Genomic DNA, 452,603 nt, shown 5'->3' with positions numbered 1-452,603 from the left:
CGGCGGCCACCAGCGTGGTCCAGCCGACGCCGATGCCGATGCGCATGCCGGTGAAGATCTCGGGCATGGCGGCCTTCAGGATCACGTGCCAGACGATCTGCATGCGGCTGCCGCCCATGGCGTAGGCGGCGTGGATCTGCTCGATCGACACCGAGCGCACGCCGGCGCGCGCGGCGATCGCCATGGGCGCGAAGATGGCCAGGTAGATCAGCAGGATCTTGGGGAACTCGCCGATGCCGAACCAGATGATGATGAGGGGCAGGTAGGCCAGCGGCGGCAGCGGACGGTAGAACTCGATCGGCGGATCGAAGATGCCCCGGGCGTAGCGGTTCACGCCCATCAGGATGCCGACCGGAATGGCGGTGGCGCAGGCCAGGAAGAAGGCCGAGAACACCCGCGTCAGGCTGGCCAGGGCATGCTCGGCCAGGGTCGAGTTGGCCACGCCGTCGGTCATGGCGGACACGAACTTGCCGTACACCGCCTGCGGCGACGGCAGGAACAGCGGCTTGACCCAGCCGGCGTTGGTGGCCAGGAACCACAGCGCCAGCAGCGCGATGCTGGTCAGCAGGCTGATGTGGCCGCTGTAGCCGGCGCCCGGCGCGCCGTACACCTTGCCGGGCGCGGCGGGCCGGCGGCCGCCCAGGCCGCTAGGCATGGACGGCCTGCGCGTCGGCGGCGGCAAGTTCGTCGCCGTAGATGATGCCGAGGACTTGTTCGCGCATGGCGATGAAGTCGGGACTTGATTTGATGCCGCGGCCATCGCGCGTCTCCAGGTAGCGCCGGTTGAAGTCCGGCTGGAAGGTGTGGGTGATGCGTCCCGGGCGCGGCGACATGACGATCAGCCGCGAACCCAGGAACAGCGCCTCTTCCACGCTATGGGTGATGAAGAAGAACATCTTGCCGGTCTGGCGCCAGATATCCAGCAGCAGCTCCTGGATGGTCTCGCGCGTCAGCGCGTCCAGCGCCGCCATCGGCTCGTCCATCAGCAGCATGGCCGGATCGCAGGTCAGGGCGCGGGCGATGCCCACGCGCTGCTGCATGCCGCCCGACAACTGGTAGATCATGTGGCGGTGAAAGTCCTTCAGTCCCACCAGCTCCAGGTTGCGGCGCGCGCGGGCGCGCCGCGTCTCCTTGTCCACGCCCTGCAGCTTGAGACCGAATTCGGTGTTTTCCAGCACGTTCAGCCAGGGCAGCAGCGCGTGCTTCTGGAACACCACGCCGCGGTCGGCGCCGGGGCCGGTAATGGGGCGTCCGCCCAGCGTGATCTCGCCGTCGGTGGGTGACAGGAAACCGGCCAGGAGGCTCAGCAGCGTGGTCTTGCCGCAGCCGGAGGCGCCCAGCGCGACGACGAATTCGCCGGGTTCGATAGTCAGGTTGACGTCCTGCAGCGCGATCACCGGTCCGCTGTCGTGCAGGCCGGGGTAGGTGACGCTGACGTGGTCCGCGCGCAGGGCCTGCGCGGCGGGCGTGGCGGGTGGAGTCATGCGGGGTCCCCTTGCATGGTGCGACGCCCGCGGCCAGGCGGGCGCCGGGACCGGGCGCGGCTTGCGGCGCGCCCGGCGTCTCGCCGCGGCTATTTGGCGGCCGCTTTGGCGTACTGGTCGGTGACGTGGGCGCTGTAGTCGTCCAGCGACTTGTCGATCTGCTTCTGGTCCTTGAGGAATTTGGCGCTGGCGGCGAAGGCGCGCGCGGCGCCCGATTCCTTGCCGCCGCCCAGCCATTCGGGCGAGGCCTGTTCCTGGGCGGTGGGGAAGGTCAGCAGCGTGAGCGCGGTGGCGACGTCGTCAGGCTTGCCGCCGATCAGCTTGACGATGCTCTTGACCTGCACCGAATCGGCGGTCCAGGCGACCGGGTTGGCGCGATAGGCAGCGTACGACTTGGCCAGCACGGTGGTGAAGGCGGCCATGAACTTGGGGTTCTTGGCGGCCCAGGCGCGATCGACCACCAGGCCGTCGAAGGTCGGCACGCTGGCGCGGCCGATGGCTTCGGAGTCGGCGATGACCTTGCCCGTCTTCTCGATCTCGGTCAGCGCGGGCGGCCAGACGTAGGCGGCGTCGATATCGCCGCGCTGCCAGGCGGCCACGATCTGAGGCGGCTGCATGTTCAGGATGCGCACGTCGCGCGGGTTGATCTTCCAGACCTGTTCCAGCCCCACCAGCAGGTGAAAGTGCGAGGTCGATACGAACGGCGTGGCGACGCGCTTGCCCTTCAGGTCGGCGGTGCCGTTGATGCCCGAGCCGTTGCGCGCCACCAGCGCTTCCGACTTGCCGATGTTGTCCAGGATCCAGAACAGTTGCAGGTCGACGCCGCGGGTGGCGGCCGAGGTGATGCCGGTGGAGCCGAGCACGCCGACCGGCACGTTGCCCGAGGCCAGGGCGGTGGAAATGTCGCCGCCCGAGGTGAACTGGCGCCAGTCGACCTGGTAGCCGGCGTCTTTCAGGGCGGCATCGAAGCTGCCATCGGCGATGGCGGTCAGGAAGGGGCCGACGATGAGCTGGTAGCCCACGGTCAGGCGGGTCTGGGCATGGGCGGGCGCGGCCAGCAGGGTGGCGGCCAGGCCGGCCAGGATGCCGCGGCGGATGAGGCGGTATAACGCGTTCATGGGTGATCTCCGATAGAGAATGGGCCGCGCCCCGACGCGACCGGCTTGTGCCGGTGCGGCCTGTGGTGCCAGTTTGCCCGGATGGGGCCACAGCGCTAGGGCCAGATGCCGTATTCGATAGGAGCCAAGGGGGTTGCCCCACCTTGGGGCGGCGGCCCCGGGCGTCCTACGTCTTTTGGGGGAGAGGGGGCGGAACAAGGGGGCGAGCCGGGCGGACCCTTGCCGTCAGGTCTCGCCGTGACCGGCGATCCCGCTCGTCGCGCTAGAGCCTGAAATGCCGCCGCAGGGTCTGTTCCAGCAGGTCGGTGGCCGGGGCGGTTTGCGCCGAGGCCGAGCGCAGCAGAACGATCTCATGCGCGGCAATGGCCGGCAGCGTGTCCAGCACCCGCATGGCGCTTGTCACCCGCGAGCGATCGATCAGGCTGACGGCCAGGCCCGACTCGACGCAGGCTTCGACCGCCTGGCTCGACGGACTGCTCAAGACCGTCCGCCAGGCCAGGCCCGCGCGATCCAGGCTGGTGGTCATTGCCTCCCGGTAGGGGCAGTGCGCCGCGTGCAGGGCCAAGGGCAGGGGATCGGGCAATGGCGTCCCCAGCCTGGCGCTTCCCACCCACACCGGCGTGGTCGAGGCCAGTGACTGCGGGTCCGGCCGCCGGGCCATCGCCTGCGCCGCCAGCGCCAGATGCAGGCGACCGCGCCCGACCTGGTCGCGCAGCGCCAGGCTGGGCGCCGTCGTCACTTCCAGCACGACGCCCGGCCAGTCCGCGGCGAACAGCGGCAGGATGTCGCGGATGACGTGGGCCGCGTACTCGTCGGGCAGGCCCAGCTTGATACGGCCGGCAAGCGCCGTCCCCTGGATACCGCCCAGCACCCGGTCGTGCACGCGCAGCAGCTCGGCCGTGCTGCCCAGCACGCGCTGGCCCAGGGGCGTCAAGGTCACCGACTGGTTGTCGCGCTCCAGCAGCCGGCCGCCAACCACGGCCTCCAGCCGCTGGATGTGGACACTGACCGCCGCCGGGCTGCGGTGGACATGTTCGGCGGCGGCGCGGAACTGCCCCAGCCGGGCCACGGCATGGAATGTGCGCAACAGGTCGATATCCAGGGAGGCGCTCATGGTTTTGATTTCATGAATCAGATGGCAAATATATTTTGATTTATTTGATTATGGCCTGGCTTTAAGGTCAAGGGCATGAGGACGCCCACCACGAGCAAGCCAGCCATGCCCCGCCGGGACGCCCGTAACGCCACATTCGCCCCGGGAACGGCGCCGCGCGCCGCCCTGGCGGCCGTGCCCCTGCTGGTCCTGGAGGCCGCCTTGATCGTGACGTGGAGTTCGGGGTTTGTCGGCATGCGCTTTTCGATCGATCACGCCTCGGCTTTCCTGGTGGTGTTCTGGCGCTGCGTGGTGGTGGCGCTCGCGCTGCTGCCCTGGGTGGCGGGCGAGCTGCGACGCACGCCGCCGGCGCTGCTGCTGCGCCACGCCGGCATCGGCCTGCTGGCGATGGCGGGCTATCTGGCGGGCGTTGCCAAGGGCATTGAGTACGGGGTGCCCGCGGGATTGGCCGCACTGATCGCCGACCTTTTGCCGATCGGCACGGCGCTGCTGGGCGTCGGGCTGCCTGGCCAGCGCCTGCGCCGGCAAGCCTGGCTGGGATTGTTGCTGGGATTGCTGGGCGTGGTCCTGGTCACGCGCGATGCCCTGGCCTGGGGCGGGACGCCCCTATGGACCTACAGCCTGCCGCTGCTGGGCATGCTGTCGCTGGCGCTGGCCACCCTGTGGCAGAAGCAGGCCGATTCCCCTGCGTCCATGGGGCTGCTGTCCAATCTGTGGGTGCAATGCGCGATTTCGGCGGTGGCTTTCGCCGCGTTGGCGGGCAGGGAAGGCAGCCTGCTGCCGGTTGCCAGCGCGGGGTTCGCGCTGAGCGTGCTGTGGACAGCGGCGCTGTCGACGCTGGGCGGCTACGGCCTGTATTGGATCTGCCTGCGGCGCTCGTCTCCCACCCGTGTCGCCAGCGTGCTGTACCTGAGCCCGGCGGTTACGCTGGTGTGGGCCTGGGCCATGTTCGGCGAGCCGCTGTCCTGGCTGATGCTGGTGGGCACGGCCGTGTCTGCGTGCGGCATCTGGATGGTCGTGCGGAACGAACCGCGCTAGCGCTCGCTTCGTGCGCCGACAAAAAAGCCGGTCCCGAGGGGGCCGGCCATTCCCGGGCGACGCCAGGCGCGCTTCAGCGGATCAGGCTGAGGAACTCGGCGCGGGTCGACGGGTTGTCGTGGAACTCGCCCAGCATCACCGAGGTGACCATCGACGAATTCTGCTTTTCGACGCCGCGCATCATCATGCACATGTGCTGGGCCTCGATGACCACCGCCACCCCGGCGGCGCCGGTGACGGACTGCACCGCCTCGGCCACCTGGCGGCTGAGGTTTTCCTGGATCTGCAGGCGGCGGGCGTACATCTCGACGATGCGCGCCACCTTCGACAGGCCCAGCACCTTGCCGTTGGGCAGATAGGCCACATGCGCCTTGCCGATGAAGGGCAGCATGTGGTGTTCACAGAGCGAATACAGCTCGATGTTCTTGACCAGCACGATCTCGCGCGTGTCGGAGGTGAACAGGGCGCCGTTGACGATCTCTTCCAGATTCTGGTTGTAGCCGCGGCACAGGTGGCGCATGGCCTTGGCCGCGCGCGCCGGCGTGTCCGCCAGGCCTTCGCGGGACGGGTCTTCCCCCAGTGCTTCGAGAATGGCGGTGTAGTGACTTTCCAATGACATGGGAACTCCTGGGGGCTGCGCGCCGGCGATGGCGATGAACACGCAAGTCTACTCCAGCGCGGGCCGGCTTCGCAGCCGGAAACCTGACGGCCAGAGGGGTTATACGCCGCGGTTTTCCACCGCGTATTTGATCAGTTCGGCCTGGCCGTCGATGCCCAGCTTGCGCTTGATGTTCAGGCGGTGGGTTTCGACGGTGCGCACCGACAGGCCCAGCGCCTGGGCGATCTGCTTGTTGGCGTGGCCACTGGCGATGTGGCGCAGCACGTCGCGCTCGCGCTGGGTCAGCAGGGTGGCGGGGGCGCTGGCCTGCGACAGGCGCAGCGACACGGCGGCGCTGAAGTAGGTGCGGCCGGTCATGACCGCGTCGATGGCCGCCAGGATCTCCTGGGCCGGCTCGTCCTTGAGCAGGTAGCCGCGGGCGCCGGCGCGCACCGCCTGCACCATGTATTCGGCGTTGTCGTGCATCGACAGCACCAGCACCGCGATCTGCGGATAGCGTTCATGCAACTGCGCGGTCAGCTCCAGGCCGCCCACGCCCGGCATGTTCAGGTCCATCAGCACCAGTTGCGGCAGGGTGCCGCCCAGCGGGTCCTCCGCCAGGCAGGCCTGCAGGAAGGCCAGGGCGGCGGCGGCGTTGCCGGCTTCGCCCACCACCTGCAGGTGGGGCACGGTCTCAAGGCGCAAGCGCAGGCCGTCGCGCACCAGCGGGTGGTCGTCGATCAGGAGCAGTCGGATGGGGGAGCCAGGGTCGGTCATGCGGGTCGGGAAGCGTCGGAGGCGTCGGAGAAGGGCGGCGGCAAGGGCAGCCAGGCCTGCAGGGTGGTGCCCTGGTCGGAGGTATGGAAACTGAGGCTGCCGGACAGCGCGGTCATGCGTTCGCGCATGTTGCGCAGGCCGATGCCGCGGCGCGGATCCTGCTGCACCTCGGCGTAGTCGAAGCCGCGGCCGTCGTCATGGATGGTCAGGCGCAGGTCGCGTTCGGTGTAGGCCAGCGTCAGGTCGGCGCGGCGGGCGCCGGCGTGGCGCACGACGTTGGTCAGGGCCTCCTGGGTGACGCGGAACAGGGCGGTGGCGTAGGCGTCGGGCAGCTTCACCGGCCGGCCCTGGGTCGACAGGCGCACGGTCAGCGGCGCGGCGCCGTGCTGGCTGGCGCCGGCGAATTCGCGGCCCAGGTGTTCCAGCGCGGCCGGCAGGCCCAGGTCGTCCAGCAGGGTGGGGCGCAGGTTGTGCGAGATGCGGCGCACTTCGCCCACGGCGGTATTGAGGCGGTCGAGCGCGCCGCCCAGCGGCGTGTCGATGTGCGCCAGCGCGCGCGGCTCGGCGCCGAGGGCCTGGCGCAATCGTTCGCGCGCGGCCTCCAGCGCCAGCTTGATCGACACCAGCACCTGGCTGATGCCGTCGTGCAGCTCGCGCGACAGGCGGGCGCGTTCGTCTTCCTGCGAGCGCACCAGTTGCTGCGCCATCAGCCGCAGCTTGGCGTCGGACTGGCGGTGGTCGCTGATATTGAGCGCCAGGCCGCAGGCCGCCACGCCGAGGATCGAGACCGCGGCGATGCCGGCAACCCAGGCGAACATGTTGCGGATGTTGGACTGGGCGGCGGCGTCGATGTGCGCCAGGGTCTGCTCGACGTCGTCCAGGTAGATGCCGGTGCCCAGCATCCAGCCCCAGCGTTCCAGCACCACCACGTAGCCGAGCTTTTCCACCATCTGGTGGGTCGAGGGCTTTTCCCACTGGTAGTGCACCGCCTCGCCCTGGCTGCCGCCGCGGCGGGCCGCCGTCAGCAGGTTCTGGATCACTGGCTGGCCGCGGGTGTCGCGCAGGTTCCAGAGATCCTGGCCGACCAGTTCGGGCTGGCGCGGGTGCATCAGGTTCCGCCCTTGCAGGTCGTAGACGAAGAAATAGCCGTCGTGGCCGAATTCCATCTGTGCCAGCAGCGCCAGCGCGCGCTCGCGGGCGGCGTCGCCGTCGCTGGCGTCCTGCAGCGGGGCAATCGCGCTGTAGGCCAGGCTGACGTAATGGCGCAGCTCGCTTTCCTTACTGCCGAGCCAGGCGCTTTCCACCACTTCCTTTTCGCGCTGGGCCAGTTGCAGGCCCTGCACGTAGACGGCCACGGCGATGGCCGCCAGCGCCACCAGCAGGGGGACGGCGGCCAGCAGCAGGATTTTCAGGCGCAGCTTCATCAGGGGATTTGTATCAGCGCCGAATGCGCGTGTTGCGGTGCATCAAGGGAAAAAGGCCCACGCCGGACAGGAGTCCGCGCCGCCGATTTTACGATCCCCGCGGGGAATATGCTGCGGCGCATTCCGTAGTACCACGTAGGGGGCTTGCGTAGTTCCGCGCTTGTTGCGCCCCGGGCAAACCGAAATACTAACGCCCGCGTCGACCGGACGCCGTGCGGACGTTCGCGCCCGCCACCCTACAACAATGAGTCTGCCTACCCGCGGGACGAAAAAAGCGTTTCACGCCAAAAGCATGGCGGGAGGCAAGAGGAGCACTTATGCAAACCAGCAGTAAGGGACTGGGTCAGCACCTGGTCTGGCTGGCGGTTGCGGTCCTGGGCGCGTTCGCGCTGGGCACCGTGGCGCTGGCCAGAGGGGAGACCATCAACGCGCTATGGGTGGTGATTGCCGCCGTCTGCGTGTACTTGATCGCATACCGCTATTACAGCCGCTTCATCGCCAACAAGGTGTTCCGCCTTGATCCCACGCGCATGACGCCGGCCTGGAAGTACAACGACGGCCTGGACTACGTCCCGACCAACAAGCACGTGCTGTTCGGCCACCACTTCGCCGCCATCGCCGGCGCCGGCCCGCTGGTCGGCCCCGTGCTGGCCGCGCAGATGGGCTACCTGCCCGGCATGCTGTGGATCCTGGCCGGCGTGGTGTTCGCCGGCGCCGTGCAGGACTTCACCATCCTGTTCATCTCGACCCGCCGCGACGGCCGCTCGCTGGGCGACCTGGTCAAGTCCGAGCTGGGCAAGATCCCGGGCGTGATCGCGCTGTTCGGCGCCTTCATGATCATGGTCATCATCCTGGCGGTGCTGGCGCTGATCGTGGTCAAGGCGCTGACGCACTCGCCGTGGGGCACCTTCACGGTGGCCGCCACCATTCCCATCGCGCTGTTCATGGGCGTCTACCTGCGCTACATCCGCCCGGGCAAGATCGGCGAAGTGTCCATCATCGGCTTCGTCGGCCTGATGGCCGCCATCACCTTTGGCCAGGACGTGGCCGCGCATCCGGTCATCGGCCCGATGTTCGACTTCGACGGCAAGGGCCTGACCTGGATCCTGATCGTCTACGGCTTCATCGCCTCGGTGCTGCCCGTGTGGCTGCTGCTGGCCCCGCGCGACTACCTGTCGACCTTCCTGAAGATCGGCACCATCGTCGGCCTGGCCATCGGCATCGTGGTGGTTGCGCCCGAGCTGAAAATGCCGGCGCTGACGCAGTTCGTGGACGGCTCCGGTCCGGTGTGGTCGGGCAACCTGTTCCCGTTCCTGTTCATCACCATCGCCTGCGGCGCGGTGTCGGGCTTCCACGCCCTGATCTCCTCGGGCACCACGCCCAAGCTGATCGAGAACGAAACCCAGGCCCGCTACATCGGTTACGGCGGCATGCTGATGGAATCGTTCGTCGCCATCATGGCGCTGGTGGCCGCTTGCGTCATCGAGCCGGGCATCTACTACGCCATGAACAGCCCGGCCGCCGTCATCGGCACCACGCCCGACCAGGTCGCCCAGGTGGTGTCCAGTTGGGGCTTCGTGATCACTCCGGCCGACCTGGTGCAGACCGCCAAGGACGTCGGCGAAAGCACCATCATCTCGCGCGCCGGCGGCGCGCCGACGCTGGCCGTGGGCATGGCGCACATCCTGCACCAGGCCATCGGCGGCCCCAGCATGATGGCGTTCTGGTACCACTTCGCCATCCTGTTCGAAGCGCTGTTCATCCTGACGGCCGTGGACGCCGGCACCCGCGCGGGCCGCTTCATGCTGCAGGACCTGCTGGGCACCTTCGCGCCGTCGCTCAAGCGCACCGAGTCGCTGCCTGCCAACCTGATCGCCACCGGCCTGTGCGTGGCGGCGTGGGGCTACTTCCTGTACCAGGGCGTGGTCGATCCGCTGGGCGGCATCAACACGCTGTGGCCGCTGTTCGGCATCGCCAACCAGATGCTGGCCGCGATCGCGCTGACGCTGGGCACCGTGGTGCTGTTCAAGATGAAGCGCGACCGCTACGCCTGGGTCACCGTGCTGCCCACGCTGTGGCTGCTGGCGTGCACCCTGACCGCCGGCTGGCAGAAGCTGTTCCATGCCGACCCCAAGGTCAGCTTCCTGTCGCACGCGGCCAAGTACAACGCCGCCATCGCCGAAGGCAAGGTGCTGGCCCCGGCCAAGTCGCTGGCGGAAATGTCGCGCGTGGTGCTGAACGACTACATCAACGCCGGCCTGTGCGCGATCTTCATGTTCGTGGTGGTCAGCATCGTGGTGTTCGGCATCCGTTCGGTGATGCGCGCCCGCGCCGAGAACCGGCCGACCGCGCGCGAGACGCCCTACGAAGCGCTGCCGGCCGTGGCCGCCGGCGCGGACTGACGCAAGGAGGCGCCGCCATGCTGTTTTCCAACATGACCTCGGCGGCCGGCGCCGCCGGCCGCTACCTCGGGCAGACCCTGCGGTTGATGGTCGGCGTGCCCGACTACGAGAACTACGTCGAGCACATGCGGCGCACCCATCCCGACCAGGAGCCCATGAGCTACGAGGACTTCTTCCGCGAGCGGCAGGACGCCCGCTACGGCGGCAAGAAACGCATCGGCTGCTGCTGACGGGCCACGGCTCGTCGATCGCGATGGCAAAAGGCGCCGGCTTTGTCCGGCGCCAATGGCGTTCAACGGGCGTGCTTGCGGGCCCCGGCCACGCAGATGACGGCGGCCAGCGTCACCAGCAGCATGGTCCAGTTGACCTGCTCATGCAGCAGCAGCGCCGCCAGGCCCAGGCCCATGAAGGGCTGGAACAACTGCAACTGGCCTACCCCGGCGATGCCGCCCTGGGCCAGGCCGCGATACCAGAACACGAAGCCGATCAGCATGCTGAACAGCGACACGTAGGCCAGGCCGATCCAGCCGGCCGCGGTGACCTGCGCGAACGACGAAGGCAGGGTCAGCAGCGCAAGCGGCAGCATTGCCGGCAAGGACAACACCAGCGCCCAACTGATGACCTGCCAGCCGCCCAGCGTGCGCGACAGCCTGGCGCCCTCGGCGTAGCCCATGCCGCAGACCACGATGGCGGCCAGCATCAGCAGGTCGCCCTTGAGCGACACGTCCAATCCGCCCGTCAGCGCGTACCCCACCACGAAGGCCGAGCCCGCCACCGAGAACAGCCAGAATGCCGGCCGCGGCCGTTCGCCGCCGCGCAGCACCGCGAACACCGCGGTGGACAGCGGCAGCAGGCCGACGAACACGATCGAATGCGCCGAGGTGACGTGCTGCAGCGCCAGCGCCGTCAGCAGCGGAAAGCCCAGCACCACGCCGATTGCCGTCAGCATCAGGGCGGGCAGGTCGGCGCGCCGCGGTCGCGGCTGGCGCAGCAGCCACAGCAGGGCCCAGCCCAGCGCGGCGGCGATGGTGGCGCGGGCGCAGGTGAGGAAGATGGGGTCCAGCTCCGCCACCGCCACCCGCGTCGCGGGCAGCGAGCCGGCGAAGATCGCCACGCCGATGAAACCGTTGATCCAACCGCTGGTTGCCTTGTCCATGCACTGCTCCGCGCAAAGCGTCCAGTGAAGCATCCGGACGCCGCGTTTCCCAGAGACAGTCCAGTACAATTTAAAATAACTGTTATGCAAAACAGTCCAGTACGGATGGAGGCGAAATGACATCAGGCGGCACCCGGATCGAGGCGGTCATGGCGCAGGTGCGATCGCGCATCGCATCGCGCGCGTACTCACCGGGTGCGCGCCTGCCGTCCGTGCGCGCGCAGGCCGGCGCCATGGGCCTGTCGGTGTCGACGGTGGTGGAGGCGTATGAACGCCTGGCCGCCGAAGGCAGCATCACGTCGCGACCAGGTTCGGGCTTCTACGTCGCCGGCCCGGTGGCGCCGCTGGCGCTGACCGAGATCGGCCCCAAGCTGGACCGCGAGATCGATCCGCTGTGGGTCTCGCGCCAGTCGCTGGAGGCCGCGCCCGATGCGCTGCGGCCCGGCTGCGGCTGGCTGCCGGGCGACTGGATGTACGAGTCCGGCATCCGCCGCGCGCTGCGCGCGCTGGCCAAGTCCGATTCCCTGGAATTGACCGATTACGCCACGCCCCTCGGCCACCCCGCGCTGCGCCAGGTCCTGTCGCGGCGCCTGGCCGCCGCCGGCATCGAGACCGCGCCCGAGCAGCTCATGCTGACCGAGTCCGGCACCCAGGCCATCGACCTGATCTGCCGCTTCCTGCTGGAACCGGGCGATACGGTGCTGGTCGATGATCCCTGCTATTTCAATTTCCACGCCTTGCTCAAGGCCCACCGCGCCTGCGTGGTCAGCGTGCCGTACACGCCACACGGGCCCGATGTGGCGCGTTTCGAGGCGGCGCTGCGCGAGCACGCGCCGCGCCTGTACATCACCAATTCGGGCATCCACAACCCCACCGGCGCGACGCTGTCGCCGCTGGTGGCGCACCGGCTGCTCAAGGCCGCCGACGGCGCGGGGCTGGTGATCGTGGAAGACGACATCTTCGCCGACTTCGAACACACGCCGGCGCCGCGGTTGGCGGCCTTCGACGGCCTGTCACGCGTGATCCAGATCGGCAGCTTTTCCAAGACCATCTCGGCCTCGCTGCGCTGCGGCTTCATCGCGGCGCGCGGCGACTGGATCGACAGCCTGGCCGACCTGAAGATCGCCACCACGTTCGGCGGCGGGCGGCTGGCGGCCGACGTGGTGTTCCGGACCTTGACCGACAGCGGCTACCGCAGGCACATGGAGTGGGTGCGGCAGCGGCTGGCCGAGGAGCGCGACAGCGTCACGGCGCGGCTGCGGGCGCTCGGCATCGTGCCGTGGCTGCAGCCGAAGGCGGGCATGTTCCTGTGGTGCCGCCTGCCGGCCGGCATTGACGCGGCGACGGTGGCGCGATCCTGCCTGCGCGACGGCGTGGTGCTGGCGCCCGGCAACGCCTTCAGCGTGTCGCTGAGCGCGGGCGACTGCCTGCGCTTCAACGTGGCCCAGTCCACCGATCCGCGCGTATTCGACACGCTGGCGCGGGCGTTGGCCGCGGCGCGCTCGGCGTGAGCGGTCCCGTGGATGGGGCCGCGCGCTAGGAGCCGTTGGCCGCCGCGTCGCGGCGGGTCCGCTTCTCGGCGGCCAGCACCAGCGGAATGGCGCAGGCCGCGCACAGCGCCATCACCAGGAAGCCTGCCGGCGCGTAACCGCGATACAGCGCGCCGCCCAGTTGAATGCTGCCAAACATGAACACCCCGCCCGACAGCAGCGCATACAGCGCGATGGCCGACGTCTTGCAGGCCGCCGGCACGCGGCGCGCGATGTACCACATGATGGCGGCATTGTTGCCGGCCAGGGTGAAGCATTGCAGCACTTGCAGCGCCGCGATCCAGCCCGGGTCGGTGGTGGCCGACAGGCCGGCCCAGCGCAGGGCGGTCATGGCGGCCGAAACCAGGATCAGCCATTGGGCGCCGAGCCGCGCCAGCACCTTGGGCGCCAGGAAGAAGAACAGCACTTCGCTGGCCACGCCCACCGCCCACAGCGTCGAGATCAGCGCCGTCGACAGGCCGCGGTCGGTCCAGTAGAGCGTGGAATACGAATACAGGAAGCCGTTGCTGGCCTGTACCAGCGACGCGGCGGCGATGCACAGCAGCAGCGGCCGGTCGCGCAGGATCTCGCGCATCGGCAGCCGCACGCGCTCGGCCGGTGCCTCCTCGGCGCTCGGGCGGGCGGCCCGCGGCAACAGGCGCACGCACGCCAGGCAGGCGACGATCAGCAGGATCGACAGCCACATCACCCAATCGGTGTCGAAGGTCTTGATGAGGTAGCCGCCGGCCACCGTCACCACGGCGAAGCCGAGCGAGCCGCAGGCGCGGATGATGGTGTAGGAACTGCCCTGGCCGCGGCTGCTGGCGATGGCCATGCGGTCGAGCAGCGGCAGCACCGCCGGGAACACGGCGTTCAGCAGCAGCGTGACGGCGAACAGCCAGGCCGGCGCCGCGCTGAACGGGTAGCAGATGAACAGCAGCAGCGAAGCGGCCAGCGCGGCGAAGATCAGGCCATGCGCGCTGCCGCGCTGGTCGGCCACGTGCGCCACCACCGGCGTCGACAGGATCTTGGGCAGGAACGAGGTCGCCACGATCAGGCCGATCAGCGCCGGGTCGAGGCCGCGGCTGGCGAACCACAGGGGAAGAAACGGGATGCTGACGCCCTGCAAGCCGTAGTACAGGAAGTAGAACCCATGCAGGGCGATAGCGCCTTGCCGGGCGTCGGGGTTGCCGCGCATAGCGATGTGACAGAAGTGTGGCTGGGAGGAAGCGCCGTAGCATACTCCTTCCGCCCGCCCGCCCGCCCGCCCGCCCGGCCGGCCGGCTCCGCGCCGCCGCCGCCGGCCTTGCCATCGCAACGGCCGTGCCGGCCTTACCAGGGCAGCGGCGCGGCTTCGCCGTTGGCGTGCTCGCCGTAATAGATCGACGGCAGCAAGCGCGACAGGTAGGTGAACTCGGTATAGCAATGGCGCAGCAGGTTCAATCCCAGCACGTCGGGCACGTCCTGTTGCGGCCGTGGGCTCGACAGGCCCAGGTAAAAGCGGCTGCGCAGCACGCAGCCGAACGGCGTGTCGCGCGCCAGGTGGATCATCTGGCCATCCCGCGGATCGCCATCGGCGTCGAGTTGGATGTGGTCGCCGAAGCCGATGCGGGCGTAGATGGCCGCCGACACGTCCTGGTTGCCGTGCGCGGCGCGCAGGCGCGCGGCGTCGAAGGCCTCCTGCGGGGCGTGGAATTTCAGCCGGGCGGCCACCGGCGGCAGGTCGGCCAGCGACTCCACCGCGTGGATCGAGGCGCCGATATAGCTTTCGCCGCGCCGCCAGGCGCTGTCCCAGCCGCGGTGCTCGACATGGTCGTGCGGATGCCACCACTTGATGTGCTGGGTGGTCTGGAAGAACTTGAACCACCAGTCGAGCATGCGGCCCTTGCAGCCATGCAGGTCGGTGCGCGTGGCCACCACCAGGCCGCCGCCGGGCAGCCGGGCAATGCCGGTCTCCAGCCGCAGCGGCGCGGGATCGAGCAGGCTGTCCATGTCGGCGGCGATGTGCGCCGCATCGGGGTGCGGGGTGGTCATGCGAGGTCTCCGGGATAAGGGAAAGCCATAAGGGAAAGCCGATTCTACATTAAAGAAACGTATGTCGTTTCCAAAATAAGCGGACCGTGTAAGATCGCCCACTCGACATCAGGAGAACCAATCGCCCATGGCGTCCCTTGCCTCATCCGCCGCGCCGCGCCCGCGCGGCCGTCCCGCCCGACCTGACGCCGAACTGCGCGCCGCGATCCTCGACGCCGCCACCTGGCTGCTGCTCAACGAAGGCTATGGCGGCGCGACGCTGGAAGCGGTGGCCCGTCGCGCCGGCATGGCCAAGAAAACCGTGTACCGCTACGCCGCCAATCGCGAGGACCTGGTGGCGCAGGTGGTGCGCGGCTGGACCGACACCTTCGAGCCGGCGCTGGCGCAGGAGGTCGCCAGCGCCGCCGAGGTGCTGCCGGCGCTGGCGCGGGTACTGCAGACGATCGCCGACCGCGCCCTGTCGGCCGACGCCGTCGGCATGTTCCGTTTGTTGACGGCCGATTTTCCGGCGCGCAACGCGCTGCTGGCGGTGTATCAGGAAAACGGCATCGAGCGCGGCACCGCGATGCTGGCGGGGTGGTTCGAGAAACTGGCCGCGCGCGGTTTGATCCGCATCAAGCAACCGCGCGAGACCGCCGGCCTGCTGTTGGCCATGACCATCGCCGAACCGCTGCGGCAGATGGCGCTGGGCCTGGCCGAGCCGCTGCCGCGGGGCTCCATCGCGGATCGCATCCAGGCTTGCGTGGCGCTGTTCTCCGGGCAGGGGCGGGTGTTCGAGGTTCTGCCGGACTAGTGATGGCGTCATGCCCGCGCGGGCATATCGATTCAGCTTGGCGCCAGCCGCGCGCGGCCATTGGCAAAGCGCGCATACGGAATTACCCTGGGACGTCGCGGCGCGACCGATCGCGCCGCGCGCGTGTTTTCCGAATCATTTCCAGGAGCTGCGATTCCATGGCCAAGAAACTGAATGCGAAGACCACCAAGGCGGCGAAGACGCTGCGCAAGCGTCCGCTGGCAACCCCCACCGATCTGGCCGCCGCCGCCACCCGCGATATCTCCGCGGTGTTGAACCAGGTGCTGGCCGACGTGTTCGCGCTGTACCTGAAGACCAAGAACTTCCACTGGCATGTCAGCGGGCCGCATTTTCGCGATTACCACCTGCTGCTGGACGAGCAGGGCGACCAGTTGTTCGCCATGACCGATCCTATCGCCGAGCGCATCCGCAAGATCGGCGGCACCACGCTGCGTTCCATCGGCCATATCGCGCGCACCCAGCGCATCGCCGACAACGATGCCGACTACGTCCAGCCGCTGGACATGCTGGCCGAGCTGCGCGAAGACAACAAGACCCTGGCGGCCACGCTGCGCGAGGCCCACAACGTGACCGACGAGCATCGCGACATCGCCAGCTCCAGCCTCATCGAGAACTGGATCGACGAGACCGAGCGGCGCACCTGGTTCCTGTTCGAGGCCAGCCGGCAGGGCGACAGCACCGGTCATTGAACGGCGTAGGCAGCCGTTTCCCGGCCCTTGTATCGGGGGGCGGGAGAGGGCGGGGCGAAGGGCGGTCCGCCGGTTGCCGGTGCGTCAGCCCTCGCGCCCAAACCCGCCGCGGGCCCATTCCGAGGCCCGTTGCACGCTCAGCTTGTAGGTGGGCGCCACGTGGATTTCGGCCAGTTGTTCGCCCGATTCGTCGTAGGCGCTGAGCACGGCATAGGGCTCGTCCTCGTCGGGCACGATATCCAGCTTGACGGTGACGCGGCCGGCGGCCGCATCGATCTTCACGCTCTTGTGCAGCGTCGCGTGCAATTGCTGTTCGTGGCGCCGCAGGACTTCGTTGGCGGTCTTGACCAGGGTATGGAAGGCGGGCGTGTCGAGGGGCTTGGGGTTCTTCTTGTCGCGGCCCATGGTCCACGGGCCCACCAGGGCCGGTTCGGCCTGCCCGTCCAGGGTCATCTCGACGGCCCAGCCGTCGTCGTCTTCGTTCTTGATGATGCGGGCGGTCCAGCCATCGTCGCGCCACAGCGTGGCGCCCTGTTCCTTGCGGTCGTGGAAGTCGCCGTCGTCCGGCATGTGGGTGTCGTTCACTACTGTGCTTTTCCTGGGGGCATGGGTTCGCGGCCTCGCGGGCGGGGTTGACGCGCCAGGCCGAAGAGATCATGGGTGCGCAGGGCGGATATCCGGATGGCCGGATTCCGCCTGCCCCCCGCACTGTAGCGCAATGCGCGCGGGCGTTCCCGGCGCGGCGGGAACGCCCCGGTCTCGCGGCGTTGCCCTAGAAGCGCACGGCCAGCTTGAGCAGGCCCGACTGCTGGCGGTTGCCGCCGCCGAACTGCGCGTCGTAGGCGACGCCGGCGGTGGTGTTGCGGGCGAGCGCGATTTCGGCGCCCAGGCCGACCACCGCGGCATTCCTGGCGATCGGCACGCCGCGCACCGAGAACGTGCCGCCGCCGTCGAAGGCCAGTTGCTGGCTGGGCGTGACGTCGCCCATGGCGTGGCGCCAGCCCAGCGAGGCGGTCAGGCGGCCCGGCGCGCCGCTGGATTCGAACTGCCAGGCGCCGCGCACGCCCAGCGTGCTGCTGGTCACGTCGTCGGTGCGGCCCTTGCCGCGCAGCGCGGCCGATCCGCCCGATTCCTCGAAATCACGCGTGCGAAGCTGGTTCCAGGCCAGGCCGGCATAGGGTTCGATGCTGTAGGCATCGCTCAGCGGCAGGTGGTAGCCGAGCTCGCTGAAAAGCTGCGTCGACGAGGCGCGGTAGGACGACTCCAGGCGCTGGTTCAGGCTGCCGGCCGCGACGTCGCGCTTGGTGTTGATGTCGTGCCAGGTGTAGGCGGCGCCGGCCATGAAGCGCAGGTGGCCGGGACCGGCCTGGAAATTGCGGCCGCCGAAGATCGTGGCGGTGTAGCTGTCGACGTCGGTGCGCGAGGCGGAATCGGCCAGCGAGCTGTGGCTGCCGACGTAGCCGACCGCGCCGCCCAGGCGCCAGCCGCCGCCGACCGCGCCATCGCCGCCGACGAACAGGCCGCCGGACGATTGGCTGACGCTCGAGGCGTTGCCGTCGCCGGCGAAGGTGCTCCAGTTGCCGAACGCCTGCGCCCAGACCGGCGAGGCGCCGCTTTGCGGCAGCGCGTCGGCCGACGGCGCGCCCAGTTGAGCGGTCGGCTGCCCGGCGCGCGCCGGCGCGTCGAGGTTGCCGCGCAGGTGATCCAGCGGCAGCGCGCGCACGCTGTCGGCCTGGCTCTGCAGCACGGTGGCGGTGCTGGCGTAGGCCTCGCCGGACAACTGCTTCAGGGCCGAACGCGCTTCATTGGGCGTCATCGTCAGCACGGCCGTGGTCACCTGGCGGGCGCCGGTACCGGCGGCCGCAGTGCTGCCGCTGCCGACCACGGGCGAGCCGTTGCCGGGGGCCGTCGCGCCATTGCCGCTGGAGGCCGAACCATTGCCGCCTGAGGTCGAACCGTTGCCGCTCGCGGGCGGATCTTCCTGGTCCAGCGCGCCGCCGACGCTGGCTTCGTTGCCGGTGCCGCCGATGCTGCCGATCGGCACGTCGTTGCGCGTGAGCGTCATGAAGGCATTCTTGGCGTCGTAGCTGAGCGTGGGCGTCAGGAAGGCGTAGGCGCTGGAGGCGCCGGTGAAGCGGCCCTGAATGCCGCCGTCGGCGGTGAGAATGTTGTAGGTGGTGCGCGGCGCATAGTTGCCGGCCGGGCCGACGTGCGCCACGGTGCCATCCAGCGTGGCGACGCCGGTGACGTGGATGCGGTCGCTGGCGCTGCTGGCCGGATCGGCGTGCACGCGATAGACGGTATCGGCGCCGAAGGCGAGGTTGCCGTTGACCGTCAACGTGCCGATGGGCGAGCCGTCGTTGCCCGGGGAGATCACGGCGGTGGGGTAGAGCGTGGTGGTGCCGACCTGGCCGACGCCCGCCAGCACGACCTCGCGGCCGATGTCCAGGGGGCCGTTCAGCTTGCCGTCGATCTCCAGGGCGCCGTCGGCGATCAGGATGGGGCCGCTCAGGCCGCTGCTGTCGGCCGTCAGGATCAGGGAGCCCGGGCCGGTCTTGACGAAGCCCTGGGTGCCTTGCAGCGGGTTGTGGATGGTGTCGACGAACTGGCCCGAGGCATAGGTGCCGTCGCCGACCACCAGGGCCGGCGGGTTGCCGCCGCTGCCCACCAGGGTGATGGGCGAGCCCTGCACGGTGTAGCGGTCGGTCGCGAACTGGATGCCCGACACGCGCACCGGGCCGGCGCCGCCATCGACCGTGACCGTGCCCGCCGCGCCGGTGAAGATGGCGTAGCCGCCGTCGGGCAGGGCGCCCGTGGCGTTGGTGGGGCTGTTCCAGTTGCCGCTGGCGGCGCTCCAGGTGCCATTGCCGCCGCCGGCGCGGGTGGCGGATGCCGCGCCGTTGCCGTTCCACAGATTGGTGGTGCTGGGGCCCAGGATCAGGTTGATCTGTTTGTCGCCGGTCAGCGACTGGATGGTCGCCGCGGGCTGCGAGTCGCCGGTCACGCTGCCCAGCGTCAGGCCGTTGCCGCTCAGGGTGCCGCCGTATGACAGGATGCGGTAGTAGCCGGCGTTGGTGCCCAGCGTGTTGACCGACACGTTCAACGTGGTGTTGTTCAGGGTGGCGTTGCCGGCGACCGTGATGTTGTCGCCGGTGCCGGGCTGCGTGATCGGCAGGCCCGCGTAGCCGGTCTCGAAGTCGAATACGGCGTTGTTCATCGACAGGTCGCCCCTGACGACGAGGTTGCCGTTGGATACGCCGGTGGGCGTGCCCACCGGGTAGCCGGGGGCGACGCGCGCGCCGTTCACGTCGAGGTTGCCGTTGATCGCGCCGAAGCCCGAGACGGTGCCGTTGGCGGCCGCGTTGACGTTGCCGGTGAGGGTGACGCCGGCGCCGCCGCCGTTGCCGCCGATCACCAGGGTGCCGCCGTTGACGTCAACGCCGCCGGGGAAGGCGGCCGAGCCGTCGAACACCTGCGTGCTGCCGGACGCCACCGTCAGGTCGGCCGCCATGGCGGCGCCGCAGCAGGTGGTGCTCAATGCGACCGTGGCCGTCAGCCACTTGTTCGTGCCGTATATCAAGACTGGAATCCTTTTTGTCTCGGCCCGAGGTCCCGATGCCATACGCAATCGCCCACGGAAATCGTGTTTCCGATGGCTGAAATACTTTGTATGGAATGGACGGGCCGGTGGAAAAAGGACGCAATTTATACCTGCTTTTTTGCAGATTAAAAAACTGCCTGAAAGATACCATCCAAGGCTGCGGTTTTCGGCCGTTTGGATACCAACCATTTGTTTTTATTGATGTTTTTGATACCGTCCGTATTATCAATATGGCGGGAATTGATACATTCCATATTATCTGTCAGGCACGATAGATGCTGATTTTCTATTTTAAGAATCGGCGCGGTTTTTATTATTTATCCTGCTTATCGAGGCGCCGCGAAAAAACGTCAGGACGCGCGTTTTTTCGGCCATCGCGACGGCGCCTTCCCGGCTGCACGGCGCGCGATGGCAACGGCGGCCGCGCGTGGCGCGGCCGCCGGCACGGCAACCCCTGCCGGCGGCCTCCAATGACAGCCCCACCAGCCGCCCGCGGATTCAGCCGCTGCCTACGGATTCACCAGCACCGGCTTGTCGCGATACGCCGCCGGGAAGGTCTTGGCCAGGTTCTCCACCTTCGGCACGTCGTTCACCATGATGTACATGCTGTACGGGTGCCGCACCAGGTAGTCCTGGTGGTAGCCCTCGGCGGGGTAGAAGGCCTTGAGCGGTTCCACCGTGGTCGCCAGCGCCTTGGGGTACACACCGGATTTGTTCAACTGGGCGATGTAGGCCTCGGCCACCTTGCGCTGGTCGTCGTTTGCCGGGAACACCGTGGAGCGGTACTGGGTGCCGCTGTCCGGGCCCTGGCGGTTGAGCTGGGTCGGGTCGTGCGCCACCGAGAAATAGATCTGCAGCAGTTGGCCGTAGCTGACCTGCTTCGGGTCATAGGTGATTTCCACCGATTCGGCGTGGCCGGTGCGGCCGCCGCTGACGGTGTCGTAGTCGGCGGTGGCTGCCTGGCCGCCCGCGTAGCCGGAGACCGCCGATGAGACGCCCTTGACGTGCTGGAACACCGCCTGCACGCCCCAGAAGCAGCCGCCGGCGATCACGGCTTTTTCCTGGGCCGCGCCGGCCGCCGACGCGTCGAGCGCGGGCGGCGGAATGATGAAGGCAGTCTCGGCGGCGCCGGCCGTGCCGAGGGCGAACAGGGCGCCGGCGGCGGCCAGCGCGGCCTGGCGGGCGCGGGAGAAGGGACGAAGGAACATGATGCGCAATCCTCGAAAAATGACGCCGGCCGCGATCAGGCCTGCGGGGTGAAGTTCATGGCCACGCCGTTCATGCAGTAGCGCAGTCCGGTCGGGCGCGGGCCGTCGTCGAAGACGTGGCCCAGGTGGCCGCCGCAATTGCCGCAATTGACGGCGGTGCGGGTCATGCCGAAGCTGCGGTCTTCCAGCGTGTCGACGGCGTGTTCCAGCGGCTGCCAGAAGCTGGGCCAGCCGGTGCCGCTGTCGAACTTGGTGGCCGACGAAAACAGCTTCTGGGCGCAGCCGGCGCAGGCGAAGGTGCCGGCGCGATGCTCGTCGTTGAGCGGGCTGGTGTAGGGCCGTTCGGTGCCCTCGCGGCGCAGCACGTCGTACTGCGCCTGGGTCAGCCTGGCGCGCCATTCGGCGTCGGTCAGGGTATAGGGGTAGGCGCGGGGCTGCGCGGCGCGCGCGGCGCGCCCGCCCAGCAGCGGCGCCAGGCCGGCGGCGGCCGCAAAGGCGCCGCCCGCGCCCAGGAAATGCCTGCGTGTCAGTCTCATGGGGGCTCCTCGGGAAAGCGGGCCCGCGCGCGGCGCGGCCGGGGCGGCGCACGCGGGACGGTTGGCGGGCGGGCTTACTTGCCCATGCTGTCCTTGCTCATGGAGCCGCCCTTGGACATGCCGTCCTTGGACATCCCTTCCTTCGACATGCCATCCTTGGCCATGCCGTCCTTCTTCATGCCGTCGTGCGACATGCCGTCCTTGGACATGGAGTTCTTCGACATGCCGTCCTTGGACATGCCGTCCTTCGCCATGCCATCCTTGGCCATGCCATCCTTCGACATGCCGCTCTTGGCCATGCCGTCCTTCGACATGCCGTCCTTGGACATGCTGTCGGCCGCGTGCGCGGCGACCGCGCCAAAGGCCAGGCACAGCGAGAATGCGGCGGTGGTGAGTGTCTTCATGATGCGTTCCTCTGGTGTGTCGTGGTGGGAAAAAAAGTGAAAACCACCTAGCTGCCGCCGAACCAGTTGTAGCCCTGGTCCTCCCAGTAACCGCCCGGGTAGGTGTTGGTGACGAAAATCGCCTGGATGTGCTTGGGGTTCTTGTAGCCAAGCTTGGTGGGCATCCGCAGCTTCATCGGGAAGCCGTACTCCGGCGGCAGGGTCTTGCCGTCGTAAGTCAGCGCCAGGATCGTCTGCGGATGCAAAGCGGTCGGCATGTCGATGCTGGTGTAGTAGTCATCGGCACACTTGAATCCCACATATTTCGCGGTCAGGTCGGCGCCCACGCGCTTCAGGAAGGTCGAGAACGGCACGCCGCCCCATTTGCCGATGGCGCTCCAGCCCTCGACGCAGATGTGGCGCGTGACCTGGTCGATCTGCGCCATGGCGCGCAGCTCTTCCAGCCGCCAGCGGCGCTTGTCCGCCACCATGCCGGTGACTTCCAGCCGGAAGCTCTCTTCCTCGACCTGCCGCACCTCGTCGATGCCGTAATAGGCATTGAACGGGAACGGGCGGGTGATCATCGATTCCGGGTAGGTGGGGGCCAGCTTGTTCGGATCGAAGATCCAGCCTTGCACCCGGTCGTTGAAGCGCGACACCGCGCTCAGCGCCTTTTCCACGTTTTCATCGTCGGACAGCGTGCAGCCGGACAGCATCGCCAGCCCGCCCAGCGTCAGGCTGCTGCGCAGGAAGGCGCGGCGCGAGGGCGCCTCGACCCGCTTGTCCAGGATCTTCACGGCTTCCTTCAGGATCGCCGGGCCATCCAGGCCCAGCAGCGACAGGCGTCGTTTTGCGCTCACGTCAGACTCCTTATTTGCCGCGGATCATGGCGATCAGGCTGCGCGGCACCAGCGCCACCATGACCAGGTGGACCGCCACGAACGCCACCAGCAGCGCCATGGCGAAGAAATGGATGCGGCGCGCGAATTCATAGCCGCCCAGCAGCGTGCGCAGCGTGTCGAACTGCACCGACTTCCACAGCACCAGGCCGGACAGGACCAGCACCGTGATATCCGCGATGACGAACAGGTAGGCCAGCCGCTGCACCTGGTTATAGTGGCGCGGGTCGGCATGCGACAGCTTGCCGCGCAGGGCGGCGGCCAGGTCGCGGGCGACGCCGCGCGGGCCGACCGGGAAGAACTTGCGCCACAGGCGGCCGGTGGTCAGGTTCAGCCCCAGGTAGAGCAGGCCGTTGACCAGCAGCAGCCACATGCCGGCGAAGTGCCATTGCAGCGCGCCGCCCAGCCAGCCGCCCAGGGTGGCGCCGTTGGGAAAGGTGAAGTCGAAGAACGGCGCGGCGTTGTAAATGCGCCAGCCGCTGGTCACCATGATGACCACGGCCAGCGCATTGAGCCAATGCATGATGCGCAGCCAGCCGGGATGGACCGGGCCGCGGCTGTCGGCCGCCGGGGCGGCGGGGGCGTCTGGGGTGGCGGGCGTGGCCATCATGGCGGGGCTCCTCGGGGAGGCGGTTGTTGTCGTTGGAGCCATTCTTCCCCGGGCCCGATATCGAAGTCCTCACGCAAACTTAAAATAAATGTGATAACTCGCCGGCCATGGATTGGCGACAATAGCGCTGCCGGGGGCGGATCGCCCGCGCCCGGCGTTGCCGGCCGCTGGCGGTCGGCTCACCCTGATTTCCACCCCTGACCGAGCCCCTATGGATACGCCCCGCCGCGTCCTGATCGTCGAAGACGACGCCCACATCGCCGAATTGCTGCGCCTGCACCTGCGTGACGAGGGGTACGCGGTCGAGCACGCGGCCGACGGCAACGAAGGCATGCGCCGGCTGGAGGAGGGCGGCTGGGACGCCCTGGTGCTGGACCTGATGCTGCCCGGCATCGACGGCCTGGAGATCTGCAAGCGCGCCCGCGCCATGACGCGCTACACCCCCATCATCATCACCAGCGCCCGCTCCAGCGAGGTGCACCGCATCCTCGGCCTGGAACTGGGCGCCGACGACTACCTGGCCAAGCCGTTCTCGATGCTGGAACTGGTGGCGCGGGTGCGCGCGCTGCTGCGCCGCACCGAGGCGCTGGAGCGCAATGCCCGCATCGACGCCGGCAGCCTGCGCCAGCACGGCGTGGCCATCGACCCCATTGCCCGCACCGCCTCGGTCGACGAGCGCCGGCTGGAACTGACGCCGCGTGAATTCGACCTGCTGCATTTCTTCGCCCGCAATCCCGACAAGGTGTTCTCGCGGCTGGACCTGCTGAACCAGGTCTGGGGCTACCAGCACGAAGGCTATGAGCACACCGTCAACACCCACATCAACCGGCTGCGCACCAAGATCGAGGCCGATCCGTCCAATCCGCAACGCATCCTCACGGTCTGGGGCCGCGGCTACAAGTTCGCGGCCGCGCCCGGCGCGCCGGCGGAGTCAGCATCATGAAGCGCCTGACCCTGACCCAGCGCCTGTCGGCCGTGTTCGCGCTGCTGCTGCTGGCGTGCTGCGGCGCGTCGGCCTGGCTGCAGATCTCGGCCCATGCGCGTTACGAGCAGGAAGTGGTGCAGCGCCTGTCCAGCGGACTGGCGCAGCATATCGCCGGCACCAATGAACTGATGGACGCCAACGGCTGGAAGCCGGACGCGGTGCGTTCGCTGTTCTCGATGCTGATGATGGTGAATCCCGCGGTCGAGGTCTACCTGCTGGACAACGACGGACGCATCGTCGGCGATGCCGCGCCGCCCGGGCAGATCAAGCGCGACCGGATCGACCTGGCGCCGGTGCGGCGCTTCCTGGCGGGCGGGGCGCTGCCGATCGAAGGCGACGATCCGCGCCACCTGGATACGGCCAAGGTATTTTCGGCCGCGCCGGTGCGGGTGGCGGGGCGCGACGAGGGCTATGTCTATGTGGTGCTGCAGGGCCAGGCGCATGACGCGCTGGCGATGGCCGCGTCGCGCAGCGCGGTGCTGCGCACCACCCTGTGGTCGATTGCGCTGGTGGCCTTGTTGGGCCTGGTGGCGGGCCTGGCGGCGTTCGGCCTGATCACGCGGCCGCTGCGCGGGCTGACGCGCGCGGTGCGGGCCTTTGGCGACGACGACGGCCGCGCTTTGGCGGCGCTGGAAAGGCCCGCCGACGCCACTGATGCGGGCGGCGACGAGATCTCGCTGCTGCGCCGCAGCTTCGTGCAGATGGGCCGCCGCATCTCCGAGCAATGGCGCCAGTTGACGCAACAGGACCAGCAGCGGCGCGACCTGGTGGCGAACATTTCGCACGATCTGCGCACGCCGCTGACCTCGCTGCACGGCTACCTGGAGACCCTGCGGTTGAAGGACGAGACGCTGGACGCGGCCGAGCGCCGCCGTTACCTGGACATCGCCCTGGCGCAGAGCCGCAAGGTCGGCCGGCTGGCGCAGGAACTGTTCGAGCTGGCGCGGCTGGAATCCGGGCTGGTGCGGTTGGAACCCGAGACCTTCTCGCTGCCCGAGCTGGCGCAGGACGTGATCCAGAAATTCGAATTGGCCGCCGAGGCGCGCCAGCAGCGGCTGACCACGGCGATTGACCAGGAACTGCCGCCGGTGCGCGCCGACCTGGGCATGATCGAGCGGGTGCTCACCAATCTGCTGGACAACGCCATCCGCCATACGGCGCCGGGCGGATGCATCGAGCTACGCCTGCGGCAGGCGCGCGACGGCGTGCAGGTGCGGGTCAGCGACAATGGCGCCGGCATTCCCGACGCCTTGCGCGCCGGCCTGTTCACCCGCGCCTCGGTGCTGGCGGACGGCCCGCGCGATGGCGGCGGGCTGGGGCTGGTGATCGTGCACCGCATCCTGAAGCTGCATCACAGCGATATCCGGCTGGTGCAACGGCCGGAGCCGGGCGCGGTGTTCGAGTTCGACCTGCCGGCGGCGCGCTGACGCGGCGTCAGCCGCCCGCGCGCCGCCGTAGCCTGGCGCTGGCGTGCCGTCAGGCCGCCGTCGGCATCCTGCCGTTGAGCAGGTAGTCCATCAGCTCGCGCACGCTGCGCATGGCGTCGCCGAACGGCAGCTTCGACGCGCCGCGGAAGAACAGGCCGCGGCTGACTTCGCCGCGCATGGCGGCGGCCAGCTTCAGGTCGATGCAGAACTGGCCGAAGCGCGCGATGCCGTCGCGCAGGCCGCACTGCGTCAGGCAGTCCATGCGCTGGCTGCAACGGCGCGCGTCGCAGCGGGTGCTCTCCTGCAGGGTCTTTTCCTGGCGCAGGTAGCGCGTCAGCCACGGCGTCGGCACGGCGCGCGCCGGCAGGCCGGCCACGCTGGTGAATTCGGCCAGCTTGTCGGGGTCGGCTTCCATCAGCACGCGCTTGAAGTTCTCGTGGGCGTCGCCTTCTTCGGTCACGGCGAAAGCCGTGCCCACCTGCACGCCGTCGGCGCCGTGGCCGAGCCAGTGGCGCACCTGCTCGTGGCTGCCGACGCCGCCGGCCACGATCAGGCGCGGGGCGTCGCGGCCCAGTTGCAGGTCCTGGAACAACTGGCGGCATTCGGCCAGCACGCGCTTGAAGTCGAAGCGTTCGTCGTGGATGTCGTCCAGGCGCGCGGCGCCCAGGTGGCCGCCGGCGTAGCCGGGGTGTTCGATGACCACGGCGTCGGCCATGCGGCCTTTCTTCATCCACTTTTTCAGTACGGCGGCCACGCCGCGCGCTTCCGACAGGATGGGGACCAGCGCCACCTTGGGGTAGTCGGCGGTCATGTCGGGCAGGTCCAGCGGCAGGCCGGCGCCCATGACGATGGCCTGGGCGCCGCTTTCGCAGGCCTGGCGCACCAGGGCGGGATGGTCGCGCACCGCCTTCATGACGTTGACGGCCACCACGCCGCGCCCCTGCGCGGTGTCGAGCGCGGCGCGCACTTCGCGGTCCAGCGCGACGCGGTTGGCGCTGTCGATCTGTTCACGGTCGCGGCAGTCCTCGGTCTGCTCGATCAGATCGGGGTGGTGATGGCGCAAGTCCACACTGGCGATGGTGCCGACCGCGTTCTGGCTGGCGACCGCGCCGGCCAGGCGATGGGCGGATACGCCGACGCCCATGCCGCCCTGGACGATGGGCAGCAATTCGCGTCCGGCGAGAGTGAGGGATTTGAACCACGTCATGAAATGGGAGCCTTTATTGGGAACAGTGGCTCCGAGGCTAGAGCAATGCATGACGCGCCGCCTTGCGCGGGATCAAGCGGGCGGGTGAAAGCGGGGAGAGGGAACGCGGCAGGGGCGTGGCCCGGCCGGGCAGACAAAAAAGGGGCGGAGCCGGCGGGCTCCGCCCCTGGCCAATGGTGGCCTTACGCCACCAGCTTGACCAGCGCCGGCACCGTCAGCACGGCGGTGTAGTAGCCCATGAACTGCACGCCGGTGTTAAAGCCGAACAGGCGCGACAGCAGGCCGCCGAACAGGCCCATGGTCAGGATCACCAGCAGGCCCAGGAACTGGCCTTCCCACACGCTGATCACGATGATCAGGCCGACGAAGGTGGCGATGATGGCCTCGTGGCTGACCTTGCGCGACACGAACAGCGCGGCGCGGCGGGCGAAGTTCATGGCGAACGGATACGACACGATCGCCGCCAGCAGCACCGCCAGCATGCCGTAGCCCAGGAACTCCCAGTGGTTCAGCAGGTTGTGCAGGTTGTGCGTTTGGCCGCTGGCCGCGTCCACCGTGAAGCGCGGCGGCGCGTTGAACAGCGGCGCGGCCGGCCCGGCGGCCACCGGGCTGAGCGGCAGGCCGAAAGCGATCAGCGGGATCAGGGCCTCGGCGATGTAGGTCGCCTCGGTGACGCCGTTGCGCGCGCTCAGCACCGTGGTCAGGCGGTGATAGGCATGCTTGACGCGCGAGCCCACCAGTTCGCCCAGCACCACCGTCATCGCCACCGGGCTGAACACGAAGGTGGCGCTGGAGATGGTGGCGGTGGCCAGGGTCCAGCGGGTCTGGATGCGGTCCATCACCTTGAGCGGATTGGGAAAGTAGCCCGACCAGCCCTTGACGTCCGGCGCCAGCGAGAACGTGCGCACCTTGTCGCGCATCATTTTGGCGCGGCCCTGCGGCGCGATCACGGTGAACAGGTCGGCGATCAGCGGGCCGATGGCGATGCCCAGGAAGTAGCTGATGCTGAGCTTGACGCCGTATTTGGCGGTCAGGCTCTGCAGCGCCACGATCACCACCACGAACGGCACCAGCAGCGCCACGGCCGCCCAGCGGCCGGCCGAGAAATAGGCGATCAGCACCGCCGCGGCCAGGAAGATCCACGGCGCCGACTTGGTGATGGCGCCGCCGAACGGCGCCAGCAGCACGGCGAACAGCACCGCCAGCGGCACCGCCACGAAGGCGGCGACGATGGCGCCCGACACCATCTTGCGCAGCGCGATGTGCGGCACGCCCAGCTTGCGCAGCATGTTGGCGTCCTGCAGCAGCGGCGTGGCGAGCGTGTCGCCGGGGATGCCCAGCAGCGCCGTCGGCACCGCGTGGGTCATGTGCTTGGCCACCGCGCCGGCCAGGAAGAAGGTGAAGACGCCGGCGGGCGGCACGCCCAGCAGCACCACCAGCAGCGTCAGCGGCGCCAGCGTGGTGGTCTCGTCGGTGCCGGACACCAGGCCGATGGCGGCGAACACCACCGCGCCCAGGAGGCCCATGCCGGCGGCCACCATGATCTGTTCAAGCAACACGGGATCGCTCATGCCGGCACCTCTTCACGCACGTTGCGCGGTTGGGCCTGCGGCGCCGGCGCCGCGGCGGGCGCGGCGAACAGCTCGTACAGGTCCAGTTCCTTCAGTTCCTTGACCACCGCCGGCGGCAGGTCCGCCAGCGTGCCCAGGCCGCCCGGTTGCGCGGCCAGTTCGGCCAGCACCTCGGCGCGCCAGGCCGGATCGTGCGAGGCGCTGTGCTCGACCACTTCGCGCTTGGGCGGGAACAGGCGGGCGCAGATCACGCCCGCCAGCACGCAGCCGGCCAGGCCGGCCAGCATGGCGTAGGCGTGCGCCAGCTCGGGCGAGGCGACCTTGTCGCGCAGCCAGCCGCTGGCGGCGTAGAAGCCCGCCACGCTGACGGCGATGCCGATGGCGATGGCCCACGCCAGGTGGCGCAGGTCGACCGTGTCGTTCCATACTTCGGCCAGGCGTCCGGCGGACGCCTTGCTGTCTCTTTCCATGTCTGTCTCCTTGATGGACGGGCGGCGCGGGAGGTTCCCGGCGCCGCCTCTGTTCTTGTGCGGCCGGCGTGCGTGCGCCGGCCGTGCCGCGCCGTCAGGCCGGTTTCCGCAGTTCCTCCAGCAGCGCCAGCGCGCGGTCGGCGCGCACGTCCTTTTCCTCGGCCATGCGTTTGGCCAATTGGTCGACCTCGGCGCCCACCGCGCCCACGGTCAGCGCGATGTTGCGCGCGTGCAGCGCCATGTGGCCGCGCTGGATGCCTTCGGTGGCCAGCGCCCGCAGCGCGCCCAGGTTCTGCGCCAGGCCCACGGCCACGGCGATCTCGCCCAGCTCCTGGGCCGAGCGCACCGCCATGATCTTGAGCGCCAGCCGCGCCAGCGGATGGGTCTTGGTGGCGCCGCCGACCAGGCCCACCGGCATCGGCATTTCCAGCGTGCCGACCAGGGCGCCGCTGGCGTCCTTTTCCCAATGAGTCAGCGAGGTGTAGCGGCCGTCGCGGCAGGCGTAGGCATGGGCGCCGGCCTCGACCGCGCGCCAGTCGTTGCCGGTGGCGACGATGACCGGGTCGATGCCGTTCATGATGCCCTTGTTGTGGGTGGCGGCGCGGTACGGGTCGGTGGCGGCGAACACGTAGGCGTCCAGCACGCCCTCGATGATCTCGGCGCCGCTGCGGTCCTTGGTGTCGAGGGTCTGCGGCGTCAGGCGCACGCGGGCCCGCGACAGGCGCAGGTCGGCCAGGTTCGACAGGATGCGCAGCCGCACCGTGCCGCCGGTGATCTCCTCGACCAGCGGCGCCACGGCCTCGGCCATGGTGTTGACGGTGTTGGCGCCCATGGCGTCGCGCACGTCGACGATCAGGTGCAGCACCAGCATCGGGCCGCGCGGCGTGTCGGCGAACACGTGCGCCTCGATGTCCTGGCAGCCTCCGCCCAGGCCGATCAGCACTTGATCGCGGCTGTTGGCCAGCTTGACGATGCGCTCGCGCTCGCGCAGCAGGGCGACGCGCGCGCCGTGCGGATCGCTCAGGCCCAGCACCTGCACCTGGGCGCGCATCAGCGGCCGGGTGCTGGAGGTCTCGAAGCCGCCGTTCTCGCGCGCCAGCTTGGCCATGAACGAGGCCGCGGCCACCACCGACGGTTCTTCCACCGCCATCGGCACCAGCACGTCGCGGCCATTGACCTGGAAGTTGCCGGCCACGCCCAGCGGCAGCTCGAAGGCGCCGATGACGTTCTCGATCATGCCGTCGGCGCGGTCCAGGCCGAGCGCGCCCGGTTCGGCCAGTTGCTGGCGCTCCTCGGGCGTCAGGCCAGCCGCGTCGGCGATGGCGGCGAGGCGTTGGGCGGGGGTGAGGGCGCGGAAGTTGGGCAGGCGTGAATCGGCCACCATGGCATGTGTCTCCATCTGGAAATCTAGGAATTGGGTGACCGGATTCTAGGTAAACTGTACCGGCATTCAGAGGTACAGTTTGGACGAACAGTACCATCGCACTGCACCAATTTTCGACTTTTCCCCGCTGGAAACCACGCCGTGGACGCCGACAACTCCCTGGGCCGCGCCCCGCGCGCCGCGCCCATCGCCGAAAGCCTGGCGCGCCTGATCGGGCGCCAGATCGCCGATGGCGTCTACCGCCCGGGCGATAAATTGCCGTCGCTGCGCGAGCTGGCGCAATTGCATCGCTACGCCAAGAACACCGTGGTGGTGGCGTTCGAGATGCTGGTGGCGCGCGGGCTGGTGGAGCCGCGCCGCGGCTCGGGCTTCTACGTGCTCGACACCGGGCCGGCGCGGCGCGCCGCCGATGAAGAGCCGGGGCAGTTGAGCCGCGCCATGGACATCGTCTGGCTGATGCGCGAGCAGCTCAAGACGCAGCCCGACGCCATCGCCGCCGGCGACGGCTTCCCGCCGGTGGAATGGCTGGCCGACATGCGCATGGACCGCTATCACCAGAAGGTGGTGCGCACCGGCCTGGGCACGTTGTTCCGCTATGGCAGCCGCTTCGGCTACGCGCCGCTGCGTGAGAGCCTGGTGCGCAAGCTGGGCGACGTCGGCATCAGCGCGGCGCCGTCGCAACTGGTGCTGACGCACGGCGCCAACGAGGCCATGGACCTGGTGATCCGCTACTTCCTGCCGCCGGGCGCGGCGGCGCTGGTGGACGATCCGGGCTACTACCCGCTGTTCGGCAAGCTCAAGCTGGCCGGCGTGCGCATGCTGGGCGTGCCGCGCCTGTCGGACGGCCCGGATCTGGCGGCGCTGGAGGCGTTGCTGCAGCGCGAGAAGCCGCGCCTCTTTTTCACGCAGTCGCTGGCGCACAACCCCACCGGTTCCGACATTTCGCCGGCCAAGGCCTACAAGCTGCTGCAACTGGCCGAGCGCCACAACCTGATCGTGGTCGAGAACGATCCGCTGGCCGACTTCAAGCCGACCTCGGCGGTGCGGCTGTCGGCGCTGGACCAACTGGAACGCACGGTCTACATCGGCAGTTTCTCGAAGTCGTTCTCGGCGGCGCTGCGGGTCGGCTTCATCGCCTGCGGCGCGGGCCTGGCCAGCGATCTGGCGGACCTGAAGGCGCTGGTGCACGTCAGCAGTTCGGAATACTGCGAACGCATGGTCGACGTGATGCTGCGCGACGGCCACTACGAACGCCATCTGGTGCGCCTGCGCCAGCGGCTGGAAGCGGCCACCGGCGACGCGCTGCGGGTGCTCGATTCGCTGGGCGCGACGGTCTACACGCGGCCCACCCGCTCGCTCTATCTGTGGGCGGCGTTTCCCGGCATCGACAATTCGCTGGCGCTGGCCGAGGACCTGATGCCGGAGAAGGTCATCATGGCGCCGGGCCGCGTGTTCAGCGTCGATCCGACGGCGGCCTCGCCCTGGTCGCGCTGCAATGTGGGCGCGGTGGCGTCGCCGCGCTTTCACGCCGCGCTGGCGGCGCGCCTGGGGCGCGGCGGCGCTCAGCGGTAGCTGAATTCCTCGAACCAGCCGCGCAGCAGGGCCTGCGCCTGCGCGCCCAGCAGCCGCGCCGGCGGGGTGCTGGGGCAATTGCGCGCGCCCTGCACCGCGAAGCGCTTGACGCCGCGCCGCGCCAGTTCGCGCGCCAGGCTCAGCAGCCGGGTCTCGTCGAGCCAGTCGGGATGCCAGGTGATGCGGCATTCGAAATCCACGCCCGCCGTCAGCAACTGCGTCAGGCAGGCCTGCGCGGGGCGGTGCGAGTCACGCCGGCCCGTGATGTCGTCATAGCCCTGCGCGTCGGCCTTGATGTCCAGGCCGACCCAGTCCAGGTGGCGCAGCACGTCGGCCAGGCGCAGCGGATAGATGCCGGCGGTGTGCAGGCCGATGCGGTATCCCATGCGCCGCGCCTCGCGGATCATCGACGGCAGGCGCGGCTCGCTGAGCGGTTCGCCGCCCGAGAACACCACCGCGTCGAGCAGGCCCTGGCGGTTGTCCAGGAAGGCGCGCACATCGCGCCAGTCGTAGCGCGCGTTGCGTGTCTGCAATTCGGGGTTGTGGCAGTAGTGGCAGCGCCAGGGACAGCCGGCGATGAAGACGACGGCGGCAAGCGTGCCCGGCCAGTCCACGGTGGAGAAGGGCGTCAGGCCGCCCACCGCCGGCGAATGGCGCGGCAGCGGCTGGGCCGCCGGCCGGGGCGGCGCGGCGTGGGCCAGGCGCGGCGGGTGGCGGGCGGGGGCGGCCTTGCGGCCGCCGGCCGCTTCAGGCACGTTGTTCGACGAAGAAGCGGCGTTCATTGAATTCGCCTTGTTTGCCGGTGTTGAAGGAAGACACGGGGCGGTGATAGCCCATGACGCGGGTCCAGACTTCGCAGCGCACGCGCTGGCTGTCGTCCAGATGCGCGGCCTGCGGGGCGATGGCTTGCGGGGTGATCACGGTTTGCATGATGGCTCCTGGGGAAAGGGCCGGGCGCGGATCGCCCGGGGGTAAAAAGCGATGGACGGCGCGGTCAGGCCGGCGCGCAGCAAGACGCCTGCCTGGCCAGCAATTCGGCGTCGCACTTGGGGCAGAACTCGTGGTGCCCGGCCAGATAGCCGTGGTTCGGGCAGATCGAGAACGTCGGCGTGACGGTGATGTACGGCAGCCGGAAATTCGACAACGCGCGCCGCACCAGTTCCTTGCAGGCGCTGGCCGACGACACGGCCTCGTTCATGTACAGGTGCAGCACGGTGCCGCCGGTGTACTTGCCCTGCAGCGCTTCCTGCAGCGCCAGCGCCTCGAACGGATCGTCGGTGTGGCCCACCGGCAACTGGCTGGAGTTGGTGTAGTAGGGCTGGGCCTCGGTGCCGGCCTGCAGGATGCCGGGATAGCGCTTGCGATCCTCGCGGGCGAAGCGGTAGGTGGTGCCTTCGGCCGGCGTGGCCTCCAGGTTGTAGAGGTGGCCGGTCTCTTCCTGGAACTCGGTCATGCGCGCCCGCACCCGGTCCAGCAGCCGCACCGCCAGCGCGTGGCCGGCCGGCGTGGTGACGTCGTCGGCGTCGTCGCTGAAGTTGCGGATCATCTCGTTGATGCCGTTCACGCCAAGCGTGCTGAAGTGGTTGCGCAGCGTGCCGAGGTAGCGCCGGGTGTACGGATACAGGCCCTGGTCGATATAGCGCTGCACCACCTTGCGCTTGGTCTCCAGCACGTCGCGCCCGAGGCCCAGCAGGTGGTCCAGGCGCGCCATCAGCGCCGCCTCGTCGCCGCGGCAGGTATGGCCCAGGCGGGCGCAATTGATCGTCACCACGCCCACCGAGCCGGTCTGCTCGGCCGAGCCGAACAGGCCGTTGCCGCGCTTGAGCAGCTCGCGCAGGTCCAGTTGCAGGCGGCAGCACATGGAGCGCACCATGTGCGGCTCCAGATCGGAATTGAGGAAGTTCTGGAAGTACGGCAGGCCGTAGCGCGCGGTCATCTCGAACAGGCGCTCGGTGTTGGGGTGGTCCCAGTCGAAATCGGGCGTGATGTTGTAGGTGGGAATCGGGAAGGTGAACACGCGCCCCTTGGCGTCGCCGGCCATCATCACCTCGATGTAGGCGCGATTGATCATGTCCATCTCGGCCTGCAGGTCGCCATAGGCGAACGGCATTTCCTCGCCGCCGACGTAGGGGATCTGTTCGCGCAGGTCGGCCGGGCAGGTCCAGTCGAAGGTCAGGTTGGTGAACGGCGTCTGCGTGCCCCAGCGGCTCGGCACGTTCAGGTTGTAGATCAGCTCCTGCATGCTTTGCTTGACCTCGGCGTAGGTCATCGCGTCGCGCCGGATGAAGGGCGCCATGTAGGTGTCGAACGAGCTGAAGGCCTGCGCGCCGGCCCATTCGTTCTGCAGCGTGCCCAGGAAGTTGACGATCTGGCCGATGGCCGCCGACATGTGGCGCGGCGGCGTGGCCTCGATCTTGCCGGGGATGCCGTTGAAGCCCTCGGTCAGCAACTGGCGCAGCGACCAGCCGGCGCAATAGCCGCTGAGCATGTCCAGGTCGTGGATGTGGATGTCGCCGTCGCGGTGGGCCTGGCCGGCCTCGGGCGTGAAGACGTTGGACAGCCAGTAGTTGGCGGTGACCTTGCCGGCCACGTTCAGGATCAGCCCGCCCAGGCTGTAGCCCTGGTTGGCGTTGGCGTTGACGCGCCAGTCGCGCTGTTCCAGGTATTCCTCCATGGCGCTTTCCACGTCCACCAGGGTGTGGCGCAGCGCGCGCAGGCGGGCGTGCTGTTCGCGGTAGACGATGTAGGCGCGGGCGGTGCGCCAGTAGCCGGCCTTGACCAGCGTTTCCTCGACCTGGTTCTGGATGGTCTCCACGCCGGGGCAGACGTTGCCCTCGGCGGCCAGCGCCTCGATCACCGCGCCGGTCAGCGCCTGGGCCACGTCGGCGTCCAGTTCTCCGGTGCCGCGGCCGGCGGCGGCGATGGCCGCCGCGATCTTGGCGCGGTCGAATGCGACGACCCGGCCGTCGCGCTTGAGGATGTGTTGGAGTTGCATCACTGACACCATATGTTGTGGGGTGGAAAAACTCTACCACCACCTATGGTGTCAAAGACCGGGTCGCCGAGGCGTTTGTCAGGCCGGCTTGATGCCGGTCAAACGGCCCCGGCCGGGCCGGGGCGGGCGCAATGCGGCCCTAGAAGCCGAAGCCGACCCCCGCGATCGAGATGACCACCGCCAGCGCCGCGGTGCGCATCGCCGGGCGCGGCGACCACGACAGCATGCCGACCCACAGCAGGGCGCCGGCCGACAGCCAGCCGAGCCAGGCCACCACGCCTACGGTGTTGCCCCACAGGCCGACGCAGGGCAGCAGCGCCAGCAGCAACAGCAGGATGCCGGCGCCGCGCAGCACGCGCGAATGGCCGGCGGACGGATCGCGGCCCCAGACCTGGTCATAGTGGCGCGGCATCGCCAGGCTCAGGCAGGCCATGCCGGAATAGGTCAGCAGCAGCGCCATGGCGATGCCGTATGCGTCGTTCAGATTCATGCCGTGGCTTCCTGGGGCGGGCGGGCGTTGCGCGGCGGCGGCGCCGACAACGGTTTCTTGCGCAATCGTAGCGCGGCCCAGCCGGCCGCCAGGCCGGTGGCCACGGCCGTCAGTTCGACGCCGGCGCTTTCCCAGTCGCCACGCGCGATCTGCGCCAGCGGATGGTCGCCGATCGTCGCCAGCGACAGCAGCGGCAGCAGCAGGCACAGCGCCGACAGCGTGGCCAATTGTCCGATCCACGCGCGCCGCGGCGCGCACAGCCAGGCGTGGGCCAGCGTCAGCGCCCAGACGATGAAGAAAGCGCGCAGCTCCCAGCCGGCGCGCTGCGGCAGCGCCACCGGCAGCAGGCGGTTGGCCCACAGGTAGGCGACGCAGGCGATCGCCAGGCCGGCCAGCGCGGCCACGTTCAGGCCTTCGATCAGGCGGTAGACGCGCGCGGTGGCGGCGCCGAACTCGTTGCCCATCTTGTTGCGGCGCTTGACCATGAACAGCACCGCGCCCGTGCCCATCATCGCGGCGCCGGCCAGGCCGCACAGGAAATACAGCCATTTCATGGCCAGGCCGCCGAACTTGACCATGTGCAGGTCGGCCATCACCTGGCGCGTGAGCGGCGCGGCGCCGCCTTCGACGCCGCCGGGCGCGCGCACGCGCAGCAGTTCGCCGCTGGCGGCGGAGAATTCGGCCATGCCGGTGGTGGTGCTGATGAGGACCTGCTGGTCGGCGGCCTCGTTCCAGCCATAGACCGCGATCCGCATCGAGCCGTCTTCGGGGTTGTTGATGACGACGGCGCGGGCGGTCTGCCCGATCAGTTGTTCGGCGCGGGCCACCAGCGGTTCCAGCGGCGGCACCGCCAGCGCGGCGCCGGTCGGCGTCGGCCGGTCTTCGCGGGAGAGTTCGGCCAGGTACTGGCGCGCGGCCTCGGCGCCGCCGCCATAGGCCGCCGTGATCGGCGCGGGCATCAGCGTCAGGGCCGAGATCACGATGCCGGTGTAGGCGATCATGAACTGGAACGGCAGCGTCAGCACCGCCGTGGCGTTGTGCGCGTCCAGCCACGAGCGCTGGCCTTTTTTCGCGCGGAAGGTGAAGAAGTCCTTGAAGATGCGCTTGTGCGTCACCACGCCCGAGATCATCGCCACCAGCATCGCCATGGCCGCGAAGGCCACGATCCAGACGCCCAGCGGCTGGGCATGCAGGTTGTAGTGGAAGTCGACGAAGTGACTGCCGCCGAGCGTGGCGCGGCCGGCCGCGTGGTGCGCTTGCTCTGGCAGTTCCTGGCCGGTCTCGGGATCGAGTTCGGCGTCGGCGTATTCGCCGTTCTGGTCCAACCAGTACGCCACCAGGCCGTTGTCGTGAAAGCGGTCCACCGGCCAGATCTCCCACATGCCGGCGCCGGGGTGATGCCGCGCCATGTACCGCACCGCCAGGTCGAGCCGGCGCGCGCGATCCACCTTGACGGGCTCGCGCGCCGCCGCCTCGGCCTCGGCCGCGTGATGCTCGGGCGTCATCCAATGAGTGATGGGTTCGGCGAATACCGCCAGGGTGCCGGTCAGGAAGGCGGCGAACAGCAGCCAGGAAAACCACAGGCCGACCCAGGTGTGGAGCCAGGCCATGGAAAGACGGAAAGTGGATTTCAGAACGCGCCTCGTTATTTTTCGACGCGGCCGCGGACCGGCGTCCTTTATTGAGAATGGTTCTGATTCTAGTCGAAATGGGGCCAGAGTAGGACGAAATCCCTACGCGCTGGCCCCGCGGCGCAACGCGGGGCGCCCGCCGGCCTCAATCCAGTTTGATGTTGGCGCGCCGGCCCACTTCGCCGAAGGTCTGCAACTCTTGCTGCATGCGCGCCGTGAAGGCCGCGCCGTCCAGGTAGACCGGTTCCAGCGCCAGATCCGTGACGGCGCGTTGCACCTGCGGATCGGCCATGATCCCGGCCACCGCGCGGTTCAGCGTGTCCAGCACGGGCTGCGGCGTGCGGGCCGGCGCCACCAGGCCGTACCAGCCCACCATCGACACGCCCGGCAGGCCGCTTTCGATGAAGGTCGGCACGTCCGGCAGTTGTGGCACGCGGTGTTCGCCGGTGACGGCCAGCGCGCGCACCTTGCCGGCCTTGACCTGCGGCGCGGCCGACGACACCGTGTCCACGCCCAGCGCGATCTCGCCGCCGATCAGGGCGGTGATGAACTGCGCGCTGCCCTTGTAGGGCACCGGCGTCATTTTGGCGCCGGCGGCCTCGGCGAACATTTCGCCCACCAGGTGCGGCGCCGATCCCGGGCCGAAGGTGCCATACATCAGGCCGCCGCCGGCGGTCTTGTCGCGCGCCAGCTCGGCGGCCTGTTGCGCGGTCTTGGCCGGCACGCTGTTCTGCGCCAGCAGCACCACCGGCGCCAGGGCCACGATGGCGATGTGCTCGAAGCTGCGGCGCGGATCGTACGGCAGGTCGCGCTTGAGCGCCGGCAGCACGGTGTAGGTGGTGCTGCCCGACAGCATCAACGTGTAGCCGTCGGGCTGCGCCTGCGCCACGGCGTTGGCGCCGATGACGGTTGACGCGCCGGGCCGGTTCTCGACGATCACGGCCTGGCCCAGCTTGCCCGACAGGCGGTTGGCCAGCAGGCGGGCCACCGCGTCGGTGGCGCCGCCGGGCGTGAACGGCACCACCAGCTTGATGGCCTGTTCGGGATAGGCGGCGTGGGCGGCGGGCGCGCCCACGGCGGCTTGGAGGGCAAGGGCCGAAAGGCAGGCCAGCGCGGCGGCGCGGATTCTGGCGATCATGGTCGGGTCCGGTCAGGGTTGGGCAATGGTAACGGGGTTGCGGGCGGCCTGGCGCAACGCGGCGCCCTGGTCGCCCAGGTCCCAGAACAGGCCGGCCATGATGGCCAGGCCCTCGCGCGCCACGCTGCCCAGCAGATGTTCGTTGGGGGCGTGCTGGGCGCAGGCGGGGTAGGAATGCGGCACCCACAGCGTGGGCAGGCCGAGCAGGTCGGCGAAGATGTCGTTGGGCAGCGAGCCGCCCAGGTTGGGCAGCAGCGCCGGCCGCAGGCCCGTGCTGCGCTCGATCGAGGCGGCGGCCCAGCGCGCCCACGGGTTGTCAGGCGACAGCCGGGTGGCGCCGGCCTGCATGCCGACGCGCACCTGCACGTCGCCGAAGCCGGCCTCATCGAGGTGGGCGCGCACGTGGCGTTCCAGCGCCTTCCAGTCGGTGCCGACCACGAAGCGCAACTGGCACCAGGCCGAGGCGGCCGGCGGAATGGCATTGACCGGCTTGGCCGGATCGCCGGCGCCGAAGGTCAGCACGTCCAGGCTGTTCCAGCCGAACACCTGCTCCGCGGGCGACAGCCCCGGTTCGCCCCAGTTGTCGATCGCGGGATCGTCGGGACCGCCGCCGACCTCCAGGTCGGCCAGCGCCGCGGCCACCGCGGCCGGGATGGGGGGCGGGCGCAGGCCCGGCACCTGGATGCGGCCGCGCGCGTCCACCAGCGTGGCGATGGCGTGCGACAGGATGATGGCGGGGTTGGCCAGCAGGCCGCCCCAGTTGCCCGAGTGATAGCCGCGCTCGCGGGCGCGCAGCGACAGTTCGAAGTTGACCGCGCCGCGCGAGCCCATGAACAGCGTGGGGCGGGCAGCGGCCAGGCGCGGGCCGTCGCTGGCGATGAAGACGTCGGCGGCGAGAGTCTCGCGCTGCGCCTCGCAGAACGCCGCCAGGCCCGGCGAGCCGGCTTCCTCGCCGGTCTCGATCAGCCAGGTGGCGTTGAATCCCAGCTTGCCGTCGCGCGCCCGCAGGACTTCGCGCAGCGCCGCCAGGTTGATGGTGTGCTGGCCCTTGTTGTCGGCGGTGCCGCGGCCGTACCAGCGGTCGCCCTCGACCCGCAGGCGCCAGGGATCGCGGCCGGCGTCCCATTTGGCCGCGTTGCCGCGCACCACGTCGCCGTGGCCGTACAGCAGCACGGTGGGCAGCGCCGTGGACTCGATGCGCCGCGCCACCAGGATCGGCAGATCGACCCCGGCCGGGTTGGGATGGACGCGACAGGCAAAGCCGAGTTGTTCCAGGCCCGGTGCGAGCTCGTCGCTCAGGTAGGCGTGCTGGTCAGGGGCCTGGCTCGGTTCCTCGCTTTCGGTCTGGAAGGCGACGCGGCGGGCCAGGTCGGCCTGCAAGGTGCCATCGTCATAGGCGCCGGTGGCGTGGGCTAGGGCTTGTTCGCGGGTCACTGCGGTCTCGGGGGAAGCGGCGGAGGCACAAAGTTATTACGCTTATGGACATGCCACAATTAGATAATTCGCATTTGATCGTTGCCATTAAGGCAATGATTGGGGGAGCACCATGATTTCGCTGGGATTGCGGTATTTCCTGGAGGTGGCGCGCTGCGGCTCGATCGCCGGCGCGGCGGCCGCGCAGCATGTGGCGGCTTCGGCCGTGAGCCGCCAGATCGCCAAGCTGGAGGAAGAGCTTGGCATTGCGCTGTTCGAACGCCAGGCGCGTGGCATGGCCTTGAGCGAGGCAGGGCGCCAGTTGGCCGCCTACGCCAACGCCGCCGCGCTGGAGGCCGAGCGCGTCACCACCGCCATCCGCCAGCGCAGCGCGCAGGGCGACGTGACGGTGCGGCTGGCCTGTACCGAGGGCTTCGCGCACCGCTTCCTGCCGCAGTGCATGGCCGATTTCAAGCGCCTGCATCCCGAGGCGCGCTTCCATCTGCTGGTGGAGCGGCCGGAGGAGGTCAACCGGCTGATCCTGGAGGGCCTGTCGCAGTTGGCGCTGCGCTACACGGTGGCGCCCGACGAGCGCCTCAAGACCGAGCTGCTGTGCCGCGCGCCGGTCTACGCCATCATGTGCCGTCGCCATCCGCTGGCCGCGCGCCGCAGCGTCGGCGTGCGCGACCTGGCGCAGGCGCCGCTGTCGCTGGGCGATCCGGGCACCACGGTGCGCGACCTGTTCGACACGGCCTGCGCCAATGCCGGCGTGCACATCGAGCCGGCCTATGTGTCCAACCATTCGGCGGCCTTCCTGCCGATGCTGCCGGGCAGCCAGATCGTGGCGTTGACGGGCTACCTGACAGTGATCGGCCTGCTCGACAGCGCCGGCCTGGTGGCGGTGCCGTTCAGCAATCCCGAAATGCGCCAGCGCAGCATCCAGGTCGTGACCTTGCGCGGCGCCACCCTGCCGCCGCTGGCGCGGGCCTTCCTGGCGCTGCTGGCCGAACGCCTGAGCGTGGCGCCGCGCGCCCCGGAAGTGGAACGGGGCGCGGGCTGAGGCGTCGGGCGCGGTGTGGACGGGCGGATCAGGCGCGGCGCGCGCGCCAGCCCGCCACCTTCAAGCGCAGCCGCTCCAGCGCCAGGTACACGATCGGCGTGGTGTACAGCGTCAGGAACTGGCTGATCATCAGCCCGCCGACGATGGTCACCCCCAGCGGCCGGCGCAGTTCCGAGCCTTCGCCCATGCCCAGCACCAGCGGCAGCGCGCCCAGCAGGCCGGCCAGGTTGGTCATGACGATGGGCCGCAGGCGCAGCATGGCGGCGCGATGGATGGCCTGTTCCGGCGTCAGGCCCTCGCGCCGCTCCAGGCCGAGCGCGAAGTCGATCATCAGGATGGCGTTCTTCATCACCACCCCCACCAGCAGGAACAGGCCGAGCAGCGCGATCAGGCTGAACTCGATATCGGCCAGCCGCAGCGCCAGCAGCGCGCCGACGCCGGCCGAGGGCAGGGTCGACAGGATGGTCAGCGGATGCAGCGGGCTTTCGTACAGGATGCCCAGCACCAGGTAGATCGCCACCAGCACGCCCAGGATCAGCCAGGGCTGGTCCTGCAGGCTCTGCTGGAAGCTGCGGGCGTCGCCGCCCAGCCGCGTCTGGATGTGGGCCGGCACCATCAGCCGCGCCATGGCGGCGTCGATGGCGGCCAGGCCCTGCTGCAGCGAGACGCCCTCGGCCAGCGAGAAGCCGACGCCGACGGCGGCAAACAGGCCGTCGTGGAACACGCGGTCATTGACCAGGCCGTGTTCGTAGGTGGCGAAGGCCGACAGCGGCACGCGGCTGCCGTCGGCCGCCACCACCTGCACCCGTTCCAGCACCTCGGGGTCCTCGGTGTAGCGCGGGTCCAGCTCCAGCACCACGCGGTATTGGTTCATCGGGTCGTACAGCGTCGCCACCTGGCGCTGGCTGAAGGAGTTACCGAGCACGCTGGCGACGGTGCGCATGTCCACGCCCAGGCGCCGGGCGGCGGCGCGGTCGATGTTGATGACCACCTGCTGGGTGGCGGCGTCGCCCACCGCGTCGACGTCGCGTAGCTCGGGAATGTCGCGCATCGCGCGCGAGATCCTGCGCGACCATTGCCGCAGCGCCGGCACGTCGCTGGCCATGATGGCCAGCTCGTGGTCGCCGGAATTGCCGAAGCCGCCCGGCATGCGCAGGTCCTGGTCGACGTTCAGGAAGAACATGCCGCCCGGCACCGGCGGGGCGTTGGCGCGCAGCCAGTCGATCACCTGGGCCGAGGATTCGCGCCGCTCGGCAACCGGCTTCAGGCGGATCAGGAACAGCGAATTGCTGATGCCCAGGCTGCCGCCGTTGTAGCCGATCACGTCCTGCACGGCCGGATGCCTGAGCACCAGTTGGCGATAGACGTCGATCTTGGGCTGCATCACCTGGAACGAGAAGCCGTCGTCGCCGCGCACGAACCCCATCAACTGGCCGGTGTCCTGCTGCGGCAGGAAGCCCTTGGGCGCCTGCACGTACAGATAGGCGTTCAGCGCCACCACCGCGGCCAGCAGCAGCAGGGTCAGGCGGGCGTGGCCCAGCACCCGCGCCAGCGACGCGCCATACCATTGGTGGATGCGGGCGAACACCGCGCGCAGCCGCGAGGGCCGCGTTTGGGTCGCGGCCGGCGGCCGCAGCCAGCGCGCGCACAGGCTGGGAATGATGGCGACCGACACCACCAGCGAGATCAGGATGGCGGCCACCAGCGTGATCGAGAACTCGCGGAACAGCCGCTCCACCAGCCCGCCCATGAACAGGATCGACACGAACCCCACCGACAGCGCCAGCGTCATCGCCACCAGGGTGAAGCCGACCTCGCGCACGCCGCGCAGGGCCGCCTGGCGCGGACCCAGGCCGCGCTCGAGGTGGCGCGAGATGTTTTCCAGCACCACGATGGCGTCGTCCACCACCAGGCCCGCGGCCACGATCAGCGCCATCAGCGACAGGTTGTTGAGCGAGAAGCCCCACAGGTACATGACGGCGAAGGTGGCGATCAGGCAGACCGGAATCGCCACGCTGGGAATGGCGGCGGCGCGGGCGCTGCCCAGGAACAGCCACACCACCAGGATCACCAGCCCCACCGCCAGCCCCAGCGTGACGTGGGCCTCGCGCAGCGTGGCATGGATGCCGGGCGAGCGGTCCAGCACTACGGTCAGGTCGACGTCGGCCGGCATCAGCGCGCGCAGGCCGGGCAGGGCCTGGTTGATGGCGGCGATGGTCTCGATGATGTTGGCGCCCGGCTGGCGGCTGACGGTCAGTACCACCGCCGGGTTGTGGTTGTGAAAACCGCTGCTGTAGCGGTTCTCGACCGAGTCGCTGATCCGCGCCACCTGGGCCAGCCGCAGGGCGGCGCCGTCCTGGTGGCGCACGATCAGGCCGTTGTAGTCGGCGGCCGTGCGCGGCTGGCCGGGCGTGCCGACCTCCCAGCGCTGCGAGGCCGAGTCCAGTTGGCCCTGCGGACCCATGGGGGCGGCGTTGGCGATGGACTGGCGCAGGTCGTCCAGCGCCACGCCGTAGTGCGCCAGCGCATTGGGGTTGACCTGCACTCGCACCGCCGGCAGCGAGCTGCCGCCCAGCGTCACTTCGCCGACGCCGACGATCTGCGAGAGCTTCTGCGCCAGCACCGTGGCGCCCAGGTCGTAGAGCCGGCCGGCGGGTCGGGTGGGCGAGCTGAGCGCCAGCGCCATGATGGGCGCCTGCGACGGATTGACCTTGCGGTAGCTGGGATTGCCCGGCATGCCCGAGGGCAGCTCGGAGCGGGCGGCGTTGATGGCGGCCTGCACGTCGCGCGCGGCGGCGTTGATGTCGCGGTCCAGCGCGAATTGCAACAGCACGCGGGTGGCGCCCTGGTTGCTGGACGAGCTCATGGCGCTGACGCCGGCGATGCCGCCCAGCGCGCGTTCCAGCGGCGCGGCCACGGTGCTGGCCATGCTCTCGGGGCTGGCGCCGGGCAGTTCGGCGCGCACCTCGATGGTGGGGAAGTCGACCTGCGGCAGCGGCGCCACCGGCAGCAGGCGCCAGGCCACCGCGCCCAGCAGCGTCAGGGCCAGCGCCAGGAAGATGCAGGCGATGGGCCGGTGCAGCAGCGCGCGGATCATGGCGCCGGCCGGTCCGCGGGGGCGGGCAGGGCCTTGCGGCGGCCCGCGCCCAGTCGGTGGAAGAACAGGTAGACGGCGGGCGTGGTGAACAGCGTCAGCACCTGGCTGACCAGCAGGCCGCCGACCATCACCCAGCCCAGCGGCTGGCGCAGCTCGGCGCCCGAGCCGGTGGCCAGCATCAGCGGCAGGGCGCCGAACAGCGCCGCCAGCGTGGTCATCAGGATCGGCCGCAGCCGCAGCAGCGCGGCTTCGCGGATCGCCTCGCGCGGCGCCAGGCCGCGGCTGCGTTCGGCTTCCAGCGCGAAGTCGACCATCATGATGCCGTTCTTCTTGACCAGCCCGATCAGCAGGATGATGCCGATCACTGCGATCAGGTCCAGCGGCCGGCCGGTCAGCAGCAGCGCCAGCAGCGCGCCCACCGTGGCCGACGGCAGGGTCGAGAGGATGGTGACCGGGTGGATCGCGCTTTCATACAGCATGCCCAGCACCAGATACATGGTGACCACGGCGGCCAGCATCAGCCACAGGGTGTTGGACAGCGAGGCCTGGAACGCGGACGCCGCGCCCTGCAGGCGCAATTCGACGCTCGCGGGCATGGCGATGTCCTGGCGCGCCGCTTCGATGGCGGCGATGGCCGCGCCCAGTGAACCGCCGGCCGGCAGGTTGAACGAGAAATTCACGGCGGGGAACTGCGACAGGTGGTTGACCGCCAGCGGCACGGCGCGCTCGCTGACCGTGGCCAGCGCCGATAGCGGAATCGGCTGGCCGTCCGCCGTGCGCAGGTGGATGCGTTCCAGCGCTTCGGGGCTGGCGGCCAGGCGCCGGTCCACCTCCAGCACCACGCGGTACTGGTTGGACTGCGTGAACAGGGTGGCGACCTGGCGCTGGCCAAAGGCGCTGTAGAGCGCCTGGGCCACGTCGTCCATGGTCAGGCCCAGGCGCGCGGCGGCGTCGCGCGAGACCTCCAGGTAGGCCTGGCGGCCATCGCCCTGCAGGTCCGACGAGATGTCGGCCAGTTGCGGCGCGGCGGCCAGGCGCTGGGTCAGGGCGTGGCTCCAGCGCGCCAGCAGCGCGCTGTCGGGCGAGGTCAGGGTGAACTGGTATTGGCCGCGGCTGACGCGATCCTCGATGTTCAATTCCTGCACGGGTTGCAGGTACAGCGAGATGCCCTGCACCTGGCGGGCGCGGGCGTCCAGCCGCGCCATGATGTCGGCCAGCGGCGCGCCGCGCTCGCTCCAGGGCTTGAGGTTGACCAGCAGGCGGCCGGTGTTGAGGGTGGCGTTCATGCCGTCGATGCCGATGAAGGACGACAGGCTGGCGACGTCGGGGTCTTCCAGCAGGCTTTGCGCCAGCGCCTGCTGGCGCCGCGACATGGCCTCGAACGAGGTGCTTTGCGCCGACTGGGTCACGCCTTGCAGCGCGCCGCCGTCCTGCGCCGGGAAGAACCCCTTGGGCACCGCCAGGTACAGCAGCCCGGTCAGCGCGACGGTGGCCAGCATCGCCAGCAGCGTCAGGCGCTGGTGGCGCAGCGTGATGTCGAGCCAGCCGGCATAGCGCGCCTGCAGGTGGTCGAGCAGGCCGGGCGGGCGCTCGGCGTGCGGCGGCAGCAGGCGCGCGCACATCATGGGCGTCAGCGTCAGCGACACCGCCAGCGAGATCAGGATGGCCACCGCCAGCGTGATGGCGAATTCGCGGAACAGCCGGCCGACCACGTCTTCCATGAACAGCAGCGGGATCAGCACGGCGATCAGCGACAGCGTCAGCGACACCAGGGTGAAGCCGATCTGTCCGGCGCCCTTGAGCGCGGCCGCCATCGGGCTGTGGCCCTGTTCGCGGTAGCGGGCGATGTTCTCCAGCATGACGATGGCGTCGTCGACCACGAAGCCGGCGCCGATGGTCAGCGCCATCAGCGTGAGATTGTTGGTGGAGAAGCCCGCCAGGTGCATCACGCCAAACGTGCCGATCAGGGACAGCGGCACCGCCAGGCTCGGGATCAGCGTGGCCGGCAGGTTGCGCAGGAACAGGAAGGTCACCAGCACCACCAGCCCGACGGCGAAGGCCAGCTCCCATTGCACGCCGCGCACGGAGGCGCGGATGCTTTCGGTGCGGTCGGTCAGCACCCGCACCTGCGCCGCCGCCGGCAGGCTGGCGGTCAGTTGCGGCAGCAGCGCCTTGACCTGGTCGGCCACGGCGATGACGTTGGCGCCCGGCTGGCGTTGGATGTTCACCAGCACCGCCGGCTGGCGATCGACCCAGGCGGCCAGGTAGCGGTTCTCGGCGCCGTCCTCGACCGTGGCGACGTCGCCCAGCCGCACCGGCGCGCCGTTGCGCCAGGCCACGATCAGGTCGCGGTATTCCTGCGCGCTCTGCAACTGGTCGTTGGCGTCCATGATGACCGAGCGTACCGGGCCGTCGAAGCTGCCCTTGGGCTGGTTGGAGTTGGCCTTGGCGATGGCTTCCTGCACGTCGGACAGCCGCAGGCCGCGCGCGGCCAGCGCCATGGGGTTGGCCTGCACCCGCACCGCGGGCCGCTGGCCGCCGGCCAGGCTGACCATGCCTACGCCCGACAACTGCGCCAGGCGTTGCGTCATGCGCGTGTCGACCAGGTCGTAGACCTGCGGCAGCGGCAGCGAATCCGAGGTCACCGCCAGCGTCAGGATCGGCACGTCGGCCGGGTTGACCTTGCGGTACACCGGCGGCGTCGGCAGGTCGGACGGCAGCAGCGAGCCGCTGGCGCTGATGGCGGCCTGCACCTCCTGTTCGGCCACGCCCAAAGAGACGTCGAGCGAGAACTGCAGCGTGATCACCGAGATGCCGCTGCCGCTGGAGGACGACATCTGCTTGAGGCCCGGGATCTGCCCGAAGCGGCGCTCCAGCGGCGCGGTGACCGCGCGCGCGGTGACGTCGGGGCTGGCGCCGGGGTAGGGCGTGGTGACCTGGATGATGGGGTAGTCGACCTGCGGCAGCGCCGCCACCGGCAGCAGGCGCCAGGCAAGGATGCCCGACAGCAGCAGCGCCAGCATCAGGAACGAGGTGGCGACCGGGCGCAGGATGAAGGGGCGTGACAGGCTCATGGCGTTACGGCTGGGTTTCCACGATCCGCACCTCGCGGCCGTCGTGCAGGCGGTCCACGCCTTCGACCACCACGCGTTCGGCCACGGCCAGGCCGGAGCGGACTTCGACACGGCCGGCATTGGCGCGGCCCAGCGTCAGGTCGCGCCGGGTGGCGCGCTGGTCGTCGCCGATGACGAAGACAAAGGCGCCGTCGGCGCCGTACTGCACCGCCGCCGTGGGAATCGACAGCACCTCTTCCTGCCGCGCCAGCGCCAGGCGGATATTGACGAACTGGTTCGGGAACAGCGCCTCGTCGGCATTCTCGAACAGGGCGCGCAGCTTGACCGTGCCGCTGGCGGCGTGGATCTGGTTGTCCAGCGCCTGCAGGGTGCCCAGCGCGATCAGGCGGCGTTCGTCGGCGTCCCAGGCCTGCACCTGCAGGGCGGCGTCGCCGGCCTGCGCCTGGGCCTGGCGCAGCAGGTCCAGATGGGTCTCCGAAATCGAGAATAGCGCCGAGATCGGGCGCGTCTGCACCAGGGTGGCCAGGCCATTGGCGTCGGCGGCGCGCACGTGGTTGCCGGCGTCCACGCGCCGAAAGCCGATGCGGCCGTCGTGCGGCGCCTGGATGCGGGTCTGTGCCAGCAGGCGGCGGGCGTCGGCGACGCCGGCCATCAGGCGCTGGCGCTGCGCGGCGTAGCTGCGCGCCTGGGCCTCGGCGGTGTCCAGTTGCTGCCCGGCCACCGCTTCCTGGCGCGCCAGTTGCCGGTAGCGGCGCAGGTCGATCTCGGCATTGCCGAGCAACGCCTCGACGCGCGCCAGCTCGCCTTCGGCGGCCGCCAGCGCCGCCTGGTAGGGGCGCGGATCGATCTCGGCCAGCAGTTGGCCGCGGCTGACCGCCTGGCCTTCGGTGTAGTGCAGGCGCTGCAACTGGCCGTCGACCTGGCTGCGCAGCACCACCTGCGCCAGCGGCGTGATGGTGCCCAGCGCATGCAGGTCGCGTGGCAGCGGACCGCGGCGCGCGGCGGCGATGCTGACGGGCACGGGTTGCTGGGCGTAACCGGGAATGGCGGCGGCGGGCGGACCTTGCAGGGCGTAGCGCCAGATTGCCCAGCCGGCCAGCGCGGCCACGGCCAGGAAGGTGGCCAGCGCCAGCCGCTGGCGCAACGCGGCGGGGCCCGCGGAAGAAGGCAAGGGCATCTCGGTACTGCCGGGGGATAAGTTGGGGACAGTACGGATTCTAGCTGAATAATAATTATTAGCGTTTTTATATCAGCTTATCGTCAGGTTTGATGCGGCCTCCCTTGCGCCGGTTTGCCGCCGGCGCGCCCAGGCCGGCCTCGGCCAGCCGCGTCTGGATCAATTCAAGCAGCGCCCGGGCCCGTGCGCTGACCGAGTGGCGGTGGCTGTAGACCCCGAGCAACTGCAGCGGGGCCGGTTGCAGGTCCAGCGGCACTTCGCACAGGCGGCCGGCGGCCAGGTCCTCCTGGCATGAGGCGGCCGCCAGGATCGCGAAGCCGATGCCCTGGCGCGCGCCCATCAGCGCCAGTTCGCCGCTGTTGACGCGGTAGCGGCTGCGCACCGGCACCTTGACGATGTCTCCGGCCGCGTCCACGAATTGCCAGGGCATGCCCTTGAGCGCGCTCAGGGTGGTGATGCAGGGCAGCGCCTTGAGCTGGCGCGCCTGGCGCGGCACGCCGACGCGGGCCAGCAGCGCGGGCGAGGCAACCACGATGCTGGGCAATATCGCCAGTTCGCGCGTGATGAGGCTGCTGTCGTCCTGGCGGCCGCGATGGAACACGATCGACAGATCGACATCCTCGCGCAGCGCGTCGATGCCATCGAGGCGGGTGTCGCAGGCCAGGTCGATGCCGGGGTGGCGATCGCAGAACTCCGCCAGGATCGGCGCCAGCAACCGTGGCGCTTCGCCCGGCATGCACAGGTGCAGCGGTCCGCGCAGTTCCTGCCTGGCCGCGCCCAGTTCCTCTTCCGTGGCGTCCAGGCTGTCCAGCAACGGCTTGGCCCGCTGGTACAGCAACTGACCGGCTTCGGTCATGCGCAGATGGCGGGTGCTGCGTTCCAGCAGCCGCAAGCCCAGCCGCCGCTCCAGTCCCGCGACATGGCGGCTGACGTTCGACGACGGCATGGCCAGGCGCCGCGCCGCGCCCGCGAAGCTCTGTTCGTCCACCACCGCCGCGTAGACGCGAACGCTGTTCAGATCCAGGGCCTGACCCATGATTATCCCGTTTGCGATATGAAAGGAACCCATTTTTCCATACTAGTTCTCACATCCGGCGGAATCTACGATGCGGATCCTGTGTGCGGCGTCGGGCCGGCACGCGGGATTTGAAGCAAGGATTCAGCATGGATATCGGAATACTGGGCGGCGGGATCGCCGGCCTGAGCGTCGCGCTCGCCCTGCATCGGTCGGGACACCGGCCGCGGGTCTACGAACGCGGCGCCGCGCCGGCCACGATGGGGGCTGGCGTGACGCTATGGCCCAATGCGGGTTGCGTGCTTGACCGGCTCGGGTTGCTGCCGGACGTCGCGGCGCTGGGGGGCAAGCCGGTGGCGATGCGCCGTTACGACCCCGCGGGCAATGCCCTGGGCGGACTCGACATCACCGCGCTGGATCGCCTGATGGGTTACCCGACCCATGCGATCCTGCGCCGCGACCTGCTGGCCGTGCTGCTGGCGCACACGGCGCGCGCCGGCATCACGGTCGAGTACGGCCATCGCGCGGTGGCGATCGAGCCGGGCGATGATGGCCGCGCCACGGCGCGGTTTGGCAATGGCGCCGCCATCCGGCCGGACCTGCTCATCGGCGCGGACGGCCGGATGGACTCGGTGGCGCGTCGGTTCGTCACGGGCGACAACACGCCGGTGTACCAAGGGTTCGTGAACTGGATCGGCGTCGCGTCGGCTCCAGGCCTGGCCGATGACATCGCCATCCAGGACTATTGGGGCGTCGGCGAGCGTTTCGGCTGCGTCGCGGTGCGGCGGGATCTGGTCTATTGGGCCGGGGCCCAGGTCCGGCCGCTGTCCGTCGCCGGGGAGGGGGCGGATCCGCGCGCGGAGGTTGCCGGCCTTTTCGCCGCTTGGGCCGCGCCGGTCGCGCGCCTCATCCAGGCGACGCCCGCCGACGCCGTGCGCCTGATCGCCGTGCATGACCTGGACACGCCGGCGGTCTGGCATCGGGACAATGTGCTGCTGGTGGGCGATGCCGCGCACGCGCCGTTGCCGACCTCGGGCCAGGGCGCGTGCCAGGCGCTGGAGGATGCCTGGCACCTGGGCCAATGCCTGGCGGCCGGGCCGCGCGACCTGGAGGCGGCGCTGGCCGCCTTCACCGCGATCCGCCGGCCCAAGACCGCCGGCTTGACCGAGCTGGCCCGCGTCCATGCGCGCGGCCTGTTCGAGCGCGATCCGGAGATCTGCCGCCTGCGCGACCAGCAGGCCAGGGCGGCCGACCCGGCGGCGGCGCTGCGGGGCTTGGCCAGCGCCTGGGGCGAAGGGCTGTGAACGGGGATAATACGGTTTTCCAGCCAGTTTCCGCCCCGGCGCGCGCCGGGCCGCTCATAGGGTTTCATCCATGCAAGAAAATACCTCCGCCGCCGCGCTGATCGACGCGCTGCGCACCGACCGCGCCGCGTTGCAGTTGTGGCAAACCGTGGCGCGCGAGTACCAGGACAAGCATGCCGAGGTGCTGGCGCCGCTGGAGGTCACCGAGATCGAGCTAAAGGCCAGGCTGGTGTTCTGCTTCGACCATGCCGCCAAGCAGAAGGAGCTGACCAAGGCGGAACGTCAACTGGTGTCCGAGATCGCCGCGCAATTGGGGCAGGAGACGCTGTTCTCGATCCTGCTGGACGGCACGCCGGCCGAATGCGACGTCGAGCGCCTGAAGGCGGTCTACCGCAAGCACAGCGGTTCCGACATCGACGCCGAAGTGGCCGAGGAACGCGAGGCCGAGGCGGCGGAGATGGCCGAGATGGCCGCCTCCGCGCAGGCCCAGGCAGGCGCGCCCGCCACCGCCGCGACGTTCGCGCCGGACGCGCTGGCGCAGGCCGAGGCCTTGCTGGCGCTGGGGCCGGACGGCCTGGACGGCGTGCCCCAGGACAAGCTGGCGCTGGCCATTCCCGTGCTGCGGGAGCAACTGGCGGCCGTGAACCGCGAGCTGGCCGCGTTCGAGCGCGACTTCAAGGCCGAATACCGTTTCGATCCGGAGCAGCCGATCGACCCGGCCGACCTGATGGAAGACCTGGACGCGGAAATCGCCGATGTGCAGGACTATATCGGCGAGCTGGAGTTCGAGCTGTCGCAGTTCGTCGACATGCAGCAGCTCAAGGCCTGGCTCAAGGCCATGAAGAAGCAACTGGAAGCGACCCGCCGGCGCGAAGCGCGCGGCTAAGAAGCGGGGCGGCCGCCCGCGCTTCAAGGCGCCCGGCGCGGCCCGGCGGGCACGATCTTCATCATCGGCGCCGCCGGCTTGGCCGCGGCGTCCGCGCGCGGACGGATCATCCACGGCAAGAAGCGCCACAGGTACAAGCCGAACCCCAGCGCCCAGGCGCCGGCCGACGCATGCAGCAAGCCCAGCGCGGCGCCCGTCGGCACCAGGGCGGCCAGGCGCAGCAGCGCCGCCAGGATCACCAGCGCATAGCTCAGCACCATGCTGCGGTCGGCGCGCAGCGGCCGGCCCAAGTGGCCCATCGCCGTGCGCGTGGCCATGCCGATGATCAGCACCGAGAAACCGGCCACGCCGATGACGTGCGCCGGCCAGGCGGGCCGCGCCACGTAGCCGGCCAGTTGCGCCGCGCCCGCCAGCAGGCCGATGCCCAGGCCCAGATAACCCACGTACAGGATCCAAAGCAGCGGCACGCGGCGCGCGGCCCACGGCTTCCAGGCCAACCACTGCGCCAGCGCCAGGATGCCGGTGACCGCGAGCAGCAGTGCGGCGGCACGCGGCGCCCCGGCCAGCAGGCCGGCAATCGCCAGCACGCCGGCGCCGAGCTGCCAATGGCCGCTGCGGGTGTGGGGCGGAATTTCCAGGCCCTGCACGGCCCGCTTGGCGAAGAACGGCAGCACGCGGCGCGCGATCAGCAGCGTCAGCACCGCCATCGTCAAAAGGCCGGCGTTGAAGTAGCGCATCAGCGCCAGGTAATCGCCCGCCAGCGCGGCGCGCAGATACAGCGCGTGGGCCGCGGCCAGCGCCAGCAGCAGCAATGGCACGCCGTAGTTGCGGCGATTGCGCGTGATCCAGACGGCGCGCGCCAGGGCAATGGCGGCCGACAGGAAGAACAGCAGGTCGGCCACGGCGGCGACGGTGAAGGCCGTCATGCCGGGCGCCAGGTAGGCGCCGCGCGCCACCAGCCAGACCACACACAGCGCCGCCAGCGGCGCGCCGCGCAGCGGATTGCGGCCGGTCCAGTTGGCGCCGGCCGTCAGCAGGAAGCCGACCGCGATGGTGGCCACGAAGCCCCACAGCATCTCGTGGGCGTGCCACGGCATGGCGGTCAGCACGCCCGTCAGTCGGGCCGGCGCGAACACCCATAGCAGCACCGACAGCAACGCCCAGGCGCAGCCAGCCAGGTACAGCGGGCGAAAGCCCATTTCGGTGAAGGCGCGCCAATTCGGCCGCGCGGCGCCGTCAGCGGCGGGTTCTTCCAGGGTGAGCAGGGTGGACATGATGACCTTTGACCAGTAGCCGGCGGGGTGATTTTGAATGTGTATTTGAAATACATATTAATGCCTAAGAAGGCTTTCGGCCCATCGCGTGGATTTGATCCCGCGCAAACGCGGCGGCTTTTCCGGGGTGACTAGTCACATCGGCGGCGCCGATATGGTCGGCCGGCGAATGGTGGCGGCAGGCGCGGATGCCTAGGCTTGGGGCTGTCGTATTCCGTGTGCAAAAAAGCGAGAACCACCATGGCATCAACCCACCCCTCGGCCAGCGCGCCCATGCGGGTCCTGGTATCCAGCACCTTCGCCTTCACCATCTGCTTCGCGGTATGGATGATCTTCGCGGTGCTGGGCATTCCCATCAAGACACAGCTCGGCCTGTCCGAGACCGAATTCGGCCTGCTGGCCGCCATGCCGGTGCTGACCGGCTCCCTGGTGCGCGTGCCGCTGGGCATCTGGACCGACCGCTACGGCGGCCGGCCGGTGTTCTTCGTGCTGATGCTGCTGGCGGTGGTGCCGATCTGGCTGCTGTCCTACGCCACCGAGTACTGGCAATTCCTGGTACTGGCGCTGTTCGTGGGCCTGACCGGCGGCTCGTTCTCGGTCGGCACGCCCTACGTGGCGCGCTGGTTCCCGCGCAACAAGCAGGGCCTGGCCATGGGCGTGTTCGGCGCCGGCAATTCGGGCTCGGCCATCACCAAGTTCGTGGCGCCGGCGCTGATCGCCGCCGCCGGCGGCGCCTGGGTGATCGTGCCGCAGGTGTACGCGGTGGCGCTCCTGGTGACGGCGATCCTGTTCTGGCTGTTCTCGGCCTCGGATCCGTCGCACCGGGTGGCCGGCGGCGCCAGCCTGAAGGCGCAATTCGCGATGCTGAAGGACCCGCGCGTGTGGCGCTACTGCCAGTACTACTCGGTGGTGTTCGGCGGCTACGTGGCGCTGGCGCTCTGGATGACCAAGTACTACATCGGCGAGTATGGCTTCGACATGAAGCTGGCGGCGCTGCTGGCCGCGTGCTTCTCGCTGCCGGGCGGCGTGCTGCGCGCCATGGGCGGCTGGATCTCGGACCGCTACGGCGCCTACAAGACCACCTGGTGGGTGATGTGGGTGTGCTGGGTGGCGTTCTTCATCCTCAGCTATCCGCAGACCCACTTCACGGTCATGACCACCGGCGGCCCGCGCCAGTTCGACATCGCCCTGGGGCCGGTCAGCTTCACCATCCTGCTGTTCATCGTCGGCATCGCCATGGCGATTGGCAAGGCCTCGGTCTTCAAGTTCATCTCGGATGAGTTCGGCCAGAACATCGGCGCGGTCTCGGGCATCGTCGGCCTGGCCGGCGGCCTCGGCGGCTTCATCCTGCCGATCCTGTTCGGCGTGCTGCTCGACCTGAGCGGCGTGCGCTCCAGCGCCTTCATGCTGCTGTACGGCACGGTCTGCGTCTCGCTCATCTTCATGCATTTCAGCTTCCGGCCCGAAAGCGCCGCCACCGCGCGGCGCCAAGCCGCCTGACCCCCACCGGAGAACACCTATGTCTTCCCATGTCCTGGCGCGCTGGGAGCCGGAAAACCCCGGCTTCTGGAAACAGACCGGCGCCCGCATCGCCAACCGCAACCTGTGGATTTCCATTCCCGCGCTGATGCTGGCGTTCAGCATCTGGATGCTGTGGAGCGTGGTGGTGGTCAACCTCGACCGCGCCGGCTTCATGCTGTCCAAGAACCAGATGTTCTGGCTGACCGCGCTGCCGGCGCTGTCGGGCGCCACGCTGCGCATCTTCTATTCGTTCCTGGTGCCGGTGTTCGGCGGCCGCAAGTGGACCGCGATCTCGACCGCCTCGCTGCTGATCCCGGCGCTGGGCATGGGCTTTGCGCTGCGCGACCCGACCACCTCGTTCCCGACGCTGCTGATCCTGGCGCTGCTGTGCGGCCTGGGCGGCGGCAACTTCAGCTCCAGCATGGCCAACATCAGCTTCTTCTTTCCCAAGGACAAGAAAGGCCTGGCCACCGGCCTTAATGCCGGCATCGGCAACCTGGGCGTGTCGCTGGTGCAGTTCGTGGTGCCGGTGGTGATCTCGATGGGCGTGTTCGGCGCCCTCGGCGGCGAGCCGCAGACGATTACCGCCGGCGGCGCGCAGCGCAGCCTGTGGCTGCAGAACGCCGGCTTCATCTGGGTCATTCCCATCGCGCTGGCTTCGCTGGCGGCATGGTTCGGCATGAACGACATCGCCGACGCACGCGCCTCGTTCGCCGACCAGGCGGTGATCTTCAAGCGCAAGCACAACTGGCTGATGTGCTGGCTGTATGTCGGCACCTTCGGCTCGTTCATCGGCTTTTCGGCCGGCTTCGCCATGCTGACCAAGACGCTGTTCCCGCAGGTCGATCCGACCACCTACGCCTTCCTGGGGCCGCTGGTGGGCTCGCTGACGCGGCCGGTGGGCGGCTGGGTCTCGGACAAGCTGGGCGGGGCGCGCGTCACGCTGTTCACCTTCATCGGCATGATCGCCGCGGTGCTGGGCGTGGTGATGTTCCTGCCGCTGAACGGGCAGGGCGGCGACTTCAACGGCTTCCTGGCCATGTTCATCGTGCTGTTCGCGCTGACCGGCGTGGGCAACGGCTCGACCTTCCGCATGATTCCGGTGATCTTCCTGCGCGAGCGCACCCAGGCCGCGCACGGCAAGGGCGCGGCCGCGCAGAAGCAGGCCCTGACCGACGCGGCGCGCGAATCGGCCGCGGTGCTGGGCTTTTCCGGCGCCATCGGCGCCTATGGCGGCTTTTTCATCCCGCGCAGCTTCGGCACCTCGCTGGAGCTGACCGGCAGCGCCCAGGCGGCCCTGTATTGCTTCATCGGCTTCTACGCCACCTGCGTGCTGATCACCTGGTGGTACTACGCGCGCCGCAACGCGCCGGTGCCCTGCTGAGCGGGGCTGGCCGGGGTGACTAGTCACTCTGCCGCGCCCGCCCTGTGCCACCGGCGAATGGTCGGCGCGGCGGGCGACCACTAAAGTGATTTTGACAGCACGGATTGCAGTACGCGCCGGCCGCGCCGGCGCTCTTGGAGAAACGCAATGAGTCATTTTCTGGACCGGTTGAAGTTCATGTCGCGGGTGAAATCCACCTACGCGGACGGTCACGGGGCGGTGGTCAATGAAGACCGCAAGTGGGAAAACGCCTATCGCGCCCGCTGGCAGCACGACAAGGTGGTGCGCTCGACCCACGGGGTCAACTGCACCGGCTCGTGCTCGTGGAAGGTCTACGTCAAGAACGGCCTGATCACCTGGGAGACCCAGCAGACCGACTACCCGCGCACGCGGCCGGACCTGCCCAACCACGAGCCGCGCGGCTGTCCGCGTGGCGCGTCCTATAGCTGGTACGTCTATTCGGCGCAGCGCGTGAAGTACCCGATGATGCGCGGCCGCCTGATGGAAATGTGGCGCGAGGCGCGCAAGACCATGGACCCGATCGCGGCCTGGGAATGGATCAGCCAGGACCCGGCGCGCGCCAGGCGCTACAAGTCGGTGCGAGGGCTGGGCGGCTTCGTGCGCACGGACTGGGACACGGCCACCGAGATGATCGCCGCCGCCAACGCCTACACCATCAAGAAGTTCGGCCCCGACCGCCTGATCGGCTTTTCGCCGATTCCCGCCATGTCGATGGTCAGCTACGCCGCCGGCGCCCGCTACCTGAGCCTGCTGGGCGGCGCCTGCCTGAGCTTCTACGACTGGTATTGCGACCTGCCGCCGGCCAGCCCGCAGATCTGGGGCGAGCAGACCGACGTGCCGGAATCGGCCGACTGGTACAACTCGACCTACCTGATGGTGTGGGGCTCGAACGTGCCGCAGACCCGCACGCCCGACGCCCACTTCTACACCGAGGTCCGCTACAAGGGCACCAAGACGGTGGCGGTGTCCAGCGACTTCGGCGAAATGGTCAAGTTCGGCGACATCTGGCTGGCGCCCAAGCAGGGCACCGACGCCGCGCTGGCGATGGCCATGGGCCATGTCATCCTCAAGGAATTCCACCTGTCGGGCGCCTCGGCCTATTTCCGCGACTACGTGCGGCGCTACACCGACATGCCGATGCTGGTCCTGCTCAAGGAGCGCGACGGCTTTTATGCGCCCGACCATTTCCTGCGCGCCTCGCAGCTTGACGGCGCGCTGGGCGAGCAGAACAACCCCGACTGGAAGACGCTGGTATTCGACGAAACCAGCGGCGACCTGGTGGCGCCCAACGGCAGCATCGGCTTTCGCTGGGGCGAGGGCGCGGTCAACGGCGGCGAGAAGGTCGGCCGCTGGAACCTGGAAGCGCGCGACGGCGGCAGCGGCCGCGCCATCGAGCCGCGCCTGAGCCTGGCGGACAGCGCCGACACCGTGGTCGGCGTGGGTTTCCCGTACTTCGGCGCTGAGCACGACGAACTGCTGGTGCGCAACGTGCCGGCGCGCCGCATCCGCCTGGCCGACGGCAGCGAGGCCCTGGCGGCCACGGTGTACGACCTGCAGATGGCCAACTACGGCCTGGATCGCGGCCTGGGCGGCGGCAACGTGGCCACGTCCTATGACGACGACGTGCCCTACACCCCGGCCTGGCAGGAAAAGCACACCGGCGTGCCGCGCGCGCAGGTGATCCAGGTGGCGCGCGAGTTCGCCCAGAACGCCCACGACACCGAGGGCAAGTCGATGGTCATCGTCGGCGCCGGCCTGAACCACTGGTACCACATGGACATGATTTACCGCGGCATCATCAACATGTTGATGATGTGCGGCTGCGTCGGCAAGAGCGGCGGCGGCTGGGCCCACTATGTGGGCCAGGAAAAGCTGCGGCCGCAGTTCGGCTGGGCGCCGCTGGCGTTCGCCTCCGACTGGGTGCGCCCGCCGCGCCAGATGAACGGCACGTCGTTCTTCTACGCCCATACCAGCCAGTGGCGCCATGAAAAGCTCAACGTACAGGAAGTGCTGGGCCCGACCGCCGACCGCGGTCGCTATGGCGACCTCAGCATGATCGACCTGAACGCCCGCGCCGAGCGCATGGGCTGGCTGCCGTCGGCGCCGCAGTTGCGCACCAATCCGCTGGACCTGACCGCGCAGGCCGAAGCTGCCGGCAAGGACCCGGTGGCGCACGCCGTCGAGCAGCTCAAGTCCGGCGAACTGCGCATGTCCTGCGAAGACCCGGACGATCCCGCCAACTTCCCGCGCAACATGTTCGTGTGGCGCTCGAACATCCTGGGCTCCAGCGGCAAGGGCCACGAGTACTTCCTGAAGTACCTGCTGGGCACGCAGAACGCCGTCTTCGGCGACGAGGCCGACGCCATCAAGCCGGTCGAAGTCAATTACCAGGAAGACGCGGCCGAGGGCAAGCTCGACCTGCTGACGGTGCTGGACTTCCGCATGAGCACCACCTGCCTGTACGGCGACATCGTGCTGCCGACGGCCACCTGGTACGAGAAGGACGACCTCAACACGTCCGACATGCACCCCTTCATCCACCCGCTGAGCGAAGCGGTGCAGCCGCTCTGGGAAAGCAAGACCGACTGGGAGATCTACAAGCTGCTGGCCAGGAAGTTCAGCGACATCGGCGGCCCCTACCTGGGCAAGCGCCGCGACCTGGTGCTGACGCCGCTGATGCATGACACCCCGGGGGAACTGGGCCAGGCCTTCGAACCCAGGGACTGGAAGCTGGGCGAATGCGACCTGGTGCCGGGCAAGACCGCGCCCAACATGACCGTGGTCGAGCGCGACTACAACGACATCTACCGCAAGTTCACCTCGGTCGGTCCGCTGCTGGACAAGCTGGGCAACGGCGGCAAGGGCATCAACTGGAACACCGAGCATGAAGTGGGCGAGCTGGCCGGCATCAACGAGCGCGTGGCCGAAGCTGGCGTGAGCCAGGGCCGGCCGCGGCTGGACAGCGCCATCGACGCCGCCGAAATGATCCTGACCTTCGCGCCCGAGACCAATGGCCACGTGTCGGTCAAGGCCTGGGAAGCGCTGGGCAAGATCACCGGCCGCGACCACACCCACCTGGCGGTGGGCCGCGAGCACGACAAGATCCGCTTCCGCGACATCCAGGCGCAGCCGCGCAAGATCATCTCGGCGCCGACCTGGTCGGGCCTGGAAAGCGAAGAGGTCAGCTACAACGCCGGCTACACCAACGTGCACGAGCTGATCCCGTGGCGCACCCTGACCGGCCGCCAGCAGTTCTACCAGGACCACCGCTGGATGCTGGACTTCGGCGAGGGCTCGTGCGTCTACAAGCCGGCGATCGACACCAAGACCGTGGCGCCGATGCTGGGCCGCTATCCCAACGGTGAAAAGGAACTGGTGCTGAACTGGCTGACGCCGCACCAGAAGTGGGGCATCCACAGCACCTATTCCGACAACCTGCGCATGCTGACCCTGAGCCGCGGCGGTCCCCACGTGTGGATCTCCGAGGCCGAGGCCAAGCAGGCCGGGCTGGTCGACAACGACTGGGTCGAGGTGTTCAACGTCAACGGCACGCTGACCGCGCGGGTGGTGGTGAGCCAGCGCGTGCCGGTCGGCATGTGCCTGATGTACCACGCCCAGGAAAAGATCGTGAACGTGCCGGGCGCGGAGACCAGCGGCAAGCGCGGCGGCATCCACAACTCGGTGACGCGCACCGTGCTCAAGCCGACCCACATGATCGGCGGCTACGCCCAGCAGGCCTACGGCTTCAACTACTACGGCACCGTGGGCGCCAACCGCGACGAGTTCGTGGTGCTGCGCAAGATGAAGAAAGTGGACTGGCTGGAAGGCCCGCTGGTCGAAGATCCCGCCGTCCAAACGCAACAGGAAGAGAAGCAATCATGAGGATACGCGCCCAAATCGGCATGGTGCTGAATCTGGACAAGTGCATCGGCTGCCACACTTGCTCGGTCACCTGCAAGAACGTCTGGACCAGCCGCGACGGCGTCGAGTACGCCTGGTTCAACAACGTCGAGACCAAGCCCGGCATCGGCTATCCCAAGGAATGGGAGAACCAGGAGAAGTGGCAGGGCGGCTGGCGCCGCACGGCGGCCGGCAAGCTGGAACCGCGCCAGGGCGGCAAGCTGCGCATCCTGGCCAACCTGTTCGCCAACCCCAACCTGCCGCAGATCGACGACTACTACGAGCCGTTCACCTTCGATTACGAGCACCTGAAGAACGCGCCGCTGTCGCAGACGCCGCCCACCGCGCGCCCGGTGTCGGTGCTGACCGGCAAGAAGATGGACAAGATCGTCTGGGGTCCGAACTGGGAGGACGACCTGGGCGGCGAATTCGCCGCGCGCAGCCGCGACGCCCTGTTCGAGGGCGTGCAGAAGGAGATGTACTCGACCTTCGAGAACACCTTCATGATGTACCTGCCGCGCCTGTGCGAACACTGCCTGAACCCGGCCTGTGTCGCCAGCTGCCCGTCGGGCTCGATCTACAAGCGCGAGGACGATGGCATCGTGCTGGTCGACCAGGACAAGTGCCGCGGCTGGCGCATGTGCATCTCCGGCTGCCCGTACAAGAAGATCTACTACAACTGGCACAGCGGCAAGGCCGAGAAGTGCACCTTCTGCTATCCGCGCATCGAGGCCGGCCAGCCGACCGTGTGCTCGGAAACCTGCGTGGGCCGCATCCGCTACCTGGGCGTGATGCTGTACGACGCCGACCAGATCGAGCGCGCCGCCGCCGTCGGCAACGAGCAGGACGTGTACGAATCGCAGCTGGACTTGTTTCTGGACCCGCATTCGCCCGAGGTGATCGCCGCGGCGCGCGAGCAGGGCATCCCGGAATCGTGGCTGGAAGCCGCGCGCCAGTCGCCGGTCTACAAGATGGCGGTGGAGTGGCGCGTCGCCTTCCCGCTGCATCCGGAATACCGCACGCTGCCGATGGTCTGGTACATCCCGCCGCTGTCGCCGATCCAGACCGCGGCCGAGGCCGGCAAGATGCCGCAGCGCACGCTCGGCACCAGCGCCATGATCCCGGACGTGGCCAGCCTGCGCATCCCGGTGCGCTACCTGGCCAACCTGCTGACCGCGGGCAAGGAAGCCCCGGTGCTGCAGGCGCTGGAGCGGATGCTGGCGATGCGCGCCTACAAGCGCGCCGAGACCGTGCACGGCGAACACGACACGGCCCTGCTGGAACAGGTCGGCCTGTCGGAAGAAACCGTGCAGGACATGTACCGCATCATGGCCATCGCCAACTACGAGGACCGCTTCGTGGTGCCCAGCAGCCACAAGGAAATCGTCGAGGACAGCTTCAACGAGAAGGGCAGCTGCGGCTTCACCTTCGGCAACGGCTGCTCGGGCGGCATCTCGGAAGGCACGCTGTTCGGCCGCAAGCCGCAGGGCAGCGAGATCTTCATCGACATGCCGAAGTCGCGCAAGAAGGCCGCGGCCTGAGACCGGAGAACATCATGAGCCTTTATCGACTGCTTTCCGCGCTGCTCTGCTACCCCGAACAGGAGCTGCTCGACGCCCTGACCGAGGTCGAGGGCGCGCTGGCCGCCTATCCGGAAGCCGAGGAAACCCTGCAGCCGCTGATCGGCCACCTGGCCAGCCAGGACCTGATCGCGCTGCAGGAAGCCTACGTCGCCACCTTCGACCGCAACCGCGCCCATTCGCTGCACCTGTTCGAGCACGTGCATGGCGAAAGCCGCGACCGTGGCCAGGCCATGGTCGACCTGCTCGAGACCTACCGCCAGCACGGCTTCGAGCCGGTGGTGTCGGAACTGCCGGACCACGTGCCGCTGTTCCTGGAGTTCCTGGGCGTGATCGACCCGGCCGTGGCGCGGGACCTGCTGGACGACGCCATCCACGTGCTGGCCGCCATCGGCTCGCGCCTGGCGCGCAACGAGAGCCCGTACGCCAGCGTCTTCGTCGTGCTGCGCGGCCTGTCGCGGGTTACGCCGCGCGAACAGACCGCGCCGCCGGTGCGCGACATGGACGAGGCCATGGAGACCTTCGGCGCCGGCGCCGACGGCGTCGAGCCGCTGCTGCGCCCGTTCTCGGGCGACGGCGCGCAGGCCGTGCGCTTCTATCCCCGCGCGCCGGTCACCCGCTAATTTCCAGGACACGCATCATGAATTCCCTGAACCAGTTCTTCTTCGGCATCTACCCCTACATTGCCCTGACGGTGTTCCTGCTGGGCAGCCTGGCGCGCTTCGAGCGCGAGCAGTACACCTGGAAGACCGACAGCTCGCAGCTGCTGCATCGCGGCCAGCTGCGGCTGGGCAACATCCTGTTCCACGTCGGCATCCTGGGACTGTTCTTCGGCCACCTGGCGGGCCTGTTGACCCCGGTGGCGGTGTGGGACACGCTGGGCGTGTCGCACACGCTCAAGCAGACCGTCGCCATGGTGGCCGGCGGCGTCATGGGCGGGCTGTGCCTGATCGGCCTCTTGATCCTTATCCACCGCCGCCTGAGCGACCCGCGCATCCGCAAGACCACCCGGCCCGGCGACAAGCTGTTGCTGCTGTGGATCCTGGTGACGCTGCTGCTGGGCCTGTCGACCATCGCGCTGTCGGCCGGCCACATGGATGGCGAGATGATGGTGCGCCTGATGCACTGGGCGCAGCACATCGTGACCTTCCGCAGTGGGGCCGCCGACTTTGTGGCCGAGGTGCCGCCGCTGTTCAAGGCGCACCTGTTCATGGGCCTGACGCTGTTCGTGATCTTCCCGTTCACGCGCCTGGTGCACGTGTGGAGCGGCTTCGCCTCGGTCGGCTATCTGGGCCGCGCCTGGCAACTGGTGCGTCCGCGCTGACCCGAGGAGGCCGACATGCCTGTGACGATCAATGGCGTCGAACTGACCGACGCCGACATGGAACAAGAACTGCCGCTGCACGCGGACGCGCCCAACCCGATACGCGCCGCCACCACGGCGCTGGTGCTGCGGCGGGTGCTGCGGGACGAGGCGGCGCGGCAGGGATTGGACCTCGCCTCGGAAGACGACGCCATCGGCGCCTTGCTGGCCCGCCAGGCGCCGGCGCCCGAGGCCGACGAGGCCGCCTGCCGCCGCTACTACCAGGCCAACCCGCAGCGCTTCATCGTGGGCGAGCTGATCGAGGCCGACCACATCCTGTTCCAGGTCACCCCCGGAGTGAACCTGGACCTGCTGCGGGCCCACGCCAGCGCGGTGCTGGCCGACCTGCTGGCCGATCCGTCCGGTTTCGCCGAGGTCGCGCGGCGACAGTCGAACTGCCCGTCGGCGACGGTGGGCGGCAACCTGGGGCAACTGGGGCGCGGCGACACCGTGCCCGAATTCGAAAAGGCCGTGTTCTCCCTGCCGGCCGGCGGCCTGCTGCCGCAGGTGCTGGAAACCCGCCACGGACTGCACATCGTGCGCGTGACGCGGCGCATCGAAGGGCGCCTGCTGCCGTTCGAGCAGGTGCGCGAATCGATCGCCTCGGCCCTGGCCGCCGCCAGCCGCGACACCGCCTGGCGCCAGTACGCCAGGCTGCTGGTGGAGCGCGCCGACGTGCGCGGCATCGACCTGGGCGGCGCCGAGGACGACCGGGTGTTCGGGAGCCCGTCATGACACCCGCGCCCGCCCTGGCGGTGGCCCCGGCGGCCCCGGTCGCCGCCATGGCGTCCGCCGCGCCGCGGGGGCTGATCGACGGCTTCGGCCGCCGTATCGACTACCTGCGGGTCTCGGTCACCGACCGCTGCGACCTGCGCTGCGGCTATTGCATGCCCAAGGGCTTCAAGGGCTTCGAGGAGCCCGCCAACTGGCTGCGCCACGACGAGATGGCGCGACTGGCAGGTCTGTTCGCCGGCCTGGGCGTGCGCCGCGTGCGGCTGACGGGCGGCGAACCGCTGCTGCGCCGCGGCGTGGCCGACCTGGCGGCGGCGATGGCCGCGCTGCCAGGGGTGGACGACCTGTCGCTGTCGACCAACGGCACCCAACTGGCGCGCCATGCCGCCGCGTTGCGCGCGGCCGGCGTGGACCGTCTCAACATCAGCCTGGACACGCTGGACGCGGCCGCGTTCGGCCGCATCACCGGCCGCGATTGCCTCGACGCGGTGCTGGCCGGCCTGCGCGCCGCGCGCGAGGCCGGTTTCGCGCCGATCAAGCTCAACAGCGTGGTGCATGCCGCCACGCCCGAGGCCGACGTGCGCCGGCTGCTGGACTACGCGCTGGCGCAAGGCTTCATCCTGCGCCTGATCGAGCCGATGCCGGTGGGCGATTGCGGCCGCCGCTATGCCCATGCCGACCTCGGCGAGCTGGGCGCGCGGCTGGCGGCCGACGCCGGCCTGGTGCCGGCGCTGGCGGGGCAGGGCGCGGGCCCGGCGCGCTACTGGAGCAGCGGCGGCGGCGCGCCGGTGCTGGGCGTCATCACGCCCATGTCGCGCCATTTCTGCGCCGCCTGCAACCGCGTGCGGCTGGGTGTGGACGGCACCCTCTACCTGTGCCTGGGCCAGGAAGACCAGGTGCCGCTGGGGCGGCTGCTGCGCGAGGGCGCCAGCGACGCCGACCTGGAACGGGCGATCCGCGCCGGCATCGCCGCCAAGCCGGAACGCCACGAATTCACCACCCGGCCCGAGCGCATCGTGCGTTTCATGTCGCAGACCGGAGGCTGAACCATGCGCGACATCGAACGGCTGGTGGACGGCTTCCAGCGCTTCCAGCATCAATACTACGAAGCGGCGCCGTCGTTGTACCGCAACCTGCGCGACGGCCAGCACCCCAGCACGCTGCTGGTGGGCTGCTGCGATTCGCGGGTCGATCCGGCCATGCTGCTGGGCTGCGACCCGGGCGACATCTTCACCGTGCGCAACGTCGCCAACCTGGTGCCGCCGCCCGACCGCGACCAGGGCCACCATGGCGTGCTGGCGGCGATCCAGTTCGCGGTCGAGCAACTCAAGGTCAGCCGCATCATCGTGCTGGGCCATGCCCAGTGCGGCGGCATCCGCGCGCTGATGGAACGGCCGGCGCGCGGCGATGGCGAACCGGACTACCTGAACCGCTGGATGGATATCGCCGAGCCGGCGCGCCAGCGCGTGTTGAGCGACATGCCGGCGGCATCGCTGGCGGAGCACCGGCGCGCCTGTGAGCAGGCGTCCATCCTGATCTCGCTGCGCAACCTGGAGGCGCTGCCGTGCGTGCAGCGGCGCCTGCAGGCCGGCGACCTGACCCTGCACGGCTGGTACTTCGACCTGGTGGCGGGCGCTTTGCTGGCATACTCGGCCCGGGCGAACGCGTTTCTGCCCATCGTCTGTCCCTTGTTCACGGAGCCCGCATGACCCCCGTTTTCGGCATCGCCGGCCGCTCAGGCAGCGGCAAGACCACCCTGATCGAGGCCATGCTGCCGCTGCTGGGCGCGCGCGGCCTGAAGGTCAGCGTCATCAAGCACAGCCACCACGATTTCGAAATGGAGCCGCCCGGCAAGGACAGCGCGCGCTTTCGCCGGGCCGGCGCGCAGGAAGTGATGGTGGCGTCGCCGTTCCGCTATGCCATCGTGCACGAGCTGCGCGGCGCGTCCGAGCCGTCGCTGGCCGAGCAGGTGGCCCGCCTGGCGCCGGCCGACCTGGTGCTGGTGGAGGGCTTCAAGCAGGCCGCCATTCCCCGCATCGAGGTCTACCGCCCGGCGCTGGGCAAGCCGCCGCTGCATGCCGAGGACGGCGGCTTCCTGGCCATCGTGTCCGACGCGGCGCTGGACACGGATCTGCCCTGCCTGCCGCTGAACGATCCGGCGGCGGTGGCCGATTTCATCGTCCGCGCGGTGGGGCGGGGCTGAACGAAAGGACTACACTTGATCCGGTAAACCGCGCCGCGCGCCGTCGCCGGCCACCGCCGCCACGCCCATCCACCCGCCAGTCCTTCCCGATGTCCATGCCCGATCCCTCCGCCGACGCCCACGGCCTGCCGTCGCCGCGCCACCGGCTGTCGACGCGCATCGTCGCCAGTTCGCTGGTCGCGTTGATCGTGGTGCTGGGCATGATCGGCCTGACGCTATGGCTGTCGTGGCAGTTGGAAGGGGCGGGCGCGGCCATCAACGACACCGGCAGCCTGCGCATGCGCGCCAACCGCGTGGCGGTCGAGCTGATGCGGCCCGAGGCCGGGCGCCAGGCGCGCACGGAGGAGCAGGTGCGGCTGATGGACGACACCATCGCCCGCCTGGCGCGCGGCAACCCGGCGCGGCCGCTGTTCATTCCCAACGACCCGCTCATCCGCCGGCACTGGGCGGGCGTGGCCGACTACTGGCGCGACATCATGCGGCCGGCGGCGATGCGCGCCATCGCCCGCGACGACGCGGCCGAGTACCTGCGGACGCTGCCCGATTTCGTCGCCCGCGCCGACGAACTGGTGCGCATGATCGAACAGGACAACGCCGGCAAGACCACCTCGCTGCGCCTGTCGCAGGGCGTGCTGGCGGCCATCGCCAGCGCCGGCACCCTGGCCATGATCTACCTGCTGTACCTGTGGATCATCGCGCCGGTGCTGCGCCTGCGCGACGGCCTGCAGCGCATGGCCGCGCGCGAATTCAGCACCCGCCTGCCGGTCGAGAGCCAGGACGAATTCGGCGTGCTGGCGCGCGGTTTCAACCGCATGGCCGATGAGTTGCAGAGCCTGTATGCGGGGCTGGAGCAGCGCGTGGGCGAAAAGACCGCGCAGCTCGCGGCGCAGAACCGCGACATCGGCGCGCTGTACGACATGGCGGCATTCCTGAACCAGCCCAACGACATCGAGGCGATGTGCCAGGGGTTCCTGCGCCGCGTCATGCTGCAGTTCGACGCCGAGGGCGGCAGCATCCGCGCGCTCGACCCCGACAACGAAAAGCTCAACCTGGTGGTGTCGGTGGGGCTGTCCGAGGAACTGGTGGAATCCGAGCACTGCATGCGGGTCGACGACTGCTACTGCGGCGTGGCCACCCGCCAGGCCGGCGTCATCGTGATCCAGGATCTGCGCCAGGCGCCGTCGCAGGCGGAGCTGAACTGCCAGCGCGACGGTTTCGCCAGCGTGGCGGTGTTCCGCATCGTCACGCGCGACGAGGTGCTGGGCTCGTACTCCCTGCATTTCCGCCAGCCGCGCAAGCTGGCCGCGTCCGAATCGCAGTTGCTGGAAACGCTGGGGCAACTGCTGGGCGTGGCGCTGGACAACCGCCGCCTGGGTGCCCAGGCGCGTCAACTGGCGGTCGTGCAGGAGCGTGGCCTGGTCGCGCAGGGCCTGCACGACAGCCTGGCGCAAGGCCTGAATTTCCTCAACCTGCAATTGCAATTGCTGGACGCCGCCGTCAAGCGCGGCGACCAGGCCGAGGTCGAGGAGATCCTGCCGCTACTGCGCACCGGCGTGGACGAAAGCTACAAGGACGTGCGCGAACTGCTGACCAATTTCCGCGACAAGCTGGGCCAGGGCGACCTGAAGACGGCCATCGAGGACACGGTCGAGCGCTTCCGCCGCCAGACCGGCGTGCGCACGGAGCTGGCCTTCAGCCAGGGCGTCGGCGCGCCGCTGGCGCCGGAGCAGCAATTGCAGGTGCTGTTCATCCTGCAGGAAGCGTTGTCCAACGTGCGCAAGCATTCCGAGGCCGACCGGGTCGACGTGGTGGTGCGCAACGACCGCGACTTCAACCTGCTGATCGCCGACAACGGCCAGGGCTACGATCCGGACGAAGTGGCGCAGCGTGGCGAGGCCCACATCGGCCTGCACATCATGCGCGAACGCGCCGCCCGGATGCATGCCTTGATTACAATGAAGTCCCGGCCCGGCGGCGGCACGCGCATCGCGTTGACCTTGCCCGACGCCGAACGCCAGGCCGCCTGACCCATCGAGACCATGCCCATCCGTATCCTGCTCGTCGACGACCACACCCTGTTCCGCTCGGGGATGCGCCTGCTGTTGCAGCGCCAGCCCGATTTCGAGGTCGTGGCCGAGGCCGGCGACGGCGTCGAGGGTCTCAAGCGCGCCAAGGAACTCAAGCCCGACGTGGTGCTGCTCGACCTGAACATGCCGGGCCTGTCGGGGCTGGAGACGCTGCAACTGCTGACCCAGGATCTGCCTTCCTGTGCGGTCATCATCCTCACCGTGTCGGAAGAGGCCGACGAACTCGGCCAGGCGCTGCGCGACGGCGCGCGCGGCTACCTGCTCAAGAACATTGACGCCGAGGCGCTCACCACCGCCGTCCGCCGCGCCGCCGGCGGCGAGCCGGTCATCGCCGAAAGCATGACGGCCAAGCTGGTCGAGCAGTTCCGCGGCCAGGCCAGCCTGGCCGCGCAGGCGCCGGCGGGGCAGGCCGAGCGCCATCGCCTGACGGCGCGCGAACGCCAGATCGTGCAGTGCCTGGCGCGCGGCGCCAGCAACAAGGTCATCGCGCGCGAACTCGACGTCAGCGAAAGCACGGTCAAGATCCATGTGCAGAACGTGCTGAAGAAGCTCAACCTGACCAGCCGCGTGCAGGTGGCGGTCTACGCCGTCGAACACGGGCTGCACGGCGACGATCCGGTCTGACGGCGCCGCGCCGGCTCGCGCTGGCCGCGCGGTTTGATCTGCGACAAGGCCACGGGCCGCGCCGGCCCCTAGACTGGCCGGCATGCAAATCCGAACCACTCCCCTGGAACTGGTGGCGCCGGCCGGCAGCCTGGCCGCGCTGAAAGCGGCGGTCGAGGCCGGCGCAGACACGGTCTACCTGGGCCTGAAGAACGCCACCAACGCCCGCAACTTCGCCGGGCTCAATTTCACCGAACGCGACATCCGCGCCGGCGTCGAACTGGCGCACAGCCGCCAGCGCAAGGTGCTGTTCGCCATCAACACCTTCGTGCAGGCCGGCCGCGGCCAGGAATGGCGCGAGGCGGTCGACGCCGCGCACGGGCTGGGCGCGGACGCGGTCATCATGGCCGATGCCGGCCTGCTGGCCTACGCCCGCGACCGCTATCCCGACCTGCGCCTGCACCTGTCGGTGCAGGGCTCGGCTACCCACACCGACGCCATCGAACTGATGAAGGAGCAATTCGGCATCCAGCGGGTGGTGCTGCCGCGCGTGCTGACGCTGGCCGAGATCGCCCGCATCTGCGCCAACGTCAGTGTCGAGGTCGAGGTGTTCGGCTTCGGCAGCCTGTGCGTCATGGCCGAAGGGCGCTGCCTGCTGTCGTCGTACGCCACGGGCGATTCGCCCAACAACAAGGGCGTCTGTTCGCCCGCCGGCGCGGTGCGCTGGGTCGAGCAGGACGGCCGCCTGGATGCGCGCCTGAACGGCATCCTGATCGACCGCTATGGGCCTGGCGAGGCCGCCGCCTATCCGACGCTGTGCAAGGGGCGCTTCGAGGTCGAGGGCCACGCCGACCACGCGCTGGAGGAACCCACCAGCCTGAACGCCATCGGCCTGTTGCCCAGACTGGCCGAGATGGGCGTGGCGGCCATCAAGATCGAAGGGCGCCAGCGCAGCCCGGCCTACGTCACGCAGGTGGTGTCCACGCTGCGCGCCGCGCTCGACAGCGCCCACGGCGACCCCAATCGCTATTCCCCCCGCCCCGAATGGAACGCCATGCTGGCGCGCCATGCCGAGGGTTCCCAAGTCACGCAAGGCGCATTCGAACGTCCATGGAAATGAATCCCAAGGCTTTCCGCATCTCGGTCGGCCCGTTGCTGTACTACTGGCCGCGCCAGCGCACGCTGGCGTTCTACGCTGAACTGGCCGACAGTCCGGCCGATATCCTTTACGTCGGCGAAACCGTCTGTAGCCGGCGCCATGAACTGCGCGCCGACGACTGGCTCGACCTGGCGCGCGACCTCGCGGCCGCCGGCAAGGAAGTGGTGCTGTCCGGCCGCACCCTGATCGAGACCGGCGCCGAGGCCTCGGCCCTGCGGCGCCTGTGCGAGCAGCAGGATTTCATGGTCGAGGCCGGCGAGGCCGGCGCCATGCGCCACCTGGGCGGCCGGCCGTTCGTGGCCGGTCCGCACATGAACGCCTACCACGGCGGCACGCTGGAATGGCTGGCCGCGCGCGGCGCGACCCGCTTCGTCGCGCCGCTGGAAATGCACGTCAATGCGCTGGCGCGGCTGCTGGCCGAGCGGCCGGCCGGGTTGCAGGCCGAGATCATGGTGTGGGGCCGCATGGCGCTGGCGTTCTCGGCGCGCTGTTTCACCGCGCGCCACTTCCGGCTGAAAAAGGACGAGTGCGGCTTTCGCTGCATCGAGCATCCCGACGGCCTGGACATGCGCACGCGTGAATCGCGCGAGTTCCTGGCGATCAACGGCATCCAGGTGCAGTCGGCCGCCTGTCTCGACCTGCTGGACCAGGCCGCATACCTGGCCGACATGGGCGCCGACGTGCTGCGCGTCAGCCCGCAGTCGGCCGGCACGCTCGAAGCCATCGCGGCGCTGGACGCCGCGCGCGGCGGCCGCGCGCCGGAAGCGGTGCAGCCGCCGGCCGGCATCAGCCGCTGCAATGGCTATTTCCATGGACAGGCGGGGATCGCCTGGCAGGAGGCGCTATGAGCGACAGCCGATTCGCCGTGCCGGGTCTGGTCGCGCGCCTGGGCCGGCGGCTGCCCGCGCCGCTGGTGTCGCTGCACTTCGTCGCCGGGCTGGAGTTGGCGCGGCGTTTGAACTGGCTCAGCCCGCCGCCGGAACTGGAGGGCCGCAGCTTCGCCATCACCATCGAGGACCTGGGCCTGTGCAGCCGCTTCACCGTGCGCGGCGGCGTCTTTCGACCGATGTGGAACCGCGAGGCCTGCGAGCTGGCGCTGGGCGCGGGCGTGGCGGAACTGCTGGCCCTGATGCGCGGCGAGACTGATGCGGACACCTTGTTCTTCCAGCGTCGGCTGCGCATTTCCGGCGACACCGAACTGGGGTTGATCGTCAAGAACTGGCTGGACGCGGCGCCGCGTCCGGCCTGGCTGGAACGGCTGGGCGCAGGGGTGCAATAGGCGTGGCCGCGAAGGCGGCACGCGCCCGGCCGCGGATCTCAGGACGCCGCCGGTCCTTCCATGCGCCGCGCCACCCGCGACAGCGCCAGGCTGGCGCCGAAGTACAGCAGCGCCACCGCCAGGTAGACCTCGACGTGGTACGGTCGCCAGTCGGTGCCCGCCACCACCGCCTTGGCCGCGCCCAGCACGTCGAATACGCCGATGATGCTGACCAGCGAGGTGTCCTTGACCGCGCCCACGAACACGCCCAGCGCGGCCGGCGCCGCGATGCGGCGGGCCTGCGGCCAGATCACCGTCCAGTAGGCCACTGCCGGGCGCATGCCGAGCGCGCGCGCCGCCATCATCTGGCCCGGCGGAATCGCCTGCAGCGCGCCGCGCAGCACTTCGGCCAGCAGGCAGGCGGTATGCAGCGTCAGCGCGGCCAGCGCCATGCCGAACTTGGACACGCCGCCGCCCAGCAGCAGCGGCAGCACGAAGGATGCGAACAGCAATTGCGTCACCAGCGGCACGCCGCGCACGGCCTCGATCAGCGCGGCGGCGGCGAGCGACCCGCCCGGGCTGCCGCCGCGACGTAGCAGCGCCAGGCCGAAGGCCAGCGGCAACGCGGCCAGCAACGCCGCGATCGCCAGGATCAACGTCACCAGCAGGCCGCCCCAGCGCAGCGGGCCGATGGCGCTGCCGCCCCACGGCCAGCCGCCCAGCGCGGCCGCCGTGACGGCGACCATCAGTGCGATCCACGCCAGGCGCGGGCGGGCCGCGAGCCGACCCACCCCCAGCGCGACCGCCACGGCGGCGAGCAGGGCGGCGCAGGCGACCAGCGCCTGCGCGCGGTCGGCCGGCGCCATGGCGCCGAACAACAGCAACGGCAGGTTCTCGCCCACGGCGGCCCAGCAGGCGCCCGCGGCGGCGGCGCAGGTGGCCGGGCTGCCGCTCCAGACGGCGCGCAGCAGCGCCCAATCGAGCAACGCCCAGCCGGCGGCGGCCAGCAGCAAGACCGTCAGCGCCGCGCCCAGCCAGCCGTTGATGCCGCGTCCCTCGCGCGCCAGCAGGCGCAACGCGGGCCGCTCGCCCAGGCGGGCGCCGTGGCTGTCGCCGGGGCCGTGGCGGGCGTGGCGCGCGTTCCAGGCCGACAGCGCGCCGCCCAGCGCCAGGGCCAGGCCCAGGTAGACGGCCACGGCCAGCGTGATGCCTTCCAGCGCCAGCCCGGTCTGGGTGATGGCGGTGTTGATCACGGCCATCAGCTCCTGGTAGCCGATGGCGATGGCCAGGGTGCTGTTCTTGACCAGCGCCAGGCACTGGTTGGCATACGGCGGCAGCGCTACGCGCGCGGCGTAGGGCGCGACGACGTGGCGCAGCACGCCCCAGGGCGTCAGCGCCATGGCCTGGCCGGCTTCCACCAGGCCCACCGGCACCGCCCGCACGGCGGCGCGCACGATGTCGGCGATGTAGGCGGCATGGAACACCACCAGGCCGATCACCAGGGCGGCGAATTCGATGCTGGGCTGCCAGCCGCCTTGCAGGCCCAGGCCGCGCTTGACGGGCAGATCGATGGTGACGCCGGGCAACAACGCCCAGGCCAGCGCCGTCGCCGCCAGCGCGGCCCACGACGCGGCGCGGCCGAGGCGATGACGCAGGCGCCAGCCGAGCAGCACGGCGCCCGCCGCCGCCAGCGCGTACGGCAGCCAGCCATGCAGCGCCGGCAATGCCAGCCCGCGGTTCGACAGCAGCACGGACGGCAGCGGCGTCCACGCCTGGCGCGCGTCCGGCAGGCGCAGCAAGAGGCCGTACCAGACGAACAATTGCAGCAGTACCGGGGTGTTGCGCAAGGGCGCGATGACGAGCGCGGCAGTGCGCGATGCCAGCGGCTGCGACGACAGCCGCAGCAGGCCCAGGCCGACGCCCAGCAGGGTGGCGAGCGGAACCGCCACCAGCGCGACCGTCAGCGTGTTCACCAGCCCGGCGGCGATCGACATCCAGTAGGGATCGTCGGGCGTCACCGGCAGCAGGCTTTCCGAAATGCGGAAGCCCGCCGGCTGGAACAGGAAGCCGAAGCCGCCGCGGATGCCGCGGGCCGCCTGCGTGGCCTCGATGTGCAGCAGCAGTAACGCCGCCAGGGCGGCAAGCCCCAGGGTCCAGGCGGCGGCTGGCCACCAGCGCCGCAGCGCGGCGTTCCAGGGCGAGGGGTGAAGGGCAATCATGTCTGTCCTGGCCTGCGCCGGAAGGCCCGGCGACTTCTCAAAAGCGCGCAGGCGAGCCGTCGGCCCGCCTGGCGGCAGCGCGTGCGTGAAGGCTTATTGGAACGGCGGCGAATACAGCAGGCCGCCCTGGTTCCATTGCCGGTTCAGGCCGCGATCGAGCTTGAGCGGCGTGGCCGCGCCCAGGTTGCGGTCCCACACCTCGCCATAGTTGCCGACGGCCTTGATCACGTTGCGGGCCCAGCCTTCGTCCAGCCCGAAGCTCTTGCCGATGCCGGGGTCCAGACCCAATAGGCGGCGCACCTGCGCGTCGCTGCTTTGCGCCTGGCTGTCGACGTTCCTGGAGGTGATGCCCAGTTCCTCGGCGGCCACCAGCGCGTTGACGGTCCAGCGCACGATGGCGGTCCAGTTGGGATCGTCCTGGCGCACGAAGGGGCCGAGCGGCGACTTGTTGATGCGTTCGGGCAGGATGACGAAGTCGTCCGGATTGGCGGCGCGCGCGGCGCGGCTGGCGGCCAGCGTCGAGGCATCCGACAGGTAGACGTCGCAGCGGCCGGCGTAGAAGGCCTGTTCCAGCTCGACCAGGTTCTCGATCACCACCGGCCGATAGTTGAGCTTGTGCTTCTTGAAGTAATCGACCAGGTTCTGTTCGTTGACGGTGCCGGGCTGCACGCAGACCTGCGCGCCGTCCAGTTCGGTGGCGCTTTTCACGCCCAGCTTCTTCGGCACCAGGAAGCCCTGGCCGTCATAGAACACGATGCCGGCCGAGACGATGCCCAGGCCCGCGTCGCGGCTGGAGGTGATGGTGGTGTTGCGGTTGAGCACGTCGATCTCGCCGCCTTGCAGGGCGGGGAAGCGCTGCTGCGAGCTGAGCGGCACGAAGCGCGTTTTTTCCGGATCGCCCAGCACCGCCGCGGCCAGCGCGCGGCACAGGTCGGCGTCCAGGCCGGTCCAGCGGCCCTGCTTGTCGGCGATCGACAGGCCGGCCGAGCCCTGGCTCACGCCGCACACCAGTTCGCCGCGCTTCTTGATGGCATCGACCGTGGCGCCCGCCGTGGCTGCGTTGGCCGTGGACATCGTCATATGCGCCAGCGCCGCCGCCACCCCGGCGGCTTTGAGTAGAGAGATCAACCGCATGCCGTTCCCGTATTTGAAGTATGCAAGAAAGGCATGAATTCTAGGGCTGCGCATCGCCATTGTGAGCGACTGTATCGTCATATGGTTATGAGAACTTAGCCTTATCCAAATTCGCGTCATATACCTAGAATCCGTCCATACCAAGTTGCAGGATTGAAGAAGGTTGCGCATGAGCTGGCAGGATGAATTCCGGGAATGGTTTCCCATCACTCGCGACAAGGCCTACGCCAACATCGCCTACACCAGCCCGCTGGCGCCCAAGGTGGCCGACGGCGTGGCCGCCTTCTTCGACGGCATCACCCATGCCCGCAGCGACAAGCCGCAATGGCTGCGCGATGCCGGCGCGCTGCGCGCGCGGCTGGCGCGGCTGATCGGCGGCGACGCGCGCCGGCTGGCCTTCACCAAGAACACCACCGAGGGCCTGAATACCGTGGCGCAGGGCCTCTCCTGGCAGGAGGGCGACAACCTGGTGGTCGACGACCAGGAACATCCCACCAATGCCTTGCCCTGGCTCAACCTGCGCCGTCGCGGCGTGCAGGTGCGGGTGCCGCCGTCGCGCGCGCACCGCTATACGGTCGATGACCTGTGGCAGCACGTCGACGCGCGCACGCGGCTGATCGCGGTGTCGTGGGTGCAGTACGGCACGGGCCTGCGCACCGACATCGCCGAACTGGGCCGGCGCTGCGCCGAGCGCGGCATCTGGCTGGTGGTCGATGGCATCCAGGGCGCGGGCCTGTTGCGCGCCGAGGTCGATGCCTGGGGCGTGGACGCGTTCGCCAGCGGCGCCCACAAGGGCTTCCTGGGACCGCTGGGCGTGGGCCTGCTGCACGTGTCGCCGCGGCTGCTCGACGCGCTCGATCCGCTGTATGTCGGCCCCTCGGAAGTCACCACGCTCGACAAGGCCGGCCTGCAGTGGCAGGTGGGCGTGTCCGACGCCGGCGACGCCCGCCGCCTGGAGACCGGCAATCTCAACTATCCCGGCATCGCCGGCTGGGCCGCGGCGCTGGACCTGATCGAGTGGGCGCGGCCCGAGCGCATCGAGCCGTGGGTGCTGGAGCTATCCGCGGCGTTGAGCGACGGTTTGCGCGCCCAGGGCCTGCAGGTGGTATCGCCGGCCGACGCGGCGGCGCGCAGCACCACCACCGCCGTGCGCGTGCCCGATCCCGCCGCGGCGCTGGCGCACCTTGCCCGCGAGGGCGTGGTGGCCAGCATTGTGGAGTATGGTTACCTGCGCCTGTCCGTGGGCGCCTATAACAATCACGGGGACATCGACCGCATCCTGCGCGCCGCGCGCGGGTTCGCCGCCTGATCCCATCACCGATAACGCATTTTCGAGGAGCACTACATCATGACCGAAGCGAAGAAGCCCGACTGGCGGCTGGAAACCATCGCCGTGCACGGCGGCTACAAGCCGGACCCGACCACGCGTGCCGTGGCCGTGCCGATCTACCAGACCGTGGCCTACGCCTTTGACGACACCCAGCATGGCGCCGACCTGTTCGACCTGAAGGTCGCGGGCAACATCTACACCCGCATCATGAACCCGACCACCGACGTGCTGGAGCAGCGCGTCGCGGCCCTGGAAGGCGGCATCGCCGCGCTGGCGCTGGCCTCGGGCCAGGCCGCCGTGACCTACGCGATCCTGACCATCGCCGAGGCGGGCGACAACATCGTCTCGTCCAGCACGCTGTACGGCGGCACCTACAACCTGTTCGCCCACACGCTGCCGCAGTACGGCATCACCACGCGCTTCGCCAACCCCAGCGACCTGGCCGCCTTCGAGGCGCAGATCGACGATCGCACCAAGGCCATCTTCGCCGAATCGGTCGGCAACCCGCTGGGCAACATCACCGACATCGCCGCGCTGGCCGAGCTGGCCCACCGCCACGGCCTGCCGCTGATCGTCGACAACACCGTGCCGTCGCCGTACCTGCTGCGACCGATCGAGCACGGCGCCGACATCGTGGTGCAGTCGCTGACCAAGTACCTGGGCGGCCACGGCACCAGCCTGGGCGGCGCCATCATCGACTCAGGCAAGTTCCCCTGGGCCGAGCACAAGGCCCGCTTCAAGCGCCTGAACGAACCCGATGTCAGCTACCACGGCGTGGTCTACACCGAAGCCTTCGGCCCGGCCGCCTACATCGGCCGCGCCCGCGTGGTGCCCCTGCGCAACACCGGCGCGGCGATCTCGCCGTTCAATGCGTTCCAGATCCTGCAGGGCATCGAGACGCTGGCGCTGCGCGTGGACCGCATCGTCGAGAACGCGGTCAAGGTGGCCGGCTATCTGCGCGAGCATCCCAAGGTCGAGTGGGTCAACTACGCCGGCCTGCCGGACCACCCGGATCACGCCCTGGTGCGCAAGTACCTGGGCGGCAAGGCGCCCGGCCTGTTCACGTTCGGCGTGAAGGGCGGCCGCGAAGCCGGCGCGCGCTTCCAGGACGCGCTGCAGTTGTTCACGCGCCTGGTCAACATCGGCGACGCCAAGTCGCTGGCCACGCACCCGGCGTCCACCACCCATCGCCAGCTCAATCCCGAAGAGCTGCAGAAGGCGGGCGTGCGCGAGGAAACCGTGCGCCTGTCGATCGGCATCGAGCACATCGACGATCTGCTGGCCGACCTGGACCAGGCGCTGGCAAAGGTGTGAGGGGCATGAACATGATTTCCCGCAGGACCCTGTTGCAACTGGCCGCCGGGCTGCCCGCCCTGGCGGCGGCCCCGTCCATCGCGGCCCAGCCGGCCGCCGGCCGCGCCAAGACCTACGTGCTGGCGCACGGCTCCTGGCATGGCGGCTGGTGCTGGCGGCCGGTGGCCGAGCGGCTGCGCGCCGCCGGCCATCGCGTCCACGCGCCCAGCTTCACCGGCATGGGCGACCGCGCCCACCTGCTGCACAAGGGCATCACCATCGACACCTTCGTCGAGGACCTGGTGCAGGTGATCCAGAGCGAAGAACTGAACGACGTGATCCTGGTGGGCCACAGCTTCGGCGGCATCCCGATCTCGGGCGTGGCCGACCGCATTCCCGAGCGGCTGGCGCACCTGGTGTACTTCGATTCGATCGTGCTGCAAAGCGGCCAGGATGCGTTCTCGGTGTACCCCAAGGCCGACGCCGACGCGCGCATCGCGGCCGCCTCCAAGGCCACCAACGGCCTGGCCGTGCCCATTCCCGACCCGCTGCCGGCGGCCTGGGGCTTCAAGCCGGGCAGCGCCGACGAGGCCTGGGTCAAGCGCCGGCTGACGCCGCACCCGCTGGCCAGCTACACCACGCCGTTGACGCTCAAGCATCCCATCGGCAACGGCCGGCCGCGCACCTACATCCATTGCACCCAGCCCGAGCTGCCGGTGCTGGAGCAGTCGCGCCAATTGGTGAAGTCCCAGCCGGGCTGGAACTGGGTCGACATCGCCGCCCCGCACGAAGCCCACATCACGCACCCGCAGGTGCTGGCCGACCTGCTGCTGGGCCTGTCCTGACGCGCGGGCAAGTGGGGGCCTCGGCGCGCCCGATAGCGAGTGCGTAGGGTGCGCCGCGCCTCGGCAGGCCGCGGCCGGGACCGGCGTTCAGTTCAGGCGCCGCCGCGACGCCAGGCCGAGGGCGCCACGCCCTCGGTGCGCTGGAACACGCGGCTGAAGGCCGCCTGCGAGCGATAGCCGACCCGTTCGGCGGCGTCCACGATGGCCACGCCCTGCGCCAGCAGGCGCCGCGCCACGCGCATGCGCAGCAGTTGCAGCAGTTGCGCCGGCGTGGTGCCGCTTTGCAGCGTGAAGCGGCGGTGGAAGGTGGCCTTGGACATGTGCACGTGGCGCGCCATGTCGTCCATGCTCCAGGGATCCGCCGGCCGCGCCAGGATCGCCTGCAGCAGGCCCGCCATGGCCGGGTCGCGCGCCAGCACGAACAGGCCGTGGGCCTGGCGGTCGTGGATCGCCAGGTGGCGCAGCATGAAGAAGATCAGCATGTCGGTGAGCCGCTCCAGCACCACCTCGGATGCGCCACCGTCGCGCGCGGTCTCGCCCAGGATCAGGTCGAACACGCCGCGCGCGCTCGCGTAGCGGGCATCGTCGGCGCGCAGCACCAGTATGTCGGGCAGCGTCTCGGCCACCAGGTCCGCCAGGCCCGGGCGGAACTGGAAGAAGCCGCAGGCCAGCCCGGTGCCGTCGGCCTGGCGCGGCAGCAGCGGCCGCATGTCCCGGCACACCGGAGCGTCGGCCGCGTCCAGCGGCGTCAGCGTGTGCGGCAGGTCGCGCAGGAAAAACACGCCGTCGCCCGCCGCCAGGGTCAGCGGCGCCTGGCCCGTTCCCAGCTCGACGCGGCAGCGGCCGTGCAGGATAAGGTGGAAACTGGCGCGGGCCCGGCCGCTGGTGCTGGCCGACCAATTGCCGCAATACTGGCCCAGGTGATACAAGCTGGACTGCACCTCCAGGCTCGACAGCAGCAGGGCGTCGACGGCGGCTTGATCGGCGTTCGGGGCGGGCGAGGGCGGCATGGCGAAGTTGGCAAGGCGTGTGGCGGCCGTACTGGTATGGCGGCACGACCGGATCAGTTTGGCGCGATGATACGCGGGGCGCCTGGCTGGTTATAAGCGCATAGCTGAAAGTCGATAAGATCGAGCATCAGCTTGCGATCCGCGTGCATTGTCGCGCGGGGCGGGGCGCCCGCACAATCGAGTTTTCGTTGTTCCCATTCCGGAGACCCTCATGGCCCGTTTGCCCGTCCATACCGCGCAGAGCGCGCCCGAACCCACCCGCGCCGCCCTGGCCGCCGCCGAGCAGGGCGCCGGCTACCTGTCCAACCTGCTGGGCGTGCTGGCCAATGCGCCGGTGGCCCTGGAGGCCTACCAGACGCTATCGCAGATCAACGCCCGCGCCGGGCTGACGCTGCAGGAGCGCGAGGTGGTCCAACTGGTGGCCGGCACCCGCCATGGCTGCACCTTCTGCGTCGCCGGCCACACGGCGCTGGCGCGCAACAAGGCCAAGCTGTCGCCCGAGGTGGTCGACGCGCTGCGCGCCCAGGGCACGCTGCCGGACGAGCGCCTGCAGGCGCTGGCCGCTTTCACCGAAGCCGTGATCCGCACCCGTGGCCGCGTCAGCGACGCCGAACTGCAGGCGCTGCGCGAGGCCGGCTACAGCGACGGCAACGCGCTGGAGGTGATCGTCGGGGTGGGCCTGGCCACGATCTGCAACTTTGGCAACAACCTGGCGCAAACCCCGCTGAACGAGCAACTGGGCGCCTATGCCTGGAGCGGCGCGCAATGACGGCGCGGCAGCCGGACCCGCGACTGGCGCCCGGATTGGCCGCCTGGCTCGACGACCATGCCGGCGCGCTGGACGACGGCAGCCATGACGCCGCCGAGGTCCTGCCGCGATTGGCCGCGGCGGGCGTATTCCGCCTGGGCGTGCCGGCCGCGCACGGCGGCGCGCCGGGCACCGACATCGGCGACGCCATCGAGGCCGTGTCGCAGGTGGCCGAGCATTCCGTGGCCGCGGCCTTCGTGGCCTGGGGCCAGCGGGTTTTCATCGAGTACCTGCTGCGCAGCCCCAATGCCGCCTTGTCGCAGGCCTGGCTGGCGCCCTTGCTGGCGGGCGAGGTGGCCGGCGCCACCGCGCTGTCGAACGCCATGAAATTCCTCAGCGGCATCGAGTCGCTGCAGATCGGCGCGCGGCAGGATGGCGCGCACTGGGTGCTGGATGGCCGCATGCCGTGGGTCACCAACCTGCGCAAGCAGGGCTTCCTGGTGGCCGCGGCCGTCTCGGCCCCCGACGGCACGCCGGCCGTGGTGGCCTTGCCGCATGATATCGAAGGCCTGACGCGCAGCGCCGACCTGGATCTGTTGGCGCTGCAGTCCAGCAACACCGCGGCGCTGGATGTGCGCGGCGTGCGCATCGATCCGCAATGGCTGATTCACCCGGATGCGCGCCAATATCTGCCGCAGGCGCGGCCTGCGTTCGCGGGGCTGCAATGCGGCCTGTCCATCGGCCTGGCGCGACGCGCGTTGCGCGCCGCCGGCGAGGCGGGTCAGGGCCAGGCGTCGCGCGGCATCCTCGGCGAACCCTTGCAGGCGCTGGCGCGCCAGCTCGACGAGGCGACCGCGCGCCTGGTCGACGGCGTGCGCAGCGAACGTTTCGTGGCCGAACCCTGGCTGCTGTTCGAAAGCCGCATCGCGCTGGCCGAGATCGCCAGCCAGGCGGTGCAGCTCGAATTGCAGGCCAGCGGCGGCGCGGCCTACCTGAAGCCTGCCGGCGACGGTTTTGCGCGCCGCTGGCGCGAGGCCGCTTTCCTGCCCATCGTCACCCCCAGCCTGGTGCAGCTCAAGACCGAGCTGGCCAAGCGCCGGGCGCGTCTGGCGGCCGAGGGCGCCGCATGAGCGCGCCGCGTCCGGTGTTGCAGGCGCAGGGCCTGGCGCTGCGCTATGCGCAGGCGCCGGCCGACGTATTCCAGGATGTGGATCTGGTGCTGGACCGGGGCGAGGTAGTGGCGGTGCTGGGCGCCAGCGGCGCCGGCAAGTCGAGCCTGTTGCGCGTGCTGGCCGGACTGCAGCCTGCCAGTGCCGGCACGCTGCTGATGGAGGGCGCGCCACTGACTGGCGTGCATCCGCGCGTGGCGGTGGCGTTCCAGGATCCCGGCCTGCTGCCGTGGCTGTCGCTGGAACGCAATGTCGCTTTCGGCCTGGATTTCACCCATCAGCCCAGGCTGACCGCCGCCGAACGCCGGTTGCGGATCGACCAGGCCATCGACGAGGTCGGCCTGTCGCACGCGCGCCAGTTGCGGCCGGCGCAGTTGTCCGGCGGCATGGCGCAGCGCACCGCGTTGGCGCGTTGCCTGGCGCGCCAGCCGGCGGTGCTGCTGCTGGACGAGCCGTTCGGCGCGCTCGACGAGGTCACGCGCGGCGAGATGCAGACACTGCTGCGCAAAGTGGTGGCCGACTTTCATACCGCCGCCGTCCTCATCACCCACGATATCGACGAAGCGCTGCTGCTGGCCGACCGCATCGTGCTGCTGGGCGGCGCGCCCGGACGCATCCTGGGCGTGTGGCCGGTGGACCTGCCGCAGCCGCGCGCCGATCTGTTGCCTGAAATGGGCGCGTTGCGCCTGGAAATCCTGACCCGCCTGCGCGATGCGCTGCGGGTCGCACGCGGCCAAGCCGCCAAGGAGCCTGTTGATGTGCCTTGAACACATGTCGCGTCGCGACTGGTTGAAACTGTCGGCCCTGCTGACCGCGGGCGGCGCCGCGCCGCTGTTGTCGGCATTCAATGCCCGCGCCCAGAGCGAGCCCGACGCGCCGGTGCGCATCGGCTACCTGCCGATCACCGACGCCGCGCCGCTGCTGGTGGCGCATAACAATGGCCTGTTCGACAAGGCCGGCGTCAAGGCCGAGAAGCCGACCCTGCTGCGTAGCTGGGCGCAGGTGATCGAGGCCTTCATTTCCGGCCAGGTCAACGTGGTGCATCTGCTGTCGCCCATGACGGTATGGGCGCGCTTCGGCAGCCAGGTGCCCGCCAAGGTGGTGGCCTGGAACCACGTCGGCGGCTCGGGCCTGACGGTGGCGCCGGCCATCAACGGCGTCAAGGAACTGGGCGGCAAGACGGTGGCGATCCCGTTCTGGTATTCCATCCACAACGTGATGCTGCAGTACCTGCTGCGCGAGAACGGCCTGACGCCGGTGTCGCGCAAGGACGGCGCGCCGGCCGCCAACGAGATCAACCTGGTGGTGATGGCGCCGGCCGACATGCCGCCGGCGCTGGCGCAGAACCGCATCGCCGGCTACATCGTGGCCGAGCCTTTCAACGCCGTGGCCGAGACGCTGGGCGTGGGCAAGGTGCTGCGCTTTACCGGCGACATCTGGCGCAACCACGCCTGCTGCGTGGTGTTCATGCACGAGCGCGACCTGCAGCAGCGGCCCGAGTGGTCGCAGAAGGTGGTCGACGCCATCGTCCAGGCGCAGTTGTGGATCCGCGACAACCGCGAAGAGACCGCCAGGCTGCTGTCCAAGGAAGGCATCAACCGCTATACCCCGCACGGTCTGCCGGCCTTGAGCAAGGTGCTGGCGCCGCCGCCGTCCGACCGCGAGCAATACCTGGCCAGCGGCGCGATCCGCCATGCCGACTGGGACGAACGCCGCATCGACTTCCAGCCATATCCGTTCCCCAGCTACACCGAGGAACTGGTGCGGCGCCTGCGCGACACGCTGATCGAGGCCGACCGGGGCTTCCTGGCCGGGCTGGACCCCGCCCGCGCCGCGGCCGAGCTGGTCGATGACCGCTACGTCAAGCGCGCCATCGAGGCCGCGGGCGGCCTGCGGCGCTTCGGCTTTCCCGACGCCTACACCCGGACCGAGACGGTGCAGGCGTGACGGCGCGCGAGTCTGCCGCGGCGGGCGCGCGCGTCGCCGCGCCGGTGACCGGCCCGGCGCGCGCCAGGCCGCCGCGCCAGGGGCTGCTCGCGCGCTGCGCGCTGGGGCTGGCCGGCCTGGCGGCGCTGATGGCGCTTTGGTGGCTGGGCACCGACGCGCTGGCGCCGGCCGGCGGCATGGCGCGGCGTTTCGCGCCGGGCGCCACCTTCGCCAGCCTGTGGGCATTGCTGACCGGTTCGGACCTGCCGTTGCATGTGCTGGTGAGCCTGCGCCGCGTGGCGGTGGGCCTGGGGCTGGCGTTGGCGATCGGCGTGCCGCTTGGCCTGGCCATCGGCAGCTACCGCCGTCTGGAGGCGGCGCTGTCGCCCGCGATGCAGTTCCTGCGCATGATCTCGCCGTTGTCGTGGATGCCGATCGCGGTGATGGTGTTCGGGGTAGGCGACGATCCGGTGTATTTCCTGCTGACCTTTGCCGCGGTCTGGCCAATCGTGCTGAACACGGCGGCCGGCGTCCAGCAGTTGGACGCGCGCTGGATGCTGCTGGCGCAAAGCGTGGCCGCGACCCGCTGGGAGACCCTGCGCCACGTGATCCTGCCGGGCGTGCTCGGGCATATCCTGACAGGCGTGCGGCTGGCGATCGGGATTCTCTGGATCGTGCTGGTGCCGTGCGAAATGCTCGGCGTGTCGGCCGGCATGGGGTACTTCATCCTGGACACCCGCGACCGCCTGGCCTATTCGGAATTGATGGCCATGGTGTTGTTGATCGGCGCGCTGGGTTTCCTGCTGGACGCCGCGGCGCGGGGCTTGTACCGCTACTGGCGCGGGTAGAGGCCGGCGGCGCTACTTGCGCGAACTCCTGCCCGGCGGGCAGATCAGGGCGCGCAGCTTGCGCTGGACCGGGTCGCGCGCGACCGGCGCGTTCGAAATGCCGGCCACCGGCAGCGATTCCACCAGCTCCCCGGTGGCGTCCGGGCCGGCATAGTGCTGGGTCGCGGTGATCGTGTAGGTGTTGTTGGTGCAGTTGATGGTGACGGGCTGCGTCACCGAGCCGTAGGGCTGGCCATTGGCCTCGGAGACCCGCGGCTGCGCGTAGAACCATGCCACCGTCGCCAGCATCACCAGCGGCCGCTCGGTCAGTTGCACGATCGAATCGCGGTCGTAGAACACGCCGGGCATGGACTGCGGCGCCAGCGGCTGCCAGGCCGGCGCGCCGCCAAAGACGATGCCGCGGGCATCCGGCGTGGCCGGCACGGCGCTCGCCGCGCATGCGTCGGAGGGGACCGGATCGCCTTCGCGCGCCGTCACCACGGCGCAGGCATCGGCCGGCGTGGCCGGCGCCGCGTCCCCTGCCTGCGCCCAGGCAGGTCCCGCCAGTACAGCCAGGACCAGGGTGAGTTGCGCTTGCCTTGCTGTCATGGGGTCTTTCCTGTGGCACATCGGTGTGGGGTTTCCCCAGTATAGAGAAAGAAACCATGACGGCCGGAACCCGGCGGGGAGCGCGTCGCGGGGGTATAGTCTCGTCCGTTCGACAAGCGATGCCGACGCCGTGCCACGGGGCGCCGGCCGGGGTCGGAGGAGAGGCGACGACGATGAATATCAGGGTGCTCGCCGGTGCGGCGGCCATCGCCGTGACCGGGGTGCTGGCTTACGGGTTCTACCAACTCATGCCGGAAGGCGAGCCGCTGGCGCGCAGCGAAGTCATCGGCGAGCTCGACGGCCCGCCGCTGGCCGGCTATTCGCGCACGCGGCTGTACCGCTACGGCGAACATCAGTTCCTGGTGGGGCAACTGATCGCGGGCGACAAGGATGTCACCGGCCTGGCCAAGGCGCCGGTGCTGGACGCGTTGCTGCCGATTGCCTCGGACTGCTGCCAGCCGGAGGGCGCCGCCCGCGCCGAGGCCGCCTCGGCCGATCCGGCCCAGGGCATGCTGCAGGCGGCGGCGACAGCCCGCGACGTGCGCAACCTGGTCTACGGTGGCCGTGACAATGGCCGCTACGCGCTGCTTGGCTCGATCGGCGGCGACACCGGCGTCACGCTCATCGGCGGGCCGCAGGGGCAGACCGTGTACCTGCTGGGCGGCAACGCGCGTGGCGGCGACCGGTCCGCCGCCAGCGATGTCTGGCGTTCCGACGACCAGGGCGCCCACTGGCGCTACGAGCCCGACGTGCAACTGGGCGGGCCGCGTCGGTTCACCGTGTTCCTGACGGGCGACCGGGTCATGGCGCTGGCGGACGGCGCCGGCGACGAGCGCCTGCTGGTCAGCGAGGACGGGGCGCGCCACTGGTCGGCGCTGTCCTTGCGCGAGCAGGTCTGGCCCGACGCCGACAGCTACGGCCGGGCGTTCCGGGAACACCTGGGCCCGGGCCGCGCCGCCACGGATCAACTGGCGTACGGCTGGTCGCTGTACCCGCTGGCCGCCGACCGCGCGGTCGGCTGGAGCTGGCGCGACCGCGTCACGGCCGGCGTGGCGCGCCGTATCGAGACCCGGCGCTTCGAGATACGGTTCCAGGACGGCGCCTCGCCAGCGTTCCGCATCGCCCACGACGTGGCGGCCGTGCCACCACAGGATCCGCGCTCGCAACCGCGGGTGGGGCAAGCCGAATACGCCACCGCCGACAACCGCATCTACCGGCTCGATCCGGCCGACAGCAACTGGCACGAGCTGGCGGCCATGCCCGCCGTGCGTGGCCAGCGCACCTGGATCGGCCAGGCCTGGTTCGGCCGCAACGGCTGGGTGGTGCAGACCTATGCCGACCACCTGTTCTCGTTCAACGACTACACCCGCACCTATTTCCACACGCGCGACCAGGGCCGCACCTGGCGGCCGTTCCAGCTATCGCCGGACCAGGAGCGCGGCCTGCTCGGCCTGGACGCCGCGGGCGAGGGCGTGCTGGTGCACGTCGAGCGCGGTGGCAAGACCATCATCGTGCGCTATGCGCTGGAGTGAGACATGACGCTGACCGTGCGCGAGGCGCGGGCCGCCGACCTGCCGGGGTTGCGCGCGCTGTTCCTGGCGACGCGCCGCGAGGCCTATCCCTGGCTGGCGCCGGCCAGCCTGCGCGCAGCCGACCTGGACGCGCAGACCGAGGGCGAACGGCTCTGGGTCGCGCTGGCCGCGGACGACGCCCTGGCAGGCTTCGTGTCGCTGTGGGAGCCGGACGACTTCATCCACCACCTGTATGTGGGCCGCGCCTGGCAGCGGCGAGGCGTGGCGCGGGCGTTGCTGCGCGCCTTGCCCGGCTGGCCGTTGACGCGCTACCGACTCAAGTGCCTGCGGCGCAACGCCGCGGCGCTGGCCTTCTACCAGGCCTGCGGTTTTGTGGAAATCGGCGCGGGCACGGGCGAGGACGGCGACTACCTGCTGCTGGAATCGCGCGGCGACCAGCCGCCGCGCGCCGAGGCCTGAGCCTCGCGGCCTCAATCGGCCTGCACGTAGTCCGGATAGCGCTTGCAGATCTCGGCCACCTGGCTGAGCGTGCCCGACAGGTGCTCGCGCAACGCCTGCTGCGCGCGCGCCGCATCGCCCGCCGCGATCGCGTCCAGCACCCGCTGGTGGTCGTCCATGATGCGCTCGGCCTTGCCGGCCTCGGGCAGGTGCAGGCGGCGCAGTCGGTCGACGTGGCCGCTGTAGCGTTGCTCCATGTCCCACAGCGCGGCGACGCCGGCGGCCGCGTGCATGTCGCGGTGGAAAGCCTGATCGGCCGCCATGAATTCCTGGTACTGGCCGGCGGCGTGGCAGACGCGCTGGCGGTCGATGCTGGCCTGCAGCCGCTGGACCAGCAGGGGGTCGGGTTGCTGCGCCAGCACGTGCACGATTTCCAGCTCGATCGACCGGCGCAGGAAATGCGCCTGGCGCGCCGCGGCGATGTCGATGCGGCTGACCACCGTGGTGTGCTGCGGATAGATCTCGACCAGGGCTTCCTCGGCCAGTTTCATGAGCGCGTCGCGGATCGGCGTCTGGCTCAGGCCGTAGGCCTCGGCCAGCGTCACGCGCGACAGCGGCGCGCCGGGCGCCAGTTCGAGGGACATGATCTGTTCGCGCAGATGTTCAAAGACTTGCGGCGCGGCGTGTCGCGAGCGGTCCAGTCTGAGCTTGGGGCTGGGCATCGGAGCGAAGTTCGGTAAAGGGGCGGGACGGGGGAATGCAGCCGCAGTGTAGCGGGTTTTCACCTAGCTGACGCACTAATGTATTAGTGTTTAAATGGTTCGGTCAATGATTTCGCCTTCTTCCTTTCACCGCATCCCAGGATCCGCTTCCCTCATGAAACGCACCTACGAAAGCCTGCGCAGCGCCGCCTGGATGGCCAAGGACGACCTGCGCTCGTTCGGCCATCGTTCCCGCATGATGCAGATGGGCTACGGCCCCGACGACTGGGCCGGTCGCCCGATCATCGCCATCATCAACACCTGGTCAGACCTGAACCCCTGCCACAGCCACTTCAAGCAGCGCGTCGAAGACGTCAAGCGCGGCGTGTTCCAGGCCGGCGGCTTCCCGGTGGAACTGCCGGCCATCTCGGTGTCGGAATCGTTCGTCAAGCCCACCACCATGCTGTACCGGAACATGCTGGCGATGGAGGCCGAGGAACTGCTGCGCAGCCACCCGGTGGACGGCGCCGTGCTGCTGGGCGGCTGCGACAAGACCACGCCGGGCCTCTTGATGGGCGCCATCAGCGCCGGGCTGCCCTGTGTCTACGTGCCCGCCGGCCCGATGCTGCGCGGCAACTGGAAGGGCAAGATCCTCGGCTCCGGCTCGGATGCCTGGAAGCTGTGGGACGAGCGCCGCGCCGGCAAGATCACGCAGGAACAATGGACCGAGGTCGAAGGCGGCATCGCCCGCAGCTACGGCACCTGCATGACCATGGGCACGGCCAGCACCATGACCGCCATCGCCGAGGCCATCGGCATGACGCTGCCGGGCGCCTCGTCGATCCCGGCGGCCGACGTCAACCACATGCGCATGTCGGCCGAATGCGGCCGCCGCGTGGTCGAGATGGTGTGGGACGACCTGACGCCGCAGCGCATCCTGACGCTGGCCTCGTTCAAGAACGCCATCAACGTGGCCATGGCCATGGGCTGCTCCACCAACGCCATCATCCACCTGGTGGCCATGTCGCGCCGCGCCGGCCATCCGGTGGGCCTGGACGACTTCGACGCCGCCAGCCGCAAGGTGCCGGTCATCGCCAACATCCGGCCCAGCGGCGACAAGTACCTGATGGAAGACTTCTTCTACGCCGGCGGCCTGCCGGCGCTGATGTCGCGCCTGGAAGGGCACCTGGACCTGTCCGCCATGACCGTCACCGGCAAGACGCTGGGCGAGAACATCGCCGGCGCCGAGGTCTACAACGACGATGTAATCCGCAAGCTCGACACCGCCATCTACGACGAGGGCGCGCTGGCGGTCCTGCGCGGCAACATCGCGCCGGACGGCTGCGTCATCAAGCCCAGCGCCTGCGCGCCGCAATACCTGCAACACACCGGCCCGGCGCTGGTGTTCGACGACTATCCCAGCATGAAGGCCGCGGTCGACGACGAGAACCTGGACGTCACCGCCGATCACATCATGATCCTGCGCAACGCCGGCCCGCAGGGCGGACCCGGCATGCCGGAGTGGGGCATGCTGCCGATCCCCACCAAGCTGGTCAAGCAGGGCGTGCGCGACATGCTGCGCCTGTCCGACGCCCGCATGAGCGGCACCAGCTATGGCGCCTGCATCCTGCACGCCGCGCCCGAGGCCTACATCGGCGGCCCGCTGGCGCTGGTCAAGACCGGCGACCTGATCACCGTCGACGTGCCGGCCCGCAGCATCCACCTGAACGTCAGCGACGAGGAGCTGGCCGCGCGCCGCGCCGCCTGGACGCCGCCGCCCAAGCGCTACGAGCGCGGCTACGGCTGGATGTACTCGCAACACATCCTGCAGGCCGACGAGGGCTGCGACTTCGACTTCCTCGAAACCAGCTTCGGCGCGCCCGTGCCGGAACCGGAAATCTTCTGAACCCTTCAACCCCGAATCGCTAGCCCTGGAGTTTTCCGTGTCAGATATGAATCCCGCCACCCGCGCCAAGCTGGCCGGCATCAGCACCGCCACGCTGTGCACCGCCTTGTTCAAGCGCGGCCTGCGCAACCAGTTCATCCAGGACGTGCGGCCACTGAACGCGACGCTGCCCAACATGGTCGGCCCGGCCTTCACGCTGCGCTACATCCCGGCGCGCGAGGACCTGAACACCATCAAGGTGTTCGAGGATCGCGCCCATCCGCAGCGCGCCGCGGTCGAGACCTGCCCGCCCGGCGCGGTGCTGGTGATGGACAGCCGCAAGGATCCGCGCGCGGCCTCGGCCGGCTCGATCCTGGTGACCCGCCTGATGAAGCGCGGCGTGGCCGGCGTGGTCACCGACGGCGGTTTTCGCGACTCGCCCGAGATCGCCGAACTCGGCTATCCCGCGTACCACAACCGGCCGTCCGCGCCGACCAACCTGACGCTGCACCAGGCGCTGGACATCAACGCGCCCATCGGCTGCGGCGACGTGGCCGTGTTCCCCGGCGACATCGTGGTGGGGGACCGCGAGGGCGTGGTGGTGATCCCCGCGCACCTGGCCGACGAGATCGCGGACGAAGCGGTGGAGATGACCGCGTTCGAGGACTTCGTTACCAGCCAGGTGCAGGCCGGCGCGTCGATCCTGGGCCTGTATCCGCCCACCGACCCGGCCACCAAGGACAAGTTCGCCGCCTGGCGCAAAGAACAGGGCCGTTGAGCCCTGGCGCCGGCCGACCGGCCGGCGACCCATGCCTATAAAACACAGAGGGCAGGAGACAAGCATGAACAAGCAACGTCGCAGCGCGCTGGCCGCGCTGCTGGCAGGACCGCTGCTGGGCGCGTGGGCGCTGCCGGCCGCGGCCGCCGAGTGGCCGGCGCAGAAGCCGATTTCCTACGTGGTGCCGTTTACCGTGGGCGGCTCCACCGACGTGGTCGGCCGCGTGCTGGCGCAGAAGCTGGGCGACCGGCTGCACCAGAACGTCATCGTCGAGAACAAGCCCGGCGCCGCCGGCGGCATCGGCGCCACCTACGTGGCCAAGGCCGCGCCCGACGGCTACACGCTGTTCGGCGGCACCATCAGCACCCACGCCATCAACGCCAGCCTCTACAAGAACCTGAAGTACGACCCGGTCAAGGACTTCGAGCCGGTCTCGCTGATCGCCTACCTGCCCAACGTGCTGCTGGTCGATCCGAACCTGGGCGTGAACTCGGTGGCCGACCTGATCGCGCTGCTCAAGAAAGACCCGTCCAAGCGCACCTTCGCCTCGTCCGGCGCCGGCACCTCCACCCACCTGGCCGGCGAATTGTTCTCCAGCATGATCGGCGTGCCGCTGACGCACGTACCCTACAAGGGCACGCCGCCGGCCATGGTCGACGTGTCCTCGGGCGCGGTGACGTTCATGTTCGACCAGATGACCGCCGCCTTGCCGCTCTTGCAGACCGGCAAGCTCAAGCTGCTGGCCGTCACCACCAAGGACCGCATCTCGCTGGCCCCCGACGTGCCCACCATGCAGGAGGCCGGCGTGCCCGGCTTCCAGATGGCCTCGTGGCAGGCGGTGTATGCGCCCAAGGGCACGCCCAAGCCCATTCTCGACAAGCTGGCCGCCGAGATCGCCGTGATCGTGAAGGAACCCGACGTGCAGGAAAAGCTCGGCAAGACCATGGGCATGGAACTGGTCGGCAGCACGCCCGACGAACTGCGCGCCCTGATGGCCACGGAGATTCCGCGCTGGGCGGAGGTGGTGAAGAAGTCGGGGGCGACGGTGGAGTAGCGTCGTCGCAATGGTTGGCCACTCCCCGGGGAACGTTGGATGCGAGTCCCCGGGATGGTTTCAGTGGGGCAGAATCAGGAACCGCCGCCGTCGGCGCCCCGAACGCATGATCGCAGGCAGCGTGACATTTTCGCGGGCGGATCGGTCCACCAGCGTTGCCAGTTTGTCCAGCGAATGGATCGGATGCGTATGCGCCTGTTGCTGAAAACGCTTTATCTCGGCCGCGGAACATACCCGTCGCGCGGCTTGCGGTAGTCCGTTGGCTTGCAATACCCGCAATGCGTCGGGGTGGATCAAGATGAGCAGGCTTTCGAGGGCGTCGATTCTTGATTGCAAGTGCCGTAGCGCGTCAGCTTCGGTCGAAACGCCGTAACGCTTCCAGACGGGTTCGTGGTGGGACAGGCGGTTGCGGAAGTCTCGCAAGGTCGAGACGAGATGACGGGCGTGGTCCAGCACAACGCCCGCCCGAGGGGCCGGCCACTGTCCGCGGAAGACCTGGGCCATGTGCTTGGGCCATATCAGGCCGCGTCCCAGGAATTCGCGGTCCAGGATGAACTCCCATGTCGAGAACGCCGTCTTGGCGATGACGCCGCTGTGCGGGATGGCCTGCGCGCGCTGCGTCACGGGACGTCGGCGTTGTTCCGCCAGATGGGCCCGCGTCGCCAAGGCGAAGTTCTCTCGCAGTGCCTTGACGGCATGGGGCTCTTGCGCCTGGGTGACGAATGAGCGGTAGTGCAGTTTGTTGCTTGCCCACCAGAAGCGTCCCAGGCTGGCCACCAACGCATGGTCGATCGCGTTGCGTAGTGTGACTTCGGCGGCACTGATGAGCGGGTAGAACGCGCCGCAGACATGCGCGTTCCAGAGATAGACACCCATCAGCGCGGTGTCGTCGGGAGGCTGGAAAACGGTCTGATAGCTTTGAATGCGTTCGTTGCTGATGAGCGTATCAATCAGAATGGGCCGGTACGGCAGCGTGTGGGGCATGTCGCAGAAGCGCGCAAAAGACGGACCGATCGTCCTTTGACCGCGCTGGTTCCAAGAGTCTAGAATAGCGACTAGGTTGGTGATGGCTGCCAATGGGCGCAAGCCTACGCCCCATCATGTAAGACCTGATTCCCACCCCGGCCTGGAGCCGGGGTTTTTGTTTTCCGCGTCCGGATTCGTCGCGTCAGGGTTTCAGGTTCAGCTTCGGCACCAGCGCATTGAAGGCCTGTTCCTGCCGCGCCACGTCGGCCGCGAATTGCGGTTGGTCGGCGTATGACGGCGTCAGGTTCTGCTTGCGCATCAGGGCCTGGAAGTCCTGCGACTGCGCCACCTGGCGCGCGGCGGCGCGCCATTTCTCGATGGCGTCGGCCGGGGCCGACTTCGGCAGGCCGATGCCGCGCCAGACGCTGAACTGCAGGTCGGCGCCGCGTTCCTTCATGGTCGGCACCTCCGGCAGGGTATCGAGCCGCTTGGGCGCCATCACGGCCAGGGTGCGCAGCTTGCCGGTGTCCACGTGTTGCTGCAGCTCGGCATAGGCCACGGTGGTGGCCTGCACGTCGCCGGACAGCAGGCCCATGATGGCCGGGGCCGAGCCCTGGTAGGGCACGTGCACGAACTTCACGCCGGTCTGCTCGCCCAGCGCCGCGGCCGCCATGTGCGGCACGGTGCCGATGCCGGCGTTGGACACCGCCACCCGTTCCGGATTCTTCCGCGCGTAGTCGAGGAATTCCTCCACCGTCTTCCACGGCGCGTCGGCGCGCACCGTGACCGACGACGGATCGTCGGTGAAGCGGGCGATCGGCTGGAAGTCCTTGACGGTGGTCTTGCCGATGCCCATCAGCGGCACCACCAGCATTTCCGGCGTCATCAGCACCAGCTTGTAGCCGTCGGGCTGGGCGTTGGCCACGTACGACCAGCCGATCGAGCCGCTGGCGCCGGGCTTGTTGATCACCACGGTCGGTTGCGCCAGCAGCGGCGGGCGCACCGCCTCGGCGATGGCGCGGGCGGTGTTGTCGCTGCCGCCGCCGGGCTGGTAGGCGACCACCAGCTCCATCGAGCGGCTGGGATAGTCGGCCGCCATCGCGGCGGGGGCGGCCGCGACGCAGGCCAGGAAGGAGAGGGCGCTGAAGGCCAGCGCGGGCAGGCGGGTGCGGGTCATGGTGGCTCCGGTATCAGTAGCCCAGGGCTGAAAGATCCGCCAGTGTCTGGCGGGTGATGGCAAGGGTGCGTTCGCGTTCGGCGCCGGCCAGGTCCAGGCGCGGCGGCTTGACGGTTTCGGCGCTGCCGGTGATCAGGTGCTCGGCCAGCTTGATGTGCTGCACCAGCTTGACCACCGTGTCCAGGTGGAACAGCGGCGTCAGCGCCGCGTACAGCTTGCGGGCGCGCTTGAAGTCGCCTTCGACCGCCAGCCGCAGCAGGTCCACCGACGCTTTCGGCACGGCGTTGGCCATGCCCGAGACCCAGGCGGTGACGCCCAGCGCGGCGCTTTCCAGCACCAGGTCGTCGACGCCGCAGACCACCGCCAGGCGGTCGCCGAAGTGCGTGATCAGGTCGGTCACCCGGGTGGTGTCGTAGGATTCCTCCTTGATGGCGACGATGGTCGGCTCCTCCAGCAACTGCGCCACCAGGTCCGGCGTCAGGTCGACGCCGTAGCCGCGCGGGTTGTTGTACAGCAGGATCGGCAGGGGGCTGGCCTGCGCCACGCTGCGATAGAACGCCACCGTTTCGCGCTCGTCCGACTTGTACGTCAGGCCGGGGAACACCATCAGCCCATCGACGCCGATCTGCGCCGCCTGGCGCGCGAAGGCCGCGGCGCGCGCGGTGCCGGTCTCGGCCACGCCGGACACCACCGGCACGCGGCCGCGCACGGTCTCGACCGCGATGCGCAGCACCTCCAGCTTTTCCTCGGGCGAAAGCTGGGCGTTCTCGCCCACCATGCCCATCATCACCACGCCGCCCACGCCGTTGGCGATCAGGCGCTCCAGGCCCTGGCGGATGGCGTCCACATCCAGCGAGAAATCGGGTTTCAGTTTGGTGGTGACCGCGGGAAATACGCCTTGCCATTGAATGCTCATGCTGCCGCTCCTGTTGCGTGATCCGCCCGGTTTGTATTGTCGGGCTATTGATTGGATATTGGATCCAAAATAAAAAGGCCAGAAAAACGAGGCACACGGCCTCTAACCATCGCCCCGGCGAGGGCGCAGATTTCTGTTGGATCATGGATCCAATATACTCACATTAAACGGGTTCCGGACACCGGCTGTCTCTCGGGGTTTTCCTGGGCGTGGGGCAGGTGGAACGGATCCGCCGCCGCCCGGCGTCCGCCGGGCGGAATCCTCCACCGGATGTGACGTGTCCCAGAATTCCTCTCCCGCCAGCGCCACCCAACCCCGCGCCGCCGCCGGATCCGCCGGCCGCCTGGTGCGCAAGACCGCCGTCGACCTGGTGGTCGACGAACTGCGCGACCGCATCCTGTCCGGCGCGATCGCGCCGGGCTCCGCCCTGCGCCAGGAACTGCTGGCCGAGGAACTGGGGGTGAGCCGGCTGCCGGTGCGCGAGGCGATCCGCCAGCTCAGCGCCGAAGGCCTGGTGGACATGATCGCGCATCGCGGCGCGTACGTCTCGATGCTCTCGCGCGCCGAAGTGCAGGAGTTTTTCGACATCCGCCTGCGGCTGGAACCCTGGCTGCTGCGGCTGGCGGTCTCGCAACACATGCCCGAGGAACTGGACGAGGCGGCGCGCATCGTGGCGCGGATGGACAGCGCCGAACCGCAGCAGTGGGGCCGCTTGAATTGGCAACTGCACGAGCTGCTGTACCGCGCGGCGCAGCGGCCGGCGGCGCTGGCCATGGTGCGCGCGCTGCATGAAAAATCCGAACGCTATTTCCGCTTCCAGATCGTCAACGCGCCGATCCGCCAGCAGGCCCACGACGAGCACAGCGCCTTGATCGCGTTCTGTCGCCAGGGCCGCGCCGGCGAGGCCGAGGCGGCGCTGGAACACCACATCGCCGAAGCCGCCGAGCAGATCCTGGCCATTGTCGATCATCTGCTGGATACGACGGCCGCGCCGGCCTGAGCGCCGATCTCCTGCCTCCCGTGATTGCGATGGCGGGGCGGCAATCGCGATGACAGGGGCGGGCGCCAGCAGGTCCGAAGATCGCCAGGCCATAGCGTGCCACGCGCCGGATTTCCGGCCTCGCCAAAAAAACGCCGGCCCGGAATGACTTCCAGCCGGCGTTCGTGACGTTGCGGGTGCGCGCGACGCCCGGTTCGAGTCCGCGCGGGACTCAGTTGATCTTGATATTGCGTTCCTTCACCAGCACCTTCCACTGCGCGGTTTCCTTGGCCAGGTACTCACGCAGTTCGTCGGGCGTGCCGCCGATCGGTTCGGCGCCGATCGAGTCCAGCGTCGCCTTGACCTTGGGCTCGTTCAGGGCCTGGCGCATGGCCGCATTGAGCTTGGCCACGACCTCGGGCGGCGTGCCGGCCGGCGCGAAGGCGGCGAACCACGGCATCAGCTCGTAGCCGGGCAGGCCGCTTTCGGCCACGGTGGGCACGTTGGGCAGCGCGGCCGAGCGCTTGGCGGTGGTCACCGCCAATGCGCGCAGCTTGCCGGCCTCGATGTGCGGCTTGGCCGACGTCACGCTGTCGAACATGTAGTCCACCTGGCCGCCCAGCAGGTCGGCGATGGCCGGGCCGCTGCCCTTGTAGGGCACGTGCAGCATGTCGATCTTGGCCATCGACACGAACAGCTCGCCCGCCAGGTGGATCGAGGTGCCGACGCCGGCCGAGGCGTAGGTGTAGTGGTTGGGCTGCGCCTTGGCCTTGGATATCACTTCGTCCACGCTCTTCACATCGTTGCGCGCGGGGTTGGTCACCAGCACGTTCGGCACCACCGCCAGCAGCGAGATCGGCGCGAAGTCCTTGATCGGGTCGTAGTTCAGGTCGGCGTACAGCGCCGGGTTCACGGCCATGCCGTTGGCCACGATCAGGATGGTGTAGCCGTCCGGCTTGGAACGCGCCACGCTGGCCGCGCCGATGTTGCCGCCGGCGCCGGCGCGGTTCTCGACGATGAACGAGGTGTTCAGTTGCTTGCCCATCGACTCGCCCAGGGTGCGGGCGATGCTGTCCATGGCGCCGCCCGGCGGGAACGGCACGATCCACTTGACCGGCCGGTCGGGATAGCCGTCGGCCATCGCGCCGCTGGCGGCGCCGAGCAGGGCCAGGCCCATGCAGGCCCGGGCGAGGTGTTTGAAAGCGTGGCGCAAAACCATGTCGTGTCTCCGTGTGCTTGAATTATTTTTCCGCGCGCCGATGCGTGGCCGGCGCGCGGGAACAACCGTGGGGCAGGGCGCGTCAGCGGTCCCTGCGGTAGAAAGCCAGTTTGTCTTCGTCCAGTTCCAGGCCCAGGCCCGGGCCGGAGGGGATCTCCATCTCGAAATCGGCGTAGCGCGGCGGGTTGGCGACGATGTCGTCCTTGAGCAGCAGCGGGCCGAACAGCTCGGTGCCCCACGACAGCCGCGGCAGGCAGGCAAAACCGTGGGCCGATGCGATCGAGCCGACCGAGCCTTCCAGCATGGTGCCGCCGTACAGCGACATGCCGGCGGCGTCGCCGACGGCGGCGGTGCGCAGCATTTCGTGGATGCCGCCCGACTTGGCGATCTTCAGCGCCAGCACGTCGGCCGCGCCCAGGCGGGCGATAGCCAGCGCGTCCTCGGGGCCGTTGACGGCTTCGTCGGCCATGATGGGCACCACGAAGCGCGCCGCCAGCCGCGCCATGCCGGCCAGGTTGGCGCGCGGGATGGGTTGTTCGATCAGGTCGACGCCGGCCGCTTCCAGGCGCGCGATGGCGCCGGCCGCGTCGGCCTCGTTCCAGGCCTGGTTCACGTCCACCGTGACGCGAGCGCGCTCGCCCAGCGCCTGCTTGATGCGCGACACGTGGGCCACGTCGTCGGCCACGGCGCGGCGGCCGACCTTGAGCTTGAAGGTGTTGTGCCGGCGGCTGGCGAGCAGCGATTCGGCTTCCTCGATGTCGCGCGCGGTATCGCCGCTGGCCAGGGTCCACAGCACCGGCAGGCTGGCGCGCACGGCGCCGCCCAGCAGGGTCGAGACCGACACGCCCAGGCGCTTGCCCTGGGCGTCGAGCAGCGCGCTTTCCAGCGCCGACTTGGCGAAGCGGTTGCCGCGCGCCACGGTTTCCAGGCGCCGCATGGCGGCGTGGATGTTGGCCGCGTCCAGCCCGGCCAGCGCCGGCGCCAGGTAGGTGTCGATGGCCAGCTTGATGCCTTCCGGGCTTTCCTCGCCATACGACAGGCCGCCGATGGTGGTGGCCTCGCCGATGCCCTCGATGCCGTCGCTGCAGCGCAGGCGCACGATCACCAGCGTCTGGCGCTGCATCACGGCCATGGCCAACTGGTGGGCGCGGATGGTCGGCAGATCCACCAGGATCGCCTCGACCGAATTTATCGTTACCGGATTCATACTTTCCAAAGCAGGTTCTTCAGGGCAAGCGCAGTATCGCTTGCGTTACGCCGCTAAGTCCAAGACTATATGGGTCTTCATTTATACCTTCAGGGTTTGGATAAACCATGGAACTCAGGCACCTGCGCTACTTCCAGGCGGTGGCGCGCGAGGGCAGCTTCACCCGCGCCGCCGAAGCGCTGCACATGGCGCAGCCACCGCTCAGCCGCCAGATCCGCCAGATGGAAGAGGAACTGGGCGTCGCGCTGTTCGAACGCACCACCCGCGCCCTGCGCCTGACCGAGGCCGGGCGCTTTCTGCTGGAGCAGTCGCGGCTGCTGACCGCAAGGCTGGACGAAGTGCTGGAGGGCACGCGCCGGCTGGGCCAGGCGCGGCGGCGCTGGTTCGGCATCGGCTTCGTGCCCTCGACGCTATACGGCTTCGTGCCCGAGCTGATCCGCCAATTGCGCGGCGCCGACGCGCAGGTGGAGGTCGGGCTGATGGAAATGACCACGCTGCCGCAACTGGAGGCGCTCAAGGCCGGCCGCATCGACCTGGGTATCGGCCGCATTTTGCTGGACGATCCGGCGATCGAGCGCCGTGTCCTGATGACCGAGCCGCTGATGGCCGCCGTGCCGCTGCGGCATCCGCTGGCCGGCTGCGACAGCGTGTCGGTCGACCGGCTGGCGCAGGAGCCGTTCCTGCTGTATCCGGCGCGGCCGCGGCCCAACTTCGCCGACCATGTGCTGGACCTGTTCCGCGCCGCCGGCCACGCGCCGCAGGTGGCGCAGGAGGCCAACGAGCTGCAGACCGCCATCGGCCTGGTGGCGGCCGGACTGGGCGTGACGGTGGTGCCGGCCTCGGTGCAGCGCCTGCAGCGGCGCGACGTGGCTCACGTGCGCATCGACGCCGAGGCCTTCGTGTCGCCGGTGATCGCCAGCTATCGCAAGGACGACGCCTCGCCGTTCCTGGCGCAGGCGCTGGTCCTGGCGGCGCAATTGGCCAAGGGGTAACAAAGCGTAGACGGAACGGTTACGGCCCGCCCGCTTGCGGCACACTACGCGCTTGCCATTCCCGTGCTTCCAATAACAACCGTCATAGGGACTCTCGCAATGCTGACCGTCAACATCCAGAACAAGGCCAAATGGCTGTTTTCCCAATTGGGGCAACTGGTCATCGCCGTGGGCCTGCTGTCGCTGGTATTCAACTATGCCTACCGCTACACGGTCGACCGAGACATCAATACGCCGGGCTTCTATCTGGCCACCGTGGCGCTGGCGCTGGTCGTGTTCCTGGCGGTCCGCAAGGACTATGTGTTCGTGAACCGATACGCCTTCAGCGACAGCGAAATCCAGGTTGGCACGCTGCTGGGCGTGAAGAAAACCTACCCCACGTCGCAATATGAATTCGTGCCGTCGCTGCACAAGGCGGTGAACGTGCCCGAGCAGAAAGCGTCGCTGTCTTTCTACGTGCGCGATGCGCAGAGCAAGAAGAACGTGCGCAACTATTCCTGGGCCGGCTTCTCGCCCGAGGATTTCCAGGCGGTTTCGCGTCTGTACGGGTATCGCGGCGAGACCGATTTCAAGCAGAAGGACTTCGGCAAACGCTAGCCGCGCGTCATGCCGGCGACGGGGCGGCGCGGGGATTCAGGGGCCGCCGCCCGTTGAGGCATTCAAGCCGAGCGGCTCGGGGAATCAGGCCGCAATGGAGAGCGCCCGCGCCGCGCCGGGAAAGTCCGGCAGCACGATATCGCAATGGCCGGGGCGGACCCAGCGCACCCGCTCGCGGGTGGCGTCGATGCAGCCGCCTTCGGCGTACACGCCCTGCGGGTCGCGGATCCGCATCATGCGTTCAAGGATGATGGCGGTGGCCTCGGGGTCGGCCAGGGTCTCGTGCACGCGTTCCTTGACGATCTGTTCATCGATATGGCGCTTGCCCGCGGCGTCGGTGCGCAGGCCGTGGCGCCAGTGGTAGATCTCGACGCACTTGGACGTCAGCGTGTACGGCGCGCCGCGTTCCCAGAAATTGTTGAACAGGCCGCCGCCCAGGTAGAACACCCAGGACCCTTCGTAGCCTTCGACGTCCGACGATTCGGCGTCGGGGTTGCGGAACCAGAGCCGGTCTCCCGGTACGTAGAAACGCTGCGGCAAGGGCGCGTCGAGCGCGCCGTATTCGTGCAGGAAGGTGTCGTGGAAACTGCCGGACATGACCGCGCGCGTTTCCCATTGGCGCTGCAGCCGGCGGCCGAGCTCGGGGTTGGCGGTCTGCAGTTCCTGCGCGATGCCGAGCACGGTGACGTATTCGGTGGCGCGGTAGCACGAGAACGAATACAACTGGCCCGAGGCCTCGGGCTGGGTGGCCTTGCGCAGCCCGTCGATCAGCGAGCGGCCCGGCAACACCGTGAAGCCGCGCGCCTCGTCGTAGGTCCAGTAGTCCTCGGGCCGCTCGGCGTGTTCGGTGTCGAAGGCCAGCGCGGTCTTGCCGGCGGCCTGCACGATGTAGCGACGGATGCGCACGGCCGAGGCCAGTTCCGCCACGCTGGGGAAGTCGAAGGCGACCGGGCTGGCCAGCATCGCCAGCACGATCTCGCGGTCCAGGTCGGCTTCGTTGGCCTCGGTGCGCAGGCTCAGCGCCCGCGCCACGCCGGTGGTGTCGTGATCGGGCAGGTAGCTGGCGGCGAAGCCAGGGGTGAGCGCGGCATGCACGCCGGTGGCGCCGGTTCGCGCCTGGCAATTGGCGGCGGCGCGCAGCCCAAGGTCGGACAGGAAGCGTTGCGTCGTTTCCAACGCCTCGGCGGCGTGGATGACAATTCCGCCCTGATCGGGAGAAGGCTGCTGCGGGGATGACGGCATGGAATACGAACCGGAAGACAACGGACAGATTATGGATAAGCGCACACGGGGCAGAGTTCCCGTCAAGCTGCAAAGGCGCGTGAATATCTGTTTCAGGCCGTGCCGGCTCGTGGAAGCCATCCCGTGGGGTCTGATCGATTGTAGGGGTGATGCCTTAATATCAGCTGTATGAATACGGCTCGCCAGCCGCAAGATTGTCATGGCGCTGTCACGCGCTAGGGCATCCGGCGCCTGGCATGACAGGCCGGCACGGTGCCGGTCCGAGACTGGATTGACGTCGGGAGGCGACGCGCAGATGATCCATCCCTTGTCCGCCGGCGTGATGGCCTTGTATCAGGCGCATGCGGCGGCGTTCGAGCGCGACCGCGGCGCCGCGTTGATCGAGCGCGCCTGGCTGGCCGACTTCCTGGCGGCGTTGCCGACGGCCACGCCGCGGGTGCTGGACATCGGCTGCGGCACCGGCGTGCCGATCGCCGGCCACCTGATCGAGCACGGCTGCCGGATTACCGGTGTCGATAGTTCGACCGCATTGCTGGCGCGCGCCGCCGCGCGCTTTCCCGAACAGGCGTGGATCGCCGCCGACATGCGCCAAATGCCTTGCGCCGGGCCGTTCGACGGCCTGATCGCGTGGCACAGTTTCTTCCATCTGTCGCCCGAAGACCAGCGGCCCATGTTCGCGCAGTTCCGGCGCCTGGCGGCGCCGGGCGCGGCGCTGATGTTCACCAGCGGCACGACGCTGGGCGAGGCCATCGGCCAGCTCGACGGCCAGCCGCTTTATCACGGCAGCCTGGACAGCGCCGAATACCGCGAGCTGCTCGCGGCCAACGGCTTCGAGGTATTGCGCCACGTCGAATGGGACGCCGCTTGCGGCAACGCGACGGTGTGGCTGGCCAGGCGGACCTGAGCCAGGCGGGGCGACGGGCCGTCAGGTCATAGATGCGGATCGCGCAGGATCGCCCGGATCCTGAGGAAGGCGTAGGCGGCGCAGCCCAGCGCGATCAGCACCACGAGCCAGGCATACGCCTTCTTGCGCTGCTTGTTGGACCAGGCGCTATCGTAGGTGGCCACCGGATCCCACAACACCTTGCCGTCCATCTGGCGCACCCCATGAACCCTGATGGGCACGTGCACGCTGAACATCTGGCCCTCGTAGACGTTCTTCAGGTCATTCGGCTCGCGGTCGGTCAGCAGTTCCAAGGTCCTTGGCAGGACGAGGCCGGTCACAACGGCGCCCGCCTCGAACGCCACGTCGGGATAGTCGTTCGAGAAATAGCAAAGAGGCCTGTAGCCGCTGTTCTGCCGGGAGCTGGCGGTCCGCGTGTAGGGGCATCCGGCCAACTTGTCCACACGCACGACGACGGCGTGCAGCGTGGCGGGATCGGGCGGCAGGTACGCCTTGTTCGCGGCGTCGAAGAGATCGCGGGACAAAATCAGTAGCATCAGGCAGAGGAACAGTGCACTTAGCGGGCGCTTGAAGCGCGCCTTGATCTCGCTCCATTCGCTCATTGGTCTGGCCTCTTCGATTGCCGTATTGTGGTGGGCGGGGGTAGGCGCGCGAATCCGGGTGGCGCATGCTCCGCCATCAGTTCCGCGACCCAGTCGATGAACACCCGCAGCTTGGCGCTGACGTGGCGGTTGGGCGGGAAGGCGATGTAGAGCGGCATCGGGTCCAGTTGCCAGTCCTCGAATAGCGGCATGAGCTCGCCGCGCGCGGCATGTTCGCGCGCCATGTAGTCGGGCAGCCACAGCACGCCCATGCCCGCCAGGCCCGCCGCCAGATAGGCGTTGCCGTCGTCCACCGCGACCACGTAGCGGCCGTGTGCGTGGACGCGTTCGTCGCCGCGCCGCATGGCGTAGGGCAGGGGCTTGCCGCTGCGCGACCAGAGGAAGCCGACGATGCGGTGGTGGCTGTCCTCGAGGTCGCGCGGATGCGCGGGCGCGCCGGCCCGTTGCAGGTAGGTGGGCGCGGCATAGACGCGCAATTGCAGGTCGCCGACGCGCCGCGCCATCAGTGACTGGTCGGTCAGTTCGCCGCCGCGCACCACGCAGTCGACGTTTTCGCCGATCACGTCGACGATGCGGTCGCTCACGCCCATGTCGAGCTGGATATCCGGATAACGCGCGTGGAAGGCGGGCAGGGCGGGTACCAGGATCATGCGCGCCAGCGGGCTGGGCACGTCGACCCGCAGGCGCCCGCGCGGCACGGACGCGGCCACGGACAGGCTGGTTTCGGCGTCGTCCATGTCGGCCAGCAGCCGCAGCACGCGCTCGTAGTAGACCGCGCCGTCGGCGGTGACGTTGACCTTGCGCGTGGTGCGATTGAGCAGCCGCACGCGCAGGCGGGCCTCGAGCTGCTGCACCAGTTGCGTGACGCTGGTCTTGCTCATGTGCAGCGTCTCGGCCGCTTTGGTGAAGCTGCCGGTTTCCACCACGCGGGCGAAGGCCTGCATTGCGTCGAAACGGTCCATCGCCACTCCAGGGGATCAGGGGATTGTTTGCATTTTACAAACAGTGATGGACAAGCTTGCCCGTTTATCGGCGGCGGCGCCGTCCGTACAGTGCCTGCATCATCAATACGGGCTTCAAGGCCCGGGACAGGAGAATGAGTATGGCAACGCGTGATGTGGTTTTTCCGGCCGGGCGCCAGGCGCTGTATGAACGCAACCGCTATTCGCCGGCGGTGCGGTCGAATGGCTTTCTGTTCGTATCGGGCCAGGTGGGCAGCCGCGAGGACGGCTCGCCCGAACCCGATCTGCAGGCGCAGGTGCGGCAGGCGTTCGACAACCTGAACGCGATCCTGAAGGCGGCGGGTGCCTGCTTCGAGGACGTGATTGACGTGACGGTGTTCATGGTGGATCCGGCGTCCCGCTTCGAGACCATCTGGCAGGTGGTGCCGGAATACTGGGGCCAGGCGCCGCATCCGACGCTGACGGCGGTTGGCGTGACCTGGCTGTACGGCTTCGATTTCGAGATCAAGGTGATCGCGAAACTGCCGCGGGACGCCTAGCCGGCCCTGGCGGCGGGGCAAGAAAAGCGACGGGGCAGGCCGGCGGGATCGCCGGGCCTGCCCCGTTTTGCGTGCCTCGTCGTATCAGCCGCGCAGACGCGCCACGGCTTGCGCCAGGTCTTCCTGCTTGCGGATCAGGGCGGCCTCGACCTGGTCGCGCGGGGTGCGGGTGTCGTCGCGGTGGCTGGTCAGGTCGGCCGCGCGCAGCAGGCCCATCAGGTCCTGGGTGCGGGTCTGCGTGGTGGGCGTGATGCGGCTCTGGTCGACCAGCTTGCCCTTGACGAACTTGCTCACCAGGGTCGACATGGTGCTGGACTCGGTGAACGAGGCCTGGGCCAGTTCGCCGTCTTCGTAGGCGATGTCGGTGCGGTTGCTGTAATCGTCGCGGATCTGGTGGAACGCGTAGTTCTGCGACTCGGGGTCCTTGGTCAGGTTCAGCTTCTGATCGGGCGAGAGCGCGCGGTGGAAGCTGGCGTTCAGCGACGATTGCTGCTGTTGCGTGATCGCCAGGTCGAGCTGGGGCCGGCCGCTGGAGGTGGTGTTCTGCGAGGTCTCGTAGGAGAAGGTGTCGAATTCGCGCGGCTGCAACGGATTGGACGCGACCGGGGCCTGGTTGATCGAGGCGGAGAAGTCGGCCAGGCCGGACAGCATGGTGCGATGCACTTCGGCCGGCATGCCCAGGCGCGTCGTGGTCTTGCCTTCCGGCGCCCAGTCGCCGTAGCTCTTGTGCAGGTCCGCGAAACCCGACTTGAACAGGGCCATCAGCGTGGCATCGCCTTCGCCGCGCTTCTGGGCGCTGTCGAACTTGCTCAGGTAGTTGTTGATGGCGGTCGTCTGCTGCTGGGCGCTGCCGAACTGGCTGGGCTGGCTGGCGTCGACGTTGATCTGGGCCGAGCCGGCCACGGTCTTGACCGTCAGCGAGCGTTGACCCGCGTCGGCCTGGAAATTGAAGCTGACGCGGTCGGGGCCCTCGGCGCCGACCGTGGCTTCCAGCGACACCGACGACAGCACGCTGGTGTTGAACTTGGCCAGCGCGCCCAGCGCCAGCTTGGGCGGCACCGAGGCCAGGCCATCGACGGCGTCCTGGAACGATTTGGACAGGCCGGCGATGGCGCTGCGTTCTTCTTCGGTGAGCTTGGCATCGCCCACGTCGATCTGCACGCCCAGGCCCTTTTCATTGCTTTCCAGGGTCACCGTGACCTTGGCGCCGCTGGCGGTGGTGATGCGCAGCGAGACCGAGTTGTCGGCCACGGCCGCGCCCTGGGGCGCGGCGATGCCGTCCACCGGGGCGGCGGCGCGGGCCGAGGGGATCGTCAGCGCGTAGTTGCCGCCATCGTTCTGCATGCGGCCCAGCAGGGCCGCGGCCAGGCCCTTGAACTGGCCGGTCAGCGAGGAGGCGCGGACGTTGTCGGACATCAGCGAGGAGAGCGCGTCGGGTTCCTGCACCTGCCCGGCAGCGACCGACTCGGGAGAATAGGTCAGCACGTTGGTCGGCTGGCCCAGCGTCACCGAGGTGGACGCGGGGATGTCGGGGCTGCGGTTGACGGTGGTGACGCGGGACACCCCGGTCGCCGGCGCCTGCGGGGCGATGACGAGCGGCGGGGTGTAGCTGGAGATCGTGGTCATGTCAGTGGTAGTCCTGGCGGGCAACAACTGCCCAATGAGGCTTGCCGGGGAGTATCACCATGACTAACGGCGGGCGCGGCGAAAAATTAATCTGCCGGTGATATTTATTTTTGCTTTTTTGAAGGCATTTATATTCAGTTAAGTGACAGCTTTGGGGGATTCCAAAAATAATGTCGACAAAACAGATGCCAGGAATCGCGAGATAATCGATGCGCGCGGGCGACGCCTGTCATGCGCCGCCGCGGGCCTTATTTCACGACATAATTCTTCGCTTCATTTTCACCGGCCCATTTACGCAGCGCGGCGATGAATTCCGGGCAGACGTTGCCGTCGACCGTGGAATCGACAATCACGCTGTCTTTCATGCGCATCAGCACCTTGCATTCATAAATGCGGGTGCGGCCCTGGTAATAACCGCTGGTGCTTTGCTGGAATACCGGCGTCGCGGCGGTCGTGTTGGTGGCCGGGATCATGCCGACGACCTGCTGGCTGGTGCCGGTCGTCACCCATTCCTGGTAAGGCGCGGCCTGGTAGTCGGACCACTCCAGTTCCATGGTGTTGCCGACGGCGCGTTTCCGGGACGGCTCGCCCAGCGCCGCGATGGCGTCGTTGATCGAGCGGCCCTGCATGTTGCGGGCGACGTTGACGCTGGGCGAGAACGACAGGCCTTCCGAGAAGACCCGGCTGAGCGAGGGCAACGAGGAGCTGCCGCCGGAGGGCATCGGGGCGCATCCGGCCAGGCTGGCGGCGGCGATCAGGCTGGCGGCCAGGCGCAGCGTCGGACGGCGGGCGGAAAGGGGCGAGGGGAAGATCATGGCTTGTGGTCGGCGCTCCGTGTCGGTCGGGCGCGGCGGCTGCGATTGCGGGCCGGGCGCCAGGCGTTTTGTTTCTCTTCGTGACAGGCCGGGGTGGCCAGCCCTGCGACGGGAGAATGATTGCAGACTGACAGCCTGCTTACGAAATGTCCGCCATTTTTACCGATAAACGGGGCCAGCTTCCTTGCGCCAATGGTGAAATTTGTTACTCAATATGCCCGCGTCGTATTGGCAAAGGGGACGGACCGACCGATCCGCTTTGCTAAGATCGTGGCCGCTGAATCCACCCGATCCGGACACTGACCATGCTATTTGCCCGATTTTCCCCGACCATCCGCGCGGCGCTCGGCGCGCTGGCGTTGATGGCCGGCCTGTTCGCGCCGCAGGCGCACGCCGACAAACTGTATGGCGGCATTGCGACGGATGGCAAGCACGCCAAGATCTATTGGGCGCTGCCCGAGGATTCGGAAAAGGCGGCCGAAGCGGCGGCGTTGGCGGCCTGCCGCAAGGGCGGCGGCAAGGACTGCAAATCGCTGAGCTGGTTTTCGGACAGTTGCATGACCTATGCCCGCAATACCTCGAACGACCTGTTCCCCGGCAACAGCGTGTCGCCGGAAATGGCGGCCAAGAAGGCGATCCGACGCTGCACCGCCGGCAGCCCCAACGGCAAATGCTGGTTGACCACGATGCCGCTGTGCGTCGGGCCGGGCTACAGCGCGCAGGACATCGAGGCGGCCAGAAGGGCCACGCCCGCCGAGCTGGAAGCCCTGTCCGCCAAGCTCAACGACCGCGAATACTGGGGCGCCGTCGCCGAGAAGGACTCGGGCGACCTGACCTACTCGGACGGCTATCCCAACGAGAAGGACGCCATCAACCAACTGCTGGAGTGGGATGAATGCACGGGCTGCACCAAGGTGCTGACCTACCGCGACACCTGCGTCGGCATGGCCTGGGCCAAGGGCGTGAAGGGGCGCGGCAGCAGCTACACCGCGCTCGATCCGGATCCGAAGGCGGCGCGCGATGCGGCGCGCAATACCTGCAGCGCCAAGAGCGGCCTGCCCAATTGCGTGGCGATGGTGCGCTGCTCGGGCCGTCCCTACATCAGCGGCTATGCCGGCGAGGACGAAAAAGCCAATTGAGATCGCCATGAGGCGGCAGCGCGCCGCCCGGCACGGCAAGCCGGCTCCCGTACAGGGGGCCGGCTTTTTTCATGGGCGCCCGGTCAATCCGCCAGCCGCGCGGCGGCGTCGCGGACCACCTGTTGCAGCCACGCCAGCGCCGCGTCGCCGGGCGCACGCCGGCTGCACACCATGTCGATATCGAAAGGGCCCGGGTCGACCTCGGGCGGCAGCGGCCGCAGGGTCAGGCCGGGGCCGGCCAGCCGCAAGGCGGCGCGCCGCGCCAGCGTGGCCACCAGGTCGGTGCCTTGCACCGCGTGCGGCAGCGCGACGATGTGGGCGAAGGTGCAGGCCACCCGGCGCCGCTGGCCCAGCCGCGCCAGGCTGGCGTCCACCACGCCGCGCGCCGAGCCGTCGTCGCTGGGCGTGAACAGCGCGTGCGGCAGCGCCACGTAGCGCGCCAGGTCCAGCTTGCGGCCGCGCAGCGCTGGATGCTGCCTGTCGGCGATGCAGACGAAGTGTTCCTGGTACAGCCGTTCGCGCAGCATGCGCTTGGGCGGCGCCAGGTGGCCGCCGATGGCCAGGTCGACGCTACCGTTGTCCAGTTGCTCGTAGAGGGCGGCGCGGTCGAGCCGCGCGATGCGCAGGTCGATGCCGGGCGCGTCGCGCCGCAGCGCCGCGACGATGTGCGGCACGATCACCACGTCGGCGTAGTCGCTGGCCGCCACGGTGAAGCGGCGGCCGGCGGCGGCCTGGGGATCGAAGCCGGCGCCTTGCGCCAGCGCCTGGCGGATCTGGTCCAGCGCCGCGCTCACGGCCGGCATCAGCGCGACGGCCTTGGGCGTGGGCTGCATGCCGTCGGCGGTGCGCAGGAACAGCTCGTCCTGGAACAGCAGGCGCAGGCGGCCCAGCGCGCTGCTGACCGAGGGCTGGGCGCGGTTGATGCGCTGGCCGGCCAGGGTCACGTTGCGGGTGTCGTAGAGCGCCTCGAAGGCGACCAGCAGGTTCAGGTCGACGGCGGAAAGATTCATGCCATCAATAATACGAATAGCGATTATGGATTTCAACAATTCCATGGCGCGGTCCTACCATGGCTGGCAGCAATGGAATCGAAGGACTGCGCAATGACGACCGTACTGATTACCGGCATCGAACCGTTCGATGGCGAAACCCTGAATCCCTCCTGGGAAGCCGCGCGGCGGCTCGATGGCGCGCAAGTGGCCGGCGCCACCCTGGTGGCGCGCCAACTGCCGTGCGTGATCGGTAAGGTGGTGGGCGTGCTGCGCCAGGCCATCGAGGACACGCAACCGGACCTGGTGATCTGCCTGGGCCAGGCGGGCGGCCGCGGCGACGTGTCGATCGAACGCGTCGCGATCAACGTGGTGGACGCGCGCATCCCCGACAACGATGGCCGCCAGCCGATCGACGAACCGGTGGTGGCGGGCGGCCCGGCGGCCTATTTCTCGACCCTGCCGATCAAGGCCATCGTGCGCGACCTGCGGCGCGCGGGCGTGCCGGCGTCGGTGTCGTCGACGGCGGGCACCTACAACTGCAACACCATCTTCTACGGCCTGTCGCACTATATCGCCACCGAGCGTCCGGCGTTGCGCGGCGGCTTCGTGCACGTGCCGTACCTGCCGGAGATGGCGGTCCATCATCCCGGCCAGCCCAGCCTGGCGCTGGAGACGCTGATCGAAGGCGTGAAGGTGATGGTGGCGACTTCGCTGGCCGTCACGGCGGACGTCAAGGAAGGCGGCGGCGCGCTGCATTGAACGGAGACGGACGATGGATACCTTCAACGACGCCGACGCCTTCGCGCTGGACGGCGTGCCGTTCCGCCACCGGCAGGTGCGGGTGGACGGCCTGGGCTATCACGTGGTGGAAGGCGGCGCCGGGCCGGCGCTGGTCCTGCTGGCGGGGTTTCCGCAGAGCTGGTACGCGTGGCGCCGGGTCATGCCCCTGCTGGCGCCGCACTTCCGCCTCTATGCGGTGGACCTGCCCGGGCAGGGCGACTCGGACAAGCCGCTGGACGGCTACGACACTCGCGCGGCGGGCGAGCGCCTGCGGGCGCTGTTCCACACGCTGGGGCTGACGCGCTACGCGCTGGCCGGGCACGACATCGGCGCCTGGATCGCCTATCCCTACGCGGCGCGCCACGCCGACGAGGTCGAGCGCCTGGTGCTGCTGGACGCGAACATCCCCGGCGTGACGCTGCCCGCCAGCTTCGAGCTGGGACCGGACAACTGGAAGCGCTGGCATTTCCTCTTCAACACCGTACCGGACCTGCCCGAAGCGCTGTTGCAGGGACGCGAGCGGGTGCTGATCGAGTGGTTCTTCAGCCGCAAGACCGCCAACAAGCCGGGCGTGTTCAGCCGCGCCGACCTGGATGAGTACGAGCGCGTCTACCAGACGCTGGGCGGCTTGCGCGGCATGCTGGGCTATTACCGCGCGGCGCACCAGTCGGCCGAGCAGAACCGGGCGCTGCGCGAGACGCCGTTGACGCAGCCGGTGTTGGCGCTGGGCGGCGAACACGGCAGCGCGCCCGATCTGTACGAGGCGCTGGGGCCGCTGGCGCGCGACCTGCGCGGCGGGGTGCTGGCCGATTGCGGCCACTATCTGCCGGAAGAGCAGCCGCGCGAACTGGCGCGGCGCATGCTGGCGTTCCTGGCGTAGCCGGGCGCGACCGCCGCGGCAGACGGCCGCCCCGGCAAGGGCCACCCCGGCGAAGGGCCGCCCCGGCAAAGGGCCGCCCCGGCATTTCCACATTGCGCATCGGTATTTGTCCGGCGCGCGGCGCGCTCCTATCCTGGCCTGCTTGGAATTTCCGCAGGGAGCAGGATGATGGGCAATCGACGCAGATCCGTACTGAAGGCCGCGCTCGGCCTGGCCGGCGGCGTGGTGGTGGGCGCGGGTTTGTTGAGCAACATGACCGGCGCCGCGCCGGCCGCCACCGACGACGCCACGCGCTATCCGAGCCGGCCGGTCAAGCTGATCGTGCCGATCGCGGCCGGCGGCAGCGCCGACAAGCTGGCGCGCACCGTGGCGCAGAAGCTGAGCGAGAAGTGGGGGCAGAGCGTGGTGGTGGAGAACCAGCCCGGCGCCAGCAGCGCTATCGGCAATGCCGCGGTGGCGCATGCGCGCGGCGACGGCTACACGCTGCTGCTGGGCGGCGACGCCTTGTCGCTGAACGCGCTGCAACCCGGCAAGCCGCTGTACGACCCGTTGCGCGATCTGCGCGGCGTGACCAAGGCGGTGGTCAATCCGCAGTTGCTGGTCGTGCGCCCGGGCCTGGGCGTGAAGACCTTCCAGGAATTCGTGGCGCTGGTGCGCAGCCGGCCCGGCGAGATCTCGCTGGCGCTGCCTGGCGGCAATGGCAGCCTGCAGCACCTGGCGGTGGAACTGCTCAACGAGCGCATCGGCGCCAAGACCAACCAGATTCCCTATCCGGGCGGCGGGCCGGCCACGCTGGATGTGCTGGGCGGCCATGTGGACGCCATGCTGATCACGCTGGCCGCCGCCACCGAGAACGTGCGCTCGGGCAAGCTGGTGGCGCTGGCGGTGACCACGCCGTACCGCTCCAAGGCGCTGCCCGAGGTGCCGACCATGCAGGAGGCGGGGCTGGCCGACTACGCGGTCGAGAGCTGGCAGGGCTTCGTGGTGCCGGCTTCGACGCCGAGCGCGCTGGTCGAGCGCATCCATCGCGACGTGGTGGCTGTGCTGCGCGAACCGGAGACCGCCACGCTGCTGGAGAACCTGGGCTTCGCCATCGCCGCCTCGACGCCCGAAGCGGTCGACCAGACCGTGCGCGACGACATCGCCACCTATCGCCGCGTGATTGCCACGGCCGACGTCAAGCTCCAGTAGGCGCGCCGCAACAGCGGTTTCATATTCATATCTGAAAGTCTTCTTTGTGTTGTGCGGCGCCGGACCGCAGCATAGAACTTCGTTCAATGCCTACGACACAACAACATGAAGACTCGCAATATCTCCGGCCGTATCCTGCAGGCGGCCGTCGCGCTGGCCCTGGCGGCCGGCGCCACCGGCGCCCACGCCGATGCCACGCTGGACAAGATCAAGGAACGCGGCACCGTCACCATCGGCGTATTGGCCAACGGCGGCGTGTTCGGCTCGATCGACCCGGCCACGCAGCAGCTCGTCGGCTGGAACCCCGACCTGGCGCGTGAACTGGCCAAGGGCCTGGGCGTGAAGGCCGAGCTGGTGCAGGTGCAGACCGCCACCCGCACCCAGTTTCTGATCTCGGGCAAGGTCGATCTGCTGATCGCGTCGATGGAGCTGAATCCGGAGCGCGCCGAGATCCTGGGCTACGCGCCGACGCCGTTTTTCCGCGTGGGCGGCGCGGCCGCCACCCGCAAGGACAGCGGCATCGCCAAGTGGGAAGACCTGCGCGGCAAGCCGGTCTGCGTGTCGCAGGGCAGCAGCTTCGCGCGTCCCCTGCAGGCCGACTACGGCGCGGTGGTCAAGGGCTACAAGAGTTCTTCGGACTCGCTGCTGGCGCTGCGCGGCGGCCAGTGCGTGGCGGCGGTGCACGATTCGACCCTGATCCATCCGCTGTTGCGCACCAATCCCGAATGGGCCGACTACCACGCGCCCATCGCCACGGAAGTGCTGCCGGCCAATTCGGTGGTGTGGACCCGCAAGGGCGAGGCCGACACCATCGCCGCCGTCGACAAGGTGATCCAGGGCTGGCACCGCAGCGGCTGGCTGATCGCCACCGAGAAACGCCTGGACATCCAGCCGCCGCAGCCGCTGCTGCAGGAACTGCACGACAAGTACAAGCAGGGCAGTTGAGCCTCGCGCCCGCCCGTGTTGGAAAAGACCGATGAATAGACAAGCAATCAAGTGGGCCGCCGCGCTGGCGCTGGCGGCCCTGGCGACCGCGGCGCACGCCGACGCCACCCTGGACCGCGTCAAGCAGCGCGGCAAACTGGTGGTGGGCGTGGACGGAGCCAGCCCGCCGTTCGGCCTGCTCGATCCGGCCACCGGCAAGGTCGGCGGCTTCCAGACCGAGCTGGGCCGCGACATCGCCACCCGGCTCGGCGTCACGCTGGAGACGGTGCCGGTGACGGCCGCGACCCGGGTGCAGTTCCTGCAGGCTGGCAAGGTCGATCTGCTGATCGCCAACATCCAGTGGACCCAGGAACGCAGCGAGATCCTGAGCTATGCGCCGACCCCGTACAACCTCGTGGGCGGCGCGGCCATGGTGTCCAAGCGCAGCGGCATCAAGCGCTGGGAAGACCTGAAGGGCAAGGTGGCCTGCGTGTCGCAGGGCAGCAATTTCGCCAAGCCCTTGCAGGAGACTTACGGCGCGGTGGTCAAGGGCCTGCGCAACATCCCTGAATCGCTGCTGGCGCTCAAGGGCGGCAGTTGCGATGCGTCGGTGCACATCCAGCCGGCGCTGTACGAGACGCTGCACGGCCCCAACGGCAAGGAATGGGACGGCTTCGAGCTGGCCACGCCGGACCAGTTGATCCCGTCGCCCACGGTGATCTGGACCCGCCGCAACGAGGCCGATACCCGCGCCTTCGTCGATGGCGTGATCCGCGACTGGCACAAGTCCGGCCTGCTGGTGAAAGAGGCCGACAGGTTCGGCGTGCCAGCCGATTACCTCAAGCAGGCCAACGCCGACGCGCAGGCCGGCAAGTTCGACAGCGCTCCCCCCGAGGCCCAGGCCAAGCCATGACGACGGCCGCCAGTGACACGCTCGATCCCCTGAACCTGATGAATCCCGGAAAGGTCCTGTCATGACTGAATCCCTGTTTCCCGGCGTGTTCGCGCGCCGCGTCCGCGGCGTGGAACTGTCGCCGATTGCCGCGGCCGGCGCGCGCGCCGCGCGGCTGGCGGCCGAGGGCCGCTCGATCGTGGTGCTGACCTCGGGCGAGCCCGACTTCGACACGCCCCAGGCCATCAAGGACGCCGCCGCGCTGGCGCTGGCGCAAGGCCAGACCAAGTACACGCCGACGGCCGGCACCGCCGCGCTGCGGCGCGCCGTGGCCGATGACTACCGCCAGCGCCACGGCCTGCCGACCGAGTCGGCCAACGTCATCATTTCCAACGGCGGCAAGCAGGTGATCTACTTGGCCCTGGCCGCCACGCTCGACGAGGGCGACGAGGTGATTGTGCCGACGCCGTACTGGCCCACCTTCCTGGATTCGGTGCGGGTCAACGGCGGCACGCCGGTGCTGGCGCCGACGGCACCGGCCGATGGCTTCAAGCTCACGCCGCAGGGCCTGCGCCAGGCGCTGACGCCGCGCACCAAGTGGCTGATCCTGAATTCCCCCGGCAACCCCTCCGGCGCGGTCTACAGCGAGGCCGAGCTGGCGGCCTTGGCCGCGGTGCTGCGCGAACATCCGTCGGTGCTGGTGCTGTGGGACGAGATGTACGAACAGATCTGGTTCGACGAGGCGCCCACGCACCTGCTGCGCGCCGCGCCGGACCTGGCGGGGCGCACGCTGGCGGTCAACGGCGTGTCCAAGGCCTACGCCATGACCGGCTGGCGCATCGGCTGGGGCGTGGGGCCGGCGGCGCTGATCGGCGTGCTGGAGGCGGTGCAGTCGCAGGTGTCGTCGGGCCCCAGTTCGCTGGGCCAGGCCGCCGCGCTGGTGGCGTTGCAGGGCGTGGCCGACGACTTCGTCGAGAACGCGCGGCTGGCCTATGCGCGCCGGGCGCGAGTGATCGTCGACGGCCTGGGCGCGGTGCCTGGCCTGAGCGTGACGGCGCCGCGCGGCTCATTCTTCGCCTGGATCGGCGTGGCCGGCCTGATCGGCAAGGTCAGGCCCGATGGCGCCGTCATCGCCGACGATGGCGACGTGGCCGACTGGCTGCTGGAGGCCGAGGGCGTGGCGGTGGTGCGGGGCGCGGCCTATGGCTTGTCGCCGTACCTGCGGCTGTCGTTCGCCGCCTCGGACGCCAAGGTGGCGGAGGCCGTCGTGCGCATCGCCCGCGCGGTCGCGGCGCTGCGGCCGGCGGCGCTGGAGGCGGCCGCATGATCGAACAGGCATTGCAGGCCTGGGTGCATTTCTTCAAGCCCCTGGGCCTGAACTACGGCTTCGTGCTGGATCCGGGCGAGCTGTCCGCCTTCGGCCACGGCCTGCTGGTGACGCTGCAACTGTGCGCCTGGACGATTCCCGTCAGCTTGCTGTTCGGCGTGCTGATCGCGGCCGGGCTCACCAGCGGCCGGCCCTGGCTGGCGCGGCCGCTGCAGGCCTTCGTCGAGCTGACCCGCAACACGCCGACGCTGGTGCAGCTCTATTGCGCCTTCCTGGTGCTGAACATGCTGATCACGCAGAAGCTGGGCGGCGGCAGCCCGATCACGCCGTTCATGTGGGTGGTGATCGTGGTGGCGCTGCACAAGGGCGTGTTCCATGCCGAGGCGCTGCGCGCCGGCATCGAGGCGGTGCCGGCGGTGACGCTGGAGGCGGCGCGCTCGCTGGCCTTCTCGCGCCGCCAGATCCTGACGCAGGTGCAACTGCCGCTGGCGCTGCGCTTCGCGCTGCCGGCGCTGGTCAACAACCTGGTGGACCTGGTGAAGATGACCGCGATCGCCTCGGCCATCGCGGTGGGGGATGTGACCTACGAGTCCATCATGATCTGGTCGCACCGCGACAACGTGCTGGAACTGCTGCTGCTGATCCTGCTGTATTTCGGCCTGCTGACCTGGCTGGTGAGCGTGGGCGGACGCTGGCTGGAAGCGCGCTTGAGGATGCCCGGCTATGGCCAATGAACTGGTATTGAATGGCGCTGCCGCGCATCGCGCGGGCGGCGGCTGGCGGGCGCTGCTGCGGGATCCGTGGGTGGTGCTGCTGCTGGCGCTGGTCGCGCTGGGCGTCGCCTGGGCGCTGACCGACAGCGCGCCGGCCGCGGTGCGGCACCTGTGGCACTGGTCGCCGGCGCTGCTGCGCGGCCTGGGCATGAACGTGCAGATCAGCGTGCTGGCCATGGCGCTGGGCACGGCTGCCGGGCTGGTGGTGGGCGCGCTGTCGCTGTCGCCTTCGGCCTTGCTGCGGCGCCTGACGCGGATCTACGTGCTGGCGTTCCGCAACGCGCCGATCCTGGTGCTGGTGTACTTCACCACCTACGTGTTCCCGTTCGAACTGAACCTGGGCGGCTGGAACCTGCCATTCCCGGACTGGATCAAGGTGGTGATCGGGCTGGGCCTGCCGGCCAGCGCCAACGTCGCCGAGATCTTCCGCGGCGCGATCCAGTCGATCCCCGAGGCGCAGTGGGAGGCGGCGCAATCGCTGGCGTTCCGGCGCGCGCAGATCTTCCGCATGATCGTGCTGCCGCAGTGCGTGCGGCGCATGCTGCCGTCGTGGATGAACCTGTACGCCAGCATCACCATGAGCACCTCGCTGGCCTCGCTGGTCGGCGTGCACGACCTGGTCGACACCGCCACGGTGGCCAGCAACACGGTGGCGCGCAGCGACTTCACCATCCTGGTCTATTTCACGCTATTGGCGCTGTTCTTCGCCTATTGCTATCCCATCGCGCGCTGGACGCGCCATCTGGAACGACGTTATGCGCATCACTGACAGCGGCGGCCACGCCGCGACCGACACCCCGCTGGTGAGCCTGCGGGACGTGCACCTGGCATTCGGCCAGACCGAGGTGCTCAAGGGCATCGACGTCGAGGTCCGGCCTGGCAACGCGGTGTCCATCATCGGCCCGTCGGGCTCGGGCAAGTCCACCATCCTGCGCTGCATCACCGGCCTGCTACGGCCGCAGCGCGGCGAGATCGAGGTCGGCGGCGTGCGGGTCGACGCGCTCAAGAGCGAGTCCGAACTGATCGCCCTGCGCAAGCGGGTGGGCTTCGTGTTCCAGCAATACAACCTGTTCCCGCACCTGAGCGTGCTGGAGAACCTGGTGATCTCGCCCACCAAGGTAAACGGCCAGCCGCGGGCCCAGGCCCAGGCGCTGGCGCGCGAACTGCTGGCCAAGGTGCGCATGGACCACAAGGAAAACGCCTACCCGGGCGAGCTGTCGGGCGGCCAGCAGCAACGCGTGGCCATTGCCCGCGCGCTGGCCCTGCGGCCCGAACTGATCCTGTTCGACGAAGTGACCTCGGCGCTGGATCCGGAAATGGTGGGCGAAGTGCTGACCGTGATCCGCGACCTGGTGCAGGACGGCCTGACCTGCGTGCTGGTCACGCACGAAATGCGCTTCGCCCAGGAGGTGAGCGACACGGTGTACTTCACCGAAGCCGGCCGCATCGTCGAGCACGGCCCGCCGGCCCGGATTTTCGGCCGGCCCGACAGCGAGCGCACCCGCGCCTTCCTGCAACGCGCCTCGGCCGAGCCGCCGGTGCGGCGCGCCCAGGCCGATCCGATCGACGCCTACCTGACCTTTGACCCGCTGCGCCTCGCAGTGTGATGCCTTTCCGCAACCCGGAGCCGACATGACCACCGAATCTTCCGTTACTCTCGAACGCCGCCAGCAGGTGCAGGACGCCCTGGCCGACATCCGCGGCCTGCTGGCCGCCGCGCCGCTGACGCGCGACCTGCTGGCGCGGATCACCACGCGCCTGGAACAACTGGCGCAACAGCGCGCGCTGTTTCCCGCCACCGAATTCGCGCCGCCGGCGCCGGGGCAGGGCGTGGGCGCCTCGACCCGCTACCGCCTCAATCCCGACGCCGCCGCCGGCGAACCGGCGCTCTACCTGAACTCGATCAACCCGGGCAAGACCACCTTGCCGCACAACCACACCACCTGGGCGGTGATCGTGGCCCTGTCGGGCCAGGAACTGAACCGCGTCTACCGCCGCAGCGACGACGGCTCGCAGGTCGGCCGCGCCACGCTGGAACAGGTGCGCGAAGTGGTGGTGCAGCCGGGGCAGTCGGTGTCGTTCCTGCCGGACGACATCCACAGCATCCACGTCACCGGCGATGCGCCGACCCTGCATTTCCACCTGTATGGGCAGCCGCTGGAGACGCTGTCGGGCCGCATCGGCATCGACCTGGCCACCGGCGAGATCGTCAACTACAACGCCACCCAGATGAAGCCGGGCCAGGAGCAGCGCGCATGAGCCTCGATCACGCCCACGTGCAGACCCGGCTGGTGCATGCCGGCAGTCCCGACCTGAAGCAGGGCGCCGGCCCGGTCAACGTGCCGGTGGTGCGCACCAGCACCGTGCGCTTCGCCGATACCGCCACCCATGCCGCGCTGAACGCGCAGCGCGCCGCCGGCGAACGCGTCGCCACCTACGGCCGCCACGGCCTGGACACGCACCAGGCGCTGGAAGCGGCGGTCGCGTCGCTGGAAGGCGGCCATCGCAGCATCCTGGCGCCGTCCGGCCTGTCGGCCATCGTGCTGGTGCTGCTGGCCACGCTGGCGCCCGGCGAACATGCGCTGGTGTCGGACAGCGTCTATTCGCCGGTGCGGCGCGTCGACAAGGCGCTGCTGCAGCGCTACGGCATCGAGGTCGAATACTTCTCGCCCGGCCGCGACGATCTGGCCGAACGCTTCCGCCCCAACACGCGGCTGCTGTACCTGGAGTCGCCCAGCTCGCTGCTGTTCGAAGTGCTGGACCTGCCGGCGCTGGCCGCCCAGGCGCGCAGCCGCGGCGTGCTGGTGGCCACCGACAACACCTGGAGCGGCGGCCTCTACTACCAGCCGCTGGCGCTGGGCGCCAACATCTCGATCCAGGCCGCCACCAAGTACCTGGCCGGCCATTCCGACGTGATGATGGGCGTGGTCACGGTCGACAGCCCCGAGCTGGCGCGGCAGGTCGGCGCCACCTACGACGCGCTCGGCCTGGCGGTGGGCGCGGACGATGCCTACCTGACGCTGCGCGGCCTGCGCACGCTGGACGTGCGGCTGGCGCGCCACCACCAGAACGCACTGAGCGTCGCCGAATACCTGTCGCGCCATGGCGACGTGGAACGGGTCTTTTACCCGGCGTTGCCGCAGGATCCGGGCCATGCGCTGTGGCGGCGCGATTTCAGCGGCGCCAGCGGCCTGGTGTCGTTCGCGTTCAAGGCCGGCCAGCCGGGTGCCGCGGCGCGCTTCATCGACGCGCTGCGCTATTTCTCCATTGGCGCGTCCTGGGGCGGCTACGAGAGCCTGGCGCTGGAAGCGGCGCCGGAACGGCTGGCCGAGCACAGCGTGTGGCAGGGCGGCCATGAAGTGGTGCGCCTGCACATCGGCCTGGAGCATCCGCTGGACCTGGTCGAGGACCTCGACCGGGCCTTCGGCGCGGTCCGCGACGGCCTGCGCCGCAGCGCCTGACGCATATGCAAATGACTGCGTTTCCTTAGGGATTCTGATTATGTAGAAGCAATTACAACCTCTTTGTCCGGTTGTACCCTCGGGGTCTAGAATTTGCCTTGTTCCACGGTTGGCGGCAGGGCATGTCTTCTATTTCTTCGATCGGATCGGTACAGCTTTCCTTCGCGGCGCGGCAATTGGATGCCGTGCGCGAGTTCTACCGCGGCACCCTCGGGCTGGATGAGATGTCGGTCCCGGACGGGCGCCTGCTGTTCGCCCTGGGCGACGCGACCCTGTCGCTGTCACCCGTGGCCGAGGTCAGCCGCGAGGTGCGGGCCGACTATCTGGCGATCCGCACCCACGCCTACGACGACATTCTGCTGCGCCTGCGCGACGCCGGCTTTCATCCGGTCTGTTCGCTGCCCGACGCCTCGCCGCGCGTCATGTACGTCAAAGATCCCAGCGGCAATCAACTGGCATTTCTCGGCTAGGCCTCGTGCTCGGCTCCCTCACACAGGCCTCGGCGATTCCATGAACTTCCAGCAACTGCGTTCCGTGCGCGAGACCGTGCGCCGCGATTTCAACCTGACCGACGTATCCGAAAGCCTGCACACTTCGCAGCCTGGCGTCAGCCGCCAGATCCGCGAACTGGAGGAAGAGGTCGGCGTCGACATCTTCGTGCGCTCGGGCAAGCGGCTGATCGGCCTGACGCCGCCGGGCGAGCAGATCCTGCCGCTGGTCGAGCAGATCCTGCAGTGCGCCGACAACATCCGCCACGCCGGCGCCGAATACGCCGACAGCCGCAAGGGCGTGCTGTCGATCGCGGCCACGCATTCGCAGGCGCGCTACGCCTTGCCGCCGGTGGTCAAGGAATTCCGCCAGCGCTATCCCGAGGTGGTGCTGCACCTGCACCAGGGGTCGCCCAAGCAGGTCTCGGAGATGCTGCTGGAGGGCGAGGCCGACATCGGCGTGGCGACCGAGGCGGTGGCCGACTATCCCGGCCTGCTGAACCTGCCGTGCTACCGCTGGAGCCACAGCGTCATCGTGCCCAAGGGGCATCCGCTCGCCTCGGTGGACGGCGGCATCAGCCTGTCGCAGCTGTCGCGCTATCCCATCATCACCTACGGGCGCGGCTACACCGGCCGGGCCCATATCGACGAGGCCTTCGCCCGCGCCGGCATTACGCCGGACATCGTCATGACGGCGATGGACGCCGACGTCATCAAGACCTATGTCGAGCTCGAACTGGGCGTAGGCATCGTGGCCGCCGTCGCCTGGGACGCCGAGCGCGACACGCGGCTTTGCGCCATTGACGCCCGCCACCTGTTCGAGATCAACCTGACGCGCCTGGCGATCCGCCGCGGGGCGTGGCTGCGCGGCTATGCCTTCCACTTCATCGAGATGTTCGTGCCGACGTTGACGCGCGCGGTGGTGGACCAGGCGCTCAAGGGCGAAGCCTGAGACCGGGCGAGGGCGCGCATCGCCGGCCGCATAACCATAGACGCATTTCTACGTTGTCCGCGCCCGGTCGCGGACGTAGGCTGATCCGGTTCTTCAACCCCAGGAATTCCGGATCCCATGAGCACCCATCCCGACGCGGCCGCAGCCGCTTTCCGCCACGATACCGAACGGGCCCGCGCCGTGCGCGACTTCATCGCGCAGGTCAAGGCGCTGGTACCGGACCCCGCGCGCGCCACGCCCGAACAACTGGCCCCGGTGGCCCGTCTGCTCGAAGCGCTCGGACGCCGCGCGGAATTGTTTCCGGCCGAGGCCTTCGCCGTGGTGCCCGGACGGCCCACCTCGATCTACCGCCTGGCCGAAGACGCCGACGGCGGCTACGCGTTGTACCTGTCGCTGGGCGAGCCCGGCAAGGCGCAGCCGCCGCACGACCACACCACCTGGGCCATCATCGCCGGCGTCTCCGGCAACGAGCGCAACGAGGTCTATGCGCGCAGCGCCGGCAATGAGCCCGGGCGCGACGTGCTGACCCACGTGCGACGGGTGGACGTGGCGGCGGGCAATTCCATCGTGCTGGGACCGGCCGACGTGCACACCATCGAACTGGTGGGCGACGCGCCCGGCGCGCACCTGCATTTCTACGGCCTGGCGCTTGACCGCCTGCACGGCCGCGTGGTGTTCGAGAGCACCGCCGGCGGCGCCTACCGCACCTTTTCGCCGCCGGCCGCGATCTACCATGCGCGCCTGTCGCCCGCCGGGTTGCAGGAAGCGCTGCGCGGCGAGGCGGAGATCGCCGTGCTCGACGTGCGCGAAGCCGGCCGCTACGCCCGCCGCCACCTGCTGTACGCAGTGCCGGCGCCGCTGTGGCGCCTGGAAGTGCTGGCCGACCGCCTGGTGCCACGCCGCGACACGCGCATCGTGCTGGTGGACGACGACGAGACCCTGGCGCATCAGGCCGCCGCCAAGCTGACGCGCCTGGGTTGGACCGACATCTCGGTGCTGGCCGGCGGCACCGACGGCTGGGAGCGGGAAGGGCGCGAACTGTTTTCGGGCACCAACGTGCCCAGCAAGGCCTTCGGCGAAGTCATCGAACACGAAAAGCACACGCCGTGGATCGACGTCGACGAACTGCACGAGCGGGTCGCGCGCGGCGACGACATCGTGGTGGTCGACAGCCGCACGCCGGAGGAATTCCACAACTTTACGCTGCCGTTCTCGCACAGCCTGCCGGGCGCCGAGCTGGTGTACCGCATCCGCGAGCTGGCGCCGGATCCCAAGACCTTCGTGGTGGTGAACTGCGCCGGCCGCACGCGCAGCATTGTCGGCGCGCAGACGCTGATCGACGCCGGCATCCCGAACCGCGTCGCGTCGCTGCGCAACGGCACCATGGAATGGCTGCTGTCCGGCCGCGAGCTGGCCTATGGCCGTCAGGCGGCGCTGCCCGAACCGTCGGCCGACAGCGCCGCCGCCGCGCGCGAGCAGGCGCGCGGCGTGGCGCAGCGGGCCGGCATCGGCCATATCGACGCGGCCACGTTGCGCGCCTTCGAGGCCGAGCAGGGCACGCGCACGCTGTACAAGTTCGACGTGCGCACCCGCGAGGAATACGAAACCGGCCACCTGCCGGGCTGGCGCTGGGCGCCCGGCGGCCAACTGGTGCAGGCCACCGACGAGTACCTGGCCACCCGGCGCGCGCGCGTGGTGCTGGCCGACTGGGACGGCGTGCGCGCCCAGACCACCGGCGCCTGGCTGGCGCAACTGGGCGCGGTCGAGGTCTACCTGTACCAGCCGCCGGCGCTGGCGGCGCTCGAACGCGGCGCCGAGCCGCGCCGCGTGCTGCGGCACCGGCCCGACGTGCCGGCGCTGCGGCCGCAGGCCTTGCAGGCGGCTATCGATGCCGGTTCGGCGGAGGTCTACGACATTGAATCGCGGTTGGCCTACGAGCGCGGCCACGTGCCCGGCGCGCGCTACGCCGCGCCGGATCGCCTGCAGGAGTTCCTGCCGGCCGACACGCAGCGGACGATCGTGCTGACGTCGCCCGACGGCGTGCTGGCCGCCGTGGCGGCGGCCGAGCTGGCCTGGCGCACCGGCCGCCCGGTGCGCTACCTGCTGGGCGGCACCCGCGCCTGGCAGGCGCAGGGCCTGCCGCTGGCGCAGGGCGCCGACGGCGTGCTGACGGGCGACGACGACCAGAGTATCAGTCCGTACCTGTTCGACGATCTCTCGGCGCGCGACCAGGGCTTTCGCGACTACCTCGATTGGGAACTGGGGTTGGTGGCGCAACTGGAGCGCGACGGCAGCGCGGATATCCGGCTGATCGCGGCGGCATAGGCGGAGCGCCTGGGTGCCGCGGGCGATGCCCGGCCAGGGCGTCCGCCGCGCGGCGCTACGGCGCCGGCCTGTCGTGAAGGCAGGCGCCGCGCTGGCCACGCGCCAGGATTCGCGGGCGCGGGTCGCGATCGACCGCGACCTGCGCATTCCGGTAATCAGGATATGACCAGTAAATTGTTCCTGACTGTAAGCTGAACAAATATGCTCCGGATTCCCAGGCCGCATTGCGCCTGCTTCCGGAGATCATGATGTCCCTATCGAAACTGCTGGCGGGCGCGTTCGCCACGCTGGCCAGCCTGATGGCCTTTCCCGCCACGGCGCAGCACGCCAAGTACCTGGTCACCACCGAGTGGCTGGAGAAGAACCTGAACGACCCCAAGGTGCGTGTCATCGAGGTGAGCGTCAATCCCGGCCTGTTCGAGCGCGGCCACATTCCCGGCGCCAGCAACGTCAACTGGCACACCGACCTGGTCGACACCGTCAACCGCGACATCGCGCCGCCCAAGCAGTTCCAGGCGCTGCTGGAGCGCGCCGGCGTCAACACCGACAGCACCGTGGTGCTGTACGGCGACAACAACAACTGGTTCGCCGCCTGGGGCGCGTGGATCTTCGACATCTACGGCATCGACAATGTGAAGATCCTGGACGGCGGCCGCAAGAAATGGGAAGCCGAGGGTCGCCCGCAGTCCAATAGCGTCAAGGTGCTGGCCGCCGGCAACGCGCGTCCCAAGGACGCCAACCCGGCGCTGCGCGCCCACCTGCAGGACGTGCTGGCGGTGGCGCGCAAGGACAAGCAGGGCGTGCTGGTCGACATCCGTTCGGCCGACGAATACAACGGCAAGATCTTCGCGCCCAACGGCGTGCCGGAACTGGCGGTGCGCGCCGGCCACGTGCCGGGCGCGGTCAACGTCACCTGGAGCAAGCTGGTGGCGGAAGACGGCACCTTCAAGTCGGCCGACGAACTGCGCGCCATCTACCAGGCGGTGGGCGTGGACGGCAGCAAGCCCATCATCACCTATTGCCGCATCGGCGAGCGCTCCAGCCACTCGTGGTTCGCGCTGCGCAAGCTGCTGGGCTACGACGTGCGCAATTACGACGGTTCGTGGACCGAGTACGGCAACAGCGTCGGTTCGCCGATCAGCAATCCGTCGGGCACCGTGTGGGGCAAGACCTGAGTGAGCGCCCTGGGAAACTCCGCGCCGGCGGCCGGGTCGGCGGCGGCTGTCGCCACAGGCTCGGCCGCTGCGATCCCGTCCACCGCCGCGGCGATCGCCAATGCGGCGGCCGTGGCGCTGCTGGCCGCCATCGGCGCGGCCGCCTGGTGGCTGGCGTCGCAGCCCGAGGGCGGCCGCGGCCTGTCCTTGTCGCTGCTGCTCGGCGCCGCCTTCGGCATCGTGCTGCAGCGTTCACGATTCTGCTTTTACTGCATCGCGCGTGACGCGATCGAGCGGCGCGACCCGGCCGGCGCCTATGCCGTGCTGGTGGCGCTGGCGGTCGGCACGCTCGGCTACCATGCGGTGTTCGGCGCGTTCCTGCCCATCCCCGGGGCCGAGCGCCTGCCGCCCGGCGCGCACATCGGGCCGGTCAGCCTGGCCCTGGTGGCCGGAGCGTTCGTGTTCGGAGTTGGCATGCGCATCTCGGGCTCGTGCATCAGCGCGCACTTCTACCGCCTCGGCGAAGGCGCGCTGGCGTCGCCGTTCGCCTTGCTGGGCGCCGGGCTCGGCTTCGTGCTGGGCTTCGCGTCGTGGAACGCCTTGTACCTGGCGATGATCCAGCAGGCGCCGGTGGTGTGGCTGCCGCATCACCTCGGCTACGGCGGCACCGTGCTGCTGCAAGTCGCGTTGCTGGCGTTGCTGGCGCTGGGCCTGAGCCGGCTCGGCCGGCGCGTTCCGGCCGCGCGCCAAGCCGATGGCGCGCCTGACGGCGCCGCCATCCGGCCAGCGAATGCCTTCCAGGACGCGGCGAACGACCCGGCCACGCCGCCGCCCTCGCCATGGCAAGCCGTGCTGCGGGACCGCTGGCCGCCCGCGGTCGGCGGCCTGCTGGTGGCCTTCATCGGCGTCATCGCCTATCTGCGCATCGCGCCGCTGGGCGTGACCGCCGAACTGGGCAGCGTGGCCCGCACCGCCGCGTCCGCGGCCGGCGCGCTGCCGGCGCGGCTGGAGGGGCTGGACACCTTCGCCGGCTGCGTCACCGCGGTCAAGAACGCGCTGCTGTCCAACAACGGCGCCTTCGTGCTGGCGCTGGTGGCGGGCGCCTGGGCCGCCGCGCTGGCCGCCGGCGCGTTCCGGCCGCGTTTGCCGACGGCGCGTGAGATCCTGCGCAACTTAACCGGCGGCGTCCTGATGGGGTGGGGCGGCATGACCGCGCTGGGCTGCACCGTCGGCACTCTGCTGTCTGGCGTGATGGCGGGCGCGGCCTCGGGCTGGATCTTCGGCGCGGCCTGCGTGGCGGGGATCTGGGTGGCGCTGAAGCTGCGCCCGACGCGCTGAGCATCCGTCCGCTTTCCACCGGCAACCGCTTCCGCTTGACCGTTCCCGCCGATACGTTATTGCGGAGGATCGGCAATAACGGCTCCATGGACGGGCTGGTCGAGGCGGACCGCGCGCCTTAACAGGCGCCACCGAGGTCCGGTTGCCGGGTGGCGGCGTGGAGGCGGCAGTGGCGTGGTGTCGGAAGTATGGGGCGGGGGTGTTCGGCGTTGCCGCTGAAACCCGGTTATTGCATCGGCAGATCAGATTCGGCGCCGAGCTGAGGCGACAGCGATGAAACGACAGCGCGCGTGCCTGCTCGTGATCGCGTCGGTACTGGCGATGCTTGTGCTGGTGCCGTTGTCATGGTTGCTGCCGTTCCCGCACGGGTTCACCAAAGCTCCCCTCAAGTCGGATGAGTGGGTGCAAGAGACGCCAACGATGCAGACACCGTTCTCCCCGCCCAACGGCGGCCGGGAGATCCGTTCGCTCAGCGTGCATCCCGATGGCAATGACTGGCTGTTCGTGGAATGCGTCCGCACCGGCAACAACCGGTGCGACGTCATGCGCTATCAATGGAAGACGGGAAAGCTGTACCGCTACGGTCTGCCCGCTGGCTACACCTATCCGTACGCCCACTATTCACCGCAGGGCAACTACATCGTGATGTCGCGGCGGCGGATCGCCGGCGATTCCGACGATGAACAGCGCCGTTCGCTCGACGCCATGCAGATCCTGCTGATGCGCAGCGATGGCGAGGGCCTCCAGATCCTTCCCTTGGCGCGGGGCAACAAGCTCTCGCCTTTCATGTCGCTGGATGAAAGCCGGATCGCATTCTGGAGTACGGGACGCATCCTGCCGCCCGGACAACGCCTGGGCCTGCTCGATTTCGACATCTGGGAGTTTGATCGGGCCGACGCGACGGAACGGCCTTTTGCCGGCATCTTCAAATTCGTTTCCGGCGGCCAGGCGCAGTATCTCTCGGATGACGAGATCCTGTTCCGAACCTTCGGGCCGGCGGGGCATCTCTCGAGCTACGAGTCCCTGTATGGCAGAAGCAGCGTCTATCGCATGCGGCGCGGGGATACGCGGCTGCCCGAGCCACAGGTCTTCAGCGGCATCAAGTACGCCGAGATGCCGACGATGGATCGCGCAGGGATCCTGTATCTCTGGGGGCAGACGCCGCGCTACGGCCTGACCGTGATCCGTATTGAACCGGGAGGCCAGCGCAGGGCCTGGCAGCCGGGCCTGGGATTCATTCCGCAGGAGTTGATCTGCGATCCGGCTGGCACCTATCTCGCGGTGATCTATTGGGACCAGCCGATGGATGTCACGAACCGTCCGGGCGGCTTGGCCATGCTGGATATCGCGACGGATACCTGGACTGCGATTTCCCTGCCGTCGTGGCGGGATGCGGAAATCATTCCGGTGAACACAAGTGCGAGCGGCGCGGATAACGGCGCACGGGGCGGTTCGATCAATTCGAGGAGCTACTGATGGCTATGGAGCGTGACGCAATAAGATTGGCGGGTCTGGATCCTTGGAGTCCAACAAGCTACATCCCCGTGTACGGGTTTTGGTGCGGGCCAAATTGGTCCGCAGGGGAGAGAGGGGGGGAGAAGAGCAGGGCGCAGTTGATCGAGAGCCCGGTATTGACGCGTATCGGTATTGACGGGGTGACGCCTGGAATCAGCCCAGTCGATTCGTTCTGCAAGGACCATGACATCGCCTATTTCGACGCGCAGGGGCAGCCGGATGAAGCCATGAAAAAGCTGGAAGCAGATCTCGTCTTGATGGCTAGGCTCGACCAGCTTGATTTCGACCAACTTCCGGCGGTTGAGCGCTTATATGCCCGCCTGATGTCGTTTGTATTCTTCGAGAAAATTATATGCGTTGATCTGCCCAACGCTTCGAGCGAGTGGATGGGGAGCCGCATTCTCGAACTCGCCAAGTCCTTCGAAAGACTCTTCCAGAAAATCGATGGCCTGACCTACATCGACCAGTTCGGTACCAAGATGACGGGCGTGGCCCTAGATGGCAAAGTTGGAGGCCTCGCCTATCAAATGTACTGGGTGACGGACAGGCAGGCGGACGGATCGAGCCGTATGTGGAGCTATTACAAGGATGCATTCGAAGAGGCCCACGGCGTTAGTTCTATCATAAATGAAGAGATCATCGGAGAATCTCTAAAAGAGATCATTGTCATGCGCGATGGTTCGGTCTCGGAACAGGTGGGGGACTCGGAGCCCATTACCCTGATTACGCCTGGCTACCATCCTGCCCCGGAGTTGGGCGCGGCGTCAAATAACCCGTTGGCGTCGTACGAATCCGGGCAACTTTTCTCGGGGTGGGGACTCGGGACGCCACAAGCTGGTTTGGGTGGGGGAGCATACGATCCCTATTTGCCCTTCTCGACGACTGTGCCGCCGGGAGGGCAGGATGCGGATGCTCCGGTGCTTACCGAGAGCCCAGCGTTATCCACGCCAGCTGGTTCCGGGACAAGGTATTTCGCCGAGGTCGTCGATACGCCGGGCCCCGGGGATCTGATGGGCCAGCCATCTCCGCCGATTCAGGTGGTAGGCGATGCCCCCATGGATGCTTGGATGCCATCTCCTTGGGATCCGGACCCCTTTGGGTGCTTTTCATGGGAAGGGTCGCCCGAGTTTGATGATTGCTGGGGGTTGTATTCCTTAAGCTTCTTTTCGGTGTCTGAGCCGGGCCCAACAACCGAGTTAGAGTTTGTCGAGGCTCAAAGCGGCGAGCGCGGAAGTATCGCGGACTCTATATATCGCCACGATCTCCACAATGAGCAAGAGGCGGACGATCTTGTCTATGCGCCGGTCTTGGGATTGTTTTCATCGCCCCACCCCCCCGACCTAGCAGTTGGACAAGACATATATTGAACTTATCCGCACCGCAGCCCGTCTGAGGACCGATCAGGCCCACGATTGCGCCACGGCCGCCAGGCACGCGATCACCGAAGCGAACGCAATGGCCAGCCCGATCAGCTTGCGCTTTTCCAGCTCGGTCCAGAGCAGCACGCCGGTCAGGCACAGCGCGATCAGCGCGCCGCCGATGGTGTCCGACAGCAGCACCCAGGCCACGCCGGTGCCGTTGGCGCGATGGAAATTCTGGATCACACCCCACCAACTGGCGCTGCTGCGGCGGGCGCTGGCGGCGCCGCTTTGCGGCCAGAATTCCACCTGCACCTGATAGCCCGGCGCGCGGAACAGCGCCAGCCAGCGCTCGGGCTGGCGCGCGGAGACATCGCCCCAGCGCACATCCTGCGCCGTTTCCTTGCGGATGCGTTCGACCGGCTTGTCCAGCTTCAGGGCCTGCTGCAACCAGCGGCCCACCGCGGCGTCGGTTCGGGGCAGATCGGCGGGCGCCTGCAATTGCAGGGTCTCGACCACGGGCCCGGGCATGTCGATCTTGAGCACGGCGCGATGGTTTTGCAGGATGCCGCTGGCGCCGAACAGCAGGCCCAGCAGCGCGCCCCACAAACCGAGCCAGCCGTGGGCCTTGCGCAGCGCCTTCAGGTATTGACCGCGCCGCGCCGGCGGACGCGGCGGCCGGGCGGTGGCGGAGTTGGCGGAGGCGAGGCTCATGGCCGCGCCTCGCGCAGGCGCAACGCGGTGACGGTGAAGCTGTCCGCGGTGAAATGCCGTTGCGACTCGCCGCCGTCCGCCGGATAGACCTCGGTGTCGTCCATGCTGGCCACGTAGAGCCGGTCGGCCGACCGCACGGCGGCGACGGCGTTCGCGCCTTCGGTGCCGGGTATCCGGGCCAGCGCCTGGCGGCGGGCGGTGTCGTAGACGGTCAGGCCGTTCTCGCGGCGCGCCAGCAGCAGTTCTGCGCCGTCGCGCGCCAGGACCGCGAAGCCCCAACCGTGGCCGCTGCCGGGCAGCGCGGTGGCGCTGCGCTCGACCACGATGGGATCGCGGGCGGCGGTCGTTTCGGCGCCGGCCGGGGCCTGGGCGATCAAGGCTGCGGCGGCGCAGGTGGCGGACAAGGCGGCGCGCAGGCGCGGCGCGGCTCGAAGCGGGAACGCGGCCGGCGCGGGGGCAGGGATGGACGGTTGCATGCTCAGAATTCCACCCGCGTCGACAGCACGAACTGGCGCGCGTCGCCCATGGAGATGAAGTACTGGTTGGCGCTCGAGGTGTAGTAGGTGCGGTCGAACAGATTGTTGACGTTCAACTGGAACTGCACCTTGCGGCCGGCGACGCGGGTGTCGTAGGTGGCGAAGGCGTTGACCACGGTATAGGCCGGCAGCACGAATGAGTTGGCCGAATCGCCCGGGCGGGTGCCGACGTAGCGCGCGGCGGTCCCCAGCCGCAGGCGGCCTTCGCCGATCTGGCCGGCGTTGTAGACCAGCGCCAGCGAACCGGTGTGCTGCGCCACGTTCCACAGCCGGTTGCCCTGGTACTGCGGATCATCGGTGGTGCGCGCGTCCAGATAGGCGTAGCTGGCCATGAAGTCCCAGCGCGCCGACAGCGAGCCGCTCACGTCCAGCTCGACGCCGCGCGAGCGCGCCGCGCCGCTGGTGCGCCAGTCGGTCAGCTTGGTGACGTCGTTGTATTGCGACACCAGCACGTTGCGCTTGCGGATGTCGAACAGCGCCAGCGTGCCGGTGGTCTGGCCCGGCATGTCCCATTTCAGTCCCAGCTCCCACGACTTGGCCTGCTCCGGCGCCACGCCGGAGTCGATCACCGTGCCGCTGGTCAGCGGGGCGATGGTCGAGGTGGGCTTGAGCGATTCGGTATAGCTGCCATACAGCGACACCTCGGGCGTCCATTTGTAGACCAGGCCGGCGCGCGGCAGCCACTTGCCGCCCTCGATGTCGGTGTTGGTCTTGAACGGCCGGCCGCGACCCGCCAATTGCTCATAGTGCTGGTAGCGCAGCCCGCCCACCAGGATCCAGCGCTCGCCCAGGTGCAGCGAGTCCTGCAGGAAGAACGAGGTGGCACGCAGCTTGTCGGTCTGGTCGCTGTCGCTGGCGACCACGGTGTTGCCGGGATCCTGCTGGTCGTAGACCGGGTTGACGTAGCTGAAGGGCTTGGACAGGTTCTGCCGGATCAGGTCGGAACGGAAGATCTTGCGGCGCTCGTAGTCGGCGCCGAACTGCAGGTCGTTGCGCAGCCCGCCGATATCGACGCGGCCGTCGACGTAGCCGATCACGTAGTGGTCCGTGGACAGCGCGCCGCGGGTGCCGTCGTTGCTGCGCTTGATGGTGCCGGCCACCGGATCGATGGCGGTCACGCGCACCTGGTTGGCATCGTAGCGTTCCTGGTTCCAGCTATAGCCCAGGTGCGCCTTCCAGTTGTCGGTGACGCGCTGGTCGATGGTGACCTGGGCCAGCTCGGTGCTGCCCCACATGTTGTTGTAGGGCTCGTCCAGGCGGCGGCGCGAGGGGATGTCGAGCGGCTTGCCGGTGGTGGGATCGAGCGCGGTGCCGCGGTCGAACGGGTACAGGTAGTCGCGGTGCTCATAGGAGGCCACGATCTGCGTGTCCTGTCCATACCAGGCCAGCGACGGCGCCACCAGCGTGTCGCGGCGGCGGCCGAAATCGCGCCAGTAGTCTTCGTTCATGGTGTCGACCACCAGGCGGTAGGCCAGGCGCGAGTCGCCGATCGGTCCGGTGCTGTCGAGCGTGGCGCCGACGCCGTCGCGGCCCTGGGCATAGGTCGAACCCGTCAGCGTGATGGCGTGGTACGGCGTGAGCTGCGGCCGCTTGCTGACGATGTTGATGACGCCGCCCGGGTCCATGATGCCGTAAAGCAGCGACGCCGGACCCTTCAGGACTTCGACGCTGTCGGCGGCGGCGTTCAGGCCGCGGCCCTGCACCAGCGGCATGCCGTTGTGCATGATCGAGCCGTCGCGGTTGGCGCCGAAGCCGCGCTTCATCAGCGTGTCCTGGGTGCCGGCGAGCGTGTTGCCCTGGGTGATGCCGCTGACGTTGGCCAGCGCGTCGTCCAGGTTGCGCGGGCGCTGGTCGCGCAGCACTTGGGCCGGCACCACGTTGACCGCCTGCGGCTGGTCCAGCACAGCCAGCGGCGAACGTGTCACCGAGGCCACCGGCTCCGGCTGGTAGGCGCCTTCGGCGGTGGTCGCGCCCAGCACAGTCACCGGCTCCAGTTGGGCGGCATTGTCGCCGCTGGCCACCGGCCGCACCGTGTAGACGTTGTCCGAACGCCGCTCGGCGCGCAGGCCGGTGCCGTCCAGCAGCCGGCCGAAGCCCTGGTCCACGCTGTAGGCGCCCGACAGGCCGGGGCTCTGCTTGCCTGCCACCAGGCGGCCGTCCAGCGACAGCGTCACGCCGGCCTGGCTGGCGAACTGGCTGAGCGCCTGCGACAGCGGGCCGGGCGCGACCTGGAAGCCGGCCGGCGCCTGGGCCTGCGCGGGCGTGACGGCCAGCAGGACCGTTGGCGCGGTCAGCGCGGTGGCCAGCGCGCGGGCCAGGAGCGGAAAACGGAAGGGAGGGACGTGCATGGGATTCCTTGGCGGCGGACGCGCGAAACGCGTCGTACCTCTGCAGTGCCAAGCGAAAAGAAGAAAGGGGAACTGGAAACGCGCGGCTGTTACAAAATAGTTGGGCAAGCCGCCCGCGCCGGCCGGCGCTAGGCAGCCTCCAGCCGGACCCAGCCGGGCAACACGCGCCGGGCGCGCACGGGCAGGGTGGCTTCCAGCGCGCGCAGGATGTGGTCGGTGTCGGCCAGCGGGAACACGCCCACCAGCGGCAGTTGCGCGACCTCCGGCGTACAGGTGACGAAGCCGCGCCGGTAGCGCGCCAGCTCGGCGGCAAAGCGCGCCAGCGGCAGCCCGTCGGCCACCAGCTCGCCCCGGGTCCAGGCGTCGCGGGCGGGGTCGAGCGGTTCGGCCGCGTCGATGACGCGGCCGCTGAACCCCGTGCGGGTGCCGGCCTGCGCGATGCGGACGGGGGCATCGTCGGGACGGATCTCGACCGCGCCGGCGTAGACATCGAGCCAGGCGCGGCCGCCGTCGCGCAGCACGGCAAAGCGGGTGCCCAGCGCCCGCAGTTGCGCATAGCCCACGTCCAACAGGAACGGCCGGGCCGGCGCGCGCGGATCGGGATGGGTGTCGATCAGGGTTTCGCCGTCCACCAGCACCACGCGGCGCGCCCGCGCCTCAAAGCGCAGGTTGACCGCGCTGGCGGTGTTCAGCCACAGCCGCGAGCCGTCCTCCAGCGCGGCCTGGCGGGTCTGGCCGACATCGGTGCGCAGGTCGGCCAACTGGCGGCGGGTGGCCGGCTGATTCCAGGCGGCGGCGCCCACGCCGCCGACGCCGGCCAGCAGCATCAGCGTGCGCAGCGCGCGGCGGCGGCCGCGTCCGGCGCCGGTCAGGGCCTCCAGCGCCGGCTGGCCGGCCACGGATTCGAAGCGCGCGCTGATCGCGGCCACGGCGTCCCAGGCGCGGCGGTGTTCCGGCCGGGCATCGAGCCAGGCCTGCCATTGGCGGGTATCGTCGGCGCTGGCGCGCTCGTCGCCCAGGCGCGCGAACCAGTCGGCCGCGGCTTCGAGCACGCGGCGGTCGGGCGGGGCGGACAGCGTGGCGGGCCTCACCAGACGCCGTCCGCGATCAACAGGCATTGCAGCATCACCTGCGCCATGTATTTCTTCACCATGCGCTCGGACACGTCCAGGCGCTGGCCGATCTCGGCATAGGTGTAGCCGCCCAGTTGCGCCAGCAGGAAAGCCTCGCGGGCGCGGGCCGGCAGGCGCTGCAGCATGGCGTCGATCTCGACCAGCGCCTCCAGCACCAGCGCGCGCCGCTCGGGCGAGGGCGCGCAGGCCTCGGGGCGCTGGGCCAGGGCTAGCAGATAGGCGTGTTCGAGATCGCGGCGGCGCCACAGGTTGACCATCAGGCCGTGGGCGATGCGGGTCAGGAAGGCGCGCGGTTCGCGCAGGCCGGGCGTGTCGCGGGCGGCGATCAGGCGCACGAAGGTGTCCTGGGCCAGATCGGCGGCGTCGTGGTCGTCGCGCAGGCGACGCCGTAGCCACGCCGTCAGCCAGGCGTGGTGCGAGCGATAGAGCGTGTCGACGGCGTGGGGAGCCGGGAGGTCGCCGGGCGGCACGGGGACTCCAAACCTGAAAGAATAATGGGAATGGTTCCTATTATAGCTATTCGGGCCTGGAGTTCCAGCGGGGGATGTGCTTAGTCGTTGCGCTGGGCGAGGAACCGCCGCTGTTCCGCGTGCAGCGGATGGCTGTCGACGCGCCTGGCCATTTCCTGAGTACTCGTCCGCTTTCGTCGGGGCGCTCCTTTCGCCGCCTGGATCATCCATATACGTTGTCGAACATTGCTCCGTTGGCTTGGCGGGCTTCTGAACGTATATGGAAGCGACGATGAAGCGAAATCGCGCGTGGATCTTCGTGGCAACGGTGGCGCTGATTTGCGTGCTGCCGTTGTGGTGGTCGCTCTGGACTTCGGCCTCCCCGGTCGCGAACGAGAAAAGGGCGCCCGTCGCTGTGGTGGAAACGCCGACCACGCGGACGCCGTTTTCTCCTCCGAACGGTGGCAGGGATATCCGCTCGTTGAGCCTGCATCCGAATGGCGTGGATTGGCTGTTTGTCGAATGCGCCCAAAGCGGCGACAACCGCTGTGACGTCATGCGTTACCAACTCGATTCCGGCCGGCTGTATCGCTACGCGTTGCCGCCGGCCTATTCCTATACCTACGCGCGCTATTCACCCAAAGGCAATTTCATCGTGATGTCGCGCAGGCCTGTCCATGGCGGGTCGGAAGATGCCTTGGAGCGCTCGCTCCATGACAGTGAAATCGTGTTGATGCACCAGGACGGCCGCGGGCTGGAGGTCATCCCGACAGCGCCCGGCAACAAGCTGTGGCCGTTCATGTCACCGGACGAGACGCGCATCGCGTTCTGGCGAGCCGCTCGTCTGGTGCCGCCTGCCAAGCGCATCCGCCTGTTCGATTTCGATATCCGGGAATTTGATCGACGCGACAGAGTGGAACGGCCCTTTGCCCGCGTCTTTCATTTTGTCGACGGTGGGCAGGCGCAATACATCTCGGACGACGAGATCTTGTTTGAATCTTATGGGCCGATAGATCATTTCTCGGAATACCACCGTCGCTATGACGGCAATGAAATCTATCGAATGAAGCGAGGAACCGACACGGTGCCGACTCCTGATGTGTTCGATGGAATCGAACATATCAGGATGCCGTCCATGGATCGTGCAGGCAGTCTGTGCCTGTGGGGCCAGACACCCCGTTATGGCCTGACGGTTATCCGTATTGCGGCCGACGGTGAGCGCAGTGCATGGCTGCAAGAAGACGGGTCGGAGGCGTCGTTCGATCCCAGGGAAGTGGTTTGCGATCCGAACGGCAAATATATCGCGTCCATTTATCGGGATCATCCCCTACGTTTTGGTGGCGGGGCAGGGGGGCTCGCCATGCTCGACATTGCTGCCAACAAATGGGTCACATTGCCGTTGCCGCCACGGGCGGAGGCTGAGGAAATTCCGGTGGTCATCTCCAACGGGGAGATGCATCGAGTCGCAAAGTAGTTTTCAAAAGCAGTTCATTGACGAGTGGGAAATGGCATGGCAACAGATGATGGCAGCATCAGTGTGCAAAACCCGAGTTGGAATCCCTCCAGCTGGCTTCCGGTATACGGTCGATGGTGCGGGCCGGATTGGTCCGCGGGAGCGCGCGGAGTAACGAAGACTGTGGAAGAGCTTCTTCGAGAGCCCGTATTCAAGCGTGTCGGTCCCGGTGGAGGGGTGAAGGTGGACAGTCCGCTGGATGAACTCTGCAGGGCGCATGATATTGCCTACGTTAAGGCCATGGATCATCCGGACCACGAGGCAGCGCAGAAATTTCATGCGGATCTGGATCTGTTAAACGACCTCGTGGCGCTGGACCAGACCAAGCTCACGAAAGATGAGAAGACCTACAGCAAACTGATGGCGGTCGCTTTCGCCGAGAAGATCTTCAACGTCGATGTCCCTGCGCTTGGCTACGAGGTGGTCATGACGGCCATGAAGGATCTGATGCTATCGCTCGCAAGCCTCTTCGACAAGATTGATGGGTTGTCCTATATGGATCAGTTCGGCGCCATGATGTGGGGGGCGGTCAATGAAGGAGAACTCCACGGCGGATTCGGTGATCAGGAGTTCTGGGACATCCCGTTCACACGATTCACGCTGATCGCGACCGATGCGGCCGGGGCGGGTGCGGTGATTGCGTATTACGAGGATCCGTATCGGGAAGCGCATGGCATCGCAGCCGTGGTCGCGGGCGAAATAGTCGAAGGATCGTCCCGAACGATCACCCTCTATGATGGGGGCTTTGTCACTTCGCAATCCGGTCTGCAGGACCCTGTCGTGCTGGCGGAGCCTTCGACCATGGCCTGGCCTGGGCTGTATCTCGACGATCTTCAGGTCTTCCCTGACGTGATCCCTGTCAGGCCGCCTGCGGCGACATCGGCGCCTCCAGCAAGCGATCCGGATCCGGATATGGCGAGTATGCCGATACCTTCGATCATGGACATCGGGCCGATAACCTCACATCCATTGCCGTCGGTCCCGTTGCCGTCGTTACCCGAACCCACCGCTCCTCCCAAGGAGCAATCGACGCCGCCCGACAGAACTGATGGCGGTCCGTTTTACGCGGTGTTGGTGGACCCTCCGTTTCCCGACGACGGGACCGGATTGAAGGGGCCTCCACCGCCGCCCATTGTGGTCCATGGCAGTCCCGTCAATGACTGGATCAACGCGACCTGGGATATGTTCCAATGCGACAGCCCCGATTTTTTCACGAAGACTTTCTGCGATGGCCTGCTGCGCGACGCATATCCCATGTCGATCGACTGGGCCGGTAACCTCTCGATAAGGCAGGACCTCAATCAGCTCGTTACAGCCGATTCCGGCGTGACGGCGACGCTGGCGCAGGGAGATAGTCAGTCCGGTGCGCTGTTGTCCGATACGGGCAATGCGTGGCTGTTCGAAGAAGGTTGGGCGGTCGCGGATGCCGCTTGCGCCTTGGTGGGCAATAACCTCGATGATGTGGGTTGGTGATTCGCATTTGCGCGCCCCGCAGGCTGGCAAGCGCGGACAACCCACCTTTGAGTCAAAGCGCGGAGCCGGCCCTTGATTGGCCGATATTCGGCGACAGTCAGAGGCCGGCTCCGCTCGCCGCTTACTTGAACAACGCCGCGTTCTCTTCCAGCACCGCATCCGCGCATTGCGCGTCCAGGTTGCCGCCGGGCGCGCCGGCCACGCCGATGGCGCCGATGACGTTGTTGCCGGCCTTGATCGGCACGCCGCCGCCCAGCAGCAGGTAGCCGGGGATGTCGGTCAGGTTGGCGGCGCCGGGGTTCTTCTGCGCGTTCTCCATGATGGCCAGCGTCGGCGCCTTGGCGGAGGCCGAGGTGAAGGCCTTGGCGCGGCTCGCCTCGATGGTGTGGGGGCCGGCGTTGTCGGCGCGCACGAAGGCCTTGAGCAGGCCGGCGCGGTCGACCACCGAGGCGCTGACGTTGTAGCCCTTGGCCTGGCAGGCGGCGACGGCGGCGGTGGCCAGCTTCTGGGCGTCGGCGGTCGAGATATTGCTTTCGGTGAGCACGGCGGCGTGGGCTGCGCCGCTGACGGCGAGCGTGGCAACCAGGGCGGCGAGCGGGTGGCGGGTCATGGTCTGCGTCCTTTATTCGTGTGGGGATCAGGAGCAGTCAGTGTGGCCAAAAGGCTGGCGGCGCGGTATACGCCCGATTACCCACGCGCCTCCGTAGCGCTACGGAGGCGGCGTGCGCGACGAGGCTGACGTTGGCGTCACTCCAGCAGCGTGGCGTACTGGCGGATCAACTGCGCCAGCGAGTCGGCCTCGAGCTTGGCGAACACATTGGCGCGGTAGGTTTCGACGGTCCGCGGTGACAGGTCGAATTCGCGCGCGATCTCCTTGTTGCTCAGGCCTTGCACGATGCGCTCCAGCACCTCGTGCTCGCGCGCGGACAGGCGCGCCAGGCGGTCGGCAGCGGCCTGGGTCACGGCCAAGCGTTCGCGGCGGGCGATGTGGCCGCGCACGGCGGTCTGCACCGCGTCCAGGAAGATGTCGTCGTCCACCGGCTTCTGCAGGAATTCCATGGCGCCACCCTTGAAGGCGCGGCGGCACAGGTCGACGTTGGCGTGGCCGGTCAGCATCACCACCGGCAGGTCGGAGGCTTCGGCCAGGCGCGCCAGCACATCGAGTCCGCTGATGCCGGGCATGCGGATGTCGAGCACCACGCAGCCGATGGTGCGCGGCGACAACTGCGCCAGGAACTGCTGCGGATCGCCGTAGCCGGCGCTGCGCAGGCCGACGCTGCGCAGCAGCAGCGCCAGCGCGTCGCGTACGGCGTCGTCGTCGTCCACCAGGTAGACCAGCGGCGATTGGTCGGGCAGGTTCATGCGGGGCCTCCGGCCAGGGGCAGGGTCAGGCTGAAGCAGGCGCCCGAGGGCTGCAGGTTGCGCGCGGCCAGGCGGCCGTCCATCGCGCCAGCCAGCGTTTCGCACAGCGCCAGCCCCAGGCCCATGCCCTGCGCGCGGGTGGTATAGAACGGCGTGAACAGCCGCGGCAGCGCGTCGGCTGCGATGCCCGGTCCGTTGTCGCTGACGCTGAAGACGTAGGTGGCGCCGTCGGCGCGGCCTTCGAGCGTGATCTGGCGCGGCCCCGGGGCATCGGCCAGCGCGTCGGCGGCATTCTGCACCAGGTTGTGCAGGATCTGTTCGAGCGCGACCCGCTCGGCCAGGGGCCGCGCCTGCGGGCTGGCGTTGTGCCAGTGCAGGCGGATGCCCTGGCGCGCCAGTTCGGGTTCGCGCAGGAAACGCAGCGAGGCCGCCAGCGCGTCCGGGTCCAGCGCCTCGCGCCGGCCGGGCGCGCTGGGCTGCACCAGCGCCCGCATGCGGCTGATGATATCGGCGGCGCGCTTGGCCTGTTCCGCGCTGGCCAGCAGGGCGCGGCGTACGCTGGGGCGTTCTTCCTCGTCGTCCAGCAGGCGTTGCGCGGCGCGGGTCTGCGCCAGGATCGCGGTCAGAGGCTGGTTCAGTTCGTGGGCGATGCCGGCGGCCATTTCGCCCAGCGTGCTCAGCCGCGCCATGGATGCCAGCCGCGCCTGTTCCTGCTGGCGCCGCGCCTCGGCGCGCGAGCGCCGCGTGGCGGTGACGCCCGCCACCAGCAGCGCGCTGGTCAGGCCCCACAGACTCCAGGGCAGCCAGGGCCAGGAGGCGGGCGTGAGGGTGCGCGTGCTGTGCAGCGCGAACGGCTGGCTGGCCGCGCCCAGCGGCTTGGCGAGCGCCAGTGGCCAGCCGGGGCCGGCCGGCGCCGGCTGGCGTTGCAGCAGGGGCAGCGGCTGTTCGCCGATGGCGAGCGTCAGGTTGGCCAGGCCAGAGGGGAAGTCGGCGGCGGGCACGAGTTCGCGGGCGTCCACCAGCAGGCTCCAGCCGGACGGCGCCACCAGCCAGTAGCGGGCGGCATCCAGCGGCAGCGTGACAGGGCGGCCCAGGGTGCGGGCCTGCTCGACCGCGGCGCGCAGGCCGGGCGGTTCGGCCGTGCTGCCCGCCCAGGCGCCGTCGGGCAGGTAGCCGAGCGCCTGCAACTGCGGCATGGCCGGCCGCAGGCTGGGAAACAGCCGTTCGGGCGCGGGCGGGTGCGACAGCGCGGACAGCGTCGCCAGCACGGCTTCGTGCTGCACGGTCTTCTGGCTCAGCATGCGCTGCGCCACGCTGGTGTCCTGGAAGAAGCGTTCGTATTGGTCGACGTAGTGCTGGCGCCCGATCCAGAGGGCGCCCAGGCAGAACAGGACCAGCCAGGCGAGGAGGGCGCGGTGGCGCAGCGGGGGATTCACGCTGGAATTATGCCCCGCGGCCAATGCGGCGCGGAATCCGTAGGGCTACGGAGGCGTCGCGGCTCACGCCGCCAGGCGGCCGTCGTGGCCGGGCGCGGCCTGGGCGGCGGCCGACAGCGCCATCTGGTGCAGGGCGGCCACCAGGTCCGACTGGGTCACCAGGCCGGCCAGCACGCGGCCCTCGTCCAGCACAGGCACGCAGTGCAGGGCGTCGGACATGGGGCGGGCCAGTTCGATCGCGGGCAGGTCGGGCGTGGCGAACGGCACCTCGGAACGCATGCAGTCGGCCACCAGCAGGTCGGCCGGCGCGCCGCCCGCGGCCGCGACCTGGGCTGGACGGCCGCGTCGGGCCAGCGCGTCGGCCTGCGCCAGCATGCCGGCGTAGTGACCGGCGGAATCGAGCACCGGCAGCCATTGCAGGCGGTGCTTGTCGAACAGGCGCACGGCGTAGTCCAGCGGATCCTGCTGCCGCACCACGACCACGTCGCGCGACATGATGTCGGCGCAGCGTACGTCGCCGAAGCGCCGCCGGCTGGCGCGCAGCTCGGCGGCCAGCACGATGTCCTCGAGGTCTTCCTTGCTGATGTCGAGCAGCTCGCCGCGCTGCGCCAGGGCCTCGTCCAGGTCGGCGCGCGAGAAGCCCAGGCGGGCGCTGGGCGCCGGGTCGCGGGTCTGGTGGCCGGGCGCGGGCTCGACGTGGCGGCGGGGATAGTTGCGCCTGAGCAGGCCGTTGAAGACCACGGCGATGCCCAGCAGGATGGCGGAATTCAAGGCCACCGGCCACAGCACGAAGCCATAGCCCAGCGCCGCCACCTGCGGCCCGCCCAGCACCGCGGTCAGCGCCACCGCGCCGCTGGGCGGATGCAGGCAGCGCAGCGAGAACATGGCGGCGATGGCCAGCGCCGCCGCCGTGGCCGCGGCCACGCCGGGATCGGCTATCGCCTGCGCGCAGAACACGCCGATCAACGCCGACACCAGGTTGCCCGCCATGATCGACCAGGGTTGCGCCAGCGGGCTGGCCGGCGCGGCGAACAGCAGCACGGCCGACGCGCCCATCGGCGCGATGAACCAGGGATTGGCGTTGCCCAGGGCGTGGTGGCCGACCCATTCAGTGCAGAACAGCCCGACCAGCGCGCCCAACGCGCCATAGAGCTTTTCGCGCAGATTGACGCCAACCGGCGCCGGCGCGAACGCACCGAGCCAGCGCTTGATAGCCACAGCCAAAACTTTACCTCGCCGCTTCAGATATATCGGGGGACGACAATTTATCACGCGGCGCGCCGGCCGGCGGCATGAGCTTGTGCCGCCGGGTCATGAGAGGCGGGCGGAATCACCGCTCGGCGTCGTCGCCGATGCGGGCCAGCAGGCGGGTCAGCAACGGCCGCATGGCGCGTAGTTCTTCGAGGTGCGAGGCCGACAGGCTGGCCAGGATGCGCTCGGCCTTGTCCGTCAGCACCACCTCGACGCGGCGGCCGTCTTCAGGGTCGGGTTCGCGGCTGACGAGGTCCAGCCGTTCGAGGCGATTGACCAGTTCGGCGGCGGTATGCGGGCGCACCAGCAGGCGCTCGGCGATCTCGCCGACATAGAGACCGCGGCGGCCGGGCGCGCCGGGCCGGCTGCCCTTGATGGCCAGCAACGCCTGGTGCTGCTGCGGCATCAGGTCGAGGCCGGCCGCGGCGTTTTCGCTGAAGGCGGCGAACTTGCGCAGCGCGTAGCGGAAATCGGCCAGCAACTCGTAGTCGGTGGCGGATGGCAGGGCGGGGGCTGGGGAACGTTTCACCCGGCCGATTCTAATATATATCGTGATACGATATATTTGACTTTTCGCAAACAGCGGCCGATCACCGTCCTCGCGGACGCGGCGGCCGCGCGTTCCGTTTCCCTCTCCTCGCCTCGAACCATGCCTCCCGTTTCCTCTTCCGTGCGCGCCTTGCGGCTGGGCGACTTCACCACCGACAAGCGTGTCGTGCTGCTGATGGCGCTGGCCGTGCCGACCGGCCTGGCCAGCGTGGCCGCCGCCTGGGCCTTGCTGCGCCTGATCGCGCTGTGCACCAACCTGGCCTACCACGGCCTGTTCTCGTTCGCCGACCTGCCCATCACCACCGGCCGCCTGGGGCCGGCGTCGGTGGCCATTCCCGTCATTGGCTGCCTCATCATCGGTCTGATGGCGCGCTACGGCTCGGAGAAGATCCGCGGCCACGGCATTCCGGAAGCGATGGAAGCCATCCTGATCGGCAAGAGCCGCATCGCGCCCAAGGTGGCGGTGCTCAAGCCGGTGTCGTCCGCCATCTCGATCGGCACTGGCGGTCCCTTCGGCGCGGAAGGCCCCATCATCATGACCGGCGGGGCCATCGGCTCGCTGCTGGCGCAGACCATCCACCTGAACGACGGCGAGCGCAAGACGCTGCTGGTGGCCGGCGCCGCCGCGGGCATGACGGCGATCTTCGCCACGCCCCTGGCGGCGGTATTGCTGGCGGTGGAGCTGCTGCTGTTCGAGTGGAAGCCGCGCAGCTTCCTGCCGGTGGCCACCGCGGCGCTGGTGGCGGCCGTGGCGCGCGCCTTCGCGCTCGATGGCGGGCCGGTCTTCAGCTATGCCGGCGTCATGGCATTCACCCCGTGGCATCTGGTGGCCTGCGCCGCCGTGGGCGTGCTGGCGGGGCTGGGCTCGGGCGCGCTGACGGCACTGGTCTACGCGGCCGAGGACCTGTTCGAGAAACTGCCGCTGCACTGGATGTGGTGGCCGGCGCTGGGCGGCCTGGCCATCGGCATCGGCGGCCTGATCGATCCGGCCGCGCTGGGCGTGGGCTACGACAACATCCGCCATCTGCTGACGGGCGACCTGGCCTTGCAGGCGGTGTTGCTGCTGCTGGTGGTGAAGGTGGCGATCTGGTCGATCGCGCTGGGCTCGGGCACCTCGGGCGGGGTGCTGGCGCCTTTGCTGATCTTCGGCGGCGCGCTCGGCGCGCTGGCCACGCCGCTGCTGCCGCCGGCCGCGCCGGGCTTCTGGGCGCTGGTGGGCATGGCGGCGATGATGGGCGGCACCATGCGGGCGCCCCTGACGGCCACTTTGTTCGCGGTCGAGCTGACCGGCAACCTGGGGGCCTTGCTGCCGGTGCTGGCGGCCTGCGTGTTCGCCTACGGCGTCACGGTGCTGCTGCTGCGCCGCTCGATCCTGACCGAAAAGATCGCGCGGCGCGGCCACCATGTCAGCCGCGAGTACCGTGTCGATCCGTTCGACCTGCTGCGCGCCAGCCAGGTGATGTCCACGCCGGCGCAGACGCTGCCCGACAGCCTGACGGTGGCGCAGGCGATCGCGCATTTCACCACCGCGCAACCGGTCCACACCAGCTATCCCGTGGTCGATGAGGTCGGGGCGGCGGTGGGCGAGGTGACGCGCGCCGACAGCCTGGCCTGGGCGCTGGAACCGGCACTGCATGGGCGGACGCTGGCACAGGCGCTGTCAGGGCGAGAACTGGTCCATGGCTTTCCCGAGGAACTGGCCAGCCAGATCGCCGACCGCATGGCGCTGTCCGGCGCCGGCCGCGTGCCGATCCTGGACCGCGACAGCGGCCGGGTGCTGGGCATCGTCGGCCGCAAGGACCTGTTCCGCAGCCGCGCCCGGCGGCTGCGCGAGGAAGCCGAGCGCGCGTCGTTCCTGCGGCGGGCGTCGTCCGCGGGCGGCTGAGTCCATCGGCCGCTTCGACGGGCCGACGCCAGGCTAGGCGCGGTCGTCGGCCGCGCGCAATTGCCAGAGGGCGTCGAGCACGTGCTGGGTGGCGCGTTCGACCTGCCCGTCGCGATGGGCGATGCCCAGCGGCCGCCACAGCGCCGGGCGCAGCGGCCGCATGGCGATGCGCGGGTCGGCCTGAGGCGCGGTGGCTTCGTGCGGCAGCAGCGTGGCGCCGTAGCCGGCCGCCACCAGGCTCTTGATGGCATCGTTGTAGTTCAGTTGGATGCGCGGCCGCGGCTGCAGCCCGGCGCTGGCGAACCATTCCCCGGTCTGGCGCGACAGGCGCGTGCTGGCGTCGTTCAGGATCAGCGGCCGGTCGCCAAGCCAGGCCGGCGTGACGCGCGCCGGCGGGTTCCAGGCGGCGGGCAGGAAAGCCATGATGGGATCGCGCCGCCAGGGCCGCAGCACCAGGCCCGGCACCGGCGGCTGCGGCAACGCCACCAGGCCCACGTCGAGCGCGCCGTCGCCCAGTTGCTGCAGGGTTTCCTGCGAGGTCAGCACGGCCACCTGGACATCGATGCCCGGGTGTTCGCGGCCAAGCGCTTCCAGCGCCTGCGGCAGCAGGTGAGCGATGGCGCCGGTCGACGCCCCCAACCGCACCCGGCCGGCCAGGCCCTGCACCTGGCGCTGCACGTCGTCGAGCGCCTGGTCGGCCTCGGCCAGGATGCGGCGCGCGCGCTCCAGCAGGGTGTCGCCGATGGGCGTGGGGCGGACCTGGCCGCGCTTGCGCGTCAGCAGCGTCGCGCCGACGCGCGCCTCCAGGTCGGCCACGTGCAGGCTGACGGTGGGCGGCGCCAGGTGCAGCGCACGGGCGGCGTCGGCGAAAGAACCGAGGTCGGCGATGGCGACCAGGGTGCGCAGGCGGTCCAGGTTGATTTCACGCATGGCGGTTTCGTTCAGGAATTCTGAATCTTGTCGTCATGATATTCGACTTTTCGTATGGCGTGAGATCGGCAATCATGAACACCCGGATCCATTTCCGACCCAATCCGCCGGCGCCATGCCGGCTCTTTCGCAAGGCCACGCACATGACGCATCCCCTAGTATTCATCGACGGCGACCAGGGCACCACCGGTCTGCAGATCCACGAACGGCTGCGGGGCCGCACCGACCTGCGCCTGCTGACGCTGGCCGAGGGCGACCGCAAGGATCCGAGGCGGCGCGCCGAGGCCATCAACGCCAGCGACATCGCCATCCTGTGCCTGCCCGACGAGCCCGCGCGCCAGGCGGTGGCGTCCATCGTCAATCCCGAGGTGCGGGTGATCGACGCGAGTTCGGCGCACCGCACCACCGCGGGCTGGGTCTACGGCTTCCCGGAAATGGAAGCCGGGCAGGCGCAGCGCATCGCCCAGGCCAAGCGCGTCAGCAATCCTGGCTGCTACCCAACGGGCGCCATCGCCCTGCTGCGCCCGCTGGTGCAGGCCGGCCTGGTGCCGGCCGACTATCCGCTCAGCGTGTACGCGGTGTCCGGCTATTCGGGCGGCGGCCGCGCCAGCGTCGATGCCTATGAGGGGCCGGGCGCCACCGGCGGGCTGGCCTTCCAGGTCTACGGACTGGGCCTGGCGCATAAGCACACCCCGGAAATCGAGCGCCACGCCGGCCTGACACAGCGGCCCGTGTTCGTGCCGTCGTACGGGGCGTTCCGCCAGGGCATCGTGCTGACCGTGCCGCTGCAACTGCGGCTGCTGCCCGCTGGCGTCAGCGCCGCGCGCTTGCAGGACTGCCTGGCCGGCCACTATGCTGGCGCCCGCCACGTGCAGGTGGTGGCGGCGCAGGACGCGGCGGCGCACACGTTCCTGGACCCGCAGGCGCTCAACGGCACCAACGACCTGCGGCTGGCCGTGTACGGCAACGCTGACCATGGCCAGGTGCTGCTGAGCGCGGTGTTCGACAACCTCGGCAAGGGCGCGTCGGGCGCGGCGGTGCAGAACCTGGATCTGATGCTGGACGCGCTGGCCCTGGCCGAGGCCTGAAGCGCCAGCGGTTTGTCAGGCGATTTCTGCTCAACTGGGCAGGCGCTGCCGTTCCGGCCGCGCCTGCCTGGGATCCCCTGCCTGGAATCCGCCGCCTGAAGCTTGCATGACCCTGGAAATCCTGCACCGCACGCCGCTCTGGGTATGGGCCCTGTTCGCGCTGCTGCTGTACCGCGGCATACGCGCGCTGCGGCCGCGTCAGCTCTCGGTGTCGCGCACTTTCCTGTTGCCGGTGCTGTTCCTGGTCTGGGTGTTGGTGTCGATCCATGGGGAAGTCACGGACCTGCGGACCGCCTACGAGGCTTTCGCGGCCGGCATGGCCGTGGGCGGCGTGCTCGGCTGGATCTTGTGGGCGCGGGCCGGCCGCGCCACCTATCACCGGGAAACAGGCATGATCGAGCGGCCGGGGTCGCCGATCACGCTGGTCCTGCTGGCGCTGGCCTTCGCGTCCAAGTTCGTGCTGATGACGATGCTGGCGCGCAACCACGGACTGGCCGCCGACGCCGTGTTCTCGGCGGCATTTGGCGGCGTGTCCGGGCTGGTCGACGGCATGTTCTGGGGCGGCACGCTGTCGCAGGTGTGGCACCTGCGACACCTGGCACTGCCGCCGCTGGCGCGGCGCTGACACGGCGGGCGCCAGGCGGACACGTCGGCCGGCGGTGGCTGCCCGCTTCCTTGCGCGAGCCTGTTGCGAGATCCGATCACATCGATGCGCCCGCCGAGCCGCCCGCATCGCGGTCCGCCAGCGTGTCCACCACCAGCGTGCGCAGCCAGCGCGTGCCGGGGTCGCTCTCGAAACGCGGGTGCCAGTGCACCGTGACGCTCAGCGGCGGCAACGCCAGCGGCAGCGGCCGGATCTCGAAGGCGTTGTCGCGGTTGAACCAGACCGCGGCGCGGTATGGCAGGGTGACGGTCAGGTCGGTGCGTCGCACGATCTCGGCGGCGGCCGAGAAATGCGGCAACGTCAGGTACGGCTGGCGGTGCAGACCGGCTTCGCCTAACACGTCGTCCAACAGGCGGTGGGCGCTGGCGCGCGAGGCCACCAGAATGTGGTCGAGCCGCTTGAACTGGCCCCGCGTCAGCCCGGCCGACAACACCGGGTGGCCGCGCCGGCCCATGCAGGCATAGCGCTCGCTGAACAGGTCGGCGTGGCGCGTGTGGCGGCCCAGGCCGGCCAGGTTGCCGATGGCCAGGTCGATGTCGCCATCCTTGAGCGCCTGCGGCAGTTGTTCCAGCGCCACCTCCACCACCTCCACCTGCAGGCGCGGCGCCAGCGCGTGCACGCGTTCCATCAGGCTGGGCAGGAACACCATCTCGCCGATATCCGACATCGACAGCCGGAACCGCCGCGTGCTGCTGGCAGGTTCGAAATGCTGCCGCAGGCTGACCGCCTCGGCAAAGCTATTCATGCCGCGTTCGATCGGGTCGGCCAGCGCGAAGGCCACCGGCGTGGGCCGCATGCCCGAAGGGGTGCGCACGAACAGGGGATCGTCGAACTTCTCGCGCAACCGGGCCAGGGCATAGCTCACGGCGGGCTGCGTCAATTGCAGCCGCTGGGCCGCGCGGGTGACGCTGCGTTCATGCAGCACCGTCAGGAAAACCCGCATGAGATTCAAGTCGAAGTCCACGCTCGCCCTTGTTATCAGTCTGGTTTATGCAATGAATAATACCCATAAATTTGACACATAAATAGTTGATTCCTAGACTAATTTTCATGAGCCGCGGCAGTGACCACGCGGCCGCCGACAACAAGGGGAAGAGCACGTCATGCATGCATTGACTTTGCCGTCGCTGTTGCGCGACCAGGCGGCACGCCAGGGAACGCGGCCGTGGATCCAGGCGCCGGGCGGCGCGCTGCGTTACGCCGAGGCGCCCGAGCACGCGGCCCGCTGGGCGGCGCTGCTGGCCCAGGCCGGCGTGGGCCGTGGCGACCGTGTCGGCCTGATGGCCGGCAACCGCATCGAGTTCATGTCGCTGGTGCTGGGCTGCGGCTGGCTGGGCGCGGTGGTGGTGCCGATCAACACCGCGTCGCGCGGCATGCAGTTGCAGCACATCCTGGCCAACAGCGGCTGCGTGCTGCTGGTGGCGGACACGGCATCCTGCCCGGCACTGGCCGGCCTCGACGCCGCCGGCCTGGCCCTGCGCCAGATCTGGCTGCTGGACGATGGCGCGGACGGCTCGGCCGCCGCTGCGTCCGGCCTGCCGGCCCCCGCCGCCGCGCTGCCGGCCTTGCCGGACGGGCTCGCGCCCGAGGCCGACCTCGGCCCCGGCGATACGCTGGCGATTCTCTACACCTCCGGCACCTCGGGTCTGTCCAAGGGCGTGTGCTGCCCGCACGCGCAATTCCATTGGTGGGGCGTCATCGCCGCCCGCAACCTGGAGATCGGCGCCGACGACGTGCTCTACACCAGCCTGCCGCTGTTCCATACCAACGCGCTGAACGCCTGTTTCCAGGCGCTGGCGACCGGCGCCTCGATCGTCTGCGACGAGCGCTTTTCGGTCAGCCGTTATTTCGAGCGGCTGGCGGCCACGGGCGCCACCGTCACCTATCTGCTGGGCGCGATGGTGCCGATGTTGCTGGCGCGTGAAACGTCGGCGGCCGAACGCGGCCACCGCACCCGCATCGCGCTGGCGCCGGGCGTGCCCGAACGCTTCCATGCCGTCTTCACCGAGCGCACTGGCATCGCGCTGCTGGAAGGCTACGGCTCCACTGAAACCAACTTTGCGCTGGGCGGCACGCTGGCCGAGCAGCGGCCGGGCGCGATGGGCCGGGTCGCGCCCGAGTTCGACGCCATCGTCGCGGACGAGCACGACGCGCCGCTGCCGGACGGCGAGGCCGGCGAACTGCTGCTGCGGGCGCGGCCGCCGTTCGCCATCGCCACCGGCTACTTCGGCATGGCCGACAAGACGGTCGAGGCCTGGCGCAACCTGTGGTTCCACACCGGCGACCGCGTGGTGCGCGACGCCGACGGCTACTTCCGCTTCCTGGACCGCATGAAGGACGCGATCCGCCGGCGCGGCGAGAACATCTCGTCGTACGAGGTCGAGCAGGTGCTGCTGGCGCATCCGTCGGTGGCGGTGGCGGCGGTCTACGCCGTGCGCTCGGAGCTGGCCGAGGACGAGGTCATGGCGGCGCTGGTCTGCAAGCCGGGCTGCGCGCTCACGCCTGAGGCGCTGCTGGATTTCTGCCAGCCGCGCATGCCGTATTTCGCCGTGCCGCGCTATCTGCGCATGCTCGACGACCTGCCGCGCACCGAGAACGGCAAGGTCCGCAAGTTCCGGTTGCGCGATGAGGGCGTGACGGGCGACACCTGGGATCGCGACGCCGCCGGCTACCGCGTGGCGCGCTGAATCCCGTCCATATATATAAAACAAGGGGTAAGACCATGACGTTGGCATACCAGGGCGCGGCGCAGAGCGCCGACGAGCAGGCCCGCAGGAAGCGCACGCGGCGGGTGGTGATGGCGTCCGTCGCGGGCAACGCGATGGAGTGGTACGACTTTTTCATCTACGGCACGGCGGCGGCGCTGGTGTTCGGCGAGCTGTTCTTTCCCAAGGGCACCGATCCGCTGCTGGGCACCATGGGCGCCTTCGCCGGCTTTGCGGTGGGCTTTCTGGCGCGGCCGCTGGGCGGCGTGGTCTTCGGCCACATCGGCGACCGCTACGGCCGCAAGCTGGCGCTGGAATGGACGCTGGGCATCATGGGCGCGGCCACCTTCCTGATCGGGCTGTTGCCCACCTATGAGCAGATCGGCATCTGGGCGCCGGTGGCGATGGTGGTGCTGCGCGTGCTGCAAGGCGCGGCGGCCGGCGGCGAATGGGGCGGCGGCGTGCTGCTCATCAGCGAGGCGGTGGGCGGCAAGCGCCGCGGCTATTTTTCGTCGTTCAGCCAGTTGGGCGTGGCGGGCGGCTTTGTGTTGTCTTCCGGCGTCTTCATGCTGGCGCAGCAACTGCCGCAGGAGGCCTTCATGAGCTGGGGCTGGCGCCTGCCGTTCCTCCTGAGCGTGCTGATCTTCGGCATCGGCCTGTACATCCGCAAGCACATCCCGGAAAGCGATGAATTCGTGCAGGCCAGGAAGACCGCCAAGCGCGGCATGCCGGCGGTGGAGGTGTTCCGCCGCTATCCGCGCCAGGTGTTCACGGCCATGGGGCTGCGCGTGGCGGAGAATGGCGGCTCGTACATCTTCCTGGCGTTCGCGCTGGCCTACGGCAAGTTCCTGGGCATTCCCAATGACGTGATGCTGGGCGGGGTGCTGGCGTCCATGTTCATCGAGCTGGGCACGCTGGTGTGGTTCGGCCACCTGTCGGACCGCATCGGCCGGCGCGCCGTCTACCTGATCGGCTCGGCCGGCTTGATGCTGGCGGCGTTTCCGTTCTTCTGGCTGGTGCAGACCAAGGAGCCGGTGTGGATCTTCCTGGCGTTCTTCCTGGGCAATACGGTCTGCCACGCGGCCATGATCGGCACCCAGCCGGCGTACTTCGCCGAGCTGTTCCCGGCCGAGGTGCGCTACACCGGCCTGGCGCTCGGCCACGAGCTGGCCTCGGTGTTCGCTGGCGGCCTGTCGCCGCTGATCGCCATGGCGCTGCTGCGCAAGTATGAATCGGCCACGCCGGTGGCGTGGTTTCTGGTGGGGATGGCGGCCATCACGGTCATCACCTTGCTGCTGACGCGCGAGCCGCCGCGCCAGGAATCGGCATGAGCGCCGGTCCCGGCATCGTCGGCGTGGGCGAGACGCCCGCGCTGCGCCATCCCGAGCCCGGCTGCGACACGGCCACGCTGATCGCGCGGTCGGTGCGGCTGGCGCTGGACGACGCCGGGTTGCGGCCGGCGGACGTCGACGGCCTGGGGTTGGCCTCGTTCACGCTGCGCCCCGACCGCGCCATCGACATGGCGTGGCGGCTCGGGCTGACGCTGGACTGGTGCATGCAGGACGAGATGGGCGGCGCCAGCGCCATCAACCTGCTGCGCCACGCCTGGCTGGCGCTGCGGGCCGGGCAGGCGCGCACCATCGTGCTGGTGGCGGGCGACCATTTCAGCGGCGCCGACTTTGCCGCGCTGGTGGGGCGCTACAACCGCAGCGCGCAGGATTACCTGAGCCCCCTGGGCTGCGCCGGACCGAACCCGCTGTTCGCCATGCTGACGCAGCGGCAGATGGCGCGGACCGGCCTGCGGCGCGAGGACTATGGCGCGCTGTGCGTGGCGCAGCGCGCCTGGGCCGGCGCCAATCCCAACGCTGCCTATCGCCAGCCACTGACGCTGGCGCAGTATCTGGAGGCGCCGATGGTGGCCGAGCCGCTGGGCCGGCTCGATTGCGTGCCGGTGGTCAGCGGCGCCTGCGCGCTGGTGCTGCAGGCGCGGCCGCAAGGCGTGCACGTCGCGCTGCGGGCCAGCGGCGCGCGCTACAACGCCGACCAGCAGGAGGGCGACGGGCTGGTGACCGGTATCGCCGGGTTCGCGCCCGTGCTGTGGGCCGAGGCTGGCCTCGGGCCGCAAGACATGGACGTGGTCGGCGTGTACGACGATTACCCGGCCATGGCCGTGGCGCAGTTGTGCGACCTGGGCCTGGCGCCGGCGGACGACCTGCCGGGGTTCATTGCGCGCCGCATCGCCACGCGCGAGTTGCCGGTCAATACGGCGGGCGGCCAGTTGTCGGCGGGACAGGCCGGGACGGCCGGCGGCATGCATGGGCTGGCGGAAGTGGCGCGCCAATTGCTGGGCCGCGCCGGCGCGCGGCAGGTGGCGGGTGCGCGCCACGGCGTGGCGACCGGCTACGGCATGGTGCAGTTGCGCTACGGCATGTGCGCCAACGCGGCGGTGCTGGCCCGGGAGGATGCATGAGTTTCAGCGTGATGGAATGCGCACAGTGCGGGCACCGGGTCTACCCGGCGCGGCTGTGGTGCCCGGCGTGCGGACAGGAGCGGGCGCTCGAGGTGGCGGTGGAGCAAGCTGAACTGCTGGCGTGGACCCGGGTGCCGGGCAAGGGCGGCGATGCCGACGGCGTCTTCGCTACCGTCAATGCGCTGCCGCGCGGGCCGCTGCTGGTGGTGCGCCTGGCGGATATGCCGCAAGGGGTGGGGCAACGCTTGCGTCTGCTGACACGGACGGCGCAAGGGGGGGCGTTGCCCTGGGCGCAAGCGTTGTCCGAGGGCGACGCGGTGCCGGGCGAGGGCTGACAGCCCGGAATCGGCCTTGGCGGGAGCGCGCCGATCAGCGCTGCGCGTCGGCCGCGCGGATCGATTGCAGCCGTTGCGCCAGCGCGGGGCTCGACAGTTCGCCGACGCGCACGTCCATCAGCCGGCCCTGGGCATCGAGGAACAGGGTCGCCGGCAGGCCGCGGTTGCTCATCTGGCGCGAGGCGTCGCCGGCCGGATCGAGCAAGGCGTTGGCAAGCGATGGCGCGTGCTCATCCAGGTATTGGCGGACGGTGGCCGCCGCTTCGCCCTGGTTCAGAAAGACGAAATGGATGTCGGGGTTGGCCGCCTGCGCCTGCTCGAAGGCCGGCATTTCGCGGCGGCACGGCGGGCACCAACTGGCCCACAGGTTCACGACCATCGGCTTGCCGTGAAAGGCGGCCAGCGTGGCGGCGGCGCCGTCCATGTGTTGCAGCGACAGTTCCGCCAACTGCGGCTGCGTCTGGGCCGGCGGCGCCAGCAGGCGGCCGCCGCCGAGCCAGACCGCCGTGCCCAGCGCCATCGCGACCAACACGGCGCGGCGTGGAGCGAGTTGGCGCAGCACGGCGTAGGCGCCGTAGGCCAGCGCCGCGGCCAGTCCGGCGGAACCGGCCCAGCCGCCGTCGCGCAGGTCGAGAATCCTGAGCGGGGCCTGCAGGAAGTGATCGCGGTATTGCCAGACGAAGGTCAGCCGCGCCACCAGCAGGCCCAGCAGCAGGCAGCGCCACAAGACGCGGCTGGCGTCCTCGGCGCGCGCGCCGGCCAGCAGGCGGCTGGCGAGCAGGCCGATGGCGACGGCGGCCGCCAGCAGCGCGAGCTCGATCGGAAACACCAGGGGGCCGAGACGGAGGGCGGGGCTCATGCGGCGCGCTCCCGGCGCGCGGCCACGCCGGGGCGGCCGTTGCTGCGAAATTCCATGGCGTGATGCGAGTAGGGACAAGGCCCAAGGCTAGCACGCCGTTGCGATATGCTTGGGCATCCTTCCCCGCCGTCGTGTGCCCTCGATGAAATCGCTGCCTTCGCTGTTGCCCCTGATCCAAGCGCCGATGGTCGGCTCTTTCAGCCCGCTGACCATCGCCGCATGCCGCGCCGGCGCCCTCGGCTCGCTGGCCTGCGCGGCGCTCGGCCCGGACGCATTGCGCGAGCAGATCGCCGCGATCCGCGCGCAGACCGATGCGCCGTTCAACCTGAATTTCTTCAGCCACACCCCGCCGGCGCCCGACGAGGCGGCCCAGGTCCGTTGGCGCGAGACGCTGGCGCCGTACTACCGCGAGGCCGGGCTGGACCTGTCGGCCGCCGGCAGCGGCCCGGGCCGCGCGCCATTCGACGAAGCCATGTGCCAGGTGGTCGAGGAATCGCGCCCGGCGGTGGTCAGCTTCCATTTCGGCCTGCCGGACGACGCGCTGCTGGAGCGGGTGCGGCGCGCCGGCGCCATGGTGCTGTCGTCCGCCACCACCGTCGAGGAGGCGCGCTGGCTCGACGCCCGGGGCGTGGACGCCATCATCGCCCAGGGCGTGGAGGCGGGCGGCCATCGCGGCATGTTCCTGACCGATGACATCGGCGCGCAGCCGGGCCTGTACGCCTTGTTGCCGCAGGTGGTGGACGCGGTGGGCGTGCCGGTGATCGCGGCCGGCGGCATCGCCGACGGGCGTGGCATCGCCGCAGCCTTCGCGCTGGGCGCGGCGGCCGCGCAACTGGGCACCGCCTATCTGCTGACGCCGCAGGCCGGCCGTTCGGCCATCCACCGCCAGGCGGTGCTGGCCGCGCGCGACGATGCCACGCGCCTGACCAATCTGTATACCGGCCGCCCGGCGCGCGGGCTGCTGACGCGCTTCATGCGCGAACAGGGACCAATGAGCGCGGCGGCGCCGGCGTTTCCGCTGGCGACCGGGGCGGTCGATCCGCTGCGGGCGGCGGTGGAAAAGACCGGCAGCGGGGATTTCTCGCTGCTGTGGTCGGGCGAGGCCGCGGCGCTGGCGCGCGAGACCGACGCCGAGGCGCTGACCCGCCAGTTGTGGGACGACGCGCTCGACTGCGCGGCCGGCCTGCGCGGGGGCATGGCGGCGCGGGCCGGCTAGGCTTCAACCGGGCTTGTCCGGGGAGACCGGGGCTCCGGCGGGCGGCGCCAACTGTGCTGACGCCGATGGGGCATGGCAGCCCGGCCTCCGGGACGGGATCCTGCTCGGCGCTATCGCTTGGCCCTATATATGGCCACGATGAAACACATATTTCCAGGGACGCTAAAATAACCGGCTCGCGGCTTTCGTCGAGCCCTCCGGCCTTCTTCATTCCTGCGCCTCGCGCCCTCGATAAATATGAAAAAACTGACTGCTGTTCTTCTCGTGTCCGCCACCACGATGCTGACCGCCTGCGGCCCGTCCGACAACGCGCCGGCCGCCAGCGCGCAGGCCCCGGCCGCCGCCCGCAAGGTCGTCGTCGGCCTGGACGACAACTTCCCGCCCATGGGTTTCCGCGACGCCAACAACCAGATCGTCGGTTTCGACGTCGACATGGCCAAGGAAGCCAGCAAGCGCCTGGGCCTGGAAGTCGAATTCAAGCCGATCGACTGGAGCGCCAAGGAAGCCGAGCTGAACGGCAAGCGCGTGGACGTGCTCTGGAACGGCCTGACCATCACCGAAGAGCGCAAGAAGAACATCAGCTTCACGGCCCCCTACATGGCCAACCACCAGATCATCATCGTCGGCAACGCCTCGCCGGTGAAGGCCAAGGCCGATCTGGCCGGCAAGGTGGTCGGCGCCCAGGACGGCAGCAGCGCCACCGACGCCATCGCCAAGGACCCGGTCGCCGGCAGCATCAAGGAAGTCAAGAAGTTCGGCGACAACGTCACCGCGCTGATGGACCTGGCCGCCGGCCGCCTGGACGCCATCGTGGTCGACGAAGTCGTGGGCCGCTACCTGATCAGCAAGCGCGCCGGTGAATACCGCGTGCTGGACGACAACTTCGGCACCGAAGACTACGGCGTCGGCGTGCGCAAGGACGACACCGAGCTGCTGGCCAAGCTCGACAAGACCCTGGATTCGATGAAGCAGGACGGCACCGCCGGCCGCATCGCCACCCAGTGGTTCGGCGCCAACATCGTCAAGTAAGCTCCCGGGAAACGCCCGGACCGCGCCGCGGTCCGGGCGTTTTTCAGTCCGGCGATTCCCCGCGCCGCCCATCCCGCTCCTGATTCCTCCCGCCGGCAAGGCGCCCACCCATCCGCATGGACTACGTACTCTCCCTCCTGGGACCCCTGGCGCAAGGCGCGAAAGTGACCTTGACGCTGTTCTTCATCACGCTGGCGCTGGCCGTGCCGCTGGGCCTGGTGCTGGCGCTGCTGCGGATCTCCAAGTGGGGCTTCGTCAGCCAACTGGTCAACGGCTACATCTGGCTGATGCGCGGCACGCCGCTGATGCTGCAGATGCTGTTCATCTACTTCGCGCTGCCGTTCGTGCCGGTGGTGGGGGTGCGCCTGCCCGACTTCCCGGCGGCGGTGGTGGCGTTCGCGCTGAACTACGCGGCCTATTTCGCCGAGATCTTCCGCGCCGGCATCCAGTCGGTGGACCGCGGCCAGTACGAGGGCAGCAAGGTGCTGGGCATGACCTACCTGCAGACGCTGCGCCGCATCGTGCTGCCGCAGATGGTGCAGCGGGTGCTGCCGCCCATGAGCAACGAGACCATCACGCTGGTCAAGGACACCTCCCTGATCTACGTGCTGGCGCTCAACGACATTCTGCGCACCGCGCGCGGCATCGTGCAGCGCGACTTCACGACCACGCCGTTCCTGGTCGCGGCCGCCTTCTATCTCATCATGACGCTGGTGTTGACGTGGTTCTTCCAGCGTATGGAAAAGCGCTATGCCAAATACGACCAGTAATCCGTCCGCCGGCGGTCGCGGCGCCATGATCTCGGCGCGCGGCATCGTCAAGTCGTTCGGCGCCAACCGGGTGCTGGACCAGGTCTCGCTGGAACTGGGCAAGGGCGAGGTGGTGGCGGTGATCGGGCCGTCGGGCTCGGGCAAGAGCACCTTCCTGCGCTGCCTGAACCACCTGGAGACCATCGACGACGGCACCATCGAGATCGAGGGCGAAGCCCTGGCCACGGCGGTGCCGGGCGGCCAGAGCCGCTACGCCAGCGACGGGGACGTGCGCCGCATCTGCCGCAAGATGGGCATGGTGTTCCAGTCGTTCAATCTGTTCCCGCACATGACCGTGCTGCAGAACATCATCGAAGCGCCCATGATCGTCAAGGGCATGCCGCGCGCCGCCATCGTGCCCAAGGCCGAGGAACTGCTGCGCAAGGTCGGCCTGCTGAACAAGCGCGACAACTATCCCACGCGCCTGTCCGGCGGCCAGAAGCAGCGCGTGGCCATCGCCCGCGCGCTGGCGATGGAACCCGACATCATGCTGTTCGACGAGCCGACCTCGGCGCTCGACCCCGAGCTGACCGGCGAAGTGCTGCGCACCATGCGCCAGCTGGCCGACGAGCACATGACCATGCTGGTGGTGACCCACGAAATGGGCTTCGCCCGCGAAGTGGCGCACCGCGTCATCTTCATGGACGAGGGCCGCATCGTCGAAGAGGCGCCTTCCGCCGACTTCTTCCGCGCGCCCCAGCATCCGCGCAGCCGCGAGTTCCTGGCGCACATGCTGTAAGGGCGGTATCAGCGCCGGGCGGCTTGCCGCGGTCTTGGCGCCGCCGGCGCGCCGGCCTCAGCCCTGGCCGCCGCGCCGGGGCACGACCATGGGGCTGCCGGTCTCCGGATCCGGCAGCACCCGGCATTCCAGATCGAACACCTGCCGCATGGCGTCCTCCGTGACCACCTGGCGCACCTCGCCCTGCGCGGCGATGCGGCCGGACCGCATCATGACGACCCGGTCGGCATAGCGGAACGCCAGGTTCAGGTCATGCAGCACCACCACCAGCGTGCGGCCGGCGCGGTGCAGTCGCGCGCACAGCTCCAGCAGGTCGATCTGGTGGCGGATGTCCAGGAACGTGGTGGGTTCGTCCAGCAGCATGATGCCGGCGTCCTGCGCCAGCACCAGCGCCAGCCAGGCGCGTTGGCGCTGGCCGCCGGACAGCGTGTGCACGGGATGATCGGCCAGGTCCGCCAGGTCGGTATCGGCCAGCGCCGCGTCGACCGCCCGGGCGTCGGCGGGCGACCACTGCCGCAACAGGGTCTGGTGCGGATAACGGCCGCGCGCCACCAGATCGCGCACCGTGATCATTTCCGGGGCCACCGGGTTCTGCGGCAGATAGGCCAGGCGCCGCGCCACCGCCTTGCGCCGCAGGCTGGCCAGGTCCGCGCCGTCCAGCAGCGCCTGGCCCTGGCTGGGCGCCAGCGCGCCGCCGAGCACCCGCAGGAGCGTGGACTTGCCGCAGCCGTTGGGGCCGACCACCGCCGTGAACGCGCCCGGGGCCACCGTGAGCGACAGGTCGCGCAGCACGGGCCTGTCGCCGTAGGACAGGTGGACTTGCCGCAGTTGCAGCGCGGACGCGCCGGGGGAAGGGGGGGTCACGTGGAGGTCTTGCGCCATTCGAGTACCAGCAGGAAAGCAAGATAGACGCCGCCGATGCCGGCGGTCAGGACGCCGACCGGCAGCCCGTTGGGGCCAGCCAGGCGGGTCAGCAGGTCGGCGCCGGCCAGCAGCACGGCGCCGGTCAGGGCCGCCAGCAGCGGTTGCGGGCCGCTCGCGGGCACGCAGCGGCGGGCGATCTGTGGCGCCGCCAGGGCGATGAAGGCGATCGGCCCGGCCACCGCGACCGCGGCGGCCGCGGCCAGTACCGCCACCAGCGTGGCCGCCAGGCGGCTGCGGGCCGGCGGCGCGCCCAGGGCCTGGGCCAGGTCATCGCCCATCTCCAGCAAGCGCAGGCGGGCGCACAGCGCCAGCGCCAGCGGCAGCAGCACGGCGCAGGCCGATCCGATCAGGGCGACGTCGTGCCAGGTCCTGCCGGCCAGGCTGCCGTTGAGCCAGGTGGCCGCCAGATAGGCCTGTTCTCGCCGCAGGTTGGACAGGCCGTATTGCACGAAGGCGAAGGCGATCGCACCCACGGCGATGCCGGCGATGACCATGCGCTGCGGCGCGGCGAAGCCGGCGCCGGAGCCGAACCAGACGCCGGCCGTGGCCAGCAGCGCGCCCGCCGCCGCGCCCCAGGCCACCGGCATCAGGCCCGGCCAGACCATGGCCACCGCCACGGCGCCGGCGGAGGCGCCAGCCGTCAGGCCGATGACGTCGGGGCTGCCCAGCGGATTGCGCGTCAGGCTCTGGAACAGCGCGCCCGACAGGCCCAGCGCGGCGCCCGCCCCCAGCGCCGACAGGGCGCGCGGCAGGCGCACCGTTTGCACCAGCCATTGCTCCACGGCGCCGCCGCTGCCTCGCAGCGCCTGCCACAGCGCGGCCCAGGACAAGCCGGGGTCGCCGGCGCGCAAAGCGGTGACGAACAGGACGCCGGCCATCGCCAGCAGCAGCGCGGCGCAGGCCAGTGAGCGCGGCGCGACAGGCCAGGCCAGCCACGCCCCGATGCGCAGCAGCGGGCGGCGGCGAGCGGCCATGGCCGGCGCGGCGCGGGTCATGCCGGGCTCCGCGCGCGGCTGCGCAACGCCGCCAACAGGAAGGGCGCGCCGATGAAGGCGACCACTACGCCGGTGAGCAGCTCCGCGGGCGCGCGCAGCAGCCGCGCCAGGATGTCGGCCACCAGCATCAGCAGCGGGCCCAGCACCACGCAGTACGCCAGCAGCCAGCGCAGGTCCGGCCCCGCGTGGCGGCGGGCGATATGCGGCACGGCCAGGCCCACGAAGGCGATGGGGCCGGCGGCGGCGGTGGCGGCCGCGGCCAGCACCGCCACGCACAGCAGGCCCAGCGCGCGATACAGGCCGGCGCGCAGGCCCAGCGCCTGCGCCAGCGCGTGGCCCAGCGCCAGCAGATTGAGCGGCCGCGCCAGGCCCGCGGCCAGCAGCAGGCCAAAACCGATGTAGGGCACGGCGCGCCATGCCGCGTCGAGCGATTGGCCCGCCAGCGATCCCACGGCCCAGAAGCGGTAGGCATCGAAAATGTCGTCGCGCAGCAGCGCCACCGCCTGCACATAGGCGAACAGCACCGCGTTGACGGCGGCGCCGGCCAGGATCAGCCGCACCGGTTGCAGCCCGCGGCCGCCGGCGCCGATCAGGTACACCGCCGCCGCGGCGCCCAGCGAGCCGGGCAGCGCGGCCCAGAATGGATGCGCCGGCAGGCCGCCCAGGACCAGGGCGGCGGTCACGATGGACGCGGCCGCGCCGGCATTCACCCCGAGCAGGCCCGGCTCGGCCAGCGGATTGCGGGTCAGCGCCTGGATCAGCGCCCCAGCGACCGCCAGGGCCGCGCCGGTCAGCACGGCCAGCAGGGTGCGCGGAATGCGCGAGGCCACTACCAGCGCCGCGTGGCTGTCGTCGGGTTGCAGCAGCGCGCGCCAGACCGTGGCCGCCGAGAGGCCGCGCGAGCCGAGCCACAGGCTTGCCAGCACGGCGGCGGCCAACAGCATACAGGCGCCCAGCAGCAGTGGCGCGCGCAGGCGTGGGCTGTGGGAGGGCGTGCCATCGACGCGCGCCGCGCGGGGCTGGCGCGGCGGCATCAGGGCGCGGCTCCGCCGGCCTGAGCATGACGCGCGGCCTGCGCCAGTTGCGGCGCCAGCCGGTCGAGCATCCAGGCCACCGCCAGCGGCGTGCCGGATGACGAGGCCATGACAAGCGCCGGGTCGCTCAGCGCCACGTAGGCGCCGCGCCGCACCGCGGCAATCGAGGCATACAGGGGCAGGGCCGCGGCGCGGTCGCGCTCTTCCGGGGTGTAGAACCAGGACACCAGGATGTCGGCGTCGCCGAGCGCATCGGCGTGCTCGAAGCCCAGGTAGTGGGCGAAATGCCCGGCGCTGGCCCGCAGGCCGCGCACCGACGGCGCCAGGGTCAGGCCCATGGCCGTGAGCGTATCGACGCGCGGATCGCCGGCGACGTAGGCAGCGAAATTGCCCGAGCCCAGGTCGGCGCGCACATAGGCGAAGGTCTTGCCGGCCAGTTCGGGGTAGCGGCGCGCGGCCTGCGCCAGCGCGTCGTGGATGCGCGCCTTGAGCGGCCCGGCGGCCTCGCGCCTGCCGAGCGCCGTGGCGATCAGGTCGATCTGCGTGTCGACGGGCGTCAGGAACGCCTGGCCGGGATAGGCCACCACCGGCACCAGCCGCGACAGTTGCGCGTAGGCCTCGGGCGTGACGCCGGAGAACGGCGCCAGCACCACGTCCGGGCGCAAGGCGATGATCTTTTCGATATCCAGTTCGGGGTACACCGTGATGCGCTCGGGCAGCGGCTGGCCGGTGGCCTCGATGGCGGCGCGCACCCAGGGCCAGTAATGGTCGGCGTCGCCGCCCCAGTCGGCGCGGCCCACGCCCACCGGCACCACGCCCAGCGCCAGCGCCAGGTCGTCGGCGCCCAGGCCCAGGGTGACGACGCGCCGGGGCGGGGCCGTGATGACCGCCTTGCCAAGCGCGCTGTCAAGCGTCACCGGAAAACCGGCAGCCGGCGCATCGGCGCCGTCGCGCGGCGCGGGACCGGCCGTGTTCGTAGCGGTGGTGGGCGTCGCGGTGGCTGCGGGCGGCGCGGGCCGGTCGCACGCCGACAGGGTGCAGGCCATGGCCAACGCCGCCGCGCACTGGGCGGCGCGGCGGCGCCAGGGCACCGCGATGAATCGATGCAAACGCATTGTGCCGGGAAGCTCCTTGGTGGGTCGTCAGCCGCCGCTTCAGTACTGCGCGCGCAGCGTCAGCATGACGTTGCGCGGCGCGCCATACCAGCCCTGGCTGTAGAAGCCGATCTGGTCGTAGTACTTGCGGTCGAACACGTTGTTCAGGTTGAGGGTGGCCGAGACCTGCTTGCTGAAGTCGAAGCGGGCCATCAGGTTGACCAGCGCGTAGCTGCCTTGCTCCACGTCCACATTGCCGCGCGGGCTGGCGGCGGAGCGGTAGATGCGGCTTTGCCAGTCGACACCGCCGCCCACGGTCAGGCGGTGCAGATCGCCCGGCAGGCGGTAGGTGGTGTAGACCTTGAACAGGCTGCGCGGATGGCTGGTGTTGATCGGCTTGCCGTCGGCGTCCTTGGCGGTGAAGTGGGTGTAGCTGGCGCCGAGGTTCCAGCCGGGCATGAGCTGGCCGCTGGTCTCCAGTTCGAAGCCTTCGACCTTGGCGCCGGAGACGGCACGGTACGCCTGGGTGCCGGGCATGCCGATGACCGACTCGCCCGGGATGGCCTGTGCCAGGTTGTTCTGGCGGGTCTGGTACAGCGATGCGGAGGCGTTCAGCAAGCCGTCCAGGTAGGCCGCCTTCAGGCCGACCTCGTAGCTCTTGCCGTCGATCGGCGGCAGGATCGAGCCGCTGGGCGAACGGGCGTTCTGCGGCTGGAAGATCTCCGTATAGCTGGCGTAGGCCGTGTAGGTGCTGTTGATGTCGTACAGCAGGCCGGCGTAGGGCGTGAACTGGTCGTTGATCTTGTACTGGCGCTTGCTGCCGAAGTAGGTCTGGTTGGTTTCCCAGTTGCTCCAGCGTCCGCCCAGGATCAGGTGCAGCGGATCGGCCAGCGAGAAGCGGCCCACCGCGTAGGCGCCGGTCTGCTTGACGCGCAGGTCGTCCGCGGGCGTCTTGTTGGCGGCCCAGGTGGGTTCGGCGATGTGATCCTGGCGCCAGTCGAAGAAGCTGCCCAGCGCGGGCTTGGCGCCGGTCTGCAGGTACTGGCCGATATTGCTGTGGTCGTTGACGCTCATCCAGCCCAGCGCCAGTTCGTGCTTGCGCCCGAACAACTGGAACGGGCCGGACACCGTGAGGTGGATGTCATCGCGCGAACGGTCGCCATCATAGTTGTTGTACGCGCTGGTCATGCCGGCGCCGGTGACGCGGTCGGGGTAGCCGCCGCGGAACAACTGCTTCATGCGGTAGTCGCCATCGTTGTGGCTGTAGGCCGCGCGCACCTTCCAGTCATTGGCGAAGCGATGCGTCAGGTCGACGAAGGTGGTGGTGGACTCGGTGTCGATGCGGGCCCAGCGGGTGTTGTTGGCCACCGAGCGGTTGAAGTCGGTGCGCGAGCCGTCGCTGTAGAACAGCGGAAAGCCGCTGCCGAAACCGTTGCTCTGGTTGCGGGAATACTCGATGCCGGCGGTCAGCACCGTGTCCGGCGTGAGGTCGGCGCTGATGACCCCGTAGAAGGTGCGCTTGCGCGAATCCAGGAAGGTCACGTAGCTGTCGCCCTGGTCGTAGGCGGCGACGAAGCGCGAGCGGATGCGGCCGCCTTCGGTGACCGGCACCGACAGGTCCAGGTTGCCGCCGACCTGGTTCCAACTGCCGGCGCTGGCGCTGCCGGACAAGGCGAACTCGCGCAGCGGCTTCTTGCGGATGAAGTTGACGGCGGCCGACGGATTGCCTGAACCGGTCATCAGGCCGGTGGCGCCGCGCACGATCTCGACGCGGTCGTAGATGGCCGAGTCGATGTCGGTGGCGCCGTAGTTCCACAGGCTGAGGATGGGCGAGTTCAGGCCGTCGAACTGGAAGTTGTCGATATCGAAGCCGCGCGACGAGAACGCAAAGCGGTTGCTGTCGCTGCGCGAGACCGAGATGCCCGGCGCGCTGGCCAGGATCGCGCCGGTGTCGCGCAGGCCCTGGTCCTCGATCTGCTGGCGCGTCACCACGCTGACGGACTGCGGCGTCTCGCGCGGCGACAGCGTCAGGCCGGTGGCCGTGTTCATGGCGTCGGTCGTGTAGGAGTGGGTGCCTTCGGTGGTGCCCGGGATGCCGGCGCCGCTGACGGTGACGGCGGGCAGTTGCGCCACGTCGCCGCTATCGGCGCTGGCGGCGCTCTGGGCGGTGGCTTGCTGGTGGGTAAGGGCGGAGCAGAACAGGGCCGTCTGAATCGCGTAGACAAGGGGACGCACCCGGCGCGGACGCGCGGCGGGCAGGGGCGGTACGAACGGCATGAGGACGAGCTCCAGCGGAAAAATTTGGTAATGAGAATTATTGATTTTTACCGTTGTGCTGATGTATGCCGGACGACGCGATGCATATGGAGAATGCCGTTGGCCCGGTGCGTCGCCGCGCGGACATGCCCGCTCGAAACCCGCGGGCCGGCACGCTAGCCCAGGCCGGCCTCGGTCTTGGCCACGGGGGCGGCGCGGCGGTGCAACCAGGCCCAGCCGATGGCGCTGGCCGCCACGCAGGCCAGCATGGCCGCCGCCAGCCGCAGCGGCTGGCCATAGACCAGCGGCACGCCCCAGCCGCTGGCCACGGAGAATGTCAGCATCTGCATGAAACCCAGCACGGACGCGGCGGTGCCCGACAGGTCCGGCACATGCCCCAGGATGCGCAATGTCATGGCCGGCACGCCCATGGCCAGGCCGCAGGTGTACAGGCCGGGCAGCAGCACCGCCCAGGGCAGGCGCGGCGGCTCGGCGGCGGCCATGTACAGCACATAGGCCAGGCAACTGCCCCCCATCAGCAGATAGGCCAGCAGCGTGATGCGCCCATCCGACCAGTGCCCCGCCTTGCGCGCCGCCAGCAGCGCGCCGGCCATGGCGCCGGCCACCAGCGGCACGAACAGATAGGCGAAATCGGTCTCCGGCAAACCCAGGACGTTGACGATGAAATCGGGCGCCGCCCCGATCAGGAACCCCTGGGCGGCGAACAGCAGGCTGAACGCCGCGCCCAGCGCGGCATAGCGCCGGTTGCCCAGCACGCGCGCATAGTTGCCGCCCAGCGTGCGCCAGGCCAGCGGCTGGCGCCGCTCGGGCGGCAGCGTTTCGGGCAGGCGCCGCGCGCACAGCAGCCAGGCGGCGCCGGCCAGCGCGGTCAGCAGCAGGAACACGGATCGCCAACCCTGGTGCGCGGCCAGGTAGCCGCCCAGGATCGGGGCCAGCGCCGGCGACAGGTTGAACACCAGGATCAGGTAGGACATGGCGCGGCGCGCCACCGCGCCGTCGTAGCAGTCGCGGATGATGGCCTGTCCGACCACGATGCCGGCGCCGGCCGACAGGCCCTGCACCGCGCGCCCGGCCAGCAGCCAGCCGAAGCTCGGCGCCAGCGCCGCCATCAGCGCGCCGGCGACGTACACCCCCAGCGCCGTGAGCACGACGCGGCGCCGTCCCAGCGAGTCGGACAGCGTGCCATGCAGCAGCAGCATGGAGGCATAGCACGCCATGTACACGCCCAGCGTCAGTTGTACGGTTTCCTGCGGAACGGCGAATTCCCGGCCCAGCGCCCCGAATGCGGGCAGGTACGCGTCGATGGTGGCGGGGGCGACACAGGACAGCAGGCCCAGCATCAACACCATGACGGGAAAGGAAGGCAGGGGTTCGCGGCGTGACACGACGGCATCCATGGCAGGGGCTTCCCGGGCTGGGAAGCGCTGTCGCATGGTCGCCCGTCATGGCGGGTTGCAGGAATGGAGAACGCCGCGAGAGCAATGGGCGCCGCCGTAAGCTGTGCACGAACCGGCGCTCAGTTCAGTTCGCTGGGCGCGATGCCGTAGCGTTCGCGGAACGCCGTGGCGAAGTTGGTGGCGTGGCGGTAGCCGACGAAGTGCGCGGCCTGCTGCACGCTGCATCCCTGGGCCAGTTGTTCGCGCGCCACCTCCAGGCGGCGCTCGCGCAGCCAGCTGAAGACCGAGCGCTGGTAGGTGGCCTGAAATTTGGCGCGCAGCGTGCTGGGGCTCATGCAGGCCAGCCGCGCCAGGTCGTCCAGCGTATGTTCCTCGCCGGGCGCGTTGTACAGGCGTTCGCGCACCCGTTCCAGCAACTGGCGATCGCGCTCGGAAACGGCGCTGTCGGCCGGCGCGCGCTGTTCCAGCGTGGCCAGGGCGTGCGCCAGCAACTGGGTGGCCACGCCTTCGCGCAGCATGGCCTGCAGCGGGCCGTCCCAGCCGCAATCGAGCAGGTGTTCGATGGCCTGCAGCAGATGGCCCTGCACCTGCCAGCGGCGCAGCCGCAGCGAGGGCGAACGCAGCGCCTTCCAGATCAGCTCGCTGGTCGGGTCGTCGCCCGCGCCATCCGGGTCGGACAGCGACAGGTTGACGCTGCGCAGGCGCTGGCCGGGCGCGTGGATGCCGGTCATGGCAACGGTGTCGCCGTACAGCGCGCTGACGCCGCTGTGCGCGGCCAGCCTGACGTCGTCATGGCGATCGATGCGGGTCTGGGCGTTGCCCTGCAGCATGACGATGGCCGAAAAACGTGGCGACATCATCGAGGTGGCTTCGTAGTGCTGGTGCACGCGCACATCGGACAGCACCAGCGTCAGGCCGGGGCGGATCGCGTGGGTCTCGACCCGGCCTTCGGCGATGCAGAGGGTTTCCGGATCGCCCCGCAGCGCGCCGCTCAACTGCGGCAGTCGGTAGTGGAAACCGCTCTGGCTGCCCATGCGGTTGAAGTCGGCGACGGTGAATTGGGCGGGGGAGGGTGATGGGTTCAAGATCGTCACTCGCGTTACGGGATGAGCCCCTAAGATGGCCGTTCACAAGCCATTGGATGTGAGAATGAGAATAACATATGTTCGCATTGTTGCAGCTATTCTCACCGATCTGGCACCATTTTGTGGCGCCATGCCCATTTCCCCCCCGCCACCCGCCTCAAGGCGCCGCGCAATCGCCCAGCTCGTCTCCCATGATGTCGCGATACCACTCGTGGAAATGCTGCATGCCGTCCTCCATCGGCGACTGGTAGGGGCCGCTTTCGGAAGTGCCGCGGCGCAGCAGCGCCAGCCGGCCGGCGTCCATGCGTTCGCCGATCTCGTCATCCTCGACCGCCGTCTCCATGTAGGCCGCGCGCTGCGCCTCGACGAATTCGCGTTCGAACAGGGCGATCTCCTCCGGGTAGTAGAACTCGGCGATGTTGATGGTTTCCTGCGGGCTCTTGGGGTACAGCGTGGAAAGCACCAGCACGTGCGGGTACAGCTCGATCATGTGGGTGGGGAAGTAGGTCACCCAGATCGCGCCGAACTCGGGCGCCGAGCCATCGCGATAGCGCATCAGCGTGTCGTGCCAGTCGCGGTAGACGTCGGAGCCGGGCTTTTCCAGCGAATCGTGCACGCCCACGCGCTGCAGGCTGTGCCGGCGGCCGAATTCCCAGCTCAGGTCGTCGCAGGTGACGAAGCGCCCCAGTCCGGGATGGAACGGCCCGACGTGATAGTCCTCCAGGTAGACCTCGATGAAGGTCTTCCAGTTGTAGTTGCACTGGTGCACCTCGACGTGGTCCAGTACGTAGTCGGAGAAATCGAATTCCGGGCGCTCGAACAGGTGGCCCAGGTCGGCGCGCGGGTCGCGCGGGCCTTCGAACAGCAGGCCATGGCAGTTCTTCAAGGGGAAGCGCGGCAGGTTCAGGCACGGCGTGCTGGGGAACTGCGGCGCGCCCAGGATCTGGCCGCGGTTGTCGTAGGTCCAGCGATGCAGCGGGCAGACGATGTTGCCGCCGCTGGCCGACAGGTTGCCGGCTGGGTTGCCGGGGCCGGTGACCGCGCCGGTCTCGCCGCCCAGGATCAGCGCCTGCCGGTGGCGGCAGACGTTCGAGACCAGCTCGACGCCCTGGGCGTTGCGCACCAGCACGCGGCCGCCGTCCTCGTGCGGCAGGCGGCGCCAGTCGCCCGGCTCGGGCACGCCTTTCTCGTGGCCCACGTACAGGGCCGATTGCTTGAATATCCGTTCCTGTTCGCGGGCGAACAGGGCTTCGTCGAAATAGGCCCGAACGTGCAGCGGGCTCAACGCCTCGCGCACATGCTCAAGGCGGCCAATGTCCGTCATTTCCGACTCCTTGTGCCATCCCGCAAGGCCCGGCCGCTCTCAGGCGGGCACGGCGCTCTCGGCGTCGATCCGGGTCATGCGTTCGGCAAGATCCAATTTTGGGCAGGTGCTGCAGTAGTCGCTGTCGCGCCTGCGGAAGTAGTGGCAGCAGACCTGCCGGTCCACGGCGATGACCGGCAGGTCCGCGCGCCGCCAGGTCAGGTAGCCGCTGCGTCCCGGGACGCCGAGCAGGTCCATCCAGGCGCCGGCCTGCCGCTGGGCCCAGGCATTGGCGGCGTCGCCGTCGTCATGGCGCGCCGCCAGCAGCGCGTAGAGCACGCAATCGGCCTGCATGCACTCGGCGGCGCGCGGGCTGACCCGCAGCACCTGGGTCAATTCACGGTAGAAGGTGGCGCAGATATTGCGCAGTTGCGCGGCGGCGGCCTGCATGCGTTCGCGCAGGCCGGCGCGCAAGGGGGCATGGCGCTCCAGGGTGTAGCCGATGATGAAGCCGTCGTCCGGCACCGGCTGGGTCATGCGCGACAGGTCCGGCACGATCTCGCTGCGGTGCGCGGCGATCACGCTCAGGTAGACGGGCTGCCAGATCAGCAGCCCCCAGCAGCGCAAAGCCAGGTAGTGCGGCCCGGCTTCCGGATAGCGCTGCCCCCAGACATCGCGCAACCGCGCGATGGCCTGGGCGTTGTCGGCGCCCGGGCGGATGCCCGGCCCGGGCGCCGCCGCGACCTGGCCCGACAGCCCGGGCACCAGGCGGCCGGTCAGCGCCAGCAGGTCGTCCAGATCGTGGTTCACGCAAGCGCTCGCACGGTGTCGGCCTGGCCCTGGCCCAGCCATTGCGGGCGATAGCGGGCGATCGGATTGGCCAGGTTGGGCGCCATCTGGAAGCTGCCGATGGGGTCCGCCAGGTTGACCATCTGCAGGTTGTTGGCCAGTTGCAGGCGGTTCAGGCACGAATGGATCATCTCGGGGGCGAACAGATCGTACTGGCGATACTTTTCCAGCCGCTCGGGATGGGCCTCCTGGTAGGCGGTGATGCGGCCGGCCACCAGTTTCCAGAAGGCGTCCTCGTCCATCACGCCGTGGTCGGCCAGCACTTGCGCCAGGTGGCGGAAGTAACCCTCGAACACATCGACGAAGATGGTCAGCAGCTTGTATTCCTCGGGCACATCGGCGGCCAGGCGGCGGGCGTTCTCGGGCAGGGCGGCGTTCGGGTTGAGGATCGACGATTCCTCGGCGATGTCCTTCATGAAGGCGCGCACGGGCACGTGGTCCTCGACCACCAGGATGACGTTCTCGCCGTGCGGCATGAACACCAGGTCATGGGCGTAGAAGCAATGCACCAGCGGCGTGAGGTAGGCATCGACGTAGCGCTCCAGCCACGCGGCAGCGTCCAGACCCGAGGCGCGGATCAGCTCGGGCAGCAAGGCGCCGCCCTGCGGATCGACGTGCAGCAGCGCCGCCATGGTCATCAGGCGCTGGTTGGCGCCGATCAGCGCGGTGGGATTCTCGCGCCACAGCGCCGAGAACATCTTCTTGTAGGGCGTGTCGACCGAGATGGCCGCTTCGTAGTAGTAGTTGCGGAATCCCAGCGAGGCCGCTTCGCGCAGGATGGTGAAGCCGTTGCGGCGCAGCCACGGGTCTGACGAGATCAGCCCGTGCAGGTATTCGTTGATGGCCGGCGTGCCGGACATGTAGTACGGCGACAGGCCGCGCATGAAGCCCATGTTCAGGATCGACAGCGAGGTCTTGACGTAGTGCTTGCCGGGCTGGCTGATGTTGTAGAAGGTGCGGATCGACTGCTGCGCCAGGTAATCGTCGTCGCCATAGCCCAGGCACACGATCTTGCGCGTGGCCACGTAGGGGGCGAACGCCAGCGACAGCTTGTTGAACCACTGCCACGGATGCGAGGGCATGAAGTAGTAATCGGCCGGGTCCAGTCCCTGGTCGCGCAGGGTCTGGGTGTGGCGGGCGACGGTATCCGCGCCCAGTTCGTCGCGCAGCAGGCTGTCGTAGTCCATGGTCGACAGGCAGGCGAAGTGGGCATTGTCCTTGTGCACCGCCAGCCACATCACGCGGATCGGACTGGCGCATTCCGGGGCGTAGACGTGATAGTCCTCGGCGTCGAAACCCAGGCGGCCGTTGTTGGCGACGAAGCTGGGATGGCCTTCGATCATCGAGGTCTCGATGGTCTGGTAATCGGCCACCGCCAATTCGGCGGCCGAGGGCGCGGCGCGGGTGTGCTTGTAGGCGCTGCCGTGCAGCGTGCTGGTGATCTCGTCCAGGTAGATCGGCAGGCGGTCCTCGGGCATGCCGAGCTTGTCGCGGATCTCGATGACGAACTGCAGCGCGTCCAGCGGCGCGGGCGTGCCGGCCATGGTCTTGCTGATGGATTCGGGCGGGATGCGCCAGTGGCGCATGGCCATCAGTTGCGCGTCGAACTGGTACTCGGCATGGCCGTCGGCCAAGACCAGGCGGTAGCGGTCAAAGCCGGGCGCCTCGGCGGGGCCGAGCCGTTCGGGCTCCAGCAGCCATTCGTGGGCATATTCCGAGATGGCCTTCTTCACCAACAGGCGGTTCACTTTGTCCCAGACCTCGGGCGCGAGGTGGCTGGCGATCTGGGCGGGATGGGGCTGGGTGCTCATAGGGAAGACTCCTGGAGTTGGGCCTGTTCAAACTGCTGCCGGGTGCAGAAGGCGATGCTGGCGGTCTTCTCGCGAAAACGCGCCTGGCCGGCATAGACAAAACCCATGGCCAGGTTGAGCGCATGGATCTTGCTGTTGTTGCTGTCGGGTTCCACCACCACGCGCCGGGCCTGGAGGCGTTCGAACATGAAGCGCATCACGAAGGCCAGCACGTTGCGGCTGAAATTCGGGATGCGCACGCGCGGCGGGCCGATGAAGATGTGCATGCCGAGGTCGCCGGGGCGCACCGGGTAGTGCTCGCCGACCTGGTCGTGGGCGGGGTCGTAGCATTCCACCAGGAAGGCGGGGCGGCCGTCGTGGCTGCCGAGCCAGGCGCCGGCATGGCCGCTGTCGACCAGGGCCTCGTAGAAGTCGCGCACCTGCGCTTCGGTGAACGTCTGCATCGACCAGAAATGCGCGTAGTCCATCGCGAACCACTGGCGCAGCAGGGCGGCGTCGCCGGCGGGATCGAGCGGGCGCAATGCCAGGCCCGCGCCCTCGTCGTAGTGGCTGCGCGCCTGGCGGTCGATCTCGCCCAGGAAGGCGGCGGTCATGGTGATCATGGCGGGCTCCCGGGGCATCAGACGGTGGCGGCGCGATGGCCGTCCAGCATGGGCATCAGTTCCGGCGCCACGGCGCCGCGGCACGCCGGCGCCGGCTGGGCCGCGCGATGCGCCAACACGCCGCTGGCCGGCGGACGGAAGTCCTGCAGCGCGGTGCGCGGCTCGATGGCGTAGTGCTCGCGGCCGGTCAGTTCGCGCAGGATCTGCGAATTGCGGTAGCAGCAGAAGCCCAGGTCGGGATTGGTGACGCCATGGCTGAGCAGGCCGCTGTTCTGCACGAAGATCTCGTTGCCGCCGTGGTCGATGCTGTAGTTGCGGGCGATCTGGTAGTTGCCGTCCTCGGCCCAGGCGATGCGGTCGTGGATCGGATTGACGCACGCGGGGATGCTGCGGGCATAGCCGGTGGCCAGCACCAGGCCGTCGGCCGCGTGCGAGAACACCTGCCCGGTGTCGACGTGGCGGAACTCCAGGTGGTAGCGGGCGGCGTGGCGGTCGTAACGGCTGGCGCACAACTCGGCATTGGTCAGCAGCGTATAGCGGCGGTCGCCGTTGTGGATCTTCTCGTCCAGCAGGTCGTAGATCTGGTTGATGAGCGAGGCGTTGATGCCCTTGTACAGACTGCTCTGCTCGGCCAGGATCTCGCGGCGGCGGTCTTCGGGCAGGTCGTAGAAGTAGTTGGTGTAGTCCGGCGAGATCAGCTCCAGCGTGAGCTTGGTGTTCTCCATCTGGAAAAAGCGCGGCGAACGGGTGATCCAGGCCAGGCTGTAGTCGTGTTCGTCGCTGTCGCGCAGCAGGTCGTGGAACACCTCGGCCGCGCTCTGGCCGCTGCCGACGATGGTGATCGAGGCGCGCCGCTGCAGTTGCTCCTTGTGCCGCAGATACTCGGCGCTGTGGATGTAGGGCGCCTCGCGCCGGTCGCAGCAGGGCGGCAGCACCGGCTGCGACCCCAGGCCCAGCACCAGCTTGCGGCAGCGGACCATAAAGCGTTCGCCATTGACGCTGTGCTGGCCGGTGACCAGGTAGGTGTCGGTCTCGGGGTCGTGCAGCACGCTCTGCACGTCGCTGTTGAAGCGCAGGTTGGGCAGGCGCGCGGCCACCCACTTGCAGTAGCGGTTGTACTCGGCGCGCGTGAGATAGTGGTTCTCGCGCATGTAGTACGAATAGATGCGGCCGGTCTGCTTGCTGTAGTTCAGGTAGCTGTATTCGCTGCGCGGATCGGCCAGGCTGACCAGATCGGCCAGGAACGGGTTCTGCAGGGTGGAGGCCTTGATCAGCATGCCGGGGTGCCAGTCGAAGCCCGGCTTCTTGTCCAGGAAGAGGGCGCGCACGCCGGGCAGCGGGGCCGACAGGCAGGCCAGGCTGAGATTGAAAGGGCCTAGGCCGATCGCGACGAAGTCATAGATTTCACGGTTCATGATGGTTACGCCTTTTGCGGAGTCTCTCGTTGCACGGACGATGCCCGGGGCAGGGCATACTCGGAACAGGGCCGGCTAATCAGGCGGAACGGGACGCGAGCGGCTCGTCGGTCCGTCGGTCCACTGCAACAACAAAGAATTTCCATCGCCGGTATTGCATGAATTGAACATCTGGTTGGGTATGATTTTCATTTGCAATATTGGCACTCTAGCAAATGCGCCCTGGGCGCGACGCATCACCCGCGCCATGCAGGCGGCGCTCATATGCAGGGTGGCAAAGCGCATAGGGACACGATCGGCGGGCATATCGTCATGCTGCGCCAGCGCCGGCAACGCGCCGGTGCGGCGCGGACCTGCGCGGGTTATGCTTGCCGCCATGTCAGATAAACGTCCCGTGCTCAGGCTGCGCGGTGTCTACAGCGAGCGCTTGTCGCCCGTCAGCCTGGATCTCGCGGCGGGGGAATGCGCCGCCATCACCGGCCCTTCGGGGTCGGGCAAATCGCTGCTGCTGCGCCAGGTCGCCGACCTGGACCCCGGCCGCGGCGAAATCGAACTCGACGGCGCGCCGCGTTCGGGCATGCGCGGCCATCAATGGCGCCGCCAGGTGATCTACTGCCAGGCCGAGGCCGGCTGGTGGGACGACCACGTCGCCCCGCACTTCGCCGATCGCGCGCGGGCCGCCGAGCTGATGCAGCGCATGGGCCTGCCCGCCGGGAAAATGGACGCGCTGGTGCAGGAGCTGTCCACCGGCGAACGCCAGCGGGCCGCCCTGGCGCGCGCACTGGCGCTGGCGCCGCGCGCGCTGTTGCTGGATGAACCCACCGCCGCGCTCGATCCCGCCGCCACCGAATTGGTGGAAGCCGAGCTGCGCCGATACCTGGACGGCGGCGCGGCCATCCTGATGGTGACGCACAACCCTGACCAGGCCCGGCGCATGGCCCGCCGCGGCTGGCGCATGGCGCAGGGCAAGCTGGAGCCGCAATGGACGTGATCAAACTGCAGGCCACCGACCTGATCATCGCTTCGCTGCTGGTTGTGCTGTCGGCCGGCATTTCCTTCGCGCTTCGGCTCAACCTGCAGAGGCAGGTGCTGTGGGCGGCGCTGCGCACCGTGGTGCAGTTGCTGCTGGTCGGCCACATCCTGCGCATCGTGTTCGCGCACGCGGCGCCCTGGCTGACCGCGCTGGTGGTGGCCGTGATGATGGCGCTGGCGGCCCGCGAGGTCGCCGCCCGGCCCAAGGCGCGGTTGGCCGGCCACGGCAACGGCTATGTGGGCGCCATGGCCGTCGTCGCCACGACGGTCATCACCGCGCTGTTCATCCTGTCGACCGCTTTGCGGCCCGAACCGTGGTATGACCCGCGCTACACGATCGCGCTGGTCGGCATCGTGCTGGGCAGCGTGCTCAACGCGGCCAGCCTGGCGCTGGACAGCGTGTTGTCCGGCGTGCGGCGCGAAAAGCTGGCCATCGAGGCGCGCCTGTCGCTGGGTGCCACGGCGCACCAGGCCTTCGCGGCGCTGCTGCGGGAATCCGTGCGCCGCGGCATCGTGCCCAGCATCAACCAGATGTCGGCGGCGGGCATCATCACGCTGCCCGGCATCATGACTGGCCAGATCATCGCCGGCATGGACCCCATCGATGCCGCCAAGTACCAGATCCTGTTGATGTTCCTGCTCTGTGGCGCCAGCGGCATGGCGGCCATGGGCGCGGCCTACGGCGCCATGCGGCGGCTGACGGACGAGCGTGGCCGGTTGCGGCTCGATCGGCTGATGGCGGACCGCTAGCGCGGGCGGCGCCCATGGCCGCCTCGCGTCGACCAGGCCGCGCCGGCCAAATTTGATGAAATATCGACGGGCTCTGCCGCATACTTCGCCCCTCCATGGAATGGCCGGCGTCACCGGCCGCAAAAGAAGGGCGGGATCCGTATGGGCATTACCGAGATGTTTGCGTGGTTGACCAGCGAGCAGGGCCTGATGGCGCTGCTGGCGCAGAACTGGATGTTGGGCACCTGCATCATTGCCGCCATCGTGTTCATCGAGACCGGCCTGGTGGTGATGCCGTTCCTGCCGGGCGATTCGCTGTTGTTCGCGGCCGGCGCATTCCTGGGCCTGGCGGGCATCGATCCGCTGGTGTCGCTGGCGGCCATCACGGCCGCCGCCATTGCCGGCGACGCGCTCAACTATGCCATCGCCTCGTCCCGCTGGGGGCAGAAGCTCGCCCACAGCCGCTGGGTCAAGCGCGAGCACCTTGAGCGGGCGCGCGCCTATTTCGCGCGCTATGGCGCCATGACCATCACGGTGGCGCGCTTCGTGCCCATCGTGCGCACGCTGGCGCCGTTCGTGGCGGGACTGTCGCAGATGCCGCGCCGCACGTTCTTCATCTACAACGTGGTCGGCGCCATTGCCTGGTGCGGCTCGATGCTGCTGGCCGGCTACTGGCTCGGCTCGATCGCGTGGGTGCGCGCCAACCTGCACTGGGTGTCGGTCATCATCATCGGGCTGTCGCTGATTCCGGTGGCGCTGCAAGGGTTGCAGATCCGCCGGGCGCGCGGGGTATCGCGGGCCTGAGCGGCGCGGGTCGACGGCGCGATGCCGCGTCGGGCCCTGGCCCGCGGTCCGGCGGGCAACCCCGGCGCAAAGAAAAAGCCGGCGGCTCCTTGCGGAACCGCCGGCTTTTTTTGCGCCACCGGGCCGGGCGGCCCGGGGCGGGGAGCTTAGCCGATGCTGGCCAGCACCTGGTTCAGCGTGGCGCTGGGGCGCATGGCGCGGCTGGCCTTGTCTTCGTTCGGCTGGTAGTAGCCGCCGATGTCGACCGGCTTGCCCTGGGCGGCCTTGAGCTCTTCCAGGATCTTGGCTTCGCCTTGCGCGAACGCGGCCGCGGCCGGGGCGAACAGCGCGGCCAGCGCGCGGTCGTCGGTCTGCTCGGCCAGGGCCTGGGCCCAGTACATCGCCAGATAGAAGTGGCTGCCGCGGTTGTCCAGGCCGCCGACCTTGCGGTCGGGCGACTTGTTCTCGTCCAGGAACTTGGCGGTGGCCAGGTCCAGCGTCTTGCCGAGCACCAGGGCGCGGGCGTTGTCGTAGGCGCGGCCGAGGTGATCCAGCGACGCGGCCAGGGCCATGAACTCGCCCAGCGAATCCCAGCGCAGGAAGCCTTCTTCCAGGAACTGCTGCACGTGCTTGGGCGCCGAGCCGCCGGCGCCGGTTTCGAACAGGCCGCCGCCGGCGACCAGCGGCACGATCGACAGCATCTTGGCGCTGGTGCCCAGTTCCATGATGGGGAACAGGTCGGTCAGGTAGTCGCGCAGCACGTTGCCGGTGACGGAGATGGTGTCCAGGCCTTCACGGATGCGCTTGAGCGAGAACTTGGTGGCCTCGACCGGGGGCAGGATGCGCAGATCCAGGCCGCTGGTGTCGTGGTCGTTCAGGTACTGCTTGACCTTGGCGATGACCTGGGCGTCGTGGGCGCGCTTTTCGTCCAGCCAGAACACGGCCGGCGTCTGGCTGACGCGGGCGCGGGTGACGGCCAGCTTGACCCAGTCCTGGATCGCGGCGTCCTTGGTCTGGCACATGCGCCAGAGGTCGCCGGCCTCGACGGCCTGCTCCAGCAGCACCTTGCCCGAGGCGTCGGTGACGCGCACGGTGCCGGTGGCGGGGACCACGAAGGTCTTGTTGTGCGAGCCGTATTCCTCGGCGGCCTGGGCCATCAGGCCGACGTTGGGCACGCTGCCCATCGTGACCGGATTGAAGGCGCCGTGCTGCTTGCAGTCGTCGATGACGGCCTGGTAGACGCCGGCGTAGCAGCGGTCGGGGATGACGGCCTTGGCGTCCTGCAGCTTGCCTTCGGCGTTCCACATCTTGCCCGAATCGCGGATCATGGCGGGCATGGAGGCGTCGACGATGACGTCGCTGGGCACGTGCAGGTTGGTGATGCCCTTGTCGGAGTTCACCATGGCCAGTTGCGGCAGCGTCTTGTAGGCGGCGTCGATGTCGGCGGTGATCGCGGCCTGCTGGTCGGCGGGCAGCGATTGGATCTTGGCGTACAGGTCGCCGATGCCATTGTTGGGATCGAAGCCGGCCTGCTTGAGGACGGCGGCGTGCTTGGCCAGCACGTCCTTGTAGAACACCGACACCACGTGGCCGAAGATGACGGGGTCGGAGACCTTCATCATGGTGGCCTTCAGATGCACCGAGAACAGCACGCCCTGGGCGCGCGCGTCGTCGATCTGGGCCTGCAGGAAGGTCTTGAGCTTGGCGGTCGACAGCACGGCGGCGTCGATGATCTCGCCGGCCTTGACCGGGGTCTTTTCCTTCAGCACGGTCTTGGTGCCGTCGGCGGCGGTCAGTTCGATCTTGACGTCGCCGGCTTCGGCGATCAGGGCCGACTTTTCGGTGCCGTAGAAGTCGCCGCTGTCCATGTGCGCCACGTGGGCCTTGGAGTCAGCCGTCCAGGCGCCCATCTTGTGCGGGTGCTTGCGGGCGTAGTTCTTGACCGACAGCGGGGCGCGGCGGTCGGAGTTGCCTTCGCGCAGCACGGGGTTGACGGCGCTGCCCTTGACCTTGTCGTAGCGCGCCTTGACGTCGCGCTCGGTGTCGTTGGCCGGGGCGTCCGGGTAGTCGGGCAGCTTGTAGCCCTGGTCCTGCAGTTCCTTGATGGCGGCCTTGAGCTGCGGCATCGAGGCGCTGATGTTCGGCAGCTTGATGATGTTGGCTTCGGGCTGGACCGCCAGGGCGCCCAGCTCGGACAGGGCGTCGCCCAGCTTCTGGCTGTCGTCGAGGTAGTCGGGGAACAGGGCGATGATGCGGCCCGCCAGGGAGATGTCGCGGGTCTCGACCGTGATGCCAGCGGACTTCGCGAAGGTCTGGACGATCGGCAGCAGGGAACGGGTTGCAAGCGCCGGAGCTTCGTCGGTGAGGGTGTAGATAATCTTCGGAGTAAGAGACATGATCCTTGAATCTGTTCGGCGGTGGCGCTAGGCGCAAACCCGAACATGCTATGCGGCGTCAGCCGGTAGATGTTGTCGAGAGTGGGTTCGTATGGGCAGACCCGGGCAGGCCCCGATCGGCTCAACATGGCGCCGCCCGTCCTTTATGTGCTGGTCCAATTGCCCGACCGCCTGGAAGGTGCGAGTGCCACGAGTCGAACATTGTAATACCGTGGCCCGCGCGGCGGGCGCGGAAATGGGCGCCAATCGTCCGCGGCGCGTGCGCGGGACATCGAAAAATGGGATTTTTACCCCAGGAATGGCGCCAAATCGGCGCAATCTGCTGGCTACGACCTGCAAGTATTGGCTAATATTCGGCATCTTCCCGTGCCGCCTGGCGGGGCGGGACAGAGCGGGGCGCCGGATGACGATGGGCGTTGTAGCGCCCTGGCGTGGAGAGAGTCAATGCGGTTTGGCAATTTGTTGTTCGATCCGAAGTTCCGCTATGCCAGCCGTACCGATGGCAAGACAATCCAATTCACGCCGGTCGAGACCGCCGCGCTGGCGCTGCTGACCGCGCACGTCGGCCAGATCCTGCCGCGCCAGCGCCTGCTGGACGCCACCCAGCGCGGCGAGGCCGAGGCGCTCGAGCGCAGCGTCGACCTGCTCATCAACCGACTGCGCGGCAAGCTTGGCGATTCGGCGCGCGCGCCGCGTTTCATCGCCACCAGCTACGGCGAAGGCTATAGCTGGATCGCCGCGCCCGAGGCGGGGCCGGGCGGCGACGTTTATGTCGCCATCGGCCCGGCGGCGGGGCCCGAGGCGTTGCGCGCCGAGCCTCGGGTGCGGGCCTTCCTGACCGAACTGGCCGACGCCCTGAGGGCGCGGCTGCCGAGCGAGCGCGGCGTCAGCCTGCTGTCGCTGGCTGCGGCGAACGAGGCGAAGGCGCCGTTCCGGGTCGAGGTCGGGCTGCGCCAGGACGAGGCCGGGGTGCATTGCGCGGTGGTGCTGCGCGAAGCCGCCAGCGGCGCCGCGCTGCGCGCCGAGCGCTGGACCATCGCGCCCACTGACGAGGCCGAGGTCGGCCACACCGCTGCCGCCGCCTTTGCCGCCTCGCTCAAGAGCGAGATCTGGCGCAGCCTGGCGCGCGCCCGCGGCGACGTGGCCGGCCCCACCGACGAGCCGATCGAACTGCGCCTGCATCGTGCCGCCGTGCTGTTGGCGCGCACGCCGCAAAGCTGGCTGGAGTCGGAAATCGAGCTGCAAAAGCTGCGCGCCGAGCAGCCGGACGATCCGCAGACCGCCCTGATGTGGGCCTCGCATCTCTACGCCAGGCTGGTGCTGGACCTGACCAGCGATCCGGCCGAGCTGGAACCGCAGATCGAGACGCTGGTGTTCCAGGCGTTGCCCCATGTGCGCGACAACCCGATGCTGGCGCTGGCGGCCGCCAAGCTGCTGTGCTTTGTCAGCCATGGGCACCTGGAACTGGCCGAGGCGCTGGCCGAGGAGGCGTTTGCCCAAAGCACCGCGTTCGCGTCGGCCTTCGCGGTGCTGGGGCAGTTGCGGCTGAACCGCGGGCGCCTGCAGGAAGCCATCGACTACTTCGACCAGGGCATCGAGCTGGCCGAGGCGGGCTCGGAGTTCCAGGTATTCCTGATGGTCCTCAAGTGCACCACGCTGCTGGCGCTGGACGACCGCCAGGCCTGCCTGGCGGCCTGCGAGGCGCTGTACCGGACCAAGCCGCTGACGCGGGCGCAGATGGGGCTGTTCCTGTCTTCGCCCGACGAAGTGCTGCCCGACGACCTGCGCCAGATCCTGCTGGGGCTGGACGCGGACCTGCTGCGCCGGCTGCTGGCGCATTTCGAATATCTGTTCGTGCGGCGCGTGCCGGATGCGGCAGCCAGGAAGAACATGTTCCGCGGCGTGCTGGCGCAATTGGCGCGGCACCGGCCGCTCGACGGACTGCCGGCGCGCGTGAGCGCCTACCTGTAGCCGCCACGGCGGGGCGTGCACGGCGCGATGACGCGTTCGATTTGACAAACCGACGCGCATGCGGGAAGCTACGCCCCATGACTTTCCGCGCCGTCCGCATTTCGCTGATTATTACCATCATTCCTGGAATGGTGGGTTAACGCGCGACCGCAGTCAGTCAAACAAACCCGCCCCACGAGGCGGGTTTTTTGTTGCCGCCTCTGCCGGGCCCAGTCCCCACGCCGCAGAGAGTTTTCATGCAACAACCGCAAGCCGCCACCGCCAATACCTCCGAGACCGACGCCTTCGCCCCGGGCCGCGCCACGCCCATGGAATACCTGCGCCAGATCCTGACGGCGCGGGTCTACGACATCGCCCGCGAGACCGAGCTGGACCCCGCCCAGGGCCTGTCGCGCCGGCTCGGCAACCGCGTGCACCTCAAGCGCGAGGACAACCAGCCGGTGTTTTCGTTCAAGGTGCGCGGCGCCTACAACAAGATGCGCAACACGCCGCAGGCGGCGCTGGAACGCGGCGTCATCACCGCCTCGGCCGGCAACCACGCCCAGGGCGTCGCGATCTCCGCCGCCCGGCTCGGCGTGCGCGCCACCATCGTGGTGCCGCAGACCGCGCCGCAGGTGAAGGTGGACGCCGTGCGCGCCTTCGGCGGTCCGACGGTGCAGGTGGTGCTGGCGGGCGATTCCTACAGCGATGCCTACGCCTACGCGCAGACGCTGGCCCGCGACCAGGACCTGACCTTCATCCCGGCGTTCGATGATCCCTACGTCATCGCCGGCCAGGGCACGGTCGGCATGGAGATCCTGCGCCAGCACCCGGGACGGCTGGACGCAGTGTTCGTGCCGATCGGCGGCGGCAGCCTGGCGGCGGGGGTGTCGGTGTACATGAAGGCGGTGGATCCGTCGGTCAAGGTGATCGGGGTGCAGACGGTCGATTCCTGCGCCATGGCGCAGTCGATGCAGGTGGGCGAGCGGGTCAGCCTGGCCGAGGTCGGCCTGTTCTCGGACGGCACGGCGGTCAAGCTGGTGGGCGAAGAAACCTTCCGCCTGTGCCGCCAGTACCTGGACGAGATCATCCTGGTGGATACCGATGCGGTCTGCGCGGCGATCAAGGACGTGTTCCTGGACACCCGCAGCGTGCTGGAACCGGCGGGCGCGCTGGCGCTGGCCGGACTGAAGCAGTATGTCGAGCGCGAGGGCGCACAGGGGCAGTCGCTGGTGGCGATCACCTCGGGCGCCAACATGAATTTCGACCGCATGCGCTTCGTGGCGGACCGGGCCGAGGTGGGCGAGGCGCGCGAAGCCGTGTTCGCCGTGACGCTGCCCGAGGAGCGCGGCAGTTTCCGCCGCTTCTGCGCGGTGATGGGGCAGCGCGGCGTCACCGAATTCAACTACCGCATCGCCGATGCCAACACCGCCCGCATCTTCGTCAGCGTGCAGATCGCGCGCCGCGGCGAGGCCGCGGACATCATGCGCGGCCTGGAGCAGGAAGGCTTCGCGGTCAGCGACCTGAGCCACAACGAAGTCTCCAAGCAGCATATCCGCTACATGGTGGGCGGGCGCTCGCCGCTGGCGGGCGGCGAACGGCTGTTCCGCTTCGAGTTCCCGGAGCGTCCGGGCGCGCTGATGAAATTCCTGTCGGCAATGGCGCCGAACTGGAACATCAGCCTGTTTCACTACCGCAACCAGGGCGCGGACTTCAGTTCGGTGCTGGTCGGCATCCAGGCGCCGCTGGCGGACGACGCCGCGCTGGACCGCTTCCTGGCGCAGTTGGGCTACGCGCATTGGGAAGAGACGGCGAACGAGGCGTACCGGCAGTTCCTGATCTAGGCGGCGGCCAACCCATCATGGGCCAGCCCGTGATGGGCCAGCCCGTGATGGGCCAGCCCGTCCACATGCACCTGGGGTTGGCCTTGCGGGCAGCGCTCCACCCGCGCCAGCACGCCGTAGGCGCGGCGCAGCGTATCGGGGGTGACCACGGCTTGTGGCGGGCCTTCGGCCAGCAGGACGCCGCCGTGCAGCAGCAGGGCATGGTCGGCGTGGCGCAGCGCGATGTTCAGGTCGTGCAGCACCACCAGCGTGATGAGCCGGTGGCGGACGGTCTGGCGCCGCAGCACGTCCATGACGTGGAACTGGTAGTTCAGGTCCAGCGCCGACAGCGGTTCGTCCAACAGCAGCAGGCGCGGACGCCGCACCAGCGCCTGCGCCAGTGACGCCAACTGCTTCTGGCCGCCGGACAGCTCGTCGAGGTAGCGGCTGGCGAGATGGCCGATGCCCAGTTCGGCCAGTACCTGCATGGCCTCGCGCATCAAGGCGTCGCCGCCCTGGCGCGCGCGGCCCGAGCGGGCCGCCACCAGCACCGACTCCAGCACGGTCATGTGAACGCCCTTGGGCAGGGCCTGGGGCATGTACATGGCGTGCTCGGCGCGGCGGGCCGGAGAGAGGCCGGCGAAATCCGCGCCGTCCAGCCGCAGGTCGCCGCCAAGCATGGGATTGAGCCCCGCCAGCGTCTTGAGCAGCGTCGATTTGCCGCTGCCGTTCGGTCCCAGCAGCGCCGTCAGCGTGCCCTCGGGCAGCGGCGCGGCCCGCAGGGCGCGCAGCACCGGGCGGTTGCCATAGCCGGCGGTGAGCGAGCGGATGTCCAGCGAGGCCATGGCGTCAGCGCTGCAGCGCCAGCGTGCCGCGCATGTGCTGGGCGTGGGCCGGGAACGAGCAATAGAAGGTGTAGGACTCACCCGCGGCCAGGCGGCTGACGGGGAACGTGACGGTGGCGGTTTCACCGCCGCCGAGCATCGGCGTCCTGGCCAGGATGCGGCCGTCGCCCGGCGCCAGGAAGTCGTGCGCCGCGCCGGCCTTGATGCCGTCGACCATGACCGCGTCAATGTCCTCGGTCTTGGTCAGCACCCAGTTGTGGCCGGCCTTTTCCTTGCTGTTCTTGCCGGTGTGGATGAGGCGCACCGTGAAGTCCTTGCAGATCGCCGGGACCACGATGTGGTTGGGCGCGAACTTCTTGCCGGGCTGGCCTTCGACGTCGATGCCGCAGGCGGGATCGGCGGCGTGGGCGGCGCCGGTGGCCAGCAGGGCGAGGAAGGCGAGCGGGTAGCGGTATTGCATGGGGAGGCGTCTCCAGGGGCAGGGGAAGGCGTCAGCCACGCTTGAGGGCGCGGATGACGATGGTGAGAAAGAAGGGAATGCCGACCAGCGAGGTCACGATGCCGACCGGGATGAGGGCGCCGGGCAGCACGGTCTTGGAGGCGACCGAGGCCAGCGACAGGATCAGGGCGCCGGCCAGCGCGCTGCCGGGCAGGTAGTAGCGATGGTCCTCGCCCAGCAGCAGGCGGGCGATGTGCGGCGCCACCAGCCCGACGAAGCCGATGGTGCCGACGAAGGACACCGCCAGCGCCGCCAGCGCGCTGACCCGCAGCAGGCTGACCAGGCGCAGGCGCTTGACGTCGATGCCGAAGCTGACGGCGCGTTCCTCGCCCAGCCGCACCGCGGTCAGCTTCCACGCGTCGCGCAGCGAGAACGGCAACGCCAGCGCCAGCGCGGCCGCCATCACGCCCACGGTGGTCCAGGTGGCGCGCGCCAGACTGCCCATGGTCCAGAACACGATGCCTTGCAGCGCTTCCTCGCTGGCGATGAACTGCAGCAGCATGACCAGGGCCTGGAACGAATACACCAGCGCGATGCCGAACAGCACCACGCCCAGCGTCGAACCGCCGCGCCAGCGCGCCACGCGCTCCAGGATCAGCACCGACACCAGGGTGCTGGCGAAGGCCGACAGCGACACCACCATGCCGGGCGGCAGCGCCGGCACGTGCCAGTCCAACGTGATGGCCAGCGAGGCGCCGAACGCGGCCGCGGCCGACACGCCCAGCGTATAGGGGCTGGCCAGGGGGTTGTCCAGCATGGTCTGCATCTCGGCGCCGCCCAGGCCCAGGGCCAGGCCCACCAGCAGCGCCATCAGGGCGTAGGGCAGGCGGAACTGCCAGACGATGACGCGGGTGCCAGCGTCGGCGGCGTCGGGGTGCAGCAGGGTGCGCAGCAGGTCGAGCGGCGCCAGGCCCGCCGGGCCGGTGGCGACGTCGGCCAGCAGGCTGATGGCGATGGCCACGGCCAGCGCCAGGGCCAGCGCCAGCCGCCGCCGGCGGGTGCGATGGTAGCGGGCGATGGGATCGTCCAGGACGCCGTCGGCCGCGAGGGCGGTAGCGGAAGTCTGCATGATGGCGTGCCTGCCTGCCGTCAACGGGCGGCGGGTGCGGTCCAGTAGGTGCCGGCGCCGTCCACGTCGAGGAAGTCGCGATACAGCGTGGCCAGCGTGGCGTCCGGGTCCAGCGCGCCGGCGCGGTCGGGGTACAGCCACTTGGCCATCGCCTCGATTGCCGCGACGTTGTAGGGCGAGTTGTAGAACGCGTGCCAGATGCCGAAGGCACGGCCGCGCTTGACCGCGTCCAGGTCGCGGATGCCGTCGCGTTGCAGCAGGGTCGAGAGGCTGGCGGCGGACACGTCGGCGGCGGCGCCGGGACCCGCCAGCAGGCCGGGACGGCCGGGGTCGGAGCGGCTGCCGGTGGCGATGTAGACCTGCGGCTGGGCCTTCAGCAGGAATTCCATGCTGACGTCGCCGATCGCGCCCGGCAGCACCGGGGCGGCGACGTTGACGCCGCCGGCGGCTTCCAGCAGGTCGCCGAAACTGCCGTTGCCGGTGGTGTGGCAGCAGGCGGGCCAGACGCCGGCCAGCATTTCCACGAATACGCGAGGACGCTCGGCCTGCGGCACCGGCTGCACCAGTTCGCGCACCTTGGCCAGGTGCGACTCATAGAACGCGATGTAGCGCTCGGCCTGTTCCGGACGGTCGAGCGCCTGGCCCAGGATGCGCAGGCTGGGCACGGTGTTCTGGACCGGATGCTGGCGGAAATCGATGAACACGACCGGAATGCCGGCCTGCTGCAGCGACGCGATCATCGGGTTGTTGCGGCCCGGGCCGTGGCCGCTCAGGCTGAAGATGGCCACGTCGGGCTTGAGCGAGACGATCTTCTCCGGGCTGACGCTGGCCTCCGAGGTGGTGCCGATCAGCGGCACCTCGGCCGCCTTGGGGAAACGCTTGATCAGTTGCTGCCAGGAATAGGGATCCTGCTGCTTGAGCTCGCCCTGCCAGCCGACCACGCGCGCCACCGGGTCGGCGCGGTCCAGCAACGCCATGGCGAAGACGAAGCGGCCTTCGCCCAGCAGCACCCGCCGCGGATGATCGGGCACGGTGACGACGCGGCCGGCCAGGTCGGTCACCTGGCGGGCCTGGGCGCCGGGCAGGGCGCAGAGCAGGGCGGTGGCGGCCAGCGCCGCGCGGAACATGTTTTTCAAACGCATGGGGAGATCCCGATCCAGTGGCCACGACACGCCCCGCGGGCTTGCGGGTAACGCGAACCATTCCTATCGGCAGGCAGTCTCCGTCATCAGGGTTCAAGAATTCGTTAAGACGCGCCCCGGGTTGTGGCGGCCCCGCCGCGAAACGGCTGGCGTCCGTGGCGGGATCGGGGTCGCGCTTACAATCTGAGATTGATTTACATTCCCCGCACCGCCCCATGCGCGTTCTTGTCATCGAAGACGACCCCGATATCCTGGCGAACATCACGCATCACCTGACGCGCCGCGGCTACATCGTCGACTGCGCCGAGGATGGTTTGCGCGGCTACGCCATGGCGGCCGAGGGCGGTTTCGACCTGATCGTGCTCGACCTGATGCTGCCGCGGCTGGACGGCTACGACCTGTGCCGCCGGCTGCGCGCGGAGGCGCGCTGCGATACGCCTGTCATCATGGTGACCGCGCGCGACACGCTGGACAACCGGCTGACGGGGTTCGACGCTGGCGCCGATGATTACCTGGTCAAGCCGTTCGCCCTGGCGGAGCTGGCGGCGCGCGTCAAGGCCCTGCTGCACCGCGCCCATGGGGCCGGCGCAGCGCGGGTGCTGCAGGTAGGCGACCTGACGCTGGATACCGGCACCCTGGCGCTGGCGCGGGCCGGACAGCCGCTGCGGCTGCCGCCTTCGCCGCTGCAACTGCTGATGCTGCTGATGCGCGCCAGCCCCGCGGTGGTGCACCGAGGCCGGCTGGAAGAGGCGCTGTGGCGCGATTCGCCGCCGGACAGCGATAGCCTGCGCACGCACATCCACCAGATCCGCCAGGTGGTGGACAAGCCGTTCGCCACGCCGCTGCTGCACACCGTGCACGGCATCGGCTACCAAATGCGGGCCGGCGACGATGCGTAGCGCGCGGCGCGGGCTGGCGCGCTATCTGGTACGCACCTACCTGCTGCTGGCGCTGCTCGTTGGCGGCGCGCTGACCTGGGTCTCGATCTGGAGCGTGAACACGCTCGAAGTCCATCTGCAGCGCATCGACATGGGCATGGCGGTGGAACGGGTGCGCAACGATTTCCTGGCCGGCGTCGATCCCGGACGGCCGCACCGTTTCTTCCATGGCGCGCCGGGCAGCGAGGCGTTTCCGGCGGGGCTGCGGGGCCTGGCGCCGGGCTTTCACAAGATCGAGCGCGAGGGCCGCGTCTGGCACGTCATGGTGGACGACAAGGACGGCCAGCGCTACATGCTGCTGCGCGACTACACCGAGTACGAACGCAACCAGTCCACTTCGCACTGGACCGTGGTCAGCGGCCTGGCCGGCGGCCTGGTGCTGGCGTTCGTGCTGGGCACCCTGGCGACGCGGCGCATGTTGCGGCCGCTGGCGCGGCTGGCGGCGCAGGTCACGGCGCGCGGCGCGCAGCCGCCCCAGACCCGCCTAGCGGCGGACTATCCGCCGGACGAGATCGGTCGGCTGGCGGACGCTTTCGACGCCACCTACAACCAGCTCGAACAGGCGCTGCGGCGCGAACAGTTGTTCACGGCGGACGTCGGCCATGAATTGCGCACGCCGCTGATGGTGATTTCCAGCTCCTGCGAGCTGCTGCTGGACGAACCCGGCCTGGACGCCGACGGCAGCGCTCGCGTGCGGCGCATCGCCGCGGCCGCGGCCGACATGGGCGAACGGCTCGATACCTACCTGATGCTGGCGCGCGGGCGCGACGCCAGTGACCAGTTCAAGCGCGAAAGCGCCGGCGGCGCGGCGCGTGAACAACTGGCGGCCTGGAGCGCGATGGCGCAGCGGCGCGGCATGTCGCTCGTACTCGAAGCGCCGGCGCAGGCGAGCGTGGCGGATCCAGACGATGCGCAGGCGGCGGCCGCGCAGGCCGACGCGCCGCGTTATCCCGCGCCCTTGCTGCGCGCGCTGCTGTCCAACCTGATCCGCAACTCGCTGCAGTACGCCGGCCCGGGCGCGCGCGTCACGATCAGCGCCGGCCCGGACTACCTGCAGGTGGCAGATGACGGCCCGGGCATTCCGCTGGAACGGCAGGAAGCCGTCTTCAGCCCGTTCGTGCGCGGCGCGCAGCCCGATGCCGGCAACCTGGGGCTGGGGCTGTCCCTGGTGCGGCGCATCTGCGAGCACCAGGGCTGGCGCGTGTCGCTGCGGTCGGCGCCCGGGCAGGGCAGCGTGTTCAGGGTGGACCTCAGAACGACAGCTCGGCCGTGAAGGTTACGGTGCGGCCGGCGCCGGGCACGCCATAGAGCTGGAATCCGTCGAGCGAGGCGCCGACGCGGCTGTAGTAGAACTTGTTGAACAGGTTCTCCACGTTCATGCCCAGGGTCAGCGACTTGTCGACGCGATAGCGCGCGGCGACCGAGTGCAGCCAGTAGGACGGCGCCTTCTCGTCGTCGCGCACCCAGATGGGATGGGTGCCGGACGGGCCCGACACGGTGGAACTGTTGTTGTTCTTGCCGCCCACGTACTTGTTGTCGGTGTAGCGCCGCTTGCCCACGTATTGCGCGCCGTAGCTCAGCGACAGCTTGTCGGTGGCGGCATAGGTGGTCCACAGGTTGAACGTCAGGTCCGGCACGTTCTTGGCTTCCTCGCCGCTGTTGGCGCCCTTTGTAATGCGGCTCTTCATGGCGCTGACGCCGGCGAACGCCGACCAGCGCGGGGTGATGTTGCCGGCCAGCCCCAGCTCGATGCCGTCGACCCGCTTGGCGGGCAGCGCGCGCACCACGTCGGTGGCGTCGTCGCCATACTCCCAGGAGTCGGACAGCTCGGTGCGGAACACCGCGCCTGTCAGCGACAGGTCGCCCTGGGCCAGGTCCCACTTGCCGCCCAGCTCGTAGGTCTTGGACACCGCCGGCTTGTAGCTGTCGCCGCCGGTGGCGCCGTAGATGTTGTTGTTGGTCGAGGCGCCCAGCGCGGACGGCTGCGCGGCCTGGCTGTAGGCGGCGTAGAGGCTGGCTTCGGGCACCGGCTTGTAGGTCACGCCGAGGCGGCCGCTCCAGGCGCCGTCCTCGACCCGGTTGGTGCCGTGTTTGCCGGCGGAGCCGGTGACCTGCGTGACGCGGAACCGGTCATAGCGCAGCGCGCCCTGCAGCAGCCATTGCGGCGTCAGCGTCAGCGTGTCGCCAACGTACAGGCCGGTGTTGAAGACCTCGGCGCGGTTGCCGTCGGCGCCCTTGACCTTATCGACCCCGCCCATGTCGACGCCGCCGTTGTTGCGCAGGTCGAAGGTCGGGTTGGTCGACGGCGCCTTGATGGTGCGTTCGTGATCGCCGTAGGTCTCCTTGTAGAACTCCACGCCGGTCACCAATTGGTGCTTGATGGCGCCGGTCTGGAAATCCAGGCTCAGGTTGGTCTGGTTGGCCAGGATGGTGTAGCGCTTGGAGGTGCCGAAGTCGTTGCCGCGCAGTTGGCCATCGGGGCTGGGGTTGTCCAGCGCCACATAGCCGCTGTACGAGGGGATGCCGTCGGCGCTGTTGACCAGCGGCCCGGCGCCGGCGTAGCCGTAGGAGGTGCGCGAGGCGCTGTTCAGGCGCGCCGGCGACAGCACGCCGATGCGGTCGGTCTGTTCCCAGCGGCTGATGTTGGACAGGCGCACGCGGTCGTTGAAATCGTGTTCCGCCTTCAGGGTGGCCTGGTCGGTGCGGGTCTGTTCGGTGTACAGCGACGGATCGCCGTACCAGGCGTTGCGCGATACGTTCGGCATGCGCTGGCCGCCGGTGCCGCGCTGGATCGGCACGCCGCCGTCGGGAATGTTGTTGTCTTCCTGGTGCAGGTAGTTCAGGGTGACGCGGGTGGGCGTGCCCAGCCCCATCGCCAGCGAGGCCGCCATGCCGGAGCGGTCGAACTCGGTCACGTCGCGCTCGGCCACGCCGTTGTGGTGGCGCATCAGGTTGATGCGCAGCGCCGAGCTGTCGGTCAGTTCCTGGTTCAGATCGGCCGTGATGCGGCGGTAGTGGTCGGTGCCCAGGCCGCCGGACGCCTTGTAGAACGAGCCCAGCCGGGCTTCCTTGCTGACGAGGTTGACGCTGCCGCCGACCGCCGAGACGCCGGATTCGATCGAGCCGGTGCCCTTGAACACTTCGGCCCGTTCCAGGTTGAAGATGTCGGTGCGGCTGGACATGCCGGCGTCGCGGATGCCGTCCACGGTGATGCTCTGTTCCGCCGAGAAGCCGCGGATGGTGAACATGTCGCCCCAGCCCAGGTTGCCCTCGCCGGAGCTGAACGTGATGCCGGGAACGTTACGCAGCACGTCCTGCAGGCTCTGGGCATGCTGCTCTTCCAGCACCTCGTGCGGCACCACCGTGATGCTTTGCGGGGTGTTCAGCAGCGGCTGGGTGAATTTGCCGGACTGCACGTGGTCGGCCTTGTAGGGCGCCGGGCTGTCGGCCTGCACCGTCACCGGCGCCAGCACCGTGGTGTTGTCGGCCGGCTGCGCCTGCGCGCTGGCGGCGGCGCCAAGCGCCACGCCCAGGGTCTTGAGCGCCACCGCGCCGGGATGAGGGGTTTTGTACTGCGCCATGATCAGGTTCCAGAAAAATGCCAATGAGAATCGTTAGCGATTCTAGGAAAGCGGGTCTCAAGATCTCGTTAAGGCGAGGGGCGCCATCGTCATGGGGTGCCGCTCCGAACGCGGCGGTGGCCGCTGACGGCTGGGCGGGGTATTCCGGCGGTCCGAAAAAAACGCCTTCCGGGGGAAGGCGTTCTCGCGACAGGCGTGGAAGCGAGCAGGCCCGCCCGGCCTCAATGCAGGATCTGGCTCAGGAACAGCTTGGTGCGCTCGTTCTGCGGGTGGTCGAAGAACTCGTCCGGGCTGTTCTGCTCGATGATCTCGCCGCGGTCCATGAAGATGACGCGGTTGGCGACCTTGCGCGCGAAGCCCATTTCGTGGGTCACGCACAGCATCGTCATGCCGCTTTCCTGGGCCAGGTTGACCATCACGTCCAGCACCTCCTTGACCATTTCCGGGTCCAGCGCCGAGGTCGGCTCATCGAACAGCATGATCTTGGGGCTCATGCACAGCGAACGCGCGATGGCCACGCGCTGCTGCTGGCCGCCCGAGAGCTGGCCGGGGAATTTCTTGGCCTGGTCCGGAATGCGCACGCGCTCCAGGTATTTCATGGCCGTGGCCTCGGCTTCGGCGCGCGGCTTCTTCAAGACCCACATCGGGCCCAGCGTCAGGTTCTCCAGCACCGTCAGGTGCGGGAACAGGTTGAAGTGCTGGAACACCATGCCGACGTCCTTGCGGATGGTCTCGATGTGCTTGAGGTCATTGGTGAGCTCCGTGCCGTCCACGATGATGTGGCCTTTCTGGTGCTCCTCGAGCCGGTTGATGCAGCGGATCATGGTGGACTTGCCCGAGCCGGACGGCCCGCACACCACGATGCGCTCGCCCGGCGCCACGTCCAGGTTGATGTTGCGCAGCACGTGGAACTGGCCGTACCACTTGTTCACGTCCTGCAGTCGAATGATGGCATCAGACATGCCTGTACTCCCGTAAATATCGCATTGCGGGTCCGCCGGTGGCGGACCCGCGGCAAGGTTCTAGCGTGCGTGGCCCGTGGCCAGGCGTTTTTCCAGCGCCTGGCTGTATTTGGACATGGAGAAGCAGAAGACGAAGTAGATCAGCGAGATGAACAGATACGCCTCCACCCCGAATCCGCGCCATGCCGCGTCGGACAGGGCCGCCTTGGCCGCCAGCGTCAGGTCGAAGATGCCGATGATCACCACCAGCGACGTGTCCTTGAACAGCGCGATGAAGATGCTGACCAGCGGCGGGATCACGATCTTGAGCGCCTGCGGCAGGATGATCTTGCGCATCTGCTGCCAGTAGTTCAGGCCGAGCGAATCGGCGCCTTCGTACTGGCCCTTGGGGATCGCCTGCAACCCGCCGCGCACCGTTTCGGCGATGTACGCGGCCGCGAACATGATGATCGCGATCTGCGCGCGCAGCAGCTTGTCGATGGAGAAACCCTCGGGCAGGAACAGCGGCAGCATCACCGACGACATGAACAGCAGGCTGATCAGCGGCACGCCGCGGATCAGCTCGATGTACACGACGCACAGCGCCTTGATGGCCGGCATCTTCGAGCGCCGGCCCAGGGCCAGCAGCACGCCGATCGGGAAGGCGAAGGCGATGCCGAACGTCGACAGGATCAGCGTCAGCGGCAGGCCGCCCCAGCGCGCGTTCTCGACGTAGGTCAGGCCCAGCACGCCGCCCCACATCAGGATCGCCACGGCGGTCAGGCCGACGGTCCAGATGATGGCGAGCTTCCAGTTCCAGAAACGGCGGATGCCGCTGCACACGATCACCGCGACGAGGATGATGGTCGCGATCAGCGGCCGCCATTGTTCGTCGTAGGGATAGGTGCCGAACAGGATCAGCCGGTGCTTCTCGATGATGAAGGCCCAGCAGGCACCGCCCACCGAGGCGCGGCATTCCTGCGCGTTGGCGGCGGTGAAGTTGGCCTTGATGAAGGCCCACTCGACCAGCGCCGGCACCGACATCAACAGGAACCACGCCAGCAGCACCGTGATCAGGATGTTCAGCGGCGAGGAAAACAGGCGCGAGCGCAGCCACGCCCACGCGCCGACATGGGTCTTGGGCGGCGGCAGCCCTTCGCTGGGGGTATGCGTAGTGCTGCTCATATCAACGCTCCACCAGCGCGATGCGCTTGTTGTACCAGTTCATGAAGATCGAGATCGACAGGCTGACCGTGAGGTACGCGCCCATGATGATGAGAATGCCCTCGATGGCCTGCCCGGTCTGGTTCAGCGTGGTGTTGACCACCGACACGATGTCCGGATAGCCAATGGCCACGGCCAGCGAGCTGTTTTTCAACAGATTGAGATACTGGCTGGTCATGGGAGGAATGATGACCCGCAAGGCTTGCGGCAGCACCACCAGGCGCAGGGCCAGCGGCCGCCGCAATCCGAGGGCGCCGGCCGCTTCCCATTGGCCGTTGCCGACCGCCTGGATGCCCGAGCGCACCACCTCGGCGATGAACGCCGCGGTGTAGATCACCAGGCCCAGCAGCAGCGCCGCGAACTCCGGCGTCAGCGTCAGGCCGCCCGTGAAGTTGAAGCCCTTCAGTTCCGGCATGTCCAGTGTCAGCGAGGCGCCGCTGGCGAGCCAGCCGATCACCGGCAGGGCGATCAACAGGCCGATGGCCGCGCGGCCCAGCGGGAACGCCTGGCCGGTGGCTTCCTGGCGTTTCCGGCCCCAGTGGCCCAGGAACAGGATGGCGACGACCGCCAGGCCCAGCCCGGCCAGCACCCAGTCGAGCGAGGCGCCTTCCAGCCCCGGCACCTTGAGGCCGCGGTTGGAGATGAAGACGCCCGGCAGCGGATGGTGCGCCTGGCGCGGACCCGGCATGTTCTCGGTGATGAGCGCATACCAGAAGAACAACTGCAGCAGCAGCGGCACATTGCGCATGACCTCGACGTAGATCGAGGCCAGCCGCGCCACCAGCCAGTTCCTGGACAGCCGGCCCACGCCGATCAGCACGCCCAGCACGGTGGCGGCCACCAGCGCCAGCAGGCCGACCCGCAGCGTGTTCAGGATGCCCACGACGATGGCGCGGCCGTAGGTGTCGGCCGGCCCGTAGGCGATGGGCGATTCGCCGATGGCGAAACCGGCTTCGCGCGCGAGGAAGCCGAAGCCGGTAGCGATGTTGCGCAGCGCCAGGTTCTGCAGGGTGTTGTGGACCAGGAACCAGATCGCCGATCCCGCCAGCGCCAGCGCCAGGGCCTGGTAGGCCAGGGCGCGGGTGGCGGGATCGTTCCAGGACCAGCGGCGCGGCGCTCGCCGCGCGTTGGCATTGTTCTGCTTGCCCACGGTTCAGCCCGCCATCAGCGCGCCGACCGCGGCGGCCAGCCGGTCCATGCCCTGTTCGATTACTTCGGTGGCGGTGGCGAAGGAGAACCGCACATACGGCGACAGGCCGTACGAACCGCCGTCGATCACCGCCACGCCTGCCTGGCGCAGGAAGAACAGGCTGACGTCCAGGTCGGTCTTGAGTTCGCCGTCCGGCCCCTTGCGGCCGATCAGGCCGGCGACGTTGGCATAGACGTAGAAGGCGCCGTCGGGCGTGGCGCAGGAAATGCCGGGAATCGCATTCAGGCGCCGCACGATCAGGTCGCGGCGCGCCTTGAAGATGGCGACCATCTCGGTCACGCTGGACTGGTCGCCTTCGAGCGCGGCCTGGGCCGCGGCCTGCGAGATGGCGCTGGGGCAACTGGTGCTTTGCGACATGACCGTGCTCATGGCCTTGATGAGGTCGGCCGGGCCGGCGCCGTAGCCGATGCGCCAGCCGGTCATGGCGTAGGCCTTGGACATGCCGTTGACGATCAGCGTGCGCTCGGCCAGGCGCGGCTCGACCTGCACCGGCGAGACGTGCGCTTCGGCGCCATAGCAGAACGGCGCGTAGATTTCGTCGCTCAGGATCCAGACGCGGGGATGGCGCACCAGCACTTCGGTCAGGGCGCGCATCTCGGCGCGGCTGTAGACCGCGCCGCTGGGGTTGCTGGGCGAATTCAGGATCAGCCAGCGGGTGCGCGGGGTGATGGCCGCCTCCAGGCTGGCGGCGTCGAGCTTGAAGCCCTGCGATTCGGGTCCGGTCACGACCACAGGCTTGCCCTCGTTGAGCAACACCATGTCGGGATACGACACCCAGTACGGCGCGCACACGATCACTTCGTCGCCCGGTTCCAGGCTGGCGGTCAGGGCCGCGCCGATGATCTGCTTGGCGCCGGCGCCCACGGTGATCTGGTCCAGGCCGTACTTGGCGCCCAGGGTCTGCTCCAGGCTGCCGGCGATGGCGCGGCGCAGGCCCGGGGTGCCGTTGGGGCTGGTGTAGCGGATATCGCCGCCGGCGATGGCGTCCTGGCCGGCGCGCGCGATGTGGGCGGGCGTGGCCATGTCGGGCTCGCCCAGGGTGAAGTCGGCAATCTCGCGCCCGGCGCGGCGCAATTCGTCGACCACGATCTTGGCGGCCATGCTGGGGGAGGGTTTGATCTGCTTGAGGCGGGCGTTGACGATGCTGTTCATGGTGACTGCTTCAAAGAATGCGGAGGCCGGCGCGAGGCGGCCAGTCCGCGGAAATCGGGAAAACGCGGCGCGACCCGGCGCCATCGCCGGGCCGCGCGAGAGTCGCTCAGCGCACGGGCCAGCCGTACATCAGGCCGCCCTGGGTCCACAGCTTGTTCAGGCCGCGGTCCAGCTTCAGGGGGCTGTCCTTGCCCATGGCGCGGTCGTAGCTTTCGCCGTAGTTGCCGACCTGCTTGATGATGTTGTAGGCCCACTTGTCGTCCAGGCCCAGGTTCTTGCCCATGCCGGGCGTCACGCCCAGGATGCGCTGCACGTTGGGGTTGGTGCTCTTGAGCATCTCGTCGACGTTCTTGGACGTGATGCCGTATTCCTCGGCTTCGAGCATGGCGTTGAGCGACCAGCGCACCACGTTGAACCACTGTTCGTCGCCCTGGCGCACCATGGGGCCGAGCGGTTCCTTGGACAGGTTCTCCGGCAGGATCTCCCAGTCGTCCGGCTTGGCCAGGCGGGTGCGCATGTTGGCGGCGGTGTTGGACTTGTCGTTGGTGTAGGCGTCGCAGCGGCCGGACTCCAGCAGGCGGAAGTTCTCGTCGTAGTTCTCGACCAGCACCGGCTTGAAGGTGATGCCGCGGGCGCGGAAGTAGTCGGCCAGGTTCAGTTCGGTGGTGGTGCCGGGCTGCACGCAGACCGTGGCGCCGTCCAGTTCCTTGACCGTCTTGACGTTCATCGACTTCTTCACGATCAGGCCCTGGGCGTCGTAGAAGTTCACGCCCACGCCGATCAGGCCCAGGGTGGTGTCGCGCGTCAGGGTCTGGGTGGTGTTGCGCGATAGCATGTCGATCTCGCCAGATTGCAGGGCCGTGAACTTGGCCTGCGCGGTCAGCACGTTGCCCTTGACCTTCGAGGCGTCGCCGAACATCGCGGCGGCCACGGCGCGGCACATGTCCACGTCCAGGCCGGTCCATTCGCCCTTGCTGTCGAGCACCGAGAAACCGGGAATGCCGGCAAAGCCGCATTGCAGGAAGCCTTTTTTCTTGACGGCTTCGAAGGTGACGCCGGCCTGGGCGCCGGAGGCAACGCACAACAGGGTCGCCGCGACGGCGGTGGTCAGGAACTTGCGCATGAGAGTGTTCTCCAGGGGTACGGAAAAGGGCAGGGAATGGCTAGGAAACAGACCGGCGGCGCACCGTCGCGTCCCCCGGGCGGGCGGGATGGGACAGGCGCTTGGGACGGGGAGGGGAAAGGCGGGGCGTCAGCGACGATGGCCTTCCGGGCGGGCCTTACCGGTGGAGGCGGGCGGCGTAGCGTTGGAAGGTCGGGCGGGGGACAGGCAACAGGCTCATCGGCGGCACTTGGACGGCAGATCTTGCATAACTGATGCGACGTATGATGGCAGCCATCATACAAGTGAGCAAGTCAGGGGATTCCCGTAATTTGCAATGCCGGCAGCGGTTATATGGCGCGAGCGGCCGGGCGCCATGAGGGCGCGGTGCGCGGCAGGCGACGGGCCTGGGCGGGGCGGCGCGTGGCCGCCCCGGAGGATTCCGCGGCGCCAGTCGCGCCGGGAACGGGACCGGGGCCGGTCAGGCCGGCGGGTTGGACAGCAGCTTGCGGTAGCGGGCGATGCTGTCGCCCAGGTGGCGGGCCATGGCGGCGCGCGCGGCGCCGGGATCGCGGCGCATGATGGCGGTCAGGATGGCTTCGTGCTCCTGCACGTTGCGGGTCTCGTAGACCTCGAGCTCTTCGGGGGTCTTGCCGCCGTGCTTGATGTTCAGGTCCAGCATCACGTCGCGCACCGCCGCCTGCAGCAGGGCCGGGAAGTGCGGGTTGTTGGACGCGCGCGCGATCGACAGGTGGAACTCGTAGTCGGCCTTGACGGCGGCTTCCATGTCGCGGGTGGCGCGGTTGAAGGCGTCGAAGGCCTCGACGATGCCGCTCAGGTCGGCGGCGCTACGGCGCTCGGCCGCCAGGCCACAGGCCTCGACCTCGAGGCCGGCGCGCAGTTCCATGATGTGCAGCGCCCAGCGCGGATCGGCGGCCGGGGCGACGACGAAATCGATGGGCTTTTCGCGGTCTTCGGTGACGAACACGCCGATGCCGGCCTTGCTGACCAGCCGGCCGCTCAGGCGCATCGAGGCCACGGCCTCGCGGATCACGGTGCGGCTGACGTCGAATTCGGCGCACAGCGCATGCTCGGACGGCAGCTTGTCGCCGGGGCGGTACTGGCGGGCGTCCAGTCGCTTGGTCAGTTCGTCGATCACGACGTCGGTCAGGCGCGAGCGCGGGCGGGGCCGGGGAGTTTCCATTGTCTCTCTTGTAGGGTTGCGGCGCCGGGAGGGCCGTAACCCCTATGATAAACGCCCGATGCCGTATGACAGCATACAGGAGCGTTATCGGGCCGTGGCTGGGGCGGGCTCATGGCGCCGTGGCCGTGGCGCCCAAAGCAGGACGCCCTCCGGTGGGCGGAGGGCGTCCTGGCTGCGCGGAACCGCAAGAGGCAGTGGTCGGCGCGTGGCCGCCCGTTGCGGGCCGGCGTTTACTGCGGGCCGAGCTTGCGGATCAGGGCGTCGAGCATCTCCAGTTCCTCGGGATGCAGGTCGGTCAGCGGCGCGCGCACGGGGCCGGCATCGTGGCCGACCAGCTTGGCGCCAGCCTTGACGATGCTGACGGCGTAGCCGGCGCAGCGGTTGCGGATCTCCAGGTAGGGCAGGAAGAACTCGTCGAGCAGGCGGTTGGTGGTGTCGTGGTCATTGGCGGCGATGGCGCGGTAGAACTGCATCGCGGTCTTGGGCACGAAGTTGAAGACGGCCGACGAGTAGACCGGCACGCCGAGCGCGCGGTAAGCGGCGGCATAGACCTCGGCGGTGGGCAGGCCGCCCAGGTACGAGAAGCGGTCGCCCAGCTTGCGGCGGATGCGGACCATGGCTTCGATATCGCCGACGCCGTCCTTGAAGCCGATCAGGTTGGGGCAGCGCTCGGCCAGGCGGGCCAGGTGGTCGGCCGACAGGCGCGACTGGGCGCGGTTGTAGACGATGACGCCGATCTTGACGGACTTGCAGACCTGTTCGACGTGGTCGGCGATGCCTTGCTGGGAGGCCTCGGTCAGGTAGTGCGGCAGCAGCAGCACGCCCTTGGCGCCCAGGCGCTCGGCTTCCTGGGCGTAGGCGATGGCCAGGCGGGTGGGGCCGCCTGCGCCGGCCAGGATCGGCACCTTGCCGGCGCAGGTGGTGACGGCGGTGCGGATGACATCCGAATACTCGTCGGGGGCCAGCGAGAAGAACTCGCCGGTGCCGCCGGCGGCGAACAGGGCGGTGGCGCCGTAGGGGGCCAGCCATTCCAGGCGCTGGGCATAGGTCTTGGCGTTGAAGTTGCCTTGCGCGTCGAAATCGGTCACGGGGAAGGAGAGCAGTCCTTCCGAGACGATGGCCTTGAGTTCCTGGGGTGTGGTCATGCCTGGGTCCATTGAAGCGAAGTGAAGGCCGCCGTAGCGTCATGCCCGCGGCCGGGATTGGGTAACTTAAGATGTATGTCATCGTACAACATACAAGATGAATCGACAATGCCTGTGCGCCGATCCAAAAGAAAACGGGCGGCCCACGGCCGCCCGTTCATGGCTTCGCCGGAAGCGGATCAGGCCGACAGCACGCCGTCGGTCATGCGCGGCAGGCCGAGCGGATTGGCGCGCTTGAGGCCGTCGGGCAGCAGCGCGTCGGGCAGGTCCTGGTAGCAGACCGGACGCAGGAAACGGCGGATGGCGGTGGCGCCGACCGAGGTCGAGGCGGGATTGGAGGTGGCCGGGAACGGGCCGCCGTGCACCATCGCATGGCTGACTTCGACGCCGGTGGGATAGCCGTTGGCCAGGATCCGGCCGGCCTTGCGTTCGAGCACCGGCAGCAGGCCGCGCGCCATGTCGGCGTCGGCTTCGTCCACGAACAGGGTCGCGGTCAACTGGCCTTCCAGGTGCTCGGCCACCGCGCGCATCTGCGCGGCGTCGCGGCATGCCACCACCAGCGAGGCGGGGCCGAACACTTCGGCCTCCAGCTCGGGCGAGGCCAGGAAGCGGGTGGCGTCGGTGCCGAAGACGGCGGGGCCGGCGGCGTTGGCGGCGGGCCGCGAGGCTTCGCCGCGTCCCAGCGTAGCGACGCTGGCGTGGCCGGCCAGGGCCTGTTCGCCCTGTGTGTAGGCGGCGAAGATGCCGGGGGTCAGCATGGTGGCGGCGCCCTTGGCCTGCACCGCCTGCCCGGCGGCCTGGCGGAAGCGCTCCAGCGCCGGGCCTTCGATGCCGATCACCAGGCCGGGGTTGGTGCAGAACTGGCCCACGCCCATGACCAGCGATTCGACGAAGCCCTTGGCGATGGTTTCGGCGCGCGCTTCCAGGGCGGCAGGCAGCAGGAAGACCGGGTTGATGCTGGACATCTCGGCATACACCGGAATCGGCACCGGGCGCGCGTTGGCGGCCGCCACCAGGGCCAGGCCGCCGCGGCGCGAGCCGGTGAAGCCGACCGCGGTGATGGCCGGGTGCGTCGCCAGCGCGGTGCCGATCTCGTTGCCGGCGCCGAACAGCAGCGAAAACACGCCTTCGGGCAGGCCGTGCCTGGCCACCGCTTGCTGGATCACGCGGCCCACCATTTCGGAGGTGCCGGGATGGGCGTTGTGCGCCTTGACGATCACCGGGCAGCCGGCGGCCAGCGCCGACGCGGTGTCGCCGCCCGCCACCGAGAACGCCAGCGGGAAGTTGCTGGCGCCGAATACGGCCACCGGGCCCAGCGGCACGTTGGCCAGGCGCAGGTCGGCGCGCGGCAGCGGCTGGCGGTCGGGTTGGGCGGGGTCGACGGTGGCGTCCAGGAAGTAGCCGTCGCGCACCACGCGCGCGAACAGGCGCAACTGGCCGACGGTACGGCCGCGCTCGCCCTGCAGGCGGGCCAGCGGCAGGCCGGTCTCCAGGTGAGTGCGCTCGATCAGCGCATCGCCCAGTGCCAGGATGCCTTCGGCGATGCTCTCGAGGAATTGCGCGCGGGTCTCGAGCGGCGCGGCGCGGTAGGGGTCGAACGCGGCGGCGGCCAGTTCCGCGGCGCGCGCTACGTCCTCGGCGGTGCCGGCGCGGAAACCGGGTTGCAGCGGTTCGCCGCGGGCCGGGTCGATGGCGTGCAGCGGGGCGCCGGCGCCCTTTACGGACTGGGCGCCGATCAACATATTGCCGGTCAAGGTCATGAATCTCTCCGAATGAAAACGCCCCCGGAACGGGGGCGAACAGGTGTGGCGCGTCGCGGGCCTATTGCGGGCCGAGCTTGCGGATCAGGGCGTCGAGCATCTCCAGTTCCTCGGGATGCAGGTCGGTCAGCGGCGCGCGCACGGGGCCGGCATCGTGGCCGACCAGCTTGGCGCCAGCCTTGACGATGCTGACGGCGTAGCCGGCGCAGCGGTTGCGGATCTCCAGGTAAGGCAGGAAGAACTCGTCGAGCAGGCGGTTGGTGGTGTCGTGGTCATTGGCGGCGATGGCGCGGTAGAACTGCATCGCGGTCTTGGGCACGAAGTTGAAGACGGCCGATGAATACACCGGCACACCGAGCGCGCGGTAAGCGGCGGCATAGACCTCGGCGGTGGGCAGGCCGCCCAGGTACGAGAAGCGGTCGCCCAGCTTGCGGCGGATGCGGACCATGGCTTCGATATCGCCGACGCCGTCCTTGAAGCCGATCAGGTTGGGGCAGCGCTCGGCCAGGCGGGCCAGGTGGTCGGCCGACAGGCGCGACTGGGCGCGGTTGTAGACGATGACGCCGATCTTGACGGACTTGCAGACCTGTTCGACGTGGTCGGCGATGCCTTGCTGGGAGGCCTCGGTCAGGTAGTGCGGCAGCAGCAGCACGCCCTTGGCGCCCAGGCGCTCGGCTTCCTGGGCGTAGGCGATGGCCAGGCGGGTGGGGCCGCCTGCGCCGGCCAGGATCGGCACCTTGCCGGCGCAGGTGGTGACGGCGGTGCGGATGACATCCGAATACTCGTCGGGGGCCAGCGAGAAGAACTCGCCGGTGCCGCCGGCGGCGAACAGGGCGGTGGCGCCGTAGGGGGCCAGCCATTCCAGGCGCTGGGCATAGGTCTTGGCGTTGAAGTTGCCTTGCGCGTCGAAATCGGTCACGGGGAAGGAGAGCAGTCCTTCCGAGACGATGGCCTTGAGCTCCTGCGGCGTGGTCATGGGCGGGTTTCCGTAAGTGGCGGGGTGGCCGCTGGCAGGCGAGCCTGTCGCGCGGACCTGATTGAATAGGTACGTCATCGTACAACATGATTTTGGTCGGTTCAACCTATTGCCCAGCGCTTGCAGGCGTAATGTTCGGGAAATCCGCAATGCGAGCCAGGCTTGGGGCAAAGCATAATTGCATTGGTTGTACGATAACGTATCGCGCGCCGCCTGCCGCGGCGCCCCATTCTCAGAGGACTCCCCCATGCTGCCCGCGGCTGGCCCAGCGCCCGTGCTGATCAAGATTCATCCCGAGGACAACGTCGCCATCGTCGCCAATGACGGCGGCCTGGCGGCCGGCGCCGCGCTGGCCGACGGCCTGACGCTGGCCGAGGCCGTGCCGCAAGGCCACAAGGTGGCGCTGCGCGACCTGGCGCAGGGCGAGCCGGTGCGCCGCTACAACGTCATCGTGGGCTACGCCGCGCGCGACCTGCCGCGCGGCAGTTGGGTCAATGAACGCGTCACCACCATGCCCGCCGCGCGCACGCTGCAGGACCTGCCGGTCGGTACGCGCAAGCGCGCGCCGCTGCCGCCGCTGGAAGGCTACACGTTCGAGGGTTACCGCAATGCCGACGGCACCGTCGGCACGCGCAACATCCTGGCGATCAGCACCACGGTGCAATGCGTGCAGGGCGTGGTCGAACACGCGGTCGAGCGCATCCGCCGCGAGCTGTTGCCGCGCTATCCCAACGTCGACGGGGTGGTGGGCATCGAGCACACCTATGGCTGCGGCGTCGCCATCGACGCGCCGGGCGCGACGATTCCGGTGCGCACGCTGCACAACATCGCCCGCAATCCCAACTTCGGCGGCACCGCGATGGTGGTGAGCCTGGGCTGCGAGAAACTGCAGCCCGAGCGCCTGCTGGCGCCCGGCGCCATCCCGATCCGCGCTGGCGAGGGCATGGCGGCAGACGGCGGCGTCGATACCATCGTGCTGCAGGACGACGAACACGTGGGCTTCGAGTCCATGATCGCCAACCTCATGCGCACCGCCGAGCGCCATCTGCGGATCCTGGACCAGCGCCGCCGCGAAACCTGTCCGGTGTCGGAGCTGGTGGTGGGCGTGCAGTGCGGCGGCAGCGACGCGTTCTCGGGCGTGACGGCCAATCCGGCGGTCGGCTTCGCGGCCGACCTGGTGGTGCGCGCCGGCGGCACCGTGATGTTCTCGGAAAACACCGAGGTGCGCGACGGCATCGACCAGTTGACCGCGCGCGCCGCCACGCCGGAAGTGGCGCAGGCGCTGGTGCGCGAAATGGCCTGGTACGACGAATACCTGCAACGCGGCAGCGCCGACCGCAGCGCCAACACCAGCCCCGGCAACAAGAAGGGCGGCCTGTCCAACATCGTCGAGAAGGCGATGGGGTCGATCATCAAGTCCGGCACGTCCAATATCGATGGCGTGCTGTCGCCGGGCGAACGGCTGACGCGCAAGGGCCTGATCTTCGCGGCCACGCCGGCCAGCGATTTCATCTGCGGCACGCTGCAGTTGGCGGCGGGCATGAACCTGCACATCTTCACGACCGGCCGCGGCACGCCTTATGGGCTGGCGCAGGTGCCTGTGATCAAGGTCGCCACCCGCAGCGACCTGGCGCGGCGCTGGCACGACCTGATGGATGTGGACGCCGGCCGCATCGCCACCGGCCAGGCCAGCATCGAAGACGTGGGCTGGGAGCTGTTCCGTCTGATGCTGGACGTGGCCAGCGGCCGGCGCCAGACCTGTGCCGAGGCGCTCAAGCTGCACAACGCCCTTGCGCTGTTCAACCCGGGTCCGGTGACCTGACGCCTTTCCCTCGGGGCCGCCGGCGGCGGAGCCGACGCAAGCGGCACCCCGGCGCGCGACGCCGGGGGCTGGACCGGGCCTGCCGCGGCCGGCCCGGACACTCTACTTACAACGACAACGGAGACAACATGGATTCAAACAGAAGGCACCTGCTGGCCGCCGCCGCCGCGCTGGGACTGGCGCGGCTGACGCCGGCCTGGGCCCAGGCAGACGCATGGCCGACGCGGCCGGTGCGCATCGTGGTGCCGTACCCGCCCGGCGGTTCGTCGGACATCATCGCCCGCGTGATCGCGCCGCGCCTGGCCGAAGCGCTCAAGCAGACGGTGGTGGTCGAGAACAAGCCGGGCGCCAACGGCAACCTGGGCGCCGGCATCGTGGTGCAGTCGGCGCAGGAGGGCCACTCGGTGCTGCTCTGCGACGTCGGCGCGCTGGCGATCAGCCCGTCGGTCTACACCAAGCTGTCGTTCGATCCATCCAAGGATCTGCGCGCGGTCGGCATGCTGGCGTATTCGCCGCACGTGCTGGCGGTGCATCCCGATGTGCCCGCCAGGACCGTGCCGGAGCTGGTGGCGCTGTCGAAGAAGCAACGCCTGAATTTCGCCGTCACCGCCATCGGCAGCGCGCCGCACCTGGCGGCCGTGGCGGTGCAGCAGGCCACCGGCGCGCAATGGGAATACGTGCCCTACAAGGGCGGTTCGCAGGCGGTGACGGACACCATCGGCGGCCAGACCCAGGTCATCATGAACGGCCTGCTGGCGACGCTGCCGCACATCAAGGGCGGCAAGCTGCGCGCGATCGCGATCTCGAAGAAGGAACGCATGCAACTGGTGGCCGACATCCCGACGATTTCGGAGCAGGGCGTGGCGGGCTTCGAGTCCGGCACCTGGCAGGGCGTGATGGCGCCCGTCACCACCACCGACAAGACCGCCAGCCTGCTGGCCGCGCTGATGGGCCAGATCGTCAACCAGCCCGACGTGAAATCGCAACTGAACGAGCAGGGCGCCGAGATCGTGGTGCGCGATCCGGCGCAACTGGCGCAGTTCTTCAACAGCGAGCGGGCGCGCTGGGCCAAGGTGGTGCAGAGCGCCGATATCCGGCTGGATTGAGGCGGGCGGCTCCGCCCGGCCCTCCAAAGCACCGCGGACCGTGGAGCGCCTGGCGCCGCACGGTCCGCGTTCTTTGGGATGTAGCGATCAGCCGGCCGTCTGCGTATCCGACGGCGCCTGGGCCGGCGTTGCCACCGAGGTATCGACAGACGTGTCGACCGTCGCGTCCACGGACGTGGCGGCGGGCGCGGCGGCCTCGACCTGCGCCGGCTGCTGGGCGCCTTCCGCGGCCGGCTTGCCCTTGTTCGCATTGCCCTTGCCGCCGCGACCGCCCGCCTTGGCGTGGCGGCGCGAGGCCATGCGCTTGGCGTGCTGCGCCTCGTTGGCGGTGACGGCGCCGGCGGGTTCGCCGTTCAGGTCCACGCGCGCGGCGGCCTCGACCATGCAGTCCCAGTAGCGGCGGCCGTCACACCAGGTCTTGACGGCCTGCTTGATCTCGTCGGCGCTGAGCTGCAGGGCCTTGGCGTGTTGCACCAGATCCTCGAGCACGCCCAGCTTGAGCGGCACCTTGGGCGCCGGCTTCTTGGGGAAGGCCTTGGGGAATTGCCGTTGCAACCGCGAAATGGCGATCAGCACCGGGTCGACCGCCGGCGCCTCGCGTCGTTCGCCAGCCGGCGAACGCGCAGGTTTCTTCCGGGCGGCAGCCGCATCGTCGGACGGACGCGCGGAGGGCTTGCGCGACCCCGCTTCGTTGGCGGCCGGACGGGCGGGTTTCTTTTTGGAAGCCGCCTCTTCGGGAGCCTGCTTCACGAGCAGTTCTCGGATTGCGGCGAGCTGTTCTAGACCCATGGTGTGCTGCGACTTCAAATGTTGAAAGCGTGGAGCATAACAGTTGTAGCGGGTCAGATTGAAGTTGCGGCCCTCCGGCGGCCGTCGTAAGCTCGTGGCCACCATGGGGATGCACACGCCGGTTACGTTTACAAGCCCGTCCGCCGCCACCCGCCGCGCGGTGGCGTGGCTGGCGGCGGCGTTGCTGGTTTTCCAGTCGCTGGTGGCCTCCGCGGCGTTCGGCGCGCCCGCGCCGGCGGCGTCCGCGGGGGTGTCCGGAAATGGCGCCAGCGTCATCCTCTGCACCGCCAGCGGTCCGCGCGTGGTGGTGTTGGCGGCGGATACATCGGCCAGCCCGTCCGCGGCCGGCCATGACGCCGGGGCCCTGGGCGGCCCGTTGCCGCACTGCTGCGCATCGACCTGCGCCATGCTGGGCGGGGCTTGCCCGCCCGCGCCAGCCGGCATCGCCTGGCGCCTGCCGGCCGAGCTGCCGGCGTTGCCTTTTGCCATCGACGTCGCGCCGCATCCCCGCGGCGAGCCGCTGTGGCTGCCACAGCAGTCACGGGCCCCGCCGCGCGCGGCCTGATGCCGTTTTCGCGCCGCGCCTGCACGGTTTCGCCCGGCTCGCTCGTCGTTGACACGCACGGGACCCCGGCCCTGGCGCCTGCCTCGCCCCGTCTCGCGCGCCATTCCTTCCGCGTCTTTCCCCCCGCGCCTGCCGCGCGTCTCTTATTCGCCACGCGGCCCGGCGCCGCCCATTTTCCAGGAGATTCATCATGTTCAAACCCGTTCTGATCGCCGCCACGCTGATCCTGGCCCCGCAATGGGCCTGGGCCCACGCCCACCTGCAGCGCGCTACGCCGGCCGACAAGGCCGAAGTGGCCACGCCGTCCTCGGTGAGCGCCAGCTTTTCCGAAGGGCTGGAGCCCGCGTTTTCCACGCTGACCGTGCTGGATGCCGCCGGCAAGCCCGCCGTCACGGCCAAGGCGGCGCCGGCGCCCGGCGACGACAAGACCCTGGTGCTGCCGGTGGCCCAGCCGCTGCCGGCCGGCGCCTACACGGTCAAATGGCAAGCGCTGTCCAAGGACGGCCACAAGACCGACGGCGCCTGGACCTTCACGGTCAAGCCTTGAGATGACCCCGTTGTTGCTGGCGTTCGCGCTGTGCCGGGCCCTCGCCGCCGGCGCGGTGGCGGTGTTGTTCGGCGCTGGCGCGATGCTGGCCCTGGGCGGTTCGCCCCGCCTCGGGCTGGAGACGGAAGCCGCGCTGCGGCGCGCTTTCCGCCTGGCGGGGATCGTCGGCCTCGTCGCCACGCTGTGCCTGTTGCCGTTGCAGGCCGCCAGCATCGCCGGCGACTGGCACGCGATGTTCGATGAAGACATGCTCGACACCGTCATCCTGCAGACGCGCTACGGGCAGGTCTGGATCGTGCGGGCGCTGGCCGCGGCGGCGCTGCTGGGCGTGGTGCTCGGCTTGCGGCCCGGCAGCCCCAGCCTGATCGCCGGGGTCGCCGCGCTGGCGCTGGCGCCGCTGGCCCTGAGCGGCCATGCGGCGATGCACGAGGGCTGGTTGGGGTTGGCGCACGCGCTGAATGACTTCCTGCACGTGCTGGCGGCGGCGTTCTGGCTGGGATCGCTGCTGGTCTTCCTGCTGTGGCTGGCGGCTTGGCGGCGGCCGGCGTGGCGGCGGGACGCCACGCGGGCGCTGCTGCGGTTTTCGGCCTGGGGGCATGTGGCCGTGGCCGTGCTGCTGTTGAGCGGCGTCGCCAATGCGGCGCTGATTCTCGGCCCCGGGTTGCCCGACCCAGCCTCCGGATACGTGCAGGCGTTGATGGTCAAGGTGGCGCTGGCGCTGGCCATGACGGGCCTGGCGCTGTGCAACCGCTATCGCTGGATCGCGCGCATCCGGACACAACCCGTGATGGCGTTGCGCGCGATCCGGCGCAACACGCTGTGGGAGCTGGCGCTGGGCGCGTTGGTGCTGGCGGTGGCGGGCCTGCTGGGGCTGACGTCGCCGCACTAGCCTGCGCCCGCCACGTTGGCCGGGCGTGGCGTGCGGTTCAGCCCGCCAGCACCAGCAGCAGCGCCAGGCCCAGCAGGATGGCGAAGGCGCCCACCGCGAACGGCAGCAGTTGCGCGTAGACCGCGCGCTCCTGTCCGCGGCCGTGGGCCAGGCCGGCGGCGATCGACATGCGGATCGGCGAGAAGAATCCCATCGACGTACCCGACACGTGCAGCAGCGCGGCCGCCGCCGGCAGGCTCAGGCCGGCGTGCAGCGCCAGCGATAGCTGCGACGGCATGAACAGGCTGTTGGGCGCGTTGCCGCTGTTGGCCAGGATGCCGAAGGCGCCGGCCAGCAGCGGCGTCAGCAGCAGCGTCCAGTCCTGCAGGCTGCGGAACAACCCATCCGCGAAAGCCTGCGAAATGCCGGCGCCGGCCAGCACCTCGGCCATCATCGCGAACAGGAACACGGACAGCACTGCGTGCTTGCCGGTGTTCCAGGCGTGGCGCGCATTACCGGCCAGCAGGCCGGGCTGGCGGCGCAGCAGCGCCATCAGCAGCGCGCCGCCGATCAGCCAGCTCCCGGCGTGCAGGAAAGGCGCCCAGGCGGGCAGGTCGGGATAGGGCGCGATCCTGGCCAGCCGGGCCAGGGCCGGGTTCAGGCCTGGCGTCAGGCGCGTCACCACCAGGCAGGCGATCAGCACGATGTAGGGCAGGGCGCCGCGCGCCGCCGCGCGCAGCTCGGCGCGGCCGGGCCGGCGGTCGAGCACGAAACGCAGCACGATCAGCGGGCCATAGGCCGCCAGCAAGGCGGTCTCGGGCCCCAGCAGCGCCGTGGCCGCCGTCAGCAGCGCCAGGCAGGCCAGCATCCAGCCGGCCTCGCGGGCGCGCTCGTTGGCGGCGGCCGGCAGTCCGGCGCGGTTCGCGGTGCGCCAGAACAATGTCATCCAGACGATCATCAGCAGGGCCACCGGCACCATGCCGACCAGCGCCAGATGGGCTGCCGGCACGCGCGCATAGGCCGAGGCCAGCAGCGTGCCGCTGCCCATGGCGCCCCAGGGGATCAGGGTCTGGCTCAACAGCGCGAACACCATCAGCTCGCGCGGCTTGAAGCCGAGCGGCCGGATCAGCAGCACCGTGCCCAGCATGCCGACGCCGAAGCCGGTGGCCGACTCCGCGAAAGGGCCGATCAGGAAACAGGCGAAGAACAGCAGGCGGCGCCGCGCCAGCGGGTCGGCCGGCGCCAGCGCGTCACGCTGGCCGGGATCGCCGCGCGCGGCCATCTGCCAGAACAGCAGGCCGCCCAGGATGTAGGGAGTGATGATGGCGCCGATCCACAGGCCGCGCGCCAGGGCATGGCCCAGATGGCCCGCGCCGAAGACGCCGGGCGCGCTGAACAGGGCCACCGGCGCGGCCGCCAGCAGGCCCAGCACGGCGGCCAGGGTGGTGTTCAGGCGGCCGCTGGCGATGGCGGCAATGACGATCAGCGCCGGCAGCGACCACAGCAGATAGGTCAGCATGCCGCCGCGAAGCCGCGCAGGATCGATTGCGCGTGCGGGGTGGGCGCCAGGGCGGCGCGCAGCGCGGCGACGTCATGGCCGTCCGCCGCGAGCAGGCCCTGGCGCCGCGCCAGGCAGGCGTCCATCAGGCCGGCGGTGAATTCGGGGTGGAACTGCACCGACAGCGCGCGCGGGCCGTAACGCAGCACCTGGTGCGGATCGTGCGCCGTGCCGGCCAGCACCGTCGCGGTCGCGGGCGGCCGCAGCACGCTCTGCTCGTGCGTCAGGTGCGCCAGGAAACGGTCGGGCAGGCTCGCCAGCAGCGGATCGGCGGCCGCGGCGGGCAGGCGCTGAACCGTATGCAGGCCGATTTCGCGGCCGCGCGGGTGATAGTCGACCACGCCGCCGAACGCGTGCGCCATCAGTTGATGGCCATAGCAGATGCCTAGTAGCGGCAACTGCGCGGCCATGGCGTCGCGCAGCCATTGCGCGGTGCGCTCGCTCCACGGCTCGCGGTCGGTCACCATGGACCAGGAGCCGGTCAGCACCGCGCCGCGCAGCGAGGCGGGGTCGGGCAGCGCGTCGCTGGCGGCGGGATGCAGGACCGCCAGGGGGACGTCGATGCCGTCCAGGGCGGCGGCGACCCAGTCGGCCTGTTCGCCGTGGGTGGCGCGCAGGTCTTCGGGCGGACGGCCCATTTGCAGGATGGCGAGCGGTTTGTGCGGCATGTCGGTGGCGGAATCGGCGCGGGGTCCGGACGGACCCCGCGCCATGATGAGGCCAGCGCGGTCATTCATCAATATGAAAAACCGCCTATCTGCTATGAGCCAGGATGATATCGCCGGGCCGCCTGGCGTCCCGCCACGCCCGGCCTCAGGCGGAGGCGGCTTCCGCCTCGGCGACAGCGGCTTGCGCCGCCGCCACGGCCCGATGCGGCGGACGCGCCAGGCCGAGATGGTGGCGCAGCGTGGCGCCCTCATACTCACTGCGGAACAGGCCGCGGCGGCGCAGCTCCGGCAGCGCCAGTTCGATGAAGTCGTCCAGCCCGCCGGGCAGCCATGGCGACATGATGTTGAAGCCATCGGCGCCATCTTCCTCGAACCATTGCTGCAACTGATCGGCCACGCTCTGCGGCGTGCCGACCACCTGCTGGTGGCCGCGGGCGCCGGCGATGCGCAGGTACAGCTCGCGGATCGTCAGGTTGTCGCGCCGCGCCAGATCGATCAGCAACTGCTGGCGGCTCTTGCCGCCGTTGGTCTCGGGCAGGTCGGGCAGGGGCCCGTCGACCGGATACCCCGACAGGTCGAAGCCGCCGATCATGTTGGACAGCAACTGCACGCCGACCACCGGATGGATCAGGTCCTGCAGGCTCGCGAACTTGTCCTCGGCCTCGGCCTGGGTGCGGCCGATCACGGGAAAGATGCCGGGCATGATCTTGATATCGTCGGGATCGCGGCCGTACGCCACGGCGCGGCCCTTGATGTCGCGGTAGAACGCCTGGGCTTCGTCGAAGGTCTGGTGGGCCACGAAGATGACCTCGGCGGTGCGCGCCGCCAGGTCGCGGCCGGCGGGCGAGGCGCCGGCCTGCACCACCACCGGCCGGCCCTGCGGCGAACGCGACACGTTCAACGGCCCGCGCACCGAGAAATGCTCGCCGCGATGGCGCAGCGGATGCAGCTTGGCGGGGTCGAAGTACTGGCCGCTGGCCTTGTCGCGCAGGAAGGCGTCGTCCTCCCAACTGTCCCACAACCCCAGCACCACGTCGTGGAATTCGGCGGCGCGGGCGTAGCGGCGGGCGTGTTCCACGTGTTCGTCCAGGTTGAAGTTCTGCGCCTCGCCCTGGCCGCTGGAGGTCACCAGGTTCCAGCCCGAACGGCCGCCGCTGATGTGGTCGAGCGAGGCGAACTTGCGCGCCACGTGGTAGGGCTCGTTGTAGGTGGTGGAGACGGTGGCGATCAGGCCGATCTTCTCGGTCACGGCGGCCAGCGCCGACAGCAGCGTCAGCGGCTCGAAATGGTCGCTGCGCGCGGTGCGCGACAGCGATGGCAGGTCGGTGTTGCGCACGCCGACCGAGTCGGCCAGGAAGATGGCGTCGAACTTGGCGGCCTCGGCGCGCCGCGCCAGTTCGACGTAGTGGCGGAAGTTGACCGGCGCGTCGGCCTGGGCCTCGGGATGGCGCCAGGCGGCGATGTGGTGGCCGGTCTGCATCAGGAAGGCGCCGAGCTTGATCTGGCGCGAGGGGCGGGTCATGGGTTTCCCTCCAAAAGGAATGGCGGCCTCGCTCGGGCGGCGGCCGTCGGCAAGTGACGAAACAGGCGGTCAGGGCGCGACAAGTGGCGTGGCCGTCGCAGGCATCACCAGGCCATCCGCAGCGAGGCCAGCGACGGCAGCGCCGGCACGCCGCCGGCCGCCTCCGCGCCCAGCGGCGGGCTGTCGTCGGCGGGCGCGCCGTCCGGCTCCAGGAAGTCGGACAGCACGTCGTCGCGCAGGCGGATGAAGCGTGGATCGCTGCGGTTGCGGGCGTGCGCCAGCGGCACGTCGACGATGCGGCGGATGCGCCCCGGGCGCGGCTGCATGATCACCACCCGGTCGCCCAGGTAGACCGCTTCCTCGACATCGTGCGTCACCAGGAGCATGGTGATGCGCTCCTTCTGCCAGATGCGCTGCAACTCGGTCTGCAGCCGCGCCCGGGTCAGCGCGTCGAGCGCCCCGAAGGGTTCGTCCAGCAGCAGCACGCGCGGCCGGTTGACCAGGCCGCGCGCGATCGCCACGCGCTGCGCCATGCCGCCCGAGATCTGGTGGGGATACGACTGCTCGAAGCCCTCCAGCCCCACCAGGGCGATGTGCTCGGCCACCCGGTCGCGCTTTTCGTTGTTGGAAATCGCCGCGTTCCGCAGGCCCACGGCGATGTTCTGCGCCACCGTCAGCCACGGGAACAGGCGGTGGTCCTGGAACACGATGCCGCGTTCCGGCCCGGTGCCGCGCACCGGCTCGCCGCCCAGCGTGATGGCGCCCTCGAAGCTGTCGTCCAGCCCCAGGATCAGGCGCAGCAGGGTGGACTTGCCGCAGCCGCTGGCGCCTACGATGGAAACGAACTGGCCTGCGGGGATGTCCAGGTCCACGCCCGTGAGCACCTGCAGCACGCCGCCCTCGGCCTGGGCGCTGGGATAACGCTTGCCGACCGCCTGCAGCGACAGGTCCAGCGAAGTAGGTTGAGTCATGCCTGAGTTTTCCTGCGGTTATTGGTCCTGCCCGTGCAGGCGCGCGAGCCGCCGTTCGGCCACGCGGGCCAGGGCATTCATGAGCCAGCCGATCACCCCGACCACGAACATGCCGAAGATCACCAGGTCCATCTGGAAATGTTCGCTGCCCTCGATCAGCAGGTTGCCGATGCCGACACCCGCCACCAGCAGGTATTCGGCGCCGATGGTGGCCAGCCAGGAATAGATCAGCGCCAGGTAGACGCCGGTGAAGATGGCCGGCGCGGCGGCTGGCAGCACCACCTGGGCGAAGGTCTGCCAGCGGCTGTAGCCGTAGACCCGCGCCACCTCCAGCAACTTGGGCGGCGCGTTGCGCACGCCATCGCAGGTGTTGACCACCACCGGCACCAGCGCCGCCAGCGACAGGAACACCACCTTGGCGGTGTCGCCCAGCCCGAACCACACCGAGATCAGCGGAATCCAGGCGAACAGCGAGATCTGTTTGAAGGTGTTGAAGCTCGGCCCCACCAGCCGGTTGAACAGCGGCGACAGGCCCAGCAGCACCCCCAGCAGCAGGCCCGAGACCGTGCCGATGGCGAATCCGGTCAGCTCGCGCGCCAGGCTGGCGCCCAGTGCGCGCCACAGCTTGCCGCCGACGATCTGGTCGGCGGCGGTGGCCAGCACCTTGCCGGGCGACACCAGCAGGGCCGAGTTCACCAGGTCGGCGCGGGCCAGCAGCCACCACAGCGCGATGGCGGCCACCGGCAGCACCAGGCCGCGCCAGCGGCCGCCGCCGCGCACGGCCAGCGGTTGCGCCAGCGCCAGTTCGGCCGCGTCGCGCGAGGCAGGCGTGGGCGCGTTCATGGCCGCACCTGTACGTTGGCGGCGCCGCGGCGGCCGTGGATCAGGCGCGTCTCGGTCCAGTCGAGCAGCCGGTCGATGGCGTAACCGATGGCGCCCACCACGATCACCGCGGCCATCACCAGGTCGAGCTGGAACAGTTGGCGGCCATAGACGATCAGGTAGCCCAGGCCCTCGCTGGAGGCCACCAGCTCGACCACCACCAGCGACAGCCAGGCCTTGGTGAAGCCCAGCCGCAGGCCGGTGAAGAGCGTCGGCAGGGCCAGCGGCACCACCACCTCCAGCACTTCCTGGCGCCGGCTGTAGCCATAGACCCGCGCCACTTCGCGCAGCGCCGGACTGGCCTGGCGAAAGCCCTGCAAGGTATTGAGCGTGACGGGCACCAGCGCCGCCTTGGCGATCAGGATGTACTTGAGCGGTTCGCCGATGCCGACGATCAGCAGCACGAACGGCAGCCAGGCCAGCACCGGGATCTGCACCAGCGCGTTGAAGGTCGGCAGCACGTAGGCCTCGAGCCGGCGAGACAGGCCCATCGCCGTGCCCAGCAGCAGCCCCAGCAGGCTGCCCAGGGCAAAGCCGACCAGCACCCGTTGCAGGCTGGCGCGGGTGTTCAGCCACAGGTCGCCGCTGGTCGCCAGGTCGCGCAGGGTGTCCCAGACGAAGGCGGGCGGCGGCAGCACCTGCGGCGAGATCCAGCCCTGGCTGGCGCCAGTCTGCCACAGCGTCAGCAGCGCCAGCGGCAGCAGCCAGGGCGCGGCGGTCCAGGCCGCCTGGCGCGCCCAGGCCGGCGCCGGGGCCAGGCGCGGCAGGGCGTGATGAGAAAGAGAGGCCATGGCGCGGTCCCGTCAGCGCGCAGCCTGCGCCGGGCCCGATACCGGCTTGCCGGCGGCGTCGAACGCGGTCCAGTAGCGCTCCAGCCCCTGGGCCTTGAGCGCATTCTGCAGATAGCGCGGATCGAACCAGCCGTCCAGCGAGACCTCGCGGCGGATCAGCTTGAGCTTGGCGGCGTCGGCCACCACCGCCTTGTAGCGGGCGATGATGAAGTCGTCGATCAGCGGCGAGTTGCGCGAGGCCAGGTCCTGTTTGTCGAACTCGGCCTGCCACGAGGCGTAGGGCACGCCGCTCTTTTCCCAGATCTTGAAGAGGGCGTCGCGGTTCTTCTCGTCGGACGACCACTGCGCGGCGCGCACGAACACGTCCACCACCTTCTGCACCTGGGCGGGATTCTCGCGCTCGAAGTCCTCGCGCACCAGCAGCGAGGCCTGGCGGGTGTAGGCGGGATCCTGGCCCTGGGTGCTGTAGATGACCTTGGCCAGGCCCTGGTCGCGCACCTTGAACCATTCGTAGCCGCCGAAGGCCGCGTCCACGCCGTTGGACACCAGCGCCGCCTGGGCGCTGCCGGCATCCAGGTTGACGCCCTTGATGTCGCGCTCGGCCAGGCCATGCGCGGCCAGCACGTTGATCGCCACCAGGTGGCCGTTGGTGCCGCGGAAGATCGACACCTTGCGGTCCTTCAGGTCCTCGATGGACTTGAGCGGGGAGTTCGGCGGCGTCACCAGGTACAGGTTGTTGCGCGCGCCGCTGACCAGCAGCAGCTTGGTCTTCAGGCCGTTGGCGCGGCCCACCACCTGCGGCAGGTCGCCCTGGTAGGCGAAGTCGATCTGCTTGTTCGACAGCGCCTCGTTGACGGCCGGGCCGGCGCCCTTGAAGAACAGCCACTCGACCTTGACGCCGTCGGCGGCGAAGGCCTGTTCCAGCCACTGGTTGACGCGCACCACGCCGCCGGGCGAGCCGCCCCAGGTGATCGGGTCGCCGCCGCCGGCCGTGGCCACGCCGACGCGGATCACGTCGGCGGCCCGGGCGCTGCCGCCCCACGCCGCCAGGGCCACCAGGCCCAGCGCGGCAACGCGTTTACTCAGGATCGTCAATGACTTCATGGAAAGACTCATTCAGGAAAGGATCGGGCAACCGGCCGGCATCACGCCACCCGGCGGTCTGGCAAACAGCGGCGGGCGGGATCAGGCGGCCGCGCGCGCGGGCGCGGCGGCGAGCTTGCGCTCGATGGCGGTGCCCTGGAAGAAGGCCGGATTGGCCTCGGTATAGAAGCGGTAGGGGTTGCCGAACACCAGCGCCTTGAAGTCCTGCGCGCTGATCACGCCCTGTTCGACCAGGTCCCAGCTTTCGGCCAGCGGCGCGGTCAGGTCGGGCACGTCCCAGTGGCCGATGTCCGAGGACCAGATGGCGTTGATCTTCACGCCGAGCGGATTGACCTTGTCGTTGAAGGCCGCCGCCACGGTGCGGTCGTCGGATTCCGAGCCGAAGTAGAAGCTGTCGACCCAGCGCTTGCGGATGTCCTCGACCGACTCGATGCCGGCGGCGGCGAAGTCGTCCAGTTCGTCCGGATGCGGGTCGCGGCTGTGCGGCAGGGCCGAGATGCCCAGGCTGTCGCGCAGCAACTGCTGCGGGTCGATGTCGCGGCCCCGGATGAAATCGGCGCCGTAGCGCTGGAACAGCTCGTGCAGCAGCGCCACGTCGGCGTTGGCCGGGTTGTAGTTCTGCACCGCGGCGCGGTTGCGCTTTTCCCAGCGGTCCACCAGGTGGGTGTAGACGTGCGAGCCCCAGTCGGCGCCGCCTTCCAGCAGCGCCACGCGCAGGTTCGGAAAGCGCCGCGTGACGCCGCCGAAGAACAGCGCCTTGGCGAAGGCCTGCGAGCCATCGGCGAAGTGGCCGATGTGGTTGAACATGTAGTTGCTGATGGAATGGCGCCCGGTCCAGCCCTGGCTGCCGTAGTGCGTGGTGACCGGCACGCCCAGCTCGACCACCTTGGCCCAGAACGGGTCGTAGTCGTACTCGCTGTCGATGCCGTAGAAGTCGATGTAGCTGGCGTGTTTCGAGATCTCGGGATGGTCGGCGGCGGGATACTTGCGCGCGATCGCCTTGATCGGCCGCTTCACGCCGCCGGCGATGTTGATGACTTTCAGGCCCAGCGTCTTGACCGCGAACTCCAGTTCCTCGATGCCTTCCTGCGGCGTGTTCAGCGGAATGCCGGCCACCGGCGTCAGGTGGTCGCTGTACTTGCGGTACTGGTCGGCATGGAAGTGGTTGATGGCGCGGTGCAGCGGCTGGCGGAACTCGTCGCCCGCGGCCAGCGGCGCCAGGACGTCATTGGGGAACAGCACGGAGTAGTCCGCGCCTTGCTCGGCCAGGCGCTCGTTGAGCAGCTCGGGCAGGGTGTAGGTGGCCAGGTCCAGCGTGTTGCGCGTGACCCGCGCCCACCAGGGCGAGCGCAGGGTGCGGTTGTCCTGGCGCTCGGCCGGCGTCTGCTGGTACCAGTCCTTGCCGCCGCTCTTGGTGGCGAAGCGCGAACCCAGCGCCTTGCGCAGCGCATCCACCAGCTTGCCGCCGCCGTAGTGCTGGACATAGTCCTCCAGGACCGGCGCGTAATCGTTGACGTGCACGTCGGTGTCGATCACCGGGAAATCCAGGGTCGCCTTGACGGCGGCGGACCGTGACGCGTGGCTCGGGTGCAAAGGCTGGTTCATGCTGGCGCTCTCCGTGGGTCATGTCGCGAGGCGCAGGGGAAGGTCCCTGCTTGCCCGGCAAACATTACGGGAGCGCCGCGCGGCGACCAACGAAGGATTGGTTGTTTAGTTGTGCGTCATGACCAAATAACCGGCGCGCGCTCGACGCGCCGGCTTATAGCCATATAGCGCCAGGTTGGTTCGCCTGGCCGTCGGGGCGCGCTATCTTTTTCGTTTCGGCGAAAACAGGGTTCTTGTCATGCCAGCGCAACGTCAACTCAAGCTGGGCGCGTTCATGCGCCCCGTCAGCATCCACACCGGCGCCTGGCGCTACCCCGGCGCCCAGCGCGACGCCAATTTCAACTTCGAGCACCTCAAGCGCTACGCCCAGGCGCTGGAGCGGGCGCGCTTCGACGCGTTCTTCATGGCGGATCACCTGGCGCTGCTGAACATGCCGATCGAGGCGCTCAAGCGCAGCCATACCGCCACTTCGTTCGAGCCGTTCACGCTGCTGTCCGCGTTGAGCCAGGTGACCGAGCGGCTGGGGCTGGTGGCGACCGCGTCGACCACCTTCGATGAACCGTTCCACGTGGCGCGGCGCTTCGCCTCGCTCGACCACCTGAGCCAGGGGCGCGCCGGCTGGAACATCGTGACCACCTCCAATCCCGACGCCGCGCTCAATTTCGGCCGCACCGAACAGCCCGACCATGCCCGGCGTTATGCCCGCGCCCGCGAGTTCTACGACGTGGTCACGGGCCTGTGGGACAGTTGGGCCGACGACGCCTTCATCCGCGACGCCGACAGCGGCATCTATTTCGACCCGGCGCGCCTGCGCACGCTGGATCACCGCGGCGAACACCTGTCGGTGCGCGGACCGCTGCACATCGCGCGGCCGGTGCAGGGCTGGCCGGTGATCGTGCAGGCGGGCGCCTCCGAGCCCGGCCGGCAACTGGCGGCGGAGACCGCCGAGGTGGTATTCGCCGCCTCTGCCACGCTGGAGGAAGGGCAACGCTTCTATGCCGACGTCAAGGGCCGCATGGACGGGCTGGGGCGCGACCGCGACCATCTCAAGATCCTGCCCGGCGTGCTGGTGGTGGTGGGCGAGACCGATGACCAGGCGCGGGCCATCCGCGCGCGCCTGGACAGCCTGGTGCACTACGAAAGCGCGATCGCCTCGCTGTCGGTCGCGCTGGGGTGCGACGCCTCGCGCTTCGATCCGGACGCGCCGCTGCCGCCGTTGCCCGAGACCAACGCCAGCAAGAGCAGCCAGGAACGCGTGCTGCGCCTGGCCGAGCGCGAATCGCTCACGGTGCGTCAACTGGCGCAGCGCCTGGGCGGCTATGGCGGGCTGGCGATGGTCGGCACCGCCGCGCGCATCGCCGACCAGATGCAGGAATGGCTGGAGACCGAGGCATCCGACGGCTTCAACGTCATGTTCCCGTGGTTGCCGGGCGGCCTGGACGCTTTCGTCGGCCAGGTCGTGCCGGAACTGCAGCGGCGCGGCATCTTCCGGCGCGAGTACGAGGGCCGCACCCTGCGCGAGAACCTGGGGCTGCCGCGTCCGGCCAACCGCCATTTCACGCCGTGACGGGCGCCGCGGTCAGTGCGTCGGCGCGGGACGGGCCGCGCCCCGGCGCCGCTCCATATAGGTCTTGACCACCAGTGTCAGCAGCGCCATGCAGGCCAGCAGCGCCGCCGCCGTGAAGGCGGCAACGGTCTTGTAGTCATCGTTGAGCTGTTCGATCAGCAGCGGCAGCGTCAGCGTCTTGCCCCGGATGGCGCCGGCCACCACCGACACCGCGCCGAACTCGCCGACCGCGCGCGCATTGGTGATGACCGCGCCGTACAGCAGGCCCCACTTGATGTTGGGCAGCGTTACGCGGCGGAAGATCTGCCAGCCGCTGGCGCCCAGCGTCAGCGCGGCCAGTTCCTCTTCCTGGCCTTGCGCCTGCATCAGCGGAATCAGCAGGCGCGCGACGAACGGCGAGGTCACGAACACCGTCACCATCAGGATGCCGGGCCAGGCGAACATCAGTTGCACGCCGTGGCCGCTGAGCCAGCGGCCGAAGATGCCTTCCAGGCCGTACACCACCAGGTAGCACAGGCCCGCCACCACCGGCGAGGTGGCGTAGGGAATGTCGACCAGCGCCACCAGCAGGCGGCGGCCGCGGAAATCGTAGCGCGTCACGCACCAGGCCAGCAGCACGCCGAACACCAGGTTGACGGGCACGCTGACCACTGCGGCCAGCAAGGTCAGGCCGATGGCGGCGCGCATGTCGCTGGCGCCCAGGTTCTGCAGCAGGGCGTCGAAGCCGCCGGCGATCACCCGGGCGAAGATCAGGGCCAGCGGCAAGGCCAGCAACAGCAGGGCGGCGAGCAGGCCGGCGCCGATCAGCAGGCGGCGCGGCCAGGGGGAAGGGCGCGTCATGGCTCAGATTCCCGGCACGCGCTGCCACGGCAGCAGGCGGCCCTGCAGCACCTGCAGGGCGAACAGCAGCAGCAGGGAGGCCGCCAGCACCACGGTCGCGATGGCGGCGGCGGCGGGGTAGTTGTATTCGGCCAGGCGGCTGAAGATCATCAACGACGTCACCTCGGTCTTGTAGGGAATGTTGCCGGCGATCATGACCACCGCGCCGAATTCGCCCAGGCTGCGGATGAAGGCCTGCGAGCCGCCGGTGAACAGGGCCGGCACCAGCGCCGGCAGCAGGATGCGCCAGGCGGTCTGGCCCGGGCTGGCGCCGAGCGTGCGGGCGGCTTCCTCGTATTCGGCCCCGATGTCGGCCAGCACCGGCTGCACCGAGCGCACCACGAACGGCAGGCTGGTGAAGATCATGGCGATCACCAGGCCCGGGAATGCATACGAAATCTTGATGCCCAGCGGCGCGAACCATTGGCCGACCCAGCCGCCCGGCGCCAGCAGCACCGACAGGGTCAGCCCGGCCACGGCCGTGGGCAGCGCGAATGGCAGGTCGATGGCGGCGTCCAGCAGGGCCCGCCCGGGGAAGCGGTAGCGCACCAGGATCCAGGCCAGCAACAGGCCGATGACCAGCACCACGGCGGTCGAATAGAACGCCGCCAGCAGCGTGACGCGGTAGCTGGCGAGCACGCGCGGGTCGGTGACGGCCTGCCAGTACTGGCCCCAGCTCATCTGGCTGCTGTAGAGCGGCAGGGCCGACAGCGGCAACAGGATCACGAGCGTGATGAACAGGCTGCTGACGCCGAAACTGAGGCCGAAGCCGGGCAGGACGGGATGCTGCCGGAAGAACGTGGACATGCGGACCTGAACGTAAAAACGCCAGCCACCCTCGCGGGCGGCCGGCTGACGAGACGGAAGGCGGGGATCGACGCGGCGCGTCAGCGGCCGGCGCCCAGCAGTTGGTCGAGCACGCCGTTGGCGGCGAAGTGGGTCTTGGTGATCTGGTCCCACGAGCCCAGCACGTCCTGCGGATTGATCAGCCGGATCGACGGAAAGCGGCTGGCCGCGGCCTTGACCGCCTCGGGGTCATGCACCCGGTAGTTGAAATCGGTCAGCAGCTTCTGGATGGCGGGCGAGTACTGGAATTGCAGATAGGCCTCGGCGACCTTGCGCGTGCCTTTCTCGTCGGCGACCTTGTCGACCACCGCCACCGGGAACTCCGCCAGCACGCTGACCGGCGGCACCACCACCTCGAAGCCCTGCGCCTTGAACTCGTCGCCCTTGGCGATGTTGTTGACCTCGGATTCGAAGGTCAGCAGCGCGTCGCCCTGGTTGTTCTGGGCAAACGCCACGGTCGCGCCGCGGCCGCCGGTGGGAAAGCTCTCCACGTTCTTGAGCAGCTTGCCGACGAAGGCGCGGGTCTGCGCGTCGTCGCCCTTGAACTTCTCGTTGGCGTAGAGCCAGGCGCCCAGGTACGAGTAGCGCGCGTTGCCCGAGGTCTTGGGATTCGGGAACACCAGCTTGACGTCGTCGCGCACCAGGTCGTCCCAGGTCTTGATGTTCTTGGGATTGCCCTTGCGCACCAGGAAGGCGATGGTGCTGTAGTAGGGCGAGCTGTTGTTGGCGAACTTCTTCTGCCAGTCGGCGGCCAGCAGCTTGTTCTGCGCCAGAATGTCGACGTCGGGCACCTGGTTGAAGGTCACCACGTCGGCCTTCAGGCCCTGGATGATCGACTGCGCCTGGCGCGAGGTGCCGGCGAACGACTGTTCGATCGTGACGTCCTGCCCGGTCCTGGCCTTCCAGTCGGCCTGGAATTTCGGATTGATGGCGGCGAACAGTTCGCGCGCGATGTCATAGGACGTGTTGAGCAGGGCCTGGGGCGCTTGCTGGGCTTGGGCGGCGCTGGCGGCCAGCGCCGTCAGCATCAGGGCCGAGGCGAGCAGTCGTTTGAGCAAAGGGCTTCTCCGGATGAAAGACGCTACGCGGGAAACCCGCGGCCGGGGCGAAAGGCCCCGATACCGCATGATGCTTATGCCGGCCGATATTTGGAAATATTCAATTACCTTTAACTCATAGCCGGGCGTTGTAACCGGCGCGCCGCACCCGCGTTTTCCGGCATGTGGCGGTCTCGCGGATCGACCAGGCCTGGCGCGGGCGGCGCCGGTCTCACGGGAACGCCATCAACGCGTCGCTTTCGGCGGGATCGGGCTCGATCAGTTCGACCCGTTCCGGCGCCATCTCCTTGACCAGCCGGATCAGCATGCGGGCGAACTCGCGCGCCTGCTCCGACGGCGCAAAGGCGCTGGGCAACAGGAAGCCGTAGGGCATGGTCAACCGCGGCTCGAAATCGCGCAGCACGATGCCCGGCACATTGGCCGCCAGGATCGGATCGGCCAGCGCAATGCCGATGCCCAGCGCCGCCAACTGGCAGGCCGACTGGCCGGAGGAAGTTTCCATCACCAGCCGCAGCGGCAGCCGGCGCCTGGCCATCAGATCGTCGATGTGCTGACGCAGCAGGGTAAACGGGCGCAGCGCGATGAAAGGCTCGTCCTGGATGTCGTCGGCGGTGACCACCGCCTTGGCCGCCAGCCGATGGCCCTCGGGCATGGCGATCACCAGCCGCACCTGGGCGAAGGTGCGCGAGATGATGCCGGGGAAGTCGATCGGCAGCGCCGCCACGCCCAGGTCGAACTGCTGCCCGGACATCCACAGGCCGACGTCGACCCGCGAGCGCACCTCCAGCGACACCCGCGTATGCGGATGACTGCGGGCAAACTCGGCGATGGCGCGCGGCGTGACGCTGTAGGCGAAGTACGGCTGGGTCAGGATGCGCAGCCAGGCGTCCTGCCTGTCGCGGATCGAATCGGCGATGCGCGAGACCTCTTCGAACCCGGCCAGGATGTGGCGCGTGCCTTCGTAAAAGCGCAGGCATTCCTGCGTCGGGATCAGGCCGCGCCCCTGGCGCAGGAACAGCGGAAAGCCGACTTCCTCCTCCAGTGCCGAGATCAGCCGGCTGATCTGCGGCTGGGTCCGATGCATGCGATGCGCGGCCTCGGTAACGCTGCCGGTCTCGAGCACGGCGCGCAGCGCCTGCAGGCGGTTCAGGCGCATAGGGACAAACCCCGATGGGTCGGACAGGGGGGTGGCGCTAGTTGGATACCGCGCCAGAGGGAAAATCGCCTTGGCTGCGCCAACACATTACAAAAGCGCATGAATCAATACTCCAAACGAAATTGACGCATGAATTCACGCAATCTTAGGATCATCCCACCTTCAATGAAAGAGGCGCGGCGTGAATATCCTCGACAAACCGGTTTCCGTGGGCGGACCCGCGGCACTTTTTCCCGATGACCGCAACGGCATCGAACAGCTCGACTGGAGCAATATCGGCGACGCGTTTCCGATCAAGCAGCGGCGGGCCTACCTGAACAACGCCTCGATCGGAGCGCTGAGCCTGCCGGTGGTGGCGGCGGTGAACCGCTTCATGGAGGACGTGCGCGACAACGGCCGCAACGCCTATCCCGAGTGGTGCCGCTACGCCGAGGAGACCATCAAGGCCCGCATCGGCCGCCTGATCGGCGCCCATCGCGATGAGATCGCCTACGTCAAGAACACCACCGAAGGGCTGGTTAACGTGGCCAACGGCTTTCCCTGGCGCGACGGCGACAACCTGATCCTGCCGGACATCGAATACCCGTCCAACGTCTATTGCTGGATGAAGCTGGCCGCGCGCGGCGTGACCATCCGCTGGGTCAAGAACCGCAACGGCCGCATCCTCGTCGATGACATCCGCAAGCTGATGGACGACCGCACCCGCCTGGTGTCGCTGAGCGCGGTGCAGTTCTCCAACGGCTTTCGCCAGGACCTGGAGGCCACCGCCAACCTGTGCAACGAGCGCGGCGTCTACCTGAACCTGGACGCGATCCAGTGGGCCGGTTCGCTCGAACTGGACGTGGAGAGGCTGGGCGTCCATTTCCTGTCGGTGGGCGGCCACAAGTGGATGCTGGCGCCGATCGGCACCGGCTATTTCTATTGCCGCAAGAGCGTGCTGGGCCTGCTGGATCCGCCCAGCGTGGGCTATCACAGCGTCGACAGCACCGAGGACCACATGCACTACCTGCTGGAGTACCGGGCCAACGCCGGGCGCTTCGAGGAGGCCCTGGCCAACTTCACCGGCATCTGGGGCCTGGACGCCGCGGTGCGCATCCAATTGGCGCTGACGCCGGCCCGGATCGAGTCGCATATCCTGGAGCTGACCGATTACGCCAGCGCCGCGCTGCAACGCAAGGGCTACCAGATCGTCAGCTCGCGCGCGCCGGGCGAGGCCTCGGGCAACCTGTCGTTCAAGCACTCGGGCCAGGATGCGCAGGAACTGGCGCTGCGCCTGCGCGAGGCGGGCGTGGATCTGGCGGTGCGCGGCGGCAACCTGCGCATTTCGCCGAGCTACTACAACGATTCCACTGAAATTGACCGCCTGGTCGAGGCGCTGCCGTCCTGAGGGCGCGCCTGGCAAGCGGATAATCCAGAGCAAAAGGGGTACAACATGACGTTCAAGCAGACCTGGCGCCGGATGGCGCAACTGGCGGGCGCGTGCGCGCTGGCGGCCGCCGCCGCAGTCGCGCACGCGGCCGACACGCCCAAGCCCGGCGGCACGCTGCGCTATGGCACGGTGTCGGAAATCGTGTCGCTCGATCCGCACGTCTACGGCGGCAGCGCCTGGAAGGTCCTGATCGAGGCGCTCTACAGCCCGCTGGCGGGCTACGACAAGAGCGGCGCCATCGTGCCGCGCCTGGCGCAAAGCTGGGACCAGCCCGACGCCCGCACGATCGTGTTCCACCTGCGGCCCGACGTGGCGTTCCAGGACGGCACGCCGGTGACCGCCGACGACGTCAAGTTCTCGCTCGACCGCATCCTGGAGCCGGGCACCGGCGCCACGCTGCGCTCGAACCTGCTGGGCGCCACCGTCACCGTGGTGGATCGCGCCACCGTCAAGGTCGAAAAGCCGTCGCCCGACGCCACCATGCTGAGCGTGCTGGCCTTGCCCGAGGCGGCCATCGTGTCGCGCAAGTGGGTCGAGAGCGGCGCCAACCTGAAGCTGTCGGCCAACGGCACCGGCCCGTTCCTCTTGAAGAGCTACGAACCCGCCGTGCGCGCCAGCCTGGTGCGCAACCCGCGCTATTTCGTGGCCGGGCAGCCGTACCTGGACGGCGTTGACTTCCGCATGATCAAAAGCGACGACGCGCGCGTCAACGCGCTGCGCAGCCAGTCGCTGGACATGATCGACTTCGTGCCGTGGAAGGACATCGACGTCCTGCGCCGCAATGCCGGCACCAGGATCGACACCGCCGGCGGCGCCTTCATGAGCGTCTGGTTCAACGCCAGCAAGAAGCCGTTCGATGATGCCCGCGTGCGCCGCGCGGTGTCGTACGCCATCGACCGCGAGGCCGTGTCCAAGGCCGCCTTCTTCGGCTATGGCAAGCCCATCTACGGCGCGCCGACGCCCGAGGATTCGCCGTACTACGACAAGTCGCTGGACGGCACCTACAAGCGCGACACCGCCAAGGCCCGCGCGCTGCTGGCCGAGGCTGGCTACGCCAATGGCGTGGACGCGTCGATGGTGGTGTTCCAGGGCCTGGGCATCTACACCACGATGGCGCAGGTGGTGCAGGCCAACCTGAAGGATGTCGGCATCAACCTGAAGCTGGAGCCGGTCGAATGGGCCACGCTGGTCGAGCGCAAGAACCGCGGCGACTATGACTCGATGATCTACGGCGTGTCGGTCAAGCTGCCCGACCCCGATGCCTACGCCTATTACCTGGGCGGCGACTCCAGCTATTGGGCAAAGCCGATCGGCTACCGCGACCCCGAGCTGGAAAAACTGCTGGCCGAGGGCCGCGCGCTGACCGACACGAAGGCGCGCCAGCCGATCTACCAGCAGGCCGAAAAGCGCATCCTGGAGACCAGTCCCTGGGTGTTCGTGAGCTGGCGCGAACAGGCCCAGGGCTACTTGCGCAAGGTGCACGGCTACACGCAGTTGGGCGGCGCGCTGAGCGAAAGCAGCCCGGGCATTTCGCTGCCGACCATGTGGATCAACTGAGGCCGGCATGCTGCCTTTCCTGTTCAGACGCCTGGCGTCGGCCATCGTCACCCTGGCGCTGGCGACGGGCGTGGTCTTCATCGCCATCCACCTGCTGCCGGGCGATCCGGTCGCCATCATGCTGGGCGATCAGGCCGGCAGCGATCCGGTGGCCGTGGCGCGGGTGCGCTCCCAGCTCGGCCTGGACCTGCCGCTAGGCACGCAGTTCACGCACTGGGCCGGCGCGCTGGCGTGCGGCGACCTGGGCGTGTCGCTGCGCACCGGCGAGCCGGTGGCCGACGAGCTGGCGCGGCGCATTCCGCGCAGCCTGGAACTGATCGGCGCCGGCCTGCTGGTGGCCGTGCTGCTGGGAGTGCCGCTGGGCGTGGTGGCGGCGCGCTCGCGCGGCCGGCTGGCGGGCGCCGCGGCCTCGGTGGTGGCGGTGGCCGGCTTCTCGGCGCCGGTGTTCGTGCTGGGCATCCTGCTGGTGCTGCTGTTCAGCCTGGCGCTGGGCTGGCTGCCGTCGTCGGGCTTCGTGGCGTTCTCGGACGATCCCGCGCAGCACCTGCTGGCGCTGATTCTGCCGTCGCTGACCATCGGCCTGAACTTCATGGGCGTGGTGGCGCGCATGACCCGCGCCAGCCTGTCAGACGTCATGGGCCGCGACTACGTCAAGCTGGCCCGCGCCAAGGGTCTGCCGCGCGGCAAGGCGATCCTGCGGCACGCGCTGCCCAACGCGCTGGTGCCGGTCATCGCCATCGTCGGCGTGCGCGCCGGCAACCTGCTGGGAGGCACCGTCATCATCGAGGCCCTGTTCGACTGGCCGGGCCTGAGTTCGCTGCTGGTGAGCGCTGCCTTCTCGCGCGACTATCCGGTGATCCAGGGCTCGCTGCTGGCCATCTTCGCCTTGTTCATCCTGATCAGCCTGGTCATCGACCTGGCGCAGGGTTTCGTCGACCCCCGCATCCGCAGGCCCTCCGCATGATCGCATTCCTTCGAGCTTCCAAGGCCGGCGTGCCGGTGCACCTGGCGCTGGGCTTCCTGACGGTGGTGGTGCTGGCCGCCGTCTTCGGGCCGGCGCTGGGGCTGGCCGATCCCTATCGCATCGACGCCGCCAATCTGCTGTCGTCGCCATCCTGGCAGCACTGGCTGGGCACCGACGAGCTGGGGCGCGACCTGCTGGCCCGCGCGGTGTACGGCGCCCGCGTGTCGCTGTCGGTGGCCGCGGCCGCCGTGATCCTGGCCGGCGTGCTGGGCGTGGCCGTCGGCGTGGGCGTGGCCTTCCTGGGCCGCCGCGCCGAGGCTGCCGCCATCCGGGTGGTGGACGTGTTCGTGTCGCTGCCGGAGATTTTCGTGGCGCTGGTGGTGCTGGCCTTCATCGGCGGCAACCTGCCGACGCTGGTCGCCACCATCGGCGTGCTGTACGCGCCGCAGTTCGCCCGGGTCGCGTGGGGCGTGGCGCGCGGCATCCGGGCGCGCGAGCACGTGCTGGCGGCCAGTTCGCTGGGCGCGGGCACCGGCTGGATCATCTGGCACGAGGTGCTGCCCAACATGCGCTCCATCATCGCGGTGCAGGCCTCGTTCACTTTTTCCTTCGCGATGCTGCTGGAGGCGGGCCTGAGCTTTCTCGGCCTGGGCGTGCGTCCGCCGGTGCCGTCGTGGGGGCAGATGGTCGGCTCGCTCAAGGATTACCTGTTCACAAATCCATGGCCGGTGCTGGTGCCGGCGCTGGCGCTGTTCTTCACGGTGCTGGCCGTCAACGTGCTGGGCGACTGGCTGCAGGACGCGCTCAATCCGGAGTTGCAACGATGAGCCCCGAAACGGATGTGCTGCTGTCGGTCAGGAACCTGACCGTCGATTTCGACACGCCGCAGGGGACGTTCGCCGCGGTCAAGGGCGTGGACCTGACCCTGCGGCGCGGCGAGGTGGTGTGCCTGGTGGGCGAATCGGGCTCGGGCAAATCGGTCACCGGCTTTTCCCTGATGGGATTGGTGGACGCGCCCGGACGGGTCGCGGCCGACGAGCTGCGTTTCGCCGGCCGCGACCTGTTGCGCGCCACCGAGCGCGAACGCGACGCGCTGCGCGGCAAGGACATCGCCATGGTGTTCCAGGAGCCGATGACCGCCCTCAACCCCGGCCGCAACGTCGGCAGCCAGATTGCCGAAGTCATGCGCATCCATGGCGACATCGGCCGCCAGGCCGCCTGGGAGCGGGCGGTGGCGCTGCTGGAGCGGGTCGGCATCCGCGAACCGGCGCAGCGCGCCAAGGCCTATCCGCATGAGCTGTCCGGCGGGATGCGGCAGCGGGTCATGATCGCCATCGCCTGCGCCTTGTCGCCACGGCTGATCATCGCCGACGAGCCGACCACCGCGCTGGACGTGACGGTGCAGGCCCAGGTGCTGGAACTGTTGTTTTCAATCCAGGCCGAGACCGGCGCCGCCGTGCTGTTCATCACGCACGACCTGGGCGTGGTGGCCGAGATCGCCGACCGCGTGGTGGTGATGCGGGCGGGCGAAGTGGTGGAGGAGGGCGACGTGGGCCAGATCTTCGGCCGGCCCGCGCATCCCTACACCCAGGCGCTGCTGGCCGCCGTGCCGGACGTCGACGCGCCGCGCGATCGCGGCCGCCGGCTGGCGCGGCGTGCGCGGGCCGAGGCACAAGGATCCTCATCATGAGCGAATTCATTTTGCGCGCCGAAGGCGTCACCAAGGATTATGTCGCCGCCCGCGGCCTGCTGGGCCAGCCGACGCGGCTGGTGCACGCGGTCAGGGGCGTCAGCCTGGCGGTGGCGTCGGGCACCACGCTGGCGCTGGTAGGCGAATCGGGATCCGGCAAGAGCACCCTGGGCCGCTGCATCGCCGGACTGTTGCGTCCAACCTCAGGCCATATCGAGCTGGCGGGCCACGACGTGCGCCATCTGGCGGGCAGTCGGCTGATGGCGTTCCGGCGCCAGGTGCAAACGATTTTCCAGGATCCCTATTCCAGCCTGAATCCGCGCCGCCGGGTCGGCGACGCCATCATGGACGGCATGGTGATCCACAAACTGTACTCACCCGACGAGCGCCGCGACCGCATGCAGGCGCTGCTGGCGCGGGTGGGACTGCGGCCCGAGCACGCGCAGCGCTTCCCGCACCAGTTCTCGGGCGGCCAGCGCCAGCGCATCGCCATCGCCCGCGCCCTGGCGCTGGAGCCGTGCTTCATCATCGCCGACGAGGCCGTGTCGGCGCTCGACGTCTCGGTCAAGGCGCAGGTGCTGGACCTGCTGGCCGACCTGCAGGCCGAGCAGGGGCTGACCTACCTGTTCATCTCGCACGACCTGGGCGTGGTGCGTCACTTCGCCGACCGGGTCGCCATCATGGCCGCGGGCGAACTGGTGGAAGAGGGCGAGTGCGACCGCATCTTCGAGGCGCCCGCGCAGGACTACACGCGCAGGTTGATCGCCGCCGTGCCGCGCCCCGATCCGTCGCGCCGTCGCCTGCGCCAGGCGGCCTGATCCGAGGCGCGGGCTTGATGCGGATCAAGCCCGCGCATCGGCCGCGGTCGTTGGCGCGTTTCCGAACGTCCTACAAGGCGCCGCGCACCTTTTTGGCCGGATCCTGCGTGCTACCATCGGCGCCTTCGAGGGGATGCGAATGCACACGGGCGCCAATACCGGGAGACGATGGACCGCGTTAGCCGCGGCGTTCCTGTTCGTGTTCCAGGCGCTGATCGCCTCCGCCGCGCTGCCCGGCCCCGGCGCCAGGGCGGGCGCCACCACCATCATCTGCACGGCCAGCGGCCCGCGCGTGGTCACGCTGGACGCCGAGGGCGGCGTCGCGCAGGACGCGCAACAACACAGCGGCGCCTTGCCGCATTGCTGCTTCGCCGGCTGCGCCATGCTCGGCGCCGCGGCGTTGTCCGGGCTGCTGCCGCTGGCCTGGCGCCTGCCCGTGGTGCGGCAGGCGCTGCCGGCGCCCACCGTCGACATCCACTTCTCCAGCGCGCAGGCGCGATTGCCGCGGCAGTCGCGCGCGCCGCCCGTCCTGGCCTGAACCCCACCCGTTCCCGTTGTTGCTGGCGCGCCTTGCTTGCGGCCCGCGTGGCCGCGCGCGTCCAGCCCGTTCAGATCCAGAGACTCTCATGCACAAGAACAACGACATCCTGCGGGCGACCGGCCTGGCCTGCGCCCTGGCCGCGTCGTTTCCCGCCTGGCCGCAGGCCGCCGGCGTCGACGCCATCACGACCGTCGATCCGGTGGTGATCACCGGCGTGGCCCCGAGCGCGCCGCTGACCTTCACGACCGACCCCAAGATCCCGCGCCAGCCCCTGCCGGCCAGCGACGGCACCGACTACCTCAAGACCATTCCCGGCTTTTCGGCCATCCGCAACGGCGGCACCAACGGCGACCCGGTATTGCGCGGCATGTTCGGCTCGCGCCTGAACATCCTGACCAACGGCACCTCGATGCCCGGCGCCTGCCCGGCGCGCATGGACGCGCCCAGCTCGTACATCTCGCCCGAAAACTTCGACAAGCTGACCGTCATCAAGGGCCCGCAGACGGTGCTGTGGGGGCCGGGCGCCTCGGCCGGCACCATCCGCTTCGACCGCGACACGCCGCGTTTCACCGAGCCCGGCGTGCGCTTGGACGGCAGCCTCGTGGGCGGATCAAACGGCCGCAACGACCAGGCCGCCGACCTGACCATGGGCAACGACAAGGTCTACGCCCGCATCACCGCCAACCACTCGCACGCCCAGGACTACAAGGACGGCGACGGCAACAAGGTGCCGTCGCGCTGGGACAAGTGGAACGCCGACGTTGCGCTGGGTTTCACGCCCGACGCCGACACGCTGTACGAGCTGACGGCCGGCACAGGCGATGGCAACGCGCGCTACGCCGGGCGCGGCATGGACGGCTCGCAGTTCAAGCGCGAAAGCTTCGGCCTGCGCTTCGAGAAGCGCAACCTGGGCGGCGTGCTGGACAAGCTGGAGGCGCAGCTCTACTACAACTACGCAGATCACGTGATGGACAACTACACGCTGCGCACGCCGGACCCGCACGGCATGATGCCGATGGCGATGGCCTCGAACGTGGATCGCGCCACCTGGGGCGGGCGCGTCGCCGGCACCTGGAACCTGGCGCCGGACCTGAGCCTGGTGACCGGACTGGATTTCCAGCAGAGCCGGCACCGCTCTCGCAGCGGCACGGACACGGTCTCGTACCGCTCGCAGAACTGGGTCAAGGACGCGAGCTTCGCCAATACCGGCCTGTTCGGCGAGCTGACCTGGCACGCCACGCAGGACAGCCGCATCATCGGCGGGGCGCGGGTGGACTGGGCCTCGGCCAAGGACTTCCGCCGCGACAATGGTTCGATGATGATGCCGATGCCCAACCCGACGGCCGGCGAACGCCGCAACGAGACGCTGCCCAGCGGCTTCCTGCGCTACGAACGGGACCTGGCGGACCTGCCGGCCACGGTGTACGTCGGCCTGGGCCACGCGGAACGCTTCCCGGACTACTGGGAACTGTTCTCGCCGAAAAAGGGACCCGACGGCTCGGTCAATGCGTTCCGCGGCGTCAAGCCCGAAAAGACGACGCAGCTCGATTTCGGCGCGCAGTACAAGACCGAGACCCTGGATGCCTGGCTGTCCGGCTACGCCGGCTATGTCGACGACTTCATCCTCTTCGACTACGCCAAGCGCGGCATGGGGGGCATGGGAGGCATGGGCGGCATGCATGGCGGCCATGGCGGACACGGCAGTTCGACGCAGGCCGCCAACATCGACGCCCGCATCGCCGGCGGCGAACTGGGGCTGTCCTACCAGGCGGCGCCGCGCTGGAAGCTGGGCGCGACGCTGGCGTATGCCTGGGGCCAGAATCGCAGCGACGGCCGCGCCTTGCCGCAGATGCCGCCATTGGAGGCCAAGCTCAGCGCCGCCTACGACGACGGCACCTGGTCGGCCGGCGCGCTGTGGCGGCTGGTGGCGGCGCAGCGCCGCTACGCGCTGAACCAGGGCAACGTGGTGGGCAAGGACTTCGGCCCCAGCGCCGGCTTCGGCGTGTTCTCGCTGAACGGCGGCTACGCGGTCAGCAAGCAGGTCAAGCTGTCGCTGGGCGTGGACAACCTGTTCAACAAGACCTACGCCGAGCACCTGAACCTGGCGGGCGACGCCGGCTTCGGCTTTGCCGCCAACACGGCCTTCAATGAACCCGGCCGCACCCTCTGGGCGCGCCTGAGCTTCAAGTACTGAGTGCCGTCCGGATCCGCTTGAGGTCCCGCTCCAGCTCGATGCGCATCGCTTTCAGCAACGCCCGCGCGTTTTCCGAAAGCGGTGTGCCGGGCCGGAACACCAGCAGGCACGCAAAGCCGATGTCCAGTTCCAGCGGCTTGATGGCCAGCCCGCGCGCCAGGTAGTCCAGCGCCATGACCGGATGCACCATGCCGATGCCCACGCCGTGCAGGGCGAACTCGCAGACGGAGTTGGAGTAGGGCGTCTCCAGCACCGGGCGCAGCGCCAGGCCCTGGTCGTGCAGCGCCGCTTCCAGCCGTCGACGGCTGGCGTCCTCGGGGTTGAGCGCGATGAAGGCGTGCTCGGTCAGGTCGCGCAGCGTGATGCGCGGCCGCGCCGCCAGCGGATGGCGGCTGTGCATGGCGATCACGCCCGGCAGCCGCAGGAATTCCGAGTGCTCCAGGCCGGCCACCGACAGCTCGTCGGCCATCAGGCCGAAATCGAGCTGGCCGGCCGCGACCTGCCGCAGCACCTCGCGCGAACTCATGATCTGGAACGACATCTGGATGCGGCGGTCCTGCAGGCCGAAGGCGGCAATGGCGCGCGGCATGAAACCGGTGCCCAGCGCCGGCAGCGAGCCGACCGCCAGGCGCCCGACGCCGAACGATTTCAGGCTGCGGATGCGGTGCTCGATCAACTCGAAGCCGGCGAAGCAGCGGTCCACTTCCTCCATCAGCGCGCCGGCCTCCTGGGTCGGCACCAGCCGGCCGCGCACGCGCTCGAAGAGGCGCAGTTCCGACGAGGTTTCCAGCTTGCGGATGGCCTGGCTCACCGCCGGCTGCGAAATGCCCAGCAGGGTGGCGGCCTTGCTGGTGGTGCCGGCCTGCATCACGGCCCGGAAGACCTGGATCTCGCGCATGTCCATCTATAAGTCCCGCTTATTGACTAAGTTTTTTCGATTGTTGAGGCAATGGTGGGAAAGACAGACACTGGCGCTGTTCCCGATCACTCCTAAGCCCAGCAAATAGAGTAGATGAAAGCTATCAATCAGACTAATAGAGATTTCGCCAGTCTCTCGCCCGCCGTCCAGCGGGCCTCCACCGTGGTGTTCGATTCGCTCGACGCCTTCGTCAACCGCAAGCACCGCCAGCCCGACGGCTTCAGCTACGGCGTCACCGGCACGCCCACCGCGCGCCTGCTGGAAGACCGCATCGCCGCGCTGGAAGGCGGCCGCCACTGCGTCATCACGCCGTCGGGCGCGGCGGCGCTGATGACGGTGGTGATGGGCTTCGTGCGCGGCGGCGACCACCTGCTGCTGTCGGCCGCCTGCTACGGCGCGCTCAAGACCTTCGGCGAGAAATGGCTGGCGCACATGGGCGTGGACGTCGAGCTGTACGACCCGTCCATCGGCGCGGGCATCGAGGCCTTGATCCGCCCGGCCACCCGCATGATCTGCATCGAGGCGCCAGGCACCGTCACCATGGAAATGGTCGACGTGCCCGCCATCGCCGCCGCCGCCCGACGCCATGGCGTGCTGACCATGATGGACAACACCTGGGCCAGCCCGCTGGGTTTCCAGCCGCTGGCGCACGGCGTCGACTTCAGCGTCGAGGCCGCCACCAAGTTCTTCGGCGGCCATTCGGACGTGCTGATGGGCAGCATCAGCATGAACGACGCCGACCACTACGCCGTGCTGCGCGAGACCCAGAGCATCCTGGGCCAGCAGGTCAGCCCGGACGATTGTTTCCTGGTGCTGCGCGGCCTGGAGACGCTGGCGCTGCGGTTGCGCGCGCAGAGCGACGCGACGCTGCGCGTGGCCGAGTGGCTGCAAAGCCAGCCGCAGGTCGAGCGCCTGCTGTATCCGCCGCTGCCGTCGGACCCGGGCCATGGCCTGTGGAAGCGCGACTTCCGCACCAACGGCTGCCTGTTCTCGATGGTGCTGGCGCCGGCGCCCGAGGCGGCGTTCAACGGTTTCTTCGATTCGCTGCGTCATTTCGCCATCGGCGCCAGTTGGGGCGGCGTGCACAGCCTGGCCGCCTATTACCCGGCGGGCTTGCAGGCGGGCCGTGCCTTCCCGGCGACCGACCGGCCGATCGTGCGCCTGTCGATCGGGCTGGAGGACGTGGACACGCTCAAGGACGACCTGCGCGGCGCGCTGGCGGCGTACCAGGCGCAACGCTGAGCGCCGGCCGGCAAGGGTGCAGGCCGAGCGTTCGCCGCTGGCGCCGCCCCGCACGCCGGCTCGCGCCGAATCCAGTTCAACACACCGGCCGGCCGCGCATGGCCGACCGGCACGAAGCGCCCCGAGGCGCTCACCACATAGCAAGGGGAATTGCCATGTTCAGCTTCAAACAGACTTACCGTTGTCTCGCCCTGGCCATCGCGGCCTGCGTCCCGGCCGCCGTGCCGGCCCTGGCCGCCGCCCAGCCCGCGGCGCAACCCGAGGCACAAGCCGCGACACAAACCGCGACACAAGTGCCCGCCGCCGGCGCCTCGCCGGTGGCGGCGGCCGTCACCCAGGCCAACAGCCCCACGGTCGACCAGATCCGCGCCCGCGGCTACGTCATCTGCGGCTCCGGCCATGGCACCACCGGCTTCTCGGCGCCCGACAAGGACGGCAACTGGAAGGGCCTGGACGTCGACACCTGCCGCGCCATCGCCATCGCGGTGCTGGGCGACGCCAGCAAGACGCGCTTCGTGCCGCTGACCGGCCAGCAACGCCTGACCGCCTTGCAGACCGGCCAGATCGACGTGCTGCCGCGCACCACCTCGTGGACCCTGCGGCGCGACGCCAACGGCATCAACTTCACTTATCCGAACTACTACGAGTACGACGCCTTCATGGTGCGCAAGGACCTGGGCATCACCCAGACCAAGGACATGAACGGCGCCACCATCTGCGTGCAGACCGGCTCCACCAACGAGGTGACGGTGGCCGACCTGTCGCGCAAGTTCAAGCTGGGCCTGAAGACCGTGCTGTTCGACAACGTCGCGGCCTCGCGCCAGGCGTTCTTCTCGGGCCGCTGCGACGGCCTCATCACCGACGCCTCGGCGCTGGCGGCGGTGCGCGCGACCCAGGCGCAAAACCCGGACGACTACGTGATCTTCCCAGCCAGCGGCCACAGCGAGGCGCTGACGCCGTCGGTGCGTCATGGCGACGACCGCTGGTTCGACATCGTCAAATGGGTCATCCAGGTGCCGATCGCCGCCGAGGACATGGGCATCACCCAGGCCAACGTCGACGACATGCTCAAGTCCGACGACCCGCGCATCGCCCGCTTCCTGGGCACGGAGCCGGGCAACGGCAAGGCGCTGGGGCTGGATGAGCGCTGGGCCTACAACATCGTCAAGCAATTGGGCAACTACGGCGAGATCTTCGAGCGCAACGTCGGCAAGAACAGCCCGATGAAGCTCGAGCGCGGCATGAACCGCCTGTATCGCGACGGCGGCCTGATGTACCCGTACGTCTTCAACTGAGCGGCGCGCGGGGCTCATCATGTTCAAGCGACTCTGGTTCGACGGCCGCGCCCGGTCCGTCCTGGCGCAACTGCTGATCGCCGGCGCCTTCGTCGGCGGCGTGGGCTGGCTGGCCTGGAACGCCCACGCCAACCTGACCCAGCGCGGCATCGCCATGGGTTTTGACTACCTCGGCGAGGCGGCCCGTTTCCCCATCGCCGAAAGCCTGCTGGCCTACCAGCCCACCGACAGCTACGGCCGCGCCTTCCTGGTGGGGCTGGCCAACACGCTGTACATCTCGGCGCTGGTGATCGCGGCCTCGACGCTGCTGGGCTTCGGCCTGGCGCTGGCGCGCCGCAGCCGCCATCCGCTGGTGACGGGCGTGGCCACGGTCTACCTGGAAGCCGTGCGCAACACGCCGCTGGTGGTGCAACTGCTGTTCTGGTACAGCCTGGTGACGATCAACCTGCCGCCTGCGCGGCAGGCGTTGCAGCCGCTGCCGGGCGTGTTCCTGTCGGTGCGCGGACTGTTCTTTCCGAGCCTGTCGTTGCAGGGCGATACCGGGCCGCTGTGGTGGGCGCTGGCCGTCGCTTTGCTGCTGCTGTGGGGCTCATGGCGCCTGGCACGGCGCGCCGTCGCGCCTAGCGTGCCGTGGCGCAGCCTGGGCCTGGTCGCGGCGCTGGCCCTGGTGGCCGCCGTGGGGCAGTGGGGCGGCGCCTCGCTGCACGCCGACGTGCCGGCACTGCGCGGCCTGAATTTTGCCGGCGGCAGCGCCTTCACGCCGGAATTCACCGCCTTGCTGGTGGGACTGACGATCTACTCGGCCGCTTTCTCCGGCGAGATCATTCGCGGCGGCATCGACGCGGTGCCCGCCGGCCAGTGGGAAGCCGCGCATTCGCTGGGGCTGAAGCCCGGCGCCGCGCTGCGCTGGATCGTGGTGCCGCAGGCGTTGCGCGTGATCATCCCGCCGATGACCAGCCAGTACTTGTCCGTCATCAAGAACACCACGCTGGCGCTGGCTGTGGGCTATCCGGACCTGTCCTTCGTCATCACCACCACCATCAACCAGACCGGCCAGGCCATCGAGGGCGTGGCGGTGCTGATGGCGGTGTACCTGAGCATCAGCCTGAGCGTGTCGCTCTTCATGAACCTGTACAACCGCCGCATCCTGAGGACGCAACGCGCATGAGCCTGTCCCATCCTTCCTCTCTGCCGCGGGTTCTGCCGCCGCCGGCGGACCGCCGCGACAGCGCCTGGCATCGCCTGTTCGGCAGCGCCGTCAGCGCGCTCGCCACCGTGGCCACGCTGGCGCTGGTGCTGGCCGCTGCCGGCAAGCTGCTGAACTGGGCGGTGCTGGATGCCGTCTGGCCGGGCGCCACGGGCGCCGTCTGCCGCCAGGCCAGCGGCGCCTGCTGGGCCTTCCTGGGCGAAAAAATGCGCCAGATCCTGTTCGGCATCTATCCGCCCGGCGAGCAATGGCGGCCCACCGTGGTCTGCCTGTTCATCCTGGCGATGACGGTGTTCTCGCTCAGCCCGCGCCAATGGCGCGCCCGCACGGCGGTCATCTGGATCGCGGGGCTGCTGGCGGGCCTGGCGCTGATGCAGGGCGGCATGTTCGGCCTGGCGCGGGTGCCGACCTCGTCGTGGGGCGGCCTGCCGATCACGCTGCTGCTGGCGGTATGCGCGCTGGGCGCCGGACTGCCGCTGGGCGTGCTGCTGGCGCTGGGACGTCGCGGCAGCCTGCCGACGGCGCGCTTCATCAGCATCGGCGTGATCGAGCTGATCCGAGGATTGCCGCTGGTCAGTCTGCTGTTCATGGCCTCGATCGTGCTGCCCATCATGCTGCCGGCCGGCATGACCATCGACAGTCTGCTGCGCGCCGGCATCGCGCTGACGGTGTTCTCGGCCGCCTACCTGGCCGAGGTGATCCGCGGCGGCCTGCAGGCCATTCCGCCCGGGCAGACCGAGGCCTCGCGCGCGCTGGGGCTCTCATGGTGGCAGATGACGCGTCTGGTGGTGCTGCCGCAGGCGCTGCGCAAGGTGATCGCGCCGCTCACCAACACCGCCATCGTGATGATCAAGAACACCAGCCTGGTGCTGATCGTGGGCCTGTTCGACCTGCTCAGCTCGGGGCGCGCGGCGTTGACCGATCCGGCCTGGCCCACGCCCTACGTCGAGACCTATCTCTTCATCGCATCGATCTATTTCTGCATCTGCTTCGGCCTGTCGCGCTATTCGATGTGGCTGGAACATCGCTATAAAAAAGGGGAACTCCGATGACCACGCCTTCCGCCTCCACGCCGCCCGCCATCGCCATCGCCGGCATGCACAAGTGGTATGGCGACTTCCATGTGCTGCAGGACATCAACCTGCAGGTCCGGGCGGGCGAGCGCCTGGTGATCTGCGGGCCGTCCGGTTCCGGCAAATCCACCATGATCCGCTGCATCAACCGGCTCGAACGCCACCAGCAGGGCTCCATCGTGGTCAACGGGGTTGAGCTGAGCGACGACCTGCGCGCCGTGGACGGCGTGCGCACCGACGCCGGCATGGTGTTCCAGCACTTCAACCTGTTCCCGCACCTGACGGTGCTGGAGAACTGCATCCTGGCGCCGACCCAGGTGCGGCGCATGCCGCGCGCGCAGGCGGTGGATCTGGCCATGCGCTACCTGGAGCGGGTGCGCATTCCCGACCAGGCCGGCAAGTACCCGGGCCAGTTGTCGGGCGGGCAGCAGCAGCGGGTGGCCATTGCCCGCTCGCTCTGCATGCAGCCGCGCATCATGCTGTTCGACGAGCCAACCTCGGCGCTCGATCCGGAGATGGTCAAGGAAGTGCTGGACACCATGACCTCGCTGGCCGAGGACGGCATGACCATGCTGTGCGTGACCCACGAGATGGGCTTTGCCCGCAACGTCGCCGACCGGGTGGTATTCATGGACGGCGGCCGCATCATCGAGATGGGCGAGCCGGGCGATTTCTTCGACAACCCCCGGCATGAACGCACGCGCGCCTTCCTGGAGCGCATCCTGCATTAAGGAGGGCAGGGCGGCGGACGCAGCCATCACGCCCGGGTTTGTTTATGAAAATGGAAACCATTATCATGCATGCCTCTGTCGATTGTGCGTCATGTCCTCGCGTCCGTCCCGTCCCTCCGGCTTCCTGGCCTATTACGAAGAGCTGCTCGCGGTCTGGACCCGCAAGCTGGGCTGCCGCGACGCCGCGCGCGACCTGGCCCACGACGCGCTGGTGAAGTGCCTGGAAACCGACCCGGCGCAGGTGGCGCAGCCGCGCGCCTATCTGCACCAGGCCGCGCGCAACGCGGCCGTCGACCAGTTCCGCCGCGACGGCGGGCAGGAATGGGTGCCGCTTGATACCATTGCCGACCACGCCAGCCCCTTGGGCGACCCGATGGCCCAGGCGCGCACCGGCCAGTTGGGCCAGGCGCTGGAAGCGGCGCTGGCGGAACTGCCGCTCAAGTGCCGCCAGGTGTTCGTCTGGCAGCGTCTGGAAGGCCTGACGCAGGCCGAGATCGCCGAACGCATGGGATTGAGCAAGAACATGGTCGAGAAATACATGATCCGTACCGCGCTGCATCTGCGCGAGCGGCTGGGGGCGTATGCGCCCCACTGACGCCGCATCGCCCGGGCAGGCCGGCGGCGAGGCCGGCGCCGACGCCATCCGCGCCGAGGCGGCGCGCTGGTTCGCGCGCGCCCATTCCGGCGAGTGGGACGCCGCGCAAGAACAGGCGCGCGCCGACTGGCTGGCCGCCGATCCGCGCCACGCCTATGAGTACCGCCTGCTGGAATCGATCTGGCAGGCCGCGGACGCCGTCGCGCCCGAGCGCCTGCGCGCCCTGGCCGAAGCGCCGCGCCGCACGGCCCGTTCCGGACGGCGCGCCGCGCTGGCCCTGAGCCTGGGCGCCGCGATCCTCGCCGTGGGCGGCTGGGCGCTGTGGCCGCGCGGCGCGGGCTGGACCGAATACCAGACACAGATTGGCGAACTGCGCAGCGTGGCGCTGCCCGATGGTTCCCGCGCCGAATTGAATAGCAACAGCCATATCCGCGTGCACTTCGACGACGCCGAGCGGCGCGTGCTGCTGGTGGCGGGCGAGGCGCTGTTCTCGGTCGAGAAGAACGCCGCCCGCCCGTTCGTGGTCGATGCCGGCTTGGGCACCGCCACCGTGACCGGCACGCGCTTCGACGTGCGCCGCGACGCGGACCAAGTGCGGGTGCTGGTGGAGTCGGGTTCGGTCAAGGTGGCCGGCGCGCACGACGCGGCGGCCGTGCCGGTCACGGCCGGGCAGGGCGTGCGCATCGGCGCGGCCGGGCAGGCCGGGGCGGTCGAGCCCGCCGACGTGGCCGCGACACTGGCCTGGCGCGGCGGCCAGATCCGCTTCAGCAATACCGACCTCGCCACGGCGGCGCGGGAAGTATCGCGGTACCGGCAGCATCCGATCGTGCTGGGAGCCGGGGTGGCGCATCTCACCGTGACCAGCGTGTTCCAGACCCGCGACACGGACGCCTTCCTGACGGCTTTGCCGCACATCCTGCCGGTGCAGGTGCGCCAGTTGCCCGACGGCCGCAGCGAGATTTCGGCGCGGTGATGCTGTTACAAAATAGTTCGGCCAGACATTCAGGTTTTTTTGCCGTATTGCGTCTTCTTCTTGATTCCGTGGGGCATGGGGCCCATCGATAGCGGATCAGGAGCAGAAGCTGTGGTTCACAAGAAAATGGGACAAGGCGCGCCGGTGGCCGCGCGCCTGACGATGGCCGCGATGGCGGCAGTGCTGGCGTTCGGTCCGGGGATGGCCGACGCGCAGGCGACGGCGCCCGTCGCCATCGACATGCCGGCGCAATCGCTCGACCAGGCGCTCAAGCGGCTGGCCGAAACGCACGGCCTGCAGATTTTCTATGCGCCCCAGACCGTGGCCGGCATGCAGGCGCCGGCACTGTCCGGGTCCATGACGCCACAACAGGCGCTGGCCGCGCTGCTGCAGGGCAAACCATTGCGGCTGCGGCAGGAAGGCTCGGCCACCATCATCGAACCCGAGGCGGCCAGCGGCGGCGCCACCGTGATGGCGCCTATCGAGGTCAGCGCCTCGCGCACGGCCAGCAACCTGGTCAGCCCCGTGCAGCAGACCATCGTGCTGGAGCGCGACGCCTTGCAGGAACTGCGCACCGGCTCCGACAGCCTGGCCAGCGTGCTGGCCAAGACCGTGCCGGGCATGGCCGATTCCAGCCGCACCATGACCGACTACGGCCAGACGCTGCGCGGACGCGGCGTGCTGGTGCTGGTGGACGGCATCCCGTTGAACACCAACCGCGACTCGTCGCGCAATCTGGCCAACATCGACCCGGCCACCATCGAGCGCGTCGAAGTGCTGCGCGGCAGCAGCTCGATCTACGGCGCCGGGGCCACCGGCGGCATCGTCTCGATCACCACCCGGCCCGCCGGCGGCGAACCGGTGGCCGAAACCACCGTGACCGCCGTCAGCCCGCTGAGCCGGCTGAATTCGGACGGGCTGGGCGGCCAACTGCAGCAGCATTTCGCCGGCAGCCAGGGCATGCTGGACTACGCGCTGGACCTGGGCGCGCGCCACAACGGCGCCTCCTACGACGCGCGCGGCCGCCGCATCGCGCCTGAACCCAGCCAGGGCGATCTGTTCGACTCCAACATCTACAGCCTGGGCGGCAAGCTGGGCCTGCGGCTGGACGACAAGCAGCGCCTGCAATTGTCGGCCAGCTACTACAACGCCGACCAGCATTCCGATTACACCTCGGATCCCTCGGTCGGGCGCCTGCCGCCGGGCACGGCGCGCGCGCTGCCGCTCGGCGGCCTGGACCTGGCCGACCAGAACCAGATCCGCAACACGCTGGTGAACCTCGAATACCAGCATCTGGACCTGCTGGGCAGCAAGGTCACGGCGCAGATGTACTACCGCGACTACTACACGCGCTTCACGCCGTTCGACGCGCGCGCCGTGGTCACGCGCGGCGGCAACGTCGACCAGGTCATGCAGAACACAAAGGTGTTCGGCAGCCGGCTGACGATCGACACGCCGCTGGGCGAGCAGTCGAAACTGCTGTGGGGCATGGACTTCAACCAGGAACGCAGCGACATGCCGATCGACGTGTTCGACGCGGCCGCCTACGACGCCAGCGGCGGCCGGGTGTTCCGCAAGACCGGCCGCCTGACCTACATGCCCGAGCTGACCTCGCGCAGCACCGGCATCTTCGGCCAACTGGAGCACCGCTTCAACGAGCAATGGTCGGTGCAGGGCGGAGCGCGCTACGAGTACGCCACCGCCCGCTTCGGCGACTTCGTGCCCCTGTCGCAGTCGCGGGTGGCGTCGCCAGCCTCGGTACGGGGCGGCTCGGTCAGCTACGACGCCTTCCTGTTCAACGCGGGCCTGACCTACGCGCCGATCCGCGGCCAGGAGCTGTACGCCAACTTCAGCCAGGGCTTCCAGTTGCCGGACATCGGCGTGCAGATGCGCAACGCGCGGCCGGGCTTCGACATCGGCTCGTCCGACCTGCAGCCGGTCAAGACCAATAACTACGAGCTGGGCTGGCGCGGCGGGGTGGGCAACACGACCGCGTCGCTGGCGCTGTTCTACACCACCTCCAAGCTGGGCGATGTGCAGAGCTTCAACAACGGCCTGATCCTGACCCGCACCGAGGAGCGCATCCACGGCATCGAGGCGACGGTGGACTACCTGACCGACGACGAGAAATGGGGCACGGGCGGCACGTTCACGTGGATGAAGGGACGCGAGCGGCCCGACAACGGCCAATGGCGCGACATGACCGGCTACCGCATTCCGCCGCTCAAGCTCACCGCGTACCTGCAGTACCGGCCCAACGAGCGCTGGAGCAACCGCATCCAGGCCAATTACTTCGGGGCCAAGGACTACCGGCTGGATGGCGTCGAGAGTTTCGGCCGCCGCGACGTGGGCAGCTACTTCACGGTGGACCTGATGAGCCGCTACCAGGTCACGCCGAAGGACACGCTGATCGTCGGGGTCGAGAACCTGTTCAACCGCGACTATTACCCGCTCTATAGCCAGTTGATGCGCACCAGCACCAATACCAGCCGCCTGCCGGCCCCGGGCACGGTGCTGACGCTGACGTACCAGCATCGCTGGTAGCGACCGGGAAGAGGCAAGGGGCAAGGGCCGTCGGCGTGTTTTAATACGCGCTTTACGAGCCCTTGAACCCTGACACGGTTCCCCTGCCTCATGTTGCGCCTGACCGAAATCATCCTGCCCCTGTCGACCTCCCAGGACGACATCGAAAACACCCTGCGCGCCGCGGCCTGTAGCCGCCTGGGGATCGCCCCGGAAGCCCTGCGCGCGTTGACCATCTTCCGCCGCAGCTATGACGCGCGCAAGCGCAGCGCCATCACGCTGACCTATTCCGTGGATGTCGAGGTGGCCGACGAGGCCGCCGTGCTCAAGCGCGTCGCCGGGTTGCGCACCGTCATGCCGACGCCGCCCATGGAATACCAGTACGTCGGCCACGCGCCGGCCGATCTGCCCGAGAGCCGTCGCCCCGTCGTGATCGGCTTCGGCCCCTGCGGCCTGTTCGCGGCGCTGATCCTGGCCCAGATGGGGTTCCGGCCGATCATCCTGGAGCGCGGCCGGGTGGTGCGCGAGCGCACCAAGGACACCTGGGGGCTGTGGCGCAAGAACACCCTGCAACCCGAGTCGAACGTGCAGTTCGGCGAGGGCGGGGCGGGCACGTTCTCGGACGGCAAGCTCTCGACCCAGGTCAAGGACCCCAAGCATTACGGCCGCAAGGTGCTGCAGGAATTCGTCGCCGCCGATGCGCCGCCCGAGATCCTGTATGTCAGCAAGCCGCACATCGGCACCTTTCGCCTGGTCAAGATGATCGAGCAGATGCGCGCGCAGATCGCCGCGCTGGGCGGCGAGTTCCGCTTCGAGAGCCGCGTGGACGATATCGAGATCGAGGACGGCCGGGTGCGCGGCGTGCGTCTGGCGGGCGGGGAGTTCATTGCCGCCAGCCACGTGGTGCTGGCGGTGGGCCACAGCGCCCGCGACACCTTCCGCATGCTGCACAAGCGCGGGGTGTTCATGGAAGCCAAGCCGTTCTCGCTGGGGTTCCGCATCGAGCATCCGCAGTCGGTGATCGACCGCGCCCGCTTCGGTCCCAGCGCCGGCCATCCGGTGCTGGGCGCGGCCGACTACAAGCTGGTGCACCATGCCGGCAACGGCCGCGCGGTCTACAGCTTCTGCATGTGCCCGGGCGGCACCGTGGTGGCCGCCGCGTCGGAGCCCGGCGGCGTGGTCACCAATGGCATGAGTCAGTATTCGCGCAACGAGCGCAACGCCAATGCCGGCATCGTGGTCGGCATCGAGCCCAAGGACTTTCCCGGCATCGAGGACTCGCCGCTGGCGGGCATCGACTTCCAGCGCCATTGGGAAAAGCGCGCTTACGAACTGGGCGGCGGCGATTACAGCGCGCCGGCGCAGTTGGTGGGCGACTTCCTGGCGGGCCGGCCGTCGACCGCGCTGGGCAGCGTCACGCCGTCGTACAAGCCGGGCGTGACGCTCACCGACCTGTCGTCCAGCCTGCCGGACTACGCCATCGCCGCCATCCGCGAGGCCCTTCCGGCGTTCGAGCGCCAGATCAAGGGCTTTTCCATGCACGACGCGGTGCTGACCGGCGTCGAGACGCGCACCTCGTCGCCGCTGCGCATCACGCGCCGCGACGATTTCCAGAGCATGAACACCGACGGGCTGTTCCCGGCGGGCGAGGGCGCGGGGTACGCGGGCGGCATCATGTCGGCCGCCATCGACGGCATGAAGGTGGCCGAGGCGGTGGCGCTGCACCTGCTGGGCCGCGACGACATCACCGGCGGCAATCGTCGCGGCGCCAGCGACGACTATTGATACGCGCCCGGGCCGTTGGCGACCGGGCGCGTTCGCTGCGCCTGGCGCGGCGCATCGAGGCCGGCATGGTGATCCTGGTGGGCGGCCGCGGCGCCGCCCATCCCTCGCCGCAGCTCATTCCGCCTTCATGTTGGCGCTCTTGACGATCCCGCCCAGCCGTTTGTCCTCGGCGGCGATGAAGCTGCCGAACTTCTCCACCGAGCCGGGAATCGCCTCGTAGCCCGCGTCCGCCAACTGCTGCCGGACCTTGGGCGTGGCCATGACGTCGGCGATGGCCTGGTTCATCGCCTTGATGACGTCCTGCGGCGTGCCCTTGGGCGCATACATGCCGCCCCAGTGGGTGATGTTGATCTGGGCGAAGCCCTGTTCCGCCGTGGTGGGCGTGTCGGGCAGCAGCGGCGAGCGGTGGTCCGCCGTGGCCGCCAGCGCGCGCACCCGGCCCGAAGCGATATAGCTGCGCACCGACACCGCCGCCTCCGAGGCCGCGTCGACCTGGCCGCCCATCAGCGCGGTGGAACTCTCGGAACCGCTCTTGTAGGGCACGACCGTGACCGGCACCTTGAGCGCCTGGCCCAGCATTTCCGCGACGAAGTGGCCAGTGCTGCCGGTGCCGGCGGTGGCGAACAGGATGGGGCGCTTCTCCTTGGCGGCCTGTTGCTGCCAGTCCTTGAGCGAATGGATCTTGCTGTTGGCGCTGACGACAATGACCGAGGACGATTCGAACAGCAGCCCGACCGGCACCAGATCGCTGTCCTCATAGGGCATCTTGCTGCGCAGCAGCTTGTTGGTGATGGCGCCATTGCCAGCCACCAGGAAGGTGTAGCCATCGGCCGGGGCCTTGGCCACCATGTCCGAGCCGATGATGCCGCCCGCCCCGGGGCGGTTGTCGATGATGACGGGCTGCTTGAGATGATCGGACAGCCCGGTGGCGAAGATCCGCGTCATGTTGTCGAGCTGGCCGCCCGCCGAAAACGGCACGACAAGTCGCACCGGCTTCTCGGGCCAGGCGGCGGCGCTCGCGGCGGACGCCGTCATCACGCCCGCCGCGAGCGCGAGGGCGTACAGGGGATGCTTGAATCGGTCGAACTTCATGTTGTCTCCTTGGTAGGGCGTGAGGCGCTGCCTCATCTTTATGGTTGTGAAACGCGCTGCGAATCCTCCAGGGCCTGGCGCAGCACGGCGGGCAGGATGCCGCCCGCGCGCCAGATATCCATTTCGTGTTCGTTGTCCAGGCGGCAGAGCAGCGCCAGCGTGCGCGGCGCGCCAACGCCGCGGATCACGCACCGCGCCTCGCCCTGGGGCGCCAGGTCGGCCGGAATCTCGAGGTCGAACGTCTCGCTGCCGTCCAGGCCCAGCGTCAGGCGCGTGACGCCTGACGGCAACTGCAGCGGCAGGACGCCCATGTTCACCAGGTTGGAGCGGTGGATGCGCTCGAAGCTCTCGGCAATGACCGCGCGCACGCCCAGCAACCGCGTGCCTTTCGCTGCCCAGTCGCGCGACGAGCCATTGCCGTAATCCTTGCCCGCGACCACCACCACCGGCACGCCCGCGTCGCGGTAGCGCATGGCCACGTCGTAGATCGGCTGGATCTCGCCGTCGGGCTGGTGGCGCGTCAGTCCGGCCGGGCCTTGTGGCAGCAGTTCGTTGACCAGCGTCGGCTGCGCGAAAGTGGCGCGCATCATCACGCGGTGGTTGCCGCGGCGCGCCAGGTAGGTGTGCAGCGCATCGGCCGGCACGCCCAGCGACAGCAGGTAACGCCCGGCGCTCGATTCGGGCGGGATCTCGTTGGCGGGCGAGATATGGTCGGTGGTGACCGAGTCGCCCAGGATGAGCAGGGCGCGCGCGCCCTCGATGCGCACCGCGCCGGTCTGCGGCGGCACGTCCAGATAGGGCGGGCGGCGCAGGTAGAGGCTGTCGGCGTCCCACGGATAGCAGGCGCCGCTGCCGCCGGGCAGGGCCTGCCAGGCCGGATCGCCCTCGAATACGTCGCGGTAGCGTTCGGTGAACATCGCCGGCCGCAAGTAGCCTGCCACCACGGCGTCGATCTCGGCGTCGCTGGGCCACAGGTCCGCCAGCATCACGGCCGTGCCATCGGCGCGCCAGCCGACCGCTTCGCGTTGCAAGTCGCGCATGACCGTGCCGGCCAGCGCATAGGCCACCACCATCGGCGGCGACACCAGGTAATTGGCGCGCGCCAGCGGATGGACACGGCCGGGGAAATTGCGGTTGCCCGACAGCACCGCCGCCACGCGCGGCGAGCCGTCCGCAATGCGTTGCTCCACCGCCGGCGCGAGCGAGCCCGACAGCCCGGCACAGGTCGCGCAGCCATAGCCGGCGGCGTGAAAACCCACCGCGTCCAGCGCGTCCTGCAGTCCGCTGGCGCGCAGGTAGTCGGTCACCACCCGCGAGCCGGGCGTGAACGACGTCTTGGTCCACGCCGCGGGCCGCAGCCCCAGCGTCCGCGCCTTGCGCGCCAGCAGCCCGGCGGCCACCAGCAGGCGCGGATTGGAGGTGTTGGTGCAACTGGTGATCGCCGCCAACACCACCGCGCCCTGCGGCAGGTCGGCATGCTCATGGCGGGGCAGGGCGGCGGTGGCCTTGGCGAAGGTCAACGGCACTTCCTCCAGCGGCAGGCGGTCCTGCGGCCGGCTGGGGCCGGCCGCCACGCGCGTGAACTGCGACAGATCGACCTCGACCAGCCGGCTGTAGCCGGGACGTTCCTGCGTGCGCCAGAGCCCGGCGGCCTGGGCATAGCGCCGCACGCGTTCGATGTGCACCGCGTCGCGGCCGGTGCGGGCCAGATAGGCCAGGGTTTCCTCGTCGACCGGGAAGTAGGCGCAGGTCGAGCCGTACTCGGGCGCCATGTTCGCCAGCGTGGCGCGGTCTTCCAGCGATAGCACGCCGTCCAGCGCCTCGCCGGTGAACTCGACGAACTGCGCCACCACCTTGGCCTCGCGCAGGACACGGGTCAGGTTGAGCACCAGGTCGGTGGCGGTGACGCCGGGCGCCGGCTGGTTGAACAACCGCACGCCGATGACCTCGGGCGCGCGCAACACCAGCGCGTCGCCCAGCATCGCGGCCTCCGCCTCGATACCGCCGACGCCCCAGCCCAGCACGCCCAGGGCATTGACCATGGTGGTGTGGCTGTCGGTGCCGACCAGGGTGTCGGGACAGGTCACCGCCGCGCCCTGCGGCGTGCGCCGCATGGTGGCCACCTCGGCCAGGTACTCGATGTTGATCTGGTGCAGGATGCCCTTGCCGGGCGGCACCAGGCGCAGATTGTCGAACGCGCCCTGGGCCCATTTGAGGAAGGTGTAGCGTTCGCGGTTCTGGCGGTATTCGCGCGCCTCGTTGGCCTGGCGCGCGCCGGCATGGCCGCCTTCCTCGGCGATCAGCGAATGATCGACGATCAGGTCGGTGGGAATGAGGGGATTGATGCGGCGCGGGTCGCCGCCGCGCGCCTGCAGCGCATCGCGCATGGCGGCCAGGTCGATCAGGCTGGGAATGCCGCTGACGTCCTGCGCCAGCACCCGCGTCGGATGCAGCCAGACATCGGCGGGCGCGTCCGGCGCCGGCGCGTCGGGATGATAGGCCTGCAACAGGGCCAACGCGTGCGGCCGATGGCCGTGGAGGGCACTTTCATGCCGCAACGCGTTCTCGATCAGCACGCGCGCCACGTAGGGCAGGCGGCCGGCCTGCAGGCCGTGCTCGGCGGCGAAGGCCGGCACGCTGAAATGGCGGCCATATTCCGCGTCCGGGTCATAGGCCTGCAGATAGGGATCTTGCTCGGGGGGCTGCACGATGCGTTTGTCTCCGTTCCGTTGTCGCCGGGTCGGCGCCCGGCTGTCTTCAGCGCGTATCAGGCGGCCTTGCCAGCGTACAGCGCGTCCAGCCGCGCTTCATAGGCGAAATAGCCGATGCTTTCATAGAGTTCCATGCGCGTCTGCATCTGGTCGATCATGCCGCGCTGGGTGCCGTCGCGGCGGATCGCCTCGTAGGTGCGCTGGGCCGCGCGGTTCATGGCGCGAAACGCCGACAGCGGATAGAGCACCATGGCGACCTGGGCGGCTGCCAGTTCCTGCACCGTCAACAGCGGCGTCTGGCCGAATTCGGTGATATTGGCCAGGATGGGCGCTGGCAGCGCGCGGGCGAAATCGCGGAAGCCCTCGAGATCGTGGACCGCTTCGGGAAAGGCGATGTCGGCGCCGGCCTCGATGCAGGCGGACAGCCGCTCCAACGCGCTCTGCCGGCCTTCGCTGGCCAGCGCATCGGTGCGGGCGATGATGACGAAGTGCGGATCGGTGCGGGCGTCGACCGCCGCCTTGATGCGATCGACCATCTCCGGCAGGGACACCACTTCCTTGTTGGGGCGATGGCCGCAACGCTTGGCGCCGGCCTGGTCCTCGATCTGCATGGCGGCGGCGCCGGCGGCGATCATCGAACGGGTGGTGCGCGCCACATTGAAGGCCGACGCGCCAAAGCCGGTGTCGACATCGACCACCAGGGGCAGGGGGCAGACCTCGGTGATGCGGCGCACGTCCGTCAGCACGTCCTCCAGGCCGACGATGCCCAGGTCGGGCACGCCCAGCGAACCCGCCGCCACGCCGCCGCCCGACAGGTAGATGGCGCGAAAGCCGGCCTGCCGCGCGAGCAGCGCGTGGTTGGCGTTGATGGCGCCGACCACCTGCAGAGGCTGCTCGGCCTGCATCGCCATGCGCAGCCGCAGGCCGGCGCTGGCCGGCAGGTCGGGTTCGGGGGAAGTCATCATGGGGAGCTCCGTGGTGGGTAAGGGCAGGGGAGGAATGACTTCCATCAAGCAAGATACATGCCAATCGCATCCGCCCTGGGGCCGAAGGCGGTGGAGCGGGGTAGGGTTTTCATAATTGAAATGCGGCCATCGCAATGATGAAATCCCCTCTTCGAGTTTCGTTACCGGTGCCGCCATGCTGACTGTCCCGACGCCCGTGGAATCCGACCTGGCGGCGCTGCCGCGCATCTGGGCCGTGGGCGTGGCGCGCATCGCCCGCACCTTCGCCCAGATCCTGCCCAGTTATGCCCAGCGCGGCGAATTCAAGCTGATCGAGGCCGGTTTCGACGCGGCCGCCAGCGTCATCAACGAGGCCGCGCGCCAGGGCCGCGTCGACGTGGTGGTGGCCGCCGGCCTGAACGGCAGCTATCTGCGGCGCCACGTCACGGTGCCGGTGGTGCAGGTCAAGATCAGCGGCTTCGAGGTCATGAACGCGCTGGCCACCGCACGCCGGATCTCGCCGCGCGTGGCCCTGCTGGGCCAGCACGCGCAGTATCCCGAGCTGCAGACCTTCATGCAGACCTTCGCCGTCGACATCCTGGTGCGCACTTACCGCGACCAGGACGACGCGCTGGCGCAGGCCAAGCAGCTCAAGGACGAAGGCATCGAGGTCCTGGTCGGTTCGGGCCTGATCGTCGACTACGCCGAGCGCATGGGGCTGGCCGGCGTGCTGGTGTATTCGCTGGCCACGGTGGCCGCGTGCATCGAGGACGCCATCGAGATCACGCGCCTGCAACGCGTCGAGTCGGGCCGGCGCGACTACCTGAACGCCGTGCTGGCCAATCTCGACGAGGGCGTGGCCGCCGTCGACGCCGCCGGCCGCGTGCAGGCGCTCAATCCCGCCGTCGAACGCCTGCTGGGCATCACCGCCGCCGGCCTGGCCGGACGGCGGCTGGAGGAAATATCGCCGGCGCTGTCGCTGGACGAGGTGCTGCGCACAGGCAAGCGCGAAGCCGAATCGGTGCATCGGCTCGGCGGCAAGATGGTGGTGGTGAACCGCATTCCGCTGGCCAGCGGCGCCGGCCTGTCGGGCGCGGTGCTGACCTTGCAGGAAGCCGGCGCCATCCACCGCGCCGACCGCAGCCTGCGCACGCGGGCCCGCACCCCAGTGCGCACCGTGCGCTACACGCTGGACGACCTGCACGGCCAGTCCGCCCCGTTGGCAAAGGCCCGCATGCTCGGCCTGCGCTACGCCCGGGTCGATTCGACCGTGCTGATCGGTGGCGAAAGCGGCACCGGCAAGGAAGTCATGGCCCAGGGCATCCACCAGGCCAGCGCGCGCCATCATTTCCCCTTCATCGCGGTCAACTGCGCCTCGCTGCCCGAAACCCTGCTGGAAAGCGAGCTGTTCGGCTACGAGGACGGCGCCTTCAGCGGCGCGCGCCGCGGCGGCAAGCCCGGGCTGTTCGAGGCGGCCCACAACGGCACGCTGTTCCTGGACGAGATCGGCGACATGCCGCCGGCGTTGCAGATCCGCCTGCTGCGCGTGCTGCAGGAGCGGCAGGTGATGCCCGTGGGCGGCAGCGAACCGGTGCCCGTCAATGTGCGCATCATGGCTGCCACTCATCGCGACCTGGCGGCCATGGTGGCGGCCGGCGCGTTCCGCCAGGATCTCTTTTTCCGCCTGAACATCCTGCGCATCGACATGCCGACACTGCGCGAGCGCCGCGACGACATCTGGCTGCTGGCGCAGCACCTGTACCAGCGGGTGCGGCAGAACCTGGGCCTGGCCGGCGAGCCGCCGTTGCCCGAAGCCTTGCGCGACGCGTTGCTGGCGCACGACTGGCCTGGCAACATCCGCGAACTGGAGAACGTGCTGGAACGCCTGGCGGTGTTCCTGGCGGAAATGCCCGAGACACCGCTCGACCCGGAAGTGCGGCGCATCCTGGCCGACGTGGCGCCGGAACTGACGCGAGGCGCCGCCCGCTCGGAGCCGGGCGACCTGGCCTCGCACGGCCGGCGCCAGCAGGCGGCGCATGTGCGCGAGGTGCTGACCCGCTGCGGCGGCGACCGGCGCAAGGCCTGCGAACAGTTGGGAATCAGCCCGACCACGCTGTGGCGGTGGTTGCGCGCGGGCGCTTGACTCATTTCGACGACAGCTTGAGCCCTTCGGCGACCTTGCCCAGTGCGGCATACTCCCGCTCGATCTGCGCGCGGAAGGCGTCGCCCGTCACGATGGCGATCTGTTCGCCCGCATCCTCGACAAAACTGCGCGTCGCCGCGGATTGCGCCGCGGCGGTGAATGCCCGCTCCAGCGCCCGCACGCGCTCGGGCGGCGTATTCCTGGGCGCCAGAATGCCGCGCCACAGCAGCGTCTGTTCCTCGCCCAGGCCCAGTTCGTTCAGGCTGGTGGCTTGCGGCAGCGCCGCTACTTTGTCGGCCGAGGTCAATTGGAGGCATTTGACCTTGCCGCTCTTCACGTAGGGCAGCACCGGGGGAATGGATCCCACATACATGTCGATGTGCCCGCCCAGCAACGCCAGCAGGGTGTCGCCAGCCCCTTTGTAGGGAATGTCGCGTTGATGGATGTCCTGGCGGTTGAAGATCCGTTGCGCGGCCAACTGTCCCGGGCCGCCCGCGCCATCGGTGCCGAATGTATAGCGATTCGGCGCCTTGCGCAGCAACTGCATCAGTTGCTTGCCGTCGTCCGCGGCGAAGTCGTGCTGCACGCACATGACGTAGGGCGCGCTGGTCAACTGGGCAACGGCAATGTAGTCCTTGGGCGTGTAGGAAACCGGCGTGGTGTGCGGCGCCACCGTCACCGGCCCCAGCCAGACCCCGGCGATCGTGTTGCCGTCGGGCGCGGCGCGCACCATCTGCGTGACGCCGATGCTGCCGCCGGCGCCGCCCACGTTGACCACCACCACCGGCGCGCCCAGATGCGGTTCGGCGTCCTTGGCCAACATGCGGAAGAAGCCGTCGGTGCCGCCTCCCGCCGTGGTGGGAACGATCAGGCGGATCGGCTCGGCGGCAAGGGCGCCGCCCGCGATCAGCGAGCCAAGGGCCAGGGCAAACGCCCGGGCGGTGAAGGAAAAACGGGGCATGGCGGTCTCCTGAGGTGGCGCCGCCTGAAAGCCGGCGCCACGGGTCGTTGATTGTTATGGGAAAAATCAGCCTTCAAAATCGAACAGCAGCTTTGGGGTATCGCGCAGGATGATGTCGCGCGGGCCCGGGTCGGGCAGCCAATCGCCCAGCCAGTCCAGGCAGCGCCCGTAGTCGACCTCGCTCTCGTGCGATACCCACGGCCAATCCGTGCCCCAGAGCAGGCGCTGCGCGCCGGCTTCGCGCAGCAGCAGGGCGCTCAACGCCGCCGCATCCTGGCCCGCCAGACGGTAGGGCGCGGACAGCTTGATCCAGGTCTGGCCCTGGGCAAGCGCTTCGCGCAACAGGCCCAGCGTCGGAAATCCCGGCGTCAGGCCGCCAAAATGGTCCAGGACCAGCCGCACGCCGCTGGCCAGGATCGGAGGGAGCACCGCGGCCAGATGCTCGCCTTCGACATAGACCTCGACGTGCATGCCGCGCTCGCGCAACCTTGGATAAAGGGCGCGGTAGGCGCGGCTGCCGCTGTCTGGCAGGGGCCGGCGGCGCAACCAGTTCAGGCGCACGCCGCGCACGCCATGGGCGTACAGCATGTCCAGCTCCGCGTCGCCGATCTCCGGCTCGACGAGGGCGGTGCCGCGCAGGCGGCCGCCCGCGACCTGCAATGACCGCAGCAACAGGCCGTTGTCGCTGCCGTAGAAGCTGGGCGCGGTCAGGACGCCATAGCGGATGCCGTGGGCGTCCAGGACTCGCAGGTACTCATCGACTTCGGCATTGTGCAAGGGCGCCGAATGGCGGCCGGCAACCAGAGGCAGATCGGTGCGCAGGACGTGGGCGTGGCAGTCCGCGGCGCCAGCGGGAAGATTGAGCGGGGGTGTCATGCACGGCATCCTATCAATAGGATTTACTTTCTTCTAATTAAAGTTCCTGGCGGTTATGTATAAAATTTCCTGATGAGACGATTTTCCATTCCCCAGATGGAGGCCCTGCTGGCGATCGCCCGGCTGGGTTCCTTCCAGGCGGCCGCCGAGCACATGAATGTGACCCAGCCGACCATTTCCCTGCGCATCCGCGAACTGGAATCGGCGCTGGGCGTACGCCTGTTCGAGCGCGAGGGCAGGCGAGCAGTGCTGACAGCGGAAGGGGTGCTGGCGCGGCGCTACGCCGAGCAGGCGGTCGGCGTGCTCGATGAACTGGAAACCCGCCTGCGCACCGGCGACCCCTTACAGGGCCGGCTGCGGGTGGGCGCGTCGGAAACCATGGCGATGGCGTGCCTGCCGGCCATCGTCCGGCAACTCGAACAGCGCTATCCGCGCCTGCAGGTCGAACTGACCATCGCCAACAGCCTGGTGCTCAGCGAGCGCCTGAACACCAACCAGCTCGATATCGCCTTTCTCATCGACGCCGGCGTCAGCCATCATTTGCAGGTCGAACCGCTGGCCTGGGCCGAGGTGGCCTGGATCGGGCTGGACCCGCGCCCGCGGTTGCGGGCAGTGGACCTGGCCGCGCAGAAATTATTCGTGGTGCCGCCGCCGTCGCCGCTGCACCAGGTAGTGGCCGCCTGGTGCAGCCAGGAACGCACGCCATTGCCGGAATTCAGCACCTGCACAAGCGTGGCCATCATCGTCGGACTGATAACCGCCGGCGTCGGCATGAGTGCGCTGCCGGTCAGCGTGATGGCCGACGCGCTGGCCAGAGGCACCGTGGTGCGCTACGAACAGGAGCGGCCGTTCGCTCCGCTGCGATTGTGCGCGGCATATCCGCGGGTGGCCGACATGGCCGGGCTGGACGCCGTGGTTCGTATCGCAAGGCAGGAACTGGCGCAGGCGCCGTATTTTTCGGTGATCGAGGCTTGAAATCGGGAAAGGCGCGGCGGTTGGACGGGATGGGAATGCACGCCGCTGTGGGTCTCGTCGTAATACGCATAATGTATATTATGTAAAGTAAGATTATCTCCTCGGACCGCCGAGTTCAGGCCGCTCGAACCAGCAACACCGGCACCGAGGCGGCGCGCACCACGCCTTTCGCGCAACTGCCGAGCAAGGCTTGTTGACCTTTATCAAGCAGGAATCGCCGCGCCCCTATTTTGAACTGAGGTGATCACCGTCCCTGCAGCCCGACCAGCGCGGCCGCCAGGTCATCGCGCGCCTGGCCAGGCGCGGCGTGGTCGAGCGCCTGCCGCAGCGGTGCGACGGCGGCCTGGCCCGTCCGAAGCAGCATTGCCTGCACGGATGACCGCAGCATCGGATCGTCACTGCGCAGCCGCGCGTCGATCGCCGCCTCGATCACCGCCGATGCAATTTCAGCCGGCAAAGGCCAAGATTCACCCACCACCGCCGCCATCATCGTCGCCTTGTCCACGAGCCGTGTGGCGTCGGCCTCCCCTTTGATCGAGCCCGCAAGATACAGCAGCCCGGCCGGGCCGCTCTGCGCGAGCGTGCGCCACGTGACCCTGGAGGACGTGTTGGAGCGCGATACGGCATCGATCATCGCCTGTGCGATGGCGTCATCGGGCTTGGGAAAGCCGCCGAGCGTGACGATGAGGTGTTCACGCGCTTCATCGGAGGGAGCCCTTTCCAGTGCCAAGATCAGCTCGCGCACGATATCGCGATAGCCTGTGGACCCTGGCCCCAGCGTCTGGGCGATCTGGATGCGGACAGCGGGCGATGTTGATGCCGCGCTGGCGGCATCGAGTTTCAGGCGCACGTCGTCCGGCAAGGCCAGGCCTGCGGCGATCTGCGCCAGATCTCCCAGCGTTCTTTCATCCCGCGTGTCGCGGATGGCCTGAAAAACGGTCTCGGACGCCCCTCGAGTCGCGGTCCATAGCGCCGTCCGAGTTGAAGCACGATCCGGCTCCGCCTGCGCCTGCCGCAAATGCGCGAGCAAGGGGCCTGCCATGGCGGCGCGTCCAGGCGCGTCGGCCACGGCGAGAATCCTGGCCACCGCGTTCATGCGCGGCTGCGGGACATTGCCGGCCATGTCCCGCGCCATGGCCTGTATCAACGCGTCGGACAGGCCGACGCCGCCTTGACGGCGTTGCGAGAGAAACGGCGCCGTCCAGAGCTGTTCGGCCAATGCCTGCGCGGCCTGGGTTTTCTCGCCTTCGTCCTGCGCGGCCACATAGCGGCGCGCGATCTCAGCAAACCTGCGCTGGTGCTCCGCCGACAGTTCCTCGCGCGGCGGGGACTGCCGGGGCGGGTCCGGAAGACCGGCCGCGGCGGCTCCGGCGGCCGTCAATCCCAAGATGGCTGACAGCCCGAATGGCCGCAATGCCGGGCCGCATGCCCGCCACGCCGGTCGCCGCACGGCGAGCCTGCGCAGGTTGTGTGCCCATTGCCAAAACGTGTTGATAGGTCAGGCTCCGTATTCAGGTAAGGACGCTGGTCACGCTTCCGGGTGGATACCCAGTGCGGCGAGAGTCCGTATATTAGCCGGCGCTCCTGGCGGTCGCCGGTCGCGCTACGACACTCAGCCCGGATGGAACTTGTACAGCGCGCATGCCAGAAAACCCGCTGCCAGCGCGAGATGGATGGCAATCCCCTGCCGGCCTTGCAGGATCGACGCGGGCCGTCTTGCGCGGATCGCCCAGGCGAGCAAGCCGGAATGCGCCAGCAGCAGGCCGACCGGCCACAGCGCCAGGTAAAGCAGCACCCCGAGCGGGTCGGGGCCATAGCCGTCGCCATGGCGCGGCGCTTCATAGACGGCGGCGGTGATTGCCCAAACCGCGAGCGTCAGCAGGCTCACAATGAAACTTATCCGGTAGTACAGAAACAAGGGATCCCCTTTGTTTTTGTGAAAGCGTCATCGCTCCGGTCATCGCGCTCATGCAAGCGTTCTCGACTCAATTTCCCAGCAGCCGCACCGTCTGCGGGTTGTAGCCGGCATAGGCGCCGGCGCCGCAGGCGACGACCGTTCGCGCTTGCGGCGGCACACCCGTGGCGCGCACGGCCAGCTCGCCGCCACGCAGCCGGAATTCCCGGAACCGCTCCGCGGCCACCGAGCCATCCGGCAGGAAATACAGCCGCACCCGTGGCAGCCCCTTGTCGGGATCCGCCTGGCTCGCGGCGCTGAAAGTGGGCACCACCGCCCTCGCCTCTTGCCAGCGCGAGGGATCTTCCAGCGTCTGCCAGCGCACGCGCAGCGGCTGTTCCAGGTCCAGCATGGCCGGGCTCCCGCCCCGTCCCGGGTCGCAGGGTTCGCCGGCCTGGCTGCGCGCTGCCTGGCCGCCCAGGTCCAGCGTCTGGCCATTGATTTCCAGGCGGGCGATTGCCTGCGTCGTGTAGTTGTCGAGGCTGACTATCGTCAGTCCCGGGGGGCGCGCGGCTGTCATGGCCTCCTCGGTCGTGCCGGCAAAGCGCTCGATGGTCGGCGCGACCTCGACGTGGTCGGCGTAATGGAAGTACTGATAGATCAGCAGCGCCGCCTCGCCGTAGGCGAATGCCGGCAGCAGCTTGTCCAGATCGGGCGCGGGCAGGCGCCGCAGAGGCAGGGAATCGCCGGCATTGCCATCCTGCGAGGAATACGCATAGCGCTCGATGTCTGGCTTCAGGTGCGCGCCGGCGTAGGGAAATGTGCCAGCCGCCACCAGGTTCGCACCGGGATAGCGGCGAAAGCGCGAGAACCGGTCGTTTTGCGCCGAAGCGGGTTCCATGTATGGCGAGCCGCCGCCATCGTTGGAAGATGCGGCGCGATAGTCCAGCCAGAGCGTGCGGCCGCTGAAGTTGACGTGGTTTTCAGTGATGGCCGGGTTGGCATCGCGGAAACGGTCGGCGCCCGCCCGGCGCAGGGTGTCGTCCACCGGCACGATCAGCAGCGCCAGCAGCGAGGGCAGGAACAGCAACGCGTGTACCCGGCCGGGCACCTTGCCGCGATCCCGCACCAGGTACGCGACCCAGGTCAGCGCCAATACGATGGCCAGCGGGCCGCCGTACAGAATGCCATACGACAGCAGCGCCGCCATGCCCCAGCCGAGGTTGTCGCTGAAGACGGCGAGCAGGCCAAGCGAGGCCAGCAGCGTCGCCAGCGCGAACGACACGATGATGCCAAACAGATAGTTCGTGATTTTCAATCGATCAGGCCTCGTCGGACTGCCCTGGGATGGGCGGCGGGGTCTTGGGGATGCGGCATGGGGATCCGGCCCCGGCAACGATAACAGAGGCCCGGATCTTGCCACGACGAACCCCTCTAAGGCGTGCCGCGGCCGGCCAGGTCAGGCCGGGTCGGCGCGTCCATCGGGCCAGGGATCGGCCCATGCCGGCAGGCGCGCCAGGCCATCGAGCCATTGCACGATGTTCGGGAACGGCGCCATCGGCATGGTGGATGTTCGCCAGTACGCCGCCATCGACGCGAGTTGGAAGTCGGCGATCGTCAGCCGGCCGCACGCGACGTGATCGCGCCGCTGCAGATGCGTGTCCAGCACCGCCGCGTACCGGTTGAAATCCTTGCCCTTGCCCGCCAGTTGGCTCTCGTCCGGCGGCCCGATGCCGAAGGTGGGTTTGACGATGTGCTCGAAGTAGTACGGCGACACCGCCTGTGCCCAGTGGCAATCGTTCCACGACAGCCAGCGCAGCACCTCGATCTGTTCCCGCGCATCGGTCGGCCACATGTCCGAGCCGGCCTTGACGCACAGGTAGGCCATGATCGCCGACGATTCCCACAGCCGGTAATCGCCGTCCACCAGGGCCGGCGCCTTCATGTTGGGATTGATGGCGGCGTAGTCGGGTCGTCGCAGCGCGCCCGCCATCAGGTCCATCTCGACGAGTTCGGCCTCGATACCCAGGTGCTTGATCAGGGCCAGAACACGCCGTGGCGCCTGCGCCTGGATCCAATAGATCTGCATGGGTTGCTCCTCGGGGTGTCGATAGGGTCACGACTTGCGAAACACCATACCCACGCGGCCGGCCTGGCGTCAAAGGACGTTGCATTGGGACACGGCCAACTTCATTCTCCGCGCCCGTAGCACCCCAGGAACATCGCCACCGCCGAATCCACCACCCGATCGCGCTCGGCCGCGCCTAGCGGCGGCTGCCCCAGCGTGACCTGCGGCCAGAAGGCGAAGCTTTTGATCAGCCCCTGCAATTGCTGGCCGGCGAATTCCGGGTCGACGTCGGCCAGGCGGCCGTCGGCGATGGCGCCGCGGATCCAGGCGGTTTCGCCGCCCTCCTTCGCGCCCATGCGGCAGACGATGGCCTGGGCCCGTTCCGGCGTGTGGATGATCTCGGCCATGGCGACGCGCGCCAGGTCGATGAAGTTGGGGTCGCCCAGCAATTCCAGCTTGCGCATCAGCAGGTGTCGCAACTGCGTAGCCAGCGGCTGGTCGGCGCGATAGGTCACGCCGGCGTTGGCGACGCTGCGGTTCCACAGGTGTTCCAGCATCAGCCCGAACAGCTCGTCCTTGCTGGGAAAGTGGTTGTAGACGGTGCGCTTGGACACGCCGGCGGCGGCGGCGATGCGGTCCATGCTGGTGGCCTCGTAGCCCGCCGTGCGGAATTCCTCCACGGCGGCGCTGAGGATGGCCTCGCGCTTCCTGTCGGTAAGCCGCTGTGGAGCTTCTGCCATGGGAACGTCCTAAGGAAAAGATAGCGAAAATTTTACACTCTGCGGTGTACTTTCAAGGAAAACGAAATTACACTGATCAGTATACTTTTTGACGGACGCCCTGTCCGTTCCCCCTTCCCCGCCAGGACTCCGCCGTGACTCCCTCGACGCCCGACGCTTCCCTCAACCCGCCGTCCGGCCCCGCCGGCCCGACGCATCATCGTGACGGCCGATTCCACAACTCCCGGCCGCGCCCGTCGCTCGGATTCTGGCAGGGCCTCAAGCTCACCTGGGCCTTCCTGTTCGGCAAGCCGGCCGGCACGGTGCCCGACCAGCCGATTCCGGTGCGGCCGCTGACCCGCGCCGACCTGGGCGCGGCGCCCGACCGCAGCCTGTTCCGGTTGGGGCATTCGACGCTGCTGCTGAAACTGCGCGGCCGCTTCTGGCTCACCGACCCGGTGTTCTCGAAACGCGCCTCGCCGGTGCAATGGGCCGGCCCGGCGCGTTTCCATGCGCCGCCCGTCGACCTGGACGACCTGCCGCCGATCGCCGGCGTGATCCTGTCCCACAATCACTACGACCACCTCGACCGTGCCGCCGTGACCCGGCTGGCCGCGCGCACGGGCCGCTTCATCGCGCCGCTGGGCGTGGGCGACCAGTTGATCGCCTGGGGCATCGACCCCGCCAAGGTCGAGCAACTGGACTGGTGGCAATCCACCGAAGTCGACGGACTGCGCCTGACCGCCACGCCGGCCCAGCATTTCTCGGGCCGGGGGCTGACCGACAGCGACCGCAGCCTGTGGGCCTCGTGGGTCATCGACGACGACGGCATGCGGGTATTCTTCAGCGGCGACAGCGGCTACTTCGACGGCTTCAAGGCCATCGGCGACGCGTACGGCCCGTTCGACCTGACATTGATGGAGACCGGCGCCTACGACAAGCGCTGGGCCTTCGTGCACATGCAGCCCGAGGAAACGCTGCAGGCCCACCTGGACCTGCGCGGCCGCTGGCTGCTGCCGATCCACAATGGCACCTTCGACCTGGCCATGCACGCGTGGCAGGAACCGTTCGAGCGCATCGCCACCCTGGCCGCCGCCCATGGGGTGGCGCTGACCACTCCGGAAATGGGCGAGCGGCTGGACCTGAACGCGCCGCATGCCGGATCGCCCTGGTGGCGCCTGGCCACGGCGCGCAAACCGCTCACCAGCCAGCCCGTCGCCGGCTGACGGCCGCGGGCCGCGCCGCCCAAGGCGCACCGGCCCGGCGCCACGAACGCGTGGCGCCAATGCGTTTACAATCATGGCGCAATGCGTATTGCGCCAAAGCCAATGCCCGCGACCCGGGTATTGCGGCCAGACGAAGCCGCTTCGTCTAGTCTTGGGCCTGCACGCAAGACCTGACACGGGCTCCCGCCCCAGGGATACCCGGCCGCTTGGCCGGGCGCCGGGGCTCGTCAGGCACCCACCCAACCCTGTTCGCAACCTTCCCCGCCCCGGCTTGGCGCCTTGGACGCGTGGATCGCTGTTTGCGTGTTTGATCGCCCCGGAGGTGCCCACGCCCCTTTTTCTCCGTAGAGCCTACAACGACAACAACATAATCCTTTGAACCGTAAGGTCTAATACCCATGAGAAAGTTTCTCAAAATCGTGGGCAGCCTGGTGGTGACGGTGGTGGTCGCGGCCGCCCTGTTCCTGTACTGGCCCCTGCATCAACGTTCGGTCCCGGCAGCCGACAACGACAAGCCCCTGGACGCCGTGCTCGTCGGCGGCGGCATCATGAGCGTGACGCTCGCCACCTACCTGCAGGAATTGCAGCCCGACTGGCGCGTCGAACTGTTCGAACGGCTGGACGGCGTGGCGCTGGAAAGCTCCAACGGCTGGAACAATGCGGGCACCGGCCACTCGGGTTTCGCCGAGCTGAACTACACCCCCGAGATGCCCGACGGTTCGGTCGACATCAAGCGCGCCATCAACATCGCCGAGCAGTTCGAGATCTCGCGCCAGTTCTGGGCGCACCAGGTCAAGACCGGCCGCCTCGGCCAGCCGTCGGACTTCATCAACCCGACCGGCCACATGAGCTTCGTCTGGGGCGATGACCGCATCGAATACCTGCGCAAGCGCCGCGATGCCCTGGTCAAGAGCCCGCTGTTCTATGGCATGGAATATTCCACCGACCCGGCGCGGATCCGCCAGTGGGCGCCGCTGCTGATGGAAGGCCGCGACGCGAGCCAGAAGGTCGCCGCCACCTACATGCCGCTGGGCACCGACGTGAACTTCGGCGTCATCACCAACCAGTTGACCCAGGGCCTGCAGCGCAACCCCAACTTCAAGCTGCAACTGCGGCATGAGGTCACCGCGTTGCGCCAGAACGGCGACAAGACCTGGAACGTCACGGTCAAGGACCTGAAGACCAACCAGGAGCGCACGGTGAAGTCGCGCTTCGTCTTCATCGGCGCGGGCGGCGCCTCGCTCAAGGTGCTGCAGTTGTCCGGCATTCCCGAATCGAAGAACTACGCAGGCTTCCCGGTGGGCGGCCAGTTCCTGGCCTTCGACGCGCCGGCCATCGCCGGCCGCCACGAGGTCAAGGCCTACGGCATGGCCGATACCGATTCGCCGCCGATGTCGGTGCCGCACCTGGATGCGCGCAAGCTCGACGGCAAGCCGGTGGTGCTGTTCGGCCCGTTCGCGCTGGCCACGACCAAGTTCCTCAAGCAGGGCTCGGCCTTCGACTTGTTCTCGTCGGTCAACCACAACAACGTCGCCAGCATGGTGGACGTGGGGCTGGAGAACCTGGACCTGGTCAAGTACCTGGTGGACCAGGCGCAACTGACCGACGCCGACCGCCACGCCCAGTTGCTCAAGTACTTCCCGCAGGCCAAGCCCGAAGACTGGCGCCTGGTGACGGCCGGTGAACGCGTGCAGGTCATCAAGCGCGATCCGGAGAAAGGCGCGATCCTGCAGTTCGGCACCGAAGTGGTGACCGACAAGGACAACACCATCGCCGCCCTGCTGGGCGCTTCGCCCGGCGCCTCGACCTCGCCGCCCATCATGCTGAACCTGCTGGCCAAGGCCTTCCCGCAACAGATGGAAGCGGGCTGGAAGGCGCGCCTGAAGGAGATCATTCCGTCGTACGGCCAGAAGCTCAACGACAGTCCGGCGCTGACCAACCAGATCCGCGCCATGACGAGCCAGGTGCTGCACCTGCCGTACGTGGAAGTGCCGGTGCAGGATGCCGCGCCCGCCGCGCCGGCCGTGACGCCGGTGGCGCCCGCCGCCCGGGAGCCAGGCGCGCCGCCGCCAGGCCGCAATGCCAACACGGAAATGCAGGCGCTGTAAGGCCCGCCCCGCCCTCCCTCGCCGGAGGGCTTTTTTTGCTCGCGATGCGGCTTGCGGGCACCCCCGCAAGCCGCATCGCGGCCGCGCTTTTACGCTACGCCGTCGCGGCGGATCGCCGGCGTCATTGTGCTAAGGTGCCCCATCGGCAACCCGATGATGACAAGCACAATGCGCCATCCCCTGATCCGCCCGCGCACGCCCTGCGCGGCCGTCCTGTTGTCGCTGTCCCTGGCCGCCATGGCCGGCCCGTCGCAGGCCCGCACGATCTACAACGACAAGGGCTTGCGGGTCGAAGAAACCGACATCGGCTTCCAGGACTACCTGGAAGGCAGGCGGCGCAACGCCAGCCAATACACCCTGGCCTACCAGCGCCAGCCGCTCTGCGGCAAGGGCGTCAAGCTGGGCGAGCGTTTCCTGCCGGCGGGCGACCCGCGCCGCGCGCGCGACTACTTCTGCGGCCCCGCCAAGCCGATCAACCCGCACGGGGTGCTGGCCTTCGTCACCCGCACCTCCGGCCACGGCAACCTGCTGTACCTGGATGTCGGCGGCGGCGATCTGCGCATCACCGACATCCCTGTGCAGAAGGAAGGCGACGGCGACAGCATCGGGGGCCTGGTGTTCCTGGACGCCGGCGAACCCGGCTGGACGCGCTACGAGAACGGCTGGTACGAGACCACGCTGATCCGCCACGAACCATTCAAGGCCGTGAGGCTGGGACCCGGCCGCCTGCTGGATATCGACAACGGCGTGGCCTTCCTGCTGGTGCCGCGCGACCAGGAGGTGCAGACCGTCAAGCCGGCCAGCCTGGGCCAGACCGCCAACGGCACGCCGGTGGTGATCGCCGCCGAGCTGCGCCAGCGGCCGACGCCCGTGCGGTTTCGCGCGGTGGACCTGGCCACTGGCCGCGAGCTGGCCAGCGTGGCCGCGGGCGATGCCTGCCTGGATGCGCCGAGCATGGATTTCTGGGGTACCGGCAGCGCTTCGTCGGCCCAGGTGCCGTATGCCGAGCTGGCCGTGTGGCGGTCGCGCAATCTGGTCTACGTGGCCGGGGCCAAGCCATCCTTGCGCCTGGCGGCGGCCAACGAACTGCGCCCGCTGGCCAATTGCCGGCGCGACTGGCAGCCGGCGCGCTGAGGCGCGTCCATGCCTGCCGCCCGCTTTACCGGGCGTACGGGGCACTCCCACGATCCCGCTGAACCGCTGCGCCAATCTCGGAGCGCGAGACGGACGCGGACGGTTCTGCGCGCATCGTCGCTCAATACTAGGGTTTTCACTCATAAATACGCTGAATTTCGCGGATAAGAATTCAGAATTTTTCTTATGCCAGGGGCGCGCGTATAACGGTTGGCGCAGCAATCTGAACCAACCTGCAAGAGAGAAAATCATGAGGGGAAATACCAAGACGGGCCACCAGCCGGTGCGCGCGTCGACCGCCGCATTCATCGGCACGATGATCGAGTGGTACGACTTTTATATCTACGCCACCGCCGCCGCGCTGGTGTTCGGCAAACTGTTCTTTCCGTCCGCCACTGGCTTTTACGGCACGCTGGCGGCCTTCGGCACCTTCGCCGTGGGCTTTTTCGCGCGGCCGCTGGGCGGCGCCCTGTTCGGCCACATCGGCGACCGCATCGGCCGCAAGAAATCGCTGGTCATCACGCTGTTGATGATGGGCACCGTGACGGTGCTGATCGGCCTGCTGCCGACCTATGCCTCGATCGGCTTCTGGGCGCCGGTGCTGCTGGTGCTGCTGCGCATCGTCCAGGGCGTTGCGGTGGGCGGCGAATGGGGCGGCGCGGTGCTGATGGCGGGCGAACACTCGCCCGACAAGAACAAGCGCACCTTCTTCGCCTCATTCGCGCAGCTTGGCAGCCCGGCCGGCCTGATCCTGTCGATGCTGATGTTCAAACTGGTGACCGGGCTGGACGATGCCGCCTTCCTGAGCTGGGGCTGGCGCGTGCCGTTCCTGTTCTCGGCGGTGCTGCTGGTGGTGGGCTTCGTGATCCGCCTGAGCGTCAACGAGTCGCCCGACTTTCTCGAGGAGAAGCAGGCCCAGGCCAAGCGCGCCAAGCCGGCCCGGGCGCCGCTGACGCAGGTGCTGACCGGCGCGCCGCGCCTGCTGGCGTTGGCCGTGGGCGCCAACGTGCTGGGCATCGCCGGGTTCTACTTCACCAGCACCTTCATGATCGCCTACACGACCCAGTACGTCGGCCTGAACCGCGCGGTGATCCTGGACTGCCTGCTGGTGGTGTCGATCATGCAGTTCTTCATCACGCCGCTGGCGGCCTATATCGCCAGCCGCGTCGGCAATCTGCGCTTTCTGGCGACGATGGCGCTGGTGTCGGTGTTCACGCCGTACGCCATGTTCAACCTGGTGGACCTGGGTTCGCTCGGATCGATCACGCTGGGCATCGGCGTGGCGGTACTGTTCATGGGCGCCTATTATGCGGTGATCGCCGGCTTTGTCAGCGACAGCTTCCCCACGGCGATCCGCTACACCGGGATTTCCATGGCTTACCAGTTGTCGGGCGCCATTTTCGGCGGCCTGACGCCGATGTTGGGCACGGTGCTGGCCGAGAACTTCAAGGGCCAGTGGTGGCCGCTGGCCGTGCTGTTCTCGGTGATTTCGCTGCTTTCGCTGGTATCCGTGCTGTCACTGGGCGCCTGCCGCCAGCGTCATGTCCAACTGCAACCCGAGGCTCGACAAGCATGAAGGCGTACTTCCACGACGATCAGAAACTGCATCATCCGCAGACCTATTTCTCGCGCGGCAAGATGCGCACGCCGCAGGAAGTGCCGTCGCGCCTGGACGCGCTGGCGCAGGCGGCGCGCAACCTGGGCTTCGATGTGCAGGCGCCGGCCGACCACGGCAGCGCCGCGCTCGAGGCGGTGCATACGCCCGCCTACCTGCGTTTCCTGCAGAACGCCCACGCCGACTGGAAGAAACTGCCCGAGGATTGGGGCGACGAAGTTGTCTCCAACGTCTTCGTGCGCGAACCCAACGCGCTGCGCGGCGTGCTGGCGCAAGCCGCCCGCTACCTGGCCGACGGCAGTTGCCCGGTGGGACCGCACACCTGGCATTCCGCCTACTGGTCGGCGCAATGCGCCATTGCCGGCGCCGACCGCATCGCGGCCGGCGACCGCCACGCCTACGCCATCTGCCGTCCGCCCGGGCACCATGCGCGCCGCGACGCGGCCGGCGGCTTCTGCTACCTGAACAACGCCGCCATCGCCGCCCAGCGCCTGCGCGACACCTACGGGCGCGTCGCCATCCTGGACACCGACATGCACCACGGCCAGGGCATCCAGGACATCTTCTACGAACGCAGCGACGTGCTGTACGTGTCGATCCACGGCGACCCGGAAAATTTCTATCCGGTGGTCGCGGGTTTCGAGGACGAGCGCGGCGCGGGCGAAGGCTACGGCTACAACCTCAACCTGCCGATGCCGCACGGTTCGCCCGAGTCGGTGTTCTTCGACCGCCTGCGCGAGGCGCGCGCCGCGATCGAGCAATTCCAGCCGGACGCGCTGGTGCTGTCGCTGGGTTTCGACATCTTCGAGAAAGACCCGCAAGCCATGGTGGCGGTGTCGGAAGACGGCTTCGAACGGCTCGGGCGCGAAGTTGCCGCACTCAAGCTGCCGACCTTGATCGTGCAGGAAGGCGGCTACTATATCGAGGGCTTGGAATCGAACGCCGCGCGCTTCTTCGCGGGGCTGGCCGGAACCTGAACATGGAACCGGCATGGCGGACGGAAACCGGCCTTGTCCTTTCGCCGGAATCCGCCACGCCGCCATGTGCCCTGCCCCCGCCCGCCCTGCCAACAGCCTGTCGCTCGCGCCCGAGCGCATGGACTGGAACCTGCTGCGCACCTTCATGTTCGTGGTGCAGGCGCGCGGCGTGGGCCGGGCGGCGCAGGCGCTGCACCTGAGCCAGCCCGCGGTCAGCCAGGCGCTCAAACGACTCGAGGACGCGGTGGGCGGCATGCTGCTGCACCGCCGCAACGGCGAGTTTCGCCTGACCGGCCTGGGCGAGGAGATCTACGCCGTGGCCCGCGACATGTACGGCGCCATGGCGCGCATCGAGACCGCCGCCTCGCAGGAGCGCGAGGAGGTCGCGGGCACGCTGCGACTGCTGGTCATGAGCCGAATCCAAAGCGCGGCCTACGACGACTTCCTGGCCGACTTCCACCAGCGTCATCCCAGGATCGAATTCCACATCGAGGTGCTGCCCAGCGCCGACATCCTCGACGCCCTGTCCAAGCGCGTGCCGGCGCTGGGCCTGTGCCTGTGCCGCAAGCCGGTCGAGGCGCTGGAGCGCCGGCTGTTCCTGCGCCACCACTACGCGGTGGTCTGCGGCCGGCGCCATCCGCTGTTCTCGCGGCCGCGGGTGGGCATCGAAGACCTGATGGACCAGAACTTCGTCTGTTTCGCCAGCGACCAGATCGGCGACACGCTGTCGCCGCTGACCATCTTCCGCGACCAGCAGGGCTTCACCGGCCGCATCGTCGGCACCTCGCCGCACATCGAGGAGGTGCGGCGCATGGTGGTGGCCGGGATCGGCCTGAGCTTCCTGCCCGAGCACCTGATCGTGCCGGACGTGGTGAACGGAGAATTGCGGCGCCTGCCGCCCAACGAGAGCGTGGCCGAGATCGACGTGTTCCTGACCTGGCACCGGCAGCGCAAGCTGAGCGCGGCCGAGACGGCCTACCTGGAGGCGTTCGAGCGCTTCCTGGCGCGCACGCCCCTGGCGGCCCGCGCCCGCTGAGCGGACGCTACCTCCCGTAGGCGGCGCCGGCGGTTATGGCGATAATGACCCCTTGCGCTTTGCCACCCGTCACCACCGCTCAAGAGGACGCCATGTCTCGTTGGACCTTCTACACCGCGCCGGGCACCTGTGCCCTGGCCACCCACATCGCCTTGCAGGAAGCCGGCGCCGAGTTCGACGTCGTCAAGCTGGATTTCGGCGCGGGGCAGCAGCAAAGCCCGGAATTCCTGCGCGTCAATCCCAAGGGGCGGGTGCCGGCGCTGGCCACCGAGCATGGCGTGCTGACCGAAACGCCGGCCCTGCTTGCCTTCGTGGCGCAGCGCTTCCCGGCGGCGGGGCTGGCGCCGCTGGACGACCCGTTTGCGTTCGCCCGCCTGCAGGAACTGAACAGCTACCTGGCGTCCACCGCCCATGTGGCGCACGCGCACAAGCGGCGCGGCGCGCGCTGGGCCGACGACCCGGCGGCGCACGAAGCCATGCGCGCCAAGGTGCCGGAAACCATGACGGCCGTGGCCGCGTACCTGGAATCGCAGATAGCCGGGCCCTGGGCGCTGGGCGATCGCTTCAGCGTGGCCGACGCCTATCTCTACACCATCGGCACCTGGCTGGAGGGCGACGGCGTGGACATGGCGCGCTTTCCGGCGCTGACCGCCTACCTGGCGCGGGTCGCGGCGCGGCCGGCGGTGCAGCGCGCCCTGGCACAGGCCAAGGCCGAATAAGGCGCGCCCGACCAAGCCGGGTTCGAGCAAGCCGCTTCCGAACAAGGGCGTTTGAACAAAGCACGTCCCGACAAGACTCGCGGCGCGCGGGCCGGCTCAGCGCTGGGCCGGCGCCGCGTCCGCCGACAGGCTGCGCGGCGTGGTCGTGCCGTAGTCCTCGTCCGCATAGATGCAGGCCGGCAGCGGTGAAACCGCCCGGCCGCCCCGCTCCCACAAGGCCTCGATCCAGTCGGCCGCGGTGTCGGCGATGACGTCCTGCACGCAGAAGCCGGGATCGCGCCTGAACATCGGCACCGGCGGCGTCAGGCCGGTTTCGCCGTGCACCACGTCAAACAGGTTGCGGTGGCCTTCGATGGCCTTGTTCAGCACGTACAGGTCGGGCCCGTCCAGGCCGATGACCACGGAGAACGTGCCCTCGCCGTCCTGGTCGGGGAAGATGCCGAACTGGATCTCGCGCGCCTTTTCCGGCAGGCGCGGAAACAGGCCGGCCAGCACGCGCAGGGCGGCGTCGGAGTGGGCATCGAGTTCACGCCGCAAGGCAATTTGGTAATCGTGTTGGTTCATGCCGCGAGCTTAGCGGATCACGGATATTTCTGTTATTTCTGTCTTGACAGAAATAACAGAAATACCTACAGTGGCCCCATGAAACTGACTCCGATCGCCGAACGCTTCATCCTCCATTGGGGCGAAATGGGTTCACGCTGGGGCGTGAACCGCACCGTGGCGCAGATCCATGCCCTGCTCTACCTGCTGGGCCGGCCCGTGCCCGCCGAGGAAATCGCCGAGACGCTGGGCGTGGCGCGCTCGAACGTCAGCAACAGCCTCAAGGAACTGCAGGCCTGGCGCCTGGCCAGAGTGGTGCACGTCATGGACGACCGCCGCGACCATTTCGAAACCTCCACCGACATCTGGGAGCTTTTCAAGCTGATCGTCGAGGGCCGGCGCCAGCGCGAGATCGATCCCACGCTGACTATGCTGCGCGACACGCTGGCCAGCCCCGAGATGGCCGACGAGACCCCGCTCACCGCCCAGCGCGTGCGCGAGACGCTGGATTTCCTGGAGATTCTCACCACCTGGTCGGACGAAATGCTGCGCCTGAAGCCCGACACTTTGATGAAGACGCTTGGCATGGGCGCCAAGATCAGCAAGACAATGCGGCGCACCAAGGGCTGACGACGTGGCGGGACCTCGATCCCGCCTTTTTTTGTCCACACATTTCTGTCTATACAGAAATATCAGAAATGAAAGAATCGATGATGCAGGCTCACGGAGGGCGGAATCCATGAACATCCTGGTATGCGGCGCGAACGGTTTCATCGGCCGGGCGTTGTGCGAGGCCCTGGCGCGCGATGGCCACCGGGTGCTCAGGGGCGTGCGCCAGCCCCGGCGGCAGGACGAGATCGCCGTGGACTACCTCTCCGACACGACACCCGAAGACTGGGTGGACCGGTTGCGCGGCATCCACGTCGTCATCAACGCGGTTGGCATCCTGGTCGAAGGCGGCGGCCGCGATTTCGACCGCATCCATCGCCGCGCGCCGATCGCGCTGTTCGACGCCGCGGTCCTGGCCGGCGTCAGGCAGGTGCTGCAACTGTCGGCGCTGGGCGCACAGCGCGGCGATACCCCCTACTTCCAGAGCAAGCGCGCGGCCGACGACCATTTGCGCACCCTGCCGGTCGCGCATCACATCCTGCGGCCGGCGTTGGTCTATGGCGAGCATGGCGCGTCGGCGCGCTTTTTCCGCGCCGTGGCGTCGCTGCCCTTGCACGTCCTGCCCGCCGGCGGGCGACAGGCGTTGCGGCCGATCCACGTCGACGAACTGGCCGAAATCGTCGTCCGGCTGGTGCGCGGCGCGGTGGACGCCCCGGCGGTGCTGGACCTGGCGGGCGGCACCGAAGTCAGCTTCAAGCGCATGCTGGCGACCTACCGTCAATCGCTGGGGTTCCCCGCCGCGTGGACCCTCGCCGTGCCCGGCGCGCTGATCAGCGCCAGCGCCCTGCTGCTCGATCGCGTGCCCGGTTCGCTGCTGACGCGCGACACCTGGCGCATGCTGCGCGCGGGCAACAGCGCCGACCCGTCCGCCACGGCGCGGGCGCTGGGACGGATGCCGGCGGGGCTGGAGACCTTCATCCCCGCCGCCGAGGCGCCTGCGTTGCGTCAGCAGGCCCTGGCGGCCTGGCGGCCCGCGCTGCTGCGCGGCGCGCTGGCGCTGATCTGGCTCTGGACCGCCGTGTGCAGCGCCTTCGTCTATCCGGTGGAGGGAAGCCTGGCGCTGCTGGCGCCGGTCGGCCTGCACGGATCGGCGGCCCTGGCGGCCCTCTACCTGGCCGCGGCGCTGGACGGCGCGCTGGGCATCGCCACCCTGTGGCGGCCCGGACGGCGGCTATGGGCCGCGCAACTCGCGCTGGTGCTCGGGTACTCCGCGGTGATCGCCATCGCGCTGCCGGAATTCCTGTGGCATCCCTTCGGTCCGCTGCTGAAAAACGCCGCCGTCATCGCGCTCCTGTTCATTCTGCTCAGCGAGGAAACCCAATCATGAACGCCTATCTCACGATCAAGACCCTGCACATCCTGTCGTCCGTCCTGCTGGTGGGAACCGGTTTCGGCACCGCGTTCTACCTGTTCTTCGCCAACCGCACCGGCTCGGTGCCGGCCATCGCAGCGGTCTCGAAGCTGGTGGTGCGGGCCGACCTGTGGTTCACCACGCCCGCCGTGGTGGCGCAGCCGCTGACCGGATTGTGGCTGGCGCATGCCACCGGCTGGAACTGGACCACGCCGTGGATCGCCGTGTCGATCGGGCTGTACCTGTTGGCCGGCGCCTGCTGGCTGCCGGTGGTGTGGCTGCAGTACGAAATGGCCAAGATGGCGGACGGCGCCCACGCGGCCGGCGCCGTGGCGCTGCCGGCGCGCTACTGGCGCTTCGCGCGCTATTGGGAATGGCTGGGTTACCCGGCGTTCCTGGCGATGGTGGCGGTGTATTTCCTGATGGTGCTCAAGCCAGCGCTATAGGCGCCGGGCAATCCGGCCCCAGCGGCTGGCCCTGCCCCACCCCTGTGGCGAGACCCGCGCCGGGCCGGCGCGGATCACGCGCGCCGGGTTCAGTCGATGGCGGCGCCGGCTGTCTTCACGACCTTGCCGAGCCGCGTGTATTCCTCGGCGCCGAACTCGGCCAGCGACTGGCGCGAGGTCGGCGACGGGATCGCGCCGCGCGATTCCAGCGCCTGTTTCACCTCGGGCCGCTGCAGCGCCCGGTTCACGGCGGCGTTGAGCTTGTCGAGGATGGCGGCGGGTGTGCCCTTGGGCGCGTACAGGCCGTCCCAGGCGAAGAACTCGTAGCCTTTGACGCCGGCCTCGCTCAAGGTCGGGATGTCCGGATTCGACGCAACACGCTGCGGCGTGGTCACGCCCAGCGCGCGCAACTTGCCCGCAGCGATCTGGCCGGATACGTTCGGCATGACGTCGATCAGCAGCGAGATGCGCCCGCCCAGCAGGTCGGTCATGGCGGCGCTGCCGCCCTTGTACGGGATGTGCATGATCTTGACCCCCGCCATCTGGTTCAGCAGCTCACAGGCCAGGTGCGACGAGGTGCCGTTGCCGGCCGAGCCACAGGTCAGTTCGCCTGGATGCGACTTGGCGTAGGCCAGCAGTTGCGCCAGCGACTTGAAGCGCTCGTCGCTGGCATTGACCACCAGCGCCGCCGCGATCACGGTAAAGCGCGAGACCGGCTCGAAGTCACCCGGCGCATAGCCCGGCGACTTGTACAGCCAGTGATTGGTTGCCTGGGTGCCGTTGGTGCCGTACGACAGCGTGTAGCCGTCGGGATTGGCGCGCGCCACGATGGCGGTGCCGATGTTGCCGCCCGCGCCAGGCCGGTTCTCAATGATGATGGACTGCCCGAGTTCGCGCGACAGCGGCTCGGCCACCAGCCGGGCCAGGGTATCGCCGCCGCCGCCGGCGGCGAACGGCACCACCAGCGTGATGGCGTGGCTGGGCCAGGCGGCCGATTGCGCCGAGGCGGGATTCGCGGCCAGCGACAGGCAGGCGGCCGCGAGGCAGAGCGAGGTCTTGATGAGGGTCATGGTTTGTCTCCTTGGGGGTCGGGACCGCGCGCCCATTGGTTTTGGTGTGGCGGGCGCGCGGGGCAAATCTCGGATCGGTCGGTGACAGGCCTCCGGTGGTCAGGCGAAGCGGCAACTGACCGCGCCGAGCCGGCCGTAGTCCACGTGAAAGGTGTCGCCCCGCTGGGCAAACACGGGCCGCGTGAATGAGCCGCTCAAAATGATCTGGCCGGCTTCGAGCGCCACTTCATGGGTGGCCAGCTTGTTGGCCAGCCACACCACGCCGTTGGCGGGATGATTGAGCACGCCCGCCGCCAGGCCGGTTTCCTCGATCACGGCGTTGCGCGACATCATGGCGCCGACCCAGCGCAGGTCGACGGCATCGACCCGCACCGGCCGCCCGCCCATCACCACGCCGGCATTGGCGGCGTTGTCGGCGATGGTGTCGAAGACCTTGCGCGGCCGCTTGCTGTCGGGGTCGATCTGGTGCGAACGCGCGTCGATGATTTCAAGCGCGGGAATCACGTAGCGCACCGCGTCCAGCACGTCGAACAGCGTCACGCCCGGCCCCTTGAGCCGGCGCTCCAGGATGAAGGCCAGCTCGACCTCGACCCGGGGCACGATGAAGCGGTCGTGCGGGATCTCGGCGCCGTCGTCGAACAGCATGTCGTCCAGCAAGGCGCCGTAGTCGGGCTCGTCGATCTGCGAGGACAGTTGCATGGCGCGTGAGGTCAGGCCGATCTTGTGGCCGACCAGCCGGCGGCCGCCGGCGATCTTGGCCGCCACCCATTCGCGCTGGATGGCGTAGGCGTCGGCGATGGTGATGTCGGGATGTTCGAGCGAGAGCTGGCGCACCTGGGTACGGCTGCGTTCGGCCCGGTCCAGTCGCTGGGCCAGCGCCTTGATGGTCGCGGCGTCCATGGAGGTTCCTTGGAATGTCATGGGATTTTCCGGCAGGGTTTGGGGAATGTCATTCGGGCGGCAGGTGGCGCCGGCTGCGCTTTTCCGCCAGCAGCCAGTCCTGGCCGCTGGCAACCAGCCGGTCCTGGCAGTCGCGGATGGCGACCAGGCGCGGCGCCCCGCCCTGCACTTGCGGATCGCTGTCGTAGGCGGTGAGGAAATAGCCGACCCTGGCCTGCGACCCGCTGTGTTCGAGTAGGCGCAGGTTGGTGATGACGTGGCAGGTGGTGCGCTGCGGCGCGCGCGCCTCCAGGGCCGCCAGCACCTCGCGCGGCCCGGTCAGCAGTTGGCCCTGGCGCAGCCAGGTGCCATCTGGCGCCATCAGCGCGGCGGCGGCCTCGTGGCGTCGGGTGTCCAGCGCGTGGAAAAAGGCCAGGACGACCGCCTCGCAGGCGGCCTTGGCGTATTCGGTCTGCATTCGGTTCTCCATCAGGGTGTCAGTCGATCCGGGCGCTGGACAACGGCGCGTCGGCGCGCGCCAGTTGCGCGGGGTCCACCTGGGTGCCTTGCGCGATCCACTGGCGCAACTGACGCAGTTCGCGCGCCGCGTTCACCGCCACGGCGCCGATGACGCGGCCGCCGTCGTCCAGCGCCACCGACAGCAGCGCCCGCGCGTCCGCCTGGGGCCGCAGCACTTCGCGGGCGGCGCGCGCCGGAAAGCCGGCGATCTGCACCATGGCGTCGTACTGTTCCGACCAGACCGCGCCGCTGGGCTGGTAAGGCTGGCCGGCATCAAGCGCCGACAGCGCCGCCGCCGCGCCCTGGTCCTGGGCGTTCTGCCACGATTCGAGGCGGATGGGGCCGCCGCCGGCGGGCGCGGCCACCGCCACGTCGCCGGCGGCCAGCACATCGGGCGCCGACGTGCGGCAGTATTCATCGACCAGCACGCCGCGCTCGCAGGCGATGCCGGCCTCGCGCGCCAGGGCGTCGTTGGCCTGCATGCCCACGCCCAGCACCACGGCGTCCGCTTCCAGTCGGCTGCCGTCCGCCAGCTCGACGACGCAGCCGCCTTCGGGGCGCGCATGCAACGCGCGCAGGCTGGCATTCAAGCGCAGCGCCACCCCCTGCCCGGCATGCAGCGCCGCCAGGTGGGCCGAGACGCCGGGCGGCACGCTGCGGGCGCACAGGCGCGGCGCCTGCTCCAGCACCGTGGTGGCGCAGCCCGCCTGGCGCGCGGTGGCGGCCACTTCCAGGCCGATCCAGCCGCCGCCGGCAATGACGATGCGGCGGCCGGGGCCCAGGCGGGCCCGCAGGCGCAGGGCATCGTCGCGGGTGCGCAGCACATGCACGGCCGCGGCGTCGGCGCCGGGCAAGGCCGGCACGATGGGACGGCCGCCGGTGCACAGGATCAGCTTGTCGTAGTCGAGCACGGCGCCGGTGGACGTTTCCACCTGATGGCGTTCGGGCCACAGCCGCGTTGCCGCGACGCCGGGCCGGAAGGTGATATCCAGTTCGGCCAGCCGTTCCAGGGAAAACAGCTCGGTGCTTTCAGGCGCCGCCTGGCCGCCCAGCACCGCCTTGCTCAAGGGGGGCCGCTCGTAGGGCGCGTGCGGTTCATCGCCCAGCAGCACGATGCGGCCGGCGTAGCCGCGGCCGCGCAGCGTGGCCGCCGCCCAGCCGCCCGCCTGCCCCGCGCCGACGATGACGATGGCGCCCGCTTTCACGGGGCCTCCGCGCTCAAATAGATGGTGCCGGCCTCGACCCGCACCGCGTAGCGGCGCAGGTCGGTGGTGACGGGCGGGCATTGGGGTTTGCCGCTACGGATGTCGAACACGCCCTGGTGCAAGGGGCATTCGATGGTGCCGTCTTCCATATAGCCGTCGGCCAGGCTGGCGTTGCCGTGCGGACAGCGGTCCTGGGTGGCGCAGATATCGCCCTGCAGGTCGTAAAGGCAGACCGCCTCGCCATCCAGCGCGACGCGCAGCGTGCCAGTGTCGGGAGAGATGTCGCCCACCTGGGCGACCGGGGTCCAGGTCGTCATGGTCACAGCCCCATCGCGTTGCGGTAGTAGTCGTAGAACGAGCGGATCAGCACTTCGGTCACCATGTAGTCGGCCGGCTCGGTGTCGCGGCCGCCCATCTCGACGATGCCGCGCGCCTCGGGGTAGCCGGTGACGCCGATCTGCACCTGGTTCAGCATCTCGCTGTCGTCCATCGAGACGAAGCCGGCCGGGCCCAGCAGGTTGGCGTGCTTCAGGCGCAGGCGGGTCATTTCCTCGTCATCGTCCTCGTAGCCGTAGTAGGTGAAGACGAGTTCATGCTCGGTCGGGCTGCGCGGGATCACGTGGCGCGTCTTGAGCGAATTGGCCTGGATGCCAAATTGCGCGGCGGGAAAGACCCAAGCGCCGCCGACCCGGCCGCGGTTGAATTCCGCGCGCGGGGTGACGGTTTCCAGGTCGAGCAGCTCCAGGTCGTCGCGGAAGCGGCTCATCTCGCTGGTGGCCTCGGTCTTCTTCTTGCCCTCGTTGTGCGACACCATCACGCTGTGGGCGCCGCCGCCGGTGGGAATGCACTCGGACTTGGAATCCGCGCGCCACAGGCCGAAGGTGATGTAGAAGGTGTGCAGCAAGGTGGCGTGGTACGGGTCCTTCAGGTTCTCCAGGTACATCTTCCAGTTGCTGGGGATGAGCTGGCGGCTGTAGCCCAGCAGCTTGAGCTTCTTGCCCGGCAGCATGTGGTCGATCTCGGCCAGCACCTCGGGGCCGCAGTAGTCCTCGAAACTAGGCGCATCGTCGGCGAACGTCGCCCAGATCGAGCCGCCGCGGTTGACACTGCGCAGCTTGCGGATGCCGTTCTGCCTGGGGTCGAAGTCGCGCGGCATGCCGCCCTTGCCCATGGCGCCGCGGCGGAACGGGACGCCCTGCAGGTTGCCGTCCAGGTCGTAGTTCCACTGGTGGTATGGGCAGGTGAAGTCGGTCACCTTGCCGGTGTTCTGCCAGCAGATCTGGGCGCCGCGGTGGGCGCAGCGGTTCTCCAGCACGTTGATCTCGCCGCTTTCGGTGCGCACCATGATGACCGGGCGGTTGCCGATCCAGTTGCGCTTGTAGCAGCCAGTCTCGGGCACTTCGCACTCCAGGCCGACGTAGTTCCAGGTGCGACCGCCGAAGAAGACGTCCATTTCCTTCTGGAAGACGGCGGGGTCGGTGTAGACCCAGTTGGGAATGCGCGTGTAGCCCTCCTTGGGCCAGCGGCGCTCGATATGGATGGGGGCCGCGGCGGGAGTTTCCAGCACGGCGGAATCGGAACAGGTCATGGCGGGTTTCCTGGCAGCGGGATCAGAGGGGAACGATGAGCGAGGTGCGCACGCGGTAGTTGTCGTAGACGCAGTCGCGGCGGGCCAGCAGCGGGCCTTGCGGCGTCAGGCGCAGCTCGTCCAGGTAGCGGCCCACCATGTTCAGCGTGGGCTCGCGGTCGGACAGCGACTCCATCACGGCGAAGTTGGCCTGGGCCACGATGCGCTCGCCCTGCGCCTGGATGACGCGCACGCCGCTGATGAAGTGGCGCAGCGAGCGCGGTTCGAACATGGTGGTTTCGCGCAGCGCGGTGACGCGGTCGCGCAGCATGTTCTTGTTCATGCAATAGATCAGGCCGAGCGGCAGGCCGGCGTCGTGGTTCTCGCGCGACAGCACGCGGTAATGGCAGTCCTCGGTGAAGAAGTCGGGCCATTCCTCCAGCCGGTCTTCGTCCAGGCAGTAGGCGTAGTCGTCGTAGAAATCGCGCAGGCGGGCGCGCAGCGAGGTGTCGTCGGGCAATTGGATCTGGGTCATGGGAATTTCCGGAATGCGAGCGGCGCGCTCAGGACGCGGCGGCCAGTTGCGCCAGGTTGCTTTCGAAACCGCCCTGGCTGCCGAGCGCCAGGATCGGTTCCTGCATGCGCTCCTGCCAGATCAGCGATTCCATGGCGATCTGCAAGGGATGGTCCTGCACCGTCAGGGCCGAGGTGGTCTCGGTGCCCGAGTGGTGCGAATGCATGGCCCAGCCGGGCGCCGACAGGATCAGGTCGCCGGCCTTCCAGTCCAGCCGCACGCCGTTGACCTTGCTGTAGCCGTTGCCGCGCAGGTAGTAGTTGATGGCCGACGAGCTGTGGCGGTGCGGCACGTGGTGGTTGTCCGGCGGCGACGATGAAATCGTGGCGAAGAAGCTGTGGGTGGTGCCGATGCGGCGTTCGGTGGCCGGGTTGTACAGCACGAACAGGCGCCGGCCGTTGTAGCCGCGCGCCATGTCCTCGACACTGGGCAGGTGGCGCGAGACCGCCGCCCAGGGCCAGTGCAGCGCCTTCGATTCGAGCACGTCGATGTCGATCAGCCACTCGTAGCCCATCAGCCAGGCGCCTTCCGGCGTGATCTGTTCGCGCAGCGCCAGGTCACGGGCGCGCACCGACTCGGGCGAGCGGGCGGGCGCCGGGCGGGTGTTGGCGTCGGCCGGCGGCACGTCGCCCTCGAACTCCTCGACGTAGTGGATCTCGAGCTTTTCCAGTAGCGGCGCGTTCGAGTACGACAGCCGCACCCAGGGCGTCTGGCCGTCATTGCGGTACGAATGCACCTGCATCGCCGGCGTGTTCCACACGTCCCAGCGCGCCACCCGGATGTCGCGCCCGGCCACCGTGGCTACGCCCTCGCCGCTGATACAGATCTCCAGCATGTTGGAGTTCTTGCGCAGGTTGAGGGTACGTTCGCCGGGATTGACGACGTTGATGGTGACGTCCGTGCCGGGGGCCAGGCCCAGGCCCGGCGCGGTCGCCAGCGGATGGGCGATGAGCGAGGCGCGGCGGCCGTTGGCGGGGCGCGGCGCGTCGATCAGGCGGGCGATCTCCAGGTCGATCTCCTCCTTGGGGATCACGAGCGATGGCCATTTGTTCTGCTCGCGGGGCGCGGCCCCGCTGACGTCGATGAACATGTCTGTCTCCTGTGGCCGGCGGGCGGTGCGCGCCGGCGTCATGGTGCTTTGAAGGGGTAATCGAAATCAGGGCTGCGCCAGCAGCAGGTTCTCGCGGGTCTGCGGCGGCAGGGCGACGCCCAGCCCGTGATCGCGGGCGTGCTCGTACGCCACCTGCGCCATCGCCAGGTCCGACAGGCCCATGCCCATGCCCTTGAACAGCGTCAGCCGCGCATCCGGCGCGCGGGTCTCGCCGCGCGCCAGCAGGTCGCCCAGCACCGCCACGCCATCCCACGCCGCGCCGTCCGCGCCATAGCGTTCGCGCAGTTCGCGCGAGCCGCGCCGGGCGTTTTCCAGGTCGTCCACCACCACGCGGTCGGCGCGTTCGAACACGTCCTGGGCGAACTCGGCCTTGGCCGGCAGGATCGCGCCCACGGCGTTCAGGTGGCGGCAGTCGGCCAGCCGGGCCGCGTCGACGAAGGGCTCGACGGCGCGGGTGATCAGCGTCACGATCTCGGCGCCGTCCAGCGCGTGTTCCAGCGTGGGCGATTCCTCGATGGCGAAGGCGTACTTGCCGGCCACCGCCTCGACAAAAGCGCGGCGCTTTGCCGGGGTCGGACTGTGGATCCGTACGCGTTGCAGCGGGCGCACCGCGGCCAGCGCCGCCAGTTGTGTCACGGCCTGCGGCCCGGTGCCGATCAGCGCGGCCTGCGTCGCGCTCTCGGGCGCCAGGGCGCGGGTGGCCACGCCGCTGATGGCGGCGGTGCGCAACATGCCCAGCGCGCGCGCCTCGATCACCGCCCGCAACAGGCCGGTGTCGGCATCGAACAGGCTGAACAGCGACCCGCCGCCCGCCTTGGTGTGGACCCAGGTCTTGAAACCGGCATAGCCGCCGGGGCCGGGCCGCACCGAGCCCAATGCATGCATCGAGCTGCCGTCGCCCCAGGTGGCCAGCGCCTTGGGCACGTTGCGCGCGCCCTCCTTCGCCTGCGCCACCAGCATGCGCTGCAGCGCGTCGATGGCGCGCGGGATGGTCAGCGCCGCCACCACGTCTTTTTCGGTGAGATACCGCAATGCCTCGGTCATGCCTGTGTCCTTCGTGTCATTGGGGGTGGACGGGTTCGTCCGCCACCGTGTTGCGCAGCGTGCCGACGCCCGGCACCTCGATCTCCAGCGTGTCGCCAGCCGCCAGGAAGCGCGGCGGCTGGCGGCTGGAGCCGACGCCTTCGGGCGTGCCGGTGGCGATCACGTCGCCGGGGGCCAGCGGCGTGAAGGCGCTGATGTAGGCGATCAGTTCTGGAATGGGGAAGATCAGGTCGGCCAGCTCGCCCTGCTGCACGGTCTCGCCGTTCAGGCGCGTCTCGATCCGCAGGCGCGCCGGGTCGCCGATCTCGTCGGCGGTGACCAGCCAGGGGCCGATCGCGCCGCTGCGCTCGAAGTTCTTGCCGGGCGTGACCTGGGCGTTGTGCTTCTGGAAGTCGCGCACCGAGTTTTCGGCCATGCAGGTGTAGCCGGCCACGTGGGCCAGGGCGTCGCGCGCCGCGATGTGGCGCCCTGCCCGACCGATCACCACCGCCAGTTCGCCCTCGTAGTCGAAGCGGTCGGAGGCGCGCGGCTTCCAGACCGGCGCGCCGTGGCCGACGAAGCTGTCGGGATAGCGGGCGAACAGCGAGGGATGGCGCGGCAGCTCGCGGCCGGCCTCGGCCACATGGCGGCCGTAGTTCAGGCCGACGCAGAGGATCTTGCGCGGCGCTGGCACCGGCGGCAGCCATTGCAGGCCGGCCAGCGCAATGCCGGGGCCGTCCTGGCCGGCCGCCGCTTGCGCGATGGCCTCGATGCCCGCCGCCAGCGCAGTGGCCAGATCGGGCCAGTGCCGCGTCAACGGCACGACCTCGGCGTCGCGCAGCACCCCCCAGGCCGGCTGGCCCGCATGCTCGAAGCTGATCAGCTTCATCTTGTCTCCTGTCCTGTGGGCGATCTTCCTGGCATGCAATTGAGTGACGCATTGCATGCATTTGGTGGCTTTTAAGTGCCGCGACCGCTGTTTTTCCGAATTATTGCATGCAATTTTGATAAATCGCAAGGTCGGACTGTTTTTTTGATGCGCGATTGCATGCAATTTTGTAGGTACACTGGAGGCCCCTTCAGATACGTTTCAGCCGACGATCCGCTATGGCCGCTCAGATCGACAAAGTGATTTCCGAACTCCGGGACATGGTGCTTTCCGGCGCCCTGCAACCCGGCGAACGCGTGGTGGAACTGCAGTTCTCGGCGCGCCTGGGCGTGTCGCGCACGCCGCTGCGCATCGCGCTGACCGAACTGGAAAAGGAAGGCCTGCTGGAACGCCTGCCTTCGCGCGGCTTTCGCGTGCGGGCCTTCACCGTCGACGAGATCGGCGACGCGGTCGAGGTGCGCGGGGTGCTGGAAGGCATGGCGGCGCGGCTGCTGGCCGAGCGCGGCGCCAGCGCCGAAGTGCTGGAACAGTTGTCGCAGGCGGTGGAGGAAGGCCGCGCCCTGCTGGCGCCGGCGCGGCGCGACCCCAAGGCCACGGTGGATGCGCGCGCCTGGGGGCAGATCAACCGCCGCTTCCACGAGATCCTGTGCGAAGCGGCCGGCAACCGCGCCCTGCTGTCGGCGCTGGAACACAACAACAAGACGCCGCTGGCCGGCCCGGCCGCGCTGACGCTGCCGTCCACGCCGTCGCAGTTGGAGACGCCCTTCGTGCTACGGGCGCAATCGGATCACGAGGACCTGCTGCGGGCGATCACGCGGCGCGAGGCCGCGCGCGCCGAGAACCTGATGCGCGAGCACGCCTACCGCAGCCGCGAGAACAAGCGCGTGCTGCTGGAATCCCTGCGGGGGGGCGTGGCGGGCGTGGCGCAACCGGCCGATAGCGCGGCGGCTTAGCGCCCTGCGGCCTCGCGGCATGCGCGCGGCCCCGACCCGTCTACATGGCGCAGGGCAGCCCGGCGGCGGGGAACGTCGGTGCGATGGGGCCGCCAGGCCAGGCTGCGTTCAGAACAGCCGGCGCACGCGCTCGCGGATGGCGCCGGCATAGGCCCAGCACCACACCGCCAGCGCCAGCATCGCCACCGTGAAATAGGCGCGCGCCTCCAGCGGCACCGGATTCAGGCGCGACAGCGTCGGGAACGGCTCGTAGCCGATGAAGTCGCTGGCGGCCAGCGCGCTGAACAGCAGCGCCAGCACCGGGCCGGTGAAATGCGGGCGTTCGCCGCGGGTCCGCGGATCGGCCCGGAATCGCCAGTGGAACAAGCGCAGCAACTGGATCACGACGACGGCCAGCGGAACGACCAGGGCAAGCTGCAGTACGAGCAGCGCAACGATGACTTGAGTGGGAAGCATGGCCGCGATTTTACGCGGCCTTGCGGCGCGCTACGGGACAACCCCTATTACTGCGCGATATGCAAACAACTATCGTATTCGAGAATTATCAAATAAGAGAATTCTCGCTTCCGACAAAATGGCCGCAGACCCTACTTACGATTACGCCGTCATCGGCGCCGGCATCGCCGGCGCCTCCGTGGCCTACCGCCTGAGCGCGGCCGCCTCCGTGGTGGTGCTGGAGCGCGAGGCACAGCCCGGCTACCACTCCACCGGCCGTTCGGCCGCCATGTTCATGGAGACCTACGGCACCGCGCAGATCAAGGCGCTGACCCGCGCCAGCCGCGACTTCTACGAACATCCGCCGCAGGGTTTCTGCGAGCATCCCCTGCTGAGCCCGCGCGGCGTGCTGTACATCGCCGCGCCCGACCAGCAGGACCTGCTGCGCGAGGTCTACGACGAATTCCGCAGCCAGTCGCCCAACGTCACGCTGATCGACGCCGAGCAGGCGCTGGCGCGCGTGCCCTGCCTGCGGCCTGACCAGTTGTGCGGCGCCATCGAGGAGCCGGACGCCCGCGATATCGACGTGCATGCCTTGCACCAGGGCTTCCTGCGCGGCATGACGCGCCAGGGCGCGGTGCTGCGCAACAACGCCGAGCTGGTTGCCGCCACGTACGAGGACGGCGCCTGGACCCTGACGCTGGCCGGCGGCGAGCCGCTGCGGGCGCGGGTGCTGGTGAACGCGGCGGGCGCCTGGGCCGACCAGGCCGCCGCGCTGTGCGGCGTGCGGCCGGTGGGCCTGCAGCCCTGCCGCCGCACCGCCTTTACTTTCACCGGGCCGGACGACATCGACTTCGCGCACTGGCCGGCCGTGGTCGGGGTCGACGAGAGCTTCTATTTCAAGCCCGACGCCGGCCAATTGCTGGGCTCGCCCGCCAATGCCGATCCGGTGCCGGCGCACGACGTGGTGCCCGAGGAACTGGACGTGGCTACCGGCATCTACCGCATCGAAGCGGTCACCTCGCTGACCATCCGCCGCCCGCGCCACACCTGGGCCGGCCTGCGCTCGTTCGTGGCCGACGGCGATTTCGTGATCGGATGGGATCCGGCCACGCCCGCTTTCTTCTGGCTGGCGGCCCAGGGCGGCTACGGCATCCAGTCCGCCGCCGGCGTCTCGCGCCTGGCCGCCGACCTGCTGCTCGACCTGCCGTTGAACGACAGCCTGACCGCGCAGGGGGTCGACCCCGCGCGCCTGTCGCCGGCCCGTTTCTCCCCTTCCCGATAGGAGCCCGTTCCATGAGCCAAGCCATCCAGCGCCTGCCCAGCAGCCTGCCCTTCCCCTTCTCACGGGCCGTGAAGGCCGGCGGCTTCCTTTTCCTGTCGGGGCAGGTGCCGATGAGCGCCGCCGGCGAGGTGGTGCGCGGCGACATCCAGACCCAGACCCGCGCGGCCTGCGAGCGCATCGTCGAAAGCCTGGCGGCCGGCGGCGCGCGGCTGGACCAGGTGGTCAAGGCCACCGTGTGGCTGTCGGACATGAGCCATTTCGCCGGTTTCAACGAGGTATACAAGGAATTCTTCGGCGCGGCGCTGCCGGTGCGCTCGACGGTGGCGTCGGCGCTGGCGCTGAACGTCGACGTGGAAATCGAAGTGCAGGCATATATCGGGCAGGACCCAAGCGGGCAGGACCCAAGCGGGCAGGACCCAAGCGCGCAGGACGAAAGCGGGCAGGACGAAAGCGGGCAGGACTGAAGTTCGACACGGCGGCAAGAACGGACAACCCTAAAGCACGGAGCGATCGCATGAAGATTTTTTCCGGGTCCCTGGCGACCGAGACCAACACCTTCTCCCCCATTCCGACCGGCCTGTCGGCCTATCGGTCGCGCGGCTACTACCCGGCCGGCCAGCACCCGGACCGCATGCAGATGTTCTCCGGCCCCCTGTGGGCCGCGCGCCAGCGCGCCCAGGGCAAGGATTGGACGCTGATCGAGGGCATGACGGCGGGCGCGACGCCGGCCGGCCTGACCACCCGCCACGCCTACGAGACCCTGCGCGACGAACTGCTGGATGACCTGCGCCGCGCCGGCAAGGTCGACATCGCGCTGTTCGGCCTGCACGGCGCGATGGTGGCCGATGGCTATGATGATTGCGAAGGCGACCTGCTGCGGCGGGCGCGCGAGATCGTCGGCCCGGACACGGTGATCGGCGCCGAGCTGGATCCGCACTGCCACCTGACCGACGCCATGGTGAACAGCGCCGATTTCCTGGTGTGCTTCAAGGAGTACCCGCACACCGACATCCTGGACCGCGCCTACGACCTGGTCGACCTGTGCGTGGCGCGCGCCGAGGGCCGCATCAAGCCGACGCGCGCGGTCTTCGACTGCGAAATGATCTCCATCATGCACACCAGCCGCGAGCCGATGCGCAGCTTCGTCGACCGCCTGCTGGCGATGGAAGGCAAGGAAGGCGTGCTGTCGGTATCGATCGCCCACGGCTTCCCGTGGGGCGACACGCCCGACATGGGTTCCAAGGTGCTGGTCTACACCGATGGCGACGCCGGCCAGGCCGAACGGCTGGCGCGCGCGCTGGGCGAAGAGATCATCGGCTTTCGCGACCAGTTGGCGCCGCCCTATCCCGGCGCCGACGAAGCCCTGGACCAGGCGCTGGCGCTGGCCGACTTCCCGGTGGTGCTGGCCGACTCGGCCGACAACGCCGGCGGCGGCGCGCCCAGCGACGCCACCTTCATCCTGGAACGCTTGCTGGCGCGCGGCATCCAGGACGTGGCGACCGGGCCGTTCTGGGACCCGGTGGCCGTGCAGCTCTGTTTCGAGGCAGGCCAGGGCGCGCAGATCAAGCTGCGCATCGGCGGCAAGGTGGCGCCGGTGTCGGGCCAGCCGCTGGACCTGGCCTGTGAGATCGTCGCGCTCAAGCGCGACGCCATCATGACCGGGCTGGCCGGCACGCCCGCGCTGCTGGGCGACGTGGCCGTGGTGCGCAGCCAGGGCGTGACCATCGTCATGACCACCAATCGCACCCAGGCCATGGACACCGACCTGTTCACGCAGTTCGGCGTCGATCTGGGCGCGATGAAGCTGGTCATCCCGAAGTCGTCGCAGCACTTCTACGCCTCGTACTCGAAGCTCGGCCGCCACGTCATCTACGTCGAGACGCCCGGCGCCATCACGCAGGACTACAACGCGCTGCCGTTCACCAAGCGCAAGTTGCCGAAATGGCCCTTCAAGGGCTGATATCCAACCATTGCCCACGCAGGCAACCGGACAAAACAAGGGGATGACCATGATGAAACGATTCAGCCTGCTGGGCGCCGCCGCCCTGCTGGCCTGCGGGCTGGCCGCGGGCCAGCCGGCCCAGGCCCAGGCCAAGACGCTGCGGATGGTGCCGCACGCGGACCTGAAGACGCTGGACCCGCTGTTCAACACCGCCTATATCACCCGCAACCACGGCTACATGGTGTTCGACACGCTGTTCGCGCAGGACAGCCAGGGCCTGCCCAAGCCGCAGATGGTGGAAAGCTGGACCGCCTCGCCCGACGGCAAGGCCTGGACCTTCAAGTTGCGTCCGGGTCTGAAGTTCAACGACGGCACCCCGGTGACCGCCGAGGACTGCATCGCCTCGCTGCAGCGCTGGGCCAAGAAGGACACGATGGGCCAGGCGCTGATGGCCGCCGGCGCCGAACTGGCCGCCACCGGTCCCGACAGCTTCTCGCTGACGCTCAAGCAGCCATTCGGCCTGGTGCTGGACGCGCTCGCCAAGCCGTCGGGCATGCCGCCGTTCATCATGCCCAAGCGCCTGGCGCAGACCGACGCCAACACCCCCGTCACGGAAATGGTCGGCTCCGGCCCGTTCCTGTTCAAGCGCGAGGAGTGGGTGCCGGGCAACAAGGTGGTGTACGTCAAGAACCCGGCCTACGTGCCGCGCAACGAACCGGCCGACGGCCTGGCCGGCGGCAAGGTCGCCAAGGTCGACCGGGTCGAATGGATCTACATTCCCGACGGCAATACCGCCACGGCCGCGCTGATGAACGGCGAGGTCGACATGATCGAGCAGACCACGCCCGACTTCCTGCCGGTGCTGGAAAGCAACCCGGACATCAAGCTGAACACCTCGGTCGCCACCCAGGGCATGGCCATCGTCAACGCGCTGCATCCGCCGTTCGACAAGCCGCAGGCGCGCCAGGCGCTGTACTACCTGTTCAGCCAGAAGGAAATGCTGGCGGCCATCGGCTATCCGGAGAAGTACCGCGTCGACTACTGCGCCACGCTGTACATCTGCGGCTCGCCGCTGGCCACCGACGCCGGCGCGGCGCCCTACGCCAAGCCCGACCTGGCGCGCGCCAAGCAACTGCTGCAGGAGGCCGGCTACAAGGGCGAGAAGATCGTGGTGCTCTACCCCACCGACCACATCAGCGCGCCCGCTGTCATGGTGCTGACGCAGAACATGAAGAAGGCCGGCCTCAAGGTCGACCTGCAATCCATGGACTGGGCCTCGCTGGCGGCGCGCCGCCTGAAGAAGGATCCGCCCGAGCAAGGCGGCTGGAGCCTGTTCGTGACCTGGGGCGGGTACTACGACGCCAGCACGCCGCTGACCAACCCGTGGCTGTCGGCCGCCTGCGGCAACAGCCTGCCGGGCTGGCCCTGCGACAAGGAGCTGGACGCGCTGCGCACGCAGTGGATCCAGGAACCCGACGCCGCCAGGCGCAAGGACATCGCTGCGCAGTTGCAGGCCCGCGCCTACGAGTCGGTGCCGTACGTCATGTGGGGCGAATTCAAGCCGGTGTCTGCGATCCGCGGGCTGTCGCACACGGAGCTGATGAAGACCGGCATCCCTGTGATGTGGAACGTGGAAAAACCATAACGCGGCGCGGGGCCGCGCGTGATCGCCACGCGCGCCCCGCCCCTGCACAATCAGGCCGCCGCCCAGCGCCCCGTGCGCGCCGCGCCAGGCCGGGGGAACCCAGCGTGAAATACATCCTGCGCCGCATCGCGGCCGTCATTCCCGTCATGGCCGTGGTGGCGGTCGTGGTGTTCATGTTGATCCACCTGTCGCCGGGCGACCCGGCGGCGGTGATCGCGGGCGACAACGCCACCACCGAGGACGTCGAGAAGATTCGCCAGAACCTTGGCCTGGACAAGCCGCTGCTGACGCAGTTCGGCATCTGGGTCGGGCATCTGGCCACCGGCGACCTGGGCACCTCGATCGCCACCCAGATGCCGGTGGCGCAACTGATCGGCCAGCGCATGGGGCCGACCCTGTCGATCGCCATCTTCACCATGCTGTTCGCGGTGCTGGTCGCCGTGCCGCTGGGCGTGCTGGCGGCCTGGAATGCCGGGCGCTTGCTGGACCGGCTGGTGATGATCGGCGCGGTCTGTGCCTTCTCGGTGCCGGTGTTCCTGATCGGCTACAGCCTCGTGTACGGCTTTTCCATCAAGCTGGGCTGGCTGCCGGTGCAAGGCTACAAGCCGCTGGCCGACGGCCTGGCGCCGTATCTGCGGCACCTGGTGCTGCCCTGTCTGTCGCTGGGGCTGGTGTACATGGCCCTGCTGACCCGCATGACCCGCGCCACCATGCTGGAGGCGCTGTCGGAAGACTACATCCGCACCGCGCGCGCCAAGGGCCTGGCGGCCGGCCCGATCGTCTGGCACGCGCTCAAGAACGCGGCGAACCCCATCGTCACCACCGTCGGCGTCGGCGTGGCGCTGCTGATCGGCGGCGTGGTGGTCACGGAAACCGTGTTCGCCATTCCCGGCCTGGGCCGCCTGACCATCGACGCCGTGCTGCGCCACGACTACCCCGTGATCCAGGGCGTGCTGCTGGTCGCCTCGGGCATCTACGTGCTGATCAACCTGCTGGTCGACCTGAGCTACCGCCTGTTCGACCCGCGCATCCGCTATTGAAAAGGGGCGATCCATGACCACCACCACCCTGCCCCTGGCCGCGGCGCGCCCGCGCTGGCGCCGCGCCGGCCGCTCGCTGCGCCGCCACCCGATGCTGTACGTCGGCTGCGCCATCCTGCTGGCGCTCGCGCTGATCGCGCTGGCCGCGCCCTGGCTGACCGCGGTCGATCCACTGGACATCAACCCGATGGCGCGCATGAAGCCGCCGTCGGCCGAACACTTTTTCGGCACCGACGCGCTGGGCCGCGATGTCTATGCCCGCACCTTGTGGGGAGCGCGCGTATCGCTGCTGGTCGGCGTCGTGGTCGCGCTGGTGTCGACCGCGGGCGGCGTCCTGCTGGGCATGCTGGCCGGCTACTTCCGCCGCCTGGACGCCGTGATCATGCGCATCATGGACGGCCTGATGGCGATTCCGGGCGTGCTGTTGGCGATCGCGCTGATGGCCACGCTCAAGGGCGGCCTGGGCACCGTGATCGTGGCCATCGTGGTGCCCGAGGTGCCGCGCGTGGTGCGGCTGGTGCGGGCCCTGGTGCTGACCATCCGCGAGCAGCCCTATATCGAGGCGGCGGTGGCCGCCGGCACGCGCGTGCCGGCCATCCTGCTGCGCCACATCCTGCCCAACCTGTTCGCGCCGCTGATGGTGCAGGCCACCTTCATCGCGGCCTCGGCCATCCTGACCGAGGCGGTGCTGAGCTTCCTGGGCGTGGGCATCCCGCCGCAGATCCCGAGCTGGGGCAACATCATGGCCGAGGGCCGCAACTTTGTCGCGGTGGCGTTCCACATCATCCTGTATCCGGGCCTGTTCCTGGGCGTGGCCGTGCTGGCCGTCAATCTGGTGGGCGACGGGCTGCGCGACATGCTCGATCCGCGCCTGGCGAAAAAGCTGTAGGAGCGCGCATGCCATCCCAACCTGTCTTGCAAGTGAATGACCTGACCACCTGTTTCGACGGCGACGAGACCACGGTGCTGGCCGTGGACGGCCTGTCGTTCGACCTGATGCCGGGCGAGACCCTCGGCCTGGTGGGCGAATCCGGCTGCGGCAAGAGCGTCACGTCGCTGTCCATCATGCGGCTGCTGCGCACGCCCGGGCGCGTGGCGCGCGGCAGCGTCGAATTCGACGGCCGCGACCTGCTGGCCCTGCCCGAGAAGGCCATGCGGGCCGTGCGCGGCAACCAGTTGTCGATGATCTTCCAGGAGCCGATGACCTCGCTCAATCCGGTCTTCACGATCGGCCGCCAGATCAGCGAGCCGCTGATGCTGCACCAGGGCCTGTCGCGGCGCGAGGCCATGAAGCAGGCCGAGGCGCTGCTGGAGCTGGTGCAGATCTCCGACCCGGCGCGGCGCGTGCACGAATACCCCTACCAGTTGTCCGGCGGCATGCGCCAGCGCGCCATGATCGCCATGGCCCTGGCCTGCCAGCCCAAGGTGCTGATCGCCGACGAGCCGACCACCGCGCTGGACGTGACCATCCAGGCGCAGATCCTGCACCTGCTGCGCGACATCCAGGCGCGGCTGGGCACGGCGATCGTGCTGATCACCCACGACCTGGGCGTGGTGGCGCAGATGTGCCAGCGCGTCATCGTCATGTACGCCGGCCGCAAGGTCGAGGAAGGCAGCGTCGACGACGTGCTGGACCGCGCCGCCCATCCCTATACCCAGGCGCTGATCCGTTCGCTGCCCGACTTCGTCGACGGCCAGGACCACACCGCCCGCCTGGCCGAGCTGCCCGGCATCGTGCCGGTGGTGACGCCCGAATCGCGCGGCTGCGCCTTTGCCGCGCGCTGTCCCCAGGCCCTGCCGCGCTGTGCCGACGAGACGCCGCCCGAGGTCGCCGCCGGCGACCGCCACCGCGTCTGGTGCTGGGCGCGCCAGGCCGCGCCGGCCGCCACGATGGAGCAAGACCCGCGATGAACCTGCACGACGCCCCCTTTCCCGCCGCCGTCGCCACGGCGTCCGCCGCCCCCATGCTGCAAGTGACCGACCTGAAGAAGCACTTCCCGCTGGAGGGCGGCAAGGTGCTGCGCGCCGTGGACGGCGTGTCGCTGTCGGTGGCGCGCGGCCAGACCCTGAGCCTGGTGGGCGAGTCCGGCTGCGGCAAGTCGACCACCGGCAAGTGCCTGATCCGCCTGACCGATCCCACCGCGGGCCGCATCCTGCTCGAAGGCGCCGACCTGGCCGCGATGAACAGCGGCCAGTTGCGCGCCATGCGGCGGCGCATGCAGTTCATCTTCCAGGACCCGTTTTCGTCGATGAACCCGCGCATGCGGGTGCGCGACATCATCGGCGAGCCGCTGCGCAACTTCGGCTACGGCCGCGAGGCCATCCGCGAACGGGTGGCGCAGTTGCTGGCCCGCGTCAGCCTGCGTCCGGACGCCGCCGACCGCTACCCGCACGAGTTCTCCGGCGGCCAGCGCCAGCGCATCGTCATCGCCCGCGCCCTGGCGCCGGAACCGGGCCTGATCGTCTGCGACGAACCGGTCTCGGCGCTGGACGTGTCGGTGCAGGCGCAGGTCATCAACCTGCTTATGGATTTGCAGCGCGACCTGGGCCTGACCTATGTGTTCATCTCGCACGACCTGAGCGTGGTGCGCCACATCAGCCACCAGGTGGCGGTGATGTACCTGGGCAGGATCGTCGAAACCGGCACCCGCGACGCGGTCTTCAACCACCCGGCCCACCCCTACACCCGCGCCCTGCTGGCCGCGGTGCCCTCGGCCCGTCGCGGCGAACGCGCGCCCGTCGCGGTGCTCAAGGGCGAGATTCCCAGTCCGCTGGCGCCGCCGTCCGGTTGCGCCTTCCGCACCCGCTGTCCGCAGGCGCAGGCCCGCTGCGCCCAGGAAACGCCCGTGGCGCGCCCGGTCGGCGCCGGCCAGTTGGTCGCTTGCCATTTCGCCTGAGCCGCCTCGACATTCACCGGAGATCCCATGACTTCATCCGAATCGCAGCCTTTCGACTACCTGTTTGTCGGCGGCACCGTCATCGACGGCGCCAACACGCCAGGACGGCGCGCCGACCTCGGCGTGCGGGGCGACCGCATCGCCGCCATCGGCGACCTGTCCGACGCCCCGGCGCGCCACCGGATCGACGTCGCCGGCCAGGTGCTGGCGCCGGGATTCATCGACTCGCACACCCACGACGACAACTACCTGCTCAAGCGCCGCGACATGACCCCCAAGATATCCCAGGGCGTCACCACGGTGGTCACGGGAAACTGCGGCATCAGCCTGGCGCCGCTGGCGCACGCCAACCCGCCGGCGCCGCTCGACCTGCTGGACGAAGGCGGCTCGTACCATTTCGCGCGTTTCGCCGACTATCTTGACGCCTTGCGCGCCACGCCCGCGGCGGTCAACGCCGCCTGCATGGTGGGCCACTCGACGCTGCGCGCCGCCGTCATGCCCGACCTGCAACGCGCGGCCACCGACGCCGAGATCGACGCCATGCGCGCGCTGGCCGAGGAAGCCATGGCCAGCGGCGCCATCGGCATTTCCACCGGCGCCTTCTACCCGCCCGCGGCCCGCGCCACCACCGAGGAGATCATCGAGGTCTGCCGCCCGCTGAGCACGCATGGCGGCATCTACGCCACCCACATGCGCGACGAAGGCGAACACATCGTGGCGGCGCTGGAGGAAACCTTCCGCATCGGCCGCGAGCTGGACGTGCCGGTGGTGATCTCGCACCACAAGGTCATGGGCCAGCCCAATTTCGGCCGCTCGCGCGAGACGCTGCCGCTGATCGAGGCCGCGATGGCGCGCCAGGACGTGTCGCTGGATGCCTATCCCTACGTGGCCGGCTCGACCATGCTCAAGCAGGACCGCGTGCTGCTGGCCGGCCGCACCATCATCACCTGGTGCAAGCCCTTTCCCGACCTGAGCGGGCGCGACCTGGACGAGGTCGCGGCCGAGCGTGGCAAGTCCAAGTACGACGTGGTGCCCGAGCTGCAGCCGGCCGGCGCCATCTACTTCATGATGGACGAACCCGACGTGCAGCGCATTCTGGCGTTCGGCCCCACCATGATCGGCTCGGACGGCCTGCCGCACGACGAGCGCCCCCACCCGCGGCTGTGGGGCACCTTTCCGCGGGTGCTGGGCCACTACGCCCGCGACCTGGGCCTGTTCCCACTGGAGACGGCGGTCTGGAAGATGACCGGCCTGACGGCCCAGCGCTTCGGCCTGGCCGAACGCGGGCAACTGCGGCCGGGCTACTTCGCCGACCTGGTGGTGTTCGATCCCGCCACCGTGGCCGATACCGCCACCTTCGAGCGGCCGACCGAACGCGCCGCCGGCATCCATTCGGTGTATGTCAACGGCGCGCCCGTATGGCGCGAGCAGGCCTTCACAGGCCGGCATGCCGGCCGCGTGCTGGCGCGCACGCCCGCCTGAGCCTCGCCGCCTTATACAATCCGGCGTACGCGCGGCGGGGCTTGCGGGCCCCGCCCCTCCTTCGCCAACCCCCTACACGCCCGGACCGCTACATGGCCCCTACCCGCAAGACGGCCCCACCCGACATCGTGGGCAAGGAAGTAATGGGCGCCCGCCTGCGCGCCGAGCGCAAGGCCAGGAAAATGACGCTGCAGGCCCTGTCGCAGGCCAGCGGCATCGCGGTATCGACGCTGTCCAAGGCCGAGCTGGGCCAGATCGCCCTGAGCTACGAGAAATTCGCCGCGCTGGCGCGCGCACTGGACATCGACATGACGCGCATGTTCATGCTGGGCGACGCGCCCCAGGCCGAGGTGGCCCCCACCTACGTCAAGAACAAGCTCAGCGACGCCCGCGACTACGCCACCGACAACTACCACTACCGGCTGCTGATGGGCGAATACCCGGGCAAGAAGATGATGCCGATGCTGGCGCTGATCGATTCGCGCAAGGTAGTCGAGTTCGAGGACTACATCCGCCACCCCGGGCAGGAATTCGCGCTGGTGTTGTCAGGCAAGGTCCGCATCCAGTTCGAGAACGGCGACAGCGTGGTGCTGAACCGGTTGGAGTCCGCCTATTTCGACAGCGGCATCGGCCACGTCTACCTGTCGCTGAGCAAGAAGCCCGCAGAAGTGCTGGCGGTCTGCAGCGACCTGGATGAAGTGCCGTCCCGCCTGAAGCCGGTGTCGCCCAAGAACTAGCCCTCAAGAAGCAGCCCCCCAAGAAGTAGTCTCCCAAGAAGTAGTCCCTTTCGCTGGCCCGCCTCCCGGCGGGCGCTCCCCCGCGCCTGGCCGAGGCCGGCATCGGCTACGGGAAATCCCGTAGAAACTTTCCTTCCCCGCCCAGGGTCACTCTTTATTCAGCTAATTGTCAGGCTTAGCGCCTGACACGCCGCACGCTCGTGCGCTGGCGATCCCCGGGAGAATTCGATGCCGCCTTTGCCCCGTTCCTTGCGCCCCAGCCCCAGTGCAGCCGGCGCGGGGAGCGGCGCGGGCGCGCACGCGCTCGGCCCGCCCGGTTTGTCGGTGATGGATGCAACCGTGGTGCTGGTGGGCGTGGTGATCGGCATCGGCATCTTCGGCTTTCCGCCGCTGGTCGCGCAGCACGCCACGTCCGAGGCGATGTACCTGGCCTACTGGGCCGCGGGCGGACTGGTGATGCTGGTGGGCGCGCTCTGCTATGCCGAACTGGGCGCGGCCTATCCCGGCGCGGGCGGGGAATACCTGTATCTGTCGCGCGCCTGGGGGCCGCGGGTCGGCCTGCTGTTCGCCTGGGCGCGCTGCACCGTGATCCAGACCGGCGCGATCGCCGTGGTGGCCTTCATCTATGGCGACTACGCGCAACAACTGCTGCCGCTCGGCACGCATGGGGCCACCGTGCACGCGGCGCTGTCGGTGATCGGACTGACCGCGCTGAACGTGGCCGGCACGCGCCATTCCAAGCGCCTGCAATGGCTGTTCACGATCCTGACGCTGGTCGCGCTGACGGCGGTGCTGGGCGCCGCCCTGTTCACCGCCTCGCCCGCCGCCCCCGCGCCGGCGCCGCTGGCCGGCAACGCCGCCGGGCTGATGGGCATGGGCATGGTATTCGTGCTGCTGACCTACGGCGGCTGGAACGAGGCAGCCTATCTCAGCGGCGAGCTGCGCAATCCCGGCCGCAACATGGCGCGCGTGCTGCTGATCGGCACCGTGGTGGTGACCGGCGCCTATCTCTTGACCAACCTCGCCCTGCTGGAACTGTTCGGCCTGCAGGGGCTGCGCGACACGCCGGCGCTGGGCGCGGCGGTGATGCAACTGGCCGCCGGCCCGTATGCCGCCGCCCTGCTGAGCCTGGTGATCTGCGCCACCGCGCTCAGCACCATCAACGGCACCATCATTACCGGCGCCCGCGTCTATTACGCGCTGGGCCGCGACGTGCCGCGGCTGCGCGCGCTGGCCGGCTGGAGCGAACGCAACGAAACGCCGGTCAGCGCGCTGTTGGCGCAAGGCGTCATCACGCTGGCCCTGCTGGCGGTGGGCGCCTTCAGCCACAACGCGGTGCAGACCATGGTGGCCTACACCGCGCCGGTGTTCTGGCTGTTCATGCTGCTGGTGGCCGCATCGGTATGGCGCCTGCGGCAGCGTGACCCCGCGCGCGCCCGGCCGTTTCGCGTGCCCCTGTATCCGCTGACCCCTGCCCTGCTGGCGCTGACCTGCGCCGGCCTGGTCTATTCCAGCGCCGCCTACGCTGGCGCCGGGGCCCTGATCGGCCTGGGCGTGCTGGTGCTGGGGGTGCCGATGCTGCCACTGCTGCGCCCGCACGAAGCGCGCGACCTGGACAGGCGTGGTCCGCAATGAGCCGCCCTTCCCGCTTTTCTTTGCCCTAGGAGTCTTTATCATGCAACGTGCCCATTCGTCCCATTCGCCCGCCCGCCGCTGGCCCCTCATGGCATCGGCGCTGGCGCTGGCCCTGTCCCTTGCGGTGCTGGCCGAGGCCCGCGCCGATGCCGCCAGCCCGCGGGCTGCCGCGACCGAAGACTACGTGCCCGATGTCGGCCAGGATGGCAAGGACGTCATCTGGGTGCCGACTCCGCAGACGCTGGTGGACAAGATGCTCGACATGGCCCAGGTCACGCCGCAGGACCGCCTGATGGACCTGGGATCCGGCGACGGCCGCACCGTCATCACCGCCGCCCAGCGCGGCCTGACCGCCAAGGGCATCGAGTACAACCCCGACCTGGTGGCGCTGTCGCGCAGCAATGCCGCCAAGGCGGGCGTGTCCAGCCGCGCCACCTTCGAGGTCGCCGACCTGTTCGAAACCGACCTGTCGCAGGCCGACGTCATCACCATGTTCCTGTTGTCGACCATCAACGAGAAGCTGCGGCCCAAGCTGCTGGAGCTGCCGCCGGGCACCCGCATCGTGTCCAACACCTTCCGCATGGGCGACTGGGAGCCGGATGCCTCCGAAACCGTGACCGAGGCCTGCCAGACCTACTGCAACGCGCTGCTGTGGGTGGTGCCGGCCAGGGTCGACGGCCGCTGGCAGGTGGGCGGCCGCACGCTGCAACTGGAACAGCGGTACCAGATGCTGTCGGGCAAGCTCGGATCCAGCGAGATCTCGGACGCGCGCATGGATGGCCGCACCATCTCGTTCACCGCCGACGGCATACGCTACACCGGCGAAGTCAACGGCGCCACCATGCAGGGCAGCGCGGCCGGCAAGGGCGAATGGTCGGCCCGTCGCATCTAGGGCGGCCGCCCCGCGGGAGCCGGACGCGGCGTCAGCGCGGCGCGGTCTGGATCACCCGGTGCACGAACTGCAGCTTGCCCACCACCGCGGCGGGCAGCACAAAGGGATAGAAGTCGCGCTGGCCCATGCTGCGCGACAGCTCGTTGAGCACGCCGGTCAGCGCCACCCAGCCATTGACCAGATCGAGAAAGCGCTGACCTTCGGGATCGTCCGGGTCGTACAGCGACGCCCGGGTGAAGGGATCGCTGGCCTGGTCCAGCGGCAGCCGCGCCATGCCGAAGCTGAAGGCGGTGTCCAGCGCGTCCATCATGTGCAGGTAGTGGGCCCAGGTCTCGGCCCAGTCTTCCCAAGGATGCGACGAAGCGTAGGCGCTGATGAAGCGCTGCGCCCAATCGGCCGGCGCGCCCTGGTCGTAATGGCGCCGCAATGCCTGCGCGTAGTCATCGCGCTCGTCGCCGAACACCTGGCGGAATGGCGCCAGCCAGGGGCCGCCGGCCACCAGCCGATCCCAGTAGAAATGGCCGATCTCATGGCGGAAATGCCCCACCAGCGTGCGGTACGGCTCGTGCATCGCCTCACGCACCTGGACCCGGTACGCGTCGTCGGCCTCGTGGATATTGAGCGTGATCAGCCCCTGGCCGTGTCCCGTGAGCAGCGGCGAGCCATCGTCGGGCGGCGCCAGCAGGTCGAACGCCAGCCCGCCGTCGCCCGGCGTGCGCGCCCGCGGGATCGGCAGTCCCAGCGTCAGCAGTTGGGCGATCACCTGGCGCTTGGCGCTCTCGACCTTGCGCCACAGCGTCCCGTTGCCCGGCACCGACAGGTCGGGAATGGTGCGATTGAGGCCGCAGGCGATACAGAGATGATCGGCGCGCGCGGCCGGTAGCAGCCAATTGCAGGCAGCCGGCGACGAAAAATTGGCGCAGCGCTTGAAGATTCTGCCGCGCACCCGCCCGGCCTCGATCCAGGCGCCTTCCGTCTTGCCCGGGTCCAGCGCGACGATGTGGCCGTGGCGCGGATCGAAGCCCAGTTGCCGGTGGCAGTTAAGGCACTCGGTGTTGTTGAAGAACACCCGCTGGCCGCAGACACACTGGAATGCCTTGGCGCGGGCGTGACGCTGCCGCGGACGCCGGCGCTCGGGCGCGTTCAACTGGCGGCTCAGGGCATCGAAGAAAGGATTCATGCGACCGGTCTCCGGGCTACAGCGGCGCGGCCTGGACCGCCACCGCCTGTTCCAGCCGCAGGCCGCGCCGCTGGGTGTCCAGCGTCACCAGCGCGCCGAGGGGCAGCGTCAGGTTGGGGTCGCCATGGCCGCTGGGCCAGGCGGCCAGCACCGGGATGCCGCGCGCCTGGAATTGCTCCAGCAGCAGCGGGAACAACAGGCTCTGGCCGACCGCGTCGCCCCCCGGCAGCCCCAGCCGGGTGAAATTGCCGGCCAGCACGCCCTTGATGCGATCGAACTTGCCTGCCGCGCGCAACTGCGACAGCAACCGATCGATGCGCGGCAGCGCCTCATTGACATCCTCGATGAACAGGATCGCGTCCCGTGTCGCGATCTCGTGGCGCGAGCCGATCATGGCCGCGACCAGCGCCAGGTTGCCGCCCACCAGCCGGCCGCTGGCCACGCCGGGCGCCAGCACCACCGGGTTGGATTCCGGCGGCGCGTCGATCCAGCCGCCCTGCCCGATCTGGCCGCCGACCATCGCCAGCACGTGGCTGGCGGTTGGCTCCTGTTTACCCGCCACCAGGTCCTGCGCCAGCATCGGCCCGTGAAACGTCACGAAGCCCGCGTGACGCTGGATCGCCAGGTGCAGCGCAGTGATGTCGCTATAGCCGATGAAGGGCTTGGGGTGCTGGCGCAGCAGGCCGATATCGAGCCGATCCGCCAGCCGCCAGGAGCCGAACCCGCCCTGCAGGCACCACACCGCGTCAATGGCCGGATCGGCAAAGGCCGCGTGCAGGTCGTTGAGCCGGGCGTCGTCGTCACCGGCCAGGTAGTCGTACGGCGCGTCGCCGCGGGTCAAGGCGGCCGGCATGATGCGCGGGTCGTAACCGCGCGCCTGCAGCCATTCGGCCGCCTCGAAAGCCGCGCCCTCGGCGGCGGAGGCCGGCGCCACGATGGCAACGCGCCCCCCCGGCCGCAGGGCTGGCACGGGCGCATCGCGCCGCGGCGCCGCGGCGGGCTGCGCGGAAGACGGCGCCGCCGCGCCGCGATCGGCCGGCTCGGCCACCCGGCTTGCACACCCCGCCAGCGCCAGACTGGATAGGCCCAGCGCGCCGGCGGCCTTGAGCAGGCCGCGCCGTGCAGGATCCTTCAGAGCGCGCCCCTCGCCTTGCCTTGCGGGCATATGCCATCCTTTTAGATGAGGTTTTATTGTTCTTATTTATCAAGAAGTTAAATGATAAACCGAGAATCCAGATGAAATCTGAAGCACGCTATTCCAGAATTCACTTCAACTTATTCCAGAATCTACTTTAAGTGTGTAACGGCGCATCCGGCAGGCGAGTTCCGTCTCGAATCCGCCCGCGTTCCGCCTCCGGCATCCTGACCTGCGCCGCTAGAAACGTTCGTACTCCAGCCGGTAGCGCCACTGCCCCACCGCCAGTCCGGCCATCGGCAGGCGGCCGATGCGGATGCGGCGCAAGGCTTGCAGTTGCAGGCCGACGCTGTCACAGGCGTACTCGATGAAGCCCAATGCGGGCGTCTTCAACGCAAAGCGCAGATGGCTTTCGTTCTGCCAACTGACCTTCATCGGCGTGGCCGGCCGGCCCTCATAGGCCAGGCCGCGCTGCAGGCGCGCCAGCGCCGCCGCATCGAGCGTGCCGCGCACCTGCGCGATGTATTCCTGCTCGACATGCCGCCCCTCTTCCAGCAACTTGCGCGCCACCGCGAACTCCTGGGTATAGACCACCAGCCCGCTGGCCGCGCGCTCGAGGGGCGTGGCCAGCTTCAGGCCATTGAACATGCGCTTGAGGTAGCGTTGCCCAGACCGGTCGCCAGGCATGAGGTTGGCTGGCACGACCAGGTTCAGCGCCGATTCGACCGGGTCCGAGGCCGACAGGCCGGCCGGCTTGTGCACCAGCACGCTGACCGGCCGCATTTCTTCCAGGCGGGCGCCGGGCAGCAGGCTGACCGTCTGGCCCGCCCGGACGCGATAGCCGGGCTCCTCGACCACCTTGCCATCCACGGCGACCCAGCCGCCCTCGATATAGCGCTCGGCGTCGCCGCGCGAACAGGATTTTTCGGTGGCCAGGCGCTTGGCCAGGCGGACGCTGTCGCTCATGGCCGGCCCGCCTGTCGGAGGGTGGCCTGGAAACGGGAAGGGAAAGCAAGCGGCGGGTACGTCGTCATCTCGGATACTGCATCAAAAACGGAAAAGGCCGGCGTCGCGAGGCATCGCGCCAATGCGGTGACAGCGTCTGGCCCGAGATGTTACGCCCTTTCCCGAGGCGGCCGCGGCTCAGGCGCGGTCGCCTCGGGCGGCGGCACCTCGTCGACCCAGGCCTTGAGCAACGTCGAGGTCACCGCCAGGATCACCGGGCCGATGAACAGACCGACGATGCCAAAGGCGAACATGCCGCCCAGCACACCGGCCAGGATCAGCAGCATCGACAGGTTCACGCCGCGCTTGATCAGCATCGGCCGCAGCAGATTGTCGAGCATGGTCACCAGCGCTGCCCACACCAGCAGCAGGATCGCGGCCACTTTCATATCGTTCTGGAACAGCCAGATCACCCCGCCCAGCAACGGCAGGAACGGCCCCAGTTGGGCCAGGCACAGCATCAACATCAGCGCGGTGATGATCCCCGCCGCCGGCACCCCGGCGATCCACAGGCCCAGCCCGCCCAGCGCCGACTGCACCACCGCCGTCACCACGATACCCAGCGCCACGGCGCGTATCGACAGCCCCGCCAGGCGGATCGCCGCCACGCCGCGATGGCCGGCCAGGCGGTTGGCGAAGCGCTGCACGAAATTGGCGGCGACGTCGCCCTGGCTATAGAGAATGCCGGCGATGACGATAGTGATCAGCATGTGCATGACGAACACGCCAACGATGGCCGCATTGCTCAGCAGCCACTTGGCCGCCATGGTCACATAGGGCTCCAGGCGCGCCAGCAGCCCGCCCGCGCCGGCGTCGGCCAGCGCCTGCCATTCCTGCGCGATGCGCGGCCCGCCCAGCGGGATGCCCTGCACCCAGCCCGGCGGCGCCATCAGGGCGTAATCGGGCAGACTCTTGATCGCGGTCATGATGGCGCCGCCATGCAGCGCCAGGGTCGAGATGGCCTGGTACAGCGGCAGCACGATCACCACCAGCAGCACGATCAGCATGGCCACCGTCGCCATCCAGCGTCGGCCGCCGCAGCGCTTTTGCACCGCCAACATCACCGGCCAGGTGGCCACCACGATGGTGGTGGCCCAGATCAGCCCGAACAGGAAGGGTTTCAGCACGTAGAGGCTGCCGATCATCAGGGCCGACAGGATGACGATGACGAGCAGATTGCGGGCAAGGTCCGCGGGCGGGCGTGGGTTCGGGTTCAAACGGTGCTCCAGGCAGCGGCCGCGCAAGGATCGGGCCGTGTACGAATTTATCCGAAAACCCCGCCGACACGCCTATTTGGCGCCGCCGGGCGTGGGCCGCACCGCCACCCGGGCGGCGATCAGGTGGCGCGTCAGCTCCAGCAACTGCCCATCGCGCGTCCGCAACTGGCCCAGCAGGTCCGCCAACTGGGCGTCGCTGGCCGCCAGCCGCTGGGTCAGGTCCTGTTCGCGGCGACGCGATGCCTGCAGCGCCTCCTGGGCGACGGCCACGTCGGCCAGTTGCCGGCTCAACTGCGCCTGGGCCTCGCCGCGCGCGGCCAGCACCTCGGCCTGGGCCGCCCGCAGCCGGTCGGCGGCATCCGATTCCGCGCCGCGCAGGCGCTCGGCCGCCTGAGCCAGCGCCTGGCGCGCCTGTTCGGCCTGCTGCTGCTGGGCGGACTGGAGTTCATCCAGCCGCGCTTGCAGGCGTTTGACGTTGCCGCGCTCGGCGTCCAGTTCATTGAGCCATCGGCGCTCGTGAGCGGCATGGCGCTCCTGCGCGGCGGCCAGGGCCTCGGCCTGCTCGCCCCGGGCGCGCTCGGCATCGGCCACGTGCGCCAGCAAGGCATTGCGCGCGTCCGCCAGTTGCCGCTGCTCGATCGCCAGGGCCTCGTCGCGCTGGCGCAACTGCGCCTCGGCCGCCCGCAGGCGTTCCTCGGTGGCGGCCAGTTGCCCGGTCGCCACCTTCAAGCCCTCCTGCAGGTCGCGCTCGCGGTTTTCCAGGTTTGCCTCGCGCTGGCGCAACTGTTCGGTGAGCGCATCGAGCCGCTCGCCCTCTTCGTGCAGCTCGGCCCAGCGCTGGCGGTTGGCCTCGGCCTGTTCGGCGCGGGCGGCGGCCAGCGCCGATTCCCAGAAATGCGCGGCCGCCTGGGCCACTGGTTCGGGCACGGCGGCCGGCGTGGAGAAGGCGCCAGGGTCCTGGATGCGGGCCCCCAGCGAACGGAACCAGGATTCCAGGTGCGGACTGACCGTATTGGGGGAGCCTCGCCCGATCTTCTGGCGCACCCGTTCGATGGTCGGCCGCGCCCCTTCCAGCAGCAAGGCGTCGGAGGCACGCCAGACATCCCCTTCCGTAATTCCCGTGGCCATGGCTCGTTTTTCCCGGATCAAGGCGGTTTTTACTCACGATAATGGAATCTTATCGTGAGTAATTTCATATACACGTTAGATATCATACAGCATATGTATGAAATTATATTTTCAGCGCCATGGGAGGTGTGGCCCCCGCGCGAGAGGTGAAATCTGGCCCAGGCGCGCCCTAACGGGCAACCACCCTGCCCGCGCTCTCCCGCACCAGGGCGGCAAGCCTGTCGGCGGCGGGCGCCAGCCTGCGCCCACGCAGGGTCAGGAGTCCCATCTGGCGCGTCAGGGGCGGCGACAGCCGGCAGATCCGCAGCCCCCTGGGCGGCCTGACGGGCAAGGCCAGGCGTGGAAGAATGGCCACGCCCAGCCCGGCCGCGGCCATCGCGATCAGGGTGTGGGCCTGTATGCACTCGTACTTCGGCGTCAGGCGGATGCGCGCCCGCGCCGCCGCCTGGTCCAGCAGGACGCGCAGCGACGTGGCGTTGCTGAGCAGCAGCAAGGGCAAGCGGGCGACGTCCTTCAGCGCCATGGGGTCCGCCGCATCCGGGTAGAGACGGGGCGCCATCAGCGCGCAGATCTCTTCGGTCACCAGCGGTTCGAAATCGCAGTCGGCGCCCATCGGACCGGGGACCACGCCGAAATCCGCCTCGCCCTGCAGCACCTGGGCCTGCACGTCCCCCGACTGCCGCTCCCGCACCGACATCCGCACGCCGGGGTACAGGGTCTCGAACCGGGCCAGCACGGGCGGCAGCAGCGCGGCCGCGGCAATCGGCGTCGCCGCGACCGCCACGTGGCCGGCCTGCAAGGCCTGCGTCTCACGAACCTCCCGCACCCCCGCCTCGACCTCGCGCACGCCGCGCCGCGCGGCGTCGAGCAACTGCTTGCCGGCCGCCGTCAACTGGACACTGCGCGTGGTGCGATGGAACAGCTCGGCGCCGACCTGCGCCTCGAGCAATTTGATCTGCGCGCTGATCGCCGACTGCGAACGATGCACCTGCTCGGAGGCGCCGCGAAAGCTCCGGGTCTCCGCGATCAGGAGAAAGGTGCGGAGCAGATTGAAATTGATATCGGAAGCCATTGATTAGTTTTTTTGAATAATCTCACCTGATTTTAGCGATTGTTCTTCATTGAGCGGCCCACTACATTCGCACCCCGACACGCACAGCAAGGAGCAAAGCGTGGCAGTTTCAGTGAGAGCAACACATCTATGAGCATTTCCGTTCTGGTGCTCTGCGAGCTGGGCCCCGCGCAAGAGGCGGCCCTGCGGCAGCGCTATCGACCCACGTTCGCGCTGACGCCCGAAGAGCGGGCCCGCATCGTGCAGACCCGCGGCGCCGAATTCGAGGCGGTGCTGACCATCGGCCTGCTGGGGCTGCGCGCCGATGAAATGGAAAGGCTGCCCCGCCTCAGGCTCGTCGCCAGCATGGGCGCCGGCTACGAGAACATCGACGTGACGGCGGCCAAGGCCCGCGGCATCTGGGTGACCAACGGGCGCGGCGCCAACGACGAATGCGTCGCCGACCATGCCATGGGCATGGTGATCGCGGCGATGCGCGACTTCCGTACCCTGGACCGGCTTTGCCGCGCGGGCGTCTGGCGCACCGCCATCGCCCTGCCCACCCACGTGTCCGGCAAGCGCCTCGGCATCCTGGGCCTGGGGGCGGTGGGCGAACGCATCGCCAGCCGCGCCCAGGCTTTCAGGATGCAGGTCGGCTACCACAACCGCCGCGCGCGGCGGGAATTCGACTATCAGTACTTCGACGACGCGCAGGCGCTGGCGCGCTGGTGCGACGTGCTGGTCTGCGCCATGCCCGGCGGCGCGGCGACCCGGCACATGGTGAATGCGGCCGTGCTGCGGGAACTCGGCCCGGGCGGCTACCTGGTCAATGTCGGCCGGGGCAGCATCGTCGATACGCAGGCCCTGGCCGCCGCGCTGGCCTGCGGCGGCATCGCCGGGGCGGCGCTGGATGTCTACGAAAGCGAGCCCGCGCCGCCCCCGGCGCTGATCGCCCAGGACCGCCTGCTGCTGACTCCGCACGTGGGCGGCTGGTCGCCGGAGGCGATCGAAGCCCAGTTCGGGATCTTCATGCTTAACCTGGAGGGCGTGTTCTTCGGGCGGGGGCCTGTCACCCCGGTGTAGCGGCGCCGCGCTCCGCGGCAGGCAGTCTCGCCGCCGCCCGCTCGGGGCGCGTTCAGCCGCGCGCTCAACGTCCCGTTAAGGCGCGTTGAGCATTTGTCGATGGCCGCCTCCGCGCCGCCTTCCTACACTGTGGCCATCAATCCCTGGAGATGGCCATGATCCCCCCGCGCAGCATCCGTCTGGCAACCATTCTGCTTCCGCTCTGCCTGTTGTGGGGCGGCGGCGCCAGCGCCCAGTCCGCCACCGCCCCGGCCGCCTACCCGCAGCGGCCCGTCAACCTGATCGTGGCGTGGCCGCCCGGGGGCGCGGTGGATCTGCTGGCGCGACAGTTAGGCACCGTCCTGGCCAAGGACCTGGGCCAGCCCATCGTGATCGAGAACAAATCGGGCGCCAATGGCTCGATCGGGCATGCCCAGGCGGTGCGCGCCGCGCCCGATGGCTACACCGCCCTGCTGGCCACCAACAGCACCTTCGTGATCGGCCCGCACCTGTACAAGCAGTTGCCGTACCAGCATGAGCGCGACCTGGCCCCGGTGTCGCTGCTGGCCGCCAGTCCCCTGGTGCTGGCCGTCAATCCCGCGCTGAAGGTCAAGACCTTGACGCAACTGCTGGCCCTGGCGCGCGAAAAACCCGGCCGTCTGACCTTTGCCTCGGGCGGCCAGGGATCCACCAGCCACCTGGCGGCCGAACAACTGATGGCCCTGACCGGCATCGAGATGACCCATATCCCCTACCAGGGCGGCGGCCCCGCCGGCACGGCGGTGATGAGCGGCGAAGTCGACATGGCCTTCCTTGACCTGGGCGTCTCGCTGCCGTTCCTGAATTCGGGGCGGCTGCTGCCCCTGGCCGTCTCCAGCGATCAGCGCTCGCCGCTGCTGCCCGAGGTGCCGACCGTGGCCGAATCCGGCGTCAAGGACTTCGAAATCGCCACCGCCTTCGCCGTGTTCGTGCCGGCGCGCACCCCCGCCCCGGTGATCGACCGGCTCCATGGCGCCCTGGTCAAGGCGCTCGGCGACGCCGACCTGCGGCAGAGGCTGATCCACCAGGGCGTGATCGTGATGGGCACCAGCCCGGCCGAACTGCGCGACTACACCACGCGTGAAAACCAGCGCTGGGGCAAGATCATCAGCGACCGCCACATTTCGGTGAACTGACATGCGGCGCAACGATTTCCGTATCGCGATCGTCGGGGCCGGCGGCATCGGCTGCGCCACCGCGGCCTATCTGCGGGCCAGCGACCTGCCGGTGGCGATGTGGTCGCCCACCGGGCGGCACCTGCGCCCGCATGCCGAGCCCGGCCGGGCGCGCTTCGACTGCGTCGGCGCGCTGGAAGGCGCCGTGGCGGTCGAACGGCTGGCGCGGCTGTCCGACCTGTCGGACTACAGCCATGTCTTCATCTGCCTGCCCGCATCCCGGTATCAGCAGGTCCTGGAAGACGCGGCGCCCCACTGGCGCGACGGCCAGACCCTGATCGTCAGCGGCGCGCTGTCACTGGTGCCGCTGTGGCTGCGGCAGACGGCGGCGGCGCATGGCGCCGACGTCACCGCGGTCGGGTGGAGCACGACTCTCACGACCGCCCACTTCCTGCCCGACGGCCGCCTGCACCTGAACGCGCCGCGCGGCCAGATCGGCATGGCCTGGCTGGCGCCGCGCGCGGGCGGCCGCGACGCACTGGCCGATTGCCAGGCCCTGTTCGGCGACCGGTTCGCGCTGGCGGACAATCTGTTGGCCAGCATCCTGGCCAACATCAACCCGATCGCGCATGCCGCGGAGGTGATCCCCAACCTGACCCGGATGGACCGGGGCGAGGCCTGGCCGCTGTTCGGCCACTTCACGGGGGTGGTCGCCAACATGGCAGAGGCGCTGGACCGGGAGCGGCTGGCGCTGGCCCGAGCCCTGGGGTTCACGCTGCCGACCCTGGCGCAGCACTATTCGCGCTCGTACCACGTGCCGCTGGGCCCGCTCGAGGACATCGCGCGCGCGATCGATGCGCGCGGCGCCGGCCCGCTCGGTCCGGCGCGGCTGGCGCATCGCTACGTGCTGGAGGACGTGCCGTTCGGCCTGGTGTTCCAGGAACGGCTGGCGCGGCTGCTGGGGGTCGACTGCCCGCTGCTGTCCGCCTGCATCACGTTGCTGGAAGCGGTCTACGCGGAGCCGTTCCGGGACCGCAACTACCTGCTGGACTCGGTGCTGCCCGACGGCATGTCGGCAGAGGCGTTGCTGGCGGCCTGCAGGAGCGCGTGCGCGGCATCGTGAAAGCGCTCGATGATGTCGTCCTGGTGCCACGGCGTCCGGTACACCATCACGATAGGGATCGGCTCGGGCAGCGCCTGGACCGGCAACGCCGCCAGGCTGCCGCGCGCCAGGCGTTCCTGCACCGTGCGCCGGGCCAGCAGGCTGAGCCCCAGCCGGCGCTCGACCAGTTTGAGGTTGGTGATGGCGTTCATGGACTCGATGGCGGGCGCGATGGGCGGCAGGTTGTTGTCCAGCAGCAATTGCTCGATCATCAGCCGGGCCTGCGTCGGCCGGGCCGGCAGTATCCAGGCCTGCTGCTTCAACTCGCGCCAGGTCCACGGCGCCTCGCGCGGCGCCAGGGCCAGCGGATGATCGCCGGCGCACACCACGATCCACTGTTCCCGGCCCACCGGCCGGATCACCAGCCCCTCCTGACAGAGGCTGCCCAGTTCGGACGAGGTGTTCATGGTCAGCAGGACGTCGATCTCGCCGCTTTCGAGCTTGCGCTGCGTGTCGTCCAGCCTCCCCTCGACGATCTGCACCGGCGGCAAGCCGCCATCGTCCGCCATGCCGCGCAGCACGTCGGGCAGCAACGACCAGGCGATGAAGGGCGGCGCGCCAATGCGCAGGACCGCATCGTGCCCCAGCTTGCGGTCGCGCAGATCATCGGCGAGATTGGCGACCTCGGACAGCAACAGGCGGGCGCGGTGCACCAGGATGTCGCCGTCCCGCGTCAGGCTCACGCCGCGGCCATGCCGCTCGAACACCGTGATGCCCAGCAGCGTCTCGATTTCCCCCAGGCCCTTGCTGACGGCGGCGGTGCTGACGCAGAGCTTCTCACCCGCGGCGCGCATGCTGCCGGTGTCGGCCAGCACCGTCAGCAATTCGAACTGGCGCATCCGCAACGCGGCGATCATACGATAGGTGGAGTCGTGCATCCGGGCGGCACCTTCAGGGGCGGGTAGCGAAGTAGCGGAATGATAGTATCCACGGGCCGTGCCACGCCAGGCTCCCCGCTCCCGGTCATTTCCCGCCCCGCATGCTGCCCACTTCTCCGGCCCCGCTGCCCCTGCTGGACCCACGCGCGCTCGACCGCCAGGCCGACGCCGCCATGCGCGACCTGCTGCGCGAGGGTAGTTCGCCCAATACGGCCGCCAGCTATCGCGCCGCGATCCGCTACTGGTCGGCCTGGTTCGGCCTGCGCTATGGCCGGCCCCTGGCGCTGCCGCTGTCCGAGGCGGCGGTGATCCAGTTCGTGGTGGACCACGCCCAGCGGACCGGCGCCCAGGGGCTGATATCGGAGCTGCCGCCGGCGCTGGACAGCGAGTTGGTGCGGATCAAGGCCAAGGGCCGGCTCGGGCCGCCCAGCCTGAACACGCTGTTGCAACGCCTGTCGGTGCTCTCCAAGGCCCATGAGCTGGCCGGGCTGCCCAACCCCTGCCGCGCCGCCGCCGTGCGCGAGCTGCTGGCCCGCACCCGCCGCGCCTATGCCCGCCGGGGCGCGACGCCGGCGCGCAAGGACGCCCTGACGCGCGAACCGCTGCAGGCCCTGCTGGACACCTGCGACGACTCCCTGCGCGGCCTGCGCGACCGGGCGTTGCTGCTGTTCGCCTGGTCCAGCGGCGGCCGGCGGCGGTCCGAGGTGGTCGGGGCGACCGTCGAAAACACGCGCAAGGTGGGCGAGGATTACCTCTATTTGCTCTCGCACTCCAAGACCAACCAGTCCGGCGCCGACCGCGCCCAGGACCGCAAGCCGATCGCCGGCGCGGCGGCGCTGGCCCTGGACGCCTGGCTGGCCGCCAGCGGCATCCGCCAAGGCGCCCTGTTCCGCCGCATCCGCCGTGGCGATGTGATCGGCGAGCCGCTCGCCGCCGCCGCGGTGCGCGCCATCGTCCAGGAACGCTGCCGCCTGGCGGGCATCGAGGGCGATTTCTCGGCCCACAGCCTGCGTTCGGGTTTCGTGACCGAGGCCGGCCGCCAGAACGTGCCGTTGGGCGACGCCATGGCCATGACCGGCCATGCCAGCGTGGCCACCGTGATGGGGTATTTCCGCGCCGGCGCCGCGCCCCGCTCGCGCGCGGCGCGCCTGCTGGACACGCCATCCGGGGACGAAACACCGTAGCGCGCCAACCACACCCGCTCGATCCCGGCGAGACCCGAGGCGCGCTTGCATACAATGGCGCCTGCCGGCGCTGCGCAGCGCCGCGCCCATAACGAGACCCATGCCTGCTGTGCTCCCCATGCGAATCAATCTACGCGGCCTGGTGCTCGCGCTTACGATATTCAGCGCCATCGCCGCTACCGCCAACGCCTTGTACGCCAGTTACCGGCTGCAGCGCGAGCAACTCATCACCACCACCCTGGAAGCAAACCGCGTCTACGCCGCCAAGCTGGCGCAGAGCGCCGGCGGTTTTCTCAAGGCGGCCGAACGCCAACTGGGCTACAGCGCGCGCCAGATCGCGGCGCACATGGGCGCCCCGGACATGCTGGCGGCCGAGGTTCGCCGGGTACAGGAGCAGAGCGACACGTTCAATTCGGTGGGCGTGGTGGGCGCCGACGGCGTGCTGCTGGCCACCACCCAGGATTTCCGCAGCTTTGTCGGCACCCGGATCGACAGTCCGGGCAGCCGGGTCGCGCTGCAAAGCCGTCATCCGGTCATCACCAAACCCTATGTCTCGATCGCCGGCAACCTGCTGATCAACCTGTCCTATCCGGTGCTGGCCGCCGACGGCCGCTTCCTGGGCTACATCGCCGGCACCCTGCACCTGCGCAGGGAAAGCGCGCTCAACGACCTGCTGGGCCTGCACCACTACAAAGACGGCTCCTATCTCTATGTGGTGGATGGCGACGGGCGGCTTATCTATCACACCGATGCCAGCCGGGTCGGCGAAGTGGTGAACGGCAATCCGGTGATCGAAGCCGTCATCGAGGGCCAGGCCGGCGCGCGCCGGGTGGTCAATTCACGCGGCGTGGACATGCTGGCCGGCTACGCGCCGGTGCCCGCCAGCGGTTGGGGCGTGGTGGCCCAGCGCCCCACCGCCGTGACACTGGAACCGATCCGCGAGCTGCTGTGGGCGCTGCTGGGCTACGCCGCGCCGCTGGCGTTGGTGTTCCTGCTGGCGATCTGGTGGTGTGCGCGGCAGATCTCGCTGCCGCTGTCGCAACTGGCCACCAACGTCGAACATCATGACGTCGCGGTGGCGATGCAACGGGTCAAGTCGGTGCGCGCCTGGTATTTCGAGGCCGAGCGCCTCAAGCGCGCGGTGATCTGGAGCTTCACCACCCTGCAGGAAAAGATCGGCAAGCTGAACCTGGCCAGCATCACCGACCCGCTGACCGGCCTGCGCAACCGGCGCGGCACGCAGGACGCGGTGGATCACCTGCAGGCTTCGGGCACGCCGTTCTCGGTGCTGGCGCTGGACATCGACCATTTCAAGCGGGTCAATGACACCTACGGCCATACCGCGGGCGACAAGGTGATCCAGGACGTGGCGCAGTTGATGCGCGACTGCTCGCGCCCCGGCGACATCCTGTGCCGCAACGGCGGCGAGGAATTCCTGATCCTGCTGCCGGGGGTGGCGCCGACGGAAGCAGTGATCGTGGCCGAGCGGCTGCGCCAACGCACCGCGGAGCGCGACTTCCCACAGGTGGGCGGGATCACGATGTCGGCGGGCGTGGCGCAATGGCCGACCAGCGGGCCGGACGTGGTCCAGGTGTTCCACGCCGCCGACGCCGCCCTCTATGCGGCCAAGCAGCAGGGCCGCAACCGCGTGGTGCTGCACGGCACTCCCTAGGGCCCGGGGCCGCCGCAACCCCCCCTAAGCCATCGCCAACGCCCGGTAGTGGCTGGCGATGGCGGCCGCGAACAGGCCGCCGATTACCGACACGTGCTCCAGCGCGAAGAACAACGCCAGCCTGGCCTGCGGTTCGGGCAGGCGCCAGAAGGCGTGAACGATGAAGATCGTCAGCGCCAGGAACACCGCCAGCGCGGCGGCGGCCAGCCAGACAGCACGGTCCGCCAGGATCAGGATCGAACCGGCCAGCATCAGCGCCGCCACCGCGATGTTGAACAGGCGGGCCGGTTCCAGCCCCGCGCCCCGCATTTCCGCCACCCCGCCCTGGAAATCGATCAGCTTGGCCGCGCCCGAGGCGATGAAAACCACCGCCAGGCACAGCCGCGCGATGAACCAGAGCCAGGAGCTCTGAAGCACGGGTTCGAGGTATTGCGGCGTCTGCATGGGTGCTGCTCCTGATGGTCGGCGTTGTCCCGCCCGCCCGGCGGGCGCGGCGGCAAGCCGGATCCGGCGGGTTGCCAAATCCAGCGCGGCGGACTATAAGACCTCAACTTAACTTGAGGTCAACTTCCATGGCGGGCGACAAGCCGATCGACATCACGCGGCTCATGACGGTGGGCGAAGTCGCCCGGCGCAGCGGGGTGCCGGTCTCGACGATCCACTTCTACGAAACCAAGGGATTGATCCAGAGTTCGCGCAGCGACGGCAACCAGCGCCGCTTTCCCGGCATCGTGCTGCGCTACATCGCCATCATCAAGGTGGCGCAACGCACAGGCATTCCGCTGGAGGAAATCCGCGAGGCCATGTCGCGCTTCCCGCAGGACGGCAACCGTCTCAGTCCGGCGCAATGGAAGGCCCTGTCGTCGCAATGGCGCGCGAACCTGGATGAACGCATCCGCAAGCTGACCCGGCTGCGCGACGAACTGGACAGTTGCATCGGCTGCGGCTGCCTGTCGCTCAAGGACTGTCCGCTGCGCAACCCGGACGACGTGCTCGGCCGCGACGGGCCGGGCCCACGCATCCTGGAACGGCCCTGAGCCGCCCGGCGAGACGTCATGCGGCGCGCGGCGATGGCCTGGCAGCCGCGCAATTACAGTATCCTGCGCGCACAGCCACATCGCATCAGGCCGGCCTATCCGTATGTTGCGCAGTAGATTCTCGATCAAATCACTGGAACGCTATTTCCTGATATTGGCGGCGGGCGTGCTGCTGCCAATGTCGGTCCTGACGGGAATCCTGCTGCTCCAGAGCCGCGCCGCCTATCTCGCCACCGGCGAAGCGCTGCGCGCTTTCGCCATCGTCCGCACCACCATCGCGGCGATGGAAACGGTGTCCGCCGAGCGTGGTCCCATGAATGCCGCCCTGGGCGCCGACTACCCGGTCGGGGCATCCCTGCTGGATGGGCTGCAGGCGGCCCGCGAACGCAGCGACACGCGCATCGCCGAACTCCTGGCGCTGTACCGCGCCCCGCTCAGTCCGAACAGCGCGCGGGAGTTCACCAACATCCAGCGCATCCGCTACGCCCTGATCAAGGCCCGCGCAGACGCCGACGCCCTGATCGCCACGCCGCGCGCCGACATCTCGGGCCAGCGCGTGCTGGCGGCGGTGAACGGCATGGTGGCGCTGGTGCCCGAGCTGCAGGCGGCAATGGCCGAGAGCGCCGGCGTGGTGATGCGGAACGGAGCCGACGCGCCCAATCTGCTGACCCTGGCGTTGCTGGCGAGCGAGCTGCACGAACAGGCGGGCCTGCTGGGCTCGACCTTCACGCCGGCGCTTGCCAAGCACCGCCAACTGACCGAGTCCGACGAATACCGCATTGAACGGGTGCTGGGACGCATCGACCAGTTGCACGACCTGCTGGAGATGCGCCTGGCGACGCGGCCGGACCTGCGCGAGTCGCTGGCCTACGGCGACCTGCGGTATTTCTATTTCGGCGAAGGCATGCGCTATCTGGCGGAAGTGCGCGACATGGCGGCGCTGCAACCCGGCGGCGCCACCATCAGCGCGCGCGAGCTGGCCGCGACCTACGTGCCGCTGATGCATGCCATCAGCCAGTTCCGCGACCTGATGCTGGACCTGATGGAGGCGAGCATGCGCGAGCATCGGCGCGACGCGATCCGCTTGCTGGTCATCACACTGGTCGCCGCCACCGCGCTGGCGGCCGCGCTGATGCTGTCGCTGCGGCAGTTTCGCCGGCGCGTGATACGGCCGTTCGTGCAGGCCACCCGCATCATCGGCGCCATCGCCAACGGCACGCCCGTCGCCGCGATCCCCGTGGGCAAGTACCGCGGCGAGGTCGACGGCATGTTCGAGGCGCTGAGCGTGCTCAAGGACAACGCCGCCGCGCGCAAACGCGCCGAACTGGAGCGCGACCGCCTGATCGTCGACCTGGCGGTGATGGCGGAGACCGACTTCCTGACCGGCCTGCTCAACCGCCGCGCCTTCGAGAGCCGCCTCGATCAGGCCCTGTCGCAATGGCGCGACGCCGGCACGGCATTGGCCTTCATCCTGTTCGACATCGACGATTTCAAGGGCATCAACGACACCTACGGCCACGCCAGCGGCGACCAAGCCCTGAAAACGGTGGCCGACCTGTGCCGGCAGACCTGGCGGCAGGCGGATGTGGTCGCGCGGGTGGGCGGCGAGGAATTCGCCGTGCTGTGCCGGGCCCACAAGGCCGCCGAGGCGGTGGAGATGGCCGAACGCATGCGGCAGCGCATCGCGCGGGCCAGGGTGGCGGCGGAAAACGGCGCGGTGTTCGGGCTGACCGCCAGCTTCGGCGTGGCGCTCGCGCGCGGCCCCGGCATCGAGACGGCGGACAGCTTGTTCCGCCGCGCCGACGAACTGCTCTATCGGGCCAAGGTGGATGGCAAGAACCGGGTGGCGCCGGAAAACACCGACTGACGGCGGGCGCCTTTGTGCCGCCAAAAAAAAGCCGCGTCGGAGTCGACGCGGCGTTGTTGCCTTGGAGGGGTCAGTCAGGAACGCGGGTCGCGTTCTTGTCCTGGGCGGCCTCGGAAGTTTCCGGGCGGGTGGAGGTTTCGGGGTCCGGGCGCGAACCTGGCGCCTTCCAGTTCAGCGGCGGAACTTCGAAGCGCGGTTTCTTGGCGATCAGTTGGGACATGTGCGTACTCTCCTGTGTGCGATGTCGGCCTGCCCTGCGCAGGGAACGACTCGGATATCCAGCGCGCCCGGGATGCCCTGGCGGCGATGCAAGGCAGGCATCAGGAACGGGCGCCAGGGCATGGCCCTGGGGTCGTCGGCAAAGCCGGCGGCGAAGCAAGACGCTTCGATGGCCCCCCCTTTGGGGGAAGGCCAAGGCCTGCGCGCGGCATTGGCTTGGCGGCATCCGGAACAATTGCCGGCTTTTTGTGTGACGATCTAAGTATTTTAGTATTAATTAACAGATAAAGCAAGCATCTTGAGATTGGCTTATGTATCTGAATGGTGCGGCGACCCCTGCACCCGACGCCCGGACAGGGACGGCACAGCAAGTGAACCGAGCCCGTGCGTGGGGGGCGCGCTCACCGCCTGACCGACTCGCTTGACCGAAGAGAATGATCGTTCTACCATTGCCTCCATCGCATATAGAACGATCATTCTCAGCCATGCCCGACACGCCCAACCTCCCGCCCGACGACGCGCGCCTGCGCCTGCTCCAGGCCACCGAACGGCTGGTCTACGCCGGGGGCATCCACGCCACAGGCATGGATCTCATCGTCAAGACCTCCGGCGTGGCGCGCAAGCGCGTGTATCAGTACTACCCGAACAAGGATGCGCTGGTGGCCGCGGCCCTGCGGGCGCGCGACGAACGCTGGATGCGCTGGTTCGTCGACGCCACGTCGCGGGCGGCCACCCCCAGGGCGCGGTTGCTGTCCATGTTCGACGCCTTGCGTGAATGGTTCGCCAGCGAGGACTTTCGCGGCTGCGCGTTCCTCAATGCCGCCGGCGAAATCGGCGATGAAGCCAGTCCGGTGCTGGCGGTGGCACGCGAACACAAGGCGCGGCTGCTCGACCACATCCGCGCGCGGGTCCGCGATGCCGATCTGCCCGAGCCCGACGAGGCCGCCGCGCAATTGCTGGTGCTGATCGACGGCGCCATTGCGGTGGCGCTGGTCTCGCGCGATCCGGCCATCGCCGACAGCGCGCGCCGCGCCGCCGCCGCGCTGCTGGGCCCCGGGGACTGAGGCCATGACCCTGCCCGCCCCTTGCGCCCGGCCACGCTCGTGGCATTCCCGTTTTTTCCACCCGCCTGCGAGGCCAGCGCGATGACATCGACCCCCACTACCCGCCCCCCTCTTCCTCCCTTCACCCGCGACAGCGCGGCGCAAAAGGTGCGCCTGGCCGAAGATGGCTGGAACAGCCGCGACCCCGACAAGGTCGCGCTCGCCTACAGCCTGGATACGCGCTGGCGCAACCGCGCCGAGTTCGTCAACAGCCGCGAGCAAGCGCGCGCCTTCCTGGCCCGCAAATGGGCCAAGGAACTGGACTACCGACTCATCAAGGAACTGTGGGCCCACGACGGCAACCGCATCGCCGTGCGCTATGCCTATGAATGGCACGACGATTCCGGCAACTGGTTCCGTTCGTACGGCAACGAAAACTGGGAGTTCGGCGAGGACGGCCTGATGACGCACCGCTACGCCTGCATCAACGACCTGCCGATCCGGGAAGCGGACCGCAAGTTCCACTGGCCGCTGGGCCGGCGTCCCGACGATCACCCGGGGCTGTCCGAACTCGGCCTCTGAACCCACGGTGCGACGCTCGGCGGCGAGTCCCTTGCCCGCAGGGCGTCGTCGACGCCCTGCCTCGCGACGGCGGCAAGCGGGCCTCGCGGTCCCGGGCTCGACGATCAGCGTTAACGGCCCCTAGGGATTTCCCGTGTTTTTTCCACGCGCTCCGCCTTGCGTGGAATTTTTTTCCATTTCCTGAAAGGTATTCGGAAGTTTGGATTCTTAGACTCCCGCATTCATTGGAATGTCAGCTTTCATTCAGGCCGAAGTCAGTCCGAATGAAAACCACAACAAAGGGAGGAATGAATCCAATGCAATCAAGACGCAGCGTCATCAAGCGCGAGGCGTGGGCCGCGGGCACGATGATCGTGCTCGGCCTGGGCGCCATCGCGCAGGCATCCACGTACACCCTGGGCAGCCTGGCCCGCATGGGCCCCGGCCTGTTTCCCGCCATTCTCGGCGTGCTGCTGGTCCTGCTGGGACTGATCATCGCGCGCATGGCCTACTCGCCAATGATTACGGAAGAGGACGCCGAAGAGGTCCCGCCGCCCGAGTGGCGCGGCTGGGGGTGCATCATCGGCGGTCTCCTGACCTTCATCCTGCTGGGCAAGTATGGCGGCCTCGTGCCCGCCACCTTCGCGCTGGTCTTCATCTCGGCCATGGGCGATCGCCAGCACACGCCGCGCAGCGCCGCGCTGCTGGCCGTGGGGGTGACCATTCTCGGCGTGGCCGTTTTCTCGTGGGCGCTGCAGTTGCAGTTTCCGCTGTTCCGCTGGGGCTGATCGATGGAAATCCTCAATAACCTGATGCATGGCTTTTCGGTCGCGTTCGTGCTCGACAACCTGCTGTGGGCCGTGTTCGGCGTGTTCATGGGCAACCTGATCGGCGTGCTGCCGGGCATGGGCGTGCTGGCCGCCATCTCGATCCTGTTGCCGCTGACCTACACCATGACCCCGACCGCCGCGCTGGTGATGCTGTCGGGCATCTACTACGGCTCGCAGTACGGTGGCGGCATCACCTCGATCATGCTGAACCTGCCGGGCACCGCCTCGCACGCCGTGGCCTGCCTGGACGGCAATCCGCTGGCGCGCAACGGCAAGGCCGGCTCGGCGCTGTTCATGCTGATGTTCTCGTCGTTCTGCGGCGCGTCCGTCGGCATCCTGGCGATGATCCTGTTCTCGCCGCTGCTGGTCGACGTGGCCTTCAAGTTCGGCCCGGCCGAGTATTTCTCGATGATGATGCTGGGCCTGCTGGCCGGGGCCACGCTGGCCAAGGGCTCGGCGATCAAGGGCGTGGCGATGGTGGTGGTCGGCCTGCTGCTGGGCGTGATCGGCACCGACGTCAACACCGGCACCATGCGCTTTCACTTCGGCATCCTCGAACTGAGCGACGGCCTGCAGATCGTGGCGCTGGCGATGGGCCTGTTCGGCGTGGCCGACTTCCTCAAGAACATCAACCAGATCGGCGGCGACACCAAGGTCACCAGCACCAAGGTCAGCATGAAGTCGATGCGGCCCGAAGCCGGCGACATCAAGCAGTCGCGCGGCGCCCTGGTGCGCGGCACCGCCATCGGCGCGGCCTTCGGCATCCTGCCGGGCACCGGCCCGACCATCGCCTCGTTCATCTCGTACGCGGTGGAAAAGAAGGTGGCGCGCGAGCCGCGCCGCTTCGGTCGCGGCGCCATCGAGGGCATCGCCGGCCCCGAGGCCGCCACCAGCGCCTCGACCCAGACCAGCTTCATCCCCACCATGAGCCTGGGCATTCCGGGCGACCCGGTGATGGCGCTGATGCTGGGCGCGCTGATCATTCACGGCATCCAGCCGGGTCCGCAGATGATGGTCGAGCACGCCGACATGTTCTGGGGGCTGATCGCCAGTTTCTGGGTTGGCAACGTGCTGCTGTTGCTGCTGAACCTGCCGCTGATCGGCATGTGGGTGCGCCTGTTGACCGTGCCGTTCCGCTATCTGTTCCCGGCGGCGCTGTTCTTCGTCTGCGTCGGCGTCTATAGCACCAACAACAACCTGTTCGATGTGGGCATGGTGACCTTGTTCGGGGCGGCGGGCTATGCGCTGATCCGACTGCGCTTCGAACCGGCGCCGCTGCTGCTGGGCTTCGTGCTCGGGCCGATGGTGGAAGAGAATTTCCGCCGCGCCCTGCTGCTGTCGCGCGGCGACCTGTCGATCTTCGTGACGCGCCCGATCAGCCTGGGCTTCGTGCTGGCCTGCGTGATGCTGATCGCGTTGCTGCTGGTGTCGGCCGTGAGGCAGAAGCACAAGGCGCAAGCCGCACTGGAACAAGCCCGCACGGCGGCCTGACCGGCCTCGACGGTGTGACCCACAGCCGCCCTCGGGCGGCTGTTTTTCCTGGCGCGAAAGACTCGTCGCGCGGGCGGACAACGGCCCGCTAGGCCTCGGGCGGCGCCGCCGGCCCCACGACGTGGCCATCGATATGGCCCAGCGGCCGGCCCGGATCGAGCCGGTCGCGCACCCGCTGCTTGAGCACCTTGGCTTCCGGAAAACCGCCGTCGCGCTTGCGGTCCCAAACCAGTTCGCCATCGTAGGTGATCTGGAAAATGCCGCCGGTGCCGGGCTGCAGCACCACCTCGCCCAGGTCGGTGGAGAACGTGGACAGCAGCTCCTGCGCCATCCAGCCGGCGCGCAGCAGCCATTGGCACTGCGTGCAATAAAGGATGACGATGCGGGGACGATGGGCGGCGGGCGGGGTGGCGGTCTGCATGGCGCGGATCATTCTACGCCAGCCGGGTACGCGCGGCGCGTGTCGCCAGTCGTGGATAATGTCAGGTTTTCCCGGGCGCGCGGTGCGCCCTGAGTCCGCCAATGAAGTCTGCATTACCCGCGCGAAGCCAACGGTGGCTGATCGGCCTCCTGATGGGCCTGGTCACCCTGACACCGATGGGCATCGACATCTACCTGCCCTCCCTGCCCGCCATGGCCGTCGGCTTCGGCCAATCGATCAGCGCGCTGCAGGCCAGCATCACCCTCTTCATCTTCTCGGTCGGCGTCGGCCAGATCCTGATCGGCCCGCTGGCCGACCGCTACGGCCGCCGGCCGGTGGCGCTGGGCGGCGCGCTGGCCTACCTGGCCGGGTCGGCGCTGGGCGCCGCGGCCAATACGCTGGAGCTGTTCTACGCGGCCCGCGTGATCCAGGGCTTGGGCGCGTGCTCGGCTTCGCTGGTGGCATTCGCGGCGGTGCGCGACCGCTTCAGCCCGGCGGTCGGGGCGCGTGTCTACAGCTATCTGAACGGCGCATTGTGCACGGTGCCGGCGCTGGCGCCGATGCTGGGCGGCGCGCTGGCGGTGCATGCCGGCTGGCGCAGCACCTTCGTCTTCATGGTGCTGTTCGCACTGGCGCTGGCCGCGCTGCTGGCGTGGCGTTTCACCGAAACCCGCGCGGCCGCGCCGGCGCGCGGCACGCCCCTGTACAGCCTGCGCCGCTACGCGCCCATTGCGGCCAGCGGCCGCTTCCTTTACTTCGCCATTTTCGGCATGGCCGGCATGGCCATGATCCTGGTGTTCGTGTCGGCCGCGCCGGTGGTGCTGGTGCAGCAGCTCGGCTATTCGGAGCTGGGGTTTTCCGCCTGGTTTGGCGGCAACGCCGCCATCAACATCGCGGCGTTCTTCCTGGCGCCGGTGTTCATTGCGCGCTTCGGCCGCTATGCCATGCTGCGGGTCGGCATGATGGCGCTGCTGGCGGCCGCGCTGCTGCACCTGGCCGCCTGGCGCTGGGCGCCCGCGGCCGCTTGGATCTTCATGCTGCCGGTGGCGGTGCTCACCGTCGGCTTTTCGCTGGCGCTGGGTTCGGCGCTGAGCCTGGCGCTGGAACCCTTCGCCGATCGCGCCGGCACCGCCGCCGCGGTCTATGGGCTGTTCCAGATGAGCGGCTCGGCTGTCATCGCCACCGCCCTGCTGGACCAGGGTGTGGCCCCGCAAGCGGCGATGGGCCTGATCGGCGTAGTGATCGTGGGGCCGCTGCTGTGCCTGTCGGGCGTGATGGCCCGCCGCGTCGCCGCGTCTTCGCACTGAGCGCCCGGCCCACGCCGTCCGGCGTGGCTCACGCCGCCGCGCGCGGCGCGTTCGACAGGTGCATCAACAGCGCGCCGGCGGCGATCAGGGCCGCGCCCGCCAGCCGGCCGGGATTGAGCGCGCTGCCGACGAAGCCCACCAACGCATAGCGGTCCAGCAGCAGCGCCGCCAGCATCTGGCCGGCGATCACCGCCGCCAGGAAGGCGCCCGCGCCCAGGCGCGGCGCCAGCATCAGCGCCGCCGTGATGTAGAACACGCCGGCCAGCCCGCCGGTCCAGCCCCACCACGGCAGCCGGCCGATCTCGGCAAAGCTCGGCGCCGGCACGCGCAGAACCGCCATCACCGCCATCGCGGCGATGGCGCTGATGGCCAGCGAGACCATGGTGGCCCACAGCGGATGCCCCAGGTGACGGCCCAGGGCGGCATTGGCGCCGGCCTGGATAGGCACCAGCGCGCCCGCCAGCATGGCGGCGGGAACGGCGTAGAAGGTCGTGGTATTCAAGGTTTGCTCCGATTCAAGAGGGATTGGCTTTATTCTCTTATTCGTCAACCGTTGAATCCAATTCGATATTTGTCTATTCAATATGCAGCCAGTGAATAATTTACGGGCCATCGACCTGAATCTGCTGGTGGTGCTGGACGCGTTGCTGCACGAGCGCAACCTGACCCGCGCCGCCGCCCGTCTGCCGATGAGCCAGCCCGCCATGAGCCACGCGCTGGCCCGCCTGCGGACGCTGCTGGGCGACCCGCTGTTCCATCGCACCCGTGGCGGCCTGCGGCCCACGCCGCACGCCCTGGCGCTCGAAGCGCCGCTGCGCGATGTGCTGGCGCAGGTGCGTCGGCTGTTGGCGGGCGCGGTGTTCGAGCCGGCGGCGAGCCGGCGGGCGTTTCGCCTGGCGATGTCCGACTATGGCGCGAGCGTGCTGCTGCCGCCGCTGATGCGGCGCCTGCGGCGTGACGCGCCGGGTATCGACCTGGAGATCAGTTATGCCAGCCGTAGCGGCATGATCGCGGGCGTGGCCGACGGCCAGCTCGACCTGGCGCTGGCCGTATTCGGCGAGACCCCCGCCGACATTCAGCGCGAGGTGCTGTTCGAAGAGCGCTTCGTCTGCGTCGTCGACGCCGCCGCTGGCCTGCCGTCGACATTGGAGGATTACCTGGCGCGACCGCACGTGCTGGCGGCCGCCAGCCAGGACCAGCGCGCGGCGGAAGTGGACGCGGCGCTGGCCCGCCTCGGCCAGTCGCGCCGCGTGGCGCTGCGGCTGCCGCATTGGACGGCGGCGTCCGCCGTGCTGGCCGGCACCGACCTGGTGCTGACGGTGGCGCGGCGCTCGGTGACGCCGGCGCCGGCCGGCCTGGCCGTGGGGCCGGCGCCATTCGCGATTGCGCCGCTGGCGTTCGAGATGATCTGGCACCAGCGCGCCGACGCGGACGCCGGCCTGGGCTGGCTGCGCGCGCTGCTCGGCCAGGTGGCCGGCTGAGGCGCGGCGGGCGCCGCCTATTCCCGCGCGCGCGGCGCCATGAACTCGGGGCCGACCGGATCGAGGACGTTCTTTTCCAGCAGTTCGTCGATGTCGGCCATGTCGGCGTCGCTCAGGTGCCAGCCGCAGGCCTGGTCCACGCCGTCCAGTTGTTCGGGACGGCGCGCGCCCCACAGGGCGATGGTCGGGCCGCTGTCCAGCACCCAGCGGATCGCCAGGGCCAGCACCGGCTTGTCGTAGCGGATCCGCGCCATGGCCTCCAGTTCCTTGGTGGCGCGCACGTACTGCTCGAAACGCGGCCGGCGGAACTTCGGATCCGCCGCCCGCAGGTCGTCGGCGCCGAAGGTGGTGTCCACCGTCATGCGACCCGACAGCAGGCCGCGGCACAAGGCGCCATAGGCCAGCACGGCCAGCCCGTGCTCGCGCGCATAGGGCAGCACGTCGCGCTCGATGGCGCGCTCGAACAGGTTGTAGGGCGGCTGCACCGACGCCAGCGGCAGCACCGCGCGGAACGCATCCATCTGCTCGGGCGAATAATTGCTCACCCCCACCGCCAGGATCTTGCCTTCGCGCTGCAACGCTTCCAGCGTGCGCGCCGTGTCCTCGATCGGCACCAGCGGATCGGGCCAATGGATCTGATACAGGTCGATGCGGTCGGTGCGCAGGCGGCGCAGCGAATCCTCCACCTCGCGCCGCAGCCGCTGCGGGCTGGAGTTGCGCCGCACGCCCTCGCCGGCCCATTCCAGGCCGCCCTTGGTGGCGATGACCGCCCGGTCGCGCATGCCCGCCAGGGCCTGCCCCACCATTTCCTCGGAATGGCCGAAGCCATACACCGGCGCGGTGTCGATCAGGTTGATGCCGCGCTCGACCGCGCCGCGCAGGGTGGCGATCGAGGCCGGGTCATCGGCGCCGCCCCCCATCCAGCCACCGATCGCCCACGTGCCCAGGCCGATTCTCGACACAGGCGTGGGGATGCCTTCAATACGCATGGTCTCGACCAGCATGACTTCTCCTACACAAAAGGGTTGATGAGTGTAGGTCAGGTATTATTGAATCGGATTCAACGATTTATTCATCTTCGCCCCGCTGTTCATGCCGTCCTACAGCCGCCACGACCTGGCCGATCTCAGCGCCTTTGCGGCCATCTGCCGGCGCGGCAGTTTCCGCCTGGCGGCCATCGAACTGGGCGTATCGACCTCGGCCCTGAGCCACGCGCTACGCAACCTGGAAGATCGCCTGGGCGTCAAGCTGCTCAACCGCACCACCCGCTCGGTCGCGCCCACCGAAGCCGGCAGCCGCTTGGCGGCGCAACTGGACCAGAGCTTCGGCGAGATCGGCGCCGCCCTGTCGGAGCTGGACCGCTACCGCAGCGGCCCGCTGGGAGGCCTGCGCATCAACGCGCCGCGCGATGCCTCGCGGCTGCTCCTCAGCCCGGTGCTGGCTCGCTACCTCGACGACTATCCCGGCGTGAAGATCGAGGTCGTGGTCGACAACAACATGGTCGACATCGTCAAGGCCGGCTTCGACGCCGGCATTCGCTTCGGCGACACGGTGCCGCAAGACATGGTCTGCACGCCGCTGACCCCGCCATTGCGCTGGGTGGTGGTGGGCGCGCCCGCCTATCTCGGCCGCCACGGCACGCCCAGGACGCCCGAGGACCTGTTGCGCCACGCCTGCATCCGGCTGCGGCTCGGCGACCAGACCATGTACCGCTGGGAACTCGGGCAGCCGCCGCGCGCGCACGCCATCGACGTGCCCGGCGCGCTGATCGTGAACGAAACCGACATGGCGCTGGACGCCGCGCTGGACGGCATCGGCCTGGCCTATTGCCTGGAGCGCTGCGCGGAGCCGCACCTGCGCGCCGGACGCCTGCGGCGCGTGCTGGACGAGTGGTCGCCAGCGGGCGCGCCGCTGGTCATGTACTACCCCAGCCGGCGGCAACTGGCGCCCGCGCTGAGCCGCCTGATCGAAGCGATCCGCGGCGCCAACGGGCTGCCCGGCGCGATCGACGGCTAGGCCCCGCCAATCGCCCCGCATGGGTCGCGCCGGTCCGCAGGCGGCGCCAGCCTGCTATCGTGGAGGCCAGCCCCCCCTTTCGGAGACGCCATGCCCGCCGATGCCCTACCCCAGGACCCCTTGCTGTTGCACACGATGCGCGATGGCATCGCCACGCTGCGGTTGAACCGGCCCGCGCAATTCAATGCGTTGTCCGAAGGCTTGCTGGACGCGCTGCGCGCGCGCATCGACGCGCTCGCCCGTGAACCCGGCCTGCGCTGCGTGATCCTGGAATCGGCCGGCCGCGCGTTCTGCGCCGGCCACGACCTGCGCGAAATGCGCAGCCAGCCCGCGTTCGATTACTACCTGGCGCTGTTCCGCAAGTGCGGCGGCGTCATGCAGGGCCTGCAGGCCCTGCCGGTGCCGGTCATCGCCAAGGTCCGCGGGGTGGCCACCGCGGCGGGCTGCCAATTGGTGGCGAGCTGCGACCTGGCCGTGGCCGCCGACAGCGCGCGCTTCGCCGTCTCCGGCATCAATGCCGGCCTGTTCTGTTCCACGCCGGCGGTGGCGCTGAGCCGCAACGTGTCGACCAAGCGTGCCTTCGAAATGCTGGTGACCGCGCGCTTCATCGACGCGGCGCAGGCGTGCGACTGGGGCCTGCTGAACGACGTCGCGCCGGACGCGGAGCTGGATGCGCGGGTCCAGGCGCTGGCCGACGTGATCGCGTCCAAGAGCCCCGCCGCGATCCGCCACGGCAAGCGCATGTTCTACGCACAGCGCCAGATGGCGCAGGCCGAGGCCTACGAATACGCCGCCGAAGTCATGGCGCGCAACATGATGGAAGAGGACGCGGCCGAAGGCATCGACGCCTTCCTGCAAAAGCGCGCGCCGCGCTGGCGCCCGTGATCGGCGGCGCTACGCCAGCCAGCCCAGCGCCCAGCCGCCCGCGGCGGCGGCCAGCACCACCCACAGCGGCGACCAGCGCGCATACACCAGCAGGCCGAACAGGCCCAGCGCCAGCGCGAAATCCGCCTTGGAGCGGATCGCGCCGGTCCAGACCGGGTCGTACAGCGCCGCCAGCAGGATGCCCACCACGGCCGCGTTGACGCCCGCGACCATGTTGCGCACGCCGGGTCGGCGCCGCAGGCCTTCCCAGAAAGGCAAGGCGGCGGCCACCAGCAGCGCGCCGGGCAGGAACACTGCCACCAGCATGGCCAGGCCGCCGGCCCAGCCCGGCAATGGACCGGACGAGACCGCGCCCAGGAAAGCGGCGAACGTGAACAGCGGCCCCGGCAGCGCCTGCGCCACGCCATAGCCCGCCAGGAAATCCGCGCTGGACACCATGCCGCCGCCAACCGCGGCCGTCTCCAGCAACGGCAGCACCACGTGCCCGCCGCCGAACACCAGCGCGCCCGCGCGATAGAACCCGGCCAATTGCGTCGCCAGCGGCGCGTCCGACAGTGACGCCCATAGCGACAACCCCGCCAGCAACAGCGTGAACAGCGACAGGCAGAGATAACCGGCGCTGCGCGACACGCTCTCGGCCCGGTTCGCCAGCAGCGGCCGAGGCGGCACCTGCAGCAACACGGCGCCGGCCGCCGCGCCCAGCACGATGGCGCCGATCTGCCCCAGGGTGGTCGGTAGCGCGACGGCGATCAACGCGGCGACGATGGCCAACCCGGCGCGCGGCGCGTCCGGACAGAGCGAGCGGCCCATGCCCCACACCGCCTGCGCGATCACCGCCACGGCCGCCACCTTCAGGTCATGCACCAGCGGCAGGCTGGCCAGGCCGCCGAAACGCGCCAGCCCCAGGCCCAGCAGGATCATTACCAGCGCGGACGGCAGCGTGAACGCAAGCCAGGCCGCCAGCATGCCCGTCCACCCGGCCCGTTTCAGGCCCAGCGCCATGCCGACCTGACTGCTGGCCGGGCCCGGCAAAAACTGGCACAACGCCACCAGATCGGAAAACGCATAATCGTCGAGCCAACGGCGGCGATCGACGAATTCCTCGCGGAAATAGGCCAGGTGCGCCACCGGGCCGCCAAAGGCGGTCAGGCCGAGCCGCAGAAAAGCGAAAAAGACCTCCGCACAGGTTCCGCCTCCAGCCGTCTCGGCCTCGCTGGCCACCGCTTTACTGGCGACGCGTTCATCGTGGGAAGGGGGTTGCGGCGGCATCGGGCTCGACACTCTGGAACGGTTGGCGCCGGCCGGTCGCGCGGCGGCGTGATTCAAGCTTATAGCCGGGCGGCGCGGCAGTTTCAATCGTTCGCGCGGCACGGTTCCGCCAGAGTACTGCATCAAGCTTCACAATTTCCATACAAAATCCGTTGGATAGCCCGATATCCGCTCTGTAGAATACGCCGGCCCACCGCGGTGGCCAGACGCGTCGAGCGGCAAATGTGCGGCGCCCGCGCCCACAGGAATTCCAGAATGCTCAAGTTCACGATCCGTATTTTCGTGGTCGCCGCCATCGCCTACATTGCCGCCTCGCAATTAGTCAACCGCAGCCTGGGTTATCTGCTCGAATCGATCAGCGCCGATCTGTCGTACGAGGCCGTGCGCGGCCAGATGTACGCGCTGCATAAAGAACTCGATCCGATCGAGCCCGAATCACGCGCCGCCTTCATCCGCGATTCCCTGCGCCCGCACTATGGCCTGGAATTGAAGCTGGTGACACCGGAACGGATCGAAGCGACCGAACAGGAAAAGCAGGATCTGGCCACGCGCGGCTTCATCATGCGCGACGAATACAACACCTATCTCGCTCCCCTGCCCGGCGAACCGCGGCAATGGCTGGAGATGCGCCTGCCCGGCGAACCCACGCTGGAAAAGTGGATCACATGGGGCGCGTGGCTGGCGCTGAGCATGGTGCTGGCGGCCGTGCTGCTGCTCCTGTGGGCGCTGCCGGTGTGGCGCGACCTGGATTCGCTGCGCAACGCCACCCTGCGCATGGGCCAGGGCGACCTGGGCGTACGCGCGCGCCTGTCGCATTTCTCCGGCATCCGCCATGTCGGCGAGAGCTTCAATCAAATGGCCGAGCGCATTTCGGCGCTGGTGGAGAATCAGCGCAGCCTGACCAACGCCGTCTCGCATGAATTGCGCACGCCGCTGGCTCGGCTGTCGTTCGAGGTCGACATGCTGGGCCAGGAGAAATTCCAGGCGCGGCGCGAACAGATCCTGCACGACATGCGCACCGATATCCGCGAGCTCGAAACCATGGTCGACGAACTGCTGGTGTACGCGCGGCTGGAACGTCCCGCCGACGACGTCGTCAAGCAGGAAACCGTGGACGTGCGCGACTGGCTCGGCGAAGCGCTGGCGCAGGTGGCGCACCAGGCCGACGCGCGCGGCGTGCATTGCCACGTGCGCGACGGCCTGCCGGCGCATGTGCAGTTGCATCCGCGCTACATGAGCCGGGCGCTGCTCAACCTGGTCCAGAACGCCGTGCGTTACGCCAGCGCGCGCATCGAAATCTCGCTGACGAGCTGCCCGACGGGCGGCTACGAATTGATCGTCGATGACGACGGCCCGGGCGTCGCGCCTGTCGATCGCGAGCGCATTTTCGAACCCTTCATCCGGCTCGACGAAAGCCGCGACCGCGGCACCGGCGGCGCCGGCCTGGGCCTGGCCATCGTCAAGCGCGTGGCAGCCAGCCACAAAGGCACCATCGAAGTGCGCGAAAGCCCGTTGGGCGGCGCGCGCTTCATATTGCGCTGGATGTCCACGCCCGTCGCGGCGGATTCAGCAGGTAGTTGCTGATGTCGAACGCGCCGTCCTCCGGATCGGTGAACTTCTGCGCTGCGGCGGCGCCGCAGACCAGCCACAATCCCAACACACGCGAGACACTCCGCATAGACGGCTCTCCCGACGACTCGGTCCGGCGACCTGGCCGGACGCCGGACCACGGCGCGTTGGCGCGTTTCAGAACACCAGCGTGGCCGATGCCATGAAGGTGCTGCTGCTATCCAGGCGGTTGGTGCTGCTGAGGGTCGGCACCCAGCGCAACCCGAGCGACAGCGAGCGCTTGTCGGCCAGCTTGCGGTCATAGGTGAGGACCGGACCCAGCGCCCAGTCGCGGCCCCGGAAGCCATTCAGCCGGTCGGCGGTGGGACCGCTGTCGCTGCCGAGCTGCTGTTGCGTGCCGAGCAACCGTTTTGGCGTGTAGTAATGAATTAACCAATAGTGCGATCGGTTTTACCGGACGGCGCGATCGAAACAAATCGCAGGGCGCGCGGGGCGCAAATAAGAAACGCAGATAACAAAGCGGGAATGCCCCTTTCGGGGATTCCCGCCCATATTGAAAATACCGCGGCGCGTCGTCAGGCTGGCGCGGCCGCCCTGCGCGCATGGATCTGGTCAATGCGCAGTCCATCGCGGCGCGTGATCTCGAAGCGCCAGTCGCGCCACGCGATCACGTCGCCGGTTTCCGGAATCCGCCCTTCCGCACGCAGCAGCCGGCCCGCCAGCGTCGCGTCGTCGGCGCCCTCGGCCAGCTCCGCCGCCTCCAGCACCCGCGCCGCTTCGGCCAGCGCCAGGCGCCCGTCCAGCAGCCAGGAACCATCCGACAATTGCAGCGCTTCGGGCGGCGCCTCGCTATTTTCCGGCAGCTCGCCGGCCACCGCGGTCAGCACGTCCATCGGCGTCACCAGCCCTTCGCACACGCCGTGCTCGTCGACCACGATCAGCATGTGGTCGCGCGAGGCGCGCAGTTCTTCCAGCACCTTCAGCACCGGCGTGGTTTCCATCACGTAGCGCGGCTCGCGCGCCAGCTCGACCAGGTCGATCGGACCCGGGTTCTGCAGCAGCGGCAGCAGGTCCTTGAAGTGCAGCACGCCCAGCACGTTGGCCGGATCGCCGGCGCACAGCGGCAGGCGCGAGTGGCCCGAGGCGAACTTGCGCACGATCGCGTCGGGCGTGTCGGCCACATCCAGCCAGATCATGTCGCCTCGCGCCACCATGATCGCGCGCACATCATGCGCGCCAATGGCCAGCACCCGTTCGATCATGGAGCTTTCCTCCGGCGCGAACGCCGGTTCCTCGCCGACGCTGTCCACCAGCGCCACCACATCGTCGGCCGGTTGCGGCGCCTGGCCGCCGCGGCCGGCGCGCAACAGCCGCAGCACGGCCTGCGCGGTGCGCTGGCGGCGGCCCAGGGCATGCGCGCCCTTGGCCCGGTTGCGGCGCGCAAGCTGGTTGCACAGCTCGATCAGGATCGAGAAGCCGATCGCGGCGTACAGGTAGCCCTTCGGCACGTGGAAGCCCAGGCCTTCGGCCACCAGGCTGAAGCCGATCATCAACAGCAGGCCCAGGCACAGGATCACCACGGTGGGGTGACGCGCCACGAAGCCCATCAGCGGGCGGCTGGCCAGCATCATCACGGCCATGGCCACCACCACCGCGATCATCATGATGCTCAGGTCCTGCACCATGCCGACCGCCGTGATCACCGAGTCCAGCGAGAACACCGCGTCCAGCACCACGATCTGCAGGATCACCTGCCAGAACACCGCATGCTGCACCTTCTGGCCGCTGTCATGGCCGCTGCCGCCCTCGACGCGCTCGTGCAGCTCCATCGTGCCCTTGAAAAGCAGGAACAGGCCGCCCAGGATCAGGATCAGGTCGCGCCCCGAGATCTCGGCGCCCAGCACGGTGAACAGCGGCGCGGTCAGGGTCACCACCCAGGCGATGCTGGCCAACAGGCCCAGACGCATCAGCATGGCCAGCGTCAGGCCGATCATGCGGGCGCGGTTGCGCTGCGCCGGCGGCAGCTTGTCGGCCAGGATGGCAATGAACACCAGGTTATCGATACCCAGCACGATTTCAAGAATGACCAGCGTCGCCAGGCCAAGCCAGGCGGTCGGGTCGGACATCCAGTCAAAGATCATCAACGTTCCACAAGAAGACTCAGAAGCGGGCGAGCGCGCGGGTCCGGCAACGCCGGGGCCATGGCGAGGGGCGAACTCGGAGAGAATGGAGCTGGGCCGCGCGTGCGCAAGGCGCGGACGGTGTCGGACAGGCCGGCGGCGCGCGGCCGCCTATGCGGGGCGTGGGCGCTGCGGCGAGATCGCGCGGAGCCGGCCGTGCGGGGCCGGACGCCGGAAGTCGGCAGGGAGGGGAAACCGGGCGCCGCCACGTGAGCGGCGCCATACTAGGAGGCGGGTCGTCGGTCATAGATGGCGAAACCGTCCTCGCTTGCCGGGCAAGCGCAGGCCGCGTGTTCCGCCGTGCTCTCATTCTTTCAGGAACCTGAATATTAGCTGAAATGTAAGCGAGAGAAAAATCCGGGACGACCCGCATCGGGAGGGTGTCGCCGTCATCGAATCAGTGACAAACTCGATGCTCATACATATAAGCTGTCGCGGGATCCCTTTCACTCGGGAGCCGAACGCTCCGAAGGTTGTCGCCTCGCGGACCGCGCGCCGGGGGCCAGCCTCGCCGGACGCAGGCTCCGCCGCTGGAGCGATGAATGAAAGACCAACCTGTTTCCGCACGCCGCGGGCTGCTCAAGGCCCTGGCCGTGGGCGTGCCCGGCGCCGTCTGGGCGCCCCATGCCGCCGCCGCGCCCGAGGCCACGCCGGCCCCTGCCGCAGCTCCTCCCAACCGCACGCTCAAGTTCTTCAACGCCCAGGAAGCGCTGGCGATGGACGCCATCGCCGCGCGCCTGATCCCGGCCGACGAGCTCGGCCCCGGCGCCAAGGAAGCCGGCGTGACCCAGTTCGTCGACGGCCAGTTGGCAAGCGCCTGGGGCGCGGGCGAGCAGTTCTACCGTCAGGGCCCGTTCGAGGCCGGCACGCCCGAGCAGGGCTACCAGTTGTCGTTCACGCCCGCCGAGATGTTCCGGCGCGGCCTGGCGGCGCTGGACGCCGCCACCCGCAAACAGGATGGCAAGCCCTACGCCGAACTGGACGCCCAGCGCCAGGACGCCTGGCTGCACGACATGCAGGCCGGCAAGCCGGATTTTTCGCCATTGCCGTCGGCCGTGTTCTTCCAGGCCCTGCTGGACGCCACCATCGAGGGATTCTTCTCCGACCCGCTGTATGGCGGCAATATCGACATGGTGGGCTGGAAGCTGGTCGGCTTTCCCGGCGCCTACGCCTCGTTTTCCAACGACATCGAGCGCCACGGCGTGATCTGGGCCGGCCGGCCCGTATCCATCGCCAATGCGCGCGCCCACGCCATGAAACCGGGAGATGGCCATGGCTAAGACGCTCCCCGCGGTGGATGTGGCGATCGTCGGCGGCGGCTGGACCGGCGCCATCATCGGCAAGGAACTGGCCGCGGCCGGCCAGCGCGTGGTGGTGCTGGAACGCGGCGAGGCGCGCTGGCCCTCGCCCGATTTCCAGGGCCCCTACGTCCACGACGAACTCAAGTACACGCGGCGCCACGAGCTGCACCAGAACGCGGCCACCGAAACCTTCACCTTCCGCAACAACACCGACCAGAAGGCGCTGCCGATGCGCCGCTGGCAGTTCGCCTACCCCGGCACCCACCTGGGCGGCGCCGGCAACCACTGGTCGGGCGCGTACTACCGTTTCGATCCGACCGACTTCCGCCTGCGCAGCCACTACACCGAGCGCTACGGCGCCAAAATCTTCGATCCCGAGCTGACCTGCCAGGACTGGCCGCTGACCTACGACGAACTGGAGCCATACTTCGACCGCTTCGACTACCTGATCGGCGCCTCCGGCCAGGCTGGCAACATCAAGGGCCAGAAGCAGGAAGGCGGCAACCCGTTCGAGCCGTGGCGCTCGCGGCCCTACCCCAACCCGCCGATGAAGGTGCCGTATGCGCCGGCGCTGTTCGGCGAGGCCGCGCGCAAGCTCGGCTATCACCCCTACGTGCAGCCGTCCGCGCTCTGTACCCGGCCCTATGTGAACAGCGAAGGCCTGCACATGAGCGCCTGTGTGTATTGCGGCTTCTGTTCCAACTTCGGCTGCGAGCACTTCGCCAAGGCCTCGCCGCAGGTCTGTATCCTGCCGGTGGCGATGAAGTTGCCGACCTTCGAGATCCGCACCGGCGCGCATGTGCTGCGGGTCGAGCTGACGCCGGACAAGAAGCGCGCGCGCGGGGTGACCTACGTGGACGCGGCCGGCGCCGAGATCTTCCAGCCGGCCGAGATCGTGGTGCTGTGCGCCTTCGGCATCAACAATGTGCGCCTGCTGCTGCTGTCCGGCATCGGCCAGCCCTACGACCCCGTGACCGACAAGGGCGTGGTGGGCCGCAACTACACGCACCAGACGACGTCCGGCGTGAACCTGTTCTTCGACGAGTCCGTGAACATCAATCCGTTCATGGGCGCCGGCGCCGTGGCGGTCACCATGGACGACTTCAGCGCCGACAACTTCGATCACGGCCCGCACGGCTTCGTCGGCGGCGGCTACCTGCAAATCCAGGTGGTCAGCGGCGCGCCGATCGGCTTTCATCCCACGCCAAAGGGCACGCCGGGCTGGGGCGCCGAATGGAAGAAGGCTGTCAAGCGCTACTACAACCACGCCGCCAACATCACCATTACCGGCTCGGCCCAACCGTGGCGCGGCGGCTACCTCAGCCTGGACCCCACCTACAAGGACGCCTGGGGCCTGCCGCTGCTGCGCGTGACCTACGACTTCCCCGACAACGACATCCGCATGTCGGCGTTCCTGACCGAACGCGGCGACGAGATCGGCCGCGCCATGAAAGGCGTGACGCAGACCGAGCCGGGGCCGCGCAAGCGGCCGTTCTCGGCCACCGTGTACCAGTCGACCCACCTGACCGGCGGCGCGGCCATGGGCAGCGATCCCGCCACCAGCGTGGTCAACCGCTACGGCCAGTCCTGGGACGTGCCCAATGTCTTCGTTACGGGCGCGGCGCTGTTTCCCCAGAACTCGGGCTACAACCCCACGGGCACGGTGGGCGCCACTGCCTATTGGATCGTCGAGAAAATCAAGGCGGACTACCTGCGTTCGCCGGGACGGTTGGTGTCATCATGATCGAACATCGCAACGGCATCTTCATCGCGGTGGCGCTGATGGTGGGCGTGCCCGCCGTCACACTGGTCGCCACCCTGCACCAGATGTTCGGCACCGGCGGCGACGGCACGATCCGCGCCTCCGCGGTGCAGGCCCCGCCCGCGCCGGCTCAACCCGCGGCGCCTGCGGCGTCGGGCGCGCCGCCGGCCTCGGCCACACCGGCCACGGCGGCGCCGGCGTCCTCCGCTGCGCCCGCCCCCTCGGCGGCCTCGCCGGCCGCGCCCGTGCCCGGGCGCAGCGCGCTGGACTTCAGCGCATCGCGTCCGGCCTGGGAGGGCTATCTTCGCGGCGCCGACCCCGAACAGGGCAAGCAGCTCGCCGCCGCGGGCAAGCCGGCGGCAGGCGTGCAGGCCTGTGTCGCCTGCCACGGCCAGGCCGGCATCACGCCCACCGGCGGCATCTTCCCCAACCTCGCCGGCCTGACGCCCGAGTACATCGCCAAGCAGTTGGCGGACTTCCGCCAGGGCACGCGCAAGCAGCCGCTGATGAACACCATCGCGCAAGCCCTGAGCGAGCAGGAAATCGGTCAGTTGGCAGCCTATTACGGTAGCCTGGCGGGACCGCCGCTGCACGTGGGCGAAGCCGGCGGCGAGGCGGCGCGCAAGCTCGACCAGGCCGGCGACGGCAGCCGCGCCCTGCCCGCCTGCGCCAATTGCCACGGCCTGCGCGGCATCGGCGAAGGGCCGTTGCTCCCGCGCTTGGCGGGCCAGTCCAAGGAGTACTTCGCGGACCAGATCAACGCCTTTCGCAACGGTTCGCGGCAGAACGACGATGTCGGCGTGATGCGCGCCTTCGCGCAGCGGCTGACCGACAGCGAGATCGAGGCGCTGGGCCAGTACTACGCGGGCACGCGCTGATCCGGCCACGGTCTCGGAGGGCGGCGCCCTGCCCGCGGCGCCGCCCTCCGAGGCCTTGCGTCCGACCTCGCTTTCGCCTGGCCGCCCCGTGGCGCGCGGGATGTGTTCCATTGCATATGAATATTCATCAAGTCTGTTTTTTTACTTGGTGTTTTCCCTAATCCCTTCATATAATTGCCGCACCATCAACCACCCCGAGATCATTGTGGACAACGACGGATGTAGTCGATACACGACTGCTTGCGCCGCTTGACGCAGGATCCGCAGAGTTTTCTGCCGAGTCCTGCGTAAAGCCAGGACACGGCTATTGGCCCGGCAGCCTCGCGCTACCCCGGCCTCGGCCCTCCCGATACCGACTTACCGACGCGATACGCGGGCTTTGTTGCGCCCGCCCCGCGCCCGGCGAGCGGCGCATGCATGTGGACCTTCCACCGTACTCCCGCCCGGAGACGACCATGCGCATCAAGAAATTCCTCCCCTTCCTGGATGGCGCCGCCGCCGTGCGCGGCGCCGACGCGGCCGCGCACGCCCCGGCCGCCGCCCCGACCTATCAGTTCACCATCGTCAGCCTCGCCGACACCCTGAACGCGCTGCGCAAGCAGTTGTACTACGAGCTGCAGGCCCTGAACCTGCGGGTCGTGAACGTACGCATCTCGCGCCAGGAAGCCGGCCAGCTCGCCAGCACCATCGTCACGCTGCAATGCCCGCCCCAACTGCGCGGCCTGCTCAGCGCCATCGCCCTGCGCCTGGGCCAGAGCCCTGACGTGCGCCGCGTGCACTGGGAAAACGAAGGCGGCGCCCGCATCGCCGTGCTGCCGGCCTGAGCCGCGGAAAGGAGACTGTCATGAAAGACCCGTACAAATGCCTCCTCGTCGCCCGGGTGGCAGCCCTGCTGCTGCTCTGGCTGCTGGCTTTCATCCTGACCGCCGCCTCCGTCTGGCAAATGCCCTGAGGCCGAGGCCCGCCGCGACCGCCCCGGCCCGGTGAAGCCGCCGGGGCCGGGGCGACCCGCATGCTGAACACGAGAACAACAACATGAAGAACTTCGAGAACATCCAGCTCCTCCCGCTGGCCAACACCCTCATCAGCCTGGCGGTGGCCTTCGTGCTCGGCTCCATCGTCGGCTTCGAACGCCAGTACCGCCAGCGCACCGCCGGCCTGCGCACCAACGCCCTGGTGGCGGTGGGCGCCGCCATCTTCGTCGACATGGCCTTTCGCGTCGGCGGCCCCGACGGCGGCGCGCGCGTGATTTCGTACGTGGTGTCCGGCGTCGGCTTCCTGGGCGCCGGCGCCATCATGCGCGAAGGCGGCAGCATCCGCGGCCTGAACACCGCGGCCACGCTGTGGGGCTCGGCCGCCATCGGCGCCTGCGCCGGCGCCTCGTTGATCCTGGAGGCAATCGCGGCCACCGTGTTCGTGCTTGCCGCCAATACGCTGCTGCGGCCGCTGGTCTCGTACGTAAACCGCCAGCCCGTCGACGCGCAGACCACCGAAGTCACGACCGTGATCCACGTCATCGCCCACGTCGACCAGCGCCAGGCCGCCATGACCGTGCTGGAAGACGTGCTCGAGGACGAGCAACTGCCCCTGTCCGAATTGAAGATCGACCAGTTCGGCGAGAACGAGGTCGAGATCGAGGCGGCGTTGAGCGAAGCCTCGGTGGACGAACTGGACCTGGACCGCGTCACCGCCCGGATCGCCGCCGCGCCGGGCATCCGCACCGCCTTCTGGGCCGCGCGCACGGTCTAGCGGCGAGGCGCCAAAACACTCTAGAATGGGCGCCGATCATGCGCCGCCCGTTCCCGTCCCTCGCTCGCAACGCCGCCTGCCTCTGGCTGGTGCTGGCGCTGTTCGCGCTCAAGGCTTTGGTGCCGCCGGGATTCATGCCCGCGACCCAGCAGCGCGGCACGCTGATCCAACTGTGCTCGGCCGCCGGCACCATCTGGGTGGCCGGTCCGTCCAGGCACAGCGACGCGCCCGACGAACGCCACGCGGCCCAGGCCGCCGCCTGCCCCATGGGCGCGATGCTGGCGGCGGTGGCCCTGCCATCGGCGGCCGCGCCGCTGCTCGCCGTCGGCGCGGTCATGATGCATCCGCTGGCGGCGCGCGCGCCTCCCGCGATCCACGAAGGATCCCCGCCCGGCCCGCCGCTCGGCGCCCGCGCCCCGCCCCTGCCACCGGTACCCCGCTGATCGTTCCGCCGCGCCTTGCGCGGCTTTCTTGGCTTACCGGGAATTCCCATGGTTTCTATTTCCGCCAGGACGCGCCGCGTCCTGCCCTGGCGCGTGGCCGTTTGGACCGCGCTCGCCTTCACGCCCGCGCTGCATGCGCAGGTTGCTTCCACCCTGGCTGCCCCCAAGGCGCCCGGCGTCGCCACGCTGCCGGCGATCTCGGTCGCGGGCGACACGCCCCTGGCCACCCTGCTGGAACAGGCCAGCACCGGCACCCTGCTGGGCCTGCGGCCGTTTGATACTCCCGCCAGCATCGACGTTATCAGCAACGAGCAGTTGCGCGCGCGCGGCGCGGTCAACGTCACCGACGCCATCACCCAGGCAGCCGGCATCAGCGCCATGCGCCATCCTGGCAATGGCGGCTCGTCGTTGTCATCGCGCGGCTTCACCGATTCGAACTCGGTGGCCCAGTTGTTCGACGGCGTGCGCCAGTTCGGCGGCGTCGGCCAGACGTTCCTCTATGATCCCTGGGCAGTCGAGCGCATCGAAGTCCTGCGCGGCCCGGCGTCGGTGCTGTACGGCGAAGGCGCCATCGGCGGCGTGGTCAACGTCATCCCGAAAAAACCCACCCGCGGCCCGATCGAGAACGAGATCCAGACCACCATCGGCACCCACGACACCCAGAGGCTGGGCTTCGGCAGCGGCGGCGCGCTGGATGACAAGTGGTCATACCGGCTCGACATCAGCGGCAACCACAGCGACTCGGGCATCAGCCTGGGCGACGCGCGCGACCTCGCGGTCACCGCGGCGTTGCGGCTGGACGTGTCGCCGGAGCTGAACGTCACGCTGACCCAGGCCTACGCCTGGCAGGAGCCAACGCGCTACTTCGGCACGCCGCTGATCGCCGGCAAGATCGACTACGACCTGCGGCGCCAGAACTACAACGTGGCCGACAGCAAGATCATCTACCGCGACAGCCGCACCGACCTGAAGGCGGAGTGGTCGCCGAACCCGGCCACGCTGGTGCGCAGCCGCGTGTACTACATCGGCAGCGACCGCGAATACCGCGACGCCGAAAACTACACCTGGCAGCCGGCCAGCGGCCTGATCCAGCGCAGCGCCTACACCGACATCCGCCACGACCAGCAACAGGTCGGCAATGTCACCGATGCGTCCTTCGACGGCCACCTGTTCGGCCTGGCCAACAAGGTGGCGCTGGGCTTCGAGCTGAACCACGCCACGTTCAAGCACACCAACAATTCGCCGTATTCCGGCACCTCGCTGGTGGACGCGTACGACGTCGATCACGGCCGCTTCATCAACGTCGCCGGCACCTCGCCGCGCTATCGCAACAGCGCCGACCAGTACGCGCTGTTCGCGGAGAACCGCCTCATGCTGACCTCCCGCTGGTCGGTGCTGGCGGGCGTGCGCTATGACCACATCGACCTGAAACGACGTGACCTGGTGGCCGACCAGACCGCGTTCGACACCACCTTCAACAATGTCGGCTGGCGCATCGGGACCGTCTACGACCTGCTGCCCACGCTGTCCGTCTATGGCCAATACGCCGAGGCCGCCGACCCGATCGGCAGCCTGCTGCTGCTGTCGCCGGCCAACAAGGACTTCAAGCTGTCCAAGGGCCGCCAGATCGAAGTCGGCGTGAAGCAGACCTTCTGGGACGAAAAGGGCCAATGGACGCTGGCGGCGTACCACATCCGCAAGGACAATCTGGTGACGCGCGATCCCAACGATCCGACACTGCGCCTCCAGGTCGGCGAGCAGTCGTCGCGCGGCCTGGAGGCGACGCTGGGCGTGGAATTGACGCCGGCCTGGCGCGTGGACCTGAACGCGGCCGTGCTGCGGGCGCGCTACGACGACTTCAGCGAATCGGCCAACGGCGTGGCGGTATCGCGCGCCGGCAACGTTCCCACCGACGTGCCGGAACGCGTGGCCAATGCCTGGGTCAGCTGGAAATTCGCGCCGCAATGGACCGCCAGCGCCGGCCTGCGCTATGTCGGCCGCCGCTTCGCGGATGCCGCCAACCGGCTCGAAATGGCGGGCTACACCACCACCAACCTGGCCCTGCAATGGGAGCCGCGGCGTGACCTGACGCTGGCATTGCGCGCGTTCAACGTGTTCGACCGCCAGTACGCCGAGACCGCCTACTACAACCAGACGCAATGGCTGCTAGGCGAAGGCAGGCGCGTCGAGCTGAGCGCCAACTACCGCTTCTGACTCACTGGGTGAGCAGGTCGGAGATCGCGTCGCCCAGGTCTTTCACGGCGCCGGCCACGCCGCCGGCCGCGCCCTCGGCCCCCACGCCGATCGCGCGGCCGAAGCCGCGCGCGATCTGGGCCGCGAAACCCCGCGAGGCCGAGAACTTCGGATTGTCGAGGCTGCCGGCCAGCTTGAACTCCATGCGCAGCGTGCCCTTGCGGTCTTCCAGCGCGGCCAGCACCGCCTTGCGCGGCAGCGAAAACAGCGAACCGTCGCCGCTGAACTTCAGATCGTGCAACGCCACCACGCCCGACGCGTTCAACTGCCGCTTGGCGACGGTGGTGCGCATGTCCAGGTCCATCGCGCCGCCGGCCAGCGATCCGGCGCCGTTCTCGGCCAGGTATGGCGCGGCATAGCGGATGTCCATGTTGCGCACCGCGACCGTCATGTCCGCGTCGCTGTCGCCCACCGCCAGCGAACCGCGCGCCTGCACCGTGGCCGCGCCGCTGCGGTTGTCGCGCACCGATCCCTTGAATTCCATCTGGCTCTGCTGGCCATCGGCCGGCAGCACCAGCGGATGCAGGCGCGCCGACACGTTCTCGAACGGAATGCGGTGCGGCGGCTTGGCGATGGCCGAGTCGATGAAGTCCAGCCGGCCGCCATCGAGGACGATATCGTCGACCCGGATCGGGCCCTTGTCGCGCGCCCGGCCGCCGTCGCCATCCGCCTCGCGCAAGGCCGCCTGCAGGGCCGGCGATATCTGCATGTCGCCGTCGGCGCTGCGCAGCACCGCGAAATCGAATCCCTCGATGGTGATCTTGCGGAAAACGGGCTGGCGCCGCAGCAGCGAGCCCCAGTCGGGCTCGGCCACCACGCGCTGCGCGCTGGCGGGCGCGACGCCTTCGGCGCCCGCGATCTTCACGTCCGTCAGCACCACCGCGTCGAACCCCAGCCGCACATCCGCCACCTGCGCACGCGGTCCCAGCAGGCCGGCGACGTGCCGCTCGATCAGGCGCATGCCGATCCAGGCAGCGGCGCCCAGCAGCAACGCCCCGAGCACCAGCGCGACCAGGAGCTTGCGCGCGAACGAACGGCGTGGCGTGGCGGAGGCGTTACCCATGGATGGTCCTGTTGACGATGCGCCGGAACGCGGCGGCTTCCCGGCGGGCCTTCTGGCGGCCCAGCCTGGCACCTTAGCGATCCCCGCGCCGGGGCGCAAGGCATACGGCGGCACCGGTGCGGCGCGATCAAGGGTCCGCCAGGGCGGATGCGGCGACGCCCGCGCCGGGTTTCCTGGCGCGGGCGTCACCGCCACCAGCCCCGCGCCTGCCGGCGCGGGCGGCTGGATCGCGGGCCGGCTAGCGGCCCGTCAACGCATCAGCGCTGCGTCTGCGAGCGCTGCCCGGACTGCCCCGGCTGCTGCCCCGGATTGCGGTCCTTGTCCATCTGCTGGCCGCCCTGGCCGGGTTGTTGCTGACCCGGCTGGCTGCGGTCCTTCGGGTTTTCCTGCGATTGCTGCTTTTGCGGCTGCTGTTGCTGACCGGGCTGCTGGCCGGACTGATTGGGGTTTGCCATGACAAATCTCCTCGCAAGCGGAACCATTCCGCGAGGAATTGCCCAGCAACTGCCGTGCCCGCCAAGGCGCGGGGCGCGCGGACCTGAGACGCGTGATACGGCACCGGTAATTTCGGGGCGCGGGAAGTAAAAAAGCGCGGCTATTGCGTGGTGACGTGCGCCGGCAGGCCGCTCTCGGCGTCCTGCGGATCGAAGGCGTCGAGCCAGGCGGAAGCGTAGCTGGCGGGCGCCGCCAGCGGTTCGCCGCGGTCGCGCTGGACGCGCAGCCGCATCATCAGGTCATCCAGCGGCATCGGCCGGCCCAGCGCGTAGCCCTGGCCATAGCGACAGCCCGCGGCCCGCAACGCCGGCACGTCGGCCACGTTCTCGACCCCTTCGGCCACCACCCGCCAGCCCATCCGGGTGGCCAGTTCGGCCGCGGTGCGCAGCACCTCGAAGGCAACCGCGCTGCGGCGCATGCGCGTCACGAAGTACTGGTCGATCTTGACCTCGGACAAGGGAATCGCCGACAGCAGTTTCAACGAGGCGTGGCCGGTGCCGAAATCGTCCAGGCTGACCTCGCAGCCGGCCTGTTCCAGCCGTTCCAGCGTGGCGCGCAGGGCTTCCAGTTCCCTGATCGGCTGGTCTTCGGTCAGTTCGACGCGCAGCAGCGACGCCGGCAGCTCGGCCACATGGATGCGGTCGAGCAGGAAATCGACCGCGCGTTCGTCGGACAGGGTCGAGGCAGGGGCATTGATGGCAATGGGAATCGCCATGCCGATGCGCCGCATGTTCTGCAGCATGTCGATCACGCGCTGCGCCACGCGCTCGAACAGGATCCGGTCCAGTCCCAGCCGGTTGACGGCGGGAATGAACTCAGCGGGCATGACCACGCCCAGTTGCGGATGCTGCCAGCGCGCCAGCGCCTCGGCCGATACGATGCGGCCCGTCAACAGGTCGACCTGCGGTTGCAACAGCACCCGCAGCCCTTCCTTGCCGGTAATCATGGCGGCGACTTCGTCGTCGCTCACCACCGAGCTTGTGGAAGCCTCGTGAGTTGGCGTCATGTTCGCTCCTTAAGCCCCCCGGAGTACGGCCTGCGCTGTCCGGGCGCAGAGCGGGGCACGTTGGACATGAGTATTCACAGTCGGCCTGCAGGAGTATCTTGCTGCCTTGCTTCTTACTGCCTTGTGTACTTACCCAGCGTAGTCGATCGCCAATGTTTTTTTATGCGATTTTGCGCATTTACTCCAGGGTATTTTGCACGCTTGCGGCGCCAAAGTCACACATATGTAACCAGTAGTATTCGGGTCATTCAGATTCATGAACACCGCATTTTTCGGACGCTCCTATTAATCGGTGTTGTTTGTCCTTGTCGACATGGTAGCGTTGCGGCTTTCCCGCCGTTCCGGCCTTTATTTCCACCCCGTTTTCGCTTGACTACCCTGCTCTCCCGCTGGCGCGTTTCATTGCGCCACGTCCTCTGGCTGGACGCCCTGCAAGCCGCCGCCATCAGCGCCGCCCCCGTCATCCTGGCCGTGCTGGCGCACGAGCCGCGCCTGGGCTGGACCGCCATCGCCGCCTTCTGGGCCTGCTTCGGCGATCCTGGCGGCCCGCTGCGCCAACGCGCCGCGTCGATGCTGGCGCTGGGCCTGATCGGCGCGCTGTTCTGCTTCCTGGCCAGCGCCAGCGCGCACAACCTGTGGCTGCTGCTGCCGCTCACGTTCGTCTGTTGCACCTTCGGCGGCCTGCTGCGCGTACTGGGCCCCGCGGCGGCCATCGTCGGCACGCTGCTGTCGGCCGGCTTCGTGGTGGCGGCCGAACTGCCGGCGCCGACGCTGGGCGCCAGCCTTTCGTATACGCTGTTCTTCGTCGCAGGCGCCCTCTGGGCCATCCTGATGACGGCGCTGGTGTGGCGCCGCCGTCCCTGGAAGGACGCGACCCACGCGGTGGCGCACTGCTATCGGGGCCTGGCCGACTTTGCCGACGCGCTGGCGCGCATGTATTCGGGCCTGGCGCCCGCCGCCGGGCCGCAGGCGTGGAGCGCCGTCACCCGTCCCCAGCGCAGCGGCGTGCGCGCCGCGATCGAGGCGGCCCGCGTGCGCATCCGCGAGGTGCAGGATGCGCGGCCGTCGCGGCGCGCCCGCGCGCAGCAATTGTTCTATTTGCTCGATAGCGCCGAAGACAGCTTCATCGCCCTGGTGGCCGCGGCCGATCTGCTGGAATCGAATGCCCCGCGCTGGCTCGGCCGCGCGGCCGGCGCCAATCTGTCACACGCCTTCCATCGCTACGCCAGCGTCGCCAACGCCATCGCCAGCACCTCGGACGTCAGCGACCCCAGGCAGGCCGAGTGCCTGCGCGAGCGGCTGGCGCATTTCGGCGCCGGCCTGCACGAGCTGCGCGGCGCCGCCATGGCCTATGCGCCCGACCTGGCAACCATGGTGCCGGTGCTGGACCGCCTGCAGCAGACCGCCCAGGCGATCATGCAGGCCCTGTTCGACCAGGATGGCACGCCCGCCACGCCCGCGCTGGCCGCGCGCGCCGATTCGACGGCGCGGCAGGCCTGGCGCAGCCTGCGGCAAAACCTGCGGTTCGAGTCGGACGCGTTTCGCCACGCCCTGCGCGTGGGCATCGGCGCCACCATCGCGGTGGCGTTGTCCAAGACCTTCGCGGTCAACCACGGCTACTGGATGTCGTTGACGCTGGTGTTCATCCTGCAACCCTACTTCGCCACCACCTGGCAACGCACCGTCGAACGCGTGATCGGCAGCGTCGCCGGCGCTGTCGGCGCCTCGCTGCTGGGCCTGCTGCTGAGCACCCCGCTGTCGGTGGCCCTGGCGGTGCTGCCGATCGCGCTCGGCACGTTCGCGGCCCGCACCATCCACTACGCCTTGTTCACCTTTTTCCTGACGTCGCAGTTCGTGCTGGTCAGCCACATCCAGCAGCCCGACATCTATGAGCCGATGCTGGCTGCGCTGCGCGCCTTCAACAGCGTGCTGGGCGGCGTGCTGGCCCTGCTGGTGGGCTTTCTGGTGTGGCCCGAAAAGGAACCGCGCCAATTGGCCGGCGCCCTGAGCCGCGCGCTGGCACGCCATGCCGACTATGCGCGGGCGCTGACGGCCGACAAGAGCGGCGCGGCCCCCGCGGCCGACATCGTCGGCCTGCGCCGCCAGGCCTGCCTGGCCGCCGACAACGCCGAAGCGGCATTGCAGCGGCTGCAACAGAATCCCGTGCACCGCGACCGCAAGGTGGACACCGCGGTCAACCTGCTGAACGCGATGCGCCGCGTCACCGCCGCCGGCACCGTGCTGGAGATCCAGCCGCCGCTGCCGCCGGACAGCGAAGCCGCGCCGGCCCTGCGCGACTACGGGCTGGCGCTGGCGCACGCGCTGCATCCGCAGGAGCCGGCCCCCGTGGTCGAACTGCGCCAGTTGGCGGTGCCGGCCGCCGTCAACGCGGCCGCGCCAGCGCTGGCCGGGCCGCTCGACCGCATCGCCCAACAGGCGCGGCAGGTGCGCCAATTGCGCGACCGCCTGCAGCAGACCTGACAACCCGCGGCCGCTTGCGGCAACCCCGCGAAACTGCGGGGCGCTTGACGCGCATCAAGGGCCGAATGCCCGGAACGCGCAACGATGGAGACCTACCGCGCTCAAAAGGAGGCCGCCATGTATCGCCGCATTTCCGTCCACCTGGACCACGGATTCGATTGCCCCCGCCGCACCCGGGTGGCGCTGGCCCTGGCCAAGCGCCACCAGGCCGAGCTGGTCGGCATCTATGCCAGCTCCGCCCCGCCGCAGTATTACTACGGCGAATCGGTGCTGATGTCGAAAACGCTCAACGTGATGCGCGACCTGCAGGCGCAGAACCGCGGCGCGGTGCAGACCGCCTTCCTGGAAACCGTGGCGGCGGCCGACGTGCCGGCCGCGGTCCGCGCCGGCGCCAGCTCCCCAAGCGCCAGCATGGCGCGGCTGGGCCGCACCAGCGACCTGCTGGTGGTCAGCCAGCAGAACCGCGAAGACGTCGAGGCCGTGCACGAAAATGAATTCGTCGAACAGACTTTGCTGACCGCCGGCCGTCCCGTGCTGGTGGTGCCGTCCAGCGGCGATTTCCCGGTGTTGGGCGAACGCGTGCTCTATTGCTGGGACGGCAGCCGCGAGGCCGCCCGCGCGCTGGCGGACGCGGCGCCGCTACTGCGCCTGGCCTCGCACCTGGTGGTGCTGACCATGGATGAGGGCGCCGCCACCCGCGACGACGAGGCCGTGCCGTTCGAGGATCTGGCCACCTACTGCATCGCCCAGGGCATGCCGGCGCCGGACCACGTCCGCCGCGACGTCAAGGGCGTCGGCGTGGGCAGCACCATCCTGAACGCCGCCGCCGACTACAGCGCCGACCTGATCGTGATGGGCGCCTACGGCCACAGCAAGTTCCGCGAATGGGCGATGGGCGGCGCCACGGCGTCGATCCTCAGGACCATGACCGTGCCGATCATGTTCTCGCACTGACCCTCGCCCGACGCCGTCGGCGCCTCAGCCCTGCTGCGGCACCGGCGTCAGCACCGGCTTGCCGGCGAAATGCGCGGTGGCGTTCTCCAGGAACAGCGCCACCGTCGCCGACACCGCTTCCGGCGAGCGCCCCGCGCTGTGAGGGGTCAATACCACGTTGTCCAGCTTCAGCAGCGCCGGCGGCACCACCGGTTCGCCTTCGACCACGTCCAGCCCCGCGCCCGCGATGCGGCGGCCGGCCAAGGCGGCGATCAACGCCTCGGTGTCGACCACGCTGCCGCGCGCGATGTTCACCAGATAGCCCTGCGGTCCCAGCGCCTCGAGCACGGCCGCGTTCACCAGGTGCCGCGTGTCGGCGCCGCCCGGCGTCGCCACCACCAGGAAGTCGCTGGCCTCGGCCAGCGCCAGCGCGCTGTCGTAATAGGTGTAGCCGCTGTCGGGGCGCGGCCGCCGGTTGTAGTAGCCGACCGTCATGCCGAAGCCGTGGGCGCCGCGCTTGGCGATCTCCTGGCCGATGGTGCCCAGGCCCACGATGCCCAGGCGCTTGCCCGAGACCTGCGGCCCCATGAAGCCATTCCAGTGCCCCTGCCGCACCCAGGCGTCGGCCTGCGGCAGGTGACGGGCGGCGCCCAGCAGCAGCGCCATGGCGTGATCGGCCACCGAGGTGGCATTGGCGCCGGGGCCATGCGTCACCCGCACGCCGCGCGCGCGGGCGGCGGCCAGGTCGATGTTCTCGAAGCCGACCCCCAGCGAACAGATCAGCTCGAGCCTGGGCAGGGCCGCCATCTCCTCGGCGTGAAAGCCGGTGGCGCCCCGCGTCAGCACCACGCGGATCTCGTCGGCGTGGTCGCGGATGGCCTGGGCGCGCTGCTCGGACGTGGTGGCAAGAATGCAGCGAAAGCCGCGGTCTTCGATGACCGGCAGGAAATCATGCACGCTTTCAATCAATATCAACAGGGGGATCTTCATGTCGCTACGGCTCGGAGGCGGTGAAACTGCAATGGCGCCAAAAAAGCGCCGCCAGATATTACGCCTCGGTACAATTGCGCGCCACCCGCCGTCGCCGCCATTGAACGCCCCATGAAAGCCAAGCTCCGCAAGTCCCTGCGCTCCGCCGTGTCATTCCTGCACCGCTGGACAGGGCTGATCCTGGGAAGCGTGCTGGTGCTGGCGGGTCTGAGCGGCAGCCTGCTGGCCTTCGACCACGAGCTTGACGGCTGGCTGAACAGCGCGATGCTGCGCAACGCCGCGGGCGTCTGCGCCGCGCCGCTGCCGCCTTCGGCCGCGGCCCGCGCGGTCGAGCAGGCCTGGCCCGGCGCCACGATCGCCGCCGTCACCCTGCCCCAGGCGCCGGCCGACAGTTATCGGGTGCAATTCAAGCACGCGTCCACCGCCGACAACGAAGCCGGCGTGGACGCCTGTTCCGGCCAGTTGCTGGCCAGCCGCGACCGCGATGCGGTCACGCTGGACCGCGCCCACCTGATGCCGCTGCTGTTGCGCTGGCACATGACCCTGCTGCAAGGCAAGACCGGTCGTGAAGTGCTGGGCTGGCTCGCCGTCGTCTGGGTGGCATTGCTGCTGGCCGGCATCTACCTGGCATGGCCGCGGCCCGGTCACTGGCGCCGCTCGGTCACGGTCACGCGGGGCGTCGGCGCCTTCCGCACCAGCTACGAACTGCACCGCGCCGCGGGGCTGGTCTCGGCGCTGTTCCTGCTGGTGGTGGCCGGCAGCGGCTTCTTCATGGGCCTGCCGCAACTGGGCCGGCAACTGGTCGCCAGCGTCGCGACCCTGCCCGCCGACGCGCGCGCCGCCACACAGGCGCCGCTGGCCGCGGGCGAATCCGAAATCGGTTGGGATGGCGCCGCCGCCAAGGCGCGCGCCCTGGCGCCGGCGGACGCCACGCTGGTCATGCTGCGCCGCGACCCGGCGCGCGGCGTCTACCAGGCACGAGTGCGCCGTGCCGACGACTGGCAGCCGGTCGGCACGTTGCGTCTGTTCCTGGCGATGCGCGGCGGCGAACCGCTATCGCGCGCCGACCCGATATCAGGCACGACTGCCCAGCGTTTCCTGGCGGTGATGTTCCCGCTGCATTCCGGCAGTCTCTATGGCCTGCCGACCCGCATCCTGACGGCCGTCCTCGGCCTGCTGCCGCTGCTGTTCTTTGTCACCGGGCTGGTCATCTGGGTCAGCCGCCGCCGATTGCGGCACCGTGGCCGGCAGGCCGCGCAGGCGCGCGCTCGCGCGGCGCAAGAGCACGCCTGAAGCGCCGGCACGCGGCGCGGCAACCCGCCTGAACCACCGCCGCGCGGCGCGGCAGCCCGCCTGAACCACCGCCCCGCGGCGGTCCGGACCGGCTGCGCGTTCGGCCGGGCGGTCCTCGCGATCCGGCCCGGCCCCCGCGCTATATGCGCCCTGTCAGCAGCAGCACGATCAGCACCACGAGCACGATGCCCAGCAGGCCGCTGGGGTAATAGCCCCACCCGCGGCTATATGGCCAGGCGGGCACCGCGCCGATCAGCAGCAGGATCAGGATGATCAACAGAATGGTAGACATGATGGCTCCGTTTGTTCTTGGTTGATGCGCAGGCAAGAGGGCAATCAGTGGATCGTCCGACGCGTCTTTTCGGGATGGGACGGCTCGAGCGGCGGCAGGTCCACTTCGGGCTCGTCGGTATCGGGATCGACCGGCAGGTCACCCGGTGGCGACCCCGGCGGGATCGGCTCCGGCTTGGGCGGAACGTGCAAGTGCTGAAGGTAAGGCATGGCTTGCTCCTGTAAAAATGTTGCTTGGCGCGCGGCCGGAATTCCCCGGTTCGCCCCTTGCCCGATGCGCTGACGCTCACTGGCGCGTCAGCGCGAAAACACGCGACAGCTCGCGGTTGAATGCAGGGATGTCGTCCGGCTTGCGGCTGCTGATCCAGCGGCCATCCACCACCACTTCCTGATCGACCCACTCCGCGCCGGCGTTGCGCAGGTCGTCGGCCAACGAGGGCCAACTGGTCAGCTTGCGTCCCTTGACCAGTCCTGCGGAAATCAGCAGCCAGGCGCCATGGCAGATCACCGCCACAGGCTTGCCGGCCTCATGCATGGCGCGCACGAAGGCGCGCGCCTCGGGATGCAGGCGGATCTCGTCGGCGTTGACCACGCCGCCCGGCAGCAGCACGGCGTCGAACCGCTCCGGCTGGGCCTCGGCAAACATCAGGTCGGCCTCGACCGACTCGCCCTTGTCGTGATGGCGCATCCCCCGTACGGGCCCGCGGCGGGCCGACACGACCACCGTGCGCGCGCCCTGCTGCTGTAGCGCGTCGCGCGGCTCGGTCAGTTCCACCTGTTCAAAGCCATCCACCACCAGGATGGCGACGTTGAAATCCTGCAATGTCTTGGTCATTCGAAACTCCCTGTCTGTGGCAAGGACCGGGACAGCAAGTGGCGTGCCCGCGCATGGCGGGGGCAATGGAGGGAGCAATCCGGCCAGGCGCAAGCCGGGCACGGCATTTGCTCCGGCGCTGGCGCCGATTGCTGGAGGAAAGATGGCAAACCGCAACCCGCAGCCGACGGCCAGCGCCGCCGACGACGCGCTGATCTACCTGGACGACACCACGCCGGGCTATTCCCGGGTGCGGGTCAATGGCACGACCTTCCATTACCTGGATACCGCGGGCAGGCGCATCCGCCGCGCCGCGGAACTGGCCCGCATCCGCGCGCTGGCGATCCCGCCCGCCTATGAGGATGTGTGGATCTGCCCCGACCCGCGCGGCCACCTCCAGGCCACCGGCCGTGACGCCCGCGGCCGCAAGCAATACCGCTACCATCCCGCCTGGGCGCGTCTGCGCGATGCCGACAAATACCAGAGCCTGAGCGAATTCGGCGCCCGGCTACCCCGCATCCGGCGCCAGGTGCGACGGGACATGCAGGCGCCGGGCCTGCCTCGGGCCAAAGTGGTGGCGGTCGTGGTGCAACTGCTGGAAGACACGCTGATCCGCATCGGCTACCGTGAATACGCCCGCACCAACAAATCCTATGGCCTGACCACGCTGACACGGCGGCACGCGCACGTCAGCGGCGACCAGTTGCGATTCCGTTTCCGCGGCAAGAGCGGCGTCGCGCACGATGTCACGGTCAGGGACCGGCGCATCGCGCGGATCATCAAGCGCTGCCTGGACATTCCAGGCCAGCAGTTGTTCCAGTACCTGGACGCCGACGGCAGCGCCCACGGCATCGATTCGGAGGCGGTGAACGCGTACCTGCGCGAGGCCGGCGCGGCCGATTTCACCGCCAAGCATTACCGCACCTGGGCCGGCTCGGCGCTGGCGTTCGCGGCGCTGCAGGCCCGCCCCTACGTCGACGAGCGGCAGGCGCGGCAGGAAGTCGTCGACGTGATCCGGCAGGTGGCGCAGCGGCTGGCCAATACGCCCGCGGTCTGCCGCGCCTGCTACGTGCATCCCTCCATTATCGAGGCCTACCTGGCCGGAAAGCTGCCGCCCAAGGCGCCGGCGCCGCCCGGCCCGCGCGGCCTGGATGCCGACGAGCGCCGCCTGCTGGCATTCCTGCGGACCACGCCATGACGAATGCCGCGGGCCGTCACAGAATCGAGGAACGGGCGTTCTTGGCGCGAGGTTGCGGCTTGGCGTTGTCGGCCCAATTCGATTCGGTCTTGTCGTCGGCCACCCGTCGGCCATCGCGCGCCGCTTCGTCCGGCGTGGACGCGGTGGGCTTGGCCGGCTGTCGCGGCACATCGACCGGCCCTCGCGGTGGCAGCACTTTGGCGCCGTCATGCTCTGCCGGGGTGGTTGCCGCCTTGCGGCCGGAAGGTCTGGAGGATGTCATCTGCGCGCTCCCAATGATTCCGATGTATGTAGATCCATGCTACGGCATGGTTGAGCCGGACACTGCGCATCGCCCGCCCAAATTGCAAGCGGATGTGGCAACCCGCGCAGGAACGGCGGTTCCCCGGTAAAACGAACATTCACTTCTGGAGTTTTCCCATGGCCAATACCCATACGCCCCTGCCTTCGGATTTCCCCGAGAACGGTCCTGACGATCGCGGCGCGCGCCGCCGGCGGCGCCACCCTGAAAGTTGGATCGACGACCTCGAGGCCACTTTGAGCGACGCCTCGGCCACCGATCTGGAGGCGCTCAAGGCCCGCCTGGCCGAGCAATTGCGCGACACGCGCCACAGCCTGCGCGATGCCTCCGACAGCGCCCAGGACATGGTGCGCGAGACCATCGACTGCACCGAGCAGTACATCCATGCGCGCCCATGGCAGGCGATCGGCCTGGTGGCGGGCGTCGCTTTCCTGTTCGGCGTTGTGGTCGGCCGCCAATAGCCTCAGGCGCGTCCGACCGGTCCGGCCCCGGAACGCGCGGGCGGGCACAACAGTTGCTTGGACTCCTTCGAGGACGCAACCGCGTCCGTTACTTCGAGGGAGACCGGCATGACCCAATCCGACAAGGCAGCGACCGGCGCGCGGCCTCACCCAACCCCGCCCATGCCTGGCCAGCATTTGCCGAAGCCCGGCATGGAGGCCGACATGGCGCTACGGCCGCAGTACCAGGCGCCCGACTATCGTGGCAGCGGCAAGCTGTCGGGCATGGCGGCCATCGTCACCGGCGGTGACTCCGGCATCGGCCGCGCCGTCAGCGTGCTGTTCGCGCGAGAAGGCGCGGACGTGGCGGTGGTCTATCTGGATGAGCACGAAGACGCCCGTGAAACGCAGCGCGCGGTCGAGGCCGAAGGCCGGCGATGCCTGCTGCTGCCCGGCGACGTGCGTGAATCCGCCTTCTGCACGCGCGCCGTGGAACAGGCGGCGCAGGCCTTTGGCCGGCTCGACGTGCTGGTGAACAACGCGGCCTACCAGCAGCATGACGACCGGCTGCAGGACATCAGCGATGAGAAGTGGGACAAGACCCTGCGCACCAACATCCACGGCTATTTCTACATGGCGCGCGCCGCATTGGCGTACCTGCAACCCGGGGCCGCCATCATCAACACGGGGTCCGTGACCGGGCTGCGCGGCAGCGGCGGATTGCTTGACTACTCCACCAGCAAGGGCGCCATCCACGCCTTCACCCGGGCGCTGGCGTCCAACCTGGCGCCGCAGGGCATCCGCGTCAACGCCGTCGCGCCGGGTCCGGTATGGACCCCCTTGAACCCGGCCGACAGGGACGCCGAAGCCATCAAGTCATTCGGCAAGAATACGGATCTCGGCCGGCCCGCCCAGCCGGAGGAGATCTCGCCCGCCTATGTCTTCCTGGCCTCGCCCGCCTGCGCCAGCTACATCACCGGCATCGTGCTGCCGATCACGGGCAGCGCGGGCGACTGACGCCCACCCGCCCGCGGGGCGCTATTTCCCGGGGGCCACCGAGGCCGGCGCGGCTCGTTCCGCGGGCGACACCGGCGGCGGTTCGCCGGGCGTCGCGGGCGGCATCCGCTCCGGGTTGGCGGCCGGGTCGCGCTTGAGCGCACGCGCCAGCGCAAGGTGGTCGCCGAGGGTGGACACGTGGCGCGCGGCAAACTCGCGGATTTTCGCGTCGCCGTCCTGCCCGGCCGCGGCGCGGTAGAGCTTCTCGGCCTTTTCGTGGGCCTGCAGCGCCACCTGCTCGACATACAACGCGTCGAATGCCGGGCCGGTCTTGCCCGCAAGCGCCTCCAGCATGCGCTGGTCGGATGGCTCCGCCTTGCCCGGCAACGCCACCTTCCTGTCATCCGCGAGTTGCCGCAGTTCGCGGTCCAGCTCCGCGTAGCGAGCCTGCATCTTGGCGGCAAACGTGTGGACCTCGGTGCTGCCAGCGCGTTCGCCGGCCAGTTTCGCCGCCTCGACCTGGAATGCGTCGGCCGCCGCGGCCGCCTGCAGGAAATGGCTGTCCGCCGGCGACACGGCTGCCGCGCGCGCGGCCAGCGGCGCGGCCAACAGCGAAAACAGGCAGGCCGCCACCAGCCCTTGCCACAAAGTCCTCTGGTTCATGACCTTCTCCTTACCCGCCCCACGGGCGCTTCATGGCGGTTCATGGCGTCACGGAAGGCGCCTCGACATGACGGGGCGGCTTGAGCGGGTCGAAGTCTTCCCATTTGCCGTCCAGCCATCGCCCCTGGGCCCGCTCGATGTCGTGTCCCCCCGCTTCGCGCAGCACGCGCCGCGCCGCCGACTCACGCTCCGGCGCGACCGGCAGCGCCAGCATCACCCCGGCCTGTCGCAACGGAGGATGAGCCTGGGGTGCCGCGGCCGCGGGCCGGCGTTGCCGCCTGCCCGCCATCCACAAAGCCCCGCCCAGGGCGCCTACGTAAGCGCCGACGCCGGCCGCCGCGGCCACCACCAGCATGGCCGCGCCGGCCCACAACGCCACCAGCCCGCCCGCCAACGCCAGCACAATCCCCACCAGCGCCGCTCCCGCCAGCGCGCCGATGTGAGCGCCGCGCGCGTCCGGATCCGCCACGCGGTCGCCGCCAAGCGGGTAGCGCGCATGTTCTCCGGCCGTATTGATATAGAACGTATGGATATCGCCCTCATCGAATCCCTCGCGGCCCAGGCGCTGCGCGGCCTCGCGGGCTTCGTCAAAGGTCTGGAAACGGGCGGCGACGATCAAGGACATGGCAATCTCCTGGGCTTCAAGGACGTTGCGGCCAAGGCAGCAACTGCCATGCCTGCCTCCGGCACGCGGGCACGTCACTTGCTGCGCCGGAAGCACGACCCGACGGCGGGAGTCCTCCCAAAACCGGCCTGCAATTGAAACGCGCGGCACCCACGCGCGGCAGTGCGCTGCCGCCACAGGAGGGAGAGACATGCACACCTTGAGCGACAACGATGAAGCGCATCCCGCCGGCCGGCCAGAGGACGCGCAACCGGGGACCGATGTCCGGCGTGGCCTCGGATCCCTGGATTGGGTCGCCCTCGTTGCGCTGGTGGCCGGCGGCTTGAACACCGGACTGATCGCGGCGGTCAACCTGGACCTGTTCGCGCGGCTGCTGCCCTGGGCAGTGGCCGCGCGCGTCGCGTATGGCCTGGTCGGGTTGGCGGCGCTACATTGCGTGGTGCTGCTGTTCCGCCTCGGCGCCGAGGCGGACTAAGGCGCATCAACGCCCTTTTCCCGGCTCGCGCGTGCCGGGATAGCGGCCTCCCTCCTCGTACTCGGGGCCTTGCGGGTGCGGCTGCGCGTCAGCGCCGCGGCGGGGCTTGGGCGGCGTGGCGCCGCCAGGCCCATCCGCGCCGAACTGGCCGCTGCGGCGGGCGGCCTCGCTGTCGCTCTGCGGCGTGTTGGCCTTGCCGCCCGCCCCGGCGCCTGCCTCGGTGGCGGGCGCCTGCCGATCGCGCTGGACGTCGGACGGGATGCTGTCGTGCTTGCTCATGGCGGTCTCCTGAAGGCAATCGTGGCAATCCCGAGCAAGCGGCGTGCCTGCCAGCGCGCGGGCACGCCGCTTGCTCAGCGGAAACGGGGCGGCCATCCCGGCCCCCTTACTCCAAGGAGTCATCCATGAATCTGTCCAAGATCCGCCTGTCCATGAGATTCGCGCCCGCCGCCGCCCTGTGCCTGTCGGCGCTCGCGTTGCCCGCGGCCGCGCAGACCACGCCCGTGCGCACCAGCGAACAGATCGACAATCAATACAAGATGGACAAGAAGCAGTGCGACGCCATGAAGGGCAATCAGAAGGATGTCTGCCAGAAGCAGGCGGAAGCCACGCGCGATAAAGCCAAGGCCGACGCCAAGGCCGCCAAGGAAAAGGCCGAAGCGAACCACGACGCGGCCAAGACACGCAACGATGCCGACTACAAGGTCGGCAAGGAGAAATGCGACGCCATGTCCGGCAACGCCAAGGACGCCTGCATGGCCGACTTGAAGACCCGCTACGGCAAGTAAGCGATGGAGGCGGACGTCAATGCGCGCTTCCCGGCTCCTCTCCCGGCAACGCATAACCGGCCGCCGCATATTCCTCGAGGCGGTTGTACAACGTCTTGGGGCTGATACCCAGCACCGCCGCCGCCTGTTTCTTCACGCCCTTGCAACGCTCGAGCGTCGCAAGGATCAGGCGGCGGTCGGCTTCCGCCAGCGTTTCTCCCACCGGCACGGTGACCTGTCCGCCGCGCATCTCGCCGCCTGGCGAGACCTGCGGCGTCAGCATGTCCGCGTCCAGCTCGTCGCCTTCGGCCATGATGAAGGCGCGACGCACGAAGTTCTTCAATTCGCGGACGTTGCCCGGCCATTCATACTGAGCCATTGCCGTGGCCGCCCGCGCCGAGAACGCCTTGGTCCGCCCGCTTTCCTCGTTCTGCGCCTGCAGGAAGCGATCGGCGAGCAACAGGATATCGTCGCCGCGTTCGCGCAGTGCCGGCAGCTCGAGCGGGAACACGTTCAAGCGGTAATACAGGTCTTCGCGCAGCTTGCCCTCCTGCACCGCCTGCTCGGGATTGCGATTGGTGGCGGCGACGATGCGGATGTCGCAGGCGATTTCGCGATGCGTGCCGACCCGCATGAATTGCCCCGTCTCGAGCACGCGCAGCAGCTTGACCTGCAGGTCAAGCGGCATCTCGGTCACTTCGTCCAGGAACAGCGTGCCGCCGTCGGCTCGCTCGAAATAGCCCTTGTGCTGGCGGTCCGCGCCGGTGAAGCTGCCGCGCTCATGGCCGAACATCTCGCTCTCGATCAGGTTGGGCGAAATGGCGCCGCAGTTGACCGCAATGAAGGGACGCTGGCGGCGCGCGCTAAGCTCGTGCACCGCATGCGCGGCCAGCTCCTTGCCCGTGCCGCTCTCGCCCACCAGCAGCACCGTCACGTCGGTGGGCGCCACCCGGCCGATCTGGCGATACAGCTCGCGCATCGGGGCCGACGCGCCGTACATCTTGCCGAAACGTCCCGGCTCCTCGAAGGGCCTGCCCGGCAGCTCGCCGCCGGCATTGGCCATGATGCGGGCCAGGATGCCGTTCAGGCGCTCCATGCAGATCGGCTTGACCAGGTAGTCCGTGGCGCCCAGGCGCAGGGCCTGCACCGCATTGTCGACCGTGCCGTGGCCGGTCATCACCACCACCTCGGCGCTGGCCGTGGCCACACTCTTGAAGATGTCCATGCCGCTGCCCCCGGGCAGGCGCACATCCGTCAGCACCAGGTCCGGCGACTGGCGCTCGAGCTGGATCAACGCATCCTTGACGCTGGCGGCCAGCGCTACGGTGAAGCCGTTGTCCCGGCCGAGTTCGGCCAGGGTTTCGCGGATGGCATCGTCATCATCGACGATCAGCAAGTGGGGCATGGCATCTCCTGGAGCCGTGGCTCGGGCAACAGCGCCCGGCGCCTGTGGGGCCATCCCTGAGCATAGCCAAGTCGCAGCAGATTGAAGTAATTATTCGATAGAAAAGACCAACATTTTCGATTACTTGCAACTGGTCGCATCCGCGTACCGGGGCAACCACTACCATGGCCAGACAATGAATGCTTCCAGTCTTTCCCCCATCATGCAGAAACTGGCCACCCAGGTGCGCCTGGCCGCCGAAACCGATGCCAGCGTTTTCATCGTGGGCGAAAGCGGCGCCGGCAAAGAAGTGGTGGCGCAGGCAATCCACGCGGCCAGTGCGCGCCGCGACCAGCCGTTCGTCGCCGTCAACTGCGGCGCCATCAGCGGGTCGCTGGCGCATGCGGAATTATTCGGTCACGAAAAGGGCAGCTTCACCGGCGCGCTTGCGCAGAACGCGGGTTATTTCGAATCGGCCAGCGGCGGCACGCTGTTCCTGGACGAAGTGACTGAAATGCCGCTCGACATGCAGGTGCATTTCCTGCGCGTGCTGGAAACCGGCACCTATCAACGCGTCGGCGGCTCGGACCTGCTGCGCGCCAACGCGCGCATTCTCTGCGCCAGCAACCGGGACCCCGCGGAGTCGGTGGCCGACGGCCGGCTGCGCCAGGACTTTCTGCATCGGCTGCTGGTGATCCCGCTGCGGGTGCCGCCGCTGCGCGAACGCGACGGCGACGCGGTCGTCCTGGCGCGGGAATTCCTGGCCGAATTGAACACGCGCCACAATACCCGCAAGGCCTTCTCGCCCCGCATGCTGCAGGCGATCGCGCGCCATGACTGGCCGGGCAACGTGCGCGAACTTCGCAACACCGTGCAGCGCGCCTACATCCTGGGCGACGAACAGCTCGACATCGACCTGCCGCGCCCGCGCGTCGCGCCGCACGCCGAGTTCAAGGACGGCGCCTTGAACGTGCCGGTCGGCACCGAGCTGGGCAACGCGCAACGCGACTTCATCCTCGCCACGCTGGCCCATCACGGCGGCGACAAGCGCCTTACGGCCGAAACCCTCGGCGTCAGCCTGAAGACCCTCTACAACCGCCTGGACGTCTACGAAAAGAGCGCGGGCGGCCCCGCCGCTGCCTGAACCCGCCCTCGCGGGCGCCGGCGGAACCTCGCCTGCCCGGCGGCGTCCCTGGCGGCAACGCCCCCCAAGGCAATATTTACGTCTCCTTGTAATCCTGGCCCGCGCCATTGCCCGCCCGGGCATGCCCGTCGCCCGCGCGCCAAGCGGGCACGATCTTTGCATGTATCCAGGGATGTACCGTCGCCCCGACAGCCACATGGCAGGAGACTCCCTTGGGACACCCGATGCAAGAACTGCGTCTGCGCCAGCAGATGACCTTGGCCCCCCGGCTGCAACAGTCGGTCAAGCTGCTGCAAATGTCGGCGCTCGAATTCACCACCGCGGTCGAACTGGCCCTGGCGAGCAACCCCTTCCTCGAGGAAGTGGACGAGCAAGCGCCGGACCCGGCTGGGGGCATCGAGGCTGTTCCTCCCCTGGAACCGCCGTCCGGCACGCCAGCGGAGCCTGCGGCGGCCAACGCCGCGGAGACGCCGGCGGAGCCCCCGGCCACGCCGGAATACGCGGGCGACTATCCCACCGCGCCACGCGGCGACGGCGAGGACCACGACTTGGGCCAATGGGCCAGCGCACCCGTCTCCATGCGCGAGAAACTCTCCCTGGAGCTGGGCAACTACCGGCTCGAACCCCGCGACCGGCTGCTGGCCGAGTTCATCATCGACTCGCTCGACGAAGACGGCTACCTGCGCACGCCGCTGGCCGAACTGTGCGGCAGCCTCAGCCAGGACTTCGCCCCGCCTCCCGAGGAGGAAGAGTGGCTGACCGCCCTGCGCCTGGTGCAGCAACTGGATGCGCCGGGCCTGGCCGCGCGCGACCTGCCGGAATGCCTGGCGCTGCAATTGGAGGCGGCCCCCGGCATCAACCCGCCCATACGCGCCCTGGCGCTTCGCATCGTGCGCGAGCACATCGACCGGCTGGCCAAGAACGACGCAGCCGGCCTGCGGCGCGCGCTCAATTGCGCCGACGACGCGCTGCGCGAGGCCTGCGCGTTGATCCGCAACCTGGATCCCAAGCCTGGACGCCGCTACGACGCCCAGGCCCCCGCGTACGTGGTGCCCGATGTCTTCGTCGACAAATGGCGCTCCCGCTGGCGCGTGGTGCCGAACCGGGGCGCCATGCCCCAGGCGCGGCTGCACCAGGTCTACGCCGACCTGTTCCGGCGCGCGCGGCTCGACGACCGCAGCCCGATGGCGCAGGAGCTGCAGGAGGCGCGCTGGCTGGTCCGCAATGTGGAGCAGCGCTACACCACCATCCAGCGCGTGGCGGAAGCCATCGTCAAGCGCCAGCAGACCTTCTTTGAATATGGGGAAGTGGCGCTGCGCCCGCTGATGCTCAAGGAAGTGGCCGACGACCTGGACATGCACGAGTCCACGGTGTCGCGCGCCACCACCGGCAAATACATGGTGACCCCGCGCGGCGTATTCGAGTTCCGTCATTTCTTTTCGCGTGAGTTGCCCACCGATTCGGGCGGCACCTGCTCGGCCGCGGCCGTGCGCGCGCTGATCAAGGAATTGATCGAGGCCGAGGATCCGGCCATGCCCCTCTCGGACGTGGCCCTGGCCCAGCAACTGGCTGCCAACGGCATCGTCCTGGCCCGTCGCACGGTCTCGAAATACCGCGGCCAGTTGCGGCTCCCGCCGGCCGAATTGCGGCGCGAGCACTGACCGCGGACAGGCGCGACGTCATCGACGCCGCGCCCCTTTCACTTACTTGCTGCCGCCCGTGTTGGGATATCCCGGCGCGGGCGTGGCGCCGGCCGCCGGCGTGCGCGGCACATTGTCGTTGGCCTCGGGATGGCGCCGCGGCATTTCACCGCTGCGCTTGTCGCTGGACGGCGCCATATTCTTGTCCAGGTTGGGCGGCGTGCTGGTGCTGTTGGGCGCGGCGTTGGGCGCGGGCGCGGCCTGGCCCGGAGGGACCGGCCGGTTCGGCGGCACCGCCGTGCCGTCATTCGGCGCGGTGGACGGCGTCGTCGGACTGGCGGATTGGGCCCAGGCGGCGCCGGCTCCGCCCAGGCTGGCGGCGACAACGATGGCATAGGTCATGGCACGAATCTTCATGGTTCACTCCTTTTTCAGGTTGCCAGATCCATCCAGCAATTCGTATGCCCGGGATGATGCGCCAGGGCGGGCCCGCAACGCGACCGGCACTTTTTACCGTCCAGTGCAAACCTGACACCCGCACTCCCTCATTCGTCTCCCTCTCCCGTCCCGCGGGCATACGTCGATTCAAGCATGCGCTGGACGCGCGCGGTCAGCGCATCCAGCGCGAAAGGCTTCACAATCAGCTCCATGCCGACCTCCAGGAACCCGGAGCCACGCGCGGCGCTTTCCGCATATCCGGTCATCAGCAGGACCTTGAGCCCGGGATGCACGGCGCGCGCCGCATCGGCCAGTTGGCGCCCGTTCAATCCCGGCAAGCCGACATCGGTCACCAGCAGATCGATATGAGCCGTGGCCCGCACCTGCTCCAGTCCGGCGTCGCCGTCGTTGGCGGTCAGCACCCGTATGCCCTGTTCGCCCAGGCATTCGCTGACCATATCGCGCACGTTCGCGTCGTCTTCCACCAGCACGATGATCGCCTGGTGCGACCGACCGCCGGGCGCGCGCGCCAAAGCCGGCGGCGCCACGGCATCCGCGGCGCTGCCCTGATGGCGGGGCAGGAAAATCCGGACCGACGTCCCGGTCCCCACGTGGCTTTCCAGCGTCACGACCCCGCCCGCCTGCTTGGCGAACCCGTAGATCATGGACAGGCCCAGGCCCGTGCCTTCCCCCTGCGGCTTGGTGGTGAAGAACGGATCGAAGGCATGCGCCAGCACGTCCGGCGTCATGCCACAGCCCACGTCCATGACCTGCACCTCGACGAAATCGCCCGCCGGCACGCCGGGATAGGGCCGCAGGAATGCCGGGTCCAGATGGATATTCCTCGCGGACACCGTCAACGGCCCGCCTTCCGGCATGGCATCGCGGGCGTTGATCACCAGATTGAGCAGCGCGTTCTCGAACTGGTTGCGGTCGCAGCGCACCGGCCACAGGTCCTGGTCCACGTTGAAGATCAGTGAGACGCCCTCGCCGGTATAGCGGCGGAACAGATCGACCATCGATTGCAACGTCGTGGCCACGCTGAACGGCTGCGGATCGATCGGCTGGCGCCGCGAGAACGTCAGCAGCCGCTGTGTCAGGTGCGCGGCGCGGTTGGCCGAGTCCATCGCCACGGTCACGAAACGCCCGGCCTGTTCCGGCACGCCGCTCGCCAGCTTGCGCTGGATCAGGTAGAGCGCGCCGGTGATCCCTTGCAGCATGTTGTTGAAATCATGGGCGATGCCGCCCGTGAGGCGCCCCACCGCCTCCATCTTCTGCGCCTGGCGCAGCGCGTGCTCGGTCGCCAGCAACGTCTCGGCCTGGGACTTCAGGTCCGTATCGTCGCGGCCGGCCATATAGAGGCTGTCCTGCGCCCACGACATGCTCCAGGTGATCCAGGCATAGCCGCCTTCCCGCTTGCGCATGCGGTTTTCCAGGTGCCGCACGCCCTGGGCCATCTCCGGGCGACGCGCGTGGGTCAGCGCTTCGCGCGTCGTTTCGTAGTCGTCCGGATGGATCAGGTCGCGCAGCCCCATCGCCAGGAACTGTTCCGGGGTCCAGCCCAGGATCGGCCGCACCGCGGGGTTGACGCTGGCGAAGCGCCCCTGCCCGTCGACCACCGCCAGCAGCTCGGGCGACAGGCGCCAGATGCGGTCGCGTTCCGCAATGGCGCTCTCGACGCGCTGCTCCAGCGTGCGCGAATACTGCGAACGCTCGACCGCGGTGCACAGGCGTTCGGCCACGTCCTCGATGCAGGTCACGTCGCCGCGCTTGAGCCGGGTGCCGGCCGTCGGCCGCACCACCAGCGCGCCGCCGGGCCGCCCCCAACGGGCCGTCGGCACCACGATGGCGGACGGCATGATGTCGCCGTTGGGCTGGGCCAGCAACGGCTCCAGGAAAGCCGTGCGGCCGCCGCGCACGGCCTCGACGAAGGCCGAGTCGAACGTCAGGTCCAGGTCCGCGCAACCGTCGCGTCCCGGCCGCGGCCGCCAACAGGTCGACACCTGGGGCTCGGCGCCCTCGCCCGCTCCGTCCACCAGCGCCACCAGGCCCAGCGCCAGATGCTGGCCGAGGCTCTCGCAGGCCAACTGCTCGATCGCCGCCTGGTGCTGCTGTTCGCGCATGCGGTCGCCCAGCGCCAGCACGAAATGCTTGCGATGCTGCCCTTCCCACAATTCCGCCTCGGCGGTCTTGCGCGCGGTGACGTCCAGGAACAGCGCCATCATCTGGTTGTCGCCCTCGCGCCGCGCGCGGGCCTCGTACCAGGCCGGCTGCGGCGACGGCACCGCGAATTCGAACTGCGCCGGCTCGCCGGTTTCGACCACCTGCGCGAACGTGTCAAGGATCCGGTCCGGCACCCCCGGAATCATCTCGCGCAGGGTATGGCCCAGCGTATCGCCCTCCTTCATGCCGCTTTGCCGCTCGAACGCGGGATTGACCTCGATGAAGCGGAAGTCGACGATGCGGCCCTGCGCGTCACGCAGCGCTTCGCTCAGGAAGAAGGCTTCCTGCATGCCGTCGAACATGGCGCGCCAGCGTTCGCCGCTGCGGCGCAGCGCGACTTCGGTCAGGTGGCGTTCGATCGCCAGCGCGGCGCTGCGCGTGACCACCGCGATGGCGTCGATATCGTCGGCCGACGGCGTGCGCGGCGAGCCGTAGTAATTCGAGAACACGCCCAGCAGGCGTCCATCGGGGGCCTTGATCGGCGTCGACCAACAGGCCCGCAGGCCGTGCGACAGCGCCAGCTCGCGCCATGACGCCCATGCCGGATGGCTGGCGATGTCCTCGACGTAGACGGGGCTGCCGGAATCCGCGGCCCTGCCCCAGGAGGCCATGTCCGGTCCGATCGGCGCACGGTCGACAGCGCTGTTGAACTCGTGCGGCAGGCTCGGCGCGGCGCCGTGCCGCAGGATCTTGCCGCTGTCATCGACCAGCGCGATCGAGGCGCGCAGTTCGACGCTGGATTGGGCTTCGATGGCGTGCAGCATATGGCCAAGCACCTCGGCCAGCGGCACGCCGGCGGCGATGCGCTGCAACATCACGCGCTCGTCTTCGAGACGCGCGAGCGTATTGGTCCAGGGGTGGGGCACATGGTCTCGCTGGGTCAGCATGGAATCTCCTGCAGGCTTCCCAGACTGTATTGCGGGCGCGGCGCGGCAGCCGCAACCCTCGGTAACTCGGCATTACATCTTGCCGGCGGCCCACGGCGAGACATCGCCGATTGACCGCCTCGCCGCCTTCAGCGCGGCACGTCGACGCTTTCGCGCGCCAGCCCCAGCGCCGTCAGCGCCTCGGGCTTGTCCACCAGCACGCACTGCTTGCCGGTGCGGGTGCAGTGGTCCTTGACGCGCCAATAGGCGCCGTGGCTGACGCAGCCGGTCTGGCAGATCACCAGGTCGGCGGCGACCAGGCTGGCTTCCAACGTATCGCCGTCGGCGCCTTCCGCGCCGCAGTGGCCCAGGTAGCGGCCACCGGCCATTTCCACTACTTTGCGCGTCAGCATCAGGGCCATGGCGTCCTCGCCGACGCACAGCACGGATTTCTCGCGCAGCGCCGTCGCGGCGATCACCGCGGGCGCCACGGCGGGTCCGGTGGCGGCGTCAAGCGAATGCGCGCGCGCCGCGGCGGACCGATCCTGCCAGGCCAGGCGCTCGCGCATCAGGCTCTGCACCCGTTCCATCAGTTGCGTGACGCGCCTGGCCAGCGCCACCCGCCTGGGCAGCCCCGGAACCGCGCCTTCGAATGCCGCGCGGTCTTCACGCGCCCAGGCCAGCGCGGTGTCGCGCTGGATCACCGCGGCCCGCAGCTTGAGGACCTCCCCTTCAAGGTGCTGGATGCGCTGCGCCTGGGCGCTGAGCAGGCGGCTGCAGCGGCCCTGCGCCTGCCCATAGGCGGCGAGCAGCGCCGCGTGCTCGCGCTGCAGCGAATTGGGCTCCTGGAATGCTAGGGTCATCGTGGGCCTCTCGGGTGACGGGCTACAGGCGGACGCGGATCATGCGCCGGCCAACGTGCAGGGCATTATAAATGAGAATGAGTCCGTTTCAATGAATGAAGATATGTCAATTCCGAGTACCGGGAAATCCATTACTGACGGCCCCTGATCGCTTAAATATGATCGACAAACCATATCGGCACGCAAGCCTTCGCGGGCTTGACTAGACGCCCATACAGGACGCTTCGCGCCTTGCCTGTCCTGGCCCGTGCACCCGCCGGGCCGCGGATTCAATGAAGTGAGGGGCACCCGATGCCGCGATCAACCGAGCTTCTGCGCGATATCCACGAAACCAATCTGATGTATCTGCTGCTGTTGCAGCGGATGGCCCGCGCCGGCAACCTGCCGGCCCTGGCGGGCATGCAGATATCGGAACGCGCCTGTCAGTGGCTGGCGGGCCTGCGGCACGAGGACGTGGCCCGGCTGGCCAAGAGCAGCGTGGTGCTGGCGCAGTTGAACCTGCCGCCGCACCTGCTGCTGGCGACGCTCAGCCAGGGCATGGAGGCCACCCTGGCCGCCGAGCCCCAGGCCGAGGCGCCCCCGGTCCGCACCCTCGCCTAGTCGGCGCCACCGGAAAGCGCGATGGCCGGGCGCGCGCGGCGGCCCGCGGCCGCCGCTTGATCCCCTCAAACACGCTCAGGACGCGCCCCGCTCCACCGCCGCAGCCGACGGCACGCGGGCCGTGCGCCAGTAAAGCGCCGCGCTGATGGCCAGCGCCACCGTCAACAGGCTGCCGGCCATGGCCGCCACGCCAGGCCAGCCGCCATCGGTCCAGAAGTGGCCGCCCAGCGAGCCCAGCACGCTGGACCCGACGTAGTACACCAGCAGGTACAGCGCGGCCGCCAGCGCCTTGTAGCCCCGCGACATCTGGCCGACCCAGCCGCTGGCCACCGCGTGCGCCGCGAAGAAGCCGAAGGTGAAGACCACAATGCCGGCGATCAGCACCGCCAAGGCGTCCGACAAGGTCAGCAGCAGCCCCGCCAGCGCGATGCCCGTGGCCGCCGCCAGCATCGCGCCGCGACCATGGCGGTCGGCCAGGCGGCCGAAATAGGTCGACGCGAAGATGCCGACCAGGTACACGACGAAGATGAAGCCAATGAAGGTCTGGCTCAGCGAGAACGGCGGCGCCACCAGGCGGAAGCCGACGTAGTTGTAGACGGTGACGAAGGCGCCCATCAACAGCCCGCCCATGGCGAACAACCCGCACAGCGGACCATTGCGCAGGTGCGCCCCGATGCCGTCGCGCACGTCGCCGGCCACGCCGGCCCAGCCGCGCGAGCGCTGCGGCGTGAAACGGCGCGAGGCCGGCAGCAGCCAGATGAACAGCAGCGCCGCGACGATGCCCAGCAGGCCCAGCGTGCCCAGCGCCGCGCGCCAGCCGAAATGGTCGGACACCAGGCCCGTGATCACGCGCCCGGACAGGCCGCCGAAGGCGCTGCCGCTGATGTACAACCCCATGACGAAACCGAGCGTGTCGGGTTCGACCTCTTCGGCCAGGTAGGCCATGGCCACCGCTGGCACCCCGCCCATCGCCACGCCCTGCAACGCGCGCAGCGCCAGCAGGCTGTGCCAGTCGGGCGCCACCGCCGCCGCCGTGCCCAGCACGGCCGAGGCGAACAGCGACAACGCCATGATGCGCTTGCGCGGCAGCGCCTGCGAAAACAGCCCCACCAGGAAGATCGCCACGGCCAGCAGGCCGGTACAGAGCGACAGCACCAGGCTGCTCTGGGCCGGCGAGACGCCGAAGGCCTGCGTGAACAGCGGCATCAGCGGCTGCACGCAATACAGCAGCGAAAAGGTGGAAAAGCCCGCCGCGAACAGCGCCCACTGGGCGCGCCGCAAGGCCGGCGTGCCGCGCGCGAGGTAATCGGCCTGGGGCGCGGCGGGGGAAGACGGAGGAACGACTGGGGCGGTGGACATCTCGGAAATCTCGAAAACATCGGGCAATGGACCCGTGCGATCAAGGTAGACTTTTCCCCTGCATATGTCCAATATATGAAACCGGCACTCGCTATATTTTTAAACGATGGAACTGAGACATCTGCGCTATTTCACCGTGGTCGCGGAAGAACTGCACTTCACCCGCGCCGCCGCCCGGCTGGGCATCGGCCAGCCGCCGCTGAGCCAGCAGATCCAGCAGCTCGAGCGCGAGATCGGCACGGCGCTGTTCCTGCGCCTGCCGCGCGGGGTCGAGCTGACCGAGGCCGGCGCGCAGTTCCTGGAGGACGCCCGCGCCATCCTGGCCAGCGCCGACCGCGCCATCGACACCGCGCGCCGACTGGGGCGCGGCGAGCACGGCGCCATCACCGTGGGCTTCACCGCCTCGGCCGTGTTCCACCCGTATCTGCCGCGCGCCATCCGCGCTTTCCGCGACCGCTATCCGGACGTGCGCATCAGCCTCACCGAAAGCAATACCGTCAGCCTGCTGCGCGGCCTGCGCGAAAATGCCGTGGACGTGGCCTTCGTGCGGCCGCCGTACGTGCTGGATCCGGAATTCGAGGCCGAGCGCGTGCTGGACGAACCCATGCTGATCGCCCTGCCGCCCGACCATCCGCTCAGCCGCAAGCGCAGCGTGCCGATCGCCGCGCTGGCCGACCAGGATTTCGTGCTGTACCCCCGCCCCATCGGCGCCGGCCTGTACGACGCGATCCAGAACGCCTGCCTGCGCGCCGGGTTCACGCCGCGCGTCATCCAGGAAGCGCCGCAGATGGCCTCGATCGTCAGCCTGGTGGCGGCCGGCGTCGGCATCTCGATCGTGCCCGCCGCCATGCGCCACATGGGCGCCCAGGGCATCGAGTACCGGCCGATCAAGGGCGACGCGCCGCACGCCCTGCTGGACATGGCCTACCGCCGCCACGACCGCTCCGTCGCCGCCCGCAACGCGGTCGAGATGCTGCGGCGGCTGGCGCACCCGGAGCCGTCCGCGCCCGCTTGAAAACAGGGCGGTATCGCCCTGTCGCTTTTGACATCTTCTGTAAACCCATGCCCCGCCGCGCCCTGTAAATTGTCGCGCTATCGCCGCTGCGGCCCCGTTCACCGGAAGGCCGGCCGGCCCAACCTGCCTATAGGTGCACACGTGCAACGTACTCTTCTGGCGGTGGCCATCGCCACCCTCCCCGGTCTGGCCGCGGCGGCCGGGCTGGCCTCCTCCATCGGCGCGGTCACGGTCTACCAGGACCGCGCCGTCGTCACCCGTGCCGCCAGCAGCGACCTGCCCGCCGGCGAACACGAACTGGTCCTGGAAAAGCTGCCCGCCAGCCTGCAGGAGAATTCGCTGCAGGTCTCGGCCAAGAGCAGCGGCCAGGCCACCCTGCTGGACGTACGGGTGCGCGATGCCTTCCAGGCCGATACCGCCAACGAGCGCGTCAAGCAGTTGGAAGACCAGATCCGCAAGCTGCAGGGCCAGCAGGCCGCGCTGGACGACGAAGCGTCGGTGCTGGACAACCAGCGCGAGCTGGTGGCGATGATGCAGCGCGGCGCCACCGAGCCGGCCAAGGATGGCCCGCGGCCGACGCTCGATGAGCTCAAGGCGATCCAGGCCCTCAGCGCCGACACCCTCAGCCGCACGCTCGCCGGCCTGCGCCGCGTGGCCGAACAGCGCGAGGAGCTCGAGCGCCAACTGTCCGCCGCGCAGGGCGAACTGGGCCAGTTGCAGGGCCAGCTCAACCGCCGCACCAAGACCGTCACGCTGCGCGTCAACCTGGCCCGCGCCGGCAAGCTCGACCTGAACGTCTCCTACGCCGTGGCCGGCGCGCGCTGGACCCCGTCGTACGATGCGCGCCTGCGTCCGGCCGACCGCAGCGTCGATCTCGGCTACTTCGGCGTGATCCGCCAGAACACCGGCGAAGACTGGAACAACGTCAAGCTGACCCTGTCCACCGCCCGCCCGGCGCTGGGCGGCGGCGCGCCCAAGCTGAATCCGTGGATCATCGATGTGGCGGCGCCGCCTCCGCCGATGCCGGCCCCGGTGGCCGCGGCGCCGGTCATGCGTCCCGAGCCGCGGGCCCGCCAGAGCGCCAAGTCGGCCTCCGCCGAGATGGCCGCCGGCGACATGGCGCCCGCCCTGGAAGAGGCCACGGTCGCGACCGCCGCGGTCCAGTCCGAGGCCACCAGCGCCTCGTTCCAGATCCGCACGCCCGCCACGCTGCCGTCCGACAACAGCACGCAGCGTGTCGCCATCACCACCGCCAAGCTGCCGGCCACGCTGCAATACCAGTCGACCCCGGCGCTGCGCGAAGCCGTCTTCCTGACGGCGCTGGCCAACAACAACACCGAATACCCGTTCCTGGCCGGCACGCTCAACACTTTCCTGGATGACGCCTTCGTGGCCGCCTCGTCCATGAAATCGGTGATGCCCGGCGAAAAGGTCGAGCTGGCGCTGGGCGCCGACGACGGCATTTCGATCAAGCGCCAACTGGTCAACCGCTACACCGAAAGCACCGGGTTCTCGGGCAATGGCAAGCGCGTGACTTACGAGTACAAGATCACGGTCAAGAACAACAAGGCCACCAAGGAACAGGTGAGCTTCAAGGACCGGTTGCCGATCTCGCGCAACGAGAAGATCGAGGTCAAGCTGCTGTCGCCGTCCGAGCGCGACATCAAGCGCGAAGACGACGGCGTGCTGGTGTGGAACTGGGAAATGGAGCCCGGCAAGTCGCGCGACGCGGTGCTCAAGTTCTCGGTCGACTACCCGGGCGACATCGACGTCGCCGGTATCTGAGCGGCGATGGCGACGCCGCCGGCCGGCCTCATTGCCGGCGGCAGAACGCGATGAAATCGGCGGGGGCCAGCGGCATCGAAATGCCATAGCCCTGCGCCAGCGTGCACCCCAACTCGCGCAGCAGCAGGATGTCGCGCTCCTGCTCGACCCCTTCGGCCACCACCCGCCGCCCCAGCACCCGCCCCATCTCGATGGCCGCCGCCACCACCGCGCGCGAGGCCGGTTCGCGGTGCATGTGGACGATGAAGTCGCGGTCGATCTTCAGCTCGGTGAACGGCATGGCCGAGAAAAGCCGCATCGACGCGATGCCCGCGCCGAAATCGTCCATCGCCAGCTCGAAGCCGCGCACCCGCAGCAGGTTCAGGGCCGACGACAGCGCCAGCCAGTCGGTGACCGGCTCGTCTTCCGTCAGTTCGACCTTGACCAGCCGCGCCGGCAGCCCGGCCCGGGTCACCCGCTGCTCCAGGCTGTCCGGCAGCCCGGGCGCGCACAGCGTCGAGGCCGAGGCGTTGATCGCGATCGGCACCGCGATGCCCTCCGCGTGCATCTCGGCCAGCACCTCGACCACGCAGTCGGCGACACGGTTGAACAAGGTCTGGTCCAGCCCCAGACGGTGCGCCGCCGGCACGAAATCCACCGCCGGAATGACGCCCAGCGTCGGATGGTCCCAGCGCGACAGCGCCTCGGCCGCCACCGTGCGTCCCGTGCCCAGGTCCACCTGGGGCTGAAGCACCACGCTCATGCCGTCGCCGGAACTGAGCGCGCGCCCCAGTTCCGCCTCGATCACCTCGCGCCGCACCGCGGTGCGGCGCGGCGAGGCCGTGTCATCGTCCAGGCTGTGCAGCGCCGTCTTGATCGCATGCTGCATGGCGGTGCGCGTCACCGGCTTGGCCAGCGCCTGCGACGACGGGCAGCCGGCCTGCAGCGCCAGCCGCACATGCGATTGCAGCAGCTCGTCGGAAAGGCTGCTGATCCAGACGATCGGCGGCATGCTCTTGAGCCGTCCCCCGTCGACCAGTTGGCGCAGTTCGTTGGGCAGGCGCGTGCCGTCGCCCTCGCCCATGACGATGTCGCTGATGACCACGTCGTAGGCCTGGCGCGCCAGGGCGGCGATGGCCTCGGCGCTGCTGCCCACGCCGGCCACCCGCCGGTATCCCAGGGCCAGCAGCATGTTCTGCAGATACGCCCGCTCCACCGGGTGGTCTTCCACCAGGAGGATCCGTCGAGAGGCGCCGGCGTGGAGTTTGGGCATCGGTCATGTCCTCGGGCGTGCGGCAGGCGGTGAGCCGGGCGCGGGGCGCTCGGCCTGGGGCGCGGTCGCGGGAACGCATGGCGTCATCGCTAAGGCGGTTGCGTCAATGCTAAGGCATCTGCCCCGACTGTAGCGCCACCGAACACGCCCTAGGCCCATTCGCCGCCCGGTCGCCATCGATCGTCCTAGGGCGCACGGGGACATAGCCCGGACGGACGACGCCGGCCGGTGCGATAATGATGGTCTTTTCCGCATCTATGGCACGGAGCTTCCCTTGACCCGCATTGACGATCCCCTGCACGACCGCGAGGTCGGCACGGCCGACGCCACCCAGGACAACACCCGCACGGACGACACCCGCATCAGCGCGGTGCGTCCGCTGATTTCGCCCGCGCTGCTGCAGGACGAGCTGCCGGTGTCGGCCGAGATCCAGACGCTGGTCGAGGACAGCCGCGCCCGCATCGCCGACGTGCTGCACGGCCGCGACGACCGCCTGGTGCTGGTGGTCGGCCCCTGCTCGATCCACGACCACGGCCAGGCGATGGAATACGCGCGCCAACTGCGCGCCGCCGCCGACCAGTACCGTGACGACCTGCTGATCGTGATGCGTGTCTATTTCGAGAAGCCGCGCACCACCGTCGGCTGGAAGGGCTACATCAACGACCCGCGCCTGGACGGCAGCTTCCGCATCAACGAAGGCCTGCGCCGCGCCCGCGAACTGCTGCTGGACATCAGCGGCCTGGGCCTGCCGATCGCCACCGAATTCCTCGATCTGCTCAGCCCGCAGTACATCGCCGACCTGATCGCCTGGGGCGCCATCGGCGCGCGCACCACCGAAAGCCCCAGCCACCGCCAACTGAGCTCCGGCCTGAGCTGCCCGCTCGGGTTCAAGAACGGCACCGACGGCGGCGTGCAGATCGCGGCCGACGCCATCGTCGCCGCCAGCGCCAGGCACGCCTTCATGGGCATGACCAAGATGGGCATGGCGGCCATCTTCGAAACGCGCGGCAATGCCGACACCCATGTGATCCTGCGCGGCGGCAAGCAAGGCCCCAACTACGACGCCGCCAGCGTCGACGCCTGTTGCGCGGTGCTGCGCGCCGCCGGCCAGCGCGAGCAGGTCATGATCGACTGCTCGCACGCCAACTCCAACAAATCGCACCTGCGCCAGGTCGACGTGGCGCGCGACATCGCCGCCCAATTGTCCCAGGGCGACACGCGCATCACCGGCGTGATGATCGAGAGCCATCTAGAGGAAGGCCGCCAGGACCTCAAGCCCGGCCAGCCGCTGCGTCATGGCGTGTCGATCACCGACGCCTGCCTGGGCTGGACCCAGACGCTGCCGGTGCTGGACCTGCTGGCCGACGCGGTGCGCCAGCGCCGCGCCAAGGCCCGCGCCTGACAACCCGCCCCGGTGCGCGCGGCATCGCGCCGGACGGCCGGGAGTGCCCCGCAAAATGCGCTAGCGATTCAACGCATACGGCGCCGGATCCATGTCCGGCGCCTGTCCCGTCATCAGGCAGGCCAGCAGCTTGCCGGTCACCGGCCCAAGTGTGAAGCCGTGATGAGCATGGCCGAAGGCCAGCCACAGGCCCGCATGGCGCGGCGCCGCGCCGATCACCGGGCGCATGTCCGGCATGCACGGCCGGCAGCCCATCCAGGGCGTTTTCTCCACCGCCTCGCCTAATGGCAGCAACTGCGCCGCCAGCGCCCGCGTGCGGGTCACCTGCACTGGCGACGGCGGCGCGTCGCGCGGCGCGAATTCGGCGCCCGTGGTCAGGCGCAGGCCCAGTGTCATGGGCGACATCACGAACCCGCTGTCGATATCGGCCACCGGATGCGCCAGCGAGGCCCCGCCTTCCAACGCGAAATGCTGGTGATAACCGCGCTTGACCGCCATGGGCACGCGATACCCCAGCGGCCGCAGCACGTCGGGCGACCACGGCCCCAGCGCCACCACCGCCTCGCGCGCCTGGACGGCCCCCGTCACGCCGCGCACGCGCCAGCCGCCAGGCACCGCCTCGAGACTGCGCGCATCGCCACGCGCCAGCGAGCCGCCACGCCGCTGGAACAGCGCCGCGTAGCCGCGCGCCACCGCGCCCGGATCCGACACATTGACCGGGTCGCGCCAGTGGATCGCGCCCACCATGCGCGGCGACAACGACGGCTCCAGCGCCGACAGGGCCTGGCGGTCCAGCAACTGGTAGTCCAGTCCGTACTCGGCCAGCGCGGCGGCCTCGGCCACCGCGCGGTCCAGGCTTTGCTGGCTGCGCATGCCATCGATCCAGCCATTGCGGCGAAACAGCGCGCCGATGCCGGCGGCGTCCTTGAGCGCGTCGTGTTCGGCCACGCTGCGCTCGATCAGCGGCAGCATCGCGGCCGCGGCGCGCGCCAGCCGCGACGGCGCCGAATGCCACCAGTAGCGCAGCAGCCAGGGCGCGATGCGCGGCAGGAAACGCGCGTGGTAGCGCACGTCGGGGGTGCGGTTGCCGGCATAGCGCAGCAGGCTGCGCCAGTCGCGCGGAAAGGCGTAGGGAATGACGCTGGCGCGTTCGATCAGCCCGGCGTTGCCATAGCTGGTTTCCTCGCCGGGACCGCGCCGGTCCAGCAGGACCACCGAGCGGCCGCGCGCCTGCAGGTGCAGCGCGGTGCTCACCCCGATGATGCCCGCGCCCAGGACAACCACGTCAGTTTTCATGCGCCGCATTCTGCGCCCGGGCGCGGGGGTTCGGCAAGCCGCCGACGGCGGGCGTAGAATCGCTGGGCGTCCGGGACGCCGCCATGACGGCGGGCGCCCGACCGCGACGCGTCCGCGGAGTCTCCCGTCATGTCTTCCCCCGCCCGCCTGCCGCCCGTCACCCTGGAAGGCGAGATCGTCCGGCTCGAGCCCCTGACCCTGGCGCACGCCGCCGCGCTGGCCGAGGTTGGGCTGCACCCGGAACTGTGGCGGCTGCAGCCCGAACCGGTCGAATCCGCCGACGACATGCGCCGCTACGTCGAGCGCGCGCTGGACGGCCAGGCCGCCGGCGCCTGCCTGCCGTTCGCCATCGTGCGCCGCGAAGACGGCCGGGTCATCGGCACCACCCGTTATATGGATATCGCCCTGCCGCACAGGCGCCTGGAGATCGGCGCCACCTGGCTCACCCCCGCCAGCCAGCGCAGCGGCGCCAACACCGAGGCCAAGTACCTTTTATTGCAGCACGCCTTTGAAACAATTGGTATCATACGGGTCGTGTTCAAGACGGAAGTGACCAACCTGCAATCCCGGCAGGCCATTCTCCGTATCGGCGGCGTCGAGGAAGGAGTCTTCCGCAAGCACCTCATCGCGCAGTCCGGACGCACCCGCGACATGGTCTACTTTGCCATCCTCGACGAGGATTGGCCCGCCGCCAAAGCGCGCCTGCTGGCGCGCCTGCGGCGCGCGCCGTAGCCCGGACGGGACCTTGCTCTTTGTTTGCATCAGGGCCGGCGCTCAAGTTCACCGGACGCGACGCCGTTAACGCAGTACCGCGGGGCAAGTTTCCACCCGCCCCCGCCTCTTTCAAGTCAGGTATGGATCGTTCTCCCCTCGCCCCGCCCTCGCCGCTCGGGCACAACCAGCGCACCATCTTCATCTACACCGAAGAGCAACGGGGCAACCAGTTGGTTGAATCATTGGTCATCGGCATGCTGTCGGACGTCTCGGGTTCGGACAAGCTCGTCGTGGTGCAGGACCCGTTCAGTGGCCTCAAATTCATCTACCGCATCGACCACGAAAGCAGCAATCTCGACGCCGCGGCGCTCACCGAACAGGACGAGTCCGCATTCAACGGCAAGACGTCGGTCCAGATCAACTCGATGTCCTACAAGTTGGGAACCGCCGAGAACGCAATGAAGCTGCTGCGCGGCAAGACCCAATGGATCCAGGACAAGGGCGCGGTGCTGTCGGTGCTGCTGCAGAACGCCGCGGCCCGCAAGACGCGCTTCGCCCCGCCCCGCATCGAACGCGATCGCGTCCGCCGGGTGCCCCAGGGCGTGCCCGTGGAATACCTGACGGACCCGGCCGCGCCGCCGCAATGACCCGCGCGGCACGGCGCAATCGCTGAATCGATGCCGGGCGAATTTTTTATCCACAGTTTCTGTGGATAAAAAACTCACGGGCGCACGACTGCTGGCCGTTACGACGCCGCTACCGGGGCTGGTCATTTTTTGACCACCGGTATCAGCGCGGTTCGAGGCGCCTTGCGACGGCATTCGCTGCGCCGCAATATGCCGCGCCGCCGCGGCGGCGATAATGATATTCTCCGCGAAAGCGCCTCGAGGGGATCACACCGATGGCGCCGTATCCGGCCTGCGCCAGGCGGAGTCCTCCACACCAATAAGAAGCCGTAGCATGAAAGGAGCGGAAAGCGTGTTTGCCCTTGGAGCGCCTCGCGCACAACCGCTAGCTCGTCCGGCGCCGTGACCATCATCATCGTCGACGATCACGGGGACTGGCGCGACAGCATCGCCGAATTCATCCACGACCTCGGCCTGGGCGAAGCCATCCTCACCGCGGGTTCGCTGTCCGAACTCGACCAACTGCTGCTGAGCGTGACGCCCGGCATCCTGGTGCTGGACGCGATGCTGCCCGATGGCGACGGACTGGCGCGCGTGTCCCACCTGCGCACCACCTATCCCTCGATGGGCATCATCATGCTCACTGGTCGCCTGTTGAGCGAAGACAAGGTGTCCGGCCTGAGCCTGGGCGCCGATCATTACCTGACCAAGCCCGTCAACCTGGCCGAACTGGGCGCCACGCTGGTGTCGCTGTCGCGCCGGCTGAGGGTGGTGCCCGCGGCCGGCCCCGAAGCGCCCAGCGCCGAGACCTGGCGCTTCGATCCGGCGCGCCGCATGCTGGTCTCGCCCAAGCGCGTCCACGTCGACATCACCGATACCGAGAGCCGCCTGATCGGCGCGCTGATCCAGGCCGCGCCGCTGCCGCTGTCGCGCGGCCGGCTGGTCGAGGCGCTCGGCGCCAGCGCCGAAGCCTACGACACCCATCGGCTCGACGCCCACATGCACCGCCTGCGCCGCAAGCTGCGCGCGCAGGCCGGCGGCGACATGGGCATCCGCACGGTGTATGGCGTCGGCTACGTCTGCACCATGCCCGTGCAGGTCATCAGCAATCCCAAGAGTTGAATCCATGTCCCTCGCCGCCCGTCCCCGCCGTTCCGTCCTCTACATGCCGGGCGCCAATGCGCGCGCGCTGGACAAGGCCCGCAGCCTCGACGCCGACACGCTGATCCTGGACCTGGAAGACGCGGTCGCGCCCGACGCCAAGGCGCTGGCGCGCCAGCAGGTTGCCGCGGCCCTGCGCGCCGGCGGCTATGGCCGGCGCGAATGCGTGGTGCGCGTCAATGCGCTCGATACGCCATGGGGCCTGGACGACGTGCGCGCCATCGCGCAGGCCGGCGCCGATGCGGTGCTGCTGCCCAAGGTGCAGTCGGCGGCCGAACTGGAAGCCCTGGCGCAGGCGCTGGACGCGGCCGGCGCGCCCGCCGCGCTGCCGCTGTGGGCGATGGCCGAGACGCCGCTCGGTTTCCTGCGGCTGGACGCCATCGCCGGCGGCCACGCGCGGCTCGCGGCCATCGTGGTGGGCACGTCCGACCTGGTCAAGGACCTGCACGCCCGCCACACGCCCGAGCGCCACGAGACGCTGCTGGCGCGCTCGCTGGCGGTGCTGGCCGCGCGCGCCCATGGCCTGGCCGTGCTGGACGGCGTGCACCTGGACCTGGATGACGACGCCGGGCTGGCCGCCGCGTGCCGTCAAGGACGCGACCAGGGCTTCGATGGCAAGACCTTGATCCACCCGAAGCAGATCGCCGCCGCCAACGCGGCCTTCGCCCCGACCGATGCCGAGCTGGCCAGCGCGCGCAAGCGGCTCGATGCCTGGCGCGCGGCCCAGGCCGCCGGCCAGGGGGTGGCGGTGGTGGACGGCGCGCTGGTCGAGAACCTGCACGCGCGCGAGGCCGAACGCCTGCTGGCCCTGGCCGACGCCATCGCCGCGCGTTCGGCCCCGGCCTGAGGCCGCGCCACGACTGGCTGAACCCGCCCTCGGGCGCGGGTCCGCGCGGCCGGCTACAATAGCGCCCGCGATCGGATGGGCATCCGCCCCGTCCGCCAGCCGCGCTTCGCGCGGCCCGCATGTCGCGCCGCCGGCGCGACCGCTCCACGGTTCCTTCTTTTTGCGCCGCACTTTGTGGCGGGAGCCTTGCCGCGCTTATTTCACGCCACCCCGGTCGGCCCCCTCCTGCCACACGATTCATGATCCGCTTCCAACAAGTTTCACTCATGCGCGGCGTCAAGCCCTTGTTCGACAAGGTCGACCTGCTCCTGAACCCCGGCGACAAGATCGGCCTGATCGGCGCCAACGGCGCCGGCAAGTCGAGCCTGTTCGGCCTGCTGCGCGGCACGCTGCACGCGGACCAGGGCGACCTGGACTATCCCGCCAGTTGGCGCATGGCCTACGTGGCGCAGGAAACGCCCGCGCTCGACCGCCCCGCCATCGAATACGCCATCGACGGCGACGTCACGCTGCGCAAGCTCGAAGCCGAGCTGGCCGCGCTGGAAGCGGAGCCCGAGAGCGCCGAGAACGGCCTGCGCATGGCCGACATCTACGCCGCGCTGGCCGATGCCGACGCCTACACCGTGCATTCGCGCGCCGAGCAGTTGCTGACGGGCCTGGGCTTCACCCAGGCACAGATGCAGTTGCCGCTGACCAGCTTCTCGGGCGGCTGGCGCATGCGCCTGAACCTGGCGCAGGCCCTGATGTGCCCGTCCGACCTGCTGCTGCTGGACGAGCCCACCAACCACCTGGATCTGGACGCCATCATCTGGCTGGAAGACTGGCTCAAGCGCTATCCGGGCACGCTCATCGTGATCTCGCACGACCGCGACTTCCTGGACGGCGTGGTCAACGTCATCGTCCACATCGACGAGCGCAAGCTCAAGCGCTACTCGGGCAACTACTCGTCGTTCGAACGCCAGCGCGCCGCCCAGTTGGAACTGGCGCAAGGCATGATGGAAAAGCAGATGCGCCAGCGCGCGCACCTGCAGTCGTTCATCGACCGCTTCAAGGCGCAGGCCAGCAAGGCGCGCCAGGCCCAGAGCCGCATCAAGGCGCTGGCGCGCATGGAAGAAGTGGCGCCGCTGCGCGCCGCCGCCGAATTCTCGTTCGAGTTCCGCGAGCCGCTGCGCGCGCCCAACCCGCTCTTGACGATGGACAAGGTCAGCGCCGGCTACCGCAACACCGACGAGGACAGCGGCGTCACGTCCGACAAGATCATCGTGTCGGGCATCGACTTCTCGCTGCAGGCGGGCCAGCGCCTGGGCCTGCTGGGCATCAACGGCGCCGGCAAGTCGACCTTCATCAAGACCATCGCCGGCGAGCTGCAAGCGCTGGCGGGCGAGACGCAATTCAACAAGGGCCTGTCGATCGGCTACTTCGCCCAGCACCAGGTCGAGATGCTGCGCCATGACGAATCGCCGTTGTGGCACATGACCAAGATCGCGCCCACGGTCCGCGAGCAGGAACTGCGCAACTTCCTGGGCAGCTTCAATTTCAACGGCGCCATGGCCACCAGTTCGATCGCGCCGTTCTCGGGCGGCGAGAAGGCCCGCCTGGCGCTGGCGCTGATCGTGTGGCAGCGCCCCAACCTGCTGCTGCTGGACGAGCCCACCAACCACCTCGACCTGGAAACCCGCGAGGCGCTGACCACCGCGCTGGCGCAGTTCGAAGGCACGCTGGTGCTGGTGTCGCACGACCGCCACCTGCTGCGCGCCACCACCGATCAGTTCATCATCGTGGCCGATGGCCGCTTCAGCCCGTTCGACGGCGACCTGGACGACTACAAGGACTGGCTCTACAAGACCAAGCTGTCGGCCAAGGCCGCGGCCTGACCGCGCGCCCCAACCGGCATAGAATCGCAAGCATGTCCCGCCGCGCCGCGGCGGCCCTCAGCGGGGCGGCCCGGCCGGGCGGCCCGCCCTCCTTCCCAGGGAGCCCATGGACAGTCTCAGCCAGCTCCTGTCGACCGCCGAGCCCGCGGGCACGGTGGACCTGCTGTGCCGCTACGGCGGCCGCTGGCGCGCCGATCATCCGCAGGCGCCGGCCGGCCACGTGCCTTATCACGTCATTCTGCAAGGCGAAGGCGTGGCCCGCGTCGGCCGCGACGAACTGGCCCTGCGGACCGGCGACATCCTGCTGCTGCCGCACGGCGCCTCGCACCTGCTGCGCGGCATCGACGAGCGCGCGCCGGCCGCCGCGCCGCCCGACATCCGCCACAACGGCGTCCTGACCGAACTGACCCAGGAGGGCGCGGGCCCGCGCCTGGAAATGCTGTGCGGCGTATTCACGCTGGGCCGCGCCGGCAGCCTGCTGCTGATGGCGCTGCCGCAGGCGATGGTGCTGCGCGCCGCCACCCTGGGCGACAACACGGCGCTGGCCGCGCTGCTGGCGCTGATGCGCGCCGAGGCCGGACAGCCGCGGCTGGGCGGCGCGGCCATCATCAACCAGCTATCCACCGCCCTCTTCACGCTGGTGCTGCGCGCGCTGGTGCACGACGGCCAGCAGACGCGCGGCCTGCTGGCGCTGATGGCCGACCCCAGGCTGGCGCCCGCCGTGCAATCCATGCTGCGGTCCCCCACCGAACCGTGGACACTGGCCACCCTGGCCCAACGCTGCCATTTGTCGCGCGCGACCTTCGCCCGCCAGTTCGTGCGCGCCAGCGGCCTGACGCCGCTGCGCCTGCTGACCGCGATCCGCATGGAGCATGCGGCGCGCCAGTTGGAGCGGCTGAAGGAATCCGTGGCGCGCGTCGCCGCGGGCATCGGCTACCAATCGGAGGCCGCCTTTGCCCGCGCCTTCAAGCAGCACTTCGGCGTCGGCCCGGGCACGTATCGGCGCCAGGGCGCCGCGCCGGAAGGCGCGCCGGCCCGGGCGCGCGCCTAGGTGTGGCAAGAAAGCTGTCCGCGCCATGGTCCATTGGCGGGCCGGACGCGTTACAATCCCGCGAATTGCACGCCCGGCGCGATCTTCGACGCCACCTTCAACGGCCCCCGGGCGCGACAACCTCCAACCACGTCCCGCTGTCCGCGGGACGCGTTTTTTTAGCGCTCCTAGATGCCGATCAAAGACCAACTTTTCCTCGCCAGCCAGTACCTCGCGCCGCATCACCTGGTGTCGCGTTTCTTCGGATACGCCTCGGACTGCCGGGAACCCGCGGTCAAGAACTGGATGATCTCGCGCTTCGTGCGCAAGTACGGCGTGGACATGCGCGAAGCCGAGCAGGAAGACGCGCTGGCCTACGATTGCTTCAACGATTTCTTCACCCGCGCCCTCAAGCCGGACGCCCGCCCGCTGGACGATGAGCCCGGCGGCGTGCTGTGCCCGGCTGACGGCGCCATCAGCCAGATGGGCGCCATCGAGCATGGCCGCATCTTCCAGGCCAAGGGCCACAGCTATGGCCTGGCCGACCTGCTGGGCGGGGACAGCGAGCGCGCCGCGCCGTTCCAGGGCGGCGAGTTCGCCACCATCTACCTGTCGCCCAAGGACTACCACCGCGTGCACATGCCGGTGGCCGGCACATTGCGCGAAATGATCCACGTGCCGGGCCGCCTGTTCTCGGTCAATCCGCTGACCGCGCGCAACGTGCCGCGCCTGTTCGCCCGCAACGAGCGCGTGGTCTGCATTTTCGACACCGAGCACGGGCCCATGGCCCTGGTGCTGGTCGGCGCCATGATCGTCGCCTCGATCGAAACCGTCTGGGCCGGCCTGGTCACGCCGTACAAGCGGCGCGTCAAGGCCGTGCGCTACGACGACGCGGCGCGCGCGCCGATCCAGCTCGCCAAGGGCGCCGAGATGGGCCGCTTCAAGCTGGGCTCGACCGCCATCGTGCTGTTCGGCCCGGGCAAGGTGCGCTGGGCCGATACGCCATCGGTGCGCGGTCCGGTCCGCATGGGAGAACTGCTGGCGCTGCCGCAGGCCTAGGGTCTATTTCCAAAAAAGCGAATAAGCGCGTGCGGATTTATTCGCTTTATGCGATGAATCCGCCTGGGTAGATTGGCGGTTTTCCCCAGGCCCCGCCATGTCCGCCACGTCCCTGCCCGCTGCCGCCGCCCCTGCCACCGCCAGTCGTCCGCCCCGCGCCCTGATGCGTCTGCTGTCGCTGGACGACTTCGAGGCGGCCGCCCGCCGCCGCCTGCCCAGACCCATCTTCGGCTATGTCGCGGGAGCCGCGGAGGACAATCAGTCACTGCGCGCCAATCGCGAGGCCTTCGGCCGCTACGCCTTCCAGCCGCGCGTGCTGGTCGACGTGTCGCGCCGCAGCCAGCACGTCGAATTGTTCGGCCGCCGCTACGAATCGCCGTTCGGCATCGCGCCCATGGGCATCAGCGCGCTGTCCGCCTATCGCGGCGACATCGTGCTGGCGCGCGCGGCGCGCGAACAGGGCATCCCCGCCATCCTCAGCGGCACCGCGCTGATCGCGCTCGAAGATGTCATCAAGGAGGCGCCCGGTACCTGGTTCCAGGCCTACCTGCCCGGCGACCCGGCGCGCATCGACGCGCTGGTGGCGCGCGCGGCGCGCGCCGGCTACGAAACCCTGGTGCTGACGGTGGACATCCCCGTGTCGGCCAATCGCGAGAACAACGTGCGCACCGGCTTTTCCACCCCGCTCAAGCCGAGCCTGCGGCTCGCCTGGGATGGCCTGACCCGGCCGCGCTGGCTCGCCGGCACCTTCCTGCGCACGCTGCTGGCCCACGGCATGCCGCACTTCGAGAATTCGTTCGCCACGCGCGGCGCGCCCATCGTGTCCGGCTCGGTGCTGCGCGATTTCAGCGCTCGCGACCATCTCAATTGGGAGCACGTGGCGCGCATCCGCCGGCAATGGCAGGGCGCCCTCATCATCAAGGGCATCCTGCATCCGGCCGACGCGCGGCTGGCGCGCGAGCACGGCGCGGACGGCATCATCGTCTCCAACCACGGCGGCCGCCAGCTCGACGGCGCGCTCTCGCCGCTGCGCGCCCTGCCCGGCGTGGTGGCGGCCGCCGGCGCCATGCCGGTGATGATGGACAGCGGCGTGCGCCGTGGTGGCGATGTCCTGAAGGCGCTGGCGCTGGGCGCGCGTTTCGTGTTCGTCGGACGTCCCTTCAACTATGCCGCGGCGGTCGGCGGCCAGGCTGGCGTGGCGCACGCCATCGGCCTGCTGCGCGCCGAGGTCGACCGCAACATGGCCATGCTCGGCATCAACCGCCTGGACCAGATGGACGCCAGCCTGTTGACCCCCGCGTGACGCCTGCCTGATGCCTGCCTGATGCGGCCGCCAGGCGCGCGGGTGTCATTTCCCTGCGGGACGCCGCGGCCGCAGGGCATAGAATGACGGTTCCTTCGCTATCGCCGGGCCGGCCTTCGCGCCAGCCCCCGCCCCGCCGCCCGTGTCCCTACGCCAATCCTCGTTTTTCCTGCGCTTTCTGACCCTGGGCGCGCTGGCCCACGTCTACGTCGGCGCCCGCCTGATTCCCGACGCCGGCCTGGACGGCCCGGGCTCGGCGACCGCGGTCCTGCTGCTGATCCTGTCGTGCATCCTGATCCCGCTGGGAATGCTGGCGCGCTCGTCCGTGCACCCGCCCTGGGGCGACCGCATCGCCTGGGTCGGCCTGATCGCCATGGGCCTGTTCTCATCGTTGTTCGTGCTGACGGTGCTGCGCGACGCGCTGTTGCTGGTGACGTGGCTGGTGAGCCTGGCGACCGGTCCGGGACTGCCCTGGATCGACTTGCGGCGCGTCAGCGCGATAGCGGTCGCCGCGCTGGCCCTGGCGGCCACGCTGGTCGGCTTCTACAACGCCCGCCGGCGCGCCCGCGTGGTGACGGTGGAGGTGCCGATCCGCGGCCTGCCGACCGACCTGGACGGCTTCACCATCGTGCAGATCAGCGATATCCACGTCGGGCCGACGATCAAGCGGCGCTACGTGCAGGCCATCGTCGACGCGGTCAACGAACTGTCCCCCGACGTCATCGCCATCACCGGCGACGTGGTGGACGGCAGCGTCGAGCAGTTGGCGGCGCAAGCCAGCCCGCTGGGCCAGTTGCGCGCGCCTTTCGGCGTGTACCTGGTGACCGGCAACCATGAATATTATTCAGGCGCCGCGCCCTGGGTCGCGGAATTCCGCCGCATGGGCCTGCGGGTGCTGATGAACGAGCATGCCGTGATCCATCCCGCCGGCCTGCCGGTGGTGGTGGCCGGCGTCACCGACTACAGCGCCGGCGCCTTCGATCCGCGCCAACGCAGCAACCCCGCGGCGGCGCTGGCCGGCGCGCCGGCCGACGCGTTGCCCAAGATCCTGCTGGCGCACCAGCCGCGCAGCGCGGCCGCGGCCGCGCCGCTGGGCTACACCCTGCAGTTGTCGGGCCACACGCACGGCGGCCAGTTCTTCCCGTGGGGCTTTTTCGTGCGCTTCCAGCAGCCTTATACGGCGGGCCTGCACCGCCTGGGCGACATGTGGGTCTACATCAGCCGCGGCACCGGCTACTGGGGGCCGCCCAAGCGCCTGGGCGCGCCGTCCGAAATCACCCGCCTGCGGCTGCGGCCGCTGCGCTGAACGCCGCCAGGCGCGGCGCGCAATCGCCGAGGCCGCGCCCTGGCGTCCTAGGCGTCGTCCGGCAGCGGGCCGCGCTCCAGGTAGCTGGTCAGCGCGATGTCGCTGGTGGTGTTGGTGATGCCCTCGATCTGGTGGATGCGCGCCAGCAGCGCCTCCAGCGCCTGGGTGTCGCGCACCCGCACTTTGAGCAGCATGGCGCTCTTGCCGGTGATGGTGTGGATCTCCTCGACCTCGGTCAATTCGGCCAGGCCGAGCACCTGCTGGGTAATGCTCCAGTTATTGGTATCCACATGCACGAACGCCAGCAGCGGCCTGCCGATGCGGGCGCCGTCCAGCCGCGCGGCGATGCCCTTGATGAGCCCGTCGCGCTTGAGGCGCTTGACCCGCTCGTGCACGGCGGGGGCCGACAGGTTCAGCAATTTGCCCAATTCGGCGTAGCTCGGCGAGGCGTCGTCCGCCAGCAGCGTTAATAGTTTTCGGTCGCGGTCGTCGAGATCTGGCATTGGAATCTGGTTCTGCCTAACGGCATTCGAAGTTTTACGGGATAAAGGAATATCGGTATTAACCCTTATTTTATTCCAATAAAATTCCGCGGATGCAGAACCGCAACACCGCGCGCGCGCCGTCGCGCCGCCCGCCGCTTCCCCCCGCCATCCCCGCCTTGATGTTCGCCGTCAGCGTCGTCGGCTCGAACGGCCTGGCCCTCAGCCCGATCCTGTCGGACGTGGCGCGCTCGTTCGGCAGCACCGCGCTCACCGTCAGCACCGCCATTTCCGCCTACGGCGCGGCCACCGCCGCCAGCGCCTTCCTGCTGGCCGCCCGCATCGACCGCTGGGGCATCCGCCGCGCCCTGCTGATCGCCATGGCGGTGCTGATCGCGGCGCTGTCGCTGTCGGCCGCCGCGCCGCACTGGATCGTGCTGACCGCGGCCCAGGCGCTGGCCGGCGCCGCCGCGGGCGTGATCCTGCCGGCGGCCTACGGGTCGGCCTCGCTGGTGGCCGCCGCCGGGCAGGAAACCCGCGCGCTGGGCCGCGTGATTTCGGGCTGGTCGGTATCGCTGGTGGCCGGCGTGCCCCTGTCGGCGCTGATCTCCGACGCGGTCGGCTGGCGCGCCACCTACGCCGTGCTGGCGCTATGCGCCGCGGTCGCGCTGGCCGGGCTGCGCAAGCTCCCGGAACGCCGCAGCGCCCACGCCGCCCCGCCCCGGCTGTCACGCCTGCTGGCGCCGCTGTCGTACCGCGACGTGCCGGTGCTGCTGCTGGGCTGCCTGGCGTTTTCCTCGGCCTTCTACGGGGTCTATGCCTTCCTGGCCGACCACGTGCGCACGCTGCTGGGCCTGTCGGCCGGCCAGGTCGGCTTCATCGCCTTCGCCTATGGCGCCGGCTTCCTGCTGGCCGGGCTGAGCGGCGCGCCGCTGATCGAACGCGTGGGCCCGCGCCGCGCCCTGCCGCTGGCCCTGGCCGCGATCGCCCTGGTCTACCTGGCGCTGCTGCCAGCCGCCCATGCGCTGACCGCCGTGCTGGCGCTGGCCGCGCTGTGGGGCGCGGCTTCGCAACTGAGCCTGAATCTGCTGGTGCTGTTGTTGTCGCGAGCCCGACCCGACGAGCGCGGCGCAGTGCTCGGACTGAACACCTGCACCACGTACCTGGGCGCCAGCGTCGGCACCGCCGTGGCCGGCACGCTCTACACCCACGCCGGCTTCGAGAGCCTGGGGCTGGCCGCCGCGGCCGCCGTGGCGCTCGCCGCCCTGGCGCTGCACTGGCGCCTGAACGGCCGCCGCGCCGGCGAACGCCGCGCCGCCGCCTGACGCCTCAAGCCGGCAGCACCACCGCGCAATCGCGCCCCGCGCGCTTGGCCTGGTACAACGCCTGGTCGGCGCGCCGCAGCACATCCGACATGCTGACGTCGGTTTCCAGAAAGCCGGTGATCCCCCCGCTGGCCGACAGCACCACCGCGTGGCCGTCGATGTTGGCGGGATGCTGGCGCAGGCTGGCGCGCAGGCGGTCGCACACCGCCAGGGCCGCGTCCTGGTCGGCATCGGCCAGCAGCACCACGAATTCCTCGCCGCCCAGGCGTCCCACCGAATCGCCCTCGCGCAGGCAGGCCCGCAACTGGTCGCAGAAGTGCCGCAAGGCGGCGTCGCCGCCCAGGTGGCCGTAGCGGTCGTTGACCTGCTTGAAATAGTCCAGGTCCAGCATCAACGCCGTGTGGCCGGCGCCGCGCCGGGCAGCCTCCAGCAGGGTCTTCATGCGTTGCAGGATCTCGGCGCGGGTCCAGCAGCCGGTCAACCCGTCGACCTTGGCCAGCCGCGCCAGGGCGGCCTCGTTGCGGCGGTTCTCGGTCACGTCCATGCCGATGTTGACCACGCTGCCATCGGGCAGGCGCACGTTGGACCACATGACCGACAGGCACTCGCCGTCGCGTGCCAGCGGCCGCCATTCGCGAAAGCCCTGATGCGGCGTCGGTCCCACGCTGTCGAGGACGCGGGCGCGGACCTCGGGATCGGGGTAGAACAGCGCCAGCGGTTCGGGATGCCGGTTGATTTCGTCGCGGGTCCAGCCGAAGCGGCGTTCGCAGGCGTCATTCCACAGCAGGCACTGGCCGTCTTCGTCGAAGGCGTTGATCAGCACGGGGGCGTTGTGGAACAGGGCCTCGTACTGAGCCACCACCTGGCGCAAGCGGGCCAGTTCCTCGTCGCGCGGGTCCGGCGCGCCCACGCCAGCCTCGCCGTCGAACCGCGACGGCGAGGCATTCAGGGCGTCATTCGAAGAAGCGAGTCGCATGGGATGGCGGGCGGGCAAAGGCGTCACGGCCGGGCCGCGGCGGCCCCGGGGATGCAAAGCGCGGCCAGTATACGTTCAAGGCCACGCGGCAACTGCCAAGAAACGTCAAGCCGCCCGGGGCGCCAGCCCGCCCCCGCCGCGGCGCGGCACTACCAGGGAAAACTGATCAGGTCGCCGTACAGGCTGCGCAGCCGGGCCTTGACCTCGGCCGACTGCTGATAGATGGCGATGAACTTGAGCAGCCGCGGGTCCTGCGCGCGGTCGGGCCGCGCGACCCAGCGGATGGCGTAGCGGCGCACATTGGCCGGGTCGGTATTGTCGAACGCCAGGCCGTCCTTTTCATCCAGGCCGGCCTGCTTGGCGAAGGTGGTGTACGTGACCGACGCGGTGACGTCATCGAACACCCGTGCCGACTGCGAGCCCTCGATCTGCACGAACTTCAGCTTTTTGGGGTTGTCGGTCACGTCCTCGATCGTGGCCTGGTGCGCCACGCCGGGCTTGAGCTTGATCAGGCCGATGGACTCCAGCAGCAGCAAGGCGCGGCCGGTGTTGACCGGATCGTTGGGCACCGCGATGGTGGCGCCGTCCGGCAGCGGCTGGCCCTTCTTGAGCTTCTTGGAGAACAGGCCGATGGTGGTCGAATACCCATAGGCAATGGGCGTCAGGTTGGCGCCGCGACGGGCGTTGAACAGTTGCAGGAACGGTTCGTGCTGGAAGAAATTGGCGTCGACCGAGCCGTCGGCCACCGCGATGTTCGGCAGCACCCAGTCATTGAACTCGACCAGTTCCACCTCCAGGCCGGCCTTGCGCGCCTCGGCCACGGCCAGCTCGGTGGCGGCATTGGCCACGCTCGGGATCAGGCCGATGCGCAGCGGTTTGTCGGCCGCCAGCGCCGGACTGGCGCAGGCCAGCCCCAGGGCGGCCGCGGCGGCGCCGCGCGCCAGGGTCAGGAACAGGGATTGCAGAGACATGGGATCATCCGGAAAAGAATTCGATCGGCCCGGCTATTGTGCCGCAGCGCCGGCCCTGCCCGGCCAAAGGCCTTGCCCGCGCCATGGCGATCGCGTCACGCCACGGCGCTACACTCGACCCCGATACCGAAACCCTGCATGACGGAGTCCGACCTTGCAAAACACCGCCACCCTGCCCCCGCATGTCACCCTGATCGGCGCCCCCACGGACATCGGCGCGGGCGCGCGCGGCGCTTCCATGGGACCCGAGGCCCTGCGCGTGGCCGGCATCGGCCCGGTCATCGAGGCACAGGGATTTCAGGTCGCCGATCGCGGCAACCTCTACGGCCCGCCCAACCCCTGGCAGCCGCCCGTGGACGGCTACCGCCACCTGGACGAAGTGGCCGCCTGGAACCAGGCCGTGCACGACGCCATGTACGAGGCCCTGACGCAGGGGTCGCTGCCGATCCTGCTGGGCGGCGACCATTGCCTGGGCATCGGCTCGATCAGCGCGGTGGCGCGCCACTGCCGCGAGACCGGCAAGAAGCTGCGCGTGCTGTGGCTGGACGCGCACACCGACTTCAACACCAACGTGCTCACGCCGACCGGCAATATCCACGGCATGCCGGTGGCCTGCCTGTGCGGCCATGGTCCGGCCCAGATCACCGGCATGTCGGGCCAGACGCCCGACATCGATCCGGCCTGGGTGCGCCAGATCGGCATCCGCAGCGTCGACGACGGCGAGAAACGCCTGGTGCACCAGGCCGGCCTCGAAGTGTTCGACATGCGCTACCTGGACGAAATGGGCATGCGCGCGACGATGGAAGCGGCGCTGGCCGGACTGGACGCCGACACCCACCTGCACGTCAGCTTCGACGTCGACTTCCTCGACCCCGAGATCGCGCCCGGCGTCGGCACCACGGTGATGGGCGGCCCCACCTATCGCGAGGCCCAATTGTGCATGGAGATGATCGCCGACACCGGCCTGATGCGCTCGCTGGACGTCGTGGAACTGAACCCGGCCTTCGATGTGCGCAACAAGACCGCCGACCTCGCGGTGGACCTGATCGAGAGCCTGTTCGGCAAATCGACGCTGGTGCGGCGCGGCAGTTGACGCACGCTGGGCGGCGGCGGTGGCGCGGCGCGGGTTGCCGATTGCCACCGAACTGATTGAGAATGCCCCAGGTAGAACAAGAAACGCCCCCAGAGGAGACATTCCATGAAGTGCTATTGCGTCGTCAATTTCCGCGAACCGCTGCAGGAAGTGGATCAGCCCGTTCCCGTGCCGCAGGGCTCGCAGGTGTTGCTGAGGGTCCGCGCCGCGGGCGTCTGCCACAGCGACATCCACCTGTGGGAAGGCGGTTACGATCTCGGCCAGGGCCGCACCCTGTCGCTCAAGGAACGGGGCGTGACGCTGCCCCTGACGATGGGCCATGAGACCGTCGGCAGCGTGGTCGCCGCCGGCCCCGAGGCGACCGGCATCCAGACCGGACGCAACTACCTGGTCTATCCGTGGATCGGCTGCGGCGCCTGCCCCACCTGCCTGTCCGGGCAGGAAAACCACTGCACCGCCCCCGCCTGCCTGGGCATCCACCGCGCCGGCGGCTATGCCGAGCACATGCTCGTGCCGCACCCGCGCTACCTGATCGACATCGGCGACCTGGATCCGGCCCGCATCGCTCCCTACGCCTGCTCCGGCCTGACCACCTATTCGGCGCTCAGGAAGATCGGCGAGGCCGTCTACCGCGAGCATCCCGTGGTGATCTTCGGCGCCGGCGGCCTGGGCCTGATGAGCCTGACGCTGATCAAGGCGCTCGGCGGCAAGGGCGGCATCGTGGTCGATATCGACCCGGCCAAGCGCCAGGCCGCGCTGGAGGCCGGCGCGCTGGCCGCCATCGACGGCGCCGCGCCCGACGCCGCGCAGCAGATCATCAAGGCCGCCGGCGGCAAGCCGCTGCAGGCCGCTATCGACCTGGTCGGCGCGCCGTCCACCACCGCGCTGGCCTTCGACTTCCTGACCAAGGGCGGCAAGCTCATCATCGTCGGGCTGTTCGGCGGCGCCTCGTCATGGCCGATCGCGCTGATTCCGATGAAAGCCATGTCGATCATCGGCAGCTACGTCGGCAATCTGGCCGAACTGCGCGAGCTGATGGACCTGGTGCGGGCCGGCAAGGTGCCGCCGATGCCGGTGCACCGCTATCCGCTGCGCGAGGCCGACGGCGTGCTGGCCTCGCTGCGCGCCGGCAAGGTGCTGGGCCGCGCGGTGCTCACGGTGGATTGACCCTCCGCCGGGGCGCCGCGGCGGGTCGCGGCGCCCCCGGGGTCGGACGGATAGTCGGGCGTGCCTGGCCCCTGTCGCGAATGGGCCTATCATAGGCACCTGCGCAACCGCGCCCATCTTCCCGCAAAGGATCTCGCATGACCGACCGCCAGCTCACCATTCTCGCGGCCATCAACCTGCTGATCGCCGTCGGCGCCGGCGCCTTCGGCGCGCACGGCCTCAAGCGCCTGGTGACTCCCGAGCTGCTGGCGGTCTGGCAGACCGGCGTCATGTACCATCTGATCCACGGCCTGGGCCTGTTCATCATCGCGCTGCTCGGCGCGCGCTACGGTTCGCCACTGCTGTCGGCCGCCGGGTTGGTGATGTTCATGGGCATCGTGCTGTTTTCAGGTAGCCTGTACGTCCTGACCCTGACCGGCACCCACTGGCTGGGCGCGATCACGCCCGTGGGCGGCGCGGCCTTCCTGGCCGCCTGGGCGATGGTGGCGCTGGCCGCCTACCGCGCCCAGGGCTGAGCCCTCGCCGGGCCGCCGCCCGGCAACCCCGCATTACCTTCCTTGGCGGCCTCGGCCGCCTTTCCCGCTGAACCCCGATGTCCTCCTCTACCGTTTTTCCCGCCGCGCGTGACCATTCCGCCTTTGCAGGCATCGCCTGTGTCGTCGGCGGCATCTTCTTCCTGACGCTCAGCGACGCCAACGCCAAGTGGCTGGGCACCACCTACAACCCGCTGCAGATCCTGTTCCTGCGCGCGCTGATCGCGTTGCCGTTCGTCACCGCGCTGGCCGTCTGGCTGGGCGGGCGCCGGGTGCTGCGCACCGCCCATCCCGGCCTGCACCTGACGCGCGGCGCCATCAACGTGGTCTCGGCCTGTTGTTTCTACCTGGGGTTGCGCGCGCTGCCGCTGGCGGAGGCCACCGCCATCGCGTTCGCCGCGCCGTTGTTCGTCACGGCGCTATCGGTGCTGATCCTGAAGGAACGCGTCGATGGCCGCCGCTGGCTGGCGGTGCTGGCAGGGTTCGCGGGCGTGCTGATCATCGTGCGGCCCGGCACCGACGCGTTCCAGGCCGCGACCCTGCTGCCGTTGACCACCGCCTTCCTGTATGCCGTCATGATGATCACGGCGCGCGGCATCGGCCGCGGCGAAGGCATGCTGACCACCACCTTCTACATCGTTGCAGGCCAATTGGTGTGCAGCGCGGTGGCGCTGCCCTGGATCTGGCACACGCCGGCTCTGGCCGACCTACCCTATTTCGCGGCGGTGGCGCTGTTCAGCACACTGGGGCTGGCGCTGATCACGCAGGGCTTTCGCATCGCGCCGGCCTCCGTGGTGGCGCCGTTCGACTACACCGGCCTGATCTGGGCCACGCTGCTGGGCTGGATCTTCTGGCGCGAGGCGCCCGATGCCTACGCCTACCTGGGCGCGCTGTTCATCGCCGGCAGCGGCGTCTACATCGCGCTGCGCGAGGCGCGCGGGTCGCAGAAACGGCGCGCCACAGCCTAGTGCGCCGTGGCGCGGTCAGCCACAAACCGGGTCAGCGATCGCGCCGCGCCCGTCGCCAGGCGCGGCGCGATGCCTACTCCGTCGGCGGCGGGAAATTGCGCTTGAGCACGCGCGCCACGTTCGGTTCCTGGGCGGCCTGGCGCGCCACTGCCGTCAGCGCCGGACAGTTGGCCTCGAACCAGGCCTGACCCGGCCGCCAGTGCGTCATCACCGTCACGTACAGGTCCAGCGCGGAAAAGCGGCGGCCCAGCATGTGCGGCGCGCCGGCCTGGCGTTCCAGTTCCTGCCACAGCTCCGCGCGCCGCGTATGTATCCGCTCGCGCAGCAGCTCGGCCGGGGCGCCCGGGGTGGTCCACTGCGGCGGGTCGTCGCCATACGTGAAGGTGGGATAGATCGCCGCCACCAGGCGCACCAGCAGGTTCAGGAAGCGCGTCCGCTCAGGCCGCGCAGGCTCCGGTGCCAGGCCCGCCTGCGGCGCGACGTCGTGCAGGTGCAGCACCATGGCCGCGCTTTCGGTCATCACCTCGCCGTCCGGCGTGATCAGCGTCGGCACCTGCCCCAGCGGATTCAGGTGCAGCAGCCGGTCGCGTTCGGGACCGGGCTTCAGGTAAGGCACGTCGGTCAGCGTATGCGGCACGTTGGCCAGCGCCAGCGCCATTTCGACCACGGCCGAGCCGCAGCCCGGCGAGCCGATCAGTTCATACGTCTTCATGATTTTCACCCTCCCGTTTGCGCCGGCGCCAGCCGCAGCAACTCGCCCGGCGAGGCGTCGGTCAACACATAGACATAGCCGTCGAGTCCCTGCCGCACGTCGCGGATGCGGGCCTTGCGCTCGCCCAGCAGGCGTTCCTCGGCCACCACCTTGTCGCCGTCCAGCGTCAGGCGGATCAGGTCCTGGTCGGCCAGCGCGCCGATGAAGAGCGAGTGGCGCCAGGCCGGAAAACGGTCGGCGTCATAGAACGCCATGCCGCTGATGGCCGGCGACTTGGCCCACCAGTACAGCGGCGACTCCATGCCCGGCAGCGTTTCGCCCTTGGCCTCGGGAATCGGCTGGCCGGAGTAATTAATGCCATACGTCGCCAGCGGCCAGCCGTAGTTCCTGCCGGGCTGTACCAGATTGATCTCGTCGCCGCCGCGCGGGCCGTGTTCGTTCTCCCACAGCGCGCCGGTCCAGGGATTGAGCGCCATGCCCTGCGGGTTGCGATGCCCGTAGGACCAGATCTCGGGGCGCGCGCCGGCCCTGCCGGCGAAGGGATTGTCGGTCGGCACCGAGCCGTCGACCTTCAGGCGCACCACCTTGCCCTGCAGCTTGTCCAGGTCCTGCGCGGTGGGGCGCTGGTTGTTCTCGCCCAGCGAGATGAACAGGTAGCCCTTGCCGTCGAAGACCAGGCGCGAACCGAAGTGCAGCCCCTGCGACAGCTTGGGCGCCTGGCGGAACAGCACCTGGAAATCCTCCAGCGCGCTGGCGTCGGCCGAGAGGCGGCCGCGGCCGACCGCGGTGCCGCTGCGCGAACCGTCGGATTCAGCATACGAAAGATAGACGTAGCGGTCCTGCGCGAAACCCGGCGACAGCGCCACGTCGAGCAGGCCGCCCTGTCCTTGCGCGGCCACCTTGGGCACGCCGGCCAGCGGCTTGGACAGGCCGCCCGGCGTGCGCAGCAGGCGCAGGTTGCCCGGCCGCTCGGTGATCAGCACGCCCCCTTCGGGCAGGAAGGCCATCGACCACGGATGATCCAGGCCGCCCACCACCACCGTCACCTGCGCGCGCGCGGCGGGCGGGTGCTCGGGGCTTTTCTGCGGCGTGGCCCAAGCCGCGGCCGCGCACAAGGCGGCGCCGGCGAAGGCGATCAGGGACGAGGCGCGACGGATCGCGGACGGGCGTGACGGCATGGACATCTCCGGCGGCTGGGTGGGCGCGGCGGCGCTCGGCGGCGTCGCGCGGGTGGCGTACCATAGGAGCCAGCGACGGGTGGCCTCCCGTCCATTTCTCTCAGGAGACTCCCTTACATGAAACTGTACTACATGCCCGGCGCGTGCTCGCTCGCTTCCCACATCGTGCTGGAATGGATCGGCAAGCCCTACGACGCACACAAGCTCAGCCGCGACGAACTCAAGGGCCCCGCATTCCTCAAGGTCAATCCGCTGGGCGCCGTGCCTGCCCTGGACGACGACGGTTTCACCCTGACCCAGAACGTCGCGATCCTCGAATACCTGGCCGAACAGGCGCCGCAGGCCAAGCTGCTGGGCGACGGCTCGGCTCGCTCGCGCGCCGACGTGCGCCGCTGGCTCGGCTTCATCAACTCCGACATCCACAAGACCTTCTCGATGATCTTCGGCGCGGGCCGCTTCCTCGCCGAGGAAGCGCCACAGCAGGAACTGGCCGCCTCCGCGTCCAAGCTGCTGACGCGCCTGTTCGCGCTGCTGGACGCCCAGTTGATCAATCAGCCCTACCTGGGCGGCGAAGCGCCGTCGGTCGCCGACGCCTACCTGTACGTGGTGCTGCGCTGGGCCCATGCCAAGCAGGTCGACCTGTCGGGTCAGGAGCACCTGGCCGCGTTCTTCAAGCGCATGCAGGACAACGCCGGCGTCAAGGCCGCGCTCAAGGCCGAAGGCCTGGAGTAAGCCTGCCAGGCCGGCATGAACGGCCGGCCCGAACGCCCCGCCGCCCTTGCGCGCCGGGGCGTTTTCTCTTGCGCGCCGGCCTGATTGCCTTCAGCCGCCGACCAGCGCCGGCGCCGCGCTCTCCAGGACCTTCTTGACCGCCGCCAGGAAGCGCCGCGCCAATAGCGGCGGCGCGCTCAGGTTCGAATGCGTGGCCCAGATCTCGACGCTGGCGCCCGGCGCGATCGGCCGCAGCACCATGCTGTCGGTCTGGTCGGGCGACACGCACCACGCGTCCACCAGCGCCGGCCCCAGGCCCTGCTGCACGAACGAACAGGCCGTCACCGGCGAATGCACCTCCACCGCCGCCGGGCAGGCCGGCGCGCCGCCGAAGAACGATTGCAGCGCGCGTCCCAGCGGCGTGTCGCGCGGATAGCCGATCCACGCCGCCGAAGCGAAATCCTCCGGGTGCACCACCTCGTGCGCGGCCAGCGGATGGCCCTTTGGCAGCGCGCAGATCACCGGCACCGTCGCCAGCCGGGTCGAGGCCAGGTTGGGATGATCGGGCGGTCGCATCGAGATGCCGATATCGGCCTGCCCCGACAGGAAATACGCCGCCAGTTCGTCGAACGTGACGCTGCGGTAATCGACCCGCGCGTCGGCGTTGCGGTCGCGAAAGCGCCCCAGCGCCATCGGCACCAGCCGCTGGCCATAGCTGGCGCTGGCCACGATCTTGAGCATGCCCGCGCCCGATTGCCCGAGGCTGGCCGCGAGATCGTTGACGCGCTGGATGCCGCCATAGACCTGCTCGACCTCGGCGTACAGGCGCCGCGCCTCGGCGGTGGGCGAGAGCCGGCTCTTGACCCGCTCGAACAGGCGGTAGCCCAGGCGCGTCTCCGTCAGCGCCAGCACCCGGCTCACCGCCGGTTGCGACACATGCAGCATGCGCCCCGCGCCGCTGATCGAGCCGGCCATCATGATGGCGCGAAACACCTCGATCTGGCGCAGGTTCAGCGGCCGGCCGGCGCTCGGCCCGACCTCGTCGGCGTAGGCCTGCTCATCCATGTTGGTTCCCCTTGATCAATAACGGCGGATTATAGGTTTTCGACATTTTTCGATGACGCAGTGCCGCAATCCCGGTGCTAATCTGCCCGCCTCCACACAACAAAACAAGGGGAATCCAGCATGCAACGCACCTTCATCCGCAGCCTCGCCGCCCTGGCGCTGGCCGCCACCTTCAGCACGGGCGCGCAGGCCGCCGGCGCCTATCCCGACAAACCGATCACTTTCATCGTGCCGTCGGCCGCCGGCGGCTCGCCCGACGTGCTGTCGCGCCTGATCACCACGCAACTGGCCAAGGACACTGGCGCCACGCTGGTGGTGGAAAACCGCCCCGGCGCCGCCGGCAACATCGGCATCGCGCTGGTCAAGCGCGCCGCGCCCGACGGCTACACCGTGGGCTACGGCAACATCAACACGCTGGCCGTCAACCGCTCGCTGTTCAAGCGCCTGCCCTACGACGTCGACAAGGACCTGACGCCCGTGGCGCACATGTTCGACCTGTACAACGCGCTGATCGTGCCGGCGGATTCGCCTATCAAGAGCGTGCAGGACCTGATCGACCGCGCCCGCAAGGAACCCGGCCGCCTGTCGTATGGCGCCTCGGGCGTCGGCACCACCGGCCACATGGGCGGCGAGCTGTTCAAGAGCATGGCCAAGGTCGACGTCATGTTCATCCCGTACAACGGCGGCCCGGCCGCCATCCAGGACCTGCTGGGCGGCCGCCTGGACTACCTGTTCGTCAACACCTCCGAGGCCACCCCGCTGGTCAAGAGCGGCAAGGTGCGCGCCATCGGCGTCAGCAGCCTCAAGCGCCTGGCGCTGATGCCCGACGTGCCGACGCTGGACGAAGCCGGCCTGAAGGGTTACGAAACCGTGGCCTGGGGCGGCGTGGTCGCGCCCAAGGGCACCCCGCCCGAGGTCGTGGCCAAGCTCAACGCCGACATCCAGAAGGCGCTGCAGGCGCCCGAAGTGCGCACCGGCCTGGAAACGCTCGGCGCCGTGCCCGCCAGCGGCGCGCCGGATGAGTTCAAGCAACTGATCGATCGCGAAACCGCCAAGTGGAAGCAGATCATCGACACCGCCGGCATCGAGAAACTGGACTGAGCCCCGCCATGACGGACCGCAGCACCCGGATGAACCCCGCTCCGCAAGCCGACTTCATCGTGGCAGGCGCCACGCTCATCGACGGCGGGGGCGGTCCGTCGCGGCAGGGCGACCTGGCGGTGCGCGATGGGCGCATCGTGGCGCTGGGCGATTTCGCCCACATGCCGGGCGTGCCCGTGATCGATGCCCGCGGCCTGGCGCTGGCGCCCGGCTTCATCGACTCGCACACCCACGACGACGGCTACCTGCTGGCGCATCCGGACATGCTGCCCAAGGTCTCGCAAGGCATCACCACGGTCGTCACCGGCAACTGCGGCGTCAGCCTGGCGCCGCTGTCGCGCCGGGAGATCCCGCAGCCGCTGGACCTGCTGGGCCCGCCCGACCTGTTCCGCTTCGACACCTTCCGCGCCTGGCTCCAGGCGCTGGCCGAGACGCCCGCCGCGGTCAATGTCATCCCGCTGGTCGGCCACACCACGCTGCGCGTGGCCGTCATGGACGACACCGGCCGCGCCGCCACCGACGCCGAACGCCAGGCCATGCGCGCCCTGCTCGACGAAGCGCTGGCGGCCGGCGCCTTCGGCGTCTCCACCGGCACCTTCTACCCGCCCGCCAGCGCCGCGCCCACCGACGAGATCATCGACGTCTGCCAGCCGCTGCGCGGCCGCGCCGGCGCGATCTACGCCACCCACCTGCGCGACGAGGCCGACCACATCGTGCCGGCCATGGAAGAGGCGCTGCTGATCGGCCGCGAACTGGACTGCCGCGTGGTGTTCTCGCACCACAAGCTGGCCGGCGAACGCAACCACGGCCGCAGCCGCGAGACGCTCGACATGATCAGCCGCGCCGCCGCCACGCAGCGCGTCTGCCTCGACTGCCATCCATATCCGGCCACCTCGACCATGCTGCGGCTGGACCGCGCCCGCCTGGCCAGCCGCACCATGATCACGTGGTCAAAGGGCTACCCCGAGGCCACCGGCCGCGACTTCAGCGAGGTCATGGCCGAACTGGGCCTGGACGACGAAGCCGCCATCGCCCGCCTGGCGCCCGCCGGCGCCATCTACTTCCTGATGGACCCGGCCGACGTCAACCGCATCTTCAGCCATCCGCTGACCATGGTCGGCTCGGACGGCCTGCCCTTCGACCCGCACCCGCACCCGCGCCAATGGGGCACCTTCACCAACGTGCTGCGCACCATGGTGCGCGAACAACGGCTGCTGTCGCTCGAAACCGCCATCCACAAGATGACCGGCCTGGCGGCGGCCCAATACGGCCTGACCGAGCGCGGCCTGCTGCGCGAGGGGTATCATGCTGATCTGGTGCTGTTCGATCCCGCCAACGTCACAGACATGGCCACTTTTTCAGCTCCCATTCAGGTCAGCCAGGGCATCCACGCCGTGTGGGTCAATGGCAGGCAGGTGTGGGATGGGGAACGGACCGGCGCCGAACGCCCGGGCCAGGTACTGGCACCCGGTGATGCAATACCTTGGAGTCAACAAAGTGAATAGCTATTCCCAGGGCTGTTACCTGGGTGTTTTGGGCGGCATGGGCCCCATGGCCGGCGCCGCCTTCGCGCTCCGCCTCGCGGCGCTCACGCCCGCCGACGCGGACCAGCAGCACATCCCCACCCTGCTTCGCAACGATCCGCGCATCCCCGATCGTTCCAGCGCCTACATGGCCGGCGGCGAGAATCCCCTGCCCTACATGGTCGAAGGCGTGCGCTTCCTGGAACGCGCCGGCGCCCAGCTCATCGCCATCCCCTGCAACACCGCGCATCTCTGGTACGACGACATCGCCGCCGCCACCCAGCGCCCCGTGCTGCACATCATCCAGGCCGTCATCGACGACCTGCGCCGCCTGGGCCTGCAGCAGGGCCGCATCGGCCTGATGGGCACCGCCGCCACGCTCAAGCTCGGCCTCTACCAGCGCCATCTCGAAGCCCAGGGCTACGAATGCATCGTCCCCGACGACGATGAAGTCGAACGCTACTGCATGGCCTCGATCCGCGCCGTCAAGGGCAACCAGCTCGAAGCCGCCTTCGACCCCGCCGCCGACTGCATCGCCCGCCTCAAGGCCCGCGGCGCCGACGCCGTCGTCCTGGGCTGCACCGAACTGCCCCTGGCCGTGCCCCACGCCCTGCGTCCCAGCCTCGGCATCACCCTGACCGACTCCATCGACGCCCTGGCCCGCGCCGCCATCGCCCACTACCTGGCCGACCAGCCCGAGCAACGCATCGCGGCATAGGCAAGGCCCGCGAGTTGCGCGACCGCGCGACAACCGGGAGAATCGATCCGTGGGCCACCCTGTCGGTGGCCTCGGACTATCCAGGAGTGAAGGACGTGCGCAACCCCGTTCTCGCGGCAATGCCGACCAGCATCATGAAAGGCCGGCGCCGGCAAAGCGCGCAAGGCAAACATGCGATCCTGCACGCGGCATTCTGCGCCGTCCTCGCCAGCGCCCCGTTCCTGCCAGTCAAAGCCGCCCACGCCGCGGGCTTCGACTGCAAGGCCGCGAAAACCCATGTCGAACATCTGATCTGCGCCGACCCATCGCTATCCAGGCTGGACGACCAGGTGAAGGATCTCTACGACAAGATCCAGGCCGAAACCGCAGGCCGTGACGGTGAAACCGGTGAATGGCGCGATCCCATGGCAAAAGAGCAGACCCAATGGCGCACCACCGTGCGCGACCGTTGCCCCGACGCCGCCTGCCTGAAATCCGCCTACGAGGCCCGCATCGCCGCCATGAAAAAGAACTGGGCAGAAGCGCTAGGCCCCGCGGACAAGTAATACGCGACGCGCTCCGGGGTGGTCGAATCCTGCTATTTGAAAGCCCAGGCGCGCCAATCCCAGTGCCAGAGATTGAAGGCCGCTACCCATTGAATTCGATATCGTCCGAGCTCCATACCCGGCGCAGTTCGGCAATCCCTCTCTCTCCCCTCCCCAGCGGGTCATCCCCTCCCCCCGCGCGCAGCGTCATCCTCCCGACGCAAACCCACCGCGTATGCAAAGATCGGCCGCCCGCGCGGCCGATCTTTGCGGGCCCCGCAAAACCCGCCCCTTACCCCACGCTCCAGCAGCGCGACAAGCCTCGCAATCCGCAGCCCGAGGCGGGTGGTGCCCTGGCGAGGCGCGCCGTCGATGCGCCCGAGGGAATCTGAAGGAGCAGCCGCAGGCTGTGACGAAGATGACGACGGGGCAGTCCGGAGCGAACGCTCCGGACCGCAATCGTTGGCGCGCCTCGCCAGGGCGCCGCCCGCCTCGGGCGACCTACGAAGACACGCCACTCCCAACGAAAAAAAAGGGCGCCCCTTTCAGTAGCGCCCAAATTTCCCTTCGCGGGGAATAAAACCTTCAAGCGGATCACCCGCCCAGATAAGCCTTCCGCACCTGATCATTGACCAGCAGATTCGCCCCCGTATCCTGCAGCACGACCCGCCCGTTCTCCAGCACATACCCGCGATCCGCCACCTGCAGCGCCTTGTTGGCATTCTGCTCGACCAGGAACACCGTCACGCCCTGCTCGCGGATCTCGCGGATGATGTCGAAGATCTGCGCGATCACCAGCGGCGCCAGCCCCAGCGTCGGCTCGTCCAGCAGCAGCAGGCGCGGCCGCGTCATCAACGCCCGCCCGATCGCCAGCATCTGCTGCTCGCCGCCCGACATCAGCCCGGCGCGCTGGCTGGCCCGTTCCTTCAGGCGCGGGAACAAGCCATAGACGTGGTCGATGCCCGCCTGGATCTCCTCGCGCTTGGAGAAAAAGCCGCCCATCATCAGGTTCTCGGCCACCGTCAGGTCCTTGAACACGCGCCGCCCTTCCGGCGAAATGGCGATGCCATTGCGCATGATGTGGTGCGTGTCCTTGTTGGTGATGTCCTCGCCCTCGAAGGTGATCTTGCCTTCCTTGGCGCGCGGATTGCCGCAGACCGTCATCAGCAGCGTGGTCTTGCCGGCGCCGTTGGCGCCGATCAGGGTCACGATCTCGCCCTTGTTGACGTCCACCGACACGCCATTGAGCGCCTGGATGGCGCCGTAGAACGTGTGAATGTTTTCCAGCTTCAGCATTTATTCCTCCCCCAGGTACGCCTTGATGACGCGCTCGTCGTTGCGCACCTGCTCGGGGGTGCCGGTAGTGATGGGCTTGCCGTGCTCCATGACCAGGATGCGGTCGGAAATGCCCATGATCAGGCTCATGTCGTGCTCGATCAGCAGCACCGCCACGCCGAACTCGCGGCGCAACTGGTCGATCAGCGATTGCAGATCGCGCTTTTCCTGCGGGTTCAGGCCGGCGGCCGGCTCGTCCAGCATCAACAGGCGCGGCTTGGTGATCATGCAGCGCGCGATCTCCAGGCGGCGCTGGTGGCCATAGGCCAGGTTGCCGGCCTCGCGGTTGGCATACTCGCGCAGCCCCATGAAATCCAGCCACTGCGCCGCGCGCGACAGCGCGTCGGCCTCCGACTGGCGGTAGGACTTAAGCTTGAGCAGGCCGGGCAGCAGGCGCGATTCGACCTGCGTATGCTGGGCCACCAGCAGGTTCTCCAGCACCGTCAACTGCTTGAACAGCCGCACGTTCTGGAACGTGCGCACCAGCCCGTGGCGCGCCACCTTGTGGCTCGGCAGGCCGGTGATGGACTTGCCGTCCATCACGATATCGCCGGCCGTCGGCGCGTAGAAACCGCCCACGCAGTTGAACACGGTGGTCTTGCCGGCCCCGTTCGGGCCGATGATGGCGAACACCTCGTCGGATTTGACTTCGAACGCCACGCTATCGACGGCCAGCAGGCCGCCGAAGCGCATGGTCAGTCCGGATACTTTCAGCAATGCCTCGCTCATTTAGCCAGCTCCACGTGGGGACGCTTCATGGGCAACAACCCCTGCGGACGCCACATCATCATCAATACCATCACCAGGCCGAACATCAGCATCCGGTACTCGGCGAACTCGCGCGCCAGCTCGGGCAGCACCGTCAGCAGGACCGCCGCCAGGATCACCCCGATCTGCGAACCCATGCCGCCCAGCACCACGATGGCCAGGATCAGCGCCGATTCGATGAAGGTGAAGGATTCCGGGTTGACCATGCCCTGGCGCGCCGCGAAGAAGGCGCCGCCGAAGCCGGCGAAGGTCGCGCCCAGCGTGAATGCCGACAGCTTGATGCGGGTCGGGTTCAGGCCCAGCGAACGGCAGGCGATCTCGTCCTCACGCAGCGCCTCCCAGGCGCGGCCGACCGGCATGCGGATCAGGCGCGTGGAGACGAACAGCGTGATCAGCGCCAGCAGCAGCGCCATCATGTAGAGATAGATCACCATGTGCTGGTTCTGGAAGGTCAGACCGAAGAAGTCGTGGAACGTGGTGCCCCCTTCCGTGCTGGCGCGTCGCGTCATCTCCAGGCCGAACACCGACGGCTTGGGAATGCCCGAGATGCCGTCCGGACCGCCCGTGAGCGTGTTCAGGTTGATCAGCAGCAGGCGGATCATTTCGCCGAAGCCCAGCGTCACGATGGCCAGGTAGTCGCCGCGCAGGCGCAGCACCGGAAAGCCCAGGATGAAGCCGAACAGCGCGGCCATGGCGCCCGAGAACGGCAGCGCCTCCCAGAAGCTCCAGCCGCCCCAGTGGTACAGCAAGGCGTAGGTGTAGGCGCCGACGGCATAGAAGCCGACGAAGCCCAGGTCCAGCAGCCCGGCGAAACCGACCACGATGTTCAGGCCCAGGCCCAGCATCACGTAGATCAGCACCAGCGTGGCGATGTCGACCGAACTGCGGCCGGCGAAGAACGGCCAGGTCACGGCCACCGCCAAAATCAGCAGCATCAGCAGCTTGTGGTTCTTGGCCGGCGCCGACGGCAGCGTCGGCAGGTCTTTCTTGAGCTTCTGGAACGGCTTGGCGATCCAGGGCCGCAGCAACTGGAACACGAACACGACCGCGGCGGCGATGGCCACCAGCGACCAATGCGACTCCATCGAGGTGCGCGCGCCCTGGCGGATCAGTTGCAGGCCGAAGACGGGGGTGACGATGACGGCGGTCAGCACCGCCGCCATGGTGGCGTTTTTGAGATTGTTGTTCGACATCAGACTTTTTCCACCTCAGGTTTGCCCAACAGCCCGGTGGGACGGAACAGCAGGATCAGGACCAGCAGCGAGAACGCCACGATGTCCTTGTACTGCGACGAGATATAGGCTGCCGCGAACGTTTCGGCCAGGCCCAGCAGCACGCCGCCCAGCATGGCGCCGGGGATGCTGCCGATGCCGCCCAGCACCGCCGCCGTGAAGGCCTTGATGCCGGCCAGGAAGCCGATGAAGGGATTGAGCTTGCCGATGGTGATGGCGATCAGCACGCCGCCCACCGCCGCCAGGATCGCGCCCATCACGAAGGTGAACGAGATCACCCGGTTGGTGTCGATGCCCAGCAGGTTGGCCATGTGCATGTCCTGCGAGCAGGCGCGCGAGGCGCGGCCCATGCGGGAATACTTGATGAACAGCGTCAGGCCGATCATCAGCACCACGGTCACCAGGATGATCATGATGCGCGAATACGGCACCGTCACATCGAAGTCGGATCCCATGTGGAACTGCACCGCGCCGGACACCAGCGAAGGCACCGCCATGTCGCGCGCGCCCTGGCCCAGGGCGACCCAGTTCTGCAGGAAGATCGACATGCCGATGGCCGAGATCAGCGCCACCAGGCGGGGACTGCCCCGCACCGGGCGGTACGCGACCCGCTCGACGCTGAAACCGTAGATGCCGGTGACGACGATGGCCACCAACAGCATGGCGGCGATGATGAACGGAACCGGCAGGCCGCTGCCCGTGCCGATGGCCGTCAGGGTGACCAGGCCGACATAGGCGCCGATCATGTAGATTTCGCCGTGAGCGAAGTTGATCATACCGATGATGCCGTAGACCATTGTGTAGCCGATGGCAATCAACGCGTAGATCGCGCCCAGAGACAATCCGTTGAAGAATTGCTGGGTAAGTTGGGGTATGAGGTCGGACATTATTTCTCTTGCTCCAAATAGTTCCGGCTCCGGTAGAGAGACCCGGAGCCGGAAACCTGGGCGTATTTTAAGGGCCTGTGGTCACCGCATGCCGGCCGCACAGCGCTTTTGGCGCATCGCTACGCGGATTACGACACAACGACGACGACAGGCCCTGCGCGCCGGCAACACGCCGGCGGAATCGCGGGAGTTTACAGCTGGGTCTTCTTGCCGTTCTTGTCCCATTTGTAAACGGCGAACTCGAAGTTCTTCAGGTCGCCCTTGGCGTCGTACTCGACCTTGCCGATGCCGGTGTTGAAGGTGGTCTTGTGCATGTAGTCGGCGACCTTGGCGGGGTCTTCGCCCACGGCGTTGATGCTGTCGGCCAGGATCTGCACCGCGGCGTAGGCCGGCATCTGGAAGGCGCCGTCCGGATCGCGCTTGGCGTCCTTGAAGGCCTTGACGATGCTTTCGTTGCCCGGCAGCTTGGTGAAGTCGGCGGGCAGCGTGACCAGCAGGCCGTCGATGGCCGGACCGGCGATCGCCACCAGATCCTGGTTGGCGGTGCCTTCCGGACCCATGAACTGGACCTTCAGGCCCTGTTCACGCGACTGGCGCAGCAGCAGGCCGAGTTCGGGGTGGTAGCCGCCGAAGTAGACCAGGTCGACGCCGGCCGACTTGAGCTTGGTGATGATGGCCGAGTAATCGCTGTCGCCGACGTTGATGCCTTCGAACAGCGCCACGTTCACGCCTTCCTTGGCCAGGGTGTCCTTGACCTGGGTGGCCACGCCCGAGCCGTAGGTCTGCTTGTCGTGCAGCACGGCGACCTTCTTGGGCTTGAGGGTGTTGGCGATGTAGCGCGCGGCGTACGGACCCTGCTGGTCGTCGCGGCCGATGGTGCGGAAGAAGTAATGCGGCTTGATCGTGTCGGTGACCAGCGGCGAGGTGGCGCCCGGGGTGATGCCGACGATGCCTTCCTGTTCGTAGACGTTGACGGCGGCCACGGTCACGCCCGAGCACGCATGGGCCACGGCGAACTTGGCGCCGGAATTGACCACGCGGTTGGCGGCCGGCACGGCCTGCTTCGGTTCGCAGCCGTCGTCGATGAGAATCGGTTCGAGCTTCTTGCCCTTCACGCCGCCCTTGGCGTTGATGGTCTCGATGGCAGTCAGCGCGCCAGCCTGGATCTGGTCGCCGTACTGGGTGTTGGGGCCCGTCATGGGCTGCGGGATGCCGATCTTGATCGTATCGGCGGCGTGCACGGAACCTGCCAGGGCAAGCGCCCCGAATGCCATAGCTACCGGGGTAAGGCGATGCAGAAACTTCATGCGGAGTTCTCCAGCGAGGTTTTGAGCGGCTCTGTTCGATCCGGCCTGTCGGGTGGATACCCCGCAACCCGTATCGCGCGTCGCCGGCTTCTTGGGCAAAAACACGGTGTGGGCGGTATTCTGGAAGCAAGCCGACATACTGTCACTGCGTGTAATCCCCAATATTTCACGACAAACCTTTAATCGTGACGGATTACCGCGACAAGTGCGTGAAAACGCAGGAGAAATCCGCGCGGCGCCTGTGATGGCGCATGGCGCCGCGGGCAAAAACATGGCAGGTGATTTATATGAATAATCATTAATACATCGTTTGACTTCGCATTTTCATACAGTGCTTACGCGAGTCTTACGGATAATGATTATCCCGTTAATAATAATCGCCGTTTTTTCGAAAATCAGGCGTTGGCCGGTTTGGCCAGATTCCACATCAGGGCGCGGAACGGCGCCAGCATGCTGATGTTGACGGCCAGCTTGATCGCCAGGTCGCCCATCATCCAGGTCACCCAGGGCGTGCCGGTGGCGGCGAAGGCCACGCTGAAGAACACCGCGGTGTCCAGGATCGCGCCCAGCACGCCCGAGACCAGCGGCGCGCGCCACCAGCGCTGGTCACGCAGGCGGTCGAACACCTGGATGTCGACCAGTTGCGCGCAAATGTAGGCCAGGCCCGAGGCCAGCGCGATGCGCGGCGACGCCACCCACACCGACACCGCCAGCGCGGCGGCGAAACCGAACCACACCACCCGGCGCGCGGCCGCGGGGCCGAAACGCCGGTTGAGCACGTCGGTCACCAGGAAGGCCACCGGATACGACAGGCCGCCCCAGGTCAGCCAGTCGTTCAGCGGCACCTGCACCAGGATGTTCGACCCCACCACCACCAGCAGCATGCACAGCACGGCGATGCCGAACTGCGCCCGGCTCATGGGGGCAAAGCGCGCCTTGGCCACGCTCACTTGCCGAACTCCTCGGCCAGCTCGCGCGAACGCCGCGCGGCCGCGGCCATGGCGTCCTCGACGATGCCGGCGAAGCCGGCGGCATTGAACGCGGCCAGCGCCGCGGCGGTGGTGCCGCCCTTGGAGGTGACGCGCTCGCGCAGCACCGACGGCGGCTCGGACGATTCGGCCGCCAGCTTGGTGGCGCCCGCGAACGTGCCCAGCGCCAGCTGGCGCGCCTGCTCGGCCGTCAGGCCGACCTTCTGGCCGCCGGCGATCAGGGCTTCGAGGAACAGGAAGACATAAGCCGGGCCGCTGCCCGACAGCGCGGTCACGGCGTCGAGCGCCGCGTCATCGGCCACCCAGACCACCTCGCCGACGCTGGCCAGCATGGTGGCGGCCAGGTCGCGGTCGGCCTGCCCCACGCCATCCAGCGCCGCCAGGCCGGTGATGCCGGCGCCCACCAGCGCCGGGGTGTTGGGCATGCAGCGCACCAGGCGGCGCCACGGCGCCTCGGGCGTGCCCAGCCAGCCGGCCAGCGTATCGGCGCGGATGCCGGCCGCCACGCTTACCACCAAAGTGTCGTCGCGCAACCACTGACGCGTGGAAGCCACAACGTCTTTCATGTTCTGTGGCTTGACCGCGAACACCCACACGCGGCAGCGCGCCAGGGCCTCGTCCGGGGCGGTCGCGGTGGTCATGCCGCGGGCCTGCCAGGCCGCGTGCGAATCCTGGTTAATGTCAATGACATGAATGCTGCCGGCGGGGCATACTTTGCCCGCAAGACCGGAAGCCAGCGCGGAGGCCATGTTGCCGCCGCCGATGAACGCAATCGAAAGTTCGTTTTTCATAGCATGCGATTGTAAACCGGCCTGTTCCGGCGGGAAAAAAAAGAAAATGTTCGTTCGCGCCTAAAACGCGCAATTTGACAGGCGTTTTAAGTGATGTGAAAGTCACGGTTTTGTCACAAACAATTCATAAGGTGACGTGTTTTCCGCGCCCGGACAACCCGGTCGCGACACGCCCAACTGGAGGAAACCTCTCATGCGATCCCACCGAATTGCCCTTACCTTCGCCGCCGTCATGGCGGCCTTCGCCGGCGCTTCCGCCCACGCGGCCACCGAAATCACGTTCTGGCACTCGATGGAAGGCGCGCTCGGCGACCGCGTCAACGGTCTGGTCGACGAGTTCAACAAGAAGAACCCCGACTACCAGGTCAAGGCCGTCTACAAGGGCAACTACGGTGAGTCGATGAACGCCGGCATCGCCGCGTTCCGCGCCGGCAACGCCCCGGACATCCTCCAGGTGTTCGAAGTCGGCACCGCCACCATGATGTACGCCAAGGGCGCCATCAAGCCGGTGCAGCAGATGTCGGAAGAAGCCGGCAACCCGATCGACCCGAAGGAATTCATCGGCGCCGTGGCCGGCTACTACTCGTCGGCCGAAGGCAAGCTGGTGTCGATGCCCTTCAACAGCTCGACCGTGGTGTTCTACTACAACAAGGACGCCTTCAAGAAGGCCGGCCTGGACGCCGACAAGCCGCCCAAGACCTGGGAAGAGCTGGCCGCCGCCGGCCAGAAGCTCAAGGCCGCCGGCCAGGAATGCGGCTACACCACCTCGTGGCCGTCGTGGGTCCAGCTGGAGACGTTCTCGGCCTGGCACAACGTGCCGTACGCCACCAAGGATAACGGCTTCGGCGGCCTGGACGCCCGCATCGCCATCAACACCCCGCTGCACGTGCGCCACCTGGAAAACCTGGCCAAGCTGGGCAAGGAAGGCATCTTCATGTACGGCGGCCGCGGCGACGAGCCGAACTCGCTGTTCATCAGCGGCAAGTGCGCCATGATCACCGGTTCGTCGGGCCTGCGCGCCAACATCGCCAAGAACGCCAAGTTCGAATTCGGCACCTCGACCCTGCCCTACTACGCCGACGTCCAGGGCGCGCCGCAGAACACCATCATCGGCGGCGCCTCGCTGTGGGTCTTCGCCAACAAGAAGCCGGAAACCTACAAGGGCGTGACCGCGTTCTTCAAGTTCCTGGCCAGCCCGGAAATCGCCGCCCGCTGGCACCAGCAGACCGGCTACGTGCCCGTCACCAAGGCCGCCTACGAGCTGACCAAGAAGGAAGGCTTCTACGACAAGAACCCGGGCACCGAAGTCGGCGTCAAGCAGTTGAACGTCGAAACCACCGCGCAATCGCGCGGCCTGCGCCTGGGCTTCCTGCCGCAGATCCGTGAAATCGAGGACGCTGAAATCGAACGCATCGTGTCGGGCAAGGTCTCGGCCAAGGATGGCGCCGAGAACATCGTCAAGCGCGGCAACGAGCTGCTGGAAAAGTTCGAGAAGAGTGTAAAGTAACGCCCGTTCCGGGCCCCGGAACAAGCCCCGTCACGCACGATTTCCGTTTCGCGACAGGGGCTTGCGTGATTCAAGAGAGGCTTAAAGCCCTGGTTATTTTGGGGCTTTAAGCCTATCGTGCTTATGCGTGTCGGCGCCTTCGGGCGCCTCGAGCCAGGCCGGTGCCGCTTCCCGGCCGGCGGTTTCAAGCGGCGGTTAATCCAACCGCCGTTTTTCGTACCTTGGGTTCCCCCTATGGAAAAACGTGTTGTCTTTGGGCACAAGACCCTGCCCTATCTGCTGCTCCTGCCGCAGATCGTCATTACCGTGGTCTTCTTCTTCCTTCCCGCGGGCCAGGCCATGTGGCAGTCGATGCGGCTGGAAGATGCGTTCGGCCTGTCCTCCGAGTTCGTCGGTCTCGACAACTTCATGGAGCTGTTCTCGCAACAGGCCTACCTCGATTCCTTCCGTGTCACGGCGGTGTTCTCGATCCTGGTCGCCGTGGTCGGCCTGGGCGTGTCGCTGCTGCTGGCCGTCATGGCCGATCGCGTGATCCGCGGCGCCGGGCTCTACAAGACCCTGCTGATCTGGCCCTACGCCGTCGCGCCCGCCGTGGTCGGCGTGCTGTGGCTGTTCCTGTTCTCGCCCTCGGTCGGCATCCTGGCCGTGGCCCTGCGCCAGGCCGGCGTCGACTGGAACCCGCGCCTGGACGGCAACCAGGCCATGATCCTGGTGCTGATCGCCGCCGTCTGGAAGCAGGTCTCGTACAACTTCCTGTTCTTCCTGGCCGGCCTGCAGTCGATCCCGCGCTCGCTCATCGAAGCCGCCGCGATCGACGGCGCCAGCCCGTCGCGCCGCTTCTGGAGCATCGTCTTCCCGCTGCTGTCGCCCACCACCTTCTTCCTGCTGGTGGTCAACATCATCTACGCCTTCTTCGACACCTTCGCGGTGGTGGACACCACCACGCAGGGCGGCCCCGGCACCTCGACCTCGATCCTGGTCTACAAGGTGTACAGCGACGGCTTCCGCGGCCTGGACCTCGGTTCGTCCGCGGCCCAGTCGGTGGTGCTGATGTTCATTGTGATTGCCTTGACGGTCGTGCAGTTCCGCTACGTCGACCGCAAAGTGCAGTATTGATTTTCGAGGCAGATAACAATGGTTGAACGCCGTCCCTGGCTGGATATTCTGGCCCACGTCATCCTGCTGTGCGGGGTGGCCATGGTGGCCTTTCCGCTCTACGTCACTTTCGTCGCGTCGACCCAGACCGCGCAGGAAGTGGCCTCCGCGCCGATGTCGCTGATCCCCGGTCCGCACTTTGTCGACAACTACATGCAGGCGCTGTTCGGCGGCTCCTCCGGCGGCTCGTCCGGCGCGCCGGTGGGCCGCATGATGTACGTCAGCCTGATCATGGCGCTGGCGATTTCCATCGGCAAGATCGCCATCTCGCTGCTGTCGGCCTTCGCGGTGGTGTATTTCCGCTTCCCCGGCCGCATGTTCTTTTTCTGGATGATCTTCGTCACGCTGATGCTGCCGGTCGAAGTGCGGATCGCGCCCACCTACAAGGTGGTGGCGGACCTGGGCCTGCTCAACAGCTACGCCGGCCTGACGCTGCCGCTGATCGCCTCGGCCACGGCCACGTTCCTGTTCCGCCAGTTCTTCCTGACGGTGCCGGACGAGCTGATCGAGGCCGCCCGCATCGACGGCGCCGGCCCGGTGCGCTTCTTCCGCGACGTGCTGCTGCCGCTGTCCAAGACCAGCATCGCCGCGCTGTTCGTGATCCAGTTCATCTACGGCTGGAACCAATACCTGTGGCCGCTGCTGGTGACCACGCAGGAAGACATGTACCCCGTCGTCATCGGCATCAAGCGGATGATCAGCGGCGGCGACAGCGTGACCGAATGGAACATCACCATGGCCACCGCCATGCTGGCGATGATCCCGCCGGCGCTGGTCGTCATCCTGATGCAGAAATGGTTCGTCAAGGGGCTGGTCGACACTGAAAAATGAGGCCCCCACGCCGCGCCTTCGGCCTGCTGCCCCCACGACAACGACTCCGATACGAATAACTCATGGCTACTCTCAGCTTTCGCAACGTAAAGAAAACCTACGCCGGCAACGTGCCGGTCATCCATGGCATCGACATGGATGTGAAGGACGGTGAATTCATCGTCATCGTCGGCCCCTCGGGCTGCGGCAAGTCCACGCTGATGCGCATGGTCGCGGGCCTGGAAACCGTGACCAGCGGCGAGATCGTGATCGACGACAAGGTCGTCAACAATCTCGAGCCGGCCGAACGCGACATCGCGATGGTGTTCCAGAACTACGCGCTCTACCCGCACATGACCGTGTTCGAGAACATGGCCTACGGCCTGAAGATCCGCAAGTTCTCCAAGGACGAGATCAAGAAGCGCGTCGACGCCGCCGCCCAGATCCTGGAACTGACCCACCTGCTGGACCGCCGCCCGCGCGCCCTGTCGGGCGGCCAGCGCCAGCGCGTGGCCATGGGCCGCGCCATCGTGCGCGAACCCAAGGTGTTCCTGTTCGACGAACCGCTGTCGAACCTGGATGCCAAGCTGCGCGTGGCGATGCGCCTGGAAATCATGAAGCTGCACCGCCGCCTGGGCACCACCAGCCTGTACGTGACGCACGACCAGGTCGAGGCCATGACGCTGGCGCATCGCATGATCGTCATGTACCAGGGCGTGCCCGAGCAGATCGGCACGCCGATGGAAGTGTTCGAGAAGCCCGCCTCGACCTTCGTGGCCGGCTTCATCGGCTCGCCGCCGATGAACCTGATGGAAGTCAACGTGGCCGGCGACGGCACGGTGCAGACCGCCGACGGCCTGGCGCTGGAGATCTCGCCGCTGCAAGTGCCTTCGCCGGTGCGCGGCCGCAAGGTCATCATGGGCATGCGCCCCGAGCACATGCTGCTGAACACCCAGGGCGTGCCCGCCGAAGTCGAGATGGTCGAAACGCTGGGCTCCGAACAACTGGTCCACTGCCGCTGCGGCAAGACCACGCTGGTCGTGCGCTGCACCACGCGCCAACTGTCCGAGTCCTCGGCCAAGGTCGGCGACCGCGTCAATGTCGGTCCTGACGGCCGTCACCCGCTGCACTGGTTCGAGGCCGACACCGGCCGCCGCGTGCAAGGGCTGTAATCCATCGCGGCGGGGCCGGCGGCGATACGCCCGGCTGGCCCGCCCCGCCCTTTCCCGTCCGGGAAAGGGTCCCTTCCCGCTCAATACGTGTACGTCACCATGGTGCCGACAGAGTACTGGTTGCGCTCCTTCACGATGGGGCTGTCGGCCGCGTCGCCGTAAAGGCGGCGCGCTTCACCCACCACCGACCAGGACCACGACTTGCTCAACGGCAGCGCCCAGGTCGCGCCCAGGCCGATGCTTTCCAGGCCGCCCTTGGGGTTGTAGCGGCGGTAGCCCGAGTTGGCGGACTGGCGGTCGCTCACGCCATACCAGGTGCGCATATAGTTGCCGTCGCCGAAGTTGCCGCTCAACGCCAGCGAGACCGAGCCGGCCGAGCCTTCGTACACCGTGGTGCTGGCGCCCAGGTTGAACAGCGTGTAGGCGCTGCCCACGTCGCGGTCGTCGCCCTTCTTGAACGCGTGCGCCACCGTGGCCGACAGCGTCACCGGACCCCATTGCGTCTCGGCGTCCATGCCGATCTGCGCGCGGCTCTTGATGTCGCCCATGCCGCGCAGCTTGTTCGACCCCTCGAAGCCTTTCTTGTGATCCTTGCGCGAGGCGCTGGGCGCGAGATAGAAGCGGAAGGTGCTGCTGAGCGCCTGCGTCTCCCAGCCCAGGCCGTGCGCGGTGTCCAGGAAGAACCCGTTCGGGCTGCGAATGCCCAGGCCGACGATCGGCAGGGCCGAGCTTTCATCGCTGCCGCTGTAGCGCGGCGCATAGCCGACGCCCAGCGTGCCGTAGAACTTCCACTCGTCGGCCGGTTTCTCGGTGCCGGTAGCGACCTCGATGCCGCGCGAGCTGGCGCCGCGAGAACCGTAGACCGAATTGTCGGCGACCTGCTGGCCGCCCGCGGCGAACGACAACACCGGCAGGCTGGCCAGCAAACACGCCGCGCCGGCGCGGCGCTGCATCAGGGACATAGGGAGATTTCGCTTCATAAGAACATCCGGGAAACGAGGTTGGGGGAAAAACTCGGCCACGCCGCGGCAATCGCGGCGCGTGCTTACTCTTGCGCCATGCCTTTGGCCTGGCGCATCAGGTTCATCGCGAGGGTCGAAACCGAGGCCACCAGCGGCTCGGCGCTGTCGGCATTGCTCATCACCAGCACCGCCAGCTTTTCGCGCGGCGCCAGCAGCCAGCGGGCATGGAAGGCTTCGGTGGCGCCGCTGTGTTCGCGCAGCGCGTCGCCTGCGATGTAGTCGGCATCGCAGGGCGCCGCCAGCCACGACAGCGCCAGGCGGCATTCCAGGTCCATGCCGTTGGCCACCGTCTCGAGATTGAGCAGCGTGAGCGCGGATTCGTCCTTGAGAATGCGGCGGCCCTGGTAGGCGCCGCCGCCAAACAGCATGCTGGAGAAGCGTGCCATTTCGGAGGAACTGGCCCACAGGCCTTCGGCGGCCTCGTTCGGCTGCGACTGTTCGATCCACGGCATGCCGCGGCGGTAGCCGGCCGCGCGCAGTTCGCGCGCGTCGTCGGCGGCGCCCGCGATCCGGAAGCCTGCGCGCGAGATGTTCAGCGGCTGCAGCAGCGTGCGGCGCACGTAGGCGTCAAAGGGTTCGTCGGCGGCGTGCGCCACCATGTCGCCGAGCATGGCGTAGCCCATGTCGGCGCGGGCCCGGCCCATGGTGTCTTCCAGCGTGTCGGGGCGCAGCGCCAGCAGGCGTCGCACGGTGAAGGGAGAGGTGCCCATCCAGTGCATGGCGGCGCGGCGCGGCTCCAGCTCCCATTGCGGCAGCGCCTGGGCCGCCGGAATGTCCAGCGACAGGCGGCCGTCGTCGGCGGCGCGCAGCACGCCCGCGGCGGTCACGAGCTTGGAGATGGCGCCTACGCGGTAGAGCGTGTCGCCGGTGGCGGTGCGATGACGCGCCGAATCGGCATAGCCGAAGCCGCTGCTCCAGACCGTGCGCTGGTCATCGACGATGGCGATGGACAGGCCCGGCACCCGCTGCGCATCCAGGTCATAGGCGATGCGCTGCTTCAGATACGCCACCACCGCCGGATAGTCGCCCTTGGATATCGTCGGCGGCGCGGCCGGCGCCCCGCCCTGACAACCGCCCATGGCGATCAGGAACATGGCGGCGGCAGCCAGGCGGGTGAGCGAAAACATGACGAACGGGCAACCCTCTTCTGAGAACTGCCGTCATGCTAGTCGGCGACGCGATCCCGATCTTTCCCGCTTTGTATGGAGTTTGTGAAGATTGGAAGGACAGATTGTTAAGTTTGTTAAAGGCGTGCCGGATGAATGCGGCCCGCCTCCGTCCCCGGCCTCAGGCCGCCTTCCAACTGACGATGAAACGGGCGCCGCCCAAGGGGCTGTCCGCGGCCTGCGCGGTGCCGTTGTGCCAGCGCGCCACGCGGCTGACGATGGCCAGCCCCAGGCCGGTGCCGCCGGTGCCGCGGTCGCGGCTCTCGTCCAGGCGGATGAAGGGTTCGAAAATGCGCTCGCGGTCGGCTTGCGGGACGCCCGGGCCGTCGTCGTCGACCATCAGCACGTACTCGCGCGGCGCGGGCGACACCAGGCTGACCTGGACCCGGCCGCCGGCATAGCGGATGGCGTTCTGCAGCAGATTCAGCAGCGCGCGCGTCATGTAGCGCTGGTGCAGGTGCACCTCGCGCACCTGGCACAGCACCACTTCGCAGCGCACGCCCGAGTGGTCCGCCTCGAAGCCCGCGTGCTGCACCACCGCGTCGAGCCAACTGCGGGCGTCCTGCGGCTGCAGCGCGACGCCGTCGCCCTTGTGCTCCAGGCGGGCGTACATCAGCAGTTCGGAGGCCATGCTGTCGAGCTCGGCGACGTCGCTCTTCATGTCGTCGATCAGGCGCTGGCGCTCGGCCGGCTCCTCGGCGCGGCTGATCATGTCGAGCTCGAACGACAGGCGCGCGATCGGCGTGCGCAGCTCGTGCGAAACGGCGTTGGTCAGCTCGCGCTGGTTGCCGATCAGCGCGGCGATGCGCTCGGACATCAGGTTGAAGGTGTCGCCCAGGTTGCCGATGCTGGAATGTCGCGACAGCCGCGCGCGGGCCTCCAGGTCGCCCTGCCCCATGCGCAGCGCGGCGGTCTTGAGCGCCTCCAGGTCGCGCCAGATCGGCAGCGCCCACACCAGCATGAAGGCGCACAGCAGCAGCCCCAGGGCCGAGTAGACCGCCGCCACCACCCACGGGCCGAACGACGGCTCGGGCGGCAGCTTGACCTCGAGCCACTGGTGGCCAGGGCCGGGAATCGCGGCCACGAAGGTCTGCATCTTGTCGCGGATGAAGAAATCGCCGCGAGCGACGATGCGCCGCTCGCTGTCGCTGGCGTTGTAGTCCGACGCGTTGAAGACGCGCAGGCCCAGGCCATAGTAGGGCTTGAGCTGCTTTTCGATGTAGGCCGCCCGCGCTTCGGGTTCGACCTTCGACAGTTCCAGCACCAGGCTGTGGATCTGCCCGCGCACCGACTCGCGGGTGTAGGCGTCGCTGACCGGCTCGAACAGGTAGTTGGCGGAACGGTCCACGACTTCGTTGGAAATCACGAAGCCGACCGCCAGCACCACGAAGAGCCGCAGGACGAATTTAATCATCGCCGCCCTCGTGCGCCTTGGGCGAGAACAGGTAGCCCTTGCCCCACACGGTCTTGATGCGCGCCGGATCGCGCGGGTCGTCGTCGAGCTTGCGGCGCAGCTTGCTGACGCAGACGTCGACGCTGCGGTCCAGGCCGTTGAACTCGATGCCGCGCACCGCATTGAGCAGATCGTCGCGGGTGAGCACCTGGCCGGCCTGGCTGGCCAGCGCCCACAGCATCTCGAACTCCATCGTGGTCAGGTCGACCTCGACGCCGCCGTGAACCACCGCCCGGGTGCGCCGGTCGATGACCAGCGGCCCGAACTCCAGGCGCTCCGGCGGCTCCTCGAGCTGGCTGTGGCGCCGCAGCAGCGCGCGGATGCGAGCCAGCAGCACGCGCGGCTCGACCGGCTTGATGACGTAGTCGTCCGCGCCCGACTCCAGGCCCAGGATCTGGTCCAGGTCGTCCTCGCGGGCGGTCAGCATCAGGATCGGCGCCGACGAGAAAGCCCGCAGGTCGCGGCAGACCTGCAGGCCGTCGCGCCCGGGCAGCATCAGGTCGAGGATGGTGATGGCCGGGTCGTGGCGGCGGAACGCCTCCACCGCATGGTCGCCGCGGTAGGCCTGGGCGACCTGGAACCCGTGTTGCTCCAGGAACTGCGCAATCAGGCGCGACAGCTTCGGATCGTCTTCGACTAGCAAGGCCTTGGTCATGGGGTGTCCGGACAAAAAATGAGAGAGCGATTTCGCCGCATTCTACGCAAAACCGCGCGAGCGGCGTTCGACCCCACCGGCGCCGGCTCGGTTCCCGGCGGGCGGCGTGCACGAAAAAGCCGGGCGGGAAGACGTCGCTTCCGGCCCGGCCGAGGGGTCTGGCGGGTGGCGCGCGCCGGCGAACGGCAAAGCCGCCCGATCGCGCGCCAAGTCCTTATTTATAAACGGACTTCGAACCGTCCTTGTGCCACACAAACACGTCGAACTGGAAGTTCGTCAGGTCGCCCTGCTTGTTCCAGCTAACCTTGCCGATGGGCGTGTCGAACGAGTTGGCGTGCAGGTACTTGGCGACCTTGGTCGGGTCTTCGCTGCCGGCGCCCTTGATGCCGTCGGCGATGACCTGGGTGGCGGTGTAGGCCGTCATCTGGAACGCGCCGCTGGCGTTGCGCTTCTTGGCGGCGAAGGCCTTGACGATCTCGGCGTTGGCGGCGTTCTGGGTGAAGTCGGCCGGCAGCGTCAGCAGCATGCCTTCGACGGCATCGCCGGCGATGGCGTTGATGTCCGGATTGCCCGTGCCTTCCGGCCCCATCCACTTGGCCTTCACGCCCTGCTCGGCCGCCTGGCGCAGCAGCAGGCCCATTTCGGGGTGGTAGCCGCCGTAGTAGACAAAGTCCACGCCCTGGCTCTTGAGCTTGGTGATGACCGCCGAGTAGTCGCTGTCGCCGGCGTTGATGCCTTCGAAGATGGCGACGGGCACGCCGCCCTTTTCGAGGTCGTTCTTGACGGCGGTGGCGATGCCCTGGCCGTACGACTGCTTGTCGTGCAGCACGGCGGCCTTCTTGGGCTTGAGCTTTTCCAGGATGAACTTGGCGGCGGCGGGGCCTTGCTGGTCGTCGCGGCCGATGGTGCGGAAGATGAAGTCGTAGTTCTTGCCGTCGGTCAGGGCCGGCGACGTGGCCGAGGGCGTGACCATGACCACGCCTTCGTTGTTGTAGATGTCGGCGGCGGCGATGGTGGCGCCCGAGCAGACGTGGCCCACGACGAAGCCGATCTTGCTGTTGACCACGCGGTTGGCGGCGACCGGACCCTGCTTGGGTTCGCAGCCGTCGTCGATGACCACGGTTTCCAGCTTCTTGCCGTTGATGCCGCCGGCGGCGTTGATGCGCTCCACCGCGGTGTCGACGCCTTCACGGACCATGTCGCCGTACTGGGTGACCGCGCCGGTGGTGGGGCCCACCACGCCGATCTTGATGGTCTGTGCCTGCGCGCCGGCGCTGAACGCCAACCCCGCGGCGACGCTGAGGGCCGCGATGACCGGGGTCAGACGAAATGCTTGCTTCATGAGTGCACTCCTTTAATGGCTTGTAATCGTTGGTTTTTGAACCGGGCGGACGGCCGGAAATGCATTGGTCACGCCCCGTTACGTTGCATTAGCACGGCAAGCATACACTGAAAAATAGCGGCTTTCGCAGGGGTTCCGGCCCGTCTTGCGCGGGGTTTCGATATTGCGGTGCCGCATCCGGGGGGCCGCCGCCCTTATGCCCGACACCGTATATGCAAAAGCGGATTTATTCGTTTGCGTTACTAAGCCGGCGCGGCATCATGGCCGCCATGAGACTCCAACCGATCATCGTCCCCGGATGGAAAGACTCCGGACCCGAACACTGGCAATCGCGCTGGGAGACCCTGTTGCCGCACGCGGTGCGGGTGCAGCAGCGTGACTGGCAGAACCCGGTCAGCGCGGAATGGATATCCACCCTTGCCGGCCTGGTCGACCAGGCCCGCAGCCCCGTGCTGCTGATCGCCCACAGCCTGGGCTGCCTGATCAGCGCGGCGCTGCCGGTGCCGCTGCGCGCCAAGGTCGCCGGCGCCCTGCTGGTGGCGCCGGCGGACGTCGAGCGTCCCGACGCGCCGGACTGTCTGCGCGGTTTCGCGCCGATCCCGCGCCACTCCTTGCCGTTCCAGAGCGTGGTGGTGGCCAGCGACAATGACCCCTACTGCCGGCTGGAACGCGCCCGCGCCTTTGCCGAGAGTTGGGGCAGCCGCGTGGTGGTGATCCCGGGCGCCGGCCACATCAACGCCGACAGCGGACTGGAAGACTGGCCGCAAGGCCTCAAGCTGTTCGGCGCGCTGCGCCGGCGCGCCTCGTGGCGCGTGTCGCCGCCGCCCGAACGCATCGCGCCGATTCCCGAGCGGCCGCTGTCGCACCAGGCCTGACCCCCGACTCGGGTTCCCCGCGCGCCGCGGCCTCGCCGCGCCGCCGCTATCTTGGGCAGCCCGCGCCCACCCGCGTCGCGGGCAGCGGCGTATCGCCGCTGGTGTTCCCCGCGTGCTTGCGGATCCGGTCCGCCAGTTCGGCCGAGGGCGTCTCATAGCCATAGCAATACGGCGGCGTCGGCGCGGCCTCGGGGCGGTAGTCCTGCAGCACGGGTTTCGCGTCTCCCAGATACAGGTTGTCCTTCAGGCGCAGGAACGCCTTGAAGTCGCGCGTATAGCCGTGCACCGCCTTCAGGTCCTGGTAGGCGCCCTCGTCCGACGCCCCGTTGTCCAGCGCGCTGCGCTTGGCGGCGGTGGGGATGTAGCGGCAGTAATTCACCTTCACCCCTTCCACCGTCGGGAAGAACTCGGGCTCCACGCATTGGCGCTTCGCATCGTTGTTGAAGATATTGCCCTCGACCAGCGCCTTGGCCTCCAGGCTGAAGCTCATGCCGTAGAAATCCCAGTTCTCCAGCAGGTTGTTGAACAGGTGGAACGTGCCGAACTGGCCCCGGGGATTGCGCTGCACGGTGTTGAAGAAATAATTGTGGTGCAGTGTCACGCGCGCGATGGAATCCCGGTCGTAGTTCGCGAACAGGTTCTTCGAGGTGATGTTGTTGAGCAGCATGACCTTGTTCGAGTTGTGGAACTTGGTCCACGAAATCGTGACGTCGGTGGAGCCGTTCTTCACGTTCAGCAGCCGGTCGGACATGCGCGACAGGTCCATGTGGTCCACCCACACGTCGCGGCTGTCGTTGGCGATGTTCACGGCCTGCGTCAGCCGGTTCAGGCGGCCATCGATGGTCAGGTGCGTGAGGATGACGTTCCTGCTGCCATACACACCCAGTCCGTCGTCGATCAGTGCCACGTGCCTGCCACGGCCGTCGATCGTGGTGTTGGACGGCACCCGCAACTGCGACTCCAGCACGATCGTCATGTCCGAGGCGAAGCGGATCCAGGTCGGCCCCTTCTTGGCCTGCGCCAGCGCCGCGCGCAGCGTGCCCGGTCCGGCGTCCTGGTCGGAGGTGACCTCGATGAACTTGCCGCCCAGCCCGCCCGTGGCCCGGGCGCCATAACCCTCGCGCTGCTGCAGCAGTTCGGAAACGAAGGGGCAGCGCTCGTCCGGACTGGCGCAGGATTCACTGGCGGCGGCCGCGCCGCCATACAGCATGCCCAGCGCGGGCAGCCAGGCCAACGCGCGCAGCAACCGGCGACGGACCGGACCGGCGCGCCTGCGGCGCGGCGCCTGCTCCGCCGCCGCTTGCCTTGAATTCGTTGTCGCTCTCATGGACATTCACTCCCTAACGCTGCGCGGACCGATCCGCGGACTGCACGTGACGCCAGATGCCGCCGCTCAGGCGCAGGTTTTCCGGCGGACCGGCCACGTGCGCCCGCAGATGCTTGAAATAGGCCGCCTGCCAGCGCGCCGCATACGCATCGGCGTCCTCGCCCGGTTCCACGGCGGGCAGCATCTCCAGCGTGTAGGCCACCTTGCCGTTCTCCCAGCGCGGCGTGTAGAACACCGACGGCACGCCCTGGCGGTGCGCCAGGTGCGCCGCGAAGCTGGAATAGGTCACCGACTGCCCTTCGAAATCCACGCGTGGCGCGGCCGGGTTGGCGGCGCCGTCCACGGCCAGGCACAGCACGTTGCCCGAGGCCAGCGCGCGCATGCAGGCCTTGGCGACCTGCGCCTCGGTCTGGTCGGCGGTGGAGATCAGGGCGGCGGCATAGCTGCTCTGGGCGATGCTGGGCGCGGTCGCCAGCCAGCGCGAGGGAATGCCCAGCAGTTCCAGCGCCATCAGGCCGGCATACATGGGCCCCACGTGCGCCGTGGCCACCACCACGCCCCGGCCGGTGGCCAGCAGCGGCGCGAAGAAACGCTCGCCGGTGTCCAGTTCGCCCAGCACCTGCATGGCTTCCTCGACGCTGTCCTCGCGGCATTCGAGCCAGTCGAACAGCAGGTGATCCACCAGATGGCCCCAGCGCGCGCGCCGCTCCCATTGCGCACGGTCGGCCGTGGCGTCGTCGCGCAGCGACCAGGCCCAGTCCAGGCGGGCTTGCGGGATCGGGGCGGTATCCAGTTTGTGTTCCAACTGGTCCAGGGCTTCCTGGAAAGTCGCCGGCAGCGCCTGCCCGCGTTGCGCCACGTATCGCTCGAACAGGGCCTCGGCCTCCTGCTTGCGCCCGGCCTGCGACAGCGCGCCGATGGCCCCGCGCTGCCAGAGTCGCTTTTCGGGCGACTTCTCGACCAGCCGCAGCATCTGGTCGGCCGCCTCTTCATACTGCAGCGTGTAGCGCAGCGCGCGCGCGTACAGGGCGCGGGTCTGCTCCAGGTCCGGCGCCAGTTCCACGGCCTGGCGAAGCGGCGCCACGGCCTCCTTGTAGCGGCCGGCGCGCAGCAGGGTCTCTCCATGCAGCGTCAACAACCGCACGTCGGCCGGCGCCGCGCTCAAGCCCGCCTCGAAGTGCGCCGGGGCATGCAGCTTGCGGTCCTCGTCGGTGGCGCGCCGCAAGTGCGCCAGGCCCAGCGATGCGCGCAGCGCCGGGGCGTCGTGCCCTGCGTCCAGCGCGCCGTTGCCCAGCTCGATCGCCGCCTCGACCCGGTCGTCGTCCAGCAAGGCGCGCACAGCCACCGTCGCCACGCGCGCGTTCGGCAGATCGGCCGCCTGCAAGGTCATGGCAATGGCAGCCGCATCGGCCGAATCGTCGTTGCGCGCATGGGCCAGCATCCACCAATGCGCCTCGCCCGGATTGGCGCGCGCCACGGCAGCGGTCTGGCGCGCAACCTCGGCAGCCTGCGGAATGCGTCCGGCCTGCACGCGCAGTTGTATCCGCGCGGCCTGCAATGCCGCGTCCTGGGGCGCGATCGCGGCGGCGGCATCGGCCTGGGCGATGGCCCGGTCCCACTGCTCGGTGCGGCCCAGCAGGCTGGCGAGCAGGCGGCGGTCGTCGGTGCGCGTCGGATAGGCCTCGACCAGCCGCTCCAGCGCGGCGATCGCCGGCTCGAGCCGGCCCACCTTCACGAACGGCGACACCAGCAGGCGGCGCGCGTCGCGCCAGCCCTCCTCCACCCGCGCCAGCGCCGGTCCGAGCCCGGCCATCGCCTGCAACGGATCATCCGCCTCCAGGATCTGCTTGATGACGGCGCGCAGGCGGCTGACGCCATCGCTCGGAGCGGCCTGGGCGGCGGTCGGCGCCAGGGCGCCGGGGCGTTCTATCGTGGTATCAACCATGGCGCAATCCTCTCAGCAATGCCATCGCCGCGCGCAGCACGAACATGAGCACGAAGCCCAGCGCCAGCGCCTGCAGCAGCAGCACCCCCGTGCGCGGGCTGCTGGGCCGGTCGGTGGAGACCGGTTGCGCGATGATGGACAGGTAACGCTGCAGGCGCAGGGCGTCCGTCACGGCCTGCTGGTAGGACTGCTGCGCCAGCGTCAGATTCGAATCGGCGAAGGCCTGCGTATTGCGCAGCGCCTCGTATGACTTGAGTTGTTTCGCTTCCGTGTTGCCCTCGCCGCTCAGGCGCTGGCGCACGGCGGCGAGCCGTTTCTTCAGGGCCACGACCTGCGTCTCGGCGGGCTTGAGCATGAAATGGTCCTTGTTGTTCAGCGCGCGGATCTTGTCCAGGTTGATCTGGGCGGTGCTCAGCTCCGCTTCCAACTGGCTCGACAGGTTCAGCAGCATGGCCACCGTCGCGGTCGGGTCGATGTTGCCGTGCGTGGTACGCCAGGTGGTCAGCGCTTCGCGGGCGCTCAGCGCCTTCTGCTCGGCCTGCCTGACCGATTCCTCGCTGACCCTGAGCTTGTCGGCCACGCCCTTTTCATTCATGGAGCTGACGAACTCTTCCGCCAGGCCGATCAGCGCCCTGGACAGGGTTTCGGCGTCCTCGGGCGAATACGCGCGCACGCGCAGCACGTCGATCTGCTCCAGCGCATTGAAGGAAACCTGCACCGAGGCCCGATAGGCGCGATACAGATCGTCCTCGCTCGAGTCCTCCGACAGATGGTTGGCCGGGTCCAGGCCCTTATTCAACAGGTATTGGCGCAGGCCGACCTTCTTGTCCAACTGCCGCATGCTGTCGCGCGACCTGAGGAAGTCGCTGACCGCCCAGCCGTCGACGAAGCCGCCGAGCATGCCGCCCGAGTTGCCGGTCGTGAGCAGGCTGGCCGCCATCGCGCCGCCGCCCTGCTGGCCGGAGCCTGACTGCACGAAGAAGCGCGATTCGGCTTCGTAGCGCGGCGTGGCGATGCAGAGCACGTAAACCAGCGCCAGGACCACCGGGGCGACGACGATGAGCGCGTTGATCCAGCGCCGGCGGCGTCGATCCTCCAACGCCGACTGCCGTTCGCGGCGCCGGCGCTCGATCTCGGAGCCGCTCTCAGAAGCCGAGCTGGCCCTCGTCGAATCCGCCGAAAACGTCGTCGCCTGTTCCGGATTCGCTTCGTGATCGTCGCGGGGGGAACTTCTGGATGCACTGGTCGAGGTCGTCTTCGATGCGGAGTGCGCTTCGTTCATAAATCAGGCCCTTCAGGCAATAGTCCGCCAATTGATTCTGGCGATAACTGGAAAGAATGAGCGTCCTGCCGACCAGCCGTTCTTCGAACAGCGCCAGCCAGAGACGGGTGAAACGGCAGGGTTCGAAGGGAATGGCCCCTTCGATCACGTAGACATCGAACGCCGGCGCCAGGGCCAGCGCGAACGAAAACTCCTGCCGCGCGAACAGCGGCCAATGCTCCATCGGCCGCGGCAGGCTCTTGGGGTCGGTAATCAGGTCGGCCACCAGTTCATAGGTGGCATCGGCGTCGAGCTCGTACATCTGGCTCACCAGCTCGATCATGTTCAGGCCGCTGGCCTTGCCGCGGATGAAGCCCTGCCGGCCGATCGCCCACGACACGTTGCCGTCGTGCTGGACGAAGCCCTGGCGCGGCGGCCGCAGGCCGCACAGCAGGTCGATGATCTGGCGGTGCAGCTCCGGCGCCGGCGACAGCAAGGCATAGCGCCCGACGGGAATGTCGAGGCTGGCCTGGGCCAGCAACGCCTGCCGGTGGCCGAAGGCCAGGGGTTCATCCGTGACGCGATTGAGATGGATCATCGTCATTCCTCACATGGGCTGGATGTTGGGTCGGGCCAGCCGCTCGGCCGCCAGGGCGACCACCATCAGGAAAACCAGGCTGGTCAGGAAGTACCCCAGGCTCGCGTCCTGCGACGTATAGGAATCAAAGTAGGCCGAGCGCAGCAGTTGCATGCCATGCGAGAACGGCAGCCACAGCATCCAGGGCCGCAATTGTTCGGGCAACTGCTCCGAAACGAAAAAGACGCCCGAGAAAATCTGCAGGAAACGTTCGATCACCGGCGCCAGCCGCAGGAAGAAGTGCCAGAACGTCGCGATCGCGCCGAACAGCAGGCCCATCGCCGCGGCGCAGCACGCCATCAGCACCACGTACAGCATGAAGCCCGGCCAACTCTTGGGCAGCGTGATGAGATCGAGCGCATGGCCGGCGGTGATCAGGACCACGAACACCACCAGGTACACCGACACGTACAGCAGCGCCTGCACCAGCGCGCACATCAAGGGCGACACGCCCTGGAAGTTCAACAGGCCGCGCGCCGACACATACGCCGTGCTGCTGCGGAAGATGATCTGGCGGAACATGATCCAGGTCGTCGCGCCCAACAGCGAGAAGGTCTGCACGTCCATCCCCAGGATGTAGTGCGTGCCCATCAGGATGTAGAGCGACGAAATCAGCGTCAGCAGCACCACCGGGCCCACGAACGCCCACAACAGCGCGATCCGGCTTTCGCCATGCATCACATGCAACTGATAGACGAACAGCGCCAACAGCGTGCGTCCGCCTGGCCAGCCGCGGCCGGCGATATGCGGACGATGCCCGGCATGCAGGCCGCGCACCCGGTCCCGCAGGATCTCCAGGTCGCCGGCCTCGCCCGCCGGCAGCTCCATCTCCAGCGCGATATCGTTGCGCGAGGCACGGCGACGCGCCTCGCGCGCCTCGTCCTGCCTGCGCCGCTGCTCGCGCCGCTCCTGCGCCTGGGCCAGGCGCCGATCCTCCGCCACCAGCCGCGCGGGCATATAGCCCGGCGCGAACACCTCGACGCCGGCGCGGATGTCCTGCTCCAGCAGGCGCACGATGATGCGCAGGCGTCGCCGTGAAAAATCGGCCAGCGACTCATCGACCTCGGCGCGCGCGATCTCCGCGTCCAGCTCGGCCTGCACCGCCTCGTAGACCGCCCGCCGGGCGGCCACCGAGTCGTGCGGCTCGCCCTGCAGACGCGCCAGCAAGGGCTTGAACAGCACAGCCGGCTCCGCCTTGGCCTCGAACAGCGCGGCCGGGTCCAGGCGCCAGGCGGCGACGCCCGATCCCACCGCGTAGCTGCTGTCCTTTCTCCGCGAACGCCAACCCTTGATCCGATCCTCGTTGCTCATCGACACGCTACTGGCTGATGCCGTTGGAGGCGCCGGAGCCGGAGTCGGAGTCGATCGCCCGAGTGGCGCTGAAGCCGGCGCTCATGGTCACGCGGAACGCGGACAGCACCTTCTGCACCTGGGTGAACGGCGCGTCGGAGATATAGATCGCCTGGCCTTCCTTCACCGTGAATTCGCGGGCCAGCGCCACCTGTTCCGGACGCGTGAGATCGAACTGGTACACCACTGGCAACAGGTCCGGCTTGCCCTCGGCGCCTGCCTGCGCCGGCGTGAACAGAAACACCGAGCGCGGGTCGGCGGTCTGGTCGTCCAGCCCCTTGGCGTCGGCCAGCGCGTCCAGCACGCTGTAGTTACGCTTGCTGATGGCCACGCGGCCCTGGTTGCCGGCCGCGCCAAGCACCGTCAGGAACTCGCGCGATTCGTACGCGGTGATGACGTCGCCCGAGCGCAGCAGGATGTCGTTGTTCTGGTTGCGGTAAATGTCCGACAGGCGCACCGAGGCGACTTTGTTGTCGCGCCGCAGGCTGATGACGAGCTGCTCGGGATTGGTCTGCACCGGCGCCGCCTGCGCCAGCGCGCTGCTCAGGCGCTGGGACGTCTGCGTGATCGGGTACATGCCCGGCTTGGTCAGGTTGCCCTGCACGGTCACCATCTGCCCGCGCGCGTCGGTGGCGCGCGTCACGCTGACATCGGCGCCGGCCACCAGCCGGCTCAGCCGCGCCACGATGGCGTCATGCAGTTGCCCCAGCGTCATGCCGCCCGCCTTGAATTTGCCGAGGATGGGAAAGGACACATAGCCATTGCGGTCCAGCTCCTGGTTGCCCAGGTCGCTCACCCCCGTCGGATCCGCCGCGAACACGCCCAGTCCGCCGCGTTCCCACACCTTCACGTTGATGCCATCGCCGGGCACCAGGGTGTCGAAGCCGGCCTCGGTCAGGTCGCGATAGCGAACGGGAAAATCGGACACCTCGGGCACCCGGCTCGCGCGCGCGAGTTCGCGCGACGCCGGCATCACGATGACGTCCTTGGCGTCGTGCGCGCCTGTCATCTCGCTCAACATGGGGCCCGAGCGCGGCAGTTGGCAGCCGCTGAGCATGAGTACGGTGATCAGCAGCAGGGCCGGCGCCGCAATGCGGCGCGGGCTCGCCGCCGGGACGTTCATTTGCATAACTTCCTTTATCTTCAGGACCAGGATGGGGCTGGCGGACGCTCAAGCCTGTTTGAGACGCATCGGGGGCAGTTCCATGCTCGCGTCGTTCTCCGACTCTGGCATGAGCGGCATGCACAGGCTCAGGAACTTGGCCAGCATCGCCTCCAGCGAAAACAGGGTCTGCGCCCGCTTGCGGCTTTGGGCTTTCAGGCTCTCGTCGGCGCGCACCCGATCGACGATCGAGGCGACTTTGTCGCAAGCCTCATGCAGGTCGGGATGCTCGACATCGCCCAGCAGGTGGCCCGTCTGGTCTTCCTCGAAGCACTCGCCCGCGCCGCCGGCCGGCGTCGAGACGACCGGCACCCCCAGCAACTGGGCTTCGATCAGCACGTTGGGCAGGCCTTCGTAGCGCGACAGCAGGACCTTGGCGTCCATTTGCGAATACCAGTAGCCCACGTGGTTCGACAGGCCGACGAGCAGCAGTCGATCCATCACGCGCAGTTCTTCCGCCAACGCCACGATGTTGTCGTGCAGCCGGCCATCGCCGACGATGACAAAGCGCGCACGCGGACGCTGTTTCAGGTACATGGCCGCCAGCTTGATCCAAAGCTGAGGGCGTTTGTCCGGCTCCAGGCGGAATACGCCGCCGATGGTTTCCGTGGCGTCGGCCGTGCTTTCCTGGAAGGCCCGCCACTTTTCCTGGTCGGCCTGCGCGGCGTCGGTGGTCAGGTCCGGCACGCCGTTGTACAGCACATGGAAGCGCACGATGGGGATGCCGAGCCACTCAGCATAGGCTTCGGCGGCCTTGCGGCTGTTGCTGACGAAATGCACGCCGGGCACCTGGGCCAGGGCCTGGTACAGCTCCGGGTACTCTTCGCGGAAGCGGTCCTTGCGGATGTTCGGCGGCAAGCCACGGAACACCAGGTGAATGGTTGGAGCGCCGGCCAGCAGCGCCGCCAGGGCGCCGAACAGGCAGGTGCCGTCCTGCCACAGGCTCACCACGTCGAACGTGCTGGCGCGCAGCACGGGCGCCAGCCGCGTCACGCCGTAGTGGACCGGCGGCGGCAACTGCTCCAGCAGGCGGCCCAGGCTGCCATCCGGCACCGACTGGTGAGCCACCGAGATCGCCGGCAACTTGTTGATTTCCGTGACCGGAATCCGCGCCTTGACCAGCACGGACAGGAAGAAGTCCAGTCCCTGCTTCTTGGTGGAACCGGCCGGCTCGGTGTGCTGCTTGACCAGCACTTCGACCTTTTCCGGCTTCATCGGCGCGTCGGCCGCTCCGGCATCGGGCGCGTCCGCCATGCGGGCCAGCTCTCCGGCCAGCCGCGTCAATTGGCGCTCGGCGCCGCCCGGGCCCAGGCTGCCGGTCACCAGGGCGACCGAAACCGGCTTCTCCGGAGAATATTCCGGGATCTGCCGATGACGGAAATGCAGGATGGCGTGCTTCATCGACACGATCCTGATGTCCTTTCCCGCCAGCGCGCTTTCGGGCTCCAGGCGCTGGTAGAAGGCGTAGTCGTTGGCCAGGCCGTTGGCCAGTTCCGCCGCCTTGCTGCCAGGCGCAAGGTGCCTGGCCACGGGCGCGATGACCTCGAACGCGTCCGCCAGCAGGCCGCGCTTGCGCAGGCGCTTGGCGAACTCGACGCGGATGTTGCGATCCGTATGCTGCAGGATCAGCCGGCGAAACAGCTCGTCCGACTGCGCGTGCGCGCGGATGTCGCTCAACAGCTTGGCGCGGGCGAACAGCCTCGAGGGATTGTCCGTGGACTCCGGCAAGTGCCGCTCGACCAGGGCCAGCGCCTCATCGACATGGCGCTCCTTGACCAGGCGGGTCGCCCGGTAGCGCACGATCTCCAGGTCATCGGGGCATTCGCGCAGCAGCGTGGCCCACTGTTCGGACATGCCCTCGTTCAGGCCCGCCGCCTCTTTCAACCTGAGCAGCAGGAAGCGGACCTTGGGGTCGGCCAGGTGGCCGCGCGCCAACGTCTGCGCGTCGGCCAGGTTCGCCTGCGCGACCTGGACCCGCACCGATGCCGCGACGATTTCCTCCAGCCGCGCCTGGACCTGCTGGAGCTCGGACGAGGCGGCTTCCTCGCGTTCGGTAATCAGCGGCGGATTCATGCGGCCTTCCTGCGGTTGGCCTTGTCGATCCACACCTGGCAGCGCTCGATGTAGTGATCGTACTGGGCAGGGTTGTCGGAACGCTCCTGAAGCGCGCGCCAGTAAGGCAGGGCCTGTTCGAAGCGGTGCAGGCGCATGGCGCCGACCGCGGCCAGGCGCAGGCCGATGGGATCGTCGGGCACCAGTTGCAGGATGCGCTCGCCCAAGGCCAGGCGCTCGGAGGTGCTGGACGACTCCAGCGCGCGCGCTTCCGCGTACAGCACGGCCAGGATGCGCCGCTTCTCGTGGTCGACCTCCGGCATCCCGGGCCACGATTGCGCCACACGATCCAACAGGTCCCAGGCGGCCTTGGGATCGCCGGCCGCCAGGATTTCACGGGCGCCGCGAATGGCGCGCGGTCCGAGCCGTCCGAGCTGGCGCTCGGCCTCGTCCTTGGCGCTCTGGTCCGCCGAGGCATGCGCCAGGACCATCTTGTAGGCGTCGATGGCCTCGCCGAACCAGCCGCCGTTGAACGCCACCCGTGCGAAATGCAATTGCGTGCTGAACGGCGCGGATTCGTTTGCCGCGGCCTGCTCCAGGTGCCGCATGGCGGTCTGTTTGTCGCCCAGCGCGTCGGCCGCGCGTCCACGCATGGCGTGCAACTCGGGAAACTCGACCTGGGTATCGAGCGCGATGTCGGTCAGGTCGATCACTTCCTTGTGGTTGCCCGCCACCAGCGCGGCCCTCACGCCCAGGCGCATGGCGCGTTCAAAGGCGCGCTGCGCGCGCACGCCGGCCAGGGCGTCCGGATTGAGCAGGCGGTGCGCGCAGATGCGCTCGGCGGCATCGCGCAGGCGGCCTTCCTCCAGCGCCTGGGTGCCCTCCTCGGCCCACGCCGCGGACTGCGTGCGCAGCCAGCCGGAAATGTCTTCCTGTTCGCTGTCGGCCAGTTTGCACGACACGGCCAGCGCGGCCGCGGCCATGATGCAACCGCGCCAGGTCGCTTCCTTGACCAGTTCCAGCGCTTCCACGTCCTTGAGCGCGGGCGATTCAAAGGCCAGCGCGCGCAGGCCGGCGCGGTCTCCGGCGATCAGCCGGTCGCGCCACAGCATCGCGAAACTACGGCCATGCGACGGGATGGCGGCGCGCACTTCATGGACCCAGCGCAGGACGGCGTCCATATCGCTGCCCGCCTGCAGCAGCGACAGCACGGTGTCGGCCGCCTCTGTGGCGGTGGGATCCTGGGGCGAGGAGATGCGGAACAATTGCTTCCAGTTGCCCAGCGCCTCGTCCACGAACCCCAGGTGGCCGGCGGAGATCGCCGCGATGCGCACGATTTCCGGCGTTTCGATCTCGTCGCCCAGCAGGCCGGCGGCGAGCGAGTGCGCAAGCTCGTGGCGTCCCAGCTTGAAATGGTTGCGCATCAGGATCTGCTCGGCCTTGCTGCCGGTGGCCAGCGCGCCATCGGCGCCGTCCAGCAATGCCAGCGAGCCTTCGTAATCGCCCAGCTCTTCCTGGATGCGCGCGAACAGCAGCGTGTGGTCGGGCAGGCCCGGATGGCGGCGCAGCACGTCGCGCAGCCGGCGCGAGGCCTCGCGCAGTTCGCCGGCGTCCCAGAGCTTCTCGATGCGCTCGACGCTTTCCTCGGCGCCCAGCTTGGGCACGGCGGACTGCGGCGTGGAGGCGCTCATGCGCGGGCGCACGAAGGTCTTGAACCATTCGGTGTACAGGCGTTCGGCAAACAGCGGGGTGTAGTGCGTCAGGTCCAGCCCGCCGTCCTCCAGCGCGTCTGCCTGGCCGATCTTGTTCATCAGCGGGGTCGGGTCGTAGCAAGGCACGCCGATGTGCTGGGCGCTGGCGGTCACGGCCGCGATCAACTGCGCCCGCTGCTCGATCGGCACATTGTCGGGCGTCATGGCGTTGACGTGCGTGACGAACACCACCTTGTCGCGGCCCAGCAGATCGACCAGCGCCTGCATCTGCTGCGCGATCTCGTCATCCGTCTGTTCACGCTTGACGATGCGCGCGAGCAGGTCGCGGTTGTCCGCCGACAGGCTCTTGAAGACCGGATCCTGGTCCAGCCACGCGCGGCGCTCGGCCAGCCGCTCGTCGCTGGCCTGGGACCAGAACGTGCGGGTCCGCGCGCGGTCGGCGAAGAACTCGCTGAAGTAGCGCACCAGATAGTTGGACTGGATGGGATAGCCGTCGACGGTCAGCAGCTTGCGCGAGGACAATTCGACCATGTACAGGTCGGCCGGCTTGTGCACGCCGCGCCGGGCCTGCTCGCCGTTGGACGGACGGAAGATCACGCGCTGCACGTCGGCGGGAATCTCGGCCTGGCCAAACATGAAGCGGGCTTGCTGCAGCGCCTCAGCGCTGGTGTGCACGAAACCATAGTTGCGACCAAGCTGCTGCTTGATCGGATAGCGGCCCACGGCATCACGCAACGGCGTGTGGATGCGGCAGGTTCCAATCGGGGCAATGGTGAAGGCGGTCATTCCGGGCCTCTCCTGTGTTTGATGGGTTGCGGGCCTGGACTCAGAGCGTCCAGTACAAGAGGCCGGACGGCAGCCGGCGGCTGTCCAGCACGGACTTCAGGTCGCAGACCATGCCGTCGGCCTTGACCAGTTGCGGCAGGTCTTCCCAGAGGGTGTCCATGGTTTCGCGGTGCGGCACCGCCAGGATCAGCACATCCATGTCGCGGAACTCCTCTCGATTGACCAGGCTGATGCCGTACTCATGCCGCATCTGCTCGACGTCGACCATCGGGTCGCAGGCCACCGGCGAGATGCCGTACTCGCCAAGCGCGCGGTACAGGTCGACGACCTTCGAATTGCGGATGTCGGGCACGTTTTCCTTGAACGTCATGCCCAGGATGCCGACCCGGGTCGCGGCATTCAGGCGGCCATTGCGGGCCAGGGTCTGCACCACTCGCGAGGCCACGTGGCTGGCCATGCCGTCGTTGATACGACGGCCCGACAGGATGACTTCGGGGTGGTAGCCCAGTTCCTGCGCCTTGGACGTCAGGTAGTAGGGGTCGACGCCGATGCAGTGGCCGCCGACCAGCCCGGGCGTGAACTTGAGGAAATTCCACTTGGTGCCGGCGGCCGCCAGCACTTCGGCGGTGCGGATGCCGACCAGATCGCAGATCTTGGACATCTCGTTCATCAGGGCGATGTTGATGTCGCGCTGCGTGTTTTCCAGCACCTTGGCGGCTTCCGCCACCTTGATCGAGGAAGCGCGGTGCACGCCCGCATCGATAATCTGTTCGTAGACGCCGGCGATGATCTCCAGCGATTCCTCGTCCTGGCCGGACACGATCTTGACGATCTTCTCCAACGGGTGCTCGCGGTCGCCCGGATTGATCCGCTCGGGGCTGTAGCCGAGCTTGAAATCGACGCCGCAGCGCAGGCCCGAGGCCTTTTCCAGCTCCGGTCCGCAGATTTCCTCGGTCGCCCCGGGGTGCACCGTGGATTCGAAAACCACGATGCATCCGGGCCGCAGCACGGGGCCGATCGAGCGGCAGGCCCGCACCAGCAGCGAAAAATCGGGATTATTCTTTTCATCGACCGGCGTCGGCACGGCGACAACGAAGAAATCGCAGCCTTCCAGTTCGCTCACCTGGTCGGTGAACTGCATGGGGGACGCCAGCAATGCCTCACGCTCGATCTCGCCGGTCCAGTCCTCTCCCTGTTTCAGGCTCGTGATCCGCCGCTTGTCCACATCAAAGCCGACGACATCAAAGCGCCTGGAAAATGCCACGGCCACGGGCAGGCCGACATATCCAAGGCCGCATACTGCGATTCTCTTTACCACGGGGGACCTCACTGTTTTCGTCGTGTCGAATACATCAAAAAATCGACACCCAGGAACCAAATAACCCATGCGAAATCGAATCGCATATTGGCGGCTGGGTGGACGTCACATTCAAATTTGATTACAACTCGATACCCGGACATACCGGCGGGCAGCGAGCCAACGAATCGTAGGCTGCGGCGGCAGCAAATTTTTTTCTAAAAGTTTTCGATGCTATGGAAATAAGTCGCCGCGGTCGTAATAAACGTGGGGAAATCCCTGAAATAATCTCTTTTTCCATACATATGGAAATAAATGAGACCTTTTGTCTTGTAAGAATATATTTAAAGTCGTTTTCTTATCTTGGTTTAATCAAACTGCAAGCAATGAGTATTCTCCGTGGGTATCTTTGGACGCCCCCAGGGAAAATGTCGTTATTGCAACTTCAGGTCACTGATCGCGTCCGAAATAACCGGGGATATCGTGCTAGGGGTAAATCGGCACCCCCTATTCGCCATTGACCGCGCACCCCGTGTCATGGCATACGCGCGCGGCGCCAAAATGCCGTCGCACCCTGGCCGCGCAATCTGTCCTGATATTGAAATGACTTCCACCCATGACAGGCCGGTGGATTACACATTCCAACAAGTGCGCCCCCTCTCGGGGCGCGCCTGGCGCGCCCCGAGAGGCCGGGATTAGAAGCGGAGCTTCAGGCTCACCCCGCCCTGCGTGTCGCGATAGCCCTGGCTACCATGGCGCTGCATCAGGTTCGCCGAGATGCTCACCCGCTCGTTCAGCTCGCCCTGCACGCCCGCAGACATCTCGACCACGTGCTTGCTCCCCTGGATCAAGACCCGGGTGTCGTCCACGCTGACGCCGTAGGGCCTGGGCGTGTGCACCCAGTTAACCTCCAGGAAGGTCTCGAACCCGCCCGCTTTTGCCGGGTCCGGCGACGCCTGCCGGCTGGTCATGGAGAATCGCGCGCCCAGACGGGTCTGCAGTTTGTCGCCCCCCACGCCCTTCACCGTCGTCCCGGTACGTTCCGTGTGCTCGCCGGCTTTCACCCCCGACCAGATGACTTGCGCCTGCGGCCGGACTGCATATCGGTTCTCCCTACCGCCTCGGGTCGCATAGGCGCCCGTCTCCAGCACATAGCCCACTTCCACGGACCCAGTGATGCCTTGGCTCTTGTATTTCTCCGCGGCCAGACCCTCGCCCTTGACCGTATTGTCGAATCGGTTGTAGAGCGCCCAACTGTCCACATACAGGCCGCTGCGGGCCGACGCGTCCTGATACCAGGTCCCATACAGGCCCAAGCCATAGCCCACCACATCACCGCGGGATTGGTACCCTGACAGGCGGTTGCGAGTCTTGCTGCGGTGACTGCCGTAGCCAGCCATGACGCCCAACTGCCAAGCGTCTCGGCCGCCGAAAGCGCCCCCCGCGAACGATCCTCCCAGTTGGAGCATGCTCCGGTCCGCCGAGTACCGATTCTGCCCGTCCGACAGACTGCCGCGGCTGCGTCCGGAGGCCATTCTGGCCCAGCCGTGGCCGTGGGCGCCCGTAACGGGATCGACGGATTCCGCGCTCTGGCGGTCGCTCAGGCTCATATCGAACAGCGTACCCGCCGCGGCCATATTGGCGGCGTAGCTGCCCATTTCCGGGCGGTGGACACGAACCCTTCCAACGCCGACTCCCCCGCTCGCGTGATCGTCGCCCGGCTCAATGACGGGCTTGTCCGCCGGCGGTATCGCGGGCATATCGGCAGGCGGCGCCCCAGGCGCCTCAACGGGCGGGACTTCCGGCTTGTCAGCAGGCGGCACCGGCGGGGCATCAACGGGCGGAACCTCCGGCTTGTCAGCAGGCGGCACCCCGGGCGCATCGACGGGCGGAACCTCCGGTTTATCAGCAGGCGGCACCACGGGCGCATCAACGGACGGAACCTCCGGCTTGTCAGTGGGCGGCACCACGGGCGCGTCAACGGACGGAGCCTCCGGCGTGTCAGTTGGCGGTACCTCCGGCGCATCAACGGGCGGAACCTCCGGCTTGTCAGCAGGCAGCACCACGGGCGCATCAACGGACGGAACCTCCGGCTTGTCAGCGGGCGGCAACGACGGCGCCTCAGCGGGCGGAGCCTCCGGCTTGTCAGCAGGCGGCACCGGCGGCGCATCAACGGGCGGAACCTCCGGCTTGTCAGCAGGCGGCACCGGCGGCGTCTCAACGGGCGGAACCTCCGGTTTATCAGCAGGCGGCACCACGGGCGCGTCAACGGACGGAACCTCCGGCTTGTCAGTGGGCGGCACCGACGGCGTCTCAACGGGCGGAACCTCCGGTTTATCAGCAGGCGGCACCACGGGCGCGTCAACGGACGGAACCTCCGGCTTGTCAGTGGGCGGCACCGACGGCGTCTCAACGGGCGGAACCTCCGGTTTATCAGCAGGCGGCACCACGGGCGCGTCAACGGACGGGACCTCCGGCTTGTCAGCGGGCGGCACCGACGGCGTCTCAGCAGGCGGAGCCTCCGGCTTGTCAGTGGGCGGTACCACTGGCGCATCAACGGGCGGAACCTCCGGCTTGTCGGCAGGCGGCACCGACGGCGCCTCAACGGGCGGAACCTCCGGCTTGTCAGTCGGCGGTACCTCTGGCGCATCAACGGGCGGAACCTCCGGCTTGTCGGCAGGCGGCACCGACGGCGTCTCAACGGGCGGAGCCTCCGGCTGGTCAGTCGGCGGTACCACGGGCGCATCAACGGGCGGAACCTCCGGCTTGTCGGTAGGCGGCACCGACGGCGTCTCAACGGGCGGAGCCTCCGGCTTGTCAGTCGGCGGTACCTCTGGCGCATCAACGGACGGAACCTCCGGCTTGTCAGCGGGCGGCAACGATGGCGTCTCAACGGGCGGAGCCTCCGGCTTGTCAGTCGGCGGCACCACGGGCGCGTCAACGGGCGGGACCTCCGGCTTGTCAGCGGGCGGCACCGACGGCGTCTCAACCGGCGGAACCTCCGGTTTATCAGCAGGCGGCACCACGGGCGCATCAACGGGCGGAACCCCCGGCATGTCGGCAGGCGGCAACGACGGCGCCTCAGCGGGCGGAGCCTCCGGCTTGTCAGCAGGCGGCACCACGGGCGCATCAACGGACGGGACCTCCGGCTTGTCAGTGGGCGGCACCGACGGCGTCTCAGCGGGCGGAGCCTCCGGTTTGTCAGTCGGCGGCACCACTGGCGCATCAACGGACGGGACCTCCGGCTTGTCAACAGGCGGCACCGACGGCGTCTCAACGGGCGGAGCCTCCGGCTTGTCAGCAGGCGGCACCGGCGGCGCATCAACGGGCGGAGCCTCCGGCTTGTCAGTCGGCGGCACCACCGGCCCATCAACAGGCGGGACCTCCGGTTTCTCAACAGGCGGAACCGACGGCTTCTCCGCAGGCGGCACCACTGGCGCATCGACAGGCGGGACTGCCGGCTCGTCGACGGGCGGCGCCTCAGGCTCGTCGGCAGGCGGCTCGCTTGGTTTTTCCGGCGGCGCGATGAAACTCGTCAGATACCAGTTGTTCTCGTTCTTCCCCGAAGCCGACCCCTTTTGCAGATGGTAGTCATAGGCGCCGGCGGCGATGCGGCCTCTTTGTACGAAGGCGTCCGCCGTGGAAGTCCCGGTCCGAATAAGTTCGATCCCCTCGATCGTCTGCGCGCCGGCCCCTCCCTCGTTGGTCACCACGACATAAGTCGTGCCGCTCGCAGCGCCACTGATCCGCAGTTGGTCCGTCTTGCTGGCGTCGCCGCCGAGCACCGTGCCGAAAGACACGGTGCCACCGTCTCCGACCCAGTCTCCGTCCTGTACGTAGACCTGGCCAGCGCAGTCGGCGCAAGTGTTCAGCATCAGCATGCCGCCGTGGCGCATGTTTCCGACCACCTGGATGCCTCCCCCGGCCGCGGGTGCGCCCTGGTCGTTGAACAGGATGATGCCGCGGTTGTCCAACTGGCGAATCGCCTGGTAGCCGGGTCCCCCCAGGTTGAGGGTGGCGCCAGGCGCCACGGTCAGACCGGAGGACTGCGCGAATGCGTTCGCCACGCCGATCTTGAGCGTGCCCGCCTCGATACGGGTCTCGCCCTTATGGGTCGAGCCGTAGCGCAAAGTGAGGGTGTTGTTGCCGCGCTTGATCACGTCACCCGTGCCTGAGATCGCATTCGAGAAGGTCACCGCATCGCTGCGATCAAAGGCCAGGACGGCGTTGTTCACGATGGCGCCTCCCACCGACCCGCTCACCCTTCCGTCGCCAAGCTGCAGAACGCCTGCATTGATGACGGTGTTACCGGTATACGTGTTATCGCCGGACAGGATCAGGGTGCCGGCGCCATTCTTTTGAACCCCCACGCCGCCCCCCTTGATCACGCCCGCGTACTGCGACGCATCGCTGCGGTCAAACACCATGCTGCCCAGGCCCGTGAAAGTGACATCGCTGGCCAGGGAGCCGCTTGTACCGCCATCACCGATGCGCAGCGTGCCGCCTTCCACGGTGGTCAGTCCGGTGTAGGTGTTATCGCCCGCCAGCGTCAGGACATTGGGCCCCTTCTTCGTGACAACCCCCGCGCCCGAGATCACACCCGCGTAGGTTGCCGCGTTGGCACGATTGAAAACCAACGTGCCCCGGTTGGCGATATCGCCTGTGATCGAGCCGGTGTTGCCGCCCGCGCCCAACGCCAGCGTGCCGGCGACGATCGTGGTGTCGCCGCTGTAGATGTGATCGCCGGTCAGCGTCAGCATGCCGGCCCCTTGTTTGGTCAGGCTGGCGCCGTCCCAATGCGCGGACGGTTTCACATCCATCAACGACACGTCCACGGTATCCTGCTCGCCGGCGGCCAGGGTGAAGGTGCCATGCTCCAGCCCGTTGTCGGCCAGCCAGCTCAGGCCGTAACTGGCCAGGTAGCGTTTTTGGTCCTCGGATTTTCGGGTGACCACCGTCAGATAGTCGACCTTCTTCTGGAATCCGTCCGACCTGACGCGTGCAAAGTCGCCTTCGATGCCATCCGCCGCGCTGAACAGCACCTTGGTCTGGTTGGGCTTGTGCACGAAGCCGGACAGATCGAGCGAGACGTTATCGCCGATACGCACCTTGGAGGCCGTCAGATTGCCGAACGGCGCGCCGCTTTTCAGCGGGTCCAACATGGACAGCGTCGCCCCATTTTCGAGAACCACGGCGCCGGACAAGGCGACGGTCGCGGGCGCGTGCACCGACAACGTGGCGCCATCGGCCACATCGATCCCGCCGGCGAGCGTACTGACGGCCGCCGTGCCATTGCCGAACCGCAAAGTGCCAGCCCGGATCGCCGTATCGCCACTGTAGCTATTGCCGCCACCAAGCACCTGCACGCCGGCGCCGGTCTGGATCACCGTGCCCGTGCCCGAAATATCGCCCGTGTTTAGCGCTTCGCTGCCGTGGTCGAACACCAACGCGCCATTGTTGACGATGTTTCCGCGCACCGACCCGCCGCCGCCGCCGTCGCCAAGCTGCAGCGCGCCGGCGTTGATGGCGGTGCCGCCGGTATAGGTATTGTCTCCCGACAGGACGAGCGTGCCGGCGCCGTTCTTTGCGACGCCGACAGCGCCGGAGACGACGCCCCCATACCGCGAGGCATCGCTGCGGTCGAACACCAGCGAGCCTGAGGCATTCTGGAAGGCGATGTCGCCCGCCAGGGCGCCGCTCGCGCCGCCGTCGCCCACCCGCAACGAGCCGGCTTCGATGGTGGTGCGGCCGGTGTAGGTGTTATCACCGGTCAAGGTCAGGGTGTTGCTGCCTTTCTTGGTGACCGTTCCAGCGCCTGAAATCTCGCCCGAATAAGTCACGGCATCGCCGCGATTGAAGACCAGCGCGCCCTGGTTGACGACATCGCCCGTCACCGAACCCGTGGCCCCGCCAGCGCCCAGCGCCAGCGTCCCGGCCGCGATCGTGGTGGCGCCGGTGTAGGTGTTGTCGCCGGTCAGGACCAGCGTTCCCCCTCCCTGCTTGGTCAGGCTGCTGCCGTCCCAACCCGTGGCGGTATTGGCGTCGGCGTTCGTGAGCGCGTCTTCAATGGTCTGCGCAAGTCCGGTGGCGATGGTGAACAGGCCGTCCGCCTGGCCATTGCCAAGCAGCCAGGTCAGGTCATAGTCCGCCAGGTACTGCTTGCCGTCGTCGGATTTGCGGGTGGTCAGCGTCAGGTAATCGACCGGCCTTTCGAATCCGTCCGTGGCGACACGCGAGAACTCTCCCTCGATGGCCTCGTCGGCGCTGAACAACAGCACGTCGCGCTGGATCTTGTGGGCGATGCCGGACAGCGCCAAGGTGACATCGTCGCCGATCGACACCTTGCTGGCCGCCAGGCCGGGGCCGGACGCGATGCCCTTCATGGCATCCTGCAGGGCCAGCGTGGACCCTTGCCGCAAGGCCACCTGGTCCGAAACACGGACGCTGGCCGGCACCTGGATCGCGAGACTGGCGCCGTCAGCCACGGCCACCCGGCCACCCAGCGTGTTGGCGGCGATTGCGCCACCGGCGAACTTCAAGGTGCCGGCATTGATGGCGGTCGAGCCGCCATAGGTATTGCTTGCGCCCAGCGTCAGGGTGTTGGCGCCCTGCTTGATGAGCTCGCCATTGCCGGAAATCCTGCCCGCGTACGTGACCGCATTGCCGCGGTCAAAGATCAGCGTGGCGTTGTTGACGATATTGCCCGCAACCGAACCGCCCGCGCCGCCATCGCCCAACTGCAGCACGCCGGCGTTGATGAGGGTGTCTCCGGTATAGGTGTTCGCCGCCGTCAGCAACAGGCGGCCGCCGCCGTCCTGGGTGACGCTGCCGCCACCTGAAACCACGCCCGTGTATTGCACATCGTCGCTGCGGTCGAAAACCAGCGCGCCGCTGTTGGAAATGTTCCCCACCACCGAGCCCGCGGTGCCGCCCTTGCCGATGCGTAGCGTGCCACCGTAGATCGATGTGCCGCCGGTATAGCTGTTGTCACCGGTCAGCGTCAGCGTACCGCCGCCCCCGCCGTAGAGATTGCCCTGTGCAACACTCCCTGCCCCGGAAATCACCCCACCGTATTCCAACGCATCGGAGCGCTGAAAGCCCACCGAGCCGGATTGAATGTGGATGTCTCCAGCCAGGGAACCGGTCGTGCCACGGTTGCCGATATAGAGCCTTCCGTTGTCGAGGGTAGTAAGACCGCTGTAGGAATTTTCGCCGACAAACGTGACAGCGCTGCTCGTCACCTTGACGCCGCCGGAGCCGGAGATCACGTCGTTGTACTGACCACTGACGGCGCGGAATTCCAGTGTGCCGTGGTCGATGATGTCCCCGGCCAGCATCGCCAGCGTGTATCCTCCATATCCGGAAGAGCCAACCTTCAGCGTGCCGCCCTCGATCGTGGTGACGCCGGCATAGCCCCGGCCATCGGCCCAGAGCGACAAGGTATTGGTCCCTTTCTTGGTGATCGTGCCCGCCCCTGCGATGGTGCCCATGAAAACCGCGACATCATCGCTATGATCGAAGACCAGCGCGGCGCCATCCTCGATGGACATGTTTCCCGTGACGACGCCCGCCGTGCCGCCGTCGCCGATGCGCAGCGTGCCCGCGCGCACCACGGTGCCGCCCCGGTAGCTGTTCTCGCCAGTCAGGGTCAGCGTCCCGAGCCCCTGCTTGGTCAGGCTGGCGCCATTCCAGCGCTTGTCCGGATCGGTACTGGCCGCCACATCCTTGAGCGCCTCACTGACCGTGTCGTCGGTATCGACCGTGAAGGTGCCATGCGACATGGAGGGGTGCGCATACCAGCTCAAGCCGTACCCGGCCAGGAAGCTGCCGCCCGATTTCCTGACGGTCAGCTTGCGATAGTCCACCTCGGGCACGTACGCCTCGCCCAACACAACATGGGCAAAGTCGCCCCCGATGCCGCCAGCCGAGCGGAACAATTCGAGGTCGGCGGCAGGCCTGTCGACGAAGTTGGGCAGATGCAGGGTGGCGTCGGCGCCGATGTTCAGCGTGCCCATCGTCAGCCCCGGCGAAGACGAGGTTGTTTGCATCGTGTCGCGCAGCAGCAGCGTCGAGCCCGCCCCGATCATCACGTTGCCGCCGACCCGTAGCGTCGCCGACGGGTCCCTGGCCAATGTCGCGCCCGGCGCGACCGTGAGCCCGCCGCTCAACACATTGAGGGACGTGTCGGCGCCGGGCGCCCCGAATTGCAGGGTGCCGGCATCGACGCGGGTATCGCCGGAATAGATATTGGTGCCGGTCAGGATCAGCGTCCCGGCGCCGGCCTGCGTCAGGCTGCCTGTGCCGGACAGCCTGCCGCCATAGGTCAGGCTGTCGCCGCGGTTGAAGACGAGCGCGGCATTGTTGGCGACATTGGCTTGCAGGGAGCCGGTGGCGCCGCCATCGCCAATCCGCAGCGTGCCGGCATTGATGGTGGTGCGCCCGGTGTAAAGGTGGTCGCCCGTCAGCGTCATCGTGCCGGCGCCGTTCTTGGCCACCGAACCCGAGCCCGAAATCTGCCCGGCGTACGCGGCCGCCTCGGCGCCATGGTCGAACACCAGCAAGCCCTCGTTGACGATGTCCCCCTGCACGCTGCCGGTGGCGCGGCCCTTGCCCAACTGCAACGTGCCTTCCAGGACGCGCGTGCCCGCGTCGTAAAGATTGTCGGCGCTGAGAACCAAGGTGCCGCCGCCGGCCTTGGTCAGGCGCCGGCCATCCCAGTCGGGATTGACCTGCGCCGTGTTGTTCGAGAGCGCGCCCGTCACCTCGAAGGTCTTGCCATCGGCCACGTGGAACGTGCCGCTGGCCGCCGCATCCAACCCGTCCCAGCGCAAGGAGTACTGCATGTTGCGCCCGTCGGTGTTGAGGTAGCCGTACTCCGGAGCGGCCGAGCCGTCCACCAGCACCTCGCCGGTGCGCCATGCCCCCGTAATGCCACCGGTGGTGGTGATCAGCCGCACCGCGTGCTGATCCCACCCCGTCAGGCCGGCGGATACCGTGGCGCCCTCATCGAACGAAACCGCGCGCGCGCTCAGGCTGCTGCCCGGCTCGAAGGCCAAGGCGCCGGCCCCCAGCGCGGCGTCGCCGCTGAACGTCAATCCCTTGCCGGCCAGGGTAAGGCGGGTATGCGCGGCCGCCGTCAACGTGCCGCTCACCAGGGAATCGACATTGCTGACAATGCGCAAGGCAGTGAGATGATCCGTATCCTCGCCCGCGGACAGTTTCACGCCGCCGGCCATCCTGGCCCCGCGTTCGAGCGTCAGGGTATTGGCGCCGCCAGTCAGGACCAGCGCGCCATCGCCCGCATCGATGCTGCCGCGATTGGTGTTGGTGAGGGTCAGGTCGCTGCCGCGCAGGTCGGCGCCCGCCGTCCGGATGACGCCGCGATTCGTGAGCGTCGCGCTGTAGGCCATGGCGTCCGCCACCGCGGTATAGAGCGTGCCGGCGGTGATGGCGGTGGCGCCGGTGTAGGTGTTCTGGTTGCTCAATGTCAGGGCGCCGGTGCCGGCCTGCGTCACCGTGCCCGCGCCCGAAATCACGCCCGCGTAGGTCGCCGCGTCGCTACGGTCAAAGACCAGCTCGCCCTGATTGACGATGTTTCCCGCCACGGCGCCCGTCGCGCCGTTGTTGCCCACGCGCAGCGTGCCCGCCTCCACCACGGTATCGCCGCTGTAGGTGTTGTCGCCGCTCAGGATCAGCGTGCCCGGCCCCTGCTTGGTCAGGCTGTTGCCGTCCCAGTCATCGGTGGCCTCCACCTTGCTCAGCGCCGCGCCCACGGTAAACGCCTCGTCGTCACCGATCAGGAACGTGCCATGCGCCTTGGGCGGCGTGTCGAACCAGGCCAGCCGCCAGCTCCCCAGGAAGTGCTCGCCGTCGTCGGACTTGCGGGTACGCAGGGTCAGATAGTCCGAGATCCATTGGGTCGGGTCGGCGGCGTCGTGCGCCGCTTTTTTCCCGCCGATGGCGACATGGGCGAAATCGCCTTCGATCTTTCCGCCCGTCGCGCTGAACAGCAACGCGTCCGTCGCGCTGCCCTGCCCGACCCCGGACAGGTTAAAGCCCACATCCGTACCGATGCTGACGGTTCTGGCCTGCATGCTTGCCGGCGATTCGCCCGACGGCGCGCTCGCCGACGTGATGGACAACATCGCGCCATCGCCCAACCTGACGCTGCCGTCCACTGTCATCGGATTGCCGGCGAATCCGGCATCGGCGCCCGCGCCGACGATGACGTCGCCCTTCAGCCGGGCCGAGCTGCCGCCACGGTTGAGGATCGACAAGCGCGGCGCGCCCAGCGTCTTGTCGTCATGCGACAGCACGATATTGCCGTCGATGCTCGAGCCCGCTTCGAGCGTGAGGGAGTTCACGCCTCCCGTCAGGGAGATGGCGGCGCCGTCCCGGCCTGACTTAGCGATTCCCGTGCCAGCCCCGCCCGCGCCCTTTTCGATGTCGCCGCTATTGATGATGGTGAGGTTGCTGCCACTGATAGCGGTGCCGCCATCCCCCCCGGCAGCGCCACGCCCGGCAAGGGAAACCCTTCCACCCGCGCCCCCTGCTCCGCCCAATATCTGGGCGCCGCCAGCGTTGATGATTCGCAGGCCGTCACCCTGGATTCCATTCCCGCCCAAGCCGCCTGGAGCCGCGGAACTATAGGGTTGCCCCCAGCTGTAATAGTCCCCCATCCCTGAAGAACCCGAACCGCCCTGAATGACCAGACGGTTCGTGATGTTCAGGCGGCTTCCGCTGATTGCGCTTCCCGCCGAGGCAGCGGCGGTGACGTTCCATCCTGACCGAGCACTATCACCGCCGGAGCCGCCCAGAAGAATGCCCGCATTGGAAACGCTGAACCCCGCCCCCCGAATCGCGCTGCCTCCTGTCGTATACACCCCGCTCCCCTTGCCCCCCGTGACCACCGTGCGTCCATCGACGGACACCCGGTTCGCCTCGACATCGGCCCCGTCAGGGCTGCTGATCACATAGGCGGAGCTGCCCGTCGCGCCCAGCCCGTCCACCTCTTCCAGTGAATACGGATCCTCCTGGGCGGGCAGGCTGACGGTCTGCACGCCGGTCGCGGCGATCGCGGTGGAAAAGGAGCCAGAGACCATCAGGCCGGCGCAGAGCGCCGCGGTCGTCCGGTTCAGGCGAAACGGAACACGTGGCGCGGACGGCGTGCCGGCGGAATCTTTCTTCAAGGCCGCGCATGTCGCGAACGGCTCGGGCCAATGGGATATGGTCATGGTTGCCTACACAGGCGTCGAGCGTCATCGACGACGCTCGACGCACCTCCTCCGGAAATGAACGAACATGCGCATTGCCTGAGGGCAGACGCGATGAAAATTCTAGGTAGGCAAACAGGAGGAAAACCGGAGGCGGGCAGCAGTCACTTATACGTCGGCGGACCAGCCCGACATATCATCGATCCGGTATAGCGCGCTGCCGCCCCCGCAAAAATGCGGGACAGCCGCAAAGCGGACATTGCGCCGTTGCGTGGCCGCAGCCATCAATCGGCGCGCCATCCGCCCCGTGGCCCGGCCTTGTCCGCACGCAAAAAAAACCGGCGCCACGAGGCGCCGGCTTGGGGTGTCGCAGGCGCCCGCGGCGGGCGCCATCTCCATGCTTACTGCAGCAGGCTGCGCAGCATCCAGGCGTTCTTTTCGTGCACGTCCAGGCGCTGGGTCAGCAGGTCGGCGGTCGGCTGGTCGTTGGCGGCGTCGGCCTTCTCGAAGGCGGCGCGGGCGGTCTTGGCGACCGACTCATTGGCGTTGACCAGCAGGCGCACCATTTCCAGCGCTTCGGGCACGGATTCCGGCTCGGCGATGGACGACAGCTTGGCGTACTCGCGATACGTGCCCGGCGCGTAGTGGCCCAGGGCGCGGATGCGTTCGGCGATGCTGTCCAGCGCGTTCCACGACTCGGTGTACTGGGTCATGAACATCAGGTGCAGGGTGTTGAACATGGGCCCCGTGACGTTCCAGTGGAAGTTGTGCGTCATCAGGTACAAGGTGTACGAGTCGGCCAGCAGCTTGGACAGCTCGCCGGCGACGGCGGCGCGGTCCTTGTCCGAAATGCCGATGTTGATGCGCGGAACGCTGGGGGTCTTCTTGGAGGACTTTGCCATTGCTAGCTCCCTGTGGGGTTGGTAGACAAAACGAGGATAACACCGCGATTGCGACAATCCGGCGCTGCCGCCGGCCGCCGCCATGCGGCTTGATCGAGCGCAAATGCGCTCGTATTTTCTTCAGTCCTGCACGGCCGCGGCTTCGTCCGACAGCATCCGCACGCCAGGCAGTTCGCATTCGTACACCGCCTGGGCCAGCGCCTCGATCGCCGCCAGCCGCGGGAAGCTGCGGCGCCAGGCCAGCACCACGCGACGCTCGGGCACGTGGCCCTCGAACGGCAGGTAGCGCAGCAGGCTGTTGGCCGGCGGCTGCTCCGGCACAGCCGTCACCGGCAGCACCGTCACGCCGATCCCGGCCGCGACCATGTGGCGGATGGTCTCCAGCGAAGATCCCTCGAAGGTGCGCTGGATGCCGTCGCTGGCGGCCGAGAAGCGCGACAGCTCCGGACACACCTCCAGCACCTGGTCGCGGAAACAGTGGCCGCTGCCAAGCAGCAGCATGGTCTGCTGCTTCAGGTCCTGCGCGTCGATCGACTCGCGCTGCGCCAGCTCGTGGTCCTGCGGCACCGCCACCACGAACGGCTCGTCGTACAGCGGCTGCATCACCAGCCCCGCTTCGGGCAGCGGCAGCGCCATGATGGCGCAATCGATCTCGCCCTGACGCAGCAGCTCCACCAGGCGCACGGTGAAGTTCTCCTGCAGCAGCAGCGGCATCTGCGGCGTGCGGCCGATCTGCACTGGCACCAGGCGCGGCAGCAGGTACGGGCCGATGGTGTGGATCACGCCGACCCGCAACGGACCGGCCAGCGGGTCGTGGCCCTGGCGCGCGATCTCCTTGATGCTGGCGCTCTCTTCCAGCACCTTCTGGGCCTGGGCGACGATGCGCTGGCCGATGGGCGTCACGCCCACTTCGGCCCCGCCCCGCTCGAACAGCGTCACGCCCAGCTCGTCCTCGAGCTTGCGGATCGCCACCGACAGCGTGGGCTGGCTGACGAAACAGGCCTCGGCCGCCCGGCCGAAATGGCGCTCGCGCGCCACCGCCACGATGTATTTCAGTTCGGTGAGAGTCATGGTGGACTACGCCCCCGGGAGTTGAGCGCGCGCCCGGCGGGCCGCGCTGGAAAATGAAAAGGTCATCGGAATGCCCGTCCGCTAGGTGCGCAGGAAGTCTTCCCTGCCCCGCATCCAGCGGGCCAGGTGTGCCTCGACGGCGGCGGGATGTTCGGCGCGCAGCCACACCGCGGCGTCGCGCGCCTGCTCGGCGATCTCGGCGTCGGTTTCCAGATCGGCGAAACGCAGCAACGCCATGCCGGACTGGCGCGTGCCCAGGAATTCGCCCGGACCGCGCAGCTCCAGGTCGCGGCGCGCAATCTCGAAGCCATCCGAGGTTTCGAACATGGCGCGCAGGCGCTCGCGCGCCACCTGCGACAACGGCGTCTGGTAGATCAGGACGCAGACGGACTCGGCGGTGCCGCGCCCCACCCGGCCGCGCAGTTGGTGCAGTTGCGCCAGCCCGAAGCGCTCGGCGTGTTCGATGACCATCATCGAGGCATTGGGCACGTCCACCCCGACCTCGATCACGGTGGTCGCCACCAGCAGGTCGATCTCGCCCTCGCGGAAGGCCTGCATCACGGCGGCCTTCTCGGCCTGCGGCAGGCGGCCGTGCACCAGGCCGATGCGCAGGTCCGGCAGGTCGGCGCGCATGCCCTCGTAGGTGTCGACGGCGGTCTGCAACTCGAGGGCTTCGCTTTCCTCGACCAGCGGACAGACCCAATAGGCCTGCCGGCCGCCGCGCGCGGCCTGGGCGATATGGGCGATGACCTCCTCGCGGCGCGCGTCCGACACCAGCTTGGTCAGCACCGGCGTGCGGCCCGGCGGCAGTTCATCGATCACCGACACGTCCAGGTCGGCGAAGAAGGTCATGGCCAGCGTGCGAGGAATCGGCGTGGCGCTCATGTTGAGCTGGTGCGGCACGATGCGGCCGCGCACCGTCTCGCCCTTGCGCGTCAGCGCCAGGCGCTGGCCGACGCCGAAGCGGTGCTGCTCGTCGACGATCGACAGCCCCAGCCGGTGGAACTCGACGTGGTCCTGGATCAGGGCCTGGGTGCCCACCACCAGTTGCACGCTGCCGTCGGCCGCCGCGGCGGCGGCCTCGCGCCGCGCCTTGGCCGTCAGGCTGCCGCTGAGCCACGCAACGTTCACGCCCAGCGGCTGCAGCCACGACACCAGCTTGCGGAAATGCTGCTCGGCCAGGATTTCGGTGGGCGCCATCAGCGCCACCTGCGCGCCGCCGGCAATGGCCTGGGCCGCGGCGATCGCGGCGACCACGGTCTTGCCGCTGCCGACATCGCCCTGCAGCAGGCGATGCATCGGATACGGCCGCGCCAGGTCCGCCGAAATCTCGGCCACCACGCGCTGCTGCGCCCCGGTCAGCTTGAAGGGAAGCGCCTGGTACAGCCGGTCCACCAGGCCGCCCGGCTCGTCGCGCGCCGGCAGCGCCTCGGCTTCCTTGACGCGCCGCGCGGCGCGCGCCGCGGCCAGCGACAACTGCTGAGCCAGCAACTCATCGAACTTGATGCGGCGCCAGGCGGGATGCACGCGCTCCAGCAGGGCCGCCTCGGACTCGCCCTGCGCCGGCGTGTGCAACGCGCGGATCGCCGGCTCGAACGGCGCCAGGTCGTAACGCGCCAGCGCCTGCGGCGGCAGCGTATCGGACAGGTCGGCGCGGTCCAGCGCCTGCGCGATGGCGCGCCGCAGCGTCAACTGCGGCAGGCCCTCGGTGGTGGGATAGACGGGCGTCAGCGCGGTGGGCAGCGGCGCGTCGGCGTTGGTCAGGCGCGGATGCACCATCTCGCGCCCGAACAGACCGCCACGGACCTCGCCGCGCGCGCGCAGCCGCCTGCCGACCGTGACCTGCTTCTGCTGGCTGGGGTAGAAATTCAGCCAGCGCAACTGCAATTCGCCGCTGTCATCGGCCAGCGTCGCGGTCAGTTGGCGCCGCGGCCGGTACAGCACTTCGGATTTGGTGATCTCGCCTTCGACCTGGCCGGCGAAGCCCGGCCGCAACTGGCTGATCGGGATGACCCGGGTTTCGTCCTCGTAGCGCAGCGGCAGGTGCAGCACGAAGTCCTCGGGCAGCACCAGACCCAGGTTACGCAGCTTGCGCTCCGTATCCGTCATGGCTTTGCCGGCGCCTTTGGAATCGGCGCCGGATCGCTTGGTAGCCACTGCCGCGGCCGGCATATGGGAGGAAACCCCGGGGGAAAACGCGCGTGGGCGGGCGTTACAGGACCAGGACGGCCTCGACCTCGAACTGCGCGCCCTTGGGCAGGCTGGCCACGCCGACCGTCGAACGGGCCGGGAACGGCTGCGGAATGAGTTCGGCCATGATGGCGTTGGCGGCGGTGAACTTGCCCAGGTCGGTCAGGAACAGCGTCAGCTTGACCACATTGTCCAGCGTGCCGCCGGCCGCTTCGACCACGGCCGTCATGTTGGCGAAGGCCTGGCGCACCTGCGCATCGAAATTCTCGGAGACCAGGTCGCCGGTGCCGGGCTCGAGGCCGATCTGGCCCGAAAGGTAGACGGTCTTGGTGCCAGTGACGGCAACCGCTTGCGAGTAAGGGCCAACGGCGGCGGGCGCGGCGTCGGTATGGATGATTTGCTTGCTCATGGGCGGAATCCTTCTGGTGACGGATAGCTACAACTATCGGATTTTAATCGGCAATAGGGTTTTGCGAAAGGCTCTATGCCAGGGAACCCCCGAACCGTCCATGTTACCCACACTTCGGGACGGAAAAACGCAATGCGGACCGCCCCGGCATCGCCCACCGGCATTCCCACCCAAGGAAAACATCATGGCCCAGGACTATCGCGTCACCCTCAAGGATTGGATTCGCCAGGCCACCGGCGCGCAAGACTCGGACGAATTCGAACAGACCGGCATCACGGTCTTGAGCATATCCCCGTTCCCGGAAGCCATCATCCTGGCCCACCCGCCCGAGAACAGCGAGGTGTTCATCCTGGCGGTCCAGGTCGACGCCCTGGATGCCGACGTCCACCCGACCCTGCTGCGCAACGTCCTGCAGCTCAATTGCGACCCGGATCTGCTGCCGGGCGCCTTCGCGCTGGAGCCGCAGGAACAGGTCGTGCTGTACCGCTGGGTCGTGGACCTGCCGGGCATGGACGAAACCAGTTTCCAGAACGTCCTGGGCAATTTCGCCGTGCTGGCGGGCAAGGCGCTCGATGCCTATCGCGACGCCCTGCCCGTGGCCACCGCCGCCGCCAGCGCGGAGCCGTTCGGCCAGGCGCCCGGCGTCCTGCGCGCCTGACCCCGGGAGACCCGCCATGCAAAGCATTTCCCGACTCCTGACCAGCCAAACCCCCAAAATCGCGGACTCCGCCAGACGTGTGGTCACCAACCGCACCCAGAGACAAATCGTCTCGTCGTTCATGCGGCGCCAGACCTTGAGTAACCGCTCCCGGCCGGTGGGCACCCACATCCAGATGCGGCGCTACAGCTCGTCATCCATTCCGCCGGGGGGTACCGGACGCACCGGAGGCACCGGGGGCACCCGTGGCACTCGTGGCACTGGCGGCACGGGCACCACCACGGGCGGCATCCAGCGTTCACGCGGCCATTCGACCGCCGGCACCCAGGGCCACCGCACGCCGCCCAGTCCCGCCACGCCATCCTCGCAAGGCCCCGGCCTGCTGCGCATCGCGGTCGACGCCCTCGTCAACGCGGTCTCGGCCCTGTTCGGGCAGACCGGCACGGCCTCGCCGCCCTTGCCGACCGTCGCCCCCGAGCGCGCCAAAGAGGTCTACGCCTATCTAGGCGACCACAGCTTCAAACGCCCCTCGGCGCAACCCTTCCAGGGCGATGCCCAGGCGGCGGTCCGCTTCCACCAGCAACGCGCCAGCGAGACCGCGACCAGCCTCGGCGTGCCCAAGAGCGTGGCCGACCAGATGCCGCCGGAGGCGGATCTGGCCATGTGGATGTACCAGCAGGCGCAGACCGATGGCGGCAGCGTGGACGACAACCACGTGCCGCCCCCGTTCAACGGTCGCGATTTCAACCAGGCGCTACGCGGCGACGCGCCGCTCAGGACGGGAGAATCCCGCCCCCCGCGCGACATCCACGATGCCCGCGACATATCCCGCGAGAAACTGATCGCCGGTCTGGAACTGCGGGTGCTGACGCCCCCCACGCCGTCGGGCGAGCCCAAGGTGTATGCCCGCACCCTGGCCGCCAACGACCACAACACCGAGTTGCTCAGGCGCCTGAACGCGGGCGAAGCGGTCACCGATGCCGGCGTCATCTCGGTCACCACCAAGCTGGACGCCGCGTCCCCCGCCATGTACCTGGTCTCCGTCGACAACGCCTTCGTCGACCCGCATGGTCCGGACGCCAATGACCTGGCGCGCGCGGAAGCCGAGCACATGGCGGTCGGGCAGGTACTGGTCAAGATCGGCGAACACAATGGCGTGCCGATCGTGGCGGCCCACGCGGACATGGCGGTCCATGCCAATGCGCTGGCCGACATCGCCCGTCACTTCACCTTCCAGGAAGGCACGCTGGAAACCGCCGTCCAGACCCAGGCCCGCACCGAACGCGCCGACGCCGCCCGCACGCGCATCGCCGAACATCCCGACGAACTGCTGGCGCTGGCTCGCGGCAAGCTGACGGCCTAGCGCCGCTTGCCCCGCCTGGCGCCCTGCCCGCCCGGCGTCAACGGCGGTCCGCCAGGGGCGGGCCGCCGATCTCCGCCCGGCTCGCCCACAGCAGGTCGTACAGCGCCTGCGCCGCCAGCGGCAGGCTGCGGCCCTGGCGCCACACCAGATACAGCGGCCGCAGCAGCGCCTTGCCCGCCAGCGGCACGATGCGCAGGTCCGTGCCGCCGAAGTGGAACAGCGTCATCGCCGGCACCACCGCCACGCCCAGGCCGGCGCGCACCAGCCCGGTGACCGTGGCCAGGTGCTCGACCTCGAACACCGGCGGCGGCGCGTCGGCGCCGAAGGCCGCGTCCAGATGCTTGCGCACGCTGCTGTTGCGCGCCAACTGGATCACCGCATGACGCGCCACGTCGCGCAGGCGCACCCGCGCCTGCGTTGCCAGCGGATGATCGGCGCGGCACACCAGGAAATAGCGATCGGCGTGCAGGAACTCGCTGTCCAGGTCGCTCATGTCCGGGCGTCGCGACGCCACCGCGAAGTCCACCTGGCCGTCGCGCACCATGTCCAGGCACGGATCGAGCAAGGCGTCGCGCAGGTCCACCGCGATGCCCGGATGCTGCTCGCGGAACCGCGCCAGCAGCGGCGGCAGCCAGCCCGCCGCCAGCGACGGCAGCGCGGCGAGCGCCACCCGGCCGCGACGGCGGGCGGCGTGATCGCGCAGGTCTTCCATCACCAGGTCCATATCGGCCAGCAGGCGGCGCGCCGACGCGTCCAGCACGCGCCCTTCGGCCGTCAGCTCCACATTGCGGGTGTTGCGGTCGAACAGCCGCAGGCCGGCGCTGTCTTCCAATTGCCGGATCAACGCGCTGAAGGCCGGCTGCGTCAGATGGCAGCGCTGGGCGGCGCGGGTGAAGTGCCTTTCTTCGGCCAGGGCCACGAAAGCGCGCAATTGCCGGGCGGATAGATTCATGGCTTTTTTGGATTAATTGATCCGATATTTCTATTTTACGGATGATCGGACGCTGCCTATAGTGGGCTCCGGCTTCCCTCACGCGACTTTTATGCCTTCCTCTCCCCTGCTCATCGGTTGCGCCTCCGGCTTCTCCGGCGATCGCAGCGACGGCGCCGCCGCCGTGGTGCGTACGCTGGCTGCCCGGGGCGGCGGCACGCTGATCTTCGAAACGCTGGCCGAGCGCACCCTGGCGCTGGCGCAACTGGCGCGCAATGCCGACCCGCGCCGCGGCTACGAGCCGCTGCTGGACGAACTGGTGGCGCCGGTACTGGCCGACTGCCTGCGCCACGGCATCGCCATCGTCAGCAACTTTGGCGCCGCCAACCCGGTGGGCGCGGCGCGCCGCATTGCCGAACTGGCGGCGCAGCAGGGCCTGCCGGCGCCGCGCATCGCCGTGATCCATGGCGACGCGCTGGACACACCGGCACAGCGCGACCTGCTGCGGCAACGCCTGGGCGCGGCGCTCGACGGGGTCGAGGTGGTCAGCGCCACCGCGTACCTGGGCGCCAGCGAGATCGCGCAGGCGCTGGCCGCCGGCGCGCAGATCGTGGTCGCCGGCCGCGTCGCCGATCCGTCGCTGACGCTGGGCCCGGCGCTGGCCCATTTCGGCTGGGACGCGCAAGACTGGCCGCGCCTGGGCCGCGCCACCATGGCCGGCCACATGCTCGAATGCGGCCTGCAGGTCACCGGCGGCTATTTCTGCGTGCCCGGCCTGAAGGAAGTGCCGGACGTGCATGCCGCCGGCTTTCCCATCGCCGAGATCGACGCCGACGGCGAGTTCGTCATCGGCAAGGCCGCCGACACCGGCGGCGCGGTGAACGCCCGCACGGTCAAGGAACAGTTGCTGTACGAAGTGCACGACCCGGCCCGCTACCTGACGCCCGACGTGACCGCCGACCTCAGCCAGGCGCGGGTCGAGGAATTGGACCCCGACCGCGTCGCCGTGCGTGGCATCACCGGCCACGCGCGCCCCGCGGAACTGAAGGTCAACGTCTGCCACCACGGCGGCTGGCTGGCCGAGGCCGAGATTTCCTACGCCGGCGTGCAGGCCGAGGCGCGCGCCCGGCTCGCCGCCGACATCGTGCGCCAACGCATCGGCCCGGCGCTGCGCCTGCGCGCCGACCTCATCGGCGCCATCAGCATCCTGGACAACGACGCCGGCGCCTTGCGGCAGGGCCAGGCGGCCGGACATGCCCGCGATGTGCGCCTGCGGATCGCCGGCGAGCACACCGATCGCGCCATCGCCGAACGCGTGCTGCGCGAAGTCACCGCGCTCTACACCTGCGGCCCGGCCGGCGGCGGCGGCGTGCGCACGGCGCTGCGCCCGCGCCTGAACATGGTGTCCTGCACCATCCCCCGCGATGCCGTGCCCAGCGGCTGGCGCTTCCTGGACGAGATCCCGCAATGAACACCCCGTCGATGACCGTCCCCCTGTACCGCCTGGCGCACAGCCGCTCCGGCGACAAAGGCGACACCTCCAACCTCAGCCTGATCGCCTGGGACCCCGAATGCTATGAAGTGCTGGCCGCGCAGGTGACCGAAGCGCGCGTGGCCGCCTGGTTCGCCTATCGCCAGCCGGCCCGCGTCACCCGCTACCTGCTGCCGACCCTGCACGCCATGAACTTCGTGCTCGAAGGCGTGCTGGACGGCGGGGTCAACGACGCGCTCAACCTGGACGCGCACGGCAAGAGCCTGTCTTTCCGCCTGCTGGACATGACGGTGCCGGTCAGCGCGGCGCTGGCCGCCCGCCTGCCCGACACTCCGGAGGACCGTCCCGCCCCCGCCTGACCCCGCCGCACCACCACGACAACAACACACACAACACACGACAGGAGACACATCATGCGCTTTACCCTCAAGGGCCGGCTGGCCCTGCTGCTGGCCGCCATGCCGCTGACCGCCCTGGCCCAGGGCGCCGCCGCCAACGGCTTTCCGACCAAGCCCATCACCTTCATCGTGCCGTTCGCCGCCGGCAGCGCCACCGACCAGATCGGCCGCGCCATCGGCCAGGGCGTCACCGAACAGACCGGCCAGGCCGTGGTGATCGAGAACAAGCCCGGCGCCAGCGCCATGATCGGCGCCGCCGCCGCGGCCCGCGCCGCGCCCGACGGCTACACCGTGCTCATCACCACCAACACCACCCACGCCGCCAACGAGCACCTGTACAAGACGCTAACCTACCAGCCGGTCAAGGACTACGCGCCGATCTCGCTGCTCGGCAAGGGCGGCCAGATCATGGTGGTCAACCCCAATTCGACCGCCAAGTCGGTCGGCGACTTCCTGGCGCAGGCGCGCCAGTCGCCCGGCAAGCTGAGCTTCGGCAGCGGCAGCTCCAGCAGCCGCATCGCCGGGGAACTGCTGCAGCAGATGGCCGGCGTACAGTTGCTGCACGTGCCCTACAAGAGCAACCCGCTGGCCGTCACCGACCTGCTCGGCGGCCAGATCGACATGATGATCACCGACACCGCCACCGGGCTCCCCCAGGTCAAGTCGGGCAAGCTGCGGGCCCTGGGCGTGACCGGCCAGGCACGCTCGCCGCTGGCGCCGGACGTGCCCACCATCGCCGAATCCGGCGTGCCGGGCTACGAGATGGGCTACTGGTTCGCGGCCTATGCGCCGGCCGGCACCCCGCCCGACGTCGTCAAGCGCCTGAACGAACTGCTGGTCAAGGCCACGCAGAGCGCGCCGGCCAAGCAGTTCTACGCCCAGACAGGCACCGACCCGGCCAGCTCCACGCCGGACGAGCTGGCGCAGTTCCAGCAGGCCGAGTCGAAGAAGTGGGGCGACATCATCAAAAAGGCCGGCATCCAGCCGGAATGACCGTCCCGGGCGGCTGCGCGCCGCCCTGCTGGCGCCTATCCCGCAGAAACAAAAAGCCCCGTCGCAGATGCGACGGGGCTTTTTGCTGGAGCGGATGAAGCGCGACTTATTTGTCGACGAAGGCGCGCTCGACCACGTAGTCGCCCGGCTGGCCCACGCCCGGCGACACCACGAAACCACGCTTGTCCAACATGGCGCTGATGTCGGCCAGCATGTGCGGGCTGCCGCAAATCATGGCGCGATCGGTTTCGGGGTTGATCTGGGGAATGCCGATGTCTTCGCACAGCTTGCCGCTTTCCATCAGTTCGGTGATGCGGCCCTGGTTGCGGAACGGCTCGCGCGTGACGGTCGGGTAATAGACCAGCTTTTCGCGCACCACGTCGCCGAAGAACTCGTTGTTGGGCAGTTCGTTCTCGATGAAGTCGGCGTAGGCCAGCTCGCTGACCCAGCGCACGCCATGCACCAGAATGACCTTGTCGAAGCGTTCGTAGACGTCCGGATCCTTGATGATGCTCATGAAGGGCGCCAGGCCCGTGCCGGTGCCGAACAGGAACAGGTGCTTGCCCGGCTTGAGGTCGTCGACCACCAGCGTGCCGACCGGCTTGCGGCTCACCAGGATGGTGTCGCCTTCCTTCAGATGCTGCAGGCGCGAGGTCAGCGGACCGTTCTGCACCTTGATGCTGAGGAATTCGAGGTTCTCTTCGTAATTGGCGCTGGCGATGCTGTACGCCCGCAGCAGCGGCTTGCCTTCGACTTCCAGGCCGATCATGACGAAGTGGCCGTTGTGGAACCGCAGGGCCGCGTCACGCGTGGTGGTGAAGGAGAACAGGGTGTCGTTCCAGTGGTGCACGCTCAGCACGCGCTCGGTATTGAAAGCAGCCATGTCGTATCTAGTAAGGGCGGGACCAGGGGTCGACGGGAAACCGCGACGGCCTCGGCTCGTTCCGCGAGGGGTTCGCCATGGCGCACAAAGGACGCGCCCGGCATTAGGGTTGTCCCTATTCTACAGGGACTTGATGATAATTGCTCTCATTATTCCGTAATACCCTTATGCCGTATTGATGGGGATCAAGGGTCTTATGCGCAGTCTTACATTGAGTTGAATACGATAAAACTTCCTGTTATCGTCCCGCTCTGACTTGATAATCATTTTCGTTAGCAGACCGCTTTGCCGGAGTCCCTATGTCCAAGCGTCCCCAAATGACCACCCTGCTGCGCGCCCTGGCCCTGGCCGGCGCCGCCGCCTTCGCCGTCCCGGCCCACGCGGCCGAGGAAGTCAGCCTCTACACCACCCGGGAACCGAAGCTGATCCAGCCGCTGCTGGACGCCTTCACCAAGGAAAGCGGCATCAAGGTCAACACCGTGTTCGTCAAGGACGGCCTGCTCGAGCGCGTCAAGGCCGAAGGCGCCAAGTCGCCCGCCGACGTGCTCATGACGGTCGACATCGGCAACCTGCTCGACCTGGTGGACGGCGGCGTGACGCAGTCGATCAAGTCGCAGACGCTGGAATCCGTCATCCCCGCCAACCTGCGCGGCGCCGATGGCAAATGGTACGCCCTGTCGCTGCGCGACCGCGTGCTGTACGTCGAAAAGGACCTGAAGCTGGAATCCTTCCGCTACGAAGACCTGGCCGACCCGAAATGGAAGGGCAAGGTCTGCATCCGCTCGGGCCAGCACCCCTACAACACCGCCATGGTCGCCTCCATGATCGCCCATGACGGCGCCGAGGCCACCGAGAAGTGGCTGCGCGGCGTCAAGGCCAACCTGGCCCGCAAGGCCGCCGGCGGCGACCGCGACGTGGCCCGCGACATCCTGGGCGGCATCTGCGACATCGGCCTGGCCAACGCCTACTACGTCGGCCACATGAAGAACGCCGAACCCGGCACCGACGCCCGCAAGTGGGGCGACGCCATCAAGGTGGTCCGCCCGACCTTCGCCAACGAAAAGAGCGGCGGCACCCACGTGAACGTCAGCGGCGCGGCCGTGGCGGCCCACGCGCCCAACAAGGCCAACGCCATCAAGCTGCTGGACTTCCTGGTGTCCGAGCCGGCGCAGGCCCTGTACGCGCAGGCCAACTACGAGTACCCGGTGCGCAAGGGCGTCAAGCTCGACCCGGTCATCGCCAGCTTCGGCGAACTGAAGGTCGATCCCCTGCCCCTGACCGAGATCGCCAAGTACCGCAAGCAAGCCAGCGAGCTGGTGGACAAGGTCGGTTTCGACAACTAAACGCGGCAAGGCGGCGCCCCCTGGCGCCGTCTCGCGGCTCTCAGGCCTGCCCTTGCTCGCCCGGAAAACTCCCGGGACGCGCGACGGCAGGCCTTGACGCTACTACAGGCGCCGCCCGCGCAGCGCCTTCCCCGCAGTAACTCTTGTGAAGCATGCATACAGATTCCCTGCCCCGGCCACTGCGTTTGCGCTGGACTGAACGCGGCGCCGGCTGGCTGGCCGGCGCCGCCCTGATCGGCCTGGCGGTGCTGGCGCCGGTGCTGACCCTGGTCTGGTGGGCGCTGGGCGGCGATCTGTCGCACTGGCGCCACCTGGCCACCTACGTGTTGCCGCAGGCGCTGGCCAACACCGCCGCGCTGCTGGCTGGCGTCGGCGTGCTGGTGACCCTGCTGGGCACCGGCTCGGCCTGGCTGGTGACGGCTTACGAATTCCCCTCGCGGCGCACCTTGACCTGGGCGTTGCTGCTGCCGCTGGCGGTGCCGACCTACATCATCGCCTTCGCCTATCTCGACCTGCTGCACCCGATCGGCCCGATCCAGAGCGCCATCCGCGCGCTGCTGGGCTACGACAGCCCGCGCCAGTTCCGGCTGCCGGACCTGCGCTCGATACAGGGCGCGATCTTCGTGCTGGGCTTCGTGCTGTATCCCTATGTCTACCTGAGCACCCGCGTCATGTTCATGACACAGGCGGCCAGCCTGCTGGAAGCGGCGCGCACGCTGGGCGCGGGCCGCTATGGCGTGTTCTTCCGGGTGGCGCTGCCGCTGGCCCGTCCGGCCATCGTGGTGGGCGTCAGCCTGGCGCTGCTGGAAACCCTGAACGACATCGGCGCGTCCGAATTCCTGGGCGTGCAGACGCTGACCGTCTCCGTCTACACCACCTGGGTCACGCGCTCGGACCTTGCCGGCGCGGCGCAGATCGCGCTGACCATGCTGGCCATCGTGATCGGCCTGATCCTGCTCGAACGCCATGGCCGCAAGCGCCAGCGCTACGCCAACACGCAACGCATGCGGCCGATGCAGCCGCGGCGGCTGCGCGGCGCGGCCGCCGTGCTGGCGGCGGTGCTGGGCTGGATTCCCGTGATCATCGGCTTCGTGGCGCCGGCGCTGTACCTGGTGGTCGAAACCTACAAGCGCCTGCACCTGGTGGGCGGCGTTTCCAACCAACTGCTCAACGGCTTGGGCAACACGCTGATCGTGGCGTTCAGCGCCACCATTGTGACGCTGCTCTGCGGCCTGATCGTGGCCTGGGCCGGCCGCACGCTGCGCGAAAGCGCCGGCTTCAATCCGGGCCGCGCCTGCGCCCGCGTCGCCAGCCTGGGCTACGCCGTGCCCGGCACCGTCCTGGCCATCGGCCTGCTCACCCCCTTCGTCTGGATCGACACCGCCGTGGCCAAGGTCTTTGGCGGCGGCGGCCTGTTCCTGATGGGTTCGATGGCGGCGCTGGTGTGCGCCTATGCCATCCGCTTCCTGGCCATCTCCACCGGCGCGCTCGAAGCCGGCCTGGCGCGCATTCCGCCGTCGCTGGAACAGGCCTCGCGGCTGCTGGGCGAAAGCTCGGCGGGCACCTTGCGCCGCGTCCACCTGCCGCTGCTGCGCCCGGCGCTGGCGGCCAGCGCGCTGCTGGTGTTCGTGGACGCCATGAAGGAATTGCCGGCCACGCTCCTGCTGCGGCCCATGAATTTCGACACGCTTGCCACCTGGCTCTACGCCGAAGCGGCCCGCGGCACCTACGAGGAAGGCGCGGTCGCCGCGCTGGCGATCGTGCTGGCCGGCCTGCTGCCCGTCATCCTGCTGGCCCGCACCAATCTGAAAATGGGACATTGAACATCGTGCCCGATCTGCTTGAACTCGATCACATCTCGCTGGCCTACGACACCCCCAAGGGCCTGCGGCCCGTGGTGCAGGACCTGACGCTGGGCCTGCCGGCCGGCCACATCGGCTGCCTGCTGGGCGAATCCGGCTGCGGCAAGACCACGGTGCTGCGCGCCATCGCCGGCTTCGAGCCGGTGCGCGCCGGCCGTATCCTGCTCGATGGCGCGGTCATCTCCTCGCCCTCCGAGCAGGTCGCGCCGGAAAAGCGCCGCGTCGGCATGATGTTCCAGGACTACGCCTTGTTCCCGCACCTGTCGGTGGCGCAGAACGTGGCCTTCGGCCTGCGCCGCCTGGAGCGCGCCGAACGCACCCGCCGCGTCGAGGAAATGCTGGCGCTGGTCGGCCTGGCGCATGCCGCCAACAGCTATCCGCACGAGATCTCCGGCGGGCAGCAGCAGCGCGTGGCGCTGGCGCGGGCCCTGGCGCCCTCGCCCGACCTGCTGCTGCTGGACGAGCCGTTCTCGAACCTGGACGTCGACACCCGCGAGCGCCTCGCCTTCGAGGTGCGCGAGATCCTGAAGACCACGGGCCACACTGCCATCCTGGTGACCCACAACCAGGCCGAGGCCTTCGCCATCGCCGACCGCATCGGCGTCATGGCATCCGGGCGCATCGCCCAGTGGGACACGCCCTACAACCTGCACCACCACCCGACCGACGACTTCGTGCGCGACTTCATCCGCCGCGAAGCGCTGGTGGAGCAACGCGAGCAGGTCTTCGCGCGCGGGCGCTGATCCACGGGCCGCGCCCGGGCACGGGCGCGGCACGCGACGAACCGGCGATTGCGGCGGCTCCGGCCGGCGGCGCGGCCCGCGCCCTCGACGGCCGATCAGTCGGCCGACAGTTTCACTTTCTGCGACAGCGCCTTGAACGACTCGTACTGGCTGCGGGTCAGGCGCTCCACCTCCGCCGGCGTCGAGCCATAGGGCATGAAACCGGCCTGCTCCAGCTTGTCCTTGACGTCCGGCATCGCCAGCGCGGCCTGGAAGGCTTCGCTCAACGCGTTGGTGATTTCCGCCGGCATCCTGGCCGGGCCATAGACGGCGAACCACGGATCCACCACCGCCCCGCCATAGCCCAGCTCGGCCAGCGTCGGCACGTCCGGCAAGGCAGGCGCGCGCTTGCTGCCGGTAACCGCCAGCGCGTGGACCTTGCCCGACTTGATGTGCGGCAGCGAGGCCGGCAGGTTATCGAACAGGATCGGCAGATGGCCGCCCAGCAGGTCGTTCAGCGCCTGCGCGCTGCCCTTGTAGGGAATGTGCTGCATGCCGGCGCCGGTGAGCTGGTCGAACATGACGCCGGCCAGGTGCATCGAGGTGCCGGTGCCCGGCGTGCCAAAGGCGGTGCCCGGATGCTGCTTGGCGTAGGCCACCAGATCCTTGACGCTGCCCGCCTTGAGCGACGGGCCGGTCTCCAGCACCACCGAGGACGCGCCCAGCATGCTGATGCCGGTGAAGTCCTTGGTCGGATCGAACGGCATCGACGGATAGACGAAGGGATTCAGCGCATTGGTGGAGATGGCGCCGAAGCCAATGGTGTAGCCGTCCGGCGCGGCCTTGGCCACGGCGTCCATGCCGATGTTGCCGCCGGCGCCCGGACGGTTCTCGACGATGACCGGCTGGCCCAGCTTCTCGGCGACCTTCGCGCCGGCCGTGCGCGCCACCAGGTCGGTGGTGCCGCCGGCGGTGTACGGCACGATGAACACGATGGGCTTGGCCGGATAGCCGGCGGCCTGGGCGGCAGCGGCGCCATGGATCAGCGCCAGCGCGGCCAGGCCGCGCAGCACGTTCAGGGTAAAGCGTTGCATGATGTCTCCATCCCGATTGTTATCACGTTAGGGATGCGCATCATACTGTGTGGCGCAATTCAGACGCCATGACGAACGAAATCGCGGTTCTTCGCACGTGCGCCGATCAATCCGCCGCGATCGGTGATACAGTGCGGACTTCCCGGCAAGCGGCGCCTTGATTGCGTCGCGGCTTCGCCGGCCCCGAGGCGCCGCGCCCGATGCGCCGCCCTGCCCCCACACACCGTACTGCACAGGAGGAAAGCACCATGCAACAACAGACTTCCCCCGTTGCAGGCCGCGTCTAGCACGTTCGAATTTCCTTGCCGCATCTTCGCGGCAGACCATTCGCATTGCCCAGGCCCGGACCTGCCTGACAGGGTCTCTCATTCGTATCGCAATGAGAGCGGCCCTCCTCATGACCTGATCTGGAATTTCCATGGGCAATTGCATTCAAGCACTGTCCGAGCGCGTCACATTGATCGCCTCGGACGACACCTGGATCGAAGGCAACGCGATCCAACAACTCCATACCACCGCCAGGCTCGCCGGCATGCGCCACGTCGCGGGCATGCCGGACCTGCATCCAGGACGCGGCTATCCAGTGGGCGCCGCGTTCTTCTCGCTCGGCCGCCTGTATCCGGCCTTGATCGGCGGCGACATCGGCTGCGGCATGGCGCTCTGGTCGACGCATCTCGAAAGCCGCAAAGTCGCGCCGGACAAGCTCGACAAGCGGCTGCGCAACATCGACGAACCGCTGGACGACTCGTGGCAGGCGCTGGTGTCGGAACTGGCGCCCGCCGGCGTCGGCCATCGGCAGGCGCTGGGCACCATCGGCAGCGGCAACCACTTCGCCGAGCTGCAGTGCATCGACGAAATCCACGATGCGCAGGCATTGGCGGCCTTGCGCATCGACGAGAAAAAGCTGCTGCTGCTGGTGCACAGCGGTTCGCGGGGCCTGGGCCGCTCGATCCTGGAGGAACACGTCCGTCGCCATGGCCATGACGGCCTCGAGCAGGACAGCGCCGCATGCCGGGATTACCTGGCGCAACACGACGACGCGTTGCGATTCGCGCAGGCCAATCGCCACCTCATTGCGCGCCGCATGCTGGCACGCTGGGGCGTGGATGGCGACCAGGTACTGGACGTCGACCACAACCTGGTAACCCCCGCCGTCATCGCCGGAGAAGCGGGCTGGCTGCACCGCAAGGGCGCGACCCCGTCCGACGGCGGGCCGGTCATCATCCCCGGTTCGCGCGGCGACTTCAGCTATCTGGTGGCGCCGATCGCCAGCGAGGCCAGCCTGTTCTCGCTGGCGCACGGCGCGGGCCGCAAGTGGATGCGCAGCGAGTGCAAGGACCGGCTGTTCAAGCGCTACAGTCCCGCGCAACTGAGCAAGACCCGGTTGGGCAGCCATGTCATCTGCCAGGACAAGCAACTGATCTATGAGGAAGCGCCGGAAGCGTACAAACCCGTGGACAGCATCATCGCCAGCCTGCAACAGGCGGGCCTGCTGACGGTGCTGGCCAGGCTGCGCCCGGTGTTGACCTACAAGACCCGGGGGGAGTGCTGCTGATGATGCTGCTACAGTTATCCGCGGCCCAGGGCCCCGATGAGTGCTGCCTGGCGGTCGCCAAGGCCCTCGCCTACCTGTTGCGCGAGGCCGAGGCCCGTGGCGTTGGCATCGATATCCTCGAACTGGAGACCGGCGCCCGAGTCGGCACCTATCGCTCGGTGCTGCTGGCCCTCGATGGTCCGGGCGCGGCCGGCCTGGCCGCGTGCTGGGAGGGATCGATCCAGTGGATCTGCCCCAGCCCCTATCGCCCTGGCCACCCGCGCAAGAACTGGTTCATCGGCGCGTTGCGTTGCGACCCGCCGGCCATCCACCAGGACACGGAAATACGCTTCGAAACGACGCGCGCATCCGGGCCGGGCGGCCAGCACGTCAACAAGACGGAATCCGCGGTGCGCGCGACGCACGTGGCGACGGGCATCAGCGTGAAGGTGCAGTCCGAACGCAGCCAGCATGCCAACAAGCGCATCGCCGCGCTGCTGATCGCGCATCGGCTGGCCCAACATGAGCAGGCCGCGCATGCCACGGAGCGGGCCCGGCGGCGCCAATTCCACCACGAGGTGGCACGGGGTGGTCCCGCGCGCGTGTTCAAGGGCGAGGCGTTCGAGTTGTTGAAAGCAGGATAGACGGCGAACCGGCCGGAGCCGCCAGGCGCATGCCGCCCGGCGCTCCGATCGGGCGCGTCAAGCCCGCGGCGGCGGCAGCGGAATGAACTCGGTCTCGTCGCCCGGCACGGTCTGGCCGAAGCGGTTGCGCTGCCAGTCTTCCTTGGCCTGCTCGATGCGGTCCTTGCTGCTAGAGACGAAATTCCACCAGAGGAAGCGCGGGCCTTCCAGCGGCTCGCCACCGAGCACCGCGAAACGCGCGTCGGTACAGGCGCGGATCTGCACCGGACGGCCCGGGGCGAAAACGATCAGGCGGCCGCTCTCGAACACTTGGCCATCGATCTCGACCGAGCCGATCGCCAGGTAGGCGGCGCGCTCTTCGTGTTCCGCGGGCAGCACGGTGACGGCGCCGGCGCGCAACTGCATGTCGCCATAGAACAGCGGCGAGTGGGTCTTGACGGCCGAGGTCTTGCCGAACAGCGAGCCGGCCACGACCTGCGCGCGCACCCCCTCGCCCTCGACCACCGGCTGGGCGTCCAGGCCATAGTGGGTGAAACCGGGATCGGTTTCCTCGTGGGCCTTGGGCAGGCCGACCCAGATCTGCAGGCCGGCCAGGCGCTGCGCGGCCTGGCGGCTTTCGGGCGAGGAGCGTTCGGAGTGCACGATGCCGCGGCCGGCCGTCATCCAGTTCACCTCGCCGGGCAGGATGGTCTGGGTATTGCCGGCGCCGTCGCGATGCACCATCGAGCCTTCGTACAGATAGGTGACGGTGGACAGGCCGATGTGCGGATGCGGGCGCACGTCGATGCCCGAGCCGGCCGTGAATTCAACCGGGCCCATGTGGTCCAGGAAGACGAACGGGCCGACGGTGCGGCGCTGCGCCGAGGGCAGCGCGCGCCGGACTTCGAAGCCGCCCAGGTCGCTGCTGCGCGGCACCACCACGGTTTCGATCTGGCTGTCGCCGGCTTGGGACAAAGTGGACATGGGAATACTCCTGTAGGTTGGCCGTCTCGGGGCCATGTTAAGGCCGGGCGGATCGGCGATCCACCCGGCTGCCGGCCTCAAGCCAGATCGAACACCAGCACTTCGGCGTTGTCGCCGCCGGACAGCGCCACCCGCGTTTCATCGCTGATGGCGACCGCGTCGCCGGCCGCCAGCGCCACGCCGTTGACCGTCAGGCTGCCGCGGGCCACGTGCACCCAGGCGCGGCGGCCGGGGGCCAGTTCCAGCGAGGCCGACTCGTCGCCGTCGAACAGGCCGGCATAGAGCCGCACGTCCTGATGGATCGTCATCGAGCCGTCGACGCCGTCGCCCGACACCAGGGCTTGCAGACGGCCGCGCTTTTGGGCGTCGGTGAAGGCCTTTTCTTCATACTCCGGCGCGATGCCCGTGACGTTCGGCTCGATCCAGATCTGCAGCATGTGCGTTTCCTTGTCGGCGCGCGGGTTGAACTCGGAGTGCATCACGCCGCGGCCGGCGCTCATCCGCTGCACGTTGCCGGGCTGGATGGTGGAGCCGCTGCCCATGCTGTCCTTGTGCGCAATGGCGCCGTCCAGCACGTAGGTGATGATCTCCATGTCGCGATGGCCGTGGGTGCCGAAGCCGCGGCCGGCGGCGATGCGGTCGTCGTTGATCACGCGCAGCGCGCCGAAGCCCATGTGGGCGGGATCGTAGTAGTTGGCGAACGAGAAGGTGTGGAACGAATCGAGCCAGCCGTGGTTGGCGTGACCGCGTTCGGCGCTACGGCGGATGGTAAGCATGGTGACTCCTGTTTCAAATATGTGAATGGTTTCGCTTGGGCCGGCGCCTGACTTTTTTCGCTTGGCGCTGGCTGCTCGACCGGCATGAGTGACATTGTGCGCGTACTCGCGCGCCGATTTGACGCTATGATTTGAAGAAACCATTCAATTTTTTTGAACGATATTGCCCGGAACTTCCCCATGCAGCCGATCACCCCCGAATTGCTCGTCCTTGTGGATGCGATCGCGCGCCACGGCAGCTTTGCCAAGGCGGCGCGCGAGCTGGACAAGGTGCCCTCCGCCGTGACCTACGCCATCCGCAAGCTGGAGGACGGGCTGGACGTGCTGCTGTTCGACCGCTCCGGGCACCGGGCGCTGCTGACGCCGGCCGGCGAGGCGCTGCTCAAGGACGGCCGCCACGTGCTGCAGTCGCTCGACGACCTGGCCTGCCGGGTCAAGCGCATCGCCACCGGCTGGGAGGTGGAGCTGCGCATCGCGGTAAGCGCGGTGCTGCCCTGGCGGCCGCTGTACGACCTGGTCGAGGAATTCCAGGCGCTGGGCAGCGCGACGACCCTGCGCTTTTCGACCGAGGTGCTGAGCGGCAACTGGGATGCGTTGACCTCGAACCGCGCCGACCTCGTGATCGGCGCGGGAGCGGCCGGCGAGCCGACCGGCCCCTACCGCTCACAGACGATGGGACAGGCGCAATTCGGCTTCTGCGTGGCGGCGCATCACCCGCTCGCATCGCTGCCGCAGCCGCTGAGCCGCGCCGACATCACGCGCTACTGCGCGGTGGTGGTGGCCGATACCTCGCGCAACCTGCCGCCGCAGTCGCGCGGCATCCTGGCAGAGCAGCCGACGCTGGTGATGCCCACGATGCAGGCCAAGATCGAGGCCCAGATTCGCGGGTTGGGCTGCGGCTACCTGCCGTTGACGCTGGCCGCGCCCTACCTGGCGCAGGGCGTGCTGGTGGTCTGCGATACCGATGAGGGGATGTCGCTGACCGAGCATGTGGCGTATGCGTGGCGGGCGGAGGCGCCCGGCGAGGCGTTGAAGTGGTGGCTGCAGAAGTTGAAGTCGCCGCGCCTTTGCGAGGGCCTGCTAGGCATGGCCTGAGCGCGTCATTTTCCTCTGAAGGACGCCCCGCGGGCGGCGCAGCGGCCGCCCCGGGGTCCGGGCCAACGCGGCCTACTCGTCCTCGATGCCCAGCTCGCGCAGCTTGCGCGTGATGGTGTTGCGGCCGATGCCCAGCCTTGAGGCGGCTTCCACGCGGCGGCCGCGACTGGCGTCCAGGGCGCTTTGGAGCAGGATCTTCTCGAACTGGCGCGTCAGCGTCGCCATGACGGCGGGTTCGCCGCGCTCTAGGCGGTACTGCGCGTCGCGCAGCAGGGAGTCCTGCCAGTTGCGGGGCGTGGCTTCGTCGGCCGCGGCGGGCGCGGAGTGCTGGACCACGGTGCCGATGGCGGCAACGCCGGCGCTGGCGGGCGGTCGCGGCGATACGGAGCCGGCGGCCGGCGCGTGTTCCATCGCGCGGATTTCGGGCGGCAGGTCGGCGCGTTCGACGGTCTGGCCAGGGGCCATGACGGTAAGCCAGTGGCAGAAGTTCTCCAACTGGCGCACGTTGCCCGGAAAGTCGAACTTGGTCAGGACTGCCAGCGCTTCCGGAGTCAGCCGCTTGACCGGCACGCCAAGGGCGCGCGCGCTGGCGGTGAGGAAGTGGTTGGCGAGCGCGGGGATGTCCTCGACCCGTTCGCGCAGCGGGGGCAGGCGCAGGCGGATGACGTTCAGGCGGTGGAACAGGTCTTCGCGGAACAGGCCCTGCTCGACCCGCTGCTCCAGCGGCTGGTGGGTGGCGGCGACGATGCGCACGTCGACCCGCACCGGCTGGGCGCCGCCGACGCGGTAGAAGCTGCCTTCGGCCAGCACGCGCAGCAGGCGGGTCTGCAATTCGATCGGCATGTCGCCGATTTCATCGAGGAACAGCGTGCCGCCATGGGCTTCCTCGAAGCGGCCGCGGCGCAGCGTGTTGGCGCCGGTGAAAGCGCCGCGTTCGTGGCCGAACAGTTCGGCTTCCAGCAGATCGCGCGGGATGGCGGCGGCGTTCAGCGCCACGAACGGGCCGCCGGCGCGCATGCCATGGCCGTGCAGCGCGCGCGCCACCAGTTCCTTGCCGGTGCCGGACTCGCCGGTGATCAGCACGGTGACCTTGGACTGCGCCAGCCGGCCGATGGCGCGGAACACTTCCTGCATGGCGGTGGACGACGACTGCGTCATCATCCAGCGTTCGTTGTTCTGCGCCTCGCCCTGCCCTTCGGGACTCTCGGGCTGGGCCGATTCCTGCATGGCGCGCTGGATCAGCGCCACCGCTTCGTTCACGTCGAAGGGCTTGGCCAGGTAGTCGAAGGCGCCGCCCTGGAAGGCCGACACGGTGCTGTCCAGGTCGGCAAAGGCGGTCATGACGATGACGGGCAGGCCAGGATGGCGTTCCTTGAGCTGGCGCAGCAGTTCGAGGCCGTTGCCGCCGGGCATGCGGATATCGGAAACCAGGGCGACGGGCGTCTCGTGCGCCAGCGCGTCGAGCACGTCGGCGGCCTGGGAGAAACTACGGGTGGGGACACCGGCGCGGGCCAGGGCCTTTTCGAGGACCCAGCGGATGGCCTGGTCGTCGTCGACGATCCATACGGGTTTCATCAGAGTGCGGGCTCCATCGGTAGGACCAGGCGAAACTCGGTGCGCCCGGGTCGGGATTCAAATTCGATGATGCCTCCGTGCTGCTGCACGAAATCCTGGGCCAGGCTCAGGCCCAGGCCGGTCCCGCCGGCGCGGGCGGTGACCAGGGGATGGAAAATGCGGTCGCGGATATGGTCCGGCACGCCGGGACCGTTATCGATGATGGACAGCTCCAGCGCCAGGCGGTGCTGCCGATGCGCCAGCATGACCTGGCGCGCCACGCGGGTGCGCAGCGTGACGACGCCAGGTTCGAGTCCGGGCGTCTGCGGCCGCGCGACCAGTTCCTGCGCCGCGTTGCGGGCCACGTTCAGCACCGCCTGCATCAGGCGGGCGGCGTCGCCCTTCAGGTCGGGCATGGACGCGTCGTAGTCGCGCACCAGCGTGACGTCGTTGCGGAATTCGGCCTGGATCAGGGCGCAGACGCGCTCGCAGATCTCGTGGATGTTCACCGGCCGCGCGTTCAGCGGCACGCGTTGCGGGCCGCTCAGGCGGTCCACCAGCGCCTGCAGGCGGTCGGCTTCGGAAATGATGACCTGGGTGTACTCGGCCAGCGCCGCGCTCGGCAGCTCGGCTTCCAGCAGTTGCGCGGCGCCGCGCAAGCCGCCCAGGGGATTCTTGACTTCGTGCGCGAGGTTGCGCAGCAGTTCGCGGTGCGCCTCGATCTCGTCGACCAGGCGATGGTTGCGGTCGGCCAGCACGCGCTGCTCGATCTCGCGGGTCTCGATCAGCACCGGCCAGGCCTGGCCGCTCAAGCCGACCGTGGTCACCGCCACTTCCACCGATTCGGCGGCGCGGCGCAATGAGGCCAGTTGCCTGACGTCGGCATACCTGCCGGCCGCGGCGCGGTCGATGGACGATTGGATGTTTTCCGGATTGTCGAACAGCGTGGCGGCGGAGTGGCCGCAGAGCTGCTTGCGGGAACGGCCGAACAAATCCTCGGCGGCCGCATTGGCGTATTCGATATGCCCGCGTGCGTTGACCAGGAAAACGGACGTGGCAAGCAGATCGAGAGCTTCTACATTCATTTTCAACGTACCCGAATGACTACAAGGGGGAAATCGGCACACCGGTCCGGTGGCGCTTGCGTGCGCCGCCCTGCCCGCCGGCGCGAGGGCCGGCGGGACAGGCTGTCGGTCGGCGACCTGGCGGTGCGCGTGGTGTCGGCCCTGGTTTCTGCCTACATCATCGCGCTCCCCCAGCCACAACCCCTGGAAATCAGAGGCTGTAGTACATGTCGAATTCGACCGGGTGCGTGGTCATGCGCAGACGGT

General features: G+C 68.9%; 401 protein-coding genes and 2 pseudogenes (2 of these 403 only partly in view). 205 read left to right on the top strand and 198 right to left on the bottom strand.

Going from position 1 to position 452,603, the window contains the following annotated elements; genetic code table 11:
• The 4 genes from AAID08_RS15275 to AAID08_RS15260 all read right to left on the bottom strand — a co-directional run.
• Positions 1-655, bottom strand: partial view of an ABC transporter permease subunit gene (locus tag AAID08_RS15275; RefSeq protein ID WP_063583226.1) — the 5' portion only. 173 nt of this gene lie to the left of the window's left edge; 655 of the gene's 828 nt are visible here — the first part of the coding sequence; the start codon lies at positions 653-655; its stop codon lies beyond the left edge, outside the window.
• Positions 648-1,484, bottom strand: coding sequence for a taurine ABC transporter ATP-binding protein (locus tag AAID08_RS15270; protein WP_049074125.1), 837 nt, complete (start codon positions 1,482-1,484; stop codon positions 648-650). Before AAID08_RS15270 ends, AAID08_RS15275 begins: the two co-directional genes overlap by 8 nt.
• An 89-nt stretch (positions 1,485-1,573) precedes the next feature.
• Complete coding sequence (gene tauA, locus AAID08_RS15265) at positions 1,574-2,602, bottom strand: taurine ABC transporter substrate-binding protein (RefSeq protein WP_395756560.1); 1,029 nt, start codon at positions 2,600-2,602, stop codon at positions 1,574-1,576.
• 262 nt (positions 2,603-2,864) lie between these two features.
• Positions 2,865-3,716, bottom strand: coding sequence for a LysR family transcriptional regulator (locus tag AAID08_RS15260; RefSeq protein ID WP_395756559.1), 852 nt, complete (start codon positions 3,714-3,716; stop codon positions 2,865-2,867).
• A 105-nt stretch (positions 3,717-3,821) separates the two neighbouring features.
• Here AAID08_RS15260 and AAID08_RS15255 point away from each other — a divergent pair, with 105 nt between their 5' ends.
• Complete coding sequence (locus AAID08_RS15255; RefSeq protein ID WP_244976947.1) at positions 3,822-4,754, top strand: DMT family transporter; 933 nt, start codon at positions 3,822-3,824, stop codon at positions 4,752-4,754.
• 73 nt (positions 4,755-4,827) lie between these two features.
• On the opposite strand, the gene folE is transcribed toward AAID08_RS15255, so the two are convergent.
• The 3 genes from folE to AAID08_RS15240 form a co-directional block, all read right to left on the bottom strand.
• Positions 4,828-5,373: a GTP cyclohydrolase I FolE gene (folE, locus tag AAID08_RS15250; protein ID WP_026383761.1), complete on the bottom strand. Its 546-nt coding sequence runs from the start codon at positions 5,371-5,373 to the stop codon at positions 4,828-4,830.
• Between the two features lie 99 nt (positions 5,374-5,472).
• On the bottom strand, positions 5,473-6,129 hold the full coding sequence (locus AAID08_RS15245) for a response regulator transcription factor (RefSeq protein WP_006387204.1): 657 nt from the start codon (positions 6,127-6,129) through the stop codon (positions 5,473-5,475).
• Positions 6,126-7,553: a cache domain-containing protein gene (locus AAID08_RS15240; protein ID WP_054504286.1), complete on the bottom strand. Its 1,428-nt coding sequence runs from the start codon at positions 7,551-7,553 to the stop codon at positions 6,126-6,128. Before AAID08_RS15240 ends, AAID08_RS15245 begins: the two co-directional genes overlap by 4 nt.
• A 317-nt stretch (positions 7,554-7,870) precedes the next feature.
• Here AAID08_RS15240 and AAID08_RS15235 point away from each other — a divergent pair, with 317 nt between their 5' ends.
• Entirely contained in the window at positions 7,871-9,955 is a 2,085-nt protein-coding gene (locus AAID08_RS15235) for a carbon starvation CstA family protein (protein ID WP_054504285.1), read from the top strand.
• A gap of 17 nt (positions 9,956-9,972) precedes the next feature.
• Complete coding sequence (locus tag AAID08_RS15230) at positions 9,973-10,185, top strand: YbdD/YjiX family protein (RefSeq protein ID WP_100504858.1); 213 nt, start codon at positions 9,973-9,975, stop codon at positions 10,183-10,185.
• A gap of 62 nt (positions 10,186-10,247) precedes the next feature.
• Here AAID08_RS15230 and AAID08_RS15225 read toward each other — a convergent pair whose 3' ends face one another.
• Positions 10,248-11,111, bottom strand: a complete 864-nt coding sequence (locus tag AAID08_RS15225) for a DMT family transporter (RefSeq protein ID WP_395756558.1) — start codon at positions 11,109-11,111, stop codon at positions 10,248-10,250.
• Positions 11,112-11,227: 116 nt separating this feature from the next.
• Between AAID08_RS15225 and AAID08_RS15220 the strand changes: the two genes are divergently transcribed.
• The gene (locus AAID08_RS15220; protein WP_395756557.1) at positions 11,228-12,622 is read left to right on the top strand and encodes a PLP-dependent aminotransferase family protein; all 1,395 of its coding nucleotides are present in this window, start codon (positions 11,228-11,230) and stop codon (positions 12,620-12,622) included.
• 25 nt (positions 12,623-12,647) lie between these two features.
• On the opposite strand, the gene AAID08_RS15215 is transcribed toward AAID08_RS15220, so the two are convergent.
• Both AAID08_RS15215 and AAID08_RS15210 read right to left on the bottom strand, forming a co-directional pair.
• Positions 12,648-13,838 (bottom strand): MFS transporter, encoded by a 1,191-nt coding sequence (locus tag AAID08_RS15215; protein ID WP_064526062.1) that lies wholly within the window; start codon positions 13,836-13,838, stop codon positions 12,648-12,650.
• A gap of 134 nt (positions 13,839-13,972) precedes the next feature.
• Positions 13,973-14,674: a DAPG hydrolase family protein gene (locus AAID08_RS15210; protein WP_064523120.1), complete on the bottom strand. Its 702-nt coding sequence runs from the start codon at positions 14,672-14,674 to the stop codon at positions 13,973-13,975.
• A gap of 127 nt (positions 14,675-14,801) precedes the next feature.
• Between AAID08_RS15210 and AAID08_RS15205 the strand changes: the two genes are divergently transcribed.
• Both AAID08_RS15205 and AAID08_RS15200 read left to right on the top strand, forming a co-directional pair.
• Positions 14,802-15,467 carry a TetR/AcrR family transcriptional regulator gene (locus AAID08_RS15205; RefSeq protein ID WP_395756556.1) on the top strand — a complete coding sequence of 222 codons (666 nt, stop codon included), beginning with the start codon at positions 14,802-14,804 and terminating at the stop codon, positions 15,465-15,467.
• Positions 15,468-15,625: 158 nt separating this feature from the next.
• Positions 15,626-16,177: a Dps family protein gene (locus AAID08_RS15200; protein ID WP_049074093.1), complete on the top strand. Its 552-nt coding sequence runs from the start codon at positions 15,626-15,628 to the stop codon at positions 16,175-16,177.
• An 84-nt stretch (positions 16,178-16,261) separates the two neighbouring features.
• Here AAID08_RS15200 and AAID08_RS15195 read toward each other — a convergent pair whose 3' ends face one another.
• The 5 genes and pseudogenes from AAID08_RS15195 to AAID08_RS15175 form a co-directional block, all read right to left on the bottom strand.
• Entirely contained in the window at positions 16,262-16,762 is a 501-nt protein-coding gene (locus AAID08_RS15195; protein ID WP_063583237.1) for a hypothetical protein, read from the bottom strand.
• A 187-nt stretch (positions 16,763-16,949) separates the two neighbouring features.
• Positions 16,950-19,757, bottom strand: a complete 2,808-nt coding sequence (locus AAID08_RS15190) for an autotransporter domain-containing protein (protein WP_395756555.1) — start codon at positions 19,755-19,757, stop codon at positions 16,950-16,952.
• Between the two features lie 530 nt (positions 19,758-20,287).
• Entirely contained in the window at positions 20,288-20,986 is a 699-nt protein-coding gene (gene msrA / locus AAID08_RS15185; RefSeq protein WP_064523111.1) for a peptide-methionine (S)-S-oxide reductase MsrA, read from the bottom strand.
• Positions 20,987-21,021: 35 nt separating this feature from the next.
• Positions 21,022-21,522 carry a peptide-methionine (R)-S-oxide reductase MsrB gene (msrB, locus tag AAID08_RS15180; RefSeq protein WP_116792642.1) on the bottom strand — a complete coding sequence of 167 codons (501 nt, stop codon included), beginning with the start codon at positions 21,520-21,522 and terminating at the stop codon, positions 21,022-21,024.
• Between the two features lie 74 nt (positions 21,523-21,596).
• A pseudogene (locus AAID08_RS15175) lies at positions 21,597-21,872 on the bottom strand (pentapeptide MXKDX repeat protein); the annotation flags it as partial.
• Here AAID08_RS15175 and AAID08_RS15170 point away from each other — a divergent pair.
• Positions 21,780-21,977: a hypothetical protein gene (locus tag AAID08_RS15170; RefSeq protein WP_395757820.1), complete on the top strand. Its 198-nt coding sequence runs from the start codon at positions 21,780-21,782 to the stop codon at positions 21,975-21,977. The pseudogene AAID08_RS15175 and the gene AAID08_RS15170 overlap by 93 nt on opposite strands.
• On the opposite strand, the gene AAID08_RS15165 is transcribed toward AAID08_RS15170, so the two are convergent.
• Positions 21,974-22,765 (bottom strand): molybdopterin-dependent oxidoreductase, encoded by a 792-nt coding sequence (locus AAID08_RS15165; protein ID WP_064523105.1) that lies wholly within the window; start codon positions 22,763-22,765, stop codon positions 21,974-21,976. The genes AAID08_RS15170 and AAID08_RS15165 overlap by 4 nt on opposite strands.
• Before the next feature lie 10 nt (positions 22,766-22,775).
• Positions 22,776-23,414: a cytochrome b/b6 domain-containing protein gene (locus tag AAID08_RS15160; RefSeq protein WP_175143813.1), complete on the bottom strand. Its 639-nt coding sequence runs from the start codon at positions 23,412-23,414 to the stop codon at positions 22,776-22,778.
• A 211-nt stretch (positions 23,415-23,625) separates the two neighbouring features.
• On the opposite strand from AAID08_RS15160, the gene AAID08_RS15155 reads away from it, so the two are divergent.
• Both AAID08_RS15155 and AAID08_RS15150 read left to right on the top strand, forming a co-directional pair.
• A complete protein-coding gene (locus AAID08_RS15155; protein ID WP_049074082.1) occupies positions 23,626-24,357 on the top strand; it encodes a response regulator transcription factor in 732 nt (243 codons plus the stop codon).
• Positions 24,354-25,826 carry a HAMP domain-containing sensor histidine kinase gene (locus tag AAID08_RS15150; RefSeq protein ID WP_116793441.1) on the top strand — a complete coding sequence of 491 codons (1,473 nt, stop codon included), beginning with the start codon at positions 24,354-24,356 and terminating at the stop codon, positions 25,824-25,826. Before AAID08_RS15155 ends, AAID08_RS15150 begins: the two co-directional genes overlap by 4 nt.
• Positions 25,827-25,875: 49 nt before the next feature.
• Here the strand turns inward: AAID08_RS15150 and AAID08_RS15145 are convergent, their stop codons facing one another.
• The 4 genes from AAID08_RS15145 to AAID08_RS15130 form a co-directional block, all read right to left on the bottom strand.
• The gene (locus tag AAID08_RS15145) at positions 25,876-27,033 is read right to left on the bottom strand and encodes a nitronate monooxygenase family protein (RefSeq protein ID WP_054504273.1); all 1,158 of its coding nucleotides are present in this window, start codon (positions 27,031-27,033) and stop codon (positions 25,876-25,878) included.
• A 182-nt stretch (positions 27,034-27,215) separates the two neighbouring features.
• Positions 27,216-28,604 carry a tripartite tricarboxylate transporter permease gene (locus AAID08_RS15140; RefSeq protein WP_020927869.1) on the bottom strand — a complete coding sequence of 463 codons (1,389 nt, stop codon included), beginning with the start codon at positions 28,602-28,604 and terminating at the stop codon, positions 27,216-27,218.
• The gene (locus tag AAID08_RS15135; RefSeq protein WP_047990889.1) at positions 28,601-29,074 is read right to left on the bottom strand and encodes a hypothetical protein; all 474 of its coding nucleotides are present in this window, start codon (positions 29,072-29,074) and stop codon (positions 28,601-28,603) included. Before AAID08_RS15135 ends, AAID08_RS15140 begins: the two co-directional genes overlap by 4 nt.
• A 94-nt stretch (positions 29,075-29,168) precedes the next feature.
• Entirely contained in the window at positions 29,169-30,458 is a 1,290-nt protein-coding gene (locus tag AAID08_RS15130; protein WP_054438049.1) for a hydroxymethylglutaryl-CoA reductase, degradative, read from the bottom strand.
• Between the two features lie 141 nt (positions 30,459-30,599).
• Between AAID08_RS15130 and AAID08_RS15125 the strand changes: the two genes are divergently transcribed.
• Complete coding sequence (locus tag AAID08_RS15125; protein ID WP_395756554.1) at positions 30,600-32,030, top strand: PLP-dependent aminotransferase family protein; 1,431 nt, start codon at positions 30,600-30,602, stop codon at positions 32,028-32,030.
• On the opposite strand, the gene AAID08_RS15120 is transcribed toward AAID08_RS15125, so the two are convergent.
• The 7 genes from AAID08_RS15120 to AAID08_RS15090 form a co-directional block, all read right to left on the bottom strand.
• Positions 32,021-32,812, bottom strand: a complete 792-nt coding sequence (locus AAID08_RS15120; RefSeq protein ID WP_269872561.1) for an anaerobic ribonucleoside-triphosphate reductase activating protein — start codon at positions 32,810-32,812, stop codon at positions 32,021-32,023. The genes AAID08_RS15125 and AAID08_RS15120 overlap by 10 nt on opposite strands.
• A complete protein-coding gene (gene nrdD, locus AAID08_RS15115; protein ID WP_049074065.1) occupies positions 32,778-32,960 on the bottom strand; it encodes an anaerobic ribonucleoside-triphosphate reductase in 183 nt (60 codons plus the stop codon). The genes AAID08_RS15120 and nrdD overlap by 35 nt, the downstream gene beginning before the upstream one ends.
• 64 nt (positions 32,961-33,024) lie before the next feature.
• Positions 33,025-35,025, bottom strand: a complete 2,001-nt coding sequence (locus AAID08_RS15110) for a ribonucleoside triphosphate reductase (RefSeq protein ID WP_395756553.1) — start codon at positions 35,023-35,025, stop codon at positions 33,025-33,027.
• A 139-nt stretch (positions 35,026-35,164) separates the two neighbouring features.
• Positions 35,165-35,515 carry a DUF3325 domain-containing protein gene (locus AAID08_RS15105; protein WP_064525435.1) on the bottom strand — a complete coding sequence of 117 codons (351 nt, stop codon included), beginning with the start codon at positions 35,513-35,515 and terminating at the stop codon, positions 35,165-35,167.
• Complete coding sequence (locus AAID08_RS15100) at positions 35,512-37,125, bottom strand: PepSY domain-containing protein (protein WP_175167987.1); 1,614 nt, start codon at positions 37,123-37,125, stop codon at positions 35,512-35,514. The genes AAID08_RS15105 and AAID08_RS15100 overlap by 4 nt, the downstream gene beginning before the upstream one ends.
• Positions 37,126-37,291: 166 nt before the next feature.
• The gene (locus AAID08_RS15095) at positions 37,292-38,284 is read right to left on the bottom strand and encodes a Bug family tripartite tricarboxylate transporter substrate binding protein (protein WP_395756552.1); all 993 of its coding nucleotides are present in this window, start codon (positions 38,282-38,284) and stop codon (positions 37,292-37,294) included.
• Positions 38,285-38,296: 12 nt separating this feature from the next.
• A complete protein-coding gene (locus AAID08_RS15090; RefSeq protein ID WP_395756551.1) occupies positions 38,297-39,718 on the bottom strand; it encodes a M20 family metallopeptidase in 1,422 nt (473 codons plus the stop codon).
• Positions 39,719-39,830: 112 nt separating this feature from the next.
• Between AAID08_RS15090 and AAID08_RS15085 the strand changes: the two genes are divergently transcribed.
• A complete protein-coding gene (locus AAID08_RS15085) occupies positions 39,831-40,757 on the top strand; it encodes a LysR family transcriptional regulator (RefSeq protein ID WP_054504267.1) in 927 nt (308 codons plus the stop codon).
• A 28-nt stretch (positions 40,758-40,785) separates the two neighbouring features.
• Here AAID08_RS15085 and AAID08_RS15080 read toward each other — a convergent pair whose 3' ends face one another.
• The 4 genes from AAID08_RS15080 to AAID08_RS15065 all read right to left on the bottom strand — a co-directional run bounded on the left by AAID08_RS15080 (position 40,786) and on the right by AAID08_RS15065 (position 49,141).
• Positions 40,786-43,854: an efflux RND transporter permease subunit gene (locus tag AAID08_RS15080; RefSeq protein WP_395756550.1), complete on the bottom strand. Its 3,069-nt coding sequence runs from the start codon at positions 43,852-43,854 to the stop codon at positions 40,786-40,788.
• Entirely contained in the window at positions 43,851-46,928 is a 3,078-nt protein-coding gene (locus tag AAID08_RS15075; protein ID WP_116791114.1) for a multidrug efflux RND transporter permease subunit, read from the bottom strand. Before AAID08_RS15075 ends, AAID08_RS15080 begins: the two co-directional genes overlap by 4 nt.
• A gap of 4 nt (positions 46,929-46,932) precedes the next feature.
• Complete coding sequence (locus AAID08_RS15070; protein WP_175143824.1) at positions 46,933-48,105, bottom strand: efflux RND transporter periplasmic adaptor subunit; 1,173 nt, start codon at positions 48,103-48,105, stop codon at positions 46,933-46,935.
• A 67-nt stretch (positions 48,106-48,172) separates the two neighbouring features.
• Complete coding sequence (locus tag AAID08_RS15065; RefSeq protein ID WP_395756549.1) at positions 48,173-49,141, bottom strand: LysR substrate-binding domain-containing protein; 969 nt, start codon at positions 49,139-49,141, stop codon at positions 48,173-48,175.
• A 128-nt stretch (positions 49,142-49,269) separates the two neighbouring features.
• On the opposite strand from AAID08_RS15065, the gene AAID08_RS15060 reads away from it, so the two are divergent.
• Both AAID08_RS15060 and AAID08_RS15055 read left to right on the top strand, forming a co-directional pair.
• Positions 49,270-50,424 carry an FAD-dependent oxidoreductase gene (locus AAID08_RS15060; protein ID WP_395756548.1) on the top strand — a complete coding sequence of 385 codons (1,155 nt, stop codon included), beginning with the start codon at positions 49,270-49,272 and terminating at the stop codon, positions 50,422-50,424.
• 70 nt (positions 50,425-50,494) lie between these two features.
• The gene (locus AAID08_RS15055) at positions 50,495-51,310 is read left to right on the top strand and encodes a hypothetical protein (protein ID WP_395756547.1); all 816 of its coding nucleotides are present in this window, start codon (positions 50,495-50,497) and stop codon (positions 51,308-51,310) included.
• A 23-nt stretch (positions 51,311-51,333) separates the two neighbouring features.
• Here AAID08_RS15055 and AAID08_RS15050 read toward each other — a convergent pair whose 3' ends face one another.
• Positions 51,334-52,584: an NnrS family protein gene (locus AAID08_RS15050; protein WP_395756546.1), complete on the bottom strand. Its 1,251-nt coding sequence runs from the start codon at positions 52,582-52,584 to the stop codon at positions 51,334-51,336.
• A 240-nt stretch (positions 52,585-52,824) separates the two neighbouring features.
• Between AAID08_RS15050 and AAID08_RS15045 the strand changes: the two genes are divergently transcribed.
• From AAID08_RS15045 to AAID08_RS14975, 15 genes are all read left to right on the top strand, one after another.
• Positions 52,825-54,084 carry a nitrate/nitrite transporter gene (locus AAID08_RS15045; RefSeq protein ID WP_395756545.1) on the top strand — a complete coding sequence of 420 codons (1,260 nt, stop codon included), beginning with the start codon at positions 52,825-52,827 and terminating at the stop codon, positions 54,082-54,084.
• A 19-nt stretch (positions 54,085-54,103) separates the two neighbouring features.
• The gene (locus tag AAID08_RS15040) at positions 54,104-55,489 is read left to right on the top strand and encodes a NarK family nitrate/nitrite MFS transporter (RefSeq protein WP_116791120.1); all 1,386 of its coding nucleotides are present in this window, start codon (positions 54,104-54,106) and stop codon (positions 55,487-55,489) included.
• 147 nt (positions 55,490-55,636) lie between these two features.
• Positions 55,637-59,392: a nitrate reductase subunit alpha gene (locus AAID08_RS15035; RefSeq protein ID WP_395756544.1), complete on the top strand. Its 3,756-nt coding sequence runs from the start codon at positions 55,637-55,639 to the stop codon at positions 59,390-59,392.
• A complete protein-coding gene (narH, locus tag AAID08_RS15030; protein ID WP_395756543.1) occupies positions 59,389-60,951 on the top strand; it encodes a nitrate reductase subunit beta in 1,563 nt (520 codons plus the stop codon). Before AAID08_RS15035 ends, narH begins: the two co-directional genes overlap by 4 nt.
• A 14-nt stretch (positions 60,952-60,965) precedes the next feature.
• Positions 60,966-61,613 carry a nitrate reductase molybdenum cofactor assembly chaperone gene (gene narJ, locus AAID08_RS15025; RefSeq protein WP_054504256.1) on the top strand — a complete coding sequence of 216 codons (648 nt, stop codon included), beginning with the start codon at positions 60,966-60,968 and terminating at the stop codon, positions 61,611-61,613.
• A gap of 17 nt (positions 61,614-61,630) precedes the next feature.
• Positions 61,631-62,314 carry a respiratory nitrate reductase subunit gamma gene (gene narI / locus AAID08_RS15020; protein WP_175204546.1) on the top strand — a complete coding sequence of 228 codons (684 nt, stop codon included), beginning with the start codon at positions 61,631-61,633 and terminating at the stop codon, positions 62,312-62,314.
• A gap of 15 nt (positions 62,315-62,329) precedes the next feature.
• Entirely contained in the window at positions 62,330-63,088 is a 759-nt protein-coding gene (locus AAID08_RS15015; RefSeq protein ID WP_175204545.1) for a peptidylprolyl isomerase, read from the top strand.
• Between the two features lie 47 nt (positions 63,089-63,135).
• Entirely contained in the window at positions 63,136-64,131 is a 996-nt protein-coding gene (gene moaA, locus AAID08_RS15010) for a GTP 3',8-cyclase MoaA (protein ID WP_372412997.1), read from the top strand.
• Between the two features lie 3 nt (positions 64,132-64,134).
• The gene (locus AAID08_RS15005) at positions 64,135-64,794 is read left to right on the top strand and encodes a carbonic anhydrase (protein ID WP_395756542.1); all 660 of its coding nucleotides are present in this window, start codon (positions 64,135-64,137) and stop codon (positions 64,792-64,794) included.
• The gene (gene mobB, locus AAID08_RS15000; RefSeq protein ID WP_175143834.1) at positions 64,791-65,288 is read left to right on the top strand and encodes a molybdopterin-guanine dinucleotide biosynthesis protein B; all 498 of its coding nucleotides are present in this window, start codon (positions 64,791-64,793) and stop codon (positions 65,286-65,288) included. The genes AAID08_RS15005 and mobB overlap by 4 nt, the downstream gene beginning before the upstream one ends.
• A gap of 89 nt (positions 65,289-65,377) precedes the next feature.
• Positions 65,378-67,315, top strand: a complete 1,938-nt coding sequence (locus AAID08_RS14995; RefSeq protein ID WP_144657516.1) for a type IV pili methyl-accepting chemotaxis transducer N-terminal domain-containing protein — start codon at positions 65,378-65,380, stop codon at positions 67,313-67,315.
• Between the two features lie 12 nt (positions 67,316-67,327).
• Complete coding sequence (locus AAID08_RS14990) at positions 67,328-67,999, top strand: response regulator transcription factor (protein ID WP_116791128.1); 672 nt, start codon at positions 67,328-67,330, stop codon at positions 67,997-67,999.
• A gap of 82 nt (positions 68,000-68,081) precedes the next feature.
• Complete coding sequence (locus tag AAID08_RS14985; protein WP_054504250.1) at positions 68,082-69,098, top strand: peptidase U32 family protein; 1,017 nt, start codon at positions 68,082-68,084, stop codon at positions 69,096-69,098.
• Positions 69,095-69,985, top strand: coding sequence for a U32 family peptidase (locus AAID08_RS14980; RefSeq protein WP_116791129.1), 891 nt, complete (start codon positions 69,095-69,097; stop codon positions 69,983-69,985). Before AAID08_RS14985 ends, AAID08_RS14980 begins: the two co-directional genes overlap by 4 nt.
• On the top strand, positions 69,982-70,416 hold the full coding sequence (locus AAID08_RS14975) for an SCP2 domain-containing protein (RefSeq protein ID WP_395756541.1): 435 nt from the start codon (positions 69,982-69,984) through the stop codon (positions 70,414-70,416). Before AAID08_RS14980 ends, AAID08_RS14975 begins: the two co-directional genes overlap by 4 nt.
• A 38-nt stretch (positions 70,417-70,454) precedes the next feature.
• Here the strand turns inward: AAID08_RS14975 and AAID08_RS14970 are convergent, their stop codons facing one another.
• Both AAID08_RS14970 and AAID08_RS14965 read right to left on the bottom strand, forming a co-directional pair.
• A complete protein-coding gene (locus AAID08_RS14970; RefSeq protein WP_395756540.1) occupies positions 70,455-72,614 on the bottom strand; it encodes an ABC transporter permease subunit in 2,160 nt (719 codons plus the stop codon).
• A 93-nt stretch (positions 72,615-72,707) separates the two neighbouring features.
• Positions 72,708-73,748 (bottom strand): amino acid ABC transporter substrate-binding protein, encoded by a 1,041-nt coding sequence (locus tag AAID08_RS14965; protein WP_278992765.1) that lies wholly within the window; start codon positions 73,746-73,748, stop codon positions 72,708-72,710.
• A gap of 169 nt (positions 73,749-73,917) precedes the next feature.
• On the opposite strand from AAID08_RS14965, the gene AAID08_RS14960 reads away from it, so the two are divergent.
• Genes AAID08_RS14960 through AAID08_RS14950 form a run of 3 tightly spaced genes read left to right on the top strand, consistent with a single transcriptional unit; the run spans position 73,918 to position 77,216 of the window.
• On the top strand, positions 73,918-75,057 hold the full coding sequence (locus AAID08_RS14960) for an aminotransferase class V-fold PLP-dependent enzyme (protein ID WP_395756539.1): 1,140 nt from the start codon (positions 73,918-73,920) through the stop codon (positions 75,055-75,057).
• A 39-nt stretch (positions 75,058-75,096) separates the two neighbouring features.
• Entirely contained in the window at positions 75,097-76,392 is a 1,296-nt protein-coding gene (locus AAID08_RS14955; RefSeq protein WP_395756538.1) for an O-acetylhomoserine aminocarboxypropyltransferase/cysteine synthase family protein, read from the top strand.
• A gap of 5 nt (positions 76,393-76,397) precedes the next feature.
• The gene (locus tag AAID08_RS14950) at positions 76,398-77,216 is read left to right on the top strand and encodes an alpha/beta fold hydrolase (protein WP_395756537.1); all 819 of its coding nucleotides are present in this window, start codon (positions 76,398-76,400) and stop codon (positions 77,214-77,216) included.
• A 92-nt stretch (positions 77,217-77,308) separates the two neighbouring features.
• On the opposite strand, the gene AAID08_RS14945 is transcribed toward AAID08_RS14950, so the two are convergent.
• Positions 77,309-78,226, bottom strand: coding sequence for an AraC family transcriptional regulator (locus AAID08_RS14945; protein ID WP_395756536.1), 918 nt, complete (start codon positions 78,224-78,226; stop codon positions 77,309-77,311).
• Positions 78,227-78,437: 211 nt separating this feature from the next.
• On the opposite strand from AAID08_RS14945, the gene AAID08_RS14940 reads away from it, so the two are divergent.
• The 5 genes from AAID08_RS14940 to AAID08_RS14920 all read left to right on the top strand — a co-directional run bounded on the left by AAID08_RS14940 (position 78,438) and on the right by AAID08_RS14920 (position 82,917).
• Positions 78,438-78,995: a carboxymuconolactone decarboxylase family protein gene (locus tag AAID08_RS14940; protein WP_054504242.1), complete on the top strand. Its 558-nt coding sequence runs from the start codon at positions 78,438-78,440 to the stop codon at positions 78,993-78,995.
• Complete coding sequence (locus tag AAID08_RS14935) at positions 78,992-80,104, top strand: acyl-CoA dehydrogenase family protein (RefSeq protein ID WP_175143837.1); 1,113 nt, start codon at positions 78,992-78,994, stop codon at positions 80,102-80,104. The genes AAID08_RS14940 and AAID08_RS14935 overlap by 4 nt, the downstream gene beginning before the upstream one ends.
• Positions 80,101-80,910: an ABC transporter ATP-binding protein gene (locus AAID08_RS14930; protein WP_054504240.1), complete on the top strand. Its 810-nt coding sequence runs from the start codon at positions 80,101-80,103 to the stop codon at positions 80,908-80,910. Before AAID08_RS14935 ends, AAID08_RS14930 begins: the two co-directional genes overlap by 4 nt.
• Complete coding sequence (locus tag AAID08_RS14925) at positions 80,900-82,090, top strand: ABC transporter substrate-binding protein (protein ID WP_395756535.1); 1,191 nt, start codon at positions 80,900-80,902, stop codon at positions 82,088-82,090. Before AAID08_RS14930 ends, AAID08_RS14925 begins: the two co-directional genes overlap by 11 nt.
• A gap of 128 nt (positions 82,091-82,218) precedes the next feature.
• Complete coding sequence (locus tag AAID08_RS14920; RefSeq protein ID WP_082402005.1) at positions 82,219-82,917, top strand: ABC transporter permease; 699 nt, start codon at positions 82,219-82,221, stop codon at positions 82,915-82,917.
• Positions 82,918-82,929: 12 nt separating this feature from the next.
• On the opposite strand, the gene AAID08_RS14915 is transcribed toward AAID08_RS14920, so the two are convergent.
• The gene (locus AAID08_RS14915; RefSeq protein ID WP_054504238.1) at positions 82,930-83,505 is read right to left on the bottom strand and encodes a surface-adhesin E family protein; all 576 of its coding nucleotides are present in this window, start codon (positions 83,503-83,505) and stop codon (positions 82,930-82,932) included.
• A gap of 173 nt (positions 83,506-83,678) precedes the next feature.
• Here AAID08_RS14915 and AAID08_RS14910 point away from each other — a divergent pair, with 173 nt between their 5' ends.
• Complete coding sequence (locus tag AAID08_RS14910; RefSeq protein WP_395756534.1) at positions 83,679-85,037, top strand: hypothetical protein; 1,359 nt, start codon at positions 83,679-83,681, stop codon at positions 85,035-85,037.
• A 3-nt stretch (positions 85,038-85,040) separates the two neighbouring features.
• Complete coding sequence (locus AAID08_RS14905) at positions 85,041-85,496, top strand: GNAT family N-acetyltransferase (protein WP_343720079.1); 456 nt, start codon at positions 85,041-85,043, stop codon at positions 85,494-85,496.
• 11 nt (positions 85,497-85,507) lie between these two features.
• Here the strand turns inward: AAID08_RS14905 and AAID08_RS14900 are convergent, their stop codons facing one another.
• Complete coding sequence (locus tag AAID08_RS14900) at positions 85,508-86,197, bottom strand: GntR family transcriptional regulator (protein WP_054504235.1); 690 nt, start codon at positions 86,195-86,197, stop codon at positions 85,508-85,510.
• A 154-nt stretch (positions 86,198-86,351) separates the two neighbouring features.
• Here AAID08_RS14900 and araD point away from each other — a divergent pair, with 154 nt between their 5' ends.
• The 3 genes from araD (at position 86,352) to AAID08_RS14885 (ending at position 89,893) form a co-directional block, all read left to right on the top strand.
• Positions 86,352-88,082: an L-arabinonate dehydratase gene (araD, locus tag AAID08_RS14895; protein WP_063581779.1), complete on the top strand. Its 1,731-nt coding sequence runs from the start codon at positions 86,352-86,354 to the stop codon at positions 88,080-88,082.
• Positions 88,083-88,128: 46 nt separating this feature from the next.
• A complete protein-coding gene (locus tag AAID08_RS14890) occupies positions 88,129-88,839 on the top strand; it encodes a ribonuclease activity regulator RraA (protein WP_049073996.1) in 711 nt (236 codons plus the stop codon).
• A 64-nt stretch (positions 88,840-88,903) separates the two neighbouring features.
• Positions 88,904-89,893: a tripartite tricarboxylate transporter substrate binding protein gene (locus tag AAID08_RS14885; protein ID WP_006395211.1), complete on the top strand. Its 990-nt coding sequence runs from the start codon at positions 88,904-88,906 to the stop codon at positions 89,891-89,893.
• Positions 89,894-89,953: 60 nt separating this feature from the next.
• Here the strand turns inward: AAID08_RS14885 and AAID08_RS14880 are convergent, their stop codons facing one another.
• The 3 genes from AAID08_RS14880 to AAID08_RS14870 all read right to left on the bottom strand — a co-directional run bounded on the left by AAID08_RS14880 (position 89,954) and on the right by AAID08_RS14870 (position 92,952).
• Positions 89,954-90,877, bottom strand: coding sequence for a CAAX protease (locus AAID08_RS14880; RefSeq protein ID WP_395756533.1), 924 nt, complete (start codon positions 90,875-90,877; stop codon positions 89,954-89,956).
• A 184-nt stretch (positions 90,878-91,061) separates the two neighbouring features.
• Positions 91,062-92,036 (bottom strand): tripartite tricarboxylate transporter substrate binding protein, encoded by a 975-nt coding sequence (locus tag AAID08_RS14875; protein WP_395756532.1) that lies wholly within the window; start codon positions 92,034-92,036, stop codon positions 91,062-91,064.
• 13 nt (positions 92,037-92,049) lie between these two features.
• Positions 92,050-92,952: a dihydrodipicolinate synthase family protein gene (locus AAID08_RS14870; protein ID WP_395756531.1), complete on the bottom strand. Its 903-nt coding sequence runs from the start codon at positions 92,950-92,952 to the stop codon at positions 92,050-92,052.
• Between the two features lie 277 nt (positions 92,953-93,229).
• On the opposite strand from AAID08_RS14870, the gene AAID08_RS14865 reads away from it, so the two are divergent.
• Complete coding sequence (locus AAID08_RS14865) at positions 93,230-93,952, top strand: GntR family transcriptional regulator (protein WP_395756530.1); 723 nt, start codon at positions 93,230-93,232, stop codon at positions 93,950-93,952.
• Positions 93,953-94,163: 211 nt separating this feature from the next.
• Here the strand turns inward: AAID08_RS14865 and AAID08_RS14860 are convergent, their stop codons facing one another.
• Positions 94,164-95,150, bottom strand: coding sequence for a tripartite tricarboxylate transporter substrate binding protein (locus AAID08_RS14860; protein WP_238909281.1), 987 nt, complete (start codon positions 95,148-95,150; stop codon positions 94,164-94,166).
• 82 nt (positions 95,151-95,232) lie between these two features.
• Positions 95,233-96,357, bottom strand: coding sequence for a muconate/chloromuconate family cycloisomerase (locus AAID08_RS14855; RefSeq protein WP_144657487.1), 1,125 nt, complete (start codon positions 96,355-96,357; stop codon positions 95,233-95,235).
• Between the two features lie 107 nt (positions 96,358-96,464).
• Here AAID08_RS14855 and AAID08_RS14850 point away from each other — a divergent pair, with 107 nt between their 5' ends.
• Both AAID08_RS14850 and AAID08_RS14845 read left to right on the top strand, forming a co-directional pair.
• Entirely contained in the window at positions 96,465-97,349 is an 885-nt protein-coding gene (locus AAID08_RS14850; RefSeq protein WP_395756529.1) for a LysR family transcriptional regulator, read from the top strand.
• Between the two features lie 99 nt (positions 97,350-97,448).
• Complete coding sequence (locus tag AAID08_RS14845) at positions 97,449-97,946, top strand: hypothetical protein (RefSeq protein WP_054504231.1); 498 nt, start codon at positions 97,449-97,451, stop codon at positions 97,944-97,946.
• Between the two features lie 84 nt (positions 97,947-98,030).
• Here the strand turns inward: AAID08_RS14845 and AAID08_RS14840 are convergent, their stop codons facing one another.
• A complete protein-coding gene (locus AAID08_RS14840) occupies positions 98,031-99,188 on the bottom strand; it encodes a hypothetical protein (protein WP_395756528.1) in 1,158 nt (385 codons plus the stop codon).
• 295 nt (positions 99,189-99,483) lie between these two features.
• Here AAID08_RS14840 and AAID08_RS14835 point away from each other — a divergent pair, with 295 nt between their 5' ends.
• Positions 99,484-100,092 carry a class I SAM-dependent methyltransferase gene (locus AAID08_RS14835; RefSeq protein ID WP_372412370.1) on the top strand — a complete coding sequence of 203 codons (609 nt, stop codon included), beginning with the start codon at positions 99,484-99,486 and terminating at the stop codon, positions 100,090-100,092.
• Between the two features lie 26 nt (positions 100,093-100,118).
• Here the strand turns inward: AAID08_RS14835 and AAID08_RS14830 are convergent, their stop codons facing one another.
• Complete coding sequence (locus AAID08_RS14830) at positions 100,119-100,694, bottom strand: hypothetical protein (RefSeq protein WP_064525347.1); 576 nt, start codon at positions 100,692-100,694, stop codon at positions 100,119-100,121.
• Positions 100,691-101,656 (bottom strand): LysR family transcriptional regulator, encoded by a 966-nt coding sequence (locus AAID08_RS14825; protein WP_175167972.1) that lies wholly within the window; start codon positions 101,654-101,656, stop codon positions 100,691-100,693. The genes AAID08_RS14830 and AAID08_RS14825 overlap by 4 nt, the downstream gene beginning before the upstream one ends.
• A 140-nt stretch (positions 101,657-101,796) precedes the next feature.
• On the opposite strand from AAID08_RS14825, the gene AAID08_RS14820 reads away from it, so the two are divergent.
• Positions 101,797-102,195, top strand: coding sequence for a RidA family protein (locus AAID08_RS14820; protein WP_395756527.1), 399 nt, complete (start codon positions 101,797-101,799; stop codon positions 102,193-102,195).
• An 84-nt stretch (positions 102,196-102,279) separates the two neighbouring features.
• On the opposite strand, the gene AAID08_RS14815 is transcribed toward AAID08_RS14820, so the two are convergent.
• Entirely contained in the window at positions 102,280-103,821 is a 1,542-nt protein-coding gene (locus AAID08_RS14815; protein ID WP_395756526.1) for a hypothetical protein, read from the bottom strand.
• A gap of 248 nt (positions 103,822-104,069) precedes the next feature.
• Positions 104,070-104,636 carry a hypothetical protein gene (locus tag AAID08_RS14810; RefSeq protein ID WP_054504225.1) on the bottom strand — a complete coding sequence of 189 codons (567 nt, stop codon included), beginning with the start codon at positions 104,634-104,636 and terminating at the stop codon, positions 104,070-104,072.
• A 305-nt stretch (positions 104,637-104,941) separates the two neighbouring features.
• Here AAID08_RS14810 and AAID08_RS14805 point away from each other — a divergent pair, with 305 nt between their 5' ends.
• Entirely contained in the window at positions 104,942-105,775 is an 834-nt protein-coding gene (locus tag AAID08_RS14805) for a DUF4189 domain-containing protein (protein WP_054416954.1), read from the top strand.
• An 83-nt stretch (positions 105,776-105,858) separates the two neighbouring features.
• Here AAID08_RS14805 and AAID08_RS14800 read toward each other — a convergent pair whose 3' ends face one another.
• Entirely contained in the window at positions 105,859-106,785 is a 927-nt protein-coding gene (locus AAID08_RS14800; protein WP_054504223.1) for a LysR family transcriptional regulator, read from the bottom strand.
• A gap of 93 nt (positions 106,786-106,878) precedes the next feature.
• Between AAID08_RS14800 and pcp the strand changes: the two genes are divergently transcribed.
• The 18 genes from pcp (at position 106,879) to AAID08_RS14710 (ending at position 126,134) form a co-directional block, all read left to right on the top strand.
• Positions 106,879-107,526 carry a pyroglutamyl-peptidase I gene (gene pcp, locus AAID08_RS14795; protein ID WP_372412361.1) on the top strand — a complete coding sequence of 216 codons (648 nt, stop codon included), beginning with the start codon at positions 106,879-106,881 and terminating at the stop codon, positions 107,524-107,526.
• Positions 107,527-107,539: 13 nt separating this feature from the next.
• Complete coding sequence (locus AAID08_RS14790) at positions 107,540-108,427, top strand: alpha/beta fold hydrolase (RefSeq protein WP_175143845.1); 888 nt, start codon at positions 107,540-107,542, stop codon at positions 108,425-108,427.
• 165 nt (positions 108,428-108,592) lie between these two features.
• Positions 108,593-109,618: a tripartite tricarboxylate transporter substrate binding protein gene (locus AAID08_RS14785; RefSeq protein ID WP_081335367.1), complete on the top strand. Its 1,026-nt coding sequence runs from the start codon at positions 108,593-108,595 to the stop codon at positions 109,616-109,618.
• A 105-nt stretch (positions 109,619-109,723) separates the two neighbouring features.
• Positions 109,724-110,563: a transporter substrate-binding domain-containing protein gene (locus AAID08_RS14780; RefSeq protein ID WP_054416957.1), complete on the top strand. Its 840-nt coding sequence runs from the start codon at positions 109,724-109,726 to the stop codon at positions 110,561-110,563.
• A 31-nt stretch (positions 110,564-110,594) separates the two neighbouring features.
• Positions 110,595-111,455, top strand: coding sequence for a transporter substrate-binding domain-containing protein (locus AAID08_RS14775; protein ID WP_054504221.1), 861 nt, complete (start codon positions 110,595-110,597; stop codon positions 111,453-111,455).
• Between the two features lie 61 nt (positions 111,456-111,516).
• Positions 111,517-112,761, top strand: a complete 1,245-nt coding sequence (locus AAID08_RS14770) for an aminotransferase class I/II-fold pyridoxal phosphate-dependent enzyme (RefSeq protein WP_395756525.1) — start codon at positions 111,517-111,519, stop codon at positions 112,759-112,761.
• Entirely contained in the window at positions 112,758-113,495 is a 738-nt protein-coding gene (locus AAID08_RS14765; protein WP_059270342.1) for an amino acid ABC transporter permease, read from the top strand. Before AAID08_RS14770 ends, AAID08_RS14765 begins: the two co-directional genes overlap by 4 nt.
• Positions 113,485-114,303 carry an amino acid ABC transporter permease gene (locus tag AAID08_RS14760; RefSeq protein WP_054504219.1) on the top strand — a complete coding sequence of 273 codons (819 nt, stop codon included), beginning with the start codon at positions 113,485-113,487 and terminating at the stop codon, positions 114,301-114,303. Before AAID08_RS14765 ends, AAID08_RS14760 begins: the two co-directional genes overlap by 11 nt.
• On the top strand, positions 114,290-115,141 hold the full coding sequence (locus AAID08_RS14755) for an amino acid ABC transporter ATP-binding protein (protein WP_395756524.1): 852 nt from the start codon (positions 114,290-114,292) through the stop codon (positions 115,139-115,141). Before AAID08_RS14760 ends, AAID08_RS14755 begins: the two co-directional genes overlap by 14 nt.
• 25 nt (positions 115,142-115,166) lie before the next feature.
• Positions 115,167-115,793, top strand: coding sequence for a cysteine dioxygenase family protein (locus AAID08_RS14750; protein WP_116791152.1), 627 nt, complete (start codon positions 115,167-115,169; stop codon positions 115,791-115,793).
• Positions 115,790-116,995 carry a cystathionine beta-lyase gene (gene metC / locus AAID08_RS14745; RefSeq protein WP_059270345.1) on the top strand — a complete coding sequence of 402 codons (1,206 nt, stop codon included), beginning with the start codon at positions 115,790-115,792 and terminating at the stop codon, positions 116,993-116,995. The genes AAID08_RS14750 and metC (AAID08_RS14745) overlap by 4 nt, the downstream gene beginning before the upstream one ends.
• A 122-nt stretch (positions 116,996-117,117) precedes the next feature.
• Positions 117,118-117,465: a VOC family protein gene (locus AAID08_RS14740; protein WP_064525457.1), complete on the top strand. Its 348-nt coding sequence runs from the start codon at positions 117,118-117,120 to the stop codon at positions 117,463-117,465.
• Positions 117,466-117,505: 40 nt separating this feature from the next.
• Positions 117,506-118,435 carry a CysB family HTH-type transcriptional regulator gene (locus tag AAID08_RS14735; RefSeq protein WP_395756523.1) on the top strand — a complete coding sequence of 310 codons (930 nt, stop codon included), beginning with the start codon at positions 117,506-117,508 and terminating at the stop codon, positions 118,433-118,435.
• A gap of 117 nt (positions 118,436-118,552) precedes the next feature.
• Entirely contained in the window at positions 118,553-120,760 is a 2,208-nt protein-coding gene (locus tag AAID08_RS14730; RefSeq protein WP_144657463.1) for a rhodanese-like domain-containing protein, read from the top strand.
• Positions 120,761-121,005: 245 nt separating this feature from the next.
• The gene (locus tag AAID08_RS14725; RefSeq protein WP_196767534.1) at positions 121,006-121,935 is read left to right on the top strand and encodes a sulfurtransferase; all 930 of its coding nucleotides are present in this window, start codon (positions 121,006-121,008) and stop codon (positions 121,933-121,935) included.
• 93 nt (positions 121,936-122,028) lie between these two features.
• Positions 122,029-123,252: a YeeE/YedE family protein gene (locus AAID08_RS14720; protein ID WP_395757819.1), complete on the top strand. Its 1,224-nt coding sequence runs from the start codon at positions 122,029-122,031 to the stop codon at positions 123,250-123,252.
• Between the two features lie 273 nt (positions 123,253-123,525).
• Positions 123,526-124,728 carry a hypothetical protein gene (locus AAID08_RS14715; protein ID WP_395756522.1) on the top strand — a complete coding sequence of 401 codons (1,203 nt, stop codon included), beginning with the start codon at positions 123,526-123,528 and terminating at the stop codon, positions 124,726-124,728.
• Between the two features lie 137 nt (positions 124,729-124,865).
• A complete protein-coding gene (locus tag AAID08_RS14710; RefSeq protein WP_175189625.1) occupies positions 124,866-126,134 on the top strand; it encodes a hypothetical protein in 1,269 nt (422 codons plus the stop codon).
• 33 nt (positions 126,135-126,167) lie between these two features.
• Here AAID08_RS14710 and AAID08_RS14705 read toward each other — a convergent pair whose 3' ends face one another.
• The 5 genes from AAID08_RS14705 to AAID08_RS14685 form a co-directional block, all read right to left on the bottom strand.
• A complete protein-coding gene (locus tag AAID08_RS14705) occupies positions 126,168-126,839 on the bottom strand; it encodes a PepSY-associated TM helix domain-containing protein (RefSeq protein WP_395756521.1) in 672 nt (223 codons plus the stop codon).
• Positions 126,836-127,315: a hypothetical protein gene (locus AAID08_RS14700; RefSeq protein ID WP_395756520.1), complete on the bottom strand. Its 480-nt coding sequence runs from the start codon at positions 127,313-127,315 to the stop codon at positions 126,836-126,838. Before AAID08_RS14700 ends, AAID08_RS14705 begins: the two co-directional genes overlap by 4 nt.
• Before the next feature lie 2 nt (positions 127,316-127,317).
• Positions 127,318-129,723, bottom strand: coding sequence for a TonB-dependent siderophore receptor (locus tag AAID08_RS14695; protein ID WP_395756519.1), 2,406 nt, complete (start codon positions 129,721-129,723; stop codon positions 127,318-127,320).
• Between the two features lie 128 nt (positions 129,724-129,851).
• On the bottom strand, positions 129,852-130,841 hold the full coding sequence (locus AAID08_RS14690) for a FecR domain-containing protein (protein ID WP_395756518.1): 990 nt from the start codon (positions 130,839-130,841) through the stop codon (positions 129,852-129,854).
• Positions 130,811-131,326, bottom strand: coding sequence for a sigma-70 family RNA polymerase sigma factor (locus tag AAID08_RS14685; RefSeq protein WP_395756517.1), 516 nt, complete (start codon positions 131,324-131,326; stop codon positions 130,811-130,813). The genes AAID08_RS14690 and AAID08_RS14685 overlap by 31 nt, the downstream gene beginning before the upstream one ends.
• Before the next feature lie 259 nt (positions 131,327-131,585).
• On the opposite strand from AAID08_RS14685, the gene AAID08_RS14680 reads away from it, so the two are divergent.
• Positions 131,586-132,779 carry a hypothetical protein gene (locus AAID08_RS14680; protein ID WP_395756516.1) on the top strand — a complete coding sequence of 398 codons (1,194 nt, stop codon included), beginning with the start codon at positions 131,586-131,588 and terminating at the stop codon, positions 132,777-132,779.
• A gap of 222 nt (positions 132,780-133,001) precedes the next feature.
• Complete coding sequence (locus AAID08_RS14675; protein WP_144657447.1) at positions 133,002-134,291, top strand: hypothetical protein; 1,290 nt, start codon at positions 133,002-133,004, stop codon at positions 134,289-134,291.
• 121 nt (positions 134,292-134,412) lie between these two features.
• Here AAID08_RS14675 and AAID08_RS14670 read toward each other — a convergent pair whose 3' ends face one another.
• The 5 genes from AAID08_RS14670 to AAID08_RS14650 all read right to left on the bottom strand — a co-directional run bounded on the left by AAID08_RS14670 (position 134,413) and on the right by AAID08_RS14650 (position 138,869).
• Positions 134,413-134,901 (bottom strand): heme-binding protein, encoded by a 489-nt coding sequence (locus AAID08_RS14670; protein WP_064525291.1) that lies wholly within the window; start codon positions 134,899-134,901, stop codon positions 134,413-134,415.
• Between the two features lie 137 nt (positions 134,902-135,038).
• Positions 135,039-135,653: a response regulator transcription factor gene (locus AAID08_RS14665; RefSeq protein WP_054504204.1), complete on the bottom strand. Its 615-nt coding sequence runs from the start codon at positions 135,651-135,653 to the stop codon at positions 135,039-135,041.
• Positions 135,650-137,089, bottom strand: coding sequence for a sensor histidine kinase (locus AAID08_RS14660; protein WP_054504315.1), 1,440 nt, complete (start codon positions 137,087-137,089; stop codon positions 135,650-135,652). Before AAID08_RS14660 ends, AAID08_RS14665 begins: the two co-directional genes overlap by 4 nt.
• Positions 137,090-137,152: 63 nt before the next feature.
• Positions 137,153-138,313: an HPP family protein gene (locus AAID08_RS14655; protein WP_395756515.1), complete on the bottom strand. Its 1,161-nt coding sequence runs from the start codon at positions 138,311-138,313 to the stop codon at positions 137,153-137,155.
• A 106-nt stretch (positions 138,314-138,419) separates the two neighbouring features.
• A complete protein-coding gene (locus AAID08_RS14650; protein ID WP_054504202.1) occupies positions 138,420-138,869 on the bottom strand; it encodes a MarR family winged helix-turn-helix transcriptional regulator in 450 nt (149 codons plus the stop codon).
• A 120-nt stretch (positions 138,870-138,989) separates the two neighbouring features.
• On the opposite strand from AAID08_RS14650, the gene AAID08_RS14645 reads away from it, so the two are divergent.
• Entirely contained in the window at positions 138,990-140,774 is a 1,785-nt protein-coding gene (locus AAID08_RS14645; protein ID WP_054504201.1) for a chloride channel protein, read from the top strand.
• A gap of 33 nt (positions 140,775-140,807) precedes the next feature.
• Here the strand turns inward: AAID08_RS14645 and AAID08_RS14640 are convergent, their stop codons facing one another.
• A complete protein-coding gene (locus tag AAID08_RS14640) occupies positions 140,808-141,704 on the bottom strand; it encodes a LysR family transcriptional regulator (protein ID WP_054504200.1) in 897 nt (298 codons plus the stop codon).
• A 143-nt stretch (positions 141,705-141,847) separates the two neighbouring features.
• Between AAID08_RS14640 and argC the strand changes: the two genes are divergently transcribed.
• Together argC and AAID08_RS14630 are read left to right on the top strand one after the other, a co-directional pair.
• Positions 141,848-142,792 carry an N-acetyl-gamma-glutamyl-phosphate reductase gene (argC, locus tag AAID08_RS14635; protein WP_395756514.1) on the top strand — a complete coding sequence of 315 codons (945 nt, stop codon included), beginning with the start codon at positions 141,848-141,850 and terminating at the stop codon, positions 142,790-142,792.
• A 106-nt stretch (positions 142,793-142,898) separates the two neighbouring features.
• The gene (locus AAID08_RS14630) at positions 142,899-143,417 is read left to right on the top strand and encodes a DUF6622 family protein (RefSeq protein ID WP_395756513.1); all 519 of its coding nucleotides are present in this window, start codon (positions 142,899-142,901) and stop codon (positions 143,415-143,417) included.
• 76 nt (positions 143,418-143,493) lie between these two features.
• Here the strand turns inward: AAID08_RS14630 and AAID08_RS14625 are convergent, their stop codons facing one another.
• Complete coding sequence (locus AAID08_RS14625) at positions 143,494-144,420, bottom strand: LysR family transcriptional regulator (protein WP_240317223.1); 927 nt, start codon at positions 144,418-144,420, stop codon at positions 143,494-143,496.
• 139 nt (positions 144,421-144,559) lie between these two features.
• Between AAID08_RS14625 and AAID08_RS14620 the strand changes: the two genes are divergently transcribed.
• From AAID08_RS14620 to AAID08_RS14605, 4 genes are read left to right on the top strand one after another with little or no spacing between them, the layout of a single operon-like run.
• Entirely contained in the window at positions 144,560-146,143 is a 1,584-nt protein-coding gene (locus AAID08_RS14620) for an ATP-dependent acyl-CoA ligase (protein ID WP_054504196.1), read from the top strand.
• Between the two features lie 35 nt (positions 146,144-146,178).
• Positions 146,179-147,492: an MFS transporter gene (locus tag AAID08_RS14615; RefSeq protein ID WP_054504195.1), complete on the top strand. Its 1,314-nt coding sequence runs from the start codon at positions 146,179-146,181 to the stop codon at positions 147,490-147,492.
• On the top strand, positions 147,489-148,631 hold the full coding sequence (locus AAID08_RS14610) for a thiolase family protein (RefSeq protein WP_395756512.1): 1,143 nt from the start codon (positions 147,489-147,491) through the stop codon (positions 148,629-148,631). Before AAID08_RS14615 ends, AAID08_RS14610 begins: the two co-directional genes overlap by 4 nt.
• Positions 148,628-148,966 (top strand): zinc ribbon domain-containing protein, encoded by a 339-nt coding sequence (locus AAID08_RS14605; protein ID WP_144657435.1) that lies wholly within the window; start codon positions 148,628-148,630, stop codon positions 148,964-148,966. Before AAID08_RS14610 ends, AAID08_RS14605 begins: the two co-directional genes overlap by 4 nt.
• A gap of 34 nt (positions 148,967-149,000) precedes the next feature.
• On the opposite strand, the gene AAID08_RS14600 is transcribed toward AAID08_RS14605, so the two are convergent.
• Complete coding sequence (locus AAID08_RS14600; RefSeq protein ID WP_064525255.1) at positions 149,001-149,825, bottom strand: TlpA disulfide reductase family protein; 825 nt, start codon at positions 149,823-149,825, stop codon at positions 149,001-149,003.
• Between the two features lie 142 nt (positions 149,826-149,967).
• Between AAID08_RS14600 and AAID08_RS14595 the strand changes: the two genes are divergently transcribed.
• From AAID08_RS14595 to AAID08_RS14580, 4 genes are all read left to right on the top strand, one after another.
• Positions 149,968-151,041 (top strand): nitronate monooxygenase family protein, encoded by a 1,074-nt coding sequence (locus AAID08_RS14595; protein ID WP_054504191.1) that lies wholly within the window; start codon positions 149,968-149,970, stop codon positions 151,039-151,041.
• A gap of 237 nt (positions 151,042-151,278) precedes the next feature.
• On the top strand, positions 151,279-152,070 hold the full coding sequence (locus AAID08_RS14590) for an amino acid ABC transporter substrate-binding protein (RefSeq protein ID WP_049073911.1): 792 nt from the start codon (positions 151,279-151,281) through the stop codon (positions 152,068-152,070).
• A gap of 116 nt (positions 152,071-152,186) precedes the next feature.
• Positions 152,187-152,840 carry an amino acid ABC transporter permease gene (locus AAID08_RS14585; RefSeq protein WP_006384524.1) on the top strand — a complete coding sequence of 218 codons (654 nt, stop codon included), beginning with the start codon at positions 152,187-152,189 and terminating at the stop codon, positions 152,838-152,840.
• A gap of 25 nt (positions 152,841-152,865) precedes the next feature.
• Positions 152,866-153,618 carry an amino acid ABC transporter ATP-binding protein gene (locus tag AAID08_RS14580; RefSeq protein WP_026383076.1) on the top strand — a complete coding sequence of 251 codons (753 nt, stop codon included), beginning with the start codon at positions 152,866-152,868 and terminating at the stop codon, positions 153,616-153,618.
• A 57-nt stretch (positions 153,619-153,675) separates the two neighbouring features.
• Here AAID08_RS14580 and AAID08_RS14575 read toward each other — a convergent pair whose 3' ends face one another.
• The 12 genes from AAID08_RS14575 to AAID08_RS14520 all read right to left on the bottom strand — a co-directional run bounded on the left by AAID08_RS14575 (position 153,676) and on the right by AAID08_RS14520 (position 168,404).
• Entirely contained in the window at positions 153,676-154,500 is an 825-nt protein-coding gene (locus AAID08_RS14575; protein ID WP_144657429.1) for an ABC transporter ATP-binding protein, read from the bottom strand.
• The gene (locus AAID08_RS14570; RefSeq protein WP_064525247.1) at positions 154,479-155,537 is read right to left on the bottom strand and encodes an iron chelate uptake ABC transporter family permease subunit; all 1,059 of its coding nucleotides are present in this window, start codon (positions 155,535-155,537) and stop codon (positions 154,479-154,481) included. The genes AAID08_RS14575 and AAID08_RS14570 overlap by 22 nt, the downstream gene beginning before the upstream one ends.
• The gene (locus tag AAID08_RS14565) at positions 155,534-156,571 is read right to left on the bottom strand and encodes an iron ABC transporter permease (protein WP_064525243.1); all 1,038 of its coding nucleotides are present in this window, start codon (positions 156,569-156,571) and stop codon (positions 155,534-155,536) included. The genes AAID08_RS14570 and AAID08_RS14565 overlap by 4 nt, the downstream gene beginning before the upstream one ends.
• The gene (locus AAID08_RS14560) at positions 156,571-157,686 is read right to left on the bottom strand and encodes an ABC transporter substrate-binding protein (protein WP_254607719.1); all 1,116 of its coding nucleotides are present in this window, start codon (positions 157,684-157,686) and stop codon (positions 156,571-156,573) included. Before AAID08_RS14560 ends, AAID08_RS14565 begins: the two co-directional genes overlap by 1 nt.
• 39 nt (positions 157,687-157,725) lie before the next feature.
• The gene (locus AAID08_RS14555; protein WP_155755521.1) at positions 157,726-159,942 is read right to left on the bottom strand and encodes a TonB-dependent siderophore receptor; all 2,217 of its coding nucleotides are present in this window, start codon (positions 159,940-159,942) and stop codon (positions 157,726-157,728) included.
• Positions 159,943-160,097: 155 nt separating this feature from the next.
• On the bottom strand, positions 160,098-161,327 hold the full coding sequence (locus AAID08_RS14550; RefSeq protein WP_054504313.1) for a multidrug effflux MFS transporter: 1,230 nt from the start codon (positions 161,325-161,327) through the stop codon (positions 160,098-160,100).
• Positions 161,328-161,458: 131 nt separating this feature from the next.
• Positions 161,459-162,373, bottom strand: coding sequence for a helix-turn-helix transcriptional regulator (locus AAID08_RS14545; protein WP_254607722.1), 915 nt, complete (start codon positions 162,371-162,373; stop codon positions 161,459-161,461).
• 208 nt (positions 162,374-162,581) lie between these two features.
• Entirely contained in the window at positions 162,582-163,748 is a 1,167-nt protein-coding gene (locus tag AAID08_RS14540; protein WP_054416988.1) for an aromatic ring-hydroxylating dioxygenase subunit alpha, read from the bottom strand.
• Between the two features lie 39 nt (positions 163,749-163,787).
• A complete protein-coding gene (locus tag AAID08_RS14535; protein ID WP_064525237.1) occupies positions 163,788-164,579 on the bottom strand; it encodes a siderophore ferric iron reductase in 792 nt (263 codons plus the stop codon).
• A complete protein-coding gene (locus AAID08_RS14530) occupies positions 164,534-166,387 on the bottom strand; it encodes an IucA/IucC family siderophore biosynthesis protein (RefSeq protein WP_054504184.1) in 1,854 nt (617 codons plus the stop codon). Before AAID08_RS14530 ends, AAID08_RS14535 begins: the two co-directional genes overlap by 46 nt.
• Positions 166,384-166,989 carry a GNAT family N-acetyltransferase gene (locus AAID08_RS14525; protein ID WP_054447540.1) on the bottom strand — a complete coding sequence of 202 codons (606 nt, stop codon included), beginning with the start codon at positions 166,987-166,989 and terminating at the stop codon, positions 166,384-166,386. Before AAID08_RS14525 ends, AAID08_RS14530 begins: the two co-directional genes overlap by 4 nt.
• A gap of 17 nt (positions 166,990-167,006) precedes the next feature.
• Positions 167,007-168,404 carry a lysine N(6)-hydroxylase/L-ornithine N(5)-oxygenase family protein gene (locus AAID08_RS14520; RefSeq protein ID WP_175143871.1) on the bottom strand — a complete coding sequence of 466 codons (1,398 nt, stop codon included), beginning with the start codon at positions 168,402-168,404 and terminating at the stop codon, positions 167,007-167,009.
• A gap of 376 nt (positions 168,405-168,780) precedes the next feature.
• On the opposite strand from AAID08_RS14520, the gene AAID08_RS14515 reads away from it, so the two are divergent.
• From AAID08_RS14515 to AAID08_RS14505, 3 genes are all read left to right on the top strand, one after another.
• Positions 168,781-169,395, top strand: a complete 615-nt coding sequence (locus AAID08_RS14515) for an ATP-binding cassette domain-containing protein (RefSeq protein ID WP_240806505.1) — start codon at positions 168,781-168,783, stop codon at positions 169,393-169,395.
• The gene (locus AAID08_RS14510) at positions 169,386-170,186 is read left to right on the top strand and encodes an ABC transporter permease (RefSeq protein WP_054504182.1); all 801 of its coding nucleotides are present in this window, start codon (positions 169,386-169,388) and stop codon (positions 170,184-170,186) included. Before AAID08_RS14515 ends, AAID08_RS14510 begins: the two co-directional genes overlap by 10 nt.
• A 156-nt stretch (positions 170,187-170,342) precedes the next feature.
• A complete protein-coding gene (locus AAID08_RS14505; RefSeq protein ID WP_254607720.1) occupies positions 170,343-170,969 on the top strand; it encodes a VTT domain-containing protein in 627 nt (208 codons plus the stop codon).
• A 146-nt stretch (positions 170,970-171,115) separates the two neighbouring features.
• Here AAID08_RS14505 and AAID08_RS14500 read toward each other — a convergent pair whose 3' ends face one another.
• The gene (locus AAID08_RS14500; RefSeq protein ID WP_054416996.1) at positions 171,116-173,344 is read right to left on the bottom strand and encodes an NADP-dependent isocitrate dehydrogenase; all 2,229 of its coding nucleotides are present in this window, start codon (positions 173,342-173,344) and stop codon (positions 171,116-171,118) included.
• 444 nt (positions 173,345-173,788) lie between these two features.
• On the opposite strand from AAID08_RS14500, the gene AAID08_RS14495 reads away from it, so the two are divergent.
• A complete protein-coding gene (locus AAID08_RS14495) occupies positions 173,789-175,315 on the top strand; it encodes a helix-turn-helix domain-containing protein (RefSeq protein WP_395756511.1) in 1,527 nt (508 codons plus the stop codon).
• 236 nt (positions 175,316-175,551) lie between these two features.
• Complete coding sequence (gene ilvA, locus AAID08_RS14490; RefSeq protein ID WP_395756510.1) at positions 175,552-177,138, top strand: threonine ammonia-lyase, biosynthetic; 1,587 nt, start codon at positions 175,552-175,554, stop codon at positions 177,136-177,138.
• Here ilvA and AAID08_RS14485 read toward each other — a convergent pair.
• From AAID08_RS14485 to AAID08_RS14470, 4 genes are read right to left on the bottom strand one after another with little or no spacing between them, the layout of a single operon-like run.
• Positions 177,135-177,962: an ABC transporter ATP-binding protein gene (locus AAID08_RS14485; RefSeq protein WP_054504179.1), complete on the bottom strand. Its 828-nt coding sequence runs from the start codon at positions 177,960-177,962 to the stop codon at positions 177,135-177,137. The genes ilvA and AAID08_RS14485 overlap by 4 nt on opposite strands.
• Before the next feature lie 4 nt (positions 177,963-177,966).
• Complete coding sequence (gene azu, locus AAID08_RS14480; RefSeq protein ID WP_054504178.1) at positions 177,967-178,422, bottom strand: azurin; 456 nt, start codon at positions 178,420-178,422, stop codon at positions 177,967-177,969.
• 31 nt (positions 178,423-178,453) lie between these two features.
• Positions 178,454-179,530, bottom strand: a complete 1,077-nt coding sequence (locus tag AAID08_RS14475; RefSeq protein WP_175143876.1) for an iron ABC transporter permease — start codon at positions 179,528-179,530, stop codon at positions 178,454-178,456.
• A 20-nt stretch (positions 179,531-179,550) separates the two neighbouring features.
• The gene (locus tag AAID08_RS14470) at positions 179,551-180,672 is read right to left on the bottom strand and encodes an ABC transporter substrate-binding protein (RefSeq protein ID WP_116791177.1); all 1,122 of its coding nucleotides are present in this window, start codon (positions 180,670-180,672) and stop codon (positions 179,551-179,553) included.
• Positions 180,673-180,887: 215 nt separating this feature from the next.
• On the opposite strand from AAID08_RS14470, the gene AAID08_RS14465 reads away from it, so the two are divergent.
• Together AAID08_RS14465 and AAID08_RS14460 are read left to right on the top strand one after the other, a co-directional pair.
• On the top strand, positions 180,888-181,571 hold the full coding sequence (locus AAID08_RS14465; protein ID WP_054504175.1) for a response regulator transcription factor: 684 nt from the start codon (positions 180,888-180,890) through the stop codon (positions 181,569-181,571).
• A complete protein-coding gene (locus AAID08_RS14460) occupies positions 181,564-182,883 on the top strand; it encodes a HAMP domain-containing sensor histidine kinase (RefSeq protein ID WP_175143877.1) in 1,320 nt (439 codons plus the stop codon). The genes AAID08_RS14465 and AAID08_RS14460 overlap by 8 nt, the downstream gene beginning before the upstream one ends.
• Here AAID08_RS14460 and AAID08_RS14455 read toward each other — a convergent pair.
• The 10 genes from AAID08_RS14455 to kdgD (AAID08_RS14410) form a co-directional block, all read right to left on the bottom strand.
• Positions 182,861-185,191, bottom strand: a complete 2,331-nt coding sequence (locus tag AAID08_RS14455; protein ID WP_175143878.1) for a TonB-dependent siderophore receptor — start codon at positions 185,189-185,191, stop codon at positions 182,861-182,863. The two genes, AAID08_RS14460 and AAID08_RS14455, sit on opposite strands and share 23 nt — an antisense overlap.
• 221 nt (positions 185,192-185,412) lie before the next feature.
• Positions 185,413-186,153 (bottom strand): amino acid ABC transporter ATP-binding protein, encoded by a 741-nt coding sequence (locus AAID08_RS14450; RefSeq protein WP_049070976.1) that lies wholly within the window; start codon positions 186,151-186,153, stop codon positions 185,413-185,415.
• 60 nt (positions 186,154-186,213) lie between these two features.
• A complete protein-coding gene (locus tag AAID08_RS14445) occupies positions 186,214-187,317 on the bottom strand; it encodes an amino acid ABC transporter permease (RefSeq protein WP_006386909.1) in 1,104 nt (367 codons plus the stop codon).
• A 1-nt stretch (position 187,318) separates the two neighbouring features.
• Positions 187,319-188,506 carry an amino acid ABC transporter permease gene (locus tag AAID08_RS14440; RefSeq protein ID WP_395757791.1) on the bottom strand — a complete coding sequence of 396 codons (1,188 nt, stop codon included), beginning with the start codon at positions 188,504-188,506 and terminating at the stop codon, positions 187,319-187,321.
• 3 nt (positions 188,507-188,509) lie between these two features.
• Positions 188,510-189,718, bottom strand: a complete 1,209-nt coding sequence (locus AAID08_RS14435) for an aminotransferase class I/II-fold pyridoxal phosphate-dependent enzyme (protein WP_054504563.1) — start codon at positions 189,716-189,718, stop codon at positions 188,510-188,512.
• 106 nt (positions 189,719-189,824) lie between these two features.
• Positions 189,825-190,841, bottom strand: coding sequence for an amino acid ABC transporter substrate-binding protein (locus AAID08_RS14430; protein WP_006395105.1), 1,017 nt, complete (start codon positions 190,839-190,841; stop codon positions 189,825-189,827).
• Between the two features lie 460 nt (positions 190,842-191,301).
• Positions 191,302-192,024: a FadR/GntR family transcriptional regulator gene (locus AAID08_RS14425; protein WP_049073862.1), complete on the bottom strand. Its 723-nt coding sequence runs from the start codon at positions 192,022-192,024 to the stop codon at positions 191,302-191,304.
• 230 nt (positions 192,025-192,254) lie between these two features.
• On the bottom strand, positions 192,255-193,169 hold the full coding sequence (gene kdgD / locus AAID08_RS14420; protein WP_059270414.1) for a 5-dehydro-4-deoxyglucarate dehydratase: 915 nt from the start codon (positions 193,167-193,169) through the stop codon (positions 192,255-192,257).
• Between the two features lie 179 nt (positions 193,170-193,348).
• Positions 193,349-194,929, bottom strand: coding sequence for an aldehyde dehydrogenase (NADP(+)) (locus AAID08_RS14415; protein ID WP_116793547.1), 1,581 nt, complete (start codon positions 194,927-194,929; stop codon positions 193,349-193,351).
• 61 nt (positions 194,930-194,990) lie between these two features.
• Positions 194,991-195,905, bottom strand: coding sequence for a 5-dehydro-4-deoxyglucarate dehydratase (gene kdgD / locus AAID08_RS14410; RefSeq protein WP_059270414.1), 915 nt, complete (start codon positions 195,903-195,905; stop codon positions 194,991-194,993).
• 247 nt (positions 195,906-196,152) lie between these two features.
• On the opposite strand from kdgD (AAID08_RS14410), the gene garD reads away from it, so the two are divergent.
• Both garD and AAID08_RS14400 read left to right on the top strand, forming a co-directional pair.
• The gene (garD, locus tag AAID08_RS14405; RefSeq protein ID WP_395757790.1) at positions 196,153-197,727 is read left to right on the top strand and encodes a galactarate dehydratase; all 1,575 of its coding nucleotides are present in this window, start codon (positions 196,153-196,155) and stop codon (positions 197,725-197,727) included.
• 128 nt (positions 197,728-197,855) lie between these two features.
• Positions 197,856-198,833, top strand: a complete 978-nt coding sequence (locus AAID08_RS14400; RefSeq protein ID WP_064525108.1) for a tripartite tricarboxylate transporter substrate binding protein — start codon at positions 197,856-197,858, stop codon at positions 198,831-198,833.
• Between the two features lie 87 nt (positions 198,834-198,920).
• Here AAID08_RS14400 and AAID08_RS14395 read toward each other — a convergent pair whose 3' ends face one another.
• Complete coding sequence (locus AAID08_RS14395; protein ID WP_054502450.1) at positions 198,921-199,583, bottom strand: ProQ/FinO family protein; 663 nt, start codon at positions 199,581-199,583, stop codon at positions 198,921-198,923.
• A gap of 148 nt (positions 199,584-199,731) precedes the next feature.
• Here AAID08_RS14395 and AAID08_RS14390 point away from each other — a divergent pair, with 148 nt between their 5' ends.
• From AAID08_RS14390 to copD, 3 genes are all read left to right on the top strand, one after another.
• Positions 199,732-200,187: a hypothetical protein gene (locus AAID08_RS14390; protein WP_116793560.1), complete on the top strand. Its 456-nt coding sequence runs from the start codon at positions 199,732-199,734 to the stop codon at positions 200,185-200,187.
• 190 nt (positions 200,188-200,377) lie between these two features.
• Positions 200,378-200,734 carry a copper homeostasis periplasmic binding protein CopC gene (gene copC, locus AAID08_RS14385; protein WP_054502452.1) on the top strand — a complete coding sequence of 119 codons (357 nt, stop codon included), beginning with the start codon at positions 200,378-200,380 and terminating at the stop codon, positions 200,732-200,734.
• A 1-nt stretch (position 200,735) separates the two neighbouring features.
• Positions 200,736-201,623: a copper homeostasis membrane protein CopD gene (copD, locus tag AAID08_RS14380; protein ID WP_395757789.1), complete on the top strand. Its 888-nt coding sequence runs from the start codon at positions 200,736-200,738 to the stop codon at positions 201,621-201,623.
• Positions 201,624-201,660: 37 nt separating this feature from the next.
• Here copD and AAID08_RS14375 read toward each other — a convergent pair whose 3' ends face one another.
• From AAID08_RS14375 to AAID08_RS14340, 8 genes are all read right to left on the bottom strand, one after another.
• Entirely contained in the window at positions 201,661-203,121 is a 1,461-nt protein-coding gene (locus AAID08_RS14375) for a hypothetical protein (protein WP_082401926.1), read from the bottom strand.
• Positions 203,115-203,828 carry a glutamine amidotransferase gene (locus tag AAID08_RS14370; protein WP_054502852.1) on the bottom strand — a complete coding sequence of 238 codons (714 nt, stop codon included), beginning with the start codon at positions 203,826-203,828 and terminating at the stop codon, positions 203,115-203,117. Before AAID08_RS14370 ends, AAID08_RS14375 begins: the two co-directional genes overlap by 7 nt.
• Positions 203,829-203,973: 145 nt before the next feature.
• A complete protein-coding gene (locus AAID08_RS14365; RefSeq protein ID WP_175142289.1) occupies positions 203,974-205,350 on the bottom strand; it encodes an LLM class flavin-dependent oxidoreductase in 1,377 nt (458 codons plus the stop codon).
• A gap of 104 nt (positions 205,351-205,454) precedes the next feature.
• The gene (locus AAID08_RS14360; protein WP_064525120.1) at positions 205,455-206,321 is read right to left on the bottom strand and encodes an ABC transporter ATP-binding protein; all 867 of its coding nucleotides are present in this window, start codon (positions 206,319-206,321) and stop codon (positions 205,455-205,457) included.
• An 18-nt stretch (positions 206,322-206,339) separates the two neighbouring features.
• Positions 206,340-207,164: an ABC transporter permease gene (locus AAID08_RS14355; RefSeq protein ID WP_395757788.1), complete on the bottom strand. Its 825-nt coding sequence runs from the start codon at positions 207,162-207,164 to the stop codon at positions 206,340-206,342.
• On the bottom strand, positions 207,161-207,994 hold the full coding sequence (locus AAID08_RS14350) for an ABC transporter permease (protein WP_231132942.1): 834 nt from the start codon (positions 207,992-207,994) through the stop codon (positions 207,161-207,163). The genes AAID08_RS14355 and AAID08_RS14350 overlap by 4 nt, the downstream gene beginning before the upstream one ends.
• Positions 207,995-208,006: 12 nt before the next feature.
• Positions 208,007-209,098 (bottom strand): ABC transporter substrate-binding protein, encoded by a 1,092-nt coding sequence (locus AAID08_RS14345; protein ID WP_175167788.1) that lies wholly within the window; start codon positions 209,096-209,098, stop codon positions 208,007-208,009.
• 81 nt (positions 209,099-209,179) lie between these two features.
• Positions 209,180-210,703: an amidohydrolase family protein gene (locus AAID08_RS14340; protein ID WP_395757787.1), complete on the bottom strand. Its 1,524-nt coding sequence runs from the start codon at positions 210,701-210,703 to the stop codon at positions 209,180-209,182.
• Positions 210,704-210,941: 238 nt separating this feature from the next.
• On the opposite strand from AAID08_RS14340, the gene AAID08_RS14335 reads away from it, so the two are divergent.
• Positions 210,942-212,270 (top strand): LLM class flavin-dependent oxidoreductase, encoded by a 1,329-nt coding sequence (locus tag AAID08_RS14335; protein ID WP_395757786.1) that lies wholly within the window; start codon positions 210,942-210,944, stop codon positions 212,268-212,270.
• A gap of 12 nt (positions 212,271-212,282) precedes the next feature.
• Here AAID08_RS14335 and cysW read toward each other — a convergent pair whose 3' ends face one another.
• The 4 genes from cysW to AAID08_RS14315 all read right to left on the bottom strand — a co-directional run bounded on the left by cysW (position 212,283) and on the right by AAID08_RS14315 (position 216,209).
• Positions 212,283-213,110, bottom strand: coding sequence for a sulfate ABC transporter permease subunit CysW (gene cysW / locus AAID08_RS14330; protein ID WP_064525132.1), 828 nt, complete (start codon positions 213,108-213,110; stop codon positions 212,283-212,285).
• Between the two features lie 3 nt (positions 213,111-213,113).
• Entirely contained in the window at positions 213,114-213,956 is an 843-nt protein-coding gene (gene cysT, locus AAID08_RS14325) for a sulfate ABC transporter permease subunit CysT (protein WP_054430478.1), read from the bottom strand.
• 80 nt (positions 213,957-214,036) lie between these two features.
• Positions 214,037-215,053: a thiosulfate ABC transporter substrate-binding protein CysP gene (gene cysP, locus AAID08_RS14320; RefSeq protein WP_395757785.1), complete on the bottom strand. Its 1,017-nt coding sequence runs from the start codon at positions 215,051-215,053 to the stop codon at positions 214,037-214,039.
• Positions 215,054-215,264: 211 nt separating this feature from the next.
• Positions 215,265-216,209 carry a LysR family transcriptional regulator gene (locus AAID08_RS14315; RefSeq protein ID WP_395757784.1) on the bottom strand — a complete coding sequence of 315 codons (945 nt, stop codon included), beginning with the start codon at positions 216,207-216,209 and terminating at the stop codon, positions 215,265-215,267.
• Between the two features lie 181 nt (positions 216,210-216,390).
• On the opposite strand from AAID08_RS14315, the gene AAID08_RS14310 reads away from it, so the two are divergent.
• The 8 genes from AAID08_RS14310 to AAID08_RS14275 all read left to right on the top strand — a co-directional run bounded on the left by AAID08_RS14310 (position 216,391) and on the right by AAID08_RS14275 (position 225,402).
• A complete protein-coding gene (locus tag AAID08_RS14310) occupies positions 216,391-217,596 on the top strand; it encodes an aminotransferase class V-fold PLP-dependent enzyme (RefSeq protein WP_054502461.1) in 1,206 nt (401 codons plus the stop codon).
• A 45-nt stretch (positions 217,597-217,641) separates the two neighbouring features.
• The gene (locus AAID08_RS14305) at positions 217,642-219,195 is read left to right on the top strand and encodes an ABC transporter substrate-binding protein (RefSeq protein ID WP_054502462.1); all 1,554 of its coding nucleotides are present in this window, start codon (positions 217,642-217,644) and stop codon (positions 219,193-219,195) included.
• Between the two features lie 7 nt (positions 219,196-219,202).
• Positions 219,203-220,159, top strand: coding sequence for an ABC transporter permease (locus tag AAID08_RS14300; RefSeq protein ID WP_395757783.1), 957 nt, complete (start codon positions 219,203-219,205; stop codon positions 220,157-220,159).
• Positions 220,156-220,986 carry an ABC transporter permease gene (locus AAID08_RS14295; RefSeq protein WP_054502464.1) on the top strand — a complete coding sequence of 277 codons (831 nt, stop codon included), beginning with the start codon at positions 220,156-220,158 and terminating at the stop codon, positions 220,984-220,986. Before AAID08_RS14300 ends, AAID08_RS14295 begins: the two co-directional genes overlap by 4 nt.
• Positions 220,983-221,849, top strand: coding sequence for an ABC transporter ATP-binding protein (locus AAID08_RS14290; RefSeq protein WP_144657371.1), 867 nt, complete (start codon positions 220,983-220,985; stop codon positions 221,847-221,849). The genes AAID08_RS14295 and AAID08_RS14290 overlap by 4 nt, the downstream gene beginning before the upstream one ends.
• Positions 221,846-222,667 carry an ATP-binding cassette domain-containing protein gene (locus tag AAID08_RS14285; protein WP_395757782.1) on the top strand — a complete coding sequence of 274 codons (822 nt, stop codon included), beginning with the start codon at positions 221,846-221,848 and terminating at the stop codon, positions 222,665-222,667. The genes AAID08_RS14290 and AAID08_RS14285 overlap by 4 nt, the downstream gene beginning before the upstream one ends.
• Before the next feature lie 139 nt (positions 222,668-222,806).
• The gene (locus AAID08_RS14280) at positions 222,807-223,205 is read left to right on the top strand and encodes a DUF2946 family protein (protein ID WP_175189361.1); all 399 of its coding nucleotides are present in this window, start codon (positions 222,807-222,809) and stop codon (positions 223,203-223,205) included.
• Positions 223,206-223,293: 88 nt separating this feature from the next.
• Complete coding sequence (locus tag AAID08_RS14275) at positions 223,294-225,402, top strand: TonB-dependent copper receptor (protein ID WP_395757781.1); 2,109 nt, start codon at positions 223,294-223,296, stop codon at positions 225,400-225,402.
• Here the strand turns inward: AAID08_RS14275 and AAID08_RS14270 are convergent.
• Entirely contained in the window at positions 225,392-226,306 is a 915-nt protein-coding gene (locus AAID08_RS14270) for a LysR substrate-binding domain-containing protein (protein WP_054502469.1), read from the bottom strand. The two genes, AAID08_RS14275 and AAID08_RS14270, sit on opposite strands and share 11 nt — an antisense overlap.
• A gap of 108 nt (positions 226,307-226,414) precedes the next feature.
• Here AAID08_RS14270 and metC (AAID08_RS14265) point away from each other — a divergent pair, with 108 nt between their 5' ends.
• The 9 genes from metC (AAID08_RS14265) (at position 226,415) to AAID08_RS14225 (ending at position 237,745) form a co-directional block, all read left to right on the top strand.
• On the top strand, positions 226,415-227,563 hold the full coding sequence (gene metC / locus AAID08_RS14265; RefSeq protein ID WP_372413325.1) for a cystathionine beta-lyase: 1,149 nt from the start codon (positions 226,415-226,417) through the stop codon (positions 227,561-227,563).
• A 155-nt stretch (positions 227,564-227,718) separates the two neighbouring features.
• A complete protein-coding gene (locus AAID08_RS14260) occupies positions 227,719-228,858 on the top strand; it encodes an amino acid ABC transporter substrate-binding protein (protein ID WP_395757780.1) in 1,140 nt (379 codons plus the stop codon).
• A gap of 19 nt (positions 228,859-228,877) precedes the next feature.
• A complete protein-coding gene (locus AAID08_RS14255; RefSeq protein WP_395757779.1) occupies positions 228,878-230,026 on the top strand; it encodes an amino acid ABC transporter permease in 1,149 nt (382 codons plus the stop codon).
• Positions 230,023-231,117, top strand: coding sequence for an amino acid ABC transporter permease (locus AAID08_RS14250; protein WP_395757778.1), 1,095 nt, complete (start codon positions 230,023-230,025; stop codon positions 231,115-231,117). The genes AAID08_RS14255 and AAID08_RS14250 overlap by 4 nt, the downstream gene beginning before the upstream one ends.
• Positions 231,114-231,869, top strand: a complete 756-nt coding sequence (locus tag AAID08_RS14245) for an amino acid ABC transporter ATP-binding protein (protein ID WP_395757777.1) — start codon at positions 231,114-231,116, stop codon at positions 231,867-231,869. Before AAID08_RS14250 ends, AAID08_RS14245 begins: the two co-directional genes overlap by 4 nt.
• Before the next feature lie 91 nt (positions 231,870-231,960).
• Positions 231,961-232,464 (top strand): sigma-70 family RNA polymerase sigma factor, encoded by a 504-nt coding sequence (locus AAID08_RS14240; protein WP_049073825.1) that lies wholly within the window; start codon positions 231,961-231,963, stop codon positions 232,462-232,464.
• Positions 232,451-233,437 carry a FecR family protein gene (locus tag AAID08_RS14235; protein ID WP_144657359.1) on the top strand — a complete coding sequence of 329 codons (987 nt, stop codon included), beginning with the start codon at positions 232,451-232,453 and terminating at the stop codon, positions 233,435-233,437. The genes AAID08_RS14240 and AAID08_RS14235 overlap by 14 nt, the downstream gene beginning before the upstream one ends.
• A gap of 162 nt (positions 233,438-233,599) precedes the next feature.
• Positions 233,600-235,981: a TonB-dependent receptor gene (locus AAID08_RS14230; RefSeq protein WP_254603906.1), complete on the top strand. Its 2,382-nt coding sequence runs from the start codon at positions 233,600-233,602 to the stop codon at positions 235,979-235,981.
• A 90-nt stretch (positions 235,982-236,071) separates the two neighbouring features.
• Positions 236,072-237,745 carry an NAD(P)/FAD-dependent oxidoreductase gene (locus tag AAID08_RS14225; RefSeq protein WP_155865912.1) on the top strand — a complete coding sequence of 558 codons (1,674 nt, stop codon included), beginning with the start codon at positions 236,072-236,074 and terminating at the stop codon, positions 237,743-237,745.
• 114 nt (positions 237,746-237,859) lie between these two features.
• Here the strand turns inward: AAID08_RS14225 and AAID08_RS14220 are convergent, their stop codons facing one another.
• Genes AAID08_RS14220 through prpB form a run of 3 tightly spaced genes read right to left on the bottom strand, consistent with a single transcriptional unit; the run spans position 237,860 to position 242,513 of the window.
• Positions 237,860-238,837 carry a tripartite tricarboxylate transporter substrate binding protein gene (locus tag AAID08_RS14220; protein ID WP_054502477.1) on the bottom strand — a complete coding sequence of 326 codons (978 nt, stop codon included), beginning with the start codon at positions 238,835-238,837 and terminating at the stop codon, positions 237,860-237,862.
• A 38-nt stretch (positions 238,838-238,875) separates the two neighbouring features.
• Positions 238,876-241,545 carry an aconitate hydratase AcnA gene (acnA, locus tag AAID08_RS14215; protein ID WP_395757776.1) on the bottom strand — a complete coding sequence of 890 codons (2,670 nt, stop codon included), beginning with the start codon at positions 241,543-241,545 and terminating at the stop codon, positions 238,876-238,878.
• A 59-nt stretch (positions 241,546-241,604) separates the two neighbouring features.
• On the bottom strand, positions 241,605-242,513 hold the full coding sequence (prpB, locus tag AAID08_RS14210; protein ID WP_054502479.1) for a methylisocitrate lyase: 909 nt from the start codon (positions 242,511-242,513) through the stop codon (positions 241,605-241,607).
• Between the two features lie 175 nt (positions 242,514-242,688).
• Between prpB and prpR the strand changes: the two genes are divergently transcribed.
• A complete protein-coding gene (prpR, locus tag AAID08_RS14205) occupies positions 242,689-244,635 on the top strand; it encodes a propionate catabolism operon regulatory protein PrpR (protein WP_395757775.1) in 1,947 nt (648 codons plus the stop codon).
• Position 244,636: 1 nt separating this feature from the next.
• On the opposite strand, the gene AAID08_RS14200 is transcribed toward prpR, so the two are convergent.
• The gene (locus AAID08_RS14200) at positions 244,637-245,596 is read right to left on the bottom strand and encodes a tripartite tricarboxylate transporter substrate binding protein (protein WP_054502480.1); all 960 of its coding nucleotides are present in this window, start codon (positions 245,594-245,596) and stop codon (positions 244,637-244,639) included.
• Between the two features lie 66 nt (positions 245,597-245,662).
• Positions 245,663-246,472, bottom strand: coding sequence for an amidohydrolase (locus AAID08_RS14195; protein ID WP_054502481.1), 810 nt, complete (start codon positions 246,470-246,472; stop codon positions 245,663-245,665).
• A 72-nt stretch (positions 246,473-246,544) separates the two neighbouring features.
• Here AAID08_RS14195 and AAID08_RS14190 point away from each other — a divergent pair, with 72 nt between their 5' ends.
• Complete coding sequence (locus AAID08_RS14190) at positions 246,545-247,447, top strand: LysR family transcriptional regulator (protein ID WP_081273488.1); 903 nt, start codon at positions 246,545-246,547, stop codon at positions 247,445-247,447.
• A 244-nt stretch (positions 247,448-247,691) separates the two neighbouring features.
• Here the strand turns inward: AAID08_RS14190 and AAID08_RS14185 are convergent, their stop codons facing one another.
• From AAID08_RS14185 to AAID08_RS14165, 5 genes are all read right to left on the bottom strand, one after another.
• A complete protein-coding gene (locus tag AAID08_RS14185; RefSeq protein ID WP_395757774.1) occupies positions 247,692-248,828 on the bottom strand; it encodes a hypothetical protein in 1,137 nt (378 codons plus the stop codon).
• 231 nt (positions 248,829-249,059) lie between these two features.
• Complete coding sequence (locus AAID08_RS14180) at positions 249,060-249,365, bottom strand: hypothetical protein (protein WP_175167813.1); 306 nt, start codon at positions 249,363-249,365, stop codon at positions 249,060-249,062.
• 67 nt (positions 249,366-249,432) lie between these two features.
• A complete protein-coding gene (locus AAID08_RS14175; protein ID WP_395757773.1) occupies positions 249,433-250,659 on the bottom strand; it encodes a hypothetical protein in 1,227 nt (408 codons plus the stop codon).
• 141 nt (positions 250,660-250,800) lie between these two features.
• On the bottom strand, positions 250,801-251,430 hold the full coding sequence (locus AAID08_RS14170; RefSeq protein WP_395757772.1) for a glutathione S-transferase family protein: 630 nt from the start codon (positions 251,428-251,430) through the stop codon (positions 250,801-250,803).
• Positions 251,431-251,531: 101 nt separating this feature from the next.
• Positions 251,532-252,149 (bottom strand): TetR/AcrR family transcriptional regulator, encoded by a 618-nt coding sequence (locus AAID08_RS14165; RefSeq protein ID WP_343718856.1) that lies wholly within the window; start codon positions 252,147-252,149, stop codon positions 251,532-251,534.
• Positions 252,150-252,283: 134 nt separating this feature from the next.
• Between AAID08_RS14165 and AAID08_RS14160 the strand changes: the two genes are divergently transcribed.
• The 7 genes from AAID08_RS14160 (at position 252,284) to AAID08_RS14130 (ending at position 260,943) form a co-directional block, all read left to right on the top strand.
• Positions 252,284-253,354, top strand: a complete 1,071-nt coding sequence (locus AAID08_RS14160) for an MBL fold metallo-hydrolase (RefSeq protein ID WP_372413359.1) — start codon at positions 252,284-252,286, stop codon at positions 253,352-253,354.
• A gap of 398 nt (positions 253,355-253,752) precedes the next feature.
• Positions 253,753-255,462: a malate dehydrogenase (quinone) gene (gene mqo / locus AAID08_RS14155; RefSeq protein WP_395757771.1), complete on the top strand. Its 1,710-nt coding sequence runs from the start codon at positions 253,753-253,755 to the stop codon at positions 255,460-255,462.
• A 153-nt stretch (positions 255,463-255,615) separates the two neighbouring features.
• Positions 255,616-256,596, top strand: a complete 981-nt coding sequence (locus tag AAID08_RS14150; protein WP_231132884.1) for a hypothetical protein — start codon at positions 255,616-255,618, stop codon at positions 256,594-256,596.
• A gap of 250 nt (positions 256,597-256,846) precedes the next feature.
• Positions 256,847-258,172 carry an MFS transporter gene (locus tag AAID08_RS14145; RefSeq protein WP_054502491.1) on the top strand — a complete coding sequence of 442 codons (1,326 nt, stop codon included), beginning with the start codon at positions 256,847-256,849 and terminating at the stop codon, positions 258,170-258,172.
• A complete protein-coding gene (locus AAID08_RS14140) occupies positions 258,169-259,188 on the top strand; it encodes a histone deacetylase family protein (RefSeq protein WP_064523824.1) in 1,020 nt (339 codons plus the stop codon). The genes AAID08_RS14145 and AAID08_RS14140 overlap by 4 nt, the downstream gene beginning before the upstream one ends.
• Positions 259,189-259,252: 64 nt before the next feature.
• Complete coding sequence (locus tag AAID08_RS14135; protein WP_054502493.1) at positions 259,253-260,224, top strand: LysR family transcriptional regulator; 972 nt, start codon at positions 259,253-259,255, stop codon at positions 260,222-260,224.
• Between the two features lie 92 nt (positions 260,225-260,316).
• Positions 260,317-260,943 carry a glutathione S-transferase family protein gene (locus tag AAID08_RS14130; RefSeq protein ID WP_054502494.1) on the top strand — a complete coding sequence of 209 codons (627 nt, stop codon included), beginning with the start codon at positions 260,317-260,319 and terminating at the stop codon, positions 260,941-260,943.
• Between the two features lie 96 nt (positions 260,944-261,039).
• On the opposite strand, the gene AAID08_RS14125 is transcribed toward AAID08_RS14130, so the two are convergent.
• A complete protein-coding gene (locus tag AAID08_RS14125) occupies positions 261,040-261,507 on the bottom strand; it encodes a DUF6389 family protein (RefSeq protein ID WP_175167819.1) in 468 nt (155 codons plus the stop codon).
• Between the two features lie 78 nt (positions 261,508-261,585).
• Here AAID08_RS14125 and AAID08_RS14120 point away from each other — a divergent pair, with 78 nt between their 5' ends.
• From AAID08_RS14120 to AAID08_RS14110, 3 genes are all read left to right on the top strand, one after another.
• Positions 261,586-262,116 (top strand): GbsR/MarR family transcriptional regulator, encoded by a 531-nt coding sequence (locus AAID08_RS14120; protein ID WP_395757770.1) that lies wholly within the window; start codon positions 261,586-261,588, stop codon positions 262,114-262,116.
• Positions 262,117-262,225: 109 nt separating this feature from the next.
• The gene (locus AAID08_RS14115) at positions 262,226-263,482 is read left to right on the top strand and encodes an SDR family oxidoreductase (protein WP_343718853.1); all 1,257 of its coding nucleotides are present in this window, start codon (positions 262,226-262,228) and stop codon (positions 263,480-263,482) included.
• Complete coding sequence (locus AAID08_RS14110; RefSeq protein ID WP_395757769.1) at positions 263,479-263,952, top strand: DUF2269 family protein; 474 nt, start codon at positions 263,479-263,481, stop codon at positions 263,950-263,952. The genes AAID08_RS14115 and AAID08_RS14110 overlap by 4 nt, the downstream gene beginning before the upstream one ends.
• An 89-nt stretch (positions 263,953-264,041) precedes the next feature.
• On the opposite strand, the gene AAID08_RS14105 is transcribed toward AAID08_RS14110, so the two are convergent.
• The 10 genes from AAID08_RS14105 to AAID08_RS14060 form a co-directional block, all read right to left on the bottom strand.
• On the bottom strand, positions 264,042-265,022 hold the full coding sequence (locus tag AAID08_RS14105) for a Bug family tripartite tricarboxylate transporter substrate binding protein (protein ID WP_395757768.1): 981 nt from the start codon (positions 265,020-265,022) through the stop codon (positions 264,042-264,044).
• Between the two features lie 99 nt (positions 265,023-265,121).
• Complete coding sequence (gene hpaH, locus AAID08_RS14100; RefSeq protein ID WP_395757818.1) at positions 265,122-265,922, bottom strand: 2-oxo-hept-4-ene-1,7-dioate hydratase; 801 nt, start codon at positions 265,920-265,922, stop codon at positions 265,122-265,124.
• A 49-nt stretch (positions 265,923-265,971) separates the two neighbouring features.
• Positions 265,972-266,379: a nuclear transport factor 2 family protein gene (locus AAID08_RS14095; RefSeq protein ID WP_254607546.1), complete on the bottom strand. Its 408-nt coding sequence runs from the start codon at positions 266,377-266,379 to the stop codon at positions 265,972-265,974.
• A 19-nt stretch (positions 266,380-266,398) separates the two neighbouring features.
• On the bottom strand, positions 266,399-267,625 hold the full coding sequence (locus tag AAID08_RS14090; protein WP_054502501.1) for an NAD(P)/FAD-dependent oxidoreductase: 1,227 nt from the start codon (positions 267,623-267,625) through the stop codon (positions 266,399-266,401).
• Positions 267,622-267,942 (bottom strand): non-heme iron oxygenase ferredoxin subunit, encoded by a 321-nt coding sequence (locus tag AAID08_RS14085; RefSeq protein ID WP_049073688.1) that lies wholly within the window; start codon positions 267,940-267,942, stop codon positions 267,622-267,624. The genes AAID08_RS14090 and AAID08_RS14085 overlap by 4 nt, the downstream gene beginning before the upstream one ends.
• Before the next feature lie 2 nt (positions 267,943-267,944).
• Positions 267,945-269,213, bottom strand: a complete 1,269-nt coding sequence (locus AAID08_RS14080) for an aromatic ring-hydroxylating dioxygenase subunit alpha (protein ID WP_054502502.1) — start codon at positions 269,211-269,213, stop codon at positions 267,945-267,947.
• A gap of 22 nt (positions 269,214-269,235) precedes the next feature.
• Positions 269,236-269,727: an aromatic-ring-hydroxylating dioxygenase subunit beta gene (locus AAID08_RS14075; RefSeq protein WP_054472096.1), complete on the bottom strand. Its 492-nt coding sequence runs from the start codon at positions 269,725-269,727 to the stop codon at positions 269,236-269,238.
• 28 nt (positions 269,728-269,755) lie between these two features.
• Positions 269,756-270,856 (bottom strand): cupin domain-containing protein, encoded by a 1,101-nt coding sequence (locus tag AAID08_RS14070; RefSeq protein WP_395757767.1) that lies wholly within the window; start codon positions 270,854-270,856, stop codon positions 269,756-269,758.
• Positions 270,857-270,922: 66 nt separating this feature from the next.
• Positions 270,923-271,921, bottom strand: a complete 999-nt coding sequence (locus AAID08_RS14065; protein ID WP_064522708.1) for an ornithine cyclodeaminase family protein — start codon at positions 271,919-271,921, stop codon at positions 270,923-270,925.
• Positions 271,922-271,937: 16 nt separating this feature from the next.
• On the bottom strand, positions 271,938-272,789 hold the full coding sequence (locus tag AAID08_RS14060; RefSeq protein WP_175142329.1) for a fumarylacetoacetate hydrolase family protein: 852 nt from the start codon (positions 272,787-272,789) through the stop codon (positions 271,938-271,940).
• Between the two features lie 218 nt (positions 272,790-273,007).
• Between AAID08_RS14060 and AAID08_RS14055 the strand changes: the two genes are divergently transcribed.
• Positions 273,008-273,742 (top strand): GntR family transcriptional regulator, encoded by a 735-nt coding sequence (locus AAID08_RS14055; RefSeq protein ID WP_054502507.1) that lies wholly within the window; start codon positions 273,008-273,010, stop codon positions 273,740-273,742.
• Positions 273,743-273,850: 108 nt separating this feature from the next.
• Here the strand turns inward: AAID08_RS14055 and AAID08_RS14050 are convergent, their stop codons facing one another.
• Positions 273,851-274,198: a hypothetical protein gene (locus AAID08_RS14050; RefSeq protein WP_343719908.1), complete on the bottom strand. Its 348-nt coding sequence runs from the start codon at positions 274,196-274,198 to the stop codon at positions 273,851-273,853.
• Positions 274,199-274,316: 118 nt separating this feature from the next.
• Between AAID08_RS14050 and AAID08_RS14045 the strand changes: the two genes are divergently transcribed.
• The 12 genes from AAID08_RS14045 to AAID08_RS13990 all read left to right on the top strand — a co-directional run bounded on the left by AAID08_RS14045 (position 274,317) and on the right by AAID08_RS13990 (position 287,732).
• Entirely contained in the window at positions 274,317-275,462 is a 1,146-nt protein-coding gene (locus AAID08_RS14045) for an NAD(P)/FAD-dependent oxidoreductase (RefSeq protein ID WP_395757766.1), read from the top strand.
• Positions 275,463-275,473: 11 nt separating this feature from the next.
• Positions 275,474-275,926: a RidA family protein gene (locus AAID08_RS14040; RefSeq protein WP_395757765.1), complete on the top strand. Its 453-nt coding sequence runs from the start codon at positions 275,474-275,476 to the stop codon at positions 275,924-275,926.
• A 50-nt stretch (positions 275,927-275,976) separates the two neighbouring features.
• The gene (locus AAID08_RS14035; protein WP_395757764.1) at positions 275,977-277,422 is read left to right on the top strand and encodes a M81 family metallopeptidase; all 1,446 of its coding nucleotides are present in this window, start codon (positions 275,977-275,979) and stop codon (positions 277,420-277,422) included.
• Between the two features lie 49 nt (positions 277,423-277,471).
• Complete coding sequence (locus tag AAID08_RS14030) at positions 277,472-279,049, top strand: ABC transporter substrate-binding protein (RefSeq protein WP_395757763.1); 1,578 nt, start codon at positions 277,472-277,474, stop codon at positions 279,047-279,049.
• A gap of 104 nt (positions 279,050-279,153) precedes the next feature.
• Entirely contained in the window at positions 279,154-280,089 is a 936-nt protein-coding gene (locus AAID08_RS14025; RefSeq protein ID WP_395757762.1) for an ABC transporter permease, read from the top strand.
• Between the two features lie 13 nt (positions 280,090-280,102).
• Positions 280,103-280,978 (top strand): ABC transporter permease, encoded by an 876-nt coding sequence (locus tag AAID08_RS14020; protein WP_054502511.1) that lies wholly within the window; start codon positions 280,103-280,105, stop codon positions 280,976-280,978.
• 8 nt (positions 280,979-280,986) lie between these two features.
• The gene (locus AAID08_RS14015; protein ID WP_395757761.1) at positions 280,987-282,000 is read left to right on the top strand and encodes an ABC transporter ATP-binding protein; all 1,014 of its coding nucleotides are present in this window, start codon (positions 280,987-280,989) and stop codon (positions 281,998-282,000) included.
• Entirely contained in the window at positions 281,997-282,986 is a 990-nt protein-coding gene (locus AAID08_RS14010; RefSeq protein WP_054502513.1) for an ABC transporter ATP-binding protein, read from the top strand. Before AAID08_RS14015 ends, AAID08_RS14010 begins: the two co-directional genes overlap by 4 nt.
• A gap of 27 nt (positions 282,987-283,013) precedes the next feature.
• Positions 283,014-284,468 carry an amidohydrolase family protein gene (locus tag AAID08_RS14005; RefSeq protein ID WP_054502514.1) on the top strand — a complete coding sequence of 485 codons (1,455 nt, stop codon included), beginning with the start codon at positions 283,014-283,016 and terminating at the stop codon, positions 284,466-284,468.
• Between the two features lie 92 nt (positions 284,469-284,560).
• Positions 284,561-285,205 (top strand): helix-turn-helix domain-containing protein, encoded by a 645-nt coding sequence (locus AAID08_RS14000; protein WP_054502515.1) that lies wholly within the window; start codon positions 284,561-284,563, stop codon positions 285,203-285,205.
• Positions 285,206-285,532: 327 nt separating this feature from the next.
• Positions 285,533-286,840, top strand: a complete 1,308-nt coding sequence (locus AAID08_RS13995; RefSeq protein WP_395757760.1) for an APC family permease — start codon at positions 285,533-285,535, stop codon at positions 286,838-286,840.
• 40 nt (positions 286,841-286,880) lie between these two features.
• The gene (locus AAID08_RS13990) at positions 286,881-287,732 is read left to right on the top strand and encodes a cyclopropane-fatty-acyl-phospholipid synthase family protein (protein WP_054502516.1); all 852 of its coding nucleotides are present in this window, start codon (positions 286,881-286,883) and stop codon (positions 287,730-287,732) included.
• 31 nt (positions 287,733-287,763) lie between these two features.
• Here the strand turns inward: AAID08_RS13990 and AAID08_RS13985 are convergent, their stop codons facing one another.
• The 6 genes from AAID08_RS13985 to AAID08_RS13960 all read right to left on the bottom strand — a co-directional run bounded on the left by AAID08_RS13985 (position 287,764) and on the right by AAID08_RS13960 (position 294,469).
• Positions 287,764-288,912, bottom strand: a complete 1,149-nt coding sequence (locus AAID08_RS13985; protein WP_064528502.1) for a putative zinc-binding metallopeptidase — start codon at positions 288,910-288,912, stop codon at positions 287,764-287,766.
• A gap of 16 nt (positions 288,913-288,928) precedes the next feature.
• A complete protein-coding gene (locus AAID08_RS13980) occupies positions 288,929-289,882 on the bottom strand; it encodes an LD-carboxypeptidase (RefSeq protein ID WP_054502859.1) in 954 nt (317 codons plus the stop codon).
• A gap of 405 nt (positions 289,883-290,287) precedes the next feature.
• Positions 290,288-291,013: an RNA pseudouridine synthase gene (locus AAID08_RS13975; RefSeq protein WP_054502518.1), complete on the bottom strand. Its 726-nt coding sequence runs from the start codon at positions 291,011-291,013 to the stop codon at positions 290,288-290,290.
• Positions 291,014-291,162: 149 nt separating this feature from the next.
• A complete protein-coding gene (gene ydiK, locus AAID08_RS13970) occupies positions 291,163-292,269 on the bottom strand; it encodes an AI-2E family transporter YdiK (RefSeq protein WP_054502519.1) in 1,107 nt (368 codons plus the stop codon).
• 72 nt (positions 292,270-292,341) lie between these two features.
• Complete coding sequence (locus tag AAID08_RS13965; RefSeq protein ID WP_395757759.1) at positions 292,342-293,397, bottom strand: DNA-binding protein; 1,056 nt, start codon at positions 293,395-293,397, stop codon at positions 292,342-292,344.
• A gap of 169 nt (positions 293,398-293,566) precedes the next feature.
• The gene (locus tag AAID08_RS13960; protein WP_054502521.1) at positions 293,567-294,469 is read right to left on the bottom strand and encodes a LysR family transcriptional regulator; all 903 of its coding nucleotides are present in this window, start codon (positions 294,467-294,469) and stop codon (positions 293,567-293,569) included.
• Between the two features lie 129 nt (positions 294,470-294,598).
• Here AAID08_RS13960 and AAID08_RS13955 point away from each other — a divergent pair, with 129 nt between their 5' ends.
• The 3 genes from AAID08_RS13955 to AAID08_RS13945 all read left to right on the top strand — a co-directional run bounded on the left by AAID08_RS13955 (position 294,599) and on the right by AAID08_RS13945 (position 297,787).
• Entirely contained in the window at positions 294,599-295,531 is a 933-nt protein-coding gene (locus AAID08_RS13955; protein ID WP_175167835.1) for a 2-hydroxyacid dehydrogenase, read from the top strand.
• A gap of 155 nt (positions 295,532-295,686) precedes the next feature.
• The gene (locus tag AAID08_RS13950) at positions 295,687-296,685 is read left to right on the top strand and encodes a Bug family tripartite tricarboxylate transporter substrate binding protein (protein ID WP_395757758.1); all 999 of its coding nucleotides are present in this window, start codon (positions 295,687-295,689) and stop codon (positions 296,683-296,685) included.
• A gap of 1 nt (position 296,686) precedes the next feature.
• Complete coding sequence (locus AAID08_RS13945; RefSeq protein WP_175167837.1) at positions 296,687-297,787, top strand: NAD/NADP octopine/nopaline dehydrogenase family protein; 1,101 nt, start codon at positions 296,687-296,689, stop codon at positions 297,785-297,787.
• Here AAID08_RS13945 and AAID08_RS13940 read toward each other — a convergent pair.
• Entirely contained in the window at positions 297,703-298,704 is a 1,002-nt protein-coding gene (locus AAID08_RS13940) for a LysR family transcriptional regulator (RefSeq protein WP_081273664.1), read from the bottom strand. The two genes, AAID08_RS13945 and AAID08_RS13940, sit on opposite strands and share 85 nt — an antisense overlap.
• A gap of 101 nt (positions 298,705-298,805) precedes the next feature.
• Here AAID08_RS13940 and AAID08_RS13935 point away from each other — a divergent pair, with 101 nt between their 5' ends.
• Positions 298,806-299,888, top strand: coding sequence for a site-specific integrase (locus AAID08_RS13935; protein WP_054502526.1), 1,083 nt, complete (start codon positions 298,806-298,808; stop codon positions 299,886-299,888).
• A gap of 118 nt (positions 299,889-300,006) precedes the next feature.
• The gene (locus AAID08_RS13930; protein ID WP_116793478.1) at positions 300,007-301,560 is read left to right on the top strand and encodes a sensor domain-containing diguanylate cyclase; all 1,554 of its coding nucleotides are present in this window, start codon (positions 300,007-300,009) and stop codon (positions 301,558-301,560) included.
• 24 nt (positions 301,561-301,584) lie between these two features.
• Here AAID08_RS13930 and AAID08_RS13925 read toward each other — a convergent pair whose 3' ends face one another.
• Positions 301,585-302,004 (bottom strand): DoxX family protein, encoded by a 420-nt coding sequence (locus tag AAID08_RS13925; RefSeq protein ID WP_054502528.1) that lies wholly within the window; start codon positions 302,002-302,004, stop codon positions 301,585-301,587.
• A 128-nt stretch (positions 302,005-302,132) separates the two neighbouring features.
• Between AAID08_RS13925 and soxR the strand changes: the two genes are divergently transcribed.
• The gene (soxR, locus tag AAID08_RS13920) at positions 302,133-302,597 is read left to right on the top strand and encodes a redox-sensitive transcriptional activator SoxR (RefSeq protein ID WP_054502529.1); all 465 of its coding nucleotides are present in this window, start codon (positions 302,133-302,135) and stop codon (positions 302,595-302,597) included.
• 103 nt (positions 302,598-302,700) lie between these two features.
• Positions 302,701-304,464: a diguanylate cyclase gene (locus AAID08_RS13915; protein ID WP_395757757.1), complete on the top strand. Its 1,764-nt coding sequence runs from the start codon at positions 302,701-302,703 to the stop codon at positions 304,462-304,464.
• A gap of 70 nt (positions 304,465-304,534) precedes the next feature.
• On the opposite strand, the gene AAID08_RS13910 is transcribed toward AAID08_RS13915, so the two are convergent.
• The gene (locus tag AAID08_RS13910) at positions 304,535-304,684 is read right to left on the bottom strand and encodes a hypothetical protein (RefSeq protein ID WP_155755625.1); all 150 of its coding nucleotides are present in this window, start codon (positions 304,682-304,684) and stop codon (positions 304,535-304,537) included.
• Positions 304,685-305,168: 484 nt separating this feature from the next.
• Between AAID08_RS13910 and AAID08_RS13905 the strand changes: the two genes are divergently transcribed.
• The 4 genes from AAID08_RS13905 (at position 305,169) to AAID08_RS13890 (ending at position 308,608) form a co-directional block, all read left to right on the top strand.
• The gene (locus AAID08_RS13905; RefSeq protein WP_054502531.1) at positions 305,169-305,747 is read left to right on the top strand and encodes a TetR/AcrR family transcriptional regulator; all 579 of its coding nucleotides are present in this window, start codon (positions 305,169-305,171) and stop codon (positions 305,745-305,747) included.
• A gap of 81 nt (positions 305,748-305,828) precedes the next feature.
• Positions 305,829-306,308, top strand: a complete 480-nt coding sequence (locus AAID08_RS13900) for a nuclear transport factor 2 family protein (protein ID WP_116793475.1) — start codon at positions 305,829-305,831, stop codon at positions 306,306-306,308.
• Positions 306,309-306,604: 296 nt separating this feature from the next.
• A complete protein-coding gene (locus AAID08_RS13895; protein WP_054502533.1) occupies positions 306,605-307,075 on the top strand; it encodes a tripartite tricarboxylate transporter TctB family protein in 471 nt (156 codons plus the stop codon).
• 3 nt (positions 307,076-307,078) lie between these two features.
• The gene (locus AAID08_RS13890) at positions 307,079-308,608 is read left to right on the top strand and encodes a tripartite tricarboxylate transporter permease (protein ID WP_395757756.1); all 1,530 of its coding nucleotides are present in this window, start codon (positions 307,079-307,081) and stop codon (positions 308,606-308,608) included.
• 88 nt (positions 308,609-308,696) lie between these two features.
• Here the strand turns inward: AAID08_RS13890 and AAID08_RS13885 are convergent, their stop codons facing one another.
• Positions 308,697-309,029, bottom strand: coding sequence for a SelT/SelW/SelH family protein (locus AAID08_RS13885; protein WP_054502860.1), 333 nt, complete (start codon positions 309,027-309,029; stop codon positions 308,697-308,699).
• 101 nt (positions 309,030-309,130) lie between these two features.
• Here AAID08_RS13885 and AAID08_RS13880 point away from each other — a divergent pair, with 101 nt between their 5' ends.
• Positions 309,131-310,336: a multidrug effflux MFS transporter gene (locus AAID08_RS13880; protein ID WP_395757755.1), complete on the top strand. Its 1,206-nt coding sequence runs from the start codon at positions 309,131-309,133 to the stop codon at positions 310,334-310,336.
• A gap of 28 nt (positions 310,337-310,364) precedes the next feature.
• On the opposite strand, the gene AAID08_RS13875 is transcribed toward AAID08_RS13880, so the two are convergent.
• On the bottom strand, positions 310,365-310,838 hold the full coding sequence (locus tag AAID08_RS13875; protein WP_395757754.1) for a DMT family transporter: 474 nt from the start codon (positions 310,836-310,838) through the stop codon (positions 310,365-310,367).
• 82 nt (positions 310,839-310,920) lie between these two features.
• On the opposite strand from AAID08_RS13875, the gene AAID08_RS13870 reads away from it, so the two are divergent.
• Positions 310,921-311,817, top strand: coding sequence for a LysR family transcriptional regulator (locus AAID08_RS13870; protein WP_244976930.1), 897 nt, complete (start codon positions 310,921-310,923; stop codon positions 311,815-311,817).
• 17 nt (positions 311,818-311,834) lie between these two features.
• Here AAID08_RS13870 and AAID08_RS13865 read toward each other — a convergent pair whose 3' ends face one another.
• Positions 311,835-312,821, bottom strand: coding sequence for an aldo/keto reductase (locus tag AAID08_RS13865; protein WP_395757753.1), 987 nt, complete (start codon positions 312,819-312,821; stop codon positions 311,835-311,837).
• Positions 312,822-312,909: 88 nt separating this feature from the next.
• Between AAID08_RS13865 and AAID08_RS13860 the strand changes: the two genes are divergently transcribed.
• Complete coding sequence (locus AAID08_RS13860; RefSeq protein WP_054502538.1) at positions 312,910-313,833, top strand: LysR family transcriptional regulator; 924 nt, start codon at positions 312,910-312,912, stop codon at positions 313,831-313,833.
• A 90-nt stretch (positions 313,834-313,923) separates the two neighbouring features.
• A complete protein-coding gene (locus AAID08_RS13855) occupies positions 313,924-314,718 on the top strand; it encodes an enoyl-CoA hydratase (RefSeq protein ID WP_054502539.1) in 795 nt (264 codons plus the stop codon).
• A gap of 9 nt (positions 314,719-314,727) precedes the next feature.
• Here AAID08_RS13855 and chrA read toward each other — a convergent pair whose 3' ends face one another.
• The gene (chrA, locus tag AAID08_RS13850) at positions 314,728-315,987 is read right to left on the bottom strand and encodes a chromate efflux transporter (RefSeq protein WP_395757752.1); all 1,260 of its coding nucleotides are present in this window, start codon (positions 315,985-315,987) and stop codon (positions 314,728-314,730) included.
• A gap of 255 nt (positions 315,988-316,242) precedes the next feature.
• Between chrA and AAID08_RS13845 the strand changes: the two genes are divergently transcribed.
• A complete protein-coding gene (locus AAID08_RS13845; RefSeq protein ID WP_175167845.1) occupies positions 316,243-317,571 on the top strand; it encodes an ATP-binding protein in 1,329 nt (442 codons plus the stop codon).
• Positions 317,572-317,733: 162 nt separating this feature from the next.
• Here AAID08_RS13845 and AAID08_RS13840 read toward each other — a convergent pair.
• Both AAID08_RS13840 and AAID08_RS13835 read right to left on the bottom strand, forming a co-directional pair.
• A pseudogene (locus AAID08_RS13840) lies at positions 317,734-317,961 on the bottom strand (transporter); the annotation flags it as partial.
• Positions 317,962-318,131: 170 nt separating this feature from the next.
• Complete coding sequence (locus AAID08_RS13835) at positions 318,132-319,697, bottom strand: TerC family protein (RefSeq protein WP_175190122.1); 1,566 nt, start codon at positions 319,695-319,697, stop codon at positions 318,132-318,134.
• A gap of 581 nt (positions 319,698-320,278) precedes the next feature.
• Between AAID08_RS13835 and AAID08_RS13830 the strand changes: the two genes are divergently transcribed.
• From AAID08_RS13830 to AAID08_RS13800, 7 genes are all read left to right on the top strand, one after another.
• Complete coding sequence (locus AAID08_RS13830) at positions 320,279-321,016, top strand: gluconate 2-dehydrogenase subunit 3 family protein (RefSeq protein ID WP_395757751.1); 738 nt, start codon at positions 320,279-320,281, stop codon at positions 321,014-321,016.
• Entirely contained in the window at positions 321,009-322,781 is a 1,773-nt protein-coding gene (locus tag AAID08_RS13825; RefSeq protein WP_054502862.1) for a GMC family oxidoreductase, read from the top strand. Before AAID08_RS13830 ends, AAID08_RS13825 begins: the two co-directional genes overlap by 8 nt.
• Positions 322,778-323,677, top strand: a complete 900-nt coding sequence (locus AAID08_RS13820; protein WP_395757750.1) for a c-type cytochrome — start codon at positions 322,778-322,780, stop codon at positions 323,675-323,677. Before AAID08_RS13825 ends, AAID08_RS13820 begins: the two co-directional genes overlap by 4 nt.
• 455 nt (positions 323,678-324,132) lie before the next feature.
• Positions 324,133-324,501 (top strand): hypothetical protein, encoded by a 369-nt coding sequence (locus AAID08_RS13815; RefSeq protein ID WP_395757749.1) that lies wholly within the window; start codon positions 324,133-324,135, stop codon positions 324,499-324,501.
• Positions 324,502-324,712: 211 nt separating this feature from the next.
• On the top strand, positions 324,713-325,426 hold the full coding sequence (locus AAID08_RS13810) for an MgtC/SapB family protein (RefSeq protein WP_054502547.1): 714 nt from the start codon (positions 324,713-324,715) through the stop codon (positions 325,424-325,426).
• 38 nt (positions 325,427-325,464) lie between these two features.
• Positions 325,465-325,869: a DUF2946 family protein gene (locus AAID08_RS13805; RefSeq protein WP_175142348.1), complete on the top strand. Its 405-nt coding sequence runs from the start codon at positions 325,465-325,467 to the stop codon at positions 325,867-325,869.
• A 48-nt stretch (positions 325,870-325,917) separates the two neighbouring features.
• Positions 325,918-328,083 carry a TonB-dependent receptor gene (locus AAID08_RS13800; RefSeq protein ID WP_395757748.1) on the top strand — a complete coding sequence of 722 codons (2,166 nt, stop codon included), beginning with the start codon at positions 325,918-325,920 and terminating at the stop codon, positions 328,081-328,083.
• A 1-nt stretch (position 328,084) separates the two neighbouring features.
• Here AAID08_RS13800 and AAID08_RS13795 read toward each other — a convergent pair whose 3' ends face one another.
• From AAID08_RS13795 to AAID08_RS13785, 3 genes are all read right to left on the bottom strand, one after another.
• Entirely contained in the window at positions 328,085-329,185 is a 1,101-nt protein-coding gene (locus tag AAID08_RS13795; RefSeq protein ID WP_054502549.1) for a DUF748 domain-containing protein, read from the bottom strand.
• Positions 329,186-329,442: 257 nt separating this feature from the next.
• On the bottom strand, positions 329,443-329,640 hold the full coding sequence (locus AAID08_RS13790; RefSeq protein WP_054502550.1) for a hypothetical protein: 198 nt from the start codon (positions 329,638-329,640) through the stop codon (positions 329,443-329,445).
• A 140-nt stretch (positions 329,641-329,780) separates the two neighbouring features.
• Positions 329,781-330,686 (bottom strand): EAL domain-containing protein, encoded by a 906-nt coding sequence (locus tag AAID08_RS13785; RefSeq protein ID WP_054502551.1) that lies wholly within the window; start codon positions 330,684-330,686, stop codon positions 329,781-329,783.
• A 402-nt stretch (positions 330,687-331,088) separates the two neighbouring features.
• On the opposite strand from AAID08_RS13785, the gene AAID08_RS13780 reads away from it, so the two are divergent.
• Positions 331,089-333,167 carry an FUSC family protein gene (locus AAID08_RS13780; RefSeq protein WP_395757747.1) on the top strand — a complete coding sequence of 693 codons (2,079 nt, stop codon included), beginning with the start codon at positions 331,089-331,091 and terminating at the stop codon, positions 333,165-333,167.
• A gap of 117 nt (positions 333,168-333,284) precedes the next feature.
• A complete protein-coding gene (locus tag AAID08_RS13775) occupies positions 333,285-334,121 on the top strand; it encodes a universal stress protein (protein ID WP_175142485.1) in 837 nt (278 codons plus the stop codon).
• Between the two features lie 24 nt (positions 334,122-334,145).
• Here AAID08_RS13775 and AAID08_RS13770 read toward each other — a convergent pair whose 3' ends face one another.
• Positions 334,146-335,090: a 2-hydroxyacid dehydrogenase gene (locus AAID08_RS13770; RefSeq protein WP_372413409.1), complete on the bottom strand. Its 945-nt coding sequence runs from the start codon at positions 335,088-335,090 to the stop codon at positions 334,146-334,148.
• A 111-nt stretch (positions 335,091-335,201) separates the two neighbouring features.
• On the opposite strand from AAID08_RS13770, the gene AAID08_RS13765 reads away from it, so the two are divergent.
• Positions 335,202-336,383 (top strand): PepSY-associated TM helix domain-containing protein, encoded by a 1,182-nt coding sequence (locus tag AAID08_RS13765; RefSeq protein ID WP_372413410.1) that lies wholly within the window; start codon positions 335,202-335,204, stop codon positions 336,381-336,383.
• A 139-nt stretch (positions 336,384-336,522) separates the two neighbouring features.
• On the opposite strand, the gene AAID08_RS13760 is transcribed toward AAID08_RS13765, so the two are convergent.
• The 3 genes from AAID08_RS13760 to AAID08_RS13750 form a co-directional block, all read right to left on the bottom strand.
• Positions 336,523-336,675 carry a DUF3309 family protein gene (locus AAID08_RS13760; RefSeq protein ID WP_064527605.1) on the bottom strand — a complete coding sequence of 51 codons (153 nt, stop codon included), beginning with the start codon at positions 336,673-336,675 and terminating at the stop codon, positions 336,523-336,525.
• 44 nt (positions 336,676-336,719) lie between these two features.
• Complete coding sequence (locus AAID08_RS13755) at positions 336,720-336,884, bottom strand: hypothetical protein (RefSeq protein WP_167517698.1); 165 nt, start codon at positions 336,882-336,884, stop codon at positions 336,720-336,722.
• 76 nt (positions 336,885-336,960) lie between these two features.
• The gene (locus AAID08_RS13750; protein WP_064527607.1) at positions 336,961-337,509 is read right to left on the bottom strand and encodes a type 1 glutamine amidotransferase domain-containing protein; all 549 of its coding nucleotides are present in this window, start codon (positions 337,507-337,509) and stop codon (positions 336,961-336,963) included.
• Positions 337,510-337,651: 142 nt separating this feature from the next.
• Here AAID08_RS13750 and AAID08_RS13745 point away from each other — a divergent pair, with 142 nt between their 5' ends.
• Positions 337,652-338,686: a DNA topoisomerase IB gene (locus tag AAID08_RS13745; protein ID WP_175142353.1), complete on the top strand. Its 1,035-nt coding sequence runs from the start codon at positions 337,652-337,654 to the stop codon at positions 338,684-338,686.
• Positions 338,687-338,702: 16 nt separating this feature from the next.
• Here AAID08_RS13745 and AAID08_RS13740 read toward each other — a convergent pair whose 3' ends face one another.
• The gene (locus tag AAID08_RS13740; protein WP_175188768.1) at positions 338,703-338,948 is read right to left on the bottom strand and encodes a hypothetical protein; all 246 of its coding nucleotides are present in this window, start codon (positions 338,946-338,948) and stop codon (positions 338,703-338,705) included.
• Between the two features lie 158 nt (positions 338,949-339,106).
• Here AAID08_RS13740 and AAID08_RS13735 point away from each other — a divergent pair, with 158 nt between their 5' ends.
• Positions 339,107-339,448 carry a YqjD family protein gene (locus AAID08_RS13735; protein ID WP_175167853.1) on the top strand — a complete coding sequence of 114 codons (342 nt, stop codon included), beginning with the start codon at positions 339,107-339,109 and terminating at the stop codon, positions 339,446-339,448.
• 108 nt (positions 339,449-339,556) lie between these two features.
• Entirely contained in the window at positions 339,557-340,444 is an 888-nt protein-coding gene (locus AAID08_RS13730) for an SDR family oxidoreductase (RefSeq protein ID WP_054502559.1), read from the top strand.
• Between the two features lie 21 nt (positions 340,445-340,465).
• On the opposite strand, the gene AAID08_RS13725 is transcribed toward AAID08_RS13730, so the two are convergent.
• Positions 340,466-341,086, bottom strand: a complete 621-nt coding sequence (locus AAID08_RS13725; protein WP_395757746.1) for a DUF4142 domain-containing protein — start codon at positions 341,084-341,086, stop codon at positions 340,466-340,468.
• Between the two features lie 40 nt (positions 341,087-341,126).
• The gene (locus AAID08_RS13720) at positions 341,127-341,711 is read right to left on the bottom strand and encodes a hypothetical protein (protein ID WP_054502561.1); all 585 of its coding nucleotides are present in this window, start codon (positions 341,709-341,711) and stop codon (positions 341,127-341,129) included.
• A 190-nt stretch (positions 341,712-341,901) separates the two neighbouring features.
• Between AAID08_RS13720 and AAID08_RS13715 the strand changes: the two genes are divergently transcribed.
• Positions 341,902-342,186, top strand: a complete 285-nt coding sequence (locus AAID08_RS13715) for a DUF378 domain-containing protein (protein ID WP_054502562.1) — start codon at positions 341,902-341,904, stop codon at positions 342,184-342,186.
• A gap of 6 nt (positions 342,187-342,192) precedes the next feature.
• Here the strand turns inward: AAID08_RS13715 and AAID08_RS13710 are convergent, their stop codons facing one another.
• On the bottom strand, positions 342,193-342,465 hold the full coding sequence (locus AAID08_RS13710; protein ID WP_116793550.1) for a hypothetical protein: 273 nt from the start codon (positions 342,463-342,465) through the stop codon (positions 342,193-342,195).
• A gap of 125 nt (positions 342,466-342,590) precedes the next feature.
• Here AAID08_RS13710 and AAID08_RS13705 point away from each other — a divergent pair, with 125 nt between their 5' ends.
• Complete coding sequence (locus AAID08_RS13705) at positions 342,591-342,974, top strand: hypothetical protein (RefSeq protein ID WP_081273617.1); 384 nt, start codon at positions 342,591-342,593, stop codon at positions 342,972-342,974.
• Between the two features lie 16 nt (positions 342,975-342,990).
• Here AAID08_RS13705 and AAID08_RS13700 read toward each other — a convergent pair whose 3' ends face one another.
• Entirely contained in the window at positions 342,991-344,358 is a 1,368-nt protein-coding gene (locus AAID08_RS13700) for a sigma-54 dependent transcriptional regulator (RefSeq protein WP_054502565.1), read from the bottom strand.
• A 175-nt stretch (positions 344,359-344,533) separates the two neighbouring features.
• Between AAID08_RS13700 and AAID08_RS13695 the strand changes: the two genes are divergently transcribed.
• Both AAID08_RS13695 and AAID08_RS13690 read left to right on the top strand, forming a co-directional pair.
• Positions 344,534-345,481, top strand: a complete 948-nt coding sequence (locus AAID08_RS13695; RefSeq protein ID WP_231133044.1) for a sigma-54-dependent Fis family transcriptional regulator — start codon at positions 344,534-344,536, stop codon at positions 345,479-345,481.
• 224 nt (positions 345,482-345,705) lie between these two features.
• A complete protein-coding gene (locus AAID08_RS13690) occupies positions 345,706-347,142 on the top strand; it encodes an RNA polymerase factor sigma-54 (protein ID WP_372413418.1) in 1,437 nt (478 codons plus the stop codon).
• A gap of 42 nt (positions 347,143-347,184) precedes the next feature.
• On the opposite strand, the gene AAID08_RS13685 is transcribed toward AAID08_RS13690, so the two are convergent.
• From AAID08_RS13685 to AAID08_RS13675, 3 genes are all read right to left on the bottom strand, one after another.
• Positions 347,185-347,538, bottom strand: coding sequence for a hypothetical protein (locus AAID08_RS13685; protein WP_054502568.1), 354 nt, complete (start codon positions 347,536-347,538; stop codon positions 347,185-347,187).
• 128 nt (positions 347,539-347,666) lie between these two features.
• Complete coding sequence (locus AAID08_RS13680) at positions 347,667-350,669, bottom strand: PAS domain S-box protein (protein WP_395757745.1); 3,003 nt, start codon at positions 350,667-350,669, stop codon at positions 347,667-347,669.
• Positions 350,670-350,797: 128 nt separating this feature from the next.
• A complete protein-coding gene (locus AAID08_RS13675; protein ID WP_336235665.1) occupies positions 350,798-351,511 on the bottom strand; it encodes a DUF2325 domain-containing protein in 714 nt (237 codons plus the stop codon).
• Between the two features lie 291 nt (positions 351,512-351,802).
• Here AAID08_RS13675 and AAID08_RS13670 point away from each other — a divergent pair, with 291 nt between their 5' ends.
• Entirely contained in the window at positions 351,803-352,111 is a 309-nt protein-coding gene (locus AAID08_RS13670) for a flagellar transcriptional regulator FlhD (RefSeq protein WP_054502571.1), read from the top strand.
• A gap of 75 nt (positions 352,112-352,186) precedes the next feature.
• Here AAID08_RS13670 and AAID08_RS13665 read toward each other — a convergent pair whose 3' ends face one another.
• Positions 352,187-353,470 carry an MFS transporter gene (locus tag AAID08_RS13665; protein ID WP_064527632.1) on the bottom strand — a complete coding sequence of 428 codons (1,284 nt, stop codon included), beginning with the start codon at positions 353,468-353,470 and terminating at the stop codon, positions 352,187-352,189.
• 106 nt (positions 353,471-353,576) lie between these two features.
• Between AAID08_RS13665 and AAID08_RS13660 the strand changes: the two genes are divergently transcribed.
• On the top strand, positions 353,577-354,485 hold the full coding sequence (locus AAID08_RS13660) for a LysR family transcriptional regulator (protein ID WP_054434913.1): 909 nt from the start codon (positions 353,577-353,579) through the stop codon (positions 354,483-354,485).
• A gap of 141 nt (positions 354,486-354,626) precedes the next feature.
• On the top strand, positions 354,627-356,270 hold the full coding sequence (locus tag AAID08_RS13655) for a mucoidy inhibitor MuiA family protein (protein WP_254603833.1): 1,644 nt from the start codon (positions 354,627-354,629) through the stop codon (positions 356,268-356,270).
• Between the two features lie 28 nt (positions 356,271-356,298).
• On the opposite strand, the gene AAID08_RS13650 is transcribed toward AAID08_RS13655, so the two are convergent.
• Complete coding sequence (locus AAID08_RS13650) at positions 356,299-357,522, bottom strand: EAL domain-containing protein (protein WP_054502574.1); 1,224 nt, start codon at positions 357,520-357,522, stop codon at positions 356,299-356,301.
• A 274-nt stretch (positions 357,523-357,796) separates the two neighbouring features.
• Between AAID08_RS13650 and AAID08_RS13645 the strand changes: the two genes are divergently transcribed.
• Positions 357,797-358,924, top strand: coding sequence for a 3-deoxy-7-phosphoheptulonate synthase (locus tag AAID08_RS13645; RefSeq protein ID WP_054502575.1), 1,128 nt, complete (start codon positions 357,797-357,799; stop codon positions 358,922-358,924).
• A 60-nt stretch (positions 358,925-358,984) separates the two neighbouring features.
• On the opposite strand, the gene AAID08_RS13640 is transcribed toward AAID08_RS13645, so the two are convergent.
• Positions 358,985-360,220 (bottom strand): NAD(P)/FAD-dependent oxidoreductase, encoded by a 1,236-nt coding sequence (locus tag AAID08_RS13640; RefSeq protein ID WP_395757744.1) that lies wholly within the window; start codon positions 360,218-360,220, stop codon positions 358,985-358,987.
• A 129-nt stretch (positions 360,221-360,349) separates the two neighbouring features.
• Here AAID08_RS13640 and AAID08_RS13635 point away from each other — a divergent pair, with 129 nt between their 5' ends.
• From AAID08_RS13635 to AAID08_RS13595, 9 genes are all read left to right on the top strand, one after another.
• Positions 360,350-360,952 carry a GNAT family protein gene (locus AAID08_RS13635; RefSeq protein ID WP_343719027.1) on the top strand — a complete coding sequence of 201 codons (603 nt, stop codon included), beginning with the start codon at positions 360,350-360,352 and terminating at the stop codon, positions 360,950-360,952.
• Between the two features lie 122 nt (positions 360,953-361,074).
• Positions 361,075-361,581, top strand: coding sequence for a hypothetical protein (locus AAID08_RS13630; protein WP_054502578.1), 507 nt, complete (start codon positions 361,075-361,077; stop codon positions 361,579-361,581).
• Positions 361,582-361,962: 381 nt separating this feature from the next.
• Positions 361,963-362,682, top strand: a complete 720-nt coding sequence (locus AAID08_RS13625; protein ID WP_343719026.1) for a response regulator transcription factor — start codon at positions 361,963-361,965, stop codon at positions 362,680-362,682.
• A 4-nt stretch (positions 362,683-362,686) separates the two neighbouring features.
• Positions 362,687-363,568 (top strand): CoA ester lyase, encoded by an 882-nt coding sequence (locus AAID08_RS13620; protein WP_064523559.1) that lies wholly within the window; start codon positions 362,687-362,689, stop codon positions 363,566-363,568.
• 239 nt (positions 363,569-363,807) lie between these two features.
• Complete coding sequence (locus AAID08_RS13615; protein ID WP_175142360.1) at positions 363,808-365,442, top strand: ATP-binding cassette domain-containing protein; 1,635 nt, start codon at positions 363,808-363,810, stop codon at positions 365,440-365,442.
• A 106-nt stretch (positions 365,443-365,548) separates the two neighbouring features.
• Positions 365,549-366,493 carry an AraC family transcriptional regulator gene (locus AAID08_RS13610; protein WP_336235667.1) on the top strand — a complete coding sequence of 315 codons (945 nt, stop codon included), beginning with the start codon at positions 365,549-365,551 and terminating at the stop codon, positions 366,491-366,493.
• Between the two features lie 171 nt (positions 366,494-366,664).
• On the top strand, positions 366,665-367,531 hold the full coding sequence (asd, locus tag AAID08_RS13605) for an archaetidylserine decarboxylase (RefSeq protein ID WP_054502583.1): 867 nt from the start codon (positions 366,665-366,667) through the stop codon (positions 367,529-367,531).
• A 97-nt stretch (positions 367,532-367,628) separates the two neighbouring features.
• Complete coding sequence (locus AAID08_RS13600; RefSeq protein ID WP_144657246.1) at positions 367,629-368,834, top strand: alpha-hydroxy acid oxidase; 1,206 nt, start codon at positions 367,629-367,631, stop codon at positions 368,832-368,834.
• 142 nt (positions 368,835-368,976) lie between these two features.
• The gene (locus AAID08_RS13595; RefSeq protein ID WP_054502585.1) at positions 368,977-370,140 is read left to right on the top strand and encodes a metallophosphoesterase; all 1,164 of its coding nucleotides are present in this window, start codon (positions 368,977-368,979) and stop codon (positions 370,138-370,140) included.
• 47 nt (positions 370,141-370,187) lie between these two features.
• Here AAID08_RS13595 and AAID08_RS13590 read toward each other — a convergent pair whose 3' ends face one another.
• Positions 370,188-370,643: an Lrp/AsnC family transcriptional regulator gene (locus tag AAID08_RS13590; protein ID WP_006394840.1), complete on the bottom strand. Its 456-nt coding sequence runs from the start codon at positions 370,641-370,643 to the stop codon at positions 370,188-370,190.
• A gap of 92 nt (positions 370,644-370,735) precedes the next feature.
• Between AAID08_RS13590 and AAID08_RS13585 the strand changes: the two genes are divergently transcribed.
• Positions 370,736-371,947 (top strand): MFS transporter, encoded by a 1,212-nt coding sequence (locus AAID08_RS13585; protein ID WP_175188757.1) that lies wholly within the window; start codon positions 370,736-370,738, stop codon positions 371,945-371,947.
• Positions 371,948-371,951: 4 nt separating this feature from the next.
• Here AAID08_RS13585 and AAID08_RS13580 read toward each other — a convergent pair whose 3' ends face one another.
• Both AAID08_RS13580 and AAID08_RS13575 read right to left on the bottom strand, forming a co-directional pair.
• The gene (locus AAID08_RS13580; protein WP_231133008.1) at positions 371,952-372,923 is read right to left on the bottom strand and encodes a sensor domain-containing diguanylate cyclase; all 972 of its coding nucleotides are present in this window, start codon (positions 372,921-372,923) and stop codon (positions 371,952-371,954) included.
• Positions 372,924-373,072: 149 nt separating this feature from the next.
• Positions 373,073-373,894: a MetQ/NlpA family ABC transporter substrate-binding protein gene (locus AAID08_RS13575; protein WP_116791194.1), complete on the bottom strand. Its 822-nt coding sequence runs from the start codon at positions 373,892-373,894 to the stop codon at positions 373,073-373,075.
• 154 nt (positions 373,895-374,048) lie between these two features.
• Here AAID08_RS13575 and rocF point away from each other — a divergent pair, with 154 nt between their 5' ends.
• From rocF to AAID08_RS13555, 4 genes are all read left to right on the top strand, one after another.
• Positions 374,049-374,987 carry an arginase gene (rocF, locus tag AAID08_RS13570; protein ID WP_054502588.1) on the top strand — a complete coding sequence of 313 codons (939 nt, stop codon included), beginning with the start codon at positions 374,049-374,051 and terminating at the stop codon, positions 374,985-374,987.
• A 105-nt stretch (positions 374,988-375,092) separates the two neighbouring features.
• On the top strand, positions 375,093-376,154 hold the full coding sequence (locus AAID08_RS13565; protein ID WP_064526685.1) for an alcohol dehydrogenase: 1,062 nt from the start codon (positions 375,093-375,095) through the stop codon (positions 376,152-376,154).
• Between the two features lie 137 nt (positions 376,155-376,291).
• A complete protein-coding gene (locus tag AAID08_RS13560; RefSeq protein WP_395757743.1) occupies positions 376,292-376,669 on the top strand; it encodes a DUF423 domain-containing protein in 378 nt (125 codons plus the stop codon).
• A gap of 77 nt (positions 376,670-376,746) precedes the next feature.
• Complete coding sequence (locus AAID08_RS13555; RefSeq protein WP_395757742.1) at positions 376,747-377,655, top strand: DMT family transporter; 909 nt, start codon at positions 376,747-376,749, stop codon at positions 377,653-377,655.
• Between the two features lie 73 nt (positions 377,656-377,728).
• Here the strand turns inward: AAID08_RS13555 and AAID08_RS13550 are convergent, their stop codons facing one another.
• A complete protein-coding gene (locus AAID08_RS13550; protein WP_054502867.1) occupies positions 377,729-378,367 on the bottom strand; it encodes a glutathione S-transferase family protein in 639 nt (212 codons plus the stop codon).
• Between the two features lie 5 nt (positions 378,368-378,372).
• Positions 378,373-379,545, bottom strand: a complete 1,173-nt coding sequence (locus AAID08_RS13545; protein WP_054502591.1) for a PQQ-dependent sugar dehydrogenase — start codon at positions 379,543-379,545, stop codon at positions 378,373-378,375.
• 117 nt (positions 379,546-379,662) lie between these two features.
• On the opposite strand from AAID08_RS13545, the gene AAID08_RS13540 reads away from it, so the two are divergent.
• A complete protein-coding gene (locus AAID08_RS13540; RefSeq protein WP_064526677.1) occupies positions 379,663-380,277 on the top strand; it encodes a glutathione S-transferase family protein in 615 nt (204 codons plus the stop codon).
• 90 nt (positions 380,278-380,367) lie between these two features.
• Here AAID08_RS13540 and AAID08_RS13535 read toward each other — a convergent pair whose 3' ends face one another.
• The gene (locus AAID08_RS13535; RefSeq protein WP_116791198.1) at positions 380,368-381,321 is read right to left on the bottom strand and encodes a LysR family transcriptional regulator; all 954 of its coding nucleotides are present in this window, start codon (positions 381,319-381,321) and stop codon (positions 380,368-380,370) included.
• A 120-nt stretch (positions 381,322-381,441) separates the two neighbouring features.
• On the opposite strand from AAID08_RS13535, the gene AAID08_RS13530 reads away from it, so the two are divergent.
• The 4 genes from AAID08_RS13530 (at position 381,442) to AAID08_RS13515 (ending at position 385,208) form a co-directional block, all read left to right on the top strand.
• Positions 381,442-382,422, top strand: a complete 981-nt coding sequence (locus tag AAID08_RS13530) for a tripartite tricarboxylate transporter substrate binding protein (RefSeq protein WP_064526671.1) — start codon at positions 381,442-381,444, stop codon at positions 382,420-382,422.
• An 8-nt stretch (positions 382,423-382,430) separates the two neighbouring features.
• A complete protein-coding gene (locus AAID08_RS13525; protein ID WP_175188756.1) occupies positions 382,431-383,927 on the top strand; it encodes an amidohydrolase family protein in 1,497 nt (498 codons plus the stop codon).
• A gap of 46 nt (positions 383,928-383,973) precedes the next feature.
• Positions 383,974-384,663, top strand: coding sequence for an aspartate/glutamate racemase family protein (locus AAID08_RS13520; RefSeq protein ID WP_395757817.1), 690 nt, complete (start codon positions 383,974-383,976; stop codon positions 384,661-384,663).
• 95 nt (positions 384,664-384,758) lie between these two features.
• Positions 384,759-385,208 (top strand): lysozyme inhibitor LprI family protein, encoded by a 450-nt coding sequence (locus AAID08_RS13515; protein ID WP_240806502.1) that lies wholly within the window; start codon positions 384,759-384,761, stop codon positions 385,206-385,208.
• A gap of 573 nt (positions 385,209-385,781) precedes the next feature.
• On the opposite strand, the gene AAID08_RS13510 is transcribed toward AAID08_RS13515, so the two are convergent.
• From AAID08_RS13510 to proC, 7 genes are all read right to left on the bottom strand, one after another.
• Positions 385,782-386,483, bottom strand: coding sequence for an ABC transporter ATP-binding protein (locus AAID08_RS13510; protein ID WP_049073552.1), 702 nt, complete (start codon positions 386,481-386,483; stop codon positions 385,782-385,784).
• A complete protein-coding gene (gene livG / locus AAID08_RS13505) occupies positions 386,484-387,251 on the bottom strand; it encodes a high-affinity branched-chain amino acid ABC transporter ATP-binding protein LivG (protein WP_049073551.1) in 768 nt (255 codons plus the stop codon).
• Entirely contained in the window at positions 387,248-388,483 is a 1,236-nt protein-coding gene (locus AAID08_RS13500) for a high-affinity branched-chain amino acid ABC transporter permease LivM (protein ID WP_054502596.1), read from the bottom strand. The genes livG and AAID08_RS13500 overlap by 4 nt, the downstream gene beginning before the upstream one ends.
• Complete coding sequence (gene livH / locus AAID08_RS13495; protein WP_049073549.1) at positions 388,483-389,409, bottom strand: high-affinity branched-chain amino acid ABC transporter permease LivH; 927 nt, start codon at positions 389,407-389,409, stop codon at positions 388,483-388,485. Before livH ends, AAID08_RS13500 begins: the two co-directional genes overlap by 1 nt.
• A gap of 191 nt (positions 389,410-389,600) precedes the next feature.
• Entirely contained in the window at positions 389,601-390,716 is a 1,116-nt protein-coding gene (locus AAID08_RS13490) for a branched-chain amino acid ABC transporter substrate-binding protein (protein WP_395757741.1), read from the bottom strand.
• A gap of 395 nt (positions 390,717-391,111) precedes the next feature.
• The gene (locus tag AAID08_RS13485) at positions 391,112-391,636 is read right to left on the bottom strand and encodes a queuosine precursor transporter (RefSeq protein WP_049077771.1); all 525 of its coding nucleotides are present in this window, start codon (positions 391,634-391,636) and stop codon (positions 391,112-391,114) included.
• A 26-nt stretch (positions 391,637-391,662) separates the two neighbouring features.
• Positions 391,663-392,496 carry a pyrroline-5-carboxylate reductase gene (gene proC, locus AAID08_RS13480; protein WP_059270662.1) on the bottom strand — a complete coding sequence of 278 codons (834 nt, stop codon included), beginning with the start codon at positions 392,494-392,496 and terminating at the stop codon, positions 391,663-391,665.
• A 193-nt stretch (positions 392,497-392,689) separates the two neighbouring features.
• Here proC and ugpB point away from each other — a divergent pair, with 193 nt between their 5' ends.
• The 4 genes from ugpB to AAID08_RS13460 all read left to right on the top strand — a co-directional run bounded on the left by ugpB (position 392,690) and on the right by AAID08_RS13460 (position 397,140).
• Entirely contained in the window at positions 392,690-394,003 is a 1,314-nt protein-coding gene (gene ugpB, locus AAID08_RS13475; protein WP_054502598.1) for a sn-glycerol-3-phosphate ABC transporter substrate-binding protein UgpB, read from the top strand.
• Between the two features lie 234 nt (positions 394,004-394,237).
• Positions 394,238-395,119 carry a sn-glycerol-3-phosphate ABC transporter permease UgpA gene (ugpA, locus tag AAID08_RS13470; protein WP_006386446.1) on the top strand — a complete coding sequence of 294 codons (882 nt, stop codon included), beginning with the start codon at positions 394,238-394,240 and terminating at the stop codon, positions 395,117-395,119.
• Positions 395,120-395,137: 18 nt separating this feature from the next.
• Complete coding sequence (ugpE, locus tag AAID08_RS13465; protein WP_006386445.1) at positions 395,138-395,989, top strand: sn-glycerol-3-phosphate ABC transporter permease UgpE; 852 nt, start codon at positions 395,138-395,140, stop codon at positions 395,987-395,989.
• A 62-nt stretch (positions 395,990-396,051) separates the two neighbouring features.
• A complete protein-coding gene (locus AAID08_RS13460) occupies positions 396,052-397,140 on the top strand; it encodes a sn-glycerol-3-phosphate import ATP-binding protein UgpC (protein ID WP_054502599.1) in 1,089 nt (362 codons plus the stop codon).
• Positions 397,141-397,220: 80 nt separating this feature from the next.
• Here the strand turns inward: AAID08_RS13460 and AAID08_RS13455 are convergent, their stop codons facing one another.
• From AAID08_RS13455 to AAID08_RS13435, 5 genes are all read right to left on the bottom strand, one after another.
• Complete coding sequence (locus AAID08_RS13455; protein ID WP_116791204.1) at positions 397,221-398,102, bottom strand: MipA/OmpV family protein; 882 nt, start codon at positions 398,100-398,102, stop codon at positions 397,221-397,223.
• Between the two features lie 83 nt (positions 398,103-398,185).
• Entirely contained in the window at positions 398,186-399,289 is a 1,104-nt protein-coding gene (locus AAID08_RS13450; RefSeq protein ID WP_144655749.1) for a serine hydrolase, read from the bottom strand.
• 160 nt (positions 399,290-399,449) lie between these two features.
• Entirely contained in the window at positions 399,450-400,742 is a 1,293-nt protein-coding gene (locus tag AAID08_RS13445) for an ATP-binding protein (protein WP_395757740.1), read from the bottom strand.
• Positions 400,735-401,436: a response regulator gene (locus tag AAID08_RS13440; RefSeq protein WP_054502603.1), complete on the bottom strand. Its 702-nt coding sequence runs from the start codon at positions 401,434-401,436 to the stop codon at positions 400,735-400,737. The genes AAID08_RS13445 and AAID08_RS13440 overlap by 8 nt, the downstream gene beginning before the upstream one ends.
• A 214-nt stretch (positions 401,437-401,650) precedes the next feature.
• Positions 401,651-402,778, bottom strand: a complete 1,128-nt coding sequence (locus AAID08_RS13435; RefSeq protein ID WP_054502604.1) for a branched-chain amino acid ABC transporter substrate-binding protein — start codon at positions 402,776-402,778, stop codon at positions 401,651-401,653.
• Between the two features lie 269 nt (positions 402,779-403,047).
• On the opposite strand from AAID08_RS13435, the gene AAID08_RS13430 reads away from it, so the two are divergent.
• Positions 403,048-403,653: an alpha/beta hydrolase gene (locus AAID08_RS13430; RefSeq protein ID WP_054502869.1), complete on the top strand. Its 606-nt coding sequence runs from the start codon at positions 403,048-403,050 to the stop codon at positions 403,651-403,653.
• A 46-nt stretch (positions 403,654-403,699) separates the two neighbouring features.
• Here the strand turns inward: AAID08_RS13430 and AAID08_RS13425 are convergent, their stop codons facing one another.
• The 14 genes from AAID08_RS13425 to AAID08_RS13360 form a co-directional block, all read right to left on the bottom strand.
• A complete protein-coding gene (locus AAID08_RS13425; protein WP_054502870.1) occupies positions 403,700-404,863 on the bottom strand; it encodes a polysaccharide lyase family 1 protein in 1,164 nt (387 codons plus the stop codon).
• Between the two features lie 130 nt (positions 404,864-404,993).
• Positions 404,994-406,925 carry a tetratricopeptide repeat protein gene (locus tag AAID08_RS13420; protein WP_336235677.1) on the bottom strand — a complete coding sequence of 644 codons (1,932 nt, stop codon included), beginning with the start codon at positions 406,923-406,925 and terminating at the stop codon, positions 404,994-404,996.
• A complete protein-coding gene (locus tag AAID08_RS13415) occupies positions 406,918-407,949 on the bottom strand; it encodes a hypothetical protein (RefSeq protein WP_054502871.1) in 1,032 nt (343 codons plus the stop codon). Before AAID08_RS13415 ends, AAID08_RS13420 begins: the two co-directional genes overlap by 8 nt.
• Positions 407,950-408,070: 121 nt before the next feature.
• Positions 408,071-408,784, bottom strand: a complete 714-nt coding sequence (locus AAID08_RS13410) for an ATPase (protein WP_054502606.1) — start codon at positions 408,782-408,784, stop codon at positions 408,071-408,073.
• A 9-nt stretch (positions 408,785-408,793) separates the two neighbouring features.
• Positions 408,794-410,134 (bottom strand): ABC transporter permease, encoded by a 1,341-nt coding sequence (locus AAID08_RS13405; RefSeq protein WP_064526645.1) that lies wholly within the window; start codon positions 410,132-410,134, stop codon positions 408,794-408,796.
• Positions 410,135-410,141: 7 nt separating this feature from the next.
• On the bottom strand, positions 410,142-411,302 hold the full coding sequence (locus AAID08_RS13400; RefSeq protein ID WP_054502608.1) for a polysaccharide biosynthesis/export family protein: 1,161 nt from the start codon (positions 411,300-411,302) through the stop codon (positions 410,142-410,144).
• Positions 411,303-411,344: 42 nt separating this feature from the next.
• Positions 411,345-413,408, bottom strand: coding sequence for a glycosyltransferase (locus tag AAID08_RS13395; RefSeq protein ID WP_343719582.1), 2,064 nt, complete (start codon positions 413,406-413,408; stop codon positions 411,345-411,347).
• The gene (locus AAID08_RS13390; RefSeq protein ID WP_395757739.1) at positions 413,405-415,885 is read right to left on the bottom strand and encodes a hypothetical protein; all 2,481 of its coding nucleotides are present in this window, start codon (positions 415,883-415,885) and stop codon (positions 413,405-413,407) included. The genes AAID08_RS13395 and AAID08_RS13390 overlap by 4 nt, the downstream gene beginning before the upstream one ends.
• 40 nt (positions 415,886-415,925) lie before the next feature.
• A complete protein-coding gene (locus AAID08_RS13385; protein ID WP_395757738.1) occupies positions 415,926-417,155 on the bottom strand; it encodes a nucleotide sugar dehydrogenase in 1,230 nt (409 codons plus the stop codon).
• A 722-nt stretch (positions 417,156-417,877) separates the two neighbouring features.
• Positions 417,878-428,416, bottom strand: coding sequence for an autotransporter-associated beta strand repeat-containing protein (locus tag AAID08_RS13380; RefSeq protein ID WP_395757737.1), 10,539 nt, complete (start codon positions 428,414-428,416; stop codon positions 417,878-417,880).
• 380 nt (positions 428,417-428,796) lie between these two features.
• On the bottom strand, positions 428,797-429,297 hold the full coding sequence (locus tag AAID08_RS13375) for a Dps family protein (protein ID WP_006386428.1): 501 nt from the start codon (positions 429,295-429,297) through the stop codon (positions 428,797-428,799).
• 120 nt (positions 429,298-429,417) lie between these two features.
• A complete protein-coding gene (locus tag AAID08_RS13370) occupies positions 429,418-430,368 on the bottom strand; it encodes a LysR substrate-binding domain-containing protein (protein WP_054502614.1) in 951 nt (316 codons plus the stop codon).
• 81 nt (positions 430,369-430,449) lie between these two features.
• Entirely contained in the window at positions 430,450-432,540 is a 2,091-nt protein-coding gene (gene recG, locus AAID08_RS13365; protein WP_054502615.1) for an ATP-dependent DNA helicase RecG, read from the bottom strand.
• 40 nt (positions 432,541-432,580) lie between these two features.
• The gene (locus tag AAID08_RS13360; protein ID WP_054502616.1) at positions 432,581-432,967 is read right to left on the bottom strand and encodes a Rid family detoxifying hydrolase; all 387 of its coding nucleotides are present in this window, start codon (positions 432,965-432,967) and stop codon (positions 432,581-432,583) included.
• 184 nt (positions 432,968-433,151) lie between these two features.
• Here AAID08_RS13360 and AAID08_RS13355 point away from each other — a divergent pair, with 184 nt between their 5' ends.
• The gene (locus AAID08_RS13355) at positions 433,152-433,625 is read left to right on the top strand and encodes a YbjN domain-containing protein (RefSeq protein ID WP_269873894.1); all 474 of its coding nucleotides are present in this window, start codon (positions 433,152-433,154) and stop codon (positions 433,623-433,625) included.
• 136 nt (positions 433,626-433,761) lie between these two features.
• The gene (locus tag AAID08_RS13350) at positions 433,762-434,988 is read left to right on the top strand and encodes a hypothetical protein (RefSeq protein WP_395757736.1); all 1,227 of its coding nucleotides are present in this window, start codon (positions 433,762-433,764) and stop codon (positions 434,986-434,988) included.
• 37 nt (positions 434,989-435,025) lie between these two features.
• Here AAID08_RS13350 and AAID08_RS13345 read toward each other — a convergent pair whose 3' ends face one another.
• Positions 435,026-435,940 (bottom strand): LysR family transcriptional regulator, encoded by a 915-nt coding sequence (locus AAID08_RS13345; protein ID WP_054495535.1) that lies wholly within the window; start codon positions 435,938-435,940, stop codon positions 435,026-435,028.
• 91 nt (positions 435,941-436,031) lie between these two features.
• Here AAID08_RS13345 and AAID08_RS13340 point away from each other — a divergent pair, with 91 nt between their 5' ends.
• Genes AAID08_RS13340 through AAID08_RS13330 form a run of 3 tightly spaced genes read left to right on the top strand, consistent with a single transcriptional unit; the run spans position 436,032 to position 438,802 of the window.
• Positions 436,032-437,390, top strand: a complete 1,359-nt coding sequence (locus AAID08_RS13340) for an acyclic terpene utilization AtuA family protein (RefSeq protein ID WP_144655035.1) — start codon at positions 436,032-436,034, stop codon at positions 437,388-437,390.
• Positions 437,387-437,770: a hypothetical protein gene (locus AAID08_RS13335; protein ID WP_395757735.1), complete on the top strand. Its 384-nt coding sequence runs from the start codon at positions 437,387-437,389 to the stop codon at positions 437,768-437,770. The genes AAID08_RS13340 and AAID08_RS13335 overlap by 4 nt, the downstream gene beginning before the upstream one ends.
• A 54-nt stretch (positions 437,771-437,824) precedes the next feature.
• Positions 437,825-438,802 (top strand): tripartite tricarboxylate transporter substrate binding protein, encoded by a 978-nt coding sequence (locus AAID08_RS13330; RefSeq protein ID WP_064522970.1) that lies wholly within the window; start codon positions 437,825-437,827, stop codon positions 438,800-438,802.
• Positions 438,803-438,908: 106 nt separating this feature from the next.
• Here the strand turns inward: AAID08_RS13330 and AAID08_RS13325 are convergent, their stop codons facing one another.
• Complete coding sequence (locus AAID08_RS13325) at positions 438,909-439,685, bottom strand: ferredoxin--NADP reductase (RefSeq protein WP_026383518.1); 777 nt, start codon at positions 439,683-439,685, stop codon at positions 438,909-438,911.
• Positions 439,686-439,984: 299 nt separating this feature from the next.
• On the opposite strand from AAID08_RS13325, the gene AAID08_RS13320 reads away from it, so the two are divergent.
• The 3 genes from AAID08_RS13320 (at position 439,985) to AAID08_RS13310 (ending at position 443,633) form a co-directional block, all read left to right on the top strand.
• Positions 439,985-441,028 (top strand): Fe(3+) ABC transporter substrate-binding protein, encoded by a 1,044-nt coding sequence (locus AAID08_RS13320; RefSeq protein ID WP_006388240.1) that lies wholly within the window; start codon positions 439,985-439,987, stop codon positions 441,026-441,028.
• 152 nt (positions 441,029-441,180) lie between these two features.
• Positions 441,181-442,851: an iron ABC transporter permease gene (locus tag AAID08_RS13315; RefSeq protein ID WP_064522972.1), complete on the top strand. Its 1,671-nt coding sequence runs from the start codon at positions 441,181-441,183 to the stop codon at positions 442,849-442,851.
• Positions 442,852-442,856: 5 nt separating this feature from the next.
• On the top strand, positions 442,857-443,633 hold the full coding sequence (locus tag AAID08_RS13310; protein ID WP_175167345.1) for an ABC transporter ATP-binding protein: 777 nt from the start codon (positions 442,857-442,859) through the stop codon (positions 443,631-443,633).
• 95 nt (positions 443,634-443,728) lie between these two features.
• Here the strand turns inward: AAID08_RS13310 and AAID08_RS13305 are convergent, their stop codons facing one another.
• On the bottom strand, positions 443,729-444,706 hold the full coding sequence (locus AAID08_RS13305) for a Bug family tripartite tricarboxylate transporter substrate binding protein (protein ID WP_395757734.1): 978 nt from the start codon (positions 444,704-444,706) through the stop codon (positions 443,729-443,731).
• 418 nt (positions 444,707-445,124) lie between these two features.
• Between AAID08_RS13305 and AAID08_RS13300 the strand changes: the two genes are divergently transcribed.
• Both AAID08_RS13300 and prfH read left to right on the top strand, forming a co-directional pair.
• Positions 445,125-446,261 carry an RNA ligase RtcB family protein gene (locus AAID08_RS13300; protein ID WP_395757733.1) on the top strand — a complete coding sequence of 379 codons (1,137 nt, stop codon included), beginning with the start codon at positions 445,125-445,127 and terminating at the stop codon, positions 446,259-446,261.
• Positions 446,261-446,884: a peptide chain release factor H gene (gene prfH, locus AAID08_RS13295; protein WP_395757732.1), complete on the top strand. Its 624-nt coding sequence runs from the start codon at positions 446,261-446,263 to the stop codon at positions 446,882-446,884. The genes AAID08_RS13300 and prfH overlap by 1 nt, the downstream gene beginning before the upstream one ends.
• Before the next feature lie 57 nt (positions 446,885-446,941).
• On the opposite strand, the gene AAID08_RS13290 is transcribed toward prfH, so the two are convergent.
• Complete coding sequence (locus AAID08_RS13290) at positions 446,942-447,847, bottom strand: pirin family protein (protein ID WP_054502626.1); 906 nt, start codon at positions 447,845-447,847, stop codon at positions 446,942-446,944.
• A gap of 77 nt (positions 447,848-447,924) precedes the next feature.
• Positions 447,925-448,623, bottom strand: coding sequence for a pirin family protein (locus tag AAID08_RS13285; protein ID WP_054502627.1), 699 nt, complete (start codon positions 448,621-448,623; stop codon positions 447,925-447,927).
• Between the two features lie 180 nt (positions 448,624-448,803).
• On the opposite strand from AAID08_RS13285, the gene AAID08_RS13280 reads away from it, so the two are divergent.
• Entirely contained in the window at positions 448,804-449,718 is a 915-nt protein-coding gene (locus tag AAID08_RS13280) for a LysR family transcriptional regulator (RefSeq protein WP_054502628.1), read from the top strand.
• 72 nt (positions 449,719-449,790) lie between these two features.
• Here AAID08_RS13280 and ntrC read toward each other — a convergent pair whose 3' ends face one another.
• The 3 genes from ntrC to glnA form a co-directional block, all read right to left on the bottom strand.
• Positions 449,791-451,293, bottom strand: coding sequence for a nitrogen regulation protein NR(I) (ntrC, locus tag AAID08_RS13275; protein WP_054502629.1), 1,503 nt, complete (start codon positions 451,291-451,293; stop codon positions 449,791-449,793).
• Positions 451,293-452,357 (bottom strand): nitrogen regulation protein NR(II), encoded by a 1,065-nt coding sequence (gene glnL, locus AAID08_RS13270; protein ID WP_064522984.1) that lies wholly within the window; start codon positions 452,355-452,357, stop codon positions 451,293-451,295. Before glnL ends, ntrC begins: the two co-directional genes overlap by 1 nt.
• 190 nt (positions 452,358-452,547) lie before the next feature.
• Positions 452,548-452,603: the 3' end of a type I glutamate--ammonia ligase gene (gene glnA / locus AAID08_RS13265; RefSeq protein ID WP_049073515.1), read on the bottom strand. The gene runs 1,357 nt beyond the window's last position; 56 of the gene's 1,413 nt are visible here — the last part of the coding sequence; its start codon lies off the right edge, out of view — the gene reads right to left on this strand; it ends in the stop codon at positions 452,548-452,550.

The sequence above is a fragment of the Achromobacter sp. EB05 genome (assembly GCF_044232075.1).
Taxonomy (GTDB): domain Bacteria; phylum Pseudomonadota; class Gammaproteobacteria; order Burkholderiales; family Burkholderiaceae_B; genus Achromobacter; species Achromobacter dolens.
The sequence above is the reverse complement of the archived record's forward strand: the minus strand, read 5'-3'. Positions and strand labels throughout refer to the sequence as shown.

Bases quoted from the DNA above. Each gene is read 5' to 3' on its own strand.
- AAID08_RS14735 (WP_395756523.1), top strand. From the start codon at position 117,506: ATGAACTTCCAGCAACTGCGTTCCGTGCGCGAGACCGTGCGCCGCGAT.
- AAID08_RS14125 (WP_175167819.1), bottom strand. From the start codon at position 261,507: ATGAACCAACACGATTACCAAATTGCCTTGCGGCGTGAACTCGATGCC.
- AAID08_RS15110 (WP_395756553.1), bottom strand. From the start codon at position 35,025: ATGCAACTCCAACACATCCTCAAGCGCGACGGCCGGGTCGTCGCATTC.
- AAID08_RS14860 (WP_238909281.1), bottom strand. From the start codon at position 95,150: ATGGTTTTGCGCCACGCTTTCAAACACCTCGCCCGGGCCTGCATGGGC.
- AAID08_RS14350 (WP_231132942.1), bottom strand. From the start codon at position 207,994: ATGGCCTCTCTTTCTCATCACGCCCTGCCGCGCCTGGCCCCGGCGCCG.
- AAID08_RS14950 (WP_395756537.1), top strand. From the start codon at position 76,398: ATGAACATGATTTCCCGCAGGACCCTGTTGCAACTGGCCGCCGGGCTG.
- AAID08_RS13845 (WP_175167845.1), top strand. From the start codon at position 316,243: ATGCTCAAGTTCACGATCCGTATTTTCGTGGTCGCCGCCATCGCCTAC.
- AAID08_RS14935 (WP_175143837.1), top strand. From the start codon at position 78,992: ATGACGGCGCGGCAGCCGGACCCGCGACTGGCGCCCGGATTGGCCGCC.
- AAID08_RS14605 (WP_144657435.1), top strand. From the start codon at position 148,628: ATGAGTTTCAGCGTGATGGAATGCGCACAGTGCGGGCACCGGGTCTAC.
- AAID08_RS14085 (WP_049073688.1), bottom strand. From the start codon at position 267,942: ATGACGACCTGGACCCCGGTCGCCCAGGTGGGCGACATCTCTCCCGAC.
- AAID08_RS13995 (WP_395757760.1), top strand. From the start codon at position 285,533: ATGGATGCAACCGTGGTGCTGGTGGGCGTGGTGATCGGCATCGGCATC.
- prfH (WP_395757732.1), top strand. From the start codon at position 446,261: ATGATGCTGCTACAGTTATCCGCGGCCCAGGGCCCCGATGAGTGCTGC.
- AAID08_RS13905 (WP_054502531.1), top strand. From the start codon at position 305,169: ATGCCCGACACGCCCAACCTCCCGCCCGACGACGCGCGCCTGCGCCTG.
- AAID08_RS14390 (WP_116793560.1), top strand. From the start codon at position 199,732: ATGCACACGCCGGTTACGTTTACAAGCCCGTCCGCCGCCACCCGCCGC.
- glnL (WP_064522984.1), bottom strand. From the start codon at position 452,357: ATGAATGTAGAAGCTCTCGATCTGCTTGCCACGTCCGTTTTCCTGGTC.
- AAID08_RS14830 (WP_064525347.1), bottom strand. From the start codon at position 100,694: ATGAGCGAATGGAGCGAGATCAAGGCGCGCTTCAAGCGCCCGCTAAGT.
- AAID08_RS14450 (WP_049070976.1), bottom strand. From the start codon at position 186,153: ATGTCTGATGCCATCATTCGACTGCAGGACGTGAACAAGTGGTACGGC.
- AAID08_RS14230 (WP_254603906.1), top strand. From the start codon at position 233,600: ATGGCCGCGATGGCGGCAGTGCTGGCGTTCGGTCCGGGGATGGCCGAC.
- AAID08_RS14680 (WP_395756516.1), top strand. From the start codon at position 131,586: ATGGAAGCGACGATGAAGCGAAATCGCGCGTGGATCTTCGTGGCAACG.
- AAID08_RS13585 (WP_175188757.1), top strand. From the start codon at position 370,736: ATGCAGAACCGCAACACCGCGCGCGCGCCGTCGCGCCGCCCGCCGCTT.
- msrB (WP_116792642.1), bottom strand. From the start codon at position 21,522: ATGAGACTGACACGCAGGCATTTCCTGGGCGCGGGCGGCGCCTTTGCG.
- AAID08_RS13725 (WP_395757746.1), bottom strand. From the start codon at position 341,086: ATGAACCAGAGGACTTTGTGGCAAGGGCTGGTGGCGGCCTGCCTGTTT.
- AAID08_RS14220 (WP_054502477.1), bottom strand. From the start codon at position 238,837: ATGAAGTTCGACCGATTCAAGCATCCCCTGTACGCCCTCGCGCTCGCG.
- garD (WP_395757790.1), top strand. From the start codon at position 196,153: ATGCTGCCCGCGGCTGGCCCAGCGCCCGTGCTGATCAAGATTCATCCC.
- AAID08_RS15150 (WP_116793441.1), top strand. From the start codon at position 24,354: ATGAAGCGCCTGACCCTGACCCAGCGCCTGTCGGCCGTGTTCGCGCTG.
- AAID08_RS15065 (WP_395756549.1), bottom strand. From the start codon at position 49,141: ATGGGTCAGGCCCTGGATCTGAACAGCGTTCGCGTCTACGCGGCGGTG.
- AAID08_RS14050 (WP_343719908.1), bottom strand. From the start codon at position 274,198: ATGCTTCCCACTCAAGTCATCGTTGCGCTGCTCGTACTGCAGCTTGCC.
- AAID08_RS14465 (WP_054504175.1), top strand. From the start codon at position 180,888: ATGCGCGTTCTTGTCATCGAAGACGACCCCGATATCCTGGCGAACATC.
- AAID08_RS13400 (WP_054502608.1), bottom strand. From the start codon at position 411,302: ATGCAAATGAACGTCCCGGCGGCGAGCCCGCGCCGCATTGCGGCGCCG.
- AAID08_RS14705 (WP_395756521.1), bottom strand. From the start codon at position 126,839: ATGAGCCTCGCCTCCGCCAACTCCGCCACCGCCCGGCCGCCGCGTCCG.
- AAID08_RS13630 (WP_054502578.1), top strand. From the start codon at position 361,075: ATGGATCGTTCTCCCCTCGCCCCGCCCTCGCCGCTCGGGCACAACCAG.
- AAID08_RS14840 (WP_395756528.1), bottom strand. From the start codon at position 99,188: ATGCCGTCATCCCCGCAGCAGCCTTCTCCCGATCAGGGCGGAATTGTC.
- AAID08_RS14260 (WP_395757780.1), top strand. From the start codon at position 227,719: ATGTTCAGCTTCAAACAGACTTACCGTTGTCTCGCCCTGGCCATCGCG.
- AAID08_RS13730 (WP_054502559.1), top strand. From the start codon at position 339,557: ATGACCCAATCCGACAAGGCAGCGACCGGCGCGCGGCCTCACCCAACC.
- AAID08_RS14035 (WP_395757764.1), top strand. From the start codon at position 275,977: ATGAAGATTTTTTCCGGGTCCCTGGCGACCGAGACCAACACCTTCTCC.
- AAID08_RS15160 (WP_175143813.1), bottom strand. From the start codon at position 23,414: ATGATGGCCACGCCCGCCACCCCAGACGCCCCCGCCGCCCCGGCGGCC.
- AAID08_RS14430 (WP_006395105.1), bottom strand. From the start codon at position 190,841: ATGCGCAAGTTCCTGACCACCGCCGTCGCGGCGACCCTGTTGTGCGTT.
- AAID08_RS14510 (WP_054504182.1), top strand. From the start codon at position 169,386: ATGGACGTGATCAAACTGCAGGCCACCGACCTGATCATCGCTTCGCTG.
- AAID08_RS13345 (WP_054495535.1), bottom strand. From the start codon at position 435,940: ATGAATCTATCCGCCCGGCAATTGCGCGCTTTCGTGGCCCTGGCCGAA.
- AAID08_RS14805 (WP_054416954.1), top strand. From the start codon at position 104,942: ATGCTATTTGCCCGATTTTCCCCGACCATCCGCGCGGCGCTCGGCGCG.
- AAID08_RS13300 (WP_395757733.1), top strand. From the start codon at position 445,125: ATGGGCAATTGCATTCAAGCACTGTCCGAGCGCGTCACATTGATCGCC.
- AAID08_RS13420 (WP_336235677.1), bottom strand. From the start codon at position 406,925: ATGGTTGATACCACGATAGAACGCCCCGGCGCCCTGGCGCCGACCGCC.
- AAID08_RS14640 (WP_054504200.1), bottom strand. From the start codon at position 141,704: ATGCGTGAAATCAACCTGGACCGCCTGCGCACCCTGGTCGCCATCGCC.
- AAID08_RS13355 (WP_269873894.1), top strand. From the start codon at position 433,152: ATGGCCCAGGACTATCGCGTCACCCTCAAGGATTGGATTCGCCAGGCC.
- metC (WP_059270345.1), top strand. From the start codon at position 115,790: ATGAGCCTCGATCACGCCCACGTGCAGACCCGGCTGGTGCATGCCGGC.
- AAID08_RS14975 (WP_395756541.1), top strand. From the start codon at position 69,982: ATGAGCGACAGCCGATTCGCCGTGCCGGGTCTGGTCGCGCGCCTGGGC.
- AAID08_RS13790 (WP_054502550.1), bottom strand. From the start codon at position 329,640: ATGGCAAACCCCAATCAGTCCGGCCAGCAGCCCGGTCAGCAACAGCAG.
- AAID08_RS13745 (WP_175142353.1), top strand. From the start codon at position 337,652: ATGGCAAACCGCAACCCGCAGCCGACGGCCAGCGCCGCCGACGACGCG.
- AAID08_RS13640 (WP_395757744.1), bottom strand. From the start codon at position 360,220: ATGAAAACTGACGTGGTTGTCCTGGGCGCGGGCATCATCGGGGTGAGC.
- AAID08_RS13375 (WP_006386428.1), bottom strand. From the start codon at position 429,297: ATGGCAAAGTCCTCCAAGAAGACCCCCAGCGTTCCGCGCATCAACATC.
- AAID08_RS15130 (WP_054438049.1), bottom strand. From the start codon at position 30,458: ATGGTGGCCGATTCACGCCTGCCCAACTTCCGCGCCCTCACCCCCGCC.
- AAID08_RS14750 (WP_116791152.1), top strand. From the start codon at position 115,167: ATGACCACCGAATCTTCCGTTACTCTCGAACGCCGCCAGCAGGTGCAG.
- AAID08_RS14955 (WP_395756538.1), top strand. From the start codon at position 75,097: ATGACCGAAGCGAAGAAGCCCGACTGGCGGCTGGAAACCATCGCCGTG.
- AAID08_RS13805 (WP_175142348.1), top strand. From the start codon at position 325,465: ATGCGCCGCCCGTTCCCGTCCCTCGCTCGCAACGCCGCCTGCCTCTGG.
- AAID08_RS14075 (WP_054472096.1), bottom strand. From the start codon at position 269,727: ATGACCCAGATCCAATTGCCCGACGACACCTCGCTGCGCGCCCGCCTG.
- AAID08_RS15245 (WP_006387204.1), bottom strand. From the start codon at position 6,129: ATGACCGACCCTGGCTCCCCCATCCGACTGCTCCTGATCGACGACCAC.
- AAID08_RS13955 (WP_175167835.1), top strand. From the start codon at position 294,599: ATGAGCATTTCCGTTCTGGTGCTCTGCGAGCTGGGCCCCGCGCAAGAG.
- AAID08_RS13915 (WP_395757757.1), top strand. From the start codon at position 302,701: ATGTTGCGCAGTAGATTCTCGATCAAATCACTGGAACGCTATTTCCTG.
- AAID08_RS14880 (WP_395756533.1), bottom strand. From the start codon at position 90,877: ATGCCCCACACGCTGCCGTACCGGCCCATTCTGATTGATACGCTCATC.
- AAID08_RS14990 (WP_116791128.1), top strand. From the start codon at position 67,328: ATGCCCATCCGTATCCTGCTCGTCGACGACCACACCCTGTTCCGCTCG.
- AAID08_RS13740 (WP_175188768.1), bottom strand. From the start codon at position 338,948: ATGACATCCTCCAGACCTTCCGGCCGCAAGGCGGCAACCACCCCGGCA.
- chrA (WP_395757752.1), bottom strand. From the start codon at position 315,987: ATGCCGCCGCAACCCCCTTCCCACGATGAACGCGTCGCCAGTAAAGCG.
- AAID08_RS14295 (WP_054502464.1), top strand. From the start codon at position 220,156: ATGATCGCATTCCTTCGAGCTTCCAAGGCCGGCGTGCCGGTGCACCTG.
- AAID08_RS14540 (WP_054416988.1), bottom strand. From the start codon at position 163,748: ATGACGGACATTGGCCGCCTTGAGCATGTGCGCGAGGCGTTGAGCCCG.
- AAID08_RS13770 (WP_372413409.1), bottom strand. From the start codon at position 335,090: ATGAAGATCCCCCTGTTGATATTGATTGAAAGCGTGCATGATTTCCTG.
- AAID08_RS14580 (WP_026383076.1), top strand. From the start codon at position 152,866: ATGATCTCGGCGCGCGGCATCGTCAAGTCGTTCGGCGCCAACCGGGTG.
- AAID08_RS13565 (WP_064526685.1), top strand. From the start codon at position 375,093: ATGAAGTGCTATTGCGTCGTCAATTTCCGCGAACCGCTGCAGGAAGTG.
- AAID08_RS14535 (WP_064525237.1), bottom strand. From the start codon at position 164,579: ATGGCTGGGCCAGGGCCAGGCCGACACCGTGCGAGCGCTTGCGTGAAC.
- AAID08_RS15035 (WP_395756544.1), top strand. From the start codon at position 55,637: ATGAGTCATTTTCTGGACCGGTTGAAGTTCATGTCGCGGGTGAAATCC.
- AAID08_RS13435 (WP_054502604.1), bottom strand. From the start codon at position 402,778: ATGAAGCAAGCATTTCGTCTGACCCCGGTCATCGCGGCCCTCAGCGTC.
- AAID08_RS13445 (WP_395757740.1), bottom strand. From the start codon at position 400,742: ATGATTAAATTCGTCCTGCGGCTCTTCGTGGTGCTGGCGGTCGGCTTC.
- AAID08_RS13760 (WP_064527605.1), bottom strand. From the start codon at position 336,675: ATGTCTACCATTCTGTTGATCATCCTGATCCTGCTGCTGATCGGCGCG.
- AAID08_RS14820 (WP_395756527.1), top strand. From the start codon at position 101,797: ATGGCAACGCGTGATGTGGTTTTTCCGGCCGGGCGCCAGGCGCTGTAT.
- AAID08_RS13975 (WP_054502518.1), bottom strand. From the start codon at position 291,013: ATGAGCGACAGCGTCCGCCTGGCCAAGCGCCTGGCCACCGAAAAATCC.
- AAID08_RS13395 (WP_343719582.1), bottom strand. From the start codon at position 413,408: ATGAATCCGCCGCTGATTACCGAACGCGAGGAAGCCGCCTCGTCCGAG.
- AAID08_RS14565 (WP_064525243.1), bottom strand. From the start codon at position 156,571: ATGCCGCCGCGCCAGCCCCGCGCGGCGCGCGTCGATGGCACGCCCTCC.
- ugpE (WP_006386445.1), top strand. From the start codon at position 395,138: ATGGTTGAACGCCGTCCCTGGCTGGATATTCTGGCCCACGTCATCCTG.
- AAID08_RS15050 (WP_395756546.1), bottom strand. From the start codon at position 52,584: ATGTCCACCCTGCTCACCCTGGAAGAACCCGCCGCTGACGGCGCCGCG.
- AAID08_RS14915 (WP_054504238.1), bottom strand. From the start codon at position 83,505: ATGACAGCAAGGCAAGCGCAACTCACCCTGGTCCTGGCTGTACTGGCG.
- AAID08_RS14780 (WP_054416957.1), top strand. From the start codon at position 109,724: ATGAAGACTCGCAATATCTCCGGCCGTATCCTGCAGGCGGCCGTCGCG.
- ugpB (WP_054502598.1), top strand. From the start codon at position 392,690: ATGCGATCCCACCGAATTGCCCTTACCTTCGCCGCCGTCATGGCGGCC.
- AAID08_RS14250 (WP_395757778.1), top strand. From the start codon at position 230,023: ATGAGCCTGTCCCATCCTTCCTCTCTGCCGCGGGTTCTGCCGCCGCCG.
- mqo (WP_395757771.1), top strand. From the start codon at position 253,753: ATGAGAAAGTTTCTCAAAATCGTGGGCAGCCTGGTGGTGACGGTGGTG.
- AAID08_RS14645 (WP_054504201.1), top strand. From the start codon at position 138,990: ATGCCTCCCGTTTCCTCTTCCGTGCGCGCCTTGCGGCTGGGCGACTTC.
- copC (WP_054502452.1), top strand. From the start codon at position 200,378: ATGTTCAAACCCGTTCTGATCGCCGCCACGCTGATCCTGGCCCCGCAA.
- AAID08_RS14195 (WP_054502481.1), bottom strand. From the start codon at position 246,472: ATGACACCCCCGCTCAATCTTCCCGCTGGCGCCGCGGACTGCCACGCC.
- AAID08_RS14070 (WP_395757767.1), bottom strand. From the start codon at position 270,856: ATGTTCATCGACGTCAGCGGGGCCGCGCCCCGCGAGCAGAACAAATGG.
- AAID08_RS14630 (WP_395756513.1), top strand. From the start codon at position 142,899: ATGACCCTGGAAATCCTGCACCGCACGCCGCTCTGGGTATGGGCCCTG.
- AAID08_RS14300 (WP_395757783.1), top strand. From the start codon at position 219,203: ATGCTGCCTTTCCTGTTCAGACGCCTGGCGTCGGCCATCGTCACCCTG.
- AAID08_RS13950 (WP_395757758.1), top strand. From the start codon at position 295,687: ATGATCCCCCCGCGCAGCATCCGTCTGGCAACCATTCTGCTTCCGCTC.
- AAID08_RS13665 (WP_064527632.1), bottom strand. From the start codon at position 353,470: ATGTCCACCGCCCCAGTCGTTCCTCCGTCTTCCCCCGCCGCGCCCCAG.
- AAID08_RS13620 (WP_064523559.1), top strand. From the start codon at position 362,687: ATGTCCCTCGCCGCCCGTCCCCGCCGTTCCGTCCTCTACATGCCGGGC.
- AAID08_RS14015 (WP_395757761.1), top strand. From the start codon at position 280,987: ATGCCATCCCAACCTGTCTTGCAAGTGAATGACCTGACCACCTGTTTC.
- AAID08_RS15260 (WP_395756559.1), bottom strand. From the start codon at position 3,716: ATGAGCGCCTCCCTGGATATCGACCTGTTGCGCACATTCCATGCCGTG.
- AAID08_RS14905 (WP_343720079.1), top strand. From the start codon at position 85,041: ATGACGCTGACCGTGCGCGAGGCGCGGGCCGCCGACCTGCCGGGGTTG.
- moaA (WP_372412997.1), top strand. From the start codon at position 63,136: ATGGCGTCCGCCGCGCCGCGGGGGCTGATCGACGGCTTCGGCCGCCGT.
- AAID08_RS13440 (WP_054502603.1), bottom strand. From the start codon at position 401,436: ATGACCAAGGCCTTGCTAGTCGAAGACGATCCGAAGCTGTCGCGCCTG.
- AAID08_RS14760 (WP_054504219.1), top strand. From the start codon at position 113,485: ATGGCCAATGAACTGGTATTGAATGGCGCTGCCGCGCATCGCGCGGGC.
- narH (WP_395756543.1), top strand. From the start codon at position 59,389: ATGAGGATACGCGCCCAAATCGGCATGGTGCTGAATCTGGACAAGTGC.
- AAID08_RS13580 (WP_231133008.1), bottom strand. From the start codon at position 372,923: ATGCGACTCGCTTCTTCGAATGACGCCCTGAATGCCTCGCCGTCGCGG.
- ugpA (WP_006386446.1), top strand. From the start codon at position 394,238: ATGGAAAAACGTGTTGTCTTTGGGCACAAGACCCTGCCCTATCTGCTG.
- AAID08_RS14945 (WP_395756536.1), bottom strand. From the start codon at position 78,226: ATGCCGCCCTCGCCCGCCCCGAACGCCGATCAAGCCGCCGTCGACGCC.
- AAID08_RS14770 (WP_395756525.1), top strand. From the start codon at position 111,517: ATGACTGAATCCCTGTTTCCCGGCGTGTTCGCGCGCCGCGTCCGCGGC.
- AAID08_RS13930 (WP_116793478.1), top strand. From the start codon at position 300,007: ATGCGAATCAATCTACGCGGCCTGGTGCTCGCGCTTACGATATTCAGC.
- AAID08_RS13600 (WP_144657246.1), top strand. From the start codon at position 367,629: ATGTCCGCCACGTCCCTGCCCGCTGCCGCCGCCCCTGCCACCGCCAGT.
- AAID08_RS14370 (WP_054502852.1), bottom strand. From the start codon at position 203,828: ATGCCGCACAAACCGCTCGCCATCCTGCAAATGGGCCGTCCGCCCGAA.
- mobB (WP_175143834.1), top strand. From the start codon at position 64,791: ATGACCCCCGTTTTCGGCATCGCCGGCCGCTCAGGCAGCGGCAAGACC.
- AAID08_RS13280 (WP_054502628.1), top strand. From the start codon at position 448,804: ATGCAGCCGATCACCCCCGAATTGCTCGTCCTTGTGGATGCGATCGCG.
- prpR (WP_395757775.1), top strand. From the start codon at position 242,689: ATGCTGACTGTCCCGACGCCCGTGGAATCCGACCTGGCGGCGCTGCCG.
- AAID08_RS13315 (WP_064522972.1), top strand. From the start codon at position 441,181: ATGCATACAGATTCCCTGCCCCGGCCACTGCGTTTGCGCTGGACTGAA.
- AAID08_RS13765 (WP_372413410.1), top strand. From the start codon at position 335,202: ATGAAAGCCAAGCTCCGCAAGTCCCTGCGCTCCGCCGTGTCATTCCTG.
- AAID08_RS14665 (WP_054504204.1), bottom strand. From the start codon at position 135,653: ATGAACCTGCCCGACCAATCGCCGCTGGTCTACCTGGTGGACGACGAC.
- AAID08_RS14145 (WP_054502491.1), top strand. From the start codon at position 256,847: ATGAGGGGAAATACCAAGACGGGCCACCAGCCGGTGCGCGCGTCGACC.
- AAID08_RS14095 (WP_254607546.1), bottom strand. From the start codon at position 266,379: ATGCAGACCGAATACGCCAAGGCCGCCTGCGAGGCGGTCGTCCTGGCC.
- AAID08_RS14940 (WP_054504242.1), top strand. From the start codon at position 78,438: ATGGCCCGTTTGCCCGTCCATACCGCGCAGAGCGCGCCCGAACCCACC.
- AAID08_RS13535 (WP_116791198.1), bottom strand. From the start codon at position 381,321: ATGGATGAGCAGGCCTACGCCGACGAGGTCGGGCCGAGCGCCGGCCGG.
- AAID08_RS13430 (WP_054502869.1), top strand. From the start codon at position 403,048: ATGAGACTCCAACCGATCATCGTCCCCGGATGGAAAGACTCCGGACCC.
- AAID08_RS14970 (WP_395756540.1), bottom strand. From the start codon at position 72,614: ATGATTGCCCTTCACCCCTCGCCCTGGAACGCCGCGCTGCGGCGCTGG.
- AAID08_RS14825 (WP_175167972.1), bottom strand. From the start codon at position 101,656: ATGGACCGTTTCGACGCAATGCAGGCCTTCGCCCGCGTGGTGGAAACC.
- AAID08_RS13710 (WP_116793550.1), bottom strand. From the start codon at position 342,465: ATGAGCAAGCACGACAGCATCCCGTCCGACGTCCAGCGCGATCGGCAG.
- AAID08_RS14305 (WP_054502462.1), top strand. From the start codon at position 217,642: ATGACGTTCAAGCAGACCTGGCGCCGGATGGCGCAACTGGCGGGCGCG.
- hpaH (WP_395757818.1), bottom strand. From the start codon at position 265,922: ATGGACGCCGCGACCATCAAGGCGCTGGCCCAGCGACTGGACCGGGCC.
- AAID08_RS14730 (WP_144657463.1), top strand. From the start codon at position 118,553: ATGAGCACCCATCCCGACGCGGCCGCAGCCGCTTTCCGCCACGATACC.
- AAID08_RS15220 (WP_395756557.1), top strand. From the start codon at position 11,228: ATGACATCAGGCGGCACCCGGATCGAGGCGGTCATGGCGCAGGTGCGA.
- AAID08_RS14980 (WP_116791129.1), top strand. From the start codon at position 69,095: ATGAATCCCAAGGCTTTCCGCATCTCGGTCGGCCCGTTGCTGTACTAC.
- AAID08_RS14270 (WP_054502469.1), bottom strand. From the start codon at position 226,306: ATGGACATGCGCGAGATCCAGGTCTTCCGGGCCGTGATGCAGGCCGGC.
- AAID08_RS15075 (WP_116791114.1), bottom strand. From the start codon at position 46,928: ATGAGCCTGTCACGCCCCTTCATCCTGCGCCCGGTCGCCACCTCGTTC.
- AAID08_RS14240 (WP_049073825.1), top strand. From the start codon at position 231,961: ATGTCCTCGCGTCCGTCCCGTCCCTCCGGCTTCCTGGCCTATTACGAA.
- AAID08_RS14365 (WP_175142289.1), bottom strand. From the start codon at position 205,350: ATGACCCGCCCCTCGCGCCAGATCAAGCTCGGCGCCTTCCTGATGCAG.
- AAID08_RS13460 (WP_054502599.1), top strand. From the start codon at position 396,052: ATGGCTACTCTCAGCTTTCGCAACGTAAAGAAAACCTACGCCGGCAAC.
- AAID08_RS13670 (WP_054502571.1), top strand. From the start codon at position 351,803: ATGCCGCGATCAACCGAGCTTCTGCGCGATATCCACGAAACCAATCTG.
- AAID08_RS13990 (WP_054502516.1), top strand. From the start codon at position 286,881: ATGCAACGTGCCCATTCGTCCCATTCGCCCGCCCGCCGCTGGCCCCTC.
- AAID08_RS14765 (WP_059270342.1), top strand. From the start codon at position 112,758: ATGATCGAACAGGCATTGCAGGCCTGGGTGCATTTCTTCAAGCCCCTG.
- AAID08_RS14500 (WP_054416996.1), bottom strand. From the start codon at position 173,344: ATGTCTCTTACTCCGAAGATTATCTACACCCTCACCGACGAAGCTCCG.
- AAID08_RS14040 (WP_395757765.1), top strand. From the start codon at position 275,474: ATGAGCCAAGCCATCCAGCGCCTGCCCAGCAGCCTGCCCTTCCCCTTC.
- AAID08_RS14400 (WP_064525108.1), top strand. From the start codon at position 197,856: ATGGATTCAAACAGAAGGCACCTGCTGGCCGCCGCCGCCGCGCTGGGA.
- cysW (WP_064525132.1), bottom strand. From the start codon at position 213,110: ATGACGCGCCCTTCCCCCTGGCCGCGCCGCCTGCTGATCGGCGCCGGC.
- AAID08_RS13810 (WP_054502547.1), top strand. From the start codon at position 324,713: ATGAAGAACTTCGAGAACATCCAGCTCCTCCCGCTGGCCAACACCCTC.
- AAID08_RS15055 (WP_395756547.1), top strand. From the start codon at position 50,495: ATGCAAGAAAATACCTCCGCCGCCGCGCTGATCGACGCGCTGCGCACC.
- AAID08_RS14255 (WP_395757779.1), top strand. From the start codon at position 228,878: ATGTTCAAGCGACTCTGGTTCGACGGCCGCGCCCGGTCCGTCCTGGCG.
- AAID08_RS13455 (WP_116791204.1), bottom strand. From the start codon at position 398,102: ATGTCCCTGATGCAGCGCCGCGCCGGCGCGGCGTGTTTGCTGGCCAGC.
- AAID08_RS13675 (WP_336235665.1), bottom strand. From the start codon at position 351,511: ATGACCCTAGCATTCCAGGAGCCCAATTCGCTGCAGCGCGAGCACGCG.
- AAID08_RS15085 (WP_054504267.1), top strand. From the start codon at position 39,831: ATGATTTCGCTGGGATTGCGGTATTTCCTGGAGGTGGCGCGCTGCGGC.
- AAID08_RS15235 (WP_054504285.1), top strand. From the start codon at position 7,871: ATGCAAACCAGCAGTAAGGGACTGGGTCAGCACCTGGTCTGGCTGGCG.
- AAID08_RS13610 (WP_336235667.1), top strand. From the start codon at position 365,549: ATGGACAGTCTCAGCCAGCTCCTGTCGACCGCCGAGCCCGCGGGCACG.
- AAID08_RS14150 (WP_231132884.1), top strand. From the start codon at position 255,616: ATGATGACAAGCACAATGCGCCATCCCCTGATCCGCCCGCGCACGCCC.
- AAID08_RS14425 (WP_049073862.1), bottom strand. From the start codon at position 192,024: ATGGAAACTCCCCGGCCCCGCCCGCGCTCGCGCCTGACCGACGTCGTG.
- AAID08_RS14475 (WP_175143876.1), bottom strand. From the start codon at position 179,530: ATGCAGACTTCCGCTACCGCCCTCGCGGCCGACGGCGTCCTGGACGAT.
- AAID08_RS14800 (WP_054504223.1), bottom strand. From the start codon at position 106,785: ATGAATCTTTCCGCCGTCGACCTGAACCTGCTGGTCGCCTTCGAGGCG.
- AAID08_RS13820 (WP_395757750.1), top strand. From the start codon at position 322,778: ATGATCGAACATCGCAACGGCATCTTCATCGCGGTGGCGCTGATGGTG.
- azu (WP_054504178.1), bottom strand. From the start codon at position 178,422: ATGCAATACCGCTACCCGCTCGCCTTCCTCGCCCTGCTGGCCACCGGC.
- AAID08_RS13360 (WP_054502616.1), bottom strand. From the start codon at position 432,967: ATGAGCAAGCAAATCATCCATACCGACGCCGCGCCCGCCGCCGTTGGC.
- AAID08_RS15200 (WP_049074093.1), top strand. From the start codon at position 15,626: ATGGCCAAGAAACTGAATGCGAAGACCACCAAGGCGGCGAAGACGCTG.
- AAID08_RS13525 (WP_175188756.1), top strand. From the start codon at position 382,431: ATGACGGACCGCAGCACCCGGATGAACCCCGCTCCGCAAGCCGACTTC.
- AAID08_RS14115 (WP_343718853.1), top strand. From the start codon at position 262,226: ATGAACATCCTGGTATGCGGCGCGAACGGTTTCATCGGCCGGGCGTTG.
- AAID08_RS14135 (WP_054502493.1), top strand. From the start codon at position 259,253: ATGTGCCCTGCCCCCGCCCGCCCTGCCAACAGCCTGTCGCTCGCGCCC.
- AAID08_RS14855 (WP_144657487.1), bottom strand. From the start codon at position 96,357: ATGAATCCGGTAACGATAAATTCGGTCGAGGCGATCCTGGTGGATCTG.
- AAID08_RS13885 (WP_054502860.1), bottom strand. From the start codon at position 309,029: ATGCAGACCGCCACCCCGCCCGCCGCCCATCGTCCCCGCATCGTCATC.
- AAID08_RS15210 (WP_064523120.1), bottom strand. From the start codon at position 14,674: ATGACCACCCCGCACCCCGATGCGGCGCACATCGCCGCCGACATGGAC.
- ilvA (WP_395756510.1), top strand. From the start codon at position 175,552: ATGCAACAACCGCAAGCCGCCACCGCCAATACCTCCGAGACCGACGCC.
- AAID08_RS13635 (WP_343719027.1), top strand. From the start codon at position 360,350: ATGTCTTCCCCCGCCCGCCTGCCGCCCGTCACCCTGGAAGGCGAGATC.
- AAID08_RS14615 (WP_054504195.1), top strand. From the start codon at position 146,179: ATGACGTTGGCATACCAGGGCGCGGCGCAGAGCGCCGACGAGCAGGCC.
- AAID08_RS13410 (WP_054502606.1), bottom strand. From the start codon at position 408,784: ATGATCCATCTCAATCGCGTCACGGATGAACCCCTGGCCTTCGGCCAC.
- AAID08_RS14495 (WP_395756511.1), top strand. From the start codon at position 173,789: ATGCGGTTTGGCAATTTGTTGTTCGATCCGAAGTTCCGCTATGCCAGC.
- AAID08_RS14055 (WP_054502507.1), top strand. From the start codon at position 273,008: ATGGCCGCTCAGATCGACAAAGTGATTTCCGAACTCCGGGACATGGTG.
- AAID08_RS15270 (WP_049074125.1), bottom strand. From the start codon at position 1,484: ATGACTCCACCCGCCACGCCCGCCGCGCAGGCCCTGCGCGCGGACCAC.
- AAID08_RS14435 (WP_054504563.1), bottom strand. From the start codon at position 189,718: ATGAACAGCATCGTCAACGCCCGCCTCAAGCAGATCAAACCCTCCCCC.
- livG (WP_049073551.1), bottom strand. From the start codon at position 387,251: ATGAGCGAGGCATTGCTGAAAGTATCCGGACTGACCATGCGCTTCGGC.
- AAID08_RS13900 (WP_116793475.1), top strand. From the start codon at position 305,829: ATGACATCGACCCCCACTACCCGCCCCCCTCTTCCTCCCTTCACCCGC.
- AAID08_RS14920 (WP_082402005.1), top strand. From the start codon at position 82,219: ATGGCGCTTTGGTGGCTGGGCACCGACGCGCTGGCGCCGGCCGGCGGC.
- AAID08_RS14755 (WP_395756524.1), top strand. From the start codon at position 114,290: ATGCGCATCACTGACAGCGGCGGCCACGCCGCGACCGACACCCCGCTG.
- narJ (WP_054504256.1), top strand. From the start codon at position 60,966: ATGAGCCTTTATCGACTGCTTTCCGCGCTGCTCTGCTACCCCGAACAG.
- AAID08_RS13330 (WP_064522970.1), top strand. From the start codon at position 437,825: ATGCGCTTTACCCTCAAGGGCCGGCTGGCCCTGCTGCTGGCCGCCATG.
- AAID08_RS14835 (WP_372412370.1), top strand. From the start codon at position 99,484: ATGATCCATCCCTTGTCCGCCGGCGTGATGGCCTTGTATCAGGCGCAT.
- AAID08_RS13615 (WP_175142360.1), top strand. From the start codon at position 363,808: ATGATCCGCTTCCAACAAGTTTCACTCATGCGCGGCGTCAAGCCCTTG.
- AAID08_RS15120 (WP_269872561.1), bottom strand. From the start codon at position 32,812: ATGAACGCCGCTTCTTCGTCGAACAACGTGCCTGAAGCGGCCGGCGGC.
- AAID08_RS14810 (WP_054504225.1), bottom strand. From the start codon at position 104,636: ATGATCTTCCCCTCGCCCCTTTCCGCCCGCCGTCCGACGCTGCGCCTG.
- AAID08_RS13660 (WP_054434913.1), top strand. From the start codon at position 353,577: ATGGAACTGAGACATCTGCGCTATTTCACCGTGGTCGCGGAAGAACTG.
- livH (WP_049073549.1), bottom strand. From the start codon at position 389,409: ATGTCCGACCTCATACCCCAACTTACCCAGCAATTCTTCAACGGATTG.
- AAID08_RS14170 (WP_395757772.1), bottom strand. From the start codon at position 251,430: ATGCAGATCTATTGGATCCAGGCGCAGGCGCCACGGCGTGTTCTGGCC.
- prpB (WP_054502479.1), bottom strand. From the start codon at position 242,513: ATGATGACTTCCCCCGAACCCGACCTGCCGGCCAGCGCCGGCCTGCGG.
- araD (WP_063581779.1), top strand. From the start codon at position 86,352: ATGAAACGCACCTACGAAAGCCTGCGCAGCGCCGCCTGGATGGCCAAG.
- AAID08_RS14345 (WP_175167788.1), bottom strand. From the start codon at position 209,098: ATGAAGTCATTGACGATCCTGAGTAAACGCGTTGCCGCGCTGGGCCTG.
- AAID08_RS13960 (WP_054502521.1), bottom strand. From the start codon at position 294,469: ATGGCTTCCGATATCAATTTCAATCTGCTCCGCACCTTTCTCCTGATC.
- argC (WP_395756514.1), top strand. From the start codon at position 141,848: ATGACGCATCCCCTAGTATTCATCGACGGCGACCAGGGCACCACCGGT.
- AAID08_RS13370 (WP_054502614.1), bottom strand. From the start codon at position 430,368: ATGACTCTCACCGAACTGAAATACATCGTGGCGGTGGCGCGCGAGCGC.
- AAID08_RS15205 (WP_395756556.1), top strand. From the start codon at position 14,802: ATGGCGTCCCTTGCCTCATCCGCCGCGCCGCGCCCGCGCGGCCGTCCC.
- ntrC (WP_054502629.1), bottom strand. From the start codon at position 451,293: ATGAAACCCGTATGGATCGTCGACGACGACCAGGCCATCCGCTGGGTC.
- AAID08_RS14140 (WP_064523824.1), top strand. From the start codon at position 258,169: ATGAAGGCGTACTTCCACGACGATCAGAAACTGCATCATCCGCAGACC.
- AAID08_RS14165 (WP_343718856.1), bottom strand. From the start codon at position 252,149: ATGGCAGAAGCTCCACAGCGGCTTACCGACAGGAAGCGCGAGGCCATC.
- AAID08_RS15095 (WP_395756552.1), bottom strand. From the start codon at position 38,284: ATGATCGCCAGAATCCGCGCCGCCGCGCTGGCCTGCCTTTCGGCCCTT.
- AAID08_RS13500 (WP_054502596.1), bottom strand. From the start codon at position 388,483: ATGTCGAACAACAATCTCAAAAACGCCACCATGGCGGCGGTGCTGACC.
- AAID08_RS13870 (WP_244976930.1), top strand. From the start codon at position 310,921: ATGCAGCCAGTGAATAATTTACGGGCCATCGACCTGAATCTGCTGGTG.
- AAID08_RS14790 (WP_175143845.1), top strand. From the start codon at position 107,540: ATGGATACCTTCAACGACGCCGACGCCTTCGCGCTGGACGGCGTGCCG.
- AAID08_RS14690 (WP_395756518.1), bottom strand. From the start codon at position 130,841: ATGCCTGTTGATCGCGGACGGCGTCTGGTGAGGCCCGCCACGCTGTCC.
- AAID08_RS15045 (WP_395756545.1), top strand. From the start codon at position 52,825: ATGGCATCAACCCACCCCTCGGCCAGCGCGCCCATGCGGGTCCTGGTA.
- AAID08_RS14925 (WP_395756535.1), top strand. From the start codon at position 80,900: ATGTGCCTTGAACACATGTCGCGTCGCGACTGGTTGAAACTGTCGGCC.
- AAID08_RS13965 (WP_395757759.1), bottom strand. From the start codon at position 293,397: ATGGCCACGGGAATTACGGAAGGGGATGTCTGGCGTGCCTCCGACGCC.
- AAID08_RS14670 (WP_064525291.1), bottom strand. From the start codon at position 134,901: ATGACCCGCCACCCGCTCGCCGCCCTGGTTGCCACGCTCGCCGTCAGC.
- AAID08_RS14850 (WP_395756529.1), top strand. From the start codon at position 96,465: ATGGAACTCAGGCACCTGCGCTACTTCCAGGCGGTGGCGCGCGAGGGC.
- AAID08_RS13510 (WP_049073552.1), bottom strand. From the start codon at position 386,483: ATGCTGAAGCTGGAAAACATTCACACGTTCTACGGCGCCATCCAGGCG.
- AAID08_RS14930 (WP_054504240.1), top strand. From the start codon at position 80,101: ATGAGCGCGCCGCGTCCGGTGTTGCAGGCGCAGGGCCTGGCGCTGCGC.
- AAID08_RS15255 (WP_244976947.1), top strand. From the start codon at position 3,822: ATGCCCCGCCGGGACGCCCGTAACGCCACATTCGCCCCGGGAACGGCG.
- AAID08_RS13680 (WP_395757745.1), bottom strand. From the start codon at position 350,669: ATGCTGACCCAGCGAGACCATGTGCCCCACCCCTGGACCAATACGCTC.
- AAID08_RS13860 (WP_054502538.1), top strand. From the start codon at position 312,910: ATGCCGTCCTACAGCCGCCACGACCTGGCCGATCTCAGCGCCTTTGCG.
- AAID08_RS14235 (WP_144657359.1), top strand. From the start codon at position 232,451: ATGCGCCCCACTGACGCCGCATCGCCCGGGCAGGCCGGCGGCGAGGCC.
- AAID08_RS13910 (WP_155755625.1), bottom strand. From the start codon at position 304,684: ATGTCCCAACTGATCGCCAAGAAACCGCGCTTCGAAGTTCCGCCGCTG.
- AAID08_RS14845 (WP_054504231.1), top strand. From the start codon at position 97,449: ATGCTGACCGTCAACATCCAGAACAAGGCCAAATGGCTGTTTTCCCAA.
- AAID08_RS14340 (WP_395757787.1), bottom strand. From the start codon at position 210,703: ATGAACCAGCCTTTGCACCCGAGCCACGCGTCACGGTCCGCCGCCGTC.
- AAID08_RS15135 (WP_047990889.1), bottom strand. From the start codon at position 29,074: ATGGAAAGAGACAGCAAGGCGTCCGCCGGACGCCTGGCCGAAGTATGG.
- AAID08_RS14775 (WP_054504221.1), top strand. From the start codon at position 110,595: ATGAATAGACAAGCAATCAAGTGGGCCGCCGCGCTGGCGCTGGCGGCC.
- AAID08_RS13380 (WP_395757737.1), bottom strand. From the start codon at position 428,416: ATGACCATATCCCATTGGCCCGAGCCGTTCGCGACATGCGCGGCCTTG.
- AAID08_RS14470 (WP_116791177.1), bottom strand. From the start codon at position 180,672: ATGCGTTTGAAAAACATGTTCCGCGCGGCGCTGGCCGCCACCGCCCTG.
- AAID08_RS14885 (WP_006395211.1), top strand. From the start codon at position 88,904: ATGAACAAGCAACGTCGCAGCGCGCTGGCCGCGCTGCTGGCAGGACCG.
- AAID08_RS13835 (WP_175190122.1), bottom strand. From the start codon at position 319,697: ATGATCTTTGACTGGATGTCCGACCCGACCGCCTGGCTTGGCCTGGCG.
- AAID08_RS14740 (WP_064525457.1), top strand. From the start codon at position 117,118: ATGTCTTCTATTTCTTCGATCGGATCGGTACAGCTTTCCTTCGCGGCG.
- AAID08_RS14065 (WP_064522708.1), bottom strand. From the start codon at position 271,921: ATGACCGAGGCATTGCGGTATCTCACCGAAAAAGACGTGGTGGCGGCG.
- folE (WP_026383761.1), bottom strand. From the start codon at position 5,373: ATGTCATTGGAAAGTCACTACACCGCCATTCTCGAAGCACTGGGGGAA.
- AAID08_RS14130 (WP_054502494.1), top strand. From the start codon at position 260,317: ATGTCTCGTTGGACCTTCTACACCGCGCCGGGCACCTGTGCCCTGGCC.
- AAID08_RS13550 (WP_054502867.1), bottom strand. From the start codon at position 378,367: ATGAAGACGTATGAACTGATCGGCTCGCCGGGCTGCGGCTCGGCCGTG.
- AAID08_RS14700 (WP_395756520.1), bottom strand. From the start codon at position 127,315: ATGCAACCGTCCATCCCTGCCCCCGCGCCGGCCGCGTTCCCGCTTCGA.
- AAID08_RS13405 (WP_064526645.1), bottom strand. From the start codon at position 410,134: ATGAGCAACGAGGATCGGATCAAGGGTTGGCGTTCGCGGAGAAAGGAC.
- AAID08_RS13650 (WP_054502574.1), bottom strand. From the start codon at position 357,522: ATGCCCAAACTCCACGCCGGCGCCTCTCGACGGATCCTCCTGGTGGAA.
- AAID08_RS15140 (WP_020927869.1), bottom strand. From the start codon at position 28,604: ATGAGCGATCCCGTGTTGCTTGAACAGATCATGGTGGCCGCCGGCATG.
- AAID08_RS14285 (WP_395757782.1), top strand. From the start codon at position 221,846: ATGAGCGAATTCATTTTGCGCGCCGAAGGCGTCACCAAGGATTATGTC.
- AAID08_RS13575 (WP_116791194.1), bottom strand. From the start codon at position 373,894: ATGTCTCTGCAATCCCTGTTCCTGACCCTGGCGCGCGGCGCCGCCGCG.
- AAID08_RS13285 (WP_054502627.1), bottom strand. From the start codon at position 448,623: ATGCTTACCATCCGCCGTAGCGCCGAACGCGGTCACGCCAACCACGGC.
- AAID08_RS13775 (WP_175142485.1), top strand. From the start codon at position 333,285: ATGTATCGCCGCATTTCCGTCCACCTGGACCACGGATTCGATTGCCCC.
- AAID08_RS13985 (WP_064528502.1), bottom strand. From the start codon at position 288,912: ATGAATCCTTTCTTCGATGCCCTGAGCCGCCAGTTGAACGCGCCCGAG.
- AAID08_RS14360 (WP_064525120.1), bottom strand. From the start codon at position 206,321: ATGACTCAACCTACTTCGCTGGACCTGTCGCTGCAGGCGGTCGGCAAG.
- AAID08_RS13705 (WP_081273617.1), top strand. From the start codon at position 342,591: ATGAATCTGTCCAAGATCCGCCTGTCCATGAGATTCGCGCCCGCCGCC.
- AAID08_RS14960 (WP_395756539.1), top strand. From the start codon at position 73,918: ATGAGCTGGCAGGATGAATTCCGGGAATGGTTTCCCATCACTCGCGAC.
- AAID08_RS14280 (WP_175189361.1), top strand. From the start codon at position 222,807: ATGCACACGGGCGCCAATACCGGGAGACGATGGACCGCGTTAGCCGCG.
- AAID08_RS14505 (WP_254607720.1), top strand. From the start codon at position 170,343: ATGTTTGCGTGGTTGACCAGCGAGCAGGGCCTGATGGCGCTGCTGGCG.
- AAID08_RS13590 (WP_006394840.1), bottom strand. From the start codon at position 370,643: ATGCCAGATCTCGACGACCGCGACCGAAAACTATTAACGCTGCTGGCG.
- AAID08_RS15100 (WP_175167987.1), bottom strand. From the start codon at position 37,125: ATGGCCTGGCTCCACACCTGGGTCGGCCTGTGGTTTTCCTGGCTGCTG.
- AAID08_RS14715 (WP_395756522.1), top strand. From the start codon at position 123,526: ATGAAACGACAGCGCGCGTGCCTGCTCGTGATCGCGTCGGTACTGGCG.
- AAID08_RS15225 (WP_395756558.1), bottom strand. From the start codon at position 11,111: ATGGACAAGGCAACCAGCGGTTGGATCAACGGTTTCATCGGCGTGGCG.
- AAID08_RS14815 (WP_395756526.1), bottom strand. From the start codon at position 103,821: ATGACCACGATCTCCAGCTACACCCCGCCGCTCGTCATCGCCCCGCAG.
- AAID08_RS14030 (WP_395757763.1), top strand. From the start codon at position 277,472: ATGATGAAACGATTCAGCCTGCTGGGCGCCGCCGCCCTGCTGGCCTGC.
- AAID08_RS13815 (WP_395757749.1), top strand. From the start codon at position 324,133: ATGCGCATCAAGAAATTCCTCCCCTTCCTGGATGGCGCCGCCGCCGTG.
- AAID08_RS13540 (WP_064526677.1), top strand. From the start codon at position 379,663: ATGAAACTGTACTACATGCCCGGCGCGTGCTCGCTCGCTTCCCACATC.
- AAID08_RS15155 (WP_049074082.1), top strand. From the start codon at position 23,626: ATGGATACGCCCCGCCGCGTCCTGATCGTCGAAGACGACGCCCACATC.
- AAID08_RS13320 (WP_006388240.1), top strand. From the start codon at position 439,985: ATGTCCAAGCGTCCCCAAATGACCACCCTGCTGCGCGCCCTGGCCCTG.
- AAID08_RS15070 (WP_175143824.1), bottom strand. From the start codon at position 48,105: ATGCCCTTGCCTTCTTCCGCGGGCCCCGCCGCGTTGCGCCAGCGGCTG.
- AAID08_RS13795 (WP_054502549.1), bottom strand. From the start codon at position 329,185: ATGGGTAACGCCTCCGCCACGCCACGCCGTTCGTTCGCGCGCAAGCTC.
- AAID08_RS14595 (WP_054504191.1), top strand. From the start codon at position 149,968: ATGAAATCGCTGCCTTCGCTGTTGCCCCTGATCCAAGCGCCGATGGTC.
- AAID08_RS14545 (WP_254607722.1), bottom strand. From the start codon at position 162,373: ATGGGCAGCCAGAGCGGTTTCCACTACCGACTGCCGCAGTTGAGCGGC.
- AAID08_RS14020 (WP_054502511.1), top strand. From the start codon at position 280,103: ATGACCACCACCACCCTGCCCCTGGCCGCGGCGCGCCCGCGCTGGCGC.
- AAID08_RS14590 (WP_049073911.1), top strand. From the start codon at position 151,279: ATGAAAAAACTGACTGCTGTTCTTCTCGTGTCCGCCACCACGATGCTG.
- AAID08_RS15040 (WP_116791120.1), top strand. From the start codon at position 54,104: ATGTCTTCCCATGTCCTGGCGCGCTGGGAGCCGGAAAACCCCGGCTTC.
- AAID08_RS14375 (WP_082401926.1), bottom strand. From the start codon at position 203,121: ATGCTGACCTATCTGCTGTGGTCGCTGCCGGCGCTGATCGTCATTGCC.
- AAID08_RS14515 (WP_240806505.1), top strand. From the start codon at position 168,781: ATGTCAGATAAACGTCCCGTGCTCAGGCTGCGCGGTGTCTACAGCGAG.
- AAID08_RS14000 (WP_054502515.1), top strand. From the start codon at position 284,561: ATGGCCCCTACCCGCAAGACGGCCCCACCCGACATCGTGGGCAAGGAA.
- proC (WP_059270662.1), bottom strand. From the start codon at position 392,496: ATGAAAAACGAACTTTCGATTGCGTTCATCGGCGGCGGCAACATGGCC.
- AAID08_RS14585 (WP_006384524.1), top strand. From the start codon at position 152,187: ATGGACTACGTACTCTCCCTCCTGGGACCCCTGGCGCAAGGCGCGAAA.
- AAID08_RS13865 (WP_395757753.1), bottom strand. From the start codon at position 312,821: ATGCTGGTCGAGACCATGCGTATTGAAGGCATCCCCACGCCTGTGTCG.
- AAID08_RS14335 (WP_395757786.1), top strand. From the start codon at position 210,942: ATGCCAGCGCAACGTCAACTCAAGCTGGGCGCGTTCATGCGCCCCGTC.
- AAID08_RS14275 (WP_395757781.1), top strand. From the start codon at position 223,294: ATGCACAAGAACAACGACATCCTGCGGGCGACCGGCCTGGCCTGCGCC.
- AAID08_RS14120 (WP_395757770.1), top strand. From the start codon at position 261,586: ATGAAACTGACTCCGATCGCCGAACGCTTCATCCTCCATTGGGGCGAA.
- AAID08_RS13945 (WP_175167837.1), top strand. From the start codon at position 296,687: ATGCGGCGCAACGATTTCCGTATCGCGATCGTCGGGGCCGGCGGCATC.
- AAID08_RS14570 (WP_064525247.1), bottom strand. From the start codon at position 155,537: ATGACCCGCGCCGCGCCGGCCATGGCCGCTCGCCGCCGCCCGCTGCTG.
- AAID08_RS13890 (WP_395757756.1), top strand. From the start codon at position 307,079: ATGGAAATCCTCAATAACCTGATGCATGGCTTTTCGGTCGCGTTCGTG.
- AAID08_RS13855 (WP_054502539.1), top strand. From the start codon at position 313,924: ATGCCCGCCGATGCCCTACCCCAGGACCCCTTGCTGTTGCACACGATG.
- AAID08_RS13490 (WP_395757741.1), bottom strand. From the start codon at position 390,716: ATGAAGTTTCTGCATCGCCTTACCCCGGTAGCTATGGCATTCGGGGCG.
- AAID08_RS14985 (WP_054504250.1), top strand. From the start codon at position 68,082: ATGCAAATCCGAACCACTCCCCTGGAACTGGTGGCGCCGGCCGGCAGC.
- AAID08_RS13390 (WP_395757739.1), bottom strand. From the start codon at position 415,885: ATGACCGCCTTCACCATTGCCCCGATTGGAACCTGCCGCATCCACACG.
- AAID08_RS15215 (WP_064526062.1), bottom strand. From the start codon at position 13,838: ATGCGCGGCAACCCCGACGCCCGGCAAGGCGCTATCGCCCTGCATGGG.
- AAID08_RS13335 (WP_395757735.1), top strand. From the start codon at position 437,387: ATGAACACCCCGTCGATGACCGTCCCCCTGTACCGCCTGGCGCACAGC.
- AAID08_RS14105 (WP_395757768.1), bottom strand. From the start codon at position 265,022: ATGACCCTCATCAAGACCTCGCTCTGCCTCGCGGCCGCCTGCCTGTCG.
- AAID08_RS13895 (WP_054502533.1), top strand. From the start codon at position 306,605: ATGCAATCAAGACGCAGCGTCATCAAGCGCGAGGCGTGGGCCGCGGGC.
- AAID08_RS14520 (WP_175143871.1), bottom strand. From the start codon at position 168,404: ATGAACCGTGAAATCTATGACTTCGTCGCGATCGGCCTAGGCCCTTTC.
- AAID08_RS14530 (WP_054504184.1), bottom strand. From the start codon at position 166,387: ATGAGCACCCAGCCCCATCCCGCCCAGATCGCCAGCCACCTCGCGCCC.
- AAID08_RS14190 (WP_081273488.1), top strand. From the start codon at position 246,545: ATGAGACGATTTTCCATTCCCCAGATGGAGGCCCTGCTGGCGATCGCC.
- cysT (WP_054430478.1), bottom strand. From the start codon at position 213,956: ATGTCCACGTTCTTCCGGCAGCATCCCGTCCTGCCCGGCTTCGGCCTC.
- AAID08_RS13800 (WP_395757748.1), top strand. From the start codon at position 325,918: ATGGTTTCTATTTCCGCCAGGACGCGCCGCGTCCTGCCCTGGCGCGTG.
- AAID08_RS13700 (WP_054502565.1), bottom strand. From the start codon at position 344,358: ATGCCCCACTTGCTGATCGTCGATGATGACGATGCCATCCGCGAAACC.
- AAID08_RS14910 (WP_395756534.1), top strand. From the start codon at position 83,679: ATGAATATCAGGGTGCTCGCCGGTGCGGCGGCCATCGCCGTGACCGGG.
- AAID08_RS13720 (WP_054502561.1), bottom strand. From the start codon at position 341,711: ATGTCCTTGATCGTCGCCGCCCGTTTCCAGACCTTTGACGAAGCCCGC.
- AAID08_RS15005 (WP_395756542.1), top strand. From the start codon at position 64,135: ATGCGCGACATCGAACGGCTGGTGGACGGCTTCCAGCGCTTCCAGCAT.
- AAID08_RS14695 (WP_395756519.1), bottom strand. From the start codon at position 129,723: ATGCACGTCCCTCCCTTCCGTTTTCCGCTCCTGGCCCGCGCGCTGGCC.
- narI (WP_175204546.1), top strand. From the start codon at position 61,631: ATGAATTCCCTGAACCAGTTCTTCTTCGGCATCTACCCCTACATTGCC.
- AAID08_RS14225 (WP_155865912.1), top strand. From the start codon at position 236,072: ATGTTGCGCCTGACCGAAATCATCCTGCCCCTGTCGACCTCCCAGGAC.
- AAID08_RS13425 (WP_054502870.1), bottom strand. From the start codon at position 404,863: ATGCTGTATGGCGGCGCGGCCGCCGCCAGTGAATCCTGCGCCAGTCCG.
- AAID08_RS14290 (WP_144657371.1), top strand. From the start codon at position 220,983: ATGAGCCCCGAAACGGATGTGCTGCTGTCGGTCAGGAACCTGACCGTC.
- AAID08_RS14600 (WP_064525255.1), bottom strand. From the start codon at position 149,825: ATGAGCCCCGCCCTCCGTCTCGGCCCCCTGGTGTTTCCGATCGAGCTC.
- AAID08_RS15240 (WP_054504286.1), bottom strand. From the start codon at position 7,553: ATGAAGCTGCGCCTGAAAATCCTGCTGCTGGCCGCCGTCCCCCTGCTG.
- AAID08_RS14485 (WP_054504179.1), bottom strand. From the start codon at position 177,962: ATGGCCTCGCTGGACATCCGCTCGCTCACCGCCGGCTATGGCAACCGC.
- AAID08_RS14200 (WP_054502480.1), bottom strand. From the start codon at position 245,596: ATGCCCCGTTTTTCCTTCACCGCCCGGGCGTTTGCCCTGGCCCTTGGC.
- AAID08_RS14575 (WP_144657429.1), bottom strand. From the start codon at position 154,500: ATGGCGCAAGACCTCCACGTGACCCCCCCTTCCCCCGGCGCGTCCGCG.
- AAID08_RS14965 (WP_278992765.1), bottom strand. From the start codon at position 73,748: ATGCGGTTGATCTCTCTACTCAAAGCCGCCGGGGTGGCGGCGGCGCTG.
- AAID08_RS13935 (WP_054502526.1), top strand. From the start codon at position 298,806: ATGCTGCCCACTTCTCCGGCCCCGCTGCCCCTGCTGGACCCACGCGCG.
- AAID08_RS13690 (WP_372413418.1), top strand. From the start codon at position 345,706: ATGCAAGAACTGCGTCTGCGCCAGCAGATGACCTTGGCCCCCCGGCTG.
- AAID08_RS14005 (WP_054502514.1), top strand. From the start codon at position 283,014: ATGACTTCATCCGAATCGCAGCCTTTCGACTACCTGTTTGTCGGCGGC.
- AAID08_RS14900 (WP_054504235.1), bottom strand. From the start codon at position 86,197: ATGCCCAGCCCCAAGCTCAGACTGGACCGCTCGCGACACGCCGCGCCG.
- AAID08_RS14060 (WP_175142329.1), bottom strand. From the start codon at position 272,789: ATGAAGCTGATCAGCTTCGAGCATGCGGGCCAGCCGGCCTGGGGGGTG.
- AAID08_RS13785 (WP_054502551.1), bottom strand. From the start codon at position 330,686: ATGACGCCAACTCACGAGGCTTCCACAAGCTCGGTGGTGAGCGACGAC.
- AAID08_RS14890 (WP_049073996.1), top strand. From the start codon at position 88,129: ATGAATCCCGCCACCCGCGCCAAGCTGGCCGGCATCAGCACCGCCACG.
- AAID08_RS14315 (WP_395757784.1), bottom strand. From the start codon at position 216,209: ATGCGCCTGAACCGCCTGCAGGCGCTGCGCGCCGTGCTCGAGACCGGC.
- tauA (WP_395756560.1), bottom strand. From the start codon at position 2,602: ATGAACGCGTTATACCGCCTCATCCGCCGCGGCATCCTGGCCGGCCTG.
- AAID08_RS14460 (WP_175143877.1), top strand. From the start codon at position 181,564: ATGCGTAGCGCGCGGCGCGGGCTGGCGCGCTATCTGGTACGCACCTAC.
- AAID08_RS15015 (WP_175204545.1), top strand. From the start codon at position 62,330: ATGCCTGTGACGATCAATGGCGTCGAACTGACCGACGCCGACATGGAA.
- AAID08_RS13940 (WP_081273664.1), bottom strand. From the start codon at position 298,704: ATGCACGACTCCACCTATCGTATGATCGCCGCGTTGCGGATGCGCCAG.
- AAID08_RS14555 (WP_155755521.1), bottom strand. From the start codon at position 159,942: ATGCCGTTCGTACCGCCCCTGCCCGCCGCGCGTCCGCGCCGGGTGCGT.
- AAID08_RS14045 (WP_395757766.1), top strand. From the start codon at position 274,317: ATGGCCGCAGACCCTACTTACGATTACGCCGTCATCGGCGCCGGCATC.
- soxR (WP_054502529.1), top strand. From the start codon at position 302,133: ATGGCGGGCGACAAGCCGATCGACATCACGCGGCTCATGACGGTGGGC.
- AAID08_RS14355 (WP_395757788.1), bottom strand. From the start codon at position 207,164: ATGAACGCGCCCACGCCTGCCTCGCGCGACGCGGCCGAACTGGCGCTG.
- AAID08_RS14525 (WP_054447540.1), bottom strand. From the start codon at position 166,989: ATGATCACCATGACCGCCGCCTTCCTGGGCGAGATCGACCGCCAGGCG.
- AAID08_RS13555 (WP_395757742.1), top strand. From the start codon at position 376,747: ATGTCCTCCTCTACCGTTTTTCCCGCCGCGCGTGACCATTCCGCCTTT.
- kdgD (WP_059270414.1), bottom strand. From the start codon at position 193,169: ATGACCACACCCCAGGAACTCAAGGCCATCGTCTCGGAAGGACTGCTC.
- recG (WP_054502615.1), bottom strand. From the start codon at position 432,540: ATGCCGGCCGCGGCAGTGGCTACCAAGCGATCCGGCGCCGATTCCAAA.
- AAID08_RS13685 (WP_054502568.1), bottom strand. From the start codon at position 347,538: ATGAAGATTCGTGCCATGACCTATGCCATCGTTGTCGCCGCCAGCCTG.
- AAID08_RS13485 (WP_049077771.1), bottom strand. From the start codon at position 391,636: ATGAGCCGGGCGCAGTTCGGCATCGCCGTGCTGTGCATGCTGCTGGTG.
- AAID08_RS15230 (WP_100504858.1), top strand. From the start codon at position 9,973: ATGCTGTTTTCCAACATGACCTCGGCGGCCGGCGCCGCCGGCCGCTAC.
- AAID08_RS13755 (WP_167517698.1), bottom strand. From the start codon at position 336,884: ATGCCTTACCTTCAGCACTTGCACGTTCCGCCCAAGCCGGAGCCGATC.
- AAID08_RS14995 (WP_144657516.1), top strand. From the start codon at position 65,378: ATGTCCATGCCCGATCCCTCCGCCGACGCCCACGGCCTGCCGTCGCCG.
- AAID08_RS14560 (WP_254607719.1), bottom strand. From the start codon at position 157,686: ATGCGTTTGCATCGATTCATCGCGGTGCCCTGGCGCCGCCGCGCCGCC.
- AAID08_RS13340 (WP_144655035.1), top strand. From the start codon at position 436,032: ATGCCTTCCTCTCCCCTGCTCATCGGTTGCGCCTCCGGCTTCTCCGGC.
- AAID08_RS14445 (WP_006386909.1), bottom strand. From the start codon at position 187,317: ATGAGCAGCACTACGCATACCCCCAGCGAAGGGCTGCCGCCGCCCAAG.
- AAID08_RS14415 (WP_116793547.1), bottom strand. From the start codon at position 194,929: ATGACCTTGACCGGCAATATGTTGATCGGCGCCCAGTCCGTAAAGGGC.
- metC (WP_372413325.1), top strand. From the start codon at position 226,415: ATGAAAGCTATCAATCAGACTAATAGAGATTTCGCCAGTCTCTCGCCC.
- AAID08_RS14785 (WP_081335367.1), top strand. From the start codon at position 108,593: ATGATGGGCAATCGACGCAGATCCGTACTGAAGGCCGCGCTCGGCCTG.
- AAID08_RS14455 (WP_175143878.1), bottom strand. From the start codon at position 185,191: ATGGCGCAGTACAAAACCCCTCATCCCGGCGCGGTGGCGCTCAAGACC.
- AAID08_RS13325 (WP_026383518.1), bottom strand. From the start codon at position 439,685: ATGGCTGCTTTCAATACCGAGCGCGTGCTGAGCGTGCACCACTGGAAC.
- AAID08_RS13560 (WP_395757743.1), top strand. From the start codon at position 376,292: ATGACCGACCGCCAGCTCACCATTCTCGCGGCCATCAACCTGCTGATC.
- AAID08_RS14620 (WP_054504196.1), top strand. From the start codon at position 144,560: ATGCATGCATTGACTTTGCCGTCGCTGTTGCGCGACCAGGCGGCACGC.
- AAID08_RS13830 (WP_395757751.1), top strand. From the start codon at position 320,279: ATGAAAGACCAACCTGTTTCCGCACGCCGCGGGCTGCTCAAGGCCCTG.
- AAID08_RS15105 (WP_064525435.1), bottom strand. From the start codon at position 35,515: ATGAATCTGAACGACGCATACGGCATCGCCATGGCGCTGCTGCTGACC.
- AAID08_RS14870 (WP_395756531.1), bottom strand. From the start codon at position 92,952: ATGAGCATTCAATGGCAAGGCGTATTTCCCGCGGTCACCACCAAACTG.
- AAID08_RS15060 (WP_395756548.1), top strand. From the start codon at position 49,270: ATGGATATCGGAATACTGGGCGGCGGGATCGCCGGCCTGAGCGTCGCG.
- asd (WP_054502583.1), top strand. From the start codon at position 366,665: ATGCCGATCAAAGACCAACTTTTCCTCGCCAGCCAGTACCTCGCGCCG.
- AAID08_RS14725 (WP_196767534.1), top strand. From the start codon at position 121,006: ATGATGTCCCTATCGAAACTGCTGGCGGGCGCGTTCGCCACGCTGGCC.
- AAID08_RS14110 (WP_395757769.1), top strand. From the start codon at position 263,479: ATGAACGCCTATCTCACGATCAAGACCCTGCACATCCTGTCGTCCGTC.
- AAID08_RS13695 (WP_231133044.1), top strand. From the start codon at position 344,534: ATGAATGCTTCCAGTCTTTCCCCCATCATGCAGAAACTGGCCACCCAG.
- msrA (WP_064523111.1), bottom strand. From the start codon at position 20,986: ATGTTCCTTCGTCCCTTCTCCCGCGCCCGCCAGGCCGCGCTGGCCGCC.
- kdgD (WP_059270414.1), bottom strand. From the start codon at position 195,905: ATGACCACGCCGCAGGAGCTCAAGGCCATCGTCTCGGAAGGACTGCTC.
- AAID08_RS13290 (WP_054502626.1), bottom strand. From the start codon at position 447,847: ATGTCCACTTTGTCCCAAGCCGGCGACAGCCAGATCGAAACCGTGGTG.
- AAID08_RS13450 (WP_144655749.1), bottom strand. From the start codon at position 399,289: ATGTTTTCGCTCACCCGCCTGGCTGCCGCCGCCATGTTCCTGATCGCC.
- AAID08_RS13735 (WP_175167853.1), top strand. From the start codon at position 339,107: ATGGCCAATACCCATACGCCCCTGCCTTCGGATTTCCCCGAGAACGGT.
- AAID08_RS13750 (WP_064527607.1), bottom strand. From the start codon at position 337,509: ATGACCAAGACATTGCAGGATTTCAACGTCGCCATCCTGGTGGTGGAT.
- AAID08_RS14610 (WP_395756512.1), top strand. From the start codon at position 147,489: ATGAGCGCCGGTCCCGGCATCGTCGGCGTGGGCGAGACGCCCGCGCTG.
- AAID08_RS13880 (WP_395757755.1), top strand. From the start codon at position 309,131: ATGAAGTCTGCATTACCCGCGCGAAGCCAACGGTGGCTGATCGGCCTC.
- copD (WP_395757789.1), top strand. From the start codon at position 200,736: ATGACCCCGTTGTTGCTGGCGTTCGCGCTGTGCCGGGCCCTCGCCGCC.
- nrdD (WP_049074065.1), bottom strand. From the start codon at position 32,960: ATGCAAACCGTGATCACCCCGCAAGCCATCGCCCCGCAGGCCGCGCAT.
- AAID08_RS14080 (WP_054502502.1), bottom strand. From the start codon at position 269,213: ATGACCTGTTCCGATTCCGCCGTGCTGGAAACTCCCGCCGCGGCCCCC.
- AAID08_RS13305 (WP_395757734.1), bottom strand. From the start codon at position 444,706: ATGCAACGCTTTACCCTGAACGTGCTGCGCGGCCTGGCCGCGCTGGCG.
- AAID08_RS13925 (WP_054502528.1), bottom strand. From the start codon at position 302,004: ATGCAGACGCCGCAATACCTCGAACCCGTGCTTCAGAGCTCCTGGCTC.
- AAID08_RS14245 (WP_395757777.1), top strand. From the start codon at position 231,114: ATGACCACGCCTTCCGCCTCCACGCCGCCCGCCATCGCCATCGCCGGC.
- AAID08_RS13520 (WP_395757817.1), top strand. From the start codon at position 383,974: ATGGCCGGCGCCGCCTTCGCGCTCCGCCTCGCGGCGCTCACGCCCGCC.
- AAID08_RS14875 (WP_395756532.1), bottom strand. From the start codon at position 92,036: ATGACCCGCACCCGCCTGCCCGCGCTGGCCTTCAGCGCCCTCTCCTTC.
- AAID08_RS13530 (WP_064526671.1), top strand. From the start codon at position 381,442: ATGCAACGCACCTTCATCCGCAGCCTCGCCGCCCTGGCGCTGGCCGCC.
- AAID08_RS15080 (WP_395756550.1), bottom strand. From the start codon at position 43,854: ATGATCCGCGCGCTGCTGCACCGGCCCATCGCCTGCATCTTCCTGGCG.
- pcp (WP_372412361.1), top strand. From the start codon at position 106,879: ATGACGACCGTACTGATTACCGGCATCGAACCGTTCGATGGCGAAACC.
- AAID08_RS13825 (WP_054502862.1), top strand. From the start codon at position 321,009: ATGGCTAAGACGCTCCCCGCGGTGGATGTGGCGATCGTCGGCGGCGGC.
- AAID08_RS14010 (WP_054502513.1), top strand. From the start codon at position 281,997: ATGAACCTGCACGACGCCCCCTTTCCCGCCGCCGTCGCCACGGCGTCC.
- AAID08_RS13545 (WP_054502591.1), bottom strand. From the start codon at position 379,545: ATGCCGTCACGCCCGTCCGCGATCCGTCGCGCCTCGTCCCTGATCGCC.
- AAID08_RS13715 (WP_054502562.1), top strand. From the start codon at position 341,902: ATGCACACCTTGAGCGACAACGATGAAGCGCATCCCGCCGGCCGGCCA.
- AAID08_RS15145 (WP_054504273.1), bottom strand. From the start codon at position 27,033: ATGACGTGGTTCAAATCCCTCACTCTCGCCGGACGCGAATTGCTGCCC.